This is a genomic window from Streptomyces sp. NPDC003720 (assembly GCF_042875075.1).
Taxonomy (GTDB): Bacteria; Actinomycetota; Actinomycetes; order Streptomycetales; family Streptomycetaceae; genus Streptomyces.
On the sequence record NZ_JBIANZ010000001.1, the window covers coordinates 328,119 to 779,337 of the forward strand.

403 protein-coding genes, 1 tRNA gene and 7 pseudogenes (2 of these 411 only partly in view) are annotated in these 451,219 nt (G+C 73.8%); 231 read left to right on the forward strand and 180 right to left on the reverse strand.

Annotation, left to right across the window (positions count from 1 at the left end; translation table 11 throughout):
• The 3 genes from ACFYU0_RS01785 to ACFYU0_RS01795 form a co-directional block, all read left to right on the forward strand.
• Positions 1-409, forward strand: the 3' portion of a protein-coding gene (locus tag ACFYU0_RS01785) for an electron transfer flavoprotein subunit beta/FixA family protein (protein ID WP_351660474.1). Its footprint begins 377 nt before the window's first position; the window shows 409 of its 786 coding nt (coding positions 378-786); its start codon lies off the left edge, out of view; its stop codon occupies positions 407-409.
• A gap of 53 nt (positions 410-462) precedes the next feature.
• The gene (locus ACFYU0_RS01790) at positions 463-1,425 is read left to right on the forward strand and encodes an electron transfer flavoprotein subunit alpha/FixB family protein (RefSeq protein WP_389297084.1); all 963 of its coding nucleotides are present in this window, start codon (positions 463-465) and stop codon (positions 1,423-1,425) included.
• 180 nt (positions 1,426-1,605) lie between these two features.
• On the forward strand, positions 1,606-2,901 hold the full coding sequence (locus tag ACFYU0_RS01795; RefSeq protein WP_389297086.1) for a DUF6986 family protein: 1,296 nt from the start codon (positions 1,606-1,608) through the stop codon (positions 2,899-2,901).
• Positions 2,902-2,938: 37 nt separating this feature from the next.
• On the opposite strand, the gene ACFYU0_RS01800 is transcribed toward ACFYU0_RS01795, so the two are convergent.
• On the reverse strand, positions 2,939-3,988 hold the full coding sequence (locus tag ACFYU0_RS01800; protein WP_351660482.1) for a LacI family DNA-binding transcriptional regulator: 1,050 nt from the start codon (positions 3,986-3,988) through the stop codon (positions 2,939-2,941).
• 209 nt (positions 3,989-4,197) lie between these two features.
• Here ACFYU0_RS01800 and ACFYU0_RS01805 point away from each other — a divergent pair, with 209 nt between their 5' ends.
• From ACFYU0_RS01805 to ACFYU0_RS01815, 3 genes are all read left to right on the forward strand, one after another.
• Positions 4,198-5,151: an ROK family protein gene (locus ACFYU0_RS01805; protein WP_389297946.1), complete on the forward strand. Its 954-nt coding sequence runs from the start codon at positions 4,198-4,200 to the stop codon at positions 5,149-5,151.
• A gap of 109 nt (positions 5,152-5,260) precedes the next feature.
• On the forward strand, positions 5,261-5,452 hold the full coding sequence (locus tag ACFYU0_RS01810; protein WP_351660485.1) for a hypothetical protein: 192 nt from the start codon (positions 5,261-5,263) through the stop codon (positions 5,450-5,452).
• Between the two features lie 142 nt (positions 5,453-5,594).
• Positions 5,595-6,650, forward strand: a complete 1,056-nt coding sequence (locus ACFYU0_RS01815; RefSeq protein ID WP_389297087.1) for an NUDIX domain-containing protein — start codon at positions 5,595-5,597, stop codon at positions 6,648-6,650.
• 48 nt (positions 6,651-6,698) lie between these two features.
• On the opposite strand, the gene ACFYU0_RS01820 is transcribed toward ACFYU0_RS01815, so the two are convergent.
• Together ACFYU0_RS01820 and ACFYU0_RS01825 are read right to left on the reverse strand one after the other, a co-directional pair.
• Entirely contained in the window at positions 6,699-7,415 is a 717-nt protein-coding gene (locus tag ACFYU0_RS01820; protein ID WP_389297088.1) for an MBL fold metallo-hydrolase, read from the reverse strand.
• A 62-nt stretch (positions 7,416-7,477) separates the two neighbouring features.
• On the reverse strand, positions 7,478-8,833 hold the full coding sequence (locus ACFYU0_RS01825) for a dipeptidase (protein ID WP_351660493.1): 1,356 nt from the start codon (positions 8,831-8,833) through the stop codon (positions 7,478-7,480).
• Positions 8,834-8,964: 131 nt separating this feature from the next.
• Here ACFYU0_RS01825 and ACFYU0_RS01830 point away from each other — a divergent pair, with 131 nt between their 5' ends.
• Positions 8,965-10,218 (forward strand): geranylgeranyl reductase family protein, encoded by a 1,254-nt coding sequence (locus tag ACFYU0_RS01830; protein ID WP_389297091.1) that lies wholly within the window; start codon positions 8,965-8,967, stop codon positions 10,216-10,218.
• Here the strand turns inward: ACFYU0_RS01830 and ACFYU0_RS01835 are convergent.
• Entirely contained in the window at positions 10,208-10,669 is a 462-nt protein-coding gene (locus tag ACFYU0_RS01835) for a nitroreductase family deazaflavin-dependent oxidoreductase (protein ID WP_389297093.1), read from the reverse strand. The two genes, ACFYU0_RS01830 and ACFYU0_RS01835, sit on opposite strands and share 11 nt — an antisense overlap.
• A gap of 146 nt (positions 10,670-10,815) precedes the next feature.
• On the opposite strand from ACFYU0_RS01835, the gene ACFYU0_RS01840 reads away from it, so the two are divergent.
• The gene (locus ACFYU0_RS01840; protein ID WP_389297095.1) at positions 10,816-11,511 is read left to right on the forward strand and encodes a TetR/AcrR family transcriptional regulator; all 696 of its coding nucleotides are present in this window, start codon (positions 10,816-10,818) and stop codon (positions 11,509-11,511) included.
• Positions 11,512-12,081: 570 nt separating this feature from the next.
• Here ACFYU0_RS01840 and ACFYU0_RS01845 read toward each other — a convergent pair.
• Positions 12,082-13,563 (reverse strand): MFS transporter, encoded by a 1,482-nt coding sequence (locus ACFYU0_RS01845; RefSeq protein WP_389297097.1) that lies wholly within the window; start codon positions 13,561-13,563, stop codon positions 12,082-12,084.
• 84 nt (positions 13,564-13,647) lie between these two features.
• On the opposite strand from ACFYU0_RS01845, the gene ACFYU0_RS01850 reads away from it, so the two are divergent.
• Entirely contained in the window at positions 13,648-14,046 is a 399-nt protein-coding gene (locus ACFYU0_RS01850) for a MarR family transcriptional regulator (RefSeq protein WP_351660508.1), read from the forward strand.
• Between the two features lie 7 nt (positions 14,047-14,053).
• Here ACFYU0_RS01850 and ACFYU0_RS01855 read toward each other — a convergent pair whose 3' ends face one another.
• Together ACFYU0_RS01855 and ACFYU0_RS01860 are read right to left on the reverse strand one after the other, a co-directional pair.
• On the reverse strand, positions 14,054-14,794 hold the full coding sequence (locus ACFYU0_RS01855) for a maleylpyruvate isomerase family mycothiol-dependent enzyme (RefSeq protein ID WP_389297100.1): 741 nt from the start codon (positions 14,792-14,794) through the stop codon (positions 14,054-14,056).
• Between the two features lie 108 nt (positions 14,795-14,902).
• Positions 14,903-16,069: an MFS transporter gene (locus tag ACFYU0_RS01860; protein ID WP_389297102.1), complete on the reverse strand. Its 1,167-nt coding sequence runs from the start codon at positions 16,067-16,069 to the stop codon at positions 14,903-14,905.
• Between the two features lie 413 nt (positions 16,070-16,482).
• Here ACFYU0_RS01860 and ACFYU0_RS01865 point away from each other — a divergent pair, with 413 nt between their 5' ends.
• Positions 16,483-16,878 carry a luciferase family protein gene (locus ACFYU0_RS01865; RefSeq protein WP_351660516.1) on the forward strand — a complete coding sequence of 132 codons (396 nt, stop codon included), beginning with the start codon at positions 16,483-16,485 and terminating at the stop codon, positions 16,876-16,878.
• Between the two features lie 56 nt (positions 16,879-16,934).
• Here ACFYU0_RS01865 and ACFYU0_RS01870 read toward each other — a convergent pair whose 3' ends face one another.
• The gene (locus tag ACFYU0_RS01870; protein WP_351660519.1) at positions 16,935-17,714 is read right to left on the reverse strand and encodes a DeoR/GlpR family DNA-binding transcription regulator; all 780 of its coding nucleotides are present in this window, start codon (positions 17,712-17,714) and stop codon (positions 16,935-16,937) included.
• Between the two features lie 123 nt (positions 17,715-17,837).
• Here ACFYU0_RS01870 and ACFYU0_RS01875 point away from each other — a divergent pair, with 123 nt between their 5' ends.
• Positions 17,838-18,719, forward strand: coding sequence for an SIS domain-containing protein (locus ACFYU0_RS01875; RefSeq protein ID WP_389297104.1), 882 nt, complete (start codon positions 17,838-17,840; stop codon positions 18,717-18,719).
• A gap of 26 nt (positions 18,720-18,745) precedes the next feature.
• The gene (locus tag ACFYU0_RS01880) at positions 18,746-19,636 is read left to right on the forward strand and encodes a ketose-bisphosphate aldolase (protein WP_389297106.1); all 891 of its coding nucleotides are present in this window, start codon (positions 18,746-18,748) and stop codon (positions 19,634-19,636) included.
• On the opposite strand, the gene ACFYU0_RS01885 is transcribed toward ACFYU0_RS01880, so the two are convergent.
• The gene (locus ACFYU0_RS01885) at positions 19,623-20,759 is read right to left on the reverse strand and encodes a methyltransferase (RefSeq protein ID WP_389297948.1); all 1,137 of its coding nucleotides are present in this window, start codon (positions 20,757-20,759) and stop codon (positions 19,623-19,625) included. The two genes, ACFYU0_RS01880 and ACFYU0_RS01885, sit on opposite strands and share 14 nt — an antisense overlap.
• A gap of 86 nt (positions 20,760-20,845) precedes the next feature.
• Between ACFYU0_RS01885 and ACFYU0_RS01890 the strand changes: the two genes are divergently transcribed.
• Genes ACFYU0_RS01890 through ACFYU0_RS01900 form a run of 3 tightly spaced genes read left to right on the forward strand, consistent with a single transcriptional unit; the run spans position 20,846 to position 23,510 of the window.
• Positions 20,846-21,496 carry an alpha-ketoglutarate-dependent dioxygenase AlkB gene (locus tag ACFYU0_RS01890; RefSeq protein ID WP_351661235.1) on the forward strand — a complete coding sequence of 217 codons (651 nt, stop codon included), beginning with the start codon at positions 20,846-20,848 and terminating at the stop codon, positions 21,494-21,496.
• A gap of 47 nt (positions 21,497-21,543) precedes the next feature.
• Positions 21,544-22,779 carry an ROK family protein gene (locus ACFYU0_RS01895; RefSeq protein WP_389297108.1) on the forward strand — a complete coding sequence of 412 codons (1,236 nt, stop codon included), beginning with the start codon at positions 21,544-21,546 and terminating at the stop codon, positions 22,777-22,779.
• Positions 22,776-23,510, forward strand: coding sequence for an NUDIX domain-containing protein (locus ACFYU0_RS01900; protein ID WP_389297110.1), 735 nt, complete (start codon positions 22,776-22,778; stop codon positions 23,508-23,510). The genes ACFYU0_RS01895 and ACFYU0_RS01900 overlap by 4 nt, the downstream gene beginning before the upstream one ends.
• A gap of 456 nt (positions 23,511-23,966) precedes the next feature.
• Here ACFYU0_RS01900 and ACFYU0_RS01905 read toward each other — a convergent pair whose 3' ends face one another.
• Positions 23,967-24,566 carry an ATP-binding protein gene (locus ACFYU0_RS01905; RefSeq protein WP_389297112.1) on the reverse strand — a complete coding sequence of 200 codons (600 nt, stop codon included), beginning with the start codon at positions 24,564-24,566 and terminating at the stop codon, positions 23,967-23,969.
• 207 nt (positions 24,567-24,773) lie between these two features.
• Positions 24,774-25,097, reverse strand: a complete 324-nt coding sequence (locus ACFYU0_RS01910; RefSeq protein WP_351660537.1) for a hypothetical protein — start codon at positions 25,095-25,097, stop codon at positions 24,774-24,776.
• Positions 25,098-25,476: 379 nt separating this feature from the next.
• Between ACFYU0_RS01910 and ACFYU0_RS01915 the strand changes: the two genes are divergently transcribed.
• Positions 25,477-26,601, forward strand: coding sequence for a PLP-dependent cysteine synthase family protein (locus ACFYU0_RS01915; protein WP_389297115.1), 1,125 nt, complete (start codon positions 25,477-25,479; stop codon positions 26,599-26,601).
• An 18-nt stretch (positions 26,602-26,619) separates the two neighbouring features.
• Here the strand turns inward: ACFYU0_RS01915 and ACFYU0_RS01920 are convergent, their stop codons facing one another.
• Positions 26,620-27,450 carry a DeoR/GlpR family DNA-binding transcription regulator gene (locus ACFYU0_RS01920; protein WP_351660543.1) on the reverse strand — a complete coding sequence of 277 codons (831 nt, stop codon included), beginning with the start codon at positions 27,448-27,450 and terminating at the stop codon, positions 26,620-26,622.
• 304 nt (positions 27,451-27,754) lie between these two features.
• Here ACFYU0_RS01920 and ACFYU0_RS01925 point away from each other — a divergent pair, with 304 nt between their 5' ends.
• Positions 27,755-30,085, forward strand: coding sequence for a hypothetical protein (locus tag ACFYU0_RS01925; protein ID WP_389297116.1), 2,331 nt, complete (start codon positions 27,755-27,757; stop codon positions 30,083-30,085).
• 23 nt (positions 30,086-30,108) lie between these two features.
• Here the strand turns inward: ACFYU0_RS01925 and ACFYU0_RS01930 are convergent, their stop codons facing one another.
• The 4 genes from ACFYU0_RS01930 to ACFYU0_RS01945 form a co-directional block, all read right to left on the reverse strand.
• Positions 30,109-32,547, reverse strand: a complete 2,439-nt coding sequence (locus ACFYU0_RS01930) for a right-handed parallel beta-helix repeat-containing protein (protein WP_389297118.1) — start codon at positions 32,545-32,547, stop codon at positions 30,109-30,111.
• 111 nt (positions 32,548-32,658) lie between these two features.
• Positions 32,659-33,264 carry a hypothetical protein gene (locus ACFYU0_RS01935; protein WP_389297120.1) on the reverse strand — a complete coding sequence of 202 codons (606 nt, stop codon included), beginning with the start codon at positions 33,262-33,264 and terminating at the stop codon, positions 32,659-32,661.
• 151 nt (positions 33,265-33,415) lie between these two features.
• Entirely contained in the window at positions 33,416-34,240 is an 825-nt protein-coding gene (locus ACFYU0_RS01940; protein ID WP_389297122.1) for an MOSC domain-containing protein, read from the reverse strand.
• Between the two features lie 42 nt (positions 34,241-34,282).
• The gene (locus ACFYU0_RS01945) at positions 34,283-34,726 is read right to left on the reverse strand and encodes a DUF6643 family protein (protein WP_389297124.1); all 444 of its coding nucleotides are present in this window, start codon (positions 34,724-34,726) and stop codon (positions 34,283-34,285) included.
• Between the two features lie 292 nt (positions 34,727-35,018).
• Between ACFYU0_RS01945 and ACFYU0_RS01950 the strand changes: the two genes are divergently transcribed.
• Entirely contained in the window at positions 35,019-36,338 is a 1,320-nt protein-coding gene (locus ACFYU0_RS01950) for a TerD family protein (RefSeq protein WP_389297126.1), read from the forward strand.
• 6 nt (positions 36,339-36,344) lie between these two features.
• On the opposite strand, the gene ACFYU0_RS01955 is transcribed toward ACFYU0_RS01950, so the two are convergent.
• Positions 36,345-37,538: a glycosyltransferase gene (locus ACFYU0_RS01955; protein ID WP_389297128.1), complete on the reverse strand. Its 1,194-nt coding sequence runs from the start codon at positions 37,536-37,538 to the stop codon at positions 36,345-36,347.
• A 39-nt stretch (positions 37,539-37,577) separates the two neighbouring features.
• Here ACFYU0_RS01955 and ACFYU0_RS01960 point away from each other — a divergent pair, with 39 nt between their 5' ends.
• Entirely contained in the window at positions 37,578-38,372 is a 795-nt protein-coding gene (locus ACFYU0_RS01960) for a glutamate racemase (RefSeq protein ID WP_389297130.1), read from the forward strand.
• A gap of 95 nt (positions 38,373-38,467) precedes the next feature.
• Positions 38,468-39,013, forward strand: a complete 546-nt coding sequence (locus tag ACFYU0_RS01965; protein ID WP_389297132.1) for a hypothetical protein — start codon at positions 38,468-38,470, stop codon at positions 39,011-39,013.
• Positions 39,014-39,221: 208 nt separating this feature from the next.
• Here the strand turns inward: ACFYU0_RS01965 and ACFYU0_RS01970 are convergent, their stop codons facing one another.
• Complete coding sequence (locus ACFYU0_RS01970; RefSeq protein ID WP_389297134.1) at positions 39,222-40,193, reverse strand: O-antigen ligase family protein; 972 nt, start codon at positions 40,191-40,193, stop codon at positions 39,222-39,224.
• A 307-nt stretch (positions 40,194-40,500) separates the two neighbouring features.
• Here ACFYU0_RS01970 and lnt point away from each other — a divergent pair, with 307 nt between their 5' ends.
• The 4 genes from lnt (at position 40,501) to ACFYU0_RS01990 (ending at position 45,562) form a co-directional block, all read left to right on the forward strand.
• Positions 40,501-42,111, forward strand: coding sequence for an apolipoprotein N-acyltransferase (lnt, locus tag ACFYU0_RS01975; protein WP_389297136.1), 1,611 nt, complete (start codon positions 40,501-40,503; stop codon positions 42,109-42,111).
• A 66-nt stretch (positions 42,112-42,177) separates the two neighbouring features.
• Positions 42,178-42,657, forward strand: coding sequence for an NUDIX domain-containing protein (locus ACFYU0_RS01980; RefSeq protein ID WP_389297138.1), 480 nt, complete (start codon positions 42,178-42,180; stop codon positions 42,655-42,657).
• 54 nt (positions 42,658-42,711) lie between these two features.
• The gene (locus tag ACFYU0_RS01985) at positions 42,712-43,533 is read left to right on the forward strand and encodes a 3-hydroxybutyrate dehydrogenase (RefSeq protein WP_389297140.1); all 822 of its coding nucleotides are present in this window, start codon (positions 42,712-42,714) and stop codon (positions 43,531-43,533) included.
• A gap of 76 nt (positions 43,534-43,609) precedes the next feature.
• Positions 43,610-45,562 carry a helix-turn-helix domain-containing protein gene (locus ACFYU0_RS01990; protein ID WP_389297142.1) on the forward strand — a complete coding sequence of 651 codons (1,953 nt, stop codon included), beginning with the start codon at positions 43,610-43,612 and terminating at the stop codon, positions 45,560-45,562.
• A 53-nt stretch (positions 45,563-45,615) separates the two neighbouring features.
• Here the strand turns inward: ACFYU0_RS01990 and ACFYU0_RS01995 are convergent, their stop codons facing one another.
• From ACFYU0_RS01995 to ACFYU0_RS02005, 3 genes are all read right to left on the reverse strand, one after another.
• Positions 45,616-46,995 carry an MFS transporter gene (locus ACFYU0_RS01995; RefSeq protein WP_389297143.1) on the reverse strand — a complete coding sequence of 460 codons (1,380 nt, stop codon included), beginning with the start codon at positions 46,993-46,995 and terminating at the stop codon, positions 45,616-45,618.
• A gap of 458 nt (positions 46,996-47,453) precedes the next feature.
• A complete protein-coding gene (locus ACFYU0_RS02000; RefSeq protein ID WP_389297145.1) occupies positions 47,454-48,275 on the reverse strand; it encodes a hypothetical protein in 822 nt (273 codons plus the stop codon).
• A gap of 4 nt (positions 48,276-48,279) precedes the next feature.
• The gene (locus ACFYU0_RS02005) at positions 48,280-49,167 is read right to left on the reverse strand and encodes an alpha/beta fold hydrolase (protein ID WP_389297147.1); all 888 of its coding nucleotides are present in this window, start codon (positions 49,165-49,167) and stop codon (positions 48,280-48,282) included.
• Positions 49,168-49,251: 84 nt separating this feature from the next.
• Between ACFYU0_RS02005 and ACFYU0_RS02010 the strand changes: the two genes are divergently transcribed.
• The 4 genes from ACFYU0_RS02010 to ACFYU0_RS02025 all read left to right on the forward strand — a co-directional run bounded on the left by ACFYU0_RS02010 (position 49,252) and on the right by ACFYU0_RS02025 (position 52,434).
• Positions 49,252-50,523, forward strand: coding sequence for an acetyl-CoA C-acyltransferase (locus tag ACFYU0_RS02010; RefSeq protein WP_389297149.1), 1,272 nt, complete (start codon positions 49,252-49,254; stop codon positions 50,521-50,523).
• Positions 50,524-50,600: 77 nt separating this feature from the next.
• Positions 50,601-51,239, forward strand: a complete 639-nt coding sequence (locus ACFYU0_RS02015) for an HAD family hydrolase (RefSeq protein WP_389297151.1) — start codon at positions 50,601-50,603, stop codon at positions 51,237-51,239.
• 272 nt (positions 51,240-51,511) lie between these two features.
• A complete protein-coding gene (locus ACFYU0_RS02020; protein WP_389297153.1) occupies positions 51,512-52,204 on the forward strand; it encodes a TetR/AcrR family transcriptional regulator in 693 nt (230 codons plus the stop codon).
• Between the two features lie 59 nt (positions 52,205-52,263).
• Positions 52,264-52,434: a hypothetical protein gene (locus ACFYU0_RS02025; protein ID WP_389297155.1), complete on the forward strand. Its 171-nt coding sequence runs from the start codon at positions 52,264-52,266 to the stop codon at positions 52,432-52,434.
• A gap of 129 nt (positions 52,435-52,563) precedes the next feature.
• Here ACFYU0_RS02025 and ACFYU0_RS02030 read toward each other — a convergent pair whose 3' ends face one another.
• From ACFYU0_RS02030 to ACFYU0_RS02040, 3 genes are all read right to left on the reverse strand, one after another.
• The gene (locus ACFYU0_RS02030) at positions 52,564-53,454 is read right to left on the reverse strand and encodes a glycoside hydrolase family 19 protein (protein WP_389297156.1); all 891 of its coding nucleotides are present in this window, start codon (positions 53,452-53,454) and stop codon (positions 52,564-52,566) included.
• 1,524 nt (positions 53,455-54,978) lie between these two features.
• Positions 54,979-55,644, reverse strand: a complete 666-nt coding sequence (locus tag ACFYU0_RS02035; protein WP_351660602.1) for a TetR/AcrR family transcriptional regulator — start codon at positions 55,642-55,644, stop codon at positions 54,979-54,981.
• Positions 55,641-56,936 (reverse strand): PucR family transcriptional regulator, encoded by a 1,296-nt coding sequence (locus ACFYU0_RS02040; RefSeq protein WP_389297158.1) that lies wholly within the window; start codon positions 56,934-56,936, stop codon positions 55,641-55,643. Before ACFYU0_RS02040 ends, ACFYU0_RS02035 begins: the two co-directional genes overlap by 4 nt.
• A 188-nt stretch (positions 56,937-57,124) precedes the next feature.
• Here ACFYU0_RS02040 and ACFYU0_RS02045 point away from each other — a divergent pair, with 188 nt between their 5' ends.
• From ACFYU0_RS02045 to ACFYU0_RS02075, 7 genes are all read left to right on the forward strand, one after another.
• Complete coding sequence (locus ACFYU0_RS02045; protein ID WP_389297160.1) at positions 57,125-57,883, forward strand: ABC transporter ATP-binding protein; 759 nt, start codon at positions 57,125-57,127, stop codon at positions 57,881-57,883.
• Positions 57,880-58,686 (forward strand): ABC transporter ATP-binding protein, encoded by an 807-nt coding sequence (locus ACFYU0_RS02050; protein ID WP_389297162.1) that lies wholly within the window; start codon positions 57,880-57,882, stop codon positions 58,684-58,686. The genes ACFYU0_RS02045 and ACFYU0_RS02050 overlap by 4 nt, the downstream gene beginning before the upstream one ends.
• A gap of 5 nt (positions 58,687-58,691) precedes the next feature.
• Positions 58,692-59,573 (forward strand): branched-chain amino acid ABC transporter permease, encoded by an 882-nt coding sequence (locus ACFYU0_RS02055; protein WP_389297164.1) that lies wholly within the window; start codon positions 58,692-58,694, stop codon positions 59,571-59,573.
• Positions 59,570-60,715 carry a branched-chain amino acid ABC transporter permease gene (locus ACFYU0_RS02060; RefSeq protein WP_389297166.1) on the forward strand — a complete coding sequence of 382 codons (1,146 nt, stop codon included), beginning with the start codon at positions 59,570-59,572 and terminating at the stop codon, positions 60,713-60,715. Before ACFYU0_RS02055 ends, ACFYU0_RS02060 begins: the two co-directional genes overlap by 4 nt.
• 5 nt (positions 60,716-60,720) lie before the next feature.
• Entirely contained in the window at positions 60,721-61,992 is a 1,272-nt protein-coding gene (locus ACFYU0_RS02065; protein WP_351660620.1) for an ABC transporter substrate-binding protein, read from the forward strand.
• 183 nt (positions 61,993-62,175) lie between these two features.
• Positions 62,176-62,388, forward strand: a complete 213-nt coding sequence (locus ACFYU0_RS02070; RefSeq protein ID WP_389297168.1) for a helix-turn-helix domain-containing protein — start codon at positions 62,176-62,178, stop codon at positions 62,386-62,388.
• A 240-nt stretch (positions 62,389-62,628) separates the two neighbouring features.
• Positions 62,629-65,049, forward strand: coding sequence for a SpoIIE family protein phosphatase (locus tag ACFYU0_RS02075; protein WP_389297170.1), 2,421 nt, complete (start codon positions 62,629-62,631; stop codon positions 65,047-65,049).
• 36 nt (positions 65,050-65,085) lie between these two features.
• Here ACFYU0_RS02075 and ACFYU0_RS02080 read toward each other — a convergent pair whose 3' ends face one another.
• From ACFYU0_RS02080 to ACFYU0_RS02100, 5 genes are all read right to left on the reverse strand, one after another.
• Positions 65,086-66,702 (reverse strand): cation acetate symporter, encoded by a 1,617-nt coding sequence (locus tag ACFYU0_RS02080; protein WP_389297172.1) that lies wholly within the window; start codon positions 66,700-66,702, stop codon positions 65,086-65,088.
• Entirely contained in the window at positions 66,699-67,076 is a 378-nt protein-coding gene (locus ACFYU0_RS02085; protein ID WP_389297174.1) for a DUF485 domain-containing protein, read from the reverse strand. The genes ACFYU0_RS02080 and ACFYU0_RS02085 overlap by 4 nt, the downstream gene beginning before the upstream one ends.
• A 400-nt stretch (positions 67,077-67,476) precedes the next feature.
• Positions 67,477-68,499 (reverse strand): TolB family protein, encoded by a 1,023-nt coding sequence (locus tag ACFYU0_RS02090; protein WP_389297176.1) that lies wholly within the window; start codon positions 68,497-68,499, stop codon positions 67,477-67,479.
• A 23-nt stretch (positions 68,500-68,522) separates the two neighbouring features.
• The gene (locus tag ACFYU0_RS02095) at positions 68,523-69,854 is read right to left on the reverse strand and encodes an MFS transporter (RefSeq protein ID WP_389297178.1); all 1,332 of its coding nucleotides are present in this window, start codon (positions 69,852-69,854) and stop codon (positions 68,523-68,525) included.
• A 26-nt stretch (positions 69,855-69,880) separates the two neighbouring features.
• Positions 69,881-70,726 (reverse strand): glycosyltransferase, encoded by an 846-nt coding sequence (locus tag ACFYU0_RS02100; protein WP_389297180.1) that lies wholly within the window; start codon positions 70,724-70,726, stop codon positions 69,881-69,883.
• Positions 70,727-71,203: 477 nt separating this feature from the next.
• Between ACFYU0_RS02100 and ACFYU0_RS02105 the strand changes: the two genes are divergently transcribed.
• The 8 genes from ACFYU0_RS02105 (at position 71,204) to ACFYU0_RS02140 (ending at position 82,355) form a co-directional block, all read left to right on the forward strand.
• Positions 71,204-72,511 (forward strand): sugar transferase, encoded by a 1,308-nt coding sequence (locus ACFYU0_RS02105; protein WP_351660642.1) that lies wholly within the window; start codon positions 71,204-71,206, stop codon positions 72,509-72,511.
• 23 nt (positions 72,512-72,534) lie between these two features.
• Positions 72,535-73,590, forward strand: a complete 1,056-nt coding sequence (locus tag ACFYU0_RS02110; protein WP_389297182.1) for a Gfo/Idh/MocA family protein — start codon at positions 72,535-72,537, stop codon at positions 73,588-73,590.
• A gap of 11 nt (positions 73,591-73,601) precedes the next feature.
• Positions 73,602-74,603, forward strand: coding sequence for an NAD-dependent epimerase/dehydratase family protein (locus tag ACFYU0_RS02115; protein ID WP_389297184.1), 1,002 nt, complete (start codon positions 73,602-73,604; stop codon positions 74,601-74,603).
• Positions 74,600-75,739 carry a DegT/DnrJ/EryC1/StrS family aminotransferase gene (locus ACFYU0_RS02120; protein ID WP_389297186.1) on the forward strand — a complete coding sequence of 380 codons (1,140 nt, stop codon included), beginning with the start codon at positions 74,600-74,602 and terminating at the stop codon, positions 75,737-75,739. The genes ACFYU0_RS02115 and ACFYU0_RS02120 overlap by 4 nt, the downstream gene beginning before the upstream one ends.
• On the forward strand, positions 75,736-76,446 hold the full coding sequence (locus ACFYU0_RS02125; RefSeq protein WP_351660653.1) for an acetyltransferase: 711 nt from the start codon (positions 75,736-75,738) through the stop codon (positions 76,444-76,446). The genes ACFYU0_RS02120 and ACFYU0_RS02125 overlap by 4 nt, the downstream gene beginning before the upstream one ends.
• A complete protein-coding gene (locus ACFYU0_RS02130) occupies positions 76,443-77,561 on the forward strand; it encodes a DegT/DnrJ/EryC1/StrS family aminotransferase (RefSeq protein ID WP_351660656.1) in 1,119 nt (372 codons plus the stop codon). Before ACFYU0_RS02125 ends, ACFYU0_RS02130 begins: the two co-directional genes overlap by 4 nt.
• 69 nt (positions 77,562-77,630) lie before the next feature.
• Complete coding sequence (locus ACFYU0_RS02135; RefSeq protein WP_389297189.1) at positions 77,631-81,236, forward strand: DUF4082 domain-containing protein; 3,606 nt, start codon at positions 77,631-77,633, stop codon at positions 81,234-81,236.
• Positions 81,237-81,308: 72 nt separating this feature from the next.
• Entirely contained in the window at positions 81,309-82,355 is a 1,047-nt protein-coding gene (locus tag ACFYU0_RS02140; RefSeq protein ID WP_389297191.1) for a glycosyltransferase family 2 protein, read from the forward strand.
• 17 nt (positions 82,356-82,372) lie between these two features.
• Here ACFYU0_RS02140 and ACFYU0_RS02145 read toward each other — a convergent pair whose 3' ends face one another.
• Positions 82,373-83,029 (reverse strand): hypothetical protein, encoded by a 657-nt coding sequence (locus ACFYU0_RS02145; protein WP_389297193.1) that lies wholly within the window; start codon positions 83,027-83,029, stop codon positions 82,373-82,375.
• A 71-nt stretch (positions 83,030-83,100) separates the two neighbouring features.
• On the opposite strand from ACFYU0_RS02145, the gene ACFYU0_RS02150 reads away from it, so the two are divergent.
• Positions 83,101-85,128 (forward strand): O-antigen ligase family protein, encoded by a 2,028-nt coding sequence (locus ACFYU0_RS02150; protein WP_389297195.1) that lies wholly within the window; start codon positions 83,101-83,103, stop codon positions 85,126-85,128.
• Positions 85,125-86,036 (forward strand): glycosyltransferase family 2 protein, encoded by a 912-nt coding sequence (locus tag ACFYU0_RS02155; RefSeq protein WP_389297197.1) that lies wholly within the window; start codon positions 85,125-85,127, stop codon positions 86,034-86,036. The genes ACFYU0_RS02150 and ACFYU0_RS02155 overlap by 4 nt, the downstream gene beginning before the upstream one ends.
• Before the next feature lie 19 nt (positions 86,037-86,055).
• On the opposite strand, the gene ACFYU0_RS02160 is transcribed toward ACFYU0_RS02155, so the two are convergent.
• The 11 genes from ACFYU0_RS02160 to ACFYU0_RS02210 all read right to left on the reverse strand — a co-directional run bounded on the left by ACFYU0_RS02160 (position 86,056) and on the right by ACFYU0_RS02210 (position 97,455).
• Positions 86,056-86,847 (reverse strand): glycosyltransferase family 2 protein, encoded by a 792-nt coding sequence (locus tag ACFYU0_RS02160; protein ID WP_389297199.1) that lies wholly within the window; start codon positions 86,845-86,847, stop codon positions 86,056-86,058.
• 11 nt (positions 86,848-86,858) lie between these two features.
• Positions 86,859-87,905: a hypothetical protein gene (locus ACFYU0_RS02165; RefSeq protein WP_389297201.1), complete on the reverse strand. Its 1,047-nt coding sequence runs from the start codon at positions 87,903-87,905 to the stop codon at positions 86,859-86,861.
• The gene (locus ACFYU0_RS02170) at positions 87,902-89,389 is read right to left on the reverse strand and encodes an oligosaccharide flippase family protein (protein ID WP_389297202.1); all 1,488 of its coding nucleotides are present in this window, start codon (positions 89,387-89,389) and stop codon (positions 87,902-87,904) included. The genes ACFYU0_RS02165 and ACFYU0_RS02170 overlap by 4 nt, the downstream gene beginning before the upstream one ends.
• Positions 89,352-90,230 (reverse strand): Wzz/FepE/Etk N-terminal domain-containing protein, encoded by an 879-nt coding sequence (locus ACFYU0_RS02175; RefSeq protein WP_389297204.1) that lies wholly within the window; start codon positions 90,228-90,230, stop codon positions 89,352-89,354. The genes ACFYU0_RS02170 and ACFYU0_RS02175 overlap by 38 nt, the downstream gene beginning before the upstream one ends.
• Positions 90,231-90,281: 51 nt before the next feature.
• Positions 90,282-91,397, reverse strand: coding sequence for a non-hydrolyzing UDP-N-acetylglucosamine 2-epimerase (wecB, locus tag ACFYU0_RS02180; RefSeq protein ID WP_389297206.1), 1,116 nt, complete (start codon positions 91,395-91,397; stop codon positions 90,282-90,284).
• Between the two features lie 3 nt (positions 91,398-91,400).
• Complete coding sequence (locus ACFYU0_RS02185; protein ID WP_351660688.1) at positions 91,401-92,660, reverse strand: nucleotide sugar dehydrogenase; 1,260 nt, start codon at positions 92,658-92,660, stop codon at positions 91,401-91,403.
• Positions 92,660-93,430, reverse strand: coding sequence for a WecB/TagA/CpsF family glycosyltransferase (locus tag ACFYU0_RS02190; protein WP_351660691.1), 771 nt, complete (start codon positions 93,428-93,430; stop codon positions 92,660-92,662). The genes ACFYU0_RS02185 and ACFYU0_RS02190 overlap by 1 nt, the downstream gene beginning before the upstream one ends.
• Complete coding sequence (locus tag ACFYU0_RS02195) at positions 93,427-94,599, reverse strand: hypothetical protein (RefSeq protein WP_389297209.1); 1,173 nt, start codon at positions 94,597-94,599, stop codon at positions 93,427-93,429. Before ACFYU0_RS02195 ends, ACFYU0_RS02190 begins: the two co-directional genes overlap by 4 nt.
• Before the next feature lie 287 nt (positions 94,600-94,886).
• Positions 94,887-95,486: an acyltransferase gene (locus ACFYU0_RS02200; RefSeq protein WP_389297210.1), complete on the reverse strand. Its 600-nt coding sequence runs from the start codon at positions 95,484-95,486 to the stop codon at positions 94,887-94,889.
• A gap of 61 nt (positions 95,487-95,547) precedes the next feature.
• Entirely contained in the window at positions 95,548-96,615 is a 1,068-nt protein-coding gene (locus tag ACFYU0_RS02205) for a glucose-1-phosphate thymidylyltransferase (protein WP_351660699.1), read from the reverse strand.
• 240 nt (positions 96,616-96,855) lie between these two features.
• Positions 96,856-97,455: a hypothetical protein gene (locus tag ACFYU0_RS02210; RefSeq protein ID WP_389297211.1), complete on the reverse strand. Its 600-nt coding sequence runs from the start codon at positions 97,453-97,455 to the stop codon at positions 96,856-96,858.
• Between the two features lie 275 nt (positions 97,456-97,730).
• On the opposite strand from ACFYU0_RS02210, the gene ACFYU0_RS02215 reads away from it, so the two are divergent.
• The 3 genes from ACFYU0_RS02215 (at position 97,731) to ACFYU0_RS02225 (ending at position 100,214) form a co-directional block, all read left to right on the forward strand.
• Positions 97,731-98,171 (forward strand): pyridoxamine 5'-phosphate oxidase family protein, encoded by a 441-nt coding sequence (locus ACFYU0_RS02215; protein ID WP_389297212.1) that lies wholly within the window; start codon positions 97,731-97,733, stop codon positions 98,169-98,171.
• Between the two features lie 226 nt (positions 98,172-98,397).
• Positions 98,398-99,081 carry a response regulator gene (locus ACFYU0_RS02220; RefSeq protein WP_389297214.1) on the forward strand — a complete coding sequence of 228 codons (684 nt, stop codon included), beginning with the start codon at positions 98,398-98,400 and terminating at the stop codon, positions 99,079-99,081.
• Positions 99,082-99,335: 254 nt separating this feature from the next.
• Positions 99,336-100,214 (forward strand): universal stress protein, encoded by an 879-nt coding sequence (locus tag ACFYU0_RS02225; RefSeq protein WP_389297216.1) that lies wholly within the window; start codon positions 99,336-99,338, stop codon positions 100,212-100,214.
• Between the two features lie 122 nt (positions 100,215-100,336).
• Here the strand turns inward: ACFYU0_RS02225 and ppk2 are convergent, their stop codons facing one another.
• Complete coding sequence (ppk2, locus tag ACFYU0_RS02230; protein WP_351660712.1) at positions 100,337-101,140, reverse strand: polyphosphate kinase 2; 804 nt, start codon at positions 101,138-101,140, stop codon at positions 100,337-100,339.
• A 263-nt stretch (positions 101,141-101,403) separates the two neighbouring features.
• Between ppk2 and ACFYU0_RS02235 the strand changes: the two are divergent.
• The 6 genes and pseudogenes from ACFYU0_RS02235 to ACFYU0_RS02260 form a co-directional block, all read left to right on the forward strand.
• Positions 101,404-102,445: pseudogene (locus tag ACFYU0_RS02235) on the forward strand (GNAT family N-acetyltransferase); the annotation flags it as partial.
• Positions 102,446-102,454: 9 nt separating this feature from the next.
• A complete protein-coding gene (locus tag ACFYU0_RS02240) occupies positions 102,455-102,706 on the forward strand; it encodes an acetate--CoA ligase family protein (protein WP_389297949.1) in 252 nt (83 codons plus the stop codon).
• Between the two features lie 71 nt (positions 102,707-102,777).
• Positions 102,778-103,275, forward strand: coding sequence for a flavodoxin domain-containing protein (locus tag ACFYU0_RS02245; protein WP_389297217.1), 498 nt, complete (start codon positions 102,778-102,780; stop codon positions 103,273-103,275).
• 144 nt (positions 103,276-103,419) lie between these two features.
• Complete coding sequence (locus ACFYU0_RS02250; protein WP_389297218.1) at positions 103,420-104,433, forward strand: 2-hydroxyacid dehydrogenase; 1,014 nt, start codon at positions 103,420-103,422, stop codon at positions 104,431-104,433.
• An 88-nt stretch (positions 104,434-104,521) separates the two neighbouring features.
• Complete coding sequence (locus ACFYU0_RS02255; protein WP_389297220.1) at positions 104,522-105,529, forward strand: Acg family FMN-binding oxidoreductase; 1,008 nt, start codon at positions 104,522-104,524, stop codon at positions 105,527-105,529.
• 277 nt (positions 105,530-105,806) lie between these two features.
• Positions 105,807-106,013 (forward strand): cold-shock protein, encoded by a 207-nt coding sequence (locus tag ACFYU0_RS02260; RefSeq protein ID WP_190016681.1) that lies wholly within the window; start codon positions 105,807-105,809, stop codon positions 106,011-106,013.
• Positions 106,014-106,072: 59 nt separating this feature from the next.
• Here ACFYU0_RS02260 and ACFYU0_RS02265 read toward each other — a convergent pair whose 3' ends face one another.
• Entirely contained in the window at positions 106,073-106,642 is a 570-nt protein-coding gene (locus ACFYU0_RS02265) for a hypothetical protein (protein WP_389297221.1), read from the reverse strand.
• Positions 106,643-106,905: 263 nt separating this feature from the next.
• Between ACFYU0_RS02265 and ACFYU0_RS02270 the strand changes: the two genes are divergently transcribed.
• Both ACFYU0_RS02270 and ACFYU0_RS02275 read left to right on the forward strand, forming a co-directional pair.
• Positions 106,906-107,325, forward strand: a complete 420-nt coding sequence (locus tag ACFYU0_RS02270) for a CBS domain-containing protein (RefSeq protein ID WP_351660725.1) — start codon at positions 106,906-106,908, stop codon at positions 107,323-107,325.
• Between the two features lie 140 nt (positions 107,326-107,465).
• Positions 107,466-108,194, forward strand: a complete 729-nt coding sequence (locus ACFYU0_RS02275; protein ID WP_389297223.1) for an SDR family oxidoreductase — start codon at positions 107,466-107,468, stop codon at positions 108,192-108,194.
• A 25-nt stretch (positions 108,195-108,219) separates the two neighbouring features.
• On the opposite strand, the gene ACFYU0_RS02280 is transcribed toward ACFYU0_RS02275, so the two are convergent.
• From ACFYU0_RS02280 to ACFYU0_RS02305, 6 genes are all read right to left on the reverse strand, one after another.
• Positions 108,220-108,957 (reverse strand): dienelactone hydrolase family protein, encoded by a 738-nt coding sequence (locus ACFYU0_RS02280; protein WP_389297225.1) that lies wholly within the window; start codon positions 108,955-108,957, stop codon positions 108,220-108,222.
• Positions 108,958-109,205: 248 nt separating this feature from the next.
• Positions 109,206-109,670: a Clp protease N-terminal domain-containing protein gene (locus ACFYU0_RS02285; protein ID WP_389297226.1), complete on the reverse strand. Its 465-nt coding sequence runs from the start codon at positions 109,668-109,670 to the stop codon at positions 109,206-109,208.
• Between the two features lie 7 nt (positions 109,671-109,677).
• Positions 109,678-109,818, reverse strand: coding sequence for a helix-turn-helix domain-containing protein (locus ACFYU0_RS02290; RefSeq protein WP_370156104.1), 141 nt, complete (start codon positions 109,816-109,818; stop codon positions 109,678-109,680).
• Between the two features lie 159 nt (positions 109,819-109,977).
• On the reverse strand, positions 109,978-110,397 hold the full coding sequence (locus tag ACFYU0_RS02295; RefSeq protein WP_389297950.1) for a VOC family protein: 420 nt from the start codon (positions 110,395-110,397) through the stop codon (positions 109,978-109,980).
• Between the two features lie 262 nt (positions 110,398-110,659).
• Complete coding sequence (locus ACFYU0_RS02300; protein WP_389297229.1) at positions 110,660-111,925, reverse strand: hypothetical protein; 1,266 nt, start codon at positions 111,923-111,925, stop codon at positions 110,660-110,662.
• A 190-nt stretch (positions 111,926-112,115) separates the two neighbouring features.
• The gene (locus ACFYU0_RS02305; protein WP_351660743.1) at positions 112,116-112,538 is read right to left on the reverse strand and encodes a pyridoxamine 5'-phosphate oxidase family protein; all 423 of its coding nucleotides are present in this window, start codon (positions 112,536-112,538) and stop codon (positions 112,116-112,118) included.
• Between the two features lie 344 nt (positions 112,539-112,882).
• Between ACFYU0_RS02305 and ACFYU0_RS02310 the strand changes: the two genes are divergently transcribed.
• Entirely contained in the window at positions 112,883-115,267 is a 2,385-nt protein-coding gene (locus tag ACFYU0_RS02310) for a phosphoketolase (protein ID WP_389297231.1), read from the forward strand.
• Between the two features lie 12 nt (positions 115,268-115,279).
• On the opposite strand, the gene ACFYU0_RS02315 is transcribed toward ACFYU0_RS02310, so the two are convergent.
• From ACFYU0_RS02315 to ACFYU0_RS02325, 3 genes are all read right to left on the reverse strand, one after another.
• A complete protein-coding gene (locus tag ACFYU0_RS02315; RefSeq protein ID WP_351660749.1) occupies positions 115,280-116,968 on the reverse strand; it encodes a GAF domain-containing protein in 1,689 nt (562 codons plus the stop codon).
• Between the two features lie 144 nt (positions 116,969-117,112).
• Positions 117,113-117,325 carry a hypothetical protein gene (locus ACFYU0_RS02320; protein ID WP_351660752.1) on the reverse strand — a complete coding sequence of 71 codons (213 nt, stop codon included), beginning with the start codon at positions 117,323-117,325 and terminating at the stop codon, positions 117,113-117,115.
• 78 nt (positions 117,326-117,403) lie between these two features.
• The gene (locus ACFYU0_RS02325) at positions 117,404-118,285 is read right to left on the reverse strand and encodes a universal stress protein (protein ID WP_351660755.1); all 882 of its coding nucleotides are present in this window, start codon (positions 118,283-118,285) and stop codon (positions 117,404-117,406) included.
• Positions 118,286-118,566: 281 nt separating this feature from the next.
• On the opposite strand from ACFYU0_RS02325, the gene ACFYU0_RS02330 reads away from it, so the two are divergent.
• From ACFYU0_RS02330 to ACFYU0_RS02350, 5 genes are all read left to right on the forward strand, one after another.
• Entirely contained in the window at positions 118,567-118,971 is a 405-nt protein-coding gene (locus tag ACFYU0_RS02330) for an Hsp20/alpha crystallin family protein (protein ID WP_351660758.1), read from the forward strand.
• Between the two features lie 714 nt (positions 118,972-119,685).
• Positions 119,686-120,558 (forward strand): CBS domain-containing protein, encoded by an 873-nt coding sequence (locus ACFYU0_RS02335; RefSeq protein WP_389297234.1) that lies wholly within the window; start codon positions 119,686-119,688, stop codon positions 120,556-120,558.
• Between the two features lie 179 nt (positions 120,559-120,737).
• On the forward strand, positions 120,738-121,598 hold the full coding sequence (locus ACFYU0_RS02340; RefSeq protein ID WP_389297235.1) for a universal stress protein: 861 nt from the start codon (positions 120,738-120,740) through the stop codon (positions 121,596-121,598).
• A 22-nt stretch (positions 121,599-121,620) separates the two neighbouring features.
• On the forward strand, positions 121,621-122,493 hold the full coding sequence (locus tag ACFYU0_RS02345; protein ID WP_389297236.1) for a universal stress protein: 873 nt from the start codon (positions 121,621-121,623) through the stop codon (positions 122,491-122,493).
• Positions 122,494-122,553: 60 nt separating this feature from the next.
• Positions 122,554-122,856, forward strand: coding sequence for an SHOCT domain-containing protein (locus ACFYU0_RS02350; RefSeq protein WP_351660770.1), 303 nt, complete (start codon positions 122,554-122,556; stop codon positions 122,854-122,856).
• Between the two features lie 60 nt (positions 122,857-122,916).
• On the opposite strand, the gene ACFYU0_RS02355 is transcribed toward ACFYU0_RS02350, so the two are convergent.
• On the reverse strand, positions 122,917-123,795 hold the full coding sequence (locus tag ACFYU0_RS02355) for a universal stress protein (RefSeq protein WP_389297238.1): 879 nt from the start codon (positions 123,793-123,795) through the stop codon (positions 122,917-122,919).
• Positions 123,796-124,122: 327 nt separating this feature from the next.
• Here ACFYU0_RS02355 and ACFYU0_RS02360 point away from each other — a divergent pair, with 327 nt between their 5' ends.
• The 6 genes from ACFYU0_RS02360 to ACFYU0_RS02385 all read left to right on the forward strand — a co-directional run bounded on the left by ACFYU0_RS02360 (position 124,123) and on the right by ACFYU0_RS02385 (position 129,864).
• Complete coding sequence (locus ACFYU0_RS02360) at positions 124,123-124,941, forward strand: universal stress protein (RefSeq protein WP_389297239.1); 819 nt, start codon at positions 124,123-124,125, stop codon at positions 124,939-124,941.
• Positions 124,942-125,097: 156 nt separating this feature from the next.
• A complete protein-coding gene (locus ACFYU0_RS02365) occupies positions 125,098-126,504 on the forward strand; it encodes a nicotinate phosphoribosyltransferase (protein ID WP_389297241.1) in 1,407 nt (468 codons plus the stop codon).
• A gap of 11 nt (positions 126,505-126,515) precedes the next feature.
• Positions 126,516-126,803, forward strand: coding sequence for a DUF1876 domain-containing protein (locus ACFYU0_RS02370; protein WP_351660782.1), 288 nt, complete (start codon positions 126,516-126,518; stop codon positions 126,801-126,803).
• Between the two features lie 16 nt (positions 126,804-126,819).
• Complete coding sequence (locus ACFYU0_RS02375; RefSeq protein WP_389297242.1) at positions 126,820-127,734, forward strand: pyridoxamine 5'-phosphate oxidase family protein; 915 nt, start codon at positions 126,820-126,822, stop codon at positions 127,732-127,734.
• 135 nt (positions 127,735-127,869) lie between these two features.
• Positions 127,870-128,745: a universal stress protein gene (locus ACFYU0_RS02380; RefSeq protein ID WP_389297952.1), complete on the forward strand. Its 876-nt coding sequence runs from the start codon at positions 127,870-127,872 to the stop codon at positions 128,743-128,745.
• Positions 128,746-129,246: 501 nt separating this feature from the next.
• Positions 129,247-129,864, forward strand: coding sequence for a chloramphenicol phosphotransferase CPT family protein (locus tag ACFYU0_RS02385; protein WP_389297244.1), 618 nt, complete (start codon positions 129,247-129,249; stop codon positions 129,862-129,864).
• A 110-nt stretch (positions 129,865-129,974) separates the two neighbouring features.
• Here the strand turns inward: ACFYU0_RS02385 and ACFYU0_RS02390 are convergent, their stop codons facing one another.
• Entirely contained in the window at positions 129,975-130,169 is a 195-nt protein-coding gene (locus tag ACFYU0_RS02390) for a DUF2795 domain-containing protein (protein WP_351660791.1), read from the reverse strand.
• A 181-nt stretch (positions 130,170-130,350) separates the two neighbouring features.
• Between ACFYU0_RS02390 and ACFYU0_RS02395 the strand changes: the two genes are divergently transcribed.
• The 3 genes from ACFYU0_RS02395 to ACFYU0_RS02405 all read left to right on the forward strand — a co-directional run bounded on the left by ACFYU0_RS02395 (position 130,351) and on the right by ACFYU0_RS02405 (position 131,394).
• Positions 130,351-130,494, forward strand: a complete 144-nt coding sequence (locus ACFYU0_RS02395; protein ID WP_389297247.1) for a hypothetical protein — start codon at positions 130,351-130,353, stop codon at positions 130,492-130,494.
• A 17-nt stretch (positions 130,495-130,511) separates the two neighbouring features.
• Complete coding sequence (locus ACFYU0_RS02400) at positions 130,512-130,829, forward strand: DUF2795 domain-containing protein (protein ID WP_351660796.1); 318 nt, start codon at positions 130,512-130,514, stop codon at positions 130,827-130,829.
• Between the two features lie 163 nt (positions 130,830-130,992).
• Entirely contained in the window at positions 130,993-131,394 is a 402-nt protein-coding gene (locus ACFYU0_RS02405) for an SseB family protein (protein ID WP_389297249.1), read from the forward strand.
• Positions 131,395-131,455: 61 nt separating this feature from the next.
• Here ACFYU0_RS02405 and ACFYU0_RS02410 read toward each other — a convergent pair whose 3' ends face one another.
• Together ACFYU0_RS02410 and ACFYU0_RS02415 are read right to left on the reverse strand one after the other, a co-directional pair.
• On the reverse strand, positions 131,456-131,854 hold the full coding sequence (locus tag ACFYU0_RS02410) for a MarR family winged helix-turn-helix transcriptional regulator (protein WP_389297251.1): 399 nt from the start codon (positions 131,852-131,854) through the stop codon (positions 131,456-131,458).
• 73 nt (positions 131,855-131,927) lie between these two features.
• Positions 131,928-132,278, reverse strand: coding sequence for a VOC family protein (locus tag ACFYU0_RS02415; protein WP_389297253.1), 351 nt, complete (start codon positions 132,276-132,278; stop codon positions 131,928-131,930).
• A gap of 506 nt (positions 132,279-132,784) precedes the next feature.
• Here ACFYU0_RS02415 and ACFYU0_RS02420 point away from each other — a divergent pair.
• The 12 genes from ACFYU0_RS02420 (at position 132,785) to ACFYU0_RS02475 (ending at position 143,523) form a co-directional block, all read left to right on the forward strand.
• On the forward strand, positions 132,785-133,078 hold the full coding sequence (locus tag ACFYU0_RS02420; protein WP_389297254.1) for an ArsR family transcriptional regulator: 294 nt from the start codon (positions 132,785-132,787) through the stop codon (positions 133,076-133,078).
• Entirely contained in the window at positions 133,075-134,079 is a 1,005-nt protein-coding gene (locus ACFYU0_RS02425; RefSeq protein ID WP_389297255.1) for an SMP-30/gluconolactonase/LRE family protein, read from the forward strand. The genes ACFYU0_RS02420 and ACFYU0_RS02425 overlap by 4 nt, the downstream gene beginning before the upstream one ends.
• A 39-nt stretch (positions 134,080-134,118) precedes the next feature.
• Positions 134,119-134,580: a fluoride efflux transporter CrcB gene (gene crcB / locus ACFYU0_RS02430; protein ID WP_351660811.1), complete on the forward strand. Its 462-nt coding sequence runs from the start codon at positions 134,119-134,121 to the stop codon at positions 134,578-134,580.
• A complete protein-coding gene (locus ACFYU0_RS02435; protein ID WP_389297258.1) occupies positions 134,577-134,957 on the forward strand; it encodes a DUF190 domain-containing protein in 381 nt (126 codons plus the stop codon). The genes crcB (ACFYU0_RS02430) and ACFYU0_RS02435 overlap by 4 nt, the downstream gene beginning before the upstream one ends.
• The gene (crcB, locus tag ACFYU0_RS02440; protein WP_351660817.1) at positions 134,954-135,328 is read left to right on the forward strand and encodes a fluoride efflux transporter CrcB; all 375 of its coding nucleotides are present in this window, start codon (positions 134,954-134,956) and stop codon (positions 135,326-135,328) included. The genes ACFYU0_RS02435 and crcB (ACFYU0_RS02440) overlap by 4 nt, the downstream gene beginning before the upstream one ends.
• A 75-nt stretch (positions 135,329-135,403) precedes the next feature.
• Positions 135,404-136,240, forward strand: a complete 837-nt coding sequence (locus ACFYU0_RS02445) for an undecaprenyl-diphosphate phosphatase (protein WP_351660820.1) — start codon at positions 135,404-135,406, stop codon at positions 136,238-136,240.
• 117 nt (positions 136,241-136,357) lie between these two features.
• The gene (locus ACFYU0_RS02450; RefSeq protein WP_389297260.1) at positions 136,358-137,089 is read left to right on the forward strand and encodes a FadR/GntR family transcriptional regulator; all 732 of its coding nucleotides are present in this window, start codon (positions 136,358-136,360) and stop codon (positions 137,087-137,089) included.
• 77 nt (positions 137,090-137,166) lie between these two features.
• Positions 137,167-138,189, forward strand: a complete 1,023-nt coding sequence (locus ACFYU0_RS02455) for an asparaginase (protein WP_389297262.1) — start codon at positions 137,167-137,169, stop codon at positions 138,187-138,189.
• 48 nt (positions 138,190-138,237) lie between these two features.
• Positions 138,238-139,647 (forward strand): aspartate ammonia-lyase, encoded by a 1,410-nt coding sequence (aspA, locus tag ACFYU0_RS02460; RefSeq protein WP_389297264.1) that lies wholly within the window; start codon positions 138,238-138,240, stop codon positions 139,645-139,647.
• Positions 139,648-139,692: 45 nt separating this feature from the next.
• Positions 139,693-140,631 (forward strand): glutaminase, encoded by a 939-nt coding sequence (locus ACFYU0_RS02465; protein WP_351660832.1) that lies wholly within the window; start codon positions 139,693-139,695, stop codon positions 140,629-140,631.
• A 109-nt stretch (positions 140,632-140,740) separates the two neighbouring features.
• Positions 140,741-142,135: a polyprenol phosphomannose-dependent alpha 1,6 mannosyltransferase MptB gene (gene mptB / locus ACFYU0_RS02470; RefSeq protein WP_389297265.1), complete on the forward strand. Its 1,395-nt coding sequence runs from the start codon at positions 140,741-140,743 to the stop codon at positions 142,133-142,135.
• A complete protein-coding gene (locus ACFYU0_RS02475; protein ID WP_389297267.1) occupies positions 142,132-143,523 on the forward strand; it encodes a glycosyltransferase family 87 protein in 1,392 nt (463 codons plus the stop codon). Before mptB ends, ACFYU0_RS02475 begins: the two co-directional genes overlap by 4 nt.
• 59 nt (positions 143,524-143,582) lie before the next feature.
• Here the strand turns inward: ACFYU0_RS02475 and ACFYU0_RS02480 are convergent.
• Both ACFYU0_RS02480 and rho read right to left on the reverse strand, forming a co-directional pair.
• Positions 143,583-144,416, reverse strand: a pseudogene (locus tag ACFYU0_RS02480) (D-alanyl-D-alanine carboxypeptidase family protein); the annotation flags it as partial.
• A 129-nt stretch (positions 144,417-144,545) separates the two neighbouring features.
• Positions 144,546-145,694: a transcription termination factor Rho gene (gene rho, locus ACFYU0_RS02485; RefSeq protein WP_389297269.1), complete on the reverse strand. Its 1,149-nt coding sequence runs from the start codon at positions 145,692-145,694 to the stop codon at positions 144,546-144,548.
• Between the two features lie 389 nt (positions 145,695-146,083).
• On the opposite strand from rho, the gene ACFYU0_RS02490 reads away from it, so the two are divergent.
• On the forward strand, positions 146,084-147,331 hold the full coding sequence (locus tag ACFYU0_RS02490) for a cytochrome P450 (protein WP_389297953.1): 1,248 nt from the start codon (positions 146,084-146,086) through the stop codon (positions 147,329-147,331).
• A 28-nt stretch (positions 147,332-147,359) separates the two neighbouring features.
• Here ACFYU0_RS02490 and ACFYU0_RS02495 read toward each other — a convergent pair whose 3' ends face one another.
• Positions 147,360-147,758 carry a nuclear transport factor 2 family protein gene (locus ACFYU0_RS02495; RefSeq protein WP_389297271.1) on the reverse strand — a complete coding sequence of 133 codons (399 nt, stop codon included), beginning with the start codon at positions 147,756-147,758 and terminating at the stop codon, positions 147,360-147,362.
• 70 nt (positions 147,759-147,828) lie between these two features.
• Between ACFYU0_RS02495 and ACFYU0_RS02500 the strand changes: the two genes are divergently transcribed.
• Positions 147,829-148,455: a PadR family transcriptional regulator gene (locus ACFYU0_RS02500; protein ID WP_351660846.1), complete on the forward strand. Its 627-nt coding sequence runs from the start codon at positions 147,829-147,831 to the stop codon at positions 148,453-148,455.
• Between the two features lie 9 nt (positions 148,456-148,464).
• A complete protein-coding gene (locus ACFYU0_RS02505; protein WP_351660849.1) occupies positions 148,465-149,211 on the forward strand; it encodes a class I SAM-dependent methyltransferase in 747 nt (248 codons plus the stop codon).
• Here the strand turns inward: ACFYU0_RS02505 and ACFYU0_RS02510 are convergent.
• The 7 genes from ACFYU0_RS02510 to ACFYU0_RS02540 form a co-directional block, all read right to left on the reverse strand.
• Positions 149,181-149,924: a GntR family transcriptional regulator gene (locus ACFYU0_RS02510; protein WP_351660852.1), complete on the reverse strand. Its 744-nt coding sequence runs from the start codon at positions 149,922-149,924 to the stop codon at positions 149,181-149,183. The two genes, ACFYU0_RS02505 and ACFYU0_RS02510, sit on opposite strands and share 31 nt — an antisense overlap.
• A 128-nt stretch (positions 149,925-150,052) precedes the next feature.
• The gene (locus tag ACFYU0_RS02515; RefSeq protein ID WP_389297274.1) at positions 150,053-151,219 is read right to left on the reverse strand and encodes a serine hydrolase domain-containing protein; all 1,167 of its coding nucleotides are present in this window, start codon (positions 151,217-151,219) and stop codon (positions 150,053-150,055) included.
• 139 nt (positions 151,220-151,358) lie between these two features.
• The gene (locus ACFYU0_RS02520; protein ID WP_389297275.1) at positions 151,359-152,327 is read right to left on the reverse strand and encodes an acetylxylan esterase; all 969 of its coding nucleotides are present in this window, start codon (positions 152,325-152,327) and stop codon (positions 151,359-151,361) included.
• Between the two features lie 209 nt (positions 152,328-152,536).
• Positions 152,537-153,121 (reverse strand): hypothetical protein, encoded by a 585-nt coding sequence (locus ACFYU0_RS02525; RefSeq protein ID WP_389297277.1) that lies wholly within the window; start codon positions 153,119-153,121, stop codon positions 152,537-152,539.
• 201 nt (positions 153,122-153,322) lie between these two features.
• On the reverse strand, positions 153,323-154,003 hold the full coding sequence (locus tag ACFYU0_RS02530) for a ferredoxin reductase (protein WP_389297954.1): 681 nt from the start codon (positions 154,001-154,003) through the stop codon (positions 153,323-153,325).
• Positions 154,004-154,082: 79 nt separating this feature from the next.
• Entirely contained in the window at positions 154,083-154,688 is a 606-nt protein-coding gene (locus ACFYU0_RS02535) for a sulfite oxidase-like oxidoreductase (RefSeq protein WP_389297279.1), read from the reverse strand.
• Positions 154,685-155,137: a MarR family winged helix-turn-helix transcriptional regulator gene (locus ACFYU0_RS02540; RefSeq protein WP_389297955.1), complete on the reverse strand. Its 453-nt coding sequence runs from the start codon at positions 155,135-155,137 to the stop codon at positions 154,685-154,687. Before ACFYU0_RS02540 ends, ACFYU0_RS02535 begins: the two co-directional genes overlap by 4 nt.
• A 132-nt stretch (positions 155,138-155,269) precedes the next feature.
• Between ACFYU0_RS02540 and ACFYU0_RS02545 the strand changes: the two genes are divergently transcribed.
• Both ACFYU0_RS02545 and ACFYU0_RS02550 read left to right on the forward strand, forming a co-directional pair.
• Positions 155,270-156,349 carry a hypothetical protein gene (locus ACFYU0_RS02545; RefSeq protein WP_351660869.1) on the forward strand — a complete coding sequence of 360 codons (1,080 nt, stop codon included), beginning with the start codon at positions 155,270-155,272 and terminating at the stop codon, positions 156,347-156,349.
• Between the two features lie 222 nt (positions 156,350-156,571).
• A complete protein-coding gene (locus tag ACFYU0_RS02550; RefSeq protein ID WP_351660872.1) occupies positions 156,572-157,369 on the forward strand; it encodes a putative protein N(5)-glutamine methyltransferase in 798 nt (265 codons plus the stop codon).
• Between the two features lie 6 nt (positions 157,370-157,375).
• Here ACFYU0_RS02550 and ACFYU0_RS02555 read toward each other — a convergent pair whose 3' ends face one another.
• Entirely contained in the window at positions 157,376-159,454 is a 2,079-nt protein-coding gene (locus ACFYU0_RS02555) for a SpoIIE family protein phosphatase (protein ID WP_389297281.1), read from the reverse strand.
• A gap of 296 nt (positions 159,455-159,750) precedes the next feature.
• Between ACFYU0_RS02555 and ACFYU0_RS02560 the strand changes: the two genes are divergently transcribed.
• From ACFYU0_RS02560 to ACFYU0_RS02575, 4 genes are all read left to right on the forward strand, one after another.
• Positions 159,751-160,638, forward strand: coding sequence for a hypothetical protein (locus ACFYU0_RS02560; RefSeq protein WP_351660877.1), 888 nt, complete (start codon positions 159,751-159,753; stop codon positions 160,636-160,638).
• A 119-nt stretch (positions 160,639-160,757) separates the two neighbouring features.
• Complete coding sequence (locus ACFYU0_RS02565) at positions 160,758-161,129, forward strand: hypothetical protein (protein ID WP_389297284.1); 372 nt, start codon at positions 160,758-160,760, stop codon at positions 161,127-161,129.
• A gap of 185 nt (positions 161,130-161,314) precedes the next feature.
• Positions 161,315-163,330 (forward strand): NADPH-dependent 2,4-dienoyl-CoA reductase, encoded by a 2,016-nt coding sequence (locus tag ACFYU0_RS02570; RefSeq protein WP_351660882.1) that lies wholly within the window; start codon positions 161,315-161,317, stop codon positions 163,328-163,330.
• A 28-nt stretch (positions 163,331-163,358) separates the two neighbouring features.
• Positions 163,359-163,943: a PadR family transcriptional regulator gene (locus tag ACFYU0_RS02575; RefSeq protein ID WP_351660884.1), complete on the forward strand. Its 585-nt coding sequence runs from the start codon at positions 163,359-163,361 to the stop codon at positions 163,941-163,943.
• 41 nt (positions 163,944-163,984) lie between these two features.
• On the opposite strand, the gene ACFYU0_RS02580 is transcribed toward ACFYU0_RS02575, so the two are convergent.
• Positions 163,985-164,533, reverse strand: coding sequence for a hypothetical protein (locus ACFYU0_RS02580; protein WP_351660885.1), 549 nt, complete (start codon positions 164,531-164,533; stop codon positions 163,985-163,987).
• Positions 164,534-164,723: 190 nt separating this feature from the next.
• Positions 164,724-165,710: a fibronectin type III domain-containing protein gene (locus ACFYU0_RS02585; protein ID WP_389297286.1), complete on the reverse strand. Its 987-nt coding sequence runs from the start codon at positions 165,708-165,710 to the stop codon at positions 164,724-164,726.
• A gap of 263 nt (positions 165,711-165,973) precedes the next feature.
• On the opposite strand from ACFYU0_RS02585, the gene ACFYU0_RS02590 reads away from it, so the two are divergent.
• Positions 165,974-166,780 (forward strand): glycoside hydrolase family 75 protein, encoded by an 807-nt coding sequence (locus ACFYU0_RS02590; protein WP_351660891.1) that lies wholly within the window; start codon positions 165,974-165,976, stop codon positions 166,778-166,780.
• A 396-nt stretch (positions 166,781-167,176) separates the two neighbouring features.
• On the opposite strand, the gene ACFYU0_RS02595 is transcribed toward ACFYU0_RS02590, so the two are convergent.
• From ACFYU0_RS02595 to dhaK, 3 genes are read right to left on the reverse strand one after another with little or no spacing between them, the layout of a single operon-like run.
• The gene (locus ACFYU0_RS02595) at positions 167,177-167,587 is read right to left on the reverse strand and encodes a PTS fructose transporter subunit IIA (RefSeq protein ID WP_351660894.1); all 411 of its coding nucleotides are present in this window, start codon (positions 167,585-167,587) and stop codon (positions 167,177-167,179) included.
• A complete protein-coding gene (dhaL, locus tag ACFYU0_RS02600) occupies positions 167,580-168,194 on the reverse strand; it encodes a dihydroxyacetone kinase subunit DhaL (protein WP_351660897.1) in 615 nt (204 codons plus the stop codon). The genes ACFYU0_RS02595 and dhaL overlap by 8 nt, the downstream gene beginning before the upstream one ends.
• Before the next feature lie 45 nt (positions 168,195-168,239).
• Positions 168,240-169,232, reverse strand: a complete 993-nt coding sequence (gene dhaK, locus ACFYU0_RS02605) for a dihydroxyacetone kinase subunit DhaK (RefSeq protein ID WP_351660900.1) — start codon at positions 169,230-169,232, stop codon at positions 168,240-168,242.
• A gap of 274 nt (positions 169,233-169,506) precedes the next feature.
• Here dhaK and ACFYU0_RS02610 point away from each other — a divergent pair, with 274 nt between their 5' ends.
• Complete coding sequence (locus ACFYU0_RS02610) at positions 169,507-169,872, forward strand: DUF3040 domain-containing protein (protein ID WP_389297288.1); 366 nt, start codon at positions 169,507-169,509, stop codon at positions 169,870-169,872.
• Positions 169,873-170,013: 141 nt separating this feature from the next.
• Here the strand turns inward: ACFYU0_RS02610 and ACFYU0_RS02615 are convergent, their stop codons facing one another.
• Positions 170,014-170,577: a hemerythrin domain-containing protein gene (locus ACFYU0_RS02615; RefSeq protein WP_351660905.1), complete on the reverse strand. Its 564-nt coding sequence runs from the start codon at positions 170,575-170,577 to the stop codon at positions 170,014-170,016.
• Positions 170,578-171,209: 632 nt separating this feature from the next.
• Here ACFYU0_RS02615 and ACFYU0_RS02620 point away from each other — a divergent pair.
• From ACFYU0_RS02620 to ACFYU0_RS02695, 16 genes and pseudogenes are all read left to right on the forward strand, one after another.
• Entirely contained in the window at positions 171,210-172,268 is a 1,059-nt protein-coding gene (locus ACFYU0_RS02620) for an NAD-dependent epimerase/dehydratase family protein (RefSeq protein WP_389297290.1), read from the forward strand.
• Between the two features lie 35 nt (positions 172,269-172,303).
• Entirely contained in the window at positions 172,304-173,938 is a 1,635-nt protein-coding gene (locus ACFYU0_RS02625; protein WP_389297291.1) for a carbamoyltransferase, read from the forward strand.
• Complete coding sequence (locus ACFYU0_RS02630; protein WP_351660912.1) at positions 173,935-174,936, forward strand: glycosyltransferase; 1,002 nt, start codon at positions 173,935-173,937, stop codon at positions 174,934-174,936. The genes ACFYU0_RS02625 and ACFYU0_RS02630 overlap by 4 nt, the downstream gene beginning before the upstream one ends.
• Positions 174,933-175,508: a D-glycero-alpha-D-manno-heptose-1,7-bisphosphate 7-phosphatase gene (locus tag ACFYU0_RS02635; protein WP_389297292.1), complete on the forward strand. Its 576-nt coding sequence runs from the start codon at positions 174,933-174,935 to the stop codon at positions 175,506-175,508. Before ACFYU0_RS02630 ends, ACFYU0_RS02635 begins: the two co-directional genes overlap by 4 nt.
• Positions 175,505-176,515, forward strand: coding sequence for a glycosyltransferase family 9 protein (locus ACFYU0_RS02640; protein WP_389297293.1), 1,011 nt, complete (start codon positions 175,505-175,507; stop codon positions 176,513-176,515). The genes ACFYU0_RS02635 and ACFYU0_RS02640 overlap by 4 nt, the downstream gene beginning before the upstream one ends.
• Positions 176,512-177,474 (forward strand): glycosyltransferase, encoded by a 963-nt coding sequence (locus ACFYU0_RS02645; protein WP_389297295.1) that lies wholly within the window; start codon positions 176,512-176,514, stop codon positions 177,472-177,474. The genes ACFYU0_RS02640 and ACFYU0_RS02645 overlap by 4 nt, the downstream gene beginning before the upstream one ends.
• Positions 177,471-178,709: a glycosyltransferase gene (locus ACFYU0_RS02650; protein ID WP_351660924.1), complete on the forward strand. Its 1,239-nt coding sequence runs from the start codon at positions 177,471-177,473 to the stop codon at positions 178,707-178,709. Before ACFYU0_RS02645 ends, ACFYU0_RS02650 begins: the two co-directional genes overlap by 4 nt.
• 13 nt (positions 178,710-178,722) lie before the next feature.
• Positions 178,723-179,304: pseudogene (locus tag ACFYU0_RS02655) on the forward strand (SIS domain-containing protein); the annotation flags it as partial.
• Positions 179,305-179,567: 263 nt separating this feature from the next.
• Complete coding sequence (locus tag ACFYU0_RS02660; RefSeq protein WP_389297297.1) at positions 179,568-181,004, forward strand: PfkB family carbohydrate kinase; 1,437 nt, start codon at positions 179,568-179,570, stop codon at positions 181,002-181,004.
• Positions 181,005-181,041: 37 nt separating this feature from the next.
• Complete coding sequence (locus ACFYU0_RS02665) at positions 181,042-182,046, forward strand: glycosyltransferase family 9 protein (RefSeq protein WP_389297299.1); 1,005 nt, start codon at positions 181,042-181,044, stop codon at positions 182,044-182,046.
• On the forward strand, positions 182,036-182,962 hold the full coding sequence (locus ACFYU0_RS02670) for a glycosyltransferase family 2 protein (RefSeq protein ID WP_389297301.1): 927 nt from the start codon (positions 182,036-182,038) through the stop codon (positions 182,960-182,962). Before ACFYU0_RS02665 ends, ACFYU0_RS02670 begins: the two co-directional genes overlap by 11 nt.
• Entirely contained in the window at positions 182,959-183,915 is a 957-nt protein-coding gene (locus ACFYU0_RS02675; RefSeq protein WP_389297303.1) for a glycosyltransferase family 2 protein, read from the forward strand. The genes ACFYU0_RS02670 and ACFYU0_RS02675 overlap by 4 nt, the downstream gene beginning before the upstream one ends.
• Before the next feature lie 227 nt (positions 183,916-184,142).
• Positions 184,143-184,562, forward strand: a complete 420-nt coding sequence (locus tag ACFYU0_RS02680; RefSeq protein WP_389297304.1) for an STAS domain-containing protein — start codon at positions 184,143-184,145, stop codon at positions 184,560-184,562.
• A gap of 133 nt (positions 184,563-184,695) precedes the next feature.
• Complete coding sequence (locus ACFYU0_RS02685) at positions 184,696-185,946, forward strand: ANTAR domain-containing protein (protein ID WP_389297306.1); 1,251 nt, start codon at positions 184,696-184,698, stop codon at positions 185,944-185,946.
• Between the two features lie 108 nt (positions 185,947-186,054).
• The gene (locus ACFYU0_RS02690; protein ID WP_389297308.1) at positions 186,055-186,249 is read left to right on the forward strand and encodes a hypothetical protein; all 195 of its coding nucleotides are present in this window, start codon (positions 186,055-186,057) and stop codon (positions 186,247-186,249) included.
• Positions 186,250-186,440: 191 nt separating this feature from the next.
• Positions 186,441-186,896 (forward strand): RpiB/LacA/LacB family sugar-phosphate isomerase, encoded by a 456-nt coding sequence (locus tag ACFYU0_RS02695; RefSeq protein WP_389297310.1) that lies wholly within the window; start codon positions 186,441-186,443, stop codon positions 186,894-186,896.
• An 83-nt stretch (positions 186,897-186,979) separates the two neighbouring features.
• Here ACFYU0_RS02695 and ACFYU0_RS02700 read toward each other — a convergent pair whose 3' ends face one another.
• Complete coding sequence (locus ACFYU0_RS02700) at positions 186,980-187,348, reverse strand: DUF6479 family protein (protein ID WP_351660954.1); 369 nt, start codon at positions 187,346-187,348, stop codon at positions 186,980-186,982.
• A 156-nt stretch (positions 187,349-187,504) separates the two neighbouring features.
• Here ACFYU0_RS02700 and ACFYU0_RS02705 point away from each other — a divergent pair, with 156 nt between their 5' ends.
• The 7 genes from ACFYU0_RS02705 (at position 187,505) to ACFYU0_RS02735 (ending at position 195,986) form a co-directional block, all read left to right on the forward strand.
• Positions 187,505-187,876: a ferredoxin gene (locus ACFYU0_RS02705; protein WP_351660957.1), complete on the forward strand. Its 372-nt coding sequence runs from the start codon at positions 187,505-187,507 to the stop codon at positions 187,874-187,876.
• Between the two features lie 273 nt (positions 187,877-188,149).
• Positions 188,150-188,239 (forward strand): K(+)-transporting ATPase subunit F, encoded by a 90-nt coding sequence (kdpF, locus tag ACFYU0_RS02710; RefSeq protein ID WP_351660960.1) that lies wholly within the window; start codon positions 188,150-188,152, stop codon positions 188,237-188,239.
• Between the two features lie 8 nt (positions 188,240-188,247).
• Positions 188,248-189,909 (forward strand): potassium-transporting ATPase subunit KdpA, encoded by a 1,662-nt coding sequence (gene kdpA / locus ACFYU0_RS02715; protein WP_389297312.1) that lies wholly within the window; start codon positions 188,248-188,250, stop codon positions 189,907-189,909.
• Positions 189,909-192,038, forward strand: a complete 2,130-nt coding sequence (gene kdpB / locus ACFYU0_RS02720) for a potassium-transporting ATPase subunit KdpB (protein ID WP_389297313.1) — start codon at positions 189,909-189,911, stop codon at positions 192,036-192,038. Before kdpA ends, kdpB begins: the two co-directional genes overlap by 1 nt.
• Positions 192,039-192,043: 5 nt before the next feature.
• Complete coding sequence (locus tag ACFYU0_RS02725; RefSeq protein WP_389297315.1) at positions 192,044-192,751, forward strand: potassium-transporting ATPase subunit C; 708 nt, start codon at positions 192,044-192,046, stop codon at positions 192,749-192,751.
• Between the two features lie 99 nt (positions 192,752-192,850).
• Positions 192,851-194,410: a phytoene desaturase family protein gene (locus ACFYU0_RS02730; RefSeq protein WP_389297317.1), complete on the forward strand. Its 1,560-nt coding sequence runs from the start codon at positions 192,851-192,853 to the stop codon at positions 194,408-194,410.
• Between the two features lie 58 nt (positions 194,411-194,468).
• On the forward strand, positions 194,469-195,986 hold the full coding sequence (locus ACFYU0_RS02735) for an acyl-CoA synthetase (protein ID WP_389297318.1): 1,518 nt from the start codon (positions 194,469-194,471) through the stop codon (positions 195,984-195,986).
• On the opposite strand, the gene paaK is transcribed toward ACFYU0_RS02735, so the two are convergent.
• A complete protein-coding gene (paaK, locus tag ACFYU0_RS02740) occupies positions 195,983-197,278 on the reverse strand; it encodes a phenylacetate--CoA ligase PaaK (RefSeq protein WP_389297320.1) in 1,296 nt (431 codons plus the stop codon). The genes ACFYU0_RS02735 and paaK overlap by 4 nt on opposite strands.
• 197 nt (positions 197,279-197,475) lie before the next feature.
• Between paaK and ACFYU0_RS02745 the strand changes: the two genes are divergently transcribed.
• The 4 genes from ACFYU0_RS02745 (at position 197,476) to ACFYU0_RS02760 (ending at position 200,323) form a co-directional block, all read left to right on the forward strand.
• Positions 197,476-198,330 (forward strand): alpha/beta fold hydrolase, encoded by an 855-nt coding sequence (locus ACFYU0_RS02745; RefSeq protein WP_389297322.1) that lies wholly within the window; start codon positions 197,476-197,478, stop codon positions 198,328-198,330.
• A gap of 92 nt (positions 198,331-198,422) precedes the next feature.
• Positions 198,423-198,662: a DUF397 domain-containing protein gene (locus tag ACFYU0_RS02750; protein ID WP_351660984.1), complete on the forward strand. Its 240-nt coding sequence runs from the start codon at positions 198,423-198,425 to the stop codon at positions 198,660-198,662.
• Between the two features lie 135 nt (positions 198,663-198,797).
• Positions 198,798-199,703 carry a universal stress protein gene (locus ACFYU0_RS02755; RefSeq protein WP_389297324.1) on the forward strand — a complete coding sequence of 302 codons (906 nt, stop codon included), beginning with the start codon at positions 198,798-198,800 and terminating at the stop codon, positions 199,701-199,703.
• A gap of 122 nt (positions 199,704-199,825) precedes the next feature.
• The gene (locus ACFYU0_RS02760; protein WP_351660989.1) at positions 199,826-200,323 is read left to right on the forward strand and encodes a hypothetical protein; all 498 of its coding nucleotides are present in this window, start codon (positions 199,826-199,828) and stop codon (positions 200,321-200,323) included.
• A 20-nt stretch (positions 200,324-200,343) separates the two neighbouring features.
• On the opposite strand, the gene ACFYU0_RS02765 is transcribed toward ACFYU0_RS02760, so the two are convergent.
• Entirely contained in the window at positions 200,344-202,314 is a 1,971-nt protein-coding gene (locus ACFYU0_RS02765) for an N-acetylmuramoyl-L-alanine amidase (RefSeq protein ID WP_389297326.1), read from the reverse strand.
• Between the two features lie 301 nt (positions 202,315-202,615).
• A complete protein-coding gene (locus ACFYU0_RS02770; RefSeq protein ID WP_389297328.1) occupies positions 202,616-203,761 on the reverse strand; it encodes an aminoglycoside phosphotransferase family protein in 1,146 nt (381 codons plus the stop codon).
• Positions 203,762-204,027: 266 nt separating this feature from the next.
• On the opposite strand from ACFYU0_RS02770, the gene ACFYU0_RS02775 reads away from it, so the two are divergent.
• A complete protein-coding gene (locus ACFYU0_RS02775) occupies positions 204,028-205,521 on the forward strand; it encodes a hypothetical protein (protein WP_351660996.1) in 1,494 nt (497 codons plus the stop codon).
• 58 nt (positions 205,522-205,579) lie between these two features.
• On the opposite strand, the gene ACFYU0_RS02780 is transcribed toward ACFYU0_RS02775, so the two are convergent.
• Entirely contained in the window at positions 205,580-207,010 is a 1,431-nt protein-coding gene (locus tag ACFYU0_RS02780) for a PP2C family protein-serine/threonine phosphatase (protein WP_389297330.1), read from the reverse strand.
• Between the two features lie 352 nt (positions 207,011-207,362).
• On the opposite strand from ACFYU0_RS02780, the gene ACFYU0_RS02785 reads away from it, so the two are divergent.
• Positions 207,363-207,776 (forward strand): SsgA family sporulation/cell division regulator, encoded by a 414-nt coding sequence (locus ACFYU0_RS02785; RefSeq protein ID WP_351661001.1) that lies wholly within the window; start codon positions 207,363-207,365, stop codon positions 207,774-207,776.
• An 8-nt stretch (positions 207,777-207,784) separates the two neighbouring features.
• Here the strand turns inward: ACFYU0_RS02785 and ACFYU0_RS02790 are convergent, their stop codons facing one another.
• On the reverse strand, positions 207,785-208,810 hold the full coding sequence (locus tag ACFYU0_RS02790) for a Gfo/Idh/MocA family protein (protein ID WP_389297331.1): 1,026 nt from the start codon (positions 208,808-208,810) through the stop codon (positions 207,785-207,787).
• Between the two features lie 139 nt (positions 208,811-208,949).
• Positions 208,950-210,044 carry a chemotaxis protein gene (locus tag ACFYU0_RS02795; RefSeq protein ID WP_389297332.1) on the reverse strand — a complete coding sequence of 365 codons (1,095 nt, stop codon included), beginning with the start codon at positions 210,042-210,044 and terminating at the stop codon, positions 208,950-208,952.
• A gap of 461 nt (positions 210,045-210,505) precedes the next feature.
• Here ACFYU0_RS02795 and ACFYU0_RS02800 point away from each other — a divergent pair, with 461 nt between their 5' ends.
• The 5 genes from ACFYU0_RS02800 to ACFYU0_RS02820 all read left to right on the forward strand — a co-directional run bounded on the left by ACFYU0_RS02800 (position 210,506) and on the right by ACFYU0_RS02820 (position 231,417).
• Entirely contained in the window at positions 210,506-212,227 is a 1,722-nt protein-coding gene (locus tag ACFYU0_RS02800) for a fatty acyl-AMP ligase (protein ID WP_389297333.1), read from the forward strand.
• A gap of 189 nt (positions 212,228-212,416) precedes the next feature.
• Positions 212,417-226,279: an SDR family NAD(P)-dependent oxidoreductase gene (locus ACFYU0_RS02805; protein WP_389297334.1), complete on the forward strand. Its 13,863-nt coding sequence runs from the start codon at positions 212,417-212,419 to the stop codon at positions 226,277-226,279.
• A 33-nt stretch (positions 226,280-226,312) separates the two neighbouring features.
• Positions 226,313-229,321, forward strand: a complete 3,009-nt coding sequence (locus ACFYU0_RS02810) for a thioester reductase domain-containing protein (protein ID WP_389297335.1) — start codon at positions 226,313-226,315, stop codon at positions 229,319-229,321.
• A complete protein-coding gene (locus tag ACFYU0_RS02815; protein WP_389297337.1) occupies positions 229,318-230,457 on the forward strand; it encodes an alpha/beta hydrolase in 1,140 nt (379 codons plus the stop codon). Before ACFYU0_RS02810 ends, ACFYU0_RS02815 begins: the two co-directional genes overlap by 4 nt.
• Before the next feature lie 96 nt (positions 230,458-230,553).
• Complete coding sequence (locus tag ACFYU0_RS02820) at positions 230,554-231,417, forward strand: alpha/beta fold hydrolase (RefSeq protein WP_389297338.1); 864 nt, start codon at positions 230,554-230,556, stop codon at positions 231,415-231,417.
• A gap of 28 nt (positions 231,418-231,445) precedes the next feature.
• Here ACFYU0_RS02820 and ACFYU0_RS02825 read toward each other — a convergent pair whose 3' ends face one another.
• Together ACFYU0_RS02825 and ACFYU0_RS02830 are read right to left on the reverse strand one after the other, a co-directional pair.
• Entirely contained in the window at positions 231,446-231,967 is a 522-nt protein-coding gene (locus ACFYU0_RS02825) for a DUF4232 domain-containing protein (protein ID WP_389297340.1), read from the reverse strand.
• A 129-nt stretch (positions 231,968-232,096) separates the two neighbouring features.
• The gene (locus ACFYU0_RS02830; RefSeq protein WP_389297342.1) at positions 232,097-233,746 is read right to left on the reverse strand and encodes an alpha/beta hydrolase; all 1,650 of its coding nucleotides are present in this window, start codon (positions 233,744-233,746) and stop codon (positions 232,097-232,099) included.
• Between the two features lie 285 nt (positions 233,747-234,031).
• Between ACFYU0_RS02830 and ACFYU0_RS02835 the strand changes: the two genes are divergently transcribed.
• Both ACFYU0_RS02835 and ACFYU0_RS02840 read left to right on the forward strand, forming a co-directional pair.
• Complete coding sequence (locus ACFYU0_RS02835) at positions 234,032-234,718, forward strand: chaplin (protein ID WP_389297344.1); 687 nt, start codon at positions 234,032-234,034, stop codon at positions 234,716-234,718.
• Between the two features lie 211 nt (positions 234,719-234,929).
• Positions 234,930-235,784 carry a GNAT family N-acetyltransferase gene (locus ACFYU0_RS02840; RefSeq protein WP_389297345.1) on the forward strand — a complete coding sequence of 285 codons (855 nt, stop codon included), beginning with the start codon at positions 234,930-234,932 and terminating at the stop codon, positions 235,782-235,784.
• Positions 235,785-235,827: 43 nt separating this feature from the next.
• On the opposite strand, the gene ACFYU0_RS02845 is transcribed toward ACFYU0_RS02840, so the two are convergent.
• Complete coding sequence (locus tag ACFYU0_RS02845; RefSeq protein WP_351661035.1) at positions 235,828-236,310, reverse strand: nucleoside deaminase; 483 nt, start codon at positions 236,308-236,310, stop codon at positions 235,828-235,830.
• Between the two features lie 116 nt (positions 236,311-236,426).
• On the opposite strand from ACFYU0_RS02845, the gene ACFYU0_RS02850 reads away from it, so the two are divergent.
• The gene (locus ACFYU0_RS02850; protein WP_389297347.1) at positions 236,427-237,209 is read left to right on the forward strand and encodes a GNAT family N-acetyltransferase; all 783 of its coding nucleotides are present in this window, start codon (positions 236,427-236,429) and stop codon (positions 237,207-237,209) included.
• 31 nt (positions 237,210-237,240) lie between these two features.
• On the opposite strand, the gene ACFYU0_RS02855 is transcribed toward ACFYU0_RS02850, so the two are convergent.
• Positions 237,241-237,504, reverse strand: a complete 264-nt coding sequence (locus tag ACFYU0_RS02855) for a GlsB/YeaQ/YmgE family stress response membrane protein (RefSeq protein ID WP_351661041.1) — start codon at positions 237,502-237,504, stop codon at positions 237,241-237,243.
• Positions 237,505-237,717: 213 nt separating this feature from the next.
• On the opposite strand from ACFYU0_RS02855, the gene ACFYU0_RS02860 reads away from it, so the two are divergent.
• Both ACFYU0_RS02860 and ACFYU0_RS02865 read left to right on the forward strand, forming a co-directional pair.
• Positions 237,718-239,166 carry a hydrolase gene (locus ACFYU0_RS02860; protein WP_389297349.1) on the forward strand — a complete coding sequence of 483 codons (1,449 nt, stop codon included), beginning with the start codon at positions 237,718-237,720 and terminating at the stop codon, positions 239,164-239,166.
• Positions 239,167-239,225: 59 nt separating this feature from the next.
• Positions 239,226-239,512: pseudogene (locus tag ACFYU0_RS02865) on the forward strand (gas vesicle protein K).
• A 23-nt stretch (positions 239,513-239,535) separates the two neighbouring features.
• Here the strand turns inward: ACFYU0_RS02865 and ACFYU0_RS02870 are convergent.
• The gene (locus ACFYU0_RS02870; protein ID WP_389297351.1) at positions 239,536-242,262 is read right to left on the reverse strand and encodes a sugar-binding domain-containing protein; all 2,727 of its coding nucleotides are present in this window, start codon (positions 242,260-242,262) and stop codon (positions 239,536-239,538) included.
• 249 nt (positions 242,263-242,511) lie between these two features.
• Between ACFYU0_RS02870 and ACFYU0_RS02875 the strand changes: the two genes are divergently transcribed.
• Entirely contained in the window at positions 242,512-243,957 is a 1,446-nt protein-coding gene (locus tag ACFYU0_RS02875) for an APC family permease (protein ID WP_389297353.1), read from the forward strand.
• A 167-nt stretch (positions 243,958-244,124) separates the two neighbouring features.
• On the opposite strand, the gene ACFYU0_RS02880 is transcribed toward ACFYU0_RS02875, so the two are convergent.
• From ACFYU0_RS02880 to ACFYU0_RS02890, 3 genes are all read right to left on the reverse strand, one after another.
• Positions 244,125-244,562 carry an SPW repeat protein gene (locus tag ACFYU0_RS02880; protein WP_351661071.1) on the reverse strand — a complete coding sequence of 146 codons (438 nt, stop codon included), beginning with the start codon at positions 244,560-244,562 and terminating at the stop codon, positions 244,125-244,127.
• Between the two features lie 148 nt (positions 244,563-244,710).
• Entirely contained in the window at positions 244,711-246,087 is a 1,377-nt protein-coding gene (locus ACFYU0_RS02885; protein ID WP_389297355.1) for a cryptochrome/photolyase family protein, read from the reverse strand.
• 84 nt (positions 246,088-246,171) lie between these two features.
• Positions 246,172-247,695 (reverse strand): SDR family oxidoreductase, encoded by a 1,524-nt coding sequence (locus ACFYU0_RS02890; RefSeq protein WP_389297357.1) that lies wholly within the window; start codon positions 247,693-247,695, stop codon positions 246,172-246,174.
• A 219-nt stretch (positions 247,696-247,914) separates the two neighbouring features.
• Here ACFYU0_RS02890 and ACFYU0_RS02895 point away from each other — a divergent pair, with 219 nt between their 5' ends.
• From ACFYU0_RS02895 to ACFYU0_RS02920, 6 genes are all read left to right on the forward strand, one after another.
• Complete coding sequence (locus tag ACFYU0_RS02895) at positions 247,915-248,082, forward strand: hypothetical protein (protein WP_389297359.1); 168 nt, start codon at positions 247,915-247,917, stop codon at positions 248,080-248,082.
• 269 nt (positions 248,083-248,351) lie between these two features.
• On the forward strand, positions 248,352-249,257 hold the full coding sequence (locus tag ACFYU0_RS02900) for an aldo/keto reductase (protein WP_389297360.1): 906 nt from the start codon (positions 248,352-248,354) through the stop codon (positions 249,255-249,257).
• A 173-nt stretch (positions 249,258-249,430) separates the two neighbouring features.
• On the forward strand, positions 249,431-249,802 hold the full coding sequence (locus ACFYU0_RS02905) for a BlaI/MecI/CopY family transcriptional regulator (protein WP_389297362.1): 372 nt from the start codon (positions 249,431-249,433) through the stop codon (positions 249,800-249,802).
• Positions 249,799-250,740, forward strand: coding sequence for a M48 family metalloprotease (locus tag ACFYU0_RS02910; RefSeq protein WP_389297364.1), 942 nt, complete (start codon positions 249,799-249,801; stop codon positions 250,738-250,740). The genes ACFYU0_RS02905 and ACFYU0_RS02910 overlap by 4 nt, the downstream gene beginning before the upstream one ends.
• A 151-nt stretch (positions 250,741-250,891) precedes the next feature.
• Complete coding sequence (locus ACFYU0_RS02915) at positions 250,892-251,299, forward strand: VOC family protein (RefSeq protein WP_389297366.1); 408 nt, start codon at positions 250,892-250,894, stop codon at positions 251,297-251,299.
• A gap of 46 nt (positions 251,300-251,345) precedes the next feature.
• Positions 251,346-252,416, forward strand: coding sequence for an adenosine deaminase (locus ACFYU0_RS02920; protein WP_351661094.1), 1,071 nt, complete (start codon positions 251,346-251,348; stop codon positions 252,414-252,416).
• On the opposite strand, the gene ACFYU0_RS02925 is transcribed toward ACFYU0_RS02920, so the two are convergent.
• Both ACFYU0_RS02925 and ACFYU0_RS02930 read right to left on the reverse strand, forming a co-directional pair.
• The gene (locus ACFYU0_RS02925) at positions 252,398-252,913 is read right to left on the reverse strand and encodes a DinB family protein (protein WP_389297368.1); all 516 of its coding nucleotides are present in this window, start codon (positions 252,911-252,913) and stop codon (positions 252,398-252,400) included. The genes ACFYU0_RS02920 and ACFYU0_RS02925 overlap by 19 nt on opposite strands.
• Positions 252,914-253,447: 534 nt before the next feature.
• Positions 253,448-254,338 (reverse strand): LysR family transcriptional regulator, encoded by an 891-nt coding sequence (locus tag ACFYU0_RS02930; protein ID WP_389297370.1) that lies wholly within the window; start codon positions 254,336-254,338, stop codon positions 253,448-253,450.
• A 111-nt stretch (positions 254,339-254,449) separates the two neighbouring features.
• On the opposite strand from ACFYU0_RS02930, the gene mgrA (ACFYU0_RS02935) reads away from it, so the two are divergent.
• Complete coding sequence (gene mgrA, locus ACFYU0_RS02935; RefSeq protein WP_389297372.1) at positions 254,450-255,442, forward strand: L-glyceraldehyde 3-phosphate reductase; 993 nt, start codon at positions 254,450-254,452, stop codon at positions 255,440-255,442.
• Between the two features lie 143 nt (positions 255,443-255,585).
• Here the strand turns inward: mgrA (ACFYU0_RS02935) and ACFYU0_RS02940 are convergent, their stop codons facing one another.
• Positions 255,586-255,960, reverse strand: coding sequence for a nuclear transport factor 2 family protein (locus ACFYU0_RS02940; protein ID WP_351661105.1), 375 nt, complete (start codon positions 255,958-255,960; stop codon positions 255,586-255,588).
• Positions 255,961-256,271: 311 nt separating this feature from the next.
• On the opposite strand from ACFYU0_RS02940, the gene ACFYU0_RS02945 reads away from it, so the two are divergent.
• The 4 genes from ACFYU0_RS02945 to ACFYU0_RS02960 all read left to right on the forward strand — a co-directional run bounded on the left by ACFYU0_RS02945 (position 256,272) and on the right by ACFYU0_RS02960 (position 260,712).
• Complete coding sequence (locus ACFYU0_RS02945; protein ID WP_351661108.1) at positions 256,272-256,682, forward strand: hypothetical protein; 411 nt, start codon at positions 256,272-256,274, stop codon at positions 256,680-256,682.
• Between the two features lie 81 nt (positions 256,683-256,763).
• A complete protein-coding gene (locus ACFYU0_RS02950; protein WP_389297375.1) occupies positions 256,764-259,166 on the forward strand; it encodes an FHA domain-containing protein in 2,403 nt (800 codons plus the stop codon).
• Positions 259,163-259,753, forward strand: a complete 591-nt coding sequence (locus ACFYU0_RS02955) for a hypothetical protein (RefSeq protein ID WP_389297377.1) — start codon at positions 259,163-259,165, stop codon at positions 259,751-259,753. Before ACFYU0_RS02950 ends, ACFYU0_RS02955 begins: the two co-directional genes overlap by 4 nt.
• The gene (locus ACFYU0_RS02960) at positions 259,753-260,712 is read left to right on the forward strand and encodes a serine/threonine-protein kinase (protein ID WP_389297378.1); all 960 of its coding nucleotides are present in this window, start codon (positions 259,753-259,755) and stop codon (positions 260,710-260,712) included. The genes ACFYU0_RS02955 and ACFYU0_RS02960 overlap by 1 nt, the downstream gene beginning before the upstream one ends.
• Positions 260,713-260,924: 212 nt before the next feature.
• Here ACFYU0_RS02960 and ACFYU0_RS02965 read toward each other — a convergent pair whose 3' ends face one another.
• Positions 260,925-262,166, reverse strand: a complete 1,242-nt coding sequence (locus ACFYU0_RS02965; RefSeq protein ID WP_389297956.1) for a streptophobe family protein — start codon at positions 262,164-262,166, stop codon at positions 260,925-260,927.
• 174 nt (positions 262,167-262,340) lie between these two features.
• Between ACFYU0_RS02965 and ACFYU0_RS02970 the strand changes: the two genes are divergently transcribed.
• Complete coding sequence (locus ACFYU0_RS02970) at positions 262,341-263,639, forward strand: DUF6777 domain-containing protein (protein WP_389297379.1); 1,299 nt, start codon at positions 262,341-262,343, stop codon at positions 263,637-263,639.
• A 123-nt stretch (positions 263,640-263,762) separates the two neighbouring features.
• Positions 263,763-264,215 carry an ATP-binding protein gene (locus tag ACFYU0_RS02975; RefSeq protein ID WP_351661122.1) on the forward strand — a complete coding sequence of 151 codons (453 nt, stop codon included), beginning with the start codon at positions 263,763-263,765 and terminating at the stop codon, positions 264,213-264,215.
• 88 nt (positions 264,216-264,303) lie between these two features.
• Here ACFYU0_RS02975 and ACFYU0_RS02980 read toward each other — a convergent pair whose 3' ends face one another.
• A complete protein-coding gene (locus tag ACFYU0_RS02980; RefSeq protein ID WP_351661125.1) occupies positions 264,304-265,191 on the reverse strand; it encodes a SigB/SigF/SigG family RNA polymerase sigma factor in 888 nt (295 codons plus the stop codon).
• A 246-nt stretch (positions 265,192-265,437) separates the two neighbouring features.
• Here ACFYU0_RS02980 and ACFYU0_RS02985 point away from each other — a divergent pair, with 246 nt between their 5' ends.
• The 4 genes from ACFYU0_RS02985 to ACFYU0_RS03000 all read left to right on the forward strand — a co-directional run bounded on the left by ACFYU0_RS02985 (position 265,438) and on the right by ACFYU0_RS03000 (position 268,120).
• The gene (locus ACFYU0_RS02985; RefSeq protein ID WP_351661128.1) at positions 265,438-265,848 is read left to right on the forward strand and encodes a helix-turn-helix transcriptional regulator; all 411 of its coding nucleotides are present in this window, start codon (positions 265,438-265,440) and stop codon (positions 265,846-265,848) included.
• 141 nt (positions 265,849-265,989) lie between these two features.
• Positions 265,990-266,472, forward strand: a complete 483-nt coding sequence (locus ACFYU0_RS02990) for a VOC family protein (RefSeq protein ID WP_351661131.1) — start codon at positions 265,990-265,992, stop codon at positions 266,470-266,472.
• A gap of 103 nt (positions 266,473-266,575) precedes the next feature.
• On the forward strand, positions 266,576-267,370 hold the full coding sequence (locus ACFYU0_RS02995; RefSeq protein WP_351661134.1) for a VOC family protein: 795 nt from the start codon (positions 266,576-266,578) through the stop codon (positions 267,368-267,370).
• Between the two features lie 45 nt (positions 267,371-267,415).
• Entirely contained in the window at positions 267,416-268,120 is a 705-nt protein-coding gene (locus ACFYU0_RS03000) for a ribonuclease H (RefSeq protein ID WP_389297382.1), read from the forward strand.
• A gap of 31 nt (positions 268,121-268,151) precedes the next feature.
• Here ACFYU0_RS03000 and ACFYU0_RS03005 read toward each other — a convergent pair whose 3' ends face one another.
• The gene (locus tag ACFYU0_RS03005; RefSeq protein WP_351661140.1) at positions 268,152-268,973 is read right to left on the reverse strand and encodes a tyrosinase family protein; all 822 of its coding nucleotides are present in this window, start codon (positions 268,971-268,973) and stop codon (positions 268,152-268,154) included.
• A 35-nt stretch (positions 268,974-269,008) separates the two neighbouring features.
• On the reverse strand, positions 269,009-269,380 hold the full coding sequence (locus tag ACFYU0_RS03010; protein WP_389297384.1) for a tyrosinase cofactor: 372 nt from the start codon (positions 269,378-269,380) through the stop codon (positions 269,009-269,011).
• 313 nt (positions 269,381-269,693) lie between these two features.
• Here ACFYU0_RS03010 and ACFYU0_RS03015 point away from each other — a divergent pair, with 313 nt between their 5' ends.
• The 5 genes from ACFYU0_RS03015 to ACFYU0_RS03035 all read left to right on the forward strand — a co-directional run bounded on the left by ACFYU0_RS03015 (position 269,694) and on the right by ACFYU0_RS03035 (position 274,720).
• The gene (locus ACFYU0_RS03015) at positions 269,694-270,911 is read left to right on the forward strand and encodes an FAD-dependent monooxygenase (RefSeq protein ID WP_351661145.1); all 1,218 of its coding nucleotides are present in this window, start codon (positions 269,694-269,696) and stop codon (positions 270,909-270,911) included.
• 84 nt (positions 270,912-270,995) lie between these two features.
• Complete coding sequence (locus tag ACFYU0_RS03020) at positions 270,996-272,486, forward strand: MFS transporter (protein ID WP_389297385.1); 1,491 nt, start codon at positions 270,996-270,998, stop codon at positions 272,484-272,486.
• A complete protein-coding gene (locus ACFYU0_RS03025; RefSeq protein ID WP_389297386.1) occupies positions 272,483-273,115 on the forward strand; it encodes a TetR family transcriptional regulator in 633 nt (210 codons plus the stop codon). Before ACFYU0_RS03020 ends, ACFYU0_RS03025 begins: the two co-directional genes overlap by 4 nt.
• A gap of 74 nt (positions 273,116-273,189) precedes the next feature.
• On the forward strand, positions 273,190-274,173 hold the full coding sequence (locus ACFYU0_RS03030) for an aldo/keto reductase (RefSeq protein ID WP_351661154.1): 984 nt from the start codon (positions 273,190-273,192) through the stop codon (positions 274,171-274,173).
• 52 nt (positions 274,174-274,225) lie between these two features.
• Positions 274,226-274,720 carry a DUF6328 family protein gene (locus ACFYU0_RS03035; protein WP_351661157.1) on the forward strand — a complete coding sequence of 165 codons (495 nt, stop codon included), beginning with the start codon at positions 274,226-274,228 and terminating at the stop codon, positions 274,718-274,720.
• Between the two features lie 4 nt (positions 274,721-274,724).
• On the opposite strand, the gene ACFYU0_RS03040 is transcribed toward ACFYU0_RS03035, so the two are convergent.
• The 9 genes from ACFYU0_RS03040 to ACFYU0_RS03080 all read right to left on the reverse strand — a co-directional run bounded on the left by ACFYU0_RS03040 (position 274,725) and on the right by ACFYU0_RS03080 (position 284,197).
• Entirely contained in the window at positions 274,725-275,381 is a 657-nt protein-coding gene (locus ACFYU0_RS03040) for a DUF2238 domain-containing protein (protein ID WP_389297388.1), read from the reverse strand.
• Between the two features lie 178 nt (positions 275,382-275,559).
• Entirely contained in the window at positions 275,560-275,985 is a 426-nt protein-coding gene (locus tag ACFYU0_RS03045) for an SsgA family sporulation/cell division regulator (RefSeq protein ID WP_351661163.1), read from the reverse strand.
• Between the two features lie 111 nt (positions 275,986-276,096).
• Entirely contained in the window at positions 276,097-277,068 is a 972-nt protein-coding gene (locus ACFYU0_RS03050; RefSeq protein ID WP_389297391.1) for an LLM class F420-dependent oxidoreductase, read from the reverse strand.
• Between the two features lie 50 nt (positions 277,069-277,118).
• Positions 277,119-278,684, reverse strand: coding sequence for a protein kinase (locus tag ACFYU0_RS03055; RefSeq protein ID WP_389297393.1), 1,566 nt, complete (start codon positions 278,682-278,684; stop codon positions 277,119-277,121).
• A gap of 241 nt (positions 278,685-278,925) precedes the next feature.
• Positions 278,926-279,894 carry a threonine/serine dehydratase gene (locus ACFYU0_RS03060; RefSeq protein ID WP_389297958.1) on the reverse strand — a complete coding sequence of 323 codons (969 nt, stop codon included), beginning with the start codon at positions 279,892-279,894 and terminating at the stop codon, positions 278,926-278,928.
• An 88-nt stretch (positions 279,895-279,982) separates the two neighbouring features.
• A complete protein-coding gene (locus ACFYU0_RS03065; protein WP_389297394.1) occupies positions 279,983-281,014 on the reverse strand; it encodes a polyprenyl synthetase family protein in 1,032 nt (343 codons plus the stop codon).
• Positions 281,011-282,051, reverse strand: coding sequence for a tetratricopeptide repeat protein (locus ACFYU0_RS03070; RefSeq protein WP_389297395.1), 1,041 nt, complete (start codon positions 282,049-282,051; stop codon positions 281,011-281,013). Before ACFYU0_RS03070 ends, ACFYU0_RS03065 begins: the two co-directional genes overlap by 4 nt.
• A 152-nt stretch (positions 282,052-282,203) precedes the next feature.
• Positions 282,204-282,881, reverse strand: coding sequence for an AIM24 family protein (locus ACFYU0_RS03075; RefSeq protein ID WP_351661178.1), 678 nt, complete (start codon positions 282,879-282,881; stop codon positions 282,204-282,206).
• Between the two features lie 92 nt (positions 282,882-282,973).
• Complete coding sequence (locus ACFYU0_RS03080; protein WP_389297397.1) at positions 282,974-284,197, reverse strand: serine hydrolase domain-containing protein; 1,224 nt, start codon at positions 284,195-284,197, stop codon at positions 282,974-282,976.
• Between the two features lie 308 nt (positions 284,198-284,505).
• Between ACFYU0_RS03080 and ACFYU0_RS03085 the strand changes: the two genes are divergently transcribed.
• Together ACFYU0_RS03085 and ACFYU0_RS03090 are read left to right on the forward strand one after the other, a co-directional pair.
• Complete coding sequence (locus ACFYU0_RS03085; RefSeq protein WP_389297398.1) at positions 284,506-286,293, forward strand: M4 family metallopeptidase; 1,788 nt, start codon at positions 284,506-284,508, stop codon at positions 286,291-286,293.
• Positions 286,294-286,483: 190 nt separating this feature from the next.
• A complete protein-coding gene (locus ACFYU0_RS03090) occupies positions 286,484-287,707 on the forward strand; it encodes an SGNH/GDSL hydrolase family protein (RefSeq protein ID WP_389297399.1) in 1,224 nt (407 codons plus the stop codon).
• Between the two features lie 34 nt (positions 287,708-287,741).
• On the opposite strand, the gene ACFYU0_RS03095 is transcribed toward ACFYU0_RS03090, so the two are convergent.
• Genes ACFYU0_RS03095 through ACFYU0_RS03105 form a run of 3 tightly spaced genes read right to left on the reverse strand, consistent with a single transcriptional unit; the run spans position 287,742 to position 291,237 of the window.
• Positions 287,742-288,092, reverse strand: coding sequence for a UBP-type zinc finger domain-containing protein (locus ACFYU0_RS03095; RefSeq protein ID WP_351661190.1), 351 nt, complete (start codon positions 288,090-288,092; stop codon positions 287,742-287,744).
• The gene (locus tag ACFYU0_RS03100) at positions 288,089-289,564 is read right to left on the reverse strand and encodes an ATP-binding protein (RefSeq protein WP_389297401.1); all 1,476 of its coding nucleotides are present in this window, start codon (positions 289,562-289,564) and stop codon (positions 288,089-288,091) included. The genes ACFYU0_RS03095 and ACFYU0_RS03100 overlap by 4 nt, the downstream gene beginning before the upstream one ends.
• A complete protein-coding gene (locus tag ACFYU0_RS03105) occupies positions 289,561-291,237 on the reverse strand; it encodes an FAD-dependent oxidoreductase (RefSeq protein ID WP_351661197.1) in 1,677 nt (558 codons plus the stop codon). The genes ACFYU0_RS03100 and ACFYU0_RS03105 overlap by 4 nt, the downstream gene beginning before the upstream one ends.
• 233 nt (positions 291,238-291,470) lie before the next feature.
• Here ACFYU0_RS03105 and ACFYU0_RS03110 point away from each other — a divergent pair, with 233 nt between their 5' ends.
• Positions 291,471-292,337, forward strand: a complete 867-nt coding sequence (locus ACFYU0_RS03110; RefSeq protein ID WP_389297402.1) for a universal stress protein — start codon at positions 291,471-291,473, stop codon at positions 292,335-292,337.
• 1 nt (position 292,338) lies between these two features.
• Here ACFYU0_RS03110 and ACFYU0_RS03115 read toward each other — a convergent pair whose 3' ends face one another.
• The 3 genes from ACFYU0_RS03115 to ACFYU0_RS03125 form a co-directional block, all read right to left on the reverse strand.
• On the reverse strand, positions 292,339-293,574 hold the full coding sequence (locus ACFYU0_RS03115) for a DUF4032 domain-containing protein (protein WP_351661203.1): 1,236 nt from the start codon (positions 293,572-293,574) through the stop codon (positions 292,339-292,341).
• 27 nt (positions 293,575-293,601) lie between these two features.
• Positions 293,602-294,351, reverse strand: a complete 750-nt coding sequence (locus ACFYU0_RS03120; RefSeq protein ID WP_389297405.1) for an MBL fold metallo-hydrolase — start codon at positions 294,349-294,351, stop codon at positions 293,602-293,604.
• 87 nt (positions 294,352-294,438) lie between these two features.
• The gene (locus ACFYU0_RS03125) at positions 294,439-295,068 is read right to left on the reverse strand and encodes an alpha-ketoglutarate-dependent dioxygenase AlkB (protein WP_389297407.1); all 630 of its coding nucleotides are present in this window, start codon (positions 295,066-295,068) and stop codon (positions 294,439-294,441) included.
• A 141-nt stretch (positions 295,069-295,209) separates the two neighbouring features.
• On the opposite strand from ACFYU0_RS03125, the gene ACFYU0_RS03130 reads away from it, so the two are divergent.
• Complete coding sequence (locus ACFYU0_RS03130; protein ID WP_389297408.1) at positions 295,210-295,839, forward strand: TetR/AcrR family transcriptional regulator; 630 nt, start codon at positions 295,210-295,212, stop codon at positions 295,837-295,839.
• A 26-nt stretch (positions 295,840-295,865) separates the two neighbouring features.
• Positions 295,866-297,548, forward strand: coding sequence for an FAD-binding dehydrogenase (locus ACFYU0_RS03135; protein WP_389297410.1), 1,683 nt, complete (start codon positions 295,866-295,868; stop codon positions 297,546-297,548).
• A 33-nt stretch (positions 297,549-297,581) separates the two neighbouring features.
• Here the strand turns inward: ACFYU0_RS03135 and ACFYU0_RS03140 are convergent, their stop codons facing one another.
• Complete coding sequence (locus ACFYU0_RS03140; protein WP_351661216.1) at positions 297,582-297,932, reverse strand: DUF488 family protein; 351 nt, start codon at positions 297,930-297,932, stop codon at positions 297,582-297,584.
• 170 nt (positions 297,933-298,102) lie between these two features.
• Here ACFYU0_RS03140 and ACFYU0_RS03145 point away from each other — a divergent pair, with 170 nt between their 5' ends.
• Positions 298,103-299,530, forward strand: a complete 1,428-nt coding sequence (locus tag ACFYU0_RS03145) for a M1 family metallopeptidase (RefSeq protein WP_389297411.1) — start codon at positions 298,103-298,105, stop codon at positions 299,528-299,530.
• Between the two features lie 69 nt (positions 299,531-299,599).
• Here ACFYU0_RS03145 and ACFYU0_RS03150 read toward each other — a convergent pair whose 3' ends face one another.
• Complete coding sequence (locus tag ACFYU0_RS03150) at positions 299,600-299,851, reverse strand: WhiB family transcriptional regulator (RefSeq protein WP_351673402.1); 252 nt, start codon at positions 299,849-299,851, stop codon at positions 299,600-299,602.
• A 123-nt stretch (positions 299,852-299,974) separates the two neighbouring features.
• Entirely contained in the window at positions 299,975-301,195 is a 1,221-nt protein-coding gene (locus tag ACFYU0_RS03155) for a saccharopine dehydrogenase C-terminal domain-containing protein (protein ID WP_351673400.1), read from the reverse strand.
• Between the two features lie 162 nt (positions 301,196-301,357).
• Between ACFYU0_RS03155 and ACFYU0_RS03160 the strand changes: the two genes are divergently transcribed.
• Positions 301,358-302,065 (forward strand): TetR/AcrR family transcriptional regulator, encoded by a 708-nt coding sequence (locus ACFYU0_RS03160; protein ID WP_351673398.1) that lies wholly within the window; start codon positions 301,358-301,360, stop codon positions 302,063-302,065.
• A 31-nt stretch (positions 302,066-302,096) separates the two neighbouring features.
• Here ACFYU0_RS03160 and ACFYU0_RS03165 read toward each other — a convergent pair whose 3' ends face one another.
• The gene (locus tag ACFYU0_RS03165) at positions 302,097-302,981 is read right to left on the reverse strand and encodes a LysR family transcriptional regulator ArgP (RefSeq protein ID WP_351673396.1); all 885 of its coding nucleotides are present in this window, start codon (positions 302,979-302,981) and stop codon (positions 302,097-302,099) included.
• A gap of 66 nt (positions 302,982-303,047) precedes the next feature.
• Between ACFYU0_RS03165 and ACFYU0_RS03170 the strand changes: the two genes are divergently transcribed.
• Complete coding sequence (locus ACFYU0_RS03170; protein WP_351673394.1) at positions 303,048-303,662, forward strand: LysE/ArgO family amino acid transporter; 615 nt, start codon at positions 303,048-303,050, stop codon at positions 303,660-303,662.
• A gap of 117 nt (positions 303,663-303,779) precedes the next feature.
• Positions 303,780-305,105, forward strand: coding sequence for an MFS transporter (locus tag ACFYU0_RS03175; RefSeq protein ID WP_389297414.1), 1,326 nt, complete (start codon positions 303,780-303,782; stop codon positions 305,103-305,105).
• Positions 305,106-305,149: 44 nt separating this feature from the next.
• Here the strand turns inward: ACFYU0_RS03175 and ACFYU0_RS03180 are convergent, their stop codons facing one another.
• Positions 305,150-305,605, reverse strand: a complete 456-nt coding sequence (locus tag ACFYU0_RS03180; RefSeq protein ID WP_351673390.1) for a cyclic nucleotide-binding domain-containing protein — start codon at positions 305,603-305,605, stop codon at positions 305,150-305,152.
• A 257-nt stretch (positions 305,606-305,862) separates the two neighbouring features.
• A complete protein-coding gene (locus ACFYU0_RS03185) occupies positions 305,863-306,105 on the reverse strand; it encodes a hypothetical protein (RefSeq protein WP_351673388.1) in 243 nt (80 codons plus the stop codon).
• 123 nt (positions 306,106-306,228) lie between these two features.
• Between ACFYU0_RS03185 and ACFYU0_RS03190 the strand changes: the two genes are divergently transcribed.
• Both ACFYU0_RS03190 and ACFYU0_RS03195 read left to right on the forward strand, forming a co-directional pair.
• Entirely contained in the window at positions 306,229-306,663 is a 435-nt protein-coding gene (locus ACFYU0_RS03190; RefSeq protein ID WP_389297415.1) for an ATP-binding protein, read from the forward strand.
• Positions 306,664-306,896: 233 nt separating this feature from the next.
• Positions 306,897-307,760: an RNA polymerase sigma factor SigF gene (locus ACFYU0_RS03195; protein ID WP_389297417.1), complete on the forward strand. Its 864-nt coding sequence runs from the start codon at positions 306,897-306,899 to the stop codon at positions 307,758-307,760.
• 51 nt (positions 307,761-307,811) lie between these two features.
• Here the strand turns inward: ACFYU0_RS03195 and ACFYU0_RS03200 are convergent, their stop codons facing one another.
• The 5 genes from ACFYU0_RS03200 to ACFYU0_RS03220 form a co-directional block, all read right to left on the reverse strand.
• Positions 307,812-310,028, reverse strand: a complete 2,217-nt coding sequence (locus ACFYU0_RS03200; RefSeq protein WP_351673404.1) for an FUSC family protein — start codon at positions 310,026-310,028, stop codon at positions 307,812-307,814.
• A gap of 97 nt (positions 310,029-310,125) precedes the next feature.
• Positions 310,126-310,335, reverse strand: a complete 210-nt coding sequence (locus ACFYU0_RS03205; protein ID WP_351673383.1) for a DUF4287 domain-containing protein — start codon at positions 310,333-310,335, stop codon at positions 310,126-310,128.
• Between the two features lie 91 nt (positions 310,336-310,426).
• Positions 310,427-311,800: an NAD(P)/FAD-dependent oxidoreductase gene (locus tag ACFYU0_RS03210; RefSeq protein ID WP_351673381.1), complete on the reverse strand. Its 1,374-nt coding sequence runs from the start codon at positions 311,798-311,800 to the stop codon at positions 310,427-310,429.
• Positions 311,801-312,014: 214 nt separating this feature from the next.
• Positions 312,015-312,449, reverse strand: coding sequence for an ATP-binding protein (locus ACFYU0_RS03215; protein WP_389297420.1), 435 nt, complete (start codon positions 312,447-312,449; stop codon positions 312,015-312,017).
• 173 nt (positions 312,450-312,622) lie between these two features.
• Positions 312,623-314,527, reverse strand: coding sequence for an AMP-dependent synthetase/ligase (locus ACFYU0_RS03220; RefSeq protein ID WP_389297421.1), 1,905 nt, complete (start codon positions 314,525-314,527; stop codon positions 312,623-312,625).
• Positions 314,528-314,678: 151 nt separating this feature from the next.
• Here ACFYU0_RS03220 and ACFYU0_RS03225 point away from each other — a divergent pair, with 151 nt between their 5' ends.
• Complete coding sequence (locus ACFYU0_RS03225; RefSeq protein ID WP_351673375.1) at positions 314,679-314,912, forward strand: DUF6480 family protein; 234 nt, start codon at positions 314,679-314,681, stop codon at positions 314,910-314,912.
• 40 nt (positions 314,913-314,952) lie between these two features.
• Here ACFYU0_RS03225 and ACFYU0_RS03230 read toward each other — a convergent pair whose 3' ends face one another.
• From ACFYU0_RS03230 to ACFYU0_RS03255, 6 genes are all read right to left on the reverse strand, one after another.
• On the reverse strand, positions 314,953-316,041 hold the full coding sequence (locus ACFYU0_RS03230; protein ID WP_351673373.1) for a glutamate--cysteine ligase: 1,089 nt from the start codon (positions 316,039-316,041) through the stop codon (positions 314,953-314,955).
• A 91-nt stretch (positions 316,042-316,132) separates the two neighbouring features.
• Entirely contained in the window at positions 316,133-318,334 is a 2,202-nt protein-coding gene (gene glgB / locus ACFYU0_RS03235; RefSeq protein WP_389297424.1) for a 1,4-alpha-glucan branching enzyme, read from the reverse strand.
• Positions 318,335-318,338: 4 nt separating this feature from the next.
• Complete coding sequence (locus ACFYU0_RS03240) at positions 318,339-319,703, reverse strand: maltokinase (protein WP_351673369.1); 1,365 nt, start codon at positions 319,701-319,703, stop codon at positions 318,339-318,341.
• 31 nt (positions 319,704-319,734) lie between these two features.
• Positions 319,735-321,453, reverse strand: a complete 1,719-nt coding sequence (gene treS, locus ACFYU0_RS03245; RefSeq protein WP_389297426.1) for a maltose alpha-D-glucosyltransferase — start codon at positions 321,451-321,453, stop codon at positions 319,735-319,737.
• A complete protein-coding gene (locus ACFYU0_RS03250; RefSeq protein WP_389297427.1) occupies positions 321,450-323,441 on the reverse strand; it encodes an alpha-1,4-glucan--maltose-1-phosphate maltosyltransferase in 1,992 nt (663 codons plus the stop codon). The genes treS and ACFYU0_RS03250 overlap by 4 nt, the downstream gene beginning before the upstream one ends.
• 107 nt (positions 323,442-323,548) lie before the next feature.
• Positions 323,549-323,848 carry a DUF5133 domain-containing protein gene (locus ACFYU0_RS03255; RefSeq protein ID WP_143634047.1) on the reverse strand — a complete coding sequence of 100 codons (300 nt, stop codon included), beginning with the start codon at positions 323,846-323,848 and terminating at the stop codon, positions 323,549-323,551.
• Positions 323,849-324,153: 305 nt separating this feature from the next.
• Between ACFYU0_RS03255 and ACFYU0_RS03260 the strand changes: the two genes are divergently transcribed.
• Both ACFYU0_RS03260 and glgX read left to right on the forward strand, forming a co-directional pair.
• Positions 324,154-324,663, forward strand: a complete 510-nt coding sequence (locus tag ACFYU0_RS03260; RefSeq protein WP_351670013.1) for a pep a2 — start codon at positions 324,154-324,156, stop codon at positions 324,661-324,663.
• A gap of 23 nt (positions 324,664-324,686) precedes the next feature.
• Entirely contained in the window at positions 324,687-326,849 is a 2,163-nt protein-coding gene (gene glgX / locus ACFYU0_RS03265; RefSeq protein WP_389297960.1) for a glycogen debranching protein GlgX, read from the forward strand.
• Positions 326,850-326,926: 77 nt separating this feature from the next.
• Here glgX and ACFYU0_RS03270 read toward each other — a convergent pair whose 3' ends face one another.
• Complete coding sequence (locus ACFYU0_RS03270; RefSeq protein WP_389297429.1) at positions 326,927-327,736, reverse strand: VOC family protein; 810 nt, start codon at positions 327,734-327,736, stop codon at positions 326,927-326,929.
• A 127-nt stretch (positions 327,737-327,863) separates the two neighbouring features.
• Here ACFYU0_RS03270 and ACFYU0_RS03275 point away from each other — a divergent pair, with 127 nt between their 5' ends.
• Positions 327,864-328,178 carry an ANTAR domain-containing protein gene (locus tag ACFYU0_RS03275; protein WP_389297430.1) on the forward strand — a complete coding sequence of 105 codons (315 nt, stop codon included), beginning with the start codon at positions 327,864-327,866 and terminating at the stop codon, positions 328,176-328,178.
• A 3-nt stretch (positions 328,179-328,181) separates the two neighbouring features.
• On the opposite strand, the gene ACFYU0_RS03280 is transcribed toward ACFYU0_RS03275, so the two are convergent.
• The gene (locus ACFYU0_RS03280) at positions 328,182-328,973 is read right to left on the reverse strand and encodes an RNA polymerase sigma factor SigF (protein ID WP_351670005.1); all 792 of its coding nucleotides are present in this window, start codon (positions 328,971-328,973) and stop codon (positions 328,182-328,184) included.
• A 249-nt stretch (positions 328,974-329,222) separates the two neighbouring features.
• On the opposite strand from ACFYU0_RS03280, the gene ACFYU0_RS03285 reads away from it, so the two are divergent.
• The 4 genes from ACFYU0_RS03285 (at position 329,223) to ACFYU0_RS03300 (ending at position 332,050) form a co-directional block, all read left to right on the forward strand.
• Positions 329,223-329,675: a MarR family transcriptional regulator gene (locus ACFYU0_RS03285; protein ID WP_351670003.1), complete on the forward strand. Its 453-nt coding sequence runs from the start codon at positions 329,223-329,225 to the stop codon at positions 329,673-329,675.
• Positions 329,672-330,517, forward strand: a complete 846-nt coding sequence (locus ACFYU0_RS03290) for an ABC transporter ATP-binding protein (RefSeq protein ID WP_389297431.1) — start codon at positions 329,672-329,674, stop codon at positions 330,515-330,517. The genes ACFYU0_RS03285 and ACFYU0_RS03290 overlap by 4 nt, the downstream gene beginning before the upstream one ends.
• Entirely contained in the window at positions 330,477-331,322 is an 846-nt protein-coding gene (locus ACFYU0_RS03295; protein ID WP_389297432.1) for an ABC transporter permease, read from the forward strand. Before ACFYU0_RS03290 ends, ACFYU0_RS03295 begins: the two co-directional genes overlap by 41 nt.
• Before the next feature lie 203 nt (positions 331,323-331,525).
• Positions 331,526-332,050, forward strand: a complete 525-nt coding sequence (locus tag ACFYU0_RS03300; RefSeq protein WP_389297962.1) for a hypothetical protein — start codon at positions 331,526-331,528, stop codon at positions 332,048-332,050.
• A gap of 6 nt (positions 332,051-332,056) precedes the next feature.
• Here the strand turns inward: ACFYU0_RS03300 and hemC are convergent, their stop codons facing one another.
• The 4 genes and pseudogenes from hemC to ACFYU0_RS03320 form a co-directional block, all read right to left on the reverse strand.
• Positions 332,057-332,992, reverse strand: a complete 936-nt coding sequence (hemC, locus tag ACFYU0_RS03305; protein ID WP_389297433.1) for a hydroxymethylbilane synthase — start codon at positions 332,990-332,992, stop codon at positions 332,057-332,059.
• Positions 332,993-333,078: 86 nt separating this feature from the next.
• Positions 333,079-333,849 (reverse strand): NPP1 family protein, encoded by a 771-nt coding sequence (locus ACFYU0_RS03310; protein ID WP_389297434.1) that lies wholly within the window; start codon positions 333,847-333,849, stop codon positions 333,079-333,081.
• Between the two features lie 111 nt (positions 333,850-333,960).
• Positions 333,961-334,914: an ATP-dependent DNA ligase gene (locus ACFYU0_RS03315; protein ID WP_389297964.1), complete on the reverse strand. Its 954-nt coding sequence runs from the start codon at positions 334,912-334,914 to the stop codon at positions 333,961-333,963.
• A gap of 122 nt (positions 334,915-335,036) precedes the next feature.
• Positions 335,037-335,430 (reverse strand): annotated as a pseudogene (locus ACFYU0_RS03320) (MFS transporter); the annotation flags it as partial.
• Between ACFYU0_RS03320 and ACFYU0_RS03325 the strand changes: the two are divergent.
• From ACFYU0_RS03325 to ACFYU0_RS03340, 4 genes are all read left to right on the forward strand, one after another.
• A complete protein-coding gene (locus tag ACFYU0_RS03325; RefSeq protein WP_389297998.1) occupies positions 335,378-335,506 on the forward strand; it encodes a hypothetical protein in 129 nt (42 codons plus the stop codon). The pseudogene ACFYU0_RS03320 and the gene ACFYU0_RS03325 sit on opposite strands and share 53 nt — an antisense overlap.
• 222 nt (positions 335,507-335,728) lie before the next feature.
• Positions 335,729-336,109 carry a hypothetical protein gene (locus ACFYU0_RS03330; RefSeq protein WP_351669991.1) on the forward strand — a complete coding sequence of 127 codons (381 nt, stop codon included), beginning with the start codon at positions 335,729-335,731 and terminating at the stop codon, positions 336,107-336,109.
• Entirely contained in the window at positions 336,106-336,573 is a 468-nt protein-coding gene (locus ACFYU0_RS03335; protein ID WP_351669988.1) for a peroxiredoxin, read from the forward strand. Before ACFYU0_RS03330 ends, ACFYU0_RS03335 begins: the two co-directional genes overlap by 4 nt.
• A 53-nt stretch (positions 336,574-336,626) precedes the next feature.
• Positions 336,627-338,957, forward strand: coding sequence for a SpoIIE family protein phosphatase (locus tag ACFYU0_RS03340; protein WP_389297437.1), 2,331 nt, complete (start codon positions 336,627-336,629; stop codon positions 338,955-338,957).
• Here the strand turns inward: ACFYU0_RS03340 and ACFYU0_RS03345 are convergent, their stop codons facing one another.
• The 3 genes from ACFYU0_RS03345 to ACFYU0_RS03355 form a co-directional block, all read right to left on the reverse strand.
• A complete protein-coding gene (locus ACFYU0_RS03345) occupies positions 338,958-339,392 on the reverse strand; it encodes a cupin domain-containing protein (protein WP_389297439.1) in 435 nt (144 codons plus the stop codon).
• A 195-nt stretch (positions 339,393-339,587) separates the two neighbouring features.
• Positions 339,588-340,190, reverse strand: a complete 603-nt coding sequence (locus tag ACFYU0_RS03350; RefSeq protein WP_351669979.1) for a DNA polymerase ligase N-terminal domain-containing protein — start codon at positions 340,188-340,190, stop codon at positions 339,588-339,590.
• Positions 340,191-340,240: 50 nt separating this feature from the next.
• Positions 340,241-341,104, reverse strand: coding sequence for an oxidoreductase (locus ACFYU0_RS03355; RefSeq protein ID WP_389297441.1), 864 nt, complete (start codon positions 341,102-341,104; stop codon positions 340,241-340,243).
• Between the two features lie 145 nt (positions 341,105-341,249).
• Here ACFYU0_RS03355 and ACFYU0_RS03360 point away from each other — a divergent pair, with 145 nt between their 5' ends.
• A complete protein-coding gene (locus ACFYU0_RS03360; protein ID WP_351669973.1) occupies positions 341,250-342,125 on the forward strand; it encodes a helix-turn-helix transcriptional regulator in 876 nt (291 codons plus the stop codon).
• Positions 342,126-342,259: 134 nt separating this feature from the next.
• Positions 342,260-343,243 carry a TauD/TfdA family dioxygenase gene (locus tag ACFYU0_RS03365; protein WP_351669970.1) on the forward strand — a complete coding sequence of 328 codons (984 nt, stop codon included), beginning with the start codon at positions 342,260-342,262 and terminating at the stop codon, positions 343,241-343,243.
• Between the two features lie 45 nt (positions 343,244-343,288).
• Here the strand turns inward: ACFYU0_RS03365 and ACFYU0_RS03370 are convergent, their stop codons facing one another.
• A complete protein-coding gene (locus ACFYU0_RS03370) occupies positions 343,289-344,791 on the reverse strand; it encodes a metallophosphoesterase family protein (RefSeq protein ID WP_389297442.1) in 1,503 nt (500 codons plus the stop codon).
• Positions 344,792-345,170: 379 nt separating this feature from the next.
• On the opposite strand from ACFYU0_RS03370, the gene ACFYU0_RS03375 reads away from it, so the two are divergent.
• Positions 345,171-347,561, forward strand: a complete 2,391-nt coding sequence (locus ACFYU0_RS03375; RefSeq protein WP_389297444.1) for a M4 family metallopeptidase — start codon at positions 345,171-345,173, stop codon at positions 347,559-347,561.
• Between the two features lie 61 nt (positions 347,562-347,622).
• Here ACFYU0_RS03375 and ACFYU0_RS03380 read toward each other — a convergent pair whose 3' ends face one another.
• From ACFYU0_RS03380 to ACFYU0_RS03390, 3 genes are all read right to left on the reverse strand, one after another.
• The gene (locus ACFYU0_RS03380; protein WP_389297966.1) at positions 347,623-348,789 is read right to left on the reverse strand and encodes a glycoside hydrolase family 64 protein; all 1,167 of its coding nucleotides are present in this window, start codon (positions 348,787-348,789) and stop codon (positions 347,623-347,625) included.
• A 182-nt stretch (positions 348,790-348,971) separates the two neighbouring features.
• Positions 348,972-349,727, reverse strand: a complete 756-nt coding sequence (locus tag ACFYU0_RS03385) for a dienelactone hydrolase family protein (RefSeq protein ID WP_389297446.1) — start codon at positions 349,725-349,727, stop codon at positions 348,972-348,974.
• 111 nt (positions 349,728-349,838) lie between these two features.
• Entirely contained in the window at positions 349,839-350,459 is a 621-nt protein-coding gene (locus ACFYU0_RS03390; protein WP_389297448.1) for an L-threonylcarbamoyladenylate synthase, read from the reverse strand.
• 425 nt (positions 350,460-350,884) lie between these two features.
• On the opposite strand from ACFYU0_RS03390, the gene ACFYU0_RS03395 reads away from it, so the two are divergent.
• Positions 350,885-352,414, forward strand: coding sequence for a helix-turn-helix domain-containing protein (locus ACFYU0_RS03395; RefSeq protein ID WP_389297450.1), 1,530 nt, complete (start codon positions 350,885-350,887; stop codon positions 352,412-352,414).
• A 141-nt stretch (positions 352,415-352,555) separates the two neighbouring features.
• Here the strand turns inward: ACFYU0_RS03395 and ACFYU0_RS03400 are convergent, their stop codons facing one another.
• Together ACFYU0_RS03400 and ACFYU0_RS03405 are read right to left on the reverse strand one after the other, a co-directional pair.
• Positions 352,556-353,809, reverse strand: a complete 1,254-nt coding sequence (locus ACFYU0_RS03400; RefSeq protein WP_389297452.1) for a serine hydrolase domain-containing protein — start codon at positions 353,807-353,809, stop codon at positions 352,556-352,558.
• Positions 353,810-353,978: 169 nt separating this feature from the next.
• Entirely contained in the window at positions 353,979-354,446 is a 468-nt protein-coding gene (locus tag ACFYU0_RS03405; protein WP_389297454.1) for a hypothetical protein, read from the reverse strand.
• 297 nt (positions 354,447-354,743) lie between these two features.
• Between ACFYU0_RS03405 and ACFYU0_RS03410 the strand changes: the two genes are divergently transcribed.
• Together ACFYU0_RS03410 and ACFYU0_RS03415 are read left to right on the forward strand one after the other, a co-directional pair.
• Positions 354,744-356,093 carry a transaminase gene (locus ACFYU0_RS03410; RefSeq protein ID WP_389297455.1) on the forward strand — a complete coding sequence of 450 codons (1,350 nt, stop codon included), beginning with the start codon at positions 354,744-354,746 and terminating at the stop codon, positions 356,091-356,093.
• 18 nt (positions 356,094-356,111) lie between these two features.
• Positions 356,112-356,552 (forward strand): Lrp/AsnC family transcriptional regulator, encoded by a 441-nt coding sequence (locus ACFYU0_RS03415; protein WP_351669945.1) that lies wholly within the window; start codon positions 356,112-356,114, stop codon positions 356,550-356,552.
• 40 nt (positions 356,553-356,592) lie between these two features.
• Here the strand turns inward: ACFYU0_RS03415 and ACFYU0_RS03420 are convergent, their stop codons facing one another.
• The 7 genes from ACFYU0_RS03420 to ACFYU0_RS03450 form a co-directional block, all read right to left on the reverse strand.
• Positions 356,593-357,699: a PP2C family protein-serine/threonine phosphatase gene (locus tag ACFYU0_RS03420; RefSeq protein WP_351669942.1), complete on the reverse strand. Its 1,107-nt coding sequence runs from the start codon at positions 357,697-357,699 to the stop codon at positions 356,593-356,595.
• 156 nt (positions 357,700-357,855) lie between these two features.
• A complete protein-coding gene (locus ACFYU0_RS03425; protein ID WP_389297458.1) occupies positions 357,856-358,746 on the reverse strand; it encodes a Gfo/Idh/MocA family protein in 891 nt (296 codons plus the stop codon).
• 35 nt (positions 358,747-358,781) lie between these two features.
• Positions 358,782-359,765: an ATP-grasp ribosomal peptide maturase gene (gene tgmB / locus ACFYU0_RS03430; RefSeq protein ID WP_389297460.1), complete on the reverse strand. Its 984-nt coding sequence runs from the start codon at positions 359,763-359,765 to the stop codon at positions 358,782-358,784.
• A gap of 16 nt (positions 359,766-359,781) precedes the next feature.
• The gene (tgmA, locus tag ACFYU0_RS03435; protein ID WP_020938095.1) at positions 359,782-359,973 is read right to left on the reverse strand and encodes a putative ATP-grasp-modified RiPP; all 192 of its coding nucleotides are present in this window, start codon (positions 359,971-359,973) and stop codon (positions 359,782-359,784) included.
• Between the two features lie 158 nt (positions 359,974-360,131).
• Positions 360,132-360,968, reverse strand: coding sequence for a fructosamine kinase family protein (locus tag ACFYU0_RS03440; RefSeq protein ID WP_389297968.1), 837 nt, complete (start codon positions 360,966-360,968; stop codon positions 360,132-360,134).
• A 126-nt stretch (positions 360,969-361,094) separates the two neighbouring features.
• Positions 361,095-361,970, reverse strand: a complete 876-nt coding sequence (locus ACFYU0_RS03445; protein ID WP_389297462.1) for a hypothetical protein — start codon at positions 361,968-361,970, stop codon at positions 361,095-361,097.
• Positions 361,971-362,090: 120 nt separating this feature from the next.
• Positions 362,091-363,092 (reverse strand): hypothetical protein, encoded by a 1,002-nt coding sequence (locus ACFYU0_RS03450; RefSeq protein WP_389297463.1) that lies wholly within the window; start codon positions 363,090-363,092, stop codon positions 362,091-362,093.
• 342 nt (positions 363,093-363,434) lie between these two features.
• On the opposite strand from ACFYU0_RS03450, the gene ACFYU0_RS03455 reads away from it, so the two are divergent.
• Both ACFYU0_RS03455 and ACFYU0_RS03460 read left to right on the forward strand, forming a co-directional pair.
• On the forward strand, positions 363,435-364,085 hold the full coding sequence (locus tag ACFYU0_RS03455; protein WP_389297465.1) for a hypothetical protein: 651 nt from the start codon (positions 363,435-363,437) through the stop codon (positions 364,083-364,085).
• Between the two features lie 291 nt (positions 364,086-364,376).
• Entirely contained in the window at positions 364,377-364,988 is a 612-nt protein-coding gene (locus ACFYU0_RS03460) for a class F sortase (protein WP_389297467.1), read from the forward strand.
• Positions 364,989-365,041: 53 nt separating this feature from the next.
• On the opposite strand, the gene ACFYU0_RS03465 is transcribed toward ACFYU0_RS03460, so the two are convergent.
• Both ACFYU0_RS03465 and ACFYU0_RS03470 read right to left on the reverse strand, forming a co-directional pair.
• Positions 365,042-366,253, reverse strand: coding sequence for a GDSL-type esterase/lipase family protein (locus ACFYU0_RS03465; protein ID WP_389297469.1), 1,212 nt, complete (start codon positions 366,251-366,253; stop codon positions 365,042-365,044).
• 35 nt (positions 366,254-366,288) lie between these two features.
• Positions 366,289-366,858: a TetR/AcrR family transcriptional regulator gene (locus ACFYU0_RS03470; RefSeq protein ID WP_389297471.1), complete on the reverse strand. Its 570-nt coding sequence runs from the start codon at positions 366,856-366,858 to the stop codon at positions 366,289-366,291.
• Positions 366,859-367,010: 152 nt separating this feature from the next.
• Between ACFYU0_RS03470 and ACFYU0_RS03475 the strand changes: the two genes are divergently transcribed.
• The gene (locus tag ACFYU0_RS03475; RefSeq protein WP_389297473.1) at positions 367,011-367,964 is read left to right on the forward strand and encodes a LysR family transcriptional regulator; all 954 of its coding nucleotides are present in this window, start codon (positions 367,011-367,013) and stop codon (positions 367,962-367,964) included.
• A gap of 117 nt (positions 367,965-368,081) precedes the next feature.
• Here the strand turns inward: ACFYU0_RS03475 and ACFYU0_RS03480 are convergent, their stop codons facing one another.
• On the reverse strand, positions 368,082-369,536 hold the full coding sequence (locus tag ACFYU0_RS03480) for a glyceraldehyde-3-phosphate dehydrogenase (protein WP_351669913.1): 1,455 nt from the start codon (positions 369,534-369,536) through the stop codon (positions 368,082-368,084).
• A 170-nt stretch (positions 369,537-369,706) separates the two neighbouring features.
• On the opposite strand from ACFYU0_RS03480, the gene ACFYU0_RS03485 reads away from it, so the two are divergent.
• The 7 genes and pseudogenes from ACFYU0_RS03485 to ACFYU0_RS03515 all read left to right on the forward strand — a co-directional run.
• Positions 369,707-370,915, forward strand: a complete 1,209-nt coding sequence (locus ACFYU0_RS03485) for a hypothetical protein (protein ID WP_389297475.1) — start codon at positions 369,707-369,709, stop codon at positions 370,913-370,915.
• Positions 370,916-371,051: 136 nt separating this feature from the next.
• Positions 371,052-371,744 (forward strand): alpha/beta fold hydrolase, encoded by a 693-nt coding sequence (locus tag ACFYU0_RS03490; protein WP_389297476.1) that lies wholly within the window; start codon positions 371,052-371,054, stop codon positions 371,742-371,744.
• Positions 371,745-371,832: 88 nt separating this feature from the next.
• Positions 371,833-372,153: a hypothetical protein gene (locus tag ACFYU0_RS03495; RefSeq protein ID WP_351669904.1), complete on the forward strand. Its 321-nt coding sequence runs from the start codon at positions 371,833-371,835 to the stop codon at positions 372,151-372,153.
• A 130-nt stretch (positions 372,154-372,283) separates the two neighbouring features.
• A complete protein-coding gene (locus ACFYU0_RS03500) occupies positions 372,284-373,162 on the forward strand; it encodes a PP2C family protein-serine/threonine phosphatase (protein ID WP_351669901.1) in 879 nt (292 codons plus the stop codon).
• Positions 373,163-373,221: 59 nt separating this feature from the next.
• On the forward strand, positions 373,222-374,229 hold the full coding sequence (locus ACFYU0_RS03505; protein ID WP_389297479.1) for an MASE1 domain-containing protein: 1,008 nt from the start codon (positions 373,222-373,224) through the stop codon (positions 374,227-374,229).
• Positions 374,230-374,697: 468 nt separating this feature from the next.
• The gene (selA, locus tag ACFYU0_RS03510) at positions 374,698-375,981 is read left to right on the forward strand and encodes an L-seryl-tRNA(Sec) selenium transferase (protein ID WP_389297970.1); all 1,284 of its coding nucleotides are present in this window, start codon (positions 374,698-374,700) and stop codon (positions 375,979-375,981) included.
• A gap of 5 nt (positions 375,982-375,986) precedes the next feature.
• Positions 375,987-377,726 (forward strand): annotated as a pseudogene (locus tag ACFYU0_RS03515) (SelB C-terminal domain-containing protein); the annotation flags it as partial.
• A 35-nt stretch (positions 377,727-377,761) separates the two neighbouring features.
• Here the strand turns inward: ACFYU0_RS03515 and ACFYU0_RS03520 are convergent.
• Positions 377,762-377,854 (reverse strand) — tRNA-Sec (locus tag ACFYU0_RS03520).
• 35 nt (positions 377,855-377,889) lie between these two features.
• Between ACFYU0_RS03520 and selD the strand changes: the two genes are divergently transcribed.
• Positions 377,890-378,900 (forward strand): selenide, water dikinase SelD, encoded by a 1,011-nt coding sequence (gene selD / locus ACFYU0_RS03525; RefSeq protein ID WP_389297481.1) that lies wholly within the window; start codon positions 377,890-377,892, stop codon positions 378,898-378,900.
• A gap of 45 nt (positions 378,901-378,945) precedes the next feature.
• Here the strand turns inward: selD and fdh are convergent, their stop codons facing one another.
• The 3 genes from fdh to ACFYU0_RS03540 form a co-directional block, all read right to left on the reverse strand.
• Positions 378,946-382,227 (reverse strand): formate dehydrogenase, encoded by a 3,282-nt coding sequence (fdh, locus tag ACFYU0_RS03530; protein WP_389297483.1) that lies wholly within the window; start codon positions 382,225-382,227, stop codon positions 378,946-378,948.
• 136 nt (positions 382,228-382,363) lie between these two features.
• Complete coding sequence (gene nrfD, locus ACFYU0_RS03535) at positions 382,364-383,383, reverse strand: NrfD/PsrC family molybdoenzyme membrane anchor subunit (protein WP_389297485.1); 1,020 nt, start codon at positions 383,381-383,383, stop codon at positions 382,364-382,366.
• On the reverse strand, positions 383,380-384,417 hold the full coding sequence (locus ACFYU0_RS03540) for a 4Fe-4S dicluster domain-containing protein (RefSeq protein ID WP_389297487.1): 1,038 nt from the start codon (positions 384,415-384,417) through the stop codon (positions 383,380-383,382). Before ACFYU0_RS03540 ends, nrfD begins: the two co-directional genes overlap by 4 nt.
• Positions 384,418-384,856: 439 nt before the next feature.
• Here ACFYU0_RS03540 and ACFYU0_RS03545 point away from each other — a divergent pair, with 439 nt between their 5' ends.
• Positions 384,857-389,110, forward strand: a complete 4,254-nt coding sequence (locus ACFYU0_RS03545) for a HAMP domain-containing protein (protein WP_389297488.1) — start codon at positions 384,857-384,859, stop codon at positions 389,108-389,110.
• Positions 389,111-389,423: 313 nt separating this feature from the next.
• Positions 389,424-391,781 carry a SpoIIE family protein phosphatase gene (locus ACFYU0_RS03550; protein ID WP_351670031.1) on the forward strand — a complete coding sequence of 786 codons (2,358 nt, stop codon included), beginning with the start codon at positions 389,424-389,426 and terminating at the stop codon, positions 391,779-391,781.
• 25 nt (positions 391,782-391,806) lie between these two features.
• On the opposite strand, the gene ACFYU0_RS03555 is transcribed toward ACFYU0_RS03550, so the two are convergent.
• Together ACFYU0_RS03555 and ACFYU0_RS03560 are read right to left on the reverse strand one after the other, a co-directional pair.
• The gene (locus ACFYU0_RS03555) at positions 391,807-392,256 is read right to left on the reverse strand and encodes an ATP-binding protein (RefSeq protein ID WP_389297490.1); all 450 of its coding nucleotides are present in this window, start codon (positions 392,254-392,256) and stop codon (positions 391,807-391,809) included.
• Positions 392,257-392,433: 177 nt separating this feature from the next.
• Positions 392,434-392,607 (reverse strand): CsbD family protein, encoded by a 174-nt coding sequence (locus ACFYU0_RS03560; RefSeq protein ID WP_351669878.1) that lies wholly within the window; start codon positions 392,605-392,607, stop codon positions 392,434-392,436.
• 251 nt (positions 392,608-392,858) lie between these two features.
• Between ACFYU0_RS03560 and ACFYU0_RS03565 the strand changes: the two genes are divergently transcribed.
• Positions 392,859-394,046 carry an ANTAR domain-containing protein gene (locus tag ACFYU0_RS03565; RefSeq protein WP_389297493.1) on the forward strand — a complete coding sequence of 396 codons (1,188 nt, stop codon included), beginning with the start codon at positions 392,859-392,861 and terminating at the stop codon, positions 394,044-394,046.
• A 105-nt stretch (positions 394,047-394,151) separates the two neighbouring features.
• Here ACFYU0_RS03565 and ACFYU0_RS03570 read toward each other — a convergent pair whose 3' ends face one another.
• The 4 genes from ACFYU0_RS03570 to mgrA (ACFYU0_RS03585) all read right to left on the reverse strand — a co-directional run bounded on the left by ACFYU0_RS03570 (position 394,152) and on the right by mgrA (ACFYU0_RS03585) (position 397,346).
• Entirely contained in the window at positions 394,152-395,414 is a 1,263-nt protein-coding gene (locus ACFYU0_RS03570; RefSeq protein WP_389297494.1) for a cation:proton antiporter, read from the reverse strand.
• A 5-nt stretch (positions 395,415-395,419) separates the two neighbouring features.
• On the reverse strand, positions 395,420-395,905 hold the full coding sequence (locus ACFYU0_RS03575; RefSeq protein ID WP_351669869.1) for a TrkA C-terminal domain-containing protein: 486 nt from the start codon (positions 395,903-395,905) through the stop codon (positions 395,420-395,422).
• A gap of 117 nt (positions 395,906-396,022) precedes the next feature.
• Positions 396,023-396,205, reverse strand: a complete 183-nt coding sequence (locus tag ACFYU0_RS03580; RefSeq protein ID WP_351669866.1) for a hypothetical protein — start codon at positions 396,203-396,205, stop codon at positions 396,023-396,025.
• Between the two features lie 97 nt (positions 396,206-396,302).
• Positions 396,303-397,346 carry an L-glyceraldehyde 3-phosphate reductase gene (gene mgrA / locus ACFYU0_RS03585; RefSeq protein WP_389297496.1) on the reverse strand — a complete coding sequence of 348 codons (1,044 nt, stop codon included), beginning with the start codon at positions 397,344-397,346 and terminating at the stop codon, positions 396,303-396,305.
• 275 nt (positions 397,347-397,621) lie between these two features.
• Here mgrA (ACFYU0_RS03585) and ACFYU0_RS03590 point away from each other — a divergent pair, with 275 nt between their 5' ends.
• From ACFYU0_RS03590 to pgm, 3 genes are all read left to right on the forward strand, one after another.
• Complete coding sequence (locus ACFYU0_RS03590) at positions 397,622-399,166, forward strand: MFS transporter (protein ID WP_389297498.1); 1,545 nt, start codon at positions 397,622-397,624, stop codon at positions 399,164-399,166.
• Positions 399,167-399,329: 163 nt separating this feature from the next.
• Positions 399,330-400,175 carry a chitosanase gene (locus ACFYU0_RS03595; protein WP_389297499.1) on the forward strand — a complete coding sequence of 282 codons (846 nt, stop codon included), beginning with the start codon at positions 399,330-399,332 and terminating at the stop codon, positions 400,173-400,175.
• Between the two features lie 440 nt (positions 400,176-400,615).
• Positions 400,616-402,256 (forward strand): phosphoglucomutase (alpha-D-glucose-1,6-bisphosphate-dependent), encoded by a 1,641-nt coding sequence (pgm, locus tag ACFYU0_RS03600; RefSeq protein ID WP_389297501.1) that lies wholly within the window; start codon positions 400,616-400,618, stop codon positions 402,254-402,256.
• 51 nt (positions 402,257-402,307) lie between these two features.
• Here the strand turns inward: pgm and ACFYU0_RS03605 are convergent, their stop codons facing one another.
• A complete protein-coding gene (locus tag ACFYU0_RS03605) occupies positions 402,308-403,225 on the reverse strand; it encodes an SGNH/GDSL hydrolase family protein (protein ID WP_389297503.1) in 918 nt (305 codons plus the stop codon).
• A 172-nt stretch (positions 403,226-403,397) separates the two neighbouring features.
• The gene (locus ACFYU0_RS03610; protein WP_351669849.1) at positions 403,398-403,763 is read right to left on the reverse strand and encodes a DUF5133 domain-containing protein; all 366 of its coding nucleotides are present in this window, start codon (positions 403,761-403,763) and stop codon (positions 403,398-403,400) included.
• A gap of 184 nt (positions 403,764-403,947) precedes the next feature.
• Between ACFYU0_RS03610 and ACFYU0_RS03615 the strand changes: the two genes are divergently transcribed.
• Together ACFYU0_RS03615 and ACFYU0_RS03620 are read left to right on the forward strand one after the other, a co-directional pair.
• A complete protein-coding gene (locus ACFYU0_RS03615; protein WP_389297505.1) occupies positions 403,948-404,601 on the forward strand; it encodes a 1,4-alpha-glucan branching protein in 654 nt (217 codons plus the stop codon).
• 87 nt (positions 404,602-404,688) lie between these two features.
• Positions 404,689-405,540, forward strand: a complete 852-nt coding sequence (locus tag ACFYU0_RS03620; RefSeq protein WP_389297507.1) for a lysozyme — start codon at positions 404,689-404,691, stop codon at positions 405,538-405,540.
• A 46-nt stretch (positions 405,541-405,586) separates the two neighbouring features.
• Here ACFYU0_RS03620 and ACFYU0_RS03625 read toward each other — a convergent pair whose 3' ends face one another.
• Positions 405,587-406,711: an aromatic acid exporter family protein gene (locus ACFYU0_RS03625; protein ID WP_389297508.1), complete on the reverse strand. Its 1,125-nt coding sequence runs from the start codon at positions 406,709-406,711 to the stop codon at positions 405,587-405,589.
• Between the two features lie 67 nt (positions 406,712-406,778).
• Positions 406,779-407,942, reverse strand: a complete 1,164-nt coding sequence (locus ACFYU0_RS03630; RefSeq protein WP_389297509.1) for an AI-2E family transporter — start codon at positions 407,940-407,942, stop codon at positions 406,779-406,781.
• Between the two features lie 222 nt (positions 407,943-408,164).
• Here ACFYU0_RS03630 and ACFYU0_RS03635 point away from each other — a divergent pair, with 222 nt between their 5' ends.
• Positions 408,165-408,326 (forward strand): hypothetical protein, encoded by a 162-nt coding sequence (locus tag ACFYU0_RS03635; protein ID WP_351669834.1) that lies wholly within the window; start codon positions 408,165-408,167, stop codon positions 408,324-408,326.
• A gap of 23 nt (positions 408,327-408,349) precedes the next feature.
• Here ACFYU0_RS03635 and ACFYU0_RS03640 read toward each other — a convergent pair whose 3' ends face one another.
• Entirely contained in the window at positions 408,350-408,775 is a 426-nt protein-coding gene (locus ACFYU0_RS03640; RefSeq protein WP_389297510.1) for a DUF2267 domain-containing protein, read from the reverse strand.
• Between the two features lie 55 nt (positions 408,776-408,830).
• The gene (locus tag ACFYU0_RS03645; RefSeq protein ID WP_389297511.1) at positions 408,831-409,319 is read right to left on the reverse strand and encodes a DUF1360 domain-containing protein; all 489 of its coding nucleotides are present in this window, start codon (positions 409,317-409,319) and stop codon (positions 408,831-408,833) included.
• A gap of 195 nt (positions 409,320-409,514) precedes the next feature.
• Between ACFYU0_RS03645 and ACFYU0_RS03650 the strand changes: the two genes are divergently transcribed.
• The 8 genes from ACFYU0_RS03650 to hypE all read left to right on the forward strand — a co-directional run bounded on the left by ACFYU0_RS03650 (position 409,515) and on the right by hypE (position 418,200).
• Positions 409,515-410,042, forward strand: coding sequence for a hypothetical protein (locus ACFYU0_RS03650; RefSeq protein WP_389297513.1), 528 nt, complete (start codon positions 409,515-409,517; stop codon positions 410,040-410,042).
• A gap of 175 nt (positions 410,043-410,217) precedes the next feature.
• Complete coding sequence (locus tag ACFYU0_RS03655; protein ID WP_389297515.1) at positions 410,218-411,936, forward strand: enoyl-CoA hydratase-related protein; 1,719 nt, start codon at positions 410,218-410,220, stop codon at positions 411,934-411,936.
• On the forward strand, positions 411,933-412,523 hold the full coding sequence (locus ACFYU0_RS03660) for a hydrogenase maturation protease (protein ID WP_389297516.1): 591 nt from the start codon (positions 411,933-411,935) through the stop codon (positions 412,521-412,523). Before ACFYU0_RS03655 ends, ACFYU0_RS03660 begins: the two co-directional genes overlap by 4 nt.
• 62 nt (positions 412,524-412,585) lie before the next feature.
• On the forward strand, positions 412,586-413,311 hold the full coding sequence (hypB, locus tag ACFYU0_RS03665) for a hydrogenase nickel incorporation protein HypB (RefSeq protein ID WP_389297517.1): 726 nt from the start codon (positions 412,586-412,588) through the stop codon (positions 413,309-413,311).
• Entirely contained in the window at positions 413,308-415,656 is a 2,349-nt protein-coding gene (gene hypF / locus ACFYU0_RS03670; RefSeq protein ID WP_389297518.1) for a carbamoyltransferase HypF, read from the forward strand. The genes hypB and hypF overlap by 4 nt, the downstream gene beginning before the upstream one ends.
• A 3-nt stretch (positions 415,657-415,659) precedes the next feature.
• Positions 415,660-415,950 (forward strand): HypC/HybG/HupF family hydrogenase formation chaperone, encoded by a 291-nt coding sequence (locus ACFYU0_RS03675; protein ID WP_351669810.1) that lies wholly within the window; start codon positions 415,660-415,662, stop codon positions 415,948-415,950.
• The gene (gene hypD, locus ACFYU0_RS03680; protein ID WP_389297519.1) at positions 415,947-417,092 is read left to right on the forward strand and encodes a hydrogenase formation protein HypD; all 1,146 of its coding nucleotides are present in this window, start codon (positions 415,947-415,949) and stop codon (positions 417,090-417,092) included. Before ACFYU0_RS03675 ends, hypD begins: the two co-directional genes overlap by 4 nt.
• Positions 417,085-418,200, forward strand: coding sequence for a hydrogenase expression/formation protein HypE (gene hypE, locus ACFYU0_RS03685; protein WP_389297520.1), 1,116 nt, complete (start codon positions 417,085-417,087; stop codon positions 418,198-418,200). Before hypD ends, hypE begins: the two co-directional genes overlap by 8 nt.
• Before the next feature lie 30 nt (positions 418,201-418,230).
• Here the strand turns inward: hypE and hypA are convergent, their stop codons facing one another.
• The 8 genes from hypA to ACFYU0_RS03725 all read right to left on the reverse strand — a co-directional run bounded on the left by hypA (position 418,231) and on the right by ACFYU0_RS03725 (position 424,754).
• Positions 418,231-418,587, reverse strand: a complete 357-nt coding sequence (gene hypA / locus ACFYU0_RS03690) for a hydrogenase maturation nickel metallochaperone HypA (RefSeq protein WP_351669804.1) — start codon at positions 418,585-418,587, stop codon at positions 418,231-418,233.
• Positions 418,588-418,596: 9 nt separating this feature from the next.
• The gene (locus tag ACFYU0_RS03695; protein WP_389297521.1) at positions 418,597-418,749 is read right to left on the reverse strand and encodes a hypothetical protein; all 153 of its coding nucleotides are present in this window, start codon (positions 418,747-418,749) and stop codon (positions 418,597-418,599) included.
• A gap of 53 nt (positions 418,750-418,802) precedes the next feature.
• Positions 418,803-419,009 carry a hypothetical protein gene (locus tag ACFYU0_RS03700; protein WP_351669798.1) on the reverse strand — a complete coding sequence of 69 codons (207 nt, stop codon included), beginning with the start codon at positions 419,007-419,009 and terminating at the stop codon, positions 418,803-418,805.
• A 21-nt stretch (positions 419,010-419,030) separates the two neighbouring features.
• A complete protein-coding gene (locus ACFYU0_RS03705; protein ID WP_389297522.1) occupies positions 419,031-419,624 on the reverse strand; it encodes a DUF5947 family protein in 594 nt (197 codons plus the stop codon).
• The gene (locus ACFYU0_RS03710) at positions 419,621-420,187 is read right to left on the reverse strand and encodes a NifU family protein (RefSeq protein WP_351669792.1); all 567 of its coding nucleotides are present in this window, start codon (positions 420,185-420,187) and stop codon (positions 419,621-419,623) included. Before ACFYU0_RS03710 ends, ACFYU0_RS03705 begins: the two co-directional genes overlap by 4 nt.
• A complete protein-coding gene (locus ACFYU0_RS03715; protein ID WP_389297525.1) occupies positions 420,180-421,973 on the reverse strand; it encodes a nickel-dependent hydrogenase large subunit in 1,794 nt (597 codons plus the stop codon). Before ACFYU0_RS03715 ends, ACFYU0_RS03710 begins: the two co-directional genes overlap by 8 nt.
• A 76-nt stretch (positions 421,974-422,049) precedes the next feature.
• The gene (locus ACFYU0_RS03720; protein ID WP_351669786.1) at positions 422,050-423,138 is read right to left on the reverse strand and encodes a hydrogenase expression protein HypE; all 1,089 of its coding nucleotides are present in this window, start codon (positions 423,136-423,138) and stop codon (positions 422,050-422,052) included.
• The gene (locus tag ACFYU0_RS03725; RefSeq protein ID WP_389297528.1) at positions 423,135-424,754 is read right to left on the reverse strand and encodes a hypothetical protein; all 1,620 of its coding nucleotides are present in this window, start codon (positions 424,752-424,754) and stop codon (positions 423,135-423,137) included. Before ACFYU0_RS03725 ends, ACFYU0_RS03720 begins: the two co-directional genes overlap by 4 nt.
• A 452-nt stretch (positions 424,755-425,206) precedes the next feature.
• On the opposite strand from ACFYU0_RS03725, the pseudogene ACFYU0_RS03730 reads away from it, so the two are divergent.
• Positions 425,207-425,893: pseudogene (locus tag ACFYU0_RS03730) on the forward strand (polysaccharide deacetylase family protein); the annotation flags it as partial.
• A gap of 120 nt (positions 425,894-426,013) precedes the next feature.
• On the opposite strand, the gene ACFYU0_RS03735 reads toward ACFYU0_RS03730, so the two are convergent.
• Positions 426,014-426,664 carry a DedA family protein gene (locus ACFYU0_RS03735; RefSeq protein ID WP_351670025.1) on the reverse strand — a complete coding sequence of 217 codons (651 nt, stop codon included), beginning with the start codon at positions 426,662-426,664 and terminating at the stop codon, positions 426,014-426,016.
• Positions 426,665-426,909: 245 nt separating this feature from the next.
• On the opposite strand from ACFYU0_RS03735, the gene ACFYU0_RS03740 reads away from it, so the two are divergent.
• The 17 genes from ACFYU0_RS03740 (at position 426,910) to ACFYU0_RS03820 (ending at position 448,457) form a co-directional block, all read left to right on the forward strand.
• Positions 426,910-428,091 (forward strand): ROK family protein, encoded by a 1,182-nt coding sequence (locus tag ACFYU0_RS03740; protein ID WP_389297530.1) that lies wholly within the window; start codon positions 426,910-426,912, stop codon positions 428,089-428,091.
• 322 nt (positions 428,092-428,413) lie between these two features.
• Positions 428,414-429,931: a sugar ABC transporter ATP-binding protein gene (locus ACFYU0_RS03745; RefSeq protein ID WP_389297532.1), complete on the forward strand. Its 1,518-nt coding sequence runs from the start codon at positions 428,414-428,416 to the stop codon at positions 429,929-429,931.
• On the forward strand, positions 429,928-430,947 hold the full coding sequence (locus tag ACFYU0_RS03750) for an ABC transporter permease (protein WP_389297534.1): 1,020 nt from the start codon (positions 429,928-429,930) through the stop codon (positions 430,945-430,947). The genes ACFYU0_RS03745 and ACFYU0_RS03750 overlap by 4 nt, the downstream gene beginning before the upstream one ends.
• A gap of 16 nt (positions 430,948-430,963) precedes the next feature.
• The gene (locus tag ACFYU0_RS03755; RefSeq protein WP_351669774.1) at positions 430,964-432,028 is read left to right on the forward strand and encodes a substrate-binding domain-containing protein; all 1,065 of its coding nucleotides are present in this window, start codon (positions 430,964-430,966) and stop codon (positions 432,026-432,028) included.
• 63 nt (positions 432,029-432,091) lie between these two features.
• Positions 432,092-433,321 (forward strand): Gfo/Idh/MocA family protein, encoded by a 1,230-nt coding sequence (locus ACFYU0_RS03760; RefSeq protein WP_389297537.1) that lies wholly within the window; start codon positions 432,092-432,094, stop codon positions 433,319-433,321.
• 12 nt (positions 433,322-433,333) lie between these two features.
• Positions 433,334-434,332 (forward strand): sugar phosphate isomerase/epimerase family protein, encoded by a 999-nt coding sequence (locus tag ACFYU0_RS03765; protein WP_389297539.1) that lies wholly within the window; start codon positions 433,334-433,336, stop codon positions 434,330-434,332.
• 93 nt (positions 434,333-434,425) lie between these two features.
• Positions 434,426-436,912, forward strand: a complete 2,487-nt coding sequence (locus ACFYU0_RS03770; protein WP_389297541.1) for a PQQ-dependent sugar dehydrogenase — start codon at positions 434,426-434,428, stop codon at positions 436,910-436,912.
• A gap of 16 nt (positions 436,913-436,928) precedes the next feature.
• Positions 436,929-438,263 (forward strand): ThuA domain-containing protein, encoded by a 1,335-nt coding sequence (locus tag ACFYU0_RS03775; RefSeq protein WP_351669762.1) that lies wholly within the window; start codon positions 436,929-436,931, stop codon positions 438,261-438,263.
• A 90-nt stretch (positions 438,264-438,353) separates the two neighbouring features.
• Positions 438,354-439,478 (forward strand): inositol-3-phosphate synthase, encoded by a 1,125-nt coding sequence (locus tag ACFYU0_RS03780; protein ID WP_351669759.1) that lies wholly within the window; start codon positions 438,354-438,356, stop codon positions 439,476-439,478.
• Between the two features lie 50 nt (positions 439,479-439,528).
• Entirely contained in the window at positions 439,529-440,560 is a 1,032-nt protein-coding gene (locus ACFYU0_RS03785; RefSeq protein WP_389297544.1) for an SCO3242 family prenyltransferase, read from the forward strand.
• Positions 440,557-441,522 (forward strand): sugar phosphate isomerase/epimerase family protein, encoded by a 966-nt coding sequence (locus ACFYU0_RS03790; RefSeq protein ID WP_389297546.1) that lies wholly within the window; start codon positions 440,557-440,559, stop codon positions 441,520-441,522. The genes ACFYU0_RS03785 and ACFYU0_RS03790 overlap by 4 nt, the downstream gene beginning before the upstream one ends.
• Positions 441,519-442,154 carry an EboA domain-containing protein gene (locus ACFYU0_RS03795; RefSeq protein WP_389297548.1) on the forward strand — a complete coding sequence of 212 codons (636 nt, stop codon included), beginning with the start codon at positions 441,519-441,521 and terminating at the stop codon, positions 442,152-442,154. Before ACFYU0_RS03790 ends, ACFYU0_RS03795 begins: the two co-directional genes overlap by 4 nt.
• Positions 442,154-443,002: a TatD family hydrolase gene (locus ACFYU0_RS03800; RefSeq protein ID WP_389297550.1), complete on the forward strand. Its 849-nt coding sequence runs from the start codon at positions 442,154-442,156 to the stop codon at positions 443,000-443,002. The genes ACFYU0_RS03795 and ACFYU0_RS03800 overlap by 1 nt, the downstream gene beginning before the upstream one ends.
• 4 nt (positions 443,003-443,006) lie before the next feature.
• Entirely contained in the window at positions 443,007-444,176 is a 1,170-nt protein-coding gene (gene eboE, locus ACFYU0_RS03805) for a metabolite traffic protein EboE (RefSeq protein ID WP_389297552.1), read from the forward strand.
• The gene (locus ACFYU0_RS03810; RefSeq protein ID WP_389297554.1) at positions 444,173-445,576 is read left to right on the forward strand and encodes an alkaline phosphatase family protein; all 1,404 of its coding nucleotides are present in this window, start codon (positions 444,173-444,175) and stop codon (positions 445,574-445,576) included. Before eboE ends, ACFYU0_RS03810 begins: the two co-directional genes overlap by 4 nt.
• Positions 445,577-445,588: 12 nt before the next feature.
• A complete protein-coding gene (locus ACFYU0_RS03815; protein ID WP_389297556.1) occupies positions 445,589-446,731 on the forward strand; it encodes a sugar phosphate isomerase/epimerase family protein in 1,143 nt (380 codons plus the stop codon).
• A 154-nt stretch (positions 446,732-446,885) separates the two neighbouring features.
• Complete coding sequence (locus ACFYU0_RS03820; protein WP_389297558.1) at positions 446,886-448,457, forward strand: hypothetical protein; 1,572 nt, start codon at positions 446,886-446,888, stop codon at positions 448,455-448,457.
• A 43-nt stretch (positions 448,458-448,500) separates the two neighbouring features.
• Here the strand turns inward: ACFYU0_RS03820 and ACFYU0_RS03825 are convergent, their stop codons facing one another.
• The 3 genes from ACFYU0_RS03825 to ACFYU0_RS03835 form a co-directional block, all read right to left on the reverse strand.
• Complete coding sequence (locus ACFYU0_RS03825) at positions 448,501-449,622, reverse strand: hypothetical protein (RefSeq protein ID WP_389297559.1); 1,122 nt, start codon at positions 449,620-449,622, stop codon at positions 448,501-448,503.
• Between the two features lie 405 nt (positions 449,623-450,027).
• Positions 450,028-450,876, reverse strand: coding sequence for an alpha/beta fold hydrolase (locus tag ACFYU0_RS03830; protein WP_389297561.1), 849 nt, complete (start codon positions 450,874-450,876; stop codon positions 450,028-450,030).
• An 81-nt stretch (positions 450,877-450,957) separates the two neighbouring features.
• A protein-coding gene (locus tag ACFYU0_RS03835) for a LysR family transcriptional regulator (RefSeq protein ID WP_351669730.1) crosses the window boundary here: on the reverse strand, positions 450,958-451,219 show its end. Its footprint extends 710 nt past the window's final position; 262 of the gene's 972 nt are visible here — the last part of the coding sequence; its start codon lies off the right edge, out of view — the gene reads right to left on this strand; its stop codon occupies positions 450,958-450,960.

Here is a 451,219-nt window from a genome sequence, read left to right on the forward strand (position 1 = left end):
CATGGGCGTCGTCCCGGCGCTGGTCGCCGAGCGTCTCGGCGTCCCGCAGGTCACGCTGCTCTCCGAGGTCTCGGTCGAGGACGGCACGGTCAAGGGCCGCCGCGACGGCGACGCCGCCAGCGAGCAGCTCGAGGCCTCCCTGCCGGCCGTCGTGTCCGTCACCGACCAGTCGGGCGAGGCGCGCTACCCCTCCTTCAAGGGCATCATGGCGGCCAAGAAGAAGCCGGTGGAGTCCTGGGACCTGTCCGACCTGGACATCGAGGCCGAGGAAGTCGGCCTGGAGGGCGCCTGGACCAAGGTCGACGCCGCGAACGAGCGTCCGGCCCGCACGGCCGGCACCATCGTCAAGGACGAGGGCGAGGGCGGCAAGCAGCTCGCCGAGTACCTCGCGAGCCAGAAGTTCATCTAAGGGCTCGCCCCCGCTGACCGCCCCTCAACTTCGTTACGCAGGAGAGCAATCCCATGGCTGAAGTCCTCGTCTACGTCGACCACGTGGACGGTGCCGTCCGCAAGCCGACCCTCGAGCTGCTGACCCTGGCCCGCCGCATCGGCGAGCCGGTCGCCGTCGCGCTGGGCAACGGCGCCGCCGACACCGCCGCCGCGCTCGCCGAGCACGGTGCGGTGAAGGTCCTCACCCACGAGGCGTCCGAGTACGCCGACTACCTGGTCGTCCCGAAGGTGGACGCCCTGCAGGCCGCCGTCGAGGCCGTCTCCCCGGCCGCCGTGCTGGTCCCGTCCTCCGCCGAGGGCAAGGAGATCGCCGCCCGTCTGGCGCTGCGCATCGGCTCCGGCATCATCACCGACGCCGTCGACCTCGAGGCCGGCGACGAGGGCCCGGTGGCCACCCAGTCGGTGTTCGCCGCGTCCTTCACCACCAAGTCCCGCGTCAGCAAGGGGACCCCGGTCATCACGGTCAAGCCGAACTCGGCCGCCGTGGAGGCCGCCCCGGCCGCCGGTGCGGTCGAGGCCCTGAACGTGTCCTTCTCCGAGAAGGCCACCGGCACCAAGGTCACCGGCCGTACGCCGCGTGAGTCGACGGGCCGCCCGGAGCTGACCGAGGCCGCGATCGTGGTCTCCGGCGGCCGCGGCGTCAACGGCGCCGAGAACTTCTCGATCATCGAGGCGCTCGCCGACTCCCTCGGCGCGGCCGTCGGCGCCTCGCGCGCCGCGGTGGACGCGGGCTGGTACCCGCACACCAACCAGGTCGGCCAGACCGGCAAGTCGGTCTCGCCGCAGCTCTACATCGCCAACGGCATCTCCGGCGCGATCCAGCACCGCGCGGGCATGCAGACCTCGAAGACGATCGTGGCCGTCAACAAGGACGCCGAGGCCCCGATCTTCGACCTGGTCGACTACGGCGTGGTCGGCGACCTCTTCGACGTCGTCCCGCAGCTCACCGACGAGGTCAAGGCCCGCAAGGGCTGAGTTCCCCCTCGCTCCACGAGGCCCCTGTGACCGGCGCGGTCACGGGGGCCTCGGCGCATCCTGGACACAACCGCACCGGTGCCGCCGGTGCCGCCGGGGTGTTGACCGCGCGGAAGCACCCCGGATAACTTCGTTCAACGGATTGTTGATTCCGTAGAGCGGAAAATTGGAGGGTGTGGGATGGGTCAGCAGGAGAAGGTGGCCACGAGCCTCGCGGGCGTCGTCAGCGAGGAGATCAGCGCCTCCCTCGCGCCGGTCGACGCGGAGCTGGCGCGCCGCTACCCGGGCGACCCCGGCACCCGGCAGCCCGTCCACACGGTGTACGTCCCCGGTGACGCCTTCGACGCCGGCACCATCCGCTCGTGGGGCGACCGGGCCCTCGCGGCGCTCGACGAACACGCCCCCGACGCCGCCTCCTTCGCCGCGGTGCTCGGCCTGTCCGACGAACTCGCCGAGCCGGTGTACTCCCGCGTCCGCGCCAAGCTGGAGCGCGAGCCGGTGGAGGACCTGCGCGTCGACTTCGAGGACGGCTACGGCCCCCGTCCGGACGCCGAGGAGGACGAGACCGCCGCGCGCGCCGCCCGGCTGATCGCCGAGGCGTACCGCGACGGCACCGCGGCCCCGTACATGGGGATCCGCATGAAGTGCATGGAGGCCGCGGTGCGCGACCGGGGCATCCGCACCCTCGACGTCTTCCTCACCGGACTGATGGAGGCCGGCGGACTCCCCTCCAGACTCGTGCTGACCCTGCCGAAGGTGACGTACGCCGAACAGGTCGCGGCGTTCGCGCGGCTGCTGGAGGCCTTCGAGAAGGCACACGGACTGGCGGCCGGGCGGCTCGGCTTCGAGATCCAGATCGAGACCAGCCAGTCCATCCTCGCCGCCGACGGCACCGCCACCGTCGCCCGGATGATCCAGGCCGCCGGCGGCCGGGCCACCGGACTGCACTACGGCACCTTCGACTACAGCGCCTGCCTCGGCGTCTCCGCCGCCCACCAGGCGAGCGACCACCCCGCCGCCGACCACGCCAAGGCGGTCATGCAGGTCGCGGCCGCGGGCACCGGCGTACGCGTCTCGGACGGCTCCACCAACGTCCTCCCGGTCGGCCCGGCCGAGCAGGTCCACAACGCCTGGCGCCTGCACTACGGCCTCACCCGCCGCGCCCTGGCCCGCGCCTACTACCAGGGCTGGGACATGCACCCCGGGCACATCCCGACCCGCTACGCCGCCGTCTTCGCCTTCTACCGCGAGGGCTTCGAGCAGGCCGCGGGCCGCCTCGCCCGCTACGCCAGCCGGGCCGGCGGCGACGTCATGGACGAGCCCGCCACCGCCAAGGCCCTCAGCGGCTACCTGCTGCGCGGCCTGGACTGCGGGGCCCTCGACATCGCCGAGGTGGCCCGGCTGAGCGGACTGACCCGGGCCGACCTGGAGGGTTTCGCGGCGCCCCGCCGCGGCGACCTGACGGTATCCGCGTAGCCGGAACGTCCGGCCGGCCGGGCCGCGGGAGAGCGGCTCAGCCGGCGGGCGGCAGCTCGCCCGAGCCGCGGGTGATCAGCCGGGTCGGCAGTTCGATGCGCTCCGGCGCGACGAGGCTGCCGTCCAGCTGGCGGAAGAGGCGCTCGGCGGCGGTCCGGCCGAGCGCGGCCGCGTCCTGGGCGACGACGGTGACGCCCGGCTGGAGCAGGTCCGCCAGCTCGATGTCGTCGAAGCCGACGAGCGCGGCTGGACGGGGCCGCTCGGCGAGGACCCGGATGACGGTGACCGTCACCCGGTTGTTGCCGGTGAAGATCGCGGTGACGGGGGAGGGGCCGGACAGCATCTCCTCGGCCGCCCGGCGCACCCGCTCGGGGTTCGTCGCGCCGAGGGACATCCAGGCGTCCTCGACGGGTATCCCGGCGTCCTCCATGGCGGCCCGGTAGCCGCGCAGCCGCTCCGCCGCGGTGTGGATGCGGGGCATGTCGCCGATGAAGCCGATCCGGCGGTGGCCGTGCGCGATCAGGTGGGCCACGCCGTCCCGGGCGCCCCCGTGGTTGTCGGAGAGGACGACGTCGGCGTCGATCTTCCCGGCGGGCCGGTCCACGAACACCGTGGCCACGCCCGCCCGCAGCTCCGGCTCCAGATAGCGGTGGTCGTCGCCGGCCGGGATGATCACCAGTCCGTCCACCCGTCGCGCGCACAGCGCCAGCGCCAGCTCCTGCTCGCGGTCCGGGTCCTCCGCGCTGGAACCGTTGATCAGCAGGGCGCCGTGGGCGCGGGCCACCTCCTCCACCGCGCGGCTGAGCGGGCCGTAGAAGGGGTCCGCGAGATCCTCCAGGATCAGGCCGATGCTGGCGGTCCGGCCCTTGCGCAGCACCCGCGCGCTGTCGTTGCGGCGGAAGCCTAGCGCCTCGATCGCCTCCTGCACCCGGCGCTCGGTGTCCGGTGTGACGCCGGGCTCGCCGTTGACCACCCGGGACACCGTCTTCAGGCCCACCCCGGCCCGGGCCGCCACGTCCTTCATCGTCGGGCGGTTGCCGTAACGGTTCCCGGGGAGGCGGTCTGCGCGGCGGGTGGTCTCGGGCACGATGCGGTGTCCTGTCCTGTGTCCGTGGATTCCGGTGGGGCGGCTGCTGCGTTCGATGGTTTGTATGAGGATGTGGCGTCGAGCATAGAGCCTGGACAACGTTGTCAGATGCGGACAGACTGTTCACCGCTGTCTCCGGCCTGCGCCCCCACCGTCTGACCGGCCGCGTCTGTTTGGTTTTCGAGCATCAACGGGGAGATCTGACTGTGATGTACACCGACCTGGTGGCGGCCCTCGACATCGGCGGCACCAAGATCGCCGGCGCGCTGGTGGACGGGCACGGACGGATCCTGGCCCGTGCCCAGCGCGCGACACCGGCCCAGCAGGACGGAGAAACGGTCATGCGGGCCGTCGGGGGAGTGCTCGGCGATCTCGCCGGCTCCCCGCTGTGGGAACGGGCCGGCTCCGTCGGCATCGGCAGCGCGGGCCCGGTGGACGCCTCGGCGGGCACCGTGAGCCCGGTGAACGTGCCGGGCTGGCGTGATTTCCCGCTGGTCGAGCGGGTGCGTGAGGCCACCGGCGGCCTGCCGGTGGAGCTGATCGGCGACGGGGTGGCCATCACCGCGGCGGAGCACTGGCAGGGGGCCGCCCGCGGCCACGACAACGCGCTGTGCATGGTGGTCTCCACGGGCGTCGGCGGCGGTCTGGTGCTGGGCGGCCGGCTGCATCCCGGTCCGACCGGCAACGCCGGGCACATCGGGCACATCAGCGTCGACCTCGACGGCGACCCGTGCCCGTGCGGCGCCCGCGGCTGCGTCGAGCGCATCGCCAGCGGCCCCAACATCGCCCGGCGGGCCCTGGAGCGGGGCTGGCGGCCCGGTCCCGACGGGGACGCCTCCGCCGTTGCCGTCGCCGCCGCCGCGCGGGCCGGCGACCCGGTGGCCGTGGCGTCCTTCGAACGGGCCGCGCAGGCCCTGGCCGCCGGGATCGCGGCCACCGCGACGCTGGTGGAGATCGACATCGCCGTGATCGGCGGGGGCGTCGGCAAGGCCGGCGACATCCTTTTCACGCCTCTGCGCAAGGCGCTCACCGACTACGCGACCCTCTCCTTCGTGCGGCGCCTGACGGTCACCCCGGCGCAGATGGGCACGGACGCGGGCCTGGTCGGCGCCGCGGCGGCCGCGCTGTCCCGCCGTCCGGACGCGACGGCGGCGGGGGTCTGAGCCCGGCAGCCGTCGGTCACGGCCTCGGGACCGAGCCGCCGTAGCCCGGGCGGGGGCGAATCCGCGTCATCCGCGTGACCCCGCGCAGGGTTCGGCAGTTGATCAGGGCATGAAGAAGCGCAGCATGCTCGCCATCGCCTCCCTCGCCACCGGATTCGTGGTGGCCGCCGTCACCCCGTCCCACGCCGCGGACCAGCAGCCCGTCCGTGGGCTCAAGCTGACCAACACCCTCGGCGACGTGGACCACCTCGTCAACCAGGCCACCCTGGCCGTGGCGGAGGACGCGCGGGGCCGGAAGTAGTCCCCGCACCCCGGGCGAAAGTGCCGGTGTCACCCTCGCGGGAGGCACCGGCACTGGCGTGAGCGCGCCCTCAACTGGGCGTGGTTTCCGTGGCAGGGTGGAGCGGGCAAGCCACAGGGGGCCAACAGAAGAGGGGGAGTCCGTGACCGTCGTCTGGATCAACGGCGCGTTCGGTGCGGGAAAGACCACGACCGCACGGGAACTGATCGAACTGATCCCGAACAGCACGCTCTTCGACCCCGAGGTCATCAGCGCGGCGCTTCCGCACCTGCTGCCGCCCAAACGCCTCGCCGAGGTCGGCGACTTCCAGGACCTGCCCATCTGGCGCCGGCTCGTGATCGACACGGCGGCCGCGATGCTGGCTGAGCTGGGCGGCACGCTCGTCGTTCCCATGACCCTGCTGCGCCAGGAGTACCGCGACGAGATCTTCGGCGGCCTCGCCGCCCGCCGGATCCCCGTGCGGCATCTGCTGCTCGCCCCGGCGGAAACGATCCTGCGGAAGCGCTCGGCCGCTCGCGAGTTCCCGCCGGACGTTCCCGCCGGCGCCCCACGGCAACGGCAGTGGGCCTACGACCACCTGGAGCCCTACCGGGCCGCCCTCGCCTCCTGGCTCACCGCCGACGCCCACCTCGTGGACACCAGCCACCTCACCCCGTACCAGACCGCCGTCCGCATCGCCGACGCCGTGGGCAGCGGCGCCGTGCCCCACGTCGACATAGTGCAGACCCCCGAGCCGACCGCGGAGACCCTCGCCGCCGGGGTGCTGCTCTTCGACGAGCAGGACCGGGTGCTGCTCGTGGACCCCACCTACAAGCCCGGCTGGGAGTTCCCCGGCGGTGTCGTCGAGCGCGGTGAGGCGCCCGCCCGGGCCGGGATGCGGGAGGTGGCCGAGGAGACCGGCATACGGCTGCGCGAGGTGCCCCGGCTGCTGGTCGTGGACTGGGAGCGGCCCGCCCCGCCCGGCTACGGCGGACTGCGCCTGCTCTTCGACGGCGGCAGGCTGGACTCCGCCGAGGCGGCCCGGGTGCTGCTGCCGGGGCCGGAGCTGCGCGGCTGGCGGTTCGCGACCGAGCAGGAGGCCGCCGGCATGCTGCCGCCGGTGCGCTACGAGCGGCTGCGCTGGGCGCTCCGCGCCCGGGAGCGGGGATCCGCCGTGTATCTGGAGGCCGGCGTGCCGGTCGTGGGCCGGGCGGCCTGACGCACTTCCGTCCGTCGCCGCCCTCGCCGCCGCTGACCGCTCTCGCCGTCAGTCGGCGCCCGGACCGCCGTCGGCCGCTCTCCTCAGGGCGGCCGACGCACCGCCCAGCACCGGTTCGCCGTGCCCGAAGCAGGCCAGTTGGGCATCGAGCGCGGCCAGTCGGTCCAGGGACCGCATCAGTCGCGGGCGGTCGAGGTTGAACACGCCCGGCATGACCGACCCGTCGACCGGCGAGGCGGCCACCGTGTCGCCGGTGAACAGCACGCCCTCGTCGGGCACGAACAGCGCGATGCTGCCGTCCGTGTGCCCGGGGACGTGCAGCACCCGCGCGCCGCCGCCGAAGCCGAGCACCGCGCCGTCGGACAGCGGAGTGACCTGCCGGGGACGCTCCGGCTCGCCCCTCGGAAGGTGCCGTGACGCCTCCGCGTGGATCGGCACCTCCCAGTCCTCGAACCGCGGCGCCGGGCCCGGGCGTTCACCGAGCACGAACGGCGCGTCCAGCTCGTGCGCGAACACCTCGGCGCCGCTCAGCGCGGCGAACTCGGCCGCGCCGCCGGCGTGGTCCTCGTGGAAATGGGTCAGCACGATCCGCCGTACGTCCCCGGGGGCGCGGCCCAGCGCCGTGACCGCCCCGGCGATCGCGCGGCCGGAGCCCAGCACCCCGGCGTCGATCAGCGACAGCTCGTCGCCGTCGCGCCAGAGATAGGCCTGGCCGACCGGGAAGCGCAGCAGGTGCAGGCGGGGGAGCAGCTCTACGACGTCCATGCGCCGAAGGTAGGCGGCGCCCCCGCCGGGTGGCGAGGGCGCTCTGCCGCGGGCAGAAGGGTTCAGCCCGCCGCGTAGTTGGTCAGGAACAGCGCCTCGGCGACCGACAGCCGCTCCAGCTCCTGCGGGGACACGCTCTCGTTGACCGCGTGGATCTGCGCCTCGGGCTCGCTCAGGCCGATCAGCAGGATCTCCGCCTGCGGGTAGAGGCCGGCGAGGGTGTTGCACAGCGGGATCGAGCCGCCCTGGCCTGCGTAGCTCATCGCCTCACCCGGGTAGGCGACCGCCATCGCGTCGGCCATCGCCTGGTAGGCCGGGCTGGAGGTGTCGGCGCGGAAGGGCTGGCCCTGGCCGATCTGCTCGGTGGTGACCCGGGCGCCCCACGGGGTGCGCGCCTCGATGTGCGCCTGCAGCAGCTTGGTGGCCTCCGCCGCGTCCACGCCCGGCGGCACCCGCAGGCTGATCAGCGCCCGCGCGCCGGCCTGCACCGACGGGGTGGCGCCCACGACCGGCGGGCAGTCGATGCCGAGCACGGTGACCGCGGGGCGGGCCCAGATGCGGTCCGCGACCGAGCCGCCGCCGATCAGGTCCACGCCGTCCAGCACCCTGGCGTCCTTGCGGAACTGCTCCTCGGTGTACTCGAGACCGTCCCAGCGCGCGGTGGCGTCGAGCCCGTCGACCGTGGTCGAGCCGTCCTCGGCGCGCAGCGAGTCCAGGATCCGGATCAGCGCGCCGAGCGCGTCCGGGGCGGCGCCGCCGAACTGGCCCGAGTGCAGATTGCCGGCGAGGGTGTCGACCTGGACCCGGATCATGGTCATGCCGCGCAGGGTGGTGGTGACCGTGGGCAGGCCGACCCGGAAGTTGCCGGCGTCGCCGATGACGATCGTGTCCGCGCGCAGCAGCTCGGGGTGCTGCTCGGCGTAGCGCTCCAGGCCGCCGGTGCCCTGCTCCTCGGAGCCCTCGACGATCACCTTGACGTTCACCGGGACGCCGCCGTTGGCCTTGAGCGCGCGCAGCGCGAGCAGGTGCATGATCACGCCGCCCTTGCAGTCGGCGCTGCCGCGGCCGTACCAGCGGCCGTCCCGCTCGGTCAGCTCGAACGGCGGAGTGGTCCAGCCGGCCTCGTCGAGCGGCGGCTGGACGTCGTAGTGCGCGTACAGAAGAACCGTTTTTGCACCCTCCGGGCCCGGCAGGAAGCCGTACACCGACTGGGTGCCGTCCGGGGTGTCCAGCAGGGCCACGTCCACGAAACCCTCGGCGCGCAGCGCGTCCGCGATCCAGTTCGCGGCGCCCTCGCTCTCGCTCCTCGGGAACTGCGCGAAGTCGGCCACCGACTTGAAGGCGACCAGTTCGGCCAGCTCCGCCCTGGCCCCGGGCAGCAGCGAGGCGACGGTCTCGGCGACCGGATTCGACGACATGGGCACGCTCCTCGTGGGTGCGACGTTGTACCGGGTGAGTACACCGATCCTCCCACAGCGGTCCGTCGTGATCGTCGCCGTAGGATGCGGGGGACAGTGCGGCAGCGGCTTGATCGGAGCAGTAGACCATCGTGAGCGGCGAGAACTCTTCGGCGGACGACGTGCAGCGGGTATGGGACGTCGTCGTGGTGGGCGCGGGACCCGCGGGCGCCTCGGCGGCCTACGCGGCGGCGGTCGCGGGGCGGCGCGTGCTGTTGCTGGAGAAAGCCGAGCTGCCGCGCTACAAGACGTGCGGCGGCGGCATCATCGGCCCGTCCCGTGACTCGCTGCCACCGGGCTTCGAGCTTCCCTTCCGGGACCGCGTGCACGCGGTGACCTTCTCCCACAACGGCCGCTTCGCCCGCACCCGCCGGTCCCGGCAGATGCTGTTCGGGCTGATCAACCGGCCCGAGTTCGACGCTCAACTGGTCGAGCACGCGCAGAAGGCGGGCGCCGAGCTGCGCACCGGCGTCGCCGTCCAGCGGGTCGAGCAGCACGGCTCGACGGTGCCCGACCGGCGCACCGTCGCGGTGGTGCTGCAGGGCGGGGAGACCGTGCTGGCCCGTGCGGTCGTCGGCGCCGACGGCAGCGCCAGCCGCATAGGGGCGCACGTCGGCGTGAAGCTGGACCAGGTCGACCTCGGCCTGGAGGCGGAGATCCCGGTGCCGGAGACCGTCGCCGAGGACTGGAAGGGGCGGGTGCTCATCGACTGGGGCCCCATGCCGGGCAGCTACGGCTGGGTCTTCCCGAAGGGCGACACGCTCACGGTCGGTGTGATCTCGGCGCGCGGCGAGGGCGCGGCCACCAAGCGGTACCTGGAGGACTTCATCGCCCGGCTCGGTCTCGCCGGCTTCGAGCCGAGCATCTCCTCGGGGCACCTGACGCGCTGCCGCGCCGACGACTCGCCGCTCTCCCGCGGCCGGGTGCTGGTCTGCGGCGACGCGGCGGGGCTGCTGGAGCCGTGGACCCGGGAGGGCATCTCCTTCGCGCTGCGCTCGGGCCGGCTGGCCGGCGAGTGGGCGGTCCGCATCGCCGAGGCGCACGACGCGGTGGACACCCGTCGCCAGGCCCTGAACTACGCGTTCGCGATCAAGGCGGGGCTCGGCGTCGAGATGAGCGTCGGCAAGCGGATGCTGGCCGCGTTCGAGCGCCGTCCCGGGGTCTTCCACGCGGTCCTCACCGGCTTCCGTCCCGCGTGGAAGGCGTTCAAGGAGATCACGCAGGGGTCGACGTCCCTAGGCGAGCTGGTCCGTTCGCATCCGCTCGCCCAGCGCGCCCTGACCGCGTTCGACCGGAGCCGGGGCCCGGACGCGCCGGCCGTCGCGGAGGACACCGTCACTCCGTGACCGTGATCCGGAAGACGGGGTGGTCGCCGGCCGCCGCCAGGATCTCCTCGTCGGAGGACTTGGCCGTCACGCCCTGGAAGTACTGGTTGACCTCCCAGCCCCACTTCTCCAGGTAGGTCCGCAGGATCGGGAGCTTCTCGGCGTCGGGGAGCTCCACCGCGGTGAACGCGCGCACCTTGCGGCCCACCCGCAGCTCGCCGCCGCCGGCGACCCGCATGTTGCGCACCCACTGGGAGTGGCCGCGCGCCGAGACGAGATAGCGCGCGCCCTCGTGGCTGTGCGGGTTGACCGGGATGCGCTGCATCTGCCCGCTCTTGCGGCCCCGCACGGACATCTCGGCGCTTCCGGCGAGGCTGAAGCCGTGCCGGGCGAGCCAGCCGATGACCCCGTTGAGCCGGACGTTCAGCGGACTGCCCTTGAGGTAGTACGGCGAAGAAGAAGACGACGACATGACGACCCCCACGATTCGGGAGAGCAGTGCTCTCGGCTGACTCCAGTGTGGAGCAGACGGGCGCTCCGAAGCAAGAGCAGTGCTCTCTTTTTTGTTCACTGCTCTTGATTGTGTGCACTGATCCGCCGTCGTGGGACACTGGCGCCATGAGCACCGCACAGGGCGCCCGCGCGCGGGCCAGGACCGAAGTGACCGCGGCCATCAAGGACGCGGCGCGCAGACAGCTCGCGCAGGAGGGCGCGGCCAAGCTCTCGCTGCGGGCCGTCGCCCGCGAACTGGGGATGGTCTCCTCCGCGCTGTACCGGTACTTCCCCAGTCGGGACGACCTGCTGACCGCACTGATCATCGACGCCTACGACTCCCTCGGCGAGGCGGCCGAGGCCGCCCACGCGGCGGCGCCCGGCGGCGACCCCGTGCGGCGCTGGACGGCGGTGTGCGAGGCGGTACGCGTCTGGGCCCTCGCCCATCCGCACGAGTACGCGCTGATCTACGGCTCCCCGGTGCCGGGGTACTCCGCACCGCAGACCACCGTCCCGGCCGCCGCACGCGTCGGACTGCTCCTCATCGGCATCGTCCGCGACGTGCACGGCGCCGGCGGCCTCGCCCAGCTGCCCCTCACCGCCGAGCTGCGCCCCGAGGCCGAGCGGCTGGCGGCCGACCTCGCGCCCGGCCTCCCCGCTGAGGCGGCGGCGGCCCTGGTGGCGGCCTGGGCCGAACTCTTCGGGCTGGTCGGATTCGAGGTGTTCGGACAGTTCAACCGGGTGGTCGAGGACCGCGAAGCCTTCTTCCGCCACGCGGTGACGCGGCTCGCCGAAAGCTGCGGCCTGACGCTCCGGTCCTGACGCCAGGGGCTCGCCGAGCGGGAGTTCGGCCCGCCCCCCCCGGCTGTTGGCGCGCGGTGGCGGAAGCGGCCGAGTGCTTCCGGCTGGTTGGCGTCTGCCGCCCGGGGCGTGCCCGGTCTGCGACGCGGGCGGTGGGGTACGCGCGCGGGCCGCGCCTAGGTCGCCGGCGGCGCGTGGACGCCGAGCGGTCGCGGATCGCCCCCGAAGCGGGCACTGCGTGCTCGTGCGCGGCACCTTCGCCGTCAGCGCCCAGGCACGCGCCGGCCTCTCGCGCAGCCGGACGGAGGGCAGCAGCCGGCCGTGGCCGCGGCGAGGGCAGGCGCCGGCCTCACCGCGGCCGCATGGGGCCGGGATCCGGCCGCGGCGGCGCTCACGGGCGGCCGGCGAGAGTGAGGCGCGCCCGGTTCCGCTTGTCACCGGGCCGACCGGCGAGGGTGAGGCGCGCCCAACTCCGCTCGTCCCGGGGCCGGTCGGGCCGGCACCCGGTCTCCGGTACGCGCCGGTGTGCGTCCGGCGGGCCACAACTCCCGCCGGACGCACACCTCGCGCCGTTCCCGCCGGCGCCAGTCGTCAGTCGCGGACCGGTACGCGTTCCGCTCGCGGTTCCTCGACCGCGGACCGGGCGACGACGAGCGACGGCAGGCTGCGGTGGCGGCGCATCCCGGTGAGCGTCATCAGCAGTCCGGCCACGGCGATGCCCGTGACCACCATGAATCCCGGCCGGTAGCTGTCCAGGACGCCCTGCGGGGTGGGGGCGACGGGCGCGGCCGCGGTCACCACGGCCGTCACGACCGCCAGGAAGATCGCGCCGCCCACCTGCACCGAGGTGTTCAGCAGCCCGGAGACCATGCCCTGCTCGTGGTCCTCGACCCCATTGGTGGCCTGGATGTTGAGCGAGGGGAACACCAGCGCGCAGGCCGCGCCGATCAGCAGCATCGACGGCAGGATCACGGCCGCGTACACCGGGTTCAGGTCGACGCGCAGGAACAGCGCGTACCCGGCGACCATCAGGGCGAAGCCGGTCGCGATCAGCCGCGGGGTGCCGAACCGGTCGACGATCGCGCCGACCTTCGTCGACGAGACGGCCACCAGAGCGCCCGCCGGCAGGAAGGCGAGCGCAGTGTGCAGCGCCGACCAGCCGAGCAGCGACTGCATGTAGAGGGTGGTCAGGAACTGGAAGCCGACGTAGGAGCCGAAGAAGGCCACCGCGCCGAGCTGGGCCCGGACCTGGCTGCCCGAGCGCAGCACGCCGAGCCGGATCAGCGGGCTCGGCGAGCGCCGCTCGACGAGGACGAAAGCGGTCAGCAGGACGACGACGGCCAGGAAGGACAGCAGCGTGCGGGCCGAGGCCCAGCCGGCCTCCGGCGCCTGGACCACGGTGAAGACCAGCAGCAGCATCGACGCGGTGCCGAGGACGGCGCCCGGGATGTCGTAGCCGCCGTGGTTCTCCTCGCGGGCGCTGCGGGGCAGCAGCCGGAGGCCGGCGAGGAGGGCGATCACCGCGACCGGCGCGGGCAGCAGCATGGTCAGGCGCCAACTGGCCTCGGTGAGCAGGCCGGAGAGGACCAGGCCCATGGAGAACCCGGTGGCGGCGCAGGTGGTGTAGATGGAGAGCGCGCGGTTGCGCAGCGGCCCCTCGGGGAACGTCGTGGTGATGATCGACAGGCCCGCCGGTGCCGTGAAGGCCGCGCTCAGCCCCTTGATGAAGCGGCTGGCGATCAGCAGCGGACCGGAGTCCACGAGTCCGCCGAGCAGTGAGGCCAGCGCGAAGACGCCGAGAGCCACCAGGAACACCCGGCGCCGGCCCAGCAGGTCGGCGGTGCGGCCGCCGAGCAGGAGCAGCCCGCCGTACCCGAGGATGTAGCCGCTGACGATCCATTGCAGCGTCGACGTGGACAGATGGAGGTCGGCGCCGATGGACGGCAGCGCGACGCCGACCATGGACACGTCCAGCGCGTCCAGGAACATCGCGGCGCACAGCACCAGCAGGGTGCCCCACAGCCGGGGAGTCCAGCGTCCCTCGGCGGCGGGGGTGGTGAGCGGAGAGGTCATGCGAGGAGACTACATGCACGCGCATCGAATGCAAACGCATTTAATTACGGTGCAACAATTCGATTCCTCTGCTACGGTGCGCCCATGACGGGGAACAACGCCGAGAACACGCTCGTGGAGCAGTGGCGGGACATCTTGTCGCTGCACGCCCGCACCCAGTGCGAGCTGGACCGCGCCCTGCACGGACACGGCCTGTGCGCCAGTGACTTCGAGGTGCTCGACGTGCTCGCCGAGGGCGCGGCGGCGGACGGCGGCTGCGCCTACCGCGTGCAGGAGATCTCCGAGCGGGTCCATCTCAGCCAGAGCGCGCTGTCGCGTCTGATAGGCCGTCTGGAGAAGGACGGCCTGGTGTGCCGGGCCATGTGCGAGGAGGACCGGCGCGGGGTCCGTGTGGCCCTCACGGCGAAGGGGCGCGCACTGCACGGTGAGGTGCTGCCGGTGCAGCGCGCGGTGCTCGGCCGCATGCTGGCCGAGTCCGGCTGACCGGGCGTCAGATCCCGGAGTTCTCCCGCCACAGCGCAGCGAGCGCGCGGTCGCCCGTCATGTCGGAGAGCGGCGCCCGGTTCCACAGCGCCAGGTACAACCGCTCGGCCGTTCCGGCCAGTTCGGCGTCCGCCTCCGCGTCCGCGTCCCGCGAGGTCGCCGGCGGCTGCTCGGACAGCCGTACGGTCCACACGGCGTCCGCGCCCGCGTCCAGCGCGCGTATCCGCAGCACCCGCGGCCGGTCGGTGCGGACCCGGCTCCTCGCCCGGGCGTGGAAGCCGCGCAGCAGCTCGTCGACACCGTCCGCGGCGAATCCGGTGGCCACCGAGGTAGCCGGGCCGCCCCGCGCCGCCTCCGCGTCGTGGCGGTGGACGGTCGTCTCGTGGGCCTGCCGACGGGTCCAGAAGGCCAGCGGCGACGGGCAGGGCGCGGGGTGGAAGGTCCAGCAGTCCAGGTCGGCCGGGGCGCCGGCCAGTGTCTCGACCAGCCGGCGATGGCTGTCCCGGTACCACGTCACCAGCTCGGCGCCGTCCAGGTCGGGGCCTTCGGGGAGGGGGCGCGGCGCGGTGTGCCCGTCGGCGACGATCCCGGCGGCCCACCGGTGCACGGCGCCGGTGTGCCGCAGCAGGTCCCGCACCTGCCACCCCGGGCACGTCGGCACCTTGGCGTCGGTGCCCGCCAGCTCGGCGGCCGCGGCCAGCAGCCGGCCTTCCCGGTCCAGCGCGTGAAGGAACTCGGCAGTCTCCATGGCGGCCACTCTGCCCGATGGAGTGCCCTCGATGGGACGGGTTTTCCCGGCCCGGGCGGGCGCGGGGCGGGGCGCGCCGGGCCCACGTCCGCGCGCCCGGCGCCGCGCTCAGCCGCTCAGCTTCCGCCGGGTCGCCGCCCCGATGGCCGCGGCGACGGCGGCCAGGGCGGCCACGCTGGTGAGCGCGGTGGGCAGGGAGAACCAGTCGGTCATGAAGCCGATCGCGGGCGGCCCGAGGAGCATGCCGCCGTAGCCCAGGGTGGAGGCGACGGCCACACCGGACGGCCCGGCCAGCGCACCCGCCCGTTCCACCGCGACCGGGAAGAGGTTGGCGAGACCGAGCCCGGTGACGGCGAAGCCGAGCAGCGCCGCCCACACGGAGGGCGCCAGCGAGCCCAGCAGCATGCCGGCGGCCGCGGTGGCGCCGCCCGCGACCACCGTGCGGCCACGGCCGAGGCGTTCCAGCAGGGCCGTCCCGGTCAGGCGTCCGACGGTCATGGCGAGCGCGAAGAGCGAGTAGCCCGCGGCCGCCGTCCCCGCGGACGCCGTGAGGTCCTGCTGGAGGTGCAGGGCGCCCCAGTCGGCCATGGCGCCCTCGCCGTAGGCGGTGCACAGCGCGATCAGTCCGAAGACGACGACCACGAGGCGTGTCCTGCCGTCCGGCCGCCGCGCACCGCTGCCGGGCTCCGGGTTCCCGCGCTCCGGCGGGACCGGCGCCTCGTGCCGCAGCAGAGTGCGCCCGGCGACGGCGGTGACCAGCAGTCCGAGTACGGTGATGCCGAGCAGGTGCCGGGTGGGGGAGAGGGCGCCGGCCACCAGCCCGCCGAGGCCCGCGCCGATCATCCCGCCGAGGCTGAAGGCCGCGTGGAAGCTGGGCATGATCGGTCTGCGCAGGGCGGCAACCAGGTCGACGGCGGCGCTGTTGAACGCCACGTTGACCCCGCCGTAGGCCGCTCCGAAGAGCAGCAGGACGGCGCCCAGTGCGGGCGCGGAGTGGGTGAGGGGCGGCAGCGCGACGCTCAGCGCGAGGACGGTCATGCACACCACCGTCACCGGGTGGCTGCCGTAGCGCCGGCAGAACCGGCCGGTCATGGTCATGGTCAGGACGGCTCCGGCGGAGACCCCGAGCAGGGCGAGCCCGAGGGTGCTGGCGGAGGCGTGCGTCTGTTCCTTGATATCCGGGATGCGGACGACCCAGCCGGCGAAGACGAAGCCGTCCAGGGCGAAGAAGGCCGCGATCGCGGCGCGGAGGCGCGTGAGCCCGTGACCCGGCACGACGCTGTGCGTTCGGGTTTTGTTTATTTGCGGCACAAACGCAGGCTAAGGGCGTCCGTCGAGCTGACGCAAGAGTCGACGGTTGCCTCGGGCATGTGTCCGGCGGGACCGGTGACGGCGCCGGCGGAGGGCACCGGTGGCGGCGGTGCGCACCTCTCGCCGCCCACTGGGCCGTCCGGCCCCGGGCCGGCCGTCGGCCGCACGGTGCGACGAGGTGCCGAACTCAGGCCAAGTGCCGCTGAGCAGGCGTGGCTTGTCCCGACGGTGCGCCACGGACGCGCGCAGCACGTCGACTTGAGGAGCACTCCGAGGCTCCGACGGCCGTCCGGGTCCCGGAAGCCGAAGCGGATACAGGTCGGTTAATGCTTGCGCACCGGCTGGTTGCCGGGCGGTGAGCAAGTCATGATGGCCTCATGACGTTGGCCTCGCGCGCGCTCGCGCAATTGGCGACCTGGCCGGACCTGAGACGCGCCGTCCCGAGCTGCGGCACGGGAGAGGCGGTCGACTCGGCCGAGGGTGAGATCGTTCACTTCCACTCCGACCGGGACGTCGATCTGCTGCTGACCGGCCGGGCCGTCCAGCGCTTCGCCAAGGATCTGAAGGCCTCGGGCGCGGTCCGCATCGTGCCGGGCTCCCCGTGGGTCACCCTCCGGCTCGACGCGGCCAGCGACGTCGATCTGCTGCTGACCCTGGTGAGCGTGGCGCTGCAGGCCCGGCAGTCCTGGCCGGACCCGGAGGGGCGGGCGGTGTCCGGCTGCAACGACCAGCGCGGCGCCGGATTCGTGAGCGCCGACCGCAGCGGCTACTGAGCCGCGGGCCCGACCCGGCCGGCGGCGCGTGCCCCCGCGCGCCTCGCACCGCGGCCTCACACCGCCAGGACCCGTACTCCCGCCTCCTCGAAGCGGTGCACGGTGTCCTCGGGCACCGCCGTGTCCGTGACGAGCGTGTCCACCTGCTCCGCCGCGCAGATCCGGGCGAAGGCCCGCCGCCCCAGCTTGCTGGAGTCGGCGGCCACCACGACCCGCTCGGCGCGTTCGCACAGCAGCCGGTTGATCGCGGCCTCCGCCTCGTCGTGCGCCGCCGCGCCGTGCGTGACGTCGAACGCGACCACGCCGAGCACCGCCACGTCCAGCGTGATCTGCCCCAGCACCCCGTCCGCGAGCGGACCGATGAGCTCGTACGACTGCGGACGCGCGACCCCGCCGGTCACCACGATCTTGAACTGGGGCCGCACCGCCAGCTCGTTGGCGATGTTCAGCGCGTTGGTCACGACGGTCAGGGCGGGTGAGCCGGTGCCCAGGTCGCCGCGCACGGCGAGTGCGCGGGCCACCTCGGTGGTGGTGGTGCCGCCGGTCAGTCCCACCGCCTCGCCGGGTGCGACGAGATCGGCCACCGCCTTGGCGATCCGCTGCTTCTCCGAGGCGCGGCGGGCCGTCTTGTAGCGCAACGGCAGCTCGTACGACACCCCGTGCACCACCGCCCCGCCCCGCGTGCGCACCAGCATCTGCTGCTCGGCGAGCTGGTCGAGGTCCCGGCGGATCGTGGCCGCCGACACCTCCAGCTCGGCCGCCGCCTCCTCGACCTCCAGCCGGCCGCGCTCCACGAGCAGTTCCAGCAGCGCCTTCCAGCGGGCGTCCCGGGACATCCGCGGCCTCCGTTCTCCGTACCCCCGGCGACCCTAGCGCACCTCCCCCTTCGCCCGAATGCTTGATTGTGCTCGAAACACCGCTATATCTTGCAAGAAAAATCAGCAAGGGGAGGGTGTGGCATGAGCCATGTCGAGGACGAGCTGAACAGTCAGCCCGAGTGCTGGATACGCGCGGCCGAGGAGGCGGAGCGGCACCGCGGGGCGCTGCCGGCGCAGGGCGAGCGGGTCGCGATCGTCGGATGCGGGACCTCGTACTTCATGGCGCAGGCGGCCGCCGCCCTGCGCGAGGCCGCCGGGCAGGGGGAGACGGACGCCTTCGCCGCCTCCGAGTTCCCGCCGGGACGGTCCTACGACCGGGTCGTCGCCCTCACCCGCTCCGGCACCACCACCGAAGTGCTGGAACTGCTCGCGCGGTCGCGGGGCGGCGCCCGGACGACCGCGATCACCGCCGATCCCGCCACCCCGGTGATGTCGGCCGCCGACGACCTCGTCGTGCTGGACTTCGCCGACGAACGCTCCGTCGTCCAGACCCGGTTCGCCACCACCGCGCTCACCCTGCTGCGCGCCCACCTGGGCCTGCACACCGCGGCCGTCGTCGCCGACGCCCGCACGGCTCTCACCGCCCCGCTGCCCGAAGGCCTGGTCGACAGCACGCAGTTCACGTTCCTCGGACGCGGCTGGACCGTGGGGCTCGCGAACGAGGCCGGCCTGAAGATGCGCGAGGCCTCGCTGTCCTGGACCGAGGCCTACCCGGCGATGGAGTACCGGCACGGGCCGATCAGCGTCACCACCGAGGGCACCGCCACCTGGATGCTCGGCGAGGCGCCCGCCGGCCTCGCCGAACAGGTGCGCGGCACCGGCGGATCGTGGATCGCCGGCACGCTCGACCCGCTCGCCGAACTCGTCCGCGTCCAGCGCCTCGCGGTCGCCGTCGCCGCCCGCCGGGGCCTCGACCCCGACCGCCCGCGCCACCTCACCCGCTCGGTGATCCTCGCCTCCTGACCGCCCTTCCGGAAGGGAGACATGCCGTGCCCCTGGCCACCACCGGCGAGCTGGTCACCCGCGCCGCCGAAACCCGCTCCGCCGTCGCCGCGTTCAACGTCATCACCCTGGAACACGTCGAAGCCGTCATCGCCGGCGCCGAGTCCTCCGGCGCCCCCGTGATCCTCCAAGTCAGCGAGAACGCGGTGAAGTTCCGCTACGGCCGCCTGCTCCCGCTGGCCCGCGCCGCCGTCGCCGCCGCCGAACGCGCCGACGTCCCCGTCGCGCTGCACCTCGACCACGTCAAGAGCGACGACCTGCTGCGCCAGGCCTCCGGCGCCGGGTTCGGCTCGGTGATGTACGACGCCGCCCACCTGCCCTACGCCGAGAACCTCGCCGCGACCCGGGCCGCCGCCGACTGGGCCCACTCCCGGCGCCTGTGGATCGAGGCGGAGCTGGGACAGATCGGCGGCAAGGACGGCCGGCCCCCGCTCGACGCCCACGCACCCGGCGCGCGCACCGACCCGGCCCAGGCGGGCGACTTCGTCACCGCCACCGGGGTCGACGCGCTCGCCGTCGCCATCGGCAGCGTCCACGCCATGACCACCCGCACCGCGACCCTGGACCACGCCCTGCTCGGGCGGCTGTCCGCCGCACTGTCCGTGCCCCTGGTCCTGCACGGCTCCTCCGGCGTGCCGGACCACGGCCTGGTGGCCGCCGTCGCGGGCGGCATCACCAAGGTCAACGTCGGCACCGCCCTCAACGCCGCCATGACCGGTGCGGTCAGGGACTTCCTGGCCGCCCACCCGGAGGCCGTCGACTCCCGCACGTACCTGCACGTGGGGAGGGAGGCGATGGCCCGGGAAGTGGCCCGGATCATCGGGGTCCTGACCAGCGGCCGGACCGCGTCCCCCGACCAGGCGGTCAGCCCCGCTTGACCGCCTTCAGCACCACGAACTTCGGATCGCTCGCCACCAGCGTGCTGTTGCCGAACAGCCGCTTCAGCTTGACGTGGTAGCCCAGATGCCGGTTGCCGATCACCCACAGCTCGCCACCGGGGCGCAGCGCCCGCTTCGCCCCGGTGAACATCCGCCAGGCCGTCGCGTCGGTGGTCGCCTGGTGGGAGTGGAACGGCGGGTTGTTCAGCACGAGGTCCACGGTGCCGGGCGCCACCCCCGCCAGCCCGTCCCCGACCCGGAACTCCGCGTGCCCCGGCACCCCGTTGGCCTTGTACGTCGCCTCGGCGGAGGCCACGGCCTGGAACGACTCGTCCACGAACAGCACTTCGGCCTCCGGATCGGCCAGCGCCATCGCCGTGCCGACCACGCCGTTGCCGCAGCCGAGGTCCGCCACCCGCCCGACGCCCGGCCCGGTGGGCAGGTGCCGCAGGAAGAAGCGGGTGCCGATGTCGAGCCGGTCGGCGCAGAAGACACCCGCGTGGTTGACCACCGGGCGCCCGGAGACCGCCCCGAGGTCCCCTGGCAGGTCGTAGCCGTACGGCCACGGGTTCGCGGGCCGCTCCAGGGCGGGGTCCGGGGAGCAGTGGATCAGCCGGGCCTTCTGCCGGGCCAGTGAGGTCCGGGTCGGCCCGAGAATCCGCTCGAACAGGTTCAGCGTGGAGGTGTGGATCTCCTTCACCATCCCGGTGCCGACCACGACCGTGCCCGCGTGCACGGCGGGCGCGAGCCGCAGCAGCTGGTCCTCCAGCAGCGCCAGGCTCTTCGGCACTCGCACGAGCAGCACGTCCACCCGCTCCGGCGGCGGGTCCTGGGTGGTCAGCAGCCGCACGGCACCGGGTTCGACGCCCGCCCGGGCCAGGTTCGCCCGGGTCGCCTCCTGCCCGAGGAAGGAGTCGGTGATCTGCGCCGGCCGGTGCCGGGCGAGCGCCGTGACCAGCGCGCCCCAGCGGTCCCCGACCACCACGACCGTGCCCGTCAGCGGCACCTCCTCCTCGGCCAGGTGCCGCAGCAGGTACGTGTCGGAGGCGTCCCAGGCGCGCAGCGGGTCGCGGGGATCCTCGGGGAAGCGGGACAGCTCGAACTCGCCCCATGGCGTCGTCATACGGTCGTTCATCGCGCTCCAGGCTAGCCGAGCCGCAGCTCACGACCGTTCCTCCCGGATGCGGCAGCATGGAGGGCATGGAAGGCATGGACGCCGGACTGTTCGCCAGGGAGCCGGCGCGGATCGCGCCGGGCGCCGTGCACGTCCCCGGCTGGCTGCCCCCCGAGCGCCGGCGCGCGCTGCTCGCCGCCTGCCGCGAGTGGGCCCGCCCCCCGGCCGGACTGCGCACCGTCCGCACCCCCGGCGGCGGCACGATGAGCGCACGGCAGGTCTGCCTGGGCCGGCACTGGTACCCGTACGGCTACGCCCCCACCGTCGTCGACGGCGACGGCACGCCCGTGAAGCCGTTCCCCGCCTGGCTGGACGAGCTGGCCCGGACCGCCGTGACCGACGCGCTCGGCCGGCGCGCGCTCCCGGCCGAGCCGTACGACATCGCACTGATCAACTTCTACGACGGCGACGCCCGCATGGGCATGCACCGCGACAGCGACGAGCGGTCGGACGCGCCGGTCGTGTCGCTGAGCCTGGGCGACACCTGCGTCTTCAGGTTCGGCAACACCGAGACCCGCACCAGGCCGTACACGGACGTCGAACTGCGCGACGGCGACCTGTTCGTGTTCGGCGGGCCGTCCCGGCAGGCCTTCCACGGGGTGCCGCGGGTGCGTCCGGGCACGGCGCCGCCGGAACTCGGGCTGACCGGGCGGCTGAACATCACCCTGCGGGTCAGCGGACTGTAGACCCGGCACGGGCCACGACGGCTGCGGATCATGGGAGACTCGCCCTCATGAGCGGCAAGGCGGACCCCCGTAGGGCGGGGGAAGGGACCACCTCGAGGGCGCGGCTGGACCGGGGGCGCGGCGCGCTCGGACCCGCGCTGGAGCTCGTGCACACCGGGCGGGCGCCGACCCGGGCCGTGCTCACCGCCGAACTCGGAGTGACCCGGGCGACCGCCGGAGCGGTGGCGGCCGAGCTGGAGGCGCTCGGACTGATCCGGGTGAACGCCCGGCCGGGCGCGGCGGCCGGGTCCCAGGGGCGCCCCTCGCACCGTCTCGAGGTCGCCGAGGACGGCCCGGTGGTGCTCGCCGCGCAGGTCCACGCCGACGGCTTCCGGGCCGCGCTGGTGGGCCTCGGCGGGCGGATCGTGGCGACGGCGCCCGGCTGCGAGACCGTGGACGCGGACCCCGCGAAGGTGCTCGGCTCGGTCGTCGAGGCGGGCGCCGAACTCCTGCACACCACCGGCCGCCGCTGCGTGGGCGCCGGACTCGCCGTGCCCTCCGCCGTCGCCGAACCCGACGGCCTGGCCCTCAACCCGCTCCACCTGGCCTGGCCGGTGGGCGCGCCGGTCCGCCGGATCTTCGCGGAGTGCGTGCGGGCCGCCGGCATCACCGGCCCCGCCTTCGCGGCCAACGACGTCAACCTGGCCGCGCTCGCCGAGCACCGGCACGGCGCCGGCCGGGGCGCCCGGGACCTGCTGTGCGTGGCCACCGGGCACCGGGGCGTGGGCGGCGCACTGGTCCTCGACGGCCGCCTGCACATGGGGAGTTCGGGCCTCGCCCTGGAGGTCGGGCATCTCACCGTCAATCCGGAGGGCCGGCCCTGCCACTGCGGCAGCCGCGGCTGCCTCGACGTGGAGACGGACCCGCTGGCCCTGCTCGTCGAGGCGGGCCGCGAGCCGGGTCCCGAGGTCTCCCTGCTCCAGCAGGCCGACGACATGCTGCGCGAGCAGTACGGCGACCCGGCCGTGCGCACCGCCGCCGAGGCCCTGATCGACCGCCTCGGACTCGGCCTGGCCGGTCTGGTCAACATCCTCAATCCCGACCGCATCATCCTCGGCGGCCTGCACCGCACCCTGCTCGACGCCGACCCCGGACGCCTGCGCGCGGTGGTCGCCGACCGCAGCCTGTGGGGGCAGAGCGGCGGCGTCCCCGTCCTGGCCTGCACCCTGGACCACAACAGCCTGGTCGGCGCGGCCGAACTGGCCTGGCAGCCGGTGCTGGACGATCCGCTGTCGGTGCTGTGACGCGGGCCGGGCACGTGGAGCTGCTGGACGCCCCGCGCATCCGGCTCGTCGAGACCGCCGCGCCCGAGCTGTCCCCGGATCACCGGTCGGCCATGGACCGCCGGTGGGCGCAGGCGGTACGGGCCAACCCGGCGCTCTTCGACGGTCCGGTGGCCGCGCTGACCGGCCTGCAGCGGGACGGGCGGGACGGACTGGTGCTGTCGTGGGCCCGGGCCACCTACCGGTACCGCGCGCTGCGCGGGGTGCCGGACGCGCCGGTGTGCTGTTCCCTGTTCGTCTCCGTGGTGCAGCCGTCCGGCGACGGCCGCCTGATGGTGGGGCGGATGGCCGCCTCGACCGCGGCGCCGGGCCGCTGGCAGCTCCCCGGCGGGACCGTCGAGCCGCCGGAGGAGGGCGCAGAGCTGGACGTCGACGGGCTGCGCCGGCACGCGGCCCGCGAGCTGTCCGAGGAGACCGGCTCCGACACCCCCGCCGAGGCCCTGACCCTGTGGCTGACCACCCGGGGTGCGGGCGGCGGCGTCGGCGTCATGTTCCTCGCCCCGCCGTGCCCCGACCGGGAACTGCGCGAGCGGTACGCGCGGCTGGTGAGCACCGAGACGGGCGAGGGCCGCGAGCCCGAGTTCGACCGGATCGCACTGATCCGGCCGCCGGCCGGCCTGGACGCCCTGGAGGGGCCGCACGTGGACTACCTGGAACCGGTCCTCCGCCACTACGCGGATACCGAGGTCTGAGCCGTGGGTCGGCCGCGGTGGGGGTGGTTCGGTCGCCGGGGCCGGTGGAACGGCCTGGAGGGGCCGGGCGCCGACTGCCTGGAGCCGGTTCTTCGTCGCTACGCGGATACCGAGGTCTGAGCCCTGGTTCGGCCGCGGTGGGGGCGGTTCGGTCGCCGGGGCCGGTGGAACGGCCTGAGCCGCGCGTCGGCCATGGTGGCGGGGGCAGCGATTCGGTCGCTGTGGCGGGCCGGCGGGTCCTGCGTGTCCACACACGTCCCGGAGCGGACATACATCACGCGTCCACGCGCGGAACTGACCGCCGGGTCCCGACCGCTGCCGGCGGAGACGACCGGACGGTGTGCGGCGGGGCCGGGAGCGCGCATTGCGTCCCCTCGCGGCGTCCCCTCACGGGACAGGGGCGGGCGGCCGTCGTCACCCGCCCGCTCCGTACGTCGTGGTGGCCTCACCGCCCGGTCAGCCGGGAACGGCCGACCGGGCGGGAGCGGATGCCGCGGCCGGGGCGTGAGCCGCGGCGACCGGCGTGGGCGCGGCGGTGACCGGCGTGGGCGGGACCGGGGCCGGCCGGGCCTCGGTGAGCCGGGGCGCGGGGCGCCGCTCGGCCGCCGGACGGGGCGAGCGGGCCGGCCGGCGGACCGCCGCGGACGGCGCGGGCAGCGTGAACCACACGACCTTGCCGTCGTCGCCCTCGGGGCGCGCGCCCCAGCTCTCGCTCATCGCCGCCACCATCGCCAGCCCGCGTCCGCAGGTGGCCAGCGGGACGAGGCCCGGCGCGTCGGCGGCGTCGGCGACCACGGGAAGGCGCGGATCGTGGTCGCGCACCGAGACCGTGAGCCGGTCGACCAGCAGTTCCAGCTCGACGGTGCACGACTTGTCGGGCCGGGCGTGCCGGTGGACGTTGCTGAGCAGCTCGGTCACACCGAGCGCGGCCCGGTCTATCAACGGGTCCATATGCCAGTAGCGCAACTGCGCAGATACGATTCTGCGGACCTGGCCGATCCGCGACGGCAGGGCTTGGAGCTCCACCGTGCAGTGCCTGCTTGAGTGACTGATCACGGCTGCGACTCCCCGATGTGAGGTCCGGAGGAACCGGAGGAAACACGGAGAACAAACGGATCCAGCAGGGTGCTTGCGTCCAAACGTCCGCCTGCTGTGCGGGCCGGCGGGCTGGTTCGCAGCGTTATCGCCGGTAAACCCAGAGTGACGTGAGAACAGCGTGACGCAGCGGGTGCGCTCCCGCAACTCGCCACCGCCGGTTGCCGGTCAGCCACCGCGCCCGGCCGCGCGGCGCACCGCCTCGATGAACCGCCGTGCCGCGGGCGGCCCCGGCTCGCCCGGGGCGGGGTCGTGCTCACCCAGCGTCAGCGAGTACCGCTTGCCGTTGAGATCCGCGTGCGCCCGGTCCTCCGGGGCGAACCACGGCCTTGAGGCGCGCACCGCCTGCACCGGCGCGCTGTCGATCTCGCTGCCGTAGCTGGTCAGCAACTCCACCCGGCCGTCGCTGATCCGGACCTGCCCGGCCCGGGTGAGCGAACGCAGCCGTTTGCCGATCCGCACGCCCTTGGCCGTGAACTCCGGCTCCGCCATGTCCTGCCGCCCCCTTGTGCGCGTCCTTCGCCGCGACGCCGGACCGCGTGGGTCCGGATCCGGCCCGTGTCCGGTCGTACCGGTCCGGGCCGGCGCGGTGCTGTGGTCCAGTGTGCGCCGCTGTCCGGGACGATCGTCCCGTCCGGTGCAGTCTGCCTCCGCGAGGTCGGGAGCACCAGTGCGCAGGGGGCGCGCGCGGGGGGCGCCCGGAGCACTCGCGCCCGTGCGCCCCGGGGCGCCTCGCACCGCTGCGCCCCAGCCTCCCTTTGACCGGCTCAAAGATGCGTTTATGCAGGTGAGAACAGGTGTGGAAGGTGCCTATGATGCGAAGTGCCGGCCGCCGGAGGCGCCGTCGGCGCTCAGCGTAAGGAGCCCCGCCGTGAGCACCACCCCACAGACCCGGACCGGCGCCACCCTCGACGTCGACCGCAGCGACGCCGCCTACCGCGGCTGGCTGAAAGACGCCGTCCGCAAGGTCCAGGCCGACGCCAACCGCTCGGCGGACACGCACCTGCTGCGCTTCCCGCTGCCCGAGCGGTGGGGCATCGACCTCTACCTGAAGGACGAGTCGACGCACCCCACCGGCAGCCTCAAGCACCGGCTCGCCCGCTCACTCTTCCTCTACGGCCTGTGCAATGGCTGGATCCGGCCGGACCGCCCGGTGATCGAGGCGTCCAGCGGCTCCACCGCCGTCTCCGAGGCGTACTTCGCGAAGCTCATCGGCGTGCCCTTCATCGCGGTCATGCCGCGCACGACGAGCGCCGAGAAGTGCCGTCTGATCGAGTTCCACGGCGGCCGGTGCCACTTCGTGGACGACTCCCGGAAGATGTACGAGGAGTCCGCCCGTCTCGCGGTGGAGACCGGCGGCCACTACATGGACCAGTTCACCTACGCCGAGCGGGCCACCGACTGGCGCGGCAACAACAACATCGCCGAATCCATCTTCCGCCAGCTGGAGTTGGAGCGTTTCCCGGAGCCCGCCTGGATCGTCGCCACGGCCGGCACCGGCGGCACCTCGGCCACCCTGGCGCGCTACGTGCACTACATGCAGTACGACACCCGCATCTGCGTCGCCGACCCGGACAACTCCTGTTTCTTCGAGGGCTGGACCACCGGCGATCCGGACGTCACCTGTGACTGCGGCTCCCGGATCGAGGGCATCGGCCGGCCGCGCATGGAGCCCAGCTTCGTGCCCGGAGCGATCGACCGGATGATGAAGGTCCCGGACGCGGCCAGCGTCGCCGCCGTACGGGCCCTGGAGCGGGTCATCGGGCGCAAGGCGGGCGGCTCGACGGGCACCGGCCTGTGGAGCGCGCTGAAGATCGTCTCCGAGATGGTGGCCGAGGGCCGCACCGGCAGCGTCGTCACCCTGCTGTGCGACCCGGGAGACCGCTACCTGGACAAGTACTTCTCCGACTCCTGGCTCGAGGAGCAGGGACTGGACATCGCCCCCTACACGGCCACTATCGAGTCGCTGCTGGCCACGGGCGTGTGGCCGGACTGAATGCCGGCCGACGCGCCGTCAGACGTCCTCGTCGTCCTCGGTCTCGCCGGCCACCACCAGCCGGTGCAGATGCTCCGCGATCTCCGCGCGTGCCTCGGCGGGCAGACCCGCGTCGGTGACCAGCGTGTCCACCTGCGCCAGCCCGGCGAACGAACTCAGGCCCACCGTGCCCCACTTGGTGTGGTCGGCCACCACGACCACGCGGCGCGCCGACTGCACCAGCCGGCGGTTCGTCTCCGCCTCCGCGAGGTTCGGCGTGGACAGTCCGGCCTCCACCGATATCCCGTGCACCCCGAGGAACAGCAGATCGAAGTGGAGCGCGGCGATCGCCTGGTCCGCCACCGGGCCCACCAGTGAGTCGGACGGGGTGCGCACCCCGCCGGTCAGCACCACCGTCGCCGCGCCCTGCCGCTGTCCCGAGGTGCGCTGCGCCGCGTGGAAGACGTCGGCGACCCGCACCGAGTTCGTCACCACGGTGAGGTCGGGCACCTCCAGCAGGTGCTGCGCGAGCGCGTAGGTCGTCGTACCGCCGGACAGGGCGATCGCCGTGCCCGGGGCGACCAGCCGGGCGGCGGAGCGCGCGATGTCCTCCTTGGCGGTCAGCTCCAGGGCCGACTTCGCCTCGAAACCGGGCTCGTGCGTGCTCGCCTCGACCACCGGGACCGCGCCGCCGTGCACCTTCTCCAGCATGCCCTGGCGGGCCAGCGCGTCCAGATCGCGCCGCACGGTCATGTCGGACACTCCGAGCTTGCGGGTCAGCTCGTTGACCCGGACGCCGCCCCTGCGCCGGACCTCGTCCAGGATCAGGGCGCGGCGCTGCTCCGCGAGGAGGTTCTGATTCTCACTCACGTACGCTCCGGTCCCTTCGCCGCGATCCGTCGTCCGACCCGCCCGCCGCACCGGCTCCGACCTGGAGGTCCAGCGGTCCGCCGTGCACGGGCGTTCCATCTTTTCACGGGACGGCGGCGGTCGCGCCACCGCCTTTCCCGACGCGCACATGCCATCCCGCCCTGCCCGGCGCCGGGGACCCGGTCCGCTTTCACACGGATCGGGGAGATTCCGTGACGGGAGGTGTACGAGGGCCCGGAAACGGAGAACCTGAAGCCCGCGTGGACAGGTGTCCAGCAGGCGTGTCACGGGGGAAGTACTGACAGTGGATCGGGCGCAGGAACGCAATCCCGGACCGGAGACGGACGGCTCCGCCTTACGGCCCGCACCGGCCGGTGCCGAACTGGAACTCCTGGTGCACGGCGTCGGCGGCAGCACCCCCGAGAAGATGCTCGGCGACCCGCGCACCGTCAGGATCACCGGCGACGAGACCGCCGCGATCTTCCGGCGCGCCGCCGACGCCGCGAGACCGGTCGCCGCGGACGGACCCCGCGGCGAACCGGTCCGCGAGGCGTACGTCTGGTGCAACCTCACCTCCGGCGACGGCACCCGCGCCCTGTGGCTCCTGCTGCTGCCCTTCATGGTGGTGAACCTGGCCCACTGGATGCGCCCCGCCGCCCACGGCCGCAGGCGCACCGTCCGGCTCTACGGACTCCTCGTTCGGCTGGCCGCGCTCACCCTCACCGTGCTGTTCACGGCCGCCGCCTGCGAGGTCGCCCTCGACCTGGTCGCCTGGCAGTGCGCGGGCGTCGCGGACTGCGCGCGCCGCCACACCTGGCTGGGCTTCCTCTCCCCGGCCGCCGCCGGCGACGCCTGGTGGACCCAGCCCGGCCGCCGCCTCGCGCTCGCCGCGCTGATCCCGGTCGCGCTGACCGCCCTGCTCTGGTACCTCTCGCACCGCACCTGGAACGCCTACGAGTCCCACCAGCCGATGTCCCGCGACCCCGAGCCCGAGCCCGACGCGAGTGCCCTGGCCCGGCCCGGTTTCTGGTACGGGCGCCGCCTTGTGGCCCGGTTGCGCGCCGCCCACACCGCGGCGGGCCTGCTCACGGTCGCCGCCGCCGTCGCCACGCCCACGGCCCGCTTCGACCACCGCCCCGGCGGCCCGGCCGTCCTGGACCTGCTCGGGTGGCTCCTCGCCGCGGCCCTGCTCGGCTGCGCGGGCGCCGTGGTGGCCGTCGTCTGCCGCCGCGGCCGCAGCGAGCGGTGCCCCGACCACCGGCTCGACCGCCACCTGGTACGCCGCCTGCCGGTCGCCGCGCTCGTCCTGCTGCTGCTCACCCTCGTCCACGCCGCCTGGTCCCGCCCCGGCTGGCGGTCCGCCGGCCGGCTGCCCGGCGACACGGCCTTCGGCACCCTCATGCTGACCCAGGGACTGCTCGTCGTCGTCCTCGCCGCCGTCGCCCACGACCTGTACCGCAGGCGCCCCGACCCGCGCGCCGCGGGGCACGGGCTCGGCGGTCCCGCGGTCGCGCTGCTCGCCTGCGCGCTGGGCGGTGTGATGTCCGGCGGCGTCGCGCAGCGCGTCGCCGACTGGCTGGACGGCACCCGTGCCCTCCTCGACGGTCCGCCGGTCCTGCTGACCTGGCAGGCCTCCGTCATCCCGCCGCTGCTCGCGGTGTTGCTGGTCCTCGCCGCCCACCTGGCCCGGCGCACCGCGCGGCTCGCCCGCGCCGAGCGCGACCGGGTGCGGCACGAGCACCCCGGCGAGCCCGAGGACCCCTCCCGCACCCGCCGTATCGCCCACGCACGGGCCATGGCCACCCTCACCGACCGGACGCCCCTGGTCATCGGCGTACTCTGCGCCACCACCCTGCTGCTGGGCGCCGCCGCGCTCGCCGGCGCCCTGGCCACCGGCAAGCCCCCCGAAGGCGCGGCCCGGCGCACGTACGACGTCGTCCAGGCGGCCGCCGAGACCTCACAGGCACTGGGCTCCTGGCTGGTCGGCATAGGCTTCCTGCTGTTCGTCACCTGGGGCCGGCGCGCCTACCGGGACGCCTCCGCCCGGCGCACCATCGGCATCCTCTGGGACGTCGGCACCTTCTGGCCGCGCGCCGCCCACCCGTTCGCCCCGCCCTGCTACGCCGAGCGTGCGGTGCCGGACCTGACCTGGCGGATGGCGACCTGGACCGCGCGCACCGAGGGTCGCCTCGTCCTGTCCGGCCACTCCCAGGGCAGCGTGCTGGCCGCCTCCGCCGCCTGGCAGCTCAGCCCCTCGGCCCGCCGGCGCGTGGCACTGCTCACCTACGGCTCCCCGCTGGAACGTCTCTACGGCCGCTGGTTCCCGGCGCACTTCGGCCCGGCCGCGCTGGCCGCCCTGCACCGGGACGTCGCCTGCTGGCGCAACCTCCACCGCCCCACCGATCCCATCGGCGGCCCGGTCCGTCTGCCCGGCGACTGCGGCCCCGAGGTCGACCACGAGCCCCTGCGCGACCCCCTCGCCTACGGCCGCACCCCCGAGCACCCGCTGCCGGCCCCGATCCTCGGCCACTCCGACTACCAGGCCGACCCGGCCTTCGCCCGCGAACGGGCCCGCCTCCTGGCCCGGCTGCGCCCGGACCTGCCCACCCAGCGCCCCGAACGCCCGGAACCATGACGCTCCCAGGCCGGACACCGCGGTCAGGGCAGCTCGGGCAGGTCCTCGGCGTACAGCAGGGTCAGGTCGTCGGTACTGGGGTCGGCGACCTGGGCGACCCGGCTCGCGTGCCGCTCCACCATCGCCTCGAAGGTCTGGCGCGCGGTCCGGCCGTTGCCGAACGCGGCGCCCTTCGGGATCGCCGTGAAGTACTTGAGCAGCGCCTCCGACGCCCCCGGGGTCAGCCGGTACTCGTGCTCGTCGGCCTGCTGCTCCACGATCCTGAGCAGTTCGTCCGGGCCGTAGTCGCCGAAGGTGATGGTCCGTGAGAAGCGGGAGGCGACGCCGGGGTTCACGGAGAGGAAGCGCTCCATCTCGGCCGTGTAGCCGGCGACGATCACCACGACCGCGTCCCGGTGGTCCTCCATCAGCTTCACCAGCGTGTCGATGGCCTCCTTGCCGAAGTCGCGGCCGGCGTCCTCCGGGGACAGCGCGTACGCCTCGTCGATGAACAGCACACCGCCGCGCGCCCGCTGGAAGGCCTCCTGGGTGCGGATCGCGGTCGAGCCGATGTGCTCGCCGACCAGGTCGACCCGCGACACCTCGACCAGATGCCCCTTCTCCAGCACCCCGAGGGAGGCGAGGATCTCGCCGTACAGCCGGGCCACCGTCGTCTTGCCCGTGCCGGGGGAGCCGGTGAACACCAGGTGCCGCTTGACCGAGGCGGCCTTCAGGCCCGCCTGCTGCCGGCGCCGGCCCACCTCGATCATGTCGGTCAGCGCCCGGACCTCCCGCTTGACGCTCTCCAGGCCCACCAGGGCGTCCAGCTCGCCCAGCACGGCCTTCGAGGAGCGGGCCGGCTGCTCCGGCTCGGCGGCGACGGCCGGTTCCGCGTCCAGGGCGCGCTGGCCGGGGATCGCCCCGAGCAGGCCCGCGGAGGAGGGGGACGCCGACTGCTCGGCCGTCTCGCGCTGGGCCGGCGGCCGGATGCCGCCGCTCTCGTCGCTGGTGCAGTCCTCCACCACCGGCCCCGTCCCGGAGCCCGTGTCCGGCCCGGCGTCCGCGAACTCGTAACCACCGCGCGCACAACGCTCCGTGCGGCACTTGCGCAGCGTCGTGCGGCAGCCGTCGATCACATGGAAGCCGTAGCCGCCGCTGCCGCTGACCCGGCAGTTCACGAACGTGCCCCGGCCGCCCGCCGACACGTAGAAGCCCGCCTCGGCGGGGGAGTCGACCGTGCACCGCTCGACGGTGGGGTCGGCGCCCTTGGTGACGATCACACCGGTCTGGGTGCCGTCCAGGGTGCAGTTGCCGAGGTTGCCGCCGCTGCCGTGGTCGCGGAACCAGGCGCCGGTGGCCGCGTCCCGGATCCGGCAGTCGTCGAGCTGCGCGGTCGCGCCGTCGCTCACCGACACCGCCGTGTTGCGCACCTGGTACAGATCGCTGTCCACGACGTCCGCGCGCGAGCCGCGGTCCAGCACGAACAGCGCGTCCGGCACGTCGTGCACCCGGCAGGCGTCGAGCACCGCGGTCGCGCCGTCGCTCACCCACACCGCCGGGTAGTCACCGGTGCTGTCGAAGATCTCGCACTGGTTCGCGTCGACCCGGGTGCCCGGGTCCCACACGGACAGGCCGTTGCGGCCGAACTGACGCACCGTCGTCCGGGTCAGCGTGAGCACCGAGCGGGAGCGCAGGTCGATCGCGTTCTCCGGGACGTCGTGGATGCGGCAGTCGGCGAGCGTGAGCACCGCGTCCGTGTCCAGCGTGACGCCGTCGGCCGTGGTGCGGTGCAGATCGCAGTCGGTGAGATGGGCCGTGGCCCGCCCGGTGATCTGCACTCCGGAGCCCCGGACCTCGTACACCTCGCAACCGACCGCCTCCAGCGCCGAGTTCTCCCCGGTCGCGGTCAGCCCGTTGCCAGCGGCGTGGTGCACCCGGCAGCGCTCCAGCCGGGGACGGCCGCCGCCGTGCACCGACACCCCCGCCTGACCCGCCGCGACGACCTCGCACTCCTCGAACACCCCGCCCGCGCCGTCGAGTACGGCGATGCCGATGCCGGCCGGATTGTCGACGGTGCAGCGGCGCACGGTCGGCCGCGCCCCGCCCCGGACCTCGATGCCCGCGGCGGACCGGGTGACGATCCGCACGTCCATCAGCTCGGGCGTGCCCTCCTCCACCAGCAGGGCGGGGGCCGCCGCGTCCTGGCCCTCCACGTGCAGGTCCTGCACCACCGCCGAGGCCCGCACGGTCAGCGGGACACCGTCCGCCGGCGCGATCCGCACCGAGCCCGGGGCGCCCTCGGGACCCCGCAGGGTCACCGGCCGCCGCACGACCAGGTTCTCCCGGTACGTGCCGGGGGCGATGGTGAGGACGTCGCCGTCGGCGGCGGCCTCCAGGGCTGCGGCGAGCGAAGCGTACTCACCCGTGCGGCGACGCCACCGCGACGTACCGCTGTGCGTCACCTGGACCGTGCCCTGTGCCATGGCGTTGCCGTGCCCCCACCTCGTAGTACGCGGGTTTTGGTGCCGAGTGCGAGTCGGCCGCTCCACCGTAGCGTGCGCGCGGGTGGTGGGATGACCAGAGGCGGAAGGCCGTCAGCTGCCGGTGCCCGCCTTGCCCCAGTCCGGACCCGCCCGGTCCCAGGCCCGGTCCCAACGCGCGTACCTGCGGCGGACCATGCGCCACACGACCAGCCGCCGGCCGCACTCGATCAGGCCGGCGGTCAGCAACGCGGCGCCCAGACCCGCGAGTACGGCATGCGTCGTCGCCGTGGGGGAGTCCAGCGGGCGTGTCGTCACCCGGCCGTGCCGGTCCGTCCAGAGCGCGAAGCGGTCGCCCGCGTCCGGCGATCTGAGTTTCGCCAGGGCCGCGCCGCGCCGGTGCCGGCCGTCGGGCGCCGTCCACTCCGCGAGGACCCGGCTGTGCGCGTCCCCCACGGCGCTGGTGTCGGGGTCGGTCTCCACCGGAGCGCCGCCGAGTCTTCGCACCACGGTCGCCGTGACGAGGTGGCGTTCGCGCTGCTGCTCGCGCGCCGATCGCTGCAGGGAGCCGTGAGCCGTCACTCCGACCAGGGCGCCGGTCACCGGCGCGGCCACGGCGATCAGCACCAGTGCCACGAGCGCCACCCAGGCCTCGGTCAGATCGGTCGCACGGCGCAGCGGATTCCCCCGCCAGCGCCACAGTCCCCCGATGGCCCGCACGCCCCCACCCCCTTCCGCTCCTCGGTGGTCCCCCGAGGAGCCGCCCGCCCACCCCGGCCCGGGCCGCGAGTGCTCCCACTCCCGGCCCCGACCGTTCACGCATCGCTCATGGTGTCCCAACGACCGGGCCCCGCGCCGGGGTTCCCGGGAGTCACGACGACACCCGTACCGGGTCGCCCACCCGGATGGTGCCGGGCGCGAGCGGCACCAGGTTCTGCCCGAACAGCAGCCGGCCGCCGGCCTTGCGGTGCCGGGCCAGGGTGTGCAGGGGTTCGCGGCCGCGCCGGGCGGTGTCCTGGTCGGTCGTGGTCACCACGCAGCGCGCGCAGGGCCTGGCGACCCGGAAGTCCACCTCGCCGATGGAGAGGCCCGACCAGCCGTCCTCCGCCCACGGCTCGGTGCCCTCGACGACCACGCTCGGACGGAAGCGGTTCATCGGCAGCGGGCCCTCCTGCGCGTGATCGCCCCGTGCCACCAGTTCGTTCAGGGCGTCGAGGGAGGCGATGGTGGTGACCAGCAGCGGATAGCCGTCGGCGAAGCTCACCGTCTCGCCCGGCCGCGCGTAATCGGGGTCCAGCGGCCGGCGGGAGGCCGGGTCGTCCATGTGGACCAGACGGACCCCGGCGCCCAGAAGATCCGAACACCACGCGTGGGCGGCGCCGGACGCCGGGACCGCCGCCACCTTGGTGCCGAACACGCTCGCCGGGACCGTGGCGACCGGTTCCGGGACCGCGACCTCCAGCGGTTCACGTCCGGGCCCCGACAGAAGGATGCCGCCGCCGGGCAAGGGCTCGGCGGCGGCGAGCGCGAGACGCGGCTGCTCGCGCTGTGTGACGACCTTTCCCCCGTCGTCGATCAGTGTCCAGCGTCGGTCCCCGGCCAGCCCCCAGGGCTCCACCACGGCCTCCCGGGGCGAGACGCCCCGGAACGCCTTGACCGGATGGACGTGGATCGACCGCAGTCGTGCGTTCCCCATGCGGCCATCGTGCCAGGTGGCGGCGGCAGCCGGGGCTGCGGGTCAGTAGCCGCGGTACTGCTGGTTGTTGTACGGGTCCTGGTACGGCGCCGCCGCGGGTCGCGGGGCGGCCGGACGCATCGCCTCGTACCCCGTGCCGCCGCCCATCGGGCGCTGCTGCTGCTGCGGCGCCTGCGGGCCTGGGTAGCCGCGCGGCGCGCTCGCCTGCTGCGGGATGTACGCCGTGGGCGCCTGCTGCAGCGGGGCGGGCTGCGGCATCTGCGGGTACCCGTAGGCGGGGGCCGACTGGTACGACGGGCCGGCCGGGAGGGCGGGCAGCGCCGACGGCAGGGCGGGCAGGTTGCTGCCGGTGTCGTACGCGGCGGGGACCCGGATCGGGGCGATCTGCGGGGTGCCCCGCTCGGCCACGAGCGAGTCGTAGATCGGGGTGTCCGGGAAGGAGGCGGAGTAGTAGCCGCCGCCATAAGTGGAGCGGGGGGAGGTCATGGCACATAAGTTAAGCCCACGATGTGCTGGTTGGGGAGACCGATAAGAGGGTTGTTTTCCGTGTCGGCCGTGACGCGGGATCCCCAATACGAGCGAACTCGGCAAAAAAGGACGCCGATCCGGGTTTGGATCCTGTAAAGGCCGAGTTCCTGGCGGGTTACCGGCGGTTGACCGGCGGTCTTCGCCGGCCGGCCCGCGCCGCTCGGGTGCGTTCGCCGCTCCCGGGAATAGGTTGGGTGGGTAGCGATCATCCGGGGCGCCCGGGAACGTCCGGGGCGCACACCGACACGTGATGGGGGCGGACATGACAATGGCGAAAGGATCGAATGCGCCGGTGCCGACCACGGCCCTGCGCGTCGAATTGGGCTGGCGCCCGGGGCCCGCGGTGCCCGACGCGGACGCCTCGGCGCTGCTGCTGACGGCCGGAAAGGTCCGCTCCGACGGGGACTTCGTCTTCTACAACCAGCCCGCTCACGCCTCCGGCGCGGTCCGGCACCAGGGCAAGCGGACCGCCGGCGAGCGGATCACCGACACCCTCCTCGTCGACCTCGCGCGCGTGGAGAGCGGGATCGACCGGATCGTCCTCGCGGCCTCGGCCGACGGCGGGACGTTCGGGCAGGTGCCCGGCCTCTACGTCGAGGTGACCGAGGAGAGCGGCGGTGCGGTGGTGGCCCGCTTCGACAGCCCCGGCGCGACCTCCGAGACCGCCTTCCTGCTCGGCGAGTTCTACCGGCGCCAGGGCGGCTGGAAGTTCCGCGCCGTCGGCCAGGGGTACAGCAGCGGACTCGAGGGCCTGGCGACGGACTTCGGCATCACGGTCGACGAACCTCAGCGGCACGCGCCGCCGCCCCCGCCCCCGTCGCCCGCCGCGCCGCCGCCCTCCCGGCCCGCCGCACCCCCGCCCGCCACGCAGCCGGTGACCCCGCCGCCGCCGGTCACCACGCCGGTCCCGCTGCCGCCGCCCCCGGCGGCCGCCGCGCCGGTCCGCCTCTCCAAGGTCACCCTCACCAAGGCCGCCCCGTCCGTCTCGCTGGCCAAGCAGGGCGGCACCTCCGGGGCCATGCGGGTCAACCTCAACTGGCAGGTGCGCAAGCAGTTCCCGGGCCGGCGCGGCCGCTGGGGCGGCGGTCAGGGCGACGTCGACCTCGACCTGTGTGCCCTGTACGAACTCGCCGACGGGCGCAAGGGCGTCGTACAGGCCCTCGGCAACGCCTTCGGATCGCTGGACCGTCCGCCGTACATCCACCTGGACGGCGACGACCGCACCGGCGCCGTGGCGAGCGGCGAGAACCTCACCGTCAACCTCGACCACAAACAGGACTTCCGGCGCATCCTGGTCTTCGTCACCATCTACGAGGGCGCCGCCTCCTTCGCCGACCTGCACGCCACGGTCACCCTCCAGCCCCAGCACGGCGCGCCGATCGACTTCTCGCTGGACGAGTGCACGGTCCCGTCCACGGTCTGCGCGCTCGCCCTGATCACCGGCACGGACGGCGACCTCGTCGTCCAGCGCGAGGCGCGGTACCTGGTGCCCGACCGCGGAGTGAGTCCGCAGCGGACCATAGACCGCGTCTACGGCTGGGGCATGAACTGGACGCCCGGCCGCAAGTGAGCCGGGTCAGCCCTCGTCGGGCCGCACCTCCGGACGCGCGTAGGTGCGGCCCTTCCAGGCCGCACCCCGCCCCCGGTAGTGCTGCACGGCCGAGTCCACCGTCATCAGGAGATAAAGGAGAGCGGTGAACGGCAGCAGCGGCGCGAGCCACAGCGGCTGCCGGTAGTAGCGGAGCATCGGCAGGTACGTTCCCGCCATCACCGCCCACGCCAGCCCGCCCGCCACCGCTGCGGCCGTGGACCCCCCGGCCGTCCCCGCCACCACGGCCGCGGGCGGCGCCAGGTACACCAGGGCGAGTCCGGCGACCGTGCCGAGCAGCAGCGACGGGCTGTGCCGCAACTGGGCGTAGGCGCTGCGCGAGACCATCCGCCACAGGTCGTGCAGCCGCGGATAGGGCCGCACGCTGTCCACCCGGTCGGCCAGCCCGAGCCAGACATGACCGCCGGCGCGCTTCACCGCGCGCGCGAGGGCGACGTCGTCGATCACGGCGTGCCGGATGGCGTCCGGGATCCCCGCCCGCCGCGCCATGCCGGCGCGCAGCAGTACGCAGCCGCCGGCCGCCGCCGCCGTCCGCGACCCCCGCCGGCCGATCCGGCGGAACGGGTAGAGCTGCGCGAAGAAGTAGACGAACGCCGGCACCACGAGCCGCTCCCACAGGCTCTCCACCCGCAGCCGCGCCATCAGCGACACCGCGTCGAAGCCGCCCGTGCGGGCCGCCGCCACCAGCTCCCGCAGACTGTCCGGCGCGTGCGCGATGTCGGCGTCCGTCAGGAGCAGGTACTCGGGGTCACGCGCGTGCGCGAGGGCGACGCCGTGCCGTACCGCCCACAGCTTGCCCGTCCAGCCGGCCGGCGGCTCGCCGGGGGAGGCCACCGTCAGCGGCAGCCCTCCGTGCCGGCGGGACAGCTCGCGCGCGAGCTCCCCGGTGCCGTCCGTGCTCCCGTCGTCCACCAGGACGACCTCGGCGCGCCCCGGATAGTCCTGGGCGAGCAGCGACGGCAGACTCGCGGGCAGCACCTCGGCCTCGTCCCGGGCCGGAACCACGACGCACACCGGCGGCCAGTCACCGGGAGTGCGGCGCGGTGGCAGCCGGACGTCCGTGCGCCAGAAGAAGCCCTGGCACAGCAGCAGCCAGCACCAGGCGGCGAGGGAGGCGACGGCGATCCACACGATGGCGCTCACGGGCGCAGTCTGCCCCACCCGACCGGCCGATCGGGGCCCATCGTCTATCGTGGCCGGGTGAAGATCGCGCTCATGGACTCCGGAATCGGCCTGCTGGCGGCCACCGCCGCGGTACGGCGCCTGCGGCCCGACGCGGACCTCGTCCTCTCCCTCGACCCCGACGGCATGCCCTGGGGGCCGCGCACCACCGAGGACCTCACCGCACGCGCCCTGGCCGTCGCCGAGGCCGCCGCGGCCCACCGGCCGGACGCCCTGATCATCGGCTGCAACACCGCCACCGTGCACGCGCTGCCCGCCCTGCGCGCCCGGCTGGAGCCCGGCATCCCGGTGATCGGCACGGTCCCGGCGATCAAGCCGGCCGTCGCCGGGGGCGGGCCGGTCGCCATCTGGGCCACGCCCGCCACCACCGGAAGCCCCTACCAGCGCGGTCTCATCGAGCAGTTCGCCGACGGCGTCCGGGTCGCCGAGGTGCCCTGCTGGGGGCTGGCCGAGGCCGTGGAGCACGCGGACGAGGCGGCCGTCGACGCGGCCGTCGCCGCCGCGGCCGCGCTGACCCCGGACGACGTCACCACCGTCGTCCTCGGCTGCACCCACTACGAACTGGTGGCGGACCGCATCCGCGCCGCCGTACGGAACGGAAGCGCCGCCCCGCTCGCCCTGCACGGCTCCGCCGGGGCGGTCGCCGCCCAGGCCCTGCGCCGCCTCGGCGAACAAGCCGCCCCCGAGGCCCCGGCCGAAGGCACGCTGACGGTGCTGCTCAGCGGTCGCGAGGGCGCGCTGCCCGCGGCCGCGCTGCGCTATGCCGAGGGCCGGCTGCTGCCGTCCGCCGGGCCGCTCGCCGACCGGCGCTGACCCGGAGATCCCCGCGGCCGGCGCCTGGGCCGCCCGAAGGAGTCACGCTCCGCGAGCGGGTACCCGCGCACCGAAACCTGAGTAACCTCGTATCCATGAGCGAGCACCGCCGCACCGAGGACGCCTCGCACCCCGACGTCTGGACCGGACGCGCCACCAACCGGGTCCAGTGGCTGCTGGCGCTGGTGGGCGCCGCCTGCATGGCCCTCGGTATCGAACTGGCCGTGGAATCCGCCTGGACCTCCGGCGTGGCCGCGCTGGCGATGTCCGTCGTCGGCTGCATCGCGGCCGGCCTGCTGGTCCTCTTCGGCACGCTGGCCTTCGTGCACGTCGACCTGAAACTCGAGAAGGACTGCCTCGAGGTGCGCTGCGGCCACATCGGTGTGCCGCGCCGCCGCATCCCGCTGTCCGAGGTCGCCGGAGCCGACTTCGCCGCCCTCGTCACCCCCTGCAACTGGGGCGGCTGGGGTTACCGCTGGCGTCCGGAGAAGGGGACCGCGGTCGTCGTCCGCCGCGGCGAGGGCATCGTGCTCAGACTCTGGGACGGCCACACCTTCACCATCACCGTGGACAACGCGGAGTCCGCGGTCAGCGTCATCAGGGCCCGGCTGCGGGCGATCACACCGGGCACCATCAGCTGACCCGCGGCCGGCGGCCGTCCCGGCCCGCGCCGACCGCTACCGCCCCGTGCCGTCCCCGGTCCGCGTCGATCCGCTACGGCTTCCTGCCGTCCCCGGCCCGCGTCGATCCGCTACCGCCGCGTGCTGTCCCTGGCCCGCGTCGATCCGCTACGGCTTCCTGCCGTCCCCGGTCGCATCGCCCGCTACGGCCACCCGCGGACGTCCATCCCTACGGCTCCCCGCCGTCCCCCGCCCATGGCCGCGCCGTCGCCCACCCCGCCAGCAGTCCCGCGCCCGCCGTCACCGTGGCGAAGCTGAGCGCGTTGCCCACTGCGGCGAGCACGGCGAGCGCGGTCAGCGCCGCGCCCGCGGTGAGGGCCACCGGCGTGGAGCGCGGAGAGCGCCACAGGGCGTGCAGGATCCAGCCGTGCACGGCGACCAGCAGCAGGACCCCGATCAGACCCTGCTCGGCCGCCTGCTGGAGCGGCGCCGAGTGCGGTCTGCCGTCGGCGAGCAGTCCCGCTCCCCGCGGACCGGCCGCCGTGAACTCGGCGAAGCGGCCCGGGCCGACGCCGAGCAGGGTGTCGCGGCCGGCCAGCCGCGCGGCGTCCCGCCACAGCCCGAGCCGGCTCGCGGTGAACCGGCCGCTCAGCGCGTCGGTGAACCCGGCGGGCAGCGCGTCCGCCGCGACCGTCCAGACCGCCGCCACGGGGACGGCCGCCGCGAGGGCCAGGCCGGCGACACCGGCGCCCCGGTACGGCATCGCGCCCGCCGCGAGCGAGCACAGCAGCACGGCCGCGCTGGCGGCGCAGCCGGCGGCCGAGCCCGTCACGGCGCCGGTCAGCGCGATGCCGGCGGCCAGCAGCCGCAGCAGGGCCCGGGTCGCGGGCCGGCGCGCCGACCAGGCGGCGCAGCAGGCCGCCCCGGTGGCGAGGGCCAGCACCGCGGCCGTGGCGCCGGCGTGCCCGAGCGGGACGGCGTACCGGGCGCCGGGGGAGAGGTCCGGCATGACCAGCGGCAGGGCCGCCCCCGCGACCGCGCCGGCCGCCGGCGCGGCCACCGGCAGCAGTGACCCGGAGATCCGCCCCGCGGCATGGCCCGCGGCCAGGGCGAGCACCGCGAGCAGCACGCCCTCGGGCCGTCCCTCGTGAGCCGCCGCCGTGATCAGCGACCAGGCGGCGCACGCCCCCAGGAGGATCATGCCCGCCCCGTCGGAAACGTTTCGTCCGGCCTCTCGGCAGCCCGCGCCGTCCGCGCCGGCCGCGGATCCCAGTTCCGTCGACCCCACCCCGTAGCCCCTCGTACCCAGGTCCCCCGACCTGTGGCGGTCCCCGGCGGAGCGCACCGGACCGGGCCGCACCGCTGAGGCTGGGCACACGGTAACGGCTGGTGGCCGATTTGTGGACGAGTCCCGCGCGAACGCATGACCGGCGACGGCACTCCTGGGGCGGCCGGGACGTCCTGGACTGCGCTGTCGGCATCGAGTGCGCCCGCCGTACACTCCCCGGGTGACCGTCACCGCAACTTCCGTGGACCAGTCCGACCAGCTCAGGCCGCCCTCCGCGAGGGGTGCGCGCGGCAGCAGGATCCGGCGACTGGTCCCGGCCGCCGCCTCCGCCCTGTGCGGCGTGCTGCTCTACGTCAGCTTCCCGCCGCGCCCCCTGTGGTGGCTGGCCCTGCCCGCCTTCGCCGGCTTCGCCTGGGTGCTGCGCGGCCGCGGCTGGAAAGCGGCCCTCGGCCTCGGCTACCTCTTCGGGCTCGGCTTCCTGCTGCCGCTGCTGGTGTGGACGGGCGTGGAGGTCGGCCCCGGCCCCTGGCTCGCTCTCGCGGCGATCGAGGCGGTCTTCGTGGCCCTGGTCGGCGTCGGCGTGGCCGCGGTGTCCAGGCTGCCTGCCTGGCCGGTGTGGGCGGCCGCCCTGTGGATCGCCGGCGAGGCGGTACGCGCGCGCGTGCCCTTCCGCGGCTTCCCCTGGGGCAAGATCGCGTTCGGCCAGGCGGACGGCGTATTCCTGCCGCTCGCCGCGGTGGGCGGCACTCCGGTGCTCGGTTTCGCCGTCGTCCTGTGCGGCTTCGGCCTGTACGAGGCCGGGCGCCTGATCGCCGAGCGGCGCCGCACCCGGACCCTGCGGCGCGGGGCGGCGGCCGCGGCCCTGCTCAGCGTCGCCGTGCCGGTCGTGGGAGCGGTCGCCGCGCGGCCGCTGGTCAGCGACGCGGCGCAGGCCGGCACCGCGACCGTCGCGGTCATCCAGGGCAACGTCCCCCGCGCCGGTCTGGAGTTCAGCGCCCAGCGCCGGGCCGTGCTCGACCACCACGCGCGCGAGACGCTCAAGCTGGCCGCCGACATCAAGGCGGGCAAGACCGCGAAGCCGGACTACGTGCTGTGGCCGGAGAACTCCTCCGACATCGACCCCTTCACCAATCCGGACGCGGCCGCCGTCATCAACGAGGCGGCCAGGGCGGTGGGGGTGCCGATCTCGGTCGGCGGGGTCGTGGAGAAGGACGGCAGGCTGCTCAACGAGCAGATCCTGTGGGACCCGGTCAAGGGGCCGACCCAGACCTACGACAAGCGCCAGGTGCAGCCGTTCGGCGAGTACCTTCCGCTGCGCGGCCTGGTCGGAGCGATCAACAAGGACTGGACCGGCATGGTCCGCCAGGACTTCAGCCGGGGCAGCGAGCCGGGCGTCTTCGACTTCGGCGGCGCCAAGGTCGGCCTCGCCACGTGCTACGAGGCCGCCTTCGACTGGGCGGTGCGGGACACCGTCACGCACGGCGCGCAGATGATCTCGGTGCCGAGCAACAACGCCACCTTCGACCGCAGCGAGATGACCTACCAGCAGCTCGCCATGTCCCGAGTCCGGGCCGTCGAGCACAGCCGGACCGTGACCGTGCCGGTCACCAGCGGCGTCAGCGCGATCATCATGCCGGACGGCACGATCACGCAGAAGACCGGCATGTTCGTGCCCGCCTACCTGGTGCAGAAGGTGCCGCTGCGCACCTCCGAGACGCCCGCGACCCGGCTCGGCATCCTGCCGGAGATCGCCCTCGTGCTGGTCGCGGCGGGTGGACTCGGCTGGGCGATCGGCTCCGGGGCGCGCGCCCGGCGCGCCGGACGCGCGTGACCGTACGGCGGTCCTGCGCCCCCTGACATGCGAGGGAGCCGTGGACCGGCCCGTTAGGGTCGGTCCATGGCTACTCCCGACTTCATCCGCACCGTCCGGGCCAGCGCCGGTCAGCAGTTGCTGTGGCTTCCCGGGGTCACCGCGATCGTCTTCGACGACGAGGGCAGAGTGCTGCTGGGCCGGCGGTCCGACACCCGCAAGTGGTCGGTGATCGGGGGCATCCCGGAACCGGGCGAGCAGCCCGCCGCCTGCGCGGTGCGGGAGGTGTTCGAGGAGACGGCGGTGGACTGCGTCCCCGAGCGGGTCGTCCTGGTCCAGGCACTGCAGCCGGTGACCTACCCCAACGGGGACGTCTGCCAGTACATGGACATCACCTTCCGCTGCCGTGCGGTGGGCGGCGAGGCCCGGGTCAACGACGACGAGTCGCTCGAGGTGGGCTGGTTCACGGTGGACGCGCTGCCGGACCTGCACGAGTTCGGGCTCTTCCGGATCAAGCAGGCCATGTCCGAGGCACCCACATGGTTCGACCCTATGACTATGGGCTGAAGTGTGGGTGGCGGCCACATGTGGTGAGGGGTGGGCCCCGCTTATCGTCGGCTCATGACCACGTCCAGCCCGCCACCGGCCGCCCAGCCCCCCGCCCCCCATGACTCCCTCGACCTCGGCGGCCGCACCGCCCTCGTCACCGGCGCCGCCAGCGGCATCGGGCGCGCCTGTGCGCTGCGGCTCGCCGCCGCCGGCGCCGAGGTGAGAGCCGTCGACCGGGACGCCGCGGGCCTCGCCGAGCTGGCGGAACTCGCCCAGCGGGCCGGCGACCTCGCGGGCACGGTCGTACCCCACGCCCTGGACCTCACCGACCTCGACGCCGCCGAGCGGGTGGCCGCCGGCACCGACGTCCTCGTCAACAACGCCGGACTCCAGCTGGTACGTCCGCTGGAGGACTTCCCGCCCGACGTCTTCCACACCGTGCTCACCGTGATGCTGGAGGCGCCGTTCCGGCTCATCCGCGGCGCCCTCCCGCACATGTACGCACAAGGATGGGGGCGGATCGTCAACGTGTCCTCCGTGCACGGACTGCGCGCCTCGGCGTTCAAGTCCGCCTACGTGGCCGCCAAGCACGGCCTCGAAGGCCTGTCCAAGACGGCCGCGCTGGAGGGCGCCCCGCACGGCGTAACCTCCAACTGCGTGAACCCCGCCTACGTCCGCACCCCGCTGGTCGAGAAGCAGATCGCCGACCAGGCGCAGGCCCACGGCATCCCCGAGGAACGCGTCCTGTCCGAGATCCTGCTGAAGGACAGCGCCGTCCAGCGGCTCATCGAACCCGAGGAGGTGGCCGACGCCGTGGCCTACCTGTGCGGTCCGCAGGCCTCCTTCGTCACCGGCACCTCCCTCGTCCTCGACGGCGGGTGGACGGCCCACTGAGCGGACCGGCGCCGCCGGGCCCGGGAGTTTTCCACAGGCCCGGCAGGCCGGACCGCCGATGCGTAATCCTGTGACCATGTCTCGCGATCACGTCCAGCCGGCCGCAACCCCCGCCTCCGAGGGCGCCGCGGGGGTGTCCGGCGACGGCGCGGGCGCCCCGTACCTCGAGCTGCTGGCCCGCGACGCCCCGGTGGAGGCCTACGAGCAGCCGGTGCTGCTCGCCCGGGCCGAGGGGCAGCCGGCCGACCGGATCGCCGCGCTGGAGCGCGCCAAGCTGCTCGCACTGCGGGTCCGTTCCGAGCTGGAGGGACGCCGCCGCCGCGAGGCCGAGCTGTCGGCGCTGTTCGAGACCGCCCACGACCTGGCCGGCCTGCGGGACCTGGACGCCGTGCTGCAGGCCATCGTGCAGCGCGCCCGGTCCCTGCTGGGCACGGACGTCGCCTACCTCAGCCTCAACGACCCGGCACGCGGCGACACCTACATGCGCGTGACCGAGGGCTCGGTGGCCGCCCGCTTCCAGCAACTGCGCCTCGGCATGGGCGAGGGACTCGGCGGACTGGTCGCCCAGACCGCGCGGCCCTACGTCACCGACGACTACTTCAAGGACGCCCGCTTCCAGCACACCCGCGCCATCGACGCCGGCGTCGAGGACGAGGGCCTGATCGCCATCCTCGGCGTACCGCTGATGCTCGGCTCCAGCGTCATCGGCGTCCTGTTCGCCGCCGACCGGCGCGCCCGTGTATTCGAACGCGGGCAGATCGCCCTGCTCGGCTCCTTCGCCGCGCTCGCCGCGGCCGCCATCGACACCGCCAACCTGCTCACCGAGACCCGCTCGGCGCTGGCCGGCCTGGAACGGGCCAACGAGATCATCCGGGACCGCAGCGCGGTCATCGAGCGCGCCTCCGAGGTGCACGACCGGCTCGCCGAACTGGTGCTGCGCGGCGGCGGCGTCCACGACGTGGCCGCGGCCGTCTCCCAGGTCATCGACGGCACGGTCGAGTTCACCGAGGCGGGCACGGCGCCGGCCGCGGCCCTGAAGGCGTCCCGCACCGAGGGGCACGCGGTACGGCACCAGAGCGACTGGATCGCCGCGGTGGTCGCCGGCGGCGAGCTCCTCGGCGCGCTCGTGCTGCGCGGCCACCCGGACCTCGACCCGGTCGACCAGCGCACCCTGGAACGCGCGGCGATGGTCACCTCGCTGCTCCTGCTGGCCCGCCGCTCCGCCGCCGAGGCCGAGCACCGGGTGCGGGGCGAACTGCTCGACGACCTCCTGGACGCCCGCGACCGCGATCCGCGCCTGCTGCGCGAGCGCGCCGCCCGGCTGCACGCCGACCTGGACGCCACCCACGTCGTCCTCGCCGCCCGGCTCGACGGGCCGGCCGCCGACGCCGACGAGGAGGCCGCCGCCCGGCGCCGCCTGTGGTCCGCGGCCTCCCATCTCGCCGCCACCCGGCACGGCCTGGCGGCCGCCCGGGACGGCGGCACGGTCCTGCTGCTCCCGCTCGCCGCCGGCGACAGCGCCACGGAGCTGGCCCGCCGGACCGCCCGCCACCTCGGTACGGCCGTCCACCAGCCGGTCACCGTCGGCGCCTCCGCCCCGGTCACCGACCTCACCGTCCACCACGACACCGTGGCCGCCGCCTACGCCGAGGGCCGCCGCTGCCTCGACGCGCTGCTCCTGCTGGGCCGCGGCGGCGACGGCGCGGCGGCCGAGGACTTCGGCTTCCTCGGCCTGCTGCTCGCCGGCGACCGGGACGTGGGCGGTTTCGTCGGGCGCACCATCGGCCCGGTCGTGGACTACGACGAGCGCCGCGGCACGGAACTGCTGCACACCCTCGACGCCTACTTCGCCTGCGGGATGAGCCCGGCCCGCACCAAGGACGCCCTCCACGTGCACGTGAACACCGTCGCCCAGCGGCTGGAGCGCGTGGGCCGCCTGCTGGGCCAGGACTGGCAGGCGCCGGCCCGCGCCCTGGAGATCCAGCTCGCCCTGCGGCTGCACCGGCTGGCGACCCCGGAACGGCACTGACCGGCCCCCCGTCAGGGGAGCCGGTCGGTGCGGTGAGCGGTTCGTACGGCCGGTCAGACGGTGCCGGCCCTGGCCGCCGGGCTCGCGTCGGCGGGCTCGCCGTCCCCTGCCTCCACCTCGGCGAGGTCCCGGTGCCGGGTCTCCTTGGCCACCCCCACGGCGATCAGGGTGAGCACGGCCGCCGCGATCACGTACAGGGCGATCGGAGTGGAGTCGCCGTAGTCGGACAGCAGCGCGGTGGCGATCAGCGGCGCCGGCGCACCGGCGGCGACGGAGGCGAACTGGGCGCCGATCGAAGCGCCGGAGTACCGCATCCGGGTCGCGAACATCTCGGCGAAGAACGCCGCCTGGGGCGCGTACATGGCTCCGTGCAGCACCAGTCCGACGGTCACGGCCAGCAGCAGGTACCCGAACGAACCGGTGTCGATGAGCGCGAAGAACGGGAACATCCACAGCCCGACGCCGGCCGCGCCCAGCAGGTACACCGGCCGCCGTCCGACCCGGTCGGAGAGCGCGCCCCAGGCCGGGATCACGGCGAAGTGCACGGCGGAGGCGATGAGTACGGCGTTCAGCGCGGTCTGCTTCGAGACGCCGGCGGAGGTGGTGGCGTAGACGAGGATGAACGCGGTGATGACGTAGTAGCTGATGTTCTCCGCCATGCGGGCGCCCATGGCGACCAGCACGTCCTTCCAGTGGTGGCGCAGCACGGAGACGAGCGGCAGCTTCTCCGGCTCCTCCGCGCGCCGGGTCTCGGCCCGCGCCAGCGCCTCCTTGAAGACGGGGGACTCGTCCACGGAGAGGCGGATCCACAGGCCGACCATCACCAGCACACCGGAGAGCAGGAACGGTACGCGCCATCCCCAGGTGCCGAAGGCGTCGTCCGAGAGCACGGCGGTGAGCAGCGACAGCACACCGGTGGCCAGCAACTGCCCGGCCGGCGCTCCGGTCTGCGGCCAGGAGGCCCAGAATCCGCGCCGCCGCGCGTCCCCGTGCTCGGAGACCAGCAGCACGGCGCCGCCCCACTCACCGCCGAGCGCGAATCCCTGCACCAGGCGCAGCGTGGTCAGCAGCACCGGCGCGGCGGAGCCGACCGTCGCGTGCGTCGGCAGCAGGCCGATGGCGAAGGTGGCGCCGCCCATCAGCAACAGGCTCAGCACCAGCAGCTTCTTGCGCCCGAGACGGTCACCGTAGTGCCCGAACACCAGGGCTCCCAGCGGGCGGGCCGCGAACCCGACGGCGTACGTCAGGAACGACAGCAGTGTTCCGACGAGCGGGTCGGAGTCCGGGAAGAAGAGCTTGTTGAACACCAGCGCGGCGGCGGAGCCGTACAGGAAGAAGTCGTACCACTCGATGGTGGTGCCGATGAGGCTGGCGGCGACGATACGGGGGAGGCTGGCGGGGGGTGGGGGAGCGGATGCTGCTCGGGATGCCATGTGCGCCACTTCCTCGTGTGCGGTGGGGACGGGTACGTGTCGGCACACGGTAGGAAGACGCACGTCAGGCGCACATGTGGTGGGGCAACACAGTTCGGGGCTTGGCTATGCGTGTGGCCACCATGCCGGCTCACGGAAGGGAGAAGCGAGTGCCGTCCGGGGCGCGTGGCTCGGGAAGGTTCACCGTCGCCGCGGCCGGCCTGGAAAGGTCCACGGACCGCTCGGCCGGTGGTCCTTGGTCGGCAGTACTTCCCCAGCGCGTCACCGGTGGGGTTCCGGCGGTACGGCGGTCCCGGCCGCGCGGGAATCGAAGGGGGCCGCACAGCCGACACCGGGGCCAGGGCCGACTGTGCCGGCGTGGCTCAGTCGGCCCTCCGGAGACCGGGGAGCCGGTTTTCGTCGACGGGTGAGTGCCCGGGGACCGGCTCGCCGCTCGTTCTCGTGGCGTGGGGCGGCGGTCAGCCGATCTTGAGAAGGCCGGCTTCGATGACGGCGTGGCCGAACGGGCGGGCCAGTTCGGCGAGACGCTCGCACTCGGCGTCACTCAGGGCGGCATAGGCGGGAAGGGCCAGCCGGTCGGTGCGCTCCTCGATGTGCCCGCGCAGGAGTGCGCCTTGAGCGCTGAGGGAGTCGCCGTCGAGAAGGCCTCGCTCGCGCAGGTGCTCCCGGGTGGCGGCCCACTCGTCCTCGGGCCAGGCGCGGCTCGCCCGGAGGAAGTCGACGGGAACCTCACCGGTGGCGGCGTGCAGGATCAGTGCCTCCAGGCCTCCGACGCCCTCACTCAGCAAGCACGCGACATGGCCGTCGCCACGGAACTCCCGGAGCACCGTCTGGGCGTGCCACAGCTGCAGCACCGGCTCCTCCGGCCAGGGCAGCGCGGCATGCGCGGCGAACAGCGGGCGGCCCTGCGCGTGTTCGCAGGCCGCCTCGGCCGCCCGGCGGGTCAGCGTCAGGACCTCCTCCAAGTGGGGCAGCTCGTGGATTCCCGCCCGCCGCAGGCCTTCGCCCGCCGCGGCGTACCGCGCGTCCAGCACCTGCTGCGGCTCCGTCGCGTCCCAGACCCCCGCTACCGCCCGGCGTACGAAATCGGGGCTGAAGTTGTAGAAGGTCGAGATGATCAGCTCGGCGGACGCCCGGCCGAAGGCGGCGCCGCGGGAGGCGAAGTACCCGGCGCCTCCGCTGAGTCCGAGCTCCGCGTACCTTCGCCTTGCCTCGGGAATGAAGTAGATCATGCCGTGTACGGGCTCCAGGCGGCGCCAGGCTGCACGCGCTGTCTTCATGGGGTCACCTCTTCGGAGATCGGAGAGTCGACGCACGGGGCATGCGTCGCGGTTTCTGGCAACCGTGCGTTCGCAGGTGTTCGAGCAGCAGGCCGCTCAGCGTCTCGGGCGCCTCCTCGGGGACCCAGTGGCTGACGCCCTGAAGGGTCTCGAACCGGTACGGCCCCTTGACCCACTGCCCGGTCTCCCGCGCGGCCGCCGGGCCGAACGCGCTGTCCTCCGTGCTCCAGACATACAGCGTGGGCACGTCGATCACGCCGATCGCGCCGTCGGGGCGGCCGGCCCGGTACCAGTTCAGCGCCGCGGTGAGAGCGCCCGGCCGGGACAGGTGCCGTACATAGGCCTCGGTACTGTCCCGGGGGACCTTTCCGGCGTAGAGCGCGCGAAGCACTTGGGCGTCGTGGGCGAGCATGCGCTCTTCGGTCGCGGGTGTCTCGCGCCAGTCGATCATGTAGCGCGAGCGTGCGCGTTGATCCCGGTCGGCGCGCAGCGTGGTGGCCAGAGCGCCGGGGTGAGGGGTCGAGACGACGGTCAGGGTGCGCACGCGGCCGGGGTGGGCGTGCGCGGTCCACCAGGCCACCGCTCCTCCCCAGTCGTGCCCGACCAGGTCGAACGCCGCCCAGCCCAGTTTCTCGGTGATCGCGACCACGTCGTCCACGAGGCGATCGACGCGATAGTCCTCGGGTCGCTGCGGGCGGGTGCCCGGGGAGTATCCACGCTGGTCGGGCGCCGCCACCCGGCAGCCGTGCGCGGCCAGTGCCGCGATCTGCCGCCGCCACACCAGCCTCGTCTGCGGGAAGCCGTGCAGAAGCAGCACCGGGCGGCCCTCGGTCGGACCCGCCACGGTCGCGTCGAACACGCCCGCACCGGTGACGATGCTCACATCGGTCACGACCCACCTCTTCATACCAACTGGTCGGTAGCCTTCAGTCGCGGAGGCGGGCTGTCAAGGCCGCGAGCACCGGGGAACCCACGGTTGAACCTGAAGCCGAATTCAAATATAACCGAGCTCCCGGACCCGCGGGACCCACAGGAAGCAGTGAGGCCAATGAGGGAAGCAGTCATCGTCTCGACGGCGCGGACGCCGATCGGCAGGGCGTACCGCGGCGCGTTCAACGACACACAGGCCCAGGAACTCGCCGCCCATGCACTCGGGCACGCGGTGCGGCGCGCCGGGCTGGAGGGAGGCGAGGTCGAGGACGTGATCTTCGGTTGCGCGGTCCAGCAGGGGTCCACCGGTTTCAACGTCGCGCGCCAGGCCGCTCTGCGGGCCGGGCTTCCGGACGGCGTGCCGGGGATGACGATCGACCGGCAGTGCTCCTCGGGCCTGATGGCCATGGCGACGGCCGCCAAACAGATCGTCGCGGACGGTATGCAGGTCGCCGTCGGCGGCGGTGTCGAGTCGATCTCCCTGGTGCAGAACGACCACATGAACACCCATCGCGCGGCGGATCCCTGGCTGGTCGGACACAAGCCGAGCATCTACATGCCGATGCTGCAGACGGCGGAGATCGTCGCCGAACGATACGGCGTGAGCCGGGAGCGCCAGGACGAGTTCGCCCTGCTGTCACAGCGGCGCACCGCCGCGGCCCAGGAGGCCGGCCGGTTCGACCAGGAGATCGTCGCGCTCACCAGCGTCAAGAAGGTCCTCGACAAGCAGTCCGGGGAGGTGCGGGACGAGGAGGTCACCCTGACCCGGGACGAGGGCAACCGCGCCTCGACGACGCTCGAGGGCCTGGCCGGCTTGGTTCCGGTACTGCCCGACGGTCAGGTGGCGGCGCACTCCAGCGTGACGGCCGGCAATTCCTCGCAACTGTCGGACGGAGCCTCGGCATCGGTGTTGATGGAGGCGACGGAGGCCGAGCGCCGCGGTCTGGAACCGCTGGGTGTCTACCGGGGTATGGCCGTCGCCGGTTGCGGGCCGGACGAGATGGGCATCGGCCCGGTGTTCGCCATTCCGAAGCTGCTGAAGCAGCACAACCTCGGCGTCGACGACATCGGTCTGTGGGAGCTCAACGAGGCGTTCGCTTCCCAGGCGCTGTACTGCCGCGACGAACTGCACATCGACCCGGAGCGCTTCAACGTCAACGGCGGCGCGATCTCGGTCGGCCATCCTTACGGAATGACCGGTGCCCGCCTGGTGGGGCATGCCCTTGTCGAGGGCAAGCGCCGCGGTGCCCGGTATGTGGTGATCTCGATGTGTGTCGGCGGCGGAATGGGCGCGGCCGGACTGTTCGAAGTCGCCTGAGATCCGCGTCCCTGCGGGCGAGACACGGCTGCCGTCCCACTGTGGCGGCGGCGAACCGAGGAGAGGAGCCGGACAGCATGTCGGACGTGGTGGAGAGGATGCGAACCGCGGTCCTGGTGGACTTCGGCGGTGTCATCACCTCCAGTGTGCTGCGGGCCTTCACCGACTTCGGCGCCTCACTCGGCGGCGACCCGCGCCTGCCGCTGGACCTTCTGCGCCGGGACCAGCGCTCACGGGCCCTCCTGGCCGACCACGAATGCGGTCGTATCGACGCCGAGGCCTTCGAGCGTGGATTCGCCGAGCGCCTGCGCGCCCACGGCGCCCGCGTGCCGGCCGAAGGTCTCACGGCCCGGATGCAAGCGGGAATGTCGATCGACCAGGACATGCTCGCGCTGCTGGGTGAGTTTCGCGCCGCCGGCCGTCCCGTCGCGCTGGTGTCCAACTCGTTCGGTACCGGAACCTACGACGGCGTGGACCTCGCCGCTGTCGCCGACGTGGTCGTCATCTCCGCTGAGGTGGGAATCCGCAAGCCGTCCCGGCGGATCTACGCGATCGCCTGTGAACGCCTCGGCGTCGAACCGGAGGAGGCCGTCATGATCGACGATCTGCAGCAGAACCTCGACGGAGCGGCGCGCATCGGAATCGGAGGGGTGCTGCACACCAGTGCGTCCGACACTCGGCGCCAACTCGCCGAGCGTTTCGGGATCACCGCCTGACGGATCACCGCCTGACGGACCGGCCTGCCGGACGCGGTGGGATCGGCCCCCACGGCGTCCTCGGCCACGCCGTCCGAGGACCTGGTGTCGAGGCCGGCCGAACCACCTGAACGGTGAAGGCGAGACCGACCGTACGGTCCCTGAACGGTCCCGACTCGCGCACCGCGCCCGCCATGCCGTCGCCCGCCGGTCATGAACGTCCCGCGTCCGCTGTGGTGACGGGGCTCCGGGGCCTTATGACCATGGCGTCGGATTCAAGTAGAGTTCGGAGGATGGACACCCCCACGCCCGAGGAGATCGACAGCGAGCCGGCGCCGCCCATGGCGCCCCTCTCCCACCTTCGTGAGCCGCCGACGACGCAGCGTGGAGCACGGACCCGGGCTGCTCTGGTGAAGGCCGCGCGGAAGGTGTTCGAGCGAGACGGCTACCTCGACACACGCCTGACCGACATCACCAAAGAGGCTCGTTGCGCGGCGGGATCCTTCTACACCTACTTCGCCAACAAGGAAGAAGTGCTGGCCGCCGTCCTCCTGGAGGCGCAGGAGGACATGATGCACCCCGGCATGGGCCGGGTGCAGGGTACCGACGATCCCTACGCGGTGCTCGAGGCGAGCAATCGCGGGTATCTCGAGGCGTACAGACGGAACGCGAAGATGATGGCACTGCTTGAGCAGGTCGCCCAGGTGGAGCCCGAGTTCCGTGAGTTCCGAAGGCGGCGCGGGGACGCGTTCATCCGCCGCAACGCCCGCGGCATCGCCGACCTGCAGGCGCGGGGTGTCGCCGACCCTGAGGTCGATCCGATGATGGCCTCCCGCGCGCTTTCGGGCATGGTCAGCGGCATGGCCTACAACGCCTTCGTGCTCTGTGCAGGACAAGAGGAAAGCGCGCCGCTCCACTTCGAGGAACTCGTGTCCGCGGTCACCCGGCTCTGGGCGAACGCCCTTCGCTTCCCCGGCCACCGCTGATCGGCCTGTCTGCCGGCAGCGCCGGCCCGGGCGCGTCGGACACCTGCCGGATCGAGCAGTTGACGGCCCTGGCGGAGGGCACCGTCGGCCCGGTCGACCTCCACTTCGCCCACGCGGGCGTTGCGGGCGCGCTCGGCCGCGCGGACATCGCCGGAATCGACGCCGGGGCGGTGGACCGCCGCCTCCCCGCCCTCGGCGCCGACCTCACGGGCCGCCTGCCCGCTCCTTGACTTCGTGGACGGTCCGGTCGTCGACGGGCTGATGCCCGCACAGTCGTTGACGCCCGGGCGCAGGCCGCCGGTCGCCCCGTCCGACGCGCCTTTCCCAAGCACATCGCTTCACGAAGTCGGGTATGGCGCTCAGCAGTAGAGATTGCCGCCGGGTGGCGTCCCGAGGATCTGCGCGAACCGCTGATAGGCGTCCACGCGGCTCTGCACCTGCGCCGGATTCCTGCCGTCGCACTCGAGGGAGCCGTTGATACTGCGGATCGTCTGGCCGAAGCCGACGCTGTTGACCATGGCGTTGTGAGGCGTCATGGTGCCGGGTCCGGACTGGGTGTTCCAGTACCAGAGTCCCGTCTTCCAGGCCACAGCCGCGTCATTCTGCACCAGCCACGGGTTGTTGAGGAGGTCGATGCCGAGCGCGTCGCCCGCGGCTTTGTAGTTGAAGTTCCAGCTGAGCTGAATGGGGCCGCGCCCGTAGTAGGCCGCCTGGCCGGCCGGACATCCGTACGGCTGACTCCAGTCGCAATAGTGCGGGTAGTTGGCGGAGTTCTGCTCGACCACGTACACCAGACCGCCGGTCTCGTGGCTGACGTTGGCGAGGAAGGCCGCGGCCTCCTGCTTCCTGACCTGGTCGCTGCCGCTGTTCGCGAAAGCGGGGTAGGCGCGGAGGGCGGCGGTGAGGCCGCTGTACGTGTAGAAGGGGTTCCGGTTCGGGAACATCTGGTTGAACTGGGCCTCGCTCACCACGAACGTGCCGACGGGGACCTGGGGGCCGCTGTCGCAGGCGTACGGCTCCCAGTACCAGGTGCTGATGATCGGGTCGTAGCCCGGGTTGTCGTGTTCGGCGATGTACGCCTTGCCGTCGGTGTACCGCACGATGTCGCCTGTCGCGTACGGCCTTCCGGCAACCCAGCTCGGGTAGCTCGAACACCCGGCGGCGGACGCGTCCGTGGCCGGCAGCAGGACGGGAACGGCGCTTGCCAGGGCGAGTGCGGCGACCACGGCGGAGAGGCGGCGTTTCGACACAGGATCAACTCCTCTGCGGAGCACGGCCGCACCCGGACAAGGGCAGCGCGAAACCGGACCTCGTACGACGTGCCGGTCGGACCGGCCACGGCGTGGGCGCGGCCGTGGTGGGGGGGTGTGGAGGCACATGCAACCGCTTTGGTCTGTACCAGTCAAGGGTGTAGACCAGTCGATTCGCTCCGCCCGGGGAGCTCTCCTCCGCCCGGCCACTTCGCCCGGGGCGTCACAGGTGCGAAGAACTGACGCGCGGGGGGCGCCGAGCGGTGGGAAGTGAGCAGCACTCGGCCCGGTTCGAGTGCGCAGCCGTTCGGCTCGTACGCCGAGGGTGCCGCGCCGTCCCGGTCATCGACGTCCCGTCCGGCGAAGTTACATGCCCCACTTTTCCGCCTGTGTGTGAGCGCTCATTCGACGCGCCCCGTTGACCCCGGTAACCGGTGACCCACCCGCAGACCGGTAAGTGAGGTTCGCACATGTCGAGAATCGGTCCGGAACGAAGCAAGTGGCGTCTCCCCGCCGCTGACTGCCGCAGGGACTGGGTGCACCTTTGCTCCCGTCAACTCAAGGACTGAAACGGTCGCTTCATGGACTACTGCATCCCGTGCAGCCGCACGCTCAATGGCGCTGTGACGTGCCCGGAGTGCGGGGCATACGACCCCGGCATGACACAGCCGAGCGATCCGACAGACGGTGCTCCGGCCGTCGACGCCGCGATGCCGGAGGTCCGCCCGAGCGGGGCAACGAGCTCCTCCGGGTCGCCCCTTCTCGGGTCACCGGCTGCCTCGCACGATCTGCCGGCTGACCCGTACGACCGTCCCGCGCGCCTGAAGAAGTACGCCGTCCGGTCTCTTGCCGCAGCAGCCTTCACCCTCCTCGGGGGCCTGGCCGCCGCATCGGTGTCTCCTCAGTCGACAGCCCCACGAGCAGCCTCGATCCCGGAACAGCCATCCCCCGGAGAACCCGGGGTCCGCGTTCCCGATCAGGCTTCACCGGAGCATGTGACCACGCACCCGGGCCGAAAGGGCGTCCGGGACCGGAACAGTGAGGGGGCCCGGCGTCCTCTGCCAACGGCTACTCGCAGCACGTCACCGGTCTCCGGACCTCCCGTCACCACCAACGTGCCGCCGCCGGCGAAGGCGAAGCCGACCCCCCGAGCCTCCAGTGGCCGTCCCGGCCCGCCCTCGCGCACGGCAGCCCCTTCCGCGAGGCCCTCCGCCAGCCCCTCCGTCAGTCCTTCCGGCAGCATCAGTGCCTCTCCCACCAGTAGTGGCTCCCCGAGCGGCACAGGGGAAGCCGGTGGCTGAGACACCGGCAGGGCTCCGCTGCGCGCCGCACCTCCACGACCGCCCGCCGCACCGGCGGGGCACGGCGCCCGGGCTCGGTGCGCTTCGGCCCAGCACGTAGTCGGTCTGCTGGTGGGACGCTCTGCACAACCGGCCCCTCCGCGCTGCAGACGCCGCTCAGCCGAGCTCGAGCAGGCCTGCTCCACCCGGCGCGCCCCCGGCGCAAAGGCGTGCGACGGGCGTTTCAGCCGGGCGGAGCCGACAGATGGACCAGGATTCCGCACACCTCGTCCACGATCTCCCGGGCCTCCGTCTCGTCCCCGCAGTCGCCCAGCTCACGCGCCGCCCCTCCGATGACGGTGGTCAGCACGCTCACCCGGACCCGGCCGGCGCGTCGACGCTCGTCCACCTCCAGGAGCCGGGCGTTGCGCCGTACCCACGCGCGGTCCCACTGGCGGCGCAGCGTGTCGAAGCCCGCCGGGCCGTCGTCCTCCGCGAGGAGCCTGGCGAGCCGCCGGTTGTCCCAGGCACCCTCCAGGTACGCCCTGGCTCCCGCCACGAAGAGGGCGATCGGGTCGTCCACGCCACGCCCGCGCTCGGCCGTCAGCGTGGCCGCGGTCCGGTGCTCCTGCTCCTCCCGGAACTCCTCCCACAGGGCGAGGTAGAGCCCTCGCTTTCCTCCGTAGTGCTGGAAGAGGGTGCCTGCCGGGATGCCGGAGCGCGCCGCTATCTCGGTGAGGCCGGCGTCGGTGTAACCGCGCTCGGTGAACACCTCCAGTGCGGCGTCCAGCAGCACTTGACGGACCGTCCGGCCCTCCCCGCCGTGTCCAGTCGGCAGGACCGTGCGCCCCTGACCGCCCGGCAGTTGCCGTGCCGCCGCGGTCCCGGCGGATTCCACGATGCCACTCACGAGCGATCCTCACCTTCCCCTGCGCCGTCGCGGATGGCGAGGGCGACCAGCAGCTCCAGGAGGTCGGCGATCCGGCGCGGATTGCGGCCGGTGCGTTCCTCGATCCGGCGCAACCGGTAGTGCGCCGTGTTGTGATGAACCCGCAGCCTGTCGGCGGCCAGCCGCAGATTGAGGTCCGCCTCCGCGAAGGCCCGTATGGTGCCGGCCAGCGTGTCGCCGCGTCTGCGGTCCTCCTCCAGGAGCCCCCGCACACGGGGATCGACCAGCTTGCGGGCGAGGTCGTCGGCGCGCAGCGCCAGGTAGTCGAAGGGGGAGAGCCGGGGCAGCGCCGCCACCCCGCCCCCGCTCGGCACCAGGTCGAGGGCGGCCCGTGCCTCGTCGTAGACGCGCGGCAGTTCGGACGCCCCCTGTGCGACCGTGCTGATGCCCATGGAGAGCGTCGTTCCCTCCTGCGCGAGCCGCCGTTGCACGGCCTCGAAGTGGGCGCATATGTCGTCTGCGCTCATGCCGGCCCGGACCACGGGCACGGCCACCACCTCGCCGTGGCGCACCACGACCAGGGTTCTGCCGGCCCAGGGCCCTGCGACGCTGATCGACGCGCTGGTGGCATACCCGTGCTCGGCCGAGGTGAGGTCCCCGGTGCGAGTGTCGCCGACGCCCACCGCCACGACCGCCATCATCGGCGAGCGCGGACCGATGCCGTACGCCTGCGCCGCGGCGGACAGCGGACCGCGCGTCGGCGCGAGGCCGGCCAGGAGCTGGTCCAGGAGATCACGTCGCTCCCGGTCCGCGTCCGCCACCACGTGCTGCTGGTACTCGACGTATGCCTGCGCGGCATGGGTGCTGGCGTAGTCGACGTACCGCATCAGCGGGGTGACGAGGGACAGCGCGGCCTGCTGGGCCTCGGCGGACGTGCCCGCACAGTCCAGCAACGCGTCCCACATCACCTGCCGGCCGACCCGGAAGGCGCTGATCCAGTCTTCCAGGGCGAACCCGGCGCGTGCTCGGCGCATGGCCGCGGCGCGGCTGAAGACCAGGTCGTCGGAAGCGATGTCGCGGTCGCCGGCCAGCACCGCCAGCTGCATCCGGTAGTGCTCGAGCACCTGCTCCCGAACCTCGTCGAAGAACCGCTCGTCCTGCAGTGCGTACGACGGGATCTCCGCGCGCATCACCTCGACGGCGGTCTCCGCCACCTCCTCCACCCGGTCGTGGACGGCGAGCAGGATCCGCCACCGCTCCCGGCGGAGTGGTTCGGAGGGTGGTGGAGTGTCCAGGGCAGGACCGCGAGGCATGCCGCCGATCGTCGCCGTCCGCCTCGTCCTCCGTCAACAGGCCTGGCGTGAGACATCTCCCGGCACCTGTGCGCGGCGCACAATCCGAGGACCGGGAAGTTGGGTGCTCACACCCAATGTGCGCCCGGAACGCCCCCACCTACTGTGACGCTCGCCCACCCCCCAGCACGTCGGAAGGGGCGTCACTCATGCTCGCGGTCGACGGTATCACCGTGCGCTTCGGCGGGATCACGGCACTGGACGGTGTCGCTTTCACCGTCGAGCCGGGCACCGCCGTAGGGCTCATCGGGCCGAACGGAGCCGGCAAGACCACCTTGTTCAACTGCCTCACCAGGCGCTGCACCCCCGACGGGGGAGACGTGCGGTTCGAGGAGGAGGACCTGCTCGCCCTCCCGCCGCACGCCGTGGCCGGCCGCGGCATCGCCCGCACCTTCCAGAACCTGGGGCTGTTCCCGCAGCTCACGGTTCGGGAGAACGTCATGGTCGGCGCCCACAGCCGGGGGCGCTCCGGACACCTCGCCGCGGCGCTCCGGCTGCCCCGCGTCCGGCGGGAGGAGAGGGAACTACGTGACCAGGCAGACGACCTGCTACGGCGCCTCGGTCTGGCGGACGTCGCCGATCACCCCGCCCGCGGCCTGCCGTTCGGCACACTCAAACGCGTCGAACTCGCCCGGGCACTCGCCGTACGGCCCCGGCTGCTGTTGCTCGACGAACCCGTCAACGGGCTCAGCCACGGCGAGGTCGGCCAATTCGCGGATCTGGTCCGCTCGGTGCGCCAGGACCTCGACCTCACCCTCGTGGTGGTCGAACATCACATGGGGTTTGTGATGGGCCTGTGCGACAAGGTGGTCTGCCTCGACTTCGGCCGCAAGATCGCCGAGGGCTCGCCGGAACAGATCCAGCGCGACCCGGCGGTCGTGGAGGCGTACCTGGGGGTGGCCGCATGAGCGAGCCCACCCCGGTGCGCACCGAGGCCCAGGCCGGCGCGGAACCGGACTTCCTGCATGTCTCCGGCCTGCACGCCGGGTACGGCCAGGCCCACGTGCTCCAGGGCCTCGACTTCGCCGTCGCCCGCGGCGAGGTGTGCGCGCTCCTCGGGCCGAACGGCGCGGGCAAGACCACGACGCTGCGGGCGCTGAGCGGCATGGTCCGCGGCCGTGGCTCGGTGACTCTGAACGGCACGGAACTACTGGGCCGCTCGCCCGAGCAGGCCGCCCGGCTCGGCGTGGCACATGTCCCCGAGGGCCGGGGCACCTTCAACGACCTGACCGTCGAGGAGAACCTGCGCATCGGCGCCCATCTGCGCACCGGCCACCGGTGGCGGGGCAGCGGCCGGCGGGCGGCCGTGGCAGCCGACCTGGAGCGGGTCTACGGCTACTTCCCCAAACTGCGCCAGCGGTCGGGTCAGGCCGCCGGCAGCCTCAGCGGCGGCGAGCAGCAGATGCTCGCCGTCGGCAGGGCGCTGATGCTGCGGCCCTCGCTGCTGCTCCTGGACGAGCCGTCCCTGGGGCTCGCGCCGCTCATCACCCGCGAGCTGTTCGAGATCGTCCGTACCGTCAACGAGGAGGAACGCACCACCGTGGTCGTCGTCGAGCAGAACGCCCAGCTCGCGCTGGACATCGCGCACCGGGCGCACGTACTGGAGGCCGGCCGCCTGGTGCTGTCCGGACCGGCTCAGCGGATCCGCGAGGACGGGCAGGTCGCCGAGGTGTACCTCGGGGTCTCCGTCCGCTCCCCGAAGGCCGGGTGAGCGCCATGACCGATCTTCTGCAGCAAATGGTGGAAGGTCTCGGCTCCGGCGCGGTGTACGCCAGCCTGGCGCTGGCCCTGGTGCTGATCCACCGATTCACGGGGATCGTCAACTTCGCGCAGGGCGAGCTGGCCATGCTCTCGGCGTACGTCGCCTGGCAACTGATGGCGTCCGGGATGCCGTTCTGGCTGGCGCTGCCGGTCACCCTCGCGGTGTCCTTCACCGGCGGCATGCTGGTCGAGCGGATCGTCATCCGCCCCGTGCGGGACGCGCCCGAGCTGACGGTGGTCATCGTCACGGTCGGACTGTTCGTCTTCGTCAACGCGTTGGCCGGCTTGATCTGGTCGTTCACCGTGAAGGACTTCCCGCAGCCGTTCCCCGACGGCGGGCTCGACCTGGCCGGGGTGCGCGTGGACTGGTCGGCGCTCGGCATCATCGGTGTGGTGGCCGTCGTGATGGGGCTGCTGTATCTGCTGTTCCGGCACACCTCCGTCGGCCTGGTGATGCGGGCGGTCGCCGGCAACCCGGCCTCCGCCCGGCTCTCGGGCATCCGGGTGAGCCGGGTGCTGATGCTCGGCTGGGGGCTGGCCGCCGCGGTCGGCGCGGTCTCGGGCGTGCTCGTCGCCCCGGTGCTGTTCCTCGAGCCCAACATGATGGGCGGAGTGCTGATCTACGCGTTCGCCGCGGCCACCCTCGGAGGCTTCGACAGTCCCGTCGGTGCGGTCGTCGGCGGCCTGTTCGTGGGCGTCGCCGAGACGCTGACCGGGGCGTACGTGGACGTGATCGGTGAGGATCTGAAGGTCGGCGTCCCCCTGGTGATCATTCTGGCTGTGCTGCTCGTGCGGCCTCAGGGTCTCTTCGGACGAGCGGCGGTGGAACGCGCATGAGCACGATCGCCATACTCGGCACGGACCGCCTCCGGCGGCTGCGGGCCGCGCTCACCGTGCTGCTCGCGACGGCAGTGGCCGTCGGCGCTCCGTTCTACTTCGCCCCCTTCCAGGTCTTCCAGCTGACCATGGTGCTCCTGTACACCGTGGCGCTGGCCGGCCTGAACCTGCTGGTCGGCTTCGGCGGGCAGATCTCGCTCGGGCACGGGGCGTTCTTCGCGGCGGGGGCCTACACGGCGGCTGTCATGCTCGATCGTTACGACACCGGCCACCTGGCCACACTGCCGGTCGCGGCCGCCGGGTGCTTCCTGCTGGGCTTCGGGTTCGGAGTGCCCGCGCTACGGCTGCGTGGGCTGTACCTGGCCCTGGTCACCCTGTCGTTCGCGGTGTTCCTGCCGCCCTTGCTCAAGCGGCTGGAACCGGTGACGGGCGGCTCCATGGGCCTGACCGTGGACAAGTTGCAGCCGCCCGCGTGGAGCGGGCTGGCAGAGGACCAGTGGATGTACTTCGTCGTCCTCGCCATCACCGCGACGGCCCTGCTGCTCGCCCGCAACCTGCTGCGGTCCCGGGCCGGCCGGGCACTGCGCGCCGTGCGGGACCACGAGAGCGCCGCCGAGGTCATGGGCGTACGGCTGTCGCTGCACAAGACCCTCGCCTTCGCGTGGAGCGCGATGTTCGCGGGCGTCGCCGGGTGTCTCTACACCTGGGTGATCGGCTTCGTCTCGCCCGACTCCTTCAGCTTCGTCCTGTCCATCACCCTGCTGGCCGGCCTGGTGGTCGGAGGGCTCGCCTCGCTGTACGGGCCTCTGCTGGGCGCGGCGTTCGTGATGTACGTGCCGAGCGTGTCCCAGGACGTGAGCGAGGCGGCACCGGGAGTGGTGTTCGGCCTGCTGATCATCGCGGCGATGTTCGTGGCCCCGACGGGACTGGCCGGCCTGCCCGGCCGTGTCCGGGGCGCTGTCGCGCGCCGCCTGCCCCGCACCACCGCCACCCCCGACCGGGGGCCCGAGACCGGATCCGCGCCCGACGCACGGCCGGATTCCCAGGCCGAAGCCGGGCCCTCCGCGACCCTCGACCCCGCGGGCCGCCCGGCAGCCGCCGCCGAACCCGTGGGCGCACCGCCCCGCACGGAAAAGGAATGAATCACATGCGCAAGACCACCGCTCTGGTGGCGGCCGCGGCCGCCACCCTGCTCACCGCGACCGCCTGCAGCAGCCAGCGAGGACAGGACGCCCAGGACACCGCCGCCGGTGGCGCGTGCAAGGGCCAGCAGACCACCGGTATCACCGACAGGACCATCAAGCTCGGCGGTATCTACCCGCTGTCGGGACCTGCCTCGGCGTACGGCACGATCAGCAAGGGCGTGGCCGCCTACTTCAAGTACGTCAACGACAAGGGCGGCATAGACGGCCGCAAGGTGCAGTTCATCGTCCGCGACGATGGCTACCAGCCGCCCAAGGCGGTCGAGGAGGCCCGCAGACTCGTCGAGCAGGAGAAGGTCTTCGCCGTGTTCCAGACCCTGGGCACCCCGTCCACCGCAGCCGTGTGGGACTACCTCGACAAGCAGAAGGTGCCGCAGCCCTTCGTCGCCACTGGCGCCTCCGCCTGGGGGATGGACGACAAGCACCCCTGGACGATCGGGTGGCAGCCCAACTACGTGGCCGAGGCGCGGGTGTACGCCAAGTACCTCAAGGACGCGAAGCCCAAGGCCAAGGTCGCAGTCCTCTACCAGAACGACGACTTCGGCAAGGACCTGCTCGCCGGGTTCAGGAAGGCCGTCGCCGGCAGCGGCATCAAGGTGGTCGCCAAGGAGAGCTACGAGGTCACCGACCCCTCCGTCTCCGCACAGATGGCGAGCCTCGCGCGTTCCAGGGCGGACGTGCTGCTGGACGTCACCACCCCGAAGTTCGGCAGCCAGGCCCTCGCCGCGGACGCCAGGGACACCAAGTGGAACCCGCTGCACATCGTGAACAACGTGGCCTCGTCCGCCGCCGTGCTCCGGCCCGTCGGGTTCAAGAACGTCCAGGGCGTGGTCTCGGCGACCTACTTCAAGGATCCCGCCGACCCGCAGTGGGCGAACGACCCCGAGATGAAGACCTACATGAGCGCCATGCACGAGTACGCCCCCGACGCCGACCCCGCCAACCAGTTCAACGCCTACGGCTGGGCCGTGGCCTCCAGCCTGCACCAGGCCCTGGACGCGATGAAGTGCCCGACCAGGGAAGGGCTGCGGGACGCGGTGCACAACCTGAAGAACGTGAAGGTGGGCCTGCTGCTGCCCGGGGTCACCATGTCCACGGGGCACGGCGACGCCTTCCCGCTCGAGACGATGCAGCTGATGCGGTTCAAGGGCGAGCGGTGGCAGTTGTTCGGCAAGCCGGTGGACACCCGCGAGGAGTTCGGTCCCCTGGAGAAGTGAGCCGGCGGGGGCGGTCCTCGGTGCCGTGACACCGGGGGACCGCCCTCGCCCCGCCACCGGGGACCGGAGTGCTCGGACGGCGTTCGACCCTCCGCCGACCGGGAACTCGCCGAGTTGCCGCTCGAACGATGTCCGCGTCCCTTGGAGGGCGGAGGGGAGTTCCATGCACTCATCGAGGAGTCGGTGCGGGGACGCCTGGAGACGGGACGGCACATCCGCGAAGCCGCCGACGGCGCGCACGTCCGTGTCAACACCGTCCGCTACCGGCTTCCGCGTTCCGAGGAGCTGACCGGAACCAGCCTGGACGCTCCGGACACCGCGGTGGAGCTCAGCCGGGCCCTGGCGGCGCGCGAGCCGAGGACACCTCCACGAGACCCGGCAGGACCTGCTCCATGAGCGGGCCGTCGTGCCTGCCGCGACCGCTCGCGCCCGCCACGCCGTGCCACCCGGCCGACGATGCCGCCGAGCCCTCACCGGGTTCAATGGGCTTACATTGCGTCAGCGGGCCGGGGCGCACGGGAGGAAGCCGAACCACACAGTGCGGGACGCCGTCACGCCGGTCGTCGGCCGGGGCCGGGCCCATCGGCGGCACGTCGCTGACCGACTACAAGGTGGTGTCAAGCGGTGGAGAAGCGGATGACGGAGTTCAGCGAAGGCCAGGACGATCCGTTCACCCCGCACCTCGCCGCCCTGGCGGTGCTCGACGACCGGGGAGTCGTGGTCGGATGGAACCGGCGGGCCCAGGAGCTGCTCGGCCATCCGGACACAGCCGTGATCGGCCGTCCGGCATTCGAGGTCCTCGTGGACCCCCGCGACCTGACGGCTGCGAAGGAGGCCGCGGCGAGCTGCCGGAGAGCCGGCGGCTGGTTCGGCGTGCTGAAGGCGCGGCACCGGGACGGGCGGCTCGTGGAGATGGGGGTCAGGGCCCACGCCCTGTCACGTGATGAGCGGATCCGTGAGTGGTTTCTCGTCGGGGCACGCGCGGTTGACGTCCTGGAGTGGCAAAGGGACCTCGCGGTGCTCGACGGGTTGTACCGCCGGTGCCCCATCGGCCTGGTCGTCCACGGCCCCGACCTGAGGCTTCTCCGGGTCAACCGGGCCATCGAACGCTTCACTGGCGTCCCGGCGGCGGATTTCCGGGGGCTGCCCACCGGGCAGATGCTCCTCCCCGACGACGCACGCAAGGCCGTGGACCGTGTGCGCCGGGTCATGGAGACGGGAAGACCGTTGGTCTACTCCGAGCAGTTCGCCCGCCTGGAGCAGGATCCGGCACGGGAGCGGGTCGCGTTGGTCTCCTCCTTCCGGATGGAGGATCCCTCCGGCCGCGTCCTGGGGGTGGCCGAGATGATCGAGGACATCACCGAACGCCACCGGGCCCAGAGCCGGCTCGCGCTCCTCGACCAGGCCGGCAGCCGCATCGGAACCACGCTCGACGTGGCGGAGACCGCCCGGGAACTCGCCGAGGTGATGGTGCCGCACCTCGCCGACCATGCGTCGGTGGACCTGCTGCAGCCGGTGACGCGCGGTGAGGAACCGGCGCAGGCCTTGGGAGGGGCCGTGGTCCGGGTGGGGGCCCGCAGTGTCGGCGCCCAGCAAGCCGGGCCGCCTCACCCTGCGGGCGAGCCGGTGGAGTTCGGACCGGACACGCCCCAGGCCAGATGCCTGGCCGACGGGCGGCCCGTCCTGGAACCGGTACTCCCGCCCGCCTGGTTCTCGATGGAAGGCCGTCAGGGGGCCCACGCTCCGGACCTGAGCGCCCACTCGCTGATCGTGGTACCCGTTGCCGCGCGTGGCCTGGTGCTCGGCGTGATGTCCTTGTGGCGTTCGCGCCGCCCCGATCCCTTCGAGGCGGACGATCTCACTCTCGCCCAGGAACTCGCTTCGCGCGCCGCCGTCGCCATCGACAATGCCCGGCGCTTCACCCAGCAGCAGCAGACCGCGTTCACCCTGCAGAGCAGTCTTCTGCCCCGGGCGGTTCCGGACCAGTCGGCCGTCGAGGTGGCCATGCGCTATCTGCCGGCCAGCGCGGCCCCGGGCCTGGGCGGCGACTGGTTCGACGTCATCCCGCTGTCCGGGGCGCGGGTCGCCCTCGTCGTCGGCGATGTGGTGGGACGAGGACTCCACGCCGCCGCCACCATGGGCCGGCTGCGTACCGCCGTCCACACGCTGGCCAGCCTCGACCTGGAACCGGACGAGGTCCTCTCCCGCCTCGACGATCTGGTCGACCTCCTGGCGGCGGAACAGGAAGCAGCCGGCGAACGGCCCGTCGGTGAGCAGGTCGTCGGTGCCACCTGCCTGTACGCCGTGTACGACCCGGTCTCCGGGCGCTGCTCCGTGGCCCGCGCGGGCCACCCGCCGCCGGTGGTGACCGCGCCGGACGGCCAGGCGGCCCTGCTCGACCTGCCCGCCGGCCCACCGCTCGGCCTGGGCGGCCTGCCGTTCGAGGCCCGGGAAGTCGAACTGGCCGAGGGAAGCCTGCTGTGCCTGTACACCAACGGACTCATCGGTGAACGCCACATCGATGCCGACCTCGGCCTGAGCAAGCTGTACGCAGCGCTCACCCGCCCCGCGACCGCGCTGGAACGGACATGCCAAGCGGTGGTCGACTCACTCGTGTCCGCGCGCCCCACCGACGACGTCGCGTTGCTGATCGCCCGCACCCGCGTGCTGCCACCGGCCGGCGTCGCCTCCTGGAACCTGCCACTGGAGCCTGCCAGCGCCGCCCGGGCCCGGGAACTGACCTCGGCCAAGCTGAGCGAATGGGGGCTGGAGCACTTGGCGTTCACGACCGAGTTGATCGCCAGCGAACTGGTCACCAACGCCTACCGCTACGCCAGTGGCCCCGCGACCCTGCGGCTGATCCGTGAACGGTCTCTGGTCTGCGAGGTCAGCGACACCAGCCACACCTCACCCCACCTGCGTCGCGCCCGGACCACCGACGAGGGCGGCCGCGGCCTGTTCCTGGTGGCCCAGATGACGGAACGCTGGGGCACCCGCTACACCCGCGAGGGCAAGACCGTGTGGACCGAACAGTCACTGGCCGGCACGCTCGCCTGACCGGCTCCGCCTGCGCAGCCCGCTCCTCCGCCGTCGTCATTCGGCCGCGGCGAGCATCCGTGCCTCGCTCTCCTCGTACAGCCGCCGGTTCTCGCGGCTGTGAGCGGGGCGACGCCGGTGGTCCAGACGGCTGCCCAGCCAGCCCGCCAGGTAGCCGAACGGGACGGAGACAAGTCCGGTGGACTGCATGGGGAACAGGTCGAAATGGGCGTTCGGGAAGACGGCGGACGGTGTGCCGGAAACGGCTCTGGACACGGCCATCAGCAGCAGCGCGCAGCCCGCTCCGCCGTAGAGGGCGGCCAGCAGGCCGGTGCGCGTGAAGCCGCGCCAGAACAGGGAGTAGGTGAGCGCGGGCGCCACCGCCGATGCCCCGATGCAGATGGCCAGCGTGGTAAGTACGCCCACGTTCCAGTTCTGGACCAGAATGGCGAGTCCGATGGCGAGGGTTCCCACGGCCGCGCTCGTCCACACCGCCACCGTCATCTCGGTACGCGGCTCCGCGCGCCCCCGTCGCGCCGCATGGGCGAACAGGTCGTGGGCGAGCGACGAGGCCGCGGCCAGGGTCATCCCCGCCACCGACGACAGCAGGGTGATGAAGACCATGCCCGCCACGGCCGAGTAGAGAATCGTCGTGCCCGCCGATCCGGATGCCCCGCCGAGCACCTGCGACAGCATGAGCACCGACGTCCTGCCCTGCGGGTCGGCCGCGGTGATGTACCGCGATCCCACCAGCGCCGCCGCGCCCGTCCCCATGACGATCACGAAGAGGCAGAATGTGGTGACCGTGGCGACCGCCCACGACATGGAGCGACGTACCGCCGGCGCGTCCTGCGCGGAGTACAGACGCATCGTGATGTGCGGCAGGCAGGCCACGCCGAGGACCACGGTGATCTGGAGACCGAAGAAGTCCAGCCGCTCACCGGTCGAGGTGCCCAGCTGAAGGCCCTGCCGGAGGAAGCCGGGGCCCGCGCCGCTGCCGTGCTGGGCGGCCCTGAGCAGGTCGCCCGGACTCCAGTCGAAGCGGTTCAGGACCAGGGCGGCGACGACGGCGCTGGTGCCGAGCAGGAGCACGATCTTGATCATCTGTATGAGGGCGGTGCCTCTCATACCGCCGAGCGCCGCGTAAATGATCATCAGGCTGCCGACGATGACGATGCAGGCCGTCCTGGCGCCCGCGACGTGCGGGAGGTCCAGGATGAAGGTGAGCAGCGACCCGGCCCCGGAGAGCTGGACGACCAGGAAGGGCAGGGTCGCCGCGAGCGTCACCACACAGGAGGCGACACGCACCGACCGCGCGGGCATGTTGCGGGCCAGAACGTCGCCCATGGTGAACGTGCCGGCGTTGCGCAGGGGTTCGGCCAGCAGGAACATCAGCAGCACCAGGGACAGGGCCGTGCTGACCGCGAGGACGTAGCCGTCGTATCCGGCGAGCGCGACGATGCCGGTGGTGCTCAGCACCGTGGCCGCGGAGATGTAGTCACCCGCGATGGCGAGGCCGTTCTTGAGCGGGGTGAGCGAGAGGTAACCGGTGTAGAAGTTGGTCAGGTCGTTGCGGTCCGGTCCCGCCATCACGCACATCAGCAGCGTGAGGGTGACCAGGGTGGTGAACAGAACGAGGACGGTGGCCTGCGTCCCGGAACCGAAGTCGTTCATCTCGCCGCTCCCGCGTTCCGGCCGGCCGGAACAGCCCGCTCCCTGACGGCGCGGGCCAGCGGATCCACCGAGCGTTCTGCGCTGCGTCCGTACCAGAAGACCGCCACGAAGGTGACGACGAGTTGGAGGACCCCCAGGGCCATTCCCAGGCTCAGCTCCCCGGCGATCCGGGACCCCATCAGGTCCGGTGCCCAGCAGGAGAGCACGACGTACACCACGAACGAGCCGAGCGCGGCCAGCGTGGAGCTCCGGCGGAGCAGCCGGTAGGCCGAGCGGAGGGTGGCCAGGTCGTCATGGTGCGGAGCCTGGTGCGCATACGACTCGTCCCAAGCGGCGGCGTCCCCGAACCAGCCGTGTCCGGGGGCGTCGTTCACGGGTCCCCGAGGCCCGGTGCGGGGCGGCGGCCATCCGGATGGTCCGGGTGGTGGGTACTGGTGCTCGTCGGGGTGTGTCATCGCCTGGCCTTTCACTGCGGCACGAATACGTGGAGGTGAAGGGGGAAACGCATCAGGCGGCGCACCATACCGACTGGTTGGGATGTCTGTAAGTCTGCTGTGGATCACGTTTTGGGGTCGACGCGGCTCCCGCGGATGTCGATCGGCCGACTGCGGTGGATCAACGGGTGGGGTCGAGAAGCGCCTCGCGGGCACACCTGCGGAGCGGCTGCCGAACGGTTCGTACGCTGCGGGGTCCTCGGAGCGGACGAGGTGATGACGCACGGCACCGGTGCGGCCCGGCTCGGATGCGCCCGCGGCCTGGGACATGAGGGCCCCGCTACAGCGGCGCCGGTGAGGAGGCCCCCGAGATCAGCAGACGGGGCGTTCCCGTGCCGTCCGCGGGCACGGTCCACAGATCGCTGCCGCCCACCTCGCCGTCGGCGGGCAGGGCGTAGGCGAGGGTGCGGTCGTCCAGCCAGGTGGCCTGGTCGTCGACGCTGTGGCGCTCGGCCAGCGGTGTCCGGCGCAGGGTGCGCAGATCGAGCACGTACTCGTGCCAGAGCGTGGCGCCGGACAGGACCCGCTTCTTGAAGGCGACCCGGGTGCCGTCGGGGGAGAGCGAGGGGCACTCCACGTTCTCGGTCAGGGTGGTGACCGAGCGCCGGGAGACCGAACCCCGCACCAGGTACGTCTTGTTGCCGGTGTTGAGGGTGGCGTAGAAGGTGTCGTCGTCGGAGGCGAAGGTGACGCCCCAGAAGTTGACGTCCGAGGCGTGGTACGGCTTGCCGTCCTTGACCACCGAGAACTTCTCCAGGCTGGGGACCAGCCGCATGGTGCGGGTGTCCAGGATCGAGGTCCGGGTGGAGAAGTACGCGGAGGAGTAGGACTCGCCGGAGACGAAGACGGTCCAGGCGGCGAAGCGGCCGCTGGGCGAGACCCGGGCCCGGCTGGGCGTGCCCGCGAGCGGGAACTCGCGCCGGGTGCGCAGGCCCGCGTCCAGGATCAGGGCGCGGTTGCTCTGCTTGAGGACACCGGGGTCGGACTGGAGGCAGACGCCGGTGCCGGCCGCCGCGTAGAAGCGCGCGCACTTCAGGTCCGAGGCGACCCGCCGGCCGCCGGGATCGGCCGACGGCACCGAGGCGACGGCGGCGCGGTGCGGGCCCGCGGCCGCGTTCACGAACGTCAGGCGGTGCTTCTGGCCGAGCGTCAGCCTGCCCTCGCCTACGGCGGGGCCGCCCGCCTGCGGCCGGCCGGCGCGGTCGGCGCGGGAGGCGGCGTGCAGGACCACGCCGGTGCCCAGGCCCGCGAGCAGCAGGACCGCCACGGCGAGTACGAGCAGACGGCGGTGGAGCGTTGTCATCCGGATCCTTGGGGCTGAGGTCGTCATCGGGTCCCGCCGGCCGGCCGCAGCACCAGGCCCGCGACGGCCGCGCAGGCCAGCAGCCCGACCGCCGAGCCGGCCAGCGCGGGGCCGTCGCCCCACACCGTCCAGGCGGCGCCGAAGGCCAGCGAGCAGCAGAACCTGGCCAGCGCCTGGCTGGTGCCGACGATGGCGAGGCCGCTGGCGCGCAGCTCCTCGGGCACGACGCCGGCGAGGGCGGCCGGGAGCACGCCGTCGGTGGCCGCGTAGAACATGCCGTGCAGCGCGAGCACGGCCGGGGCCAGGACCGGCGTGGCCGGCGCCCACAGCAGCAGGGCGTAGGCGGCGAGCAGGCCCACGTGCCCGGCGAGGAACACGGTGCGCCGCCCGATCCGGTCGGCCAGCGCGCCCGCGGGCACCGCGAGCAGCAGGAACACCGCGGCGGTGCCCAGCGGCAGCAGCGTGAACCACTGCTCGCCGATGCCCGCGCGGCGTTGCAGGAGCAGGTAGACGAAGGCGTCGCTGACGGTGGTCAGGCCGAGCAGGGCGGCGCAGCCGGCGAGCGCCCGCAGACGCGGCAGGCGCAGCAGCGCCAGGGCCTCGCGCACCCGGACCGGCGGCCTGCCGCCCTGGGGGCCCGGACGGTCCGTCCCGCCGGGTCCGCCCGGACCGTCCGGCGCGCTCGGCTCGCCCGCGTCAACCGGCCCGCCCACCGCCTCCGTCGGCGTCTCCCGCCGCCTGCCGGGCACGAACAGCACCAGCACCAGTACGCCGAGCACGGCGACGCACGCGCTCACCCCGAACACGGCGTCGTAGCCGTCGGCCGCCGCGCGCAGGATCAGGAAGGCCGCGAGCGGGCCGAGCATCGCGCCGGTGGTGTCCATCGCCCGGTGCACGCCGAACGCCCGGCCCTGGTTCGCGGCCGGCGTGGACAGGGAGATCATCGCGTCGCGCGGGGCGGTGCGCAGGCCCTTGCCGGTGCGTTCCAGGGCGAGGACCGTGCCGAGCGTGCCGATGCTGCCGGCGAGCAGCAGCAGCGGCTTGCAGAGCGCGGACAGGCCGTAGCCGAGCCCGGCCATCAGCTTGTGGTTGCGCACCCGGTCGGCGAGGTGGCCGCCGGTGAGCTGGACCAGGGCGCTGACGCCGTTGTAGACACCGTCCAGGGCGCCGAACCCCAGCGGACTGAAGCCGAGTTGGCTGACCAGGTACAGCGGCAGCACGGCGGTGACCATCTCCGAGGAGATGTCGGTGATCAGGCTGACCGTGCCGAGCACGAGGACGACCGGGGCGACCCGGCGTGCGGGGCCGCGTCCGGTGTCCGCACGGGCGGGAGCGGAGCGGTCGGTGAGATACATGATCGGGGACTCCAGGTGCGGTGCGATCAGTTCTGCCGGCTGCTCTCGTCCCGGAGCCAGGTGCCGAAGTCCTCCGCCGCGATGGCCTTCCGGGCCCGCCACCGGGCGACGACCGCCGTGGCGACGAGGACCACGACGCCCACGAGGAGCCTCGGATCCTCACGGACCAGCGCCAGCAGGTCCGCCCTGCCGGTGCGCGCCGACGCCTCCTGCGGGTCCCGGTGCCGCTCCACCTGGGCGGTGGACACCGCGGCCCTGATCCGCCGCCTGACGAGATCCGGCCAGGTGCGCGGCGGTTGGATCACGACCCGGGCCGCACCGACCACGAGCCGCTCCCCGGGCGCGAACGCCAGGGACGCGGCCAGATCGTCCGCCATCAGCGGCGGCAGCGCCGCGATCCGGGCGTACCCGGCCTCGGAGACCGCGATGACGCCGCGTCCGAACAGCCCCTCGCGCACGGCCGGGAGCCGCTGCCACACGCGGTAGTAGGCCCGTACCGGCCACGCGCAGGCGGCCAGCGGGAGCTGCCGTTCGGGGGCCGTGGCGAGGATGCCGGAGGCGTCGTCGAGGGGCCCGGCCAGCGCCCGTACGTCGGCGGCCGTGAGCACCACATCCGCGTCCACGTAGATCCGTGGGAAGCCGCGCGCGTGGTCGTCACCCGCCCGCAGGGCCGCGTGCTTGGAGGGGACCGGGATCTCCACCACCCGCACCCGCGGGCCGCGCCGGGCCGCGATCCGCGCGGTGTCGTCCGTGCAGCCGTTGCACACGACCACGATGTCGGTCTCGTCCCCGGAAGGGTCCGCCAGCAGCGAATCGAGGAGCCGGCCGAGGACGCGTTCCTCGTTGTGGGCCGGGATCACGATGCTCGTCACCCGGGCAGTATGCCGTCGGTGTCGGCTTCGCGCTGTGTGTTTCGTCCAACTGTTCCCGCGACTGGGTCCCGTGGTCTAGATTGAGGTCCGCCGGGCCGGTTTGGGAGGGACATCCGCAGCTGACGCATCGTCAAGTCGCGGGGTCGTAAGCCGGATACGGCACAGGCAACAACCAACGTGCAGGGCGCGACGGACGGTTGGGGAACCGTCGACAGCTCCCTGGTTTTCCGGCGCCGTTGTGTTGAGGAGACGCACCGGCGTCGTTCCGGCCCTGGCCGCGGACTTGCGACCGTACGTCCGCATCGCTCGGTCAGGGGTAGCCGCGCATGTGGTGGGGGGGGCATGACCGTTGAGGTCACGCATGAGCAGGTGGTTCTGGATCACAGAGGTCCGGAAGCACGCCGAAGACCTTGGGAACGGAAGTACCGTACGGTCCTGCCGGTCGCGGACGGCCTGGCGGCCGTAGCCGCGGCCTTAATGGTCCACGGAGCGTACGGCCGCTGGACGGTGGCGCTGGTGCTGCCGCCGGTGTGGATCGTGGCGATGCTGGCCCATCGCTCCTACGACCGGGGCGCCCTGGGCCTGGGAACCGAGGAGTACCTGCGGGTGCTGCGCGGGGCCGTCGCCCTGCCGGCGCTGGCCGCCTGTGCGTACTGGCTGTTCGCACGCGACCTGGGCCTGCTGCACGACATGATCGCGGCCGCGGCGCCCGCCGCCGCGATCGCCCTGGTGGTCCGCTACGCGCTCCGCCGCCGGCTGCGCCGGCGCTGGGCACGGGGCCGGGACCGCACCGCGGCGCTCCTGGTCGGACCGTCGCACGGCGTCGTCGAACTGGTCGCCGTGCTGCGAAGAGCGGGCGGCGCACAGGAGATGCAGGTCGCCGGCGTGTGCCTGAGCGACCCTGAGAACGCGGTCGCCATCCGTGAGCTGGGGATCCCCGTCCTCGGCGGGATCGGCGACATGAACGACGTGGTCCGCGCCATGGGCGTGGGCACCGTCGTGGCGCTGCCGGCGCCCGAGCTGGACGCCTCCGTCCTGCGCCGGATGTCCTGGACGGCGGCCGTGCAGGACGTCGACTTCCTGGTGGCGCCCGTGCTGACCGACGTGTCCGCCTCCCGGCTGGTGGTCCGCCCCACCAACGGGGTCCCATTGATGCGGATACAGGCGCCGAACCTCTCCCGGGCCTCCCGGCTGCCCAAGGAACTGCTGGACCGGGCGCTCGCCGCGCTGCTGCTGGCGGTGCTCCTGCCGCCCATGCTGGTGATCGCCCTGGTCGTCCGGCTGGACAGCACCGGTCCCGCGCTGTTCCGGCAGCGCCGGGTGGGCCGCTACGGAAACCACTTCACCATGCTGAAGTTCCGCACGATGCGGCAGGACTCCGAGGCCCTGCGCGCGGAACTGGAGCACCTCAACCAGAACAGCGACGGCCTGCTGTTCAAGGTGAAGGAGGACCCGCGCATCACCCGGGTCGGCTCGCTGCTGCGCCGCAGCTCGCTCGACGAACTCCCGCAGCTGATCAACGTGGTGCGGGGCCACATGTCGCTCGTCGGCCCCCGCCCCTCGCTGCCCGAGGAGGTCGAGGAGTACACCCCGGACATCAAACGCCGGCTGCTGGTGAAGCCCGGCCTCACCGGGCTGTGGCAGGTCAGCGGCCGCTCCGACCTGCCCTGGGACGAAGCGGTCCGGCTCGACCTCGGATACGTGGACAACTGGTCGATGGGCCTCGACCTGACCATCCTGCTGCGCACCGGGTCCGCCGTGGTGCGCGGAGCGGGGGCCTACTGATGGACCGAAGGAAGAGGAACACGGTGACGCAGACCACGGATCCGCTGGGGGTGGCGGTCGTCGGGGCCGGCTACTGGGGCCCCAACCTCGTACGCAACTTCCAGGCCAGCGATCGGTTCCGGCTGCGCTGGCTGTGCGATCTCGACGTGGACCGGGCCCAGCGGGTCCTCGGCGGCTACTCGACCGTCCAGGCCACCTCGGACTACGCGGCCGTCCTGGCCGACCCCGCCGTCGCCGCCGTCGCCGTGGCCACCCCCGCCGGGACCCACCTCGACATCGCCCTGGCCGCGCTGCGCGCCGGCAAGCACGTCCTGGTGGAGAAGCCGCTCGCCGCCACCTACGCCGACGGGATGCGCCTGGTCGCCGAGGCGGAGGAGCGCGGGCTCACCCTGATGTGCGACCACACCTACTGCTACACACCCGCCGTGGGCCGCATCCGCGACATGGTCCGCTCCGGCGAACTCGGCGAGATCCACTTCGTCGACTCGGTGCGGATCAACCTCGGCCTCGTCCAGAAGGACATCGACGTCCTGTGGGACCTGGCGCCCCACGACCTGTCCATCCTGGACTTCATCCTGCCCGACAACGTCGAACCGGTCGCGGTCGCCGCCCACGGGGCCGACCCGATCGGCGCCGGACAGGCCTGCGTGGCCTATCTGACGCTGCAGCTCAACACGGGGGCCATCGCCCACGTGCACGTCAACTGGCTCTCCCCGACCAAGGTCCGCACCACCATGGTGGGCGGCTCCAAGCGCACCCTGATCTGGGACGACCTCAACCCGGTCCAGCGCGTCGCGGTGTACGACCGGGGCGTGGACCTCGCCGCGCCGCAGGAGATCGGCGCGGACGAACGGCGGGAGATGCTCGTCTCCTACCGCTCCGGGGACATGGTCGCCCCCGCGATCGGCGAGAAGGAAGCGCTGCGCAGCATGGTCGACGAGTTCGCCGACGCGATCCGGAGCGGACGGGCTCCGCTGACCGACGGGCGGGCGGGCCTGCGCGTGCTGGACATCCTCGAAGCCGCCTCCCGGAGCCTTGAGTTCCGGGGTGCCGTAGTCGGCCTGCGCGCCGGGCACTGACAGTTCCACCGATGGAGAGGGCACATCAGTTGAGCAGCGTACGGGGCAAGAAGATCCTGGTCACCGGAGGGGCGGGGACCATCGGGTCCAATCTCGTCGACCTCCTGGCCGAGGGCGGCGCCCGTGAGATCGTCGTGCTGGACAACTTCGTCCGCGGGCGCATGGGCAATCTGGCCCGCGCCCTGCCCAGCGGCGTCGTCGACGTCGTCGAGGGCGACATCCGGGACGCCGCAGCCGTACGGAAGGCCACCGCGGGCGCCGACCTGGTCTTCCACCTCGCCGCGATCCGCATCACGCAGTGCGCGGAGGAGCCCCGGCTCGCCAACGAGGTCATGGTCGACGGCACCTTCAACGTGCTGGAGGCGGCGGTCGAGGCCGGGGTCGGCAAGGTGATCGCCTCGTCCTCGGCGTCCGTCTACGGCATGGCCGAGGACTTCCCGACGACCGAACGCCACCACCCCTACAACAACGACACGTTCTACGGCGCGGCCAAGGCCTTCAACGAGGGCATGCTGCGCAGCTTCCACGCCATGTACGGCCTGGACTACGTGGCGCTGCGGTACTTCAACGTCTACGGCCCCCGGATGGACATCCACGGCCTCTACACCGAGGTGCTCATCCGCTGGATGGAGCGCATCGAGGCGGGCGAGCCGCCCCTGATCCTCGGCGACGGCAGCCAGACCATGGACTTCGTCGACGTCAGGGACATCGCCAGGGCCAACGTGCTGGCCGCCGAGTCGGACCTGACCGACGAGGTCTTCAACATCGCCAGCGGCACGGAGACCTCGCTGAAGGAACTCGCCCAGGGCCTGCTGGAGGCGATGGGGGCCGAGGGCCTGGAGCCGGAGCACGGGCCCGCCCGCGCGGTGAACGGCGTGGTCCGGCGGCTCGCGGACACCTCGCACGCCGCCGAACGGCTCGGCTTCAGCGCGCGGATCGACCTGCGCACCGGGCTCAGGGACCTGGTCGACTGGTGGCGCGCGGAGCGCGCCGCGGGGGAGGCCGCCCGGTGAGCGCCGACCGCATCCCGGTGATGATCCCCTGGCTCGGCGAGGAGGAGGCCCGGGCCGCCTCCGAGGCGGTGCTCTCCGGATGGGTCGCCCAGGGCCCCAGGGTCGCCGCGTTCGAGCGGGCCTTCGCGGAGCGGGTGGGCGCCGAGCACGCCGTCGCGGTCAGCTCGTGCACCACCGCACTGCACCTGTCCCTGGTCGCGCTCGGCCTCGGGCCCGGCGACGAGGTCGTGGTGCCCTCGCTGTCGTTCATCGCCACCGCCAACGCCGTGCGCTACGTCGGCGCCGAGCCGGTGTTCGCCGACGTCGAGCCCGCCACCGGCAACCTGACCCCGGCCACCGTCGACGCCGTCCGCACCCCGCGCACCAGGGCCGTCCTCGCCGTCCACCAGGGCGGCGTGCCGGCCGACGTGCACGCTCTGCGGGCCGCCTGCGCCGACTGGGACCTGCCGCTGGTGGAGGACGCGGCCTGCGCCATCGGCTCCACCGTGGGCGGCAAGCCGGTCGGCCACGGCGCGCTGCTCGCCGCCTGGTCCTTCCACCCCCGCAAACTCGTCACCACCGGCGAGGGCGGCATGGTCACCACCGACGACGCCGGATGGGCCGAGCGCCTGCGCCGGCTGCGCGAGCACGGGATGAACGCCTCGGCGGCCCAGCGTCACGCGAGCAGCCGGCCGGTCCTGGAGAGCTACCTCGAGGTCGGCTTCAACTACCGGATGACGGACATCCAGGCCGCGGTCGGCCTGGTCCAGCTCGGCAAGCTCGACGAGATGATCGCCCGCCGCCGCGAACTGGCCGCCCGCTACGACCGGTCGCTGCGGGACGTCCCCGGCCTCACCCCGGTCCGCGACCCCGCCCACGGGCAGAGCAACTTCCAGTCCTACTGGGTGCTCCTGGACGAGGGCTTCCCCGTCGGCCGGGACGACCTGCTCGCCGCGCTCGCCGCGGCCGGTGTCTCGGCCCGGCGCGGGATCATGGCTGCGCACCTCGAACCCGCCTACGAAGGCCACCCCCGTGGCCCGCTTCCGGTCACCGAGCGGCTCAGCCGTGACTCGCTGATCCTGCCGCTGTTCCACACGATGACCGAGGACCAGCAGGACCGTGTCGTGACGGCGCTGCGCGAACAGGCCCGAAGATGAACGGGCTGCTGATCGTCGGCGCCGGCGGCTTCGCCCGCGAGACCGCGCAGGCCGTGCGGGACGCGGGCCGCACCGAGCTGCTCGGGCACCTCGACGACAACGCCGCCCTGCACGGCGCCGAGGTGGACGGCGTGCCCGTCCTCGGCGGCTGCGACCTGGTCCACGAGCTGCCCCGGACCCGCGTGGTCGTCTGCGTGGGCAACCCGGGGGACTACGCGTCCCGGGCCCGGCTGGTCGCCAGGCTCGGCCTGCCCGCCGACCGCTACGCCACCGTGGTCCATCCGACGGCTGCGGTGTCCGGGTCGTCCGAGGTCGGCCCCGGCTCGGTGCTGCTGGCGCACTGCGCGCTGACCGCCGCCGTCCGGGTGGGCGCGCACGTCGCCGTGATGCCGCAGGCCGTCCTCACCCACGACGACGTGGTCGAGGACTGCGCCACCATCGCCTCCGGCGTCCGCCTGGGCGGCGGCGTGCGGGTGGAGCGGGGCGCCTATCTGGGCTCGGGCGCCCTGGTCAGGGAAGGCACGACGGTCGGCGCCTGGTCGCTGATCGGGATGGGGAGCGCCGTCCTCGGCGATGTACCGCCGGGCGAGGTCTGGGTGGGGAGCCCGGCCCGTCGGCTGCGCGCGGCGGACGCGCCCGCGCTCGACCAACTCGCTTCGCGGAGGCACGACTTCGCGACGCACGCACTGGGGGGACCAGTCACATGAACCAGATTCCGCTCGTGGACCTCAAGGCGGCCCACGAGGAGGTCGCCGACGAGGTACGGGCCGGCTTCGAGCGTGTCCTCGCGGGCACCGCGTTCATCGGCGGCGAGGAGGTCCGCCTGTTCGAGCGCGAGTACGCGGACTTCGGCGGCGTCGCGCACTGCGTCGGCGTCGCCAACGGCACCGACGCCGTCGAACTCGCCCTGCGCGCCAGCGGGGTGGGTCCAGGCGACGAGGTCGTGGTGCCCGCCAACACCTTCATCGCCACCGCGGGCGCGGTGGCCCGCACCGGCGCACGGCCGGTCCTCGCCGACTGCCTGCCCGGCACATACCTGCTCGACCCGGGGGCCGCGCTGGACGCGGTCACCCCGGCCACCCGCGCGGTCGTACCGGTCCACCTCTACGGCCAGATGGCCGACGTGACGGCGCTCACCGGCCGGCTGCCGGACCAGGTGCGGGTGGTCGAGGACGCCGCACAGTGCCAGGGCGCCACCCGCGACGGCCGCTCGCCGGGCAGCGGCGGCATCGCGGCGACCAGCTTCTACCCCGGCAAGAACCTGGGCGCCTACGGCGACGCGGGCGCGGTGCTCACCGACGACGAGGAGCGGGCCGGCCTGGTGCGCGCCGTCGCGAACCACGGCGGCGTCGCCAAGTACCGCCACGACGTGCCCGGTTTCAACAGCCGGCTGGACGGGCTGCAGGCCGTCGTGCTGCGGGCGAAACTCAAGCGCCTCGCGGCCGGCAACGCCGCCCGCCGGGCGGCCGCAGCCCGCTACGACGAGATGCTCGCCGGCCTCGCCGCGGCCGGACGGGTCGTGCTCCCGGTGACGGAACCCGGCAACGTCCACGTGTGGCACCTCTACGTCGTCCAGGTCGACGGCGCCGACCGCGACGACGTCGTCGGCAAGCTCAACGCGGAGGGCATCGGCGCCGGGGTGCACTATCCGGCACCGGTCCACCTGACCCCGGCGTACCGCCATCTCGGATACGCCCGGGGCGACTTCCCGAACGCCGAGCGGACGGCGGAACGGATCCTGTCGCTCCCGCTCCACCCGCACATCACCCAGGACCAGCAGCAGCGTGTCGTGGACGCACTCGCCCACGCCCTGCGCGGCTGACCGGTCACGGCTTCACGGCTCCACCCCGACCGCACGGGTCGGTCCTGCACAGCACCGCGAGAGGTACTCATGAAAAAATGGAGCAGACGGATCCGGGGCAGCCGCCTCGCCGTCGTAGCAGCGTTGATCTGGGCGGTGCTCCCGCAGGCGGGGACCGCCCTGGCCGCCTCCGATCCGTGCGGAGCGGGTTCGAACCCCGTCGTCTGCGAGAACTCCAAACCGGGCACCCCGAAGTCCGACTGGTTCTCGCCCAACGCCTACGGTGACATCAAGGGCTTCTCCACCAAGGAGAGCGTCCAGGCCGGTGACACCGTGCAGTTCAAGGTGCAGTCGAAGGTCTCGTACCACGTCGAGATCTACCGCCTCGGCTGGTACGGCGGCGACGGCGCGCGCAAGATGTCCACCGCGGCCCAGGCCGCCGTCACCTACCCGGCCAACTACCTCACCAAGCCGGCCAACTGCACCACCAAGAGCAGCACCGGCCTCGTCGACTGCGGCAACTGGCCGGTCACCGCCACCTGGACGGTGCCCAGCGACGCCGTCTCCGGCCTGTACATCGCGAACCTGACCCAGACGGACGGCGACGGCCTGATGCCGTACCCGTTCGTGGTCCGCAACGACTCCAGCACCTCCGACGTCGTCGTGCAGACCAGCGACCAGACCTGGCAGGCCTACAACGACTACGGCGGCCAGGACCTCTACGGCGGCACCGGTCCCGCGCCGGACGGCCGCGCCTACGAGGTCAGCTACAACCGGCCGCTGGACATCGGCGGCGACAACGGCATCTACGGCTCCGAGTACATGATGCTGTCGTGGCTGGAACGCAACGGCTACGACGTCAGCTACCTGTCCGGCGTCGACGTGTCGGCCAACGGCGCCACCCTGCTGAAGAAGCACAAGGTGTACCTGTCCTCCGGCCACGACGAGTACTGGACGCAGAGCCAGTACTCCAACGTCCTCGCGGCCCGGAAGGCCGGCGTCCGGCAGGGCTTCTTCAGCGGCAACGAGGTCTTCTGGAAGACCCGGCTCACCCCGAGCATCGACGGCGCCAACACGGCCAACCGCACCCTGGTCTGCTACAAGATGACCAAGATGGCGCAGAACAACGGCATCGCCGACCCCAGCGGCGTCTGGACCGGCACCTGGATGGACCCCGCCAGCACCCAGTACGGGCAGGACTACCAGCCGCCGAACATCCTCACCGGCTCCATGTTCACGGTGAACGGCTACCGCAGCGACGCCATCACCGTCCCCGGCTCGTACGGGAAGAACCGGATCTGGCGCAACACCTCCGTCGCCAACCTGACGTCGAGCCAGACCGCCACCTTCCCCGAGGGGACCCTCGGCTACGAGTGGGACAGCGACATCGACAACAGCACCCGGCCCGCCGGGGCGATCGACGTGTCGTCCACGACGGTCGACATCAACGACGGCAAACTGCGCACGGACTGGGGCAACGTCTACGGCAACGGCACGGCGACGCACAACCTCGTCGAGTTCCGCGACCAGGACTCCGGCGCCCTGGTGTTCGGCGCGGGAACCGTGCAGTGGTCGTGGGGACTGACCAACATCCCGACCTACGACCCCGCCGACACCGTGGTCACCGAGGACGCCCGCATGCAGCAGGCGACCGTGAACATCCTGGCCGACATGGGCGTCCAGCCGCTGACCCGGCAGAGCAACCTCACCGCCGCGACGGCCACCACCGACACCACCGGCCCGGCCGTCACCGTCACGGCGCCGGCCTCCGGGGTCACCGTCCCGGCGCTGAAGCCGGTCACCGTCACGGGCACCGCCACCGACTCCGGGGGCGGCGTCGTGGCCCGCGTGGAGGTGTCCACCGACGGCGGCAAGACCTGGAACGCCGCCACCGGCCTCACGTCCTGGAAGTACACCTGGACCCCGACCGCCCCCGGCGCCGTGTCCGTCAAGGTCCGCGCGGTGGACGACAGCGTCAACATCGGCGCCGTCGGCACCCTCCCGCTCACCGTCGGCCCGCAGGCCTGCCCGTGCACCGTCTGGCCGGCCTCCGCCGTGCCCGGCACCGTCAACGGAGGCGACGGCAGCGCCGTCGAACTCGGCGTGAAGTTCCGCACCACGGTGGCCGGTTCCATCACCGGCGTCCGCTTCTACAAGTCGCCGGTCAACACCGGCACCCACACCGGCAGCCTGTGGAGCGCCTCCGGCACCCGTCTGGCCACCGGCACCTTCACCGGCGAGTCGGCCTCCGGCTGGCAGCAGCTCAACTTCTCCACCCCGGTCAGCGTCAAGGCCAACACCACCTACGTCGCCTCGTACTTCGCCCCCAACGGCGGATACTCCTACGACGGCGGCTACTTCTCCGGCTCCGACGCGGGCCTCGCCCCGCTCACGGCGCTGAAGTCGGGCACCGACGGCGGCAACGGCGTCTACCACTACGGCTCGGCCAGCGCCTTCCCGTCCTCGCAGTCCTCGGGCAGCAACTACTGGGTCGACGTGGTGCTGGACACCTCGACGGCCAGCACCACCCCGCCCACCGTCACCTCGACCTCCCCGACGTCCGGGGCGACCGGCGTGTCGATCACGGCGCCGGTGTCAGCCGTCTTCAGCTCGGCCGTCGACTCCGACAGCCTGACCTTCACCGTGAAGGGCCCTAACGGCGACACCGTGCCGGGCGCCTGGACGCTCCCCGCGTCCAACAAGGCGACCTTCACGCCGTCGACGGAACTGGCGCTGCACACCACGTACACCGCCTCCGTGCAGGCCACCGACCTGTGGGGCAACGCCATGGCGGACCCGGTGACCTGGACCTTCACCACCAGCACCACCCCGCCGGCGGTCACCTGCCCCTGCACGCTGTGGAACGCCTCCGCCGTGCCCGCCACCACCGACATGACCGGCGACACCAACTCGGTCGAGCTGGGCACCCGGTTCACGTCCTCGGCGAGCGGCTGGGTCACCGGTGTCACCTTCTACAAGGGGACCGGCAACACCGGCACCCACACCGGCAGTCTGTGGTCCGACGACGGCACGCTGCTCGCCACCGGCACCTTCACCGGCGAGTCGGCCTCGGGCTGGCAGCGGATGACCTTCACCAACCCGGTGGCCATCAGCGCCGACACCCCGTACGTCGTCTCCTACCACGCGCCGAACGGCCACTACGCGGTCGACGGCGGCTACTTCGCCGGAGCCCACCAGTCCTACCCGCTGACCGGCACCGCCGACACCGCCGCCCACCACAACGGGCTCTACCGGTACGGCGCCGACCCGGCCTTCCCGACCGGCTCCTACGGATCCGCGAACTACTGGGTGGGCCCGGTCTTCACCGCCGACAACCCGAGCGCGTCCCTGGCGGCGCCCGGCGCCTCCGAGGACAACGGGTCCGCGCTGACGCACACCGCCGACGCGGGCAGCCCGCTCGTCACCACCCTGCCCGCGAAGACCGCGGTGTCGTCCGTCAAGGCGACCGTGACCGTCCTGTCCGGCCCCCGGGCGGCCGCGGCCGGGAAGCTCCACGTCACGGCCGTCACCTCCTACGACCGGGCGAGTCACAAGGTGACCGTCCACCTGTCCGGCCCGCTGCCCGACGGCACCCGGTTCAAGGTCGCGGTCACGGCCCGGGACAGGCACCGCCACGCGGTGAAGTCCCACAGCTGGACCCTGACCGCCAGGACCGCCCACAAGAAGAAGAACTGACCCGACACAGCGCACCGGCGGCGGCCCACGGCGAACCCGTGGGCCGCCGCCGGGGATTGGCATTACCCACCGATGAGCAGCGTCAGTGTTGTGATCCCCTGCTACAAGTACGGCCACTTCCTCGCCGACTGCGTCAGCAGCGTCCTGGACGAGCAGGACGGCGTCGACGTCCGGGTCCTCATCATCGACGACGCCTCGCCCGACGACTCGGCGGAGACCGCGCTCAAACTGGCCGCCTCCGACCCGCGGATCGAGGTCCGCGTCCACGAGACCAACAAGGGCCACATCGCCACCTACAACGAGGGCCTGCTGGAATGGGCCGACGGCGACTACGTCGCCCTGCTCTCCGCCGACGACCGGCTGGTCCCGGGCGCCCTCGTCCGGGCCGCCGCCCTCCTGGACGCCCACCCCGAGGCCGGGTTCGCCTACGGGCGTCCGCTGCGCTTCCAGCACGGCGGACCACTGCCGCCGGCCCGCACCCGCGGCACCGGTTCGGTCGTCTACCTCGGGCAGTGGTGGCTGGAACGGCGCTTCCGCGAGGGCACCGGCTGCATCACCTCACCGGAGGTCGTCGTCCGCACCAGCCTCCAGCGCGAGGTCGGCGGCTACGACCCGGCCCTGCCGCACGCCGGCGACATCGAAATGTGGATGCGGCTCGCCGCACACGCCGACGTCGGCTACGTACGCGGCGCCGACCAGGCCTTCTACCGGGTCCACGGAAAGAACATGTCCACGACCGACTTCGGCGGTCAGCTCGACGACCTGCGCCAGCGCCTCGTGGCCTTCGACTCGGTGCTCGCCAAATGCGGCGACCGGCTTCCGCACGCCGACCGCCTCGCCGACCAGGTCCACACCCGGCTGGCCCGCTTCGCACTGCGCCGGGCCTACCGCGCCTACGACCGCGGGCGTACGGAGGTCGTCCCGGTCGACGAGTGCGTGGCCTTCGCCGCGCAGTGCCTGCCGGACTACGCGAAGCTGCCGGAGTACCGCGCGCTGCGGCTCAGACGGCGGATCGGCGCGAAGGCGATGCCGTACCTCCAGCCGCTGGTGTGGTCCGCCGTGGCCGAACGCGGCCGGGAGCGGCTGTGGTGGGAGTCCTGGAAGCGCCGCGGTATCTGATGGGAGAACAGTTCGTCTCAGCCGGCCGCGAGGACCGGGCCGGCGTGCCGTCCGGGCTTGGCCGCGCGACGGCTCAGCAGGTACCGGTCGAGCCACAACGCGCCGAGAACGCCGCCGGCCAGGCCCAGCAGGCCGGTGCCGGCCAGGCCCCGGCTCCGGTCCCCCCGCACCTCGGCGGCGCTCGGCGAGGTCAGCACGGAGGCGGTGATCCGCGAACCGGCCGGCACCCGCTGGGCCGACTGCATCGCGTCGACGTGCCGGGTGTAGACGTCGACGATGCGGCGCACCGCCGCCACGGCGGCGTCCGCCCCGGCGGCCTGCGACTGGATCTGCAGGGAGGGGATCAGATAGCGGGGCGTGGCGCTGGTCCCGCTGTTGCGGGGGACGAGATGGTAGGTCCCCTGGACGCCGGCAGCCCTCAACTCACGCCGCCCCGCCGGGGATTCGAGCTGCTGCACGACCCCGTAGGAGACCAGGGCGAGCGGCGGCTGCAGATTGGTGAGCTGGTTGGGCTGGTTCCGGGTCACCGGCGGCTTCAGGACGACGACGGCGGACCCGGTGTACTGGGGCGCGGGACGCACCACCTGGTACGCCGCGGCGGTGGTCAGCAGCAGTGCGGCCAGCACCACGTACCAGCGGCGGAGCAGTGCGTCGGCGACGTTCCCGGGCGACATACGAGATCCTTCCGTCAGCTCCGATACTGGCAGGACGCACGGCGGGATGCCACCGAACGGGGGGATGGGGCATGAGTCTTGGTGAGATCTGGGCCATTCTGCGCAGACGCTGGTACTTCGTCGTGCCCCTCACCCTCCTCAGCCTGGTCTGCGGCGGATACCTGTACGTGACCGTCCCCGTCTCCTACCAGTCGCAGAGCTCGGTCACCCTGCTGGACTCCTCGGCGGTCTCCCGGCTGCCTCCCACCTTCGGCAACCCCATCTCGAACGCGGGCGGTTCGCTGATCGTCACGGCCGACGTACTGATCAGGACCCTGGAGTCGAACGACGCCGCCAAGGAGCTGCGCAGCCGGGGCGTCACGGACCCGTACACGGCCGGCTTCGCGCCCACGGCCGACAGCCCGCTGCTCACGCTCAGCGTGACCGGGACCGACCGGGCCAAGGTGCTGAAGGAGACCAACACCCTGACCGAGTTCGCCGGCGAGCAGCTCAAGGCCCTGCAGGCCGCGGCCAAGGTCCCGCCCGCGTACTTCGTGCAGACGGCGCCCGTCGTCCTGCCGCAGACCCCGGTGGCGAAGTCGAAGAACCGCTACCAGGACATCGCGGCCGTCGTCATCCTCGGAGTCGTCAGCGCCTTCCTGCTGTCGATCCTGATGGAGGGCGTCGCGGTGGTCCGCCGCCGGCGGACCACCGCCAGGAGCGCCGCCCCGCGGTCCGGGGACGGCCGCGCCCCCGGCCGGGTCCGGAGAGGACTGCTCGGCCGGCGGGTCGACGCCACGGCGATCCTCACCGTCTACCTGGCACTGGCCCTCTTCATCCCGTCGAACCTGGCCCTGCCCGCACTCGGCGGCGTCGGCACCCCCGCCAACGTCTTCGCCCTGCTGGGCCTGTTGTGGTACCTCGCGACCTGGCTCGGCGGCCGAGTCCTGCCCGCGCCGGGCACCAGGCTGGCGCGCGTCGCCATGTGCGTGCTCGGGCTGGCCGTCCTGGCGGCCTACATCTCGGACGCGGCGCGGGAGAGCTCGCACGCGGAGGTCCTGGGCGCCGACCGCGGCCTCATCGGATTCCTGGTGTGGGTGTCGCTGGTCGTACTGACCTCGGCGGGCATCCAGGAGCGCGGCCGGCTCGACGTGCTGATGCGCCGGGTGGTGGTCCTGGGCTCGGTCGTCGCCGCGATCGGCTTCTACGACTTCTTCTCGGGAACCAACATCGCCGACTCCGTCCACATCCCCGGCCTGCAGACCAGCGTCGCGCAGGTGAGCGTCATGGACCGCGGTGCGTTCACCCGGCCCCGGGCCACCACGGCCCAGCCGCTCGAGTTCGGCGGCATGCTCGCGATCCTGCTGCCGTTCGCCGTCCAGCAGGCCTTCGACCCGGTGCGCCGACACCTCCACTGGACCCGCCGCTGGGGTCCGGTGCTGCTGATCGCGGGCGCGCTGCCCCTGACGGTGTCGCGGACCTCGATCATCGGCCTGCTGCTGGTCGCCCTGGTGATGGTGCCCCGCTGGAAGCCGGCCCGGCGCTGGGCCGCGATCGGCGTGATGACAGCCTCCGTGGCCGTCTTCAAGGTGCTCGTCCCCGGGCTGATCGGCACGATCACCGGGCTGTTCGCATCGTTCCTGTCCAACTCCGACAGCAGCACCCAGGCCCGTACGGTCAAGTACAGCGCGATCGTGCCCTACTTGGAGGAACATCCGCTGTTCGGGCGGGGCTTCGGCACCTTCACCCCGGACCGGTACTTCTTCACCGACAACCAGTACATGCTGACCCTGGCCGAGATGGGCGCGCTCGGACTCGTCGCCATGCTCGTCCTGTTCGTCGCCGGCATCCACCAGGGCGGTGCCGTCCGGCGGCTGGCCCGTACCGAGGCCGACCGCGAACTGGGGCAGGCGTTCTTCGCCTCGTCGCTGGTCGCTCTCGTCGTCAGCGCCACCTTCGACTCGCTCAGCTTCCCGATGTTCGCCGGCCTGTTCTTCCTGCTGCTGGGAGCCGGTGGCAGCCTGCTCGGCTTCGTCCGCGGGGAGGCGGCAGGCGCCGCCGAGCCGGGCGCCGCCAAGACCTCCGAACACCAGCTTCCCCAACTCGTGGAGACCCGATGAGCCCCGTCGCCGTCATCGCCGTCACCTGGAACAGCGCGTCGGTGCTGCCCGGGTTCCTCGCCGCGCTGCCCGAGGGCATGGCCGGACTCGACTGGCGGCTCGTCGTCGCCGACAACGACTCCGCCGACGACACCGTCGAGGTGCTCCGGTCGCTGGCCCCGGACGCCACGGTCGTCCAGACCGGTCGCAACGCCGGGTACGCCGCCGGGGTCAACGCGGCACTGAAGGCGGCCGGCGAGTGGGAGGGCGGATACGCGGCCGTACTCGTCTGCAACCCGGACATCCGGATGCGGCAGGGCTGCGGCAAGCGCCTGGTGGACGCCCTCGGTGCCCAGGTGGGCATCGCCGTCCCCCTCTTGTACGAGGAGGGGCGGGCGGCGCCCCTGCACTCGCTGCGCCGTGAGTCGAGCGTGCCCAGGGCCCTCGGCGAGGCTCTGATCGGCAACCGCAGGGCCGGGCGTTTCCCGGGCCTGAGCGAGCTGGTCACCGACCCCGCCGCCTACGCGCGGCCCACGCGCGCGGACTGGGCGACCGGTGCGCTCATGGCCCTCTCGGCCGACTGCCTGGCCGCCTGCGGGCCGTGGGACGAGTCCTTCTTCCTCTACTCGGAGGAGACCGAGTACTGCCTGCGCGCGCGGGACCTCGGCTACGCCACCCGGCTCGAGCCGACGGCCGAGGCCGTCCACCTCGGCGGCGAGTCCCGGGTCTCGCCCCGGCTGTGGACCCTGCTCACACTCAACCGCGTGCGCCTGTACGGGCGGCGCCACGGGCCCGGCGCGACGGCGTGCTTCCGGGCGGCCGTGTTCCTGCGCGAGGCGTCCCGCGCGGCCCTCGGCAGGCGGGCCAGCCGGGCCGCGGCGGCCGCGCTGCTCAGGCCGGGCGCGCTGCGGGTCACGCCCGGGCCGTGAGGCGCGGCCGCCCCGGTGCTCAGCCGGTCCAACTGGTGTAGAAACTGGCGGGGTTCACCAGGTACCGCACGGTGGCGTGCGGCACGTGGCGCACGGTGTGGCGGCGGCTGTAGCGGTGGACCAGCTCCCAGTCCTCCCGGGGCAGCACCTCCGGGGTCCGGCGCAGCCGGCTGAAGCGAAGGGTCCTGTCGCGCCGCCCGACGAAGGCGTTGGTGTCCAGGAAGGACTCGTGGGCGGACCGGCGGCGGTCGAACGGCACGGACAGGACGTCCCGTTCGGTCCCGTCCGGCAGGACGCGGCGCAGCGCCGTGTAGACGCCGTCGGGTCCGCCGGGGGCCTCCAGCACCGCCAGCGCCCGCTCCAGATGGTCGGGCTCCCACAGGTTGTCGTCGTCCAGGAACGCCACGTACCGCGAGCGGGTCAGGCGGATGCCCACGTTGCGCACCACCCCGGCGACTCCGGTGTTCCGCGTCAGCGAGACGGCGAACAGCCGTGGGTCGTCGGGGAGTCCGGGGAGGCCCGCGCCGTCGTCGACGACGATGACGACCTGGTCGCGGACGGTCTGGTCCAGCGCCGAGCGGACGGCCGCCCGCAGTCCCTCGGGGCGGCGATGGGTGGCGATCACCGTCGCGACGAGGGCGGCCGGCGGGGGCGCGGTGGCGGCCGCGAGACGACGGGTCTCGGCGCTCTCGACACGGCGCAGCCGCACCGCGGAGGGGGCGAGGAGGACCTTGTTGCGGAGCTCGAACAGGACGAGCCAGCCGAAGGCGCCTTTGAGCAGTTCCCAGGGGGCGCGGGCGATACGTCTCATGGTCCTCTTCCTCAGCCGGCCGGCTCGGGGGCGACCGAGTGCCCGTGGGTGAACCGGTTGCCGCGCCAGACGTTGCCGGCACCACCGGCGTTCCAGGCGGTGACCGCGCCGTAGTGGCCGGAGTTGCGGTGGTACCGGGTGGAGAAGACGTTGTTCGTGACCTGGATGCCGGTGGCGCCCTCGCCGCCCCCGTACAGGGCGTAGGCGCCGCCGGCCAGCAGATTGCCGTCGATGACGGTGTTGGAGACGGGGCCGGTGTCGGCGAAGAGCCCGACGGCGGCCGAGGCCCCCTGGTCGACGGGGACGGAGTTGAGCAGTGTGTTGTGCCGGATGACCAGGCTGCCCTGGTTGCTGCCGCCGCTGATCACCGCGTCGGTGTGCTGCCACTCGCCGCCGGCATTGCGGAACGGCACCAGGTCGTGGACGTAGTTGTCGTGAAGGTTGCCCTGCCCCATGGAGAGGGCGTTGCCGAAGACGGAGACGTCGCACCAGCCGACCTCGATGGGGCTGACGCCCATGTTGGAGACCGCGTAGTCCACGCCCCCGTTGTCGGGGCCCTTGCCGGGGACGGCGGTGATCGTGCTGTGCAGGATCCGCAGACCGCTGTGCCCCGGACGCAGGTTGACCCCCCACCAGTTGGTGGAGGTGATCCGCGAGTCGATGATGGTGACATCGTCCGCGTAGACGTCGAGTGAGCCGGTGATGTCCCACCCCCGGATGACGGTGCCGTCGGTCTTGACGCTCATGTTCCCGGTGGAGTGGGGCTGGAGCGGGATGCGGGGGCCGGTGGAGCGGGCGTCGGGGAAGCCCGCTTCGGCTTGGGCCGCCGGTGCCGCGCCCCGCGGGGACGCCCCACGGGGCGCGGGGCTCCCGGACGACGAGCCGGCCGGGGACGCCGAGCGGGCCTCCCGTGGCGAGGGGACCTGCGACGCCGGGGGAGGCGGCTGGGCGGTGCCGCGGGAGGCGCCGTCGTCGGACGGTGCGGCGTCGGCGCCCGAGGCACACGCGGCGCAGAGTAACAGGGTCAGTACGGCGAGCAGTTGACGGAGCCTGGTCACGCGGCCTCCGGGGTTCGGGCGCCGAGCAGGAAGCGGCGGCTGGGCAGGACGCACACCACGTAACACGCCAGAGCGGTGGCGCCGATGGCGAAGAGGGCGACGATGCCGTCGCCGAGGAGCCGCTTCGCGGCGAGGGTCACCACGGTCATCACGGCTCCCCCGAGGAAGGGCCAGGTACAGGCCCTGACGATGTGGGCGGGGCCGATCCCGGCCCGGCCGAGGGCGTACAGGAATACGGGGACGACGAGAACGGCCGCGACGACGACGTGTCCCTGGGAGACCCCGACGATGCCCCCGAGGCGGGCGCCGGCGACGAGGACGGGGACGAGGGCGACGACCCACAGGCCCTGGACGAGGATGAGGGAGCGGCGCTGTCCGGCGGCGACGAGGCAGTCGTAGGCGAGTTCGCAGCCGATCCGGACCAGGCCCAGCGCCATCAGCCAGGGCAGAGCCGAGGCGGCGGGCACCCATGTGCTCCCGTAGACGAGGCGGACGACCGGCTCGGCCAGTCCGCCGAGCAGCACGCACAGCGGGACGGTGCCGGTGACCAGCACGCCGAGGGCGCGGCTGAAGCCCTGTGCGAGGGCCTCCGGGGAGGCCGCCAGGCGGGAGAAGCCGGCGAAGGAGACGCGGCGGGCCGCCTCGGAGATGATGCGTACCGGCCAGCCCGACATGTTGAACGCCAGGACGTAGAAACCGAGGGCGACCGAGCCGAGGGACGACCCGACGACCATCGTGTCCACGTTGACGACGGCGAGCGCGAGCAGGCTCGCCCCGGCCAGCGGGAGGCCGAACCTCAGCAGGGCGCGGGCCTGCGCGGGGTCCCAGCCGAACCGCAGCATGCCGGGGGCGGCCAGCGCGCAGCCGAGGAGCGCGGCGACGTTGCCGGCCACCGCTCCCCAGGCGAAGCTCATCGCGCCCCAGCCGGCGAAGGCCAGCACCAGCGTCACGGCGGTGCTGAGGACGAAGTTGAGCGCGTCGATCACCATCCGCTTGCCCTGGGCGAACTCGCGGGTCAGGTAGCCGGCGGGGACCTGGGCCACCCCGTCCAGCACCAGGCACAGGCACATCACCCGCAGCACGCCCGAGGCCCCGGGGGAGTCCAGCAGCCCGGCCACCGTGGGTGCCGAGACGAAGATGGCGGCGTACAGCAGGACGCTGGACGCGGTGCCCAGCGTCAGCACGGTCGGCGCGAAACGGCGCGGGTCGCCGTCCCAGCGGACGATGGCCAGGCCGACGCCCAGCTCGTTCGCGGAGAGCAGCACCAGGAGCACGGTCTGGGCGATGCCGTAGACGCCCCATTCGGCGGGGCCGAGGGCGAAACGCGCCAGCAGGATGCCGGTGGCGAAGTTGCCGAGGCGCATCACCACGGTGTTGATCAGACTCCACCGGGCCGCGGAACGGACCTTGTGCCCGAGGGAGGGGGAAGCGGGGGTGTCGCTCGGCTCAGCGGTCTCGCTGTCCGGTGTGCGAACGCTGTCCATGAGTCGACTCCTCGTCGAGCGGCTCGGCGGCGGGCGCCACGGCCATGGCGGGCCGTCCGGCCCCCGGCTCCGCGGCGGGCCTGTTCTCGGCGGACCGCGACCAGCTGGGCGGCGTCCTGAGTGCGATGGTCCGTTCCACCGCCGATTCCCCGGAGCCGGGCTCGGCGGCGGCTGGACCGGAGACGGTGGCGGCTCCGGAGGCGGCTGTCGAACGCTCGGGTTCCTCCGCGCGCGCCTGCGGCCGCGGCCGGCGGCGCGCCTCCACGTAGAAGGAGGCGCCCAAGCTCAGCACCAGACCCAGGGCCCCGGCCATCACCAGGTACTCCAGCCGGGTCTTGGTCTGCGCCACCGGGTTCTGCGGGGGCACGATCGTGGTCATGCGGATCATGGCCTTCGGCGCGACCGACTGCTGCTTCTGGAACTGGTCCAGCCGCTCCTCGGCGAACGCCGTGAGGATGCGGTCCGAGGACAGGACGACGGCCTTGTCGGTGCCGGTGACGGTGAGCCACATCAGCGGCCCTTGCGCGTTGTCGGCGAGCTTGGCCTCGAACGTGCCCTTGGCGCCGCGGGACTTCAGTTCCCGCAGGGAGCCGTCGGAGTTGAGGTTCCGGGCCAGGCTGTCGGCCATGCCGGTGAGCGAGGTCTGGGTGCTGAGGAACGGATTGCCGTCGTAGGCCACGGTGGCCTTCTGGGAGTTCAGAAGGGCCACCGTGCTCTGCGACTGGTAGGTGACCGGAACCACCAGCGCCACGCCGGCCGCCAGCGCGGCGGTCAGCAGCAGTCCGGGCAGCAGGACGTACCAACGCCTGCGCATGACCCGGAAGATCTCAGCGAGATCCATGGTGGTCCCCCCTCACGCCCCGACCCCCGATGAGCATATGTTGCAAGCGGATCATTTGGCGGGTGTTTGGTCGGTGGGCCTCGGCCGGCTGCTCGCGGTGCCCCCCTCCAGCAGCACGTCGGCGATGCGGTCGCTCGCCCGGCCGTCCCACAGTTCGGGCCGGCGCGGGGCGGGCGGATCGTCCAGCACCCGGTTCACGGTGGACACGATGCGCGCCGGATCCCGGCCCGCCAGCACGTTGGTGCCCTGCTCCACGGTGACCGGCCGCTCGGTGTTGTCCCGGAGGGTCACACAGGGCACGCCGAGCGCGGTGGTCTCCTCCTGCACGCCGCCCGAGTCGGTCAGCACGAGGCGGGCCGAGTCCTGCAGCGCGATGAAGTCCAGGTATCCGGCAGGCGGCACCAGCCGGATGCCCCCGGGGACGCCGACGGCGGCCAGCCGTTCGGCGGCGCGCGGGTGCACGGGGAGCAGCAGCGGGCAGCGGCCGGCGATCTCGCCCAGGGCCTTCAGGAGCCCGGCGAGGACCTCCGGGTCGTCCACGTTGGCGGGCCGGTGCAGGGTGACCAGGCCGTACTCGCCCCTGGTCAGGCCGTGCCGGTCCAGGACGTCGGAGGCGCGGGCCCGTTCCAGGTTGGCCAGCAGCGTGTCGATCATGACGTTGCCGACCAGGTGGATCTGGTCGTCCCGGTACCCCTCGGCGCGCAGGTTCCCGGCGGCGTCGGGGGAGGGGGCCAGCAGATAGTCGCTGACCCGGTCGGTGGCGACCCGGTTGACCTCCTCCGGCATGCTCCAGTCGCGGCTGCGCAGTCCGGCCTCGACGTGCGCCAGCAGCGGGCCCGCCTTGGCGGTGACCAGGGCGCAGGCCAGGGTGGAGTTGATGTCGCCGACCACCACGACCACGTCCGGGGCCAGTTCGCCGAGCAGCGGCTCGAACGCGGTCATCACGCGCCCGGTCTGCTCGGCGTGGCTCCCGGAGCCGACGCCGAGGAAGTGGTCGGGCGGCCGGATGCCGAGGTCGGTGAAGAACACCTCGTTCATGGCCGGGTCGTAGTGCTGGCCGGTGTGGACCAGGACCACCTCGGCGCCCCGGCGTTCCAGCGCGTCCATCACCGGCTTGATCTTCATGTAGTTCGGTCGCGCACCGGCGACGCAGACGATGCGGGGCATGGTTCAGAGCACCTCGATCGTGGGCCCGGCCGACAGCCGGCGGCGGCAGTCGAGGACGAAGCGGGCGTGCTGGGCGATGAGTTCGTAGTCGAAGCTGTCGTGGTCGGTGAGCAGGACCACCACGTCGGCGGCGGCCAGCTCCTCCGGCACCGGTTCGACCCGCACCAGCCGGGTGTCCACCGGCAGGCTCTCGACCACGTGCGGGTCCGCCGCCTTGACCTGGGCCCCCATGTCGAGCAGCAGCTGCGAGATCCGCAGGGCGGGCGACTCGCGGGCGTCACCGGTGTTCTTCTTGTACGCCAGGCCCAGCAGCAGGATGTTCGAGCCGTTCACGGACCGGCGTCTTTCGTTGAACAGGTCGCTGATGCGCCGTGCCACGTACTCGGGCATGTGGTTGTTGATGTCGTTGGCCAGCTCCACGAAGCGGAAGCTCTGGCCGAGTTCGCGCTGCACCCGCCAGGACAGGTAGGAGGGGTCGATCGGCAGGCAGTGGCCGCCGACGCCCGGTCCGGGCGTGAACTTCATGAAGCCGAAGGGCTTGGTGGACGCGGCGTCGATGGCCTGCCAGACGTCGATGTCCAGGTGGTGGGCGAACATCGCGATCTCGTTGACCAGCGCGATGTTGACGTGCCGGAAGGTGTTCTCCAGCAGCTTGGCGAGCTCGGCCTCCCTGGGGGAGCGCACCGGCACGGTGGTGTCGACGAGCTGCCCGTAGAAGTCCCGCACGGCCTCCAGCGAGGCCGCGTCGACGCCGGACACGACCTTCGGGGTCTCCTTGAAACCCCAGACGGTGTTTCCGGGGTCGATCCGCTCCGGGCTGTAGCCGAGGTGGAAGTCGGGGCCGGCGGCCAGGCCCGAGCCGTCCTCCAGGATCGGGGCGAACAGCTCCTCGGTGGTGCCGGGGTAGGTGGTCGACTCGAGGACGACGGTGGCGCCGGGGCGCAGATAGCGGGCGAGGGTGACCGCCGACTCCCTGATGTACCGCAGGTCGGGCGTGCCCTCGTGCAGCGGCGTCGGCACGGTGACCACGGCGACGTCGAAGCCGCCGCAGTCCCGGGCCGCGTCGCTCGGGCGGTAGCTGCCGTTGTCCAGTGCGGCGCGGATCCGCTCCGAGGAGACGTCCTCGACGAAGGACTCACCGGCGGCGAGGCTCTTGATCCGCCGGGCGTCCACGTCGTAGCCGATCACCTCGTGACCGACCTCCGCGGCCCGGACGGCCAGTGGCAGGCCGACATATCCCTGTCCGACCACGACGACGCGCATCAGTGACTCCTGTTCGCGGAGGCGGGCGACGGGGTGAGCCGGATGAACTCGCGCACCGTCATGAGGACGAAGGCCGCATTGGTGGTCAGGTAGCGCCGGCCCAGCCGGCGCGGCTCCTGCAGCGCCCGGTAGAGCCATTCGACGCCCCACCGCTGCCAGATCACCGGGGCCCGTCTGGTGACGCCGGCCAGGATGTCGAAGGAGCCGCCGACCCCGTGCACCACGCGGGCGCCGGTGCGCTCGCCGTAGGCGGCGGTGAAGATCTCCTTCTTGGGCGAGGTCATGCCGAGGAACAGCATCTGTGCGCCGCTGCGCGCGATGGCGTCCGCGACGGCCTCCTGCTCGGAGTCGTCGAAGTAGCCGTTCCGGCTGCCGGCCACGGTCAGGCCGGGGAAGCGCTCGGCCACCTCGCCCAGCATCCGCTCCAGCACCTCCTGCCGGGCGCCGAGGAAGTACACGGACATGCCCGCCGACTCCGCCTCGGCCAGCAGCCGCAGGAACAGGTCGATGCCGGCCACCCGTTCCGGCAGCGGGGCGCGCAGCAGCCGGCCCGCCCAGACCACGGCCTGTCCGTCGGCGAGGACGAGATCGCAGCCGGACACGGCCGCGGCGAGCCGCTTGTCCCGCCGCATGTTCACCAGCTTCGCGGCGTTGACCACGCCGATCTCGAGCTGCCGGTCCTCCCGGACCGCGGCGAGGCAGCGCCCCACCGTCTCGTCCATGGTCAGGGGGTCCAGCTCGACCCCGAAAAGAGACTGACGCCCGCTCATACACGGCCTCCCTGCCAGGCGTGGAGCATCCAGCCGAACTCGTACGGCCGGCATTCGCGGTCCACCGAGACGGGGCGGTACACCCGGTCCAGGGGCTTCAGCCGGAGGTGCGGGACGACCCGGGTGCCCAGGCCCCGGGCGGCGCGTACGGCCTTCTTCGGGTCGCCGCGGAAGACCTTGCGCCAGGTGACGCCGAGCTCGTCGAGGATCAACGGCTCCTGCTTCCCCGGGGCCCCGGCGAGTTCCGGCACGTCCGTCATCCAGCGCAGGCCCCTGCGGACCGACGCGGCGAAGTCCGTGCCGCCGGCGTCGGCGAGGTCGAACAGGGCGGTCGGCGCCATCGCGTGCTGGTGGACGCTGTAGACCGGGTAGCCCTCCACGACGCCGCCGGTGCGTGCGTCGTAGTGCCACCACCACTGCCCGCCGTCGCCCTGCAGCTCGCAGATGCGTGCGGCGCAGGCCTCGGCCGCGGCCAGGGCCTCCGGGTCGCCGCCCCCGTGACCGCAGGCGTGCGCCCGGGCCAGGGCCTGGAGCGGGTACGTCTGGTCGGCGAAGCAGCTCACATGGGCCCGGTACCAGGGCACCAGGCCGGGGCCGGTGGCGTGCGGGAACAGCGGGCCGTTCCCGATCCGGGCCCGCAGCAGGCGGTCGCGGGCCGCGGTGAGGCGCCCCTCCACGTCGACCATGCCGTGCGCCGCCGCGAGGGCGGACAGCACCCACGCCGCCTCGACGGTGTACTGCGGCCGGCCCTCCTCGTCCAGGGCGTTCATCCGGTCGAGGGCGTCGGACAGCTTGGGATGGCCGGTGTCGGCGGCGGCCCAGGCGATGAGCGCCGCGTCGCCGAGGTTGGTCACCGACGACAGGGACTCGATCAGCAGACCCGTGAACTCCTGGGCGCTGCGCCCGCCGAGCACCGCGCGCTGGCGGTCCTCGGGCAGGAACCGGGCCCCGAGCGCGGTGATGGCCGCGTACCGGGTGCTGGTCCCGCGCCGTTCCAGCGTCCAGGAGCCGTCGGGCGAGCGGTGCCCGGCCATGGTGAAGGCGAAGGCCTCCTTGCCGGGAAGCAGCATCGACGGAAGCCCCGACTCGGCCACCGTGAGCAGTCGTTGGGCGAGCGTGAGCAGTGCCGGCTCCTCACGGCCGAGCGCCGCCAGACGTGTGATGGTCATCGTTCGGACACACCAACCCCCCTGTGGGTCCTGTTTTCGCGCAGACTTGAGATCGCCGCGGCGCGAACGGCCGGGCGTGTGAGGTGATGCGGATGTCAGGCGCCGGAGCGGCTGCCGCTCCTCGCTTCAGGCACAGATGTCCCCCACTTCGAAACCCCCCCCGGGCCATGCCGAATCGTGTGCTCCCTGTGCTGGGTCTGCACACTTCGCACACATGTTATGCCTGCACATGTTCGACGAACGGTGTTTTGGGCAAATCGGGACTCGTACTTCGGAAGTCCAACTGATCAGCTCCGCGGGAGGAGTTCGCCGTCCTTCTCGTCGTACCGCTCGCCGGTCTCGGGGCACTCCCAGCAGCCCGGCTCGTCCTCCCGCTCCACCAGCCGGACGCCGGCCCGGCCGACCCAGCCGATCCGGCGCGCGGGCACGCCCGCGACCAGCGCGAAGTCCGGCACGTCCCGGGCCACCACGGCGCCCGCCGCGACCAGGGCCCAGCGGCCGACGCGCACCGGCGCCACGCACACCGAACGGGCCCCGAGCGACGCCCCCTCGCCCACCACCACGGCCACGGCCTCCCAGTCGCCGCCGCGCTTCAGCCGCCCCTGCGGGTCCACGGAGCGGGGGTAGTGGTCGTTGGTGAGCACCGCGGCCGGGCCGACGAACACCCCGTCGCCGAGCACCGCGGGCTCGTAGACCAGGGCGTAGTTCTGGAGCTTCACGCGGTCGCCGATCCGCACTCCGGGGCCGACGTAGGCCCCCCGGCCCACGATGCACCCGCTGCCCAGCCGGGCGTCCTCCCGTACCTGGGCGAGATCCCAGACCGTCGTGCCGTCGCCGATGGCGGCCGTCTCGTCGACCTGGGCGGTGGGCTGGATCCTGGTGTTCACCGGGTCGGTCTCCTCTTGTCGTCGGTGCGGCCGGCTCGGCCGGGCACCGGGATGCCGGTCGTCATGACGAGATCTGCACCTTGCTGTGGTCGCCGAGGACCAACCGGTGGGCGGCGGGCTTGCGGGGGGAGGGGGTCACCTCGACGTTGCGCCCGATGAGCGAGGCCTCCACCCGCCGGACGCCGCTCACCGAGGAGTCGCGCAGCACGATGGAGTACTCGATCTCGCTGTCCTCGATGCGGCAGTCGCCGGCGATCGAGGTGAAGGGGCCGATGTAGGAGTCGGTGATCACGGTGTTGGGGCCGATGGCCACCGGGCCCACGATCCGGCTGCCGGTCACCTTCGCCCCCGGCTCGATCCGCACCCGCCCGATGATCTCGCTGTCGTCGTCGACGGTGCCGTCGATCCGGCGCTCCGTCGTCTCCAGCACCGAGCGGTTGACCTCGAGCATGTCGGTGACGTTCCCGGTGTCCTTCCAGTACCCGGAGATCGTCGTGGAGCGCACGTCGCGTCCGGCGTCGATGAGCCACTGGATGGCGTGCGTGATCTCCAGTTCGCCGCGCCAGGAGGGCTCGATGGCGCGCACGGCCTCGTGGATCGCCGGGGTGAACAGGTACACGCCCACCAGGGCCAGTTCGCTCTTGGGGTGCTCCGGTTTCTCCTCCAGGCCGACCACCCGTCCCGCGGCGTCGAGTTCGGCCACGCCGAACGCGGTCGGGTCCGGAACCCGCGTCAGCAGGATCTGCGCCTGCGGCCGCTCGGCGCGGAACGCGTCCACGAGGTCCGTGATCCCGCCGACGACGAAGTTGTCGCCGAGGTACATCACGAAGTCGTCGTCGCCCAGGAACTCACGGGCGATCAGCACCGCGTGGGCCAGGCCCAGCGGCGCCTCCTGCGGTATGTAGGTGACGGTGAGCCCGAACGCGGAACCGTCGCCGACCGCCTCCCGGATCTCCTCGGCCGTGTCCCCGACGATGATCCCGACCTCGGTGATGCCGGCCCCGGCGATCGCCTCCAGACCGTAGAACAGCACCGGTTTGTTCGCGACGGGTACGAGCTGCTTCGCCGAGGTATGGGTTATGGGGCGCAAACGGGTACCCGAGCCACCAGACAACAAAAGTGCCTTCATGCATATCAGCCTACTTACAGCGGACTTGCTGACGGAGGGATTCCGGGTAGGGAAGATCCCGTCCTCACACACCGTCATGCCGCGGGGGCCGCACGGCCGCGGAGCGGACGCGCGGGCGAGCAGGCGATGAAGCCGCCGGTCGGCGGCCCCGCTCAGTCGGCCGGCCGGTCCCGCTCAGCCGGCGGGTCGGTTCCGGTCAGCAGGCCGGCCGGTTGCGCTCAGTCGGCGGGCCGATCCCGGTCAGCCGGTCTTGTGGCCCCACCGCGGACCGAGCAGGGCCCACTCCCGGTCCCATTCCTCGATGCGCCCCCGGTCGAGCCACCACCGTCCGGCGCACCGGACGCCGAACGCCGCGCCGGCCAGGGCGAGCGCGGCCGAGACGCCCAGCAGCGCCGACTCGGCGCTCGCCTCACCGGATGTCAGCGGCGCGCTGCTCGGCCTGCCCCACGCGTCGAGCCAGATCTCCGCGGTGGAACCGGCCCGTAGCCCGCCGGGCACCAGCGTGCTGTCGCTGTGCCGGGTGCCGTCCGGGGCCGTCCAGCGGACCCGCGCCGAGCTCAGGTCGCCGCCGGTGCCCGCGACCGCCGTGCGCGGGGCGTCGGTGAGCAGCACGGCCCGCACCTGGGTCCGCTCGGTCCGCTGCCGGTCGAAGGACTGGCCGGCGGCCCGGGCGGTCACCAGGCCCACGAGCGTGCCGCCCACCACGACGAGTGCCCACACGGCGAGCAGGAACCACGCCTCGGGCACGTCGGTGCGGCGCCGCAGCGGATTGCGCCGCCACCGCCACAGCGACCCCCTCGTCCGCCCCCGCCCGCCGGTCCTGAGGCCGCCCTCACGCATCCGTCCCCACCTCCCGCTCGTCACCCTCCGAAGGTCGCAGCCCGGGCGGCGCCGTGGCATGGGCCGGCCAGGCGCGGCGGGCGGGCCGACCGGGGCACTCCCGGCGGGGCCGATGGGCCGACCGGCCCTCCCGCTGCGCCGCGCATCCCCGGGCCGTTCTCCGGGGCCCGAGGGACCGGTGGTCCCTGACGCCGCGGCCGGGATCCGGCCCAGCATGGAGCGTGCTCCGGCCCACCGGGCCACACCGGTCCACCAGGCGAAAGACGGGCTGTCCGATGTACCCGAACGATGGTTTCCGCGAACTCGGCCGTCACGAGTGCATGCGCCTGCTGGCCACGGCGCCCGTCGGACGGATCGTGCACACGCGCCAGGCCCTGCCCGCGGTCGTGCCGGTGAACTTCCGCCTCGACGAGGACGGCGCGGTGCTGCTGCGCACCTCGGCGGCCTCGGAGATGGCCCGCGCGGTCGACGGCTCGGTCGTGGCCTTCGAGGCGGACGCGGTCGACGCGGACAAGCAGTCCGGGTGGAGTGTCGTCGTCACCGGTCGGGCCGGTGTCGTCACGGACCCGGCCGAGGTGGAGCGCCTGGACCGGATCGGCCCGCGCTCCTGGGCGCCCTCGCCCGAGGAGATCTTCGTGCGCATCGAGCCCGAGCTGGTCACCGGCCGGGAGCTGGCCGCCGGCCGCACGATGTACGGCGTGCACCTGCCCGCCTGACCCGTGGCACGGGAGCCGTGAGGCTCCGCTCCGGCGCGCGGCGTCCGCCTCTCGCGGGTACCCGGCGCGGACGGAGCCCGCGCCGGGCGGTGACCACCGTCGCACCGCGTGGCCCACACCAGGGCCGTTCGGCCCTGGCCGTCCGGGCCGGGCGGGGCAAGGATCCGTAGGGAGGCGGTCGGCGGTCCACGGGCGGCCGCGGAGCGCACGGAACGAGGAGCGGTCAATGGCGGACGGCGAGCAGGCCAGCCCGGTCCGGGTCTTCCTGCTGGACGACCACGAGGTGGTACGGCGCGGTGTGCGCGACCTGCTGAACGACGAGCCGGGCATCGAGGTGATCGGCGAGGCCGGCACCGTGGAACAGGCGCTGGTGCGCGTCCCCGCGCTGCGCCCGCACGTCGCGGTGCTGGACGTCCGGCTGCCCGACGGCGACGGGGTGAGCGTGTGCCGGGAGCTGCGCTCGCGCATGCCCGAGCTGGCCTGCCTGATGCTGACCTCGTTCGACGACGAGGAGGCGCTGCTCGACTCGATCATGGCGGGCGCGTCCGGTTACGTCCTCAAGCAGATCCGGGGCTCGGACCTGGTGTCCGCCGTACGCACCGTCGCCCGCGGCCAGTCCCTGCTCGACCCCAGCGCCACCACCCGGCTGATGGCCCGGCTGCGGGGCGGCCCGCAGCAGCCGGAGGAACCCGACGAACTGCCCGGCCTGACCGACCGCGAACGGGAGATCCTGGCCCTCATCGGCGAAGGCCTGACGAACCGTCAGATCGGGCAGCGGCTCTACCTCGCCGAGAAGACGGTGAAGAACCACATCTCCCGGCTGCTCGCCAAACTCGGCGTGGAACGCCGCATCCAGGCCGCCGTCATCGCCACCCAGGTCCAGGACCGACGGGGGCGGGACGCGCGGTGACCGATCAACGTCCCTACAGGGCAGGGACGTTCGGCCCGCGAAGCAAGACCCTCGGGGGAGCGGTTCGCCGTCGACCAAGGTCACGCGCGGCTGTGCGCTGACCCCCCGAGCCGGGACGGCGCCCTCACGGGACCGCCCCGGCGACCGCCCGGCACCCGCACGAAAGCCCCCGCAGGACCAGGGGCCCCCGCGCCGCACAACCCCCTGAAGACGACGCCGCCACGGCGTCCCCCGATCCACGAGAGGTGGAGAACATGTCCCGCACCATCACCGTAGGCGTCGACGGTTCGGCCGAGAGCCGGGCCGCCGCTCAGTGGGCCGCCCGGGAGGCGCGACTGCGCGGCCTGCCGGTGAAGCTGGTCCAGGTCTGGCAGCCGGTGCCGGAGCCCATGGCCGAGGCCCCGCTGCTGGGCGCCGACACCCACCAGCACTGGACCGAGCGGATCCTTCGGGAGGCCGCCGACGGTCTGCGGTCGGCCCACCCCGGCCTGGAGGTGAGCACGGAGCAGCTCACCGGGCAGCCGGCCGAACTCCTGGCCGCGGCGGCAGGGGAGGCCGAACTGCTCGTGCTCGGCTCGCGCGGCCTCGGCGGTCTCGGCGGCTTCCTGGCCGGCTCGGTCGGGCAGTCCGTCGTGGCGCACAGCGAGCGTCCCGTGGTCCTCGTCCGCTCCGGCGAGTACGGCGCCGGCGCCGCGGGCGACCCGGCCGGCCCCGTCGTGCTGGGACTGGACCTCAAGGCGCCGGACGCGGCCCCGATCGAGTTCGCGTTCGAGGCCGCCGAGCGCGGCTCGGTGCCGCTGCGGGTGGTGCACGCCTGGAACCCGCCGTCGTACTACTACGCCTACGGCATGGCCATGGACCCCGAGGTCACCACCACGGTGGCGCACAGCCACGCCGCCGCCCTGGACGAGGCCCTGCGGCCCTGGCGGCGGAAGCACCCCGGCGTCGAGGTCGTCCCGGAGTCCCGCTGGATCAGCCCCGCGCTGCTGCTGGTCGAGGCCTCCCGCGACGCCTCCCTCGTCGTGGTCGGCCGGCGCGTGCGCCGCTCCCCGGTCGGCGCCCACATCGGCACCGTCGCCCACGCTGTCCTGCACCACGCCGCCGCGCCCGTGGCGGTCGTGGCGCACGACTGACGCACCGCATCGCGCGCCGGCCGCCGCCGCACCCCGGGGAGGGTGCGGCGGCGGCCGCCGTGCGGGGCCCCGGCGCCGGTGGGCGGCCGCCGTGCGGGCCCCGGCGCCCGGTGGGCGGCCGTTCAGAGACCGGCGGCGTGATCGGGCACGTAGGTCTGCAGATCGCGCGGCGGACGCTCGTAGCCGGTCGACGGCGGCCTCGGCGGCAGCCGCAGCACCTGCGGCGGCACCTCGTGGTACGGGACGGAGTCGAGCAGGTGGGCGATCATGTTGAGCCGCGCCCGCCGCTTGTCGTCGCTCTCCACGACGAACCACGGCGCCTCGGTGATGTCGGTGTGGACCAGCATCTCGTCCTTGGCCCGGGAGTAGGCCTCCCAGCGCGTGATCGACTCCAGGTCCATCGGGGACAGCTTCCACTGCCGCAGCGGATCCTCCAGCCGGCGCCGGAAGCGCTCCTGCTGCTCGGTGTCGCTCACCGAGAACCAGTACTTGCGCAGCAGGATCCCGTCCTCCACCAGCATCCGCTCGAAGATCGGGCACTGGCGCAGGAAGAGCTGGTGCTCCTCCTTGGTGCAGAAGCCCATCACGTGCTCGACCCCGGCCCGGTTGTACCAGGACCGGTCGAACAGCACGATCTCCCCGGCGGCCGGCAGATGCTCCACGTACCGCTGGAAGTACCACTGCGTGCGCTCGCGCTCGGTCGGTTTCGGCAGCGCCGCGATCCGGGCCACCCGGGGGTTGAGATGCTCGGCGACCCGCTTGATGGTGCCGCCCTTGCCCGCCGCGTCCCGGCCCTCGAAGACCACGACCAGCCGGGCCCCCTCGGCCCGCACCCACTCCTGCAGCTTCACCAACTCGGTCTGCAGGCGCAGCAGTTCCCGCTCGTACTCCTCGCGCGGCAGCTTCGCCGCCTTCTTACCGGCCATGCCGCCTCCACCACCGCCCGCCGGCCCGCGCGGTCGCTCGCGCCGGAGCCGGACACCAGGACGCCACCGTACTTTCCGCAACAGACCGTCTGCCACCGCTCGCCCCGGCCCGCTCGCCCGCGCCCCGGCTCGCCCGCCCGGTCACTGGCCGCCCGCCCGGCGGACCGGGACGTACGGCCCCGTGTCATGCCCGGACAGCCCATGGGAGCGGCGCCCCGAACGCCGGATGCTCGAAGCGTCGAGACCCCTGGAGGAGATCCGCGATGTCGGACGACGTGCTCAACCGCCCCCCCGGTCCACGCGTTCCTCGCGGACGGCACCACCGTGCGCATCCGCCCCGTGGCCCCGGCCGACCACGACGGCCTGCGGCGGTTCTACGAGAAGATGTCCCCGGAGAACCTGTGGTTGCGGTTCTTCTCCGTCAGCCGCAGGTCCGGCGCCCTCGCCGCCGACCGGGCCTGCGCCCCGGCCCGCCCCGGCCACCGGGCCCTGCCGGCCCGGACCGAGGACCGGGTGCTCGGCCTCGCGGAGTACGACACGGCGGGGGAGAAGGACACGGCCGAGATCTCGATCGCCGTCGGCGACACGGCGCACCACCTCGGCGTGGGCACCCTGCTCGTGGAGCACCTGGTCTCGGCGGCCCGCGCCGACGGCGTCACCGCCTTCACCGCCGACGCGCTCAGCGAGAACCGGGAGGTGCTCCGGCTCTTCTCCGACCTCGGTCTGCGCGTCACCCGCCACTTCGAGGGGCCGGAGGTCCGCTGCACCATCCGGCTCGACCAGGACGACACGTACCTGTCGGCCGTGGAGGCCCGGGGCAGGGCCGCCGACGTCGCCAGCCTCGTGCCGCTGCTGCGCCCCGACGCGGTCGCCGTCGTCGGCGCCGGACGCACCCCCGGCTCCGTGGGCCGCGCCGTCCTGCACCATCTGAAGGCCGGCGGCTACACCCGGCGCCTGTTCGCGGTGAACCCGGGCGTCGACCACATCCTCGGCGTGCCCTCCTACCCCGCCGTCGCCGACCTGCCGCTCACCCCCGACCTGGTGGTCGTCGCCGTGCCCGCGGCGGCGGTCCCGGCCGTCGCCGAGGAGTGCGGCAAGGCCGGCGTACGGGCCCTGGTCGTCATGACCGCCGGCCTCGACGCCGACCAGGCACGGAACCTGCTGGCCGCCTGCCGCGCGCACGGCATGCGGCTCGTCGGCCCGAACTGCCTCGGCGTCTCCAACACCGAGTCCGGCCTGCGCCTGGACGCCACCTTCGCCGCCGGGCACCCGCGCCCGGGCACCGCCGGCGTCGCCGTGCAGTCCGACCACGACGTGCACGACCTGATCAGCGGGCCGCGCTGCGCCCCGCTGCTGTTCGGCGCGCACGGCAGCGGCCCGGCCGACCTCGAGGGCCTCGAGCAGCTGCTGCACCGGCTCTCCCGCATGGCGGCCGACCTGCCGCAGCTCGCCGAGGCCGATTTCAACCCCGTGCTGGCGACCCCCGACTGGGTCTCCGTGCTCGACGCGCGGGTGCGCCTGGTCCCGCGCGACGCCCAGGACCCCTATCCGCGCCGGCTCCGCTGAGACGGAGACGCGGACGGACCACGGTGCGGCCGGCGGCCGGGCGCACCGGCAGCGAGAGGAGGTGGACCGCCATGACCGGCAGGGTTCTGGTGGCCTACGGCTCGACGAACGGATCGACGGCACGGATCGCCGAGACCGTCGCCGGGGTGCTGCGCGAGGCGGGACTCGCGGCCGAGGCGCGGCCCGCCGGGTCGGTGCCGGGCGTCGTCCCGTACGACGCCGTCGTGGTCGGCGGCGCGCTGTACGCCGGGCGCTGGCAGAAGGACGCGCGCCGGTTCGTGCGCCGTCACCGCCGGGACCTGGCCGGGCGCCCGGTGTGGTTCTTCAGCAGCGGGCCGCTCGACCCCTCCGCCTCGGCACGCGACATCCCGCCCGAGGCCGGGGTGCGGCGTGCCATGGACCGGGTCGACGCCAGGGAGCACATCACGTTCGGCGGCTGCCTGGAGGAGGGCGCCAAGGGCTGGATCGCCCGGATGATCCTGCGCGAGGGCAGGGGCGGCGACTTCCGGGACTTCCCCGCGATCGAGGCGTGGGCGGCCGAGGTCGCGGCCGAGCTGACGGCCCGCTGACCGTCGACGGGCCACCGCGGGAGGCATGGTGACGCGGCGTCCGGGGACGCTGGGCCCCGCCGGCGGGTCCGGAGGGCCCTCTCGTCCGGGGCGGTCCCGGCCTACGGTGGAAAGGTGATCGCCGGAAGCGACCGAGGAGAACACGTGGAGATCGTTGCGTATGGCGTCCTCGCGGACGAGGAACCGCTGCTGCGGGAGGCGTTCGACAGCGCGTTCGCCGGCCGGCACGAACTGCGCTGCCTGCGGCTGTTCCTGGACCGGGACACGACGCCGACCGCCGCCGGGCACGAGATCGTGCTCAGCGGCGTCAACGACACCCTGGACGCCGAGGTGCTGCGCTCCCTCGCCGCGGGCGGCACCCGGATGATCGCCCAGCGCTCCACCGGGTACAACAACATCGACCTGACCGCCGCGCGGGAACTCGGACTGACCGTGGCCCGGGTCTCCTACTACTCGCCGTACGCTGTCGCCGAGTTCGCCTGGGCCCTGGCCCTGGCGGTCGACCGCCGGATCGTCCGGGCCGCCCGCCGCACCCGGGACTTCGACTTCCGGCTCGACGGACTCATGGGCCGCGACCTGCGCGGCCGCACGGCCGGGGTGGTGGGCACCGGCAAGATCGGCGCCGCCTTCGCCCGGATCGCCCACGGATTCGGCATGCGGCTGCTGGGCTGGGACGCCGTCGAGAACCCCGACTGCCTGGACCTCGGCATGAAGTACGTCTCGCGCGAGCGGCTGTTCACCGAGGCGGACCTGGTCAGCCTGCACGTCCCGCTGCTGCCCGACACGCACCACCTCGTCGACGCCAAGGCCCTGGCGCTGATGAAGGACGACGCCGTCCTGGTCAACTCCAGCCGCGGCGGCCTCGTGGACACCGACGCGCTGCTGGAGGCGCTGCGCGCGGGCCGGCTGAGCGGCGTCGGCCTCGACGTGTACGAGGAGGAGGCCGGCGTGTTCTTCCTGGACAAGTCGCTGGAGGTGATGACCGACGAACGCCTCGCCAGGCTGATGACCTTCGGCAACGTCCTGGTCACCTCCCACCAGGCCTACTTCACCAGGGACGCCGTCGGGCAGATCGCCCGCACCACCGTGACCAACATCGAGGACTACGTCGCCGGCCGCTCCGGCGAGAACGTGCTGGTCCGTCCCGGCACGGCCTGAGACACCCGGCGCCGCGGAGCCCGCGGCGCCGGCCGGCCGGATACTGGAGACGGGAAGCCGAGGCGGCCCGATCCGCGAGGAGGGCGTGATGGACACGCAGCGACTCGACGCGAGGACCGCGGCCGCACTGGTCGCGCAGGCCGTGGTCGCCCCGTCCATGCACAACGCGCAGCCATGGCGCTTCCGCCTGCGGGAGGACGAGGGCGTGCTCGAAGTCCGTCCCGACCTCGACCGGGCCATGCCCCGCTCGGACCCCGGCAACCGGGCGCTGTACATCGGCTGCGGCGCCGCCCTGTTCAACCTGCGCGTCGCCGCCGCGCACGCCGGGCTCGCCCCGGAGGTACGGCTGCTGCCGGACCCCGCCGAACCGCTGCTTCTCGCCGTCGTCCGGCCGGCCCCGGCGGCGGCCCGTGCCGTCCCGGACGCGGACGACCTCGCGCGGCTGCACCCGGCGATCCGCCGCCGGCACACCAGCCGGCACCCCTTCGACGAGAAGGACATCCCCGAGGACGCCCGGGCGGCCCTGCAGGCCGCGGCCGCCCGCGAGGGCGCCGAGCTGCTGTTCCCCGGCCCCTGGCACGTGGAGACCGTGCTCGACCTGGTCCACGACGCGGAGAGCCGGGACGCCCTGCATCCCGAGGGCATGGAGGACCTGCGGCACTGGACCCGGCTGGGACCCGAGGCGGACGCCGCCACCGACGGCGTGCCCGAGTACGCGTTCGGGCCCCGGAAGCGGGACGGCCGCGCCCCGCTGCGGGACTTCGCCGGACGCCGGCCGGTGGCCGACCGCGGCGCCACCGCCTTCGAGCACAACCCGCACCTCGCCCTGCTGAGCACGCCCGGCGACGCCCCCGCCGACTGGCTGCGCGCCGGCCAGGCACTGGAACGCGTCCTGCTGGAGGCCACCCTCGCGGGCCTCGCCACCTGCCTGACCTCCCACGCGCTGGAGAACCCGGACCTGCGGCTGCTGGTCCGCGACCCGGTCGCCGGCCGGGGCCACGTCCAGATGGTGCTGCGACTGGGCTACGGCCCCTTCGGCCCGGCCACCCCCCGACGCCCCGTGCGAGACGTGCTGGACATCGCCCCGACGGCCTGACCACGACCGGACCCGCTTCCGAGACAGATCAGCCTTGACCCCTGTGCCGCCCGCCGGCCGAGGAACGCGCCGCGTACGTGCGGGATGCCTGCGACGGCACCGCCCCCGAGTGTCCGCTGCTGTCTGGCGCGGGCCGGACACGCCATGTAACGTCGCTGTGGTTGGTCCGCCGTTCCTGCCCGTACCGCCAGGTGCGGGCATTTTGCTGTGCGGCGTGACCAGGAACATCGCTTAGGGTCCGCATCGCGTGGACCCGGTTCGACCGAGAGGCAAAAGCATGGCCAGCGGGACCGTGAAGTGGTTCAACGCCGAGAAGGGCTTTGGTTTCATTCAGCAGGACGGCGGGGGGCCGGACGTCTTCGCGCACTACTCCAACATCAACTCCTCCGGCTTCCGTGAGCTGCAGGAAGGTCAGTCCGTGACCTTCGACGTCACGCAGGGCCAGAAGGGTCCGCAGGCGGAGAACATCACGGTCGTCGCCTGAGTCGACGCCTTGTGCGTGTGGCCTCCGGAGCCCTCTCCGGAGGCCACGACTGCCACAGGTCAGTGCATGAGCGGCACCACGGAGCGGGCGTGACCCCACAGGCCGTGCAGTTGCTCGAGGGGCCGCTGCTGTTCACCGTGAAGCGCGTTGAGGACCACCAGGCATCCGGTGAGGGCAGGCACCGCCCACTGCACGCAGGCGAGCTGCCGCTGCGCCTGCTCGGTGTCGATGGGGTGTTCTGCCGCCTTCTGAGCGTCCTGAGGGTCGGGGGAGGAGGCGAGGTCGATCTTCTTGCCCAGGATGCGGGCGTAGGCGGTGGTGGCCAGCGCCGCGGCGGTGACGACCGTCTTGGCCGTGGTGGAAGCACCCACGCCTTTCTGCTTGACGACCCTGTGGGCGTTGACGGCGAGCAGGCCGCCGCCCCCGTACAGGTGGGCGCCGATCGCGGCGGCGCTGACCGGCATCCACTTTTCCCAGCCTGCCGAGGCGATGCGCGCCTGGGCGGTCCACGTGGCGCCTTCCTGTCGTGCCGCGCCGTTGAGTCCGACCGCGCCCATGAGGGAGCCGCCGAACCACGCCGCCAGTCCCAGATCGTGCAGGCTGCGGATGACGGTATTGCGTCCGGACATGACCGTGCTCCTTCGGAGGGAGGCGAGCCGACGGAGAAGTCGGATCCCACCCACCCTCGCCCGGCCACGACCGGGTCGCTATCGATGGTGACCCAGACGGGCTGAGAGGTCACGAACCGACCGGTGCCGGTGTGCTGCTCCGGTGAGCGGCGAATTCGGGCATCGGAATCCGAGCCCGCCATCGGGTGCGGTGGGGCCGTGCGTCGGGTACTCGGTCGGCCCAGCCCAGTGGGCACCAGTTCCCAACCCCCAAAGGAGGCGTCATGACGCAGCATGTGCGGGACATCATGACCAGCCGGCTGGTGACGGTGGAGCCGCAGGCGTCGGTGACGGCGGTGGCGCAGCGGATGCGCGACGAAGACATCGGGATCGTACTGGTCACCGAGGGCGACGATCTGCGAGGCCTGGTCAGCGACCGCGATCTCGTGATCCGTGCGATCGCGGAAGGCGGCGACCCGGGCGAGAAGACGGTGGCCTCCGCCTGCAGCGACGATCTCGTCACCATCAGCCCGGACGAGGACCTCGACCGTGCGGTCGTGCTCATGCGTGAGCACTCCGTCCGCCGCCTTCCGGTGGTCGAGGAGGGCCACGCCGTGGGCATCGTGTCCATCGGCGACCTGGCGATAGAACGCGATGAACACTCGGCACTCGGCGACATCAGCGCCGCCAAGCCCAATCAGTAGGACCCCCGGACCTCGTGAGGAACGCCGCGGTCGTCGGCGGCGTTCCTCACGCGTGACGTCAGAGCCCGGTCCAGCCGTGGTGCATCCACATAACGATCTGTATGTCATATTGCGCACGTGAATCTCACGAAAGGCGCACCATGAAGATCGCGGTCATCGGCGGCACCGGACTGATCGGGTCGCAGGTGGTGAAGAACCTCACCGCCGCCGGGCACGAAGCAGTACCGCACTCGAAGTCCACGGGGGTGGACATCATCAGCGGCAGGGGACTGGACGAGGCGGTGGCGGGAGCGGACGTCGTCGTCAACCTGACGAACTCCCCGACCTTCGACGAGACCTCCCTCGCCTTCTTCCGGACCTCGATGGACAACCTTCTGGCCGCGTCCCACAGGGGCGGTGTCGGCCACTTCGTCGTTCTCTCGATCGTCGGCGTGGACAAGGTGCCGGAGCTGGCCTACTACCGGGCCAAAGTGCTCCAGGAGAAGGTCCTCGAGGCCGGGCCGATCCCCTACTCGATCGTCCGAGCCACGCAGTTCATGGATTTCATGGACGCGGTTCTGTCGTGGACCGCCGACGCCGACACCGTCCGGCTGCCGGCCACACCCGTCCAGCCCATCGCATCCAAGGACGTGGCCGCCGCGGTGGCCGAGGTCGCCACCGGCGCCGCCCTGAACGGCATCCGCGACATCGCCGGCCCCGAGGTCTTCACCCTGGACGAGGTGGGCCGGATCACCCTGGCCCACAAGGGTGACAACCGCACCGTTGTCACCGACCCCACCGCCGGCATGTTCGCCCTCGTCAAGGGTGACGTCCTCACCGACAGGAACGCCCACCTGGCCCCCACCCGCTACGCGGACTGGCTCTCCTGACAGCCCCGGAGCATGTTCGCCTGCGTCATGCCCCCGGGTCCTCCGGCACGGGCAGGCACTCGGCGAGCAGGTCGACGACGTCGCGCCAGGCCCGCTCGGCGTGCAGCGGGTGGTAGCCGACACCGGGGACCACGGGATGGTCGACCGGCGGGTGGTGGAAGGCGTGCAAGGCGCCGCCATAGACCGCGAGGCGCCAGTCGACGCCCGCGGCCTGCATCTCAGCGGTGAACGCGTTTCGCTGCGCGGGCGGCATGATCGGGTCTTCCGATCCGACCCCGGCCCAGACCGGGCAGCGGATGCGCGCCGCCTCGCCCGGTCGGCCCGTGGTGGTTGCGTTGACCGTCCCGATCGCGCGCAGGTCGACCCCGTCCCGCCCGAGTTCCAGCGCGATGGCGCCCCCGGTGCCGTAGCCGATGGCGGCGATCCGGTCGGGGTCGGTCCGGGGCTCGGCGCGCAACTCGTCGAGTGCCGCGTGGCCGATGCGCCGCATCCGGTCGGGATCGGCGAGCAGTGGCGTGCAACGGGCCAGCATCTCCTCGGGGTCACCCAAATAGCGCCCGCCGTGAAGGTCGAAGGCGAGGGCCACGTATCCCAGCTCGGCGAGAGCATCGGCCCGGCGGCGCTCGACGTCGCTGAGTCCCATGCCCTCCGGTCCGACCAGCACCGCGGGCCGGCGGCCGACACCGGCCGGAAGGGCGAGGTGCCCGATCATCGTCAGACCGTCGGCCGGGTACTCGACCGTACGCGTCGCAGTCGTCGTCATGAGAGTGGACTGTAGTGATCGTCGAGCCCGGTCCGGCCGGTGTTCTGCCGCTGGCAGAGGCGTAGGGGTCCCTCTGGATCACGGGACCGGCCCGCCGCCAGGAGCTGTTTCAGAAGGCCGCAGCGACGCCTTTACCGGTGGCGATGAACAGCCAGCCCGTCGTCAGCTCCCAGCGGTGGAACTTCCGGTCTTCGCGGCGGATTTGTCGCCGACCAGCGGCCGCGGCCTTGGCCGGGAGGCGCCGCGCCTCAGGTACCCGTCCGCCCAACGCGTTCTCGGACGAGGGCGCGGTCGATGTCGAGCCGGGCCATGAGCTCTGCCACCGGATCCGGCTGCTCGGAGTCGATCAGGGCCAGCAGGAGGTGCTCCGGTGCGATGCGCCGACTGCCGGCCTTCCTCGTCTCGACCAGGGCGCGAGGGAGGACGGCACGGGCGTTGGAGGTGAAGGGGGTGCGCTTGCGTGATGCTGGGATCGGCGGCCGCTCGATTCCCTGTACGTCGATGCCGACGACGGCCAGCGCGGCCCGGTCGAGGGCGTCGAGAGCGGCCCGCGCGGCGTCCAGGTCCGCCCCGAAGGCCCGGGCGGCCCCGGGCTCATGGAGCACTCCGAGGAGGAGGTGCTCGGTGCCGATGCGCCGATCGCCCCGCAGCGTCGCTTCCTCCAGCGCCGAAGCGACGGCCGCACGGGCACTTGCCGCGAACTGTTCGAACATCTTCGTCTCACTTCCCGTACTTGGCGTGCACGGACTGCCGGGAGACGCCGAGGGCGTCGCCGATCTGTTCCCAGGACCACCCCTGCTCTCTGGCTCGTGCGACCGCTGCCGCTTCGACCTGCTCGGCCAGCCGGTGCAAGGCGCCCACGGCGCGCAGTCCTACGGAGGGGTCATGCGACCTGAGGCGCTCTGAGAGATCTCCCGCTTCCATGTCTGTCAGTCTGGATTGACATCCCTCACCTGTCAACCCAGACTGACATCCAGTAGCCGCCGACTGCCAACGGACCACCGTGCGGACGGCGTCCACTCACCCCGCGGTCGTCAGGCGGCGCCGAAGCTCCTCCTGCGAGACGTCTTCCACGTGGGTCAGAAACACCCATATGTGACCGGAAGGGTCCTTGAGGATGACGGTGCGGTCACCGTGGAACATGTCCTTCGGCGGCTGGAGGATCTCGGCGCCGGCGGCTTCTGCGCGCTCCGCCAGGCTGTCGACGTCCGGCACGAAGACGTGCAGCGTGACGGACGTGCCTCCGCCGAGCGAGGTCGGCGCGGCGAAGGAGGCGGCCTCCGCCTCGTCCACGCCGGCGTCGCCCAGCATCAGGGCCGACCGTCCGACCGTGATCTCGGCGTGCAGGATCCCGCCGCCCGGAGCGTCGATCCTGAAGTCCTCACGGGCGCCGAACGCCCGCTGATAGAAGTCGATCGCCGCGGCGGCGTCGTCGACCATGATGTGCGGGACGACGGCATAGCGGTAGCGGTCAGGGATCTCGATGTGGTCTGCGGTCACGGGAAACCTCCTTGGAAAAGGCGCCGCTGGTCGTTTCCTGCGGCCCAAGAAGGAACCTAGAAACTCAAGTTTGGTTGAGGTCAAGCGTCGTGTGGCCTCATCCGTTACGCATGGCGTACTCGCCCTGACGCCTGACGCACATCCATTTTCGGGCAGTTGAGGTGATGCCACGCTTCCACGGCACCGCGTCGGCCGAGGCGTCCTAGAAGAGTTGGCCGGCTACGTGGTGCCAGTCACTGACGGCTTGGGTGAGTCGAGTCGATGCGCCGGCGGCCTCGGTGATCGCCGCGAGAGCGGCTCTGGCCCGGCTGAGGCGTCGGGGCTCGTCCGGTGCCGCCGCCGCGTCGGCGACATCGGCGACGTGATCGAGGAGTTGGGCGCGCACGTCCTCGGTGAGCTGCCGATCCTGTTGGACGGCCTCGGCCAGTGCGCGGACGGCAGTCGCGATTCCCGTGTCGCCTCGGTCAGCGATGGCCTTGGCGCTCATGCCGATGTCGGAGACGACGTGAGCCACCGTGACGTTGCTGTTGTTCACTTCGCCGATGGCGCCGACATTGCCGTACACGGTGATCGGGTCGCGTCGCGGGCCTTGCCCGGACGCCTCGGCGTAGTTCGGCATGAGGTCCAGCACCTCCGCGAGATAGTTGATCCCGATGGCAGCGTAGCTCGCGAAGAGCCGCTGATGGATCGCCTTGCTCCTGGGGCTGTCGCGTTCATCATGGCCCTCGCGCATGCGTCGAGTCAGAAACTCGAACCCATGGGTGGCGGCGTCGTACCGCTGCCAGACCTCATGTGTGAGGAATGCCTTCAGCGCGTTCGAGAAGCGCTCGCCCAACGTCAGGGACCGGTCCGAGCCCGGCCCCCCACCCTTGAGGACCGCCCGATACTGGCTCAGCCCCTCGTCGATGAGCACAGCGAGGTTTTCGGCAACCGTCTCGGCGACTACCGCATCGTGGAGGCGGGCGAACGTAGGGGGATGCTTCTCGGGGAGCAGTGGCGGGCGGGGGATGGACCGCACCAACGTGTCCGCCACAGTGATGAGACCGCGGTGAAGATCCTCCAGGAGAGCTCTCAGATCACTGACCGAGGCATCATGAGCGAGCCAGAAGTCGGGCTTGTGATGCATATGCTTACGGGCCGGTTCAAGCATTGCTTCGAAGCCGCCGGGGTCGAACCTGTTCGGATCCTCAAGCGGATAGAATCCGGCATACGCGAAGTGCATGCGTGCCATCCAGGAGTCGTACCCACCGCGTTCGTACCAGTCTCCGATGAGTTCGGTGATCAGCCTCCTGGCCTTGTTCTGCTCCGCGGGTCCCCGCAGCCCCTTCCGGTCCAGGAACGGGAGCACGGCGGTGGCGTGGGCGCGGGCCTGTCTCGCGATGTCCCGGCCGAGTTCCGGGACCGTCTCGCTGATCGTCCTGCGTGCGGCGTCCGGGTCGGGTAAGTCGGTGCGACGAGGAAACGGCATGAGCTCATGATGCCCGGTTCGGCAGGGGCCTTGGGCCGCATCGGATGCTGTTGGGGAATCGACCGGTTGATGAGCAAGAGCAGTGAGCGCGGGTACGCCATCGGGCCGGCGCCGGCGCCGGCGCCGGCGACGACGTCCACCTGTGCGGCTCGCTCCCCTTCCGGCGGAGTGTTGCCGGGTCCGCCCCGCGTCAGCGGGCGCCGGCGGTGCCCGTCAGTTGCCGGCCGGTGACCAGTTCCGCCTCGATGCGGACGAAGACGCCGTCGTGCGTGACCACCCAGGAACGCGGACCGTTGCGCGACAGCCGTTCGTGCTCGGCGGGCCCGGTCACCACCGACGCGCGACCCGTGACGACCACGCTCCACCCGGAGCGGGCCACGGCGTCGAAGTCGTCGGCCTCGAAGGCCACCACGACCCCGTCGATCGCCCGGACGAGGTCCGAGCCCGCCGAGGTGCGCAGCACCACGGCGGAGTCCGTGTCGACGGAGAAGTTGACCGGCAGCGCCGTCGGCAGCGCCCGGCGGGTGTACACGACCCGGCCGACCGGCACCCCGGCCAGCAGGCGCAAGCACTCCTGGCGGTCGAGCACGCGGAAGCCGTCGGTGGGGAACATCCGTCCATGGTCTCTCCCGGGGGCCGGGCTCCGTTAGGGCCGGACGGCCCTTCACGGCGTGCCCCGGGGGCCCGTGCGGCCCGGGGCCGGCCTCCCAGCGGGCGGGCGGAGGCCCAGGTTCGCCGACACCCAGGCGGCTCCCGTGCCCGTCATCACCAGCCCCGAGTGGTCCGGCTCCGAGACCGGCGGGCGCCGCTACGCCCCGGCCGGACCGCTTCACCCGACCGGCTCCGGAGCTGTGGCCCGAACGGCCCTGTCGGGTACCCGGGGCCCCGGCGGAGGGTGGGTCCCACAGACCGGCACGCGCGTCCGCCGAGCCCGACCCGACACGGAGAGGAATGCAGATGTCCGTCGACACCCAGCAGGTGCCCGCCGAGCTGGAGGAGGACGAGCTGAGGTCGCTGGACGCCCACTGGCGTGCCGCGAACTACCTTGCCGTCGGCCAGATCTACCTCATGGCCAACCCCCTGCTGACCGAGCCGCTCAGGCCCGAGCACGTCAAGCCGCGCCTCCTCGGCCACTGGGGGACCTCGCCCGGCCTCAACCTGGTGCACACCCACCTCAACCGCGTCATCAAGGCCCGCGACCTGGACGCCCTGTGCATCTGGGGCCCCGGCCACGGCGGACCCGCCGTCGTCGCCAACTCGTGGCTGGAGGGCACCTACACCGAGACCTACCCCGACATCACCCGGGACGCGGCCGGCATGGCCCGGCTGTTCAGGCAGTTCTCCTTCCCCGGCGGCGTGCCCAGCCACGTCGCCCCCGAGACGCCCGGCTCGATCCACGAGGGCGGCGAACTCGGCTACGCGCTCTCCCACGCCTACGGCGCCGCGCTCGACAACCCCGGCCTCGTCGTCGCCTGCGTCATCGGCGACGGCGAGGCGGAGACCGGACCGCTGGCCGCCTCCTGGCACTCCAACAAGTTCCTCGACCCGGTCCACGACGGCGCCGTACTGCCGATCCTGCACCTCAACGGCTACAAGATCGCCAATCCGACCGTGCTCGCCCGCCTCCCCGAGGCCGAACTCGACGACCTGCTTAGGGGCTACGGCCACGACCCGATCCACGTCACCGGCGACGACCCGGCCGCCGTGCACCGCGCCATGGCCGCCGCCATGGACACCGCCCTGGACCGCATCGCCGCCGCCCAGCGCGCCGCCCGCGAGGACGGCGTCACCGAACGGCCCCGCTGGCCGGTGATCGTGGTGCGCACCCCGAAGGGCTGGACCGGCCCGGCCGAGGTCGACGGGCTGCCCGTGGAAGGCACCTGGCGCGCCCATCAGGTCCCGCTGGCCGCCGTCCGGGACAACCCCGAGCACCTGCGGCAGCTGGAGCGGTGGCTGCGCTCGTACCGGCCCGAGGAGCTCTTCGACGAGCGGGGCGCCCCGCGGCCGGAGGTCCTCGCCTGCGTCCCCGGGGGCGCCCGCCGGCTCGGCGCCACCCCGCACGCCAACGGCGGCCTGCTGGTACGCGAACTGCCCCTGCCGCCGCTGGAGAAGCACGCCGTCGCCGTCGACAAGCCCGGCGCCACCCTGCACGAACCGACCCGAGTCCTCGGCGACCTGCTCCAGGACGTCATGCGGGCCACCGCCGAACGCCGCGACTTCCGCCTCGTCGGCCCGGACGAGACCGCCTCCAACCGCCTGCAGGCGGTGTTCGAGGCCAGCGGCAAGGCCTGGCAGGCCCGGACCCTCGACGTGGACGAACACCTCGACCGGCACGGCCGGGTGATGGAGATCCTGTCCGAACACACCTGCCAGGGCTGGCTCGAGGGCTACCTCCTCACCGGCCGGCACGGACTGTTCTCCTGTTACGAGGCCTTCGTCCACATCGTCGACTCGATGGTCAACCAGCACATCAAGTGGCTGCACACCACTCGCCGACTGTCCTGGCGGGCCCCCATCGCCTCCCTCAACTACCTGCTGACCTCGCACGTGTGGCGCCAGGACCACAACGGGTTCTCGCACCAGGACCCCGGCTTCGTCGACCACATCCTCAACAAGAGCCCCGAGGCGGTCCGGGTCTACTTCCCGCCGGACGCCAACACCCTGCTGTCCGTGGCCGACCACGCCCTGCGCAGCCGCGACTACGTCAACGTGATCGTCGCCGGCAAGCAGCCCTGCTTCGACTGGCTGCCGATGGAGCAGGCGAGCGTGCACTGCGCGCGCGGCGCGGGCGTCTGGGAGTGGGCGGGCACCGAGGACGGGTCACGGGACCCGGACGTGGTGCTGGCCTGCGCCGGCGACGTGCCCACCCAGGAGGTGCTCGCCGCCGCCCAGCTGCTGCGCCGGCACCTGCCCGAACTGGCCGTGCGCGTGGTCAACGTCGTCGACATCGCGCGGCTGCTGCCGAAGGAGGAACACCCGCACGGGATGAACGACTTCGAGTACGACGGGCTGTTCACCCCGGACAAGCCGGTGATCTTCGCCTACCACGGCTACCCGTGGCTGATCCACCGCCTGGCCTACCGGCGCACCGGTCACCGCAACCTGCACGTGCGCGGCTACAAGGAGATCGGCACCACCACCACGCCGTTCGACATGGTGGTCAGCAACGACCTGGACCGCTACCGCCTGGTCATGGACGTCATCGACCGCGTCCCCGGACTCGCGGTGCGCGCGGCCGCCGTACGCCAGCACATGGAGGATGCCCGGCAGCGCCACCACGTGTGGATCCGCGAGCACGGGACGGACATGCCCGAGGTGGCCGACTGGACCTGGGACGGCTGAGCGCCCCGGCGGTCAGGGAGCCAGCGGCACGGTCCACTCGACGACCGTGCCGCCCGGCTCGTTCCCGGACAGGGCGAACGTGCCGTCCATCTCCTCCGCGCGCCGGCGCAGATTGGCCAGCCCGCTGCGCCGGGTGACCGCCTGACCGATGCCGCGGCCGTTGTCGGCCACTCTCAGCCGCAGGGCTGCGTCGGTGACCTCGACCCCGATGTCGACCGACGTGGCGTGCGCGTGCCGGGCCGCGTTGGACAGCGCCTCGCCCAGCACGGCGAGCAACTGCTCGGCCTGCTCGGCGGAGACGACGGTGTCCAGCAGCCCGGTCATGCGCAGCGCCGGGGCGAAGCCGAGCGACTCGGTGGCCCGTTCGGTGGCCGCGACGAGCTGGGCGCGCAGCCCGCTGCCGCGCCGGGCCTGGTCGCGCTCGCGCAGGGCGTAGATGGTGGAACGGATGATCTTGATGGTGTCGTCCAGGTCGTCCACCACCCGCTGGATCCGCTCGCTCGCCTGCGGCCGGTCGGAGACCCGGCCCAGGGTCGACTGCAGCGACAGCGCCCCCGCGAACAGCCGCTGGATGACCAGGTCGTGCAGGTCCCGGGCGATCCGGTCGCGGTCGTCGAGCACCACCATCCGCTCGGTGTCCCGCCGGTGCTCCGCGACGTCCAGGGCCAGCGCGGCCTGGTTGCCGAACCCGGTGACCATGTCGCTCACGGCGTCGGCGAAGGGCGCGCCGCCGGGCAGGTTCGCCACCTGCAGCACCCCGCGGACGTGCTCCGGAGTGCCGAGCGGCACGAAGAAGGCCGGCCCCAGCTCCACCACCGAGGCGCTGCCGCCCTCCGAGCGGGGGTCGGCGCTCAGGGCGTCGCTGGTGATGGTCTCGCCCGAGGTGAAGACCTTGGCGGCCAGCGCCGAAGGGGGCAGCACCAGACCGCGGACCTGCTCGGCGCCCGCTCCGGAGGCCGCCTCGATGACCAGCTCGCCGCGATCGCCGACCGGCACCGCGAGGGTGACCAGATCCGCGCCGGCCACCTCCCGCACCTTCACGGTGAAGGACTCCAGCACCGCCCCCGGTTCGGCGCCGGACAACAGGCTGCGGGTCAGGTCGTTGCTGGCCGCCAGCCACCGCTGGCGGCGCTGCGCGTCCTCGTACAGCCGGGCGTTGTCGATCGCCACGCCGGCCGCCGCAGCCAGGGTGCGCAGCACCGCCTCGTCGTCGGTGTCGAACTCCACCCCGCTGCGCTTGTTGGTCAGGTACAGATTGCCGAAGATCTGCTCGCGGACCCGGACGGGGGCGCCGAGGAAGCTGCTCATCGGCGGGTGCCCGGCCGGGAAGCCCACGGACGCCTCGTGCCGGTGCAGGTCCGCCAGCCGCAGCGGCTCCGGATGGCGGATGAGCAGACCCAGGATGCCCTCGCCGCGCGGATAGTGCCCGATCCGGGTGATGGTCTCGTCGTCCATGCCGACCGTGACGAACTGCTTGATCGTGCCCTCTTCCCCGAGCACCCCGAGCGCGCCGTACTGGGCGTCGACCAGGGTGACCGCCGACTCCACGATGCGGTGCAGCACCACTTCCAGGTCCAGATCCGAACCCACGGCCAGGACGGCCCCGAGCAGCGTGTGCACCCGGTCCCGGGCCGCCCGCACCTGCGCCACCTGGGTCTGGAGATCGTCCAGCAGCGCGTCCAGACGCAACTGCGGTGACATCCCTGACGTCTCCGCCTCACGCCCGTTCTGCGCGCGCTCGTCCACCACGGCTCCCCTCACCGCTTCGCCGACACCCCCAGGATGCCCGACGGGCCGGGGTCGTTCCACGGCAGCCCCAGGGCTCCGGCGGACGGCCGGGGTCGCTCAGCCGAACAGGCTCGGCACGCGGATCGTCCGGACGTGCCGCCATGTGCCGCCGGGCAGCAGCATCCACTCGCCGGCCGCGCCCCGGGACGCCCGGGCGGCGCGACCGGCCCCGGCGCGCACGGCGCCGGAGCGCGTGGCTCCGCGGGACGGCAGCCGGGCGCCACAGCACTCGGACTCGATCCGCGGCAGGGTTCGGGCACGCTTGCTCACTGTTCCTCCCTCGGGTGTGCGGCGGACCGTGTCACCCGCCCGCGCCCCTTCGCGCGGGCCGCTGTGCCGTGCCCCGGCTCACGCCGGCGACGGAACCACCAGGACCGGGCAGCGGGCGTGGCGCAGCAGCCCCTGGCTGACCGAGCCCAGCAACATGCCCGTGAAACCGCCGTGCCCCCGGGTACCCACCACCAGGCCGAGCGCGTGCGCCGAGGCGTCGGCGAGCGCCCGCACCGGATGCCCGGTCAGCAGCTCGTGGCGCAGTTCCACCTCCGGGTAGCGGGCCCGGCGGCCGGCCACCGTCTCGGACAGCAGCCGCCGGCACTCCTGCTGCTCCGCGTACTCGTCGAAAATCCGCAGCGGCCCCGGCTGCCAGACGTACAGCGCCCGCAGCTGGGCCCCGCGCAGCGCGGCCTCCTCGAACGCCAGGTCGACGGCGACGGCGGAACGCTCGCTGCCGTCGACGCCGACGACGAAGTACGCGGGCTCCTGCGTGATGTGCTCCGGCTCGGGCACGACGACCACCGGGCACTGCGCGTGCGCCGCCACCGGCAGCGCGACGGCCGCCGAGCCGAACACCTCCTGTGTCCGGTTCAGATGCCACGAGCCCAGGACCACCGACGTGGCCTCGCGGCTCTGCTCGCGCAGCACCCACACCGGATCGCCCTCCGCCAGCAGCGGATCGACGACCACGTCCGGGCACCGGGCCGTGACGAAGTCCACCGCCTCGTCGAGCACCTGCTTGCCCGCCCGGTGCAGCGTGTCGTTCCACTGCTCCCAGGACGACGGGACGTCCGGCGCCCGGGTGCCCCTGGTCGGCACGCCCTCGACGTGCACCGGACGCAGCGGCACCCGCCGCCGGACCGCCTCGTCCGCCGCCCACGCCAGGGCCATCCGCCGGGCCGGGTCCGGATCGACGCCCACCACGACCGGCCGGCTCCGGTCAGCGGCGCCCGCCATGGCGGCCTCCCTCGTCCGCGGTGACCGGGACCGGGGGCCGGGGCAGCACGTCCATCGTCCTCGCCTCCTCGCCGCGGTGGCACGGGGGAGAACCACCGCTCCTTCCATGGAAGTCCCGCTGCGGCCGGACTGCCAGTGCCAGGGGTCCCCGGCTCGCGGCGCGGGCGGCGGAAAGGACCCAGGGGCCCGCAAGAAGGGCTGTTAGGCCTACGCGCGGCGCCTCCGCGCGCGCTGCACTGGAGGTGTCGGCAGACCCGACGACCGCCGAGGAGGTCACGGCGATGGCCACACTGACACGCAGGCAGAAATTCCCGTTCCCGGACATGCCCGACTGGTTCGAGACCCTTCCCGGCAAGTTCTCGGTGCCCGCCGTGCGCATCGAGGACTACACGGAGAGCGGCCGCTACGTGATGCGCGCCGAACTTCCGGGCATGACCCCCGAGGACATCGACGTCGTCGTCGGCGAAGGGGTCCTGACGGTCCAGGCCGAGCGCACCGAACGGGACGTGGACAAGAACCACAGCGAGTTCCGGTACGGCGCCATGAGCCGCAGCGTGACGCTGCCGCGCGGCGCCGACGAGGACGACATCACGGCCGACTACACCGACGGCGTGCTCACCGTCAGCGTGGGCCTGGGCGCCGAGAAGGCGGAGGCCAGGCACGTGGAGATCAAGCACAAGCACTGACGGACGCTCCGTCACCGGCCGCGGCGGGCCCCGAGCGGGCCCGCCGCGGCCGTGCGTGTGGCGTTCGGTCGGCGGTCATGGGGTCGGGTGGCTTGTGGCGTACGTGCGCGCCGGTAGGCGGGTCGTCGCGTCGCCGGGTGGTCTGCGGCCGTCCGCGTCGGGAGACGGTCATCGAGTCGGGCTGCTCCGTGACCGTGCAAGTCTGCGGGCGGATCGTCGAATCGGGGTGCCTCGCGGGCGTTCGCGTCCGTACGCGGTCAGCGGCGGGACGCCATGAGCGCCGCCTGGACGGTCGGCCCCGCGCGGGCTCCGGCCGGACCCGTTTGCCGACACGGTCGGCGCGCCCGGAGGCGGCCCGCGCTCCGAGCCGGACGACCGAGGCCGACCGGACGCCACGAAGGCCGCACCGGTGGCCGTCAGCCGGGCCGGCGCGGGCTCCGGTTCCGCGGCCCGCTCCGCCGTCCGGTCGGCGGGTACGCCGACGGCGGCCGCTCCCGGCGTACCGGTGGGACGGAACCGCTCCAGGAAATCCCGCGGGCTCATCTCCGGGCCTCCTGCCGGTCGGCTGCCCCTCCGGCTTCACCGTGCCCGCCCCGGTCCGCACCGGATAGGGCCGTCACGCCGCCCCACCAGGGCCGTTCGGCTCTAGGCGGCGACCGCGGGAGCGCGGTGACACTGGTACCAGAGGCGACCCGACGGAGCGCGGAGGCCACCGTGAACAGGCACGAGAACTTCTCCACGGGGGCGGAGGCCCGGCGTACCCGGCCCGGCCGTTCCTGGAGCCCCGGTGAGAGCGCCCGGCAGGACATGCTCGTCCGGTACCTGGGCGCCGTGGCCGCCGCCGCGGCCTGGCACGCGGGCACCGAGGAGCCCCCGCCGGGCGAGACCTCCCAGCCGGCCGCACGGCCCGCCCCGCCCGCCGGCCCCCTCGCGCCGCCGTACGCCGCCGGTCCGGCGCTGGTGCGGGACGTGATGGACGTGCCCGCCGCGTCCCTGCGGGACGACCTGCCCTACCGGGAGATCGCCCGGCTGCTCGCGCGCGAGCAGGTCGGCGCCCTCCCGGTCGTGGACGGGGAGGACCGTGTGCTGGGCGTCGTCTCGGAGTCGGACCTGCTGGCCAAGGTCGCGTTCGAGGCCTCCGGCCACCGCCCCGGCCCCATCGGCCGGCTCCGGGAACGGCGCCTGCACGGCAAGTCCCGGGGCGAGACGGCGGCCGACCTGATGACGAGCCCCGCGATCACCGTGCTGCCGGGCACCACGGTCGCCGAGGCCGCCTGGCTCGCCGCGCTGTCCCGGCTCAAGCGGCTGCCGGTCGCCGACCACGAGGGCCGGCTCGTCGGCGTCGTCGGCCGGGACGCGCTGCTGCGGACCCTGATCCGGGACGACGCCGGAATCAAGGCGGAGGTCGAGACCCGGATCCGGGCCGTCTGCTCCCCGCACGACCGCGGGGCCGTGGACGTGACCGTCCACGACGGCATCGTCGAGCTGGCGGGGCAGGTGTCACCGGCGACCGGGGCCCGGTTGCTGGCCGAGGTCGAGCGGATCGCCGACGTGGTCGAGGTGAAGAACCTCCTCCGCGCGGACTGACACCGCCCGGGTCGTGGGCGCCGTACGCCTGGACCCACCGGTCCGGCGGCCGCCCGCGAACCCCCTCCCCGCGGCCCGCCCGGAACCCACCCACCCGGGGACCGCCCTCCTCGTCCGACCGCCCCCTCCGTCCCGACCGCGCCCCTTCCGACCGCCCCCCGTCCCCGGAGGTGGAGACCATGACCCGAACCGTCACCGCGGGCCTCGACGGCTCGCCCGAGAGCCGGGCCGCCGTCGAATGGGCGGCCCGCGAGGCCCAGCTGCGCCGGCTGCCGCTGAAGATCGTCAACGTCCGCGAGCCCGGCGCCGCGGAAAGCGCCGGCAGTCCGGTGGAGGCCGCCGAGGGCGTCCGGCTGCGCCACCCGGGCGTCGAGGTCGTCACCGACCGGTTCACCGGCGACCCGGCCGAGGCCCTGACCGAGGCGGCGGACGCCGCCGAGCTGACGGTGCTGGGCTCGCACGGGCTCGGCACGGTCGGCGGGTTTCTGCTCGGCTCGGTCAGCCTGGCCGTCATCGCCCGCGCCGAGCGCCCGGTGGTGCTGGTACGCGCCGGCGAGCAGGCCGCCGACGAGCACCGGCCCGACCCGACGGGCGTACCGTCGGCCGGCGCGCCCTTCCTGCCCGTCGTACTCGGCCTCGACACCGGCGCGCCGGACGACACGCTGCTGGAGTTCGCCTTCGACGCCGCCGCGCGCCGGGACACCGCCCTGCGGGTCGTGCACGGCTGGAACGAGCCGCACGGCTCCGTGCACCCGCTCCAGGGCGACGCCGGAGCGCAGGCCTCCCACGCGCGAGGGCAGGCCGCGGTCCTGACCGAGCTGCTGCGTCCCTGGCTGCAGAAGTTCCCGGACGTCCAGGTGATCGAGGCGAGCCGGTGCGGCAGCGCCGCGCGCGTCCTCGTGGGCGCCGCCCGCGACGCCGCCCTGGTCGTCGTCGGACGCAAGGTCCGCACCGGGCCCCTCGGCACCCGCGTCGGCCACGTCACCCACGCCGTGCTGCACCACGTCGAGGCCCCCGTGGCCGTCGTCCCGCACGCCTGACCACCGAGTGGAGGAGAGCCCGATGGACCGACCGATCGTCGTCGGCGTCGACGGATCCGGGCCGAGCCTGCGGGCCGTCGACTGGGCGGCCGACGAGGCCGCCCTGCGGGGCGCGCCACTGCGCCTGGTGTACGCCTCGCTCTGGGACCGGTACGAGGGCGCCCTGCTCGCCCAGGAACTGGGCAGACCGAAGGAGGAGGTCATGGCGCAGGACGTGGTCGGCACCGCCCGGCTGCGCGCCGAGCGCCGCCGCCCCGGAGTGCCGGTCGGCACCGTCGTACTGGGCGACGAGCCGGAGGACGGTCTGGTGCGGGAGAGCACCACCGCCCTCGCGGTGGTGCTCGGCTGCCGCGGCCGCGGCAGCGTGACCGAGGCGCTGCTGGGCTCCGTGAGCCTCACCGTCGCCGGGCGGGCGCACTGCCCGGTGATCGTGCTGCGCGGCAGCCACGACAACCGGGCCGGCTCGGCGCCGCGCGGCCCGGTCGTTCTCGGCGTCGGCGAGAAGCCGACGGTCTCGGCCGCCGCCCGCTTCGCCGTCGAGGAGGCGGTGCTGCGCGAGGTGCCCCTGGACGCCGTACGGGCGTGGCGGCACCCCGGGCACCTGACCACCGGTAACCCGCTGCTCGCGGGTGAGCCCGCCCACTTCGAGGAGCAGCAGGCCGCCGAGGCGGTGGAGGAGGCCTTGGCGGACGTTCCGGACGCTCTCCGGGTGACCCGCCGGGCCGTCGAGGGGCACGCCCGCGACGTCCTGATCGCCGCCTCCCACGAGGCCGGCCTGCTCGTCGTCGGCGCCCGGCACCGGCACGGCCCCTTCGGGCTGCACCTCGGCCGGGTCGTCCACGGCGTCCTGCACCACGCGGCCTGCCCGGTGGCCGTCGTCCCCGAGGCCTCCTGACCCCGGCACCCGCGCACCGGGGCGCTCGTCCCGGTGCCCTCCAGGAAGTGAGCCGCCGTGATGTTCTGGTACGACCACAGCGCCGGATGGGGCTGGTTCGCCATGTCCGTCGGCATGCTGCTCTTCTGGGCCCTGATCATCGCCCTGGGCGTGCTGCTGTACCGCGCCCTGGCCCGGCCGGGCGGGAACGGCGCCCCCACCGGACCCCGGCCCACGGGGTCCGCGGCCGAGCATCTCCTCGCCGAGCGCTTCGCCCGCGGCGAGATCGACGAGGAGGAGTACCGCCACCGGCTCGCCGTCCTCCGCGAGAACACCGGCGGCAGCCCCCGGAAGAGCCCGGCGCAGGGCGGCGGAGGAGCCTGACGAACCCGGCACGGGCGCGGGGCGCGGTCCGGCGGCCCGCCGCCGCGCCCGTGCCACCGGTCAGGTCCCCGAGCCCCGCGCCACGACGACGGGACAGCGGGCGTGGTACAGCAGGGCCTGGCTCACCGAGCCCAGCAGCAGGCCCGTGAAGCCGCCTCGGCCCCGGGCGCCGGCGACGACCAGCCGCGCCTCCCCGCTGGCCTCGATCAGCGCCGGCCGCACCCGCGACCGCACCACGCGCCGCTCGACGGCGACCTCCGGATGACGCTCCCGCCACGGGCGCAGACTCTCCTCCAGCGCCTGTTCCTCCAGGGCCTGGAGCCGGCCGGCGTCCACCACCACGTCCAGCGGATGGGCGGGCTCGTCGGGGCCGTCGCTCCAGGTGTTCCACACCCGCAGCGCCAGCAGGTCCGCGCCGCGCAGCGACGCCTCGGCGAAGGCCAGGCCGACGGCGGCCTCGCCCGCCGGCGAACCGTCGGACGCCAGCAGCACGGGACCCTCGGGGTCGGGCCTGCCGCGCACCACCAGCACCGGGCAGCGGCCGTGGGCGGCCAGGTGCACGCCGGTGGAGCCGAGCAGCAGACCGCCGAACCCGCCGAGTCCGCGGCTGCCGACCACCAGGAGCGAGGCGGTGTGCGACTCGATCTCCAGCACCATCAGCGGCTCGCCGACGGCCACTTCGCGGGTGACCGCCAGCTCCGGTACGGCCTCCCGGGCCCGCTCCTCGGCCTTCACCAGGGTGCCGTCCACCATCTCGCGCACCCCGGCCGCCGCGGGGTTCCACGGGGTCCCGCCGGGCGGCAGGTGGATCGACGGCCAGCCGAAGGCGTGCACCAGGCGCAGTTCCGCGCCCCGCAGTCCCGCCTCCCGGGCCGCGACCTCGACCGCGTCCATGCTCGACGGCGATCCCTCGACTCCGACGACGACCGGGTTCGTCATGGCACACCTCCGGGTAGCCGGGTGTTCCTCCCGCGACTGCTCCGGCACGCGTGGAGCCGGGGGCCGCCCGCTTCTCGCGGGCCCTGATCGCACGGTGCGCGGTTTCGCTCCGCTTCACCGTGTCTCCTCGTGGCCCTCGGCTCAACTCCAGGACACCACATGCCGCCCGCGGCGCCCAGGGCCGTCGGGCCCCTGCCGGGGGGACCGGCCGGCCCCGTCGACGGCCGCGTGGCGGCCGTACCCGTCCCGTACGAAGCTGGAGACCCGGGTGACCGGGCCGGCGGCTCGCACGGGCGGACGCGGCCGGCCCGAGAGGAGACGACTGCGGTGACGATTCCCCTGGTGGTCGGCCTCGACGGCTCCGAGGCGAGCCTGGCGGCGGTGGACTGGGCCGCGGCCGAGGCGGTCCGGCACGGTGTGCCGCTGCACCTGGTGCACGTGACGGCGGGGGACCGGGACGCCTCCGCCCTGACCGGCGCCGCCGCCGAACGGGTCCGGCGGAGCGCCCCCGCACTCCCGCTGACCAGCGAGGTGCTGCACGGCGACCCGGCCACCGCCCTGGTCGGCGAGGGACACGACGCCTTCGCGCTGGTCCTGGGTTTTAGGGGGCTCGGGGACCTCGACGCGATGCTCCTGGGCTCCGTCGGGCTGGCCGTGGCGGCCCGGGCGGAGTGCCCGGTCGTCGTGGTGCGCGGTGCCGCCGGACACCGCGAGGAGCGGCCCGGCAGCGTCGTCGTCGGGGTCGAGAACGGGGAGGGCAGCGGCACGGCGGTGGCCTTCGCCTTCCGCGAGGCCGAGGTGCGGCACTGCGAGCTCGTGGTGGTGCACGCCTGGACCGCGCCCCTCGACGCGCACGCCACGGCGCAGGCCCCGTCGTGGGCCCTGGAGGCACACCGGCGCCCGCCGGCCCAGGTGCTCGACGACGCACTGCGCGGACTGACGGAGCGTTACGTCGACGTGCCGGTGACCCGCAGGGTGGTCGAAGGGCCCGCCCGCCGGGAACTGCTCGCCGCCGCGTCCGGCGCCGACCTGCTGATCGTCGGCGCTCCCCGGCGGCACGGGCACCCGGGCCTCCAACTGGGCCTGGTCGGCCACGCGATGCTGCACCACGCGCCGTGTCCGGTCGCCGTCGTACCCCGGACCTGACCGGGGCCGGTGGCCTCGCAGCGGCCACCGGCGGCGGGCCGGCGCGGCTGTCCGGGCGCCGGGGCCGGACAGCCGCACGGCAGGGCCGTTCGGCCCTGTGAGCGAGCCCGCCGCCGTCCGATCGTGGACGGCAGGGGAGCCGAGGAGGCGACGCCGATGTCGGAGGCGACGACCACCGACCTGTACGAGGTCACCATGGCCCTGTCCTACCTGCGGGAGGGCATGACGGGTCCCGCGACGTTCAGCCTGTTCGTCCGCGACCTGCCCCCCGAACGCGGCTTCCTGGTCGCCGCGGGTCTCGACTCGGCCCTGGACTACCTCTCCCACCTGCGCGTCGGCCCTGAGGACGTCGAGGACTTCGCGGCCGCGCTGCACCGGCCGGCGGACGAACTGCTGCCCCTGCGGGGACTGGAGTTCACCGGCCGGGTACGGGCCGTGCCCGAGGGGCGGATCGTGCTCGCCGGCGAGCCCCTGCTGGAGGTCACCGCGCCCCTGCCCGAGGCGCAGCTCGTCGAGACGTACGTGCTGAACCGGCTCGGCCACCAGACCCTGATCGCCTCCAAGGCCGCGCGCTGCGTGCTCGCGGCGGACGGACGCCCGGTCGTCGACTTCTCCCTGCGGCGCACCCACGGCCCGCAGGCCGGGTTCCAGGCCGCCCGGCTCGGCGCGCTGGTCGGCTTCGCCGGCACCAGCAACGTGGCCGCCGCCGCGGCCACCGGCGTACCGGCCGTCGGCACCATGGCCCACTCCTACGTGGAGGCGTTCCCCGGCGAGGAGGAGGCGTTCCGCGCCTTCGCCCGGACCCATCCGGGGCCGCTGACCCTGCTGGTGGACACCTACGACACCGAGGCCGGCGTCCGCGTCGCGGCCCGCGTCCTGCGCGACCTGGGCCGCGGGCCCGGCTCTGCCGTACGGCTGGACAGCGGCGACCTCGGGGCCCTCGCGGTACGCGCGCGGGCTCTTCTGGACGAAGCGGGCCTGCCGGACGTACGGATCATCGCCAGCGGCGGACTCGACGCGTACGCCGTGGACGACCTGGTGCGCTCCCGGGCCCCGATCGACGTCTTCGCCGTCGGCACCCGTGTCGGCGTCTCGGCCGACGCACCGTATCTGGACTCCGCCTACAAGATGGTCGAGTACGACGGGCGTCCGGTGATGAAGCTGTCGTCGGCGAAGGTGACGGCGCCCGGCCCCAAGCAGGTGTTCCGCCGCCCCGGCTGCGCCGACGTGATCGCCCTCGCCGACGAGCGGCCGCCCGGCGACGGCACCCCGCTGCTGGAGACCGTGATGACCGGCGGGCGGCGCACCGGCGAGCGGCCCACGCTCGACGACGGCAGGGCGCGCTTCGCAGCCGACCTGGCCGGGCTGCCGGCCGCCGCCCGCCGCGTCCGCGCCCCGGTCGCGCCCCGCGCGACGGTCTCCGGGCGGCTCGCCGCACTCGCCGCCGACGTCCGGCGGCGCATCGACGAGCGGATGCCGGCCGCCGGCCCCCGCCCGTCCCGGGCGGCGTCCGCCGCCTGCGGGCCGCTCCGCCCGGCCGCCCACCGACCGGTATCCAGGTGAGGAGAGAAGAGATGTCGCACACGGCTGAATGGAAGGTCCGCCTCCACCTCTTCGAGGACGACGAGGGGACGACCAAGGCGCACATGGTGCTGGACACCGGTACCACGGCGCTCACCGGCGAAGGGGCGGCGCACTGCCACCCGGCGGACGCGAACGTACCGGAGATCGGCGACGAGCTGGCGGCGGGCCGGGCCATGGTCGACCTCGCCAAGCAGTTGCTGACCACCGCCGAACAGGACATCCAGGGCATGGGGACGGCCGGGCCGGCCCCGCGGGCCCAGAAGACGGCATCACTCTGAGGAAGGGGCGGCGACCATGCGAGCTCACCTCGGCGACCAGCTCGTCGTGGAAAGCCCGGCGACCGGTGTCGCCCGGCGCGACGGCGAGATCGTCGGGCTGCACCACGACGACGGCACCCCGCCCTACGACGTGCGCTGGTCCGACACGGACCAGGTGTCGCTGGTGTTCCCCGGGCCCGACGCGCACGTCCGCCACATGGGGCACGGCACGCCTCCGTCCGGCCACGGCAATCCGCCTTCTGGCCACGGGGCCCCGGCCGCGGCCGGGACCGCGTCCCCGGCCGCCCCGGCAGCCGGCGACATCGGCCGGCGCGTGGCGGTGGAACGCCGGCGGCGGGGGCTCAGCCGGGAGGAGACGGCGGGCCGCGCCCGCATGTCACCCGACTACCTGGCCTACCTGGAGGAACATCCCGCCGACCCCACGCTCGCCACCCTCGTCCGGCTGGCCGACGCGCTCGGCACCACCGTCGCCGCGCTGCGCGGCGGGGGCGCCGGGCTGCCACCGGGCCGGGGCCACGCACTGCTCCACCCGCGCCTGCGCGACCTCGGCCTGGAGGAGTGCCGCGCCCTGCTGTCCACCCACGGTGTCGGCCGGGTCGCCGTGACGGCGCCCGACGGCCGGCCCGCGGTCGTCCCGGTCAACTACGAGGTCGTCGACGACACGATCGCCTTCCGGACCGCGCCGGGCTCGGTGCCCGCGGCGGCCGTGGGCACGGACGTCGCCTTCGAGGTGGACCACCTGGACGAGGCGCTCAGCCAGGGCTGGAGCGTGCTCGCCGTGGGGCCCGCGAGCGCCGTCACGGACCCGGATGCCGCACGGCGGCTCACCGGGGGCGCGTACGGCGAGCCGTGGGCGGGCGGTGAACGCGAGATGTGGGTGTCGATCCGGCCCGCCCGCCTCACCGGCCGCCGCATCAGCCCCGGCCCCTGACCGGGGACAGTGGGGACCGGGCGATGTCGCGAGCGCGAGGACGGGGCGACGGCGCGGGGGCGGGGCGGCGGCACTAGGAGGCGAGGGGGCGGCCGGGGGGAGTGCGGCAACCGGACGGAGAAGGCGATGGCGACGATGGAACTCCCGCTGGTCGTGGGCGTCGACGGCTCGGACTGCGGTCTGCTCGCGCTGGACTGGGCGGCGGCCGAGGCGCAGCGGCACGGGCTGCCGCTGCGCCTGGTCCACGCGTCCCTATGGGAGCGGTACGAGCGCGCCCGGCCCTCCTTCGGCGCGGGCCGCCCCGCCGAGGAGGTCATGGCCCAGCACATCGTCGCCTCCGGCGCGGAACGCGTCCGGGCACGGAACGCGGAGGTGAAGGTGTCCGGCGAGGTGCTGCCCGCCGATCCGGTGGCCGTGCTGCTTGCGGCGGCGCCCACGGCCTCGGCCCTGGTCACCGGAGCGCGCGGGCGGGGCGAGATCGCCGGTCTGCTGCTGGGGTCGGTGAGCCTCGCGGTGGCGGCGCGGGCCGTGTGCCCGGTCGTCGTGGTCCGGGGAGAGGAGCGGAACATCGCGGGGTCCCTGGGCCGGATCGTGGCCGGAGCCGGCGAGTCGGCCGGCAGCGCGGGCGCCCTGCGGTTCGCCGCCCGTGAGGCGGAGGCGCGCGGCTGTGCCCTGACGGCCGTACGGGCCTGGCGGACCCCGGCCCAGCAGCCGGTGGACCACATGCTGATCGCCGACGACGCCGCTCGGTCCCGCGAGGAACGGGCCCTGGCCGGACTCGACGAGGCGTTGCGCGAGACCGAACGCGAGCACCCGGGGCTGGAGATCGAGCGCCGGGCGGCCGAGGGCCCCGCACACCGGGTGCTGCTGGAGGCGTCGGCCGAGGCCGATCTGATCGTCGTCGGCGCGGTGCGGCGCCAGGGCCACCTCGGCCTTCAGCTCGGCAGGATCGCCCACACCCTGCTGCACCACGCCCGGTGCCCGGTCGCCGTCGTCCCGCACCCGGTCTGAGACCCGCACATCCGGGCCCGCGGTCCTCGGTCCACCCGTGGTTCCCGCCGAACCGCAGCAGCCCGAGCCGGACCTGGACGGTCTGCTCGCCGGTCAGTGACGGCGCGGCGGCCGGCAGGATCTCTGTCACCGCCTCGCGGCAGCCGGACGGCGACGACTCGCTCAGGATCTCTGTCACCGCCTCGCGGCAGCCGGACGGCGACGACTCGCTGTGCGACGTCCTGACCTCGGCTGAGTACCTCACGAGCCGGCGGCCGGCGGCCGACGTGGCCGGCGACCATGTCTCCCGACCCCCGAAGAACCGGCCCCGTTGCCCGAGCCGTCGCCGGCGCGGAAGACCAGGCCACCGCGAGCCGCCGGGGCGAGCCGCGACCGGCGCGCCGCCCACCGGCCCGGGCCGCCGCGCGCACACGCACCGCCGCTCGCTCCGCCGTGCCCGCCGGGTGCGATGATCACAGCGCCTCGCCCGGTTCAGGGCCCTCGCCGACGGAAGGACGACCCATGGCGACCGAAGCGGTTCCGCACCCGGCCGACCAGGACCACGCGCTCATCCCCGACACGCCGTCCGGAGGCACCGTCGTCCTGCTCAACGGCACGTCCAGCTCGGGCAAGTCGAGCATCGCCCGGGCGCTCCTGGAGGTGCTCGACGGCACCTGGTTCCACATGCCGGTCGACACCTTCCACGCCATGCGCGGCGGCCGGCCGGCCCCCGGCGCGGACCTCCCGGCCGAGATCGACCGCACCGTCAAGGGCTTCCACCGCGCGGTGGCCGGGATGGCCGCGGGCGGCAACAACGTCGTCGTGGACCATCCGCTCAGCCGCCACTGGCGGTTGCTCGACCTGCTCGGGCTCCTGGTGCCCGAGGACACCGTCCTGGTCGCGGTCCGCTGCCCCCTGCCGGAGCTGGAGCGCCGAGAACGCGCCCGGGGCGACCGGCAGCCGGGGCTGGCCGCCCTGCAGTACGAGCACGTCCACGCGCACGGGCAGCACGACGTCGAGGTGGACACCGGCGTCCTGTCCCCGGGCGAATGCGCGCTCCGCATCGCCGGCTTCATGCGGGACCGGCCACGGCCCACCGCCTTCGAAAGACTCCGTGCGGCATCACGCGGCGGGGAGTGAGCCCGGACGCCCGGCCGAGCCGTGCCGCGACGGCTTGGCGCCCGCCTCCGGGCCGGGCGTCTCGCGCGGCGGCCGGACCGCGTGGCCCGGCCGCCGCGCGCCCCGATCGGCTACTCGCCGCGGAAGACGGCCTTGCTCACCTCGGCGGGACTCTGGAACTCCTTCTTCCCGAGGTGCGCGATGCGCTCGGTGACCTCCTTGGGTGCGTGGTTGTCCTCGGCGACCTTCCTGAGCCGGGCGGAGTCGCACGGGTACTCCGCGCCGGACAGGGCCTTCTGCAGATCGGTGGGGCTGACGTCCGCCATGGCGCCTCCAGGGCGGTGAGAAGGGAATTGCGGTTCGGCCGGCGCGAACATGACGCCGGACCGGCCAGGTACCCCGTCCCCGGGAGGCGGATTCATCCCGCTTCCGCCCGTCATGGGATCCGGTGTGCGCGGGTACTCGGAGACTTCCGGACGGACAGGCGACAGGTGTGGAGGCACCGGGATGACCGAGCAGACTCCTTCCCAGGCCGAGGGCGAACGCGACGACGACGAGACGACGGCCGGACCACCGCGCACGACTCCCTCGCAGGCCGAGGGCGAGCGTGACGACGACGAGCGGGACCCGGAACGAGCGGAGGGGACCTGAAGGAGGAAGGGGACGTCATGGCACGCACCAGCGTTCCCGACGTGCTGGCCGCGATCAGGGACGTCGACTTCCCCGCCGGGAAGGACCGGCTGGTGGCGGCGGCCCGTGCCGCGAGCGCGCCGGAAGAGGTAGTCCAGGCCCTGCGCGGCATGACGCCCGAGCGGTACGCCGACCGCGAGGAGGTCGCCGGATCGGTCCGCGTGGACCCCGACCCGGCCGTCGACCCCGATGCCGCGCGGCGGACCGCACGGGCACGTGAGGGCGGCAGACCCGGTTTCTCCCAGCATCTGCGCGAGGAGCCGAGGACGCCGATCCAGGAGGAGTTCGGCCGGTGAGCCGACGGCCGGCCCCCGGGGCCTGTCCGCCCTCACCGGTCGGCCGCCACTCCTCCCCGCAATCCGCACGCATGGCCCGATCGCGAACCGGGTACGCGAGGCGAAAGCACGCCCGGGTCCGTCCCGGCCGTGTGCCCGTACCGCCGCTACCTGGGGATCTGCCATGGAGACACCCGCCCACGACGACCATCAGCCCACGCCGGCCCAGCAGGCGCTCGACGCGCTGGCCGTGAACGCGGAGGACCGGATCGCCCTGGACACCCTCGCCCACAGCGAGGTGCTCGTCCCGGTGCCGGACGAGGCGGTGGACGGGGAGGGCGCCAACGCCTCGACCGTCGCGCTGCCCATCCTCGAACAGGCCGACGGCGATCCGGTCGTCCCGGTCTTCACCTCGGAGGGGACGATGGCGGAACTGCTGCCGTTCATCTCCCGCTACCGTCTGATCCCGCTCGGCGCCCTGGCCTCCCAGTGGCCCGAGGAGGACCTCTCCCTCGCCATCGACGGCAGCTCCGCCCACGGGCTGACGCTGACCTCACAGGGCGTACGCACGCTGCTGGCCCGCTGAGCGGCCCTTACACACGACGCGGCCGCGGGGCGCGCCACGGCGCCCCGCGGTCCGCGTGCGGTCATCCGGCCCGTTCGGCCAGCATCCGCTCCAGCACGGAACGCTGCAGCGGCAGCACCTCGGCGTGCAGATCGCGGCCCTTCCGCGTCAGCGCGACCCACACCCCGCGCCGGTCCTCCGCGCACACCGAGCGCTCGACCAGGCCGTCCTTCTCCAGCCGGCCGATCAGCCGGGACAGCGCGCTCTGGCTGAGATGCACCCGTCCGACCAGGTTCTGCACCCGGCACTGGTCGCCCTCCGCGGGCGACTCGGTGGCGAGGATGTCCAGCACCTCGAAATCGCTGGCGCCGAGCCCGTGCGGATGCAGGACGCGGTCGATCTCGCACATCGTCCGCGCGTGCACGGTGAGGATGTCCCGCCACCGTTCCTCGAGCCGGGCATCGGCCGTCTTGACTGCCATACCCGCACCGTAGCACCGTTCCGGCCAATCGTTGAGTGTGCAACTAATGCGGGCGTCCCGGCCCGGCGACCGCTCAGGCGGCCGGGTCCTGGAGCAGGCCCACCAGGTTGCCGTCGGCGTCCCGGACGAACGCGATCAGCCGTCCGCCGCCCACGTCCTGGGCGTCCTGCAGCAGCTCGGCGCCGGCCGCCACCAGCGCGGCCAGCCGCTCCCGCAGATCGGTGACGTGCCAGTAGGGGACAGGCCCGGTCATGCCCTTGGCGTGCCCGTTCGGATCGAGCCCGACGTCCTGCCCGGCGGCCTTGTAACCGACGTAGTACGGCTCGTCCGCGTACGGCTCGACGCCCAGCAGCGCCGCGAACAGCGGCTTGGCCCTCTCCAGGTCCTTGACGGGGTACATGATCGTCTGCAGGCCGGCGGTCATGGCACTCACTCCTCGAGGTCGACGGTCCCGGCGGCTCCCCGCCGGCGACTCCCACGCTAGGGCGGCCGGCGCCGCCGCCGCTTCTCCGATCCTGACCGGTTGGCGCGGCCCCGGCCGCTCGGCACCGGCGGACCGCCGGGCGGGGAAGGGGCACCGGCGACGCCCTGCCGGCGCGGCGAGGTCACCGTCAGGTCCTCCGTGGTGCGGATCTTCGCGGGGCTCGGTCTGCGCGCCCCGCGCCCAGGCGGTCGCCCTCGCCTACGAGCCGGGGCCGGTCCGAGCGGGGGAGCACTGACCGGTCAGGTCGCCTTCAGGCCGACTCGCGGCTCGCGGGCGGGGCCCGGCCGTGAGCGGACGGCCGGGCTCCGCGCCGTACCCGTGAAGTCGCGTCGCGGCGACGGCCGTTCGGTACCGGTCAAGGGCCGGCGAGTCCCGTACGCGAGGTGTCCGGCTGCGCCAGGGTGGGAACACCGCGCACGAGGAGGCCGGGGACGGAGGCGGGACGGATGACGGGAACCCCCACGGGGCGCATGCGGCGGACCATTCTCGAGTGGCTCAAGGACCCGGCCGCGCACTTCCCGGCGGAGCGCCCGCCCGGCGACCCCGAGACGGGCGTCACCGCGCGGGCCGTGGCCGCCAAACTGGGCGTGCCCCGCCGGACCGCCGTCGCGCACCTCGACCTGCTGACCCGGCTGGGCCTGCTGCGCACCCGGCGCATCCGGTGCCGCACCCACTACCGGCGGGACGAGATCCGCATCGCCGAGGTGGCCCGTATGTTCGAGAAGGGCTGGTACCTATGACCACGGCCATGACCCCGGCCACGACCACGGCACTCGTGCCGCTCCACTGCGTGGGCCTCGGCGGCCGCGGCCCCGAGGACGTGGTGACCGACGCCCGGGGCCACGTCCTCACCGGCACGGCGGACGGCCGCATCCTGCGGATCCGCCACCTCGCCGACCCGCACACGGCCCGCGTCGAGACGCTGGCCGACACCGGGGGCCGCCCGCTCGGCCTGGAACCGCTCGCCGACGGCGGCCTGCTGGTGTGCGACGCCGAACGCGGACTGCTGCGGGTCGAGCCGGACGGCGCCGTGCGGGTCCTGGCGGACTCGGTGGCGGGGGAGCGGCTGCGGGTGTGCAGCAACGCCGTAGTGCTGGACGACGGCAGCGTGTGCTTCACCGTCTCCAGCCGCCGCTACCCGCTGGAGCAGTGGATCGGCGACATCGTGGAGCACACCGGCACCGGCCGGCTGCTCCGCCTCCCGCCCGGCGGCGGCGACCCCGAGGTTCTGCTCGACGGGCTCCAGTTCGCCAACGGCCTCGCGCTCGGCGGGGACGGCTCCTTCCTCGTGGTGGCCGAGACCGGCGCCTGCCGGCTCACCCGCTACCACCTCACCGGTCCGCGGGCCGGGCAGGCCGAACACTTCGCGGACCTGCCGGGCATGCCCGACAACATGTGGCGCGAGGGCCCGGACGGTCCGGTCTGGGTGGCCCTTGCCGGGCCCCGCGTCCCCCCGCTCGATCTGCTGCACCGCACCCCGCCCGGCGTCCGCCGCGCCGCCGCCCGGGCCGCCGTGCGCGCCCCGTTCCGTCCGGGCGGCACGATCGGTGTGGTGGCGGTCGACGACCAGGGCCGTACCGTGCACCACCTGAGCGGCCGCCGCTCCCGCTTCCGCATGGTCACCAGCGTCTGCGTGACCGGTGGTCTGCTGGTCCTCGGCAGCTTCTGGGAGCCGGGCGTCGCCGTCTGCGCGGCACCGGCGCGCGGGGTGACCCGGCGGTACCCTGGTGCCCGGCCGTGATCACCCGTCGTGCTCCGGCCGAACAGGAGATCCACGAGCATGACAGCCCCGGAAGCCGAGAGCCTCCGCGCCCGCCCCGCGCCGCGGCGGCGGTCCGAGTGGCGCGCCCAGGCCCCCGTCGTCGCGGTGGTCGCCGCCGGCGGCGCCCTCGGGGCGACGGCCCGCTACGCGCTCACCCTGGCCTGGCCCACCCCGCCCGGCGGTTTCCCCTGGGCGACGTTCTGGACCAACATCACCGGCTGCGCCGTGATCGGCGTGTTCATGGTGCTGATCACCGACGTGTGGGCCGCCCACCGCCTGGTGCGCCCGTTCTTCGGCACCGGTGTGCTCGGCGGCTACACCACGTTCTCCACTTACGCCGTCGACATCCAGAAGCTGGCCGACGGCGGCCACCCCCGCACCGCTCTCGCCTATCTCGCCGTCACCCTGCTCGCGGCCCTCGCGGCGGTGTGGGCGGCCTCGGCCGCCGCCCGCGCCCTGCTCATCAGGAGGCAGCGATGACATCCCTCACCGGCCGGGCCCTGCGGCTGACCGTGTACATCGGCGAGGACGACACCTGGCACCACAAGCCCCTCTACTCCGAGATCGTGCACCGCGCGCACGCCGCCGGGCTCGCCGGGGCCAGCGTCTTCCGGGGCGTGGAGGGCTTCGGCGCCTCCTCGCGCATCCACACCTCCCGGCTGCTGTCGCTGAGCGAGGACCTGCCGGTCGCGATCGTGGTCGTGGACGCCGAGCAGCGGATCCGGGCGTTCCTGCCCCAGCTCGACGAACTGGTCGGCGAAGGTCTGGTGACCCTGGAGGAGTGCGAGGTCATCCGGTACGTGGGGCGCGGCGCGGACGGAGACGAAACGGACCCGAAGGGTAAGAGGTCGTTGTGAACTGGCTGCTGGTCGTGGCGGGGGCCGTGGTCGGCGCGCCTCTGCGCTATCTCACCGACCGGGCCGTCCAGGCCAGGCACGACTCGCTCTTTCCCTGGGGCACCTTCGTGGTGAACGTCACCGGCTGTCTGGTCCTGGGCCTGATCACCGGCGCCGCCGCCGCGGGAGCCGCAGGTCAGCACCTCCAGTTGCTGCTGGGCACCGGCCTGTGCGGGGCGCTGACGACGTACTCGACCTTCTCCTACGAGACGCTCAGGCTGACCGAGGCCGGTGCGGCCCTCTACGCTGCGGCCAACGCCGCGGCGAGCGTGGTGGCCGGGCTGACGGCGGCCTTCGCCGGGGTGTGGCTCGCCGGCGCCGTGTGGGCGTAGCGACCGGTCCGCCGTGCCGGGCATGGTAGGAACGTCTACAGCAGTGTCGACCAACCTTTCTCAGAACTGGATCCCATGAGCGCCATCTCCGTCGGTCAGGCCGTCGTCCTCGGAGTCGTCGAGGGGGTGACCGAATTCCTCCCCGTGTCGTCGACCGGCCACCTCAAGATCGCCGAGGGGCTCATGGACATCCCCGTCGACGACAAGTCCGTCGTCGGGTTCTCCGCCGTCATCCAGGTCGGCGCGATCGCCGCGGTGCTCGTGTACTTCTTCAAGGACATCAAGCGGATCGTCTCCGCCTGGTTCCGCGGTCTGACCAAGCCCGAGGAGCGCTACCACCACGACTACAAGTTCGCCTGGTGGGTGATCGCCGCGACCGTCCCGATCGTCGTGGTCGGCCTGGCCGCGAAGCCGTTGATCGAGGGCCCGCTGGCCTCGCTGTGGGTGGTCGCCGGCTCGCTGATCGTCGGTTCCGGTGTGATGTGGGCCGCCGACCAGATGGGCCGGCACAAGCGCGGCGAGGACGACACCTCCTTCAAGGACGCGATGCTGGTCGGCTGCTCGCAGATCCTCGCGCTGCTCTTCCCCGGCTTCTCCCGCTCCGGCGCCACCATGTCCACCGCGCTCATCCTCGACCTGGACCGGGTCGCGGCCACCCGCCTGTCCTTCTTCCTCGGCATCCCGGCCCTGACCGGCGCCGGCATCTACGAGCTGAAGGACGCCCTCGGCGCGGGCGTGGGCGCCGCCCCGCTGGCCGTCGGCACGATCGTGTCCTTCGGGGTCGCCTACGCCTCGATCGCCTGGCTGCTGAAGTTCGTCGCCAAGCACTCCTTCAACGCCTTCGTGATCTACCGGATCGTGATCGGCGTCGCGCTCCTCGGCCTCCTCGCCACCGGCACGCTCAACAGCTGAGCGACGTCACCGGACACCCACGGGGTGCGGCAGCCCGGCACGGGTGCCGCACCCCGTGTCCGTTTCCGTGGGTGGCCCGCCTTGACAGCGTGGCCCCGCGGACCGCAGGATCGCTCCGTGAACCTGTCAGACAGCCAGACAGGTGGTCCCGGTCCGCGGCGCGTCAGCGCCATGGAGGCGGTCCTCGGCCACCTCCGCGGCGCCATCGAACGCGGCGAGTACGCCGTGGGCGACAAGCTCCCCTCCGAGGCCGAGCTGTGCCGCACCCTCGAGGTCTCCCGTCCGGTGCTCCGCGAGGCGCTGCGCGCCCTGCAGACGATGGGCCTGACGGTCTCCCGGACCGGCAAGGGCACCTTCGTCGTCGCCGACTCCGTCGACGAGCCCACCTTCGGCGACTACACGGCCGGCCACCTGCTGGAGGTCCGCCGCCACGTCGAGATCCCGGTCGCCGGCTACGCGGCGGCGCGCCGCACCCCGGAGAACCTGGACCGGCTCGGCCGGCTGCTCGACCGCATGGAGCGGGAGACGGACACCACCGCGTGGGTCGCGATGGACAGCCTCTTCCACCTCGCCGTCGCCGAGGCCGCCCAGAACCCGGTCTTCCGCGGGGTCATCGAGGAGATCCGCGACGCGCTGGCGCGCCAGTCGGCCTTCCTCAACGAACTGGGCGGCCGCCGCGAGCAGTCCAACCGCGAGCACCGGGCCATCCTCGAGGCACTGCAGGACGGCAGCGAGCACGACGCCGTCCAGGCGATGAGCCACCACCTCGACCGCGTCGAGACGACCCTCACCGACATCGTGCGCGCCGGACGCCCGGACACGCCCGCCGAAGGCCGCCCCGGCGCATGACCCGCGGCGGCCCGCCCGGGCCCGCCCGGCCCGTCACGCCGCCCCCGCCCCCGCTCCGACCACCGATTCAGGCAGTGATGTACACCAGCTCTCCCGCCACCGCGTCCGCCCCCGTCGTCCGCGAACCCCGCTACGCCCCCGTCGCCCACCTCGTGCGCGGCGGGGTCGTCGAAGGCGTCCACTACGGCTCGGTCGTCGTCCTCGGCGCCGACGGCGGCGTCCGGCTCGGGCTCGGCGACATCGAGGCCGCGTTCTACCCCCGCTCGGCCCTCAAGCCCCTCCAGGCGGTGGCCATGCTGCGCGCCGGCCTCCCGCTGGACGGCGCGCTGCTCTCGCTGGCCGCCGCGAGCCACTCCGGCGAGGAGCGGCACCTCGACGGCGCCCGGCGGATCCTGGAACTCGCCGGCCTCGTCGAGGACGACCTGCGCAACGTGCCCGACATGCCCTACGGCCCGGCGGTGCGGGACGCCTGGGTCCGCGCGGGCCGCGGACCCTCCCGGCTCGCCCAGAACTGCTCCGGCAAGCACGCGGCGATGCTGTGGACCGCGCGGCTCAACGGCTGGTCCCTGCCGGACTACCTGGACCCGGCCCACCCGCTCCAGCGGGCCGTCGCCGACACGGTCGAGGAACTCACCGGCCAGCCGGTCGCCCGGGTGACCGTGGACGGCTGCGGCGCGCCGCTGTTCTCCGTCTCGCTGCACGGCCTCGCCCGCGCCGCCGCCCGCCTCACCACCGCCGCGCCCGGCACGCCGGAGGCCCGGGTGGCCGACGCGATGCGCGAGCACGCCGACATGGCCTCCGGCGCCGGCCGCGACGTGGCCGAGCTGATGCGGGCCGTGCCGGGCCTGCTCGCCAAGGACGGCTTCGAGGGCGTCCAGGTCGCCGCGCTCCCGGACGGCCGCGCCGTCGCCGTCAAGATCGCCGACGGCGCGAACCGGGCGCGCATACCGGTGGCCGCGGCGGCCCTGGCCCAAGCCGGCGTCGACCCCGCCCTGCTCACCAAGTTCGAGGGCGAGCCGCTGCTCGGCGGAGGGGAGCCGGTCGGCCGGGTGCGGCCCGTGCCGGCGCTGGACCCGGCCCCACAGCCGGCCTGCGCCTGACCCGCACCCGCCACCCCCGCCCGTACCTCCGAAAGAGGCCGCACCCCGATGACCGCCGCCACCCGAAGCGAGCACGACCTGCTCGGCGACCGCGACGTACCCGCCGACGCGTACTGGGGCATCCACACCCTGCGCGCGACGGAGAACTTCCCCATCACCGGCACCCCGATCTCCGCCTACCCGCACCTGATCGACGCCCTGGCCGCCGTCAAGGAGGCCGCCGCCCTCGCCAACGAGGAACTCGGGCTGCTGGAGCCCCGGAAGGCGGCCGCGATCGTCGCCGCCTGCCGGGAGATACGCGCGGGCGCCCTGCACGACCAGTTCGTCGTGGACGTCATCCAGGGCGGCGCCGGCACGTCCACCAACATGAACGCCAACGAGGTCGTGGCCAACCGCGCGCTCGAACTGCTCGGCCACCGCAGGGGCGAGTACGCGCACCTGCACCCCAACGAGGACGTCAACCTCGGCCAGTCCACCAACGACGTCTACCCCACCGCCGTCAAGATCGCGACGGTGTTCGCGGTGCGCGGCCTGCTCAAGGCCATGGCCGTCCTCCAGGACGCCTTCGCGGGCAAGGCCCTCGAGTTCCGCGACGTCCTGAAGATGGGCCGCACCCAGCTCCAGGACGCCGTGCCGATGACCCTCGGCCAGGAGTTCTCGGCGTTCGCGGTGATGCTCGACGAGGACCGCAGCCGGCTCGCCGAGGCCGTGGAGCTGATCCACGAGATCAACCTCGGCGCCACCGCCATCGGCACCGGTCTCAACGCCCCGGCCGGATACGCCGAGGCCGCGCGCCGGCACCTCGCAGCCATCACCGGACTGCCCCTGGTCACCGCGGCCAACCTGGTCGAGGCCACCCAGGACTGCGGCGCCTTCGTGCAGATGTCCGGCGTGCTGAAGCGGATCGCGGTCAAGCTCTCCAAGAGCTGCAACGACCTGCGTCTGCTGTCCTCCGGACCCCGCGCGGGCCTCGCCGAGATCAACCTGCCGCCGGTGCAGGCCGGTTCGTCGATCATGCCGGGCAAGGTCAACCCGGTCATCCCGGAGGTCGTCAACCAGGTCGCCTTCGAGGTCATCGGCAACGACGTCGCCATCACCATGGCCGCCGAGGCGGGACAGCTCCAGCTCAACGCGTTCGAACCGCTCATCCTGCACTCCCTGTCGGAGAGCATCACCCACCTGCGCAGCGCCTGCCTGACGCTCGCCGAGCGGTGCGTCACCGGCATCACCGCCAACACCGAGCGGCTGCGGGCCGCCGTGGAGAACTCCATCGGGCTGGTCACCGCGCTCAACCCGTACATCGGCTACACGGCCGCCACCGACATCGCCAAGGAAGCCCTCGCCACCGGGCGGGGCGTGGCCGAACTGGTGCTGGAGAAGGGCCTGTTGCCCGCCGACCGGCTGGCCGGACTGCTGCGCCCCGAGATCGTCGCGGGCAGCGGGGCCCCCGCCGCCTGACCCGCGCGGGCCCGTACGAGGCGCCCGGACCGGCCCGGAGGCACAATGGCGATCATGACAGCGACGTCGTCCCCCGCCTTCCTGCCGGTCCTGGAACGCATCGCCCAGGAGCTGGGCCGCACGCCCGGCCGGGGGCGCCCCGCCGACTACATCCCGGCGCTCGCGGCCTGCGACCCGCGCAGCTTCGGCATGGCCGTCGCCGAACTGGACGGCACGGTGTACGGGGTGGGGGAGTGGCGGCAGCCGTTCTCCACGCAGTCCATCACCAAGGTGTTCACCCTCGCCCTGGACCTGGCCCGCGAGGGCGACGAACTCTGGGAGCACGTGGGCCGCGAGCCCTCCGGCAACCCGTTCAACTCCCTGGTGCAACTGGAGTACGAGAACGGCATCCCGCGCAACCCGTTCATCAACGCGGGCGCGCTGGTCGTCACCGACCGCCTGCAGACCCGCACCGGCGACGCCTCCGGCGAACTGCTCGCCTTCCTGCGCACCGAGAGCGGCAACCCCGGCCTGGACTTCGATCTGGAGGTCGCCGCCTCCGAGACCGCGCACGGCGACCGCAACGCGGCCCTCGCCCACTTCATGGCGTCGTACCACAACATCGACAACGACGTACCGGTGCTGCTCGACCAGTACTTCCGGCAGTGCTCCGTCGCCGCCTCCTGCGCCGACCTCGCGCTCGCCACCGGGTTCCTGGCCCGGCACGGCATCCGCGCCGACGGCACCCGGCTGCTCAGCCGCAGCCAGGCCAAGCAGGTCAACGCGGTCATGCTGACCTGCGGGACGTACGACGCGGCCGGCGACTTCGCCTACCGGGTCGGGCTGCCCGGCAAGAGCGGCGTCGGCGGCGGGATCATCGCGGTGGTCCCGGGCCGCTGCACCCTGTGCGTGTGGAGCCCCGGTCTCGACGAGCGCGGCAACTCGGTGGCGGGCGTGGCGGCCCTGGACCGGTTCACCACGCTCACCGGCCTCTCGGTGTTCTGAGCGGGGCCGGCCGCGCCGCGCACACGCCGGTCACGTGCGGGCCGCCCGCCGGTGTGGGAAGCGTCGTCTTCCGGCCACCCGGCACTGCCACGCTGACCCGGTGCCGGTCATGTCCTTCCCCCTCGACCTCCGCCGCTGCCGGCTGCTCGGACTGGCCGGCACCGCCTTCCTCGCGCTGGGCGGCCGGACGGCGGGCGCCCTGCCGGTGCGGGACCTGCTCACCCCCGCCTCCGCACGCGCCGCGCTCGGCCTGGTCGGGGTCTACTGCGGCGTCGTGCTGCTCACCGCGGCCTGGGCGCTGCTCGGGCGTCTGGTGCGGGGCCCGCAGCCCCCCGGCGAGCGCTCCCTGCTGCTCGTCCTCGCCGTCTGGTCGGCCCCGCTGCTGCTCGCGCCCCCGCTCTTCAGCCGGGACGTCTACAGCTATCTCGCGCAGGGCGCCATGGTCGACGCCCACCTGGACGTGTACGCCCACGGCCCGGCCCGGCTCGGCGGCCCGCTGGCCGACGAGGTGGCCCCGGTGTGGCAGCACACGGCCGCCCCCTACGGCCCGGCCTTCCTCGCCCTGGCCTCCGCGCTGTCCGCCCTCACCCGCGGCGAGCTGCCCGCCGGTCTGCTCGGCATGCGCCTGGCCGCCGTGCTCGGCGTGGCCCTCATGGCCGCCGCGCTGCCCCGGCTGGCCCGGCACAGCGGCGCCGATCCGGCCGCCGCGCTGTGGCTCGGCGTCCTGAACCCGCTGGTCCTGCTGCACCTGGTCGCGGGCGCCCACAACGACGCGCTCATGCTCGGCCTGCTCGGACTCGGTCTGGTCGCGGCCCTCGGCCGGTGGCCGCTCCTTGGCACGGTGCTCATCACCCTGGCCGTCCTGGTGAAGGCGCCCGCCGCGCTCGGCCTGCCCGCGGCGCTCGTCCTCCAGCTCCATGCCGGCCGCGGCCCGCTGCGCGCCACGGTGACCACGGCGGCCGGCGCCGCGGCGACCACGGTCCTCGCCACCGCCGTCGCCGGCACGGGGTACGGCTGGATCGGCGCTCTGGACACCCCCGTCTCCTCGCGCAACTGGGCCCTGACCAGCCTGCTCGGCCGGGCCACCGGCGCCCTGCTCGAACACCTCGGCAGCGGTCTGGCCCCGCTGGCCGTGCCCGCCTGGCACCTGGCGGGCCTGGTGGCCACCGCCGTCGCCGTGACGCTGATCTGGCTCCGGCTGCGGCCGCTGCCGGTGTACGCACTCGGACTGAGCCTGCTCGCGGTCGCCGTGCTGGGCCCGGCGATCCGGCCCTGGTACGTGCTGTGGGGCCTGTTCCTGATAGCGGCGGCCGCGCCCAGCACCTCCGTGCGGCGCCGGGTGGCCGCCCTGGCCGGTGCGCTGGCGCTCGCCGTGCTGCCGAGCGGCGGCCCGCCCGGCCCCGGCCAGGTCGCCCTCGCGGTCTGCGGCGGGGCGCTGGGCCTGGTCGTGCTCGGCCAGGCCCGGCTGGCGGTCCGGGCGCCGGCGACGGGACGCACGGCATGACGGGCCCGTCGCTGCCGCGCACCGGCCGCGGCCGCCTGCTGCTCGTGGTGGCCCTGGCCGCCGCGGTCACCGCGTTCACGGCGACCGTGCCGCTGCTGCGGGACTTCTTCGACCTGCGGGTCTACTACGGGACCGTGCACACCTGGGTGGGGCACGGCGGCCGGATCTACGACTATCGGGTACCGGGGACGTCGTACGGCTTCACCTATCCGCCGTTCGCCGCGCTGCTGATGCTGCCCCTGGCCGCGATGGGCCGGCACACGGCGATCGCCGCCTCCCTGCTGGTGAACCTGGCCGCGCTCGCGGTGGTCCTGGGCGTCGTGGCCGGGCCCGGTCCGCGGCGGCACGGCTGGTTCCGCTGGTCGCTGGCGCTGTGCCTGCTCGCGCTGTTCGAGCCGCTGCGGGACACCTTCAGCTTCGGGCAGGTGAACCTGGCGCTGCTGGCCCTGGTGCTCGGCGACGCCTGGCTGCTGCGGACCGGCCGCGGCCGCTGGGCCGGCGCCGGGATCGGGCTGGCCGCCGCGGTGAAGCTCACGCCCGCCCTGTTCATCGCCCTGCTGCTGCTCGCCCGGCGGTGGCGGGCGGCCGCGGTGGCGGGCTGCGTGGCACTGGCGGCGACCGGACTCGCCGCCTGGGCGGACCCGGGCGCGTCCCGGTTCTACTGGACCGGGGCGCTGTGGGACACGAGCCGCGTCGGACGGCTCGGCTACGTCTCCAACCAGTCGCTGCAGGGCGTCCTGGCCCGCCTCGGCGAGCCGGACCGCGCCCTGTGGGCCGGTGCGGTGCTGCTGGTGCTGGGCGGGTGGGCGTGGCGCGCCCGGCGGGCGGTGGCGGCCGGCGACTGGCCGGCGGCCTTCGCGCTCACCGGCGCCGCGGCCTGCCTGGTCAGCCCCGTCACCTGGGTGCACCACCTGGTGTGGCTGCTGCCGTCCCTCGTGGTGCTGGCGCGCGCCGGGCGCCCGCGGCTCGCGGCCGCCCTGTACGCGGTGCTGTGCACCAGCGTGGTGTGGCTCTGGGTCGGGGACGCCTCCGGCCTCGGCGGGTTCCTCGGCTCCAACGCCTACACGTGGGTCACGCTCGGACTGCTGCTGGGCCTGCCGGCCGGTCAGCCCCGGGCGTCCCGCGCGTTCTTGGCCCGCAGCGCCAGCGCCAACGCGGCCGCGCCGAGCCCGGTGAAGCCCACGACGGCCGCGGTGGGCGACCAGTCCGAGTCCTCCTCCGGCGCCGGGGCGGGCGTCGCCGCCGCGGGCGCCGCGGCCGCGGCCGCCGTGCCTCCAGGGCGCAGCGCGTCCAGCGACCCCACCGGGTCCACCCGTCCGGCCGAGGCGAAGCCCCAGTCCAGCAGTTGGCGGGCCTCCTCGTACACCGCCAAGCCGCCGCCCTCCTGAGGGTTCATCACGGTCACCACGAGGGTGCGGCCGTCCCGCCGCGCCGCGGCGACGAGGGTGTTGCCCGCGTTGCTGGTGTAGCCGTTCTTGATCCCGATCAGCCCGGGGTACGGGGCCACGCCGTCCTCGCCGGTCAGCAGCCGGTTGGTGTTCTCGATCTCGTACGGCCATCCGTCGCCCGGGAACTGGGACCGGGCGGTGGAGCAGTAGCGGGCGAAGTCGGGGTTGCGCAGCCCGGCCCGGCCGAAGACGGCCAGGTCGTACGCCGACGACACCTGGCCGTCGGCGTCGTAGCCGTCGGGGGAGACGACATGGGTGTCCAGGGCGCCCAGCGAGCGCGCCTTGGCCTGCATCTTCCTGGCCGTGGCCTGCCAGCCGCCGTCCAGCGAGGCGAGCACGTGCACGGCGTCGTTGCCCGAGCTGAGGAAGACCCCGCGCCACAGGTCGGCCACCTGGTAGCTGTGCCCCTCCTCGACGCCGACCAGGCTGCTGCCCTCGCCGACGTCCTCCAGCTCCCGGTAGTCGACGGTGTGCCGCATGGTGGAGGGCAGGCCGGGCAGCACGGTGAGCGCGAACAGGGTCTTCATGGTGCTCGCGGGCGGCAGCTCGCGGTGCGCGTCGGCGGCGGCCAGCACCTCGCCGCTGTCGGCGTCGGCGACCAGCCAGGACAGCGCGGTGACGTCCGGGACCTCGGGGGCGCCCCGGCGGAGCCTGACCTGCGTGCCGGAACGCTGGAGCAGGGACGGCTTCGGCACCGACGCGTGCGGCCCGGGCGGTGCGGGATCCCCCGCACGGTGGGCGGTGGAGGCGGCGGCCGGTGCGAGGGCGAGGGTGCCCGCCACACACAGGGAGCAGGCCGTGACGGCGACCCGACGAGAGAATCCGGTGATCATAAGATCAACGTAGGAAGCCGGGGCGGGTCCGGCGCGCTGTCCGGGCCGGACGGCCTACCGGAGCAACCCGGATGTAGCACCGGAGGGCGCCGCGCGGCGGCCGGCGGCGGCGCGGGCGGCCGGGCGCCGTCAGCCGCCGGGCAGGGTCGGCTGGACGCGGCGCAGGAACGTGGCGTTGTCCGGGGTCTCCCGCATGCGCCCGAGCAGCGTCTCCAGGGCGGCCGGTGCGCCCTCGCGGGAGCGCAGGGCCCGGCGCAGGCCCCGGGTGGCCGCCAACTCGGCCGGAGTGAGCAGCAGTTCCTCGCGGCGGGTGCCGCTGGCGTCGATGTCCACGGCCGGGAAGACCCGGCGGGCGGCGGGCTCCCGGTCCAGCCGGAGCTCCATGTTGCCGGTGCCCTTCAGCTCCTCGAAGAAGTAGCCGTCGGCGCGCGAGCCGGTGTCCACCAGGACGGTGGCGAGAATGGTGAGGGAGCCGCCCTCCTCGGCCTGCCGGGCGGCGCCGAAGAACCGCTTGGGGCCGAGCAGCGCGCCCGCGTCGACACCGCCGCTCAGGGTGCGGCCGCCGGCGGCGGAGGCGTTGTTGTGGGCCCGGCACAGCCGGGTCAGCGAGTCCAGCAGGACGACGACGTCCTCACCGGCCTCCACCAGCCGCTTGGCCCGTTCCACGACCAGGTCGGCCAGGGCGATGTGCTCCCTGGCCGAGCGGTCGAAGGTGGAGGCGTACACCTCGCCGCGCACCGAGCGGCGCATCTCGGTGACCTCCTCGGGCCGCTCGTCCAGCAGCAGCACCATCAGCCGGCAGTCCGGGTGGTTGCCGGCGACGGCCGCGGCGAGCTGCTGCAACAGCACGGTCTTGCCGCTCTTCGGCGGGGCCACGATCAGCCCGCGCTGTCCCTTGCCTACCGGCGCGAGCAGGTCGGTGACGCGCCCGGCCAGGCCGGACGCCGGGTGCTCCAGGCGCAGCCGCTCATGGGGGTGCAGCGGGGTGAGCTGGTGGAAGTGCCGGCGGTCGCGGCGTTCACCGTGAGCGTGCCCGTCGACCAGCGTGACGCCGGTCAGGCCGCGCTGCGGCGTGCTCTCGCCCTGCACGAGGTCGCCCTTGCGCAGGCCGTGACGGCGGATCAGCGCGGGGGAGACCTGGGGGTCTGCGGGGGAGGGCAGCAGGTGCGCGGCCCTCAGGTGCCCCTTGCCGCGCGCGTCGATGTCCAGGACACCGGTGACGGGCCGGGCGGCCGGGGGCCGCTGTGCGACAGGGGGGTGTTCGAGTGTGGTGGTCATGGAAGGTCCTTTCACGGACGGAAGGCGAGGAGGAAGGGGGAGGGACCGCGAGCGGGAGGCGGCGCACAGGCGCCTCCGGGCGGTGGGAACGGCGCCTCGGGCACGGCACGGAAGGCCTGTTCGCGAGGCTTTGCCTGGAGGTCACGCGCCGGAGCCGGAGACCGGCGAGCCGATCGGCGCGAGAAGGAGAACTGGCACCGGCGTCCGCGGAGGGACGTGCACAGGTGCTGTTCGGCACAGTACCACCCGTCGGAGCGGTATGTCCGTACCCCGTGCAACACGCCGCCGCCGCGGAACATTCCCCGTGGTGCGAAACCCCGGGTGGAACGGCCCGCGTGAGCCTACGATCGGCGGCGTCGCCCTCGTCGTACGACCGTCAGGAGCTGCCGGTGGAGACCACGCCCGCGCTGCCGCCGCACCGGCTCGACCCCGCCGGCGGCTGCCCGCACGCCGACAACGCGCGCCTCCTGGCCCGCGGTGCGGTCACCCCGGTCGAACTGCCCGGCGGCATCGGGGGCGCGGCCGTCCTCGGGCACGAGGCGCTCCGTGAGTTCCTGCAGCATCCCGACGTGGCCAAGAACGCGCGCCACTTCACGGCGCTGCGCGAGGGCCTGATAGCCGAGGGCTGGCCGCTGCGCACCTTCGCGACCGTCCCGGGCATGACGACCGCGGACGGCGAGGACCACCGGCGGCTGCGCTCCCTGGTCAGTCGCGCCTTCACCCCCCGGCGCACCGAGGAACTGCGGCCAAGGGTCGAGGAGTTGACCGAGTCGCTGCTGGACGGGCTGGCGGCGGCCGCAGTGGCCGGCGGGGGCGTCGCGGATCTGCGCCGGCACTTCGCGCTCCCGCTGCCCCTGGGCGTCATCTGCGAACTCCTCGGCGTGGAGGCCGGGTTCCGGGACCGCCTGCACCACCTCAGCAGCCGGATCGTGGCCACCGACACCGAACCCGCCGCGGCCGTCGCCGCCAACCGCGAACTCCTCGCCGTGCTCGGCGAGATCGCCGCCGCGAAGGCCGCCGCCCCGGGGGACGACCTGACCAGCGCCCTCATCGCGGCCCGCGACGAGGACGGCGACCGGCTCGGCCGGCCCGAGCTGATCGGCACGCTCCTGCTGATGATCGTCGCCGGCCACGAGACCACGCTCAACCTGATCACCAACGCCGTACGCGCCCTGTGCGGCCACCGCGACCAGCTCGACCTGGTGCGCGCGGGCGGCGCGAGCTGGGCCGACGTCGTGGAGGAGACCCTGCGCTGGGACGCCCCGGTCAGCTACTTCCCGTTCCGCTACCCGGTGCGCGACCTCACCGTGGACGGCACGCCGATCCCGGCCGGCACCCCCGTCCTGGCCGGCTACTCCGCCGCCGGCCGCGACCGGGCGGCGCACGGCCCGGACGCCGACCGCTTCGACGTCACCCGGCAAGCCCGTCCCGACGCCGTACGCCATCTCTCCCTCGGGCACGGCGCGCACTACTGCCTGGGCGCCCCGCTGGCCCGCCTGGAGGCGACCGTCGCCCTGGAACGGCTGTTCACCCGCTTCCCCGGACTCGAACTCGCCGTCCCCGAGGCGGAACTGGCTCCGCACGCCGGCTTCGTCGGCAACAGCGTGCGCGCCCTGCCGGTGCGCCCGGCGCCCTGAGACGGGGCACCGCCGGGCCCCGGTCCGCTCACGCGGACCGTTCCGCCGCCTCCCGCGCGATCGAGTCGAACCGGGCGCCCATGGCCGCGGCGAGCGCCTGGGCCCCCGACAGCGGGCGCACCATCACCGTCAGCTCGTCGATCAGCCCGTCGTCGTCCAGGTGGATGAAGTCGCAGCCGGTCAGCTCCCGGTCGCCCACCCGTGCCCGGAAGACCAGCGCGTGGTCGCGGCCGTCGGGGCCGGAGAGTTCCCGCTCGTACCGGAAGTCCTCGAAGACCTCGCAGACCCCGCGCAGGATCGCCGCCGTGATCGCCTTGCCCGGGTACGGCTTGAAGACGACCGGGCTGGTGAAGACGACGTCATCGGCCAGCAGCGCCTCGACGGCGTCCAGGTCGCCCGCCTCGACCGCCTCGCGGAACGCGCGCATCGGATCACCTCATGGTCAACTATTTGAATAGGTGCGGATGAGAGTAATCACCTGCTGCTAGCGTGTCCACATGTCGCTCAAGTACGCCGTCCTCGCCGCCCTGCTGGAGGGGGAGGCCTCGGGCTACGAGCTGTCGAAGGTGTTCGACGTCTCGCTCGCGAACTTCTGGCCCGCCACCCCGCAGCAGCTCTACCGGGAGCTGGAGCGCCTCGCGCAGGACGGACTGGTCGAGGCCCGGACGGTGCCGCAGGAACGCCGGCCCACCAAGCGGATGTTCACCCTGACGGAGGCCGGCCGGAGCCGGCTGCGCGCCTTCGCCGGCGAACCGCCGAAACGCCCCACGGCCGTCCGCGACGAACTCCTCATCAAGATCCAGGCCATGGACGGCGGCGACCCCGCGGTGGCCCGGGCGCTCGTCGAGGAGCGCGGGGGCTGGGCCCGCGGCAAACTCGACCGCTACGAGCGGGTGCGCGCCCGCCTCCTCGACGGGCGCACCGAGGAGGAGTACCTGAGCACGGCCGACCGGATCGGCCCGTATCTGACCCTCATGGCGGGCATCGCCTTCGAGCAGGAGAACCTGCGCTGGTGCGAGCGCGTGCTGCGGATCCTCGACGGGCGAGGGGCCTCGCCGTCGGGCGGCGGGCACGCCGAGGCGCCGTCGCCGAACGGCCGCCCGTCCCAGGACGGCAGGGCCTAGGCTGAGACGATGTTCAGCCCCGAAGGCCCCAGCGTGCGCGAGCTCGCCGTACAGGCGCTGTCGTCCGTCGAGCACGGCTACGACCTGCTGGCCCCGAAGTTCGACCACACCCCCTTCCGTACGCCCCGCTCGGTGCTGGAGTCCGTCGCCAAGGCGCTGGGGCCGCTCGGGCCCTTCGAGGACGGCCTGGACCTGTGCTGCGGCACCGGAGCCGGGACGGAACTGCTGGCGGGACTGTGCGGCCGGAGCGTCACCGGCGTCGACTTCAGCGCCGGCATGCTCGACGTCGCCCGCCGCCGCGCGCCGTCCGGCGGCCCGGACGTCGCCTGGGTGCGCGGCGACGCCCGGGCCCTGCCGTTCGGGCCCGCCTTCGACCTGGTGGTCAGCTTCGGCGCGTTCGGCCACTTCCTGCCCCGCGAACTGCCGGGGCTGTTCACCCAGGTCCGCTCCGTGCTGCGGCCGGGCGGCAGCTTCGCCTTCCCGCTCTTCGCCCCGCCCCGCCCCGCCGGCCCCGCGTTCTGGACCCTGCTCGCCTTCGACACGGCCATGCGGGTCCGCAACGCCCTGTGGCGGCCGCCGTTCGTCATGTACTACCGGACCTTCCGGTTCGGCGACGTCGTCGGCGGGCTGACCCGCTCCGGCTTCGAGGTCGGACTGCGGCCGCTGCCCGAGTTCGGGCGGCGCGACGACGGCAGCCCCCGGGCCCGCCTCCTCGTGGCCCGGGCTCAGCCGGCCGCCGGCAGGGTGAACTCGTAGACCAGCGCGTCCCGTTCGGAGTCGACCACCAGGTCGGTGATCTCCAGGGGGCGCGCGTACTGGTCGTGCACCCGCCGCGTGACACGGACCGACGAGGCGTCGCCGACCTGGGTGATGGAGTCCCGGTGGTGCAGGGTGAGCCCGGCCTTGCGCATCCAGTCGTAGGCCCGGCGCAGCTGCGCCGGGGTGGCCCCGTCCGCCCGTTCGCGGTACCGGCCCAGCTCCGCGACCTCGCTCAGCGCCACCGCGGAGAACGTTGTCACCGCTGTGCGCAGCGAGCGGCCGTCGGGCGCGGCCGAGCGGTAGCGGTGCACCAGCGTGGGCCGGTGCGGGGCCAGCCCGAGCGCCCGTGCGTGCTCCGGCGACGGCGCCTCCCAGGTCACCGTCGCCCGGTCCACGGCGCACGGGTCCGCCGGCCGGGCGCCGACCGGGAAGGTGAGCGAGACCGGGTCCTCCACCGGACGGCCGGGCAGCGTGGCGTGGCTGCCTCGCCGGTCGGTGGCGACCAGACCGCCGCGCCGCAGCACCTCAAGCGCCTGCCGTACGGTCTCCCGGCTGACACCGAAGTGCCGGGCCAGGTGCCGCTCGCTGGGCAGCCGGTCGCCGGGCGGCACGGTGCCGTCGTGCAGTTCGTCGAGAAGCTGCGACGCGACCCGCCAGTACAGGGGCCGGTCGTCGGTCTGCTGGGGGTCGAGCGGGGTGGTGCGGGCCATGCCGCGCCTCCTGTGGTGACAAGACGTAGCCGAACGGGCTCATTGCGCGACCACATCTAGCATTGGTCTAAACCACAAGGGAAGAGCGGTCCGGTGGTTCGGCCGAAACACGTCCGCGCGACCCGGCCTCACAGGGCGCTGTAAACCGCTTCCACCAGGGCCGTCTTCCGCGGATCGTCCGCGATGTGCGGCCCCATCCGGTTCATCGCGTACCCGAGCGAGACCTCCGCCTCCGGGTCCGCGAGCCCGCAGGAGCCCCCGAAGCCGTCGTGTCCGAAAGCCCGCGGGTTCGGTCCGTACGAGCCGTGCGGGCCGCTCAGCCACAACCCGAGCCCGATCTCCGTCTCGCCCTCGAGCCCCGCGCCCAGCACCAGGTCGCGGCAGGCGCCCTGGCCCTCGCGCACCCGCTCCACGGCCTCCGGTGACAGGATCCGCCGGTCGCCGTAGGAGCCCCGGCCGGCGAAGACGCCGTACAGGGCGGCGACCGAGCGCGCGGTGCCGTGCCCGTTGGCCGCCGGTATCTCCGCCGCCCGCCATGCGGCCGTGTTCGCCTGTGCGGCGCCCACCGGCGGGTTGGCGAGGGCGGCGATCGCGGCCGGCGGCAACTGGCCGAAAGCGGCGGCTCGTTCCCCGTCGTCCCGGGACCGCGCGTGCACCAGCTCGGCCGCCCGGCCGGTCTCTTTCTCCGGCAGGCCGATCGTGAAGTCCAGCCCGAGCGGCCCGGTCACCTCCTCCTCCAGGAACGCCCCGGGGCGCAGCCCGGACACCCGCCGGATCACCTCGCCGACGAGGAAGCCCCAGGTCAGCGCGTGGTATCCGGAGCGGGTGCCCGGCTCCCACCAGGGCTCGGTGGCCGCCAGCCGCGCGGTCGTCAGCTCCCAGTCGTAGAGCTCCTCGACGGAGTGCGGCTCCCGCAGGCCGGACAGCCCGGCGCGGTGCGACAGCAGATCCCGTACGCGTACGTCCTCCTTGCCCGCCGCCGCGAATTCCGGCCAGTACGCGGCCACCGGCCGGTCGAAGTCGAGCAGGCCCCGGTCCGCGAGCAGATGCGCGCACAGGGCCACCGGCCCCTTGGTCGTGGACCACACGTTGACCAGCGTGTCCCGCTCCCAGGGCCGGGTGCGTGCGGCGTCGGCCCAGCCGCCCCACAGGTCGACCACCGTCTCGCCGCCGACGGTCACCGCCACGGCGGCGCCCAGTTCGCCGCGGTCCCGGAAGTTCTCCTCGAACGCCTCCCGCACCGCGGTGAAGCGCGGATCGCAGTGGCCCTGAACATGTGCCTCGTGCGCGGACATCCAGCCTCCGTCGTCGCCGGGAACCCGGGCGGCGGCAGCACGGCCCGGGGCGCCTCCGAACGTACCGACTGGTCGGACTGGTGTGAAGAAGGCGGCCGGAACCCGGCCCGCCCGGGCGCGGCCCCGCCCCGCCTTCCGGTCAGGCGTACGCGCGCAGCCAGCGCAGCTTGCGCTCCTCCTGGAACGGGCCGCCGCCCTCGTGGTCGTTGAAGTCGTACACCTCGATCGCCTTGTCCCGGTGCGCCCACGCGTTGAAGGCCGCGAACACGGTCGACGGCGGGCACGTCCGGTCCTCCAGGGCGGCCGAGAAGAGCGCCGGGGCCCGGCCGCGGGCCGCGAAGTGCACGCCGTCGAAGTAGGAGAGCGTGCGCAGCGCTTCCTCCGCGCGCCCGCGGTGGGTCTTGAGGAACAGGCCGATCTCGCGGTACGGGTGACGGTCCGTCAGGGTCGTCGCGCGCGGGAAGTCGCACAGGAACGGCACGTCGGGGGCGACCGCCACCAGGTCGGGAAGCAGTCCGCCGACGGCGAGGGAGATGCCACCGCCCTGGCTCTCCCCGGTCACCACGGTCCGCGCCGCGTCGGCGAGCGGATGCGACCGGGCCGCCTCCACGGCGCGCACGGCGTCCGTGAACACCCGGCGGTAGTAGTAGTTCTCGGGCGCGTCGATGCCCCGCGTCATGTACCCGGGGAAGGCGGGCGCTGCGCCCACCGGGTCCGCAGTGCCGCCACCGCCGCCCCAGGCGCTGCCCTGGCCCCGCGTGTCCATCACGAAGTGGGCGCGGCCCGTGGACGCCCACAGCAGGTCCTCGTGCGCCAGCCCGCGCCCGCCGCCGTAACCGATGAACTCCACGACCAGCGGCAGCGGTTCCGACGCGCCGGCGGGCAGTCTGAGCCAGCCCTTGACCGGGTGGCCCCCGAAACCGGCGAACGTCACGTCGTACACCCGGACCGTGGACAGCCCGGAGTCCACCGGCTCGAACCGGGCGGCCAGCTCGTGCTCGCGGGCCTCCTGGAGGGTCTTGTCCCAGAAGGCGTCGAAGTCCGCCGGCGCGGTGGAGACGCCGCGATATGCGCGGAGTTCGTCGAGGGGGAGGTCGAACAGGGCCATCGGGAACCGCCTTCGGGGACGAGGGGACTGCGTCGGCTCACGGTACGTGCGCGGCCAAAGGTCCCGCCAGGTACGTGGGAGCCGGTTTCCGTCCGGCGCCGGGACATGCGGCCGTACCGCTGTTCACCGCGGTGAAAGCGGTTGCCGTACCGGCCTGTCGAAAGCGGGCCGGAAGGTCCGGCGGTCCGACGGCGGGTTCGCCCGCCCGGTCAGGTCAGCGGCTGGGTCCACCTCGGACCGGTGCGCGCCCACTCCCGCTCCCACTCGTCCATCCGGTGGCGCAGCGCCGCCCGGCGCTGCACGGCGTACCCCAGGAGGATGACGGCCGCCGAGCCGCCCGCCGCGCACAGGCCCACCATGACCGTGTGCCGCCAGACCGCCACGTCGTTCGGCGGCGGGGCGACGGCGCGGCCCCGGGCGTCGAACCACACGGTCACCAGGTCGCCCGACCGGCTCCCGGCGGGCACGCGGGCCACGGCGGTGCGCGTTCCGGCGCCCGGCTCGGTCCAGCGGACCTTGGCCTGATGGGGGTGTGCGCGGTCGCCCCGCACGGGGCCCGGCCGCGCGGACTCGTCGCCGGTCACCGTGGCCCGCACCTGGTGCCGCTCGGCCCGCAGCGCCGTGGCGCGCGACCGGGCCTGGTCATGGGCGTAGAGACCGGCGGCCGTCCCCGCCAGCGGTGTGACGACGAACAGCAGGACGGCGGCCACCAGGACCGCCCAGGCCTCCATGACATCCGACCGGCGCCGCAGCGGATTGCGCCGCCAGCGCCAGCCGCGCACCCGGGTACGCATGCCCACCTCCTCGCCGCAGCCGGAGGACGGCCGGGCCGGGGCACCTGCCCGGGCCGTCTCCGTCGCCTCGCACGAAGCGACCGCACCCGTCTGGTACCCCGTACGGCGCGCCTCGCGCACGCCGTCCGACCGCGAGTTCCAGCCCTCCTGGGAGCCCGGCGTACGACGCGCGTCCCGCTACGGCGCGAGCGGCCGGCGGGCTCAGCCGAAGCGCTCGATGCGGATCCGCTCGACCGGCTGCCCCGCCGCGACCAGCAGGCGCGAGGCGTGCTCGGCGAACCCGTTGGAGCCGCACACATAGGCCTCCCAGCCACCCGGAGGCTGCTCGGCCAGGAGCGGCGCCACATGTGCGGCTGCCATACGACCCACCGGCGTCCCCGCGGGTGCGCTCCGTGTGAACACGGTCGTCGTCTCCGCGCCCAGCTCCCCGGCGTAGATCAGCTCCTCCGGGCTGCGCGCCGACACCAGCATCCGCAGCGGCACGCCGAGGCCGAGGGCCCGGTGGTGCCGGACCATCGACATCAGCGGCACGACGCCGGAACCGGCTCCGAGCAGCAGCGCGGGCCGGTCGCCCGGCCAGGCGAAGAAGCCGCTCAGCGGGCCGCGCAGCTCGACCGTGTCACCGGGCCGGGCCGTGGTGTGGAACCAGCCCGAGACCTCGCCGTCCCGCACGTGGTCCAGGGTCAGCTCGATGTGGCCCGAGTCGTCGGGCGCGGACGCGATCGAGTAGTGGCGCTGGGCCACGTAACCGTCCGGCGCGGTCAGCCGCAGCATCAGGTGCTGGCCGGGCAGATGCCCTGCCCACTCGGGCACCGCGAACCGGAAGGTGGCCGCGTGCGGGGTCTCGCGGCGGATCTCGGTCAGGGTGGCGGTCTGCCACATTGCGGCCGCCTGCTCGCTGACGGCGATGCGCCCGGGCACGGCGAACCGCGTCGCGGGAACGCGGGCCGAGGTCACTGTCTCAGTCACCGGAGTACCGCTGCTCCTCCCAGGGGTTGCCCCGCTCGTGGTAGCCGTTCGCCTCCCAGAAACCGGGCTCGTCGTGGTCGAGGAGCGTGATGCCCGCGATCCACTTGGCGCTCTTCCAGAAGTACAGGTGCGGCACCAGCAGCCGCGCCGGGCCGCCGTGCTCGGGCGCGAGCGGCCGGCCGTCGAAGTCCCAGGCGATCCAGGCCCGGCCGCCGGTCAGGTCGGCGAGCGGCAGGTTCGTGGAGTAGCCGGTGTGCGAGTAGGCCACCGCGTGGGTGGCGGCCGCGGCCGGCCGCACCACGTCGAGGAACGCGTCCAGCGAGACGCCCCCGAAGCGCACCCCGAACTTCGACCAGCCGGTCACGCAGTGGATGTCACCCTCGTACGCCGCCGCGGGCAGCGCCCGGGCCTGCTCCCAGTCCCAGGTGTGCGGCCGCTCCACCAGCCCGTCGATGCGGAAGGACCAGTCGGCGGGGGCGATATCCGGGGTGACCTCGGCGGACAGGACGGGCCACTCGTCGCGCGCGTCGTACTGCCCCGGCGGCAGTCCGGGATCGGTGACGCGGGGACGCCCCGTGAAGCCTCGGGTGACGTTCATGGTTTCCACCGTACGCTGTCCTCGCGGGTGCTCCGCCCCAGGTCAGGCCCGTCGGGGCCGGTGGCCGGGCCGGGTTCCGCGTTGTACCGCTCCAGGTACCGGGCGAAACGGACCAGGTCGTCCTCCGGCCATGCGGCGAGCCGCTCCCGGAAGGCGGCCCGGCGGCTGCGCGTGACCTGGGCGAGGATCGCCCGGCCGGCCTCCGTCAGGTCCAGCACCTGGACGCGGTGGTCCTCCGGGTCGGTGCGGCGCTCGACGAGACCGGCCCGCTCCAGCGCGGTCACCTGACGGCTGACCGTCGACTTGTCCAGGGCGTAGTGCGCGGCCAGGTCGGTGGCCCGGCAGCCGCCGCTCTCCTCCAGGTGCCCGAGCAGCGTGTACGAGACGAGGGACAGCTCGGGGTGCATGCGCCCCGCCGAGGCCCGGGCCCGGCGGGCGAAGATCGTCATCTCTCGCTGGATGGTCTCGACGGCCGTCTCGGCTGCTGCTGTCACGGCTACCTCCTCGGGCGTTCTAGTTGTATAGTACAACTTGAACGGAAGTTGTATAAGCCAACCATCGGATTTCGGAGGCCGCCCACGATGAGGTCGCCGGCGCTGCGCCATGTGCTCACCCACCTGATTACCCCGCTCCTGATGTGCCTGGGCATGGGGCTCGCCTACATGGGCGCCTTCGTCACGCCGGAGCCGAACCACCTGCCCGTCGCCGTCGTCGGCACCGGTCCCGGGACGAAGGTGTTCGCCCAGACCGTCAAGGACACCGCGGGGGACCGGCTCGACGTCCGCACGGTGGCCACCCGCACCGACGCCGTCCGCCTGCTCCGGTCCCGGGACGTCACCGGCGCCTACGTACCGGCCGCGAGGACTCCGGAGCTGCTGGTCGCCACCGCCGCGTCCGACATGGGCGCGACGGCCGCCGAGAAGGTGTTCACCCCGGTCGCCGCGGAGCGGGGCGCGCCGCTGAAGGTGACCGACGTGGCCGCCCCGGTCGCCGACGACCCCACCGGGCAGGGCCTGTTCTTCCTGCTCATCGCGGTCAGCATCGGCTCCTACGCCTCGGTCGCCGCCCTGGGCGCGGCGGGCGCCGCCCTTCCCATGCGGGTACGGGCGCTGCTGGCGGCCGGCGTCTCCGCGGTGGTCGCCGGCATCGGCGCCCTGCTCGCGGGACCGGTGTTCCACCTCGCCCACCACGACCTCGCCGGCGTCTGGGGGCTGGCGTGGCTCTACTCGGCGGGCATCCTGCTCATCGGCGTCGGACTGCACACCTTTCTCAGGCGGTGGACCACGCTGACCATGATGGTGCTGTTCGTGATGCTCAACTTCACGAGCTCGGGCGGTTTGTTCGGGCCCGAGCTCCAGAACGGCTTCTTCGGCGCCCTGCACTCCTTCTGGAACGGCGCCGGCTTCGTGGAAGGCGTCCGCGGCCTCCTCTACTTCGGCGGCGACGGCCTCGGCCGCACCGTGTGGACCCTGCTGGTCTGGCTCCTCGCCGGCCTCGCGGTGACCGCGATCGCCGCCGCCTTCGAACACTCCCGGACCCCCGCGGCCGCGACCACGCCCCCCGCGAACGCGCCCTCGAAGGGGGCCGAGCGCGTCCCGGACCGGGAGACCGAGGCGGCCGAGGCGGCCGAGGAAGAGGTGGAGGAGAGCGTGGGCGTGTGAACGGCGCGCGGTCCCCTTCTTCCGGGCTCCGAGTGCCGCACCGCGAGCCGGGGCGCTGGGGTAAGGTGACCGTCCGGTCGCGGAGTGTCCGCGGCCGGACGGCCGTTGAGGAGGTGGGACCCATCACCGCTGTGTCAGCCCGGGTGCTCCCGCCTCGCGACGGCTCGCTCTGAGCACGAGAGCGCCCCTGGGCTCCGGTTCTCCGAAAGGCTCTCGGCCCGCATGTCCTCCGTGCCCTCCCTGCCCCCGCTCTCCGCCTCCGCCGTCGTCTCCGCGTTGCGTGCCGCCGGGTGCGTCTTCGCCGAGGACGAGGCGGAGTTGATCCTCGGCACCGCCCGCACCCCCGCCGAACTGGCCTCGATGGTGGACCGGCGGACCGCCGGCCTGCCGCTCGAACAGGTCCTCGGCTGGGCGCTGTTCCACGGTCTGCGCATCGCCGTGGAACCGGGTGTCTTCGTGCCGCGCCGCCGTACCGAGTTCCTGGTCGACCAGGCCCTGGCGCAGGCCCCGGACGCCACGGTCGTGGTCGACCTGTGCTGCGGCTCCGGTGCGCTCGGCGCGGCCCTGGCCGACGCGCTCGGCCCCGTCGAGGTGCACGCCGCCGACATCGACCCCGCCGCCGTACGCTGCGCCCGCCGCAACCTCGCCCCGTACGAGGGCCGGTCCCATGTGGGCGACCTGTTCGACGCGCTGCCGCCGGCGCTGCGGGGCCGGATCGGCATCCTCACCGCCAACGTGCCCTACGTACCGAGCGCGGAGGTGCCGCTCCTCCCCGCGGAGGCCCGCGACCACGAGCCGCCGGCCGCGCTCGACGGCGGCGCGGACGGACTCGACGTCCTGCGCCGGGTCGCCGCCGGCGCCCCGGGCTGGCTGGCTCCCGGCGGCGTAGTGCTGGCCGAGACCAGCGAGCGCCAGGCCCCGGCGGCACTGCGGGCCTTCACCGACGCCGGCCTGACGGCCCGTACGGCGGCGTCGGAGGAGCTGTACGCCCATGTGGTGATCGGCGTCCGGGAACGCTGACGCGTCCTACGGCAGCTCTAGCGCCCGGGCGATGAGCAGCGCCACGTCGTCGTGGTTGTCCGGGTGGTGCAGCGTGCGCAGGAGCAGGTCGCAGGCCTCCTCCAGCGGGCGGGCCGGGTCGTCCAGCAGGGACAGCAGGAAGTCCAGGCGCTCGTCCAGCGAATGGCGGCGGGTCTCGACCAGACCGTCGGTGTAGAACACCAGCAGGTCGCCCGGCTCGAAGTCGACGGTGACGGTCGAGAACTCCACCCCGCCCACCCCCAGCGGCACCCCGGTGGGCAGGTCGAGCAGCTCCGGCGGGCGGCCCGGCCGGACCCGGGCCGGGGGCAGGTGTCCGGCGTTGGCGATCCGGCACCGGCGCAGCCGCGGATCGTGGACGGCGTAGACGCAGGTGGCGATGGAGTGGTCCAGGGCGGAGGTCGTCTTGTCCAGGTGCTCCAGCAGCACCGCCGGGTCGAGGCCGAGCGCGGCCAGCGTGGTCGTCGCGGTGCGCAGCCGGCCCATGGTCGCGGCCGCGCTGATACCGCTGCCCATCACGTCGCCCACCACGAGCGCGGTACTGCCGCCGTCCAGCGGGATCACGTCGAACCAGTCGCCGCCGACCTCGCTGGTGGCGCCCGCCGGCTGGTACCGGGAGGCCACCTCCAGGCCGGTCGTCACCGGCGGCCGGCCCGGCAGCAGGCTGCGCTGCAGGGTGAGCGCGGTGTTGCGGGCGTCCTGGTACCAGCGGGCGTTGTCGATGTGCACGGCGGCGCGGGCCGCCAGCTCCCGGGCCAGCAGGACGTCGTCCTCGTCGAAGGGCGCCGGATTGCGGGTCCGCTTGAGGTCGAGGGCGCCGAGCACCTCGCCGCGCGCGATGAGCGGCACGGCCAGGTAGGAGTGCAGACCCGCCCGGCCCAGCAGTGCGGCCGCCTCCGGCGAGCGGGCGATCCGTGGCAGGTCCTCGTCCTTCACCCGCGGCACCAGCACCACCTCGCCCGTGCGCACGCACTGCGTGACCAGGCGGTCCGGTCCGTAGCGGGCGACCTGGCCGGGCGGGTCGGCGGCGCACACCCCGTCGGAGCTGTCCGCCGGGCGCACCGCGAGGGCCCGGATCACCGCACCCTCCGCGGGACCCAGCGTGCTGGGCCGTCCCTCCACCACCGCGTCCAGCAGATCCACGGCGGCGATGTCGGCCAGCGCAGGCACCGAGACGTCGGCCAGCTCGCAGGCGGTGCGCTCCAGCTCCAGCGTGGTGCCGATGCGGACGGAGGCGTCGGCGATGATCGCGAGCCGGCGCCGCGCCGTCTCCGCCTCCTGCGAGGCCCGGTGCTGCTCGGTGATGTCGACCAGTGAGACGGCGACCCCGAGCACGTTGCCCGTCGCGTCCTCGAGGCGGTACAGCGACTGCGACCAGGTGCGGTCCCGGTCCGGGTCGGCCTGGGTCCGGCCGACCAGGGGCGCGTCGATGACCGGGACGCCGGTCTCCAGGACCCGGCGGGTCGCGGCCTCCAGGGCGCCGGTGTCCAGCAGCGGCAGCACGTCGCGCAGTCTGCGTCCCATGTGCTCCTCGGCCGGCACGCCGTTGTTCCGGGCCAGAGCGGGGTTGACGGTGACGAACCGCAGCTCGGTGTCGAGCACGGCGAGCCCGATCGGCGACTGCTGCACCATCCGCTCGGACAGTGCCACGTCCTGCTCCAGGCGCCGCACGGTCGACTGGTCGGCGGCGAGCCCCAGCGCGTACACGTCCCCCCGGTCGTCCAGCAGCCGCATGTTGCGGAACTCCACCAGGCGGGTGCTGCCGTCCTTGCGGCGGATCGGGAAGCCGCCGGCCCAGCTCTGGCCGGTGCGCATCACGTCGGCGAACAGCTTGCCCACGAGCTGGATGTGCCGCTCGTCGACCATCAGCCGGGCGGCGTACTGGCCGAGGGCCTCCCGCGCCGAGTAGCCGAACAGCTCCTCGGCCTGCGGGCTCCACAGCACGATGCGGCCGCTGTCGTCCAGCACCACCGACGCCACGCGCAGCACGTCGAGCAGTCCGCCGGCGCGCACCGGTCCGCGCACCGGCTCGTTGCCGTCCGTCACCGGAGCCCCGGCTGCACTCATGCCCCGCACCGCCTTCGCCCGATCGCACGGCACGCACTCCTCAGTGCCGACTGCCCTTGTTCTACCGCGCTCACTCCCGACTCTCCGCGCCGTCGCACCTATCTCCACCATCTCTCAACCGGGCGGCGGACGTACGCCGCGGGCGCCGGCCGCGGCCCGCGGGGCCGCGCGGGACGGTGCCCGCGGCCGGGAGAGTTCACGCCCATGTTGCTCCACTGGCCTGTACATGACCACTCCATCGGGCCAGACTGTCCGCCGACCGAGTGCACCCACCCCCCTCCTCTGAGGAGCCGGCCATGCCCGCGTCCCCCTCCGCCAGGCAACGTTGTCACGCTGTCCTCACCGGACTCGTCGTCCTGGCGACCGCCGCAGTCGTGTCCCTCGCCGCACCCGCCCCGGCCCACGCCGCCGAGACCTGGACCGAGACCGGCTCCGACCGGGCCGATCCGCTGACCGAGAGCCAGGGGCTGACCTCGGTGGAGGTCCCGGCGAACAGCCCCAACCGGTACACCGGCATCGGCACCATCCCGATCGGGGTCTCCAGCCGCGGCTGGAACCACGTGGGCGACCCCGACGCCTCGTACGACGGCCACTACATCGAGCCCTACCAGCGCGACTCGGGCAGCTCGAAGATGTACCGCGTGCAGGCCCCGGGCGGCGGCTGGTCGGAGTACGTCCACGCGCTGAGCCCCGGCGAGGCCCTGAACAACTCCTGGGCGGCCGTCTCGCCCGACGGCCAGTGGATGCTGTCGGGGGAGTGGGGCACCATGAACCGCCTGCTCGTCTTCCCCACCCCCGGGGTCAATCCGGCCACCTCGCCCTCCGCGAACCTGCCGAAGGTCTCCGACGTCGACCTCGACCACGCCGTGCGCGACGTCCAGGGCTGCGACTTCTCCGGTCCCACCACCCTGCTGTGCTCCTCCGACGACCCGGACGGCTCCCTCTTCGGCATCACCAAGCCGCTGCTGCGGATCGACCTGTCCGCGGCGCCCAACGGCACGGCGGACGTCACCGGCCATGTCACCGCCCTGCGCCGGCTGCCGCTGCGCAGCTCCTGCTCCGGGGCCTTCGAGGCGGAGGGCGTCGACTACGACCGCCGTACCGGGGTGCTGCGCGTCATCGTCGTGTCGCCCGGCTTCTGTGTCCTCACGGACAGCAAGACGTACAAGTTCACCCGCGGCTGAGGCGGACGGCCCCTTCCTCCGCTGAGGTGTGCTCGCCGGTCCGCGGTGCTTTGCTGAGGATGGACGCGGTCCGGCGGGGTACCCCGTTCCACCGCAGCGCGGCCAGGAAAGGAGCGGTCATGGAGAACACGGACCAGTCGCACCAGGAGACCGTCTCGGTGGAGATCAGCGGCTCCAAGGAGGACGCCCGCCTCGTATTCGAAGCCCTGAACAGTTGCTTCGCGTCGGACCGGGCGCCGGAGGAGATTCCGAGGCAGCTCGACGATGTCCGTCCGATGGTGTGGCTCGGCACGTACGACGTCGCGGACGCCCGCGGTTCCGGATGTGCGCCCGTCCACCTCGACTCGTCCATCCTCGCGGACGTCCAGGGCAGCTACTGGGCCGTGGACCGGTTCCGCGCGACGCTGGACTCCATGTTCACCGTCGAGGAGACCTGCACCGCCTCCGGCGACCAGGAGCGGGACCTGCACCTGCGGCTGGAGAGCCGCTGACGGGGCCCCGCGGGGCCGGAGAGCGGAACGCACGACGGCGCCCCGGCCGGCGAAGAGCCGGCCGGGGCGCCGTCGTGTCCGCGTGAAGTGGCCGGACTCACCTCCGCCCGTTTATGCAACTAGTTGCACAACGGGGTGCGCTTCCTCTACAACAAGAGGCGACCGCACCCCGCACGGAGGGCCCCATGAGCCGTTACCCGCACCTGATGTCCCCGCTCGACCTGGGTTTCACCACCCTTCCCAACCGCGTGCTCATGGGCTCCATGCACGTCGGCCTCGAGGAGGCCGAGCGCGGCTTCGAGCGGATGGCGGCGTTCTACGCGGCCCGCGCCCGCGGCGGAGTGGGCCTCATCGTCACCGGCGGCATCGCGCCCAACGACGAGGGCCGGCCCTACGAGGGCGGCGCCAGGCTCACCACGGAGGAGGAGGCGGAGCAGCACCGGACCGTCACCGACGCCGTGCACCGCGAGGGCGGCCGGATCGCCATGCAGATCCTGCACTTCGGCCGGTACGCCTACCACCGGGACCTGGTGGCCCCGAGCCCGGTGCAGGCCCCCATCAGCCCCTTCGTGCCGCGCGAGCTCGACGACGCCGACGTCGAGCGGACCATCGAGGACTACGCCCGCGCCGCCCGCCTCGCCCGGCGGGCCGGCTACGACGGCGTCGAGATCATGGGCTCCGAGGGCTACCTGATCAACGAGTTCATCGCCGCGCAGACCAACCACCGCACCGACCGCTGGGGCGGCTCGTACGAGAACCGGATGCGCTTCCCCGTCGAGATCGTCAAGCGCGTGCGCGAGGCCGTCGGCGAGGACTTCATCATCATCTACCGGCTGTCCATGCTGGACCTGGTCCCGGGCGGCTCCTCCCTGGAGGAGGTCGTCACCCTCGCCAAGGCGGTCGAGGCCGCCGGGGCGACGATCATCAACACCGGCATCGGCTGGCACGAGGCCCGCATCCCCACCATCGCCACCTCCGTGCCGCGCGGCGCCTACACCTGGGTCACGAAGAAGCTGATGGGCGAGGTGTCCGTCCCGCTGGTGACCACCAACCGCATCAACACCCCGGACCTGGCGGAGGAGTTGCTCGCCGACGGCTGCGCGGACATGGTGTCCGTGGCCCGCCCGATGCTCGCCGACCCCGACTTCGTCGCCAAGGCCGCCGCCGGGAAGCCGGAGGCCATCAACACCTGCATCGGCTGCAACCAGGCCTGCCTCGACCACACCTTCAGCGGGCAGATCACCTCCTGCCTGGTCAACCCGCGCGCCTGCCACGAGACCGAGCTGGTGCTCTCCCCGACCCGGCTGGCCAAGCGGGTCGCCGTCGTCGGCGCCGGACCGGCCGGCCTGGCCTGCGCCGTCAGCGCAGCCGAACGCGGCCACACCGTCACCCTGTTCGACGCCGCGAACGAGATCGGCGGCCAGCTCAACGTGGCCCGCAAGGTCCCCGGCAAGCAGGAGTTCGACGAGACGCTGCGCTACTTCCGCCACCAGCTCGACGAGCACGGCGTCGACGTGCGGCTCGGCGCCTGGGTCACCGCGGCGGACCTCGACGGCTACGACGAGGTCGTCGTCGCCACCGGCGTCACCCCGCGCGTCCCCGAGATCCCCGGCGCCGACCACCCCAGCGTGCTCGGCTACCTCGACGTGCTGCGGGACGGCGCCCCCGTCGGCGACCGGGTGGCCGTGCTCGGCGCCGGCGGCATCGGCTTCGACGTCGCCGAGTACCTCACCGACGGCGGCGACAAGGCGAGCGAGGACCCGGGCACCTACTTCCGCAACTGGGGCGTCGACATGGACTACCGGGCGCCCGGCGGCCTCACCGCCCCGCGGCGGCCCGCCCCGCCCCGCACCGTCCACCTCCTGCAGCGCAAGACCACCAAGGTCGGCGCCGGACTGGGCAAGACCACCGGCTGGATCCACCGCACCGAGCTCAAGCACCGGGGCGTGACCATGGTCCCGGGCGTGCGCTACGACCGGATCGACGACGCCGGGGTGCACATCACCGTCGGCGAGGAGAGCACGGTCCTCGAGGTCGACACGGTGGTGCTGTGCACCGGCCAGGAGCCGCGCCGCGACCTGTACGAGGAGCTGGTCGCCGCCGGCCGCAGCGCCCACCTGATCGGGGGCGCCGACGTCGCCGCCGAGCTGGACGCCAAGCGGGCCGTCAAGCAGGGCACCGAGCTGGCGGCGGCGCTGTAGCCCCGGCGCGCGTCCCTAGGATGAGCCCATGTCACTCCCGCACGCCATCCTCACCGCCCTGCTGGAGAAGCCGTCGTCGGGCCTGGAGCTGACCCGCCGGTTCGACCGGTCGATCGGCTACTTCTGGTCCGCGACGCACCAGCAGATCTACCGCGAGCTGGGGAAGCTGGAGGGGGAGGGTTTCATCCGCGCGCTGCCGGCCGAGCAGCCGGCCCGCGGGCAGAAGAAGAGCTACGAGGTCCTGCCCGCGGGCCGCGCCGAACTGGCCCGCTGGACCGCCGAGTCCCAGGACCCGAGGCCGCACCGCGACGCGCTGTTCCTGCGGCTGCGCGCGGCCGCGGTCGTCGGCACGGCGGGCCTCGAGGCCGAGCTCGGCCGCCATCTGGAGCTGCACCGGCGGCAGTTGGCCGAGTACGAGGAGATCGAGGGGCGCGACTTCCCGCCGGGCCGGGACACCCCCGAGGACCGCCTGCGCCACCTGGTCCTGCGCGCCGGTATCGACCTGGAGACCTTCTGGACCCAGTGGCTCACCCGCGCGCTGAAGGAGTTCGCCGAACTTCCCCCGGCCACCGGGGAGAACGGGGCGGAACCGGCGGACGGCACGCCCGCCTGAGGGTCGCCGATGCCGGCGCCGCCGGGCGCCGGAACGCCGGCTCAGAGCCGGTACGGCTTCGAACGCCGGCGCAGGAACCAGACGGTCGCCGCCACGGCCGCCGTCACCAGGGTCGCGCCGATCCCCAGGGTGAGCGGGCCGTAGTCCCGGCTGGCGCCGCCGACGCCGCCCTTCACGCCGCGCGAGGGCGCGGGCGTGAACGTCGACGAGATCGTGGGCGCGCTGGACGCGCTGGGCGCCGAGACGATCACCGACTGGGTGCCCGCGGTCGTGCCGTTGGAGCACATCACGACCACCGTGTACGTCCCCGGGCTCACCCCCGACCAGGCCGCGGACTGGCTGACGGTGGTGCCCGAGAGGGCGACCTGCCGCCCCTGGGAGAAGTTCCCCTGGCGGCTGCTGATCAGGGAGGCGTTGCCCCAGCTGCCGTTGCTCTGGGTGCACGCACTCGTGACGACCGAGACCGTGGAACCGGTGGTGCTCACGGATATGCCGGAGGCCGCGGCCGACGGTCCGGCGAGTGAGGCCGGAAGCGCGGCGGCGGCCGCCAGGGTCAGACCGGAGCGGAGGAGAAGTCGGGAGTTGCGCATTGGCTGGCCCTCCGGCGGCACGGTTGGCGGTACGTCCCATGCGCCGCCGAGGTCGGGAAACGTCCGTGCCTCAACGGCAGCAAACGCGGCGCCGGCCCCCGGCGCACCCGGACCGCGCCCAGTCGGGTGATCCTTAACCCGTCCGGCGTGCCCCGGCGCGCGCTCCGCGCTCCGGTCCCCGTCCGGCGCGTCAGCCGCCCCGGTGCCCGCCCAGGACCACCGTCCGTTCCGCCGAGAAGCCGCCCCAGGTGCCGTCGGGCAGCCGGGCCGCGAGCCGTACCCGGTGCGTTGCGCCCGCCTCGCGCCCGGCGAAGAAGCTGTAGTGCGCCCGGCCCCGCGGCGGATCGCCGCCCCAGACCAGCGAGGTGGCCGCGGCGCCGTCGAGCCGGATCCGGTACTCGGTGACCACCCCGTCCACGGCCGGCGGATCCCAGGACAGGTCGATGTAGTACGCCCCGCCGGACCGGTGACTCGACGCGGTGAACGCGGCCGGCGCGGTGTCCCGGCCGTCGTCGGCGCCGGGCGTGGTGACGCGGACCGGCGCGCTGGCGGGGGAGAGGTTGTCGGCCGCGTCCCGGGCCCGCACCGTGAAGACGTAGCGGGTGCCCGGGCGCAGCCCGGTGACCACGGTCGCGCGCTGCCCGCCGCCGACGCTGTGGATCGTCGCGCCGCCCTGCCGTATCTCGTACGACGCCACGCCCCGGTCGTCCCGGGAGGCGGACCAGGACAGCTGGACCGCGCGGCTGCCCACCGCCCGCCCGGCGAGTCCGGCCGGGCGGGCCGGCGCCGAGTGGTCCGCCGCCACCGCGGCCGGCGTCCGCGCCCGCACCGCCCGGCTCGGCGGACCGAGGCGGCCGTCCGCGTCCCGGGCCCGCACGGTGAAGGCATACATGGTGGACGGCCTGAGCCTGGTGACGTCCACCATGTGCTGTGTGCCCGGCGCTTCGCTGACTTTCGTGCGTCCGCGATATACCTCGTAGCCGCTGACCGCGGCGCCGCCCGTCACCGCGTTCCACATCACGTGCACGCTCGTGGCGCTGCCGGCCGCGGCGGTGACCCCCGTCGGGGCGCCCGGCGCCCGGCCGTCGTCGCCCTCGGCCGCGCCGCCCCAGCCGCAGGACGCGACCAGGACGAGGAGGGCGGGAACCAGCAGGGGCGGAAGGGGAACGCGTCGCACGGCTCTGCCTTCCCGGGGGACAGCGTAACGGCAAAGGTCCGGACCAATATGACCGGCTGGGTGCGGGCATGACAAGGGGGCCGGGCCGACGGCGTCGGCGGGAGCCGAGCGGCGTGATCCCGGGTCTCGGCTCCTTTTGGCTTTTCATCAGACGAAAGCGTCAAGGTGCTGCTCCATCCGGACCCAAAGGAGTGTCGCACTCGCTCGGTGATGACGTTTTGGGCATGGTGTCCGGAATGTTCCCGAGGAGAGGGTCCCTCAGAGTGCGTGTCCAGACGCTGACGCTGGTCGTGGCCGGCGCCGCCCTGCTCGCCCCGACGACACCGCCCGCCGCTGCCGTACCGACCGGGGAGCGACCACCGGCCGCGCGCGACAAGGGCGCCGCGACGGCCGCGCGCGGCGAGGGCGCCGCGACCGCCGTCCGTGACGAGGGAGCCGTGACCGCCGCCCGCGGTGGGGGCGCCGTGACGGCGGCGCACGGCGAGGGCGCCGTGACCGCCGCCGACCTGCTGGACCGGGTGCGCTCCTGCGACCGGGTCTCCCGGGGCGGGTACCGCACCGACCACGTCTCGTCCGCGAAGGTCTCCGTGTGCGGCACCCGCGGGGCGGTGTTCTGGAAGGCCGATCTGGACATCGACTGCGACGGACGGCCCACCGCCCGCTGCAACCGCCGCACCGATCCGCTGTTCGCGGCCGCCACCGCCTACCAGCAGTCCGACGGCCGCCATCTGAGCGCCGCGTCCCTGCCCTACATCGTGCTGCCGGGCCCGAGCCGCATCTGGGACCACCGCGACTACGGCATCCGGGGCGGCTCCGTCGCGGCCGTGGTCTACCGGGACCGGGTGCAGTACGCGGTCGTCGGCGACGCCGGCCCGCGCGACATCATCGGCGAGGCCTCCTACGCCACCGCCCGCGGTCTGGGCATCCACCCCGACCCGATCCGCGGCGGAGCCGCCTCCGGCGTCACGTACATCGTCTTCAAGGACTCCCGCATCACCCCGATCGAGAGCCACCGGGCGGCGGTGCAGGCGGGCGAGCGGCTGGCCCGCCACTTCGTCGACCACCACTGAGCACCGGCCCCACCGAGCCGTGCGGCGAGGCCTACGTACGCCGAGCTGTCCGGCGGGGTCCGCCACACCCCGCGGGCGACGTCCGCCATGCCGTGCGGCGAATATGTCCGTCGAGCCGTGCGGCCGGGGTACGTCGGTCGAGCCGTGCGGCGGGGCCCATGTCCGCCACACCCCGCGGGCGACGTCCGCGATGCCGTGCGGCGGGGGTACGTCCGGCGAGCCATGCTGCGGGGTACGTCCGAGCCCTGCTGCAGGGTGCGTCCGCCGGGCCGTGCGACAGGGCCTGCGTCCGCCGGGCCGTGCGACAGGGCCTACGTCCGTCGAGCCGTGCGGCGGGCCGCCTTCGCCGGGGCGGGCCCCGGTGGTCGGCCCGCGGTCCGCCGCCGGCCCCGGAACTCACTCCTTACGGTAGCTGTACGCCTCGGCCGCCGCGGCCTCGACCGCGTCCAGGTCGGCGCCCGTGGCCGCCGTGACCACCGCGGCGACCGCGCCCTCGACGAACGGTGCGTCCACCAGACGCGCGCCCTCGGGGAGTTCGTCGCCCTCGGCGAGCAGGGCCTTCACGGTGAGCACCGCGCTGCCGAGGTCCATGAGCACGGCGACACCCGCGCCCCGGTCCACGGCGGCGGCCGCGGCGCTGATCAGCTCGGCGCTGGTGCCGAGCCCGCCGCCCTCGGTGCCGCCCGCCGGGGCGACCGGCACCGCCGTTGCCCCGCCCGCCAGCCCCTTCGCCAGCTCGGCGACCGAGGCGGCGACCTCCGCGCTGTGCGACACCAGCACGATCCCCACCAGCTTCTCGTCACTCACCACTGACCTCCTCACCGGCCGCCTCCACGAGCCCGGCGATCAGCAGGGCGGAGGACGTGGCGCCCGGGTCCTGGTGCCCGATGCTGCGCTCGCCGAGGTAACTGGCCCGGCCCTTGCGGGCCTGCAGCGGAGTGGTGGCCACCGCGCCCTCCTCGGCGGCCGTGCGCGCCGCGGCGAACCCGTCGCCGAGCGCGTCCACCGCCGGTACCAGGGCGTCGATCATGGTCTTGTCGCCGGGGACCGCCTTGCCGAGCGCCATCACCCCGTCCACGCCCGCGCGGAGCGCCTCGGCCAGCTGCTCCTCGCTCACCTCGGCGGCGTCCCCGAGCGCCTTGCCGGTCCGGCGCAGCAGGGTGCCGTAGAGCGGTCCGGACGCCCCGCCGACCGTCGAGATCAGCAGCCGCCCGGCGAGAGTCAGCACGGCCCCGGGAGTGTCCGGCGCCTCCTTCTCGAAAGCGGTCGTGACCGCCGTGAACCCGCGCTGCATGTTGCTGCCGTGGTCGGCGTCGCCGATGGCGGAGTCGAGGGCGGTGAGCCGGTCCGCCTCCCGGTCGACCGACGCGGCGGTCGCGGTCATCCAACGGCGGAAGAAATCGGCGTCGAGCACTGGATCTCCTTGCGTGGTAGGGGGTTGGCCGCTTCGTCCGCCGCGTCACATCCCCCAGCGCAGCCCGGGGGTCTTCACCGGCGCGTCCCACAGCCGCAGCAGTTCCTCGTCGACCTGGCACAGGGTGACCGAGGCGCCCGCCATGTCGAGGGAGGTGACGTAGTTGCCGACGAGGGTGCGGGCCACGGTCACACCGCGTTCGGTGAGCACCCGCTGCACCTCGGCGTTGAAGCCGTACAGCTCCAGCAGCGGAGTGGCGCCCATGCCGTTGACCAGGACCAGCACGGGGTTGTGCGGGGGCATGTCCTCCAGGATGGCGTGCACCGCGAAGTCGGCGATCTCCCCTGAGGTCATCATCGCCCGCCGCTCCCGGCCCGGCTCGCCGTGGATGCCGATGCCCAACTCCAGCTCGCCGTCCGGAAGATCGAAGGTGGGGCTGCCCTTCGACGGCGTCGTACAGGCACTGAGCGCCACTCCGAAACTGCGGGCGTTCTCGTTCACCTGGCGCCCGATGGCCTCCACCCGCTCCAGGGGCTGCCCCTCGGCCGCGGCCGCGCCGGCGATCTTCTCCACGAACAGCGTGGCGCCGGTGCCGCGCCGCCCGGCCGTGTACAGGCTGTCGGTCACCGCCACGTCATCGTTGACCAGGACCTTGGCGACCTGGATGCCCTCGTCCTCGGCGAGTTCCGCGGCCATGTCGAAGTTGAGCACGTCACCGGTGTAGTTCTTCACGATGAACAGCACGCCGGCCCCGCTGTCGACGGCCGCCGCGGCCCGCGCCATCTGGTCCGGCACCGGCGAGGTGAACACCTCTCCGGGGCAGGCCGCCGAGAGCATGCCCGGACCGACGAAACCACCGTGCAGCGGCTCGTGCCCCGACCCGCCGCCCGAGACCAGCGCGACCTGACCGGCCACGGGGGCGTCCCGGCGCACGACCACCCGGTTCTCCACGTCCACGGTCAGCTCCGGATGAGCGGCCGCCATCCCGCGCAGCGCATCCGCCACGACGGTCTCGGGGACGTTGATCAGCATCCTCATGGGTGCCTCCTGGCAAGCCTGGCGGGGGGCCGGCGGCCCGGTACCCGCTGTCATATGGGCGATGTGAGAGGGCTGGAGACGTTGCTACTGGCAGTATCGGCCCTGCGGCACGGAAGGTCACGTGCGCGGCCTCGGGTGCGATGGCGCCCGTCCCGGTGGCGGCGGTACCCGCGGCGAACGGCCGCTTCGGGGCGGCCGCACGGGGAACTCGGCTCCCGCAAGAGCCCGGAAGAGGGGGGCGGGCCGTCGGCCGGTGCGAGGAGGTGCCGTTCCCGTGGACGACTGGGAGACCCCCGAGGACGTGCTGCTCTCGTCGCGCGAGCGGCTCGCGCTGCTGCAGATGGAGGCGAACCTCCGGCAGGACCGCCGGTTCGTCCACCGGATGCGGGCCGCCGAGCGCCGGATGGGCGGGGACCGCCGGAGCACCCGCGGTGAGCGGGGCGTGTGGCTGCCGCTGTCCGTCCTGCTGCTGCTCACCGCGTCGGCCTTCGCGGCCGTCACGGGGGTGCGCACCTCCGCACCCGCACCGCTGTGGTGCTTCGCCCTGCTGTGGCCGCTCACCCTCGTCCAGTCGTTCCGGCTGCTGTGCCGCGTGACCCGCCGGGTCCGGCCCGGCCGCCGGCTCACCCGGTGGCTGTGAGCACCCGCTCCGCGGGCCTCCGCTCGGGACGCGGTGACGGGAGGGCCATGGACACGGCAGACCCTCCGGCGCCCGCCGCCCCGTCATCAGGGGGCGGCGGGCGCCGGAGGGTCCCGACCGGGCCGGCGGGCGTGAGCCTGCTCAGCTCTCCTTGCCCCGCCCCGACATCGCGTCCCGCAGCCGGTCCACCATGCCGGCGCCGGGCGCCAGCAGCTTGTTGGCCGGGGGCTTGTCCGGGGCCATCGGGTGCGGGCGGGTCGGCGCGGTCTTCTTCGCCTTGCGCACCTTCTCGCCGAGCTCGTCCAGCGCCTCCGGCGGACAGGCCGCCTGGAGCCGCGGGAAGAGGTTCTGCTCCTCGTCGGCCACATGCGAGCGGATCTCGCTCATCAGCCGGGTCATGAGGGTGTCGAACCGGGCGTCGTCCGCGTCCAGGCCCTCCAGGTCCTTCATGATCTGCTCGGCCTGGGCGTGGTCCTCGAGCTCCTTGTCGGCCAGCGCGTCCCCGCCCTCGATGTGCTTGCGCACCGCCGGGTAGAGATAGGCCTCCTCGGCCACCGAGTGACGGACCAGTTCGATGGTGGCCTGGTCGGCCAGCTTCTTGCGTTCCCCGGAGCCGGGAGGCATCGCCTCGATGCGGCCGAAGATCTCCTCGACCTCCCGGTGATCGGTCGTCAGTTCCTGGATGACGTTTCCGCCGTGACCCATGTCGTTGCCTCCTCGGATGCGCGCGGGAGCCGTGCGCGGCCCGCCGCTCGTCGCCGCGCCGAGTGCCCCGTCCCCGCCCGGCCACACGGCCGGGCCCCCGCCGCTCAGTCCATCGAGTGGCGCTCCGCCGCCGTTCGGCCCGTTCCGGGGAGCGCCCGCCCCGCCCGCGGTCCACGATCCGCGCGGACGGCGCACCCGCCTCGGTCACCGCCGGTGGCCCGGCGGCTCCACCCGGCCCTCGCCCGTGCGCCGTCCGCCACCGGAGCGACGGCGGTCACCGGGCCGGCGCACAGGGCACCGCGGGGGGCCGGAAGCCCAGGTCGTCCCGAGGCGTTCCCGGGCCGGCCGATCATCCGGAGTCGCGAGTACCCGGCATTCCGGACATGATGGATCTAAGGTGTGAAGCCAACTGGCAGGGGAACACCACTGCCAGTGCCGTCCAGAAAGCGGCGGCCGACGAGGGCGGTCCTCCGGATCAGCGGGGACCGGGCCCCTTTCCGTCTTCCATCACAGTCCCGCTCGATGAGCCGGCGACGAGGCCGGCCGGGCCGTGACACGCGCCGAGCGCCCGCGGTACGCGGGGTTCCGGGCGCCCCGGCGACGCGGGTGACGTGGACTAAGGACGAGCCTCCATGACTGGTGAGACCTTCGCGGTGCCCTGGCGCCGTGCCGTCGTGACCGGCGGTGCCGGCTTCCTCGGTTCCCATCTGTGCGAACGCCTGCTGGATTCGGGTGCCGAAGTCGACTGCGCCGACAACCTCGTCTGCGGCCGGCGGGAGAACGTCGCCCACCTCGAAGACCGGCCCGGGTTCCGCTACGTGCCCTGCGACGTCAGCGCGCCCGACTGCCCCGAGCGGCTGGCCGGACCGTACGACCTGGTCCTGCACTTCGCCTGCCCGGCGTCGCCCGCCGACTACCTCCGGCTGCCGCTGGAGACCCTGGACGCGGGCAGCCTCGGCACCCGCAACGCCCTGACGATCGCCGGACGCGACGGCGCGCGCTTCCTGCTCGCCTCCACCTCCGAGGTGTACGGCGACCCCTTGGTGCACCCCCAGCACGAGGGATACTGGGGCAACGTCAACCCGGTCGGCCCGCGCAGCGTGTACGACGAGTCCAAGCGGTTCGCCGAGGCGCTCGTCACCGCGCACGCCGGCGCCCGCGGCACCGACGCCGGGATCGTCCGGCTGTTCAACACCTACGGGCCCCGTATGCGCGCCCACGACGGACGCGCCGTGCCCACCTTCGTCAGCCAGGCCCTGGCCGGCGAACCCCTCACCGTGACCGGCGACGGCAGCCAGACCCGCTCGCTGTGCTACGTCGACGACACCGTCGACGGGGTGCTGCGGGTGGCGGCCAGCCGGTCGGTGCGGCCCGTCAACATCGGCGGCGCCGACGAGATCACCATGGCCGACCTCGCCCGCCGCGTGGTCGCCCTGACCGGCTCCCGCTCGCCGATCGCGTTCGTCGACCGGCCCGTGGACGACCCCGGCCGGCGCCGCCCCGACACCGCGCTCGCCCGCGAACTGCTCGGCTGGTCCCCGCAGGTGCCCTGGGAGGAGGGCCTGAAGCAGACGATCGCCTACTTCACCGCCCTGTCCCCAAAGGAGCGGACCCTGCCTCCGCGGGAGCCCGCCGGGGCCCCGGACGAGCGGACACCGCCCACGGACGAGGAGCCGGCCGCACAGACCTGACCACCCGCCCCCGCCCGCCGCCCAGGAGACAGCGCATGCACGTCCTCGGTATCAACGCACTCTTCCACGACCCCGCCGCCGCCCTGGTGACGGACGGCAAGGTCGTGGCGGCGGCGGAGGAGGAACGGTTCTCCCGTCGCAAGCACGGCAAGCGGCCCCTGCCCTTCTCCGCCTGGGAACTGCCCGGGCTCTCCGCCCGCTGGTGCCTGGAGCAGGCCGGCCTGAGCCCGTCCGACCTGGACGCCGTCGCCTACTCCTACGACCCCGCGCTGGCCCGCCCCGCCGAGCGGATGGGCCTGCACGACCCCTGGGACCACCTCCGCCAGGAGTACGCCCGCCAGGCCCCGAGCTTCCTCGCCGAGGCGCTGCCCGGACTGGACCCGGCCAAGGTCCGCTTCGTCGCGCACCACGTCGCGCACGCGGCCTCCGCCGGACCCGTCTCGCCCTACCCGGACTGCGCCGTCCTCGTCCTGGACGGCCGCGGCGAGTGCGGCTCCCACCTGGCCGGCCGGTACACCAACCGCGAGCTGACCGTCCTCGGCGCCCAGGAGCTGCCCGACTCCCTCGGCCTGTTCTACGAGGACCTCACCCAGCACCTCGGATTCCTGCGCAGCAGCGACGAGTTCAAGGTGATGGCGCTGGCCTCGCACGGCACCCCGCGCTTCGCCGACCGGCTGCGCGAGTACGTCGGGGCCGACGACCGCGGCGGCTTCCGGGCCCGCCCGGTGCCCTGGGCCGACATCGTCCCGCCGCGCGAGGCGGGCGGGGCCTGGAGCCAGGACCACGCCGACCTCGCGGCCAGCGCCCAGAAGTGCCTGGAGGAGACGATGCTGGCCCTCGCCCGGTGGCTGCGCGAGCGCACCGGCGAGGACGTCCTCACCATGGCCGGCGGCGTCGCCCTGAACTGCGTCGCCAACACCCGGATCTGGCGGGAGAGCGGCTTCAGGCACGTGTGGGTGCAGCCCGCCGCCGGGGACGCCGGCACCGCCCTCGGCGCGGCCGCCCACGTGGCCGGCCAGAAGGACACCCTGGAGCCGATGCCGACCGCCGCCCTCGGCCGCGGCTGGAGCGACGCCGAGCTGCGCGACTGGCTCGAACGCGCGGCGGTGCCCTACGAGGAGCCCGCCGACATCGCCGAGACCGCCGCCGAGGCCCTGGCCGCCGACGGGATCGTGGCCTGGTTCCAGGGCCGCGCCGAGTACGGGCCCCGCGCCCTCGGCCACCGCTCCCTGCTAGCCCACCCCGGGCACGCCGCCAACCTGGAACGGCTCAACGCCGTCAAGGGCCGCGAGGAGTTCCGGCCGGTCGCGCCCATGGTCCTCGCCGAACGCGCCGCTGAACTCTTCGACGGGCCGCTGCCCAGCCCGCACATGCTCTTCGTGCACGACGTCGCGGCCGGCTGGAAGGACCGCATCCCGGCCGTGGTGCACGTCGACGGCACCGCCCGCATCCAGACCGTGGACCGCGCGCAGGAGCCGCTCGTCGCCCGGGTGATCGACGGCTTCGAGCGGCGCACCGGACTGCCCGTCGTGGTCAACACCAGCCTGAACACCGCGGGGCGGCCCATGGTGGACGACCCCCGGGACGCCCTGGAGTGCTTCGGCTCCGCCCCCGTGGACCTGCTGGTCCTCGGCCCGTTCGCCGTCCGCCGCGGAAAGGCCTTCGCATGAGCGCCGCTCCCGCCTACACCGTCGTCGTCCCGACGATCGGCCGCCCCTGTCTCGCCGAGTGCCTGCGCGCGCTGGCCGCGGCCGCGGGACACCCCCCGCACGAGGTGATCGTCGTCGACGACCGGCCCGCCACCGACCCCGACACCGGACTGCCCCTGGAGTCCGCCGGACAGCTGCTCGACCGGGTGCGTGCCCTGCACACCGGCGGCAAGGGCCCGGCCGCGGCCCGCAACGCCGGCTGGCGGACCGTCCGCACGCCCTGGACCGTCTTCCTCGACGACGACGTCCAGGTGCTGCCGGACTGGTCCCGGCGGCTCGCCGAGGATCTCCGGGCGGCCGGCGACCACGTCGGCGGCATCCAGGGGCGGCTGCGGGTCCCCCTGCCCCTGGACCGCCGCCCCACCGACTGGGAGCGCACCACCAAGGGCCTGGAGAACGCGGCCTGGGCGACCGCCGACATGGCGTACCGGACCGCCGCGCTCACCCAGGTCGGCGGCTTCGACGAGCGCTTCCCGCGGGCCTTCCGGGAGGACGCCGACCTCGCCCTGCGCATGGAGCGGGCCGGCTGGACCCTGCACCGCGGCACCCGCCTCACCCGGCACCCGGTCCGCCCGTCCCAGTGGTGGGCCTCGCTGCCCGCGCAGCGCGGCAACGCCGACGACGCCCTGATGAGCCGGCTGCACGGACGCGACTGGTGGGCTCGCGCCCAGGCCCCGAGGGGGCGGCTGCCCGGGCACGTCGCCGTGACCGGCGCCGCGCTCGCCTCCGCCGTCTGCGCGCTCACCGGCCGCCGCCGCGCCGCCGCCGTCTGCGCGGCGCTGTGGACGCTGGGCACGGCCGAGTTCGCCCTCGCCCGGATCCGGCCCGGCCCCCGCACCGCCCGCGAGGTCGCCGGGATGCTGGGCACCAGCGTGCTCATACCCCCGCTCGCGGTACGGCACTGGTTGCGCGGGGCCGTCCGCCACCGGGGCGCCGTACCCCTGGGAGGCGCCGCGTGAGCAAGGCCCCGCCGCCCGTCCGCGCCGTGCTGTTCGACCGCGACGGCACCCTGCTCGCGGACGTCCCCTACAACGGCGACCCCGACCGCGTCCGCCCGCTGCCCGGCGCCGCCGAGGCCGTGGCGCTCGCCCGCCGCGCCGGACTCGCCACCGCCGTGGTCAGCAACCAGTCGGGCATCGGCCGCGGCCTGCTGACCGCCGGCCAGGTCCACGCCGTCAACGAGCGGGCGGACGAACTCCTCGGCGGCCTCGGCGCCTGGGTCTTCTGCCCGCACGCCCCCGACGCCGGCTGCGGCTGCCGCAAGCCCCGCCCGGGCCTCGTCCTCACCGCCGCCGCCCGCCTGGGCGTCCGCCCGGACCGGTGCCTGGTGATCGGCGACATCGCCGCCGACCTGCTCGCCGCCCGGGCCGCGGGCGCCCGGGGCGTCCTCGTCCCCAACGCGGCCACCGCGCCCGCCGAGGTGCGGCGCTTCGCCGCCCAGTGCGCCCCCGACGTCCTCACCGCGGTGCGCACGGCACTGGGCGCCCCGGAGCCCGGACACCCGGGCCGCGACGGGAGGCGGTCACCGTGAAAGCGCTCGTCGTCCGGCTCGACAGCTTCGGTGACGTACTGCTCGCCGGCCCCGCCGTCCGCGCCGTCGCCGCGCACAGCTCGCACGTCGCCGTGCTGTGCGGACCGCGCGGCGCCGAGGCCGCCCGGCTGCTGCCCGGCGTCGACGAGGTGCTGGTGTGGGAGGCGCCCTGGGAGGGCTTCGACCCGCCCCCGGTCGACGCCGCCGACGTCCACGCGCTCGCCGGGCGGCTGCGCGCGGCCGCCTTCGACTCCGCCCTCGTCCTCACCTCATTCCACCAGAGCCCCCTGCCGACCGCGCTCGTGCTGCGCCTCGCCGGGATCGGCCGCATCGGCGCCGACAGCACCGACCACCCGGGCCGGCTGCTGGACGTCCGCCACCGCAGGCGGCCGGGCCGGCACGAGGTCGAGGCGGCCCTGGACACCGCCGCCGCGATGGGCTTCACCCTCCCGCCCGGCGACGACGGCCGCCCGCGGGTCCTGCCGCCGCCCGACACCGACGCCCTGACCGGCCACGGCCCCTACGTGGTGCTGCACCCCGGCGCCACCGCGCCCGCCCGTGCCTGGAGCCCCCGCCGGTGCCAGGAGGCGGTCGCGCTGCTGGCCGACGCGGGGCACCGCGTGGTCGTCACCGGCGGGCCGGACGAAACGGCGCTCACCCGCCGGGTGAGCGGGGACGTGGCCGTGGACCTCGGCGGCCGCACCACCGCGCGCACCCTCGCCGGCGTGCTCCGCACGGCCGACGCCGTGGTCAGCGCCAACACCGGCCCGGCCCACCTGGCCGCGGCGGTCGGCACCCCCGTCGTCTCGCTGTTCGCGCCCGTGGTCCCGGCCGGCCGCTGGGCGCCGTACGGCGTCCCCGTCATCCTTCTCGGCGACCAGTCGGCGCCGTGCGCGGACACCAGGGCCCTCGTCTGCCCGGTGCCCGGCCACCCCTGCCTGGACGAGGTCACCGGACAGGACGTGGTGCACGCGGTGCACAAGCTCATCCAGGAGCGGCAGTCATGAACATCCTCGTCTGGCACGTGCACGGATCCTGGCTCACGGCCTTCGTGCGGGGCCCGCACACCTGTCTGCTCCCGGTCACCGAGGACCGCGGACCCGACGGCCTGGGCCGCGCGGTGACCTGGGACTGGCCCGCGACCGTGCTCGAACGCACCCCCGCGCAACTGCGCCACGACGACATCGACCTGATGGTCCTGCAGCGCCCGCACGAGATCGACCTCGCCCGGCGCTGGACCGGCCGCCGGCCCGGTGTGGACGTGCCCGCCGTGTACGTCGAACACAACAGCCCCGACGCCTCCCCGGAGCGGCAGCTCCACCCCCTCGCCGGGCAGACGGAGATCCCCGTCGTCCACGTCACCCACTTCAACCGGCTGATGTGGGACAACGGCAGGGCCCCGGCCGAGGTCGTGGAGCACGGCATCGTCGACCCCGGCCGGCGCTGGACCGGCGAGGAGCTCCGCGCCGCGGTCGTGGTCAACGAGCCGGTGCGCAGGGGCCGTACCACCGGAACCGACCTGCTGCCCCGCTTCGCCCGCGCGGCGCCCCTGGACGTCTTCGGGATGCGCACGGACGGACTCGCCGCACACCTCGGCCTGCCCGCCGAACGCTGCCGCACCCGGGACCTGCCCCAGCACGAACTGCACCGCGAGATGGCCCGCTGCCGGCTGTACCTGCACCCGGTGCGCTGGACCTCGCTCGGCCTGTCCCTGCTGGAGGCCATGTTCCTCGGCATGCCGGTGGTCGCCCTCGGCACCACCGAGGTCCGCGAGGCGGTCCCCGCCGGCGCCGGGGTGGTCTCCAACCGGCTGGACGTCCTCGAGGACGCCGTACGGACGTTCCTCGCCGAACCGGAGCACGCCCGCCTGACGGGGCAGGCGGCCCGCGCCGCGGCCCTGGCCCGCTACGGAGAACGGCGCTTCCTCGACGACTGGGAGCGCCTGATCAAGGAGGTCACCCGATGAGCCGCATACTGCCCCCCGCCGGGCGCGTCGCCATGGTCTCCGAGCACGCCAGCCCGTTGGCCGCGCTCGGCGGACCGGACGCGGGCGGCCAGAACGTGTACGTGGCCCAGCTGGCCCGGCAACTGGCCCGCAGGGGATACCGGGTCACGGTGTACACCCGGCGGGACTCCACCGGCCTGCCGGACCGGATGACCCTCATCGACGGCGTCCAGGTGGTGCACGTGCCCGCCGGGCCGCCCGCACCCGTGCCGAAGGACGAACTGCTGCCCCACATGGCCGCGTTCGGCGCCTTCCTGGCCCGGCAGTGGGCCGCGGACCCGCCCGACGTCGTGCACGCCCACTTCTGGATGTCGGGACTCGCCGCCCTGACCGGAACCCGGGGCCTGGACGTCCCCGTCGTGCAGACCTACCACGCCCTCGGCACCGTCAAGAAGCGCTACCAGGGCGCCGACGACACCAGCCCGCCCGAGCGCCTCGCGATCGAGGAGGCCGTCGGCCACGAGTGCGCGCGGATCATCGCCACCTGCTCCGACGAGGTGGCCGAACTGAGGGCCATGGGCCTGCCGGAGGACCGCGTCGCGGTCGTGCCCTGCGGCGTGGACCCCGACCAGTTCACGCCGTCCGACCGCGCCCGGACCCTGCCCGGCGGCCGCAGGCGGCTGCTCGCCGTCGGCCGGCTCGTGCCCCGCAAGGGCTTCGACCGCGCCATCCGCGCCCTGGCCCGGATACCCGACGCCGAACTCCTCGTCGCAGGCGGCCCCGAGGCGGACCTGCTGGGCGCCGAACCGGAGGCCAGGAGACTGCAGGCGATCGCCGGCGAGTACGGCGTCACCGACCGGGTGACCCTGCTCGGCGGGGTCGGCCGGACCCGGATGCCGCGCCTGATGGCCGGCGCCGACCTCGTGCTCTCCCTGCCCCGCTACGAGCCCTTCGGGATCGTCCCGCTGGAGGCCATGGCCTGCGCCACCCCGGTCGTCGCCACCGCGGTGGGCGGCCAGCTCGACACAGTCGTGGACGGCGTCACCGGCGTCCACGTCCCGGCGGACGACGACCACCACCACCTCGGCGACGTCGTCCGCGAACTGCTCGACGACCCGGACCGGCTCGCCCGCCACGGCGCCGCCGGCCGCGAACGGGTGCTGGCCCACTACACCTGGGACCGCGTGGCCGACGGCGTGGCCGGGGTGTACCGCGCCGTGTCCTCGATGCCCTCGCTCTCCGAAGTGGCCCGGTGAAGGGAGCCGACCGATGAAGACCGTCACCGTCACCGACACCGCGCACTGCGACGACCTGATGAAGGCCCTGGAGGCGTTCCGCGACCAAGGCCCCCTCATCGAACGCTGGGGCGCCGAACTCGCCCGCCGGCTGGGCTCGGGAGGCCGGCTGCTCGTCGCGGGCAACGGCGGCAGCGCCGCCCAGGCGCAGCACCTCACCGCCGAACTCGTGGGCCGCTATCGGGACGACCGGGCGCCGTTCTCCGCGCTGGCCCTGCACTCCGACACCTCCTCCACCACCGCGATCGCCAACGACTACGGCGTCCAGGAGGTGTTCGCCCGCCAGACCGCCGCGCACGGCCGCCGGGGCGACGTGCTGATGCTGCTGTCCACCAGCGGCGCCAGCGCCAACCTGCTGGCCGCGGCCGACCGCGCGCACCGGCTCGGCATGACCGTCTGGGCGCTGACCGGCCGGCCCCCGAACCCGCTGCACCTGGCCGCCGACGACGCGCTGTGCGTGGACGCGCCGGTGGCCGCCACCGTGCAGGAACTGCACCTGGTCGCGGTGCACATGCTCTGCGAGTCGTTCGACCGTGCCGTCGAGCGGGGCGCCGCGGACGCGGACGCGGCGGCCGCAGGCGCGGGGGACGGCCGGGGTGACGGCCGGCCCGGCGCGCGAGGCCGGACGGACGGCCGCGTGGACGGCCGGGTGGACGGCCGGGTGGACGGATCGGCAGACGGCCGTACGGCCGGATCGGACCGCGGCCGGGTGGACGGCGCCCGCACGGACGGCCGGGGCGGCGCCGCGGGCCGGACGGCCGGCCGGTCGGCGGGCCCGCGCACCACGAACGCCCGGGCGCGCCGCCCGGAAGGAGACGCATGAACACCCCCCGTACCCCGCTGGTCGTCGTCGGGGACGCGCTGCTCGACCACGACCTGTGCGGCCGGGCCGAGCGGCTGGCCCCCGACGCGCCCGTGCCGGTGGTGCACGGCACCCGGCGCAATACCCGCCCGGGCGGCGCGGCCCTCGCGGCCTGCCTGGCCGCCTCCGACGGCCGCCCGGTCACCCTGGTCACCGCCCTCGGCGACGACGGGACCAGCGGCATCCTGCGCGAGCTGCTGGCCGGCCGCGTGGACCTGGTCGAGGTGCCGCTGGACGGCGAACTCTGCAGCAAGACCCGTGTCCTCGCCGGAGACCGCCCGCTGCTCCGCCTCGACGACGGCGAGGGACGCGCCCGCGGGGCGAGCCGGGCCGCCCTGGCCGCGGTCCGCGCGGCGGACGCCGTCCTGGTCGCCGACTACGGCCGGGGCACCGCCGACGTCCTGCGGGACGCGCTGACCGGTGCCGCCGCCCGGGCGCCCGTGGTGTGGGACCCGCATGTGCGGGGCGGCCCGCCGGTCCCCGGGGTACGGCTGGCCACCCCCTCCGCGCAGGAGGCCCGCCTCCTCGCCCGGAGGCCGGCCGAGGACACCGGCGCCCCGCCCGGCGACGGAGCAGTACTGCGCACGGCCGCCCAGGACGCCGGCGCCCTCGCCCGGGCCTGGCGCGCGCACGCCGTGGCGGTCACCCTGGGCGAACGCGGCGCGCTGCTGTCGCAGGGCGAGACCCCCCTGCTGGTGCCGGCCCCGGCCACCGCGGCGGGCGACCCCTGCGGTGCCGGGGACCGGTTCGCCGCTGCCGCCGCCGGACTGCTCGCCGACGGCGCCTTCACCGAGGCGGCCGTCCAGGCCGCCGTGCACGCCGCCACCCGCTACGTCGCCGAGGGCGGCGCCCGCGCGGTCGCCGTGCCCGAGGAGCAGGACACGGCGCCGGAGCGGCCGGCCGGCGAGGACTCCGCGGCCGCCGCCCGGCGCACCGCGGCACGGGTACGCGCCGCGGGCGGCACCGTGGTCGCCGCGGGCGGCTGCTTCGACCTGCTGCACGCCGGGCACGTCGCCCTGCTGCAGGCCGCGCGCCGGGCCGGCGACTGCCTGATCGTCTGCGTCAACTCCGACGACTCGGTGCGCCGGCGCAAGGGCGGCGGCCGGCCCCTGGTCCCGGCGGCCGACCGGGTGCGCGTGCTGAGTGCGCTGGAGTGCGTCGACGCGGTCGCCGTCTTCGACGAGGACACACCCGAACGCCTCCTCGGCGAGCTGCGCCCCCACATCTGGGCCAAGGGCGGCGACTACGCCCGCACCCGGCTGCCCGAGCAGCCGCTCGTGGAGAGCTGGGGCGGCCAGGTCCTGCTGCTGCCCTACCTCGACGGCCGCTCCACCACCGGCCTCGCCCGCCGCGCCGCGCTGGCGCCCGCCCGCACCGGAGGACCCGTCCAGTGACCCGCTCCCCACGCCCGCCGTCCCGGGAGCCGGTCCGGTGACGCCCCGCCCGCGCCCCCCGACCGTGCTGGTGCTGCGCGCCCTGGGACTGGGCGACCTGCTCGCCGGGGTGCCCGCGCTGCGCGCGGTCCGGCGGGGCTTCCCGGGACACCGGGTGGTCCTCGCCCTGCCGCCCGGACTGACCGGCGTCGCCCTGTCCACCGGGGCGGTCGACGAGGTGTTCCCGGCCGAGGCGCCGGGCCGGGCCGTGCCCTCCCTCGCACACTGGCCGGGACCGCCGCCGGACGTCGCGGTCGACCTGCACGGCAACGGCCCCGAGAGCCGCGACGCGCTGGCCGCCCTGCGTCCGCGCCGGCTGCTCGCCCACGCCCTGCCGGACGGGCCGCCCTGGCAGCCGCACGTCCACGAGCGGGAGCGCTGGTGCGCCTTCCTGCGCGCCCACGGCATCCCGGCCGACCCCCTCGACCTGCGCCTGCCGGCGCCGTCCACGCCGTCCCCGGCGCCCGGCGCGGTCGTGGTGCACCCGGGGGCCGCCTCGGGCTCGCGCCGCTGGCCGCAGGAACGGTTCGCCGCCGTCGTACGGTGCCTGCGCGCGGCCGGACACCGCGTGGTGCTGACCGGCGGCCCGGGGGAGGACGCCCTGGTGCGGTCCGTCGCCGAACGCGGCGGCCGGCCGGCGTCCGACGTGTTCAGCGGCGGCCTGTCCCTGGACCGTCTCTCGGCGCTGGTGGCCGGGGCGTCACTGGTGCTCAGCGGCGACACCGGCATCGCCCATCTGGCGGTGGCCCACGGCACCCGGTCGGTCACCCTGTTCGGGCCGGTCTCCCCGCGGCTGTGGGGCCCGCCGCCCGGCCACCGCCACCTGGCCCTGTGGAGGCCGGGCCCGCCCGGGGACCCGCACGGCCGCAACCCGGACGCCCGGCTGCTGCGCCTGCACGCCGGCGAGGTCGCCGCCGCCTGCCTGATACAGCTCCGGGGCCGCAGGCCGGGCGCCGGAGCACCGGGAGCAGCAGGACGGGAGGTGGCGACGCGTGTCCACTGACCGGGCCCCCGGGCCCACCCGCCGCGCGACCGCCGGACCGGACCCCCGGATCACGGTCGCCGTCATCACCCGCGACCGGTCCGGCAGCCTGCTGCGCACCCTCGACGCCCTGGCCGCACTGCCCGAACGGCCGCCCGTGATCGTCGTCGACAACTCCCGCCACGACACCACCCGCAGGGCGGTGCGCGGCCACCCGGCGGTCTCCCGGCTGCTGCGCCCGGCCACCAACACCGGCGCCCTCGGCCGCAACCTGGCCGTCCGGCACGCCCGCACCCCGTACGTCGCCTTCAGCGACGACGACTCCTGGTGGGCCCCGGGCTCCCTGCGCCACGCGGCCGACCTGCTCGACCGGCACCCACGGCTCGGTCTGCTCGCGGCCCGCACCCTGGTCGGCGAGCGGGGCGCCGAGGACCCGCTGAACGCCGTCCTCGCCGCCTCGCCCCTGCCCCGCGAACCGGACCTGCCCGGCCGCCCGGTGCTCGGCTTCCTCGGCTGCGCCTGCGTCGTGCGCCGGGACGCCTTCCTGGGCGCGGGCGGCTACCACCCGCTGCTCTTCTTCGGCGGGGAGGAGACCCTGCTCGCCTACGACCTCGCGGCCGGCGGCTGGGCCCTCGCCTACGAGCCCTCCCTGTGCGTCCTCCACCACCCCGAGACCGAAGGCCGTACCGGGCGCTCCAGCCTGGTCCGGCGCAACCACGTGCTCACCACCTGCCTGCGCCGTCCCTGGCCGGTGGCCCTGCGTGCGGGCGCCGATCTCGCCCTGGCCGCCGTCGCCGCCCGGCCCGGCGCCCGCCGCGCCCTGCGCGAGACCCTCGTACGGCTGCCCGCCGCCGTCGCCCGGCGCCGGCCGCTGCCACCGGAGGTCGAACGCGCGGCGCGCCTGCTCGACCGGCAGACCACCGGCGGCGCCCCATGAACCGGCCACCCGGCGGGGGAGCCCCGGAGGGCCGTACGACCGTGGTTACCGGTGGAGCCCCGGACTGCCGTACGACCGTGGTGCTGATCACCCACGACCGCCGCGACGAACTCCTGCGCACCCTCACCTGCCTGCGCCGGCTCCCCGAGCGGCCCCGGGTGATCGTCACCGACAACGCCTCGTCGGACGGCACCGCCGAAGCCGTCGCCCGGCACTTCCCGGAGGCCACCCTGCTGTGCCCCGGCCGCAACCTCGGGGCCGTCGGCCGCAACCTGGCGGTCCGCCACGTCCGCACGCCCTACGTCGCCTTCTGCGACGACGACTCCTGGTGGGAGGCGGGCAGCCTGCGCCGGGCCGCCGACCTGCTCGACGCCCGGCCCCGCCTCGCGGGCGTCACCGCGCGGATCGTCGTCCAGCCCGAGGGCGTCGAGGACCCCGTCGTGCGCGAGCTGCGCGAGTCGCCGTTGTCCGGCCCGGGCTGGCTGCCGGGACCCGCGCTCGGCTCGTTCCTCGCCGCCGCCACCGTGCTGCGCACGGACGCCTTCCGCGCCGGCGGCGGCTTCCACCCCGGGCTGTGGCTCGGCGGCGAGGAGGAGCTGCTCGCCTGCGACCTGCTCCGCCAGGGGTGGTGGCTCGCCTACGCCGAGGAACTCACCGTGCACCACCAGGCGTCCCGGCAGCGCGACAGCACCGCGCGCCGCGTCCTCGGCATCCGCAACACACTGTGGTTCACCTGGCTGCGCCGCCCCCTGCTGCCCGCGCTGCGCCGCACCGGGCACCTGATGCGCACGGTGCCCCGCGACGCCGCCTCCGCGCGGGCGTTCGCCCGCGCCACCGCCGGGCTGCCCTGGGTGCTGCGCCTGCGCGATCCGGTGCCGCCGGAACTGGAGCACCGGCTCGCCGCGCTGGAGCGGGCGCGCCGGACGTCACCGGCACGGCGGTACGTGGGGTAAGCACCCGTAGGCGGGCAGGCGGGCAGGCGGGCAGGCGGGCAGGCGGGCAGGCGGGCAGGTGGGCGGGCCGGGCGGGGGATCGAGGAGCTGGGAGCCGGTGCGTCGGGCCCGGCCGCGACACGCCCGGAGACGCGTCGTTGCTTCGGGCACCCGCGGGCGGCACAGTGGTCCCCTCCCCGGTCAAGAAGCGGCTGGCCGAGCCCTCCCTCCCAGGAAGTGCCCCGCCCATGGAAAAAGGCCAGCTTCCCGCTGCCCCCCTGCTGCTCCGCGCCGTGCGGGAGAGCCGCCCCGAGTCCGGCCGGATCACCCTTCTCAAGGCCCGTGGAACGGTCGACGCGTCCAACGCCACCGAGTTCTCCGAGGCCCTCGCGGAGCATCTGCGCCAGTCCGACCGGGCCGGCGAACACCTCGTGCTGGACATGACCGAGGTGTATCTGGCCAGTGCCGTCGCGGTGCGCTCGCTGGACCGGGCCACCGGCGGGCTCGCCCTCACCGGCCGCTGCCTGCCGATCGTCCAGCCCCGGCCCCATGTGCGCGAGGCGCTGCGGCTCGCCGGTCTGCCGGGCGTCCGGGTGCACGCCACCACGGCGTCCGCACTGGAGTCCCTGCCGGCCGGCGAACCGGCGGGGCCCGGCGGACCGCACTGACGCGAATCGCCGGCCGGACCCCCGCGCGGTGCGGTTGAGGGCGGGGGACCGAGCGTGCAAGGTGGTGGTCCAAGGTCAGAAAGAGGCCTTTGCGGATATTCGAGGCTTTGTGACGTTCTGGTGTGGTGATGCCGTGAAATCCTCCTCCGCCCGCCCGGGCGCACCGGCCCCTCTCGTCATCGAGTCGTCCCTGGTGGAGGGCCTGCCCGCCGAGGGCGCCCTGCTCCTGCGCATGTCCGGCACCCTGAGTCCGGACGGTGCGGAGGCCTGGTCGGACGAGCTGCGCGGCCATCTGGAGGAAGCCGACCGCGCCGGGCTGTGGCCGGTCCTCGACATGGCGCACGTGCAACTGGGCGGCGCCGCCGTCCTGCACGCGCTGAGCGAGACCACCCGGGCCCGTGCCGGACGGCCCGATCTGATCATCATCCGGGCCCGCCCCGGCGTACGCGAGGCCGTGCACCTCGCCCGGCTCGACGGCGTGCTCCTGTACGCCACCCTCGACGAGGCGCTGCGGGAACTGGCACGGGCCTCGGCGCCGGTGGAGGACCTGCCGGCCTGGCGCTCGCAGATGGCCGACCTGTGGCGTCCGTCGTACGAGGACCTGCACAAGGAGGTCCGGGCCCTGCGGGCCCGGGTACGCACCGCTCCGGTGATCGGCATGGCGCAGGGCACGCTGATGGCCCGCTACGGCCTGCCCGACTCCGGCAGCGCCTTCCGGGTGCTGCGCGAGGCCTCCCAGCGGTTCAACGTGCCGCTGCGCGTCCTGGTCTCCGCCGTCGTGGTGGCCCGGCCCCCGGACGGCGCGGTGTGGTTCCCGGGCCGCCGGGCCCTGCCCCTGCCGCAGTTGCGCGTCCTGGCCCGGGAAGGCCGGGACCCGCGCTGCCGGCGCCAGATGATCGACGCCGTGCTGCACGAGGCGCTGGCCGTCGGCCGGGCCACCGCCGGGTACGTGCAGTTCGTGGACCCGGCGGTCAACGCCCTGACGCTGGAGACCCACTACGGCTGTGACGAAAGGTTTCTGGACCACCTCGTCCGCGGCCAGGACGACGGCATGGCCGACGCGGTCGCCCGGATCAGGGGCCGCCGGGTCGGCGTGCCCGACGTGGCCGCGGAGCCGCTGCTGTCCGACGAGGCCAGGCGCGCCCTGCTGGCCACGGACACCCGCGCGCTGCTCAGCGTGCCCGTCGTCTCCGCCGCCGGCTCCTGCACCGGCGTGATCACACTGCACTGGCCCGCGACCGGTCAGTTGCCGGACGGCGCCCGGAGCGAGACCCTCGACGTGCTCGCCGCCGACACCGCCGCCTGGCTGAGCTGGTACCACCGCTCGGTGCTCCTGGACGCGCTGGAGCACATGCACCGGCTGCTGACCCGGCGCGCGCCCTGAGACGGTCCGGCGCCCGGGACCACGGGTGCGCCGCGGCGTGAGTCACCCGTTGCCCCCTGGGAACCCGGACCCCGCAAGCAGCACGTACACCCGGAGGGAGCCCGGCGCATGTCCAATCCGCAGCAGCCCGAACAGCGGCGCAGTGACAAGGGGGGCGGTACCCCGCAGGACAGCGGCGAACTCAAGGCCCGCCAGACGGCCGAACGCGATGCGGGCGGCCGCCCGCACGGCTCGGACAAGGGCGGCAAGGGCGGGGGAGAGGGCGGCGGAGTGCCCCCGGCGCAGCAGCCCGACCACCCCTGACCGCCGAGGAACCCGCAGACCGACCGCCCGGCCCCGGAGACGTCACCCGACGCCTCCGGGGCCGCTCGTCGCCTGAGGCGCCTTCGAGCCGGGATCGCTTCCTGCTCGGGGGCCCGCTTCGGGGCGGCCGCTTCCGTCCGGGCGCTTCACCGCCCGGGCTGCCCGTCGCGGCAGCCGCTAGGCTCCGGAGCATGCGGATCTCCGTCTCCTCCGACATGGACGAACCCGTGGCCCGCCACCTCGTCGACGAGTTGCGCCGGCGCGGCCACGAGGTGCGTGAGCACGGCGCGCTGCGCCCCGGAGCCGACCCGCGGTGGGCGGTGTGCTCCGAGGCCGCCGCCCGGGAGGTCGCCGACGGCGCGGCCGATCAGGCGGTGGTGTGCTGCTGGACCGGTACCGGCGCCTCCATCGCGGCGAACAAGGTGCCGGGTGTCCGCGCGGCCCTGTGCACGGACGCCGCCACGGCGGAGGGGGCGCGGCGCTGGAACGACGCCAACGTCCTGGCGCTCGGACTGCGCCTCACCTCGGCGCATGTGCTGGGGGAGATCCTCGACGCCTGGTTCGCGGCCGAGCCCAGCCAGGACCCCGAGGACCTGCGCAACGTGGCCCACGTCGGCCGCCTGGAAGCGTCCGGGAAGGACGCCTGACGGCACACAACGGCCCGGCGGGGGCCGGGTGCGGGCGGCTCCCGCCGGGTCCCGAGGGCCGGGTTCCGGGCCGGGGTCCGGGGTCAGTGTGCGCCCAGTCCTCCGCCGCCGAACGAGCCGCTCGAGCCCTTGCTCCAGCGCGGACGGTCCTTGGACTCGCTGGTCCTGGAGTCGATGTTGGTCAGCTCGTAGGGGGTGAGCGGGCGGCCGCCCTTGGGAATGACGGGAACCTCCTGGGACTCCCTGTTCTCCCGGATCTCGTGCACCGCGCCCTCCGGCGGCAGGTGCGGTTGCTCCTCGGGGCGCGGCCGGGGCGGCTCGCGGTACTTCTCCCGTGAGTTCAGCCAGAAGCCGCCGGCGAGCAGCGCCAGCACGGCCACGGCTATGACGAAGAGGACCAGGCCCATCAGGCCGCTTGCCGCGGCCAACTGCTGCATCTGTGCGGTACTCATAGCTCAGGGATACCCCGCCCAGAACGGTACGAACCGGACACCTTGAGTGGCTGCCCGTCACGGCCGGCGACACGCCGCGGGGACGCTTCCCGAGTTGCGGCGTCCCCCTTCGAGGTATATGCGTTTGCCCGGTGCGGGACCGGCTACCCGCCGGGTGTGACATCGCCGACGCAGCAGCAGCTCTACCGGTTCCTCGAGGACCGGTTCACGTGCGCCCAGGCGTGCGCGGAGTGCGCCAGGGCCTGCGCGGTGCGCGCCAGCCTCCTGGACCCGGACGGCACCGAGCGGCAGGAGCGCGTACGCCGGCTGGGGATCATGTGCGCCGAGGTGTGCGACGCGACGTGCCGCACGCTCTCCGAGCAGAACGGCCAGGACGAGGACGGGATCCGGGTGCAGCTCGAATGGTGCCGCTCGGTCTGCCTCGAGTGCGCCCACGCCTTCGACGAGCACCCCGGCGCCGAGTCCGCCGCGGCGGTGTGCCGGGCCTGCGCCGTGGCGTGCACGGACTTCATGGTGGCGCTCGACTGAGTCCGGGCGGCGGTCGCACCCTCTGACGGCTCCACCGAGGGCCGCGGACGAGGACTCCGGGGGGCGGGACATCAGGGTTCCGTCAAAGCCGGACGCACGGCCGTAAGAGAGCCGTCAACGGCGGTCGCAACCGGTCGCGGAGGCGGTTTCCTCGAACCGTCCGATGCAACCGCACCCATTCCAGGAGTTCACGATGGCCGATCTGGCCTTCGTCGTCACCGTGCTCGCGGCCTTCGCGCTGGTGGCCCTCGTCGCCAAGGGGGTGACCAAGCTGTGACCGCCGAGAACATCGTCGGCCTCGTCGTGGCCGTCGCCCTGCTGGGCTATCTCGTCGTCGCCCTCCTCTTCCCGGAGAGGTTCTGAGCGCGCACATGGGTCCCGTACTCGCCGGCGTGCTCCAACTGCTCGCCCTGACGGGCGCGCTGGCGCTCGTCCACGTCCCCTTCGGCAACTACATGGCCCGGGTCTACTCCTCCGGCAAGCACCTCAGGGTGGAGAAGTGGATCTACAAGGGCATCGGTGCCGACCCCGGCGCCGAGATGACCTGGTCCGCGTACCTGCGCGCGGTCCTCGCCTTCTCGGTCGTCGGCGTCCTCCTCCTCTACCTGCTGCAGCGCCTGCAGGGCGTCCTGCCCGGCTCGCTCGGCTTCTCCTCGGTCGGTCCGGCGCAGTCGTTCAACACGGCCGTGTCGTTCGTGACCAACACCAACTGGCAGTCCTACTACGGCGAGCAGACCATGGGGCACGTCGTGCAGACGGCCGGTCTGGCCGTGCAGAACTTCGTCTCCGCGGCCGTCGGCATGGCCGTCGCCGTTGCCTTGGTGCGCGGCTTCGCCCGCTCCCGCACCGGTGAGCTGGGCAACTTCTGGGCCGACCTGGTCCGCGGCACCCTGCGGATCCTGGTGCCGGTCGCCGCGGTCGCAGCGGTGGTCCTGGTGGCCTGCGGTGCGATCCAGAACTTCTCCGGCATCCACGAGGTCGGGCAGTTCATGGGCGGCTCGCAGCAGTGGAACGGCGGGGCGGTCGCCTCCCAGGAGGCCATCAAGGAGCTGGGCACCAACGGCGGCGGCTACTTCAACGCCAACAGCGCTCACCCCTTCGAGAACCCGACCCCGTTCAGCAACCTCTTCGAGATCTTCCTGATCCTGGTGATCCCGTTCGCGCTGACCCGCACCTTCGGCGTGCTGGCCGGAAGCGTGAAGCAGGGCTACGCGATCCTCGTCACGATGTTCACCATCTGGCTGGGCTTCGTGGTTCTGATGATGGCGACCGAGTTCGCCCACCACGGCGCGGCGCTCCAGGCCGCGGGCGGCGCGATGGAGGGCAAGGAGACCCGGTTCGGAGTCGGTGCTTCCTCGATCTTCGCCGTGTCCACGACCTTGACCTCGACCGGTGCGGTGGACTCCTTCCACTCCTCGTTCACCGGGCTCGGCGGCGGCATCGCCATGCTGAGCATGATGCTGGGCGAGATCGCGCCCGGCGGCACCGGGTCCGGCCTCTACGGCATCCTGATCATGGCCGTCATCGCGGTGTTCATCGCGGGTCTGATGGTCGGCCGCACCCCCGAGTACCTGGGCAAGAAGATCGGCGCCCGCGAGATGAAGCTCGCCGCGGCGTACATCCTCGTCACCCCGGCGCTGGTGCTGGTCCTCACCGCCGCGTCGATGGCGCTGCCCACCCCGCCGCACTCGATGCTCAACTCCGGCCCGCACGGCTTCTCCGAGGTGCTGTACGCCTTCACGTCGGCGGCCAACAACAACGGTTCGGCCTTCGCCGGCCTGAACGCCGACACGGACTGGTTCAACACCATGACGGGTCTGGCGATGCTGCTCGGCCGGTTCCTGCCCATGGTGTTCGTGCTGGCCCTGGCCGGCTCACTCGCCCGGCAGCGGCCGGTGCCGGTGACCGCGGGCACCCTGCGCACCGAGAAACCCCTGTTCACCGGCTTGCTGGTCGGCGCGATCCTCATCATCACCGGCCTCACCTACTTCCCGGCCCTCGCGCTGGGCCCGCTCGCGGAAGGGCTCGCGTGATGACCACCGACACCGAGAAGCACGAGGACTCCATGTCCACTCCCACCCTCGCGCCCCACCAGGACGCGCCGACCGGGCACGAACCGGCCGGGAGCCGCGTCGGCGCGGGCCTGTTCGACCCCGGACAGCTCCTCAGGTCCCTGCCCGAGGCCTTCCGCAAGCTCGATCCGCGGGTGATGGTCAAGTCGCCCGTGATGTTCGTGGTGTGGATCGGCTCGGTGCTGACCACCGCCTTCTCCGCCAAGGACCCCGGCGACTGGTTCGGCTGGACGATCAGCGCCTGGCTCTGGCTGACCGTGCTCTTCGCCAATCTCGCGGAGGCGGTCGCCGAGGGCCGGGGCAAGGCCCAGGCCGACACCCTGCGCAAGGCCAAGACCGGCACCGTCGCGCGCCGGCTCGTCAAGGACGGCCCCGAGGAGCGGGTCCCCGGCACCGAGCTGACCGTCGGCGACCTGGTGGTGTGCGAGGCCGGCGACGTCATTCCCGGTGACGGGGACGTGGTCGAGGGCGTCGCCAGCGTCGACGAGTCCGCGATCACCGGTGAGTCCGCTCCCGTGATCCGCGAGTCCGGGGGCGACCGCAGCGCGGTGACGGGCGGCACCAAGGTGCTCTCGGACCGGATCGTCGTCCGCATCACGACGAAGCCCGGCGAGACCTTCATCGACCGGATGATCGCCCTCGTCGAGGGCGCCGCCCGGCAGAAGACGCCCAACGAGATCGCGCTGAACATCCTGCTGGCCTCGCTCACCATCGTCTTCCTGCTGGCCTGCGCCACGCTGCCGCCGCTCGCCGACTACGCGGGCACGCATCTGACGACGGTGGTGCTGGTGGCGCTGCTTGTCTGCCTCATCCCGACCACCATCGGCGCCCTGCTCTCCGCGATCGGCATCGCGGGCATGGACCGTCTGGTGCAGCGCAACGTGCTGGCCATGTCGGGGCGCGCGGTCGAGGCCGCAGGCGACGTGTCGACCCTGCTGCTGGACAAGACGGGCACCATCACCCTGGGCAACCGGCGGGCGGCGGAGTTCGTGCCGGTGAGCGGGACGACGGAGGCCGAGGTCGCCGACGCCGCCCAGTTGTCGTCGCTGGCCGACGAGACCCCCGAGGGCCGCTCGATCGTCGTCCTGGCGAAAGAGAGGTACGGGCTGCGCGAGCGGCACCAGGGCGAGCTGGCGCCCGCCGACTGGATCGCCTTCACCGCACGGACCCGGATGTCGGGCGTGGACGTCGACGGCCACCGGGTCCGCAAGGGCGCCGCGGCCTCCGTCGTCGCCTGGGTGCGGGAGCAGGGCGGGGAAGTCGCTCCCGACGCACAGGAGCTGACCGACCGGATCGCGGCGGCCGGCGGTACCCCGCTCCTGGTCGCCGTCCACGACGCCGACGGCGCCCGTGTGCTCGGCGTCATCCACCTCAAGGACGTCGTCAAGCACGGGATGCGGGAACGGTTCGAGGAACTGCGCCGCATGGGCATCAGGACGGTCATGATCACCGGCGACAACCCGCTGACAGCGAAGGCGATAGCCGAGGAGGCCGGCGTCGACGACTTCCTCGCCGAGGCCACCCCCGAGGACAAGATGGCCCTGATCAAGCGGGAGCAGGCCGGCGGCAAACTGGTCGCGATGACCGGCGACGGCACCAACGACGCCCCCGCGCTTGCCCAGGCGGACGTCGGCGTGGCGATGAACACCGGAACGTCGGCCGCCAAGGAGGCCGGCAACATGGTCGACCTCGACTCCAACCCGACCAAGCTGATCGAGATCGTGGAGATCGGCAAGCAACTCCTGATCACCCGGGGTGCGTTGACGACGTTCTCCATAGCCAACGACGTGGCGAAGTACTTCGCGATCATCCCGGCGCTGTTCGCGGCGGTCTACCCGGGCCTGGACAGGCTGAACATCATGCGGCTGTCCTCGCCCGACTCCGCGATCCTGTCCGCCGTCGTCTTCAACGCGCTGATCATCGTCGCGCTGGTGCCGCTCTCCCTGCGGGGCGTGCGGTACCGGCCGGTCGGCGCCGACCGGATGCTGCGCCGCAACCTCGCGATCTACGGCATCGGCGGACTGGTCGCGCCGTTCATCGGCATCAAGCTCATCGACCTGCTCATCTCCCTCATCCCCGGAATCGGCTGATCGGCATGAACAACTCCTCCGTGAACACCGCCCGGTTGCTGGGCGCGGGTCTGCGCGCGCTGCTCGTGCTGACCCTGGTCACCGGCGTCCTCTACCCGCTGGCCGTCACCGGGATCGCCCAGGCGCTGTTCCCCGGCAGGGCGAACGGCTCCGAGGTCGAGGCGGACGGCAGGGTCGTCGGCTCCTCCCTGATCGGGCAGTCGTACGACCTGCCGCCGCGGCACGGCCGGCAGACCCCCGCGCCCGACCTGAGGTGGTTCCAGGGCCGCCCGGCCGGCGGACTCGGCACCAACAGCGTCAACACCCGGTACCGACTGATCCTCTCCGGTGCGACCAACCTGGCCGCGGACAGCGGCGCGGTGCACGGCGTGTGCCCCGCCGAGCCCGCGGACGGCACGCTCTGCGCGCAGGTGCTCGCGGCGAAGGCGGCCGTGGTCCGGGACAACTCGGTCCCCGGCTACACCGTCCGGCCGTCCGACGTCCCCGCCGACGCCGTCACCTCCTCCGGCTCCGGCCTGGACCCGGCCATCTCCCCGCGGTACGCCGAACTCCAGGCACACCGGGTCGCCGCACGGAACGGCCTCCCCGTGGCACGCGTGCAGAAACTGATCGAGGAACACACCGAGGCCCGCACCCTCGGCTTCATCGGCGAGCCCCGCGTCAACGTCCTGCAGCTCAACATCGCCCTGAAGCAACTCACAGCGAAGGGGTGACGCCCTCGCGCGCCCGCCGGCACCCGGGGCCCGGCGGGCACCGAGTCCGCACCCCGCACGCCTCTGGCCCCTCTTGATCATCGCGTGTTACGAAGGACCATGCCTGCCATCGAGGGAACCCGCAGCTACGACGCCGTCATCGTCGGCGGTGGTCACAACGGACTGGTCGCCGCCGCCTATCTGGCGCGGGCCGGGCGGTCCGTGCTGGTGCTGGAGCGGCTCGGCCACACCGGCGGGGCCGCCGTCTCCACGCGTCCGTTCGCCGGGGTGGACGCCCGGCTGTCGCGCTACTCGTACCTGGTCAGCCTGCTGCCGGACAAGATCGTGCGCGATCTCGGGCTCCGGTTCGAGGTGCGCGGGCGCACCATCTCCTCGTACACGCCGACCGAGCGCGGCGGGCGGGCCACCGGGCTGCTCGTCGGCGGCGGGGAGCGGCGCACCCGGGAGGCGTTCGCCCGGCTGACCGGCGGCGAGCGGGAGTACGCGGCCTGGCAGCGCTTCTACGGCATGACGAGCCGGGTGGCCGAGCGGGTGTTCCCCACGCTCACCGAACCGCTGCCCGACCGGGAGGACCTGCGCCGGCGCATCGACGACGAGACGGCCTGGCGGGCGCTGTTCGAGGAACCTATCGGGGTCGCCGTCGAGGAGAACTTCACCGACGACCTGGTGCGGGGCGTCGTCCTCACCGACGCGCTCATCGGCACCTTCGCCGACGCCCACGACCCCGGCCTCGCCCAGAACCGCTGCTTCCTCTACCACGTCATCGGCGGCGGCACCGGCGCCTGGGACGTGCCCGTCGGCGGCATGGGCGCCCTCACCGACGCGCTGGCCGCCGCCGCGCGCACGGCCGGCGCGGTGATCGCGACCGGACACGAGGCGGTCCGCGTCGAAACCGACGGGAAGACCGCCGAGGTCACCTACCGCACGGCCGACGGCGAGGGAGTCGCCGCCGCCCGGCACGTCCTGGTCAACGCCTCGCCGCAGGAACTGGCCCACCTCATGGGCGACCCGTCGCCGGAGCCGGCCGAGGGCGCCCAGCTCAAGGTCAACATGCTGCTCACCCGGCTGCCCAGGCTCCGCGACGACTCGGTCGACCCCCGGGAGACCTTCGCCGGCACCTTCCACATCGCCGAGGGCTACCGGCAACTGGCCACCGCCCACGCCCAGGCGGCCGCCGGCGAACTCCCCGCCGCGCCGCCGTCGGAGATCTACTGCCACTCCCTGACCGACCCCACCATCCTCGGCCCCGACCTCGCCGGACGCGGCTACCAGACCCTCACCCTCTTCGGTCTGCACACCCCCGCCCGGCTGTTCGCCCGGGACAACGACGCCGTCCGCGACGAGCTGCTGAGGTCCACCCTGGCGCAGCTCGACGCCCATCTCGCCGAACCCCTCGCCGACTGCCTCGCCACCGACGCCGACGGCCGGCCCTGCATCGAGGCGAAGACCCCGCTCGACCTCGAACGGGACCTGCGCCTGCCCGGCGGCAACATCTTCCACCGCGCCCTGTCCTGGCCGTACGCCCAGGAGGGCACCGGCCGCTGGGGCGTGGAGACCCGGCACCCGGGCGTGCTGCTGTGCGGCGCGGGCGCGGTGCGCGGGGGAGGGGTGAGCGGGGTGCCGGGGCACAACGCGGCGATGGCCGTGCTTCAGGCGTAGCGGGCGAGCGGCCACGGGTTCTTGACCCGCCCGTCCGGCGGGTCAAGGATCTGCTGTCATGACGCAGGGACACGGCAGCACGGTCGACGGGGTGCTGCGCCGCAGCGCCCGGCGCACCCCGGCACGCACCGCACTGGAGTACGGCGGACGCGACTGGACCTACGAGGCGCTGGACGACGCCGTCACGCGCGCGGCCGGGCTGCTGCGCGCGGAGGGACTCGCCCCGGGGGACCGGGTCGCCGCCTACGGGCACAACTCCGACGCCTATCTGATCGCCTTTCTGGCCTGCGCCCGGGCCGGCCTGGTCCACGTGCCGGTCAACCAGAACCTCACCGGCGAGGACCTGGCGTACATCGTCGGCCAGTCGGGCAGCTCCCTGGTCCTCGCCGACCCGGACCTCGCCGGCCGGCTCCCGGACGGCGTACCGGTGCTGCCCCTGCGCGACGCCGACGGCTCGCTGCTCGCCCGGCTGGCGGACGCGCCGCCCTACGACGGACCCGAGCCGCGCACCGAGGACCTGGTGCAACTGCTGTACACCTCCGGCACCACCGCCTCGCCCAAGGGCGCGATGATGACGCACCGTGCGCTGGTGCACGAGTACCTGAGCGCGATCACCGCCCTCGACCTCAGCGCCGGCGACCGGCCCGCCCACGCGCTGCCGCTGTACCACTCGGCGCAGATGCACGTCTTCCTGCTGCCCTACCTCGCGGTCGGCGCGACCAGCGTGCTGCTCGACGCCCCGGACGGGGACCGGCTCTACGACCTCATCGAACAGGGCCGCGTGGACAGCCTGTTCGCGCCGCCCACCGTGTGGATCGGCCTGGCCAACCGGCCCGACTTCGCCACCCGCGACCTCGACGGACTGCGCAAGGCCTACTACGGCGCCTCGATCATGCCCGTTCCGGTGCTCCAGCGGCTGCGCGAACGCCTGCCGGGGCTCGCCGTCTACAACTGCTTCGGACAGAGCGAGATCGGTCCCCTCGCCACCGTGCTGGCCCCCGACGAGCACGACGGCCGGCCGGACTCCTGCGGCCGGCCGGTGCTGTTCGTGGACGCCCGCGTGGTGGACGAACGCGGCGAGGACGTGCCCACCGGCACACCCGGTGAGATCGTCTACCGCTCACCGCAGCTGTGCGAGGGCTACTGGAACCTGCCGGAGGAGACCGCCGAGGCCTTCCGGGACGGCTGGTTCCACTCCGGCGACCTCGCGGTGCGCGACGCGGAGGGCTACTACACGATCGTCGACCGGGTGAAGGACGTCATCAACTCCGGTGGCGTGCTGGTCGCCTCCCGCCAGGTGGAGGACGCCCTGTACACCCACGAGGCCGTCGCCGAGGCCGCCGTCGTCGGCCTGCCCGACGAACGGTGGATCGAGGCCGTCACCGCGGTCGTGGTCCGGCGCGGTGACGTGACGGAGGAGCAACTGGTCGCGCACGTACGGGAGAAGCTCGCCCCGTTCAAGGCCCCCAAGCGGGTGGTGTTCGTGGACGAGCTGCCCCGCAACGCCAGCGGCAAGATCCTCAAGCGCGAACTGCGCGACCGGTTCGACGCCGCTCCCGGCCCCGGCCGGCCCTAGCGGGGGCGCAGATCCACGATCCGGCGGATCTTGCCCACCGAGCGCTCCAGCGACTCCGGCTCCACGATCTCCACGCCCACGGACACCCCGACCCCGTCCTTCACGGCCGCGACGATGGACCGGGCCGCCGCGTCCCGCGCCTCGGGTGTCGCGCCGGGCCGGGCCTCGGCGCGCACCGTGAGCGCGTCGAGCCGGCCCTCGCGGGTGAGGCGCAACTGGAAGTGGGGCGCCACGCCGGGGGTGCGCAGCACGATCTCCTCTATCTGGGTGGGGAACAGGTTCACCCCGCGCAGGATCACCATGTCGTCGCTGCGCCCGGTGACCTTCTCCATCCGCCGGAACACCCGGGCCGTGCCGGGCAGCAGCCGGGTCAGGTCCCGGGTCCGGTACCGGATAACCGGCATGGCCTCCTTGGTGAGCGAGGTGAACACCAGCTCGCCCCGCTCGCCCTCCGGCAGCACCTCGCCCGTGATCGGGTCGACGACCTCCGGGTAGAAGTGGTCCTCCCACACGTGCAGGCCGTCCTTGGTCTCGACGCACTCCTGCGCCACCCCCGGGCCCATCACCTCGGACAGCCCGTAGATGTCGACGGCGTCGATCGCGAACCGCTCCTCGATCTCGCGCCGCATCCGCTCGGTCCAGGGCTCGGCGCCGAAGACGCCCACCCGCAGCGAGGTGCCGCGCGGGTCCACGCCCTGCCGCTCGAACTCGTCCAGCAGCGTCAGCATGTAGGACGGGGTGACCATGATGACGCCGGGTTCCAGGTCCCGGATGAGCTGGACCTGGCGGGCCGTCATGCCGCCCGACGCGGGGATCACCGTGCAGCCGAGGCGCTCGGCGCCGTAGTGGGCGCCCAGCCCGCCGGTGAACAGCCCGTACCCGTAGGCGACGTGCACCGTGTCGCCAGGTCGCGCGCCCGCCGCCCGGAGCGAACGCGCGACCGTGTCGGACCACACCGAGAGGTCGTTGTCCGTGTAGCCGACCACCGTGGGCAGCCCCGTGGTGCCGCTGGAGGCGTGCAGCCGGCGCACCCGCTCGCGGGGCACGGCGAACATCCCGAACGGGTACTGCTCGCGCAGGTCGGCCTTGGCCGTGAAGGGGAAGTGCGTCAGGTCGGTGAGCGAACGGCAGTCCTCCGGGCGGACGCCGGCCTTGTCGAAGGACTCGCGGTAGAACGGCACGTTCTCGTACGCGTGCCGCAGCGAGGCGCGCAGTCGCTCGAGCTGGAGCGCGCGCAGCTCCTCGGGACCGAGCTTCTCGCCAGCGTCGAGCAGGTCCGTCGCATCCGCCATCGGGACTTCTCCCTCACCAGCCGCACATTCCGGGCGACCGATCATTCGGTCGTTTCGTTCGAGGCCAGTAATTCAGGCCACCCGGCCGGCAGGCAAGAGGTGAGCCCGGAATTTTCCGGACGGGACGCGCGGGGCAGAAGGCTCCGACCCGGGCAAAGGCGTTGCGGCCGGGCCGCCCGGCCCTGAATGATCACCGCATGCCGACCTTCGCCGCCGCCGACGGGACCGCGCTCGCCTACCACCTCAGGGGCCGGGGCGCACCCCTCGCCGTCCTGCCCGGCGGGCCCATGCGCGCCTCCGCCTACCTCGGCGACCTCGGCGGCCTCACCGCCCACCGCCGGCTCGCCCTGCTCGACCTGCGCGGCACCGGCGACTCCGGGACACCGGACGACCCGGCCACCTACCGCTGCGACCGCATGGTCGACGACGTGGAGCGGTGGCGGGTCCACCTGGGCCTGGAGCGGATGGACCTCCTCGCCCACTCGGCGGCCGGAAGCCTCGCGCTGCTGTACGCGGCCCGCCACCCCCACCGGATCCGGCGGCTGGCCCTGATCACCCCCAACCCCTCGGCCCTCGGCCTGCGGGCCACGCCCGCCGACCGGCTCGCCGCCGCCCGGCTGCGGGCGGACGAACCGTGGTTCGGCCGGGCCCTCCCCGCCTACCAGGCGTGGCTCGCCGGCGACGCCGACTTCGACGAGGTGTTCCTGCCGTTCTTCTACGGCCGCTGGGACGACACGGCCCGGGCCCACACCGAGCACGAGGAGGCGCAGACCAACGACGAGGCGGCCGAGCGCTACTCCGCCGAGGGCGCCTTCACTCCGGACGCCACCAGGGCCGCGCTCGCCGCCCTCACCGCCCCGGTCCTGATCCACGCCGGCGAGTACGACGGCGGGCCCACCCCCGCCCTGGCCCGCCGGGCCGCCGAGCACCTTCCCGGCGCCGAGGTGAGCGTCCAGCCCGGCGCCGGTCACTACCCCTGGCTGGACGACCCCGGGCACTTCGTCCGCCGGGTCCTCGCCTTCCTCGGCGAGGACGGCGCCGCGCCCCGGTGAGGCGACCCGAAAGTCCTTCTCACGTGGCCTGTCCGCCGTGCGGACCGGTCGCTAGGCTGGCTCGCGGACGACGAACCGGGAGGAGCACGGACGTGGCCGAGACCATCACCCAGCAGCCGCTCGTGGGCTGGGACAAGCCGGAGCTGGACCTCAGCGGGGCCGAGTGGCAGTCCAGCAGCCGAGGACTGGGCGATGTGCAGATCGCCTTCGTCGAGGGCTTCATCGCCATGCGCAACAGCGGCCGCCCGGAGAGCCCGTCCCTGATCTTCACCCCGGCGGAATGGGGCGCCTTCGTCTCCGGCGCGCGCGAAGGAGAGTTCGACCTCACCTGAGCCCGTCGCACGCCGATCCGGGGGTGTCGCCCGCCCGATTCCGGACACGCGACCCACAGCGCCCTGCCGGGGCCGCCGCCTGCGCGAGGCTGGACCCCAGCAAGGGGAAGGTCGTGTTCCGGAGGTGGGCAGGGAATGAGCACAGCGCCGGTCATCGCCGCGGTCGACGGCTCCGAGGACAGCAGAAGGGCCCTGGAGTGGGCCGTGGACGCCGCCCGGCGCCGCGCCGCACCGCTGCGGGTGGTGCACGTCCGGCAGTACGCCGCCTGGGGCCAGGCCGACGTCCTGGTCGCCGGGCCGGCCGCGCCCGAGGAGGGTGACCCGGTCCTCGACGAGGTCCGCGCCCGCCTGCGGGACGGCGCGGACGCCCCGGGCGCCGAGTACGTCGCCGTCGAGGGCGTGCCCGGCGCCGTACTGCCCGAACTGGGCGCCGAGGCCCAGTTGTTGGTGCTCGGCTCGCGGGGCCGGGGCGGCTTCGCCAGCCTGCTGCTGGGCTCCAACTCACTGGCCGCGGCACGCGACGCCGACTGCCCCGTGGTCGTCGTGCCCCGGCCCGGCCGGGAGATCCCCGAGGGCGCCCCCGCCGGACCCGGCCCCCGGGTGGTCGTCGGCCTGCACGCCGACAGCCCCGACCCCGCCGGCCTGGCGTTCGCCTACACCGAGGCCGCCCTGCGCCGGGCCCGCGTCCAGGTGATCGCCGCCTACCCGTGGCCGACGCAGACCTGGTCGGCGCCCGGCCAGACGGTGCCGCCCCCCGTCGACAGGGACGCCGTCGAGCACGAGACCCACTCCCTCGTCGAGGGCTTCCTCGCCCCGCACCGCGTGCGGCACCCCGGCGTCGACACCGAGGTGCGGGTCCTGCCCGGCGACGCCGCCGGCCATCTCGTCACCGCGTCCGGGAACGCCGACCTGGTCGTCGTCGGCCGCCACCGGCGGCGCCTGCTCGCGCCCGCCCGCATGATGGGCTCCGTCACCCAGGCCGTCCTGCTGCACGCGGTCTGCCCGATCGCGGTCGTCCCGCCGGCCCCGCCGAAGGAGTGACACCACCCGCCCCCGGGAGCCGCCCGGACGGGCCGGAAGATCCAGGCCGGCCGGGGGATCGGGGCGCGGTCGTGCGGACGCCCGTACGGCGGCGGACGCCCGCGTGCACGTACCATTGCGGCATGTCGTTCCTCCGCCGCCGCAGCGCCACCCCCGCCGGACCCGAATTCGACGTGCTGGCCATGGACCCGGGCGACTGGCCGGGCAACCTCGGCGCGGGCCTGCTGCCCGCCCCCGACGGATCCTGCCAGGGCGTCTTCCTGCGCTACGACCTCTTCGGCGGCCGCGGTCCCGCCATGATCATCGGCAATCTCCCCGACGGCTCCCCGGCCCGCGAGGTGGCCGAGGGCGAGATCCCCTTCGAGGTGGGCCAGCTCCTGCTGGCGCTGGAGAACGACGAGGAGGTCACGGTCGTCGGCACCGAGGACACCCCCGTCCTCCAGGGCGACAACCTGCTGATCGTGCGGCGCCTGAAGCTCTCCGAGAGCCGGATCTCCTGCGTGCAGTTCGACCGCAGCGACGGCGTCCTGGTGACCATCGCCGCCTGGGACCGCCCCATCACCGACGACCTGTACGCCCTGCTGAAGCCGCTCCCGGCGGAGCTGTTCCAGCAGGGCTGACGACAGGCCCGGGACCGGTCCTAGCGGGCCGCCCCCGCCACGGTGACGTCCGCGGCGCGCACGAACGCCACCCGGTGCCCGTACTGGATCTCGTAGTACAGGTCCTTGCCGACCACCACCCGGTGCGAGTCAGGGGTGAAGGTGACCGCGTAGTAGTACTCGCCGGGCATGAGGTCGCCGACCGCGTACTTCTGCCCGGCCGGGATCGTGTACTTCAGCGGCACCACGGACTGCGCCGGCACTCCCGCCGGGTAGGCCTCCTTCTCCGGGTACGCCCTGCCGTACACCGGGATGCTCGCCGCGCCGTCCTTCGGGGTGACGACGAGACCCGCGGCGCGCACCGCGGTCGGCTGCTTGCGCGGGTTGTGGAACCAGGCCTTCTGCCCGAGGTACCAGATCGCCGTCCAGTCGCCCCAGCGGTCGGCGACCGCGAACCGCTGACCGGTCGAGACCCGGGACGACAGGTCGTTGACCCCGTCGGTCGGCGCCGTGCCCAGACCGACGTCCTGGATCAGCGGGGCGCTCTCGTCGTGGTCGGAGTACAGCCGCACCTCGCCGGAGCCGTGCGCCGCGCAGGGCTCGCCCTTGGTGGCGCATCCCGTGTACACGGGCTGGTTGGCGGCGTAGTCCGGCAGGATCGTCACCAGCGCGGAGTTCTTGCCGCCGGCGCGCTTGAACGGGTGGCCGAGGAGCTGGAAGTAGTGCCGCCAGTCCCAGTACGGGCCCGGGTCGGTGTGCATGCCGGGGACGGTGGAGGCCGTCGGACCGGGCACGTTGTCGTGGCCCAGGATGTGCTGGCGGTTCAGCGGGATGCCGTAGCTGCGGGACAGGTACTTCACCAGGCGTGCCGACGACCGGTACATCGCCTCCGTGTACCAGGCGTCCGGCGAGGTCAGGAAGCCCTCGTGCTCGATGCCGACGGACCGGGCGTTGACGTCCCAGTTGCCCGCGTGCCAGGCGACGTCCTTCGCCTTCACGTGCTGGGCGATCAGACCGTCGGTGGAGCGGATCGTGTAGTTCCAGGACACGTACGTGGGGTCCTGGATCAGGTTCATGACGCCGTCCCAGGAGCCCTCGGTGTCATGGATGACGATGTACTTGATGCGCTGCGACTCCGGGCGGTCGCCCAGGTCGTGGTTGCCGTAGTCGTTGTCGCCGAACTCCTCGTACGGCGCCGGGACCGACTCGCAGGACACCGACTTCGGGCACTCGACGTCGTCCGCCGGGGCGGTCCGCAGCCCGGTTCGCTTCAACTGCCCGGTGTCCGGCTTCAGTCCGGGCTGAGCGGCGAGCGCCATCCGCAGGCCCTGGTCCGTGACACGTTCCTCGCCGGTGCGCAGCACGTCGTAGACGTCGTCGGCGTACGCCGCCGCGGTCGCCGTGTCGTCGGCGCCGGAGAAGCGGGCCACCGCGCCGTACCAGCCGGCCGGACCGGCGTCGAGCGGCTCGCCCAGCTCCTTCTGCGCGGCGGCGAGCAGCGCGGCGCCGCCGGCGATGTTCGCCGCCGGGTCGGTGCGCAGCTCGGCCGCCGGCAGGCCGGTCAGCTCGGCCGCCCGGGGCAGCGTCCGGAGACGGGCCGGCAGCGCGGAGCCCGCGGGTGCCTTGACGTCGGGGCGCAGCGCCGGGCGGGCGCTGTCGCCGCGGGCGTCCTCGGTCCCCTCGGCGAAGTGCTCGGCCGTCGCGAGCGCGGTGCGCGCGTCGGTGAGGTGCATGGGGCCGTAGCCGCCGGTCACGCTGGGCGCCCCGGCGTGGGTGTCCCAGCGGGACTGGAGGTAGGAGACGGCCAGCAGGACGCTCTGCGGCACGTGGTACTCGGCGGACGCGGTGGCGAACGCGCTCCGCAGCTCACCGGCGGAGGACTCGGGGACGCTCTGGGCCGGGCCCGCGCCGAGCAGCGGCAGCAGCAGGCCCGCGGAGGCCAGGGTGACGGCGGTGCGCCGCAGATGTCTCCGGCCGGGGGTGGACGTGGGGTCGGTGGCGGATCCTCGCAATGCGGACTCCTGTGACAGGCGGGTCGTGGCGGGGCGTGCGGGGCCGAGCTTGGTCAGTGGTACCTGCTTGCCGACGATCCGTCAATGATGCCTTCGCCGGGATGATTTCCCATGTCACGGAGGGGTTCGGCGAGTTTCGCAGCGGTGGTGCACGGGCCTGCGGAGCGTCAGTGGCGTACACCAGTGGGAGTGCCCGGCGGGGCGGAGCCGCGCTCGGGAGAGAGGCTCCGCGCGGAGCCCGTACGCACGAAGGTCCGCGGTGCGCCGCCGCTTCGGGCGCACCGCGGACCTTCGTCCCGCGTCAGCGGGTGCCGACCGCCGCGCGCACGGCCCGGCGGGCCAGCTGGCAGTCGTCGTGCAGCCGCCTGAGCAGCAGCCGCTGTTCCTCGCCGGTCGGGGCGGAGCCGGGGAGGGCCGCGCCCGGGGCCGCCGGAGCCGCCTCGTGCATCGAGCGCTGCACGGCCGTCTCATAGGTGCGGATCTCACGGGTCAGCACGAGCATCAGGTTCACCAGGAACGCGTCCCGGGAGGCCGGTCCCGCGGACTGGGCGATCTGGCTGATCTGACGCCGCGCCACCGGCGCGTCCCCGAGCACCAGCCAGAGCGTCGCCAGGTCGTACCCCGGCAGGTACCAGCCCGCGTGCTCCCAGTCCACCAGCACCGGACCCGTCGGTGAGAGAAGGACGTTCGAGAGTAAGGCGTCACCGTGGCAGAACTGGCCCATCCCCTGACGGCCCGCCGCGTGCGCGATGCCGTGCAGCAGCTTCTGCAGGTCGCCCAGGTCACGGTCGGTCAGCAGACCCAGCTCGTGGTACCGGGCGATGCGCGCCGCGTAGTCCAGCGGGGCGTCGAAGGTGCCCGCCGGGGGCCGCCAGGCGTTCAGCCGGCAGATCGCGCCGAGCGCGGCCCGGATGTCCGGCCGGGGCGGGGCCTCGACCGGGTGCCGCTGGAGCGCGGCCACCCGGCCCGGCATGCGCTCGATCACCAGGGTGCAGTTGTCCGGGTCCGCCGCGATCAGCCTCGGCACCCGCACCGGCGGGCGGTGCCGGACGAACGAGCGGTATGCGGCTATTTCGTGGCGGAACCGCTCCGCCCAGGCCGGCGACTGGTCCAGCAGACACTTGGCCACGGCCGTGCTGCGTCCCGTCGTCCCGACCAGGAGGACCGAGCGTCCGCTGCGGCGCAGCACCTGCACCGGGGCGAACTCCGGGCAGATCCGGTGCACCGAGGCGAGCGCGGTGCGCAGCTGCGCGCCCTGCGGACCGGAGAGGTCGAGTCTGCCGCTGAGCGGCTGTGCGCCGGGCTGCCCGGGAACGCGCCGCGGCCGGCCCGCGCCCAGCACGGGGGCCGTCGGCCGGGCCGCCGGGTCGAGGTAGGGTCCGCCGCCCGCCGGGCGGGGACGCAGCGGCCGGGGCGGAGCGGACACGGAGGATGATGCTGCGTACATGGGAGATACAGATCCCTTCGTGTGCCTGCGGTGCCTGCCTGTACATCCACGCTGTGCGTGCGCCGACCCGTCCCGGCCGCCCGGGCACACCCTGGGGAGTGGGCCCGCATCGGATGGTGACGGCCGGGGCGGGGTGGCGCGTTCCTACTCGACACCCGTTGCCCAGTGGCACACCATCTGGCGCACCCTGGCGAACCCTGGCGAATAGTCGCCCGGCAACCTTCACGGGGCTACTGTCAAGTCAGCCGAGAACCTGGGGGCTTGACGTGAGCGGACATCCCAACACCCGCCTGGCGGACCTGTTCGGCCTGGCCGGCTGGTCGAAGGGCGAACTCGCGAGGCTGGTCAACAAGCAGGCGGCGGCCATGGGCCACCCCCAGCTGTCGACCGACACCTCCCGGGTGCGGCGTTGGATCGACACGGGAGAGATCCCGCGCGATCCCGTGCCGCGGGTGCTGGCAGCCCTGTTCACCGAGCGTCTCGGCCGTGTCGTGACCATCGAGGACCTCGGTCTGGTACGGCACGGGCGTGCGGGAAGACGGCAGGGCGACGGGATCGAGGAACATCCCGACGGTGTGCCGTGGGCGCCCGAACGTACCGCCGCGGTCCTCACCGAATTCACGGGAATGGACCTCATGCTCAACCGACGCGGCTTGGTGGGCGCGGGTGCCGCGCTCGCCGCGGGATCCACACTCAGCAGCGCCATGCACGACTGGCTGCACACCGACCCTGCCCTCAAGGCCGACGCCCCTGTCGTCCACGACCCCCTGCACGCCGACCCCGCTGGGTACGACCGCTACGAGGCCGCCCCCATCGGGTCGCAGGAGATCGAGGAACTGGAGCGCTCCGTAGAGGTGTTCCGGGCCTGGGACGCGGCCCGCGGCGGCGGGCTGCAGCGCAAGGCGGTCGTGGGCCAGCTCAACGAGGTGGGCGGCATGCTCGCCTACCACCACCCACCCCATCTCCAGCGGCGCCTGTGGGGCGTCGCCGCCAACCTCGCCGTGCTGGCGGGCTGGATGTCGCACGACGTCGGCCTCGAACCCACGGCTCAGAAGTACTTCGTCATCGCCGCGCACGCCGCCCGCGAGGGCGGCGACCGGCCCCGTGCCGGGGAGGCGCTGTCCCGGGCGGCCCGCCAGATGGTGCACCTGGGCCGGCCCGACGACGCGCTGGACCTGATGAAGCTCGCCCAGTCGGGGGCGGGGGAGCGGCTGCAGCCCCGTACGAAGGCGATGTTCCACACCATCGAGGCCTGGGCGCAGGCGTCGATGGGCAAGGGACAGGCGATGCGCCGCACGCTCGGCCAGGCGGAGGACCTGTTCGTCTCCGACCGGCAGGACGCGCAGCAGCCGGGCTGGATGCAGACCTTCAAGGACGAGGATCTGTACGGCATGCAGGCCCTCGCCTACCGCACGCTCGCCGAGTTCGACCCGGACGCGGCCGTGCACGCCCAGCACTACGCGCAGAAGGCCCTGGCGCTGCGGGTGGACGGCAGGGAGCGGTCGAAGATCTTCGACCATCTCTCCATGGCCTCTGCCTGCTTCATCGCCGACGACCCCGAACAGGCCGACCGCTACGCGCGGTTGGCCCTGATGTCCATGGGCTCGAACTCCTCCCGGCGCACGTGGGACAGGCTGCGGGAGATGTACCGGCTCACCGCCGAGTACGCCGGCTACCCGAAGATCCACGAGCTGCGCGAGGAGATCGAGCTCGCTCTGCCGAAGCCCAGAGGAAGGGGCGACGGCAGCGCACCGGCATAGGGTCTCCGCCCCGCGCGAGTCGGTGCGGTCCGAGGGTCCGCCGCTTCGGGGCGGCCGGTCAGCCGGTCACCCTGGCCACGAGGACGCAGGCGTCGTCCTCGCGCTCGGCTCCGCCGAACTCCTCCACGACCGTGCGTACACAGTCCTGGGCGGTGCGCACCGCGCCGAAGCGGGGAGCGAGGCCGAGCAGACGGTCCACGGCGCTCGTGGAGTCGTGGCCCGGTACGAGTCCGTCGGTGTGCAGCAGTACGAGATCACCGGGTTCCAGGGTGACTTCGGCCTGCCCGTAGTCGGCGCCCGTGGTGGCGCCGAGCAGGACGCCGGCCGGAGCGTTCAGCGCACGCCCCGTCCCGTCGCGGTACATGAGCGGGGCGGGGTGTCCGGCCTGCGCCCACACCAGGGTGCGGTCCTCCGGCCGGTAGCGGCAGCAGACGGCGCTGCCGAGGGCGGGTTGCACGGTGGCGTCCAGTAACTGGTTGAGCATGGTCAGCAGTTCGCCGGGCCGGGTTCCGGCCATGGCCATGCCGCGGACCGCGCCGAGCAGCATCGCCATGCCGGAGGTGACGGCGACGCCGTGCCCGGTGAGGTCGCCGACGCTGAGCAGGGTGGCGCCGTCGGCCAGCTCCAGCGCGTCGTACCAGTCGCCGCCGATCCGGGGGCCGGCCGTGGCGGGGAGGTAGTGGGCGGCCAGGTCGAGGGTGCGCGGCCCCTGGTGCGGGAGCCGCAGCGAACCGCGCCAGGGCGGCAGCACGGCCTCCTGCAGCTCGGCCACGAGCCGGTGCTCGGTCTGCGCCCGCCTGCGGTGGTGCTGAAGCGAGTCGTGGCTGTCGCGCACCGTCCGCCGGTGCCGGCGCAGCTCGCTGACGTCCCGCAGCACGGCCCACATCGAGGTGGTGCCGCCGTCGGGGCCGAGCACGGGCTCGCCCATCATGTGCACCGTCCGCGCCGAGCCGTCCGGCCGTACGACGCGGAACTCGCCGTCGATGGGCCGCGCGTCCACCAGGCAGTCGGTCACCATCGCGGTCAGTTTCGGCCGGTCCTCGTCCAGGACCAGGGAGGGCAGCTCGTCCAGGGTGAGCGCGGGGGCGGCCGGGTCGCGGCCCAGGATCTCGTACAGCTCCCCGGACCAGCTCGCCTCGTCCGTCAGGAAGTTCCACTCCGCGCTGCCGACCCGGCTGAGCAGGGAGCCGCGGCTGGGGCCGGCGGGCGCCGGCCGGGCGGCCGGGGCCTCGGCCGGTTCGGCCTCGGCGGGCACCGGGCCGTCCCGGAGCTGGGCCAAGTGGGCGTCCAGATCGTCCAGTTGGTGCAGCGCGAGGTCGTACAGGGCCCGCTGCCAGCGCTCCTCGGGGTCCGATCCGTCGTTCCGCGTGTCCCGCCGCACCGCGGCCATGTCGCCTTTGAGCCGCCGCGTCTGCGTTATCAACGCCTCGACCGAGCCGCGCCCTGGCGGCTGGGCGGCTGAGCGGTCCGCGGAGACTGGGGACGGCATGACGCACTCCGATGGGGAGGGGACGGTACGGCCAAGAAGGACGGAGGGACCGTTATGACTGTTGCACAGCCCGCGACGCCCTGTAAGGGATTTGGCAACACACGATACGGTGGTGCTTCCGGCATATGCCAGAGTCTTCCCGGAGTGTTCCGAAGATACGCTCGACGTACGCGGACGGGGCGTCAAGTCGTAGGCGGGCTACGGGACTTGTGCCATGGCGGTGGGTCGTCGGGTCGCGCTCGTCCGGGTGTTCGACGCTCTGGTGTTCCATCGCCGTGCGCGCTGTTCGACGCGCATCAATTCTGTCCGGAATTGACGTCCTGTGAAACGCCTTCGCGGACTCCTTAATTGCATGGAGCTCATTGTCGAACAGTCCGCCACCGCCCGTCTCATCACCGCCGAGGACCGGGAACTGCCGGTGTCGGCGACCCTGCGCTACACGGCGGACGATCCCCTGGCCGTCTTCGTGGACTTCCCGCCCGAGGCCACCCTGGTGGGCGACGAGGTCACCTGGACCTTCGCCCGCTCGCTGCTGGACCAGGGCCTGCGGGCCCCGGCGGGCCACGGCGACGTGCGGATATGGCCGTACGGCCGCACCCGGACGGTCCTGGAGTTCCACTCGCCGTGCGGCCTGGCCCTGCTGCAGTTCCCGACCTCGGCGCTGCGCCGCTTCCTGCTGAACAGCCACGCCCTGGTGCCGGCCGGACAGGAGGACGTGGCGGCGGTCGTGGAACGGGGGCTGAGCAGCCTGTTCGACGGGGTCTGAGCGCCGGGTCAGCGGCCGGCGCCGGCGTACAGGGCCGGGCGCGGGGCGAGTTCGACGGCCGTCCGGCCGCCGGTCTCCAGCGCCCGGACCCCGGCCTCGGCGACGGCGGAGGCCGCGTAGCCGTCCCAGACGTCCGGGCCGGTGACCTCGCCGCGCCGGCAGGCGTCCACCCACGCCCGCACCTCGCGGTCGTAGGCGTCGGCGAACCGGACCAGGTAGTCCTGCGCCACCTCCTCGCCCGCGCCGCCCCGGGTGGTGACGACCATCGAGTGCCCGTCGCCGATCCGGGCGCTGCCCGCCTCGCACACGGCCTCGCAGCGCACCTGGTAGCCGAAGCCGCAGTTGACGAAGACCTCCACGTCGACCAGCGCGCCGCCCTCGGTCTCGAAGACCACGAACTGCGGATCGGCCAGTCCCGCGGGCGCGCCCGCCGAGGGGGCCGGACGCAGCACGGTGACCGCCGTCAGCTCCTGCCCGAGCAGCCAGCGGGCCGCGTCGATCTCGTGCGACACGGAGCTGTTGATCAGCATGTCGCTGGTGAAGTGACCGGGCGAGGACACGTTGCGGTGCGTGCAGTGCAACATCAGCGGACGGCCCAGGGCGCCGCCGTCGAGGAGCGCCTTCAGCCGGCCGTACTCGGCGTCGTAGCGGCGCATGAAGCCGATCTGCGCCAGCCGGCGGCCGAGCCGGGCCTCGGCCTCGACCACCCGCAGCGCACCCGCCGGGTCCGGCACCATGGGCTTCTCGCACAGCACCGGCAGACCCCGGCGGAAGGCCGCGAGCAGCGCCTCCTCGTGCGCGGGCCCGGGGGAGGCGATCAGTACGGCCGCGACGCCGGGCGCGTCCAGCGCGGCCACCGGATCCGTGTGCACGGTGACGCCGTCGATGCCGGCGACCGCCTCTTTCGCCCGCTCGGGCTCGGGATCGGCGACGGTGGCCACCCTGGCGCCACTGACCATCCGGTCCAGGCGTCGTATGTGGTCGGCTCCCATGTGTCCGGCACCCAGTACGGCCACACCCAGCAGGTCACCCATGCGCGCGCGCTCCCTCCCGACGACGATCACGCCGAAGCGTACGCCGCCGGGCAAGCGCTGTCCGTGGGGCGCCTCGGCACCGCGGCGGGCGCCTCAGCCTCGGCACCGCGGCGGGCGCCTCAGTACCCCACCGGACACCTCAGTACCGCAGCACCCCCGCGATCCCGCCCGCGTCGCCCAGCGCGCCGTCGGGCACGAAGCGCACGTCGGCGCCGGTCTCCAGGCACTGCTCGACGATCTCGTCGACGATGTCGTCCCGGGCGTCCAGGTCGCCGGGCTCGGCCGGGACGAGGTGGGCACCGTCGTCGCGGACGGTCGTGCGGTAGTTCTCCTCCACGGCGAGCAGCCGCACCCGGCCCTCCCGGGCGTTCTGCCACAGCTCGTCCACGCCGGCCGCGAAGTTCCGCCGGCCACGCGCGGAGACCAGTTCCCCGACGATCAGGTCGGTGCCCTTGAAGTCCTCCTCCCGCAGCACGGGCTGCAGCGCCTGCCAGACCGCCTCGGGACCGGCGTGCGCGAGGCCGCCGTGCCGGACGTGGACGGCGTCCGCCGCGATCTGGCCGACCTCCTCCATCAGCGACAGCGCCGCGTCCTCGCCGGTGATGTACAGCCGGCGGGGCTGGTCGCGCAGGACCGCGCTCATCGCGGTGTCCGCCTCGCGCAGGAACCGCCGCGTGCCCTCGTCCGTGAAGGTGCTCGGCAGGTCGCCGCGGCGCATCTCGCGCTCTGCGTCGAAGTTCTCCTGTCTGCGGATCAGCGGGAAGCCGCCCGCGTGGTCCTCGGTCACCCGCTCCTCGCCGCCGCTCCACAGCGTGACGCGGTCGGCGGAGACCGACATGACCCAGAAGGGGCGCTCGGCGACCTGCGCGGAGACGAGGTTGCGGGTGAGGAAGGTGTCCGAGAGCACCACCCGCTCGGGGACGGTGCGGGACAGGGACCAGACCTGGTGCTCTCCCGGGGCGGCGAAGATCACCAGACCGTCCTCGGCGTGCGCCAGATCCACTTCCGCCAGCGCGCGGTCGAGCTGGGTCACCACCTCGGCGCGCCGCTCCCGGGTGACCGAGGGGTCGGATTCCAGCCGCTTCTTGGCTTCGGCGACCACGTTGCGCAGCCGGACGGGGTCCTGCCCGTTCTCGGGTTCTCGGCGGTGTGTCGGCGTCAGGACGGACACCGCCGGGTAGGGACGCGGGCGCCGCAGTTCGGCGAGGGTCGCGGGACTCAGTGCGTGCTCCATGACAGAACGATAGGGCGGTTTCACATATCCGGCACTTGGGCCGAAAGGGCGACACCGGGTCGCGCTGTGTGGTGTTCCGGACGCGTACCGCGAGGGGCCCTGGGTACGGCCGGGAGGCGGCGGCGGGGGCCTCGCACGGCCGCCGCCGCGGCGGGACGGCCGTCCGGCCGGGCCCGTTCACGCCGTCGTCATCGACGCGCTTCCGGCCGGCGTGCTTGATACGAAGCGTTTACGCGCAGTCGGCATTCGGGCCGAACAGGCTTGCTATGGTGCAACTCGTCAGTAGCAACTGCTGCGGGGGGACCGCGAGGAGCCGACGGACCACGGCGCTTCGAGCGGAGGGTCGAGCTTGACGACCCGGCAACGAGGCCGGGCCGGTACGGGCTTTGCGGTGTGCGCGTTCCGTCGCGCCCACAACTGCCGTCTCCTCGCCATCGATTCAGACAGGTGAGACTCGTCCCATGGCACGATCCCTGGTCGGATTACTGGCCACGCACGCCTCTGACCACCCCGAGCGCACCGCGTACCGTCACCTCGTCACGGGTGACTGCGACGGGCAGATCCAGGAACTCACCTACCAGCGGCTGGCCGTGCGCACCCGTGCCGTCGCCGCCTGGCTCCAGGACCGCGGGCTGGCCGGCTCACGGGCCATGCTGCTGTACCCGACCGGCCTGGAGTTCATCTGCGCCTACCTGGGCTGCCTCGCGGCCGGGGTGATCGCCGTACCGGGCGTGCCCCCGCAGGGCCGCGCCCAGAACCACCGGGCGCTGACCCGGATGAAGCGCCTGATGGCGGACGCGGACGCCAAGGTGGTGCTGGCGGACCGCGGCGTGCTCGACGCGCTCGACGGCATGGCCGAGCACCTGCCCGAGCTCGACCGGATCGACCGCGTCGCCACCGAGGACATCCCCGACGAGGCCGCGGCCGGCTGGCGCGAACCCGAACTCACCCCGGACACCGTCGCGTTCCTCCAGTACACGTCCGGCTCCACCTCCGCGCCCCGCGGGGTCGCCGTCACCCACGGCAACCTGCTGGACAACGAGGCGGTCATCACCGAGCGCATGAGCCACACGCCCGAGGCGCTGGCCGAGCACGACCACGAGCTGTACGTCAGCTGGCTGCCGGTCTACCACGACATGGGCCTCATCGCACCGGTACTGAACACGCTCTACCTGGGCGCCACCGCCACCCTCTTCTCGCCCCTGCACTTCCTGCAGCAGCCGGCCCGCTGGCTCACCGCCGTCAGCCGCTACCGCCCGCACACCAGCGGCGGCCCCAACTTCGCCTACGAACTCGCCCTGAAGCACGCGTCCCCCGAGCTCCTCGACAGCCTGGACCTCAGCTCGTGGAAGGTCGCCTTCAACGGCGCCGAACCGGTGCGCGCGGCCACCCTGCGCCGGTTCGCCGACACCTTCGGCGCGGCCGGCTTCCGCCGCGAGGCCCTGTACCCCTGCTACGGCCTGGCCGAGGCCACCCTGATGGTCACCGGCGGCACCGTGGGCACCCCGCCGACCCTGCTCGCCGCGGACGACGGGTCCCCGAACGCGGGGGAGGCCGACGCCGCCGCCGTCGCCTGCGGCCGGCCCGGTCCGGGAGTCACCCTGGCCGTCGTCCACCCGGAGAGCGGGCAGGAGCTGCCCGAGGGCGAGGTCGGCGAGATCTGGGTCGGCGGAGCCAGTGTCGCCAAGGGCTACTGGCGCAACACGCTCGCCACCCGCCAGACGTTCCGGGCCGAGATCACCGGCCGCGAAGGCCGGTTCCTGCGCACGGGCGACCTGGGCCTCCTGCGGGACGGCGAACTGTTCGTCACCGGCCGGCTGAAGGACCTCATCGTCATCGACGGCCGCAACCACTACCCCCAGGACCTGGAGCTGACCGCCGAACTCACCCACCCGGCGCTGCGCCCCGGCTGCACCGCCGCGTTCTCCGTGGACGCCGGGGCGGACGGCGAACGGCCGGTGATCGTCGCCGAGATCGCCCCGGAGAACGCCGGCGAGGCGGAGAAGATCACCGACGTGATCCGGGCCGCCGTCGGCGACGCGCACGGCCTGTCGTTGCGCGACGTGGTGCTGGTCCGGCCGGGCACCATCCCCAAGACGTCCAGCGGGAAGATCCAGCGCCGCGCCACCCGGGACGCGTACTCCCGGGGCACGCTCGCCGTGGTGACCGAGCCCGCCGTGTGACACCGCCCGCCGCCGGCGCCCGGACCGGCGCCGGCGGCCCGGCACGCCCCGGCGCCGCCGCACGGCCCGGTGCGGGGCGTGAGCCCCCACTTCGCCGCACCGCGCACCCGAAGTACTTCGCCGTACCGCGCACCCGAAGTCCGGTACGGAGCCCCGCCTGAGCCCGAGTTCACGAGGACAGCTGCCCAGATGCCTGCGAACGAGTCCCCGAAGCAGACCCCCGAGCCGTCCCTGACGACCTCCGAGGGCGTCCGGGCCTGGCTGATGACGGCCGTCGCCGAGGCCGCCGGGACCGACCCGGCCCACCTCGACCCGCGCCGTCCACTCGCCGAACTCGGCCTCGGCTCACGGCAGCTGGTCACCCTGGCCGCCGAACTCGGCACCCTGACCGGGCGCTCCCTGGAGCCGTCCCTCGTCTTCAACCACCCCACGATCGACGCCGTCGCCGAGGCGGTCTTCGCCCCGCCCACGCCGGCGGCCGCGGGCGCCGTCACCGAGGGCGTCGAGCATGGCCGCTCCGGCACCGGTGACGACGTCGCGATCATCTCCATGGCCTGCCGCTTCCCCGGCGGCGCGGATCACCCCGAGGCCCTGTGGCGGCTGCTGGACGCCGGACGGGACGCCATCGGCGAGGTCCCGCCCGGCCGTTGGGACACCAACGGGCTGTACGACCCCGACCCGGAGGCCGCCGGCAAGGCCTACACCCTGCGCGGCGGCTTCCTCGACGGCGGCATCGACCGCTTCGACGCGGCCTTCTTCGGCATCTCACCGCGCGAGGCCGCCGCCATGGACCCCCAGCAGCGGCTGCTCCTGCAGACCTCGTGGGAGACGTTCGAACGCGCCGGCATCCTTCCGGACTCCCTGAACGGCAGCGCCACCGGCGTCTACCTCGGTCTGTACGACAGCGGCTATCTCGCCGCCGCCTCGCTGGGCCAGCTCGACGGGCACGTCGGCACCGGCTCGGCGGCCAGCGTGGCCTCCGGGCGCATCGCCTACACCCTCGGCCTGCAGGGGCCCGCGGTGACCGTGGACACCGCCTGCTCGTCCTCGCTGGTCGCCCTGCACCTGGCGGCCCGCGCGCTGGCGGGCGGGGAGTGCGACCTCGCCCTGGCCGGCGGCGCCACCCTGCTGGTCACCCCGCGCGGACACGTGGAGTTCAGCCGACTGCGCGGGCTGTCCCCGTCCGGGCGGTGCAGTCCGTTCTCCGCCGACGCGGACGGGGTGGTGTGGGCTGAGGGCTGCGGTCTCGTGCTGCTCAAGCGGCTCGCCGACGCGCGCCGGGACGGCGACCGGATCCTGGCCGTCGTCAAGGGCTCGGCGATCAACCAGGACGGCCGCAGCCAGGGACTGTCCGCGCCCAACGGCCCGGCGCAGGAACGGGTGCTGCGGGCCGCCCTGCACGCGGCCGGGCTCGGCCCGCACGACCTGGACCACGTCGAGGCGCACGGCACCGGCACCCGGCTCGGCGACCCCATCGAACTCAGGGCGCTGGCCGACGTGTTCGGCCCGGACCGGCCGGCCGACAGGCCGCTGGTCATCGGCTCCCTGAAGTCGAACATCGGCCACACCCAGGCGGCCGCGGGCATCGGCGGCGTCATCAAGACCGTCCTCGGGCTGGAGCACGAGCGCATACCGGCCTCCCTGCACGCCGAGCGCCCCACCGACCACATCGACTGGTCCGGCACCGGGCTGCGGGTGCCGTCCGAAGGGCTCGCCTGGCCGCGCGGCGCGGACCGGGTACGCCGGGCGGGGGTCAGCGCCTTCGGCATCAGCGGCACCAACGTCCACGTGATCATCGAGGAGGCGCCCCCCACCCCGGCCGCCACCACCGCTCCGGCGGACGTCGCCCCGGCCGCCACCACCGCTCCGGTGGACGTCGCCTCGGGTGCCGCTGCCACGGTGGCGGACGTCGCCCCGGCTGCCAGCGCCACTCCGGCGGACGCCGACCCGGCCGGCCTCGCTGCCCCGGCGGACCCCGCCCCGGCCCGCACCGCCACCCCGGCGGACCCCGCCCCGGCCGCGGCCGCCCCCGCCGAGCTGCCCGGCCCCGCTCTCTTCCCTCTCTCCGCCCGGAGCCTGCCGTCCCTGCGAGGGCAGGCCGTGCGGCTGCTGGAGGCGCTGGAGGGCCGGCCCGGGCTGCCGCTGGCATCGGTCGCCGCGACCCTCGCGTACCACCGCACCCACTTCGAGCACCGCGCCGTGCTCCACGCATCCGACCGCCCGGGGCTCCTGGAGGCCCTGCGCGCGCTCGCCGACGGCAGGTCCGACCCCGACCGTGTCACCGGGCCCCCGCAGGCCGCCCCCGCCGGGAAGCTGGCCTTCGTCTTCCCCGGCCAGGGCAGCCAGTGGGCCGGGATGGCCCGCGATCTGCTGGAGCGGGACCCCGTGTTCGCCGACGAGCTCGACCGCTGCGACGCCGCCCTGCGCCCCTTCACCGACTGGTCGGTGGCGGCCGTGCTGCGGGGCGACCCGGGCGCCCCGTCGCCGGACCGCGTGGACGTCGTCCAGCCCGCCCTGTTCGCGGTGATGGTGTCGCTCGCCGCCGTGTGGCGGGCCCGGGGCGTGGTCCCGGACGCCGTGATCGGGCACAGCCAGGGCGAGGTGGCCGCGGCCTGCGTCGCCGGCGCCCTCAGCCTCAACGACGCGGCCGCCGTGGTCGCCCTGCGCAGCCAGGCCCTGACCGGGCTGGCCGGTACCGGCGGCATGGCCGTCGTGGCGCTGCCCCACGCCGAGGTGGAGCCCCTGCTCGGCGACGGTGTGTCGGTCGCCGCCGTCAACAGCGGCCGGGCGACCGTGGTCGCGGGCGCCGTCGAACCGCTCGAGGAACTGCTCGGGCTTCTCGAGGCGGGCCAGGTGTTCGTCCGCCGCATCGACGTCGACTACGCCTCCCACAGCTCCCTGGTCGAGCCCGTCCGGGCGACGGTCCTCGACGAACTCGACGGCGTCGTCGCCTGCCCCACGGACACCGCCTGGTACTCCACGGTCACCGCCGAACCGGTCACCGGGGAACTGGAGGCCGACTACTGGTACACCAACCTGCGCGAGACGGTCCGCTTCGCACCCGCCGTCGAGCGCATGCTCGCCGACGGCTACCGCCACTTCGTCGAACTCAGCCCCCACCCCGCCCTGCTCACCGCGCTGCGCACCCTCGGCGAGGACACCGGACACGAACTGACGGCCGTCGGTTCACTGCGCCGCGACGAGGACGGCCCCGGCTGCCTGGACCGGGCCGCCGCCGAACTCCACGTCCACGGGCGCCCGATCGACTGGCGCCGCCTGGTCCCCGCAGGCAGCGCCGCCGAGCTGCCCACCTACGCCTGGGACCTCGCGCGCCACTGGACCGAGCCGGAGTCCGGCGCGGGCGGCCCCGCCCTGTTCGACCGCGCCGCGCACCCGTTGCTCGGCGTGCAGCTCCAGTCCGCCGACGAGACCCGCTGGACCTTCCGCGACGAATGGTCCCCGGCCACCGCCGACTGGCTGCCCGACCACACCGTCTTCGGCCGCACCGTGGTCTCCGGCACCACCCTGCTGGAGCTGTGCCGCGCCGCGCTCGCCGTGGCCCGCCCGGACGAGGACGCAGACGTCACCGACCTGCTGCTGGTCGCCCCGCTCGTCCTGCCCGGCTCGGGCACGGTCGAGGTCTCCGTCGAGGTCGTCACCGCCGGTCCGGTGCCCGAGATCACCGTGCACAGCCGCCCACGCGGCCAGGACGCCCCCGGCTGGACCCTCAACGCCACCGCCTCCGCCGCCCCGTCCGCCCCGCTCACCGCTGAACCCCCGCCCGCCTGGCCGGAGTCCGCCGAGGAGGCCTGGTCCGAGGGGACCTACGACCGGCTGGCCGGGCTCGGGCTCGGCTACGGGCCCGCCTTCCAGGGCGTGCGGTCGGCGGTCGTCACCGGCGACGGGGAACTCCTCGCCCGGCTCTCGCCGCCCGCCGGCGTCCGCGACACCGCCGGCCCGTACCCCGTGCACCCCGCTCTGCTGGACGCCGCCCTCCAGGTGACGGCCGCGCTCGGTCCGGCGGGGCAGCGCGCCCTGCTCCCGGCCGCCGTGGGCCGCTGCGTCCTCCCGGCCGTCGCCGCGGGCGAGCTGACCGCGCGGGTGCGGCGCACCGGTGACACCGGTGCCGACCTCACCCTCGACGTCACCCTCTGGGACGCCGACGGCCTCCCCGCCGGACGTCTGGAGTCGGTCCGCCTGCGCGCCGCCGACGCGGCCGACCTCGACGCGGGTTCGGAGAACGCCCGGCACCTGTACGAGGTGGCGTGGACGGCCGCCGGCGAGTCCGCCGGCGCGCCGGACCTCACCTGGGACGTGGCCGGCGACGCCGCCGACCCGCACGTCACCGCCGCCCGGCACGGCCTGACCGGCGCCGAGGACCGCGCCGACGTCGCCGTACGCTTCTGGCCGCGGCCGGCGCCGGACGCCGATCCGGCGGCCGTCGCGCACGAGACGGCCACCGGCGCCCTCGATGAACTGCGGCGGCTCATCGCGCTCCCCGAGGACCGCGCACCCGCGCGCACGGTGTGGGTGACCCGCGGCGCGATCGCCGCCGCCGGCGGGGACCGGGCGCCCGCCTACGCCCAGTCGGTGCTGTGGGGCCTGGTGCGCAGCGCGCGGGCCGAACACCCGGACCTGGGACTGACCCTGCTCGACCTGGACGACGCCGGCCCCGATCCCCTTCCCGCGCTGAGGGCGGCCGCCGCGCTCGCCGGTGAACCGGAACTGGCGTGGCGCGACGAGGAGTTGCTGGCGCCCCGGCTGGTGCGGTCCCGGACGGGGAAGGCCGGAGGCGGCTCGGAGCCGGACCGTGACCGGTCCGCCGTGCCGCCCACGGACGGAACTGTCCTGATCACCGGCGGTCTCGGGGCCGTCGGCGGCCACATCGCCCGGCTGCTCGCCGAACGCGGCGTGCCCAGACTGCTGTTGACGGCACGCGCCGGCGCCGGGGACCCGCGCGCCCGGGACGCCGTCGCCGCCCTGGCCGCGCTCGGCGCGCGGGCCGAGGTCGTCGCCTGCGACGTCACCGACCCGGCCGCGATCGCGGGCGTGCTCGCCGAGGTGGGGGAGGAGTTCCCGCTGCGCGGTGTCGTCCACTGCGCCGGAGTCCTCGACGACGGCGTCATCGGCGAACTGACCCCCGAACGGCTGGAGCGCGTGCTGCGCCCCAAGGCCGACGCCGCCGCCCACCTGCACCGGCTCACCGCCGGCACCCCGCTCGACCTGTTCCTGCTGGTGTCGTCCGCCGCCGGCGTCGTGGGCAACCCGGGCCAGGGCAACTACGCGGCCGCCAACGCCTTCCTCGACCAACTCGCCCACCACCGGCGGGCCTCGGGCCTGCCCGCCCTGTCGCTGTCCTTCGGCGCCTGGGCGGGCGAGGGCCTCGCCGCCGCCCACGCCGACCTCGACCGCATGGCCCGGCTCGGACACCGTGCCCTCACCCCGGAGCAGGGCCGCGACCTGGTGGCGCTGGCCCTGCGCGGCGGCGCCCCGCACCTGGTCGGCTGGGTCCTGGACCTGGCCCGCCTGCGCACGACGGACGCCGCGGGCACCGCGCTGTGGCGCACCCTGCTGCCCGCGCCCCGGACCGCCGCAGCGCCGGGCGGCTCCCTGGCCGGCCGGCTGGCCGGGCTGCCCGAACCCGAACGGGCCGAACGCCTCCTCGCCCTGGTCCGCGAGGAGGCGGCCCGCGCGCTCGGCCTGCCCTCCGCCGAGTCCGTACCCGCCGGCCGGCCGCTGCGCGACCTCGGCATGGACTCCGTCACCGCCGTCGAACTGCGCAACCGCCTCGCGGCCCGGCTCGGCGTCCGGCTGCCCGCCACCCTGCTCTTCGACCACCCCACCGCCGACCGGCTGGCCGCGTACCTGCAGGCCCACGTGCTCGGCGACACCGCCCCGCGGACGGCCCCGGCCCCGGCGCGCCGCAGCGGTCCGGCCGGCGACGAACCCATCGCCGTCGTGGCCATGGCCTGCCGGCTCCCCGGCTCGGTGGACGACCCGGAGGACCTGTGGCGGCTGGTCGCCGAGGGCCGCGACGCGGTCGGCCCGTTCCCGGCGGAACGCTGGGACGTCGACGCGCTGTACGACCCCGACCCCGACGCCCCCGGCAAGTCCTACGCCCGCGAAGGCGGCTTCCTCGACGACATCGAATCCTTCGACGCCGGCTTCTTCGGCATCACCCCGAAGGAGGCCGCCGCCATGGACCCCCAGCAGCGGCTGCTGCTGGAGACGGCCTGGGAGGCGCTCGAACGGGCCGGCATCGTGCCCGCCCGGCTCGCGGGCAGCACCACCGGCGTCTACGTCGGCATGTTCGGCAGCGACTACCTGGCCGGCTCCCGGCTCGACCAGCTCGACGGCTACGTCGGCACCGGCTCGGCCCTCAGCGTCGCCTCCGGACGCCTGGCGTACGCGCTCGGCCTGCACGGCCCGGCGCTGACCGTGGACACCGCCTGCTCCTCGTCCCTGGTCGCCACCCATCTCGCCGTCCAGGCGCTGCGCGCCGGCGAGTGCGACCTGGCGCTGGCCGGCGGCGTGACCCTGATGGTGACCCCGCAGACCTTCGTGGAGTTCAGCCGGCTGCGCGGACTGTCCCCGACCGGGCGCTGCCGCGCCTTCTCCGACGACGCCGACGGCGCGGTCTGGGCCGAGGGGGCGGGCATGCTCGTCCTCAAGCGCCTCGGCGACGCGCGACGGGACGGCGACGAGGTGCTGGCCGTGCTGCGCGGCACGGCGGTGGGCCAGGACGGCCGCAGCCAGGGCCTGTCCGCGCCCAACGGACCAGCCCAGGTGCAGGTCGTGCGCCGCGCGCTGGAGCAGTCCGGACTCGGCCCCGCCGACATCGACTACGTCGAGGCCCACGGCACCGGCACCACCCTCGGCGACCCGATCGAGGCGAACGCCCTCGCCGAGGTCTTCGCCGGCTCCCGGACCGGGGACCGCCCGCTCTACCTGGGCTCGCTGAAGTCCAACATCGGCCATACGCAGGCCGCTTCGGGCGTCGCCGGACTCATCAAGGTCGTCCAGGCGATGCGGCACCGGACCCTGCCGCCCACCCTGCACGCCGGCACGCCCAGCCGGCACGTCGAGTGGGAGGGCAGCGGACTGCGGCTGCTCCAGGAACCGGTGGACTGGCGGACGACGGGGGAGCGGCCGCGGCGGGCCGGTGTCAGCGCCTTCGGGATCAGCGGCACCAACGCCCATGTCATCGTCGAGGAGGCCCCCGCCCAGCCCGCCGAGGTAACGGAAGTCCCGCCCGGCAAGCGGCTGTTCGTGCTCTCCGCGCGCAGCGAGGCCGGCCTGCGCGGACAGGCCGCCCGGCTCGCCCGGCACATCACCGCGGACACCGCCCTCCCCGGCGTCGCCCACACCCTGGCCCGGCACCGCAGCCACTTCGAATGGCGCACGGCGGTCGTCGCGGACGGCCGGGAGGAGCTGCTCTCCTCGCTCCGGGCGCTGGGCGGCGGCCGCAAGCCCGTGCCCGCGCCCCGCGAGGAGCAGTCCGGCAAGGTCGCCTTCGTGTTCGCCGGGCACGGCGGTCAATGGGCCGGCATGGGGCTGGGGCTGATGCCCGGGTCCGAGGCCTTCCGGACGGAGCTGACCCGGATCGACGCCGCCGTCGAACGGCACGCCGGCTGGTCGGTGCTCAACGTGCTGCGCGCACCGGAGGAGTTCTCCCCGCTCGACCGCACCGAGTACCTCCAGCCCGTCCTGTTCGCCGTGAACGCGGCCCTCGCCGCCGCCTGGCGCGAACTCGGCGTCACCCCGGACGCGGTGGTGGGCCACAGCCTCGGCGAGATCACCGCCGCCTACGGCGCGGGCGCCCTCACCCTGGACGAGGCCGTGACCGCCGTCACCGGCCGCGCCCAGGCGGTGGTCCCCCTGGTCGGGCACGGCGGCATGCTCGCCGTGGAACTGCCGCCCGCCGACGTCGAGGAGCTGCTGCGCCCCTACGCCGGCAAACTGTTCGTCGGGGCGGTCAACGGGCCCACCGCCACCGCCGTCTCCGGCGAGTCGGAGGCGCTCACCGCGCTCCGCGCGGAACTCGCCGGACGCGGCGTCCCGCACCGGGTGCTGTCCACCCCGTTCGCCTCCCACACCCCGCTCATGGAACCCCTGCGCGCGGACCTCCTCGACCGCCTCTCCGGCATCGGCGGCACCCGCACACCGACGCCCCTCTACTCGTCGGTGCTCGCCGAACCGGTCCCCGGCGACCGCCTGGACGCCGACTACTGGTGGGCGAACCTGAGCCGGCCGGTGCGCTTCGCGGACACCATCGCGAGGATGCTGGAGGACGGCTACCGCCACTTCGTCGAACTCAGCCCGCATCCCTCGCTGCTCCCGGCGATCGAGGCGGTCGCCGGCGAAGCGGGCGTCGACGCGGCCGGCGTCGGCTCGCTGCGCCGCGGCCGCGACGGGCACGACGTACTCCTCGGCAGGCTGGGGGAGTTGTACACGGCCGGGTACACGCCCGACTGGACCGCGCTGTACCCGCGCGGCCGCCGCGCCGACCTGCCCACCTACGCCTTCGCCCGGGAACGCCACTGGCTCGCCCCGGTCCAGTCGGGCGGCACCGCGGGGTCACCGCTGCTCGGCACCCACGTCCAGGCCAGCGACGAGCCCGGCCGTGACCTCTTCCAGACCGAGATCGACCTGAACGACGGCCGGTTCGCCTACCTGACCGACCACCGCGTCACCGGCGAGCCGTGGCTGCCGGGCGCCGCCCTCCTCGACATGGTGCTGGAGGCCGCCACCGCCCTGGCGCCGGACGCCGACGGGGTGGAGCTGGCCGACGTCCGGTTCGTCCAGCCGCTGCGGCTGGACGCCGAGCGGCCCGTACGCCTGCAGCTGGTGCTCCGCCCGGCCGAGGACGGCCACCGCGACTTCACGGTCGCCTCCGCCCCCGCCGGCCGTCCGCGGTGGGAGCGACACGTCACCGGCCGCATCGTCCTGAGCCCCGCCCCGGAATCCGGCGCGGCCGCCGGACCCGGGCTCGCCGCGCTGCGCGAGCGGTGCACCGAGCCGGTCGACGTGAGCGCCGTCTACGCGGGCCTGGCCGCCCTCGGCATCGAGTACGGGCCCGCCTTCCGGGGCCTGGAGGAGGGCCGCCGGGACGGCGGCACGACAGCCCTCGCCCGGCTGGCCGCCCGGCCCGCCGCCGGCCACCTGCTGCACCCCGCCACCCTGGACGCCTCCTTCCACAGCGCGGCCCTGCCCGCCGCCGCGCCCGCCGGCCGGGCCTTCGTCCCCGCCGGCGCCGGCCGTGTGCGCCACGGCGGCACGCGCACCGCACCCGCCTGGGTGAGCTGCGACCTGCGCTCGGTGGACGGCGACACGGCCGCACTGGACCTGCGCCTGTGGGACGAGCACGGCCACCTCGTGCTGTCCGTCGACGACTTCCGGCTCGCCGCGCTGTCCCCGCTGGACGGCGCGCTCTTCGAGACCCACTGGCAGCCGCGCCCCGAGGCACAGGAACCGCCCGGCGAGGGCGGCTGGCTGATCCTCGCCGACGAGACCGGTACGGCGGACGAACTCGCCTCCCGGCTGGACGGCCTGGTGCCGTACGCCGTCGCCCGCCGGGGCGCCGAGTACGCCGTCGAGGCCCCCGGCCGCCACGTCCTCGACCCGGCCGACCCCGCTCAGCTCGCCCGCCTGCTGGACGAGGCCTTCGCGGGCACGCCGCCCGAGCGGATCGTCCAGCTCTCCGCGCTCGACGCCCCGCCGGTCGCGGACGGCCGAAGCGCGCAGGAAGCGGCCCGGCTGTGCTGCCTCACCACCCTCCACCTGGTCCGGGCCCTCACCGGACCCGGCCGGCCGCGGGGCGGGGCGCCGCGCCTGTTCGTCGTCGTACGCGGCAGCCAGGCCGCCGGCGACAGCACCGCCGTCGCCCATCCGGAGCAGGCCCTCGCCTGGGGCTTCGCCCTCGCCGCGGCCCAGGAGCACCCGGAACTCGCCACCACCCTGATCGACCTGCCCGCCGAGGGCGGCACCGACCGGCTGTGGACGCAGCTGTGGCACGCCGACGACGAACGCCTCGTCGCGCTGCGCGACACCGGCCGGCTCGTCCCGCGGCTGGCCCGCACCCGCCCCGACGACGGCGGCCGCCCCGAGCGGCCGGACGGCGTGCACCTGATCACCGGCGGCCTCGGCGGGCTCGGCCGGGTCGTCGCCGAACGGCTGGTCCGACGGGGCGCCCGGCGGATCGCCCTGCTCGGCCGCGGGGCCCCGGACGCGGCCGCCGGCGCCTGGCTCGACAGCCTCGGACAGCGTGGCGTGCGCGTGCACCTGGCCCGCGCCGACGTCGCCGACCGCGACGGGCTCACGGCCGCCCTGGACGCCGTACGCCGCGACGCCGGACCCATCACCACCGTGGTGCACACGGCCGGCGTCCTGGACGACGCCACCCTCGCCAACCTCACCGAGGAACGCGTCCTGCGCGTCCTCGCGCCGAAGGTGCTCGGCACCGCCCTCCTCACCGAACTGGTCCCCGAAGCGGACGACCTGGTGCTGTTCGCCTCGGCGGCGGGTCTGCTCGGCTCGGCGGGACAGAGCCCGTACTCGGCGGCCAACGCCTTCCTCGACGCCTGGGCGCACCACCTCTCCCGCACCGGCCGGCGGGCGCTCAGCCTGGACTGGGGCGCCTGGGCCGGAGTCGGCATGGTCGCCGGTTCCGGCGCCCGCGCCGCCGAGACGGGCCGCTCGGGCCTGGTCGCCCTCTCCCCGCAGGACGGCGGCGAGCTGTTCGACCGGGTGCTGGCCACCGGCCGCCGCCAACTCGCCCCGATGGCACTCGACATGGAGCTGCTCGCCCTCGATCCGGACGCCGCGCGCGGCCGTCCCCTGCTCGCCGACCTGGTGACCGTCCCGGTCTCCGGCGCGGACGGCGACGACCTCGTGCGGCGGGTGCTCGCGGCCACCACCGGGCAGGAACGCGCCGAGTGGCTCGAAACCTACGTACGGGCCCGGGTCGGCGAGGTCTCCGGCGGCGCCGTGGACGTGTTCGCCACCACCGCCCTGAAGGAACTCGGCCTGGACTCCCTCATGCTCGTCCGGCTCCGCAACGCCTTCGCCCGCGAACTGGGCGTCGAACTCCCGGCCGCCGACGTGTTCGCCGCCGCCGACATCCGCGGCCTCGCCCGCGCCCTCGCCGAAGGGCTGCCCGAGCGCACGGCATCGGCCGAAGCCGGCCGGGAAGCACCGGCCCGTGAGGTGCCGGAGACCGAACTGCGGCCCGCCACGCGGGACGTCGTACGCCTTCTGCGCAGCGCCCAGCCGGACATGCCGCACGCGGCCCACGGCGTCGGCCTCGCCGTACGGCTCACCACCCCGGTCACCCGGGAGGAGCTCACCGGCATCCTGGACCGGCTCGTCGCCCGGCACGCCGCCCTGCGCACGGCCGTCGTGACCGGCGCCGAGGGCGGACGGCAGCTCCGGGTGGACCGGGAGCTGCCCGCGCCGCCGCTGCGCTGGACCGACGGCACGGACATCGACCCCGCCGAGCGGCTGCGGCTGCTGCTGGAGCCGCCGTTCGACCTGGCGGCGCCGCCGCTGTGGCGGTTCGAACTGGCCGACGGCGGCCCGCGGGGCCAGGTGCTGGTGTTCGGCGCCCACCACGCGGTCAGCGACCTGCAGTCCCTGCTGCTGGTGGCCGCGGAGATCGACACCGAACTGTCCGGCACGCCGCTGGACGGCGCCGTCACCAACCGGGACGTGGACCTGCTGATCGAGGCCCAGCAGGGCGGCGGGGAGGGCCCCGGCGAGGAGTGGCGCGACGCCTTCCGGGGCAGCGAACGGCTCGACCTGACCCTCGCGCGTCCCCGCCCGGACACCCGCTCCTACCGGTCCGGCAGCGTCACCGTGACCGTCCCCGACGGGCTCACGCGGCGCGTCGCGGACGCCGCGAGCGCCTTGGGCGTCACCCCGGCCGCCTTCTGCCTCGGCACCCTGACCGTGCTGTTGGCCCGGACGCGGGAACGCGAGCGGTTCGTGCTCGCGGTGCCGGTGGACACCCGTATCCACGCCGACGCCTTCGGCGCCGTGGGCTTCTTCGGCGTCCCCGTGCCGTTCCCCGCGCAGGCGGAGGCGGGCGAGCGGGTCGCGGACGTGCTGCTGCGCACCGACCGCCGGCTGCGGCAGATCCTGGCGAAGGGCGCCATGTTCTCCGACGTGCTCGCCACCCTCGCCCGGCAGGGCCTGCACCGGGCCAACGCGCCGCTCGTCGAGGTCTACTTCAACTACGTACGGTTCTCCGGTGAGTTGAAGCACCTCGAAGTGCTGCCGGCCGGCGTCGGGCACACCGACCTGGACCTGATGGTCACCATGACCCCGGACACGGGCACCGTCCGGCTCGACCACAACCTCGACATCCTGGACGCGGACACCGCGGCCCGCCTTGGCGAGGACTTCCTGCGGCTGCTCGACCGGACCACCGAGGACGCGGCCGAACGGGTGCGCGAACGGCGGCCCGAGCCGCCTGCCGAGGGACCGCGCCTCGCCCTGGCCGCCACCTTCGCCCTCGGCCACCTGCCGCTGATGTGCGAGGCGGCCCTGGAGGACGAGCGGGCGAGCACCGCCGAAGCGCCCTACCACCAGGTGCTGGCCGCCCTCCAGGACCCGTCGGGCGTCCTCGCCGACCCGGCCACCGCGGTGGCCGTCGTCCTGCTGCGCGCCGCCGACCTGGAACGCTTCGGACCGGTCGACGACACCCTCCTCGCCGAACTGCGCGCCGCCTACCCGGCCGCCCTGAAGTCCCTCGCCGAGCGCACCCGCAAGCCCCTCGTCGTGGGCATCCTGCCCGGCGCCGGCACCACGGAGCGGCTCCTCGGCTGGGAGCGCGGCATCGCCGCCGACCTGGCCGGGCTGCCGGGGATCGCGGTGCTCGGCCCCGACGAGTGGACCCGCCACCACACGGTCGCGCAGCCCTTCGACGAGCGCACCGAGCGGCTGGCCCATCTGCCCTTCACCCCCGAGTTCCAGGCCGCGGTCGCGCTGCGGCTCGCGGAGGTGGTGCGGGCCGTACGGCGGCCCGCGCCCAAGGTGATCGCCGTCGACGGCGACGAGACCCTGTGGGGCGGTGTGGCGGGCGAGAGCGGCCCCGACGCGGTGGACCTCACCGGCCCGCGCGCGCTGCTGGCCCGCAGGCTGCTGGCATGGCGGGCGGCGGGCGCGCTGCTGGTCCTGGTCAGCAACAACGACGAGGCCACCGTCCGCGCGGTCCTCGACCGGCCCGACGGCACGCTGAAGGCCGAGCACTTCAGCGTGATCTCGGCCGCCTGGGGACCCAAGCCCGCCCGTCTCGACGAGGCCGCCCGCACCCTCAACCTCGGCCTGGACAGCTTCCTGTTCCTGGACGACAACCCGGCCGAGATCGCCAGGATGCGGGCGGCGCTCCCGCAGGTGCTGTCGGTGACCTGCCCGCCCACCGCTGAACTCGGGGCGCTCCTCGACCGGTTGTGGCCCCTGGTCCCGGCCGCCGCCACGGCCGAGGACGCCCTCAGGGCCGGGTTCTACGAGGCGGAGCGCGCCAGGGACGCCGTCCGGGCGGGCGCCGGGTTCGAGGACTTCCTGGCCCGGCTCGACCTCGAGGTCGACATCCGCGAGCTGACCGGGGCGGACGTCGAACGCGGCGAACAACTCGTGCGGCGCACCAACCAGTTCACGCTGCGCGCCCGTTCCGCCGACGGCGGTGACCTCACCCGGTGGCGCGAGCGGGGCGAGGTGTGGACGGCGGCGGCCCGCGACCGGTTCGGCGACTACGGCCAGATCGCGCTGCTCGCGGTCGCCGCCGACGGCGACCGGCTCGACGTCCTCGCCTGGGCGATGAGCTGCCGCGCCCTCGGCCGCGGGGTCGAGGAACGGCTGCTCGCCTGGCTCGCCGACCGGGCCGGGGAACTGGGCTGCACCAAGGTCCGGCTCACGGCCGAGCGCACCCCGCGCAACGTGCCCGCCCGCCGGCTGCTCGCCGCACTCGGCGGCGGCGACCCGGACGACGCGCGGCTGGACGTCGTCGTCACGCCCGAGCACCTTCGGGCGTTCCGCTCCTGGGACCAGCAGTGAGCGACAAGAACAAGCACAACGCGAAGGGCTCTCATGCGTGACGTGAACGAGGCGATCGCCGAGTCGATCGAGCGGGGCGGCGGCGGACTCGGCGTGTCCGACCTGCTGGCCAAGGTGCGGGCGGCGGGCGCCGGGCCCGAACCCGCGCCGGCCCCGGCGCCGGACCTGGACGGCCTGACCGCCACCGTCGCCGCCGCGGCCGGCCGTCGTCTGCCCGCCGGCCGGCTGGACCCCGACGCCGACTTCTTCGACGCCGGCGGCACCAGCGTGGACGCGGTGGAACTCATCGCCGAACTCGAGGGCGAGCTGGGCATCGAGGTCGACCTCGACGACGTCTTCACCGACGCCCGCCCCAGCAGCCTGGCCCGCCGCTGGCTCCCCCTCCTCAGCACCACCCCCGCAGGGACCTCCACCGGTTCCTCGACCGCCCCCGCCCCGGGCCCCGACGCCCTCGCGGACGCGCCGGGCTCGGCTTCCGGCGCCGCGGAGGCTTCCCGCGCCGCTGCCGCCGGATCCGCGACCGTATCCATCGCGGGGCCTGACGCTCCCGTTGCCGGCCTCGCCGCGCCGGGCTCGGCTTCCGGCGCCGAGGAGGCTACCCGCGCCGCTGCCGCCGGATCCGCGACCGTATCCGTCGCGGGGCCTGACGCTCCCGTTGCCGGCCTCGCCGCGCCCGGCTCGGCTTCCGGCGCCGAGGAGGCTTCCCGCGCCGGTGTCACCAGGCCCGCGGCCGCGCCCGTCGCGGAATCCGACGCCGCCACCGCCCACCTCGCAGCGCCGAGTTCGACCACCGGCGCCGCAGAGGCCTCCCGTCCCCCTGCCGCCGGTTCCGCGGCCGTGCCCGTCGCCGGACCCGGCGCCCCCGTTGCCGGCCTCGCCGCATCGGCTCCGCCCTCCGGCGCTGCATCGGCCTCGTCCTCCGGCGCCGCATCGGCTCCGCCCTCCGGCGCCGTACAGGCCTCGTCCTCCGGCGCCGTACGGGCCTCGTCCTCCGGCGCCGTACAGGCCTCGCGCGCCCCCGCCGCCGGACCCGCTGCCGCCGTCCCCGGCGCCGTCCCCGCCCGGGCGGGCGCTCTCCACGCCACCGCCCCGGCCACCCATACCGCACGCTCGCTCGACGGCCCCGCGCCGGCCCGCACGGCCACCCGCCTCCCCGTCCCCCTCCCGGCAGCGCGCACCCCGCACCGCGCCGACGGCGACCGGCACTCCCGTGCCCGTCCGGAGGACCTCGAGCAGATACTCGCCGACCTCGCCCTCGCCGACCGGCTGCCGTTCACCGACGTGCCCGAGCCGGTACCGCCCCGCCGGGTCCTGCTGACCGGTGCGACCGGCTTCCTCGGCAGCCACATGCTGCTGGACCTGCTGCGGCACAGCGACGCCCACGTGTACTGCCTGGTCCGCGCGGACGACGAGGCGGCGGCCACCGAACGGCTCGGCGAGCAACTGCGCGGCTACCGGCTGCCGTGGTCGTCCGAGGTCCGCCGCCGGATCACCGTGCTGCCCGGCGACATCCGCCGCCCGCGCCTCGGCCTCACCGACGAGCTGTGGCACACCCTCGCCCACGAACTCGACAGCGTCGTCGGCGTCGCGGCCGCCGTGGACTTCCTGCGCGGCTACCAGTCGCTGCGCGGCAGCAACGTCCTCGGCGCGCTCACCCTCGCCGAACTCGCCGCGACCGGCCGCCCCAAACCGCTGCACCACATCTCGTCGATCGCGGTGTTCAACGAGGTGGGCATCACGTCGATGGGCGAGGACGACCCGCTCGCCCACGTCGACCGGCTCGTCTCCGGCTACGACCAGTCGAAGTGGGCCGCCGAGGTCGCCCTGCGCCGGGCCCGCGACCACGGCCTCGTCGTCACCGCGCTCCGCCCCGGCGGCATCGGCGGTCACACGAAGACCGGCGCCTACAACCCGCAGGACCTCAGCAGCGGCCTCATCTCCGCCTTCGGCCGCTACCGCACCGTGCCGGCGTTCCGCCACCTCAACGCCGCCCCGGTGGACTGGGTCAGCCGGGTCGCCGTCGCCGCCGTCTGCGAACCCGACGCGTGGGGCTTCGACTACAACCTCACCGGCGTTCCCAACAGCCTCGACGACGTCGTACGGGACATGGCCCTCGGCGGCATGCACGTGCGCGTCCAGGACTGGGACGAGTGGCGCACCCTCACCCTCGCCCGTCTGGAGGCCGAGCCCGTACCCGAACTCGGCTTCCTCTCCCGGGTGCTGCGCAGCCCCACCGCCCTGAAACTGTGCGAGGCCACCCTGAAGGGCCCGGCCGCCGAGGCCGAGCGCACCGACGCCCTGGTCGCCGCGCTGGGTCTCGCCCCCGCCGCCCGCTACGACGCCCAGGCCCAGCTGAAGACGTTCGAGAAGCTCGCCGGCGACGGCCTCGCCCGGCTGCCGCACAAGGACGACCAGCCCTACCTCTGGTTCTCCGAGACCACCGAGGGCACCGTCGGCCCGGTCGGCGCCGCCGCCTCGTCCCCCTGCTCGATGGCGCTCACCCTGTCCATCGCGAGCATGTACCAACTGGTGAAGGAGCGCCGGGTGGACGTCACCGGACAGGTGACCTGCCCCGCCCTGCACCCCGAACCGCTCACCGTCGAGCGCGGCGACCTGTGGGTGCGCCCCGAGGAGGGCATCCCGCAACAGCACGGCATGCGGCATCAACTCCTGCGCTACCGGCTCAGGTTGCGGGACGCGGACGGCGGCCGGTGGTGGCTGGAGGGCCGCAAGTACGCGCGCGCCCGCCGGGACCTGTGGCGGCAGACCCGCGCGCTCACCGTGGAGATCGGCCGCGAGGGGGAGGCGGCGAGCCTGCTCGGCGAGGTCGTGGTGCCCGCCGACTCCTACGTCCGCGACCAGATCGACGGCATCCGCGTCGACCCGCGCCTGACCGGCCAGGAGAAGCGGGCCGCGAAGCTCACCTGGCTCGCCTGGTTCGGCCTGGAGATGGGCCGCGGCCTGGTCGCCCCGTTCGCCCGGGCCGCCGCCGACCTGCTCGACCTGCGCCGGACCCCGACCCACACGGAGCACAACCGATGATCTTCAGGACCACCGCCGCCAAGGCGGCCCGCCCGGCGCTGCGCAAGGTCCGCACCGGCGTGGCGCCGCGCCCGCTGCGCCACCGCCTGGACCCGGCCCTCGTCGAGGAGGTCCCGTTCCACGCCGGCGACGGCGTCCGGCTCGGCCTGACCCGGATCGGCCCGGACGACCCGGGCCGCCCCGCCGTGCTGCTGCTGCACGGGCACACGGCCTCCGCCGACATGTTCCTGCTGCCCGAGACCCGCAACCTCGTCGACGTCCTGCTCGACGACGGCTACGAACCCTGGCTGCTGGACTGGCGGGGCAGCGGCAGGCTCCCGTACAACGAGACCGGGGGCCGCTACACGTACGACGACGTGGCGCTGTACGACATCCCCGACGCCGTCGCCCGTGTCCGTGAACGCATCGGCGACCGGCCGCTGTTCGTGGTCGCGCACTGCATCGGCTCGCTCACCCTGTCGATGAGCATGGCGGCCGGCCTGGTCCCGGGCCTGGCCGGGGTGGTGTCGCAGGGCGTCTTCCTCACGCCCAAGCTGGCCGGGCGGACCTCGCTGCGGATGTCCGTGGCCGGGGAGCTGCTGAAGACCCGGATCGACCACATCCCGGTCGACATCCGCAAGGTCGGTCTGTGGTCGAAGTACACCCCGCTGTTCGCGCTCGCCTCCCGCAAGGCGGCCTGTCCGGACCCGACCTGCCAGATCCTGCACAACTCGGCCTGGGGGACCGGCGCCTCCCTCTTCGTGCACGAGAACCTCGACCCCGTCACCCACGACCGGCTCGCCGAACTGCTCGGTCCCGCCCCGCTGTGGATCCTGCCCCATCTGCGCCGGATCGAGCTGGCCCGCACCGTCGTCCGCTGGCACGACACCGACCACCGCTACCGGGCGCTGCCGCCCAACGCGCTGGACGCGGCCGCCCGCATCGACACCCCGGTGCTGCTGCTCTCGGGCAGCGAGAACGGGCTGTGGCTGGACTCCCAGAAGCTGTGCCACGAGGTGCTGTCCCGCCGGCAGCCGCAACTGGACGTGTCGTACACCGAGATCCCCGGTTACGGCCACCTCGACCCGTTCCTGGGCCGGGGCGCCGCGCTGGACGTCTTCGGGCACGTCCTGGAGTTCCTAGGCGCACACCGCTGATAATCACCCCCGCCGGCCGATGACGGCGGGCGGTGCCGCCGGTTACCGTACCCGTCAGTAACCGGACGTGTCCCGACCCGCTCCCCAGGAGGCCCCATGCCGCAGCTCGACGTCGCCGGCGCCGTACTGACGTACGACGACGAGGGCCCCCGCGACGGCGCGGCGGTGCCCCTCGTCTTCGTGCACGGCTGGACGGCCGACCGGCACCGCTGGGACCACCAGGTGGCGCACTTCTCGCCCGGCCGCCGGGTGATCAGGCTGGACCTGCGCGGGCACGGGGAGAGCACGGGCGCCGGCGTGCGGACGGTCGCGGAGCTGGCCGCGGACGTCCTGGCGCTGCTCGACCACCTCGGGGTGGAGCGGTTCGTGCTGGTGGGCCACTCCATGGGCGGCATGATCTCCCAGACCATCGCGCTGTCCCACCCCGAACGCGTGGAACGGATGGTGCTGGTCAACTCCATCGGCCGGATGACCTACAGCCGCGGCCGCGGGCTGCTCTTGGCGGCCTCCACGCTGGCGCCGTACAAGCTGTTCATCACGGCCAACATCCAGCGGGCCTTCGCGCCGGGCCATCCGCGCGAGGAGGTCCGCGAGTACATCCGCGCGTCCGCGCAGACCCCGCGCGAGGTCGTCATGACGCTGTACGGCGCCATGCGCGCCTTCGACGTCCTCGACCGGGCCGGCGAGATCCGGACCCCCACCCTGATGGTGCACGGCTACCACGACATCCAGCTTCCCGTGCGGCAGATGCTGCGGCTGGCCAAGGCCTACCCGGACGCGGAAGTCCGCATCATCGACGCGGGCCACGAACTGCCCGTGGAGAAGCCGGCCGAACTCACCGCGGTCCTCGACCGGTTCCTGAACCCCGGGACCGAGGAGACCGGGCGGCCCGCGAGGACCCCGGGGCCCGGGGAGGGGGCGGCACAGCCGCCGGAGCCCGAGGCGGCCCCGCGGCCGTAGCGCCGCCCCGGCGCGCCCGGACCGGGCCTCAGCCGACGCCGAGGGCCCGGTCCGCGGCCGCCGCCGTCGGCTGCCACCACGTGGTCACCGGCTCCCACACCAGCACCTCGGTCCCGGTGCCAAGACGGGCGGCGGTGAAGGAGCGGCCCCACTGCGAGGCGGACGCGGCCACCGTGACCGAGCCGGTCCGCCGGGCCTCGGGGTCCGCCAGGTCGGCGATCGTGCGCACGGCCGCGTAGGCCGTCCTGCCCGCCTTGAGCGCGTAGGCGCCGCGGCCGCCCTCGGGCACCGGCAGCGCGGCCCCGTCCAGGTCGCCGAAGGTGATCGTGGGCACCCGGTCGACGACACAGGTGCGGCCCCCGCGGTTGGTCACGGCCACGCGCAGCACGGAAGGATCGGCGGACGCGGCCTTCGCCCGTACGGCCAGCACCCGTTCCGCACAGCGGACGGGCCCGGCCCGGCGGCCGGCCGCCTGGCTCTGCGGCGCGGCGCCCAGCAGCGCGACGGCGGCGCAGACGACGGGTACGGCGACGGCGGCTCGGATGCGCATGGCGGGCTCCCCTGTCATGGTCGGTACGGGTGCGGCGGGCCGGGGCGCGCCTCGTCGGATGTGACGATCCGGGCGGCCGGGAGGTTGCGCCGCGACCGCCCCTGTCACCCGTTCGCTCCACGCCGGCTGTCAGCGGGCGGTGCCGGACGTGGAGGTCCAGCCCTTGTGGTCCGCCGGGCAGGAACTGCCGTCGGCCGGCAGGGAGCCGTACAGCAGGAAGTCGTCCACCTTGCGGTGCACGCACTTGGACGACGAGTAGCCTGTGTGCCCGTCGCCCCTGTTGTCCAGCACGACGGCCGCCGTGCCGAGCCGACGGGCCGTCTCCTCGGTCCAGCGGTACGGCGTCGCGGGGTCGCCGCGCGTGCCGACCAGCAGCATCCTGGCCGTGTCGACGTCCTTCACCCGGTCCCGGACGAAGTCCGTTCCCCTGGGACGGCCGTAGCACATGAGGAGCTGGGTGAGCTTGAACCGGCCGAAGACGGGAGAGGCCTGGTCGTAGGCGGCGCGCAGGCTCTTCAGATCCTTGGTGACCTGGGCTCCGGTGGGCCGGTCGGGGTCGTCCGCGCAGTTGATCGCCAGCAGTGCGGCCGGCAGGTTGTCGGCCGGGATGTCACCGGAGTCCACGAGCCCGCCGTCCCGCCTGTCCACCGCCCGGTCCCCGGCCGGTCCGGGCCGGCGCATCGGCGGGGTGAAGCCGCCGCCGGGCCAGAAGGCGCCGGCGGAGAAGCTGAGAACGCCCCGGGTGTCACCGTCGTCGACCAGCGAGGAGAGCGCGCGCTCCAGGGTGGGCCACAGCTCCTGGCTGTACAGGGCGGAACCGATGGCGCCCGCCAGGTCCTGCCCGGAGAAGGCGCCGCCGAAGTCCGTGGGCACGGGGTCCTCGTCGAGCGAGCGCACCAGACGGACCACCTGGCTCCCGGCCATGCGCCGGTCCCGCCCGAACGGACAGGCGATGTCCGTCGTACACCAGTCCAGGAAGTCGTCCAGCGCCGTCTGCAGCCCTTCGGCGCCCGCGACACCCTGTTCGGACAGGGGTTCGGTGAGGGTGTCGACTCCGTCCAGGGTCATCCGGCCGACCCTGTGGGGGAACTGCGCCGCGTACACCGCGCCGAGCCGCGTCCCGTAGGAGAAGCCCAGGTAGTTGAGCTTCTTGTCGCCGAGGGCCTGGCGTATGACGTCCAGGTCGCGGGCGGCGTCCACGGTGCCTATGTGCCGCAGCACCGGACCGGAGTTCCGGGCGCACTGCTCGGCGGCCTGCCGCAGCCGCTCCAGCAGCGGCTGGGGCCGGGTGAGGTCGAGGTTCTGCCCCGTCGCCACCGAGGTCTGCTCGCCGCCCTCGCCGCAGCTCACGGGGGAGGACCGGCCGACGCCGCGCGGATCGAAGCTGACCACGTCGTAGCCCTTGGTCAGGTCCATGAACTGCTTGCCGCCCACCGCCAGCTCATGGACGCCGGAGCCGCCGGGGCCGCCGAAGTTCAGCAGCACCGAGCCCCGCGACGGGCCCGTGGCCCGGTAGCGGGCCAGCGCCACGTCGAGCGTGCCGGCGCCGGGGCGGGCGTAGTCGAGCGGGACCGTCACCTTCCCGCACTGCAGATCCCGTGGCATGTCCGCGCCGTCGCAGGCCGCCCACGCCACCTTCTGCCCGTAGAAGCGGGACAGGCCGGGCCGCGAATCCTCGGCCGCCGCCATGGGCAGCCCGGACCCGAGCAGCGTCAGGGTCAGCGCGCCGGCGCCCGCGCACGTGCGCACACCGGGCCGGGTGGACAGCTTGGCCAGCATCGTTCGCCTCCCGGTGGGAGCACCCGACGGGGGGCCGGGCGGCGCCCTCGCTCACCATAAGCGGGGTCCGGAAGGGCCGCCTCCGGGCGAGCGGCACGACTGTCGATGATCTATTCTTCGCACTTTCTATGACGATCGGTAGCCATTCGAAACTTTACGTGCGACTCGAAAGACCATGTCGCTCAATGGGGTGAAAGACTGATACGCCATAACCCCGATGGTTCGGCTGCGTTCTATCCGGTGTGGGCAAGTGCCCGCGACGATGTCTAGAAAGCAGGGAAATCCATGAGACGGGCTACCCGAAACGGTGTGTTCGCTGTCGTCGCCGCCTCAGGCGCCATGGCCGTGGCGATGCCGGTGTCCGCTGCGTTCGCGGCCGACGGGGCCTCCGCCGACGGTGCGGCGACCGGCTCGCCCGGGGTGATCTCCGGCAACACCATCCAGGTTCCGGTGCACGTTCCACTGAACGTGTGCGGCAACACCGTGAACGTCGTGGGGCTGCTCAACCCCTCTGCGGGCAACGCCTGCGAGAACGGCGGTCACGGGGACAAGAAGAGCGGCTCGCACAAGGCCGGCTCCTCCTCGTCCCACGGCGGCGCCTACGCGCACGGCGGCAGCAAGGACTCGCCTGGAGTCATCTCCGGGAACACCATCGAGCTCCCCGTGCACGTGCCGGTGAACGTCACCGGCAACTCGGTGAACGTGGTGGGCGTGGGCAACCCGGCGGTGGGCAACCACTCCAGCAACCACTCCTCGGAGACGCCGGAGACCACCACGCCGGAGCCGGAGACCACCACGCCGGTCAAGTCCCACCCGGTCCCGCACACCCAGCAGGCCGCCCCGGAGCCCTCCGTGGCCACCCTGGCCCACACCGGCGCGGACATGACGGCGCCCGCGGTCGCCGGCAGCGCGGCCCTGCTGCTCACCGGAACGGTCCTGTACCGCCGTTTCCGGCCGAGCCGCATGCGCTGACCCATCGGTAACGAGGCCCCACCGGACGCCGGCCCGGTGGGGCTCACCGCTGTCCGGGCCCCAACGGCGGATGGCCGAAAGGCGGTTGCCGGCCCGGCGGCGACGGCCCTCGGCATGGCGCGGGGCCGGGGTGATCGGGAAGGATGCCCGGTGCGCGGCCGAGCGCCGCGCCGCACGGCAGCCCCGAACCCCAGGACAGTGGAGCGCACCGATGACCGCACCGGCCCCGCAGGACCTCGTCGTCACCCAGGCCACGCTCGCCGACTGGCCGGTGATCAGCGGGTGGGCGGCGGCCGAGGGCTGGAACCCCGGGCTGTCGGACGGGCCCGCCTTCTTCGCCCAGGACCCCGACGGCTTCTTTCTCGGCCGGATCGACGGGGAGCCCGTCTCGGCCGTCTCCGTCGTCAGCCAGGGCCCCGACTACGCCTTCCTCGGCTGCTACCTCGTCCGCCCGGACCTGCGCGGCCGGGGTCACGGCCTGACGACCTGGAAGACCGCGCTGGCCCACGCCGGGAACCGTACCGTCGGCCTCGACGGAGTCGTCGCCCAGCAGGACAACTACCGCCAGTCCGGCTTCGAACTCGCCCACCGCACCGTGCGGTTCACCGGCGTCGCCACCGGCGCCGGATTGTCCGCCGGCGTCCGCCCCGCGAGCCCCGCCGACCTCCCCGCCGTCACCGCCTACGACGCCCTGTGCACGCCCGCGGAGCGCCCCCGCTTCCTCGCCGAGTGGCTCACCGGCCCGGGCCACCGTGCCTTCGTCCGCCACGACGGCGACCGGCTCACCGGCTACGGGGTGATCCGCCCCGGCCACGACACCCTGCGCATCGGCCCCCTCTTCGCCGACGGCGCGGACGACGCCCGGGCGCTGTTCGCCGCCCTCACCGCCGACGCCGCCGGCCGTGAGATCGCCGTCGACGTCCCCGAGCCGAACGCGGACGCGATCGCCCTCGTCGAGGAGGCCGGCTTCAGTCCCTCGTTCGAGACGGCCCGCATGTACACGGGCCCGGTTCGCACCCACGCCCAGGAACGCGTGTTCGGCGTGACCACACTCGAACTCGGCTGACCCACAGCACACCCGCCACCAGCCCCGGCACCCCGCCCGCCGCTCAGCCCCGCCCGGCGTGGAAGCGGCGGTGGAGGTCGTGCACCTCTTCGGTCAGTTCGGGTACCGGGCCCTCGACGGTCACCCCGGGGGCGACCTCACGCACCGGCAGCGGCCGTACCGGGGGTGCGGGTACGCCCAGTTCGGTCAGCCAGGCGCCGAGCTGCTCGGACGAGGCGACGTACACGATGCGGCCGAGCCCCACCCAGGCGTGCGCGGCCGCGCACATGGGGCAGTGCTCGCCCGAGGTGCAGACCGTCGCGGCCGCCCGTTCCGCCGGCGTCAGGTGGGCCGCCGACCAGCGGGCCAGTTCGAACTCCGGATGCCGTGTGCGGTCCCCGCCGGCCACCCGGTTGCGGTCCTCGGCGAGCACCGTGCCGTCCGCCGCGACGAGCACCGAGCCGAACGGCTCGTCCCCGGACTCCAGCGCCTCGCGCGCGAGTTCCACGCAACGGCGCAGATGGCTGAGCTCACTGTCCTTCACCATGCTCCCCGGCCTCCTCACCCGACGGTTCCCGGCGTCGCAGGCTACGGGCCCCGCCGGCTCCCGGCGACCGGAAAACCCCGTTGCTCCGCAGGGGAGGCCGGTGCTGGAGTGGGGGCATGGATCTTGATCACGCCGCGGTGCTCGCCCTGTACGACCGGGAGATGCGGGAGGGCGCCCGCCCCGACGGGCCCGGGACCCGGGTCGAGCGGGCCGGCGCCGTGGTGCGCCAGACCGGCGACGCGCACGGCTGGAACGGGGTTGTCTGGTCCGACCTGGACGAGGCGACGGCGGACCGTGTGATCGGCGAACAGATCGCCCACTTCACCGGCCTCGGCCTCGCCTTCGAGTGGAAGCTCTACGCCCACGACCGGCCCGCGGACCTCGGCGCCCGCCTCGCCGCGGCCGGGTTCCGGGCCGAGCCCGAGGAGACACTGCTGATCGGCGAGACCGGCCGACTGGCCCTGGACGCCGGAACACCCGACGGGATCCGCATCGTCCAGGCGACCGACGCGGCCGGCGTCGAACTCGTCGTGCGGGTGCACGAGTCGGCCTTCGGCACCGACGGCAGCCGTCTGCGGCACCGGCTGCTGGCCCGGCTGGCCGCCGACCCGGACACGGTCGTCGCCGTGGTGGCGCTCGCCGGGGACGAGCCGGTCAGCTCCGCCCGCATGGAGCTGGTGCCCGGCGCCCGCTTCGCGGGCCTGTGGGGCGGCGGCACCGTCGAGGCCTGGCGGGGCCGGGGCGTCTACCGCGCCCTCGTCGCCCACCGGGCCCGCGTCGCCGCCGCCCACGGCTGCCGCTATCTCCAGGTCGACGCCTCACCGATGAGCCGCCCGATCCTGGAACGCGTCGGCTTCCACGCGCTCAGCACCACGACGCCCTACCTGTACGGAGGCTGACCGCTCGTCCGTACGCAGGCCGACCGCCGGGTCAGCGGTGGGCCCTGGCCCGGTCCAGCGCGGCCACGCCCACGGCCGCCAGGGCGATCTGGATCAGCCACTCGATCCAGTCGGGCCCCTTGGTGTCCGCGACGCCGATCCCGGCGGCGATCGCCGAGCCCACCAGCGCGGCCACGATGCCGACCACGATGGTCCACAGGATGCCGATGTGCTGACGCCCCGGTACGACGAGCCGGCCCAGCACGCCGATGATGATGCCGATGACGATGGCACTGACGATGCCCGATATCTCCATGTCGACCCTCCGGTTCTCGCTTACGCCGATGTGCCGTCTGCCCGCTGCCGCCCGATGCACGCCGGCGCGGACATTGCCGGGACTTTCTGTTCACCCGACTGTTATGCCATGTACCTTTCAAGCGATCGACGCGTGTAGAACCCTCATGCGTGCTCTACGCGCGCAGACCAGGCGCCCCCACCGCCTCTCCCCACTCCCACGGAGGTTCGCCGGATGTTCGGATCGAGGAGATCCACCCGCACGCTCACCACCGCGCTCGCCGGACTCGGACTGCTCGTCAGCGCCGCGGCACTGCAGTTCGGGGTCGCTTCGGCCCCCGCCCACGCGGCCACCACGCACCGCATCCTGTTCGACAACGCCCACGCCGAGACGGCGGGCAACGCGGACTGGATCATCTCCACCAGCCAGCCCGACCCGCTGGGCCAGGACTCCACCCCGTCCGCGGAGACCGACTGGACCGGGGCCCTGTCCTCCTGGGGCGTGTCCCTGCAGAAGGCCGGCGGCTACAGCCTGAAGACCCTCCCGTCAGGCTCCGGTCTGAGCTACGGCGGCTCGTCCGCCACCGACCTGTCGAACTTCGACACCCTGGTGCTGCCCGAGCCCAACACGCTGTTCACCACCGCCGAGAAGACGGCGATCATGAACTTCGTGAAGAACGGCGGCGGCCTGTTCATGATCTCCGACCACACCGGCGCCGACCGCAACAACGACGGTCAGGACGCGGTCGAGATCCTCAACGACCTGATGACCAACAACAGCGTCGACTCCACCGACCCGTTCGGCTTCTCCATCGACTCGCTGAGCATCGGCTCCGACTACCCCTCGGCGATCAGCGACAGCACCGACCCCGTCCTGCACGGCTCGTTCGGCACGGTCAGCAAGAGCCTGATCGCCAGCGGCACCACGGCCACCCTCAAGCCCGCCGACAACGCGAGCGTCAAGGGCCTGCTCTACCGCACCAATTACTCCGGCAACACCGGCGCCTTCTTCCTGACCAGCACCTTCGGCAGCGGGCGGGTCGCCTTCTGGGGTGACAGCTCACCCATCGACGACGGCACCGGCCAGTCCGGGAACACCCTGTACGACGGCTGGAACGACACCGGCGCCACCAACGCGGCCCTCGCGCTCAACGCCACCGCCTGGCTGGCCGGCTCCGGCACCACGGGAGGCGGTGGCGGCACCGGCACCTGCACCGCCGCCCAGCTGCTCGGCAACAACGGCTTCGAGTCCGGCGCCACCTCCTGGACCAGCTCCAGCGGTGTCATCAGCAACGACTCCGGCGAGCCCGCCCGCACCGGCTCCTACAAGGCATGGCTGAGCGGCTACGGCTCCGCCCACACCGACACGCTCGCGCAGACGGTGACCATCCCCGCCGGGTGCACGAACGCCGTCCTGAGCTTCTACCTCCACATCGACACCGCCGAGACCACCACCTCCACGGCCTACGACACCCTGAAGGCCCAGGTCCTCAACAGCGGCGGCACGGTGCTCTCCACCCTCGCCACGTACTCCAACCTGAACGCGGCGAACGGCTACACCCAGCGCAGCTTCAGCCTCGCGGGCTACGCGGGCCAGACGGTCACGCTCAAGTTCACCGGCACCGAGGGCTCCACCCTGCAGACGTCGTTCGTCATCGACGACACCGCGCTCAACGTGAGCTGACGCCTCCGGCTCACGCGCTGGGCCCGGCACCAGGTGCCGGGCCCAGCGCGCCGTCTACTGTGACCGCGCCGCGCGCCCGCGCCCTGGACCTGGACCCCGAGGCGGTGGCGAACGACCTGGCCGCGCTGGTCCTGGCCGTGGTGGAGCTGCTGCGCCAGCTCATGGACGCCAGGCGGTGCGCCGCTTCGACGAGGGGACGCTGAGCGCCGAGCAGGAGGACCGCCTGGGGACCGCGCTGATGCTGCTCGACCGGCGGATGGACGAGCTGTGCGCCCAGCACGGTCTGAGCCGGGCCGACCTCAACCTCGACCTGGGTCCGCTCGGCCCGCTGCTGGCCGATCCCTGACCCGGCGCCGTGTCGGGACCGGGTCAGCCGGCCGGCAGGGTCCGCTCCGGGGTGTTCCAGCCGGACACCCGCACGTGCGGGGCCGAGCCGTGCAGATCGGCGGTCCGGTAGGTGGCGGTCAGCGTCACCGACTCGCCCGGCCAGAGACCGGCCTCGTTGTCCGACCAGCGCACCGGGAGCACCAGCCGGCCCCGGTCGTCGACCAGATGCACGTCCGTGAACAGGGACGGCGTCTTCCCGCTCCCGGCGTGCCGCAGCGTCACCGTCGTCGTGGACATGTTGCCGGACGACCGTGTCGCCGCCGTCGCCTCCACCGGGGCCTGGGCCATCGAGGCGAGCCCCTTGAGGTCGGCGTAGCGGCTGGTCGGGGTGTAGTACCAGTCGGTGTGCGCCCAGTCGAGCGTGTCCGGTGCGGTGGAGAGCCAGTAGACGTTGCGGCTCACCTCCCGCCCGTCCTCGTCGGTCAGCGTCAGCCGCAGCAGGTACGTGGCGGGCAGGCCGCTCACCGACGCGGGCAGGGTGAGGGCGGTGCGGCGCGCGCCGTCGCCGTCCACCGACACGCCGGCGACGGACCTGTCGTAGCGCTGCGTGCCGTCGGGGTCGAACAGGGTGGCCCGTGCGGTGAGCCGGCCCGCCGGCTCGTGCCTGCCGTTCACGACGACGACCGAGCGGTCGTCGTAGGAGTACTGGACGTGCAGCGGCTCGTTCGCCTTCTTCGCGCCGAAGTAGGCGCCGCCCTGGTCCAGGTAACGGTCCGTCAGCTGCCAGTGCAGGGACGTCCAGCCGCTGTTGAACATCCAGTAGATCACCCCGGTGGCGGGCTTGTCCGCGTCGGTGGCGTTGCGCGCGTAGGCCTCGTACTGGGCGCGGACGTTCTCGTACTGGGCGAGCTGCGCCTTGCGGACGTAGTCGGTCAGGTCCTTCGGGGCGCCGTAGCGGCCGGTGAGGGCGGCGTCGTAGATCTTCAGGGTGCCGAAGACGGACGACGGTGAACGGTGGTACTGCCGGGCGCCCGGGTCCTTCCAGAGGGTTTCGAGTTCGGCCGGCGTCATCATCCGGCGCAGGGTGTCGAGGGTCGGGATGTCCGGGCCCGCGCTGGTCTCGGAGTTGAAGCCGGTGGCTCCGCCCTCGCGCTTGGCGTACCAGTAGCCGGGCGGGACCCAGTCGTACGGCCCGGTCATCTTCATCCCCGAGCGGCCGAGCTGCGGCGAGGACTTCTCGGAGGCGGCCGGGATCACCGGGACGGACCAGTCGGCGGCCTTCAGGGCGTCCAGGTAGTTGCGCTCGATCGTCGCGTCGGGGGCTGCGTCGCTGCCGATCAGGAACGAGATCACGCTCGGGTGGCCGCGCAGCCGGGCGGCCTCGGCGGCCATGGAGGCCTTGGCGACCCGGTGGTCCGCGTCGGTCCACTTCTCGCCGGAGCCGTCCTCGTTGACGTTCCCCTCCCACTTGTCGCAGCACTCCCAGCCGGGCAGCGCGAGCAGGCCGTAGCGGTCGGCGAGGTCGAAGAACTCGTCCGGCTCGATGTGGCCCTCCAGCCGGAGGGTGTTGAGCCCGAGGTCGCGGGCGTACTCGAGCCGGTCCGCCGCGTAGCCGGGGTCCCAGCGCAGGAACTCGTCCGGGGACCAGCCACCGCCCTTGATCAGCAGCTTGCGGCCGTTGATCCGGTACTGGCGGGCGCCGTCGGCGTCGAGGGGGGCCTGCACGTCACGGACGCCGAAGGTCTCGTGGGCGGTGTCCGAGGCCGTGCCGGCGACCGACGCGGTGAGGTCCAGGTCGTACAGGGGCTGCTCGCCCATGCCGGCCGGCCACCACACGCGCGGGGACGCGAGGCGCAGACCGGGGACGTCGGCGGGGGAGAAGGCGACGGTCTTCGTCTCGTGCGGGGCGAGTGCCACGTCCCGGGTGAAGGCCGTCCCGGCGACCCGCCCGGTCACCTGGGCGGTGACCGCCTCGTCGGAGTCGTTGCGGGCCTGGGCCTTCACGGTCAGGTCGGCGGTGGCGAGGGACGGCACCTCCAGCCTCGTCACCACGTGCGCGTCGCGCAGCGCCACCGGGCCGCCCCGGCGCACCAGGACGTCGCGGACGATGCCCATGTTCCGGTCGGGCGGCGGCTGCAGCCAGTCGAGCCAGCCCATGGTGAGGTCGGCGTCCGGGTTGTTGGGCCGGATCCGGAACGCGACCGTGTTGGCCCCGGGCCGCACCAGCGGGGTGATGTCCAGCTCGTGCCGGGTGTAGGCGCCGGTCACGTCCGCCGCCCCGGCCACCGCGTGGCCGTTGACGTAGACGTCGGCGGCCGACACGACCCCGCTGAAGTCCAGGTGGGTGCGGCGGGCGGTGTCCTCGACGGTGAAGTCGGACCGGTACCACCAGGGGACGTCGAAGTCCTTGCGCGGGATCTTCGACAGGTTGGTGGAGTGGAAGGGGTCGGGATACACGCCGTCGGCGAGCAGGGCGGCCAGGACCGTCGACCGGGGGCCGGCCGGATGCCAGCCCGTGGTCCGGTAGCCCGGTGAGGAGACGGCCGCCGCCGGGTCGCCCACCTTCGCCGTCGACTGGACGGCGAACCCGGCGAGCGGGGTGGCGGAGCCGGCCGCGGAGGGCACGCGGGACACCGCGGCCGGCCGTTCGCGGTGCGCCGGGCCGCCGTCCTCCGTCGCGGCCCGGGCGCTGGTGGACAGCGCGGCGAGCAGGCTCAGGAGCGCGGCTGCCGTGGCCGGCCGGCGTCCGGGGGCGGGTCGAGCGAACACGGCGGTCTCCAGCCTTGTGTCGTCAGGAGCCCGGCAAAGTCAGGAAACTTTACTAACCTGGCTCGAGCTGTCGCGCGGCGCGGGCCGCGTCGTCGACCGTAGGCCCCGCCCGCCCCGACCAGCGGCACGAACCGCTCGGCTGTCGCCCGTCCGGCGTCGTGGGGCGGCACAACTTCATCCGCCGGCCGGCCCGGCCGGGCGAACCGCCGCCGCGCGCCGGTCCGCGCGCCCGTCGCGTCAGGAGTCCCCATGTTCGGTAGTCCGCCACCCGCGGGCGGCTTCGTCCGCCGTGTCGGTCCCTTCCAGGCCACGGCCATCAACATGAGCCAGATGTGCGGCATCGGCCCGTTCGTGACCATCCCGCTGATGGTGAGCGCGTTCGGCGGCCCCCAGGCCGTCGTCGGCTTCGTCGCGGGCGCCGTGCTCGCGCTGTGCGACGGGCTGGTGTGGGCCGAGCTGGGCGCCGCCATGCCCGGTTCCGGCGGCAGTTACGTCTACCTGCGCCAGGCGTTCCGGCACCGCACCGGCCGTCTGATGCCGTTCCTGTTCGTGTGGACCGCGATGCTGTTCGTCCCGCTGATCATGTCCACCGGCGTGGTCGGCTTCGTCCAGTACCTGGGCTACCTCGTGCCCGGCCTCGGCCGGACCTCGGGCGACCTCGTCGGCCTCGGCGTGATCGCCCTGGTCGTGCTCCTGCTCTGGCGCGGCATCGAGCACATCGCCCGCATCACCGCCGTGATGTGGACCGTGATGATCGCCTCGGTGCTCCTGGTGATCGTCGCCGCGGCCACCGACTTCAGCCCGCACCTGGCCTTCACCTATCCGGCGCACGCCCTCGACGTCACCTCGGACCGCTTCTGGCCGGGCTTCGCCGCGGGCCTGACCATCGGCATCTACGACTACCTCGGCTACAACACCACCGCCTACATGGGCGCCGAGATCAAGGACCCCGGCCGGACCCTGCCGCGTTCCATCGTCCTGTCGATCCTCGGCATCATGGCGATCTACCTGCTGCTGCAGATCGGCACCCTCGGCGTCGTCGACTGGCACCGCATGACCGACCCGCACGACATCGCCTCCACCTCGGTGGCCTCCGCCGTGCTGGAGCGGACCTGGGGCAGGGGAGCCGCCGACACCGTCACCGTGCTGATCCTGATCACGGCCTTCGCCTCGGTCTTCACCGGCCTGCTGGGCGGCTCCCGGGTGCCGTACGACGCGGCCAGGGACCGGGTGTTCTTCCGGCCGTACGAGAAACTGCACGCCCGCCACCGCTTCCCGGTGCTGGGGCTCGCGACCATGGGCGTGATCACCGCGGTCGGCTTCCTGATCGGCCGGCACACCGACCTCGCGACCCTCATCCAGCTGCTCACCACGGTCATGGTGATCGTCCAGGCGCTGGCGCAGATCGTGGCCCTCGTCGTGCTGCGCAGAAGCCGGCCCGCCCTGCGCCGTCCCTACCGGATGTGGCTCTACCCGCTGCCCGCCGCCGTGGCCTTCACCGGCTGGTGCGTGATCTACGGCTACGCGGACGAGAACTCCCCGGGCCGCCACCCGATCGAGTGGTCCCTGGCCTGGCTGGCCCTCGGCTGCGTCGCCTTCCTGATCTGGGCCCGGCGGGAGCGGGCATGGCCCTTCGGGCCGAAGGAGAGCCCCCAGGAGCGGGCGGACGGACACGAGACCGTCGAGGTCGGCTGAGCCCCCGGCCGGCCGCGGAGCCGCCGACGGCACGGGGAGGCCGGTCCGCCCGGGCGGACCGGCCCCGAATTCTTCGTGTCCTTCACTTTCTTCGCCTGGTCCTCCTTCCTCGCGTCCGTACTCAGGAGCCCTTCTCCCAACGGCCGGTCTCTCGGTGGCCGGCCTCTCTACGTTCGTGGGGCGCTCTTCTGCGCCGTCCCGGCGCACATCAGCCCGAGGACCACGGTCAGCGCGCCGATGACGATGTTGTTCACGATCACGCCTGCGTCCGGGCCGCTGCCCACGATCCACGGAGCGATGATCATCCAGACGCCCATGGCGCACATGGCCCAGCTCAGGCCGTACATCCGTGCCGGAGCCGTCGTGAAGCCCAGGGCCAGCAGTCCGATCGCGATGCCCATGATCAGGTTGTGGGTCGCGAGCGCGGGCTGGCTCGCCGTGTAGTGCAGGATCCACGGGGACGCCGCGCAGTACAGGCCGAGCAGGAACACCGGCCCGTCCACGAGCGCCACGTCGCGGCCGCCGAGCATGCGGGCGTAGCGCGTCCGCATCTCGGAGATGTCGGGGTGGGTCGCCATGTCACCCCTGTGCGAGACGTCGGCCATGTCCCGCCTCCTTCGTGACTCGCAGGCCCGTCCGTGCCCGGACGGGACGTGCGGTAAGCGCCGCTTCTCCGCATTCTGCCCTTGTTTCCCCCTTATGTGTAGGCCCTGACCGAGCGGACCCCGGAAGATGGGGAGAGGCGGCCGCGTCTCAGCCCTCGCGACCGCGCGCCCGTTTGAACCGGGTCAGCCCCTCGGCCAGGCCGACGATCGGGTCCGGGTACTCCAGCGCCGACCGCTCCGGTCCCGCCAGCTTCCACGGCTCGTGCACCAACGGGGCCCGCACCGCCGCCAGTTCGGGCACCCAGTGGCGCACGTACGCGCCGTCCGGGTCGTACCGCTTGCCCTGGGTGACCGGGTTGAGGACGCGGTTGGGCCGGGTGTCGGTGCCGGTGCCGGCCATCCACTGCCAGTTGAGCTGGTTGTTGGCCACGTCCCCGTCGACCAGCAGATCCAGGAAGTGCCGGGCGCCCACCCGCCAGTCCACGTACAGCGTCTTGGCCAGGAAGCTCGCGGCCAGCAGCCGGCCGCGGTTGTGCATCCAGCCCTCGTACCTGAGCTGACGCATCGCGGCGTCGACGATCGGATAACCGGTACGCCCCTCCCGCCACGCCTCGATGTCCCCGCCCGCCGTCCGCTCGGTGCGCCAGCGGTCCTGCTTGGTGCGGTAGTCGGCGCTCGAGGCGGCCGGCCGGGCCGCCAGCACCTGGCGGTGGAAGTCGCGCCAGGCGAGCTGCCGGACGAACGCCTCGGCGCCCGGGCCGCCCACCCTGCGGGCGCGGTGCACCAGCTCCACCGGCGAGAGCGTGCCGAAGTGCAGGTGCGGGGAGAGCCGGCTGGTCGCGTCGCCGGCCAGATCGTCGTGCCGGTCCTCGTACCGCGCCACACCACGGCGCAGCCACGCGGTGACCAGCTTGCGGCCGAGCACCTCCCCGCCCTCGGCCAGCCCCTCGGACACCCCCGTCAGCCGCGCGCGCGACGGAAGCTCCTCGGACCCGACGCCGTCCGGCACCCGGATCGCCCGGGGCGCGCCGAGCGCGTCGCGCAGCCCCGCCTGCGACCACTGCCGGAAGTACGGCGTGAACACCGCGAAGTGGTCCGAGGAGGCCGGCGTCACCGCGCCCGGCGTCAGCGCCGTGGTCACCGTGTCGTGGACGTGCAGCCGGCGCCCGTCGGCCTCCAGGGCCCGGCGCAGCCGCTCCTCCCGGCGGTGCGCGTAGCCGCTGACGTCGGCGGCCATGTGCACCTCGTCCGCGTCGGCCTCGGTGACCACCTTGCACACCTCCTCGACCAGGTCGCCGGAGCGGAGCACCAGCCGGCCGCCCCGCTCGCGCAGGCCCGCGTCCAGATCGCGCAGGCAGTCGGCGAGGAACGCCAGCCGGTTGGGCGCCGCGTACCCGGCCTCGTCCACTCCCCGGTCGCGCACGAAGAGCGGGACCACGTGCCGGGTGCCGTCCAGCGCCGCCCGCAGCGGCGGATGGTCGTGCAGACGCAGGTCGGCGGTGAACAGGACGACCGAGACGTTCATGGTGCGGCTCCGGGGCGTCGGGCGGGAGAGCGGGCGCTGGACGGTGGTTCCTTCCGGTCCACGGCGCCCGGCGGATGCGGGGCGTCAGCGCGCGGCCGCCCGCTCCCTCCGCCGGGGGAGCGGCGTGGTGGTGGCGGCGGCGCGGGCGATGTTGCGGGCCATGCCGCCGAACACCACGGCGTGGAAGGGGGAGACGCCCCACCAGTAGGCCTGGCCGAGCAGCCCGTGCGGATGGAACAGCGCGCGCTGCCGGTACCGGCAGCGTCCGGCGCCGTCGGGTTCCACGTACATCTCCAGCCAGGCCAGCCCCGGCAGCCGCATCTCCGCCCGCAGCCGCAGCAGGCGCCCGGGCACGATCTCCTCCACCCGCCAGAAGTCGAGCGAGTCCCCGACCCGCAGCCGCTGCGCGTCCCGCCGGCCGCGGCGCAGTCCGACGCCGCCCGCCAGCCGGTCCAGCCAGCCGCGAAGCGCCCAGGCGAGCGGGAAGGAGTACCAGCCGTTCTCCCCGCCCACCCCCTCGACGACCCGCCACAGCGCCTCGGGCGGAGCGTCCACCTCGGTCTCGCGGACGTCCGTGTACAGGCTGCCGCCTGCCCAGTCGGGGTCGGTGGGCAGCGGGTCGCTCGGCGCGCCGGGCACCGCGGCGGACGTCCAGCGGGTGACCACCTGGGCGTCGCGGACCCGCTGCAGCGCCAGCCGTACGGCCGTGTCGAGGGGCAGCGGCCGCCCGGGCGGGTACGGCAGGTACCCCTCGATGTCGCGCTCGTGGCAGACCACCTCGTGGCGCAGCGACTCCGCAAGCGGCCGGGCGATGGAGGCGGGCACCGGCGTGACCAGCCCGACCCAGTGGCTGGACAGCGTCGGCGTGAGGACGGGCACGGGCAGGATCACCCGGCGCGGCAGCCCCGCGATCTGCGCGTAGCGGACCATCATCTCCCGGTACGTGAGGACGTCGGGGCCGCCGATGTCGAAGGTCCGGTTCACGTCCGCGGGCAGTTCGGCGCTTCCGACCAGCAGGCGCAGCACGTCCCGTACGGCTATGGGCTGGATGCGGGTGTGCACCCAGCTCGGCGTGACCATGACGGGCAGCCGCTCGGTGAGGTAGCGCAGCATCTCGAACGAGGCCGAGCCGGAGCCGATGATCACGGCCGCGCGCAGCACGGCGGTGGGCACTCCGCAGTCCATGAGGATGCGGCCGACCTCGGCGCGGGACCGCAGGTGCGGGGAGAGTTCGTGCTCGGGCACGCCCTGGGGGGTCAGTCCGCCCAGGTAGACGATGCGCTTCACGCCGGCCGCCCGGGCCTGTTCGCCGAAGATCCGGGCCGCCTCGCGGTCGGTCTTCTCGAAGCCCTCGCCGGTGACGAGGGCGTGGACCAGGTAGTAGGCCACGTCGACGTCCCGCATGGCCTCCGCGACGGAGTCCGCGTCGGTGACGTCGCCGTGTGCCACCTCGATGTCGCCGGCCCAGGGATGGTCGCGCAGCTTGCCGGGGGAGCGGGCGAGGCAGCGGACCCGGTATCCGGCGGCGAGGAGCTCCGGGACGAGGCGGCCGCCGATGTACCCCGTGCCGCCCGTCACCAGGCAGCGCTTCACGTCGTCGCCGTCCATCCGTCTCCGCCCTTCGTGCCGCTGACCGGGGTCCTGCCGAGTTCCCCTTGTCCGTCTCTTCGACGCGCGCGTGCCGGACGGATGCGGGACGTGTCCGGCGTGCGCGCGGCACGGACGTAGGAGATGTCCGGGACATGACGGCGGCCGTCCCGGGCAGGCGGAGAGTACGGGCCGGGAGAACGGTCCGGGCCGGTCCCGACGCTGGAGGTGTGAGCCGCCATGAGTGCGAAGGTGTTGGAGCGATTCCCCGCGGGAGCCCCGCGCGGATCGTGGCCCGCGGAGGAGTACGCGGCCGCGCGCCGCGCCCAGGGCGAGGCCGCCACCGTGGTGATGGATCTGAAGTCGGACGCCTTCCTCGTCGTGGTGCAGGGCCAGGACGAGGACTGACCGCTACGGCCGGCGACACGGCCGTCCCGGCGGGTGTGGCGCGGCGGGCGCCCGCTCCGTTCGCCGGACTGCGGGTTCACGACACGGGAACCGCGGGAGGGTGGGGGCCTCCGTCACGCTGGGGCTGCCGGCCGCCTGGACCGTACGCGACGCCGGGAAGCGGTCACGGTGCCGCGCTCGACGCCGACGCGCGTGCCGGAGCCGCGCGAGCGGTTCCGTCGGGGCATATCGCCGGTGCCCGGCGGCGCGCCGCGTGCGAGACTCCGCCGATGACCTCCGAAACGATCACCGCGGAAGCCTCCGGCACCCTCCGTCTCGGCGACCTGCCCGTCCACCGTGTCGGCCTCGGCGCGATGCGGCTGACGGGCAGCGCCGCCTTCCACCTCGGCACCCCGAGCGTGCGGGAACGCTCCCTCGCCGTGCTGCGCAAGGCCGTCGAACTCGGTGTCAACCACATCGACACGGCCGCCTTCTACTTCTCGTCCCTGCGCTCCGCCAACGAACTGATCAACACCGCGCTGTCCCCGTACCCCGGCGACCTGGTCATCGTCACCAAGGTCGGCCCGCACCGCGACGAGCGGGGCGAGTGGACCGCCGCGGCCCGCCCCGACGAGCTGCGCGGCCACGTGGAGGAGAACCTGCGCCAGCTCGGCCGGGACCACCTCGACGTCGTCAACTACCGCCGTCAGAACCAGGATTCGATAGCCGAGCACTTCGGCGCCCTCGCCGAGCTGCGGGAGGCCGGGCTGATCCGGCACCTCGGCGTCTCCGGCGTCGAACCGCGGCACCTGACCGAGGCCTTGGAGATCGCGCCGGTGGTGTGCGTGCAGAACCGGTACGCCCTGGACCGGCCCGAGCCCGTCGACGACGAGGTGCTGCGCCTGTGCGGCGAGCACGGCATCGCCTTCGTCCCCTTCTACGCCGTCGCGGGCGCGGCCGGGCAGCACGGCGCGACCACCGCCCACGACGACGCCGTCCTGTCCGTCGCCCGGGAGCACGGTGTGAGCCCCGCCCAGATCCGCATCGCCTGGACCCTGCACCAGGGCCCGCACGTCCTCGCCATCCCCGGCACCGGCGACTCCGCCCACCTCGTCCAGAACGTCGCCGCCGGCGCACTGCGCCTCACCGGCGAGCAGCTCGCCCGCCTCGACGGGGCCCGCTCCCAGGCCGGCTGACCGCCGGCCGCCACAGCGCCAGGGTCCACGCGCGAGCCGGGGGCGTGCACCCGAAGGCCGCCACGCAGCGCGGGCCGTCGGAGGCCCGCACGGGCGGCGCCGGACCCCGGCCGACTACACTGACGTAGCCGGTCCGCCGGGCCGTGGACGAGGACGGGGTGAGGAACGATCCGATGACCGACGCCAGGGACGCGCGCAGGCCGGCCGGCGAGCTCGAAGCGAGCGTGATGGCCGCCCTCTGGGCAGCCGGCACGCCGCAGACGCCCGGCGAGGTCCAGCACGGCCTCGGCGGCGGTCTCGCCCGTACGACGGTCACGACGATCCTGACCCGGCTGCACGACAAGGGCATCGTCGACCGGCGGCGCCAGGGGCGCGGCTACGCCTACTTCCCGGTCCAGGACGCCCAGGGCCTCACCGCCCGCCGGATGCACAGCGAACTCGACCGGGACAGCGACCGCGAGACCGTCCTGGCCCGCTTCGTCGCCCAGCTCAGCCCGGGCGACGAGCGCATCCTGCGGGACCTGCTCGAACCCGGCGACCAATGACCGCCCCGCTCCTTCTCCTGGCCGTGCTGCCGCTGCTGCTGCCGTTCGCCCTGCCGGCCCTGGCCCGCCGGGCGCTCGACCGGCTGGCGCCGGTGGCCGCGCTGTGGGCGGTCACCGCGTGCGCGGTCGTGCTGGCCGGCTGCTCGCTGGGCACGCTCGGCGTCTTCCTGCTGACGGGCCTGCTCAAGGTGCCGCTGTTCGCCGCGCTCGGTGAGCTGATACACCCCCTGCGCACCGCTTCGGACCTCGTGGTCCTGCCCGCCGCCGCGGTCTCCGTCGGAGCCCTCGCGGTGTGCGCCTCGACCCTGGCCCGCTCCGTCCTGCGCCAGACCCGCGCGTTCCGGACCGCCCGCACCGAGGCCGGGCGCGGGCCCGCCGCGGGCGACCTGTGCGTGGTGGAGTCCGCCCGCCCGGACGCCTACGCCCTGCCCGGCCGCCCGCACCGCATCGTCGTCACCACCGCCATGCTGCGCTCCCTCGACGGTCCCGAACGCGAGGCGCTGTTCGCGCACGAGCGGGCGCACAACGAGGGCGGCCACCACTACTTCCTCGCCGCGGCCGAGGTCGCCGCGCACTGCCACCCCGCCCTCCGCCCGGTCCGCGACAGCATCCGGCTCGCCGCCGAGCGCGCCGCCGACGAGGCCGCCGCCGCCCGGGTCGGGGACCGGCGGCTGACCGCCCGTGCCATCGCCCGCGCCGCCCTCGCGGCCCAGGGCGACCACTCCCGGCGGCCCGCCTTCGCCGCCGCCGCGACGGCGGGTCCCGTCCCGCTGCGGGTCCGGGCCCTGCTGGCCGGCGCGCGACCTCCCCACCGGGCCGGCCGTTCGATCGCCGCCCTGCTCCTCGTGTGCGCCGCCGCCTCCTGCGTGGCGTCCGCGGCCGGACTGGCCGACGTCCACCACCGGGTCGAGGTCGCGCAGGGCGACCAGAGCCCGTAACCCGACCGCGCAGGGCGACCAGAGCCCGTAACCCGACCGCCGGACCACGGGCCGCCGGCCCGCCTCCGCCCGATCCCCGGGACAGTGACTGGCGCTCGCGGGGTTTTACGTATAACCTCACCCGCCAGTCCACCCCCACCGGAAGGCCCCGATGCGACGCGTTGCCCTGGTCACCCTCGTCGTGGACGACTACGACGAGGCCATCCGCTTCTACACCGGCGCCCTCGGGTTCCGGCTGGCCGAGGACGAGCCCCGGCCGGACGGCTCCCGCTGGGTCGTCGTGGAGCCGGACGCGCGCGGTGGGGGCACGGCGGACCACGGCACCGGCCTGCTGCTGGCCCGCGCCAAGGGCGAGGAGCAGCGCGCCCGGGTGGGGGACCAGACCGGCGGCCGCGTCGGGTTCTTCCTGCACACCGACGACTTCGCCCGCGACCACGCCCGGATGGCCGCCGCCGGCGTTGCCTTCCTGGAGGAGCCGCGGCACGAGCCGTACGGCACGGTCGCCGTCTTCCAGGACCTGTACGGCAACCGCTGGGACCTGCTCCAGCCCGCCGGCTGACCTTCCTCCCGCCACTCGGAACCACCCGCCCAAGGAAAGAACCGCCATGACCGCTACGCGCGTAGACACCGACGTCATCCGCCGCCTGCCCAAGGCCGTCCTGCACGACCACCTCGACGGCGGCCTGCGCCCCGCCACCGTCGTGGAACTCGCCGCCGCGGTCGGCCACACCCTGCCCACCACCGACCCCGACGAGCTGGCCGCCTGGTACTACGAGGCCGCCAACTCCGGCGACCTGGTCCGCTACATAGCCACCTTCGAGCACACCCTCGCGGTCATGCAGAACCGCGAGGGTCTGCTGCGGGTCGCCGAGGAGTACGTCCTCGACCTCGCCGCCGACGGCGTCGTCTACGCCGAGGTGCGCTACGCCCCCGAGCTGAACACCGCGGGCGGGCTGTCGATGCGCGAGGTCGTGGAGACGGTCCAGGAGGGCCTCGCCGCCGGCATGGCCAAGGCGGCCGCCGCCGGCACCCCGGTGCGCGTCGGCACCCTGCTCTGCGGCATGCGGATGTTCGACCGGGTCCGCGAGGCCGCCGACCTGGCCGTCGCCTACCGCGACGCCGGTGTCGTCGGCTTCGACATCGCCGGGGCCGAGGACGGCTTCCCGCCCGCCGACCACCTGGCCGCCTTCGAGCACCTGCGCCGCGAGAGCGTGCCGTTCACCATCCACGCCGGCGAGGCGCACGGCCTGCCCAGCATCCACCAGGCCCTCCAGGTGTGCGGGGCCCAGCGCATCGGCCACGGCGTGCGCATCACCGAGGACATCGTGGACGGCAAGCTCGGCAGGCTGGCCGGCTGGGTGCGCGACCGGCGGATCCCGCTGGAGATGTGCCCGACCTCCAACCTCCAGACCGGCTGCGCCGCCTCGATCGCCGAGCACCCCATCACCGCGCTGAAGGACCTCGGCTTCCGGGTCACCCTCAACACCGACAACCGGCTGGTGTCGGGCACGACGATGACCCGGGAGATGTCGCTGCTGGTCGAGGAGGCCGGCTGGACGGTGGAGGACCTGCGCACGGTCACCGTGAACGCCGTCAAGAGCGCGTTCATCCCGTTCGACGAGCGCCGGGCGCTCATCGACGACGTGGTCCTGCCGGGTTACGCGGCCGCGCTCTGAGCGAGCCCCCGCAGGTAGGCGGCCTGTCCGACGTGCTGGAGATCGTCGGACAGGACGCTCACCAGGCGGGCGCCCAGGGTGACCGGCGGATCCCAGCGCTCGTCCACGATCCGTTCCAGGTCCTTCGCGGCGAGGCCGCGCAGGGCGGCCAGGGTCTGATCGTGGACGGCGTCGTAGTACCCGGTGAGCAGTTCGGCGGACTCGACCCGCACCTTCGCGACCTGGTCGGGGTCGTGCCCGTAGCCGGTGTCGTGGCGGGGCAGGTCGAGGCCGAGGCGCTTCTCCCACCCCTGGGACAGCCAGACCTGGTCGAGGCCGAAGGCGTCGGCGACGTGGTCGTCCTGCACCCGGGTGAGGTGCCAGACGAGCCAGGCGGCGGAGTTGGCGCCGGGCGCCGGACGGAAGAGCAGCTCGTCGGGCCCCAGTCCCTTCAGGGCGGCGTGGACTTCTTCCTGGATGCGGCCGTAGCCGTCGATGAGGATGTCCTTGGCATGCATGACGTCCACCCTCGCGCATCAGGCCCGCCCGCGCGCCCGCAACGGCCCGGCCGGTGTCGCCGCCAGGCCTTTGCCGCGCGGGCCGCCGGACACTTGCCACACGGGCCTCCGGACTCCTGCCGCGCGGGTCGCCGGCGCCTCACCGCCCGGGCCGCGACGGCGTTCCCGCCCGGGCCGTGGGTCCGTTCCCGCCCGGGCCGTGGGTCCGTTCCCGCCCCGGGCCGTGGGTCCGTTCCCGCCCGGGCCGTGTCTTCGTTCTCTCCCAGGACCGCCGGGCCGTTCCCGCCCGGGCCGCAGGTCTGTTTCCGCTAGGCCGCTCGGCCATCCCCGCCCGAGCCGCGGGGCTGTCCGGCCTTGAGTCCGCGGGTCCGTTCCTCGCAGGCCGCCGGCCCGCAGTCGCCCCCGGGCGCCGGACCCTTCCCGCCCGGGCTGCGTGTCGGTTCCCGGGCCGCCGGGCCGCCGGGCCGTTCCCGTCCGTGCCTCCGGGCCGTCCCCGCACCGGCCGGCGTCTCCGTTCGCGCCGGACCGCCCCCGTCAGACAGCCGTGCCGTCCGCGTCCAGGAGCGCTACGAGGGCCCGGGCCGCCGGGCTGGTGGCTCGCTCCGGGGGCAGCAGGGCGACCGTCTCGTACTCCGCCTCGACCGGCCCCTTCACCGGCAGCGCCGTCAGCGAGGGGCGCTTGTGCCGGAAGTGGCGTGGCACGACGGCGATGCCGAGGTTCTCGTCGACCAGGTCCAGCAGGCTGTGCACGTCGTTGACCTCCAGCGCGACCGTGCGCCGGACCCCGGCCGCGGTGAAGGCGGCGTCGGTGGTGCGGCGCGGGCCCCAGTCCGGGTGGAAGTCCACGAACACCTCGCCGGCCAGGTCGTCCGGCGCGAGTACCGCGCCGGCCGCGGCGAGCCGGTGGCTCGGATGGCACAGCACCGTCATGGGCTCGCTGGTCAGCGACACCGAGCGGAGCTGGTCGGTGTCCGCCTGGGTGCGGTAGGCGAAGGCCAGGTCCAGCCGCCCGGCGGCCACCTCCTCGGCCAGTGCCCCCGAGCCCGACTGCCGCAGCCGGATCTCCACGTCCGGGTGCCGGCGCCGGAAGGCCGCCAGCAGTCCCGCCACGTGCACCCCGGCGATGCACTGCTCGGTGCCGAGCGCCAGCGTGCCGCGCAGCACGCCCTGCACCGCGGCCACCGCCTCGTGCGCCGAGCGCACCTGCGCCAGGATCCGCTCGGCCTCCACCAGCAGCGCACGCCCCGCCTCGGTGAGCGTCACGCGCCGGGTGGTCCGCACGAACAACGGCGCCCGCAACTCCCGCTCCAGCGCACGGATCGAGGCCGACAGGCCGGACTGGGACACCATGAGGCGCTCGGCTGCCCGGGTGAAGTGCTGGTCCTCGGCGACCGCGACGAAGTGCTGGAGATGGCGCAGTTCCATGATTGAGAAGCCTATCCGCTGAATTCCATCGGATTCTCCTGTTGGACCGCTGCCCGGCGTTCGGTGGAGAGTGGAACTGGTAGATCTTGTGCCCACCCCTCTGGAGTCGCGTTGTACACCGCACACCCCGACCGCTACGCGGACATGCCCTACCGGCGCGCCGGACGCAGCGGCCTCAAGCTCCCCGCGCTGTCGCTCGGCCTGTGGCACAACTTCGGGCCCGGCCGGCCCGCCGAGACCCAGCGCGCCATCCTGCGCCGCGCCTTCGACCTCGGCGTCACCCACTTCGACCTGGCCAACAACTACGGACCCCCGCCGGGAGCCGCCGAGTCCGCGCTCGGCGAGGCCCTGAAGGCCGACTTCACGCCCTACCGCGACGAGCTGGTGATCTCAACCAAGGCCGGCTACCTGATGTGGCCCGGCCCGTACGGCGAATGGGGCTCGCGCAAGTACCTGCTGTCCTCGCTCGACCAGAGCCTTAAGCGCATGGGCCTGGACTACGTCGACATCTTCTACTCGCACCGCTTCGACCCGGACACTCCGCTGGAGGAGACGATGGGCGCCCTGCACACGGCGGTGCGGCAGGGCAAGGCGCTCTACGTCGGCGTCTCCAACTACTCCGCCGAGCAGACCCGCGAGGCCGCCCGGATCCTCGCCGATCTCGGCACCCCGCTCCTCGTCCACCAGCCGCGCTACTCGATGCTCGACCGGCGGCCCGAGGAGGAGGGCGTGCTGGACGCCCTGGACGAGCTCCAGGCCGGCTCGGTCGTCTACTCCCCGCTGGAGCAGGGCCTGCTCACCGGGCGCTACCTCGACGGCATCCCGGAGGACTCCCGGGCCGCGAGCGACAGCCCCTTCCTGAACTCGGACGCCGTCACCGAGGACCTGGTCGGCCGGCTGCGCGCCCTGAACGGGATCGCCGGGTCCCGCGGGCAGACCCTGGCCCAGATGGCCCTGGCCTGGGTGCTGCGCGGCGGCCGGGTCACCTCCGCGCTGGTCGGCGCGAGCAGCCCGCAGCAGCTCGAGGACAGTGTCGGAGCGGTGCGCGCCCTCGACTTCGACGACGAGGAACTGGCGCGCATCGACGCCGTTCTGAAGGGCTGAGAACAGCGCGAAAGGGCGGCCGGACGAGTTGCGTCCGGCCGCCCTTTCGCCGTGCCGCGGCCCGCGATATCCGCGCGGGGCCGCGGTGCGTTCCGGGAATTCCGAACAGGGAATTCCGTTTGACGTGGTCGCCGGTCCCGGCCTCAGGCCGCCGGAGGCATGCGGTCGAGGAAACCCAGCACCTGCCGGATACGGCCGTCGCCGTCCAGAGTGATCACGTCGAAACCGGCGACCGGCGCCGAGCCGTCCTGCTCGTTCACCAGTTCCCAGCCGAAACGCGCGATGTCGTGGTGGCCGTCCACCGCGCCCTGGGGACGGAACACGAAACCGGGGAACTGCTCGTGGACCGCCGCGATCACGGCCGCGACGCCCTCGTGGCCGCGCACCTCGGCCAGCGGGTCGGTGTAGCCGCCGTCCTCGGTCCAGGCCGCGGCGACCGCCTTCCGCAGCGCCTCCGGCTCGACGGCGTTCCAGGCCTCGAAGTAACGGGCGACGGCGCTCTCGTAGTTCACGGACATGGTGAATCAGCCTCCATCGAGGTCGTAACCGCTGGTCGGGAACCGGATACGGGATTCGCCGATCCGGTGTGACCACCATGCCCGAGCGGCGCGGGGAGGGTCGATTACCTCCCGGGTAATGACGCGCCCCCGGATACCCGGGGTATTTCGGCCAGAGTGGGCGGTGAATATGCCAGGAGACTGGCCGGAAAGTCATGGTGACAGTGTTTCGGGAGTGGCGATACTCGAATAGCAGGGGCACTTCACCGCACAGGAGCCGCACCGAGAGCGAGGGCCGGCCGGCACACCAGCGAGGCGACGGGGGAGTGATCGTGCACGACGAATTCCTGTGCCATGTCACCGCGTACGGCATGTGCGGCGGGCAGCGTATCGGCGTCCCGCTCGGCACCTACCGCGCGCCCACGCTGGCGCTGGCCCTGTGGTGGCTGCGCGACCGGGCGTCCTGGATCGCCGAGCGGCTGGATCCGAGCCCGCAGGACGCCGCCTTCCCCGCGGCCGCGCTCGTCCCGGTCGCGGACACGGTGGCCGACGTCCCCGCCCTGCTGCGCGCCTGGTGCGCCGACGACGCCCGGCAGGCGCTGATCGCGGACGAGCTGGCGGGCGGACGGCTGGTGCGGATCGCCGCCAGCGACGACACCACCGAGTACGAACTGCTCGCCGAGTCGGTGGACGCCCTGCGCATGCAGCGCACCCTCCCGGCGCTCGTCGTCCCCGTCGCCTGACACGTGCCAAGGCGCCCGTCGCGCGCCGCCGGCGCCTCACCGGCCGGGCGCGAGAAAGGGCGGATCGGTACAATTCTGGGCATGGCGGAGCGGCCAATCGCCCCGGCGGCGCCCGAACTCGTGCTCGAGACCGACGCGGGCTCCACGGTGATGAACCCGGGCCAGGACTACCACGTCGGGCGCGATCCGCTGAGCGACATCGTGTTCGACGACGACCGGGTCTCGTGGCACCACGCGGTGCTCCGCTGCGACCACGACCGCTGGACCCTGCGGGACGCGCAGAGCACCAACGGCACCTACGCCGACGGCCGGCGCATAGAGGAGTGGGACGTCCGCCCCGGCAGCGTCATACGCTTCGGCAACCCCTCCGACGGCCCCCGCGCCGTCCCCCTGGGCCCGCCCGAGCCCGCCGGCGCCGAGCCGGTGGAGCCCGCCGGGGCCGCCGAGCCCGCGGAGCCCGCCGCGCACGGCCCCTCGGTCGTCTCCCACCCCGAGCTGACCGGTACCTACCGGGCCCCGAGCAGCGTCCGGCCGCTGCCCGTGCGCACCGTCCGCATCGGCCGGGCCGAGGACAACGACCTCGTCGTCGACGACCTGACCGTCTCCCGCCACCACGCCGAACTGCGCGCCCACGCCGACGGCAGCTACGAGATCGCCGACCTCGGCAGCCACAACGGCACGTATCTGAACGGCGCCCCCGTCACCCAGGCCCCGGTCGGCCCCGGCGACCTCGTCGGCATCGGCCACATCACCTACTGCCTCGTCGACGACGAACTGCAGGAGTACGTCGACACCGGCGAGGTGTCGCTCGACGTCCAGGACCTCACCGTCACCGTGGACGGCGGCGGCAAGGTCATCCTCGACCACGTCTCCTTCCCGGTGGGGGAGAAGTGCCTGCTCGCCGTCGTCGGGCCGAGCGGCTCCGGCAAGTCCACGCTGCTCGGCGCCCTCACCGGACAGCGCCCCGCCGACCACGGCACGGTCCTGTACGACGGCCGCGACCTCTACCACGACTACGCCGAGCTGTGCCGGCGCATCGGCCTGGTCCCGCAGGACGACATCCTGCACCCCCAGCTCACCGTGCGCGCCGCCCTGTCCTACGCGGCCGAGCTGCGCTTCCCCGGCGACACCGCGCGCGCCGAACGGCAGGCCCGGGTGGACGAGGTGATCCGGGAGCTGGGCCTCGGGGCGCGGGCCGGCCAGCCCGTGCACAGCCTCTCCGGCGGGCAGCGCAAACGGGTCAGCGTGGCCCTGGAGCTGCTGACCAAACCGTCCCTGCTCTTCCTCGACGAACCGACCTCCGGACTCGACCCCGGCATGGACCGGTCGGTGATGCACATGCTGCGCGGCCTCGCCGACGACGGCCGCACCGTCATCGTCGTCACGCACAGCGTGCTCAGCCTCGACGTCTGCGACCGCCTGCTGGTGCTCGCCCCCGGCGGCCGGACCGCCTACTACGGCCGGCCCGAGGACGCCCTCGCCTTCTTCGGCTTCGAGCAGTGGCCGGAGGCCTTCGAGGCCTTCGACCGCGACCAGGACCGCGACTGGGCGGGGGAGTACCGCGACTCCCCGTTCCACCGGTACTACGTCGCCGAGGCCGGCACCCAGCCCCGGCTGCCGTCCGCCGCCCCGGCCGTACCCGTGCCGCCGCCGCTCCCGCGCGGCTGGGGCGCCCAGCTCGGCACCCTGGTGCGCCGGTACACCGCCGTCCTGGCCGCCGACCGCACCTTCCTCGCCGTGATGATCGCGCTGCCGTTCGTGATGGGCGCCATGGCCCGGGCCCTGGCCGGCGGCAGGCTCACCCGGGACACCGCGATGAACGCGCTGCTCATCCTGTGCGTCGGCGCCGTGCTCACCGGAGCCGCCAACGCGGTGCGCGAACTCGTCAAGGAACGCGCGGTCTACCGGCGCGAACGCGCCGTCGGCCTGTCCAGATCGGCCTATCTGATGTCCAAGGTGGTGGTGCTCGGCACGGTCACGGTCGTCCAGGCCGTCGTCCTCACCCTGGTCGCCCTGCTCGGCGTCGACCTCAACGCCCCCGGCGGCCGGGGCGTCCTGCTGCCACCGCTCGCCGAGATCACCCTCGCCGTCGCCCTGCTGGCCTTCACAGCCATGACGCTGGGCCTGCTGGTGTCCGCACTGGTGCGCAAGGAGGAGGTGACGATGCCGCTGCTGGTGCTGCTCGCCATCGTCCAGGTCGTCTTCTGCGGCGCGCTGCTCCCGCTGCACGGTGTGCCCGGGCTGGAGGAGCTGTCCTGGCTGGTGCCCGCCCGCTGGGCGCTCGGCGCCATGGCCGGCTCGATCGGGCTGGCCCGGACCGTGCCGGGCACCGTCACCGCCGACCCGCTGTTCCGGCACTCGGCCGGGATCTGGCTGCTCGACATGGGCATGCTGCTGGCGCTCTCCGTCGTCTACGGCCTGCTGGTCCTCCCGCTGCTGCGCCGGCAGGAACCCGCCGTGATGCGCGGACGGGCGGCCCGATGAGCGGACAGCACGCCCCCGCGTTCCGGCCGACCCACGTCGTGCCGCCCGACGGCATGCCGGCCTGGGAGGCGCCCGACCCGGCCCGCCCCACCGTGTCCCTCGACCGGCTGCTGCCCGTCGAAGTCGTCGAACGGCTCGGCGACTGGGCGCACATCCGCTGCGCCAACGGCTGGACCGCCTGGGTCGACGGCCGGCACCTGGTCGCCGTGCCCCGGGACCCGCCCGCCGCCGAGGACCCGCCCGCCGGCACCACCGACCCGCTCCCGCTGCTGGCCCGCGCCGAACGCGCCCTGGCCGGCTACCGGGCGGCCGTGCGCGAGCTGGCGGACGGCGGCCTGGACGGCCGGGCCTTCGAGGACCGCACCCGGGAGCTGCGCATCGGGGTCGTGGTCGACGGCGAGTCGATGTGGGTCTACGACCCCGACGCGGGCCGCTGGATGTACGCCGACGGACGCCGGCTGCACACCTACGCCACCGAGCACCCGGCCTCCACCGGCACGCCCGACCACGCCACCGAGGGCCCGGCCCCCGCCGGCACGCCCGACCACGCCCCCACCCGGTACGCCGCCCCCCGGGGTGAGCCCTGATGGCCGGCCGGACCGGCCTGTCCTCGGGGCGGCCCCCGGAACTCGTCGGGCACCGGGTGGCCGGCTACCTGCTGGAGAGCGTGATCGGCCGCGGCGGCATGGCCGTCGTGTACCGAGCCCGCGACCTGCGTCTGGACCGCACCGTCGCGCTCAAGCTGCTCGCCCCGGAACTCGCCCGCAACGACACCTTCCGCAAGCGCTTCACCCACGAGTCCCGGGTGGCCGCCGCCCTCGACCACCCGCACATCGTCCCCGTCTTCGAGGCCGGCGAGGCGGACGGCGTCCTGTACATCGCCATGCGCTACGTCCCCGGCAGCGACCTGCGCCAGCTGCTCGACGGGCGCGGACCGCTGCCCTTCGCCGACGCCGTGCGCATCGCCGCCCAGGTAGCCTCCGCGCTGGACGCCGCCCACGAACACGGCCTGGTCCACCGGGACGTCAAGCCCGGGAACGTCCTGATCGCGCGCGGCACCGACAGCGACCATCCGGAGCACGTCTACCTCACCGACTTCGGACTGACCAAGAAGTCGCTGTCGCTGACCGGGTTCACCCACGTCGGCCAGTTCGTCGGCACCCTCGACTACGTGGCCCCCGAGCAGATCTCCGGCCGGCCCGTCGACGGCCGCTGCGACGTCTACGGCCTCGCCTGCGTCGTCCAGGAGACCCTGACCGGACGCCCGCCCTTCCAGCGCGAGGACGACATGGCCCTGCTGTGGGCCCACCAGTACGCGGAACCGGCCCCGCCGAGCACCGTCCGCCCCGGTCTGCCCCGAGCCGTCGACGCGGTCTTCGCCCGGGCCCTCGCCAAGAGTCCGGAAGCCCGCTACGACACCTGCCTCGACTTCGTGGCCGCCCTGCGCGCCGCCCCGGCCGCCACGGCGCCGGACCACCCGGCGCGGACCGAGCCCCGGCCGCCGCCGGCGTGGGCCGAACCGGTCTTCCGCCGTACCCGGCCCTAGGGAGCGGGTCCTAGGCCGTGTCCGCAAAGTCGCGTCTGCGTCGCGACGCCGGGCACGCACTCTCGCCGCACCGGCCGAAAGCCCGAGTACACCCAGTACGAGGGCATCCGGCCGGCACTCCCCCAGCCTTCGGCCGGGGGGACCCCCAGAGCACGCACCGGACGCCGCGACGCCCGCCCTGCGGGCGAACGACGCGACTTTGCGGACACGACCTAGGGGGTGCCGGGCCCGGCTGCGGGGACGTCGACCCGGCCCCGCCGGCGCACCGGTCGGGCCGCCAGCGCGCCCAGGAAGCCGACGACCAGCCCCCACAGCGCGCCCAGGCCCACCGCCTGCCACAGCCGGGGCCTGAGGAACAGCTCCCCGGACAGGCCGCCGCCCAGGTCCCCGATGCCGAGCAGCGACAGACCGTAGTGCGCCGAGATCCTGCACAGCAGGCAGACCATCAGCACCGTCAGCGCCAGGGCGACGGCCAGCCGCACCGCGTGCCGCCAGGCAGCGACCCATGCCGGGGACCGCGCCGCCATCAGGAACGCCACCGCCGACGTCAGCACCACCTGGGCGACCAGCAGCCACCACATCCCGCCGTCCTGCTCGGTGAGCGTGCGCAGGTTCAGCGTGGCGATGTCCGGCGTGCGCAGGACGTGGTCCAGCACCTCGGGCATCGGCAGCCCGAACGGGCCGTCCACCCGGCCGTGCCAGGTGGCGCCCTGGCCGAGGGTGAGAGCGAGCCAGGCAAGGTTGGGCAGACCGAGCAGGATCACCGCGAACGTCTCGGCGGGGTGCCCGCGGGTCGCCGCCGCCACCAGGGCCACGACGAGGCCGACGGCGACGTAGCCGAGCAGCAGCAGGATCATGGCGTGCGCGGCCGGGCGCACCGGCTCGCGCAGCCGCAGCAGCCGCCCGGGCAGCGGCGCGCCGGGCGCCACCAGCAGGGCGAGCACCAGCACCCCGGCCAGCCACAGCAGCCCGAACAGCACGGTCAGCGGCACATCGGTGGTGAACCCCACCGTCGGCGCCCCGCCGAACAGGCCGGCGAGATCGCTGAGCGTGCCGTTGCCCACGTCGACGGCGAAGGTCTGGCGGGCGGCGAGACCGAGGCCGATCAGCGCGAGCAGCCACAGCAGCCCCAGCCGGGCGGCCCAGCCGGCCAGTTCCCGGGCCGAGGCGACCGCCCGGTGCCGCAGCGGCCGCAGGAAGCCCGCGCCGATCACCAGGGCACCGGCCAGGGTCACGGAGAGCGGCATCACGGTGAGGCCGGCCCTGGTCCGCGCCAGCGGACCGGCGTCGCCGGTGAGTTCGAGCGTGCCGCCGACCGCGGTCACCACGGTCGCGGCGACCACCCGGGCGAACGCGCCGTCGGGCAGTCCCGTGGCGCCGGCCGCCCACAGCCCGAGCGCCGCGAGGGCGAACATCACCGCAAGCCCCGGCAGCACGGTCGCCGCCGCCCGCATCCAGCCGTGGCGGGCGGCGGGCCGTGCGGCGACGGTCACAGGGGTCACCCTTGCCAGGCTAGGCAGAGCCCGGGCGCCCCGCCCGCCGGATGAGCCGTCCGGCGTCGGCTTGCGAGCGCCGGGGGACCCGAGCACACAATCTGATATGAGCCGTGATCGCGACGGGATGAACCGGTGAGCGTCGGGCCTCCGTCCTCCGGCCGCCCGACCGGGCCCCCCTCCGGCCCGCTGTCCGGACCCTCCCAGCCGCCCACGGGACCGCCCCCACCGCCGCCGGGCGGCGGCTCCGGCCCAGGGGGCGGGGGAGGGGAACCGCACCGGCCGTGGTGGAAGTCCGCTCCGCGGGTGGCCGCGCTCACCGCGGCCGTGGTCGCGGTGGCCGTCCTCGCGGTGGTCCTCACCCGGCCCGGCACCGGCTCCTCCGCCAAGGGCGGCGAGGTCTTCCTGCAGCCCGCGAGCCAGACCGGCCCCGACCCGTTCACGGAGTCGACCGTACGGAAGGCGGGCACGCCGACCTCAGCGCCGAGCACACCCTCGCCGGGCACCGCGACGGCGCCCTCCACGCCCGCCAACGCGGTGCGCGGGGTGGACGGCGGCGCCCCCGGGCTCTACAGCGGGGTCAGGAACAGCCCGAGCTGCGACGTGGAGAAGCAGATCAGCGCCCTGCGGGCCGACCCGGCGCGCAACCGCGCCTACGCAGCGGCGGCCGGCGTCCAGCCGTCCGGCGTCCCCGCCTTCCTGCGATCGCTCACCCCGGTCACGCTGCGCGCCGACACCCGCGTCACCAACCACGGCTACCGCGACGGCCGCGCCACCGGCTTCCAGGCGGTCCTCCAGGCCGGCACCGCCGTCCTGGTCGACGGCCACGGCGTGCCCCGCGCCCGATGCGCCTGCGGCAACCCCCTCACCCCACCGGTCGCGCAACGCGGCGCCGTGCGGCTGACCGGCGACCGCTGGCCCTCCTACCGGCCGTCGGACGTCGTCGTGGTGACACCCGCCCCGGCGGCCGTCAAGGCCTTCGTGATCTACGACGCCCGCAGCGGCGACTGGTTCCGCCGTGAGCCCGGCGACGACACCGGCAGCCATGACGAGCACACCGAGCCCCCGAAGGACACGCGGCCGTGGGTCCCGCCGGCCGGCTGCGCGTCACCCGGAGCGACGGGCGCCTCGGGCCGGCCCTGCCCGCCGACGTCGACCCCGGGCAACCCCTCCGGCTCGCCCTCGTCCTCCCCGGCCCCGTCCGGCTCGGGTTCGCGGCCGCCGTCGTCGCAGTCCCCCTCGCAGCCTCCGTCGCCCCAGTCGCCGCCGGCCGGGGAGCCGTCGTCCGGGCCGTCGACCGAGCCGCCCACGACGGGGGCGCCGCCCTCGGAGCCCCCGTCGGGGACCCCGCCGTCCGCGCCCTCCGCGCCCGGCTCCGAACCGGCCGGGACCGAGAGCAAGGGGCCGCCCGGCGGGACCCGGTCGGCCGCATGACCGGCGGGCATGACAGGCTGTGCGCGGTGGGCGAACGCACCGGGGGACTGCCGCGCCCGGCTCTGGGTACGAGGACAGGTGCAACAGTGACCGGCCGGATCGGGCCTTCCGAGAGAGACACGCATGACCGAGCACCTGGGCGGGGCAGTGATACCGACTGGTTTCGACGTTCCCGTGGAGCCGCTGAGACGCGCGGCGCACTACACCGGCGAACCCGGATGCATCGCCGAGGCCCGTGCCTTCGCGGCCCAGTTCCTGGAGCAGCTCAGGCACGAGTGGTGCGCGGGCATCGACGGCCGGACCGACGGTGAGCTGCTCCTCGTCGTGAGCGAACTGGTCACCAACGCCGACCGGCACAGCAGCGGCCCGTACATCCTGGAGCTGGAAGGCACGGACGCGTCGGTCACCGTCGCGGTCTACGACAGCAGCGCGACCCTGCCCCGCCGTTACCCGAAGAACCCCGAGCGCGTCGGCCGGCACGGGCTGGAGATCGTGCACGCGGTGGCGGCCCAGGTCACCGTGGAGCGCGTACCGGTCGGGAAGCGCGTGTGCGCGCGGGTCGAACTGAAGCGGTGAACCCTCCGGCCCTCTGAGCCGGTTCCGGCGGGCGGAAGACACACGTGAGCCCGGGCGCTCGGCGCCCGGGCTCACGTCGTGGTGCGGGTCAGGCGCAGCCGAGCTCGCCCAGCATGCCCTGGCGCAGCCGGGTGATGATCCGCTTGATCAGCCGGGAGACGTGCATCTGGGAGCAGCCCAGCCGCTCCCCGATCTCCGCCTGGGTCGCCTCCTCGACGAACCGCATATGGATGATCTGCCGGTCGCGGTCGCTCAGCTCGTGCATGAGCGGGGCCAGCGCGTGGAAGTCCTCGACGAGCCGCAGGCCCTCCTCCTCCACGCCGATGAAGTCGGCGAGGACCGCCTCGCCGTCCTCGGGGCCGTCCCCGGTGAGCGCGGCGTCCAGGGAGGCGGAGTTGTAGCCGTTGGAGGCGAGCTGGGCCTCGACCACCTGGCTCTCGGTGATGTTCATCAGGGTGGCCAGCTCGGCGACCGTGGGGTCCCGGTCCAGCCGGCTCGACAGCTCCTCGCGGGCCCGCGCCAGCTCCACGCGCATCTCCTGGAGCCGCCGCGGCACGTGCACCGCCCAGGTGGTGTCGCGGAAGAACCGCTTGATCTCGCCCACGATGTACGGCAGCGCGAAGGAGGTGAACTCGACCTCGCGCGCCAGCTCGAACCGGTCGATGGCCTTGATCAGGCCGACCATGCCGGTCTGGACGATGTCCTCCATGTCGTCACCGCGGTTGCGGAAGCGGCCCGCCGCGAACCGCACCAGCGACATGTTCATCTCGATGAGGGTGTTGCGCGCGTACTGGTACTCGTGCGTGCCCTCCTCCAGCTCCGTCAGCCGGCGGAAGAACTGGCGGGACAGCTCCCGGGCGTCACGCGGCGCGACCGAGGCCGGGTCCACGATGCCGGGCAGTGCCTCCTCCTGCGCCCTCCCCTGCTCGGTCCTCTCGAGGACCTCTGCCTCCGACCGGATCCCGGCGGTTTTCATTACCTCTCCCCACGTCAGTCACGGTTCGAGCCTGCCGCATCGGACTGTGGTCCGATCCCTGATGCATGGTGCGTGTCCCCCGCGTACCCGGAAATCCGGGCACGCATGCCTGCTCACGGTGGTGCTCACGCGGCGGGTACCCCCGTTGTTCCGATGCATGCCCGCGAAAGTCACACCGATTTTCGCGCGTGGGGGAATCAGCGCGCGGCCCGGCGCCGGCGGCCTTGGCGAGCCTAGGCTGAGCGGGTGACCGACCAGGTGAGCGAAGAAGCCCGTGTGATCCCCCTGCGCCGTGCGCCCGGCCACCCGGACGCCGCCGCACCGGTTCCCGCCCGCCCCGGCGCGCCGGAACCGGCGGCCGCTGAGCCCCTGTGGCGCGATCTGGTCGGGGACGTGCTGCGCCGCGAACGGCAGGCCCAGGAGCGCACGCTGAGGGACGTCGCCGACGCGGCCCGGATCTCCCTGCCCTACCTGTCCGAGATCGAGCGCGGCCGCAAGGAGGCGTCCTCCGAGGTCCTCGCGGCGGCCGCCCGCGCCCTCGGGCTGGGCCTCGGCGACCTCCTGTCTCGCACCGGGTCGGAACTGGCCCGCCGGACCGGCACGGCGTCCCGCGCCGTACGCCGGGCGCCGTACGACGGGCTCTGCCTGGCGGCCTGACCGGGCCCGGGGCCGGCCGGTCACCCGCGCCCGGCCCCGCCGGCAGAGGGGCGGATCGTCCGGCCGCCCACCGATGAGTTTCCGGCGGAGCGCCGGTCGGTACAGGTGACCGTGTTCCACGCTCGCTCCCTGGAGGTACTCATGAACACCGACGGATTCCACACCTGTCTCTGGTTCGACGGCCAGGCCGAGGAGGCGGCGCAGTTCTACGTCTCCGTGTTCAAGAACTCCAGCGTCGGCCGGCTCAGCCGCTACCCGGAGGGCAGCCCGGGACAGGCCGGATCGGTGATGAGCGTGGAGTTCACGGCCAACGGACAGAAGTTCGTCGCCCTGAACGGCGGCCCCCAGTTCACGTTCAACGAGGCGATCTCGTTCCAGATCCACTGCTCCGACCAGCAGGAGATCGACCACTACTGGAGCCGGCTCACCGAGAACGGCGGCGAGGGCGGCCCCTGCGGCTGGCTCAAGGACCGCTACGGCGTCTCCTGGCAGGTGGTCTACGACCGGCTGATCGACATGGTCTCCGACCCGGAGACGGACAGGGCCGAGCGGGCCACCCGCGCCATGATGGGCATGGGCAAACTGGACGTCGCCGCGCTGGAGCGGGCGTACGCGGGGGAGTAGCGCCGTCGGTGTCCCGCGCCCGGCGCGCGCGCCGGGCGCGGGATGACTAGCGTTCTGCACAGGGGCGGACCGACGGATCAGCCGAGCGGAGAGGGCCGCGACCATGGCCGTGCAACCCGAGGGAACGCCCTGCTGGGCCGACGCGATGTTCGGCGACCTGGAGAGCGCGAAGAACTTCTACGGCGAGGTCCTCGGCTGGACCTTCGGCCAGTCGTCGCCGGAGTACGGCAACTACACCCAGGCCTACGCCGACGACCAGGCGGTGGCCGCCGTGGTGCCGCCCATGCCGGGCCAGGAGGGCCAGCCGCAGTGGTGCCTGTACTTCGCCTCGCCGGACGCCGCCGCCACCGCGGAGCGGATCCGGGACAACGGCGGCGAGGTGCTGATGGAGCCGATGCAGGTCGGCGAGTTCGGCACCATGTGCCTGGCCCGCGAGCCGAGCGGGGCCGTGTTCGGCGTGTGGCAGGCGGGCAGCCACGAGGGCTTCGACGCCACGGCGGTGCCCGGCGCCTACTGCTGGGCGGAGGTCTTCACCCGCGACCCCGACCGCACGGACGCCTTCCTCACCGCCGTCTTCCCGTACCGGGCGAAGCGGATCGCGGACGACGCGATCGACTTCCGCATGTTCGACATCGGCGAGGAGACGGTCCTCGGCCGGATGCGGATGACCGACGACTTCCCGCCGGAGGTGCCGTCGTACATCAACGTGTACTGGACCGTCGACGACTGCGACGCGGCCGTGGCCCGGGCGGCCAAGCTCGGCGCCGTCCTCCACTTCGGGCCCATGACCAGCCCCTTCGGCCGGTTCGCGGCGCTCAGCGACCCGCAGGGCGCCAACTTCTCGGTGATCGACGTCAAGACCACCGAGGGCGAGATGCCGCAGATCGCCGAGGAGTGACCGCGGCCGGGCGGGACCGTGTCCGGCGGCCGCCGCGGCCGTGGCATGATCGGCCGTATGCGTGAACGTGTGGTGGCCGCGTGCGACGGGGCTTCGAAGGGAAACCCGGGACCGGCCGGATGGGCGTGGGTGGTCTCCGACGACGAGCGGACCGCGGCCCGCTGGGAGTCCGGCCCGCTCGGCCGGGCCACCAACAACGTCGCCGAGCTGACCGCTCTGGAGCGGCTGCTCGCCTCCGTCGACCCGGACGTGCCGCTCGAGGTCCGGATGGACTCCCAGTACGCGATGAAGGCCGTCACCACCTGGCTGCCCGGCTGGAAGCGCAACGGCTGGAAGACCGCGGCCGGCAAGCCCGTCGCCAACCAGGACCTCGTGGTGCGCATCGACGCGCTGCTCGACGGCCGGTCGGTCGAGTTCCGCTACGTCCCCGCCCACCAGGTGGACGGCGACCCGCTCAACGACTTCGCCGACCGCGCCGCCAGCCAGGCCGCCACCGTCCAGGAGGCCGCCGGCAGCGCGCTCGGCTCGCCGGAGCCCCCGCCCTCGCCCGACACGCCGTCGGCCGGCGCGGCGCGCAGGAAGGCGCCGCGCCGCACCGGCGGCGGGGCGGCGTCCCGTTCCTCCGCCCGCACCATCAAGGCGAAGTTCCCCGGCCGCTGCCTGTGCGGGCGCTCCTACGCGGCCGGCGAGTCCATCGCCAAGAACACGCAGGGCTGGGGCCACCCGGAGTGCCGCACCGCGGACGCCTGACCGGCGGGCCGCCGGCGGCCAGCGCCGGGCCTCAGCGGTCGAACGTGTAGAACCGCGTGTGGTCCAGCAGGTCCGCCGGGCGCACGTCGTTCCAGGGCTTCATCGTCTCGTTCAGATCGACGACGTCCGGCGTCCCGCCCCCCGGCACGTACCCGGAGTCCGGGTGCCGGCGCTGCCACTGGGCCCACAGCTTGTCGATGTAGGCGTGGTGCAGCCAGAACACCGGGTCGTTGGGGGAGACCCCGGTGGCCATCTGGCCGCCGACCCACACGTGCACCCTGTTGTGCAGGTTCACCCCGCGCCAGCCCTCCAGGTGGTTGCGGAAGCCGTCCGCGGCGCTGTTGTACGGCGCCGCGTCGTACACCGGCATCGCCAGCACCGACTCGACCTCGGCGGGCGTGGGCAGTTCGCGCACGCCGGAGCCGAGCGAGCGGCGCAGGAACGTACGGCCGTCCACCCGCACGCTGATCGGCCAGTCGCCGCCGGACGCGGCGAACGGGCCGTCCATCACCCGGCCGTCCGAGCCGCGCCCGGTACCGCCCAGGAAGTCCGGCGCCCACAGCGAGGCGCGCACCGTGCGGTCGGTGCTCCAGTCCCAGTAGGGCAGCGCCACCGAGGGGTCGACCGACTGCAGCGCCCGTTCGAAGTCCAGCAGGAACCTGCGGTGCCAGGGCAGGAAGGACGGGGAGCGGTGGCCGGTCCGCTCGCCGGTGTCGGTGTCGGACATGATGAAGCCGTTGTGCGTGCGGACGAACTCGTCGTAGCGTCCGCTGCGCTTGAGTTCGAGGACGGCGCCGGTGAACCGGCGCTTCTCGTCGGCGGTCAGATCGGCCTGGTTCTTGCGTACGGTCATGTGCGTGGTGCTCCGGAAGGTCCGTGCGGGGGCGGTCAGTTGGCGGGGAAGGGCAGCAGCGGGGCGCCCTGCAGCTCGTCCACCGCGGCCCGGGCGGCGGCACGCGGGGTGGGCACCGGGTCGTAGTGGCTGACCACGCTGATCCAGGTGCCGTCGGCGTTGCGCATCACATGCAGCTCCACACCGTCGACGAACACGGCGTAGCCGCCGCCGTGTTCGTGGTGACCGCCGCCGTCCGACGGGCGGCCCTGTATCCGGCGGCCCCGGTAGACCTCGTCGAAGGAGTCCGGCGCGCCGTGGTGGTGCTCGGCGGCCGGCGCGGCGGGCGCGGCGAGGGTGACGGCCGAGGCCGTGGCGGCGAGGGCGGCCGCCGTGGTGAGCGCGCGGCGCCGGGTGAGTTCGGGCATGCGGGTCCTCCTGCGGGGGGGCGAGTGGTGTCTCCGCATGCCTACCGGGACCTTCGGGGCAGGGGGAAATCATCCGGAACCGGTTGGCTGCGATCCGGACAATTGCCCACATGACGTGCAAGGTTGAACCAAGATGATCTTGCCGTAGGGGTGGCCCGCGCCAACGCGGAACGGGCAATTCCTTCCTGTCGGCGGGCAGCCGGGGTGGCGCGGGTCACCGCGCCGGACTGACGCGATCCGCAAACCCGCCCCCACGCCTGACTCCCTGCTACCCTGCGGTGTCGTCCGAGCACGTTGAGTAGCCGACAGGGGTGTGCGCGTGAAGGTCGTCTGTGTCGGAGGCGGGCCCGCCGGCCTGTACCTCGCCATCCTGCTCAAGCGGCAGCACCCGTCCCACGACGTCACCGTCCACGAACGCGACCCCGAGGGCTCGACCTACGGCTGGGGCGTCACGTACTGGCGCGGACTGCTCGACCGGCTGCACGCCCACGACCCCGAGTCCGCCCGGGCGATCGAGGAGAGCTCGGTGCGCTGGAACCAGGGCGTGGCGCACATCCGCGGCCAGGTGGCCCGGCAGCCCGGCGACGAGGGGCACGGCATCGGGCGCCACCGGCTGCTCGAGATCCTCGCCGGCCGCGCCCGCTCCCTCGGCGTACGCCTGGAGTTCGGCAGCGAGGTCCCAGCGGCCGGCCTGCCGGAGGCGGACCTGGTCGTGGCGGCCGACGGCGTCCACAGTGCGCTGCGCACCCGGCACGCCGGCCACTTCGGCACCCGGCTCGAAGAGGGCCGCAACCGCTACGCCTGGCTCGGCACCACCAAGGTCTTCGACGCCTTCACGTTCGCCTTCGTGGAGACCGGGCACGGCTGGATCTGGGCCTACGGCTACAAGTACGGCGACGACCACAGCACCTGCGTCGTGGAGTGCGCCCCGGACACCCTCGCCGGGCTCGGCCTGGACCGCGCGGACCGGGGCGAGGGGCTCGTGCTGCTGGAGAAGCTCTTCGCCGGCGTGCTCGACGGCCACCCCCTCATCGACCGCTCACCGGCGGGCGGCGGTGCGCCCTGGCCGGCCTTCCGCACCCTGACCAACCGCACATGGCACCACGGCAACCTCGTCCTGCTCGGCGACGCCGCCCACACCACCCACTACTCCATCGGCGCGGGCACCACCCTCGCCCTGGAGGACGCCATGTGCCTCGCCGGCTCCCTGCGCCGGCACGCCTCCCTGCCCGAGGCCCTGACCGCCTACGAACGGCAGCGCAGGTCCGAACTGCTCTCGGCGCAGAGCGCGGCCCGCTACAGCGCCCAGTGGTACGAGAACCTGCCGCGCTACGTCGAACTGCCCCCGCACCGGATGTTCGCCCTGCTCGGCCAGCGCCACTCCCCGCTGCTGCCCCACGTCCCGCCGCAGCTCTACTACGGCATCGACAAGGCGGCCGGCCAACTGGAGGTGCTGCGCAGGCTCAAGCGCTGGCTGGGTCCCCGGGCGGCGCGCGCCCTGCACGCCCGCTCGGCCGCCGAACGGCGCTGAGCCGGAGACGTTGGTGAATGGCCATTCACCCGATAGGGTGAATTGTTATTCACCAACGTCTTCACGCTGCCCGCAGGAGCGCCGATGGACCAGCCAGCACCGACGTCCCCGCCAGGCGCCGAGGCCGCACCGCCCCGGCTGCGGGACCGGCTCACCATTCCCGTGCTGGCCTCGGGCGGCATCCTCATGGCCGTCATGCAGACGGTCGTCGTCCCCCTGCTGCCGGACCTGCCGCGGCTCACCGGGGCGTCGGCGGCAAGCGTCTCCTGGATGGTCACCGCGACGCTGCTCTCCGGAGCGGTGCTCACGCCCGTGCTCGGCCGGGCCGGCGACATGTACGGCAAGCGGCGGGTGCTCATCGGCGCGCTCGCCCTGATGACCGCCGGCTCCGTGATGTGCGCCCTGTCCTCCGACATCCGCGTGCTTATCGCGGCCCGCGCGCTCCAGGGCGCCGCCGCCTCCGTCGTCCCGCTGTCCATCAGCATCCTGCGCGACGAACTGCCGCCGGAGCGCCGCGGCTCGGCGGTGGCGCTGATGAGCTCCACCGTCGGCATCGGCGCCGCGCTCGGCCTGCCGCTGGCCGCGCTCGTGGTGCAGTACGCCGACTGGCACACCATGTTCTGGCTCACCAGCCTGCTCGGCGCGCTCGGCGTGACGGCGACCTGGTGGGCGGTCAGGGAGTCCCCGGTGCGCGAGCCGGGCCGCTTCGACGTCCTCGGCGCGCTGGGCCTGGCCGTCGCCCTGGTGAGCCTGCTGCTGGGCGTGTCGCAGGGCGGCCAGTGGGGCTGGGGCAGCCCCCGCGTCCTCGGCCTGTTCCTCGCCGCCGCCGTGGTGCTCGCCCTGTGGTGGTGGCATCAGCTGCGCACCGAGCGGCCCCTGGTGGACCTGCGTCTGGTCACCCGCCCCCGGGTGGGCCTGTCCCACGTGGCGGCCATGCTGACCGGATTCGCCTTCTACGCGAACTCGCTGGTGACCGCCCAGCTCGTGCAGGCGCCCGAGGCCACCGGGTACGGCCTCGGCCTGTCGATCGTCGCCACCGGCCTGTGCCTGCTGCCGGGCGGCGTCACCATGCTGCTCTTCTCGCCGCTGTCCGCCCGCATCTCGGCCTCCCGCGGCCCGCGCGTCACCCTCGCCCTCGGCGCCGCCGTCATCGCCTGCGGCTACGCGCTGCGCATCGCCGACAGCCGCGACCTGTGGATGATCATCCTCGGCGCCACGGTGGTGGCGACCGGCACCACCCTCGCCTACTCCGCGCTGCCGACCCTCATCCTGCGCGCGGTCCCGGCCGCCCAGACGGCATCCGCCAACGGCGTCAACGTCCTGATGCGGACCATCGGCCAGGCCACCTCCAGCGCCGCCGTCGCCGCCGTGCTCGTCCACCACACGAGTCTCGTCGGCTCTCTGCCCGTGCCCACCCTGCACGGCTACCTGCTGGCGTTCGCGATGGCCGGCGCCGTCGCCCTGGTCGCCTGCGCCGCGGCCCTGTCCATACCCGGCGACGGGCCCGCCGGCGGCGTCCGGCGCGCTCGCGGGGGCACCCGGGGCGCCCGCGACGAGGCGATGGAGGGAGCATGAGTGCCGTGAGCACTCCATCCGGCCCCCGGGCGGCCGCGCCGGCCGACCGCGAAACCGCCCCCGTGCGGCGCGACGCCGAAGCCACCCGGACGGCCATCCTGAAAGCCGCCCGGTACCTCCTGGCCCGCCACGCCCACGCCGACATCACGCTCAGGGCGGTCGCCGAACGGGCCGGGGTCAGCCCGCCGCTGATCCTGAAGTACTTCGGCAACAAGGACGCCCTCTTCGCCCGCGTGATGTCCTTCGACACCGACGCCGACGACCTGCTCGACGCACCCCTGGACGAGCTGGGCCGGCACATGGTCCGGCACGTTCTGGCCAGCCAGCGCGACCGCGGCGCCGACCCGCTGGTGCGGATCGCCTTCGCCCCCCTGCACGGCGAGCACGGCGAGGTCCTGCGCGCCAACTTCCGCGCCCAGGTGACCGAACGCCTCGCCGCCCGGCTCACCGGCCCCGACCGGGGACTGCGCGCCGAACTCGCCGTCGCGGGCCTGCTCGGCCTGGGCGTGATGTACGGCGTGGCCCGCGGCCCGCACCTGCGCGGGACCGACCTCGACGCCATCGCCGACCGCTACGGTCCCCTCGTCCAGGCGCAGTTGACCCCGCTGCCTGACGCCCCGCGGCCCTGAGGCGCCCGGCAGCCGCCCGCCGCCGGAACCACCCGGTCCGGCGGCCCGGGAGACCGGATGACAGACTGGGCGGTATGGACGAACGCGTGATGGACAGGTCGGGACAGTGGGCGTCGGTCGTCGGACTCGGCACCTGGCAGCTCGGCGCGGACTGGGGCGAGGTCGACGACAAGGAGGCCCTGTCCGTCCTGGAGGCGGCGGCCGAGTCCGGCGTCACCTTCTTCGACACGGCCGACGTGTACGGCGACGGGCGCAGCGAGGAGACCATCGCCACCTTCCTGCGCAGCCGGCCCGACCTGCATGTGCTCGTGGCCACCAAGATGGGCCGCCGGGTCGAGCAGACCCCGGAGAACTACGTACTGGACAACTTCCGCGCCTGGAACGACCGGTCCCGCCGCAACCTCGGCGTCGACCGCATCGACCTGGTCCAGCTCCACTGCCCGCCGACCCCCGTCTACTCCTCCGACGCGGTGTTCGACGCGCTCGACACCCTGGTGGCCGAGGAGCGCGTCGCGGCGTACGGCGTGAGCGTGGAGACCTGCGCCGAGGCGCTGACCGCGATCGCCCGGCCGAACGTGGCGAGCGTGCAGATCATCCTCAACCCGTTCCGCATGAAGCCCCTCCTCGAGGTGCTCCCCGCGGCCCGGGAGGCGGGCGTCGGCATCATCGCGCGGGTGCCGCTCGCCTCCGGCCTGCTGTCCGGCAAGTACACCAAGGACACGGTCTTCGCCGCCGACGACCACCGCACCTACAACCGGCACGGCGAGGCCTTCGACCAGGGCGAGACCTTCTCCGGCGTCGACTACGCCACCGGCGTCGAGGCGGCCGCCGAGTTCGCCGCGCTCGCCCCCGAGGGCTTCACCCCGGCCCAGCTCGCCCTGCGCTGGATCATCGAGCAGCCCGGGGTGACCACGGTCATCCCCGGCGCCCGCAACCCGGAGCAGGCCCGCGCCAACGCGGCCGCGGCCAAGCTGCCGGCGCTGTCCGCCGAGACGCACGCGGCGATCCGCGAACTGTACGAGCGCCGCGTCCGGGAGCAGGTCGAACACCGCTGGTAGTCCCCGCGAAACCGTCCGTTTGAACGAACGTTCCCCCGGTTAAACGGATCGCATGACGCAGGAGGGACGGCGTACGGGCCGTGACGAGACCCAGGAGGAGCGGGCCGACCGGATGTGGGGTGAGCTCATCCAGGAGGTCCGCGTGGCCCAGACGGGCGTGCAGATCCTTTTCGGATTCCTGCTGACCGTCGTCTTCCAGCCGAAGTACGCCACGCTGGCCCCCACCGACCAGCTCATCTACATCGTGACCGTGGTCCTGGGCGCCTGCGCGACCGGCGCCCTCATCGGCCCGGTGTCGCTGCACCGCCTGGTCTCCGGGCGCCGGGTCAAGCCCCAGGCGGTGCGCATCGCCTCGCGGCTGACCTTCGTCGGCCTGGTCCTGCTGCTCGCCACGATGACCTCCTCGCTGCTGCTCATCCTGCGGGTCGCCACGCACAACGGCTACGTCCCCTACCTGGTGACCGCCGTGGTCATCTGGTACCTGGTGTGCTGGTACGGGCTGCCCCTGTGGGCGCGCCGCCGGCACACCGGCCGCAGCGACGACTGACCGGTCAGCCGGCGGTGCGTGCCGCCAGAGCCGCCAGGCGGCGGTCGTGCGCCCTGCTGAGCAGCAGCAGGGAGAGCACCGCCCCGATCAGCGCGCAGAACATGTCCCACTGGGTGTCCCAGACATCGCCCTGGGTGGCGAGGAACGCGTCCGCGCCGTGTCCGCCGATCTCGGCGGCCGCCCACTCCAGCAGCTCGAAGCAGGCGCTGAAGGCGAGGCAGGCGCACACGGTGAGCGGGGCCAGCCAGCGGCTGCCGCGCAGCGGCGACGTGCGGACGAGCAGTTCACGCACCAGCACGGCCGGGACGAAGCCCTGCATCAGGTGCCCGAAGCGGTCGTACGGGTTGCGGGACAGGCCGAAGGCGTCGCGCACCCAGTCGCCCAACGGCACCTGCGCGTACGTGTAGTGGCCGCCGACGGCGAGCACCAGCGCGTGCGCGGCGAGCAGCCCGCACAGCAGCCCGGTCAGCGGGAAGCGCCGCCACAGCAGCACCACCAGGGGCAGCCCGGCCAGCGCCCAGAACGTCTCGAGGAACCAGGTGGTGCGGTCGCGCACGTCCCAAGCCGACACGGCGAGGCCCACCGCCACCACGCCCGCGAACAGGGCGGGCGGCACGCGACGGGGGGCGGGGAGGAGCGGGGCGGGGCGCACTGCGGTCATGGCGGGGCTCCTTGCCGGAGGACTCGGTGACGTCGAAGGAGCCCCATCGTGCGGCCGGCGGGCCTGCGCGGACATGAGTACGGCTACTCAGGGCGCCCCGCGCACACGACTCAGCCGGCGGCCGGCGCGTCAGCCCCGGTCCGCCGGCCCGGCCACCCGGCCACGCCCGGGCGGCCGTTCAGCCCGTGGAGAGGATCTCCGCCAGCAGCTCGTCCACCTGGACCTCCTCCTGCCCGGGCGGGACCACTTCGCGGGTCTCGTGCAGGAAGGCGGCGATCGCGGGGGCCCAGGCGTACACCACGGCGTGGTGGCGGCCGCCGTCGGCCCGGTAGTCGCCGAGGAATTCCATGCGCAGCTCCCGCCACCGCCCGGCGGACACCGGACGCAGCCGGACGTCGCCGACACCGACCGGACCGGTCAGCCCGTCGGAGAGCATCTCCCGGTCCAGCCGCCACCGGGCCAGCACCCGGCCGTCGTGGCCGAACGCGGCGGTGACGGCGAACGGGTCCTCGGCGTCGTAGCTGAGGTGGGCGAGCACCGGACACCGGGCGGTGCCCTCCGCCTGGAGCTGCACCACCAGGGTCTTGTGCACGAAGCGGTTCACCAAGGTCCTCCGGAAGCAATCGGCGTAGGGCCCTCTAGTACCCCGTACAGGCTCGAAATGCTCATCCTTACGGCTCAATCCGAACCGTGACCGCCGTGCCTTCCCTCCGGGTCAGCCGAACTCCTCGCGCAGGGCGGGCAGCAGGGTCTTCGCCGACCAGTCCAGGAACTCCGGCTGCGTGTCACCGCCGATCTGCACCAGGGCGACCTCCCCGAACCCGGCCTCGGCGTAGGGCCGGACCGCCTCGACGAAGGCCTCCGGGTCGGGGCCGCAGGGGATGGCGGAGGCGACGTCGTCGGTGGTCACGAACTGGGTCGCGGACTCGAAGGAGTCCGGGTGCGGCAGTTCGGCGTTCACCTTCCAGCCCAGGCCGAACCAGCGGAACTGGTCGTGCGCGCGCTGGATCGCGGTGTCGCGGTCGGCGTCGTAGCACACCGGCAGCTGGCCCACCCGGGGCTTGCCGCTGCCGCCGTGCCGGTCGAAGGCCTCCAGCAGCCCCTTCTTCGGCTCGGTGGCGATGACCAGGTCGGCGAGGCGGCCGGCGAGTTCGCAGGACTGCTCGCCGGAGACGGCGAGGCCGATCGGCGGCGCCTGGTCCGGCAGGTCCCACAGCCGGGCCGACTCCACGTCGTAGTGCGTGCCGTGACGGGTGACGTGGCCGCCGTCCAGCAGCGCGCGGATGATCTCCATAGCCTCTTCCAGCATCTCGTGGCGCACGTCCACCGGGGGCCAGCCGCCGCCCACCACATGCTCGTTGAGGTTCTCGCCCGCGCCCAGCCCGAGCCGGAACCTGCCCTCGGACAGCAACTGCATCGTCGCCGCCTTCTGCGCCACCACGGCGGGGTGATAGCGGATCAGCGGGCAGGTCACGTACGTCATCAGCGGGATCCGCGACGTGGCCTGCGCCGCGGCGCCGAGCACACTCCACGCGTACGGGGCATGGCCCTGGGAACGCAGCCACGGGAAGTAGTGGTCCGAGGTCACCGAGAAGTCGAAGCCGGCGTCCTCGGCCCGCACCAGGTGGTCCACCAGGTCCCGGGGGCCGGCCTGCTCGGCCATCATCGTGTATCCGATTTGCACCATACCTGAGCGAGTCCCCGGGCTGCCGGAGCGAAAACGGCCGGGTCCGCCGGTCAGCCCGCCGGTTCGCGGAAGGTCCGCAGGAAGGTCTCCAGGGCGACGGCGCCTTCGGAGTCGCCCCAGTCCGCGGCCGGTGTGGTGTACCGCAGGGAGAAACCGCGCCCACCGCCCAGGAGGAAGCCCCGCCCGAGGGTGTGCGTCCGGGCCGCGCCGGAGCCCGCCACCCATTCGAGATCGGCGGCCCGGTGCCCCCGGTAGGTGAGGGCCCGCACGGCGCCGATCCGGTGGTAGCCGGGCAGCCGCGCCAGCGCCGGTTCCACCTCCTCGCGCCAGACGGCGACCGGGTCCGGGCCGACGCGCTCGCTGTAGGTGACGGCGAGGGTGGGGGAGTCGCCGCCGGCGCCGAAGGTGACGCGGTAGGCGCGGTCGGCCGCGCGTGCGGTGGCCAGGCGCTTCCAGCCCGCCGGCAGGGCCACCGAGAAGCCCTCCGGAGCGGCGTAGCGCCGGTAGCCGGCCGGCAGCGCGGGGGAGGCGGTCGGGCCCGGGCTGACGCCGGGGCCGGGGCCGCCGTCGCGGGTGCCGCCGGGCGTCGGGGCGGCGGTGGCGGTGGTACGGGGCGGGGCGGCCGCGGTGGAGGTGCCGGGCAGCCGGTGGGTCACGGCGAGCACGGCGGCCGCGACGGTGACGAGGGCCAGGGCGGTCCCGGCCACCATCAGCCGCCTGCCCGGAGCGGGGGCGGCGTGCCGCACGGCCGCGTACGCGTCGCGCAGCCGGGGCGCGGGGCTCAGGTCCGCGTCGGAGTCCTCGTCGAGGGCCCGCACCAGGGCGTCCCGCACGACGCCCCGGTTCAGCCGTTCGTGGGAGTTCTTGCGCAGCATGCCCTGGACGGCCTGGGTGAGCGGGCCGGTGCGCAGCGGGGTGCGCAGCGGCAGCCGGTCCACGGCACGCAGCGTCGCGTCGGGCCGGCCGCGGTCGCGGAAGGGCGGCCGCCCCTCGACCATCGTGTAGAGGATCGCGCCGAGCGCCCACAGGTCGGCGGCCGGTCCCACGCGTTCGTCGCGGGCCTGTTCCGGCGAGGCGTACGACGGCGCGGTCAGCCGCGGGGCGAGCGTCGTGCCCGCCAGCCCGAACCCCGCCACCAGGACCGGTCCGCTGTCCCGGACGAAGACCTGGCCCGGGCTGAGCTCGCCGTGGGTGATGCCCTCGTCGTGCGCCGCCTGGAGCACGTCGAGGACCTCCAGGCCCAGCCGGGCCGCCCGGACCGGGTGGAACGGCCCCTCCCGGTCCAGCAGTTCACCGAGCGGCGTGCCCTCGATCCGGTCCATGACCGTCCACAGGACGCCCTCCTCGACGACGGCGTCGACGACCGTCGCGACCCGCCCGGGACACAGCAGCCGCATGATCTCGCCGGTCCGCACCACCCGCGCCGTGGCGCGCCGCACGGTGTCCGCGTCGGCGGTCTCCGGCAGCTCGGTCCGCGCCATCAGCCGGCTCTGGCCGGACGCCACGTCCTCGGCGTGCCACCACAGCCGGTTCGTCTCGCGGGCGAGGACCTCTAGCGGCCGGTAGCGGCCGCCGACCAGCCCGTGTGCGGAGACGTGCTCCTTGACCATGGTCATCCCTCGCTGAGACCCCTGACTCGACTTGCCCAGAGGTACGCGGGGTGCGCGGGGGTGCGTTCAACGGATTCGCGACCGGAGCCCCGATTCTGCCTTTTATTCAACGCGCCGACCGGCCGCCGGGTTACGAAGACGGCGCGCGGCCGGGCATCGACCTGCGGGTTACCGACGGTAGACGCCCGGCTGTGCGGCGCGTTTCCCTGGCAGGGGCGCGGTGTCGTCCCCGGCCGCTGCGGTCGTGTCAGAGCAGCCCGAAGCGGTCCGCCCAGCCGAAGAGCTCCCCGGGCGCCGCGTTGCCGCCGCACACCACCAGCCCGATCCGGGCCTCGGCGCCGACCCGGGCCAGCACTCGCCGCGCCGCCGGAAGCAGGCATCCGGCGGCCGGCTCGGTCCACAGCTTGGCCCGCTCGGCGAGGTCCAGGCAGCCCCGCACCGCCTCCCGGTCCGGGACCACCAGCACCTCCTCGACCAGCGCCGACACATGGTCGTACGTCAGCCGGGACACGGACGGCGCGCTCAGCGTGGTGACGAGCGAGGACACCGGCAGCTGCCGGGGACCGCCCGCCGCGAGCGCGCCGGACATGGCCTCGGCGCCCTCCGTCTCCACGCCCCACACCCGCACCCCCGGGCAGCGGGCGCGCAGTGCGGCGGCCACTCCGGCGATCAGGCCGCCGCCGCCCACGCTGACCAGGACGTCCGTCGGCCCGTCGGAGCCGGCGGTGTCCTCGGCCAGCTCCAGTCCCACCGTGCCCTGCCCGGCGATGACGACCGGATCGTCGAACGGGTGGACCAGGGTCAGCCCCTCGTCCCGCAGGACCATCACCAGAGCGAAGGCGCTGTCCATGCCGTCGGTCAGGCGCACCGACGCCCCGGCCGCCTCGGCCAGCGCGATGGACCGCGCGGGCGCGGTGCGCGGCATCACCACGGTCGCCTTCACGTCGAGGGCCGCCGCCATCTCCGCGACCGCGATCCCGTGGTTGCCGCCGCTCACCGCCACCACGCCGGCCGCGCGCTCGGCCTCGCCAAGCGACAGCAGCTTGGCCGTGGCGCCGCGCGCCTTGAACGATCCGGTGCGCTGCAGCAGTTCGAGCTTGGCGGTGACGGGGACGCCGAGCAGGTCCGTGAGTCCGGGGCTCGGCACGGTCGGCGTCCGCACGACGTGGCCGGCGATCCGCCGTGCGGCGGCCTCGATCTCCGGGAGGCCGATCAGGCTGGTCAAGGTCGTCCACCTTCCCGGCGCGGGACGGGGAACCCGCGCCGTCGGCACCCTGACCCGCCGGCACGGGCGAGGTCAACTCTCAGAGGTCGCGGTCCACCAGGTGGTCCAGCAGGCCGAGCAGTTCCCCGGTGGCGCCCGCGGCCGGCGGCAGTCCGCGCAGCAGCTCCCGGGCGACGGCCGTGTGCGCGCGGGCCTCCGTCAGCGCCGCCGCCCGGCCGCCCGCCGCCTCGATCAGCGCCGCCGCCTCCTCGGGGCGCCCCGCCGGGCCCAGCAGCGCGGGCAGGTGCCGGGCGGCGGGGGAGCCGAGGGCGAACAGCACCGGGAAGGTCTTCTTGCCCTCCCGCAGGTCGCCGCCCACCGGCTTGCCGGTGACCGCGGGGTCGCCCCAGACGCCCAGCACGTCGTCCACGAGCTGGAAGGCGACGCCCAGATGGCGTCCGGCCCGGTCAAGCGCGGCGACGGCCGGCTCCCCGGCCCCGCCGAGCGCGGCGCCGAGCGCGGCGGCGCAGCCGAGCAGCGCGCCCGTCTTGCGCTCCGCCATCACCCGGTACTCCCCGGGCGTCACCCGCTCCGGCCCGGCGCAGGGCCGGGTGGCGAACAGCAGGTCGTCGGCCTGCCCGCGCACCAGGTCGGCCAGGGCGGCGGAGAGCAGCCGCACGCCGCCGGGTCCGCCGGGCGCGGCGGCCAGCGTCTCCACGGCGAGCGCGAACAGGGCGTCCCCGGCGAGCACCGCGGGGCCCGTGCCGTACGCCTTCCACACCGCCGGGCGGCGTCGCCGGGTCGCGTCGCCGTCCATGATGTCGTCGTGCAGCAGCGAGAAGGCGTGCACCAGCTCCACCGCGACCGCAGCCGGGATCCCGGCCCGCGCGTCGGCGCCCGCCGCCTCGGCGCCGAGCACCGCGAGCGCCTGGCGCACCCCCTTGCCGCCCGGCGCGGCGGCGGGCGCGCCGCCCACCTCGCACCAGCCGAAGGAGTACGCGGCCATCTCGGCCACCCAGGGGTGCAGCCGCCCCACCGCCTCCGCCAGGGCCGGACGCACCAGCTCACGGCAGCGGTCGAGGGTGCTCACGGCCGGGGGCGGCGCCTGCACCGCTGGAGGGACCGCGCTCACCGTACGGCCTCCGCGTCCAGGCCGAACTCCCGCTGCGCCCGGGCCACCATCTCCCGCGCGTGCCGCAGCCCGGCGCGCTCCAGCACCCGGTCCAGCTCGGCGAGTTCGGCGGCCGTCTCGGAGCGGTCGCGGCCCAGGCGGGCCAGCGACTTGGCGAGGCCGAGCCGGGACAGCGCCTCGCCGCGCGGCTCGCTCATCGCCCGGAACTCCTCCAAAGCCAGCTCGTACAGCTCCCGGGCCTCCGAGTAACGGCCGGCCCGGTAGAGGACGTTGCCGCGCATCTTGTGGTTGTAGGCGAGCGCGCTGGAGAGGTTCATCGCCCGGCAGGCGGCCTCCGCCCGCGACAGCAGCTCCAGCGCCCGCCCGGTGTCGCTGTCGCGGACCGAGACGATGTCGGCCAGGCCGCGCAGCGCCCAGGCGTGGCCGCGCCGGTCCTCGGCCCGCTCGGCTATCTCCGCCGCCTCCTCGAACAGCGCGTACGCCCGGTCGTGGTCGCCGGTGTTGCGGTGCATCTGCGCGATGCCCTCCAGCGCCCACACGGTGTGCCGGGCCTCCCCGCGCCTGCGCGCCTCGGCGAGCAGCTGCTCGTGCAGCCGGCCGACCGCCTCGTAGTCGCCCTGGATGCGCCCGGTCTCCGCGAGACCCGCCAGCGAGTAGCCGCGGACCACGACGTCGCCGCCCCGCTCGCCGAGTTCGGCGGCGAGCCCCAGCAGCCGCCACGCCAGCGGGAACGCTCCCCGCTGCCGGGCCAGGGTGCCGCCGCTCCACAGCGCCCACGCCATCGCGGCCGTGTCGCCGGCCTCCCGGGCGGCGCGGTAGCTCGCCTTCCAGGCCCGGTCGGCGTCCCGCACCCGGCCGAGCCGCCGCTGGGCCTCGGCGACCGCGAGCCCGCAGCGGGCCACCTCGCCCGCCAGGCCGGACCGTTCGGCCTCACGCAGCCGCTCGGTGCCCTCGGCCAGTACGTCGACCAGCGAGGAGTTCACGGACAGGGTGGTCAGGGCGCCCTGGTACTCCGGGGCGAAAGCCTTGCCGTACATGCGTGCCCTTCTATGCACAACATGTATACACAGTGTGTATAGCACGTCGGAAAGGTGCCCCGGCCCGCAGGCCGGGGCACGGTCTGTCGTGGGTCAAGACGCCGGTGGGCGGAACGGGGTTGCCCGTGCGGCGCAGATCACTTCACGGGGCGTCAGTGCTGCTGCGCCTTCTGCGGCGTCGCCTCGCTGGGCCGCACCACGACGAACCCCTCGCCCTGGAGCATCAGCTGCACCGCCTCGCCCGAACCGCCGCGCAGCATCGAGCCGAGGGACTGCGAGCGGTGCAGCGAGGTCTGCAGGTGCGCGGTCCAGCCGACCACCGCGTCGGTGTCGACGTACACCGGGTGCTGCGCCGAGACGGGTATCACCAGCGGATTGCCCTCGCAGACCAGGCCCAGCCGGCCGTGTCCGCTGAAGACGCTGTTGAACAGGCCGCCGCCGGCGATGCCCGAGCCCTTCACGGTCTTGATCTCGTACGACAGCGAGGCGTCGAAGCACAGCACGTTGCGGCCGTTGACGGTGAACAGGTCGCCCGGCTCGACCTCGACGATGAAGCAGTTCTGCGCCTCGTGCGCGAACCAGACCTCGCCCTGGCCGCGCACCGCCATCAGGGGCAGCCCCTCGCCGGTGACCGCGCGCTTGAGCATCCCGCCGACGCCCTGGCCCTTGCGCTCGAACTGGAGGCTGCCGCGGTGGGCGATCATCGCGCCCTGGCGCGCGTGCATCTCGCCGTTCACCGCGTACTTGATGCACTTGGCGTTCTCGACGGTCATGCCGGCCTCGACGGCCGGCCGTACCACGTGCTCACTGGAAAAGAGGGAACCCTTCATGCGGGGCATGGTGTCCCGGACGCACTCGTTCCGCCAAGATCACGGCACGTGCCCGTCCGGTCACCGGATTGCCCTGCCCCGCAAGGGTGCTGTCACTGCCTCACGTCCCGCTCCCCGGCGGCCGGGACGCGCAGCGCCTTGCCGGTGCCCTTGTCGCTGCCCTTGCCCGTGCTTCTGCCGCAGAACGCCGACTCCAGCGTGCCCGCCAGCGTGCCGAGCACCTTGGCGTTGTTGGAGGTGTTGGCCGCGGCCGTGAGCGCCCGCTTGCCGTCCTTCGAGGCGAACGCGTACGTGTAGAAGCCCTGGACGGCGCCGGTGTGCCCGTACACCGAGACGCCGCAGGACAGGTCGCGCCGGCGCAGCCCGAGCCCGTACGAGGTGGTGGCGTCGACCCGGGTGAAGCGCTCCATCTCGGCGAGCCGGGCGGCGGAGAGCAGCTTGCCGCGCAGCAGTGCGGAGTAGAAGGTGTTCAGGTCCCTGGCGCTGGAGATGAGCGCGCCCGCGCTCTGCGCCCAGGACGCCGTCTGGTCGGTCGCGTCGACCAGTTTCGCACCGGCGGCGTCCGGGGTCAGGTAGCCGTGGGCGTGCCGGCCCGGGATCTTCGTGTCCGGGTGCACGTAGAACGTGTCGCGCAGCCCGAGCGGGGTGATCAGCCGCTTCTCGTAGGCGCTGCGCACGGACGCGCCGGTGAGCTTCTCGATGAGCAGGCCGGCGACCACGTAGTTGGTGTTCGAGTACGCGTAGGCGGCGCCCGGCGCGTTGGTGCGGGGCTTCTTCAGCGACAGGGCGACCAGGTCGCGGTAGCCGAAGACCTTGTTGCGGACCGCCTCGAAGCCGGACACGCTCTGCGCGAACATGTCGTTGCTGTAGTCGTACAGGCCGCTGCGGTGGCTCAGCACGTGCCGGACCGTGATGCGGTCGTCCGGCAGCAGCTTCGGCAGGTACCGGTTGACCGGGGCGTCCAGGTCCAGCTTGTGCTCGTCGGCCAGTTGCAGCAGGACCACGGCCGAGAAGGACTTGGTGACGCTGCCGATGCGGAACCGGTCCGCGGCGCTGATTCCCTGACGGGTGCTCCGGTCGGCGAAGCCCCGGGTCACCAGGTACGAGTCGTCGCCGTCGTCGACGCGGGCCAGCGCGCCCGGCGCGCCCTGGTCCACCGCCGAGTGCAGCACCGCGTCCAGGCCCCCGAGGTCGGGGGCGGGCAGCGCCGGCGCCCGGGCGCCCCCCTGCGGGGCCGCGGCCCACGCCGGAACCGTGACCAGCGACAGGACGGCCGCTCCGAGTACCGCGCCCCTGCCCGCCATTCCTGAGACCATCCGGCTCCACTCCCGTCCTCGCGGTTCGCCATGCGACATCGGTCACATTCCGGCCTGGAACCTAGGGGATTGCGGCAACGTCTCCACAGTCGACACACAGTTGGTCATCTCGTGATCACCCTGTGGCAGGCATTTGCAAAGGATTGCCATAGAAGAGCGCGAAATGGATCATTCCGCCTTTACGTGTGCATGACTGATCCATAAGGGTTACCTCCGGGGCCCGACCAGCCCCCGTGGCGCTCAACTCCGCCACGTATCAGGGCGGTTGGGAACAGCTGCCCCCTTCGATCGAAGGAACCCTGATCAGATTGCGTAGACCGCACATACGCACCGCGGCGATCGCCGTCGCGGTGGCGACCGCTGCCACGGGTCTGGCCGGTACGGCCTTCGCGGGTCCCTCCGCCAACGGGGAGCGCTCCGCCGCGGCCACCGCCTCGACCGCCACGGCGGTGGTGAAGGCGGCGCAGGCCGCCGCCTTCGCCCACACCGCGGCGACCGGCATCGCCCAGGGCGACGAACTCCACGCCCAGGACGTGCTCGTCGACCCCGAGGGCGCGCGCCACGTCCGTTTCGTCCGCACCCACAACGGGATGCCGGTGCTCGGCGGCGACCTCGTCGTCCACCTGAACCGGCGGCTGGCCTACACGGGGGCGACCAGCGCGGCCACGCACGCCGTCAAGCCCGCGGCCGCCCGGCCCGCGCTGACGGCCGCACAGGCCGCGGCCGAGGCCGCCCGCGCCGCCAAGGGCGAGGCCGGCGACGCCGAACTGGTGGTGGACGCCCGCGGCGGCTCCGCCGCCCTCGCCTACCAGGTCACGGTGACCGACAACGGCACCTCCAGCACCGTCGTCGTCGACGCCGTCACCGGCAAGGTGCGCAGCAACACGCCCGACGTCGACGAGTTCCTGTCGCCGAAGCTGCTCGGCGCGCTGCGCAAGAGCGGCGAGAGCGCCGACCCGGCCACCGGCACAGGTTCGGCCACCGGGTCCGGCCTGGCCGGCCCGGGTCTCTCCGGCGTCACCCGCTACCCGGCGACCGCCAAGGGCACCGGCAAGACCCTCTTCGTGGGCAACGTCGGCCTCACCACCACCGCCACCTCGCGCGGCCACTACCAGCTCAAGGACCCGAACCGGTACGGCACCGAGACCCGGGACGCCAAGGGCAGGAAGCTGCAGTCCTTCGGCTCGGGCACGAAGTTCACCAACACCACCGACGTGTGGGGCAACGGCAAGACCTCCAGCCGGGTCAGCGCCGCCGCCGACGCGCAGTACGGCATCACCAAGACGCTGGACTTCTACAAGAAGACCTTCAACCGCAAGGGCATAGCCAACAACTCCAAGGCCGCACGCGGCATGGTCCACTGGGGCAGCAAGGTCGCCAACGCCTTCTGGGACCCCACGTGCGGCTGCATGCTCTACGGCGACGGTGACGGCGATGTCTTCAAGAAGCCGCTCGTCGTCCTCGACGTCACCGGCCACGAGCTGACCCACGGCGTGGTGGAGTCGACCGCCGACCTCCAGCCGACCTTCGTCGACCGCCGCGGCAACCAGTACGGCGAGCCCGGCTCGCTCAACGAGTCGCTCGCCGACATCTTCGCCTCCAGCGTCGAGTTCTACGCCAACAACGCGAAGGACACGCCGGACTACCTGATCGGCGAGAAGATGGGCCTGGAGCAGAAGTTCCTGCGCCGCCTCGACCACCCCTCGCTCGACAAGCTCGAGGGCACGATCGACTACTGGACGCCGGACACGTACTTCACCGAGGTGCACGCCGGCTCCGGCGTCTCCTCGCACGCCTACTACCTCCTCGCGGAGGGCAGCGGCACGAAGACGATCGGCGGCGTCAAGTACGACTCGCCGACCTACCAGAACGCCTCGACGGTGAAGGGCATCGGCCGCACCAAGGCCACCGCGATCTTCTACCGGGCGCTGACCCGCTACATGGTCTCCACCACCGACTTCCACGGCGCGCGCGTCGCGACGCTGAAGGCGGCCAAGGACCTGTACGGCTCGACCAGCACCGAGTACAAGACGGTGGACAAGGCGTGGGCCGCGGTCAACGTGACCGCCGCCAACACCCCGGCCGCCCGCCACTGACGGACGACCGCACCCCGCACCACCGGATGCCCCGCCCAGCGCGGGGCATCCGCACGTCCGGGCGCCTCCGCCCGCCGGGGTGGCGCTCCGGCGGGCGCGGCGGGACCATGACGTCCGTGGCACACGCAGACGCGCCCCGGACGCTCCGTCCGGATCCCGGCGGGTCCGCCGGGGCCGGGGAGCCCGTCCGGTGACCGGCCGGTCCGGCCGCGTCCGCCGCCTGGCCGCCGCGGTGCTGGTCACCCTCGCCTGCCAGTGGGCGCCCGTGCGCGCCGTCACCGGGCCGCCCGCACCGGCCGGCCGGCCCCCCGGCCAGGTCGTCACCTGGGCGGCGAGCGCCGACCGCCTCGGCGAGGGCGCCGCCGGCCGGAGCTACCGGCTGATCGTGCACACCAGCGTGGCCGGCAGCGACCTGCGCGTGCGCCTCTCCAACGCCTTCGGCGACCGCCCCCTGACCCTGGACGGCGTCCGCGCCGGACTGCGGCGCACGGGCGCGGCGCTCGTCCCCGGCAGCGACCGGCCGCTCACCTTCCGCGGTTCCCGGGCGGTCACCGTGCCCACCGGGGCGGCCGTGTGGAGCGACCCGCTGCCCGGGCGCGTCCCGGCCGGCGCCGATCTCGCCGTCAGCCTGCACACCCCCGACGCGGCCGGCCCGGCCACCGGGCACGCGCTGGCGCTGCAGACGTCGTACGTCGGCCAGGGCGACCACACCGCCGAGACGAGCGGGGCCGGCTGGACGCGGCCCACGGGCTCCTGGTGGTACCTGGACGCCGTCTCCGTACGCCCCGCCGACCCCGCCACCCGAGCCGTGGTGGTGCTCGGCGACTCCCTCACCGACGGCTGGCAGTCCACCCCGGGGCGCGACCGGCGCTGGCCCGACTACCTCGCCCGGCGCCTGCACGCGGCCCCCACGGCCGTGCGCGGCGTGGCCAACGAGGGGATGAGCGGCGACAAGGTGCTCGGCGACGACGCCGGGACCGGCGCCGTGCACCGGCTGCAGCGGGACGTCCTGAGCCAGCCCGGGGCCCGCACCCTCCTGCTGTTCGAGGGCGTGAACGACCTCAAGGCCCACACCGGGGTCACCGCCGCCGACCTGATCGCCGGCTACCGGGCGATCGTCCGGCGGGCCCACGCGGCCGGGCTGTGCGTGGTCGGCGCGACCATCGGCCCGTTCGAGGGCTGGTCCGAGTGGGACCCGGCCGCCGAGGCCGTGCGCCAGGAGGTCAACCGGTTCATCCGCACGGGCGGCGCGTTCGACGCCGTCGTCGACTTCGACCGCGTCCTGCGCGGCCCCCACGAGCCCACGCGGCTGCGGTCCGCCTTCGACAACGGCGACCACCTGCACCTCGACGACGCCGGAATGCGGGCCCTGGCCGGCGCCGTCGACCCGCACACCCTCGACTGCGCGCGCTGACCCGGACCCGGCCGCCCGGCGCGCCGCACCGGCCTCAGCGCAGCGTGTCGGCCCAGTCGGCCGGTACCCGCCCCGCCGGACCCGGCACCGGCTGGTCCGCGGGGTGCCCGGCAGGCGGCGCGAGTTCGGGACCCTCGGTGTACAGCTCGCCCGTCTCGAAGTTCCAGAACCAGCCCTCGCCCGGCTCGAAGCTGCGGATCACCGGATGACCGGTCGCCTTCCAGTGGGCGGTGGCGTGCTTGGCGGGGGAGTCGTCGCAGCAGCCGATGTGACCGCAGGCCGCGCACCGGCGCAGATGGAACCACCACCCGCCGGCCGCGTCGCACTCCACACAGCCCGCGCCGCTCGGCGGGACGCTCGGGTCGATGGCGGACTCGCCGCTCATGCTGCCTCCTCGGGGTTGGTCAGGGCGGACCGCTCCTCCGGTGTCCCGGCGGTCAGCGGCAGCAGCACCTGGAAACGGGTGTCGCCGGGCTCCGACTCGACACGCAGGGTGCCGTGGTGCTTGTTCACCACGATCCGCCAGGAGATGTCCAGGCCCAGCCCGGTGCCCTGGCCGACCGGCTTGGTCGTGAAGAACGGGTCGAAGATCCGGCTCTTGATCTCCGGCGGCACCCCGGGCCCGGTGTCCCGGAACTCCACCAGCACCTGCTCGCCCTCCAGCGCGGTCCGCACGGTCAGCGTGCCCTCCCCGCCAGCGTCGTTCATGGCGGACACCGCGTTGTCGATGAGGTTGGTCCACACCTGGTTCAGCTCCGCGGGATAGCCGGGGATCTCCGGCAGCGCGGGTTCGTACTCCTTGACGACCTCGATGCGCGGACCGATCTTGCCGGACAGCATCAGCAGGGTGCTGTCGAGGAGTTCGTGCACGCCGACGACTCGGTAGGGCGCCCGGTCGAGCTGCGAGTACTGCTTGGCGGCGTCCACGAGGTGCGAGATCCGGGTGGTGGAGTCCTCGATCTCGTCCATCAGCAGCTCTGTCTCGACGGTGTAGTTGAGCCAGCCCACCGCCCCGGGCAGGATGTCCGCGTCCACGGCCGCCGCGACCTGCTCCAGCCAGTCCACGTCGAGTCCGGCCTGGACGAAGGTGGGTGCGAGCTGCCAGCCGTGCTCGAGGCCGTGGTCCTCCAGCCACTCGGTGAGCGCGTCCTCGCGGTCCGAGGCCTCCAGCGGGCTGAGCGCCGGAGCCTTGGCGACACGCTCGGCGGTGCGCTCCTGGATCTCGATCAGGCTCGCCAGCGCGTCCCGCGAGAACGGGCCCTCGGCGATCACCGCGAGCTTGCGCCGCATCTTCGCGACCCGCTCGCGCAGCGTCGAGGTGGCCCGGACGGCGGCCGCGGCGGGGTTGTTCAGCTCGTGCGTGAGCCCGGCCGACAACGAGCCGAGCGCCAGCAGCCGCTCCCGCTGCCCGATCGCCGCCTGGGTGCTCTTCGAACCGAAGAACAGCCCCTCCAGCAGATGCGTGGCCATCGGGAACCACTCGCTCATCACGTTGGCGAAGGTGTCCGCCGGCAGGACGAAGAACCGCGTCGGCTCCGTCACCCGCATCGAGTTGTTGTACACCTGCCGCACCCGGTCGCCCAGGTACGCCTGCATGGCGCCCGCGTACACCCCGCGCTGCGAGGTGCGGGACACCTCCACGTCGTCGCCGCCCACCCGCCGGGAGAGCACGACCGTGCCCTCGATCATCACGTAGAAGCAGGTGGCGGGGTCGCCCTCGGTGTACACCGGGCCGGGTTCGAACAGCTCCATCCGGCCCTCGCAGCACAGCCGGCCGAGCTGCTCGGGCGACAGCTTCTCGAACAGGAACAGGGAGCCGATCTCCTGCGGGCTGCACGGCACCGGCCGCCCGCTCACGACTGCTCCAGGTACCGGTGGACGAGCATGACGGCCATGGCTCCCTCTCCGACGGCGGACGCGACCCGCTTGGCGGACTCGGCGCGGGCGTCGCCCGCCACGAACACGCCGGGGACGCTGGTCTCCAGGTGGTACGGCGGCCGGTCCAGCTCCCAGCCGGCCGGCGGCCGCCCGTCGGCGGTCAGGTCCGGCCCGGCCAGGATGAACCCGCGCTCGTCGCGCAGCACCGTTTCGTCCAGCCAGTCGGTCAGCGGGGCGGCTCCGATGAACACGAACATCCACTGCGCGTCGACGCGTTCGGTCTCCCCGCCGGTCGTATGACGCAGCGTCAGCTGTTCCAGCCGGCCCGAGCCGTGCGCGGCGTCCACGACCGTGTGGCCGCGCACCGAGATGTTCGGCGCCTCGCCGATCTGCTGGATCAGGTAGTGGGACATCGACGCCGACAGGTCGGGTCCGCGCACCAGCAGCGTCACCGACTTGGCGAACCTGGACAGGTACATCGCGGCCTGGCCCGCCGAGTTGGCGCCGCCGACGATGTACACGTCGTGGCCCTGGCAGGAGGACGCCTCGGTCAGCGCGGAGCCGTAGAACACCCCGCAGCCGGTCAGGTCGGTGCAGCCCTCGGCCTGGAGCTGCCGGTACTGCACGCCCGTCGCCAGGATCACGCTGTGCGCCGCGATCGCCGAGCCGTCCGCGAAGCGCACCACCCGGGCCGCCCCGTTGACCTCCAGTCCCGTCACCTCGCGCGTGGTCAGGATCTCGGCGCCGAACTTGGCCGCCTGCCGCCGCGCCCGGTCGGTGAGCTGCGCGCCGGAGACCCCGTCGGGGAAGCCCAGGTAGTTCTCGATCCGGGAACTCTGCCCGGCCTGCCCGCCGGTCGCGGACCGCTCCACGAGTACGGTCCGCAGGCCCTCGGAGGCCCCGTACACGGCGGCGCCCAGGCCGGCCGGGCCGCCGCCGATCACCACCAGGTCGTAGAAGTCGGCCGTCGGCGTCGTCGCCAGGCCCACCCGCGCGGCCAGCTCGGGCGCCTCCGGCTCGACCAGGGCCGTCCCGTCCGGGGTGATCACCAGCGGCAGCCGCCGCCCGTCCTGCCCGGCCGCCGTCAGCAGCCGCCGCCCCTCCGGCTCCTCCACCGAGTACCAGCGGTACGGCACCTGGTTGCGGGCCAGGAACTCCCGCACGTCCGAGGACCGGGCCGACCAGCGGTGCCCCACGACCTTGGTGCTGGGCACCGGCTTGTACGCGCTGCTCCGCCAGGCCTGGAGCAGGTCGTCCAGCACCGGGTAGAGCTTCTCCTCCGGCGGGTCCCACGGCTTGAGCAGGTAGTGGTCCAGGTCGACGACGTTGATCGCGTCGATCGCCGCGTTGGTGTCCGCGTACGCGGTCAGCAGCACCCGCCGCGCCCCCGGGTACACGTCCAGGGCCTGCTCCAGGAAGTCGATCCCGTTCATCTGCGGCATCCGGTAGTCGGCCAGGATCACCGCCACCAGGTCCCCGCGCAGCTTCAGCTCGCGCAGCGCCTCCAGCGCCGACTCGCCGGACTCCGCGCGCACGATCCGGTACGACTCGCCGTAGCGCCGTCTGAGGTCACGGGCGACGGCGCGGGAGACCCCCGGGTCGTCGTCCACGGTCAGGATGACGGTCCGCGCTGCCTCGGCGGCCTGTGCCATGCCTCTCCCACCCCGAGCGGTCGGATTCACGGGGCGGCGCCACCAGGGCCGCCGCAACCGATTCCCGCCCATCGTATGTTCGATCGCCCGGGTTCGCCCCGCTGTACGGCAAGGACGGCCGGCGCCCCGCGGGCCGCTTCGTGATCCGCTCCCGCGCGGGCGGGGCAAGAGCATGATCGGCGCGTGCGGGAGACTGGCCCCCGCGAACGCGGACGACGAGGAGGCCACGAGGCATGGAACGCCCGATCACGGCAGGGGTGGACGGTACGGAGGAGAGCCTGGCCGCGCTGGACTGGGCGGCCAGGGAGGCCGTGCGCCGCGGGCTGCCGCTGCGCGTGGTGCACGCCTGGCAGTACGCCGAGGAGCTCGCCACGGCCGACCGGGACACCCAGCACGGCTGGGTGTCCGAAGGGGTGCGGGAGGCCGTGCGCACCGTCTCCGGCAGGCACCCGGGGCTCGAGGTGGACGTGGAGGTGCTCGAGGGCGGCGTCGCGGAGGCGCTGACCGGCGCGGCCGACCGGTCCGGGCTGCTGGTGCTGGGCTCCCGCGGTCACGGGAGGGTGATGGGCTTCCTGCTGGGCTCGGTGGGCCGGCAGGTGATCGCCGAGGCGGCCCGGCCCGTGGTCCTGGTCCGGGCCGGCGACCGGGCGGCGGCGGAGGCCGCCGGGCGGGACGTCGTGGTCGGCCAGCACGGCGGCCCCGAGGACAGCGCGGAAGCGCTGCGGTTCGCGTTCGAGACGGCGGCCGTGCGCGGGGCCACCGTCCGGGCGGTGCGGGCCTGGACGCTGCCGCCGGTCTTCGCCTACAGCCCGGGCTCGCTCAAGCTCCTGGACGAGGCGGGCGGCCTTGAGCCGTACGAGAAGCAGGCCCTGGCCGACGCGCTGCGCCCATGGCGGGAGCGGTTCCCGCAGGTGCCCGTCGCCGAGCACGTCGAGATGGGCAGCGCGGGGCAGGTGCTGCTGTCGGTGGCCGGGCGGGCCCAGCTCATGGTCGTCGGGCGGCGGGCCCACCGCACCGCGGTGGGCGCCCGGATCGGCTCGGTCGCGCAGGGCGTGCTGCACCACGCCGAGTGCCCGGTGGCCGTGGTCCCGCACGAGTGACCTACCCGGGGGTCGTCGGCTCCAGGGTGCTGCGGGCCTTCGGCAGGACGTTGTCGATGTAGTCGGTGACGGCGGTGTCGAGGCCGATGTCGTGCTGGGCCCGTTCCGAGAGGTACCAGCGGTGCTCCAGCAGCTCGTGGTAGATCTCGGCCGGGTCCATGGAGCCGCGCAGCCCGACGGGCACGGCGCGCACGGTGGGCCGGAACACGTCCCGCACCCAGCGGTGGGCGAGCACTTCGGGGCGGGCGGCGAGGGGGTCGCCCGGGGCGTGGTCGTCCTGGGTGGCCATCCAGCTCTCCAGGTCGCTCAGCAGCCGCCGCGCCTGGTTCTCCTCGGCGTCGAGGCCGGTCAGCCGCAGCAGTTGCCGCTGGTGGTGGCCGGCGTCGACGACCTTGGGCACGAAGGTGACCGTGTCGCCGGCCGCCGAGTGCTCGATCTGCATCTCGGCCACGTCGAAGCCGAGCTCGTTGAGGCGGCGTATCCGGCGTTCTATGTAGTGGTACTTGCCCGCCGGGTACACCGAGGTGCGGGTCAGCTCCCGCCACAGGCCGCCGTAGCGGGTGCAGATCTCGTGCCCGAACTCGACGGGGTCGACGGACGGGTGCAGCGCCCCGGACGCCTCCAGGTCCAGCAGCTCGCCGCTGATGTTCACCCGGGCCAGGTCGAGGTCGTAGTCCCGCTGCCCGGGGCTGAGCCGGGGGTGCAGGTCGCCGGTCTCGGCGTCCACGAGGTACGCGGCGTAGGCGCCCGCGTCCCGCCGGAACAGGGTGTTGGACAGCGAGCAGTCGCCCCAGGCGAACCCGCTCAGGTGCAGCCGGACCAGCAGCACCGCGAGGGCGTCCATCAGCCGGTGCATGGTCGCCGGGCGCATGGTGGTCTCGAACATCGAGCGGTACGGCATCGAGCCGCGCAGGTGCCGGGTGATCAGCACCGGTTCCAGCGGGGCGCCGGCGCCGTCGGTGCGGCCGGTGACCACGGCGAGCGGGTCCACGGCCGGGATGCCCAGCCGGTCGAGGTCGCGCAGCAGCTCGTACTCCCGCAGCGCCGGCCGCTCGGCCAGCTCCTTGACGGCGATCACCTCGTCGCCGGCGCGGGCGTAGCGCACGACGTGCCGGGAGATGCCCCGGGGGAGCGGCACGAGGTACTCCTCGGGCCACTTCTCCAGAGGCACGTCCCAGGGCAGTTCGAGCAGGACCGCGGGGTGCTCCGGGTTCGTGGCGCTGATCTGCAATGCCATGGGACGAACCCTAAGGCCCGCCGGCGGCTAGCGGGACGCCCGCTCCCGGGCCTGTTCGGCGGCGGCGCGCAGCGGTCCCCGATGCACCGCGCCGTGGCCGGGCAGCAGGGTGTCACCGTCGAGTGCCCCGATCAGCTCCAGCGAGGCGAGCGTCCGGGCGCGCTCGTGGTCGAAGAAGCGGTGCAGGAGCTGGGGGCCGGTGATCCGGGAGGTGGCGTGGCCGACGACCAGGGCGTCGCCCGAGATCACGATCCCGGCGTCCGGCAGGTGGTAGACGCAGTGCCCGTCGGTGTGGCCCGGGGTGTGCACGGGGACGGGCCGGCCGGGCAGGTCGAGCGCGCCCTCGGCCGGGAACGGCTCGGGGGCCGTGACGGGGTTGTGGTCGGTGCCGCCCACCCGGACCACGTGCACCGCCCAGGCCACCACGCCCGGCCGCCAGGCGTTGCGCACCACGTCCCCGATGGTGGCCTGGTGCAGGAACTCGCGGCGCGCGTGCGGGACTTCCGCCGGGTGGAGATAGACGGGGGTGCCGTGGGCGGCGCGCAGGTACTCGGCCGAGCCCAGGTGGTCGTTGTGCGCGTGCGTGATCAGCACGGCGGCGACCGCCTCGGGTGAACTGCCCACCGCGGCAAGCGAGTCGAGGACGCCCTGGCGGTCCCCGGGATAGCCGGTGTCCACCAGGGTGACGTCGTCGCCGTCCTTCAGGATGACCCAGTTGGTGTTGTGGCCGTGCACCAGGTAGGCGGCGTCGGCGACTTGGCGTACTTCTGCCCGCATGGTTTCTCCGAGGTCCCGGCGGCCGGTCGTCGGGGACAGCCAACCAGACCGTGTTCCGCCTGCGTCGGCGAGGGGCCGCCGGACGTGTCACCGCACCCCGTGAGGGCGGAACTGGACGCTGATCCGCGGACCGGCCGCGTGGGCCGTCTTGGGCACGCAGTGCTCCCAGGTCCGCTGGCAGGAGCCGCCCATCACGATGAGGTCGCCGTGCCCGAGCGGCCGCCGGACGACCGGGCCGCCGCCTCCCGCGGGGCGCAGCAGCAGGTCCCGGGGCACGCCGACGGACAGGATCGCGACCATCGTGTCCCGGCGGGCGCCGCGCCCGATCCGGTCGCCGTGCCAGGCGACGCTGTCCCTGCCGTCGCGGTAGTAGCACAGCCCGGCGGTGGTGAACGGTTCGCCCAGCTCCTCGGCGTAGCGGGCGGACAGGGCGTCCCGCGCCTCGGTGAGGACGGGGTGGGGCAGTGGGTCCTGGGCCGCGTAGAAGGCGAGCAGCCGCGGTACGGCCACCACGTTGTCGTACATCTTGCGGCGCTCCGCCCGCCAGGGGACCTCGGCCGCCAGCTCCTCGAACAGGGCGTCGGCGCCGCTCAGCCAGCCCGGCAGCACGTCGATCCAGGCGCCGGAGCCCAGCTCGGTGCGGCGCAGCCCGTCCAGCGGGCCGAGCCGCAGCTCGTCGGTCTGGTCGAACAGGGAGCCCTGGAGGTGCGTGGCCATGGGGCCAGCCTACTCCTTAATCGAAAATATGTTCCCAGTGAGGGCGTGCGTGCCGGCGCCCGGCCGCGAATCCCTCGCCGGACACCCTTTCGATACATCGGTGTATCGGATACATTCCCGTATCCGAAGGGAGGTCCCGCCATGACGGCCGAGGACGGCACGGCCCCGCGCGTCACCCGGCGGCGGGCCCGGACCCGGGCGAACCTGCTGGACGGCGCCTTCGCGGTGTTCGCCGCCAAGGGGTTCGGACGGGTCTCCATCGAGGAGGTATGCGAGGCCGCCGGCTACAGCCGGGGCGCCTTCTACTCCAACTTCGCCACCCTGGACGAGCTGTTCTTCGCCCTCTACCGGGAGCGGGCCGACCTCATCGCCGGCCAGGTCGCCGACGCGCTCGCGCAGGACGGGCCCGGCCTGGACGTCCCGGCCTCGGTGGACCGGGTCGCCGAGGTCCTGCTGCTCGACGTGGACTGGCTGCTGGTCAAGACCGACTTCCTGGTGCACGCGGCCCGCGACCCGGCCGTCGCCCAGGCGCTCCTGGACCACCGCGCCCGGCTGCGCGAGGCCGTCGCCGACCGCCTCGGCCGGGCCCGGGGCCACACCGAACTGCCCGCCGTGCTCGGCGACGCCGACGGCGCCGCCCGCGCGGTGGTCGCGGCCTACGACGGCGTCACCACCCAGCTCCTGCTGGACAAGGACGTCGACGCCGCCCGCGGCTGGCTGAAGCAACTGCTCACCGCCCTGCTGACCGACGGCAGCGGCGCCCCCGGATGAAGCGCGGACGGAAGGACACGGACGCCATGGCCGCCAAGGACGCGGACGTCATCGTCGTCGGAGCGGGCCTCGCCGGCCTGGTCGCGGCGCACGAACTCAACCGCCAGGGCCGCAGGGTCGCCCTGGTCGACCAGGAGAACGCCGCCAACCTCGGCGGCCAGGCGTACTGGTCCTTCGGCGGGCTCTTCCTCGTCGACTCGCCCGAGCAGCGCCGGCTCGGCATCAAGGACTCCCTCGACCTCGCCTGGAACGACTGGCAGGGCAGCGCGCGGTTCGACCGGGTCGCCGACGAGGACTCCTGGGCGGTCCGCTGGGCCCGCGCCTACGTCGAGTGGGCGGCCGGCGAGAAGCGCTCCTGGCTGCGCGGCCACGGCATCGAACTGCTGCCCACCGTCGGCTGGGCCGAGCGCGGCGACCTCAGGGCCGCCGGCCACGGCAACTCCGTGCCCCGCTTCCACATCGCCTGGGGCACCGGCACCGGCGTGGTCGGGCCCTTCGTCGAGTACGCCCGGCAGGCGGCCCGGGACGGACTGCTCACGTTCCACCACCGCCACCGGGTCGACGAACTGGTCATCGAGGACGGCACGGCCCGCGGCGTGCGGGGCACCGTCCTCGCCGCCGACGACTCACCGCGCGGCGCCGCCTCCAGCCGCGAGCGCGCCGGCGACTTCGAACTGACCGCCGGGGCCGTGATCGTCACCAGCGGCGGCATCGGCGCCGACCACGACATCGTCCGCCGCTACTGGCCCGAACGGCTCGGCACACCCCCCGCCGAGATGGTCACCGGCGTCCCCGCCTACGTCGACGGCCGGATGCTCGACATCAGCGCCGAGGCCGGTGTGCGCCTGGTCAACCGGGACCGCATGTGGCACTACACCGAGGGCCTGCAGAACTGGGACCCCGTCTGGCCCGGCCACGGCATCCGCATCCTGCCGGGGCCCTCCTCCGTCTGGCTCGACGCGCTCGGCCGCCGGCTGCCCGAACCGTGCCTGCCCGGCTACGACACCCTCGGCACGCTGGAGTACCTGCGCACCACCGAGGACATCGCCGGGTACGACCACTCCTGGTTCATCCTCACCCGGAAGATCATCGAGAAGGAGTTCGCGCTCTCCGGCTCCGAGCAGAACCCGGACATCACCGCCAAGGACCGCAAGGCCGTGCTGCGCGACCGGCTGCTGGGCAAGGGCGCCCCGGCGCCGGTGCGGGCCTTCCTCGACAACGGCGCGGACTTCGTCACCGCGGGCACCCTGGAGCGGCTGGTCGAGAAGATGAACGCCCTCACCGCCGAGCCGCTGCTGGACGCGGCCGAGGTGCGCCGGCAGATCGAGGCCCGCGACCTGCAGATGGCCAACCCGTACAGCAAGGACGCCCAGGTCCAGGGCATCCGCAACGCCCGCCGCTACATAGGCGACCGGCTCGGCCGGGTCGCCTCCCCGCACCGCATCCTGGACCCGGAGGCGGGCCCGCTGATCGGCGTCCGGCTGCACGTGCTGACCCGCAAGACGCTCGGCGGCATCCAGACCGACCTCGACTCCCGGGCGCTCGGCGCCGATGGCGCCCCGATCGAAGGGCTGTACGCGGCGGGCGAGGTGGCGGGCTTCGGCGGCGGCGGAGTCCACGGCTACAACGCCCTGGAGGGCACCTTCCTCGGCGGCTGCCTCTTCTCCGGCCGCGCGGCGGGACGGGCGGCGGCGAAGCAGACGGGCTGACGACGGGCCGGACCCCCACCGCGCGGCCGTCGCTCAGCCCCGCACCAGTTCCGCCAGCACGGAGGCGTGGCTCTGCTCCGGCGTCTTCGACGCCGTGAGCAGCGTCACCCGCCCCTCGCGCACCGACGTGCGCAGCCCGTCCAGGAGTTCGGCGGCCTCGGGAGCGGCGAGTTCGGCCTCGTAGCGGCCGCGGAACTCCTCGAAGGAGCCCTCGGAGCCGTGGAACCACTTGCGCAGCTCGTTGGACGGCGTGAGCCCTTTCGGCCACTCGTCCACCTGGGCCTCGTCCTTGGACACCCCGCGCGGCCACAGCCGGTCCACCAGGACCCGCAGTCCGTCGTCCGCCTCCGGCGGTTCGTAGATCCGGCGCACGCGCACGCTCACGGTCGGGGCCCCTCTCGGGTCGCGGACGGTGCCGCGAGCCTACTGCCGTGAACGGGGGCCACCGGGCGGCGACGCGGCGTGACTTGACCGGAATGAGGGCGAAACCGGATCGGCTCCGCGCCTACCCTTCTGGCGAAACGATCTTTCACCACCCCCCAGGAGGAGCGCCCGTGACGCCACAGCGCAGACAGGCCCCCGGCCGACGCACCGCAGTTCTCCGCCGCGAGGCCGTCCTCGCCACCGTCCCCGTCGCCGTGGCGGCGCTGCTCGGGGCCGCCGGCCCGGCGGCGGCCGGCACGACCGGCGCGGCCGGCGCGGGCGACCCCTACTTCCCGCTCAGCGGCAACGGCGGCTACCACGTCGGCCACTACGACCTGACGCTCCGTTACGACACCGCCTCCCGGCGCCTGGACGGCGAGGCCGTCCTCACCGCGCGCGCCACCCAGCGGCTGAAGCGCTTCGACCTGGACCTCTCGGGCCTCAAGGTCACGGCCGTCACGGTCGGCGGCCGCCCCGCGGCCTTCCGCCGCGACGGCCAGGAACTCGTCGTCACGCCGGCGCACACCCTGAGCGCGGGCCAACGGTTCCGGGTCACCGTCGCCTACCACGGCACCCCCCGTCCGGTCACCGACCCGGACGGCTCGGCGGACGGCTGGATCCCCACGGACGACGGGGCGTTCGTCGCCGGCGAGCCGCAGGGCGCGATGACCTGGTTCCCGGCGAACAACCACCCCAAGGACAAGTCGTCGTACGACTTCACCATCACCGTGCCCAAGGGGCGCACCGCCGTCGCCAACGGCGTCCTGCGCGGCACGCGCACCGCGCACGGCCGCACCACCTTCCGCTGGCACCAGGCCGAGCCCATGGCCGCCTACCTGGCCACCGCCACCGTCGGCAAGTTCCAGGTCGAGCGGTACACGACCCGCGACGGCGTCCAGGTGTACAACGCCGTCGACCCGCGCGAGGCGCGCGCTGCGGCGCCCGTGCTGAAGAAACTGCCCTCCGTGCTGAAATGGGAGAGCAAGCTGTTCGGGCCGTACCCGTTCCGGGCCGCCGGGTCCATCGTCGACCACGCTTCCGACGTCGGTTACGCGCTGGAGACCCAGAGCCGGCCCCTCTACGACTCGGCGCCCGACGTGGCCACCCTGGTCCACGAGAACGCCCACCAATGGTTCGGCGACTCCGTCTCGCTGACGGCCTGGAAGGACATCTGGCTCAACGAGGGCTTCGCGACCTACGCCGAGTGGCTGTACGCGGAACAGCACGGCGGCGCCGGCGCGCAGAAGGCGTTCGACGCCCTGTACGCCCGCCCCGCGAGCGACCGTCTGTGGTCCTTCCCGCCCGGTGACCCCGGCAGCGGGGAGAACATCTTCGACACGCCCGTCTACGCCCGGGGCGCGATGACCCTGCACGAACTGCGCCGGGCCGTCGGGGACCGGGACTTCTTCCGCATCCTGCGCGCCTGGGCGGACGCGCACCGGACCGGGCACGGCACGACCGCCCAGTTCACCTCACTGGCCGAGCGGCTCTCCGGCAAGAAGCTGGACGGCCTGTTCCACACCTGGCTGTACGGGCGGGGCAAGCCCGGCCGGTCCTAGAAGCGGAAAGCGCCGCCGGGGCATGACTGCCCCGGCGGCGCTTTCGGTGGACGGCGTCCGCGACCCCGTTCAGCCGGAGCGTTGCCGGGAGCGGACGCGGCGCCTGAGCGCGCGCCGCTCCATCTCGGTCGTGCCGCCCCAGACGCCGATGCTCTGGCCCGTGTCCAGGGCCCAGTCCAGGCACTGTTCCCGCACCGGGCAGCCCGCGCACACCGCCTTCGCCTGCTGCGCCTGCACCTGCGCAGGGCCCGTGGTGCCGATGGGGAAGAAGAGGTCGGGGTCCTCATGACGGCACGCGGCATGTTCGCGCCAGTTGTCCATCGAAGTCTCCTCCGGTCCGAGTCGTCCGTGCCAGTCGAATGGTTGCTTCCATTTCGGGTGACCGGTCGGGGCGGCATGAAACAGGAAGCCGGACTTTTCGCCGCGGCGCGGGCCGCGCCCCGGTCACTGCTCGCGCATTCCCCAGGGGGAGCCGTACGCGGTCAGCAGGTCGAGGAACGGGCCGGCGGGGAAGGCCTCCGGGCCGAGGACGCCGGTGCCCGACCAGGCGCCGGTGGCGAGGAGTTCGAGGGCGACGACCGGATTGACCGCCGTCTGCCACACCACCGCCTGGCACCCGTACTCCGCCATGGACCACTGGTTGTCGACCACGTGGTACAGGTACACCTCGCGCGGCGCGCCGTCCTTCGTGCCGCGCACCCAGGTGCCCGCGCAGGTCTTGCCGCGCATCCGCTCGCCCAGCGTCGCCGGGTCCGGCAGGCACGCGGCGACCACGTCCCGCGGCGAGACCGCCACCGGCCCGCCGGGGCCCGGCACGGTCACCGGTTCGGTGCGGTCAAGTCCCAGGCGGTGCAGGGTCTTCAGGGTCTCGACGAACTCCCGGCCCAGCCCGTACTTGAAGGTGACCCGGTCCGCGCCGACCCAGCGCGGCATCAGCAGCACCTCCTCGTGCTCCACGTTCACGCACTCCACCGGTCCGATCCCCTCGGGGAAGTCGAACACCTCGGGCTCGCTGAACGGGGCGGTGGTGAACCAGCCCCGCCCGGACTCGTACACGACCGGCGGGTTCAGGCACTCCTCGATGGTGGTCCAGATGCTGAAGGACGGCGCGAAGTCATAGCCGTCCACGGTGAGATCGGCGCCGTCGCGGACGCCGATCTCCTCGACGGCGTCGAAGAGCTCGTCGGCCGCGTAGCGGGCGAACACGTCCGACAGGCCGGGCTCCACCCCCATGCCGACCAGCGCGAGCGCGCCCGCCTTCTCCCACTCCGCGGCCAGCGCGAACTGCTCGTCGCCCAGCTTGACCCCGCACTCCTCGTACGGCCGCTCGGGGTGCGGCCGGGACAGCGACATCGCCATGTCGAGGTAGGTCGCGCCGGCCGCGCGCGCCGCCCGGAACAGGGGCATCACGAACCGCGGGTCGGTGGCGTTGAGCAGCACGTCGCAGCCGTGCCGGGCGAGCAGCGCGGCGACCTGGGCCTCGTCGCCCGCGTCGACCTGTTCGGCCCGGAACCGGGCGCCGGACCCGCCGAGGGCCGCGACCGCGGCCTCGGCCCGCGCGGGGTCGTAGTCGGCGACCACCATCAGGTCGAGGAACGGACGCCGGGCCGCGATCCGGGTGATGGCGGTGCCGACCCCGCCGGCTCCCACGAGCAGTACACGCATGACGAAAACTCCCTGCCTGACACGAACGACAACGGTCATGGACGACAACGGTCACGAACGGAACATCGGGGCAGGCGCGCCTTGCCCGGAATCCAACGCCGGACGGTGGCGTAAGGTCAATGGCGTTGGCATAAGCCGGCGCGCAGGCAGGAGGGAGCCGCTGTGCCCAAGCCCGTGGTGCCCGAGGAGAGACGCCGCCGGCGCCGTCCGACCCGCGCCGGCACCGTGCTGTCCGAGAAACTGATCGTCGCGACCGCGCTGAGACTGCTGCGCGAGCACGGCAGCACCGGGCTCACCGCCCGCCGCCTCGGTCTCGCCCTGGACTGCGATCCCAGCACGCTGTACCGGTACTTCCGGGGCATGGACGAGCTGACCCTGGCCATCGGCGACGCGCTCATCGGCGAGGCGCTGGCCGGCTGGGAGCCGACCGGGCAGTGGCGGGCGGACCTGCGGACGATCGGGCTGCGCCTGTACGGCGTGTACGTCGCGCACCCGCAGGCGGCGCTGCTCACCGCCAACCGGGTCACCGGCCGCGCCCACGAGCTGGCCGCCGACGAGGCGGTGCTGGACGTCCTGCGCTCGGCCGGGTTCCCGCTGCCGGAGACGGTCCGCGTCTACCACGCCTTCATCGACCAGACGCTGGCCTTCGCCGCCCTGGACTCGGCGTCACTGGCGCTGCCCAGCGCCTCCCAGCGCGCCGACGAGGACAAATGGCACTCCACCTACGCCCGCCTGCCCCACGACACCCACCCGCGTATCGCCGAGGCGGCCCCGATGCTGGCCCGGCGCATGGTCACCAGCGCCTACCCGACGGCCCTGGAGATGCTGCTGGACAGCGCGGCCGGACGGCTCGGCGCCCGGAATCCCTGAGGGCGCGGCCGACGCCCGCCGCGGGCCCGGATCACCGGCGCAGCGCCCGGGACGCCGCCCGGGTCACCGCCTCGGCCAGCGCCGCCAGGGCGGGGGAGTCGAGCTTCCACTGCTGCCAGTACAGCGTGACGTCCACGCTCCGGTCCGGCGCCAGCAGCACGAGGCGGCCCGCGGCCAGCAGCGGGCCGGCCTGCGCCTCCGGGAGCATGCCCCAGCCGAGCCCCGCGGCGACCGCGTCGGCGAAGCCCTCGGAGGTCGGCACATGGTGCCGCAGCGGGCTCGCGGCCCCGCGGCCCAGCCGTCTGACGAAGCCGTCCTGGAAGTCGTCCTTGCGGTCGAAGACCACGACGGGCGCGTCGGGCAGCAGATCCGGCAGGGGGCCGTCCAGATACCGCGCGGCGAACTCCGGCGCGGCGGCCGGCAAATAGCGCATCCGGCCGAGCGCACGCACCGAGCAGCCCGGGACCGGGTCGGGCGAGGAGGTCACCGCCGCCATCACCAGCCCCTCGCGCAGCAGCGCCGCCGTATGGGCCTCGTCCTCCCGGTGCAGCTCGAAGCAGAGCCCGGGCGCCTGGGCGAGCGCCCCGAGGAACCACGTCGCGAGTGAGTCCGCGTTCACCGCGACCGACACCCGCGTCGGCTCCCCGGCACCGCTCAGCCCCAGCTCACCGCGGGCGTCCCGCTCCAGCCTGGCGAGCTGCCGGGCGAACCGCACCAGCACCGCCCCGGACTCCGTCGGCCGCACCGGCTTGGTGCGCTGGAGCAGCACCCGGCCGGTGCGCTGCTCCAGCGCCTTGACCCGCTGGCTCACCGCCGACGGCGTCAGCCGCAGGGCCGCGGCCGCTGCGTCGAAAGTGCCCTCGTCCACCACGGCGAGCAGGGTCCGCACCTGTTCGAGGGGAAGCTCCGACATCACGAGTGCTAATGCTACGTAAAAATGTTTAGCTGTACGTCCGGTGATCGCCTGTCTAGCGTCGAGGGCATGAACCACGCCCTGACCGCCGCGGCCGCCGGATTCGGCACCGGGCTCTCCCTGATCGTCGCCATCGGCGCCCAGAACGCCTTCGTCCTGCGGCAGGGGGTGCGCCGGGACGCCGTGCTCGCGGTGGTCGGGATCTGCGCCCTGTCCGACGCGCTGCTCATCGCGCTGGGCGTCGGCGGCGTCGGCGCGGTCGTGGTGGCCTGGCCGGGCGCGGTGCGCGCCGTCGGGATCGTGGGCGGCGCGTTCCTGTTGTGCTACGGCGCCCTCGCCGCCCGCCGCGTCCTGCGGCCCGGCGACGGACTGCGCACGGAGGGCGAGGCGGCGGGCTCCCGGCGGCGGGCGGTGCTCACCTGCCTGGCGATGACGTGGCTCAACCCGCACGTCTACCTGGACACCGTGTTCCTGCTGGGCTCCCTCGCCGCCGACCGCGGCCCGCTGCGCTGGACCTTCGGCCTCGGCGCGGCCCTGGCCAGCCTCTGCTGGTTCGCCGCCCTCGGTTTCGGCGCCCGGCTGCTCGGCCGGGTCCTCGCCCGGCCCGCCGCGTGGCGGGTTCTGGACGGCCTGGTCGCGCTCACCATGCTGGCGCTCGGCGCCGCCCTGGTCCTCGACGCCTGACCGCCCGCGCCGGCGCCGGGGCAAGAGGTGGTCGGGCTGCCGCAGGAGTTCCTGCGATAGTGGGGCCTCGAATCGAAAGATGTATCGAGCAACCTCTGACGAGCGACCAGGAACCCCGTGGACACCAGCGAGAGCAGCGACACCGAACCACAGACCGCCGGCACCGGACCCGGCGCCACCGACGCCGGCGCCCCGCCCGCCCCGCCCGGACGCGGCTGGCGCCGCTGGGCGATGGACACCCGGCCGCTGCGCATCCCGGCCTTCCGGCGCCTGTGGTCGTCGACCATCGTCACCGCGGTCGGCAGCCAGCTGACCGCCGTCGCCGTGCCCAAGCAGATCTACGACATCACCCACTCCTCGGCCTGGGTCGGCTACGCGAGCCTCGCCGGGCTGGTGCCCATGGTGGTGTTCGCGCTGTGGGGCGGGGCGGTCGCCGACACGGTGGACCGGCGCAAGCTGCTGCTGGTCACCAACACCGGGATCGCCGTGACCTCGGTGCTGTTCTGGGCGCAGGCCGTCACGGGCCTGGACTCCGTCGTCGTGCTCATGCTGCTGCTCGCGCTGCAGCAGGCGTTCTTCGGCCTGAACTCGCCGGCCCGCAACGCCTCCATCGCCCGCCTGGTGCCCGCCGGCGAACTGCCCGCGGCGAACGCGCTCGGGTCCACCGTGATGCAGACCGGCCTGGTCGCGGGGCCGCTGCTGGCCGGTGTGCTGATCCCGGTGATCGGGCTGCCCGAGCTGTACCTGATCGACGCGCTGGCCCTGTGCGTCACCGTGTGGGCGGTGTTCCGGCTGCCCGCCCTGCCGCCGCTCGGGGAAGGGCCCGCCCGGCGGGCCGGACTGCGCGAGATCGTGGCGGGCTTCCGGTACATCTCCGGCCACAAGGTGCTGCTGCTGTCCTTCCTCGCCGACATCGTGGCCATGGTTCTCGGCATGCCCCGCGCCCTGTTCCCGCAGCTCGCCGCGGAGACCTACGACTCCTGGGGCGCGGGCCTGGCGCTCGGCGTGCTGTTCGCCGGCATCCCGGTCGGCGCGGTGCTCGGCGGACTGTTCTCCGGCGTCTTCTCACGGGCCCGGAGGCACGGCTGGATGGTCGTCGGGGCGGTGGTCGGCTGGGGCGTGGCCATCGCCGGCTTCGGGCTGAGCGGCAACCTCTGGGTGGCCTTCGCCTTCCTCGCCGCGGCCGGCCTCGCCGACATGATCTCCATGGTGTTCCGCGGGGCCATCCTGCTGTCCGCCGCCACCGACGACATGCGCGGCCGGATGCAGGGCGTGTTCACCGTGGTGGTGGCGGGCGGCCCGCGCCTGGCCGACGTCCTGCACGGCACCGCCGGCTCGGCGTTCGGCCCGAGGGCGGCCGTGGCGGGCGGCGGCGCGCTGGTGGTCGTGGCGATGCTGGCGCTGGCCGCCGCCGTGCCGGCCCTGCGCCGCTACCGGATCTGACGCGGCCGCCCACGGGACGGCGCGCGGCGGCCGTCCCGGCGGGCTCAGAGCGGTCCGCGCCGGCGGACCGCGTACTGGTCCATCAGCTTGCCCCGGGTGGTCTCCAGCCGGTGGGCCAGGATCTCGGCGACCGTCCGCACCAGCGACAGCCCGAGCAGCGGGTCCTCCACGCTCAGCGCGAGCACCGACGGCCCGTCGAACTCGTAGGCCCGTACGTTGCTGAAGGCCACCGCGCCGAAGTCCCACTGGTACGGCGGGAACAGCCAGGACCAGCCGAGCATGTCGCCCGCGCCCAGCGTGGCCACCGTGACCCGCTGCCGGGACGTGACCTGCTGGTCCAGATGGACCGCGCCGGAGCGGATCACCCAGAAGCGGTCGGCGGTGCCGCCCGGCTCGAAGATCCGGGAGTCCTCCGGGAAGGAGACCTCCTTGGCCAGTTCCATCAGCCGCTCACGTTGCGCCTGCGGCAGGGCGGTCAGCAGTTTTATCGCTTTGGTCATGGCGCGGGACTCCTCGCCGGCAGCGGTCGGGGTGTGTTCCCCAAGCCCATTTCAGCCGCTGCCGCCGTCCCGGGCACCTCGAAGGAGCGGCGCCTGCCCCGCTGACCTGTCCCCGGGCATGAAAAAGCCCTGGCTGGACGGGGGAGGCCAGCCAGGGCCGTATGCGGTGGTGAAGGAGGACGGTTCCGGTCGACCCCGTCACCACGTATGTATGAACGATAAACCATCTTGCGGTCATTCACCCAATCGGGAGCGGGTCAGGTGACCTGTTTCACCCCGGTCCGTTCCGCCGGGGCCGAGCCCGGATCGACGATCTCCTCCAGCACGCGCAGCACCGCCTCGTACGCCCCGGCCCGGACGGACGCCTCGCGCGCCCCTTCCGGGTCGGTCGCCGTCAGGCCCTGTGCCCGCTCCTGCCAGACCCTTTCCTGATCGGCCGCCCAGTCCTTGCCCCGCCTGATCCGCCGCAGCAGTTCGTCCGCGTCCACGACATCCGTCATACCGTCCGCCTACCCGCCCCGCGCCGAGTGATGACAGCGGCACCGAACGTGTTTGAGTGCGCGGGGAGGGGTCAGCCGGAATGAGAGACCCGGCGAACCGGGCGGCGGCAAGGGAGGGAAGGCATGCGTGAGACGCGAAGGACCCACTCCCCGGCGGGAATGCGAGAACCGTGCCGGACACTGCCGTGCCGGCCGGCGGACGCCCGCAGAACCGTCGAGCGGGTGGTGGCCGAGCGCTGCCGCACCCGCGCCATCCCCTGCGACGACGACGCGCTGGACGACGTCCTGCTGGTCACCTCCGAACTCGCCACCAACGCCATCCTGCACGGCGGGGGCATCACCGGCTTCGACGTCGACGTCGACAGCCGCGGGGTGCGCGTGTCGGTCAGCGACGGCAGCGACGACGTCCCGGTGGCCGAGGCGCCGGTGGACGAGCGCGGCCGCAACCGGCTCGGGGGCCGTGGCTGGCCCATCGTGTGCCTGCTGGCCCGCGACGTCAGCGTCGCCGGGCTGCCCCGCGGGGGCAAGCGGATAACCGCCGTCGTACCGCTGGGGTGAGAGCGGTAGGAGAAGTTCCGTTAGCGGCGTTTGCCGCGCATGTGCAGGGGCAGACGGAACCTCGTGCTTCGGACCGGAGGCGCGTGCCCGGCGTGGAAACGCCGCAGGCCCCCTCCGGAGGCCTGCGTACCCGTACCCCACCCCGCGGCGAACCCTGACAGCACCGTTCGGGCCAGGACCGCGGACCACGGTTCGCTCCCGGGCCCGGAAACCACGTTCAGGAGCGATTCCGCATGCTGACCGATGAGTCGACTAGCCCTTCCGGCACGCCCGGCACCACCACCGCCGCCAACGCGACCTCTCCGTCCGGGCGGCGGACGCATGACGACGCCCCCGTCACCGCGGACCTCTTCGCCCGGCTGGCAGAGCTGGAGGACGGTCCCGAGCGGGAGGCCGTGCGCGACGAACTGGTGACCGCCTGGCTGCCCATGGCCCACCGCATAGCGGGCCGCTTCCGCGACCGGGGGGAGTCGGTGGAGGACCTGCGGCAGGTGGCCGCCCTCGGGCTGGTGAAGGCCATCGACCGCTTCGACCCGTCCCGGGGGGCCTTCGAGAGCTACGCGGTGCCCACCATCACCGGCGAGGTGAAGCGGCACTTCCGGGACCGGATGTGGGCCCTGCGGGTGCCCCGCCGCGTCCAGGAACTGCGCAACCGGGTCCGGGTGGCCCGGCGCGAACTCACCCAGATGCCCGGCAGCCCCGAGCCCACCGCCGCCGACATCGCGGCCCACACCGGCCTCACCGAGGAGGAGGTCGCCGCCGGAATGGAGGCGCTGGAGAGCTTCAGCACCCTCTCGCTTGACGCCGAACTGTCCAGCGGCGACGACGGCTACAGCCTCGCCGACACCCTCGGCGCGTCGGACGGCGCGTACGACGTGGTCTTGGACCGCGAGGCAGCCAAGGAGGGCCTGCGCCGGCTGCCCGAGCGGGAGCGGGCCATCCTCTACATGCGCTTCTTCGAGGACATGACGCAGAGCCGGATCGCCGACCGGCTCGGCATCTCCCAGATGCACGTCTCCCGGCTTATCAGCCGAAGCTGCGCCCGGGTGCGCGACGAGGTGCTGGGTCAGCGCCAGGGCGGCCGGAAGTCCCGGTGACCACCCGTTCCGGGCCGGGTCCGCGCCAACGGGCCCGGCCCGGGTGTACGGTCACCTCACGCGTGGCTCGGGCGTGACGCCGAGCGGACGCCCGAGGCCCGACACCGCCTCGTCCAGCCGCTGCAGATGGCGCAGCACCCGGTCGGTCACCCTGCCGTAGCGCGGGCTGCTCAGCGTCCCCGGTTCCAGCAGGGACGCGATGCTGGGGCCGGTCTCGATCGTCGCCGCCGACCGCGGATCCGCCACGTGCGCGGCGATCGCCTCGATGTTCCGCACGATCCGCCGGCCCACCGTCCGCAACCGCGGATCCGCCGCTATCGACGCGTGCGTGGGCAGCAGCTCGGCCGTGGCCGCCAGCGAACGGGCGTGATACGCACAGGTCTCCAGCAGCGCCATGACGTACCGGGCGGTGTCCCGCCGCGAGCGCAGCGGCGTGACCGGATGGGTCAGCGGCTGGGTGGCGGCCCGCAGATCGGCCAGCGCCTGGTCCAGCTCGCGGGCCTTGTCGACCAGGTCGACCGGCAGTCCGCCGCTGAGCTGGTCGGCGGCGGCGCGGGTGACGTCCGCCAGCTTCTCCAGCACGTCGACGAGCAGGTCGTTGGTCCGCCGGTCGGTGTGGATCGGCAGCACCAGCGCCGCCGCGATCACCCCGCAGGCCGCGCCCAGCGCCGTCTCCTCCACCCGCAGCACCAGCACGGACAGGCTGTAGGTGTTCAGCAGCGTGTACAGCAGCCCCAGCATCGCCGTGACGAAGAACGACATCAGCGTGTACGACAGGGGCGCGGTGTAGAACATCGTGAAGACGAACAGCAGCACCAGCGCGAACGCCGTCCACGTGTGGTTCCCGACCAGTCCGGCGAGCCCGATGCCGGCCACCACGCCCAGCACCGTGCCGAGCAGGCGCCGGTAGCCCTTCACCAGGATCTCGCCGGTGGAGGAGGTGTTGATGAACACGATCCAGCAGGTCAGCACGGCCCAGTACCAGCGCTGGCTGGACAGCAGCTCACCGCCGGCGATGGCCAGCGCGGAGCCGACCGCGACCTGCACGGCGGCCCGGGTGGTCGGCCGCCCCAGCCCGGCCGCCTCCGCCTTGTCCGCCTCGTCCTCCTCGCTGCCCTCGATGGCCGCGTCCTCGGCGTCCAGCTCCTCGCGGGAGCGGGCCGTCGCCGGGGTGTCGTCGGACTCGTCCTGTGGCCCGTCCAGGGCGATCCGCAGACCGAGCACGGCCCGCCCGGCCTCGCCGATGCCCCGGAAGACGTCCTGCACGGCCGGTGAGGCCTTCGGCAGGTTCTCCTCCTCGCGGTAGCCGAGCAGCCGGTTGCGCAGGTGCGCCAGCGCCGTCCCCGAGGCCTCGCCGGCCGGCCGCATGACGAGCAGCCGCAGGGCGGCCAGATCCCGCCGCAGCTGCGCCGTGGCCCCGTCGCGCACCGGCAGTTCGCCGCCCGACGGCAGGGGAGCGCCGGGCAGGTGCAGGGTCAGGGTGTCGGTCCGCTCGGCGCTGCGCGCGGTGAGCAGCAGCAGCCCGAGCCGCTCCGCGGCGATCTCGGCGTCCGCGATCCGGCGCTGCAGCAGCCGTGCCGTCGCCTCGTCGGCGGTGCCGTCCGCCAGCCTGCCCTGGATCATCAGCGCCGTCTCGTGCAGCCGCGCGGTGCGGGTGCGCAGTTCCTCGAGCACCTTGTCCACGTCGTCGGGACCGGCGTCCAGCAGTTCGAGCTGGGTGCCGAAGAGCTGGCCGAGTCGGGCGCGGAACGCGCGCCGCAGCCGGTCCAGCGTGCCCGCCGGGGTCTGCGGCAGCAGGACGAAGCGGGCCAGGGCGGCGCAGCCGAACGCCAGGGTGATCACGACGTACAGGGCGGGCAGCGTGGCCGGCGTCGCGTGCACGAACAGCGAGAGGAAGTAGATCTGGAAGCCGACCAGGCCCAGCGCCGTGCCGCGGTCGCCGAACCTGCGTCCGTAGACCGCGCAGAAGATGAGCACCACGAAGAACAGGTCGCCCACGACGACCCGCTGGTTGAGCAGCGCTCCCAGCGAGACCGAGGCGAGGGCCACCGGCAGTCCCAGTGCCAGGGTGACGGCCTGCTGGGGGCGCTGCTTCTCCCGGATGGCGAAGGTCGCGACCATGGCCGAGATGGCGCCCGCCACGAGCTGCGGCACCGGGACCCCCAGCACGCCCAGCACCGCCAGGGTCAGGGCGATGGCGGCCACCGTGCGCAGACCCGCGGTGAGCCGGAGCAGTCCGGGATCGGACGCGGCCAGCCGGTCCCATATCCGTGCCCACCCAGACCGAACCGCTTGCCTCACGCCGCCGCGCTCTCTCTTCCGTGCCGTACTTGATCTACGAACCAGCATGGCACGAGGAGCCGGACTACTCGCCCTCGGCCAGCGTGTGCGCCACCAGGGCGTTCGCGTGGCCGTGGCCGAGACCGTGCTCGTCCTTCAGCCAGGCGACCAGTTCCATGTGCCGGGTCAGCGGCGAGGAGCGGATCAGCTCCTGCCACTCGCCCACCGGGCGGCCGTACTTCTTCTCGATCGCGGGGAAGTAGCTAGCCGGGCCCTTGACGGTCTTCTCGGTCATGCGGTGTCCCTCCGGGTGATGTGTCCTGATCACAGGGAAGGACCGCCGACCGGCTGGAGAGTATCGGCGGTCCCCGGTGATCCCGGTCACATCAGGGGCTGCCCGCGGTCTGCCCCTCCACCCGGGCGCGCACCTGCTCCGGGGTCAGATAGGAATCCGTGTACTCGAAGTCCTTCAGCCGGGCCGGCCTGCGCGCCTGGAAGCCGGTGCGCACGAAGTCGTCCCCGGCCACCGCGTTCAGCAGCCAGTTGGTCACCACCCGCGTCTTGGCGACGTTGGTGCGCAGCGCTCCGAGGTGGTAGCCGCGGGCCACCGCCTGGGCCGGGAGACCGCGCAGCTCGACGCCCAGCGGCTTGGACACGGCGTCCTTGCCGCCGAGGTCGACGACGAGGCCCAGGTCGCGGTGCACGTACGGTTCGAGCGGCTGGCTGCGCAGGGCCGCGATGACGTTGTCGGCGACCTTCCTGCCCTGGCGCAGCGCGTGCTGGGCGGTGGGCGGGCAGATCGAGCCGTCGCCCTTGGCCACGTCCGGCACGGCCGCCGAGTCACCGAGCGCGAACACCCCGTCGTGGCCGGGCAGGTTCATCTCGGCGTTCACCGCCAGCCTGCCCCGGACCGTCTCCGCGCCCAGGGTGGCGATGAGCGGACTGGCGACCACACCGGCCGTCCAGATCAGGGTGTGGGTCGGCACCACCCGGCCGTCGGTGAAGGTGACCTCCTCCGCGCCGGCCTTGTCGATCGACACGCCCAGCGAGACCTCGATGCCGCGCCGCTTCAGGATCTCCTGCGCGCTGCGGCCGAGCTTGTCGCCCAGCTCCGGCATGAGCTTCGGCGCGATGTCGATCAGATGCCACTTGATCAGGCCCGGGTCCAGCCGCGGATAGCGCCGCACGGCCGCGTGCGTGAGCCGCTGCAGGCACGCCGCGGTCTCCGTGCCCGCGTAGCCGCCGCCCACCACCACGAACTGCAGCCGCGCGGCCCGCTCGGCCGGGTCGTCGCTCGCGTCCGCGAGGTCGAGCTGCGAGATGACGTGGTCCCGGATGTACGCGGCCTCGGCGAGGGTCTTCATGCCGAAGGCGTGCTCGGTGAGCCCCGGGATGTCGAAGGTGCGGGTGACGCTGCCCGGCGCCAGCACGATGTAGTCGTAGCGTTCGTTGACGATCTTGTCGGTGATCGTGCGCACCACGCAGACCTTCGACTTCAGGTCCACGCCGATCGCGCCGCCCGGGATGATCCGGGTGCGGTACTTGCTGCTGCGGCGCAGCGACAGGGCGATCGACTGCGGCGTGAGCACACCGGAGGCGACCTGGGGCAGCAGTGGGAGGTAGAGCTGGTAGGCGAACGGCGTCACCAGGGTGACGTCGGCCTCCTCGGGCGTGAGTTTCCGCTCCAGGCGGCGGACGCACTCGACTCCGGCGAAGCCTGCGCCAACCACCAGGATCCTGGGTCGTGTCACGGTGTCCATCCCTCTCTGCGGCTCCAGGCGGTCCGACTTGACGTCGTTCGCCTGCCCCGGATCGCTGCGACCAAGTCGATCCCATCGCGACTCGGGCCGTTCCGCCAGCCGGGTGCGGCAGGCAGACGAACGCTCCAGGGGCACCGGCGTGCCCCCGCGCAGCCGGAGTATCCGGATACCGCACGACTACACGTGGCCACCGGGAACGGGCCCGCGTGGCCCGTCACCAGGGCAGGAACACATGGATGTCCTTGCCCTCGTCCTGGACCACGACGCTCACCTGGTCGCACAGCGTGTGCACCAGGTGCCAGCCGATGCCGCCGCCGCCCGCGTCCGGATGGAAGGGCCGCGGCTCGGGCCGGGTGGTGCTGCTGTCGTGCATCGTCACGTGCACCCCGTCGAAGGTGCGGCGCATGTGCAGGCCGAACGGCCCGGGGGCGTACTGGATGACATTGGCGGCCAGCTCCGTGACCACCAGGAGGATGTCGTCCCAGTACTCCGGCGCCGCCGGCGGGACGCTCCGCGCCAGGTCGCACAGGAACTCCTCGGCGGCGAGCCGGGCGCCCGTGACATTGCGCAGCTCGCCCGGGAAGGAGTACGTGCGCTCGTACCTCTCCTCCGAGGGCGGTGTCTCATCCCAACGCGGCTCCGTCGACATCTCGCATTCCCCGGCCCCGGCGTCGGGGGCCGGGCGGCCCCTTCCGACCAGGGCGGTCGTCGTTGCTGATCACTTCATTGCTGCGGGTTCCCACAGCCGGGCCGGATATCCGTCCCGCTCGCCACCCCGCGTCCGCGCCGGGGCCGGCCCCTCCCCGGCGGACCGCGCACCCTCTAGCGGAAGACGCTGTCCGGCTCGTCCCAGTCGGCCGGCTCCGGGACGGACGGCCGCCGCGCGGCCCGCGACCGGGCCGCGTACATCGCGTCGATCTCGGCGGCGTAGTGCCGCGCGATGGCGTCGCGACGCAGCTTCAGCGACGGCGTCAGCAGACCGTTGTCCGGGGCGAACGGCTCCGGGAGGACACGGTAGACCCTGATGGACTCGGCGCGGGACACCGCACTGTTGGCCGAGGCGACGGCCCGTGCGATCTCCTCCATGAGCGCGTTCTCCTCGCGGGCCTCCCGGCCCGGCGACTCGCCCTGCAGCGCGAGCGCCGCCCGCCAGTGCGCGAGGAACTCCGGGTCCAGGGTGATCAGGGCCCCCACACAGGGCCGGTCCTCGCCCACCACCACCGCCTGGTGCACCAGCGGGTGCAGCCGCAGCCGCTCCTCCAGCGGCGCCGGCGCCACGCTCTTGCCGCTGCTGGTGACCAGGACGTCCTTCTTGCGGCCGGTGATCGTCAGGTAGCCCTCGGAGTCGAGCCGGCCGATGTCCCCGGTGGCCAGCCAGCCGCGGTGCAGCGCGTTCCGGCTGCGCCCCTCCTCGCCGACGTAGCCCTGGAACACCGACGGGCCGCGCACCAGGATCTCCCCGTCGTCCGCGATCCGGACCTCGGTCCCCGGCAGCGGCAGGCCCACGGTCCCGGACTTCTCCCGGCCGAGCGGCTGCATGGTGATCCCGCCGGAACTCTCGGTCAGACCGTAGCCGTCGTGGATGCGCAGGCCGATGCCCTCGTAGAACAGGGACAGTTCGCGGCCGAGCGACGAGCCGCCCGAGCTGCCGTGCGTGGCCCGGCCGCCGAGCGCCTCGCGCAGCCTGCGGTACACCGTCCGCTCGTACAGGGCGTGCTGCAGCCGCAGGTCCAGGCCCGGACCCGCGCCGCGGCCGAGCCGTCTGCGCTCCTGGGCCTCCGCGAAGTCCCGCGCCGTCTGCGCGGCCCGCTCGAACAGGGCGCCGCGGCCCGCCTCGTAGGCCGTCCGCAGAAAGGTCTTGTACAGCTTCTCGTACACCGACGGCACGCCGTACAGGTACGTCGGCCGGAAGGTGCGCAGCGCCGAGGCGAGTGCGGCGCCGGTCATCTCGGGCTCGTGCGCCATCAGCACCCCGCCGCGCAGGCACACCTGCTGGATCATGATCCCGTAGACATGGGAGAAGGGCAGGAAGGCGAGCACGGACGGCTGTTCGCCCGGCGGGGCCGCGGTGTGCCCCCAGCCGGCCAGCAGGGTGTCGCACGGGTACGCCAGGCCGCGGTGGCTCAGCGCGCAGCCCAGCGGCCGGCCCGAGGTGCCCGAGGTGTAGGCGATGGCCGCCGTCGCGTCCGGCAGCACGATCCGGCGCAGCGAGTCCACCGTGGTCAGCGGGACCAGTGCGCCCCGCTCGGCCAGCAGGGGCAGGGCGCCCGCGTCGAGCTGCCAGACGTGCCGCAGGTGCGGCAGGCCCGCGCACACGGTGCCCACGGTCATCGCGCCCTGTTCGTCCTCCACCACGATCGCCACGCAGCCGGCGTCCCGCAGGATCCACTCCACCTGGTCCCGCGAGGAGGTCGGGTGCACCGGGACGACCTCGGCGCCGACGCTCCACAGCGCGTGGGCGAACACCGTCCACTCGTACCGGGTCCTGGCCATCAGGGCCACCCGGTGCCCGGGCGAGATCCCGGCGGCCACCAGACCCTTGGCCAGGCCGGTCACCTCGTCGCGCAGCTCGACCGCCGTCACCTCCTCCCAGCCGCCGGGCGCCGTGTCCGCACGGCGGGCCAGGACCGGCAGGGCAGGGGTCCGCTCCGCGGTCTCGAAGACGTTGTCGGCGAGCCCGCCGGTCAGCGGGCGCGGGGCGGATGGAGCGAGGGCGTCGACGCGCATGCGCTGCTCCCGGGGTGTACAGAGGGTGACTCCGCCGGTCGGCTCTGTGCCGGCGGTGCTCGAATCTAGCCCAGGGAAACGGTTTCGGGACCCGGAACAGGCAAGTCGTGATCGGGTGATGATCTGGGCGTGTCCGGGGGACTCGGGAGGCATGACTCATGTGAATCCCGATCCGGAGCCCGAGCGGACCACCGGGCTGGAACCCGGCGGCGGCGTCCCGCCCGGCGAGACCCCGCCCGCCGAGAGCAGCATGCCCGAGGCCGGGCCCCGGGAGACGCACAATCCGACCAAGGGCTGGGCCAAGGCGCCGCTGACGCTGATCCTCGTCCTCGTCGCCCTGATCGCGGCCTTCTTCCTGGTCTACGCCCTCATCCTGATCCTCTGAGGCGCCGCCGGCCGGGCGCGTACGGGCCGAGCGGGCGCCGTCAGTCCTGTGTGCGGCGCACGCACTCGGTGACGACGTCCCGCAGGCTGCCGCCGTCCTCCATCAGCAGCCGCTGCTCGCGGGCGCCGTTGCCCCGGCGCAGGTGCTCCTCGACGGCCTCCTCCACGCGGGCCGCGTCGCCGCTCTCCCGGAGGGCGTCCGCGGTGTGCTCCAGCAGCGCGCGCAGCACCTCGGGCGCGGGGCGGGGCCGCAGGGTCCGGGGGTCGAGCAGGTTCTCGTCAAGGCCGGACCGGGAGGCCTGCCAGGCGGCCAGCCGCAGCAGGCTCACGCTGTGGTCCGCCGGCGGACGGCCGTCCCGCCACTCCCGCGCCGCCGTCTCCACCAGCGCGCGGGCCAGGGTGGCGACGAGCACGGCGGTGTCCGCGCGCAGGCACACGTCCGCCACCCGCACCTCCACGGTCGGGTAGTTCGCGGACAGCCGGGCGTCGAAGTAGACCATCCCCTCGTCGAGGATGACCCCGGTCGCCACCATGTCCTTCACCCGCCGGTGATACTCCTCGGCCGAGCCGAACAGCTCCGTGGGGCCCGCCGACGGCCAGCGGCCCCACACCCGGCTGCGGTAGCCGGCGTAACCGGTGTCCCGTCCCTGCCAGTACGGCGAGTTGGCGCTCAGCGCGGTGAGCGCCGGCAGCCACGGCCGGATCCGGTCGAGGACCGCGACGCCCTCCTCGTCGGACTCCACCGACACGTGCACATGGCAGCCGCAGACCAGCTGCTCCCGGGTGGCGATGCCGTACTGCCCCGCCATCCACTGGTAGCGGTCGTTCATGCTGATCGAGGGGCTGACCGGGAGCGGGGAGCTCGCGAGCGCGGCGACCGCGCAGCCCAGCTCCCCGGCGTGCCGCGCCGCCTCCTTGCGGCAGCGCACGATCTCCGCGCCGAGAGCCGCCATGTCCGACTGCGGATGCGTGGCGAACTCGAGCATCTGCCCGAACAGCTCCTTCTCGAAGACGTCCTGTCCGGGATCGTCCTGAGCGGCGCGGGCGAGGACGGCGGCCGAGAGCGCCTTGGGCTCGCCGCTGTCCGGGTCGACCAGAAGAAGTTCCTCCTCCACTCCCACCGTGCGCAAGGCCGTGCCGTCCTTCCGTCCGTGCCCCGGAGGGCAGCCGTGAGTCTGTACGACCCCGACTGCCCCTGGGGCGGCGGTCGACACCTGCGGGTCAGCGCTCCGGGGTCAGCCAGACCGTGGCGAGCGGCGGCAGGGTGAGGCGGAGGAACCCGTCCTCGGGCTTGAGCGCCCCGGGGGCGCCGACGCCGACACCGCCGCCGCCGTAGCGGACGTCGTCGGTGTTCAGCGCCTCCGTCCAGGCGGCGGCCTCCTCGGGCACCCACAGGCGGTAGTCGTGCCGGACGACGGGGGAGAGGTTCGACACCGCCAGCAGCGGGGACCCGCCGGCGTCGAACCGCAGGAACGCGAAGACGTTGTCGTCCGCGGCGTCGCACAGCACCCAGCGGAAGCCGCCCGGGTCGGTGTCCCGCTGCCACAGCGCGGGGGTGTCCCGGTAGAGCGTGTTCAGGTCCCGCACCAGGTCCTGGACCCCGCGGTGGTCCCCGGCCGAGCAGTGGTCCGCGTCCAGCAGCCACCACTCGGGCCCGTGCTCCTCGGAGAACTCCCCGCCCTGCGCGAACTCCTGCCCCATGAAGAGCAGTTGCTTACCGGGGTGGGCCCACATGAAGCCGAGGTAGGCACGGTGGTTGGCCCGCCGCTGCCACCAGTCGCCCGGCATCTTGGACACCAGCGCCTGCTTGCCGTGCACGACCTCGTCGTGCGAGATGGGCAGGACGTAGTTCTCGGTGTAGGCGTACACCATCGAGAAGGTCATCTCGTTGTGGTGGTACTTGCGGTGCACCGGCTCCTTCTGGATGTACTCCAGCGAGTCGTGCATCCAGCCCATGTTCCACTTCAGCCCGAAGCCGAGCCCGCCGCCGTCCGTCGGCCGGGTCACCCCGTCCCAGGCGGTGGACTCCTCGGCGATGGTCACCACGCCGGGGCAGCGCCGGTAGACGGTCGCGTTCATCTCCTGCAGGAAGGCGACCGCGTCCAGGTCCTCCCGGCCGCCGAAGACGTTCGGCGTCCACTGCCCGGAGTCGCGCGAGTAGTCCCGGTAGAGCATCGAGGCGACGGCGTCCACGCGCAGTCCGTCGATGTGGAACTCCTCGCACCAGTACACCGCGTTGGCGACCAGGAAGTTGCGCACCTCGGTCCGCCCGTAGTCGAAGACGAACGTGCCCCAGTCCGGATGCGTGGCGCGCTGGGCGTCCCCGGGCTCGTACAGCGGGTCCCCGTCGAAGCCGGCCAGCGCCCAGTCGTCCTTCGGGAAGTGCGCGGGCACCCAGTCCATGATCACGCCGATCCCGGCCCGGTGGCAGGCGTCCACGAAGTACCGGAAGTCGTCCGGGGTGCCGAGCCGGGCGGTCGGGGCGTAGTAGGAGGTGACCTGGTAGCCCCAGGAGGGGCCGTAGGGGTGCTCCATGACCGGCATCAGCTCGACGTGGGTGAAACCCAGGTCCTTGACGTACGCCGGGAGCTGCTCGGCCAGTTCGCGGTAGGTCAGGCCCTTGCGCCAGGAGGGCAGGTGGACCTCGTACACCGAGAACGGCGCCTCGTGCACCGGGGTGTCGGCGCGGTGCGCCAGCCACTCCCCGTCGCCCCACTCGTGGTGCGCGGCCGTCACGACGGAGGCCGTGTCGGGCGGCGCCTCGGTACGGCGCGCCATCGGGTCCGCCTTGAGGAACCGGTCGCCGTACCGCGAGGTGATCTCGAACTTGTATCGCGCCCCCTCGCCGATGCCGGGCAGGAACAGCTCCCACACGCCGGACGCGCCGAGCGAGCGCATCGGGTACTGCGTGCCGTCCCAGTAAGTGAAGTCCCCGGCGACGCGCACGCCCCGGGCGTTCGGCGCCCAGACGGTGAAGCGGGTGCCCGGCACGCCGTCGTGGGTCATGGGCTCGGCGCCGAGCGCCTGCCACAGCCGTTCGTGCCGGCCCTCGCGGATCAGATGCAGGTCCAGCTCGCCGAGCGCGGGCAGGAAGCGGTACGGGTCGTGCGTCTCCTGCTCGCCGCCGTCGTAGACCACCCGCAGCGTGTAGGCCGGGATCCCGTCGTACGGCAGCACGGCGGCGAAGAGGCCGCCACCCTCCGAGACGAGGTCCCGGTGCTCGCCGGCGACCACCACGCTCACGGCGCGGGCGTTCGGGCGCAGCGTCCGGAACAGGACGCCGCCCGGCACCGGGTGGGCGCCCAGCAGGGCGTGCGGGTCGTGGTGCGCGCCGCCCAGCAGCCGGTCGCGCTCCGCGGGATCGAGCGGCGGGGCCGTGACGGGCCCGGCGGACTCGGGGGGCACGGTGTCGCGCAGTGCCATGACGTCAGCCTCCCCACACGGCGAGCCGCTTGATCGCCGCCATCGGTACCGGCAGCCAGTCGGGCCGGTGTCTCGCCTCGTACAGCACCTCGTAGACCGCCCTGTCCGTCTCGTGCGCGCGCAGCAGCGCGTGCTTCTTGCGTGGGTCCCAGCCGGCGCGGGCCGCGTAGCCCGCGCAGAACGCCTCCCGGCAGCGGCGCGCCCACTCGGGACGCCAGGGGCGGCGCTGCCGGGCCGCGTAGTCGAAGGAGCGCAGCATCCCGGCCACGTCCCGCACCGGGGACTGCGCGGCCCGCCGCTCGGCGAGCGGCCGGGACGGCTCCCCCTCGAAGTCGATGACGAACCAGTCGCGCCCGGCGCGCAGCACCTGACCGAGGTGCAGGTCGCCGTGGATGCGCTGGGCGGGCGGCCCGGTGTCGCAGGTGGCCAGCGCGCCGAACGCGGCGCGCAGCCCGGGGACGTAGGGCCGCAGCCCCGGCACTGCGTGCGCGGCGGCGTCCAGCCGGGCGCACATCGCCTCCGCCGTGCGTCCGTTCTCGCCCGGTCCGGCGGGCGGGAAGGCCTCGGCCAGCGCCACGTGCACCTCGGCCATGGCCCGGCCCAGTTCGCGGGCCTCGGCGGTGAAGTCGTCGCCGGCGGCGAGCGCGCGCAGCGCCAGCGTCCAGCCGTCGGTCGCGGCGGGTAGGAATGGCTGGAGCACGCCCAGGGTGGCCGGCCGGGGAGCGGTCGTGCTGAACCAGGCGACCGGGGCCGGCACCCGGGCGCAGCCCTGCGCGGCCAGCGCGCCGGGCACCTCCAGGTCGGGGTTGACGCCCGGCTGGATGCGGCGGAACAGCTTCAGGATGTACGCGTCGCCGTAGACGATCGAGGAGTTGGACTGCTCGGCGTCCAGCAGCCGCGGCGGCAGCCCGCCGGGCAGTTCCACGGCCGGGGCGGTCTCGAAGCACAGCGGACCCGCCGTTCCGGGGCGGCGCAGCCGCTCCAGGAGCAGATGGGCCGAGCGTGGGTCCTGCAGGGCGTCGTAGACGGCGAGCCCGGCCAGGGGTCCCTCACCTGCCCGGCCGATGAACGCCCGCTCCAGCCTCGGGGCGACGTGCTCGCGCAGCCCGAGCAGGAGCTGGTAGCAGTCGCCGGGCGGGGGAGTGCCGCCCGGTGTGGGCACCGGCGCGTGCGAGGCGTGCACCAGCAGGTGCAGGCACCCGGGGAACAGCTCGGTCACGGACAGCACCGACAGGTCGGTGACGGGCCGGTCCTTGCCCGCGAACCAGCGTTGCTCGGGCAGCCATTCGTGCAGCAGCCCGCCCAGCGAGGCCAGCGGCCGGTCGGCTCCGGCCGTGGTTCTCGGCCGGAGGGTGATGGTCTTCGGCATGGTGACGCGTCCTTTCCTCGGCGCCGTGCGCTCAGCGGCGGCGGCCGATGCGGGATGCGACTCGGGTGAGCCGGAACCAGTAGAAGCCGTGGCCCGCGAGGGTCAGCAGGTAGGGCAGTTCACCGATGGCCGGGAACCGCACCCCGCCGATCAGCTCCACGGGGTGGCGGCCGTCGTAGGCACGCAGGTCGAGTTCGGTGGGCTGCGCGAACCGGGAGAAGTTGTTGACGCACAGCACCAGGTCGTCGCCGTACTCGCGCAGGAACGCCAGCACCGCCGGGTTCGACGACTGCAGCTCGGTGTAGGAACCGAGTCCGAAGGCCGGGTTCTGCTTGCGGATCTCGATCATCCGGCGCGTCCAGTGGAGGAGGCTGGACGGGGACGACATGGACGCCTCGACGTTGGTGACCTGGTAGCCGTAGACCGGGTCCATGATGGTGGGCAGGAACAGCCGCCCCGGGTCGCACAGCGAGAAGCCGGCGTTGCGGTCGGGCGTCCACTGCATGGGGGTGCGCACGGCGTCGCGGTCGCCGAGCCAGATGTTGTCGCCCATGCCGATCTCGTCGCCGTAGTAGAGGATCGGGCTGCCGGGCAGGGACATGAGCAGGGCGGTGAACAGCTCGATCTGGTTGCGGTCGTTGTCGAGCAGGGGCGCGAGCCGGCGCCGGATGCCGATGTTGGCGCGCATGCGGGGGTCCTTGGCGTACTCGGCCCACATGTAGTCGCGTTCCTCGTCGGTGACCATCTCTAGGGTCAGCTCGTCGTGGTTGCGCAGGAAGATGCCCCACTGGCAGTTCGACGGGATCGCGGGCGTCTTGGCGAGGATCTCGGAGACCGGGTAGCGGGACTCGCGGCGCACGGCCATGAAGATGCGCGGCATGACCGGGAAGTGGAACGCCATGTGGCACTCGTCGCCGCCGGAGGCGTAGTCGCCGAAGTAGTCGACCACGTCCTCGGGCCACTGGTTGGCCTCCGCCAGCAGCACGGTGTCCGGGTACTGCGCGTCGATCTCCTTGCGGACCCGCTTGAGGAACTGGTGCGTCGCCGGCAGGTTCTCGCAGTTGGTGCCCTCCTCCGCGTAGAGATAGGGGACCGCGTCGAGCCGGAAGCCGTCGATGCCGAGGTCCAGCCAGAACTTCAGGGCGGCCAGGATCTCCTCCTGCACGCCCGGGTTCTCGTAGTTGAGGTCCGGCTGGTGGGAGAAGAAGCGGTGGAAGTAGTACTGGCCGCGCACCGGGTCGAAGGTCCAGTTGGAGACCTCGGTGTCGACGAAGATGATCCGCGCGTCCTCGTAGCCCTTGTCGTCGTCGGCCCACACGTAGTAGTCGCCGTAGGGGCCTGCGGGGTCCTTGCGGGACTCCTGGAACCACGGGTGCTGGTCGCTGGTGTGGTTCATGACGAAGTCGATGATGACGCGCATGCCGCGCTGGTGGGCCGCGTCCACGAACTCGACGAAGTCCGCGAGGTCGCCGAACTCCGGGAGGACCGCCGTGTAGTCGGCGACGTCGTAACCGCCGTCACGCAGCGGGGACTTGAAGAAGGGCGGCAGCCAGAGGCAGTCGACGCCGAGCCACTGGAGGTAGTCGAGCTTGGCGGTCAGACCCTTGAGGTCGCCGATGCCGTCCCCGTCACTGTCGTGGAACGAGCGAACGAGGACCTCGTAGAAGACGGCGCGCTTGAACCACTCCGGATCCCGGTCCTTGGCGGGAGTGTCCTCGAAAGTGTCCGGCACGGGGTCATTGACAGTCATGACGCTGAGGGCCCTCCGATCTGGGGCGTCGATCGCCCGACGTGGAGCACGTGCGCCGGCGTCCGGCCGGGCGTGAGACGCACGTAGTTGGTCCTGCCCCAGTGATAGCTCTCACCTGTCAGTTCGTCGTGCACGGACAGGTCGGCGTTCCAGTCCAGGCCGAGTTGCGGCATGTCCAACGAGACCGTGGCCTCCTGGGTGTGGTGCGGGTCGAGGTTGACGACCACGATGACCGTGTCCGGGCCCGTGCTCTTGCTGTAGGCGAGCACGTTGTCGTTGTCGGTCCGATGGAAGCGGAGGTTCCGCAGACGCTGTAGCGCGGGGTGCTGCCGGCGGATGGTGTTCAGTCGGGTGATGAGGGGGGCGATGGTGCGGCCCTCGCGTGCGGCGGCTTCCCAGTCGCGGGGTTTGAGCTGGTACTTCTCGGAGTCGAGGTATTCCTCGCTGCCTTCGCGGAACGGGGTGTTCTCGCAGAGTTCGTAGCCGCTGTAGATGCCCCAGGCGGGGGAGAGGGTCGCGGCGAGCACGGCGCGGACCTCGAAGGCGGGGCGGCCGCCGTGCTGGAGGTAGCCGTGCAGGATGTCGGGGGTGTTGGCGAAGAAGTTCGGCCGCATCCAGGCCGCCGCCTCGCCCGACAGCTCGGTCAGGTACTCGGTCAGCTCCTGCTTGGTGTTGCGCCAGGTGAAGTACGTGTACGACTGCTGGAAGCCGATCTGGGCCAGGGTGTGCATCATCGCGGGCCGGGTGAACGCCTCGGCCAGGAAGATCACGTCGGGGTCGGCGCGGTTGACCTCTCCGATGACCCGTTCCCAGAACACCACCGGTTTGGTGTGCGGGTTGTCGACGCGGAAGATCCGCACCCCGTGGTCCATCCAGTGCCGCAGGATCCGCACGGTCTCCGCGACCAGGCCGTCCATGTCCGCGTCGAACGCTACGGGATAGATGTCCTGGTACTTCTTCGGCGGGTTCTCCGCGTAGGCGATCGTCCCGTCCGGGCGGTGGTGGAACCACTCCGGGTACTTGTGCACCCACGGATGGTCCGGGGAGCACTGCAGCGCGAAGTCCAGCGCGATCTCCAGGCCGAGTTCCCGGGCCCGGGCGACGAAGTGGTCGAAGTCCTCCAGGGTGCCCAGGTCGGGGTGGACCGCGTCGTGGCCGCCCTCGGGCGAGCCGATCGCCCACGGCACCCCGACGTCCTGCGGCCCGGCGGTGAGGGTGTTGTTGCGGCCCTTGCGGAACGTGGTGCCGATCGGATGGATCGGCGGGAGGTACACGACGTCGAAGCCCATCTCCGCGATCGCCTCGAGCCGCCGCTCGGCACTGCGGAACGTGCCGTGCGGCCGCTCCGCGGTGCCCTCCGAACGCGGGAAGAACTCGTACCACGAGCCGTACAGCGCCCGCTCCCGCTCCACCAGCAGCGGCATCGCCTCCGACGCGGTCACCAACTCCCGCAAGGGGAACCGCGACAGCACCCCCTCCACCTCCGGCGACAGCGCCGGCTTCAGGCGGTGGTGGACCGACCGCGTGTCGTCGCCGAGGGCGTGCGCGGCCTCCATGACCAGGACCCGCTCCGGCCCCTTGGGCACCCCGGCGGCGGCACGCTCGTAGAGCTCGGCGCCCTCCTCCAGGACCAGGCCGGTGTCGATGCCCGCCGGGATCTTGACGGAGGCGGTGTGCCGCCAGGTCGCCAGCGGATCGCTCCACGCCTCCACCCGGAACGTCCAGCGGCCGGTCGCGTCCGGGGTGATCTCCGCGCCCCACACGTCGCTGCCGGGGGACAGCTCCCGCATCGGCGTCCAGGGGCCGCGACGGCCCTTCGGATCCCGCAGGACCACGTTGGCGCCGACGGCGTCGTGCCCCTCCCGGAACACGGTGGCCGTGACCTGGAACGTCTCCCCGGCCACCGCCTTCGCCGGGCGCCTGCCGCACTCAACGGCCGGCCGTACGTCACGTACCGGTACGCGGCCGATGGCCGGGGTCCTGCGCATGGTTCTCACCTCCGCCGTGCGCGAAGCCGGGCCCAGGGCCCGGCTCCGCGATCCGATGCACGTCCGGCCGCTGCCGGTCCGTGCGGAACGCCATGTACGGTGCCAGGTCATGGGCTTGGCGCCGTGGAACGCCGCTCCGAAGGCGGCGCGCGCCGCGCCGCCCGGCCCGGCTGGGGCCGGCCGTCCTGCTCGCGCAGGTAACCGGCCAGAGTGGAGCGCAGATAGCGCTCCGCCGCGTCCGCTGCCTCCCGGGCGCAGCGCTTTCCCATCAGCACGCACAAGGTGTAGCCCGAGTCCTCGAAGGTTGCCCGGACCGTGCGGTCGTGGGGCGAGGCGAGCATCACGCGCTCCCAGGCCCGGTAACGCCGCAACTGCCTGGCCACTTCGGCCTTGGCGGGTAGCAGCATGACCCTCTTCACCTTCCACGCTCTCGACTGGGCGCGTTCCCGACGGTCGGGTGGTGTCCGCGCAGGGGTGGGCACGGAACCGTTACGGCGATCGAGGCTTTCACTCATGGTGCACGTACAGACACGCACCGTCCTGTTGGACGTTCAACCACTAGGGCCGTTCGGGATGCTCGTGTTGCACGAATGGCGTAGCGACCCCACTGTGGGAGGTGACTCAGGAGCGATCACTGCTCACGCTCGGTGTCCGGGAACCCTCCCGGACGGGGTGAGGGAGCGAGAGCCTCGCCGGTGAGGAGCAAGCGACGATGAAGACCGCAGTGCCCTGCTACTACCACATCGATGTGGAAGTCAGCCCGGATCGGGTGGGACAGGTCAGCCGCATTCTGGGCGCCCACCTCCGCTACTGGGACCTCGACAACCTCGTGGCCCCCGTCCGCCGCGGCGCCGAACTGCTGCTGCGGGCGATCGAGCAGCACGCCACGGAGAAGACCATGTCCATCGAGATGTGGTGGAACGGCCAGCATCTGATCACGGCGGTCGGCGGCGGTGACCGCGACCTGCGTCCCGACCAGGACCTGCGGGCCTGCCTGGCGGACATCGCCGCCATGAGCGACGGATGGGGCTGCTGCGCCTCGGAGACCGGAAGTGTGATCATCTGGTTCTCGCAGCGCGCCCGCACCGGCGAGCGCGTCCCGCTCGTGCCGACCGCCCCGGCGCCGAGCCTCAGCGAGGGCCTGCAGGTGCCGCGCGAGGCGCGGGTGGCCGCGCTCGCCGCGCCGGCCGCCGCGGACGGCGTCCTGGAGGGCGCCCGGTGACGGCTCGGAAGTCCCGGAAAGGGGTGCCCGTGTGGAACGGGCACCCCTACCCGTTGGGGGCCGTGTTCGACGGCGAGGGCACCAACTTCGCGCTGTTCAGCGAGGTCGCCGAGCGCGTCGAGCTGATCCTGGTCGACGACGCCGGCGCCGAGACGCCGGTCCCGCTGCACGAGGTCGACGGCTTCGTGTGGCACGCCTACCTGCCCGGCGTCGGCCCCGGCCGGCGCTACGGCTACCGCGTGCACGGCCCCTGGCAGCCGTCGCTCGGCCACCGCTGCAACCCGGCCAAGCTGCTGCTCGACCCGTACGCCCGCGCCGTGGACGGCCAGATCGACAACCACGCCTCCCTGTACGAGCGCTCGCCCGACGGCCCCTCCCCGGAGGACAGCGCCGGGCACTCGATGCTGGGCGTGGTCACCGACCCGTACTTCGACTGGGGCGACGACCGCCCGCCGCGCCGCTCGTACGCGGACTCCGTGATCTACGAGGCCCATGTGCGCGGCCTGACCCGTGTCCACCCGGAGGTCCCCGAGCGGCTGCGCGGCACCTACGCCGGTCTCGCGCACCCCGCCGTCATCGACCACCTGACCTCGCTCGGCGTCACCGCGGTGGAGCTGATGCCGGTCCACCAGTTCGTCCAGGACGGCGTCCTGCAGGACCGGGGCCTCGCCAACTACTGGGGCTACAACACCATCGGCTTCTTCGCACCGCACAACGCCTACGCCGCCTTCGGCAGTTCGGGCCAGCAGGTCAACGAGTTCAAGGCGATGGTGAAGGCGCTGCACGCGGCCGGCCTCGAGGTCATCCTCGACGTGGTCTACAACCACACCGCCGAGGGCAACGAGTTCGGTCCCTCGCTGTCCTTCCGGGGCATCGACAACGCCTCCTACTACCGTCTGGTGGACGGCGACTGGGCGCACTACTACGACACCACCGGCACCGGCAACAGTCTGCTGATGCGCCACCCCTACGTGCTCCAGCTCATCATGGACTCGCTGCGGTACTGGGTGACCGAGATGCACGTCGACGGCTTCCGCTTCGACCTCGCGGCCACCCTGGCCCGGCAGTTCCACGAGGTGGACCGGCTCTCCGCGTTCTTCGACCTGATCCAGCAGGACCCGGTGATCAGCCGCGTCAAGCTGATCGCCGAACCCTGGGACGTGGGGGAGGGCGGCTACCAGGTGGGCAACTTCCCGCCGCTGTGGTCGGAGTGGAACGGGCGCTACCGGGACGCCGTACGGGACTTCTGGCGCGGTGAGCCCGGCTCGCTCGGCGAGTTCGCCTCCCGGCTGACCGGATCGTCCGACCTCTACCAGCACAGCCGCCGCACACCGCGCGCCAGCGTCAACTTCGTCACCGCGCACGACGGATTCACCCTGCGCGACCTGGTGTCGTACAACGACAAGCACAACGAGGCCAACGGCGAGGGCAACCGGGACGGCGAGAGCCACAACCGGTCCTGGAACTGCGGGGCCGAGGGCGACACCGACGACCCGGCCGTGCTGGAACTGCGCGCCCGCCAGCAGCGCAACCTGCTGGCCACGCTGCTGCTCTCGCAGGGCATCCCGATGCTCTGCCACGGCGACGAGATCGGCCGGACCCAGCGCGGCAACAACAACGCCTACTGCCAGGACAACGAGGTCTCCTGGGTCGACTGGGAGATCACGGACGAGCAGCGCTCGCTCGCCGACTTCACCCGGTACGTGATCGGCCTGCGCGCCCGCCACCCCGTGCTGCGCAGGCGCCGCTTCTTCCGCGGCGAGACCCCGGTCAACGCCCGGCAGCCGCTGCCCGACGTGATGTGGCTGCGGCCCGACGCCCGTGAGATGACCGAGCGGGACTGGCACCGCGAGGACGCCCACTCGATGGGCGTGTTCCTCAACGGCGACGCCATCGCCGAACGCGACCCGCACGGCCGCCGGGTGATCGACGACTCGTTCCTGGTGCTGCTCAACGGCTACTGGGAACCGGTCGTCTTCCGCCTGCCCGACGAGTCCCTCGGCGAGCGCTGGACCACCCTGATCGACACCGCCGACCCCGACGGCATCCCCGACGAGCGGGAACGCAAGGCCGGCACCCGGCTGCGGGTGGAGCCACGCAGCCTGGTCGTCCTCTCCCGCCCCTCCCGCGGCTCCCGCCCGGCGCGCCCGGCCCGCGGCAGCCGTCCGGCCCGCGGCGCCCGCTGATCCGACCGACGGTCCGCCGGCACGTTCTCGGGGCGCCCACCGGAGGGTGGGCGCCCCGAGAACGTGCCGGCGGACCGTCAGCGCGGGTTGCGGGAGGTGACCGTGAACTGCGCGCCGTCCGGGTCGCGCAGGATCGCCTCCTGCTCGCCCTCGCTCAGTACGCTGCCGCCGTGCTTCTCGGCGGTGCGGGCACAGCCCGCCACGTCCTCCACCGCGAAGTGGACCTGCCAGTGCGGCCGGACGGACGGGTCCGGGGCCGCCTCGACCGCGCCCGAGTCGATGCGCGCCACCACGTCGCCCCGGCTGCGCAGCACCACCTCGCCGCCCTCGTACTGGACCTCGCAGCAGCCCGGCTCCCCGGTCGCCCAGCCGAGGATCTCGCCGTAGAAGATCGCCGAGTCGAAGGCGTTGCGGGTGTGCAGCCGGATGAAGGTCGGGGCCGCCTGCCGCCAGGCCTCCCAGTTGCCGACCAGCTCGCCCTGCCAGATGCCGAAGGTGGCCCCGTCCCGGTCGGCGAGCAGCGCCGCCCGTCCCGGTGGGAACGACAGCGGCCCGACCGCCGCCGTACCGCCGCGCTCCCGGGCCCGGGACACGGCCTCGTCGGCGTCCGGCACCGCGAAGTACGGCGTCCAGGCCACCGCCATCTGCCACATCGAGGCGACCGCGGCGATCCCGGCCACCGGCACCCCGTCCGCCAGGGCGATGCGGAAGTGCTCGCCGAGCTTCGCGCCGCGCCACCGCCAGCCCAGCAGGGCCGAGTAGAACTCCTGGGTCGCGCCCAGATCGCGGCTGGTCAGGCTCACCCAGCACGGGGCGCCGAAGACGGAGTGCGTCGAGAGCGGCTCGCGCGTCCTCGTCCCACCGCCGGCAGGCTTGTCATCGTTCATGTCTGTCGCGTCCTGAGTCTCGGGGCCCGGCGGCCACCGCTCACGCACCAGTGTCCAACCGGAAGGGCCTGACGTGCTCGTCGAGTACCCCGGTGCCGATCGTCCAGGCGGGTGACACGATGGAGGCATGGCGCACAGCGACGCGGAACGGATCGTCGAACTGGAGGCGGAGGTCGACCAGCTGAAGGAGGCCGTCTCCTCCCACGCCGTCGTCGACCAGGCCATCGGGATGATGGTCGCCCTCGGCCGGGTGACCCCGGACCAGGGCTGGCAGGTACTGAAGGGCGTCTCCCAGCACACCAACATCAAGCTGCGCAACGTGGCGGAGCTGATCGTGATCTGGGGCCGTCGCGGCGAGATCCCGCCCGACATCCGCGCCGCGCTCGAAGAGGGCCTGGACAGTCACGGGCCCACGCAGGTGCCGGGGACGGACGGGGACTGAGGCTCAGCCTGTCTCCGCGAGCAGTTCCTCGCGCAGCCGGTCGAAGCAGCCGCTCAGCAGCCGCGAGACGTGCATCTGCGAGATGCCCAGCTGCTCGGCGATCCGGCTCTGCGTCATTCCGCCGAAGAACCGCAGGTAGAGGATGGTGCGCTCGCGCTCGGGCAGCGCCGCCAGACACGGCTTCACCGCGGCCCGGTCGATGACCAGGTCGAATCCCGGGTCCGGAGAGCCCAGCGAATCCCCGAGCGCGTACCCCTCCGTGCCGGCCACCTCGGCGTCCAGGGACAGCGCGGAGAAGCACTCCAGCGCCTCCATGCCGGTGCGCACCTCGTCCTCGCTCAGCCGCGTGTGCGTGGCGATCTCGGCGACCGTGGGCGCCCGGCCGGGCGTGGTCTGGGCCAGTTCCTTGAGAGCGGTGCGCACCCGGTTGCGCAGGTCCTGCACCCGGCGCGGCACGTGCAGGGTCCACATGTGGTCGCGGAAATGGCGCTTGATCTCTCCGGTGATGGTGGGTACCGCGTACGCCTCGAAGGCCCGGCCGCGGTCCGGGTCGTAGTGGTCGACAGCCTTGACGAGGCCGAGCGCGGCGACCTGGTAGAGATCTTCCAGGGACTCCCCGCGACCGCGGAACCGTACGGCGATCCGCTCGGCCATGGGGAGCCAGAGCCGGACCAGATCGTCCCGGAGCGTCTGCCGCTCGGGACCGTCGGGCAGGCTCGCGAGCCGCTCGAAGGACTCGCCCGTGTCGGGGGCGTCGTCGTGGGGGTGAGGCCTGGTGCTGCCAGTGACAGGCATCGCGCGCACCTCTCTCAGCAGGTGCTGGTCGACAGACACCGTGGGAGGGTGCGCTCGGATGCTGGAAGGAACACCGGGGCGCCCGGCCGGAACCGGCTCCCACGGACGTGCCTCCTGTCCGAAGCACGCAGTACGCATTCCCTGAACCGGGCGAATCAAAACAAAACGGTCCATTCAGGTCAGGTCCGGTGTCTTTCTTGACCTCTCCTTGGGGTCCGATACCTCTGTGACAGAGGTAATCTTCGGGATGTGGAAGCGGAACTGTCCGAGGAACTGGCCGACACGCTCGTACGCATCCAGCGGCTGATCCGACGCCGGCTGCGCGGCGGTCTGACCGGGCCGCGGCTGCGGGGTGCCGAAGTGGAGCTGCTGCGGCTGGTCGAGGCCCGGCCCGGCATCGGGGTCTCGGACGCCGCCAGGGCCCTGCATCTGGCGGGCAACTCCGTGTCGACGCTGGTCAACCACCTGGTGCGCGACGGCCAGCTGATCCGCGAGACCGACCCGGCCGACCGGCGGGCCGTCCGCCTGCTGCTCACCGACTCCGCCCTGCGACGGCTGCGGGACTGGCGGCACCGCCGCGCCGAACTGGTCGAACGGCATGTGGCCCGGCTCGGCGAGGCCGACCGGGAGGCGCTGCGCGCGGCGCTCCCGGCGCTGCGCGAACTCGCCGCGACCCTGCACGAGGAGGCCGAGGAGACATGACGAGCGACACCCCCGCCCCGCCCGCCGAGGCGGTCGCCTGCACCGGCCTCGGCTACGCCTTCGGCGACAACCGCGCCGTCGACGGGCTGGACCTGACCGTCCACCGGGGCGAGGTGTTCGGGCTGCTCGGCCCCAACGGCGCCGGCAAGACCACCGCCATCCGCTGCGTCACCACCCTGCTGCCGGTCCCGGCCGGCGCCGTCCGGGTGTTCGGGCGCGACGCGGCCCGGGAGCGCATGGCGGTACGCCGTCTGCTCGGCTACGTCCCCCAGCAGCTCTCCGCCGACAGCGGACTCACCGGACGGGAGAACGTCGCCCTGTTCGCCCGGGTCTTCGACGTGCCGCGCCGCGAACGCGGCGAACGCGTCGCCCGGGCCCTGGACGCCGTCGGCCTCGCGGACGCCGCCGACCGGCTCGCCGGCACCTACTCCGGCGGCATGATCCGCCGCCTCGAACTGGCCCAGGCCCTGGTCAGCGCGCCCCGGCTGCTGATCCTGGACGAGCCCACCATCGGCCTGGACCCGATCGCCCGCACCGGCGTCTGGGAGCACATCAACGCCGTCCGGGCCGCCACCGGCATGACCGTCCTGGTCACCACCCACTACATGGACGAGGCCGACCAGTACTGCGACCGGGTCGGCCTGATGCACCGCGGCCGCGTCCGCGCCCTGGGCACCCCGGCCGAACTGCGCCGGGGCCTCGCCGAACGCGAGGGCACGGAGACCCTGCCCACGCTGGAGGACGTCTTCCGGGACGTCGCCGGCAGTGGCCTCGACGACCACTCCGGAGGAGGATTCCGCGATGTCCGAAGCACCCGCCGCACCGCGCGCCGCGTCGGCTGACGGCACGGACCCGCTGCTGTACCCGCCCCGGCCGCGCCCGGGCTGGCGGCTGCTGCCCGCCCGGATCGGCGCGATGTGCGCCGTGGAACTGCAGAAGCTGCGGCACGACCGCACCGAGCTGTACACCCGCGCGGTCCAGCCGGCTCTGTGGCTGCTGATCTTCGGCCAGACCTTCACCCGTATCCGGGCGATCCCGACCGGCGGCATCCCCTACGTCGACTACCTGGCGCCGGGCATCATCGCCCAGTCGGCGATGTTCATCGCCATCTTCTACGGCATCCAGATCATCTGGGAGCGGGACGCGGGCATCCTGAACAAGCTGCTCGTCACCCCGACCCCGCGGTCGGCGCTGATCACCGGCAAGGCGTTCGCGGCGGGGGTGAAGTCGCTGGTCCAGGCGGTCGTCGTCATCGTCATCGCGGCCGTCCTCGGCGTCGCCCTCACCTGGAACCCGCTGAAGCTGCTCGGCGTGGCCGGCGCGGTGGTCCTCGCCTCCGTCTTCTTCTCCTGCCTCTCGATGACCATCGCGGGCGTCGTCCTCAGCCGCGACCGGCTGATGGGCATCGGGCAGGCGATCACCATGCCGCTGTTCTTCGGCTCCAACGCCCTCTACCCGATTTCCCTGATGCCGGGCTGGCTCCAGGCCGTCAGCGAGGTCAACCCGCTCAGCTACCAGGTCGACGCGCTGCGCGGCCTGCTGATCGGCACCCCCGCCCACCTCGGAGCCGACTTCGGCGTCCTCGCGGTGGCCGCCGCGCTCGGCGTCGCCGCGGCCTCCTCGCTGCTCGGCCGGCTGGCCCGCTGAACCGCCCGCCGGTCCGGCCGCCGACGTGATGTGCGGCACGCGCCCGGACCCGGCCCGGGAGCCCGCCGGACGGATTTCTCCTGGGCAGCGCTTGATCACCGATCAAAGCGGGCGAACCCGCTGGCCACAGCGCATTCCGCTCATTTGACAGTGCGCTCGGCACACAGATAGACAGCAGCTCTCGAAAGGTGGAGAGGGGCATTGTGTACGAGCCGAACGTGGTCGGGGACTGGCAGGAGTACGACGAGCATGCCGGTCTGCGGATCCGCGTCCACCGCCTGGAGGCGGCCGAGCCGCCGCGCGGACGCGACGACGCCGCGGCGGGTCTGACGTACTTCAGCGTCCGGGTGACGATCGAGAACCGCGGCTCGCGGCACTACGGCATCCACCTCGAGGACGGCCAGCTCGACGTCCGCGTCGGCCCCGACGGGGAGGGCGCCTTCATCGACTGGCGCAACTCCCAGTTCATCGAGGGCTTCGACGTCTACCCGCTGCGCCGAGCCACCGCCGTGCTCTACGCCGCCGGACCCGAGGCCTCCCTGACGCACGTGGACGTCCAGGTGCAGCTCCGGGTGGACGAGGAGTGGACCGACCGCCGGATGTGGGCGGGCGGGATCGGCGCACCGGAGAACGCCACGCCCGCCGCCCCGGCGGCCGGCGCGCAGACCAGCCTGGCCCACCAGGTGAGCGCCTTCCTCAAGGAGCAGACGGAGCCGGGCGGCGCCTGAGCCGGCTCAGTGCGGGATGCCGTCGATGATCTCCCGCGCCCCCTGCCGCAGCAGCGACACCGCGACCGAGGTGCCCAGCGTGGCCGCGTCCAGCCGGCCCGCCCACTCGTGGGCGTTCAGCCGGGTCTTGCCGTCGGGGGTGAACACACAGGCCCGCAGGGAGAGTTCACCGGCGCGGTCCACGCGCGCGTAGCCGGCGATCGGGCTGTTGCAGTGGCCCTGCAGCACATGGAGGAACATCCGCTCGGCCGCGGCCTCCCGGTGCGTGTCCGGATCGCCGAGAGCGCTGATCACGTCGATCAGCTCGGTGTCGCCCTCCCGGCACTGCAGGGCGAGGATGCCCGCGCCGATCGGCGGCATCATCGTCTCCGTGGACAGCACCTCGCTGATCACGTCCGCGCGGCCGATCCGCTCCAGACCGGACACCGCGAGCAGCAGCGCGTCCGCCTCGCCGGCGGCCAGCTTGGCCAGCCGGCGGTTGGCGTTGCCGCGGAACGGCACGCACTGCAGGTGCGGGTGCGAGGCGGCGAGCTGGGCCACCCGGCGCACCGCCGAGGTGCCGATCCGGGTGCCCGCCGGCAGCTCGTCCAGGGTGAGTCCGCCCGGGTGGACCAGCGCGTCCCGCACGTCGTCCCGCTTGAGGAACGCGGCGAACACCGTGCCGGCCGGCAGCGGCCGGTCGGCGGGCACGTCCTTGACGCAGTGCACCGCGAGGTCCGCCTCCCCGGCCAGCAGGGCCGCGTCCACCTCCTTGGTGAACGCGCCCTTGCCCTCGACCTGGGACAGATCGCCGAGCCACTTGTCTCCGGTGGTCTTCACGGGGACGACCTCGGTGCGCACCCCCGGACGCAGTACGCCCAGCTCGGCGCGTACGCGCTCGACCTGGGCGAGAGCCATCGGCGAGTCGCGGGAGACGATACGGATCAACTCGGGCACGGACATGGTGGACACCATAGACCCTCACCGGCGCCCCGACGCACGCCGGCCCGTGGACAGTGGCGACTCGGCGGCAGGGGGTGAGCGCGCCGTCAGGCGTTCGGGTCGAAGGGGATGCCGGAGGGCTTGGCCGAGGCGAGGTGGGAGGCGAAACTCCCGTCCTTGAGGCCGAAGTGGGCGCTGCCGAAGTCGTACGCGCTCAGTTTTTCGCGCAGCCCCGCCGGATAGCCGTTCCAGCCGACCAGCGGCGGGTACTGCCAGGTGTGCTTGTGGTTCTCCGGCGGCTCGTCGCCCGAGTTGGCCAGCCGGAAGCAGTGGGTGCCGATGCCGTCCTTGTGGTAGACGACCTTCGGGTGGCCGCCGTCGAAGCGGACCTCGGAGGCCGGATGCACGGTGAACGAGCCGTGGTTGGACGTCGACACGTACCGCACCTGCCCGTCCTGCACCCACACCACCACGTGCTCCCAGTCGTTCCGGTGCCCGCCGATGCTGCTGCCGGGCAGCGCCTGGTCCTTCTCGAAGTACAGGCCGTAGAGGTAACCGCACCAGCCGTTGTCGCACTTGTAGCGCGAGTAGCTGTTGGTGTTGTCGAGGTCGGAGGCGTCGTGGCAGTTGCCGTTCAGCGCGCCCGTCGGCTTCAGACCGCCGTTGACCGTCCCGTCCGGCCCGATGGCGGGCGTCGGATAGCAGCCGTCGGTGTCGTAGTCGAAGGCCGGCTGGTACGCCAGCTCGCCGGGCTCGGCGTTGCGGGGCAGCGCGGCGGGCGGCGCGGCGAAGGCGACGGAGGGGACGGCCACGGCGAGAGCGGCGGCACCGGCCAGCGCGGCGAGCCAGCTCCGGGCGCGAAGACGCGGCGAGGGCATGTGAGCCTCCAACTGCGGTGGGGGGCAGGGGAGTTCAGCATCCCGGCCGGGCGCCCCGCTGCCAAGGGGTCACAGGCGTCCCAGAAGTGAAGGGCCGTGGAACAGCCGCGGCTATCCGAAGTCCTCCGGCAGGTCCGCCGACGACTCCTCGGCGGTCAGGTCGGGGCGCAGCCGCTGCCACGAGGGCTGGCGCAGCATCCCGGCCCGGGTACGGGTGCTGTAGCTGACCTCGCCGACCAGCCGGGGCAGCACCCAGTGGGCGCCCGCGACACGCGGCACGGGGTCGAAGGGGCAGCGGCCGCTCGCCGCGGCCCGCAGCAACCGGGCCAGTTCCGTACGCTCCGCCTCGCTCCAGCCGGTGCCCACCCCGCCGACGTAGCGCAGCCGGCCCCCGGCGCGCTGGCCGACCAGCACGGCGCCGGGGAGCCCGGTCAGCCGCCCCTTGCCGGGCAGCCAGCCGCCGACGATCACGTCCTCGCTGCGCATGTTCCGGATCTTGATCCAGGAGCGGGAGCGCACCCCCGGCTCGTACACCGAGTCGAGCCGCTTGCACACCAGGCCCTCGAGGCCGTGCTCCCGGGTCGCCCGCAGGGCCTGCGCGCCGTGTCCGGTCACCGCGGCCGGCGTCGACCAGTGCGGTCCGGTCAGGTCCAGCTCCGTCAGCCGCGCCCGCCGCCGCGTGTACGGGAGCCGCAGCAGGGGGCGTTCGAAGTGCGGGACGTCGAACAGCACCAGGTGGACCGGCACCTGGGCGGCGCGGCGGGCCGCCCGGGCGGGGGAGTGCGCGAGGCCCATCCGGCTCTGCAGCAACTGGAAGTCGGAGCGCCCCAGTTCGTCCAGGGCCAGCACCTCGCCGTCGAGGACGGCGGGCGTGCCGCCCAGGGCGGCGCCGAGCGGCCGCAGTTCGGGGTAGGCGCCGGTGATGTCCTCGCCGGAGCGGGCGCGCAGTAGGACGCTGCCGTCGCCGGGCAGGTAGACCATCACCCGCTGGCCGTCCTGCTTGGTCTCGTACGCCCACCGCTCGTCCTGGGCGGCGGGCGGCAGCGGCCCGGGAGTGGCGAGCATGGGCGCGACGAGCGGCAGGGTCACGGCGTTCACGGCTGAAGGTCTCGACCGCCGCGCCCGACCTCACGCGCCTTTCGGCCCCGGTTCCCCTGAACGGGCCCCGGGGCCGGGCGGGGCCGTCCTCAGCCCACCGGTTCGGCCGACGGCGCGCCGGCGGCCCGGGCCGCCACCGGGTCCGCCGGGCGGTGGCGGGGCAGGAAGGCGGCGAGCAGGAAGGCCGGGACGGCGGAGCCGGCGCCGAGCGCCAGGTAGACCTTGAAGCCGTTCTCGGACGGCAGCGTGTGACCGCCGCGGCCGGTCGTCAGGTGGGCGAGGACCACGCCGGCGACGGCGCCGGCCACCCGAGGTGCCGATGGACCGCATCAGGGTGTCGAGGCTGTTGGCGGCGGCCGTCGCGGAGGCGGGCACCGCGCCCATGATCAGCGCGGGCATGGCGCCGTAGGCGAACCCGACGCCGGCGCCGATGACGCAGGACACCAGGACCAGGTGCCCAGCCCCGCTCATCAGCACGATGTTCGGCATCGCCGCCCTGCGCTCGTCCCGGCGGCCGGAGCACACCGGCACCGGGCAGCGGCTCGTCACCGCGGGCTGACCGCGCCGCGCCGCACCCACCCCTAGGCCGCGCCCGCGCCCCGGCCGCCGGCCGGAACCGTGCCGCGCCCGTGCCGCGTCCGCGACCCGGCCGCCGGCCCGGGACCGTGCCGCCCGTGCCCGGTGCGGCGCCGCGCGTTTTCCGCTCCCCGCCCGCCCGAAGCGCACCTGGCCGCGACTACTGTCGAGTAATATCCGGCGGCAGGTCACCAGAGGAGGAACCGTGCCCCGGTCCGAACGCTCGCCCCTGCTGCTCGCCGGTCTGCTGGCCGCAGCCGGAGTCGCCCACTTCGCCGCACCCCGCCAGTTCGACCACCTCGTCCCGCGAGCGCTGCCGGGCTCGCCCCGCGCCTGGACGTACGGCAGCGGTGCCGTGGAGCTGGCCCTGGCGGCCGGTGTCGCCGCGCGCCGGACGCGTCCCCTGGCCGCCCGCGCGGCCGCCGCCTTCTTCGTCGGGGTGTTCCCGGCCAACGTGAAGATGGCCGTCGACTGGCGGGGCCGGCCCGCGCCGCAGCGCAACGCCGCCCTGGCCCGGCTGCCGCTCCAGGTGCCCCTGGTGCTGTGGGCCCGAGGCGTGGCCCGCGGCGGGGAGGGACGGTCGTGACCGGACGAGTCGAGGTGGGCGACAAGGCCGAGGACTTCGCGCTGCCGGACGAGACCGGCACCGTCCGCAGGCTCACCGAGCTGCTGGCCGACGGCCCGGTCGTGCTGTTCTTCTACCCCGCCGCCCTGACGCCCGGCTGCACCGCCGAGGCCTGCCACTTCCGCGACCTCGCGGCCGAGTTCGCCGCGGTCGGCGCCCGCCCGGTCGGGATCAGCGGCGACAGCGTCGAACGCCAGCAGGAGTTCGCCGGCCGGCACACCCTCGGCATGACTCTGCTGTCGGACGCCGACGGCGCGGTGCGGGACCGGTTCGGGGTCAGGCGGGGCTTCACCCTCGCCCCGACCAAGCGGGTCACCTTCGTGATCGGCCAGGACCGCACCGTCCTGGAGGTGGTGCGCAGCGAGCTGCGCATGAACACCCACGCCGACCGCGCCCTCGCGGTGCTGCGCGCCCCCGGGGCCTGATCCGTCCGCCTCCGCGCTTGATGGACCGGAGCATTCGGATCATCCTGGGGCATATGGAGCGAGTCGCGGCCGCTGTGGTCATCGACGCCCAGGGCAGGGTGACCGGGTGGAGCCAGGGCGCGCGGCTGCTCACGGGCCGTGCGGCGGACGAGGTCGTCGGCCGGGCGGCGGTGGAGCTGCTGGCCGGCGAGCCGCCCGGCGGCGTCCTGGCCGCCGGGTCCGGCGTCCTCGCCCTGCGCCACCGCGAGGGACACACGGTCGAGGTCGCCGTGAGCGTCTGCCCGGTGCTCGGCGCCGGCGGCGCACCGGCCGGCCACGTGATCACCGCCGACCCGGCCGGCCCCCGGCTGGTCGGCGAGGCCTTCCGGCAGGCCTCCATGTCGATGTCGGTCTTCGACCTGGAGCAGCGCTACCTGTACGTGAACGAGGCCGCCTGCCGGCTGATGGGCGTGCCCGAGGACGCCCTGGTCGGCCGCCTCTACCAGGACACCGTCGAGGACGGCGAGCAGGCCCGGGGGTACGTGAGCCATCTGCGCGAGGTGGCCGAGACCGGCCGGCCGGTCCGCTACGAGAGCTTCGCCGGTGACCCCGCCCTGTACCGGGCGCACGCCTGGAGCGTCGAGATGTGGCCCCTGTGTGACGGCTCCGGAGAGCCCACCGCGGTGGCGCTCGCCGCCTTCGACAGCAGCGAGCAGCACTGGGCCCGCCGCCGGCTGGCCCTGCTGAACGAGGCCGCCACCCGCATCGGCACCACCCTCGACGTGGTGCGCACGGCCGAGGAGCTGATCGAACTCCTGGTCCCGCAGTACGCCGACTTCGCCACCGTCGACCTGCTGGACTGGGTCCTCGGCGCGGACGAGCCGCCGGCGGGCCCGGAGAGCGGCACCGAGCTGCGGCGCGTCGCGCACCGCTCCGTCGTGCCCGGCAACCGGGGCGCGGCGCTGGCGCCGGGGGAGTCGGAGCGGTACCTGCCGTCCACCCCGCCGGCCGTGGCCCTCCGGGAGGGCCGGGCGGTGCTGGCCGGGACGGGCGAGCCGGCGTTCGACGAGTGGCTCGCGGACCGCAACGCGCGCTCCCCGGAGGGCCGGCCCCACCGCGAGGGCGTCCACTCGATGATCGCGGTGCCGCTGCGCGCCCGGGGCATCACCCTCGGCGCCGCGGTGTGCGTGCGCAAGTACCACTCGGACGCCTACGGCCCCGACGACGCGGTCTTCGCCGAGGAGCTGGCCAGCCGCGCCGCCGTCTGCGTCGACAACGCCCGCCGGTTCGCCCGTGAGCGCGACACCGCCCACGCCCTCCAGCACAGCCTGCTGCCGAGCGGCCTGCCGGGGCAGGCCGCGGTCGAGGCGGCCCACCGGTACCTGCCGTGCGGCTCGGTGGCCGGCATCGGCGGCGACTGGTTCGACGTCATACCCCTCTCCGGCAGCCGGGTCGCACTGGTCGTCGGGGACGTCGTCGGCCACGGCATCCGGTCCTCCGCGACCATGGGCCGGCTGCGCACGGCGGTGCGGACCCTCGCCGACGTCGACCTGCCGCCGGACGAACTCCTCACCCACCTGGACGACCTGGTCAGCCACCTGGCGTCCGACGGCACCGGCGAGGAGGTCGCCGAACTCGGCGCCACCTGCCTCTACGCCGTCTACGACCCCGTGTCCCGTCGGCTCAGCCTGGCCGCGGCCGGGCACCCGGCACCGGCCGTCGTGCTGCCCGGCGGCACCCCCGAGTTCGTGCCCATGAGCGCCGGGCCGCCCCTAGGCGTCGGCGGGCTGCCCTTCGAGGCGACGGAACTCGAACTGCCCGAGGGCTCGGTCGTCGCCCTCTACACCGACGGCCTGGTCGAGGGGCGCGAGCGGGACGTCGACCGGGCCGGCGAGGAACTGCGCCACGCCCTCGGCGTACCCGCCGCCTCGCTGGAGGCACTCAGCGACGACATCCTCAAGGCCGTCATGCCCGAGCGGCCCACCGACGACATAGCCCTGCTCCTGGTGCGCACCCGCGCCCTGGGCGCCGACCGGGTGGCCACCTGGGACGTGCCGCCCGACCCGGCCGCGGTGGCCGCCTTCCGGCAGGCGGCCACCGAGCGGCTGACCGAGTGGGGCCTCGAGGAGATCGCGTTCGTCACCGAACTCGTCGTCAGCGAACTGGTCACCAACGCCATCCGCTACGGGGAACCGCCCGTCCAGCTCCGCCTGATCCGCGACGGCGCGCTCATCTGCGAGGTGTCCGACGGCAGTTCCACCTCACCGCACCTGCGCCGGGCGCACGCCTACGACGAGGGCGGCCGCGGACTGCTGCTGGTCGCCCAGCTCACCCAGCGCTGGGGCAGCCGGCAGACGGGCAGCGGCAAGACCATCTGGGCCCAGCAGCCGCTGCCCGGCGCCTGATCACTCGAAGGAGCACCCCGGATTCGGCGCGTCCTCGGAGAACGGGGCGCCGTGCGGCAGCACGTAGAGCACCTCCAGGACGACCGGGACGGTGCCCAGGTTGCGGCCTATGTGCACCCGGTCCGGACCCGACGGCTCCTGGATCGCCGAGCCCGCGCGGTACACGCCGTCGGACGCGCAGCCGGAGTCGAAGTGGCTGAGGGTGCCCTGCTTCACCACGCCGTACAGCGGGCCGTCATGGTAGTGCCAGCCGGTGCCCTGGCCGGGCGGGATGGTGATCTCGCGCAGGGTGTAGTCGGTGCCGCCGACCGTCCTCTGGGCGAGGGTCTTGGCCGTCACCCCGGAGCCCGGCGGAGTGGCCCCCGCGGCGGGGCAGGCGAGGAACGCGGCGGCGGTGACCACGCCGACGAGGGCGGTGCGGAGTGCGGTGCGCATGCGGAAGCCTCCATGGTCGCGAGCGGTTGCCGCGAACATAGAGGCACAAGGCGGGAGTTGGGGGCGGAACCGGGTGATCCGGTTACGGCGGCGGATGATCCGCCGGCGGCGGCCGGGGTTTTGCTCGCCGCGCCCGCCCGTCCGAGCACGGCCCACCTGGCCGGCGGAGCGGAGCCGGGCACGCGGGCCCGTTCGTCATCCCTCGTCGGCGGCGACCTGCGCCAGGGTGCGCCCGGTGCGCACCGAGCGGGCCCGGCGCGGATCGGGGGTGCCGTGCCCCTCCGCCCGGGCGGGACCCTTGCGCACCAGCAGCCAGGACTCCTCCTCGTCCGGGCCGCCGCGGAACCGGGTGAGGGCCCACTCGCCGCGCAGCTTGGCGCCGTGCAGCCGGAACACGGCGTGCCCGTGCTCCAGCGACTCGGCGAAGTCCAGGGGGCGTCCCCGGCGGTCGTGGCTGAGCGGCTCGTACGTCCCGTGCTCCCACACGATCACCGTGCCGCCGCCGTACTCGCCCTTCGGGATCACGCCCTCGAAGTCCTCGTACTCCAGCGGATGGTCCTCGGTGGGCACGGCCAGCCGTCTGTCCCCGGGGTCCGTCGACGGCCCCTTGGGGACGGACCAGGACTTCAGCACGTCCCCCACCTGGAGCCGGAAGTCGAAGTGCATCCGGCGGGCGTCGTGGATCTGCACCACGAACCGCGGCCGCTCGCCCGCGGCCGCCGCCCCGCCGGACGGCTCGCCGGTCCGTTCGAAGTCACGCCTGCCGCGGTAGGTCCGCAGCCGGTCCTCCGTCGCCACGTGCGGCTCCCTCCGTCCGTCCGCCTCCGGGTACCCGGGGACGGGCCCGGTCAGCCCGCGATCGCGTCCAGTTCGGCCACCGCGTCCGCGGGCAGGACCAGCGCCGCGGCGGCGATGTTCTCGCGCAGGTGAGCGGGGGAGGAGGTGCCCGGGATGAGCGCGATGTTCGGCGAGCGGCCGAGCAGCCAGGCGAGGGCCACCTGCTGCGGCGAGGCGCCGAGCCGTGCGGCGACCTTCGACAGGGCGTCGGACTGCAGCGGGGTGAACCCGCCGAGCGGGAAGTACGGCACGAAGGCGATGTTCTCCGCCGCCGTGCGCTCCACCAGGGCGTCGTCCCGCCGGACGGCCAGGTTGTACAGGTTCTGCACGGTGACCACGGGCGCGATCTCCCGCGCCTCCTCCAGCTGTGCCAGGGACACGGTGCTCAGGCCCAGGTGCCGGATCAGGCCCTGCTCCCGCAGCTCGGCCAGGGCGCCGAACATCTCCGCCACCGGCTCCTCGTCCGGGGCGTCCACGTCGCCGAGCCGCAGATTCACCACGTCCAGCGCGTCCAGGCCCAGGTGCCGCAGATTGTCGTGCACCTGCGCCTTCAGGTCCGCCGGATGCCGGGACATGATCCAGCCGCCGTCCGCGCCGCGCCGCGCGCCGACCTTGGTGACGATGCGCAGGCCGTCCGGGTAGGGGTGCAGCGCCTCCCGGATGAGCTCGTTGACGACGACGGGGCCGTAGAAGTCGGCGGTGTCGATGTGGGTGATGCCCGCGTCCACCGCGGCGCGCAGCACCGCCACGGCCCGGGCCCGGTCCTCGGGCGGGCCGAACACGTGCGGTCCGGCGAGCTGCATGGCGCCGTAGCCCATGCGGGTCAGGGTCAGACCGTCCGCGGGGGTGACGGTCCCGCCGAGCTGTGCGGTCATGTCGTGCCTTTCGTGCCGTTCGCCGAGCCGCCGGCCGGCGGCTCCTCTCCACCCTGCGCCCGCCGCGCCCCGCACGGCAGTGTCCCCGCGTTCCTGGGAGTGGCGGGACCAGTCACCGCCGCGGGCGCCGCCGTACGGTGGTGTCATGGACGGTACGAACGCGCTCGGCGAGTTCCTGCGCGCCCGCCGGGGCCAGGTCCGGCCGCAGGACGTGGGGCTGCCGGGATCGGGGCTGCGCCGGGTGCCGGGGCTGCGCCGGGAGGAGGTCGCGATGCTCGCCGGCATCAGCTCCGACTACTACCTCCGCCTGGAGCAGGGCCGCGACCGCAACCCCTCCGCGCAGGTCCTCGGGGCCATCGCGCGGGTGCTGCGGCTGGACGCCGACGCCACCTCCTACCTCCTCGGTCTCGCCCGGGACCGGCCACGCGAGACCCGGCAGGGGGCGCGCACCGGGCCGGCGGGCCACCGGGAGCGGGTGCCGGACGGTCTGCTGCGCCTCATCGAGGGCTGGCCGCGCAATCCCGCCTACATCCAGAACCGCTACACCGACTGCCTCGCCGCCAACGCCCTCGCCACGGCCCTCACGCCCAACTACCGGCCCGGCGTCAACCTGCTGCGGGCCGTCCTCCTCGACCCCGCCGAGCGCGCGCTGCGCCGGGACTGGGACGACCTGACCGAGGAGGGCGTGGCCGCGCTGCGCGCGTACGCGGGGCCGGAGTCCGACGATCCGCGGCTGCGCGACCTGGTCGGCGACCTCTCGGTGCGCAGCGACCGCTTCCGGACGCTCTGGGCCCGGCACGAGGTGCGGCCCCGGCGCGGCCGGATCAGCAGACTGAGCCACCCGCAGGTGGGCGACCTGGACCTGCACTCGGAGAAGCTGACCGCGGACGGCACCGGGGGACTGACCCTGGTGGTCTTCCACGCCGAGCCCGGCAGCCGCAGCGCCGAACTCCTCGACATCCTCGGCAGCCTCGCCGCGCCCCGCCCGGCCGCCGCGCCGGAACCAGCCGAGGAGCCGTAGCGCGGGAAGGGCTGTGCCGGCGGAGGCGGGCGCCGCTGACACGGGATGTCCGCGGCCGCGGGATGTTCGCGGCGCACGGGGCCCCGGTGTCACGATCGGTCGTGAGGCCGGTTCGGACGACCAACGGAGCGCGCATGACGACGCACAGGGACACGGCGGAGCACACCGGGCGGGCGGAACGGACCGGCGGCGTGGAGGTGCGCCCGGTCGCCGGGCACATCGGCGCCGAGATTACCGGCGTCGATCTCGCCGGTCCGCCGGACGACGCGGTGACCGAGCTGATCAGGGAGGCGGTGCTGCGCTGGAAGGTGGTGTTCTTCCGGGGGCAGGAACTGGACCACGCGGCGCACGTCGCCTTCGCCCGCCGGTTCGGCGAGCCGGTCGTCCTCGGCCGGCGGGGCGGCGCCTCACCGGAGGGCTTCCCCGAGGTGGAGACCACCGCCGACCGGCTGGAGCTGGGCGGACGCTTCGGCATGGAGCACGAGGAGTGGCTGCGGCGGCGCCGGCACACCCTGCTGCGCGGCTGGCACTGCGACCACGGCGCCCGCGTCGACCCGCCGGCCGCGACCATCCTGCGCGCCGAGACCGTGCCGCCGTACGGCGGCGACACCACCTGGGCCAACCTGGCCGCCGCCTACGCCGGTCTCTCGGCGCCCGTGCGCGCCTTCGTGGACGGACTGCGGGCCGAGCACCGGCTCGGCGTCGGCTACCAGCCGCGCCCCGGCGACGACGCCTACCTGCGCCATCTGCTGGACCATCAGGTCGCCTCCGTGCACCCCCTGGTGCGGGTGCACCCGGAGACGGGCGAGCGCGTGCTGTACGTCAACGGCTACTACCTCGAGCAGATCACCGGGGTCTCCCGGCCCGAGAGCGCGGCCCTGCTGGAGATGCTGCTCGACCAGGCGGTGCGCCCGGAGTACACGGTCCGCTTCCGCTGGGAGCCGGGGAGCGTGGCCTTCTGGGACAACCGGGCCACCATCCACCTGGCCCCGAGCGACAACGCCCATCTGGGCCTTCCCCGGATCATGCACCGGGTGATGCTCGCGGGCGACGTCCCGGTGGGCGTGGACGGCAGGCCGTCCGAGCCGGTCACCGGTACGGAGCCGGGCCGCTGGTGAACCGGGCGGGGGCCGGCCCACGGCGCGGCGCCGGCCCCCTGCGGCTCAGGTCAGCGGGATCGTGACCTCGTCCTCGACCGGCGGATCCAGTTCCTGGGCGCGGTTGCCGGTCGCGGCGAAGCAGCGCAGCCGCACCGCCTCCGGGGTGACGTCCAGGCGCAGGAAGGACTTGAAGAACGGCGGGCTGTAGGTGACCGAACCGGGTGAGAAGAGCTGGGTGTAGAGCTTGCGCACGGGCAGCCGGAACCGGGCGGCCCGGTCGGGGCGGCGGCCCGTGCCCAGCAGTCCGGCGACCAGCCGGACCCGCAGGGTGATCCGGGCCTCCGGAGCGGGCGCGCGGGCGGGCTCGATGCCGAGACGTCGGGCCACGACCGCCGTCGCCTCGTCCTCGGTGAGGGTGAAGAAGCGGCGCAGCCGCAGCCGCCGGGCGTACACCCGGCTGTAGAACGCCAGCGAGTCGCCGCGCAGCGGATAGCAGCGGAACTCCCGCTCGCCGACACCGGCGACGGACACCCGCGGGATGGTGTGGGTGGCGTGCATGAACGCGCCGCCGCCGCCCGAGACCACGTACTGGACGGTGCGGCCGTCGACGTCGACCGGATAGCGCTGGTAGTTGTGGATGTCGCCGCCTATCGCGGCCACGTAGTGGTGCTCCGGGTCGCGTACGACGTCGTCGACCGTGCCGCCGCCCTCGATGGCGCAGGGGTGGTGCTCGCCGTCCACGTACAGCGGGGAGCCGGTGATCAGGATCTTGCGCCGCGGTCCCCGGGACACCTCCCGCAGCCACGCGCCCTGCTCGGCGTCGATCGTGCCGAGCAGCCCGGTGTCGATGCCGACGATCCGCACCGGTCCGGCGTCGATCGCCCAGTAGGGCCCCGGCTGCACGGCCCGCTGCTCCGGTGCCGAGCGCGACTCCCGCGCCTCGGCGAGGTGTTCACCGTCCGACGGGCGGGCCCGGTGCCACAGCAGGGTGCGCAGCCAGGCGCGGGTGAGCGGGCGGGGCCGCGGCTCGGGGGCGGGCGGGGGAGCGTCGGCGCAGAAGACCCGCGTGAACGCGGCGAGGTCCTCGTACCAGTCGTGGTTGCCCGGTACGGCGTAGATGGGCGCGGGATAGTCCTGGTACGGCCGGAAGAACTTGGTGCCGTAGTCGTCCGCGCTGCCGACGGGGTAGATGACGTCGCTCGCGATCACCGCGAACTCCGTGTCCAGGCCGGCCTTCAGCAGGCCGGGCACGGTGGCGTACTGGGAGGCGCCGCCCTCGCCGGTGTCCCCGAGGACCATGAAGGAGAAGCGGTCCGGCACGTCCGGCCGCACCACCTTGTCCGCCGGCGCCCCGGCCGCCGCCTGCGCGGCCACCAGGCGGCCGCGGGTACGGCCGGTCGGATCGCCGAACCACGACGCGAGCACCCCGTTGCGGGCGGCCCACAGGACCCTCGGATCCAGCCAGGACAGCTTCCGCACGTGGACGGGCATCAGCCGCTGGTAGAGGCCGGGTTCGGAGGGGCCCCAGCCGGCCCCCCGGGCGGTATCGCGTGAGGATTCAGACACGCGAGCACGGTAACAACGGCCCTGTGAACGCCCGAAGGGTGGGACTCGACGTCAAGTGCTGGTAAAATAAGAGAACTTCGCGGTTCGGCGTTGCCGAAGCCGTGTTCACCGCGCCCTGCGCCGCCCGATGCGCCGGCCCGGCGCGACGCGAGCACACGGGGCCGCGTCGCCGTCGCCGGGGCAGGGTAGGGAAAACCCTTGAATTGCCTCTGACGCTGCTGACATGCGCGAGTCAAGGCTGCCATTCTCCCCCAGCACGCAGTCGGTTTCGCGTGCAAGCACCTTGCTCCCCACACAGTTCAGCTCGTCCCGGACAGCACACCCGTCTGCCCGGGTCTTCACCGGCCGCTATCCGGCGGCCGCAGCAGGAGGAAATCGAGTGAGTCGTCTTCCCCACAGACGGGCCATCGCCGGAGCCGCACTGGTCTCCACCGCGGCCTTCCTCGCCGTCGGCATCCAGTCGGTGCCGGCCGCCGCCAAGCCCTCCGCTCCCCACGCCGGCCACCTGCGCACCGGCGGCCTGGAGGCACGGCTCTCCCCGGCCCAGCACGCCAAGCTGCTCAAGAGCGCCCAGCAGAAGACCGCCGCGACCGCCCGCACCCTCGGTCTCGGCGCCAAGGAGAAGCTGGTCGTCAAGGACGTCGTCAAGGACAACGACGGTACCCTGCACACCCGTTACGAGCGCACCTACGCCGGGCTGCCCGTCCTCGGCGGCGACATCGTGGTGCACACCCCGCCGGCCTCCGTGGCCAAGGGCACGGTGAGCACGACCTTCAACAACAAGCACGCCGTGAAGGTCGCCTCCACCACCGCGACCTTCGCCAAGGGCTCCGCCGAGACCAAGGCCCTGAAGGCGGCCAAGGCACTCGACGCGAAGAAGGCCACCACCGACAGCGCCCGCAAGGTGATCTGGGCCGGCGACGGCACCCCGAAGCTCGCCTGGGAGACGGTGATCGGCGGCCTCCAGGACGACGGCACGCCCAGCGAGCTCCACGTCATCACCGACGCCCACACCGGCAAGGAGCTGAACCGCTACCAGGCCGTCCAGACCGGTACCGGCAACACCCAGTACAGCGGCTCCGTCAGCCTCAGCACCACGCTGTCGGGCTCGACGTACCAGCTCTACGACACCACGCGCGGCGGCCACAAGACGTACACCCTCAACGGGGGCACCTCCGGCACCGGCACGCTGATGACCGACTCGGACGACGTCTGGGGCACCGGCTCGGGCTCCAACACCCAGACCGCCGGCGCCGACGCGGCCTACGGAGCCCAGGAGACCTGGGACTTCTACAAGAACACCTTCGGCCGCAGCGGCATCCGCAACGACGGTGTCGCCGCCTACAGCCGGGTCCACTACAGCAGCGGCTACGTCAACGCGTTCTGGGACGACAGCTGCTTCTGCATGACCTACGGCGACGGCACGTCCAACACCCACGCGCTGACGTCGCTGGACGTGGCCGGCCACGAGATGAGCCACGGCGTCACCTCCAACACCGCGGGCCTCAACTACAGCGGCGAGTCCGGCGGCCTGAACGAGGCGACCTCCGACATCTTCGGCACGGGCGTGGAGTTCTACGCCAACAACTCCACCGACGTCGGTGACTACCTCATCGGCGAGAAGATCAACATCAACGGCGACGGCAGCCCGCTGCGCTACATGGACAAGCCCAGCAAGGACGGCGGCTCCGCCGACAGCTGGTACTCCGGCGTCGGCAACCTGGACGTCCACTACTCCTCGGGCCCCGCGAACCACATGTTCTACCTGCTGTCCGAGGGCAGCGGCAGCAAGGTCATCAACGAGGTCACCTACAACAGCCCGACCTCGGACGGCGTCGCCGTCGCCGGCATCGGCCGCGCCAAGGCGCTGCAGATCTGGTACAAGGCGCTGACGACCTACATGACGTCGAGCACCAACTACGCCGGCGCCCGCACCGCCGCCCTGAACGCGGCCGCCTCGCTGTACGGCACCAACTCCGCCGAGTACGCCGGGGTGGGCAACGCCTTCGCCGGCATCAACGTCGGCAGCCACATCAACCCGCCGAGCAGCGGCGTCACGGTGACCAACCCGGGCAGCCAGAGCGCCACCGTCGGCACGGCGGTCAGCCTGCAGGTCCAGGCGAGCAGCACCAACAGCGGCGCCCTGACCTACAGCGCCACCGGTCTGCCGGCCGGCCTGTCGATCAACAGCTCGACCGGCCTGATCTCCGGTACGCCCACCACCGCCGGTTCCTCCAGCACCACGGTGACGGTGAAGGACTCCACCGGCGCGACCGGCACGGCGACCTTCGGCTGGACCGTCAGCACTACCGGCGGCGGCTGCTCCGCGTCCCAGCTCCTGGCCAACCCGGGCTTCGAGTCGGGCAGCACCGGCTGGACCGCGACGAGCGGCGCCATCACCACCGACACCGGTGAGGCCGCGCACAGCGGTTCGTACAAGGCCTGGCTCGACGGCTACGGCACCACGCACACCGACACCGTGTCCCAGTCGGTGACGATCCCCGCGGGCTGCAAGGCGACCCTGACCTTCTACCTGCACATCGACACCGCGGAGAGCGGCACCACCGCGTACGACAAGCTGACGGTGACCGCCGGTTCCAAGACCCTGGCCACCTACTCGAACGCCAACGCGGCGTCCGGCTACAGCCAGAAGTCCTTCGACCTGTCCTCGCTGGCGGGCCAGACCGTCACGCTGAAGTTCAACGGCGTGGAGGACTCCTCCCTGCAGACCAGCTTCGTCGTGGACGACACCGCCCTGACGACCGGCTGATCACCGCACGAAACGGTCCCGCACCCCGGAGCAGCTCCGGGGTGCGGGACCGTCCCATGTCTCAGCTCAGCGGATCCAGCGTCAGATACGCCTGCTGCGGACTGCCGTCGTGCACCAGCGACTCCTGGTTGCCGACGTCGTCGAAGGCGAAGGCGTAGGCCTTGCCGTCCGCCATCTGGGAGTGGACGGCGCGCGCGTACTGGTTGGTCACGCCGTCCTGGTAGAAGCCGGCCGCCGAGGTGTCGGGCTGGTTGGGGTTGCTCAGCAGCGTGGAGCGGTTGAAACCGGCGCACAGCGTGCGGGAGATGGGGCCGCGCACGTTGTCGTTGGGCGCGTCCAGCAGTTTGTGGCAGCCGAAGACGCTGGAGGCGTCCGGCTTCTGGAAGCTGGTGACCACCGCGCCGGAGGAGTTGGTGAAGTTCATGACGTTCCCCGACACCCGGCCGAAGTACTTGGTGTTCGGCTGGTCGGTGAAGGGCGTGACGGTCAGCGTCGACGTCGCGTACTTCTGCCACACCCGGTTGACGTAGTCGTCCATGACGTTCGCCGGCAGGGCCCCGGTCTCCACCCCGTACAGCGGGGAGAGCGCGCGCAGCACGGTGCCGTCGGAACGCGTCTGGACCAGGCCGGACCAGCCGCCCGACTGGCCGCGCAGCGTGTTGAACACCGCGTTGTAGCCGCCGGACTTCAGGTGCCCGGTGGTGCTCACGCCGCCGTCCGCGCGCTGCACGCCGACCGCGTACGGCGCGGAGAACATGTCCACCTGGGTGCTGTTGAGCCACAGGCCCGAGTCGTTCAGGGTGTACTCCGACCAGTTGAACAGGATGTTCCTGTTGGGGTCGGAGGGGTTCTGCACGGCCGGCTGCACCAGGCCGCCGGTGGTCAGCCGGAAGTCGAGCTTCCGGCCGTAGGAGAAGTAGATCCGGCCGGAGAACTTGGGTATCCGGATCGTCTTCGACTGCCCCGGAGCCGGTCCGGCGATCGCCGCGTCCGGCGCCGGGGTCGGCGGGTTGCCGCCCGCGGGCCAGGCGTGGAAGCCGCCGCTCTCGTCGGCCCAGCCCTGCCGTCCCGAGGACAGCTGGGTGCCGAGGTCGTACACGTACACGGGCTCGGAACGGCCCGAGTTGTTGGTGATCTTCAGGGGGATGGTGTCCGGGACGGCGGCGCCGGCGCGGTCCGGCGTGCCCAGCGCGAGCACACCGCCCACCAGGGCCGCCGCGGCCGCCATGGGCAGCACGGGACGCGTTCGCTTGGGGAGCACTCTCCACCTCCGTGTGGGGTCGGGGTGGCACGAAATTGGTCCGTACCTGTTCTGAGAGCGCTCTCAGCGTTGCGTTCGATCACGTGCATGTCAATGATTTGGACAAGATCCGGGTGGCGTCCGCGCCGGGGCGGACGCCGCGGCCGGCCCTAGAAGGCGCGTTCCAGCAGGGCGAGCAGCGCGGCCCAGTGCCGCTCGTCGGCCCCCCGGTCGTAGGCGGTGGTGTCCGCCTGCGTGTACCCGTGCGCGGCCCCCGCATAGACCTCGGTGGTGTGCCGGACGCCCGCCGCGGTGAGCGCGTCGTCCAGGCGCCGGATCTGCTCCTCGGGCATGGACCGGTCCTGGTCGGCGTGGCCGAAGTACAGCTCGGCGGTGATCCGCGCGGCGCCCAGGTGCGGGCTGTCGGGGGCGTCGGTGGCGAGCCGCCCGCCGTGGAAGCCGGCCGCGGCCGCGACCCGGTCCGCGTGGGTGGCCGCCGTCCGCAGGGCCAGCCGGGCGCCCATGCAGTAGCCCGTCAGCGCCACCGGGCCGTCGGCGACCAGGGGGCTGCCGGCGAGCCAGTCCAGGTAGACGTCCGCGTCCCGCCGGGTCTGGTCCGGGGTGAGGGAGGCCATGACCGGGCCGATCCGCTCCCAGATGGTCGGGTCGGCCGCCGTGTCGATGAACTCCGGGACCTCCCCGATCGGGGTGCGGCCGTGCCGGTAGAAGACGTTGGGCACCAGCACCGTGTAGCCGGCGGCCGCGAGCCGGTCGGCCATCGAGCGCAGCTGCGGGCGCAGCCCGTACGCGTCCTGGTAGAGGAGGACCCCCGGCCGCGGGCGTCCGTCGGCGTGATGGGCGAGATAGGCGTCTGCGACGCCGTCCGCGGTGGGGACGTCGACGTCGGTCCCCTGTGCGTCGGTCATGGTGTGGAGCCTCCCGGGTGGATCGGCCGAGGGGGACACCGGTTCCCCTCGGCCTCGCGTGCACGCCTCATGCTGCCACGCAAGATCCACACGGCCGGGACGGCCTGCCCGTCACTCGAAGCGTGCCGTGTCCCCGGCGCCCCGCCGGACGATCTCGGCCTCGCCGCTGGAGAAGTCCACCACGGTGGTCGGCTCGGTGCCGCAGTCCCCGGAGTCGACCACCGCGTCCACCACGTGGTCGAGCCGGTCCTTGATCTCCCAGCCCTGGGTCATCGGCTCCTCCTCGTCCGGCAGCAGCAGCGTGCTGGACAGCAGCGGCTCGCCCAGTTCGGCCAGCAGGGTCTGGGTGACCACGTGGTCGGGGATGCGCACGCCCACCGTCTTCTTCTTCGGGTGCAGCAGCTTGCGCGGCACCTCGCGGGTGGCCGGCAGGATGAAGGTGTAGCTGCCCGGGGTCGACGCCTTGACGGCCCGGAACACGTCGTTGTCGACGCGCACGAACTGGCCGAGCTGCGCGAAGTCCCGGCACATCAGCGTGAAGTGGTGCCGGTCGTCCAGATGGCGGATGGAACGGATCCGTTCCATGCCGTCCCGGCTGCCGATCTGGCAGCCCAGCGCGTAGCAGGAGTCGGTCGGGTATGCGATGAGGGCCCCCGAGCGCACCGCGTCGACGATCTGGCCGATGCTGCGCGGCTGCGGGTTCTCGGGGTGCACGTCGAAGTACTTCGCCATCCGCCGAGCTTAATGCCCTTTCCCGGGCGCCGCGGGCGCGGCCCGGCCGCACCGGTCGTGCCTCCCCGCCCGGTCCGGCGCCGGCGTGCGTCCGCACCCGCCCTGCCGGTGGCGCACGGAACCGGCGTTCGCGCCCTTCGCCCGGCGCGGGCGCCGGTGACCGCACCCGCGTGAGCGACTGAGGAAACCGCTCCGGAAGTCCCCGGAAATCGTGTGGTGTAGGACGTGCGTCAGTGGGCATCCGATGGAGGAGCCGCCCGGGGCCTCCCCCCGCCACCGGGCTGCGGCGCCTCCGCCGGCGGTCCATTCCCCCCCCCAGGACCGCCGGCGGAGCCATGTCCGGCCGCCGGGGACGGCAGAGCGCCGATCGGGTAACGTCCACGTCCGAAACCCGAGGTCAGCCCGAGGACGAGGAGGGGCACGACGTGGCCGGCCGAGCCGACGAGGTCCCCCGCGCCGAGGAACCGTACGCCCCCGACTGGGCCGAGCAGTTGCTCGACCACCTCCGCCCCGCGGCCCGGGACCCGCACCGGGTGGCCGGCTGGCTGGGACAGGCACTGCGGGCGAACGTGTGCCTCCAGGACGCGCACGGCGGCCTTCTCGCGGGCGAGCCGATCCCGCTCGACGCCGCCGTGCTCCACGACATGGCCGGCGGCCGGATCTCCTCCGCCGCCCTGGACGACGGCGACCGCCGGCTCCGCATGGTCGCGGTACGGCACCGCGACCGGGGCGCGGGCGCCGTGCTGGCCGTGGCCCGCGCCGAACCCTTCGACCGGCGCGCCGCCGAACTCGTGAACCGTGCCGCCGGCGTACTCGAACTCCTGCTGCGCCACCGGGAGCTGACGCACGCCGGACGCCGGCTGCGCCGGGCCACGGCCGACCTGCGGCTCGCCATCCTGCAGCTGCTGATGGTGGAGGACATCGTCTCCGCCCGCAGGGTCGCCGCGGGCCTGTGGCCGGGCCTGCTCGAAGGCGACACCGCACGGGTCTACGTGGTCGAGAGCGCCCCCACCGAGCGGGACGCGCTCGCCGACGCCTGCGCCGACGCCACCGAAGGCCAGGCACTCGTCGTGCGCTGCCCCGCGATGGACGGCCATGTCATCGTCGTCAGCCCCGAGCCCACGGCGGGGCAGCGGCTGCGGTCCCTGCTCGACGGCCGGTCCGGCATCTTCCTCGGCGGCAGCCTGCGCCAGCGCCTGGCCCGCACCGCCACCGCCTACGGCCAGGCGGTCAGCGCCCTCGCCGTGGCCCGCTGCCGCCCGGACCGCACCGCCGTCTACGCCGAACGCACCCACCCCGAGCGGCTCATGGACCCGGCCGCTCTGCACGCCTGGTCCGCAGGAGTGCTGCGCCCCCTCGACACGCTGCCCCACCACACCCGCGCCGAACTCCTCGCCACCACCCGTCTCGGCCTGGAGTTCACCGCCGTGGCCGCGGCCAAGGTGCTCGGCGTCAGCCGCAACACCGTCCGCGCCCGCATGGACCGCGTCGAGACGCTGATCGGCATGGACTTCTCCGGCCTCGGCACCCGCGCCGTCGTCCGGCTCGCGCTCGACTCCGAGGCGGCGCGCGGCCCGTACGACCCGGGCGGCACGGCGCCCGCCCCGGCGGCGGGCGACCGGCTCGGCTATCTGCTCGCCGCGCCCGCGCTGCGGGGCTGGGCCGGGGACCTCCTCGGCCGCCTGGACGGTGACGGCCGCGATCTGCGCCGCACCCTGCGCGCCTGGCTCGCCGCCGACGCCAACGCCGAACGCGCGGCCCGGGAGCTGGGCGTCCACGCCCAGACCGTGCGCGAGCACGTCCGGGCCGCCGAACCCGTGCTGGAACGCCAGTTGCTGACCGGCGGGAGCGATCTGTACGAGGTCGTCCTCGCCCACCTGGCCACCGGCGCCCTCGCCGTCCCCGGCCTCGGCGGGGCGAACCCGGGCCAACCGGACTCGGCTGTGCACGACTGAGTCCCCGGCGCCGGTGGAAGGGCACCGGCGCGGTACCCGTCGCCGGGTCCCGCGCGTAACGTCGGCGGTCCGCGGGGCACGACCGGCACGGGGGACCGGTCGGGGCCCCGCCCCCTTCTCCGCCGGCCGGCCCGCCCCGTGTCACCGGGCGGCGGGTTCCGCCGGCAGGTCGAAGACGTGGCCGGGGGAGATGATCCTCGTGATCGCCTGCCCGAACAGGGTGCTCGGTTCCTGGTTGTCGTGGTCGATGTCGGTGTTGAGGGCCACCACGAGGGTCGTGCGGGCCTCGGGCAGATACACGGTCAGGGTCTCGTAGCCCGGCAGCGAGCCGTTGTGGCCGATCCATCCCTGCACGTCGAAGATCCCCAGCCCGTACCCGGCGCCCGGGATGGGCGTGGGCGGTGTGACGAGCCGCTGCGCCTGCGCGGCCGGGCTGATCATCCGCCGGCCGTCCGGGAAACGGCCGGTCGCCACCGTGGGCGCCCAGGTCCGCAGGTCCCCCAGGGTGGAGACCATGGCGCCGGCCGCCCACCCCCACGACGGGTTCCAGTCGGCCGTGTCCTGCACCTTGCCGTCGGCCGTCTGGTCGGTGTAGCCCTGCGGGTGCGGGGAGGGGAACTCCGCGCCGGACGGGAACGACGTGTCGTTCATCCCGGCCGGGACGAGGATGTGCCGGTGGATGTAGTCCCCGAGGCTCTGGCCGCTCTGCTTCTCGACGACCAGGCCGAGCAGGATGAGGTTGGTGTTGCTGTAGTAGAACTTCTGCCCGGGCGGGAACATCACCGGGTGCCGGAACGCGTAGCCGAGCAACTGCTGCGGTGTGAAGGGGCGTTGCGGATCGGACGTGAGCGCCTTGAAGAAGCCGTCGTCCTCGGAGTAGTTGAACAGCCCGCTGCGCATCCCGGCCAGCTCGCGCAGGGTGATCCGGTCGCCGTTGGGCACCCCGGCGACGTATCTGCCGATCGGGTCGTCCAGAGCGGCCTTCCCCTCGTCCACCAACTGCAGCAGCGCCGTCACGGTGAACGTCTTGGTCTCACTGCCGATCCGGACGTACATGTCCGGCGTCATCGGCCGGCCGTCGCTCCTGTCGGCCACGCCGAAGGAGCGGACGTAACTGCCGCGGTCCGGCGTCCAGACGCCGACGGTCACGCCGGGCACGTTCGCCGTGCGCATCACCTGCCGCACGGCGGCGTCGAGTTGACGGGTCACGTCGGGGGTGAGGGCGCGGACGGCATTCGGTCCGGACGGGGAGGGGCTCGGCGAGGCGGCGGCGGACGCGGCGCGTACGGCGTCCTGCGCCGCCCCGGCGGGAACGCCGGTGAACGGCACCGTCAGTGTCCCCACCACGACGGCTGCCGCGGCCCCCCTGCGCAGGCGTGCGAGCGAGTGCGACATGGGCGACTCCAACCTCATGAGAGCCGGACGTGCGGTGGGCGAGACGTCGGAGCCCTGCCTGCTCAGCATAGGGGCGCGGGCCGCACCCCGCCCGTCGGCCGGGCCGCGCCGCTCTCACCGGCCGTCGCCGCCCAACTCGTCGCGGAGGGACGGTCCTCGGGGCGGTCCGCTAACGGCCGCACAGCGGAGCCGTGACCGCCAGCACGCCGTTGGCCTGCCGCAGCGCCGCTTCCAGGGTGCCCGGCGCGTGCAGCGTGCCGGAGCCGTCCGGCGGGATCAGCCACTCCAGGGAGCGGGCGGACCGGTACGGCGGCGGTACGGCGACCCAGGACCCCTTGGTCGCGTACCGCAGACCGGCGCCGACCCAGCCGCCGGCGGGGTCGGGAGGCAGGAAGAAACCGACCCGTCCCGCGGTGGTGTCCACCAGGGCCGGGCCGGGCACGGGCAGCGCGGGCCGCCACAGCAGGTCCAGGGCCAGCAGACCGAGCCGGTCCGGCACGCTCAGCACGTCCCAGAAACGGCCCGCCTCCAGGACCGAGACGCCGTCGCCGTGATCCCACTCCCACTTGCAGGCCCGCGGATCGGCCGCCGCCGCGGCGAGCCACTCCACGCCCCGCATCCACATCGCGTTCCTCATGCACTGCTCCGGGTGATGTCGCTCGGCCGCCCGCGGCGCGGGAAACGGTCATGACCGGGCAGTCGGTGCACGCGCACGCCAACCCGGCATATGCATGCTGGTAGATATTTCTATCTGGCGGAAGGGGTGGCGCAGCCTGGCGTTTGGGGGGCGCGCTCGACGCCGTGCGTCGTGTCGACCCAGCGGCAGCGGAATCGATCGCGCCGACGACCGATTCAAGCGTCCCATCTTGTATTCGGCGCCTTTCCGGTCGTACGCTCCCACTGTTCCGTCGCCCAGCACGCACCGAGGTACTCCATGGACCGCTCGCGTCTGCACGCCCTCCTGGCCCGCGAGAGCGCCGAGGCCGAACGCCGCAACCCGCGCTCCAGGGCGGCCTACGCCGAGGCCGACCATCTCTTCGGCCGGGTGCCGATGACCTGGATGAACAAGACCGCCGGCGCCTTCCCCCGCTACCTCGCCGGGGCACGCGGCGCCCGGGTCACCGACGTGGACGGGCACGAGTACATCGACTTCTGCCTCGGCGACACCGGTGCGATGGCCGGGCACTCGCCGGCCCCGGTCGCCGAGGCGGTGCGGCACCGGTACCAGACCCTGGGCGGGGCCACCGCCATGCTGCCCACCGAGGACGCCGAGTGGGTCGGCGCCGAGCTGACCCGGCGGTTCGGGCTGGCCCGCTGGAGCTTCTCGCTGACCGCGACCGACGCCAACCGGTGGGCGATCCGGCTCGCCCGGGCCGTCACCGGCCGCCCGAAGATCCTGGTCAACAGCTACTGCTACCACGGCAGCGTCGACGAGTCGCTGATCGTCGTCGGTCCCGACGGCCGGGGCACGGACCGCCCCGGCAACGTCGGCGCGCCCTGCGACGTCACGCTGACCAGCCGGGTCGCCGAGTTCAACGACCTCGACGGGCTGGAACGCGAACTGGCCCACGGCGACGTCGCCGCCGTGCTCATGGAACCCGCGCTCACCAACATCGGCATCGTGCTGCCCGAGCCCGGCTACCTCGCCGGTGTCCGCGAGCTGACCCGGCGGCACGGCGTGCTGCTGATCAACGACGAGACCCACACCTTCTCCGCCGGACCCGGCGGCTGCACGGCAGCCTGGGGCCTGGAACCCGACCTGCTGACCATCGGCAAGGCGATCGGCGGCGGCATCCCGGCCGGCGCGTACGGCCTGTCCGCCGAGCTGGCCGACCGGCTGCTGGGCCGCGAAGACCTGGACCTGGTGGACATGGGCGGCGTCGGCGGCACCCTCGCCGGGAACGCCCTGTCGGTCGCCGCGACCCGCGCCACCCTGGAGCACGTGCTCACCGACGAGGCCTTCGCCCGCATGGCGGGCCTCTCGGAGCGCTTCGAGGCGGGCGTCCGGGCCGGTGTCGAGGCCCACCGGCTGCCCTGGTCGGTCAGCAGGCTCGGCGCCCGCACCGAGTACCGCTTCGCCACCCCGGCGCCCCGCACCGGCACCGGGTCGGCGGCCGCTGCCGACCCGGAACTGGAGGACTTCCTGCACCTCTACCTCGCCAACCGGGGCATCCTCCTGACCCCCTTCCACAACATGGCCCTCATGTGCCCCGACACCACCGAGCAGGACGTCGACACCCACACCCAGGTCTTCGCCGCGGCCCTGGCCGAACTGGCGGACTGAGAGAGGACGGCCGCCCAGATGGACGAGACCGACCGCGCCATCCTGCGCGAACTGCAGACCGACGGCCGCATCGCCTACGCCGACCTGGGCCCCAGGGTCGGCCTGTCCGCCTCGGCGGCCCGGCAGCGACTGCAGCGCCTGCTGGACTCGAGGGCCGTCCAGGTCGTCGGCGTCACCGACCCGATGGCCATGGGCGGACAGGCGATGGCCCTGCTCGGCATCGTCGTCGACGGCGACCCGCGGACCGTCGCCGACGCGCTCGCGCAACGCCCCGAGGTCGTCTACTCGGTGCTCACCGCCGGGGGCTTCGACCTGTTCGCGGAGGTGGTCGCGCCGGGACCCAAGGACCTTCTCGACTTCGTCAACGACGTGGTCCGGCCCGTCGAGGGCGTCCGCGAGATCCAGTCCTTCCCGTACTTCGGGATCCACACCCACCGGTTCCTCTGGGACGTCGGCTGACCGGTGCGGCGCGGCGCGTCCCCCGGCACCGGTGTGCCGGTCAGGCGTCCGGCGGCCGGGGGGTGAGCACCAGCATGGTGGCGTCGTCGCGGACCTCGTAGCCGATCCGCGCCAGGTCCTCCCACACCGCGTCCGGCAGCCCGGCGGGAGCGGCCGCGGCCAGACGGCCGAGCCGGTCGGGCAGCGGGTAGAAGGACCCGGCGGCGTTCCGCGCCTCCCACACCCCGTCCGAGGCCAGCAGCAGCCGGTCGCCCGGCGCCAGGGCGAGCGTGACCTCCTTCGGCGGATCGAGACCGACCAGCCCGATGCCCAGCGGCGGGCCCGGCGTGACGGTCGCCTCCCGGGCCTGCCCGTCGTGCAGCAGCACGGGCGGCGGATGACCGCAGGCCACGACCCGGACCGCGTCGCCGTCGCCGGTGAACTCCAGCAGCACGGCGGTGGCGAAGAGCTCCGTCTGGCCGTCGCCGGCCGCGTCCATGCCGAGTCTCCGGTCCATGCGGGCCGCGACCGCCTCGAGGTCAGGCTGGTCGAGGGCCGCCTCGCGGAACGCGCCGAGCAGCGACACCACCGTCGTCATCGCCGCCAGGCCGTGTCCCCGCACATCGCCCATCACCGCGCGGACACCGCCGGGCCCGTCCCGCACGTCGAAGAAGTCGCCGCCCACCAGCGTGCCGTCCTGCGCGGCCCGGTAGAAACCGGCACAGCCGATCCGGCCGACCCGCTCCGGCAGCGGTGGCATCACCGCCCGCTGCACGGCCTCCCCGATCGCCCGCTCCACGACGAGCTGGGCGTCGCGGTGGCTGCGCACGTAGGACACGAAAACGCTCAGCACGGCCACGAAGACGATGGTGAGCAGGTCCGTGTTACCGGGGCGGTTCAGATGCGTGGCCGGCACGTGGAGCACGGCGACGACCGCGCCGCCGAGCGCGGCCGTGCCCCAGGGCCCGTACGACAGCACCGCGAGCGGCGGGATCGCGCCGAGCAGGAACCCGAGGTCGCTCGCCTCCGGGGTGACGAGCGTGGCCCCGGTCACCGCCACGAGCAGCAGCACCGGCAGCACCCGCACCCACCGCGGCGGCGGCGCACCCCGCAGCCAGCCGCGATCCTCCACGTCCCGACGCGACGTCTCGCCACGCACCCGAGTCACGTTCCCACGCTACGCCGCCTCCGGGGCCCTCACCTCCCTCCGCGGCCCCCGGACCGGGCGGCCGGGCCCATCGCCGCGCTGCCCGCCCGCTGACCTCCGACTAGCCCCCGTGGCCACCGGCGGGCCGCTGGGTGGGTGCCGGTCGGCCTGGTCGGCCTAATCGGCCGAGTGGCCGGCCAGGCGGGCCTCGGCAGCGGCGAGGATCTCGGTGATGCGCAGGCCGAAGGCGGCGTCACACGGATGGGGGCGGCCGGTGCGGGCCGCGGTGCGCAGGGCGTCGGCGGCCCGGGCGAGAGCGGGGACCGCGCCCTCGGAGCTCCTCGGCAGCACCGCGGTTCCCGCCTCGCCGCGCAGCTCGAGGTCGGCCCCGGCCGCCGCCGGCGGGGCCGTCAGGCTCACGGTGAGCGTGCTCGAAGCGCCGGTGGCGTGGTCCAGGACCAGGTGCACGGTGTCGGCGGGGCCGTGCGCGGCGGCCGCCACCCGCCGGACGTTGCCGAGTACCGGCAGCAGCAGGGACAGCGGATGCGGTCCCACGTCCCACAGCGCGCCCTTCTCCCGCCGCCAGGGGGAGTGGGCGAACGGGCTGTCACCGGTGAACACCGCCCCCAGCCACTGCGCCCGCGCCGTGAACCAGCCCGCCGTGGCGGCCTGCTCCTCGACCCACGCCTCCGGCTCCTTCTGGAACCGGGTGGTGAGGAAGACCACGGAGGCCACCTGGGCCCGTTCCACGGCCTCGACGACGGCCCGCCCCTCGGCCACCCCCACTGCCAGCGGCTTGTCCAGCAGCAGATGACGGCCCGCCCGCGCGGCCCGCACCGCCAGCTCCGCCTGCACGGACGGCGGCAGGGCCAGCGCGACCGCGTCCACGTCGGCGAGCAGCGCGTCGACGTCGTCGTACGCCCGCACCCCGTACCGCGCCGCAAGCTCGGCGGCCGCCTCCGGGCGGCGGCCCCACACCCCGGCGAAGTCCAGGCCGGGGTGCCCGGCGAGGGCGGGGGCGTGGGCCGCCTGGGCCCATGGGCCCGTCCCCAGCAGTCCGATGCGCATGTCGTCCTCCTCTGTCCGGACCGGAGCCGACGGCGTCACGGCGCCGTGTCCCGGTCGTCACCCGCGTCCGGCGCCGCCGGCTCTCCGTCGCCCGCCAGCCACCGTGCGATGGTCTCCGCGATCGGCTGCCCGGTGTCCATCTCGACGAAGCCGAACTGGCCCGACTGGTTGCACTCCAGGAACCACCAGATCCCGTCCGCGTCCTCCGCGAAGTCGAAGGCGCCGTAGGCGAGTCCGGCTTCCTTCATGTAGCGCAGGACGGCCTCGGCGACGCGCGGCGGCACCTGGTCCGGGAGCCAGGGCGAGACCGACGGCGCGAAGCGCACGTCCACGTCGTCGGGGTGGCCGTCGGGATCGGCCGGCTTGCGCGCGGCGAGCAGCCGGTGGCCGACGACGGTGAGCCGGATGTCGGCCCGCTTCGGGATCCGCCGCTGCAGCAGCGTCGGGCCGAAGGCCACGGCGGAGAAGTCCGCGTCCGGCGCGACCCGGCTGGTGGGCACCGCACGCGGCGGCTCCTGCGGATGCGCGCCGGAGACCGGCTTGACCACCAGGTCCGGGAACCGCTCGGCGAACTCCCGGGCCGCCTGCGGGAACGTCGTGATCAACGTCGCGGGCACGGGGAGGCCGCTGTCCTGCGCCAGCCTCAACTGCCAGGGCTTGTGCCGGGCGCGGCGCGCCGCGTCCGGATGGTTCATCCAGCGTGCCCCCGTGGAGCGCAGCATGCCGTACAGCGCCTGGGCGGACTCCTCGGTGAGCCAGGCGGACGGCTGGGCGGCGCGGGCGGCCGCTTCGCCCGGCCTGCGCACCCAGACGGAGCGCAGGCCGTCCATGCTCACCAGGCGCCCGCCGACGGACAGATGCCCGCGGCAGGCGCCGTGCACGAACTCGCCCGACAGGGCCACCCCGTTGGTGAGATCGGCGGGGTCCAGCCGGACCACGGGCACACCGGCCCGGCGCAGCCGGAGCACCACCATGTCCGCCGTCACGTCTTCTTCATTGGTCAGGATGAGCACGGTCATCTTCCGTGGGCCCGCGTCAGTCGTCGAAGTGCGTCTTGGAGCCGGCCGTCGAGGTCGTCGTCCCCAACGCTCTCAGCGTGGCGTGGTCGGTGGCGGCGATCCGCCCGTCCGGGAGGACGTTCAACTGCAGTCCGGAGTCGTACGCGTACGGTGTGGTGACGTCCAACTGCACAGCGGGGCGCGCGTAGTTGAGCGTGAACGGTTGCATGGGTCTCTCCCTGATTCGGCTTTCACGTCCTTATACGAATCGAACGGGTGATTGGTTTCCTTACGCTCCGTAACCATGGTCGGAAGCAAGGCCGTTCGGAGGCGTCAGGTACTAGGACGCCGACGGGGGCCGCGAGGCTGCGCGGGGTCGCCGCGGATTCATCCGGACAGGGCTCCGCGTGCCGCGGCCACGGCCCGTTCCGTGTATCCGCGTCCGAACAGCACCACGTGCACCAGCAGCGGGAAGAGCTGGTGCAGACCGACCCGGTCCCGCCAGCCGTCCGCCAGGGGCGCGGTCTCGGTGTAGCCGGCCAGCACCCGGTCCAGCAGGGGGCAGCCGAAGAGCCGGAGCATCGCCAGGTCGGTCTCGCGGTGCCCGCCGTGCGCGGCCGGGTCGATGAGCCGCACCTCCCCGTCCGCGCCCCAGAGCACGTTGCCGTTCCACAGGTCGCCGTGCAGCCGGGCGGGCGGCTCGGCCGGCCCCGCGAGGTCCGGCAGCCGGGCGCAGACCCGCTCGATCGGGGCGGCCTCCGCGGGCCGCAGGGCGCCGGCGTCGACGGCGGCCCGCAGATACGGCAGCACCCGGTGCTCGGAGTACCACGTGGGCCAGTCGGCCGCCGGCGCGTTGCGCATGGGGGCGGCGCCGATGTACGCCGCCTCGGGCCCGCCGGGCGGCGGCGCGCCGAACGCGGGCGCCCCGGCGGCGTGCAGGGCGGCGAGGGCGCGACCGAAACGCAGCGCCGCCGTGCCGTCCGGCCCCCCGGTCGGCACCCGCTCGGTGACCATCCACCGCTCGTCGTGGCCGAGTACCGCCGGCACCCGCACCGCGTCCGCAGCGCCCAGCCAGCGCAGACCGGCCACCTCGGCGCGCACCGAGCCCGGGGCGCCGCCGCGCTTGACCATCACCACCGTGCCGCCCTCGAGCGTCACGTCGGCCGGCGCCCCGGACGGCGCCCGCGCGGCCGTGACCCGGCGCCCGGTGAGCCGGGACGCCACCCGCCCTGGTTCCTCGTCTCGATCGACCACGGCCTCAGCGTACGACCCGCGGATGAGCCCTTTCTGAGGACGCTTCGGCCGTTCTCTCATCCGGTTCCGGCCGGATCCGGGCAGGCCCGGCGGCCGTCACCGCGCCGCGGGCTCCCGCGGGGGGAGCCCCACCGGATTGCCGGGCGGCAGCAGCCCCGACTCCCGGACGGCGCGGGCGAGCGGGTCCAGCAGCGCGGCCAGACGTGCGGTGCGCTCCGCGCCCAGCGCGTGCCACGGCCGCCCGGCCGCCTCGTCGGTCCGCCGCTCGACCAGTGCCCGGCCCGCCACACCGGCGCGGGTCAGCGCGCCGTGCGCGTCCAGGAACCCGCGCTCGCGCAGGGCCCGCTCGGCCGCCGTCCAGTCCTCCTGCTCCCACTTCCGGGTCTCCCGCAGGAACGCCCCGTCCGACTCGCCGGCGGCCGCCTTGAGCACCATGGCCTCCAACGGGCCGATCCCCAGGCTCACCAGCACCGCGACATGCCCGTCGCCCCGGTGCTCCCGCAGCGTCGTCACCGCCTGCCACAGCCGCGCGGCCGCCCTCCCGGGCCGCTCCAGCGCCTGGTTGGCCGCGGCAAGCACCCGGCCATTGGTGTCCGCCGCTGCCGCCGCCTCCCACGCGAGGTCGGCCGCCTCGGCGAACCGCTCGGACCGCGCCGTCTCCGCCCCGAACAGGCGGGTCATCGCCGCGTCCACGGCCTCCGCGCGGGCCGCCAGCACTTGTGCGGGAGACGCGTGACTCCAGGCGTCGGGGAGCGCGCGGGCGACCCGGGCGGGATGGAAGACGTAGAAGGAACTCGTCACCACGCTCGGGGACACCGGTCCCAACGGGGCGGCGCGCAGCGCGAAGTAGCCCATCCAGTACCCGCGCATCCCGAGCCCGTCCGCCGCCTGCCGCGCCTCGGGCGCGAAGTACACCAGATCGTGCAAGGGCTCGAACAGCTCCCACATGTCCCGCGCCGTCGCGTCCACCACAGCGTCCTCCCGCCACGTCGCCCCGCCGGCCCCCGGCCGGCCCCCGGCCGTCGAACAGCCTGCTCTATGACGCCGGTCATAACAAGAGGCTCCGGTGTGCCCGCGGATCACGTCACGGGCTCAGCGCGGCACGGCCCGGACCCGCCCCACGGCGTTGCCGAGCAGTTCGGTGAACCACACGCCCCCGTCGGGACCCGCGGTGAGACGGAACGGCACGGCGTCGCCGCCGTCCGGCACCGGGAAGGAGGTGATCGCGCCGCCCGCGTCGATCCGCCCGATCCGGCCCGCCTGGTCGGCGTACCACACCCGGCCGTCGGGCCCGCGTGCGATGCCGGCCGGGACGCTGTCCGGATCGGGCGGCCGGAACCCGGTGACGTGGCCCGAGGAGTCGATCCGGCCGATCGGGTGCGGGCCGGACATGGTGAACCACATGCCGCCGGGCCCGGCGACGATCGCGTCGGGGAAGGCCCCGTCGGTAGGCAGCCCGAACTCGGTGATCCGCCCGTCGACGCCGATCCGCCCGATCCTGCCGCCGGCCGGTTCCGTGAACCACAACGCGCCGTCGGCGCCCGCGGCGATGGAGCGGACGGCGGCGTCCGGGGTCGGCACCGGATACTCGGTGACGCGGCCGGACGTGGTGATCCGGCCGATCCTGTCGGCGTGCTGCTCGGTGAACCACAGGGCGCCGTCCGGCCCGGCCGCGATCCCGGCCGGGAAGCCGTCCGGCGTCGGGACCCGGAACTCCGTGAGCCGGCCGGAGGTGGTGAGGCGCCCGATCCGGTTGGCCCTGCCCTCGGTGAACCACAGCGCCCGGTCGGGACCGGCCGTGATGTCGAGAGGCAGGCTGTCCGGCCCGGAGGCGGGGAAGTCCGTGACCTCGCCCGCGGCGCTGACCCGTCCGATACGGCCGGCCCCCGACCCCGCGAACCACAGCGCCCCGTCCGGGCCGGTGGTGATGCCGGCGGGCAGCGTGCCGGCCGTGGTGGTGATCGGATGCACCGTCACATCGCCCACGTCCGCCCCGGCCGGCGCGGCCACCGCGGCGACCCCGATCAGGCCGCCGAGCGAGGCCGCGAGCAGGCGCCGGACCGGACGCCGGCCGCCCGTGGTCGCGCGGCTCATGGAGCGGCTCCCTCCTCGGCGGGCCGGGGAACGGTCACTCCGCCGTGATGTGATGCGCCGTCGGATTCCCCTCAAGCCTGCCACCACCGCCCCGCGGCCGGATCGGCCCGGACGGGGGACACCCGTGCCGGGGTCCGGCCGGAGCGCGCGGCCGGGTGACGCGCACTGCCCCGGACGGAGGGTGCCCCGGCGTGTCGCTGGGACAGACGGGTGGCGCGATGACCCGGCTGGGCCGCCCGGATGGTGCGCCGTCACGGCCTGACTGACGGTGGTTCATGTCGAGACCGGGTCCATTCAGCTGATGACGTATCCGCTGCCCGGCCACGGCGGAAGGACACCGATATGCGCTCTGCCCGCATTCTTCTCGCCACGGCGGCCGCCTCCGCCGCCCTGGCCTTCGCCACGCCCGCTGCGGCTTTCGCCGCGCCGGCCGCGGACGGCGGAGGCCGGGACGACTCCTCGTACAGCAAGGAGCACGACAGCGACTCCGACAGCGGTTACGACAAGGGCTCCGGCCGGGACCACGACAAGGGCTCAGGCAAGGACCACGACAACGACTACAGCAGCGAGGACGACGGCGGCCGCAGCCACGACGGTCCGCGCGGCGGAATGCACACGGGCGGCGGTGCGCTCGCCGCGGTCCGCGGCGGCGACGACTGGGGCTCCGGCGGCGACAGCAGGTTCGACCCCGAGACCTACCGGGACAAGGACAAGGGCGGCGGCAAGGAAGGCGGGGGCGGCAAGGAGGGCGGCGGCAAGGAGGACGGCGGCCGGGACGGCGGCGGGAAGGACGACTGGGGCGGCAAGGACAGCGGAGGAGGCAAGGACGACTGGGGCGGCGGCGACCACGACAAGCCGCGCGGCGGCATGCACACCGGCGGCGGCGGCCTCGCCTCTCCCGGCATCACCGCGGGCGGTCTGGCGGTGCTCGCCGTAGGCGCCACCGGCATGTACGCGCTGCGCCGCAAGAAGGCCGTCGAGCCGGCGTCCTGACCGGCCCCCTCTTCTCTCAGGGCCGCGTACGCCGCCGGTGTCCCCGCGCCGGCGGCGCCGCGCCCTGAAAGAGCCCGACGCCTGTGCTGCCGTGCCCGAGTGAGGTGATGTCCGATGGCAGCAGTTCCCTCTTCCCCGGACCCCTCTTCCCCGAGTACCTCCTCGCCGGGCCCTTCCTCCGGCCCCGGTTCTCCCGCCTCCGGGTCTGCCGGCCCCTCGGCCCCGGCCTCCGCCGAACGGGCGCAGGCCGCGCAGAACGCCGGTCGCGGCGGGCGCCTGACGCTGTGGGGCGTGGCGATCGTGTTCATCGCCGTCAGCCTGTTCGGCGGCCATCGCGGCGACGGCGACGCCCCGCAGGCGCCCGGCGGCACGACGGTGAGCGCCGGAACACCGGCCGGCACCGAACAGCCCGGCACGGACGGGTCCGGCACCGATCAGGCGGAGCGGTCGCTGCCCCCTGCCACGCCGACCCGCCTGGTCATCCCGAAGATCTCCGTGGACGCCCCCTTCACCCCCCTCTCGCTCGCCTCCACCGGGCAGCTCCAGCCGCCGCCGGCGGCCGACACCAACCTCGTCGGCTGGTACGCCGACGGCGTCACGCCCGGGGAGAAGGGCACGGCGATCATCGCCGGTCATGTGGACACGGTCACGTCGGCGGCCGTCTTCGCCAACCTCTACGAGCTCGGGCGCGGCGACCGGTTCACCGTGGACCGGGCCGACGGGCGGAAGGCGGAGTTCGTCGTGGACGACACCGAGACCTTCGCCAAGGACGCCTTCCCCAGCGACCGGGTGTACGCCGACGCCGACCGCCCCGAGGTCCGGCTCATCACCTGCGCCGGGGACTACGACCACACGGTGCGGGACTACACCGACAACCTGGTCGTCTTCGCCCACCTGGTGTGAGGGCCCGTCAGGCGGCGCCGGTCAGCCCGGGCGCCGGTCAGCCGGTCAGCCGGTCAGCCGGTCGGCCGTTCAGCCGGTCGGCCGGTCCGGCGTCCGAGCGGGCCGCCCGGGGCGAGGGCGAGCGAGGCGAAGCGCTCGCCGATCCGCCGGTGCGCGGCGGCGTCCGGGTGCAGCCCGTCGGGCAGCGGCAGTTCGGCGAAGTCGGCCTCTCCGTACAGCTCACGGCCGTCGAGGTAGTGCAGCAGCGGGTCCTCGGCGGCCCGTTCCCGCACGATCCGGGCCAGCTCCGCCCGGACGACGCCCAGGGTGAGCTTGCCCCGCGCGACCTCCGCCGGGTCCCCGGCGGCCCGGAACCGCAGCTGTCCGGAGCTCAGGGCGGACAGGTCCGGCATGCTCGGGCCCGGGGTGTCCTCGTGGATGGGGCACAGGATCGGCGAGACCACGAGCAGCGGTGTGCCGGGGTGGCCCTCCCGGACGGTGTCGAGGAAGCCGTGGACGGCCGGCCCCAGGGCGCGCAGACGCATCAGGTCCGTGTTGACCAGGTTGATGCCGAGTTTCACGCTGATCAGGTCGGCGGGCGTGTCGCGCAGCGCGCGTGCGGTGAAGGGGTCGAGCAGGGCGCTGCCGCCGAGGCCCAGGTTGATCAGCTCCACCCCGCCGAGCGAGGCGGCCAGCGCCGGCCACGTGGTGGTGGGGCTCGCGGCGTCGGAGCCGTGGCTGATCGAGCTTCCGTGATGGAGCCACACCGCGCGGCCCCGGTCGGGCGCCGGTTCGACGGGTGCGTCGGTGCGCAGCGCGACCAGCTCGGTGGTCTCGTTGTGCGGCAGCCATATCTCGACGTCCTTGACGCGGTCCTCGAGGCCGGTGAAGCGCACGGTGGCGACCGGGCCGGGCCGGTGCTCGGCGGTGCCGGCGACCATGTCGATCGTCAGGGTGTTGCCGCCGGCGGCGACGGCACGGCCGGCCGGGCGCCCGTCCACGAGCAGGTCGTACACGCCGTCCGGGCGCGGTGGCGCTCCGGTGTGGACGCGCTTGGTGGGCAGGGTGTCGAGTTCGACGGCGGTGGCACGGGTGCGCAGCACCAGCCGTACGCCGGAGGGCTGGGACTCCGCCATCCGCAGCTGCGGATCGGCGCACTGGGCCCGGGCCCGGGCGGGCAGCCGGTGCGGCAGCAGTCCGTGCTCGGTGCGTTCGAGGTCGAGGGCGCCGCGCACGAGGCCGGCGGTCAGCGGGGTGGTGATCCAGTCGGACGGGGTGGGGGGCATCGGAAGGAGCCTGTCGTATCGGGGGTTCGGGGAGTTCAGCGAGCCGGCCACTCGCGCAGCAGCGTGTCGAGGGCGTCGAGGATCCGGGTCCACGACTCCTGGGAGTCGGGGGCGCTGTGGCTGAAGCCGCCGGCCGCCTCCAGATCGACGTAGCCGTGGAACACGCTGCCGAGCAGCCGGACGGCGTGGGTCTGGTCGGGTTCGGCCAGGTCGTAGCCGCGCAGGATCGCCCGGGTCATCTGCGCGTGCCGGCCGCCCGCACTCGCGGCGGCCGTCTCCGGGTCGAGCCGGAACCGCGCCGCCTGGTAGCGGCCGGGGTGCTCACGGGCGTAGTCGCGGTAGGCGTCCGCGAAGGCGCGCAGAGCGTCGATCCCGGCCCGGCCGGCCAGGGCCTCGGCGGCCCGGTCGGCGAGTTCCTCGAGCGCGAGCAGCGCGATGCGGGTCTTCAGGTCCTGGGAGCTCTTCAGGTGCGAGTACAGGCTGGCCACCTTGACGTCGAAGCGCCGGGCCAGCGCCGACACGGTCACCTGCTCGAAGCCGGCCTCGTCGGCCAGTTCGGCCCCCGCCCGGACCAGACGCTCCGTGGTCAGACCTGCGCGCACCATCAGCTTCCTCCTCTTCGGCTTCATGCATTATGCGTTTACCTAAATGCTTTAGGCAAGTGCGAAAAAGTGATAGGGAGTGTCGGCATGCTGTCGCAGGGTGGACAATCGTGCGGGGCTCGTGCGAGCCGGACCGAGGAGACGGGGAGTGGGCGATGGAGCTTGAGCTCCGGCACCTGCGGGTGCTGTGCGCGATCGCGGACGCGGGCGGCGTGGGCCGCGCCGCCGCGCAGCTCGGCTACTCGCAGCCCGCCGTCAGCACCCAGCTCCGGCGCATCGAACGCCATCTCGGCGAGCCGCTCTTCGAGCGCGGCACGAGCGGGGCACGGCCCACCCCGTACGGCGCCGAGGTCGTCGCCCAGGCCCGGGACGTCCTGGCCCGCGCCGACGCCATCGGCCACCGGCCGCCCGCCGCCCGTCCGGGCCGCACCCTGCGCGTGGCCGCGACCAACTCGCCCATGCTCTCGGGCGCCGTCTCCCGCGTCCGCGCCCGCCTTCCGGATCTGTCCGTCGCCGTGACCAGCGTCTACGCCTCTTCGAGGATCGTGGAGCTGCTGGAGGAGGGCGCGGTGGACGCGGCCATCGCCGCCGACTACCCGGGCCGGGAACTGGCGCACTCGCCCGCCGTGCGCCACCGCGGCATCGTCACCGAGCCGACGTTCGTCGCCCTGCCCGCCCGCCACCGGCTGCGCCAGAGCGCCCAGGTGCAGCTCTCGGACCTGGCCGAGGACCCGTGGTTCGTCACCCCGGACGACGGCGCCGGCTGGCCCGCAGTGTTCTACGACGCGTGCGCCGCGGCCGGCTTCACCCCCGTCACCGTGCACGAGTTCCTCGGCGACCAGACGCAGCTCCAGAGCATGATCGCCGACGGGCTGGGCGTGTCCCTGGTCCAGCCCACCCTGCGCCCGATCCCGCACGTCGCGGTGCGGCCGCTGGCCGGCTCGCCGCTGTGGTGCCGCTATGTGCTGGCCTGGCGGCCCGACGCGGTCGGTGACGACGTCGTGGAGGCGCTGATGCAGTCGGCCACCGGCGCGTACCGCGAACTGGTCGCCGGGGCACCGCACTTGAGGGCGTGGGCCGCGCGCACCTGGAGCGTCGCCGGGGCGTGACCGGATCCTCGGGGGGCGTCCGCGCCCGGCCGCGGCACGCCCGGCCGCGGGCGGCGAGCACGACGGCCGCCGACCGGGCTTCCGGTCGGCGGCCGTCGTGTGACCGGCGCTACGGCGTCAGACGGCCGTCGCCGGATACGTCGGGTACTCCACGCCCGAGACGTGCTGGACGACCCGGACTACCTGGCAGGAGTAGCCGAACTCGTTGTCGTACCAGAGGTAGAGGATGGCGTTGTCCCCCTCCACCTTGAGGGCGCCGGCGTCCACGATCGACGCGTGGCGCGATCCGATGAAGTCGCTGGAGACCGCGTCGGGCGCCGTGGTGAAGTCGATCTGGCGCTTGAGCGGCGAGGTCAGCGACACGTTCCGCAGGTAGTCGTGGACGTCCTCGCGGGTGGTCTCGCGGGCCAGCTGCAGGTTGAGGATCGCGATCGAGACGTCCGGTACGGGCACGCGGATCGAGCTGCCGGTGATCGGCGCCTTGAGGTCGGGCAGCGCCTTCGCCACGGCCGAGGCGGCGCCGGTCTCGGTGATCACCATGTTGAGCGGCGCGGAGCGGCCGCGGCGCTCGGCCTTGTGGTAGTTGTCCAGCAGGTTCTGGTCGTTGGTGAACGAGTGCACGGTCTCCACGTGGCCGCGCAGCACGCCGTACTCGTCGTCCATGGCCTTCAGCGGCGGGACGATCGCGTTGGTGGTGCAGGAGGCGCAGGACAGGATCCGCTCGTCCGGCTTGATCGTGTCGTGGTTGACGCCGTGCACGATGTTCGGGACGTCGCCCTTGCCGGGCGCGGTCAGCACGACCTTGTCGATGCCGGGGCGCAGGTGCTCCGACAGGCCCGCGCGGTCGCGCCACTTGCCGGTGTTGTCGATGAGGATGGCGTCCCGGATGCCGTACTCGGTGTAGTCGATGTGCGACGGGTCGTCGGCGTAGATCACCTTGATCGCGTTGCCGTTGGCCACGATCGTGCTGCTGTCCTCGTCCACCGTGATGGTGCCCTGGAACTGGCCGTGGATGGAGTCGCGGCGCAGCAGCGAGGCGCGCTTGACGAGGTCCTCGGCGGCACGGCCACCGCCGCCGCGGACCACGATGGCGCGCAGCCGCAGGCCGTTGCCCGAGCCGGCCTTCTCGATCAGCAGCCGGGCGACGAGGCGGCCGATGCGGCCGAAGCCGTAGAGGACGACGTCGCGCGGCTCGCGGCGCTCGATCTTGTCGGCGCCGGTGGCGCCGGCGACGGCCTCCGCGGTGAACTCCGCCACGCTCAGGCCGCGGTCGTCGGCCTTGTAGGTGGCGGCCAGCATGCCGAGGTCGATCTGGGAGGGCCCGAGGTCGAGGGTGGTCAGGGCCTGGAGGAACGGCATGGTCTCGGTGACCGACAGCTCCTCACCGGCGATCTGCCGGGCGAAGCGGTGCGTCTTCAGGATGCTGACCACCGACTTGTTCACCAGGGAGCGGCTGTGCAGCAGGACGGTCACGTCCCGCTCGCGGTGCAGCTTTCCGATGATCGGGATCATGGACTCCGCTATTTCCTCGCGGTGCATCCAGTTGGTGAACGAGTCGTCGTTGACAGTCACAGATCTATCTTTCGAGCTAGGCAGCGCTCATATGGTAACCACACCCTACTTCGATCTTTCCGGGGGTCTCCGGCAGGGGGCTCCCGCCCGTTCCTGAATCAGGGTGGAAGACGCCCGGAAAGGCGGGTCGCGCGTTGCGCGCCCGTACCGCTCTGGCCAAGGTCGGGGGCGTGAGCACGTCTTCCGTACCCCGGCCCGAGCCGGCCGCCCCGTCCGGTCCCCTCCGCCGCCCGGGACGGCCTCTGGTGGCCCGGCACCGGATGCCCGACGGCGCTCCGGCGGCCCTCGCGCTGTTCGCCGCGGTCCGGCTCGCCGGGATCCTCGTCGTGATCACCGCCGATCACCTCGCCGGCCACACCCTGACCAGGAGCCTGGCCCACTCCTGGGACTCCCGCTGGTACCTGCACATCGCCGCCCACGGCTACGGACACCTCATCTGGATCACCCCGTCCGGCGCGGTGCAGACCGACTGGGCCTTCTTCCCCCTCTACCCCTGGCTCGTCCGGGCCGCGCTGACCGTGCTGCCGTGCACCCCCGGGCAGGCCGGGCTGCTGGTCGCCTGGGCCGCCGCCGGCGTGGCCGCGTACGGCCTCTACCTCATCGGCCACCACCTGTACGGGCGGGCCGCCGCCACCGCCCTGGTGGCCCTCTGGGCGGTCCTGCCGCACTCCGTCGAGCTGACCATCGCCTACACCGAGTCCCTGTTCGCCGCGCTCGCGGTCTGGTCCCTGTACTGCCTGCTCAAGGGCCGCTGGCTGTGGGCCGGTTCGCTCGCCGCGCTGGCCGGACTGGCCCGGCCGACCGGGTTCGCCGTCGCCGCGGCCCTCGGGATCACCGCCGCGCACGAACTGCTGCGCCGGCGCGGCCGGGCGCCCGCCGCGCTGTGGGCCGGCGTCCTGCTCGCGCCGCTCGGCTGGCTCGGGTACGTGCTGTGGGTGGGCGCCCGGACCGGCGACCTGTTCCGCGGCTACTTCACGGTCCAGAGCGCCTGGGACTCGCGCTTCGACTTCGGCGCCGGCGCCTTGCGCTTCCTCCGGCTGCTGTTCCTGTACGGCGGCGGTGTCGTCTACCCCGCCGCGCTGCTGCTCGTCCTGCTCGGCGTGGTCCTGTTCGGGCTGCTCTGCCTGGACCGCGCCCCGCTGGCCCTGGTGGTGTTCGCGGCGGTCCTGGTGCTGCTGGTGCTGGGCGGCTCGGGATCCTTCTCGTCCAAGCCCCGCTTCCTGCTGCCGGCCTTCCCGCTGCTGATCCCGCCGGCCCGCGCGCTCGCCCGGACCTGGCGGGCGCGGCCGGCCCAGGCCCTGCTCGTCGGCTGCGCCCTCGCCGCCGCCTCCCTGCTCTACGGCGCCTACGTGACGGTGGTGGCGCACTCCCCGCTGTGACGCCGTCAGCCCCGCCGCCCGCCGTACCGCCGGCGGGCGCGGCCGCTCCCGGCGGAGGACGCGCCGGCGGTCCCGGTGGATCGGCCGCCGGTTCGGTGCGAGGATCCTGCGGCGCCCCGACGAGAAAGGCGAGCCGATGAAGCTGTACACCCGCGAGTGGGGGACCGGGGAGCGGATCGCCGTCCTGATCCACGGGATCATGTCCGACCACCGGACCTGGCGCCGGGTCGCGCCGGTGCTCGCGGACCGGGGCTACCGGGTGATCGGCGTCGACCTGCGCGGCCACGGCGCGAGCGGCCGGGGCGGGTACGGCGCCGCCACCTGGGCGGACGACCTCGTGGAGACGCTGCCGGCCGGCGTCGAGCTGGCGGTCGGCCACTCGCTCGGCGGCATGGCCCTCGCGCTCGCGGTGGAGCGGCTGGCGCCGGAACGGGCCGTCTACTGCGACCCGGCGTGGGAGCTCGGGAAGCGCGCGGTGACGGCCGCCGCCGCCTTCGGCGACTTCAAGCTCGTCGACCGCACCGTGATCCGGGGGTTCAACCCGCGCTGGGAGGAGGCCGACGTGGACGTCGAACTGGCCACCATCGCCGACTGGGACGCGGCGACCGTCCAGGCGTTCCCCGACGCCTTCGCGGTCAGCCGGACCCCGGTGCGCCCGGTGGTGCCGTCCCTGGTGGTGCTGGCCGGCGCGAACAGTCTCGTACCGCCCGAGCAGGCCGACGAGCTGGTGCGGCGGGGCTTCATGGTCCGACGGGTGCCGAAAGCCGGTCACACCCTCTACCGCGACGACTTCGAGGGTTTCATGACGGCGCTGGACGGCTGGGTCTGACCCGGAGCGGTCACGGCGTCGCGGCGCCTCCCCCGTGCGAAGCCCGTGAATCGGGGTAGGCGGGGGTACGCCCGAGGAAAGGATCGTCATGACGACCTACGTCATCACCGTGCCCGGTACCTTCACGACGGGAGTCGGGGACGAGGCCCGCGCGCGGCTGAGCCGGGCCCTCCGGCCGGCCGATCCGCACACCACGCGGATGGGCAGCACCGAGGACCTGGACGTACTCAACGTCAACGAGGACAACACCTTCACCCTCCGTCTGACCGTCGAGGCGGACACCGGCCCGCACGCCGAGGACGAGGCACGCCGGCTCGCGGACTCGGCGCTGCGCGACGCCGGTCTGGACGAGCGGTCGGCGCCGCTGGGACCCGCGTTCGTCACGGGTATCGACTCGGAGGTCCGTTGACCGGGCGGATCGCGGGGCCACGCGGCCTCGCCGACCGTCTCGGGCGCCCCGCCCCCTGCGGAGAATCACCACGAATGGGTAAAATCTAGGCGTTTGCCGTAAAAGGCTGCCGCCCAGCCGGATGTGATCCATGCCCCGCAAGCGCTCCACGGACGATGGCGACGAGCTGCTGGTCCGGCTCGGGATGCTCACCGCCCAGGCGCGCGAGCGTGCCGAGCTGCAGCGCGCCCAGGTCGAACTGGCCATCGCCCTGCAGCGCGGCATGCTCCCCCCGGACCTGCCCGCCGCGCCCGGACTGCACCTCGCGGTGCGCTACGCGCCCGCCTGCCACGGCCTGAACGTGGGCGGCGACTGGTACGACGCGTTCACCCTGCCCGACGGCCGCATCGGGATGTCCATCGGGGACGTGCAGGGCCACAACATCGAGGCCGCCGCCTTCATGGGCCAGGTGCGGACCGCGCTGCGGGCCCTCGCCTCCGTCAGCACCGAGCCGGGCGAGATCCTGGCCCGGACCAACGAGCTGCTGCTCTCGCTCGGCATCGAGCTGTTCGCCACCTGCACCTTCATGCGGCTCGAACCGGCCACCGGCGTCCTGGAGAGCGCGCGGGCCGGGCACATACCCTTCGTCTGGGCCACCGCCGACGGCAAATCAGGCGTCGCGGAGGACGAGGGAGGACCGCCGCTCGGCATCCAGCACGGCGCGGCGTACCCCGTGACCCGGCACCGGCTCACCACCGGCGGGGTGTTCGTGCTGCTCACCGACGGCGTGGTGGAGGGCCCCTCGCTCGCCGTCGAGGACGGCCTCGACCAGGTCGTCCGGCTCGCCGGCATCGCCGCCGTCTCCGGACTCGAGCCCTACGCGCTGGCCGCCGCGGTGATCAAGGGCGCCGAGAGCGTGGGGCACGAGGACGACGCCGCGGTCCTGGTCGCGGGCCTCGACGGGCCCGGCGCGCACTGGCGGGACGCGGTGGCCGGGGGGTCCCGGCGGCGGCCCGGCGTTCAGCCATAGAGCGGGACCGGACGCCGCTCGCCTCGCAGAGGTACGGCCACCGGTGTGAGATTGCTGCTGTGGTGCCTCTCCAGGATCTGCGCCGGCCGGGCGGCTACGCCGTCCAGCTTCTGGCGGTCGCCGCCTGCTACTACGGGGCGGCGCGCCTGGGACTCATGCGCGAACTTGCGGTCGAGGGCGCCGTCGTCACCCCGATCTGGCCGCCCACCGGAGTGGCCGTGGCCGCCCTGATGTTCTTCGGCCTCGCCTGCTGGCCCGCCATCACGGTCGGCGCGCTGTTCGCCACCTGGTCCCTCGGCACCCCCGGCCCCGACGTGGTAGGCATCCTCTTCGGGCAGACGGTGGCCCCGGTGATCGCGGTGCTGCTGCTGCGGCGGTCCGGCTTCCGCCCCGAGATCAGCCGGCTGCGCGACGGGCTCGCCCTGGTGTTCCTCGGCGCGCTGGCGGCCACCACGATCAGCGCGACCTTCGGCGTGGGCGTGCTGGTCCTGACCGACAAGCTGGCGGCGCACGCCTTCTGGGCCGTCTGGCTGGCCTGGTGGGTGGGCGACGCGATGGGCGTCCTGCTCGTCACCCCGGTCCTGCTGATGCTGCGCCGCACCCGCTGGCCGCTGCCGCTCGGACGCTGGAAGGAGGCCACCGCGATGGCCGTGGTCGCCTGCGCCATCGTGCCACTGGCCGCCTACAGCTCGATCAGCCTGCTCTTCCTCGTCTACCCGCTGATCATCTGGGCCGCGCTGCGCTTCCAGCTCGCGGGCAGCATGCTCTGCGCCCTGCTGACGTCCGTGCTGGCCACGGTCGCGGCGACGGACGCCGTCGGCGCCTTCGCGGGGCTGAGCCGGATCGAGGTCATGGCGAAACTCCAGGCCTTCAACGGGGCGATGGCGCTCACCGCGCTGCTGCTGTCCGCCGTGATCACCGAGCAGCGCAACACCCGGCGCTCCGTGGAGCAGGCCTGCAAGGAGCTGGTGGAGGTACTGGCGCACCTCACCGCCGGCGAGGCGCCCCCGCCCCGGCCGCCCCCGAGGCCCGGCGACGGGCCGCGGGAGCCCGGCAGCGGCTCGTGACGCGGCGCGTTCCGCCCGGCGTGTCGAACGCCCGCGCAGGGGCACTGGGAGACGATGAGCGATGCCCGCACGGGCACGGCGGAACCGGAGGAACGGAACAGGGGCGGCATGGAACAGCGGGTGGCACCCGGCAGAGACGACCGGAACCCGAACCCCACCGGACCGGGCTCCGGTGCCCGGGCCGGCTCCGGCGCCTCGGCTGGTTGCGGCCACGACGTCCGCGCCCGTCGGCCGGGACCGGGGCGGCCCGGTGCCGAGGGGCACGCCTGCGACGTCTCGGGAGACCCGGCAGAGGACGGCGGCGGCCGCGGCGTCGAGACGGGCGGGACGGACCTGCGGCGCCACGGCGGCGGATCCGGCTCCGGTGCCCGGGCCCGACCGGGCGCCGGTGCTCCGGAAGGTCCCGGGGCCGGCCGGTCCGAGCCGGCCGCCGCGCGTCCTGGTGACGGCGGCGACGCCCGGCGTCGGATTCCGCGTACCGATGTGCTGTTGCTCGATGCCCGGCTGGCCGAGGCCGTGGGGCGGCTTGGAGAGGATGTGGTCAAGGGGGCGGTCCGGCAGGCGCAGGAACAGGCGCGTGCGGGCGGCATCGCCCCCGAGCAGGTCCGGGACACCGCCGTGGCCCTGCTGCCCGGCACGGCCGGCGGGCTCCGACCGGTGATCAACGCGACCGGCGTCCTGCTGCACACCAACCTCGGCCGGGCACCGCTGTCGGCGGCGGCCCGGCAGGCGGTGGCCGCTGCCGCCGGACCCACGGACGTGGAGCTCGACCTGGCCACCGGAGCGCGGGCCCGGCGCGGCCGCTCCGCCCTGGCCGCGCTCGCCGGCCGCGTCCCCGCCGCCGGCGGCGTGCACGTCGTCAACAACGGGGCCGCCGCGCTCGTGCTGGCCGCCACCGCCCTCGCGGCCGGCCGGGAGATCGTCGTCAGCCGCGGCGAGATGGTGGAGATCGGGGACGGCTTCCGCCTGCCCGACCTGCTGGTCTCCACCGGCGCCCGGCTCCGCGAGGTCGGCACCACCAACCGCACCACCGCCGCCGACTACGCCGCCGCCGTCGGACCCGGCACCGGCTTCATCCTCAAGGTGCACCCCTCCAACTTCCGCATCACCGGCTTCACCCGCGCCGCCGAGGTTGGCGAACTGGCCGGGCTCGGCGTGCCCGTCGTCGCCGACATCGGCTCCGGGCTGCTCGCCCCGCACCCGGAACTGCCCGAGGAACCGGACGCCGCCACGGCCCTGCGCGCCGGGGCCGCCCTCGTCACCGCGAGCGGCGACAAGCTGCTCGGCGGCCCCCAGTGCGGGCTGCTGCTGGGCCGCGAGGACCTGGTGCGCACCCTCGCCAGGCACCCGCTGGCCCGCGCCCTGCGGGTCGACAAGCTCACCCTGGCCGCCCTGGAGGCCACGCTCACCGGACCGCCCACCCCGACCGCCGCCGCCCTCAGCGCCGACCCGGCCCGGCTCGGCGAGCGCGCCGGCCGGCTCGCCGCCGCCCTGGCCGCCGACGGGATCGACGCCCGGGCCGTCGCCGGCGCCGCCACGGTCGGCGGGGGAGGGGCGCCCGGCGTCACCCTGCCCAGTGCCGCGCTGTCGCTGCCCGAGCCGTACGCCGCGGCGCTGCGCACCGGCCCGACCCCGGTGGTCGGCCGGCTCGAGGCCGGGCGCTGCCTGCTCGACCTGCGGGCCGTGCCGCCGGAGGACGACGAACCGCTGGCCGCGGCCGTACGGGCGGCCCGCCCGGCCGCGGAGAGGTAGGCGCCGTGCACGTCCTCGCCACCGCCGGCCATGTCGACCACGGCAAGTCCACCCTGCTGCGGGCGCTCACCGGCATGGAGCCCGACCGCTACGAGGAGGAGCGCCGCCGGGGCCTGACCCTGGACCTCGGCTTCGTGTGGACGCGGCTCGAACCGGGCGGGGAGGACCTCGCGTTCGTCGACGTACCCGGGCACGAGCGGTTCGTCGCGACCATGCTCGCCGGCGCCGGCCCGGTGCCCGCCGTGCTGTTCGTCGTCGCCGCCGACCAGGGCTGGCAGCCGCAGTCGCAGGAGCACCTGGCGATCCTCGACGCGCTCGGCGTCCGGCACGCCGTCCTCGCGGTGACCCGCGGCGACCTCGCCGACCCCGAACCGGTCCGCGCGGACGCCGTGGAACGGCTGGCCGCCACCTCCCTCGGCAAGGTGCCGTCCGTGGCGGTCAGCGCCGTCACCGGCGCCGGGCTGGACGAACTGCGCGCCGAACTGGCCCGGCTGACGGCCGGGTTGCCCGCACCGGACACCGGGGCCGACGTACGCCTGTGGCTGGACCGGGCGTTCACCGTCCGCGGCCACGGCACCGTGGTCACCGGCACGCTCGGCGCGGGCACCCTGCGCGTCGGCGACAGGCTGGTCACCGGGGACGGGGACGTCCTGCGGGTGCGCGGCCTGCAGACCCTGCACGAGCAGCGGACGGAGGCCGGCGCAGTGGCCCGGGTCGCCGTCAACGTGCACGGGCCGGAGACCGGCGCACTGCGCCGCGGCCAGGCCCTGCTCACCCCGGACCGCTGGCTGGCGACCGGCACCGCGGACGTCCGGGTCACCGGCGAGCCCGTCCGCGACCTGCCCCGCTCGGTCACCCTGCACATCGGCACGGCCGCCGTCCCGGTGACCGTCCGCCCGCTCGGCGAGGACACCGCCCGGCTCACCCTGCGCCGCGCGCTGCCCCTGCGGATCGGCGACCGGGCGGTGCTCCGCGAACCCGGCGGCAGCTGCACCCCCTGCGGCGTCACCGTCCTCGACGTACGCCCGCCCCGGCTGACCCGGCGCGGCGCCGGCCGGGCCCGCGCGGCCGAACTGGTCGGGCTGACCGGCCGGCCCGACGGCGCCGCCGAACTGCGCCGCCGGGGTCTGGTCAGGCGCCGCGACCTGCTCGCCATGGGCGCCCCGCCGCCGTCCGGCCCCGTCGCCGGCGACTGGCTGGCCGACGAGGCGCACTGGACCGACCTCGCGGACCGGCTGGCCGCCGAGGTCCGCCGGTACGCCGAGGCGCACCCGCTGGAACCCGGCCTCCCCGCCGAGGCGGCCCGCCGTCTGCTGGACCTGCCCGACCGCGTCCTGGTGGACGCCCTCGTCCGGGCCGCGCCCCGACTCCGCGACCGGCAGGGCCGGTTGTACGACACCGAGGACACGCGGCCCGCCCTGCCGCCACCCGTGCGGGCCGCGGTGGACGCCGTGCGCGGGGACCTCGCCCGGACGCCGTTCCGCGCCCCCGAGGCCGACCGGCTGACCCGGCTGGGCCTGACCAGGAAGCCCCTGGCCGCCGCCGTGGCCGCGGGCGCCCTGCTGCGGATCGCCGACGGCGTCGTGCTGCTGCCCGGGGCGGACGCCGCGGCCGCGGCCGAACTGCGCATGCTGCCGCAGCCGTTCACACTGAGCGAGGCCCGCCAGGCCCTGGACACCACGCGCCGGGTCGCCGTGCCGCTGCTGGAGTACCTGGACGCCCACGGGTACACGGAACGCGTGGACGATCAGCGGCGGCGCTGCCGGTCCGAGGAAGGGAGCGGAGGCGGACGGGAATCGAACCCGCCTGCCCGAGATCCTCGGGCACCTCGGTTTTGAAGACCGGGAGGGCCACCAGGCACCCACACGCCTCCACCGCTCGACCAGGCTAGTGCCCCGGGAGACACGCATGACACCGACCCGCCAAGCGTCCGTACGCCTCACGCAGTTCGCCCACGGCGGCGGCTGCGCCTGCAAGATCCCGCCCGGCGAGCTGGAGGAGGTCGTCAGCGGCCTCGGCGCGCCGCTGCCGGGCGGCGACAGCCCGCTGCTGGTCGGCCTGGCCACCGGGGACGACGCGGCCGTCGTCACGCTCCCGGGCCAGGACACGGCCATGGTGTGCACCGCCGACTTCTTCACCCCGGTCGTCGACGACCCCTACGACTGGGGGCGCGTCGCCGCCGCCAACGCGCTGTCCGACGTCTACGCCATGGGCGGGCGGCCCGTCCTCGCCGTCAACCTGCTCGCCTGGCCCCGCGACCGGCTGCCCTTCGAGCTGGCCCGCGAGGTGCTGCGCGGCGGTCTGGACATCGCCGCCGAGGCGGGCTGCCACATCGGCGGCGGGCACAGCGTGGACGACCCGGAACCCAAGTACGGCATGGCGGTCACCGGGCTCGCCGACCCCGCCCGGCTGCTCCGCAACGACGCGGGCCGCGCGGGCCTGCCGCTCTCGCTGACCAAACCGCTGGGCCTCGGCGTGCTGAACAACCGGCACAAGGCGACGGGGGAGCGGTTCGAGCAGGCGATCGCCACGATGACGGCCCTCAACCGGGACGCGTCCGCCGCCGCCCTCGCCGCCGGCGCCGTCTGCGCCACCGACGTCACCGGCTTCGGGCTCCTCGGCCACCTGCACAAGCTCGCCCGGGCCTCCGGCGTCACCGCCGTCCTCGACACGGCCGCCGTGCCCTACCTGGACGGCGCCCGCGAGGCCGTCCGCGACGGATACGTGAGCGGCGGCACCCGGCGCAACCTGGAGTGGGTCGCGCCGCACACCGACTTCGGGACCGCGGACGCGGACACCCGGCTGCTGCTGGCGGACGCGCAGACCTCGGGCGGGCTGCTCGTCGCCGGCGAGGTGCCCGGCGCCCCGGTGGTGGGGGAGCTGGTGCCCCGCGGGGAGCACTCGATCGTGCTCCGCTGAGCCGCCCCTACGGCGGGCCGCCGGCGGGGGCCGGACGCGCCGCCCCTACGGCTCCGTACCGGTGTGCTCGTCGATGCCCGCCCGGGCCCGGTAGGCCCGCACCAGCTCCAGTGACGCCGGTCCCCGCGGACGGCGCCCGGGACGGATGTCGACGGCGAACGCCTTCGCCTCCTGGATGTGCGTGTTCGGGTCCAGGGACAGGTGCAGCAGCTCGTTGGCGGCGTCCCCGGTGCTGTAGCCGTTCGGACCCCAGTGGTAGGGCAGGCCCACCTGGTGCAGGGTCCGGCCCTGCACCCGCAGCGGCGCCATCCGGTCGGTCACCAGCACCCGGGCCTCGATCACCCCGCGCGCGCTGACGATCGTCGCCCAGCCGGTGTGCGCGAGGCCCCGCTCGGCCGCCAGCTCCGGGGACACCTCGCAGAAGAACTCCGGCTGGAGTTCGGCGAGATAGGGCTGCCAGCGGGACATGCCGCCCGCCGTGTGGTGCTCGGTGAGCCGGTAGGTGGTGGCCACGTACGGGAACACCTCCGAGCCGGACTCGGCGCCGCTCGGCTGGTAGCGGTTGTCCGGCAGCGTCGGCAGCAACTGCCGTACCGGATTGCGCTGCTGGCCGTAGAGCAGGTTCGGGAACGGGGAGTCCTGCGGCTCGTAGTGCGTCGGCAGCGGCCCGTCGGTCAGGCCCGACGGCACGTACAGCCACGCCTTGCCGTCGGCCTGCATGATGAACGGGTCCCGGCCGGACAGCGCCTCGGGGCCGGTCGCGCCCTCGGGCGGCTCGTGGTCGGGCGCCTTGTCCTTCTTGAAGTCGGGCACGTCGTGCCCGGACCACTCGCCCCGCTCACCCTTGTCCGGGTCCCACCACACCAGCGCCTTCCGCTCGCTCCACGGCCTGCCGTCCGGATCGGCCGAGGCGCGGTTGTACAGGATGCGCCGGTTGGCCGGCCAGGCCCACGCCCACTCGGCCGCCACCCAGTCCTGCTCCCGGCCCGGCTTGCGGCGCGCGGCCTGGTTGACGCCGTCGGCGTACACCCCGCAGTAGATCCAGCACCCGCAGGCGGTCGACCCGTCGGACTCCAGCTGCTCGTAGGAGGAGAGCGGATCGCCGTCGGCGTCATGGCCGTTGATCTCGGCCAGCACGGCCTCCGCGTCCGGCTCGACCAGCTCGCCCCTCGTCGGGTAGTCCCAGGTCAGGTCCAGCACCGGACGGTCCATCTCGTCGGCGGACCCGGCCAGCCGCTCCCTGATGAGCCGCCCCAGGTGGTACGTGAACCACAGATCGCTGCGGGCCTCGCCGGGCGGCTCCACGGCCTGGTGGTGCCACTGCAGCAGCCGCTGGGTGTTGGTGAAGCTGCCGTCCTTCTCGGTGTGCGCCGCGGCCGGCAGGAAGAACACCTCGGTGCCGATGTCCTCGGTGCGCATCTCCCCGGTCTCGATCTCCGGGCCGTCCTTCCACCAGGTCGCCGACTCGATGAGGGAGAAGTCCCGCACCACCAGCCAGTCCAGGTTGGCCATGCCCATGCGCATCAGCTTGGCGTTGGCGTTGCCGACCGCCGGGTTCTCCCCGATCAGGAAGTAGCCCTTGCACGCCCCGTCGAGCTGCGCCAGTGCCGTCTCGTACGCGGAGTGGGAGCCGGTCAGCCGCGGCAGGTAGTCGAAGCAGAAGTCGTTCTCCGGCGTCGCCGCGTCGCCCCAGTACGCTTTCAGCAGACTCACCAGGTAGGCGCGCATGTTGCCCCAGTAGCCCTTGTGGGCCGCCTCGGCCTTCGCGAACGCGTCGAGGTCCTGGTTCTGGTGGGCGTGCGGCATCGGGATGTAGCCGGGCAGCAGGTTGAACAGGGTCGGGATGTCCGTGGAGCCCTGGATGGAGGCGTGCCCGCGCAGCGCGAGGATGCCGCCGCCCGGGCGGCCGATGTTGCCGAGCAGTGTCTGCAGCACCGCGGCCGCGCGGATGTACTGCACGCCGACCGTGTGCTGTGTCCAGCCGACCGCGTAGGCGAACGCCGTGGTCCGGTCCCGTCCGGAGTTCTCCGTGACCAGTTCGCACACCTGCCGGAACAGGTCCCGCGGTACCCCGCAGACCTCCTCGACCAGTTCGGGCGTGTAGCGGGCGTAGTGCCGCTTGAGCACCTGCAGGACGCAGCGCGGATGGGTGAGCGTCTCGTCCCGCTCGGGCTCGCCCTCGCCGATCACGGCCCCGCCGGAGCCGTGCGCCTCGCCGCGCGCCGCCTCGGTGACCGCGCTGTCGTCGGAGCCCTCGCCGCCGGTGCGCTTGTCGTAATCCAGATCACGCTCGCCCGAGGCCGCCTGCATCTCGGCGCCCTCGTACTGCCAGCTGCTGTTGTCGTACGAGCGGCTGTCGGTGTCCAGGCCCGAGAAGACGCCGTCCAGGTCCTCGGTGTCCCGGAAGTCCTCGCGCAGGATCACCGAGGCGTTGCTGTACGCCAGCACGTAGTCCCGGAAGTACTTCTCCTCCCGCAGGACGTGGTTGATGATCCCGCCGAGGAACGCGATGTCCGAGCCAGCGCGCAGCGGCACGTGCACGTCGGCCAGCGCGCTGGTCCGGGTGAACCGCGGGTCGACGTGGATCACCTTCGCGCCGCGCGCCTTCGCCTCCATCACCCACTGGAACCCGACCGGATGGCACTCGGCCATGTTCGAGCCCTGGATGACGATGCAGTCCGAGTTCTGCAGGTCCTGCTGGAAGGTGGTCGCGCCGCCGCGTCCGAACGAGGTTCCCAGACTGGGAACGGTGGAGGAGTGTCAAACACGCGCCTGGTTCTCGATCTGGATCGCTCCCAGCGCGGTGAACAGCTTCTTGATCAGGTAGTTCTCTTCATTGTCGAGCGTCGCCCCGCCGAGGCTCGCGAAGCCGAGGGTGCGCCGGGTGCGCTTCCCGTCGGCCTCCCACTGCCAGCCCGCCCGCCGCGCCTCGACGACCCGGTCGGCGATCATCTCCATCGCCGTGTCCAGGTCCAGCCGCTCCCACCGCGTGCCGTGCGGCCGCCGGTACAGCACCTGGTGCTCGCGGGCGCTCCCCGTCGTCAGCTGCAGGCTGGCCGAGCCCTTGGGGCACAGCCGGCCGCGCGAGATCGGGGAGTCCGGGTCGCCCTCGATCTGGGTGACCTTCCCGTCCTGGACGTACACGTTCTGCCCGCAGCCCACCGCGCAGTACGGACAGACGGACTTGACCACCCGGTCGGCCGAGGCCACCCGGGGCTCGAGACGCGCGCTGCGGCCGCTCTTGGCGGCGGCCCCCCGGCCCAGCGGGTCGGTACCCGTGAGCTGCCGGTAGACCGGCCAGGAGTCGATCCAGGTGCGAACGCCCACGACCCGCTCCTCCCGTCCACGTCCTTCGATTCTCACGCCACCGCGCGTCCGCGGCATCCCGGCCCCGGCGGGCGGCGGAGTACCCCCGCTCCGGACGGCCAAACCGGCGCGGCTCGCTCCCGACCGGGGGACGGGTTCAGCCGCCCCGCGCCGCGAGCCGCCCGCGCTGCGGCACGACCGTGTACTTCGGGTCCTCGGCGGAGTCCACCCCGGCCTGGAACACGCCGAAGCGCAGTGCCGCCGAGCCGGACAGCAGCGCGGCTCCGGCCGCCACGGACAGGCGCCGGTCGTGCACGCGCCCGGACAGCAGCGCCAGGGCGGCCCCGCCCGCCGTCAGCGCCTCGGCGGCGCGCAGCAACCGGTGCGGCCGGCCCTGCTCGAAGGTCTCGGCGGCCAGTCCCAGGCGCCCCTTCATCAGCCGGAAGGCGCCCAGCTCCAGCACCGCACCGAGGGCCGCCATCCGGCGGGCCGGTCCCGCCTCGCCCACCGGGGCGGCGGCCAGCGCCAGACCGGACGCCGCGGTCGCCGCCGATCCCGCGAAGACGTACGGGAGCTGCCGGTAGCCCTCGTGCCAGGACGGCACCGCCGTGTCCGAGAGCAGCACCGCGGTGTAGGTCGCCACCGCCGGGCCGAGCACGGCGGCGCCCGCCGTGGCGGCCGAGCCGGCCAGGCGGTAGCGGCCCGCGACATCGGCGGCCGCCGCGGCCATCGTCAGCGGGGCGTAGCCCACCAGCAGCCATGAGCCCACGCTCATCGGCGAGGTGGGCTTGAACACCCGGAGCATGTTGAGGAAGCGGGCCGGCCGGCCCAGGTCGTGCACGAGCGCGACCAGGGACAGCGAGATGGCCCCGGCGGCCCCCAGCTTCGCCGGCCGGGCCAGCCCCGGCCGCCCGCTGAGCGTGCTCCCGGCCGCGAGCAGCGACGAGGCCCCGGCCAGACCGCCGAGATACAGGTAGCCGGCGATGTCGAGCGCCTTCCACGTCGGCTTGTTCAGCACCGGTTTGCCGTAGTACGACGAGAACTGCGCGTCCGGGACCATCGGCTGCTCGCCCCGGCCGCGCCGGCGCCGGCGGCGTCCGGCCCGCTCGCCCGTCGGGGCCTCGCGACCCGGCCGCCCGCCCGTCACGCCGTCCCGGGTCACGTCCGAACCGCTCATCGCGGCCTCCTCACGAAACTGGTGACGGCCAGCGCGGCGAGCGAGACGGCGGCCAGCGCGGCGTGCCGCCACATGTCGGGCAGGTCCCGGGTGGTGACCACCGGGTCCGGCGGCAGGCCGTACACCTCCGGCTCGTCCAGCAGGAGGAAGAACGCGCCGTCCCCGCCGACCCCGTCGTCCGGGTTCTCGCCGTACAGCCGGGCGTCGGCCACCCCCGCCTCCCGGAGCCGCTCCACCCGGGCCGCGGCCCGCTCGCGCAGCTCCTCCAGCGGGCCGAACTGGATCGATTCGGTCGGGCAGGCCTTGGCGCAGGCCGGCTCCATGCCGACGCCCAGCCGGTCGTAGCACAGGGTGCACTTCCACACCCGGCCGTCGTCCTCGCGCTGGTCGATGACGCCGTACGGGCAGGCGGGCACGCAGTAGCCGCAGCCGTTGCAGACGTCCTCCTGGACGACGACCGTGCCGAACTCGGTGCGGAACAGCGCGCCTGTGGGGCACACGTCGAGGCACGCCGCGTGGGTGCAGTGCTTGCACACGTCGGAGGCCATCAGCCAGCGCAGCTCGGTGCGGCCGTCCGGCGACACCGGGGAGATCTCCCCGGCCGGGGCGCCCGCGGGGGCCCCGGCGGGCGGGGGAGCGGTGGCGCCCGGCCCCGGCGAGCCCGCGCCGGGGCCGAGGTCCGCCGCGGCGGCGAACACGTCGACGTCCTCGTGGACGACGCCGGGCTCCTGCCCGCCGAAGGGCTTGCGCTGCTCGATGAACGCCACGTGCCGCCAGGTGTCGGCGCCGAGGCCCTGGGTGTTGTCGTAGGACATACCGGTCAGTTCGAGCCCGTCCTCCGGGACGGCGTTCCACTCCTTGCAGGCCACCTCGCACGCCTTGCAGCCGATGCACACGGAGGTGTCGGTGAAGAAGCCCATCCTGGGCGGGGCGTCCGGGTAACCCGCGGCGCCCGCCACGTCCGGCTGGGGGCCGTACAGCAGATGCCCGCGCGCCGGCCCCGGGCCCGCAGCGCCGTCGTCGTCGGGGGTCATGCCGCGCCCTCCTCGCTCGGCCCGCGCCCCCGCCGGCGGCCGAGGCGCGCAAACGTCCGGGGTCCGGGTCCTGGTGCCCTGTCTCGAGCCTGGCACGGGTGCCCTCGCCGCGCGCGCCCGAAACGGCCCCCGCGGCAGCCGTCACCCGGCGGCAGACGCCGGACGCGAGGCGCCGCTCCGCGGACGCCGAACGCGATGGAGTACCCGGGACGACGGGAAGTACACCTCTCGCGGCGGATCGTCGTGGCGAAGTCCTGCCGTCCTGGCGGCTGCTTTGTCGGGGCTCGTGAAAGTGGGTTAGCCTGCGACGTATTTTTCTCATCAGGCAATTCCGTGAACTGCGGAAATGCACACACCAAGGGCCGGGTCAGGCCGCGTGCCCGGTGGTGGTTCCGAGCCCTCTGCCCGAGGGCTCCTGGGGAGCGGAACGAGGGTGCACATGGCCGGCAAGGCGACCGGGACGATCGACGCCGTCCCGGGTGAACAGGAACTGAGACGGCTCCTCGCGGGGCTGACGGCGGTCCGCGACGGAGACTTCGGCACACGGCTGCCGGACGACTCCAGCGGACTGATGGGCGACATCGCCACCGTCTTCAACGGCATGGTCGACCAGTTGTCCGTGTTCACCTCCGAAGTGACCCGGGTGGCCCGCGAGGTGGGCACCGAGGGCACCCTCGGCGGCCAGGCGGAGGTGCCGGGCGTCTCCGGCACCTGGGCCGACCTCACCGACTCCGTCAACGCGATGGCGGGCAACCTCACCACCCAGGTGCGCGACATCGCACAGGTCGCGACCGCCGTCGCCAAGGGCGACCTGTCGCAGAAGATCGACGTCCCCGCGCGCGGCGAGATCCTCCAGCTCAAGGAGACCGTCAACACGATGGTCGACCAGCTCTCCGCGTTCGCCGACGAGGTGACCCGGGTGGCGCGCGAGGTGGGTACCGAGGGGCGTCTCGGGGGGCAGGCGCAGGTGCCGGGGGTCGCCGGCGTCTGGCGGGACCTCACGGATTCGGTCAACTTCATGGCCGGAAATCTCACCGCCCAGGTGCGCAACGTCGCCCAGGTGACGACGGCGGTGGCGCAGGGCGACCTGTCGCAGAAGATCACGGTGGACGCCCGGGGCGAGATCCTGGAGCTGAAGAGCACCATCAACACGATGGTGGACCAGCTCTCGGCGTTCGCCGACGAGGTGACCCGGGTGGCCCGCGAGGTGGGCACCGAGGGCCGGCTGGGCGGTCAGGCGGACGTCAAGGGCGTCAAGGGCACCTGGCGGGACCTCACGGACTCGGTGAACTTCATGGGCGGGAACCTCACCGCCCAGGTGCGCAACGTCGCCCAGGTGGCCACCGCGGTGGCGCAGGGCGACCTGTCGCAGAAGATCACGGTGGACGCGCGCGGCGAGATCCTGGAGCTGAAGAACACCATCAACACGATGGTGGACCAGCTCTCGGCGTTCGCCGACGAGGTGACCCGGGTGGCCCGCGAGGTCGGCACGGCCGGCAACCTCGGCGGCCAGGCCACCGTCCGCGGTGTCTCCGGCACCTGGAAGGACCTCACCGACAACGTCAACGTGATGGCGTCCAACCTGACCGGTCAGGTCCGCTCCATCGCGCAGGTCGCCACGGCCGTCGCCAAGGGCGACCTGTCGCAGAAGATCACCGTCGAGGCCAAGGGCGAGGTCGCCGCGCTCGCCGACGTCATCAACACCATGGTCGACACGCTCTCCGCGTTCGCCGACGAGGTGACCCGCGTGGCCCGCGAGGTGGGCACCGAGGGCCGGCTCGGCGGCCAGGCGCACGTGCCCAACGTGGCCGGCACCTGGAAGGACCTCACCGACAACGTCAACTCCATGGCCAACAACCTCACCGGCCAGGTGCGCAACATCGCGCTGGTGACCACCGCCGTGGCCCGGGGCGACCTGTCCAAGAAGATCGACGTCGACGCGCGCGGCGAGATCCTCGAACTGAAGACGACCATCAACACGATGGTGGACCAGCTCTCGGCGTTCGCCGACGAGGTGACCCGGGTGGCCCGCGAGGTGGGCACCGAGGGCCGCCTCGGCGGCCAGGCCGAGGTCGAGGGCGTCTCCGGCACCTGGAAGCGCCTGACGGAGAACGTCAACGAACTCGCCGGGAACCTCACCCGTCAGGTGCGCGCCATCGCCGACGTGGCCAGCGCCGTCGCCGAGGGCGACCTGACCCGGTCGATCACCGTCGACGCCTCCGGCGAGGTCGCCGACCTCAAGGACAACATCAACTCCATGGTGGAGTCCCTGCGCGAGACCACCCTGGCCAACCAGGAGCAGGACTGGCTCAAGACCAACCTCGCCCGGATCTCCGCCCTCATGCAGGGCCACCGCGACCTCCCCATCGTCGCGGAGCTGATCATGGACGAACTGGTGCCCCAGGTCTCCGCCCAGTACGGCGCCTTCTACCTCGCCGAGGACGGCGAGACCGGGCCCGAGCTGCGGCTCGTCGGCTCCTACGGCAGGCCGGAGGGCGACAACCGGCCCGCCCGCATCCCGTTCGGCCGCTCCCTGGTCGGCCAGGCCGCGCGCAGCCGCCGCACGATCGCCGTGGACGAGCTGCCGCCCGGCTACGTCACCATCTCCTCCGGGCTCGGCGAGATCGAGCCCACCGCCCTGCTGCTGCTCCCCATCCTCTTCGAGGAGCAGGTCCTCGGTGTCATCGAGCTCGCCTCGGTCACCGCGTTCACCCCCGTCCAGCGGGACTTCCTGCAGCAGCTCGTGGACACCATCGGCGTCAACGTCAACACCATCGTGGCGAACGCCCGCACCGACGAACTGCTGGAGGAGTCGCAGCGCCTCACCAGCGAACTGCGCTCCCGTTCCGCCGAGTTGCAGGCGCGGCAGGAGGAACTGCAGCAGTCCAACGCCGAACTCGAGGACAAGGCCTCCCTGCTGGCCGACCAGAACCGGGACATCGAGGCGAAGAACCTGCAGATCGAGCAGGCGCGGCAGGAACTGGAGGCCCGCGCGCAGCAGTTGTCGCTCGCCTCCCGCTACAAGTCCGAGTTCCTCGCGAACATGAGCCATGAGCTGCGCACCCCGCTCAACAGCCTGCTCATCCTCGCCCAGCTCCTCGCCCAGAACCCGTCCCGCAACCTCACCCCGAAGCAGGTCGAGTACGCGGGCATCATCCACTCCGCGGGTTCCGACCTGCTGCAGCTCATCAACGACATCCTCGACCTGTCCAAGGTCGAGGCCGGGAAGATGGACGTCAGCCCCGAGCGTGTCCCGCTGCGGCAGCTCATCGAGTACGTCGAGGCCACGTTCCGCCCGATGACCTCGCAGAAGAGCCTGGACTTCACGGTCAGCACCGCGCCCGGCGCCCCCGCCGACCTGCTCACCGACGACTCCCGGCTGCGGCAGATCCTGCGCAACCTGCTCTCCAACGCGGTGAAGTTCACCGAGCAGGGCAGCGTCGAGCTGCGCATCGAGCCCGCCCCCGACGACGAGGTGCCCGAGGGCGTGGTGCGGGGCGGGACCATCGTGGCCTTCCGGGTGAAGGACACCGGCATCGGCATCGCCGAACAGCAGCGGGAGACCATCTTCGGCGCCTTCCAGCAGGCGGACGGCACCACCAGCCGCAAGTACGGCGGCACCGGTCTCGGCCTGTCCATCACCCGGGAGATCGCCCACCTCCTCGGCGGCGCCGTCACCGTGGCCAGCACCCCCGGCAAGGGCAGCACCTTCACCCTGTTCCTGCCCGTCGCCCGGCTGGACTTCGAGGACCTGCTGCGCAGCGCGCCGAAGCCGCCCGAGCCGCTCCCGGCCGGCACGGCGCCCGGAACCGCGGCCCTGGAAGGCGCGCCCCCCGCATCCGCCAAGCGGGAACGCCCGCGCCGCCTGCTGGTGGTGGAGGAGCGGCCGCGCGGCCTGCTGACGCTGGTCGCCGAGAGCGTCGTCGGGGACCTCGGGCACGGACGTGCCGAGGACGCCACCGTCGACATCATCGCCGCGGTCGGCGCGCACGAGGCGGCCGGCGCCCTCGCCGCCGAGCCCTGCCACTGCGTCGTCGTCGAACTCGGCGCGCCGGACGGGGAGTCGGCACGCTTCCTGCGCGCGCTGCGCGGCGACTCCGCGCTGGCGAGCGTCCCGGTCCTGGTGCACAGCTCGCACCGCACCGAGCACCTCGCCGCGGACACGGAGGGCGGCTCGCTGGAGTACCTGTACAGCCTGGACGAGCTGCGCGAGCGGATCGCCCTGCACCTGTCGGCCGAGGAGCCCGGCGAGGTGCTCACCCTGGTGCGCGGCGAGGAGCCGCAGCAGCTCACGGCGCCCCAGCCGGTCGACGAGCGGACCCGGGGCCGTACGGTCCTCGTGGTCGACGACGACGCCCGGAACCTGTTCGCGCTCAGCGGCATCCTCGAACTGCACGGTTTCCGCGTGCTGCACGCGGAGAACGGCCGCAAGGGCATCGACACGCTGGTGAACAACCCGGACGTCGAACTCGTCCTGATGGACGTGATGATGCCCGAGATGGACGGCTACACCGCCACGGCCGAGATCCGCAGGATGCCGCAGTACGCCGACCTGCCGGTCATCGCCGTGACCGCCAAGGCCATGCAGGGCGACCGGGAGAAGAGCCTCGCGTCCGGCGCCAGCGACTACGTCACCAAGCCGGTCGACACCCAGGACCTCATCGCCTGCGTCCGGCGCTGGCTGCCCGCATGAGGACGCACGCCATGACCGCCGGCCGAGGAGCAGGATTCCGGTGAACGACAACGAACCGCTGTCCGAGGCGGCCGCCGTGGACCCGGGCTCGCCGGGCGCCGGCCCGCCCGCCGTGCCCGGCACGCCCGGGGCCGTCGAACCGTCCGGCCCGGGCGGGCCCCTGGACCCGTCCGGCCTGGGCGGGCCACTGGATCCGCCGGAACAGGCCGGGCCCCTGGACCCGCCCGGCCTGGCCGGGCTCCTGGGTCCGTCCGGCCTGGCCGGGGCCCTGGACCCGTCCGGCCCGGGTGAGGCCGCGGCGCCCGCCGGCCCGCTGGAGCGGAGCGACCCCGCCGGGGCGCCGGCCACCTCGCCCGTGGGCAGGCTCGCCGCCACCGTCGAGCGGCTGCGCGAGGAGGTGCGGGCGGCACAGGCCGAGGCCGAGGGCCGGGCCCTGCTGGAACTGGCCAAGGGCATCCTGGTCGAGCGCCTCGGCTGCGGCCCGGCGCAGGCCGCCCGGCAGCTCGCCGAGCTGACCGAGCAGGCCCGGGTGACCCCGCTGGAGTTCGCGGTCGAGGTCATCAACCAGGCTGCCCGGGACCGGGTCTCGGAGGTCGCCAAGGCCTTCCTGGCCGCCACCGCGGACCCGGCCGGGCAGGCCGAGGACTCCGCCGCGGTGCGGCTGCGCGCCGCCGAGAGCGGCGTCCTCGCCGCCCACGACACCCAGGCGGTGGCCGACTCGCTGCTCCAGCACGCCCTGCGGCCGCTCGGCGCGGTGGCCGTGGCGGTCTGGGCCGCCGGCTCCGACGGCTCGCTGACCCTCGCGGGCAGCGCGGGCTTCCCGCAGGCCGAGGCCGAACGCTGGCGCTACGTCCCGCCGGACGTGGCCACCGTGGCCCGGCGCGGCCTGACCGAACGGGACGGCCAGTGGCTGACGTCCCTCGCCGAGTCCGGGCTGCCCACCATCGGCCGCCGCGCCTTCGCGGAGGGCGCCCGGGCAGCCGTGCCGGCCGGGGTGGGCGGCCGTATCCACGGCGTGCTGGAGATCGCCTGGCCGGGCCCCGAGGGCCCGAGGCCGCCCCAGGTGGTACGACAGCTCGAAGCGCTCGCCGAACTGTGCGCGCACACCCTGGAGTCGCACCCGCTGCTGCCCGGCGCCCAGGAGAACCGGGTGCTGCCGGACGTGGTGGAACTGATGGACCTGGCGGACGGCCTGCACGACCCGGCCCTGGTCCTGGTGCCGCACCTCGACGACACCGGACAGCTCGTCGACTTCCGCATCCAGCACGTCAACAGCCACTTCCTCGACCCGGCGGGCCGGCCGCGGGCCGTCGTCGGCGGCGCGCTGCTGCTGGAGGCCTACCCGATGGCCGCCGGGACCAACGAGCTGTTCCAGCGGGTGGAGCGGGTCTACGCCACCGGCGAGCCGTTCCGCGCCCAGCGCATGCGGCTCACCGCCCTGGTCGACCAGGTTCCGCTGTCGGCGGTCGCGGACATCAGCATCAGCCGGCACGGCTCCAGCGTGCTGCTGATCTGGCGGATCGAGGACGAGGCGGCCCGGCTGGCCAGCCTGCTCCAGCACGCCCAGCGGCTCGGCCGCATCGGCGGCTTCGAGGAGAATCTGCTCACCGCCGAGATCACCTGGAACGGGCAGCTCTTCGACCTGTACGGCCGCCCGCCCACCAGCCCTCCGGTCCCGCTGGAGGATCTGGCCGCGCACGCGCACCCCGACGACGCCGTCGGCATCGGCCGGTTCCTGCGCACCCTGGTGCACCAGCGGCGCCCGGCCTCCGTGGCCTTCCGGCTGCAGCGGCCGGAAGGGGTGACCCGGCATGTGCGGGTGGTGGCCGAACCCGTCCTGGACACCGACGGCCAGCTCCTCGTCGTCCGCGGCGCCTACCAGGACATCTCCGCCCAGCACTGGACGGAGGTCGCCCTGGCCGCCACCCGGGACCAGCTCGCCCACACCGAGCAGCAGGCCGACGAGCGCAACCGGCTGGCCCTGCAGCTCCAGCACGCGATCATGCCCCCGGCGCAGTCCCCTTTGGAGGTGCCCGACCTCCAGGTTGCCGTGCGGTACCGGCCGGCGGAGACGGAGCATCTGGTCGGCGGCGACTGGTACGACGCGGTGGTGCTGCCCTCGGGTCTGGTGCTGGTGTGCGTGGGGGACGTCGCCGGGCACGGCATAGAGGCCGCGACCAGCATGGTCGTGCTGCGCAACGCCCTGCGCGGCCTGGCCGTGACCGGCGCCGGGCCGGCGCAGTTGCTGTCCTGGCTGAACATCGTCGCCCACCATCTGACCGGCGCCGTGACCGCCACCGCGGTGTGCGGTCTCTACGACGGCGAGCGGCGCACCCTGCGCTGGGCCCGGGCCGGACATCTCCCGCCGGTCCTGGTGCGGGACGCGGAGGCCACCGCCATGCCCACGCTCAAGGGGCTGCTGCTGGGCGCCGTACCGGACGCCGTGTACGAGGAGACGGAGGTCCAACTGGCTGCCGGTGACACGCTGTTGATGTACACCGACGGTCTGATCGAGCGCCGGGACCGGTCCGTGCAGGAGTCCCTGTCGCATCTGCTGTCGATGGCGCGCTCGGCGCCCGGCGGTCTGGACCAGCACCTGGACCGGCTGCTCACGCACAGCAGGTCGGACACCGACGACGACACCTGCATCGTGGGGCTCAGGCTGGCCTGAGCCGGGCGGGCGTCGCCGTCGCGCGTCACCCGCCGGCGTCGGCCCGCAGGGCGACGACGGCGGTGACGCGCTTGCCGCGCGGCAGCGGGGTGACCTCCAGGCCGCCGCTGAGCATGTTCACCAGGAGCAGCCCGTGGCCGCCCACTCGGCCCGGGTCGGGCGGGGGCTGCCGGGGCAGGTCGGGGGAGGTGTCGACGACCGTGATGCTCAGCGCGGCCGCGTCGGGCGTCAGCTCGAGGCGGAGCGCGCACGGGCCGGGAGCGTGCTTGACGGCGTTGGTGACGAGCTCGCTGGCGACGAGCTGGGCATCCTGGACCGCGCGTCGGCCCGGTGCGGGACGCGCCCGTTCCAGGAGGGCGCCGACCGCGTCCCTCGCCTCGGCGATGCAGGGCGCGCCGCAGTCCCAGGTGCGGCTGTGCCGCAGGGGCCCGGGGCGGGCCCGCGTGGCCGTGTGAGTCGACAGGTGGATGTCCATACCTCGTTGCCCTCTTCCGCCGGGGTCGGGGTCCCTTCCTGATCGAGGAGGCTCGTGCCGTCCTTGTGGCGGATACCCACTGGACGGTCGATCAAGTACACGCGAACCGGGACAGGCCGCGGAAATCGGGTTCATTCCCGCGGCCTGCCCCGGCATGCTGTTCCGGTTCAGTGCTCGTCAGTGCTTGAAGGCGTCCTTGCCCTTTTCCTTGGCCTCCCGGGCGTCGCCCCGCGCGCCCTCCATGCGGCCTTCGGCCTCCATGCGCTCGTTGCCGACGGCGCGGCCCACGGCCTCCTTGGCCTTGCCCTTGGCCTGCTCCGCCTTGGCCTTTGCCTTCTGGTCACCAGCCATGGGGTAGTCACATCCCAACGTCGTTCCGGTGTGCGGTCGACATCCGGTTTGCCGCTCCGGCCGGGTCCAAACCCGCTTTCCCCCGGCCGGTGCCACGGGACGTGCCGCCGCTCCCGGCCGGCCCCGCCCGGCTTGCCATTCCACGGCTGCCGGGAACAGTCTGAGGGGAGGAGCCGGCGGGAAGCGGGCAGACGTTCGCCCCGACCGGGTCGTGGCATGTACGTGGATGTGGATCCCGGGGGTCGCGCGCCATGACGGCGGCCGCCTCGCTGACCGTGCTGCCGGTGGCCGACCGGGCGGTGGTGCTGCGCCTGTCCGGGCCGCTGGACCGGTACGGCGCCGGCATGCTCGGCCGCGAACTGGACCTGCGGCTGGCGCGGGCCGACCGGCGCGGGCTGCGCCTCGTCCTGGACGTCTCGGGCGTCAGCCGGATGAGCGACGAGGTCCGGGACGCCCTGGACACCCGCACCCGGGACCTCGGGACCGGACCGGTGCTGATCAGCGGCGCCCGCCCCGAGGTGCGCGCCATGCTCGCGGCCGCCGAACTGCCGGGCGTCCGGCTCTGTCCCACGCTGGAGGAGGCACTGGCCGCGGTGTGCCGCGCGACGGCCGCCGGGCCGCCGCCCGGAGCGGAAGCGCTGCCGGAGGACGTGCGCAGCGAGGTGTTCGGGCTGCGGGCCAAGGCGCGCACCAGCGGGCTCATCGGCATCGCCCAGGGCATCCTGCTGGCCCGGTACGGCCTGCCCGGCCCCGAGGAGGCGTTCGCCCTGCTCCGCGACGGCTCCCAGCACCACAACGTACCGCTGCGGGTGCTGGCCGCCGCCGTGGTGAGCGCGCCGGCGCCGCACGCGGCGGGGGAGTGGTTCCCCGGACGCCGGCACCTGCCGCCGCCCGCCCTCGCGCTGCCGGACCCGGTGGACGCGCGCGACCGCCGGCAGGTCCTCAGGGCGGCCGTGTACGCGGCGGTGACCCTGACCGACGCGGACGCGGCGGAGATCCACCTCACCGATCACACCCGTGAGGAGGCCCTCGTACTCGAGGCCCACCACGGGCTCGACGCCGCCTATCGCGACTGCCTCGCCCTGGTCGGCGGTCCGCCCGCGGTCTGCGCCCGGGCCCAGGCGGCCGGCCGGCCCGTGACCGTGGCCGACGTGGCCGCCGACCCCGGGCTGGCCGGGCACCCCGTCGGCCTGGCCACGCTGGCCGCGGGCAGCCGCGCCGTGCACAGCGCCCCGATGATGACGGCCGAGGGGGCCTGCCCGGGGGTGATCTCCGTGCACCGGACGGACCCGGGCCGCTGGCTGGAACCGGGGGAGGAGGCCGCCCTCGGCGAGCTGGCCGCCGAGCTGGCCGCTTGGCGCTCCTGGTACCGCCGCACCGTGGTGCTCGACGCCCTGGAGTACGTGCACGCGCGCGGCGGCGAGTGGGGCGCCGGCTGAGAGCCGGGTCCCGGTTCGGCCAGGTCCGGCGGCGGCCCGCCCCTGTGGCGCGCGGATGCCGGGGCGGCCGAGGGGCGCGGGCCCTCGTGCCTCCCGGCGTCTTGGTCAGGGACGGCCGACCGTGTCCTGGTCCCGCAGCGCGGGCTCGGCGTCCTCGGTGAGCGGTGCGTCGCCCGCGGCCGGCCCGGCGTCCGGTGCCGTGCGGCGGCCGCCGAGGGCGGCAAGCCTGCGGGCGACCGGTTCGGTGTAGCGGGCGGTGAGGGGCCCGAGGACCACCAGGATGAGGACGTACGCCGTGGCCAGCGGACCGAGGTCGGAGTCGATCCCCGAGGTCACCGCGAGACCGGCGATGACGATGGAGAACTCGCCGCGGGCCACCAGGGTGCCGCCGGCCCGCCATCTGCCCTTCGACGAGATGCCCGCCCGGCGCGCGGCCCAGTAGCCCGTCGCGATCTTCGTGAGCGTCGTGACGACCGCGAGGGCGAGGGCGGGCAGCAGCACCGGCGGGATGCTGGCCGGGTCGGTGTGCAGGCCGAAGAAGACGAAGAACACCGCCGCGAACAGGTCCCGCAGCGGCGCGAGCAGGTTGTGCGCGCCCTCGGCGACCTCGCCGGAGAGCGCGATGCCGACCAGGAACGCGCCCACCGCCGCCGAGACCTGGAGCTGCTGGGCCACGCCCGCGACCAGCAGGGTCAGCCCGAGCACGACGAGCAGCAGCTTCTCCGGGTCGTCGCTGGAGACGAAGCGGGAGATGTGCCGCCCGAACCGGACCGCCAGCAGCAGGACCAGCCCGGCGACGCCGAGGGCCACGGCCAGCGTGACACTGCCCGCCGCGAGCCCGGTGCCGGCCAGCAGCGCGGTGACGACGGGCAGGTAGACCGCCATCGACAGGTCCTCCAGGACCAGGATGCTGAGGATCACCGGGGTCTCCCGGTTGCCTATCCGGCCGAGGTCGCCGAGGACCTTGGCGATGACGCCCGAGGAGGAGATCCAGGTGATGCCGGCGAGGACGACGGCGGCGATCGGGCCCCAGCCGAGCAGCAGCGCCATGACGGCGCCGGGCAGCGCGTTGAGGGTGGCGTCGACGATGCCGGCCGGGTACTGGGTTCTGAGGTTGGAGACCAGGTCGCTGGCGGTGTACTCCAGGCCCAGCATCAGCAGCAGCAGGACGACGCCGATCTCGGCGCCGATCGCCACGAACTCCTCGCTGGCGCCGAGCGGCAGCAGCCCGCCCTCGCCGAAGGCCAGCCCGGCCAGCAGGTACAGGGGGATGGGGGAGAAGCTCAGCCGCGCGGCGAGCCGGCCCAGCAGCCCGAGGCCGAGGATGATCGCGCCGAACTCGATGAGGAAGACCGCGGAGGAGTGCATCCGCGTCACTCCCGGCCGAGGATGACGGCGGCCGCGTCGACGCCCTCGCGGGTGCCGATCACGATGAGCGTGTCCCCGCCGGCCAGCCGGAACCCCGGCCCGGGCGACGGGATCGCCTCGGCGCGCCGCAGCACGGCGACGATGGAGACCCCGGTCTCGGTACGCATGCACGTGTCACCGAGCAGCCGGCCGTTCCAGTGGGAGACCCCGGACAGCTCGATCCGCTCGGCCACCAGGCCCAGTTCCGTGGTGTAGAGCAGGTTCGGGCTGTGGTGCGTCGGCTGGAGCGCCTCGGCCAGCGCCTGGGCCTCTCCGCCGGTGAGCCGGGCGGACAGGGCGCAGGCGTCGGGGTCGTCGCCCTGGTACGCGCTGAGTGTTCTCGCGCCGTCGCGGTGGGCCACCACGGAGAGGCGCTGCCGCTCCCGCGTCGTCAGGTCGTACCGGACACCGATTCCCGGCAATGGCGTACTGCTGGTGCGCGCCGCGCCCATGACCGCCCCCCTGCTCGATTTGAAGGTTTCTTGAGGAAACTATTACCAGGATCTTAACCCTTCGCGGCGCACGGCCGTGCGGGTCCTGGTTCGAGCAGTTCGAGCAGGGGGTGGGGGCTACGAGGCGGAGCCTGGGCCGCTTCCGCCGTCGTGCGGGTCGGGCTGACAGGTGCGGCACAGTTCGTGCTCGCCGTCGCGGGTGACGACGGTTCCCCAGCCGAGGCAGTGCTCGCAGTGACGGGCGAGGCCCAGGTCGGGGTGGGGCGGCGGGAAGGGGCTGTGGTGGGCTCCGTAAGCCATACGGGGGGCGGCTCCTCGAGTCGCTGCGGTCCGGATGGCTTCCATTATGTCCTACTTTTTCCTTATGTCCATGGTCTGTGTCACTCGGTGCCAGATGTCATCCGAGGGTTCCCTGGCGCGCCTCCCGCCACAGGTCGACGCCGCCGTCGGTGGCCAGCTTGTCGATCTCGGCCAGTTCCTCGGCGCTGAACTCGAGGTTCTCCAGCGCGGCGACGTTCTGCTCGAGCTGCTCGGTGCGGGAGGCGCCGATCACCAGTGAGGTGACCCGCTCGTCCCGCAGCGCCCAGGCCAGCGCGAGCTGCGCGAGGCTCTGTCCGCGGCGCGCGGCGACGTCGTTCAGGGCGCGCAGCCTGCTCCGCATGTCCTCGGTCAGCCAGGCCGGGTCGAAGGACTTGCCCGCCGCGGCCCGCGAGTCCTCCGGCACACCCTCCAGGTAGCGGCCGGTGAGCAGTCCCTGGGCGAGCGCGGTGAACCCGATGACGCCGAAGCCCTCCTCCTCGGCGGTGTCCAGCAGGCCGTCCGTCTCGATCCAGCGGTTGAGCATGCTGTACGACGGCTGGTGGATCAGCAGCGGCGTGCCCAGCTCGCGCAGGATCGAGGCGGCCTGCCGGGTGCGCTCGGCGTCGTAGGAGGAGATGCCCACGTACAGGGCCTTGCCCTGGCGGACGGCGGTGTCCAGCGCGCCCATCGTCTCCTCCAGCGGCGTGGTCGCGTCCAGCCGGTGCGAGTAGAAGATGTCCACGTAGTCCACGCCCATGCGCCGCAGCGACTGGTCCAGCGAGGACAGCAGGTACTTCCGCGAGCCGCCGCCCTGCCCGTAGGGGCCGGGCCACATGTCCCAGCCCGCCTTCGTGGAGATCACCAGCTCGTCCCGGTACGGGGCGAGGTCCCGCTTGAGCAGCCGGCCGAAGTTGATCTCGGCGGCGCCGTACGGCGGGCCGTAGTTGTTGGCCAGGTCGTGGTGGGTGATCCCGAGGTCGAAGGCGCGCAGCGCGATCTCGCGCTGGGTCTCGAAGGGGCGGTCGTCGCCGAAGTTGTGCCAGTAGCCCAGGGACAGGAGCGGGAGGTCCAGTCCCGAGCGGCCGGTGCGCCGGTAGCGCATGGTGCCGTCGTAGCGAGCGGGGTCCGCGACGTGGTTCATCGGGTCGTCTCCGGGTGGTGCCGTAGGGGGTGCCCGTCGTGCGCGAGGGGCACGTCCACCCTGCGCCTCCATGATTCGTAAGTCCAACCACCGGCCGTCATCGCATTGAGCGGCCGGGTTTCTGAATCGGGGCGCGGTGCGGCACCCGGTGACCGGCGCCCGCGGTGATCACTTTGCTGTGTGGCGGGTGCGAAGCGGGGCAGGCGGATGGGGCACGCGGTGAGAAGCGCCGGCCGGTGGGGGCCCGGCCGGCGGCAGTGGAAAGGAAGGCGCCCATGAGCGGAGTGACGCCCGAGGGCGAGCGCCCGGCCGGGTCGAGGCCGAGGACTCCAGAGGCCGTGGCGGAACTGCCGCGCCAGGTCCGCGAGGAGCTGACCCGCAGGCTCCGCCGCAACCGGGGGGCCTTCCGCAAGGACGACGTCCAGGTCGTCGAGCCGCCGCTGCTCAGGCGCGCCGTCGGCGCCTCCGCGCTCGGCAACTGCATGGAGTGGTTCGACTTCGGCGTCTACAGCTACCTCGCCGCCACCATCGGCAAGGTGTTCTTCCCCGGCGCCTCCCCGGCGGCCCAGGTGATCTCCTCCTTCGCGACCTTCGCCGCCGCCTTCGTCGTGCGGCCCCTCGGCGGGCTGGTCTTCGGGCCGCTCGGCGACCGGATCGGCCGGCAGAAGGTGCTCGCCACCACCATGATCATGATGGCGGTCGGAACCTTCGCCATCGGAATCATCCCCGGGTACGCCACCATCGGCATCGCCGCTCCGGTGCTGCTCCTGCTGGCCCGCATGGTGCAGGGCTTCTCCACCGGCGGCGAGTACGGCGGCGCCACCACGTTCGTCGCCGAGTACTCGCCCGACCGCAGGCGCGGATTCCTCTCCAGCTGGCTCGACTTCGGCACCTTCGTCGGCTACGCCCTCGGCTCGGCCCTGGTGACCGCGCTGAACCTGATGCTGACCGACGCCCAGATGCTCTCCTGGGGCTGGCGGGTCCCGTTCCTGATCGCCGGGCCGCTCGGGGTGATCGGCCTCTACATGCGGCTCAAGCTTGAGGAGTCGCCGGCCTTCCAGCAGCAGCTGGACGAGCACGAGAAGAGCCTGGCGCAGGAGTCGGCGGGCAGCGAGTTCAAGGACATCGTCCGCAACCACTGGCCCGCCCTGCTGATCTGCATGGGGCTGGTGCTGCTCTACAACGTCACGAACTACATGGTCACCGGCTATCTGCCGACCTACCAGACCGAGACGCTGCACCGGTCCAGCGGCTCCGCCGACGTCCTGGTGCTCATCGGCATGGTGTGGATCGTCCTGCTGATCACCTTCCTCGGCCGGCTCAGCGACCGCGTCGGCCGGCGCCCGCTGTACGGCGTCGCCGCGGCCGCCATGATCGTGCTGGCCGTTCCCGCGTTCCTGCTGATCAAGGCGGAGGGGACCTGGCCGCCCATCCTCGGCGTGCTACTGCTGTCCACCCTGCTTGCCTGCTTCGCCGCGCCCAGCGCGGCCACACTGCCCGCGCTGTTCCCGACCGCCGTCCGCTACGCGGCCATGGGCATCGGCTTCAACATCGCCGTCGCCGCGTTCGGCGGGACCACGCCGCTGGTCACCGCGGCGCTGGTCGGCGCCACCGGCGACGACCTGATGCCGGCCTACTACCTGATGCTGGCCGGCGCGATCGGTCTGCTGACGGTGAAGTTCCTGCCGGAGAGCGCCCAGGTGCCGCTCAGCGGCTCGCAGCCGATGGTCGGGTCCCGGGAGGAGCAGCGGGAACTGATCACCACCTCGAAGGAGCTGTACGCCTTCGCCGGGGAGCGGGCCCGGACGCCGCACGCCTGAGCCGACCACTCGGCGGGGCCAGGGGACGGAACGTTCGGCTGTTCGATCCTACGAACTTCGCGCGGGACGGGTGACGGGGCCGCGGCGCACACGATAGGAAACTTTCCTATCAGTTCGGCACGGACGACCACCCCCCGACCCCCCACCTCCCACTGGAGTCCCTGTGGCGTACACAGATCCCCGGCCGGCAGCCGCCCGCACCCCCCTCTCCCGCCGCACCGCCGTCGCCCTGCTGGGCGCCGCCGCCACCGGCACCCTGCTCGCCGGCGTGCCGCGCGCCGCGCGGGCCTCGGCCGCCGCGCCCGGCCTCGACGACCCGGCGAAGAAGGAGATCGCCATGCGGCTCGTCTCCAGCGCGGAGAACTCCTCGCTGGACTGGAAGGCCCAGTACAAGTACATCGAGGACATCGGCGACGGACGCGGTTACACCGCCGGCATCATCGGCTTCTGCTCCGGCACCGGCGACATGCTCGACCTGGTCCAGCTCTACACCGACCGGGCGCCCGGCAACGTCCTGGCCCGGTACCTGCCCGCCCTGCGCCGGGTCGACGGCACCGACTCGCACGCCGGCCTGGACCCGGACTACCCCCGGGACTGGCGCCGGGCCGCCCAGGACCCGGCCTTCCAGCGGGCCCAGAACGACGAACGCGACCGGGTCTACTTCGACCCCGCCGTCGCCCAGGGCAAGGCGGACGGGCTCCGCGCCCTCGGCCAGTTCGCCTACTACGACGCCATCGTCATGCACGGCGACGGCGACGACCCCACCGGCTTCCACAACATCCGGCGCCGGGCCCTGCGCAGCGCCAGGCCGCCGGCGCAGGGCGGGGGCGAGACGGCGTACCTGAACGCCTTCCTCGACGCGCGGGTATGGGCCATGAAGCAGGAGGAGGCGCACAGCGACACCAGCAGGGTCGACACCGCGCAGCGGGTGTTCCTGCGCAAGGGCAACCTCGACCTGAACACACCGCTGGACTGGAAGGTCTACGGCGACAGCTACCACATCGGCTGAGGCCCCGCCGCCGGAGAACCGGGAATGACGCGGCAGGCCCGCCGCGCCCGGGACCGGCGTCGTCGGCCCCGGCGCGGCGGCCTGCCGCGCCGGGGCCCGGGGGCCGAGCCCCGGCGGCAACCGGCGGACGGCGAGCGGGCGTTGCGCCGGCAGCGGGAGAACCGGACGAGGAACAGCACGGCCGCGACGATCGTCAGGTCCACGTACGCCTGTGACACCCGGCAGCCCGGGGCCCTGACGGTGGGTCCGGACACGGGGCGGTTACCTGCCGGTCGTGGGGGCACACGGGAGCGTGGCGGGAGTGATCTTCGGGAAACGGATCACGGTGCGGCCCGTGGCCGGCCCACCGCGCTCGGTGCGGGCGCACTCGCACGCCGGGCCCCTCACGGGGAAAGATGGGCCCCGAGCGATCGATCACACCGATGCGGAGGAGCGGACTCATGCCGCACGAGCGAGCGGGACAGCCGGCCGGCCCCGATGACCTCATCGACGTGGCCCGGCTGGTCACGGCGTACTACGCGCTGCGGCCCGACCCGGCCGACCCCGGCCAGCGGGTGGCCTTCGGCACCTCGGGGCACCGGGGTTCGTCCCTGGCGAGCGCCTTCAACGAGGACCACATCGCCGCGACCAGCCAGGCCATCTGCGAGTACCGCGCGGCGCAGGGCGTGGACGGCCCGCTGTTCCTCGGCGCCGACACGCACGCGCTGTCCGAGCCGGCCCGGGTCACCGCGCTGGAGGTGTTCGCCGCCAACGACGTCACCGTGCTCATCGACGGCGCGGACGGCTACACCCCGACCCCGGCCGTCTCGCACGCCATCCTCACCCACAACCGCGGCCGCGACACCGGGCTAGCCGACGGCGTGGTCGTCACCCCGTCGCACAACCCGCCCGCCGACGGCGGCTTCAAGTACAACCCGCCCAGCGGCGGCCCGGCGGCCTCGGACGCCACGTCCTGGATCCAGGACCGCGCCAACCAGATCATCACGGGCGGCCTGAAGGAGGTACGGCGGCTGCCGTACGCCCGCGCGCTCGCCGCCGGCACCACCGGGCGCTACGACTTCCTCGGCGCCTACGTCGGGGACCTGCCGAGCGTCCTGGACCTCGACGCGATCCGCGCGGCCGGGGTGCGCATCGGCGCCGACCCGCTCGGCGGCGCGTCCGTCGACTACTGGGGCCGGATCGCGGAGCAGCACCGCCTCGACCTGACCGTGGTCAACCCGCACACCGACCCCACCTGGCGGTTCATGACGCTGGACTGGGACGGCAAGATCCGCATGGACTGCTCGTCGCCGTACGCGATGGCCTCGCTGATCGAGCAGCGCGACCGGTTCCGCATCGCCACCGGCAACGACGCCGACGCCGACCGGCACGGCATCGTCACCCCGGACGCGGGCCTGATGAACCCCAACCACTACCTCGCCGTGGCCATCTCCTACCTCTACCGGCACCGCGAGCAGTGGCCCGCCGGCACCGGCATCGGCAAGACCCTGGTCTCCTCGACGATGATCGACCGGGTCGCCGCCGACCTGGACCGGCGGCTGGTCGAGGTCCCGGTCGGGTTCAAGTGGTTCGTGGACGGGCTCGCCGGCGGCACCATCGGCTTCGGCGGCGAGGAGTCGGCCGGGGCGTCCTTCCTGCGCCGGGACGGCTCGGTGTGGACCACCGACAAGGACGGCATCCTGCTGGCCCTGCTCGCCTCCGAGATCACGGCGGTCACCGACCGGACCCCGTCGGAGCACTACGCGGACCTCACCGCCCGCTTCGGCGAGCCCGCCTACGCCCGCATCGACGCCTCGGCGACCCGGGAGCAGAAGGCGCTGCTCGCCAAGCTGTCCCCGGCCCAGGTCACCGCCGACACCCTGGCCGGCGAGGCGGTCACCGGCGTCCTCACCGAGGCGCCCGGCAACGGGGCCGCCATCGGCGGAATCAAGGTCACCACCGCCAACGCCTGGTTCGCGGCCCGCCCGTCGGGCACCGAGGACGTGTACAAGGTCTACGCCGAGTCCTTCCTGGGCCCCGACCACCTCGCCCGGGTGCAGGAGGAGGCCAAGGGAGTGGTCCAGGCCGCGCTCGGCGGCTGAGCCCGATCGAGCCGTACGACGGCCCCGGCGCGCCGGGGCCGTCGCCCGTGCTCAGCCGCGACCGCGGCCGTGGTCGAGCCGGTCCAGCACGGCCCGCGCCATGGCGTCCTCGCCGCGCGCGTTGGGGTGGGCGGGGGCCGCGGGCGCGGCCGGCTGCAGCGGTTCGATCCAGCGGTCGGCGGGCGCCTTGCACATGTCGTGGCCGACCGTGGGCCGGTAGGTGTCGACGTACTCGACCCGGTTCCACGCGGCGACCGTACGCAGCATCAGGTTCAGCCGCTTCTCCGTGTCCCGCAGGTAGGGGAAGTCCTTCGCCGCGAACGGCACGGCGGGGAAGCAGCCGACGCCGTCGTCGGGCAGCAGGTCCGGGTAGCCGACGAGGAGGACCCGGGCGTGCGGTGCGCGCCGGTGGACCGCGCGCAGCACCTGGTCGATCTTCGGTGCGGTGCGCAGGACGTCGAGCGCCAGCCGGTCGTACCCGCCGGCCTTGTACGAGCGTTCGCAGGGGTTGCCGGCCGGGTCCTGGACGCCGAGGCGGGCGCAGGTGCCGATGATCGAGCCGAACCCGACGTCGTTGCCGCCGATCTGGACCGTCACCAGGTCGGCGTTCCGGTCCAGCGCGTCGAGCTGCGCCGCGTTGCCGCCCTGCGGCTGCCACATCTCGTTCGTGGTGGCGCCGGCGCAGCTCACGTCCTTGAACGTGCTCACCCCTCGCCACGACGCCAGCAGCGAGGGGTAGTTGTGGTCGGAGCGGGCGCATCCGGCGTCCACCTGGCGCGGTATGAGCGGGCCCGAGGTGTAGGAGTCCCCGAGGGAGACGTAGGTGAGATCGCGACCGGGTCCGGCGGGATGGGCGGCGGCGGGCACCGTGGCGGCGGCGACGAGGGCGCAGCCCCCGAGTGCCGTCCCCAGTACGGTGGTCCGCCGCCGGCCTCTCGCCCCGTCGGCCGCGCGCGTGTCGTTCGCCATGGTTCCTCCCCCACAGGCCGGGCACACGGGCCGCCCCGAGCGGCGGTCCGCGTCTCAACTGGGTCTGTATACCGCCCGGTAGGTCGCGCGGGCCATAAGCGGGAAGGAACTATCGCGGTCGTCGGACCGGGGCGGGCGCGATCGTGCGTGGCCGCCCCCGGCAGCGGTGCCGTCAGACCCCGGGCGCGGGCTCCGCCACGGCGGACGTGTTCGTGACGGGGGCGGGGTCCGTGAGAGGGGCGGGGTCGGTGATGGCGGCAGGGTCGATCACCGGAGCCGGGTCCACCGCGGGAGCGGGGTCCAGCACGGCGGTCGGACCGAGCAGGGAGTCGTCCTCCGGGCGCGCCCCGGACAGGCGGTGCCGGGCGGCTATCAGCGCCATGTCGACGTCCTTGGTGCCCGTGGCCACGCACAGCGTGTAGGCGATGTCCGCCAGCCGCTGCCGGGCCTGCGTCGTGCTCTCCTCGGCGCCGAGCAGTGTCAGGGTCTCGTACTGGGCGATCAGGTCCTGCAGTACCGCGGGGTGTGCCATCAGCATGAGATCCGCCTTCCTGGTGCGAAGCCGAGGTCGATCAGGTCGAGAGCCGATTACCCGCGCCCCGGCCCGGCATGTCCCCCGATCCGCCCCGAGCCCGAGCCGCCCGGCCGGGCCGGCCGGGCCGTCGCGCGGATGTGAAAGGCTGGGCGCGTCCATGTCCGCCCCGCCCAGGAGGAGTTGCCGCGTGGCCGTCATCCACCGCACCACCCTCACGCCGACCAAGCTGGAACTCCTCGCCGAATGGCTGCCCACCCGGCCCTGGTACCGCGGGGGACCGGCCCCGGAACTGGAGAAGTCCGGCGGCTTCCGGCTGGACGACCCCGCGGGCGAGGTCGGGATCGAGTTCATGGTGACCACCGACGTCCGCGGCCCCGAGCCGGTGGCCTACCTGGTCCCGCTCACCTACCGCGACGCCCCGGCCGCCGGCGCCGAGCACGCCCTGATCGGCACCGCCGAGCACGGTGTGCTGGGCAAGCGCTGGGTGTACGACGGCTGTCACGACCCGGTGCTGTTCACCGAACTGCTGGCGCTGATCGGGGGCCGGGCCCAGGCCGTGGCCCAGAGCATCACGGACACCCCCGACCGGGAGGTGACCCGCGCCTACGCGGGTGAGCCGTTCCCCGAGGGCCCGTTCACCCCGCGCCCCGCCGACGACGAACACGGCACCCGGCTGCCCGCGCCGCACGGCACGGTGCTGCACGTCCACCGCGTCCCCGTCCCCGTCGCCGGGACCCCGCCGCTGCCCGCCGGTGAACCGCTCGGTCATGTCGCGGGCGGCTGGACGGCACCGGACGGCACCCGCCTCGGCGCCGTCCTGATGACCCTGGCCGGCCGCTGAGGACCGCACCCGCACGGCCCAACGCCCGGCGGGAGCGACCACCGCACGGCCGTATCCGGAGTGCGGTGCGGGCCGACCCCGGGTCAGATGGATCCCGTGCGAAGCCCTATAACCCTTCCCCGCCGCCGCTCACGCTGGTCCGTCACCGGCGTCCTGACCGGCCTCCTGCTGTCCCTGTCGACGCCCGCGGCCGTGCCCCTGCCGGCCGGCGGGTCCACGCCCGAGCGCGGCAGCGCCTACATGGGCATCGGAGTACTGACCCACGACGGCATCGGCCCCACGGACGAGGCCACGCCGACGGTTCCCCGCGCGACCCAGACCGAAGGCGTGGACGTCGCCAGCTACCAGGGCAACGTCGCCTGGCCGACGCTGTGGAGCAGCGGCGTCCGCTGGGCCTACACCAAGGCCTCGGAGGGGACGTACTACACGAACCCCTACTTCACGCAGCAGTACACGGGGTCCCGTGACGCCGGCATGATCCGCGGCGCCTACCACTTCGCGACCCCCGACACCACCAACGGCACCAAGCAGGCCGACTACTTCGTCGACCACGGCGGCGGCTGGTCCAAGGACGGCAAGACGCTGCCCGGCGTGCTCGACATCGAGTGGAACCCGTACGGCGACGACTGCTACGGGAAGTCGCAGAGCGGGATGGTCACCTGGATCCGCGACTTCCTGAACCGGTACAAGACCCGCACCGGCCGCCACGCCGTCATCTACACGGCCACCAGCTGGTGGACCCAGTGCACCGGCAACTACAGCGGCTTCGGCGCGAACAACCCGCTCTGGATCGCGCGTTACGCCTCGTCGGCGGGGACGCTGCCCGCGGGCTGGTCGGCGTACACCATGTGGCAGTACACCTCCACCGGTCCGACGGTCGGCGACCACGACCGGTTCGACGGGGCGGTGGACAAGGTCGTCGCGTTCGCCAAGGGATGACGCGCCCCCGGCGGCGGGCGGCGCTCCGCCCGCCGCACGGCCGGCGTCAGGACGGGACGACCAGACGGTCCGCCAGCCGGTGGGCCTGGGCGAGCAGCGCCCCGTAGGTGGCGATGTCGTCGGGGTCGTCCGTCGTCGAGCGGACCAGGTCCCGGCGCAGCTCCTGGAGCGTGCCGCGCAGTTCCGCCACCGCCTCGCGCAGTCCGTCCTCGCTCGAGTCGCCGAACCGGCTGTGGCTGTAGAGCCGCAGGGCGTGGGCCGTCTGGTGGAGGAACGCCGCGTAGCGCCGGGCGAGTTCCGGGTGCGGCCGGGGAGCCGGACGCTTCTGGGCGGCGGCCTCCAGCACCGTGCGGGTCACGCCCGCGGTGTGCACGGCGGCGTAGTCCAGCACCAGGACGGCGTCGTCGTACCCCTTGCCGGGCAGCGCCGACGCTCCGTTGCGGCGGCGCGGGTTGGCCCGCAGGCTCTCCCGGCCGAGGTCCACCGCGGCATGGGCCTGCTCCACCCGGGAGCGCAGCCGCAGGGCGCGCTCGTGCCGGCCGGCGGCCTCCTCGGCGTCCCAGCGGCCCTCGGCCAGCCCGTCGGCCACGTCGTGCAGGATGTCGTGGGCCTCGTCGGTGGCGTCCCGCAGCACCGCACTGGTGTCGCGCAGGTACACCGGCGGCCGGATCAGCGCGTTGACGGTGATGCCGACCAGGGCGCCGAAGAGGGCCTCGCCCAGCCGGGCCGCCGAGGTGCCGACCGACACGGACCCGCCGGTCAGGACGAACAGGGCGCCGGTCGCGGCGTAGATCCCCTGGCTGCCCAGGCGCCGCCAGCACCCCAGCAGCAGCGCCGCGGGCAGGACGATCGCCATCGCGGTCATCGTGTCGCTCAGCAGCAGCCCGACCGCGGTGGCGACCACCGTGCCGGCCGCGATCGCGCCGAGCTGCTGCAGCCCGTGCGCCATGGACCGGTACACGGTCGACTCCACCAGGACCACCGCAACCCAGGGCGCCACGAACGCCACCGGCGCCTTCAGCCACCAGCCCGCCACCGCCCAGGCCACCCAGGCGGCCAGCGCGGCCTTCAGCGCCTGGACGACCAGGTCCCGCTCCCGGCCGGGCCCCGCGGCGGCCCGGCGCACCGCCGCCACCGCCTCCGTCACATCCCGTCGTACCGCTTGCCACATCAATCGCATTCCACGCACAACGCACCGAGTGCCACTGAAGCGGGTGCCCATGCAGGGGTCACCGAGCTCAGGGCGGATCCGGGCGCAGCGCGCGCATCACCGCCCAGACCACGGAGACGAACGGGACGGCCACGACCGCCCCGATCACTCCCCCCACGATGCTGCCCGCGATGACGGACACGGCGACGACGAGGGGATGGAGCCGGACCGCCCAGCTCAGCACCAGCGGGTGCAGCACATGCCCCTCGAACTGGCCGATGACGACGATGAGCGCCAGCACGGCCAGGGCGGTCAGCGGTCCGCGCCCGGCCAGGGCCACCACGGTGGCCACCCCGAGCGCCACCGGCGAGCCGACCAGGGGCACGAACGCGGCGAAGAACTCCAGCAGCGTCAGGGGCAGCGCCAGCGGCACCCGCAGCACGAGCAGGGCGATGCCGACCAGCACGGCGTTGGTGGCCGCGACGATGATGATCCCCCGGGTGTACCCGGCGAACGTCCGCCAGGCCGTGCTCCCCGCCCGGTCCCAGGCCGCACGCGCCTTGCTCGGCAGCAGCTGGTCGCGCGCCCAGGCCCACAGCCGCTCACCGGAGTGGATGAAGAACACGGAGGCGAAGAGCGCGAGGGCGCCGCCGGTGACCAGCTCCACCACCTTGCCGAGCTGGGTCACCGCGCTGCTGAGCAGCTTGGACCGGTGGGCGTCGAGGTAGTTCGTCACCTGGTTCTCCAGCGCGGAGAGCCGGCCCGGGCTGAGCCGGAGCGGTGGGCGCTGCAGCCACAGCTCGATCCGGCGCACCCCGCCGCGGAACTCCCCGGCCAGCGTGGCCGACTCGCTGGCCACCGCGTTGCCCACGAGCGCGAGCAGGGAGAGCAGCAGCAACAGGCTGCCGGCCAGGGCGACGGCGACGCTCACCGGCCGGGGCAGGACGCGGCCGAGCAGATCGGCGAGCGGGCGCAGGACCGAGGTGACGATGAGGGCGAGGAACAGCGCCACGGCGATGAGCTGGAAGCGGCCGAGCAAGGTGAAGACGCCGTACACCACGACCCCGACCAGGATGAGCCGCCAGGCGTAGGCCGCGGTGATCCGCAGCCACGGCACGATCCGCGCCGCGACCGCGGCGTCGGCACCGGTGCGAGGGCCCGCCGGGAGCCGTGCGGAGTGCGCGGGCCGGCCGCCCCGCACCGTCCCGCGCGTCCGGCGTCCCCGGCCCGCCCGCCGTCCCGGACCGCCCACCCGGCCTCCCGTGCGCTCATCGTGTCGATTGTGTGACTTTCGGTCACCGTCGAGAACGTTACGGGCAGGGAGGCGCCGTACCGGTACAACGCGCCCGTGGCGCCCCGCGCCGCCGGTCTCCACCGGCGCGCCGGGACGCCACAGGACCTTCACACTCCGTGGACGTTGGGGCGGCGGGGGGCGGGCACTCGTCCCCGGTACTCGCAGGGAGGAGTTCCTCCGGTGATCTTCGTCGCGCTTCTGCTGCTTCCCGCCCTCAGCCTGCTGCTCTTCGGCCTCGACCAGGTCGAGGACCGCTGGGTCACCCGCCGTACCGGTGCACGGCACGCCCGGCGGCGACCCTTCTTCCGGCGCCCCTGGGGGCGGGTGCCGCACCAGCGGTGACGGACGGCCGCCCCCCGCTCCCGCTACTCCCCGCCCTCTCCTGCGGCGCGTTCCACCGGGAGCAGCTCCCGGATGTCCGAGGGCAGCGCCCCGGCCATCCGTTCGGTCAGCTCCGGGGCGAGGGCCGCGTCGAGCACCTCCAGGACGGCCGCGGCCTCCCGCAGGGCCGTGTCCTCGTCCGTGCCCGCCCGGTCGGCGATCCGTCCCGCGAACGCCGCGAGGCCGAAGCGCTCACCGGCGTGCCCCGCGTCGCCGCCGGCCTCTTCGGCCGCCCGGCGCATGGCGGCCGCCAGGTCGGGCGGCAGCTGGGCGGCCACATGGCGGGCCAGCCCGGACGGCAGCCGCTCCGACAGCGTGCACACCACCGCCCGCGTCGCCCGCTCCGCCGTGCCGCTGTCGGGCAGAGCGGCCAGCGTCCGCACCTTTCCGATCATCTCGTCGTGATGCATGGGGCCGGTTCCTTCCTCGTGGCCGGCGGCCCGGCGGCCCGGCCCGGCGGCCGGCTCAGCCCTCGGCCGTCCGCTGGGTCCACGTCCATGCGTACTGCAGCCAGTCCGCCACCGTCAGCGCGCCGAAACTCCCGCCGACCAGCCGGGTCAGCCGCGGCGAGGCGGCGTAGGAGCACATCAGTGCCGTCGCCACCCAGGCCGAGGTGCAGAACGGGCACGCCAGCAGGTCGCCCACCGCCCTGCGCATCCCGGTGCCCCGGGGCTCGTCCACGACCTCGCCGGCCTTGCCCTCCTCGGCCCGGCGCGTGAACGGGGCGCGCAGGAAACTCGTGATCCTGTCCCGGGTCAGCAGCCGGGACACCTTGTACGTCGCCGTGCCCAGCAGGGCGACGTCCCACGGCGGCAGCTCGCGCGGCAGCGTCACGCCCCGGCGCCGGGCCACCATCGCGTACGTGCCCACCCCCGTGACGAACACCGCGGCGAGAGCGGCGTAACCCCCCAGGGGGTCCTCGCCCTGGTCGTCGTACTGTGCGTCGTCCGTCATGGAGCCTCCCGGTGCGTGCCCTGCCCGGCGGCGGGCCCGCCCCGAGTTCCCTGGCCGCCCCGCGCCACACGTGACCTCCGTCGTGACGTGGCCGAAGCCACATATGACGAACTTCCCAGCAACCCCGAGGCGGCGGAGCCCGGGGCTACCGTGGCGTGGAGCCCCTGTTCCCTACGCGTCTCGGACGGCCCGGCAGTGCTCACAGACCTCTCTCCCCTCATCGCCGCGACGGCCCGCTGGCTGACGGGCGCCTACCCGGCGTGCGGCGGCGCGCTGGCCACGGCCCGCTGCGAGGCCCAGGCCCGGCAGGCCGTGACGGTCGCCGCCCGGCTGCGCTACCCGACCGACATCGACGCGGCCCTGGTCACCCTGGCGGGCCCCGGTGGCGCGGTACGCCTGGACTGGGTGACCGGCGCGGACTCGGGCGGCGACGGCACGGCCGAGGAGTGGGCCTGGCGCACCTGGGTCGACGAGGTCGTGGCCAGCTGGGCCGCGAGCCTGCTGACCGATCCCGGGCTGGCCGGGCCGGCCGTCGACGCGCTCGCCGGCCCGGAGCACACCGCCGCCCCGCCGGAGGAGTTCCGGCGCCTGCTGGCCCCCGACGACGGCGACCGCAGCGCCGCCGCCCTGCTGCGCCACCCCGACCTGCTCGCCCCCGTGGCCGCGCTCCACCACGAGCAGCTCCTGGACCGCCTCGCGGCCGGACCGGCGCTCGCCGCCTGACGGCCGCCCGGACCCCCGCCGCCGGCCGCCCGCCGCTCCCGGCGAACACCAACCGACGCCGAACGTTCAGAAAGCGCACCGTGCGGGCCGGTTGGCGGAAGGTATGCGACCGAGCCTGACGAAACGCCGCACCGGTTCTTCACGGCACTCCGTGAAAGGGCGAACATGCCGCGTCATGGACATTCTGCTCGTCGCAAGCGCGTTCAACAGCCTCTCCCAACGGGTGTACGCCGAGCTGTCGGACCTGGGCCACCGGGTGGACGCCGTGCTCGCCACACAGGGCGCCGAACCGGTCCGGGCCGCCGTCCGCGAACTGCGCCCCGACCTGATCCTCGCGCCCATGCTGAAGTCGGCGCTGCCCGAGGACGTCTGGCGCGACCACACCTGCCTGATCGTCCACCCCGGACCGCCCGGTGACCGCGGCCCGTCCGCACTGGACTGGGCCATCGCCGGACAGGCCCCCCACTGGGGCGTCACCGTCCTCCAGGCCGAGGCGGCCATGGACGCGGGCGACATCTGGGCGTCGGAACCCTTCCCCGTCCCGCCCGTCGGCAAGAGCGACCTCTACCGCAACGAGGCCTCCGACGCCGCCGTGGCCGCCGTCCTGCTCGCCGTGCGCCGGTACGCCGACGCCTCGTACAAGCCCCGCCCGCAGACCGGGGACCCCGGCATCGCCCCGCACATCGTGTGGCGCGACTTCTTCCGGCAGGACCGGCGCCGGATCGACTGGGCGAACGACGGCACCGAGGCCGTGCTGCGCAAACTGCGCGGCGCCGACTCCCAGCCGGGCGTTCTCGACGAACTCCTCGGCCGGGAGGTGTTCCTGCACGGCGGGCACCCCGAGGACCGGCTCCGCGGCCGCCCCGGCGAACTGCTCGCCACCCGGTACGGCGCCGTCTGCCGCGCCACCCGCGACGGCGCCGTGTGGATCCCGGAACTGCGCCCGCGCAAGAACTCCGGCGACCCCGCGCCCTTCCGGCGCCCGGCCGCCTCCGTACTCGCCGCCTTCCCCGACGCCCCCCGCCTGCCCGAGGACACCGTCCCCCTGGAACTGCCCCGGGACCGGCGCACCTGGAGCGACATCCGCTACCGCCGGCGCGGCGACACCGGCTTCCTTACCTTCTCCTTCCCCGGCGGCGCGATGAGCACCGAGCAGTGCCGCCGGCTGCTCACCGCCTACCGGTACGCGCTCGACCGTCCCACCCCCGTGCTGGTGCTCGGCTCGGACCGGGACTTCTTCTCCAACGGCATCCACCTGAACGTCATCGAGGCGGCCGCCGACCCGGCCGAGGAGTCCTGGACCAACCTCAACGCCATGGACGACCTGGTGGAGGCGGTGCTGCGCACCACCGACCGGCTCGTGGTGGCCGCGCTCCCCGGCAACGCGGCCGCCGGCGGCGCCATGCTCGCCCTCGCCGCCGACGAGGTGTGGTGCCGCACCGGTGCGGTCCTCAACCCGCACTACCGGCGCATGGGCCTGTACGGCTCCGAGTTCTGGACCTACACCCTGCCGCGTCGGGTCGGAGACGGCCTCGCCCGCCGGCTGACCGGCGAGGCACTGCCCATCGGCGCGGCCGCGGCCGGCCGCATCGGACTGGTGGACCGGCTGGTGCCCGCCGCGCCGGGGGAGTTCGGCGCCCGGGTCCAGCGGCTGGCCGAGGACCTCGCCGCCGCCCCGGACCTCGCCGGGCGGATCGCCGCCAAGGAGACGGCCCGCCGCCTGGACGAGGCACGGCGGCCGCTCGCGGAGTACCGGCGCGACGAACTCGCCCGTATGCGCGCCGTCTTCTACGACCCCGCGGCCCCGTACCACGCCCTGCGCTCCGCCTTCGTGCGCAAGAAGCCGGCCGGTTCCGTCCGGCCGCTGGCACCGGTGGCGGGAGACCTCGGATGAGCGCCCCGCCCGGCCGGCTGCTCGTGGCGGGCGTCGGCAACATCTTCCTCGGCGACGACGCCTTCGGTCCCGAGGTGATCAGCGCACTCGGCCGGCGCCCGCTGCCGCCCGGGGCCGACGTGCGGGACTACGGCATCCGGGGCATGGACCTCGCCTACGCCCTGCTCGGCGGCTGCGCCACCGCCGTCCTGATCGACGCCGCTCCGCGCGGACACCGGCCCGGCACCCTCACCCTGCTCGAGGCCGAACCACCCCACGGGACCGTCGCGCCCGAGGCCCACGGCCTGGACCCGGAGAAGGTACTGGCGCTCGCCGCCCACCTGGGCGAGGAGCCGCTGCCCCGCGTCCTCGTGCTCGCCTGCGAACCCGCCGTCCTGCCCTCCGGCGACGAGGACATCCTGCCGGGACTGAGCGCACCGGTGCGCGAGGCCGTCGACCGGGCCGTCGACGCGCTGCACATCCTCGTCCCGGTCCTGCTGGCCGACCCGGCCGCACCCGCGCCGCCGTTGGGCCGCCCGATGGAATCCGGGCCCCCGCACACGGCTGCGCTGCCCCGCCTCACGGCCGGAGCGGCCGAAGATCGGTGAGACCCGGGCCGCACAGGGCGTGGCCGGGGCCTTCCGTCCCACGACCGCGAGGAGCTGCGCCCATGTGCCGGTCCGACGTCAAGCAGGCCGTCCTGGCGAAGAACGACGACCTGGCCGCGAGCCTGCGCGAGGACCTGGGCCGCAGGGGCGTGACGCTGGTCAACCTGCTGTCCAGCCCCGGCAGCGGCAAGACGGAACTCCTCGGCCGGGTCCTGGCGCGGGCGGTGGAGCGGGGCGTGCCCGTCGCCGCGCTCACCGCCGACCTCGCCACCGAGAACGACGCCGTCCGGCTGGCCCGCTCGGGCGCGCCGGTACGGCAGTTGCTGACCGACGGACTGTGCCACCTGGAGGCCCGGCAGGTACGCGGGCACCTCGACGGCTGGCTGCCCGAGGACACCGCGGTGCTCTTCGTGGAGAACGTCGGCAACCTGGTCTGCCCGGCCTCCTACGACCTCGGCGAGACCCTGCGGATCGCGCTGATGGCGGTCACCGAGGGCGAGGACAAACCGCTCAAGTACCCGACCGCCTTCGGCTCCGCCCACCTGGTCGTCATCACCAAGACCGACCTGGCCGGGGCGGCCGGCTTCGACGAGGCCGCCTTCCGGGCCAACGTCCAGCGCGTCAACCCGGGCGTGGAGATCGTACGGACCTGCGCCCGCAGCGCCGAGGGAGCCGACACCCTCCTGGAGCACGCCCTCGCCGCCCGCCGCGCGGCCCCGCCGCACCGGCCGCCGCTCGCCCCGCACCCCCACGGGCACCACCACCCGGCCTCCGCCCCCGTCGCGTGACCGCGCCCGTCACCGGCCGGGTGCGCCGCCGGATCACCGTGTACGGCACCGTGCAGGGCGTCGGCTTCCGGCCGTACGTGCACCGCCTGGCCGCCGAACTGGGCCTGGCCGGCTTCGTCGGCAACACCGCGAGCGGCGTGCTCATCGAGGTCGAGGGCCGGGCGGAGGACGTGGCCCTCTTCCACGACCGGCTGGTGAAGGAGCCGCCCCCGCTGGCCGTGGTGACCGGCGTCGGCCGCGAGGACGTCCCCGCCACCGGAGCCGCCGAGCCCTTCGCCATCCGCCGCACCGGAGAGTCCACCGGCCGCACCCAGCTCCCGCCCGACACCGCGACCTGCCCGGACTGCCTGCGCGAACTGGCCGACCCCGCCGACCGCAGGCACCGCCACCCGTTCATCACCTGCACCCACTGCGGCCCCCGCTTCACCATCGCCACCGCGATGCCCTACGACCGCGCGGCCACGACCATGGCCGGCTTCCCGCTGTGTGCCCCCTGCGCCCGCGAGTACGGCGATCCCACCGACCGGCGCTTCCACGCCCAGCCCGTCGCCTGCCCCGACTGCGGCCCGCGGCTCACCCTGGTCCCGGCAGCCGGCACCGGCGTCCGCCCGGCCCGGGGCGCCGGCGCCCTGGCCACGGCACGGGCGCTGCTGGCCGCCGGCCGGATCGTCGCCGTCAAGGGCGTCGGCGGCTACCACCTGGCCTGCGACGCCACCGACGAACGGGCGGTCGCCACCCTGCGCGAGCGCAAGGAGCGCGGCGGCAAGGCCTTCGCCGTGATGTGCGCCGACCTCGGCACCGCGCAGGACATCGCGGTCCTCGCCCCGGCCGAACGCGCCGCCCTCGCCGGCGCCCGCCGCCCCGTCGTCCTGCTCCGCCGCCGCCCGGTCACGGCGGGACCCCGGCTCGCCGACCAGGTCTGCCCGGGCAGCCCGTACGTGGGCGTCATGCTGCCCTACACCCCCCTGCACACCCTGCTCCTGGGCCTGCCCGGCGATCCCCCCGGACCGCGCGTCCTGGTCATGACCAGCGGCAACCGCTCCGGCGAGCCCATCGTCACCGACGACACCGAAGCACTGGACCGCCTCGCCGGCCTCGCCGACGCCTGGCTCGCCCACGACCGGCCCATCGCCTCCCCGTGCGACGACTCCCTGCTGCGGGTCCGCCCCGACGGCACCGAGCAGGTGCTGCGCCGCTCCCGCGGCTACGTTCCCCGCCCCTTGCGCCTGCCGGTCCCCGTCCGCCCGGTGCTCGCGGTCGGCGGGGACCTGAAGAACGCCCTGTGCCTCGGCGACGGCGACCAGGCCTGGTTCGGGCCGCACATCGGCGACATGGGCGACCTCACCGCCCTGGACGCCGCCGCGCGGGCCGAGGGCCATGTCACCCGCCTCGCCGGCGTCACCGCCGGGCTGATCGCCGCCGACCGGCACCCCCGCTACCACTCGGCAGGCTGGGCCCGGCGCCTGGCCGGTGAGCGCGGCCTGCCGGCGCCCGTGCTGGTCCAGCACCACCACGCCCACGTCGCCGCCGCGATGGCCGAACACGGCCTGGACGGCACCACACCGGTGATCGGCGTCGCCTTCGACGGCACCGGGTACGGCGACGACGGCACCGTGTGGGGCGGCGAGGTGCTGCTCGCCGACTACTCCGGCTACCGCCGCTTCTCCCACCTGGCCACGGCCCCGCTGCCCGGCGGCGACGCGGGCGTGGCCAACCCCTGCCGGCTGGCGCTGGCCCGGCTGTGGGCCGCCGGGCTGCCGTGGGAACCGGACCTGCCGAGCCTCCTCGCCTGCACCGACGCCGAACTCTTCGTACTGCGACAGCAGTTGGAACGCGATGTGGCCTGCGTGCCCACCTCCAGCATGGGCCGCCTCTTCGACGCCGTGTCTTCACTGGCCGGGGTCTGCCACCGTACGGGATACGAGGCGCAGGCCGCACTGGAACTGGAGGCAGCGGCGGCCGAGGCCTGGGGTGCGGACTCCGGGGCCTACCCCTTCCGCTTCGGCGCCGGCCACCGGATGGAGCCCGCACCCCTGCTGGAGGCGCTGCTCGCGGACCGGCGGCGCGGCACGCCCGCGCCGGTGCTCGCGGCCCGCTTCCACCGCGGGGTCGCACGGGCCGTCGCCGAGGTCTGCCGGCGGGCCCGCCGGTCCGCCGGCCCGGCCGCGGTGGCCCTCACCGGCGGCGTCTTCGCCAACGGACTGCTGGAGGAGGAGTGCGCCGCCCTGCTGGACGCGGACGGCTTCACCGTCCTGCGGCACCACGAGGTGCCGCCCAACGACGGCGGGCTGGCGCTCGGCCAGCTCATGGTCGCGGGAACCGCAAACCACCACGAGACGGAGTGACCCATGTGTCTGGCCGTGCCCGGCAAGGTCGTGTCCATCGACCATCGCGCCGACCCGCTCACCGGGCTGATCGACTTCGGCGGAGTGCAGAAGCAGGCGTGCCTCGAGTACCTGCCCGATGTGCGGGTGGGGGAGTACGTCATCGTCCACGTCGGCTTCGCCCTGCAGCGCCTGGACGAGGAGTCCGCCCGGGCCTCGCTGGAGCTCTTCGAACAACTGGGGCTGCTGGAGGAGGAGTTCGGCGACGCCTGGGAGCAGGCGGCCCGGCAGGGAAGCGGGAGTGAGGCCAAGTGAAGTACATCGACGAGTTCAACGACCCGGACCTGGCCCGCCGCCTGCTGGACGAGATCCGCGCCACGGCCACCCGCCCCTGGGCGCTGATGGAGGTGTGCGGCGGCCAGACGCACTCCATCATCCGGCACGGCATCGACCAGCTCCTGCCGGAGCAGGTGGAGTTGATCCACGGGCCCGGCTGCCCGGTCTGCGTCACACCGCTCGACGTCATCGACAAGGCGCTGGCGATCGCCGCCCGCCCCGAGGTCGTCTTCTGCTCCTTCGGCGACATGCTGCGGGTGCCCGGCACCGACCGCGACCTGTTCCGGGTCAAGAGCGAGGGCGGTGACGTACGGGTGGTGTACTCACCGCTCGACGCCCTGGAACTCGCCCGCAGGAACCCCGGCCGGCAGGTCGTGTTCTTCGCCATCGGCTTCGAGACCACCGCCCCCGCCAACGCCATGGCCGTCCACCAGGCCCGCCGGCTGGGCCTGGACAACTTCAGCCTGCTGGTCTCCCACGTCAGGGTCCCCCCGGCGATCGAGGCCATCATGACCGCCCCCGAGTGCCGGGTGCAGGGCTTCCTCGCCGCCGGACACGTGTGCAGCGTGATGGGCACCGCCGAGTACCCGGACCTGGCCGAACGGCACCGGGTGCCGATCGTCGTCACCGGGTTCGAACCGCTCGACATCCTCGAGGGCATCCGCCGCGCCGTCCACCAGCTCGAACGCGGCGAGCACCGGGTCGACAACGCCTACGCCCGGGCCGTGCGCGACCAGGGGAACCCGGCTGCCCGGCGGATGATCGAGGAGGTGTTCGAGGTCGCCGACCGCAACTGGCGCGGCATCGGCCGCATCCCGGCCAGCGGCTGGCGGCTCGCCGACGACTTCCGCGAGTACGACGCCGAGCACCGCTTCGACGTCACGGACATCCGCACCGAGGAACCCGCGGTGTGCCGCGCCGGCGAGGTCCTGCAGGGCCTGATCAAGCCGACCGAGTGCGAGGCGTTCGGCAAGGCCTGCACCCCGCGCACCCCGCTCGGCGCCACCATGGTCTCCAGCGAGGGCGCCTGCGCGGCCTATTACCTGTACCGCCGGATGAGCGGAGGCCCGGCACCCCGGGGAGCCCGCATTCCGCAGGAGGAGATGAACCCCGTTGGCTGACCTCGCCACCGAAAAGGCCCCCCACCCCGCGAAGGCGGCCGCGGACACCGCCGAAGCGCCCGTCGACCCGGCGAACTGGACCTGCCCCGCCCCCCTGCGCGACCAGCCGGTCGTGGTCATGGGCCACGGCGGGGGCGGCGCGCTGTCCGCCGAGCTGATCGACCAGGTCTTCGCCCCCGCCTACGGCAACCCCACGCTCGCCACGATGGCCGACTCCGCCGTGTTCGACCTGGGCGGCGCCCGGCTCGCCTTCTCCACCGACTCCTACGTCGTACGGCCGCTGTTCTTCCCCGGCGGCTGCCTCGGCGACCTCGCCGTCAACGGCACCGTCAACGACCTGGCGATGAGCGGCGCCCGGCCGGCCTACCTCTCCACGGCCTTCGTCCTTGAGGAGGGCGTGGAGCTGTCCGTCGTCGGACGGATCGCCCGCGCCATCGGCTCGGCGGCCGAGGCGGCCGGGGTCACCGTCGCCACCGGCGACACCAAGGTGGTGGAGTCCGGGCACGGCGACGGCGTCTACGTCACCACCGCCGGCGTCGGCCTCGTCCCCGAGGGCGTCGACATCCGCCCGCAGCGCGCCCGGCCGGGTGACGCCGTCATCGTCAGCGGGCCGATCGGGCTGCACGGCGTGGCGATCATGAGCGTGCGGGAGGGCCTGGAGTTCGGCGTGGAGATCGCCTCCGACACCGCGCCGCTGGCCGGCCTGGTGGCGGACATGCTCGCGGTGACCAAGGACGTGCACGTGCTGCGCGACCCCACCCGGGGCGGGCTCGGCGCCTCGCTCAACGAGATCGCCCGCGCCTCCGGTGCCGGCGTCCGGCTGCACGAGCGCGCCCTGCCGGTGCCCGAGGAGGTCGCGAACGCCTGCGGGTTCCTCGGTCTCGACCCGCTCTACGTCGCCAACGAGGGGCGGCTCGTCGCCTTCGTGCCCCAGGACCGGGCCGAGGAGGTGCTCGAGGCGATGCGCGCCCACCCGCACGGCGCCGGGGCGACCGTCATCGGCTCCTGCGTCGAGGAGCACCCCGGCATGGTCGTCGTCGCCACCGGACTCGGCGGCACCCGGGTGCTCGATCTGCCGCTGGGCGAGCAGTTGCCGCGCATCTGCTGAGGCGGCCCCGGAACGGGAACGGCCCCGCGCTCAGCGCGGGGCCGGCACCGCTTCGACCTCCGTGATCTCCAACTCCCGTCCGCTGCGCAGCTCCTGCGAGGGACGGTCGCAGCGCGGGCACCAGAAGAACGGCGGCATGCCCACCGCGAACTCCTCGGCGCACCCGCCGCACCAGGCCTGAGCCGTCACCTGTTCGACGACGAGCCGGGCCCCGGCCAGCGCCGTACCGTCCCGGGCCACCTCGAAGGCGAACCGCAGCGCGTCCGGCACCACACCGGCCAGCTCCCCGACCCGGACGGTCACCGCCGACACGTCGTCGGCGCCGTCCGCCCGGGCGATCTCCTCCGCCCGCTCCACGATCGCGGTCGCGATCGACAGCTCGTGCATGCGGCGGACTCAGGGATACCGGCGGTGCGCGCGGAGCCCACCGGTCATCCGGTAGATCCGCACCTCCCGCAGCAGGCCGGGCAGCTCCTTCAGGAACAGGGCCGCGAGCACGCCGCCCACCAGGGCGGCCTGCACGAGCAGCACCTGCCGTCCGGTCGTCACCGACCTCGTCGTCGTCCTTGCCGTTCCACAGCGCTTCGTCACTTTCCGCCCTCTCATCCCGGGGAGATGTTCGGCATGGCGTCGATCAGGGCGTCATGCCGCTTCCAGTGGATCCCGGTGGAGCGGCGGGCGTCGGAGGTGCCGTCCTCGTGGAATCCGGTCTGTCGGTCGCGCGGGCCGATGTTGCCCTGGTGCAGGCCGGGCACATGGCTGGGTGTGTCGGGCTTCGCCTGGGCGCGGCCCACTCGGATGCTGCCCATCGTGTCTCTCCTTCCAGGTCCTCAGCGCCGCTCGGTGAGCTCCGCGAAGAACCGTTCCACGGCCGGCCAGACCCGGCCGCCACCGGACAGGCCCCGCCACTCCCGGCGGACCAGGGCGACCATCCGGAAGCAGTCGTCGACCGGCACGATCCAGTGTTGCTCGGAACCGCGCGCCGTGTTCACCAGCAGCGCCTCGACGTCCGGTTCCATCCCGGCGAGCGGCGCGCAGGCGGCGGCCAGCCGCCGCCAGGCCGCCGCGTCCACCTCCCAGCGCATGGCGCCGGCCGGGCTCGGGCCCTGCGCGGTGACCGTGCCGTCGGAGCGCGGCACGAAGAACACCAGGCCCACCGGCACGCCCAGCACCGCGGTGTCGACCGGCGGCAGCCGCAGCCGGCGCCGCGGCACCAGCCGGTAGCGGCCCTCGCCCGCCCCGTCCCCGGCGAACAGCACCGAGCAGGGGCCGCACACGCACCGCACGTCCGCGTCCGCGGTGTCGTACAGGTGCGGGTGCGCCTCGGCCACCGGGGCGGCGCACAGCTCGCACACCTCGGCCTCGGCCGCCGCCCGGCCCGCGGCCGAGCGGATGACACGGGCCAGCGCTCCCTCGGCGCTCACCGCGCCTCCTGTGCCGCGGGCCGGCGCCTGATCGAGTCGAGCGGCACGAACGCGGGGGCGGCCCGCCGCTCCTCGGCGACCGGTTCCACGGCCGTCAGCTCCGGGGCGGCGGCCAGCACCGCCGCCCGCACGACCTCGGTGACGTCGGCGGACCCGCCGCCGCACCCGGAGCCGCATCCGCCGCCGCTACTCACCCGCACCCGGGCCACCTGACCCTCGATGCCGGCCCACTCCAGGTCACCGCCGCGTTCGCGCACCGCGGGGCGCAGTTTCTCGACCGCGCGGGCGGCCCGGCGCTCGACCGGCTCGGGGTGCACGGAGTGCAGCACCAGCAGGTGTCCCAGCAGCTCGTCCGCGGCCAGCAGTTCGCCCAGCCGCTCGTCCGCGACGTCCACGACCCGGGCCAGCGCCTCGCCGTACACCTCGGTCAGCAGCCGCACCGACTCCAGCGCCTCGCGGGCGGCCGGGCCCGGGGCGGACTCCAGCCCCGCCAGCACCTCGTCGAGCCGGGCCAGCCGCGCCTCCACCGCCGGGTCCGGGAGCCGGACGGCGGCCTCAGCCATGACTGGCCCCGTACGTCGGGGAGTGCACGGTGGTCAGGGTCTTGCCCTTGCCCATGTACATGTGGACGCCGCACGGCAGACAGGGGTCGAAGCTGCGCACGGTGCGCATGATGTCGACGCCCTTGAAGTCGTCCGGCCCGTTCTCCTCGAAGATCGGCTGGCCCTGCACGGCGTCCTCGTACGGCCCCGGAGTGCCGTAGATGTCGCGTGGGCTGGCGTTCCACGGGGTCGGCGGGTAGGGGTGGTAGTTGGCGATCTTCTTGTCGCGGATCACCAGGTGGTGCGAGAGGACGCCGCGGACCGCCTCGTGGAAGCCGCAGCCGATCGCGTCGTCCGGCACCTCGAAGTTCTCGAAGACCTTGGTGTCGCCGTTGCGCAGCATGCCCATGGCCTCCTCCAGGAACTGCAGGGCCATGGCGGCGGCGTAGGCCACGAAGTACGGCCGGGCGCGGTCCCGTTCGATGGTGTTGCTCCACTTCGGGATGTGCCACTCCAGGGTGGTCTCCGGCAGCGACTCGCCCTTGGGCAGCGAGATCCGCACGCTGCTGCCGGTGGCCTTGACGTAGGGCGTGTCGACGAGACCGCTCAGCGCGGTCGACCACAGGCGTGCCAGGGGGCCGCCGCCGGTGTCCAGGGCGAGGTGCTCGCCGGTGTCCCGGTGGTGCCAGCGCGGGCTCATCACCCAGCTGTAGTTGCCGTCGAAGTCCCGTTTCTGCGGCACGGGGACGGTGGTCTGGTTCCACGGGTGGCGCATGTCGACGGGGTTGCCGAGCGGGTCGTGGGTGACGAACGGCTGCTCGTTGACCCAGTCCTCGTAGAAGGAGCTGCCCAGCATGATGCGCAGGCCGAGGTTGATGTCGACCAGGTTGTTGGTGACGAGCTTGCCGTCCACGACGATGCCGGGGGTGACGTACATCGCCTTGCCCCACCGGTCCATGTTCTCGTACCGGTAGTCGACGACGTCCGGGTTCTGCCAGGCGCCCCAGCAGCCGAGCAGGATGCGGCGCTTGCCGACCTCCTCGTAGCCGGGCAGCGCCTCGTAGAAGAAGTCGAAGACGTCGTCGTTCATCGCCACCGCCTTCTTCACGAAGTCGATGACGTGCATCAGCCGGCTGAGGTAGTCGGTGAAGGTGTTCGGCTGCGGCATCGTGCCGACGCCGCCCGGGTACAGCGTGGAGGGGTGCACATGGCGCCCCTCCATCAGGCAGAACATCTCCCGGGTGACCCGGCTGACCTTCAGCGCCTCCTTGTAGACCTCGCCCTCGAAGGGGTTGAAGGCCTTCATGATGTCGGCGATGGTCCGGTAGCCGTGGATGTCGCCGCGGGGCGCGTCGGTCCGCTGGGCGCGGGCCAGCACCCCGGGGTTGGTGGCCTTGACCATCGCCTCGCAGAAGTCCACGAACACCAGGTTGTCCTGGAAGATCGTGTGGTCGAACATGTACTCGGCGGCCTCGCCGAGGTTGGTGATGTGCTCGGCCAGTTTCGGCGGCTTCACGCCGTACGCCATCTGCTGGGCGTAGTTGGAGCACGTGGTGTGGTTGTCGCCGCAGATGCCGCAGATGCGCGAGGTGATGAAGCCCGCGTCACGCGGGTCCTTGCCCTTCATGAACACCGAGTAGCCGCGGAACAGCGACGAGGTGCTGTGGCATTCCACGACTTCCCGGTTCGCGAAGTCGATCTTCGTGTAGATGCCCAGGTTGCCGATGATCCGGGTGATCGGGTCCCAGGACATGTCCACGATCTGGGCGGGTTTGCGCTGTGTCTGCCGTGACTCGGTGGTCGTCATCTGCGGTACTGCCCCTCGCTGTTCGGGATCGGCGGTTCGGTGGGGGGTTGCGGGACGGGCGCGGTGCGGAGCCTGGTCACGGGCGGTAGCGCGGGTCGTAGCCGCTGGTCAGCTTGCGCTTGTTGTGACGCCACCTGGGCTCGTGGTTCACCATGTCGTTGGTCAGGCCGCGCAGCCGGCGGATGACCGCCCCGTAGGGCTTGATGACCATGGACGACAGCGTGCCGCCGGGCGGCTCGTCCATGAACGGCATGAAGGCGTCGGGGAAGCCGGGCATCGTGCACCCGATGCAGATGCCGCCGACGTTGGGGCAGCCGCCGATCCCCGCCATCCAGCCGCGCTTGGGCACGTTGCAGTTGACCACCGGACCCCAGCAGCCCGTCTTCACCAGGCACTTGGGGGAGTTGTAGTCGAGCCCGAAGTCGGCCTGCTCGTAGTACGAGCCCCGGTCGCAGCCCTCGTGCACGGTCTTGCCGAACAGCCATTGCGGACGCAGCATGTGGTCCAGCGGGGGCGGGGGAGCGGAACCGGCCGCGTGCTGGAGCACCCAGATCAGGGTCTCCATGAAGTTCTCCGGCTGGATGGGGCAGCCCGGGACGTTGACCACCGGCAGACCGGCCTGCGACGTGAAGTCCCAGCCCAGGTAGTCCGCGAGGCCCATGCAGCCGGTCGGGTTGCCGGCCATGGCGTGGATGCCCCCGTAGGTCGCGCAGGTGCCGGCGGCCACCACCGCCCAGGCCTTGGGCGCCAGTTGGTCGATCCACCAGTTCAGGGTCTGCGGCTCGCCGGTCACGGGGTCGTTGCCGAACGACGTCCAGTAGCCGTCGCCGTCGATGATGTTCTGGTTCGGGATCGAGCCCTCGATCACCAGGATGAACGGGGCCAGCTCACCGCGGGCCGCCGCCCGGTAGGGCGCCAGGAAGTCCTCGCCGCCGAGGCTGGGCGAGAGCACCTTGTTGACCAGGTTGACCTTGGGCAGGCCCGGGATGAGACCGAGGACGACGTCCTCGATGGAGGGCTGGTCGGCGGCCGTCAGGGAGACGGTGTCGCCGTCGCAGCTCATCCCCTCCGAGATCCAGAGGATGTGGATCTCGTCGATTCCCTCGCGCGCCTCGGCCCGGCTGGGCTCGCGGCTGACTTCGGTGGTACCGCTCTGGGTGCTCATGTCGTCGGCCTTTGCTGCAGTCGGTCGGGGAGTCGGCCGGCTCCTTGTGCCGGCGTCTCGGAGGCGTCCGTCGCGCCGTCCATCGAGCCGTCCCTCCTCCGGCCTGCCGGCCGGGCGTCGGTGCCGCGGGGACCGCGGCCGGGTGGGGCGACCGGCTCCACGGAGTCGAGGGGCTCGACCTCGTCGGGCCGGAAGTAGTGGAAGCGGCCGTACCAGCCGTGGAGTTCGGCCGCGGGATCGTCGTCCACGGTCACCGCCAGGTGCGTGCTGCCGTCCACGTCGTGGAAGACCGCCGCCACCCGCGCGGTCCGGCCGGCCAGGAACATGTCCTGGGCGTCGGCGCCCCGGCCGCGCGGCCGCAGCCGCACCGGGCTGCCGCCGCCGACGTCGACACCGTCGACCACGATCGTGTCGGTGGCCGGGGACAGCCCGTCGTCGGCGCCCTCCTGCCACCAGGCGGGCCGGGCGGCGGGGGCGCCGGCCGGGGCGGGCCGCGCCGGGGTGAGCGAGCGGATGGCGCCGTGCAGCCGGGCGAAGACCTCGGGGGGCATGGTGTCGACCCGGTCCAGGATGCGGGCGGCACGCGGGTCTGTGGCCCGGGCCTCGGCCTTCTCCTCGTCGGTCAGCAGCATCGTGCGCAGCGTGAGGATCTCGTCGATCTCCGCGGCGTCGTGCAGATCGCCCGGACTCTCCGGGGCCACCTGCGGACGGTCCGGCAGGATGATCGGACAGGACAGCACGACCGGCCCGGTGGGGCCCGTGTCCTCGGGCGCGCCGCCCAGCACGGGGTACGTGAACTCGTTGACGCAGCCGCGCGCCTGGTCCTCGAGACCGGCCGGCGGGTCGACGAGCGACACGAACTCCAGGTCCTCGCCGCCGATCAGGGTGTGCGCGGCGAGCAGCGCGTGCCGCAGCGCCTCGCCGCGCACGGCCCGGACGTCCGGCGCCCGCCCGGTGTTCTCGGTGCGCACGCGCAGCCGGTACACGTCCTCGGTGAGCCGCTCGGCCACCACCGCGGTGCGGGCCCGGATCTCCTCGCGCCGTCGCACCACCCGCCCGGCGCCGCCGGGCAGCACCTCGGTCTCCTCGCCCGCCGGCGCGCCGGCATCGGCGCCGCACTCGCCGCGCAGCAGATCCGCCAGCGGCCACGCGAGGTCGACCTCGTGCGGCACCGCCTCGTCGAAGGTGAGATGGTCGCGCCCGTCCTCCGTCCGCAGCGACTCGACCGGGAGGTCGCGGCCGTCCGGGCCGGCCGCCCGCACCTGCTTGTGCTGCATCCGCAGGTACCGCAGGCGCACCCGGACGACCGCGCCGGGCCGCCGCGCCCGCACCAGGCACTCGGTGCGCTGGTACCAGGAGTCGGCGGAGCCGGAGACGCCCGGCACGACCGGGCCGTCCGCCTCCACCCAGTCCCGGGGCAGCAGCACCCCGAACTGCCACCGGACCCGGTTCTTGGCCGAGGAGCGGCGGTACGGGTAGAGCAGGTAGCCCTCGTACAGGACGGCGTCCGCCACGCCGCTCACCCGCGCGAAGGCGCCGCCGGAACCGCCGTCCGGCGTGTCGCCGACCGTCAGGACGACATCCGCCACGCCGCCAACGCCGCCCGACTCCGGCATACCGCCTCCTCGTCACAGATGCACCGGCTCATCTCTTCCACCACGGAAACACCCCTCACCGGACCTCGCCCCTCCGGCGGAGCCACGTTGGGCCGGTCAGGCGACGGCCGAACACCGGAGGCGGGACGAAACTTTCGAGACCGGCCGACGACCAATCGATCACGGCGCGGCGCAGCGCGAGAGCCCATGCCGGTGGACGCAACGCATAAGCGGTCTGAGCTGTGCCAAGTCACCCGACTCGCTGAAAGGGTGGAGGCGAATGTTTCGAAACATCTACCGAAACCGTTGACAGGCCATGCGTCCGATCCAACACTCGTCGACGTCGTCGGGAGACCTGAGGAGACTGCATTGACATGCGCACGACCTATCTGGACGGCCGCGGGGGCGATCGCCTCACGACGCTCGTCGGGAGTGCCTGCGCCATGGTGCTGGTGGCCGTGGCGGCGCTCCTCCTGCCCGGCACCGCGCACGCGGACACCGTGATCACGTCAAGCCGGGCCGGCACCGACAAGGCCGTGGCGAGCACCGCGACCGCCACGGGCGCCACCGCCCCGCGCCCCGCCGGCTGCGCCGGATACGTCGGACTCACCTTCGACGACGGCCCCTCCGACGCCCACACCCCGGCCCTGCTGGCCGCCCTGCGGCAGAACGGGCTCAGGGCCACCATGTTCAACGAGGGCCAGTACGCCGCCGCCCATCCGGCCCAGGTGCGGGCCCAGGCCGCCGCCGGCATGTGGATCGGCAACCACAGCTACACCCATCCGCACATGACCCAGCTCGGCCAGGCGCAGATGGACTCGGAGATCTTCCGCACCCAGCAGGCGATCGCGAGCGCCGGCGGCGGCACCCCGCGGCTGTTCCGGCCGCCGTACGGCGAGACCAACGGCACGCTGCAGGCCGTCGAGGCCAAGTACGGCCTGCGGCAGGTCGTCTGGGACGTCGACTCGCAGGACTGGAACGGCGCGAGCACCGACGCCATCGTGCAGGCGGTGTCCCGGCTCACGGCCGGCCAGATCATCCTGATGCACGAGTGGCCGGCCAACACGCTCGCCGCCGTCCCGCGCATCGCCCAGGTGCTGGCCTCCCGCGGTCTGTGCGCGGGGATGATCTCCCCGCAGACCGGCCGCGCGGTCGCACCCGGCAGCGCCGTCCACGGCGCACGCTGAGCGCACCGGCCACGATCGCCGCATCATCGGGGTGACTCCCGGTGGGCGATCGTGGCCCCGCCCGCGGGCTGGGCCGCGGGTCTTCGCCGGGGCTCAGCCGTCGCGCCCGCGGTCCCGCTCCCGCCGTTCGCGACGCGTCCTGCGGGCCTCCGCCAGCAGCGGCAGCAGCGAGACCGCGACGATGACGGCGACCAGCGGCAGCAGGTAGTCGTCGACGTGGGAGACCGACGAACCCAGCAGGTACCCGGCGAGCACGAAACTCTGGGACCACAGCAGCCCGCCCACCGCCTGCCAGAACGTGAACGCCCGCACCGGCACCCCCAGCGCGCCGGCCGCCGGATGCAGCACGGTGCGCAGCATCGGCACGAAACGGCCGATCACCAGTGCCTTGCCGTACCCGTACCGGGCCAGGAGCTGCTCCGCCCGTGCCGTGCCCTCCTTCACCCGCCGGCTCGACGACCGCTCCAGCAGGGGCCGCCCGCCGTGCCGCCCGAGCAGATAGCCCACTTGGCCGCCCACCACGGACCCGACGGCCGCGCACAGCATCACCTGCCACAACTGCAGCCGCGGCCCCTGGCCGTCGCCCGCCGCGCACAGCACCCCGGCGGGGAACAGCAGCGTGTCGCCGGGCAGGAAGAACCCGACGACGAGCAGGCCCGACTCGGCGAAGATCACCGCCAGGACGCCCAGCGCCCCGAAGGCAGCGAGCAGCGAGGCGCTGTCCGTCGGATTGACGGCGATCACCACGCTCGCCTCCCTGCACCGCTCGCCGGCCGCTCTCCCCCAGTGTCCCGTGCCCGGGGTCGTACACCGGTCCGACAGCCCGGCCGAGGCCTCCGCGGTCCGGAGTCGAGTTCTTTGTCCTGGGAGAGGAAAAAGTGCGGGGAATCCGTGCACAGCTTCTTCCCAGCATCGGCGGCCACTGCTACTTTCCCTGTGAAAGCCAGCCACTGGTGGCCGAATCTGGCGGGGAGGGGCACGTGAGACGCATGACGGCACGACCGGCGAACACGCACCAGGCCCGCCTGCTGAAGCTGCTGCGTGACGGCGGCCCCAACTCCCGCGCCCAGCTCGGCGACCAGGTCGACCTGTCCCGGTCCAAGCTGGCGGTGGAGGTGGACCGGCTGCTGGAGACCGGCCTCGTGGTGGCCGACGGACTCGCCGCCTCGCGCGGCGGCCGCCGCTCCCACAACGTCCGGCTGAACCCGGGACTCAGGTTCCTCGGCGTCGACATCGGCGCGACCTCGGTCGACGTCGCCGTCACCAACGCCGAACTGGAGATCCTCGGACATCTCAACCAGCCGATGGACGTCCGTGAGGGCCCCGTCGCGGTGTTCGAGCAAGTCCTGGACATGGCAGGGAAGTTGAGGGCCACCGGGCTCGCCGAGGGGTTCGACGGCGCCGGTATCGGCGTCCCCGGACCGGTCCGGTTCCCCGAGGGCGTCCCGGTCGCGCCGCCGATCATGCCCGGCTGGGACGGCTTCCCGGTGCGGGAGGCGCTCAGCCAGGAACTCGGCTGCCCGGTCATGGTCGACAACGACGTGAACCTCATGGCCATGGGCGAGCAGCACGCCGGGGTCGCCCGCACCGTCGCCGACTTCCTCTGCGTCAAGATCGGTACCGGCATCGGATGCGGCATCGTCGTCGGCGGTCATGTGCACCGCGGCACCACCGGCAGCGCGGGCGACATCGGCCACATCCAGGCCGTGCCCGACGGCCGTCCCTGCGCCTGCGGCAACCGGGGCTGCCTGGAGGCCCACTTCAGCGGCGCCGCGCTGGCCCGGGACGCGGTACAGGCGGCCGGCCAGGGGCTGTCCGCCGAACTCGCGGCCCGGCTGGCGGCGAGCGGCACGCTGTCCGCCGTCGACGTGGCCGCCGCGGCCGCGGCGGGCGACGCCACCGCGCTCGACCTGATCCGCGAGGGCGGCACCCACGTCGGCCAGGTCATCGCCGGCCTCGTCTCCTTCTTCAACCCCGGCCTGGTGGTGATCGGCGGCGGGGTGACCGGCCTCGGCCACACCCTGCTCGCCGCGATCCGCACCCAGGTGTACCGCCAGTCGCTGCCCCTGGCGACCGGCAACCTGCCCATCGTCCTGGGGGAACTGGGACCGACCGCCGGCGTGACCGGCGCGGCCCGGCTGATCAGCGACCACCTGTTCTCACCCGCGTAACGAGCGACCGCCCACCCGTCCGAGCCGCCCACACCGCCCGCACTGACTCGTGTAGACAGCGCCACCGCCCGCACCCCCGAGCCCGCCCCGCCCGCCGCACCCCCGAAACCCGAGCACGCTCCACCCCGAGCGCCCCGCACCGCGTCACCGCCCGGCAGTGACGGCGGCCGGACCTGCCCCGGCCCGCTCCGCCCCGCCGTCCGCACCCACACCCACTCCGACAGCGCTCAGCCCTGCCCGAACGACGTCTGCCCGGCACCGTGCCCGGCAGCAGGCGCGGCACGCCCTGACACCGGCCCGCCCGTCCGCCGAGGGGAATCCGATGGCACCAGAAGCACCGCTGCTCAGCATGACCGGCATCACCAAGTCGTTCCCCGGCGTCCGCGCCCTCGACGGCGTCGACCTCGACGTCCAGGCGGGCGAAGTGCACTGCCTCCTCGGCCAGAACGGCGCAGGGAAGTCCACCCTCATCAAGGTGCTGGCCGGCGCCCACCAGCCGGACGGCGGCACCATCCACTGGCACGGCGAACCCGTCACCCTGCGCTCGCCGATCGCGGCCATGCGCCTCGGCATCGCCACCATCTACCAGGAACTCGACCTGGTGGAGCACATGTCGGTGGCCGAGAACGTCCACCTCGGCCACGAGCCCACCACCGCCGGCTTCGTCGTACGCGGAAGGACCGCCCGCACGGCGACGGGCCTGCTGCTGAAACGGCTCGGGCATCCCGAGATCGACCCGGGCCGGCTGGTCGGCGACCTGTCGGCGGCCCAGCAGCAGATCGTCTCCATGGCCCGGGCGCTCTCCCACGACGTGCGCCTCATCGTGATGGACGAACCGTCCGCCGCGCTCGACCCCGACGAGGTGGACAACCTCTTCCGGATCGTCGGGAACCTCACCGCCGAAGGTGTCGCGGTCGTCTACATCTCGCACCGGCTGGAGGAGATCCGGCGCATCGGCGACCGGGTCACCGTCCTCAAGGACGGCCGCGCCGTCGCCCGCGGTCTGCCCGCCCGGACCACCCCGACCAGGGACGTCGTCGCCCTGATGACCGGACGCGACGTCGAGTACGTGTTCCCCGCCCGGCCCGCGGCGCCACCCGCCGCCGAACCCGTGCTGCGGATCCGCGGGCTGGCCCGGGACGGCGAGTTCGCGCCGTTCGACCTCGACGTACGGCCCGGCGAGATCGTCGGCCTGGCCGGGCTCGTGGGATCCGGACGCTCCGAGATCCTGGAGACCGTCTACGGGGCGCGCAGACCCAGCGCGGGCCAAGTCCTCGTCGACGGGCGGCCGTTGCGGACCGGCAGCGTGCGCGCCGCGGTACGGGCCGGCCTCGGGCTCGCCCCCGAGGAACGCAAGGCGCAGGCCCTGCTGATGCTGGAGTCCGTCACCCGCAACGTGTCCGTCTCCACCCTCTCCCGCTTCTCCCGGGCCGGCTGGGTCGACCGGGGAGCCGAGCGGGGCGCCGCGCACGCCGCCACCCGCGAGCTGTCGCTGCGGCCCGACAACCCCGACGTGCCGGTGCGCACTCTGTCCGGCGGCAACCAGCAGAAGGCGGTCCTCGCCCGCTGGCTGCTGCGCGGCTGCCGGGTGCTGCTGCTGGACGAACCCACCCGCGGCGTCGACGTGGGCGCCCGCGCCGAACTGTACGCCGTGGTCCGCCGGCTGGCCGACGAAGGCCTCGCCGTGCTCCTCGTCTCCAGCGAGGTGCCGGAGGTCCTCGGCCTCGCCGACCGCGTCCTGGTGCTCCGCGAGGGCCGGGTCGTGCACACGGCACCCGCCCAGGAACTCGACGAACACCGAGTCCTCGACCTCGTCATGGAAGGAAGCCCGGCGTCATGACGCAGCCCGTCTCCCCGCCCCGGGACGCCGCCGGCAAGCCGCCGTCGGCCGGCCGGCTCCCCGTCTGGCGCGGCCTGCCGGCCCGCGCCGACGTCCGCACCCTGTCCCTGCTCGGCGTGCTCGCCGCCCTCGTCGTCATCGGCGGCGTCACCAGGCCCGACGAGTTCCTGGACACCCGCAACCTGCAACTCGTCCTCACCCAGGCCTCGGTGATCGGCGTGGTCACCGTCGGCATGACCTTCGTCATCACCGCCGGCGGCATCGACCTCTCCGTCGGCGCGATCGTCGCCCTCGCCTCCGTGTGGGCCACCACCGTCGCCACCCAGGAGTACGGCTTCGCCGGCATCCTCTTCACCGCGCTGGTCGTCGGCCTCGGCTGCGGACTGGTCAACGGGCTGCTGGTCGCCTACGGCGGCATGGTCCCCTTCATCGCCACCCTCGCCATGCTCGCCTCGGCGCGCGGCCTCGCGCTGCAGATCACCGACGGCCGCACCCAGATCGTCACCGTCGACGGCGTCCTGAAGCTCGGCGAGCGCGTCTCCTACGTCCTGGGCGTCCCGCCCCTCGTGCTGGTCTTCGCGCTGGTGACGATCGCCGGGTGGCTGCTGCTCAACCGCACCACCTTCGGGCGCCGCACCGTCGCCGTCGGCGGCAACGCCGAGGCCGCCCGGCTCGCCGGCATCGACGTCCGCCGCCAGCGCCTGTACCTGTACCTGCTGTCCGGGCTGTGCTGCGGCATCGCCGCCTTCCTGCTGATCGTGCTCTCCGGCTCCGGCCAGAACACCAACGGCAACCTCTACGAACTCGACGCCATCGCCGCCGCGATCATCGGCGGCACCCTGCTCAGCGGCGGCCGCGGCACCATCACCGGCTCCGTGCTCGGCGTCCTGATCTTCACCACCATCACCAACATCTTCGCCCTGAACAACCTCCAGAGCGACGTCCAGCAGATCGCCAAGGGCGCGATCATCGTCGCCGCCGTCCTGGTCCAGCGCCGCACCGCGAGAACGAGCTGAGGAAGGGTCCACCGCCATGCCAGAACGCACCAGCCCCACCACGAACGGCGTCACCAGCCGCAGAGGACTCCTCTTCGGAACCGCGGCGGTCTCCGCCGGCGCCTTCCTCACGGCCTGCACCAGCAACGACACCAAGGCCGAGGGAGCCGCCGCCGACACCCGCGCGGCCGCCGACGACAAGCCCGGCAGGCACGTCACCATCGGCTTCGCCGGCCCCCAGGCCGACCACGGCTGGCTCAACGCCATCAACGACAACGCCAAGAGCCGGGCGAAGAAGTACTCCGACGTCACCCTGGAGATCACCGAGGGCTCCAACGACACCGCCCAGCAGATCGGCCAGATCGAGACCCTGATCAACAAGAAGGTCGACGTCCTGGTCGTGCTGCCCGCCGATGGCAAGGCCCTCACCCAGGTCGGCCTGAAGGCGATGCGGGCCGGCATCCCCGTCGTCAACCTCGACCGGATCTTCAACTCCGCCCAGGCGTACCGCTGCTGGATCGGCGGCGACAACTACGGCATGGGCCTGAGCGCCGGCAACTACATCGGCGAGAAGCTGAAGGACAAGCCGAACGCCCGGGTGATCGAGCTGGCCGGCCTGGACAACCTGGAGCTGACCAAGCAGCGCACCCAGGGCTTCGACGACGCCCTCAAGAACTACCCCAACATCAAGAAGGTGGCCCGGCAGGCGGCCGACTTCACCGTCGAGTCCGGCCAGGCCAAGATGGCCCAGCTCCTGCAGGCCCAGCCGAAGTTCGACGCCCTGTGGAACCACGACGACGACCAGGGCGTCGGAGCCCTGCGCGCCATCGAGCAGGCGGGCCGCGACGGCTTCCTGATGGTCGGCGGGGCCGGCGCGCTCTCCGCCTTCCAGGCCATCAAGCAGGACGACGGCGTGCTGAAGGCCACCGTCCTCTACCCGCCGACCATGGCCGCCTCCGCGATCGACCTCGCCCGCGCCCTCGGCCAGGGCAAGGGCGTCGGCGGCCTCGCCGAGTACGAGATCCCCGCGTCGATCACGCTCTACTCGGCCGTCGTGGACAAGGACAACGTCGACCAGTACATGCCCACCGGCTTCCGGTAGACGGGCCCTCCGGGCCCCCGCCCGCACCCCCCACCGCGCCACGACGAAGAGGAGGACGAGCGCATGGAACAGCCGCAGCAGTCGACGAAGCCGGCGGCACCTGCCGGGGACCCGGCGGAGGACAGACCGCCGCTGCGCGTCGGCATGGTCGGCTATGCCTTCATGGGCGCCGCCCACTCGCAGGGCTGGCGCACCGCGGGCCGGGTCTTCGACCTGCCCCTGCGGCCCGTCCAGGCCGTGATCTGCGGCCGTGACGAGGTCGCGGCCCGCGCGGCGGCCGGCCGGCACGGCTGGGCGGACGTGGAGACCGACTGGCGTGCGCTGATCGCCCGGGACGACGTCGACCTCGTCGACATCTGCACCCCCGGCGACAGCCACGCCGAGATCGCGCTGGCCGCGCTCGCCGCCGGCAAGCACGTGCTGTGCGAGAAGCCGCTCGCGAACACCGTGGCGGAGGCCGAGACCATGACGGCCGCGGCCGAGGAGGCCGAGGCCCGGGGCCGGGTGGCGATGGTCGGCTTCAACTACCGCCGGGTGCCGGCCACCGCGCTCGCCCGGCGCATGGTCGCCGCCGGCAGGATCGGCACCCTGCGCCATGTGCGGGTGACCTACCTCCAGGACTGGCTGGTGGACCCGCAGTTCCCGCTGACCTGGCGGCTGCGCAGGGAGCAGGCCGGTTCCGGCTCCCTGGGCGACCTCGGCGCGCACATCGTGGACCTCGCGCAGTACCTGGCGGGGGAGCGGCTCGCCGGGGTGTCCGCCCTGACCGAGACCTTCGTACGGGAGCGCCCGCTGCCCGGCGGCGCGGGCAGCGGCCTGACGGCGATGCCGGCGGCCGGCACCGGCACGGTCACCGTCGACGACGCCGCCCTCTTCACCGGCCGGTTCGCCTCCGGCGCGCTGGCCTCCTTCGAGGCCACCCGCTACGCCACCGGCCGGAAGAACGCCCTGCGCATCGAACTCAACGGCGAGAAGGGCTCGTTGCACTTCGACCTGGAACGCCTCAACGAGCTGTGGTTCCACGACGCCACCGAACCGGGCGCCGAGGCCGGCTTCCGCCGCATCCTCGTCACCGAACCCGAACACCCCTACCTGGAGGCCTGGTGGCCGCCCGGCCACGGCCTCGGCTACGAGCACACCTTCGTCCACCAGGTCCGCGACCTCGTCCACGCCATCGCCGAAGGCCGCCGCCCCGAGCCCTCCTTCGCCGACGGACTGCAGGTGCAGCGCGTGCTGGCCGCGGTCGAGGAGAGCGCCGAGAAGAACTCCGTCTACACGTCCGTCGCGGACTGAGGAGGCCCGCCCATGCCGCGCCCGTTCACCCTGTTCACCGGCCAGTGGGCCGACCTGCCCCTGGAGGAGGTCTGCCGGCTCGCCCGCGACTTCGGCTACGACGGCCTCGAACTCGCATGCTGGGGCGATCACTTCGAGGTGGACAAGGCCCTGTCCGACCCCGCCTACCTCGCCTCCCGCCACCAGCTCCTCGACAAGTACGGCCTGAAGTGCTGGGCCGTCTCCAACCACCTCGTCGGCCAGGCCGTCTGCGACGCCATCATCGACGAGCGCCACCGGGCCATCCTGCCCGCCGGGGTGTGGGGCGACGGGGACCCCGAGGGGGTGCGGCGGCGGGCGGCCGACCGGATGCGCGACACCGCCCGCGCCGCGGCCGCCTTCGGGGTCGACACCGTCATCGGCTTCACGGGCTCCGCCATCTGGCACCTCGTCGCGATGTTCCCGCCCGCCCCCGAGTCGATGATCGAACGGGGCTACGAGGACTTCGCGGACCGCTGGAACCCGATCCTCGACGTCTTCGACGCCGAGGGCGTGCGGTTCGCCCACGAGGTCCACCCGAGCGAGATCGCCTACGACTACTGGACCACCCAGCGCGCACTGGAGGCGATCGGCCACCGCCCCGCCTTCGGACTGAACTTCGACCCCTCCCACTTCGTCTGGCAGGACCTCGACCCGGTCGGCTTCCTGTGGGACTTCCGCGACCGCATCTACCACGTGGACTGCAAGGAGGCCCGCAAGCGGCTCGACGGCCGCAACGGCCGGCTCGGCTCCCACCTGCCCTGGGGCGACCCGCGCCGCGGCTGGGACTTCGTGTCCGCCGGGCACGGCGACGTGCCCTGGGAGGACGTCTTCCGCATGCTGCGCTCCATCGACTACCGGGGCCCCGTCTCCGTCGAATGGGAGGACGCCGGCATGGACCGGCTGCAGGGCGCCCCCGAGGCCCTGGCCCGCCTCAGGGCCCACGACTTCGAGCCGCCGTCGGCCTCCTTCGACGCGGCCTTCTCCAACTGACCGGCATGTAGTGGTCAGTCCGCAACTCCGGGATGACGGCGCATCCCGGCGCTCGCACCCGCCCGTACAACCAGCCCCTTCTGGAGGCATTTCGTGCACGGGAACGATCGCACCAACCGCACCGGAACCCACAGAACACGTCTGCGCAAGGCGGTCGCGCTGCTGAGCGGCGCCCTGCTCGCCGGCGCCACCCTGACCCTGACCGCCACCCAGGCCGGCGCAGCCGTCACCGGCCAGGACACCACCGCGGCGGCCGAGGACTTCCAGCAGGTCACCCTCGCCAAGGGCGAGGCCGAGGTCGGCGAGCCGATGTCGCTCGCCGTCCTCCCCGACCGCTCGGTCCTGCACACCTCCCGCGACGGCGAGCTCCGCCTCACCGACGCGGCCGGCAACACCAGCGTCGCCGGCAAGCTCGACGTGTACTCCCACGACGAGGAGGGCCTGCAAGGCGTCGGCGTGGACCCCGACTTCGCGGACAACCGCTTCATCTACCTCTACTACGCACCCCCGTTGAACACCCCGGCGGGCGACGCCCCCGAGACCGGGACCGCGGCCGACTTCGCGCCCTTCGACGGCGTCAACCGCCTCTCCCGCTTCGTGCTGAAGAGCGACGGCACCCTCGACAAGACCAGCGAGAAGCAGATCCTCGACGTCAAGACCACCCGCGGCCTGTGCTGCCACGTCGGCGGTGACATCGACTTCGACGCGGCCGGCAACCTCTACCTGTCGACCGGCGACGACTCCAACCCCTTCCAGTCCGACGGCTACAGCCCCCTGGACGAGCGCGCCGACCGCAACCCCGGCTTCGACGCCCAGCGCACCGCCGGCAACACCAACGACCTGCGCGGCAAGATCCTGCGCATCAAGGTCAACGCCGACGGCTCCTACTCCATCCCCGAGGGCAACCTCTTCGCGCCCGGCACGGACAGGACGCGGCCCGAAATCTACGCGATGGGCTTCCGCAACCCGTTCCGGTTCAGCGTCGACAAGAAGACCGGCATCCTCTACGTCGGCGACTACGGCCCGGACGCGGGCGCCGCCGACCCGGGCCGCGGCCCCGCCGGCCAGGTCGAGTTCGCCCGCGTCACCAAGCCCGGCAACTTCGGCTGGCCGTACTGCACCGGCGCCAACGACCCGTACGTCGACTACGACTTCGGGACGAAGACCTCCGGCGCCACGTTCGACTGCTCGGCGCCGAGGAACGACTCGCCGCACAACACCGGTCTGACCGGCCTGCCCCCGGCCCAGCCGGCCTGGATCCCGTACGACGGCCCGTCCGTCCCGGAGTTCGGCACCGGCTCCGAGTCCCCAATGGGCGGACCGGTCTACCACTACGACCCCGCGCTCGACTCGCCCGTGAAGTTCCCCGAGGCCTACGATGGCGACTTCTTCGCCGGTGAGTTCGGCCGCCGCTGGATCAAGCGCATCACCAGCGACGCCGACGGCAAGGTCCAGTCGATCAACGACGTCCCCTGGAGCGGCACCCAGGTGATGGACATGGCCTTCGGCCCCGACGGCGCCCTCTACGTGCTCGACTACGGCACCTCCTGGTTCGGCGGCGACGACAACTCCGGCCTGTTCCGCATCGAGAACGCCACCGACGGGCACTCCCCGGTGGCCCAGGCCGCGGCCGACCGCACCTCGGGGCAGGCGCCGCTGAAGGTGGCCTTCACCTCGGCCGGCTCCAGCGACCAGGACGGCGACGCGCTCACCTACAGCTGGGACTTCGGCGACGGGTCGACCTCGACCGCGGCCGACCCGACCCACAAGTACAAGAAGAACGGCACCTACACGGCCACGGTGACCGCCGAGGACACCACCGGCCGCACCGGCAGCGCGAGCGTCCGGGTCGTCGTCGGCAACACCGCGCCCACGGTCACCCTGGAACTCCCCAAGGACGGGCAGCTGTTCGGCTTCGGTGACGCGGTGCCGTTCAAGGTGAAGGTCACCGACCCCGAGGACGGCAAGGCGGTCGACTGCTCCAAGGTCACCGTCAACTTCATCCTCGGCCACGACACCCATGGCCACCCGCTGACCTCCGCACAGGGCTGCTCCGGCACCATCCAGACCAGCGCCGACGGCGGACACGACGAGGACGCCAACATCTTCGGTGTCCTCGACGCCCAGTACACCGACGGCGGAGGCGGCGGCCAGGAAGCCCTCACCACCCACGCCCGCAGCGTCCTGCAGCCCCGCCACCGCCAGGCCGAGCACTTCGGCGACAGCTCCGGCGTGTCGGTCGTGGCCCACGACACCGCGCACGGCGGCAAGGCCGTCGGCGACATCGGCAACGGCGACTGGATCGCCTTCACCCCGTACGTCCTGAGCGACGCCACCAAGATCACCGCGCGGGTCGCCTCCGCCGGCGCCGGCGGCACCCTCGAGGTCCGCGCCGGATCGGCCACCGGCACCCTGCTCGGCAAGGCCACCGTCCCCGTCACCGGCGGCTGGGACGCCTACCAGGACGTCAGCGCCGCGCTGTCCCGCGCACCCCGCGGCAGCACCACGCTCTACCTGGTCTTCAAGGGCGGCAGCGGCGCCCTGTTCGACGTCGACGACTTCACCTTCACCACCGGCTGAGAGGAGGACACGAACCATGCGACCAGCAGGCAGGATCACCACCGCGGCGCTCGGCGCCGCCCTGCTCCTCGGCTGCGTGACCGCACCCGCCGTGTCGGACCCGGCGCACCCCAAGCGCGTCCTGGTCTTCTCCAAGACGGCAGGCTTCCGGCACGACTCGATCCCCGCGGGCGTCACGGCCGTCCAGCAGCTCGGCGAGGCGAACGGCTTCACCGTCGACGCCACCGAGGACGCCGGCGCCTTCACCGGCAAGAACCTGAGCCGCTACGACGCCGTGGTCTTCATGTCGACCACCGGCGACGTCCTCGACGCCGCCCAGCAGGAGGCGTTCGAGGGGTACATCCGGCACGGCGGAGGCTATGTCGGCGTACACGCCGCCGCCGACACCGAGTACGACTGGGCCTTCTACGGCGGCCTCGCCGGCGCCTGGTTCCAGAACCACCCGGCGATCCAGCCCGCCACCGTGAACGTCGAGGACCGCGCCCACCCGGCCACGGCGCACCTCGGGCGGACCTGGGAGCGCACCGACGAGTGGTACAACTACCGCTCCAATCCCCGCGAGCGGGCGCATGTCCTCGCCTCGCTCGACGAGGCCTCGTACTCCGGCGGGACCATGGCGGGGGACCACCCCATCGCCTGGTGCCAGGAGTACCAGGGCGGCCGCGCCTTCTACACCGGGGGCGGCCACACGAAGGAGTCGTACGCCGACCCGGCGTTCCGCGCCCACCTGCTGGGCGGTCTGCGGTACGCCATCGGCGACGTGCGGGCGGACTGCCGCCCGGAGAACGGATACAGCCGGCTCTTCGACGGCACCTCCGCCTCCCTGGCCGGATGGAAGCAGGCCGGCCCCGGCTCCTTCACCCTCTCCGCCGACGGCACGCTCACCTCGACCGGCGGGATGGGCCTGCTCTGGTACGCCGGCAGGAGCTTCGGTTCCTACTCGCTGAAGCTCGACTGGAAGGTGGCCGGCGACGACAACTCCGGCGTCTTCGTGGGCTTCCCGCCCTCGGACGACCCGTGGTCCGCCGTGGACAACGGCTACGAGATCCAGATCGACGCCACCGACGTGCCCGAGAAGACCACGGGGTCCGTCTACGGCTTCAAGTCCGCCGACCTGAAGAAGCGCGACCGCGCGCTGAACCCGCCGGGGGAGTGGAACACGTACGAGATCCGGGTCCAGGGCGAACGCCTGCGGATCTGGCTCAACGGCGTGAAGATCAACGATTTCACCAACACCGACCCGGCCCGGAGCCTCACCGACGGACACATCGGCCTGCAGAACCACGGGGCGGGCGACCAGGTGTCCTTCCGTGACGTCCGGATCAAGGAAATGCCCGGCAAGGGCCACTGAACGGCGGCGGGCGGGAGACGCCGGACTCCCGCCCGCCGTCACCTTCCCTCCCCCCTCGGGGAGTTCACGCCCTGGACAAGGAGGCTGCTCATGTCCGCGTCCCTCTCCCGTCCCCCTCGCACCGGCGTCTGGCTCGTCGGGGCCCGTGGCTCGGTCGCCACCACCGTCGTCGCCGGATGCGCCGCCGTGACGGCCGGGCTGCGCCCGCCCACCGGCCTGGTCACCGAGACGCCCGCCTTCGCCGGCAGCGGCCTGCCCGCGCTGTCGTCCCTCGTCTTCGGCGGCCACGACACCACGGACTGCCCGCTGCCCAAGCGTGCCGAGGAACTGGCCGCCGGCGGCGTCCTGCCGCCCGGACTGCCCCCCGCCGTCGAGGCCGAACTCGACGCGGCCGAACGGGAGATCAGGCCCGGCGGCCCGCTGCCCGGCGACACCCGGGACCAGGACGGGCTGATCGCCGCGTTCGCCGCCGACATCCAGGACTTCGTACGACGCCACGGGCTGGCCCGCGCGGTCGTCGTGAACGTCGCCTCCACGGAACCGGTCCCCGCCGGTCCGCACCTGCCGCCCAGCTCCCTGTACGCGGCGGCCGCCCTGCGCGCCGGCTGTCCCTACGTCAACTTCACGCCGTCGGCGGGCCTGCACCACCCGTCCCTCGCGGCGCTCGCCGCGTCGGGCACGGTGCCGTACGCGGGCCGGGACGGCAAGACCGGCCAGACCCTGCTGCGGTCCGTCCTCGGCCCCATGTTCGCCCAGCGGGCGCTGCACGTCCGGGCCTGGTCCGGCACCAACCTGCTCGGCGGCGGCGACGGCGCCTCGCTGGCCGACCCGGCCGCCGCTGCGGCCAAGAACGCGGGCAAGGAACGCGTCCTCACCGACACCCTGGGCGGCGCGCCCGAGGGCGAGGTCCACATCGACGACGTGCCGGCGCTCGGCGACTGGAAGACCGCCTGGGACCACATCGCCTTCGACGGCTTCCTCGGCACCCGCATGGTCCTGCAGACGATCTGGCAGGGCTGCGACTCGGCCCTTGCCGCCCCCCTCGTCCTGGACCTGGCCCGCCTCACGGCCCGCGCCCACGAACGCGGCCTGACCGGCCCGCTCGCCGAACTGGCCTTCTTCTTCAAGGATCCGGTCGGCGACGCCCCGGCGGCCCTGGCGGAGCAGTACGCGGAACTGGTGCGGTTCGCCGCGCGGCTGGGGGAGGGGGAGTGATCCGGTCGCCTGGATCGGCCGCGGCACCGGGACCGCGGACGCCGTCCGCCATGTGGGCCCGCTCGGACGCGGGACCGGACCTTCTCACCGCCGCCGCGGGTCCGCGGGCCGGGGACGGATCGGGGGTCGGACGCACCCGAGCGGTCGCGTCCGGCGGAGCCGGCGCGGCCGGCCCGGTCGCGGCGCCGGGGGAGCGCGCCCGCACCCGGCCCAGCACCACACCACCCTCCGCCCGGCTGCGGGCCTGGGCCGAACTGCTGCGGCTGCCCGCGCTGTTCACCGTCCCGGGGGACGCGCTCGCCGGAGTGGCCGCCGCCGGCGCCGGGCGGCCCGGTCGGCGCGCGCTGCTCGCCGTCGGCTGCTCGCTGTGCCTGTACGAGGCCGGGATGGCGCTCAACGACTGGGCGGACCGGGCCGAGGACGCCGCCGAGCGCCCGCACCGGCCCCTCCCGTCGGGCCGGATCCGTCCCGCCGCCGCCCTCACCGCCGCCTGCGCGCTCACGGCCGCCGGCCTCGCGCTGGCCGCCCGCGCCGGCCGCCCCGCACTGACGGTCGCCGTACCGCTCGCGGCCGCCGTCTGGTCGTACGACCTCGGCCTGAAGCGCACGCCCGCCGGCCCGGCCGCGATGGGCGCCGCCCGCGGCCTCGACCTGCTGCTCGGGGCCGCGGCCGCCCGCGGACGCGTCCGCCCCGCACTGGTCCCGGCCGCACTGCTCGGCACCCACACCCTCGCCGTCACCGCCGTCTCCCGCCAGGAGACCCGCACCGGCTCCCCGCTCACCCCGCTCGCCGCCCTGACCACCACGGCACTGCTGGCCCGGGCACTGCCACCGCGCCCGCCCAGCCTCCTCGGCGCCGCCCTCGCCGCCGGTTACGCCGCGACCGCCGCCCGCCCCTACCTGCACGCCGCGCTCAACCCCTCGCCGCAGCTCACCCAGCGGGCCGTGGGCGCCGGCATCCGCGCCACCATCCCGCTGCAGGCCGCCCTCGCCGCCCGCGCCGGAGCCACCGCTACCGCCCTCGCCACGGCGGCCCTCGGCCCGCTGGCCCGCCGGTTCGCGAGGCGGGTGAGCGTCACATGACGCCCGGGCGACCGAACCGCCGGCGCGCATCCCAGCCGCCCGGCCGACCGGAGGGCACGTCCCGCGCGACCCCGCGGTCCTCGGCCCTCCGCTTCGGCTACGGCACCAACGGCCTCACCGACCTGCGGCTCGACGACGCCCTCGTCCTCCTGGCCGACCTCGGCTACGACGGCGTCGGGCTGACCCTCGACCACATGCACCTCGACCCGCTCGCCCCCGGCCTCGCCGACCGCACCCGGAGGGTCGCCCGCCGCCTCGCCGCACTGGGGCTCACGGTCACCGTGGAGACCGGCGCGCGCTACGTCCTCGACCCGCGCCGCAAGCACGGCCCCTCGCTCCTCGACCCGGACCCGCGGGCCCGTGAGCGGCGCGTGGACCTGCTGCTGCGCGCGGTGCGGGTGGCGGCCGACCTCGGCGCGCACGCGGTGCACTGCTTCAGCGGAATCGTTCCGCCAGGCAGTGACCGCGCCACGGCCTGGCCCCGGCTCGCCGCCGCCCTCGCACCCGTCGTGGACGCGGCCACCGCCGCCGGCGTGCCGCTGGCCGTCGAGCCCGAGCCCGGCCACCTGCTGGCCACCCTCGCCGACTTCCATCGGCTGCGCGGTCTGCTCGGCGACCCGTCCGCCCTCGGCCTCACCCTGGACATCGGCCACTGCCAGTGCCTGGAGCCCCTGCCGCCCGAGGACTGCGTGCGCGCCGCCGCGCCCTGGCTGCGGCACGTCCAGATCGAGGACATGCGGCGCCGGGTCCACGAGCACCTGCCGTTCGGCGAGGGAGAGATCGACTTCCCGCCCGTCCTCGCCGCCCTCGAATCGACCGGATACCGCGGACTGACGGTCGTGGAACTGCCCCGCCACTCCCACGCCGGGCCCCGGTACGCGGAGGAGTCCCTCCCGTTCCTGCGCGCCGCGGCCACCGGGGGCCCGGGCGCCGCGGCCGTGCCGGAAGGGAGCACCGCATGAACACCTCACCCGTCGCGGACACCCGCCCCGAGGCCCTGCGCGACCACCTCGAGACGCAGCTCGATCCGGACGCCCGCGCCTGGTTCCACCGGGCCGTGGAGGAGGCCGCCGCCCATCCCGGCGGGCGGGGGCCGATCTCCGTGTGGGAGCTGCGCCTCGCGGAAGCCGGCCGCCGCTGCGGCGCGCGGCACGCCGACGCCGTCCGCGTCCTCATCCTGCACGCCGCGCGCGCCGACGCGGCCGTCCTCAGCCGCGTCTACCACCAGGGCACCGCCGCCGAGCGACGGGCCGTGCTGCACGCCCTGCCCCGTCTCGTCCCCGGCCCCGACGCCCTGCCGCTGGTCGAGGACGCCCTGCGCACCAACGACACCCGCCTGGTGGCCGCCGCCCTCGGCCCCTACGGGGCCCGCCACCTCGAACCCCACGCCTGGCGGCACGCCGTCCTCAAGTGCCTGTTCACCGGCGTCCCCGTCGACCTGATCGCCGGCCTCGCCGAACGGGCCCGCGGCGACGCCGAACTCGCCCGCATGCTGGCCGACTTCGCGGCCGAGCGCACCGCCGCCGGCCGGCCCGTCCCCCACGGCCTCCACCACGTCCTGACCCTGGCCGCGCAGCCCCGCGAGGAGTCCTGATGCGCCTGTTCGACCCCCACATCCACATGACCTCCCGCACCACCGACGACTACGAGGCCATGCGCGCCGCGGGCGTCCGCGCCGTCGTCGAGCCCGCGTTCTGGCTCGGCCAGCCCCGCACCTCGCCCGCCTCCTTCCTCGACTACTTCGACTCGCTGCTCGGCTGGGAGCCGTTCCGCGCCGCCCAGTACGGCATCGCCCACCACTGCACGCTCGCCCTCAACCCCAAGGAGGCGAACGACCCCCGCTGCCTGCCCGTCCTGGACGAACTGCCCCGCTACCTCGTCAAGGACCATGTGGTCGCCGTCGGCGAGATCGGCTACGACTCCATGACCCCGGCCGAGGACAAGGCCCTGGCCGCGCAGCTCCAACTGGCCGCCGAGCTCGGCCTGCCCGCCCTGGTGCACACCCCGCACCGCGACAAGCTCGCCGGGCTGCGCCGCACCCTCGACGCCGTCCGCGAGTCCGCCCTCCCCATGGACCGGGTCCTGGTCGACCACCTCAACGAGACGACCGTGGAGGAGGCCAAGGACAGCGGCTGCTGGCTCGGCTTCTCGGTCTACCCCGACACCAAGATGGACGAGCACCGGATGGTGGCCGTCCTGCGGGCGTACGGCCCTGAGCGGGTCCTGGTGAACTCCGCCGCCGACTGGGGCAGGAGCGACCCGCTGAAGACCCGCCGGGTCGCCGACGTGATGCTCGCCGAGGGCTTCACCGAGGACGACGTCGACCTGGTGCTGTGGCGCAACCCCGTCGCCTTCTACGGCCTCAGCGGCCGCCTCGACCTGGAGACCGGTCCGCCCGAGGCGACCCACGAGGGCAACTCCCTGCTGCGCGGCGGGGAGTGACGCGATGCGGCTGCGCCACCCCGACGGCTCCACCGTCCACCTCGCCTACTGCACCAACGTCCACCCCGCCGAGACCCTCGACGGCGTCCTCGCCCAGCTCCGCGACCACTGCGAGCCCGTGCGCCGCCGCCTCGGCCGCGACCGCCTCGGCATCGGCCTCTGGCTCGCCCGCGACGCCGCCCGCACCCTGGACGGCGACCCCTCCGCCCTGCGCACCCTGCGCCGCGAACTTCGGCGGCGCGGCCTGGAGGTCGTCACCCTCAACGGCTTCCCGTACGAGGGGTTCGGCGCCGCCGAGGTCAAGTACCGGGTGTACCGGCCCGACTGGGCCGACCCGGAGCGCCTGGCGTACACCACCGCCCTGGCCCGGATCCTCGCCGCGCTGCTGCCCGACGACGTGACCGAGGGCAGCATCTCCACCCTGCCGCTCGGCTGGCGCACCGCCTGGACCGCCGACCGGGCCCGCGCCGGCCACCAGGCCCTGCTGGCCCTCGCCGAGCGGCTGGACGCCCTGGCCGAGCTGACCGGCCGGTCCATCCGGGTCGGCCTGGAACCCGAGCCCGGCTGCACCGTCGAGACCACCGGGGACGCCCTCGCCCCGCTCACCGCCGTGGGCCACCCGCGCATCGGCGTCTGCGTGGACACCTGCCACCTCGCGACCTCCTTCGAGGAGCCGCGGACCGCGCTGGACGCCCTCGCCGCCGCCGGCGTCCCCGTCGTCAAGTCCCAGCTCTCCGCCGCCCTGCACGCCGAACACCCAGGCCGGCCGGAGGTCCGCACCGCCCTCGCCGCCTTCGCCGAGCCCCGCTTCCTGCACCAGACCCGCACCGTCACCGAGACCGGGACGCACGGCACCGACGACCTCCCCGAGGCCCTCGGCGGCGGCGTCCTGCCCTCCGGCGCCCCCTGGCGCGCCCACTTCCACGTCCCCCTGCATGCGGCCCCGGCGGCACCCCTCACCGCCACCCTCCCCGTGCTCAGGACCGCCCTCGGCCGGCTGGTGGGCGGCCCCCGCCCGCTCACCCGGCACCTGGAGGTCGAGACCTACACCTGGCAGGCGCTCCCGCCGGAGCTGCGGCCCCACGCCCGCGACCGGCTCACCGACGGCATCGCCGCCGAACTCGCCCTCGCCCGCGACCTGCTGACCGACCTCGGCCTGAAGGAGCTGCCATGACCGCGACCGGCCGGCCCACCCCGCTGCTCGTCCTCGACGTCGTCGGCCTCACCCCGAAACTGCTCCGCCACATGCCGCACCTCGAGGCCCTCGCCACGGCCGGCACCCGGTCCCACCTGGGCACCGTCCTGCCCGCCGTCACCTGCGCCGCGCAGTCCACCTTCCTCACCGGGGCCACGCCCGCCGAGCACGGCATCGTCGGCAACGGCTGGTACTTCCGCGAACTCGGCGACGTCCTGCTGTGGCGCCAGCACAACGGCCTGGTCGCCGGGGACAAACTGTGGGACGCCGCCCGCCGCGCCCACCCCGGATACACCGTCGCCAACATCTGCTGGTGGTACGCGATGGGCGCCGACACCGACATCACCGTCACCCCGCGCCCCGTCTACTACGCCGACGGCCGCAAGGAGCCCGACTGCTACACCCGGCCGCCCGCCCTGCACGCCGAACTCACCCGGAAGTTCGGCACGTTCCCGCTCTTCCGGTTCTGGGGACCCGGCGCGGACCTGGCGTCCAGCCGGTGGATCATCGACGCCACCCGGCACGTCATCCGCACCCGGCGACCAGACCTGACGCTCTGCTACCTCCCGCACCTGGACTACGACCTGCAGCGCTACGGCCCCGACGACCCCCGCGCCCTGCGGGCGGCCGCCGACCTCGACGCGGCCGTGGCCCCGCTGCTGGACGACGCCCGGGCGGAGGGCCGTACGGTCGTCGCCCTGTCCGAGTACGGCATCACCCCGGTCAGCCGGCCCGTCGACGTCAACCGGGCCCTGCGCCGCGCCGGTCTGCTGGAGGTGCACACCCAGGACGGCATGGAGTACCTCGACCCGATGGCGTCCCGCGCCTTCGCCGTCGCCGACCACCAGATCGCCCACGTCTACGTCCGCCGCCCCGAGGACCTCGCCGCCGCCCGGGCCGCGCTCGACGGACTCCCCGGCATCGCCGAACTCCTCGACGACGAGGGCAAGAAGGCCCACCACCTGGACCATCCGCGCGCCGGCGAACTCGTCGCCGTCGCCGAACCGGACTCCTGGTTCACCTACTACTACTGGCTGGACGACGACCGCGCGCCCGACTTCGCGCGGCTGGTCGAGATCCACCGCAAGCCCGGCTACGACCCGGTCGAGCTGTTCATGGACCCGCTCGACCCCTACGTGAAGCTCAGGGCCGCATCCGCCCTCGCCCGCAAGAAACTCGGGCTGCGCTACCGCATGGCGGTCGTCCCCCTGGATCCCTCACCCATCCGCGGCAGCCACGGCCGGCTGCCCACGAGCGACGACGACGGTCCGCTCCTCCTGTGCTCCACCCCCCGCGCCGCCGGCGACCGCATCGCGGCCACCGACGTGAAGTCACTCCTGCTCGAACTCGCCGGCCTCGGCACCGGCGACCCGTCCTGAGGGAAGGCACCCGTGAACAACACCCATGACACCGACGACCAGTTGCGCCGCAGCCTCGGCATCGGCCGCCGCGGCTTCCTGAGCACCTGCAGCGCCGTCGCGGCGGGCGCGATCGCCGCGCCCGTCCTCGGCGCGGCCCCGGTGCACGCCGCCCCCCAGGCGGCGGCCGCCACCGGCGAGGGCCACACGCTGGTGCCGGCGGACAAGCGCGGCATCATCCTCTACACCGTGCGCGACGCGATCGGCCGCGACCCGCTGACCACCACCCTCCCGTCCGGGTTCCGCGCCGTGTTCGAGCAGCTGGCCCGGTTCGGCTACCGCCAGGTCGAGTTCGCCGGCTACGGCCAGCACGCGAACGCACCCGGCGGCGCGAACCTGGAGTCCGTCGAGGGCGCCCGGCTGCTGCGCCGCTGGCTGGACGACAACGGACTGCGCGCCCAGGGCAACCACGGCTTCATCCCGGGCTCCTGGCCGCTGAGCAGCGCCGACCTGGACACCTTCAAGAAGCACCTGGAGATCGCCAACATCCTCGGCATGGCCCACGTGGGCACCGGCGGCGACCCCACCAGCAGTGCCTACAAGGCCGACTGGGACGCGGCCGCCGACAAGTGGCACGCCCTCGGCGCCCTCGCCCGCCGGGAGGGACTCAAGCTGTACACCCACAACCACGACGCGGCGTACGGCTTCCTGCTCGACGGCGGACCGCTGGACGCCCAGGGCCGCCCCACCCGCAGCTCCGGCGTCCGCAAGCTGGAGTACTTCCTTTCCATCACCGACCCCAAGCTGGTCTGGCTGGAGATGGACATCTTCTGGGCGCATGTCGCCCAGTACAAGTTCCGTACCTACACCGCCCACGACGGCTCGACACAGACCGACATCTTCGACCCGGCCGGCCTGGTCGAACGCAACGACAAGCGCTACCCCCTGTTCCACGCCAAGGACGGCGTCGTCAACAACACCAACGGGATGGGCTACGACATGGTCCCGTTCGGCACCGGCGTCATCGACTACACGACGTTCTTCTCCCGCGTGGGCCACCGCAACTACCACAACCCGATGGTCGAGCAGGACAACGCCCCGAGCGGCACCGACCCGGGCCAGTCCCTGCAGCACGCCGCGATCGGCTACCGCAACCTGGCCGCCCTGCGCCGCTAGCGGCGGGCCGCGGGGAGGGGCCGTGCCGTACCCCGGCACGGCCCCTCCCCGCCCGCGGCGGCCACCGCCTTGGACGGCCTCTGTCGGGTCCGCGCCGGCGGCCCTACACTGCCCATCCGCAGACATGCGGGGACAGTTGACGGGGGGAGCCGCCATGTCCGGAGATCCGTACGGCCCGGGACCGGGATTCGCCGTGCCGCCCATGCCCCAGGCGCCGCCGCCCGCACCGCCGGACGGTCTGCGGGCGGCCGCCGTCGCGCTGCTCAACCTGAGCGGTCTCGGCCTCGGATACGCGCTGGTCCGCAGATGGCTGCCGATGGCCGCCTGCTGGACGGCGACCGCGGTCCTGCTGTTCGTCGCCCTGCCCGCCGACGCGGACGGCGTCCCGGGAACCGCCCTCGTCCTCTACGGCGTACTGCTGGTGCTCGCGGCCGCGCACGGCGCGGTCGTCGGACTGCGCACCCGGCTCACCGGACCGGCCGGCGCGCCCCTCGCCCTGCTGCTCGCCGTGCTGCTGCTCGCCGTCCCGGCCGGCGGCGCCCTCTGGTACCGGGACGCGCGGGACGAGGCCGTGCAACAGGCGCTCCTGGACCGTCTCGAACGGGCCGACCACCTGGTGGAGGCCGCCGGCCGGCAGCCCTTCGCCACCGCACGGTCCGACTACCGCACCGCCCTGGGCGTCTACCGCGACCTCGCCGTCGGCCACCCCGGCTCCCGCGCGGCCGGCCAGGTCCCCGACCGCATGCGGACCTACTACACGACGGTCGGCGCGCCCTACGGCCGCCACGACTACTGCGCGGCCGTGGAGCCGCTCACCTACCTGCGCACGGTGCCCGGCACCATGCCGAAGCGGCAGCTCGGCTCACTGGCCCTGTGGCCTGACGAGCGCCTCGCCACCTCGCTGTACGAGTGCGGCGCGGCAGGCCTGACGGACGATGCGGCGGACTGGGTCGCGCGCTTCGGCGACCTGCTGACCACCTTCCCGCGGTCCGCACCGGCGGCCAGAGTGGCGCCCGCGGTCGACGCGGCGGTGCGGAAGGCCGAGAAGGACGTCCGCGGTGACGAACCCTGCGCGGCCGTCGAGCGGTTGGACGGCCTGCACAGCCGGATCACCGACCTGGCACGGAGCGCGGACGGCGCCGCGGCAACGGCGGACGACCTCACCGGGAGCGCGGGCCGGGCGAGCCGCAGCGGGAAGGCGGGGCAGTACTCCTGCGGCGTCGACCAGTTCGAGGACGGCGACTTCGAAGCGGCGCAGAAGACCATGGAGGGTTACGCCGAGGACGAGCACGGCGGGAACCGCGAGCGCGCCAAGAAGATAGCCATCGGCGCCGAGGTGGCCCGAACGCTCCCGGCCGCCGGGAAGAAGCTGCCCACCACCGCCTCCGGCGGCGGCATCTCCGTCACGGTCAAGAACGACAGCCCCGACGACGTCACCGTCCTGTACACGGGACCCGTCACCGGCAGCTTCACCCTGAAGGGCTGCGGCGGCTGCAAGGCGTACTCGCTCACCGACACCCTCCTGACCGGTTTCAAGCCGTGTGACGACAGCGGCCGGCACTACCCGCAGCGCACGCTCAGCCTGCCGGTCGGCACCACGTACTTCGTGCACAAGCCGCACGGCGACAGCACCGCCACGCCCGCCTCCGACACCGCCAGACTGCGGTCCGGGTACATCTACACGGAATGCGCCTACACGACCCGGACCCTGGGGTCCAGCTACTGACCGCGCCACGCGGGCCGGGCGCTCCCGCGCCCGGCCGGTGCCGTCAGCGCCGCCGGGCGGCCCTGCGGCGGACCGCCACGACGGCGCCGAGGACCACGACCCCGGCCGCCGCGCCCGCCAGCGGCAGGGCGGGCCCGGCGCCGGTGCCCGGCAGCCCGCCGCCCGTCGTGGAGCCGGCGCCGGTGGCGTCGAGCACGATGTCCGCGGTGTCGTTCGCCTTGCTGATGTCGAACGGCCGCGGCTGCCCGGCCAGCGCCACCGAACCCCTCGCCCCCGGGACCGCCTTGTCGATCCGCAGCCTGAACCGGTAGGTCCCGCCGCCGCCCTCGTCGATCCACGCCTGGGCGGTGCCGCACTCGTACGTGCCCGACCCCAGGCTCTTGCAGAATCCGTCGGTCTTGGTGACCGAGGTTCCGGCGGGCATCCTCAGGCGGATCCGGGTCGCCCCGGCGCCGATCTCCCGCAGCACCCAGCCCGGCCCGGCGTTGGTGAACTTCACCACCAGCGGCACCGTGTCACCGGCCCGGCCCTTCAGCCGGGCACCGCTCACCCGGAAGTCGGCCGTGTTCCTCGCGGTCACCTTCACGGTCGCCGCGCTCCGGCCGGAGGCCGGGGCGCCGCCCGCGGCCGAGGTCTCGGCGGGCCGTTCCACCAGCTTCAGCGCGGGCCCGGTGCCCCGCACCGGCTCGGACGCGCCGTCGCCCGGACCGGTCTCGATGCTGCCGACCGTCACCCGCAGCTCGTCGTACAGGGCGCGGCCGAGCGCCTTCAGGGCCAGCGGACGCTCGGGGGCGTAGACGACGCCCGGCCTGACCGTCCGGTCGAACTCGCAGGAGACCACCGAACGGCTCGGCTCCTCGTCGAAGTCCGTGATCTCGTAACGGGAGCAGTTGGAGGGCACCTCGGTGTGGGCGAGCCCGCGGGTGACGGAGTACGACATCCCGACCTTGTCGAGCGCGGCGGTGCCCGTGTTCGTGAAGGAGGTGGGCACCGTGAAGCCGCTGCCGGGCCGCAGCCCGTGGATCGGTGCGATCCTCCCGAGGACCAGGGAGGGCTCCGGGTCCGCGGCGCCGGCGGGGGCGGCGCCGAGGGCGAGGAGGGCGACCGCTCCGACGGCGCCGGCGGTACGGCGCGGCACACGGGAGCCGGTGAGCGTGGGGGGCATGAAGTCCTCATGGGCGGAGCGGCTGTTGCGGACAGGTGAACCTGGCGGGAACGCGCGTTCCCACCAGGGGAGACCGTCATGACCCCCCGGGGGTTGCACGCGCGACCGGATCGGACACGCCCGCCGGGCCCTCTCACGCGCTGGCCCGCCGGGCGGCTCACGGCCTGGCCGCGCGGCTCTCCTCGCGTCCGGCTCGCGGTGGGGTCTTCACGTGCTGGCCCGTCGGGCGGTTCACGGCCTGGCTGCGCGGCTCTCCTTGCGTCTGGCCCGCGGTGGGGTCTTCACGTGCTGGCCCGTCGGGCGGTTCACGGCCTGGCCGCGCGGCTCTCCTCGCGTTCGGCTCGCGGTGGGGGCCTCACGCCCTGGCCGCCCGGCTCTCCTCGCGTCCGGCTTGCGCGGGCGCCCTCACGCCCTGGCTCGCCCGGCCAGCCACTCCAGCGCGTCCTCGGCTCCGGCCAGCACTGAGATGTGGCCGTCGGCGGGACGCGGCCGGAGTTCGGCGGACGGGCAGTGGCTCGCCAGCCACTGCCCGTGGGCGGAGGGGACGACCCGGTCCTGCCCGCCGTGCAGGATCAGCACCGGAGCGGTGACCGACGCCGGATCGCAGCCCCACGGACGGACGTAGGCCAGATCGTCGTCGACGAGCCCGCCGGGACCGGCGGCGACGGCGGGCCGGACGACCTTGTCGAACCAGGACCAGTCGCCGGCGAGGGCCGCGTGGTCGGCCGGGGTGAACATCTCCGGGTCGTACTCCGCCTCCGCCTCGTGCCGTTCCTTGGCCGCGCGGCCCGCCGCGGCCGCGGTGAGCGAGGCGCGGCAGGACGGGGCCATCCCCGCGAACCAGTCGAGCCCCCCGGCGCCGAACGGGGCCGGCCCCGACACGGCGACCACCCCGAGCACCCGCTCGCGCAGCACCGCGGCGCAGGCCAGGGCGTGCGAGGCGCCGCCGGAGTGGCCCATGACCGCGAACCGGCCGAGGCCGAGCGCGTCGGCGACCCGGCGGGCGTCGCCGGCGGCCGAGGCGACGGTACGACCGGGGACCGGGGACGAGCCGCCGTAGCCGGGCCGGTCGTACGACACCCAGCGGATCCCGAGCCGGGCGGACGCGGCGAAGAGCGGCTCGGGCGGCAGGCCCACGTTGGGCGTGCCGTGCTGCCACAGGACGGGGAGATCGCCGGTGCCGGTGTCGTAGACGTGCAGCCTGCGGCCGTCGGACGACTCCACGGTGCGCTCGCCGACTCGAACGTTCTGCATGGTGCGGTTCCTCCGGTGGGGAAGCGGACGGGGACACTGCCTGGCGTGCTGACCCCGCGGCCGCCCGGAAGTCATCGCTCCTCAGGCGCCCACCGCCCGCAGCGCCGGTGCGGTCCGCCCGGCGCCCCGGCGTGCCAGCCACTCCTGGTACGCCGGCGCCTGCCGGGCCGCCTCCCAGTAGGCCTCCTCCAACTCCGCGACCCCGAGGTTCAGTTCGTCCGCGGTGCGGGCCGCGAGCAGCAGCCGCACTCCTATCGGATCGCCCTGGAGGGGCCGGATGACCAGGTCGGAGCGGGGCGGGAGCGCGGTCGGCTGGCTGACCGTGACCACCTCGCCGATGGCG

Bases quoted from the DNA above. Each gene is read 5' to 3' on its own strand.
- ACFYU0_RS01790 (WP_389297084.1), top strand. From the start codon at position 463: ATGGCTGAAGTCCTCGTCTACGTCGACCACGTGGACGGTGCCGTCCGC.
- ACFYU0_RS01795 (WP_389297086.1), top strand. From the start codon at position 1,606: ATGGGTCAGCAGGAGAAGGTGGCCACGAGCCTCGCGGGCGTCGTCAGC.
- ACFYU0_RS01805 (WP_389297946.1), top strand. From the start codon at position 4,198: ATGTACACCGACCTGGTGGCGGCCCTCGACATCGGCGGCACCAAGATC.
- ACFYU0_RS01810 (WP_351660485.1), top strand. From the start codon at position 5,261: ATGAAGAAGCGCAGCATGCTCGCCATCGCCTCCCTCGCCACCGGATTC.
- ACFYU0_RS01820 (WP_389297088.1), bottom strand. From the start codon at position 7,415: ATGGACGTCGTAGAGCTGCTCCCCCGCCTGCACCTGCTGCGCTTCCCG.
- ACFYU0_RS01825 (WP_351660493.1), bottom strand. From the start codon at position 8,833: ATGTCGTCGAATCCGGTCGCCGAGACCGTCGCCTCGCTGCTGCCCGGG.
- ACFYU0_RS01835 (WP_389297093.1), bottom strand. From the start codon at position 10,669: ATGTCGTCGTCTTCTTCTTCGCCGTACTACCTCAAGGGCAGTCCGCTG.
- ACFYU0_RS01840 (WP_389297095.1), top strand. From the start codon at position 10,816: ATGAGCACCGCACAGGGCGCCCGCGCGCGGGCCAGGACCGAAGTGACC.
- ACFYU0_RS01845 (WP_389297097.1), bottom strand. From the start codon at position 13,563: ATGACCTCTCCGCTCACCACCCCCGCCGCCGAGGGACGCTGGACTCCC.
- ACFYU0_RS01850 (WP_351660508.1), top strand. From the start codon at position 13,648: ATGACGGGGAACAACGCCGAGAACACGCTCGTGGAGCAGTGGCGGGAC.
- ACFYU0_RS01855 (WP_389297100.1), bottom strand. From the start codon at position 14,794: ATGGAGACTGCCGAGTTCCTTCACGCGCTGGACCGGGAAGGCCGGCTG.
- ACFYU0_RS01865 (WP_351660516.1), top strand. From the start codon at position 16,483: ATGACGTTGGCCTCGCGCGCGCTCGCGCAATTGGCGACCTGGCCGGAC.
- ACFYU0_RS01870 (WP_351660519.1), bottom strand. From the start codon at position 17,714: ATGTCCCGGGACGCCCGCTGGAAGGCGCTGCTGGAACTGCTCGTGGAG.
- ACFYU0_RS01875 (WP_389297104.1), top strand. From the start codon at position 17,838: ATGAGCCATGTCGAGGACGAGCTGAACAGTCAGCCCGAGTGCTGGATA.
- ACFYU0_RS01885 (WP_389297948.1), bottom strand. From the start codon at position 20,759: ATGACGACGCCATGGGGCGAGTTCGAGCTGTCCCGCTTCCCCGAGGAT.
- ACFYU0_RS01890 (WP_351661235.1), top strand. From the start codon at position 20,846: ATGGACGCCGGACTGTTCGCCAGGGAGCCGGCGCGGATCGCGCCGGGC.
- ACFYU0_RS01895 (WP_389297108.1), top strand. From the start codon at position 21,544: ATGAGCGGCAAGGCGGACCCCCGTAGGGCGGGGGAAGGGACCACCTCG.
- ACFYU0_RS01910 (WP_351660537.1), bottom strand. From the start codon at position 25,097: ATGGCGGAGCCGGAGTTCACGGCCAAGGGCGTGCGGATCGGCAAACGG.
- ACFYU0_RS01930 (WP_389297118.1), bottom strand. From the start codon at position 32,547: ATGGCACAGGGCACGGTCCAGGTGACGCACAGCGGTACGTCGCGGTGG.
- ACFYU0_RS01940 (WP_389297122.1), bottom strand. From the start codon at position 34,240: ATGGGGAACGCACGACTGCGGTCGATCCACGTCCATCCGGTCAAGGCG.
- ACFYU0_RS01945 (WP_389297124.1), bottom strand. From the start codon at position 34,726: ATGACCTCCCCCCGCTCCACTTATGGCGGCGGCTACTACTCCGCCTCC.
- ACFYU0_RS01950 (WP_389297126.1), top strand. From the start codon at position 35,019: ATGGGGGCGGACATGACAATGGCGAAAGGATCGAATGCGCCGGTGCCG.
- ACFYU0_RS01965 (WP_389297132.1), top strand. From the start codon at position 38,468: ATGAGCGAGCACCGCCGCACCGAGGACGCCTCGCACCCCGACGTCTGG.
- ACFYU0_RS01970 (WP_389297134.1), bottom strand. From the start codon at position 40,193: ATGATCCTCCTGGGGGCGTGCGCCGCCTGGTCGCTGATCACGGCGGCG.
- ACFYU0_RS01980 (WP_389297138.1), top strand. From the start codon at position 42,178: ATGGCTACTCCCGACTTCATCCGCACCGTCCGGGCCAGCGCCGGTCAG.
- ACFYU0_RS01985 (WP_389297140.1), top strand. From the start codon at position 42,712: ATGACCACGTCCAGCCCGCCACCGGCCGCCCAGCCCCCCGCCCCCCAT.
- ACFYU0_RS01990 (WP_389297142.1), top strand. From the start codon at position 43,610: ATGTCTCGCGATCACGTCCAGCCGGCCGCAACCCCCGCCTCCGAGGGC.
- ACFYU0_RS01995 (WP_389297143.1), bottom strand. From the start codon at position 46,995: ATGGCATCCCGAGCAGCATCCGCTCCCCCACCCCCCGCCAGCCTCCCC.
- ACFYU0_RS02000 (WP_389297145.1), bottom strand. From the start codon at position 48,275: ATGAAGACAGCGCGTGCAGCCTGGCGCCGCCTGGAGCCCGTACACGGC.
- ACFYU0_RS02015 (WP_389297151.1), top strand. From the start codon at position 50,601: ATGTCGGACGTGGTGGAGAGGATGCGAACCGCGGTCCTGGTGGACTTC.
- ACFYU0_RS02020 (WP_389297153.1), top strand. From the start codon at position 51,512: ATGGACACCCCCACGCCCGAGGAGATCGACAGCGAGCCGGCGCCGCCC.
- ACFYU0_RS02040 (WP_389297158.1), bottom strand. From the start codon at position 56,936: ATGCCTCGCGGTCCTGCCCTGGACACTCCACCACCCTCCGAACCACTC.
- ACFYU0_RS02045 (WP_389297160.1), top strand. From the start codon at position 57,125: ATGCTCGCGGTCGACGGTATCACCGTGCGCTTCGGCGGGATCACGGCA.
- ACFYU0_RS02050 (WP_389297162.1), top strand. From the start codon at position 57,880: ATGAGCGAGCCCACCCCGGTGCGCACCGAGGCCCAGGCCGGCGCGGAA.
- ACFYU0_RS02055 (WP_389297164.1), top strand. From the start codon at position 58,692: ATGACCGATCTTCTGCAGCAAATGGTGGAAGGTCTCGGCTCCGGCGCG.
- ACFYU0_RS02060 (WP_389297166.1), top strand. From the start codon at position 59,570: ATGAGCACGATCGCCATACTCGGCACGGACCGCCTCCGGCGGCTGCGG.
- ACFYU0_RS02065 (WP_351660620.1), top strand. From the start codon at position 60,721: ATGCGCAAGACCACCGCTCTGGTGGCGGCCGCGGCCGCCACCCTGCTC.
- ACFYU0_RS02075 (WP_389297170.1), top strand. From the start codon at position 62,629: ATGACGGAGTTCAGCGAAGGCCAGGACGATCCGTTCACCCCGCACCTC.
- ACFYU0_RS02080 (WP_389297172.1), bottom strand. From the start codon at position 66,702: ATGAACGACTTCGGTTCCGGGACGCAGGCCACCGTCCTCGTTCTGTTC.
- ACFYU0_RS02090 (WP_389297176.1), bottom strand. From the start codon at position 68,499: ATGACAACGCTCCACCGCCGTCTGCTCGTACTCGCCGTGGCGGTCCTG.
- ACFYU0_RS02095 (WP_389297178.1), bottom strand. From the start codon at position 69,854: ATGTATCTCACCGACCGCTCCGCTCCCGCCCGTGCGGACACCGGACGC.
- ACFYU0_RS02105 (WP_351660642.1), top strand. From the start codon at position 71,204: ATGGTCCACGGAGCGTACGGCCGCTGGACGGTGGCGCTGGTGCTGCCG.
- ACFYU0_RS02115 (WP_389297184.1), top strand. From the start codon at position 73,602: ATGGAGAGGGCACATCAGTTGAGCAGCGTACGGGGCAAGAAGATCCTG.
- ACFYU0_RS02125 (WP_351660653.1), top strand. From the start codon at position 75,736: ATGAACGGGCTGCTGATCGTCGGCGCCGGCGGCTTCGCCCGCGAGACC.
- ACFYU0_RS02130 (WP_351660656.1), top strand. From the start codon at position 76,443: ATGAACCAGATTCCGCTCGTGGACCTCAAGGCGGCCCACGAGGAGGTC.
- ACFYU0_RS02135 (WP_389297189.1), top strand. From the start codon at position 77,631: ATGAAAAAATGGAGCAGACGGATCCGGGGCAGCCGCCTCGCCGTCGTA.
- ACFYU0_RS02140 (WP_389297191.1), top strand. From the start codon at position 81,309: ATGAGCAGCGTCAGTGTTGTGATCCCCTGCTACAAGTACGGCCACTTC.
- ACFYU0_RS02145 (WP_389297193.1), bottom strand. From the start codon at position 83,029: ATGTCGCCCGGGAACGTCGCCGACGCACTGCTCCGCCGCTGGTACGTG.
- ACFYU0_RS02150 (WP_389297195.1), top strand. From the start codon at position 83,101: ATGAGTCTTGGTGAGATCTGGGCCATTCTGCGCAGACGCTGGTACTTC.
- ACFYU0_RS02155 (WP_389297197.1), top strand. From the start codon at position 85,125: ATGAGCCCCGTCGCCGTCATCGCCGTCACCTGGAACAGCGCGTCGGTG.
- ACFYU0_RS02160 (WP_389297199.1), bottom strand. From the start codon at position 86,847: ATGAGACGTATCGCCCGCGCCCCCTGGGAACTGCTCAAAGGCGCCTTC.
- ACFYU0_RS02170 (WP_389297202.1), bottom strand. From the start codon at position 89,389: ATGGACAGCGTTCGCACACCGGACAGCGAGACCGCTGAGCCGAGCGAC.
- ACFYU0_RS02175 (WP_389297204.1), bottom strand. From the start codon at position 90,230: ATGGATCTCGCTGAGATCTTCCGGGTCATGCGCAGGCGTTGGTACGTC.
- wecB (WP_389297206.1), bottom strand. From the start codon at position 91,397: ATGCCCCGCATCGTCTGCGTCGCCGGTGCGCGACCGAACTACATGAAG.
- ACFYU0_RS02185 (WP_351660688.1), bottom strand. From the start codon at position 92,660: ATGCGCGTCGTCGTGGTCGGACAGGGATATGTCGGCCTGCCACTGGCC.
- ACFYU0_RS02190 (WP_351660691.1), bottom strand. From the start codon at position 93,430: ATGAGCGGGCGTCAGTCTCTTTTCGGGGTCGAGCTGGACCCCCTGACC.
- ACFYU0_RS02195 (WP_389297209.1), bottom strand. From the start codon at position 94,599: ATGACCATCACACGTCTGGCGGCGCTCGGCCGTGAGGAGCCGGCACTG.
- ACFYU0_RS02205 (WP_351660699.1), bottom strand. From the start codon at position 96,615: ATGAAGGCACTTTTGTTGTCTGGTGGCTCGGGTACCCGTTTGCGCCCC.
- ACFYU0_RS02210 (WP_389297211.1), bottom strand. From the start codon at position 97,455: ATGCGTGAGGGCGGCCTCAGGACCGGCGGGCGGGGGCGGACGAGGGGG.
- ACFYU0_RS02215 (WP_389297212.1), top strand. From the start codon at position 97,731: ATGTACCCGAACGATGGTTTCCGCGAACTCGGCCGTCACGAGTGCATG.
- ACFYU0_RS02220 (WP_389297214.1), top strand. From the start codon at position 98,398: ATGGCGGACGGCGAGCAGGCCAGCCCGGTCCGGGTCTTCCTGCTGGAC.
- ACFYU0_RS02225 (WP_389297216.1), top strand. From the start codon at position 99,336: ATGTCCCGCACCATCACCGTAGGCGTCGACGGTTCGGCCGAGAGCCGG.
- ppk2 (WP_351660712.1), bottom strand. From the start codon at position 101,140: ATGGCCGGTAAGAAGGCGGCGAAGCTGCCGCGCGAGGAGTACGAGCGG.
- ACFYU0_RS02245 (WP_389297217.1), top strand. From the start codon at position 102,778: ATGACCGGCAGGGTTCTGGTGGCCTACGGCTCGACGAACGGATCGACG.
- ACFYU0_RS02255 (WP_389297220.1), top strand. From the start codon at position 104,522: ATGGACACGCAGCGACTCGACGCGAGGACCGCGGCCGCACTGGTCGCG.
- ACFYU0_RS02260 (WP_190016681.1), top strand. From the start codon at position 105,807: ATGGCCAGCGGGACCGTGAAGTGGTTCAACGCCGAGAAGGGCTTTGGT.
- ACFYU0_RS02265 (WP_389297221.1), bottom strand. From the start codon at position 106,642: ATGTCCGGACGCAATACCGTCATCCGCAGCCTGCACGATCTGGGACTG.
- ACFYU0_RS02270 (WP_351660725.1), top strand. From the start codon at position 106,906: ATGACGCAGCATGTGCGGGACATCATGACCAGCCGGCTGGTGACGGTG.
- ACFYU0_RS02275 (WP_389297223.1), top strand. From the start codon at position 107,466: ATGAAGATCGCGGTCATCGGCGGCACCGGACTGATCGGGTCGCAGGTG.
- ACFYU0_RS02280 (WP_389297225.1), bottom strand. From the start codon at position 108,957: ATGACGACGACTGCGACGCGTACGGTCGAGTACCCGGCCGACGGTCTG.
- ACFYU0_RS02285 (WP_389297226.1), bottom strand. From the start codon at position 109,670: ATGTTCGAACAGTTCGCGGCAAGTGCCCGTGCGGCCGTCGCTTCGGCG.
- ACFYU0_RS02295 (WP_389297950.1), bottom strand. From the start codon at position 110,397: ATGGTCGACGACGCCGCCGCGGCGATCGACTTCTATCAGCGGGCGTTC.
- ACFYU0_RS02300 (WP_389297229.1), bottom strand. From the start codon at position 111,925: ATGCCGTTTCCTCGTCGCACCGACTTACCCGACCCGGACGCCGCACGC.
- ACFYU0_RS02305 (WP_351660743.1), bottom strand. From the start codon at position 112,538: ATGTTCCCCACCGACGGCTTCCGCGTGCTCGACCGCCAGGAGTGCTTG.
- ACFYU0_RS02310 (WP_389297231.1), top strand. From the start codon at position 112,883: ATGTCCGTCGACACCCAGCAGGTGCCCGCCGAGCTGGAGGAGGACGAG.
- ACFYU0_RS02315 (WP_351660749.1), bottom strand. From the start codon at position 116,968: ATGTCACCGCAGTTGCGTCTGGACGCGCTGCTGGACGATCTCCAGACC.
- ACFYU0_RS02325 (WP_351660755.1), bottom strand. From the start codon at position 118,285: ATGGCGGGCGCCGCTGACCGGAGCCGGCCGGTCGTGGTGGGCGTCGAT.
- ACFYU0_RS02330 (WP_351660758.1), top strand. From the start codon at position 118,567: ATGGCCACACTGACACGCAGGCAGAAATTCCCGTTCCCGGACATGCCC.
- ACFYU0_RS02340 (WP_389297235.1), top strand. From the start codon at position 120,738: ATGACCCGAACCGTCACCGCGGGCCTCGACGGCTCGCCCGAGAGCCGG.
- ACFYU0_RS02345 (WP_389297236.1), top strand. From the start codon at position 121,621: ATGGACCGACCGATCGTCGTCGGCGTCGACGGATCCGGGCCGAGCCTG.
- ACFYU0_RS02350 (WP_351660770.1), top strand. From the start codon at position 122,554: ATGTTCTGGTACGACCACAGCGCCGGATGGGGCTGGTTCGCCATGTCC.
- ACFYU0_RS02355 (WP_389297238.1), bottom strand. From the start codon at position 123,795: ATGACGAACCCGGTCGTCGTCGGAGTCGAGGGATCGCCGTCGAGCATG.
- ACFYU0_RS02365 (WP_389297241.1), top strand. From the start codon at position 125,098: ATGTCGGAGGCGACGACCACCGACCTGTACGAGGTCACCATGGCCCTG.
- ACFYU0_RS02370 (WP_351660782.1), top strand. From the start codon at position 126,516: ATGTCGCACACGGCTGAATGGAAGGTCCGCCTCCACCTCTTCGAGGAC.
- ACFYU0_RS02375 (WP_389297242.1), top strand. From the start codon at position 126,820: ATGCGAGCTCACCTCGGCGACCAGCTCGTCGTGGAAAGCCCGGCGACC.
- ACFYU0_RS02380 (WP_389297952.1), top strand. From the start codon at position 127,870: ATGGAACTCCCGCTGGTCGTGGGCGTCGACGGCTCGGACTGCGGTCTG.
- ACFYU0_RS02385 (WP_389297244.1), top strand. From the start codon at position 129,247: ATGGCGACCGAAGCGGTTCCGCACCCGGCCGACCAGGACCACGCGCTC.
- ACFYU0_RS02390 (WP_351660791.1), bottom strand. From the start codon at position 130,169: ATGGCGGACGTCAGCCCCACCGATCTGCAGAAGGCCCTGTCCGGCGCG.
- ACFYU0_RS02395 (WP_389297247.1), top strand. From the start codon at position 130,351: ATGACCGAGCAGACTCCTTCCCAGGCCGAGGGCGAACGCGACGACGAC.
- ACFYU0_RS02400 (WP_351660796.1), top strand. From the start codon at position 130,512: ATGGCACGCACCAGCGTTCCCGACGTGCTGGCCGCGATCAGGGACGTC.
- ACFYU0_RS02405 (WP_389297249.1), top strand. From the start codon at position 130,993: ATGGAGACACCCGCCCACGACGACCATCAGCCCACGCCGGCCCAGCAG.
- ACFYU0_RS02410 (WP_389297251.1), bottom strand. From the start codon at position 131,854: ATGGCAGTCAAGACGGCCGATGCCCGGCTCGAGGAACGGTGGCGGGAC.
- ACFYU0_RS02415 (WP_389297253.1), bottom strand. From the start codon at position 132,278: ATGACCGCCGGCCTGCAGACGATCATGTACCCCGTCAAGGACCTGGAG.
- ACFYU0_RS02420 (WP_389297254.1), top strand. From the start codon at position 132,785: ATGACGGGAACCCCCACGGGGCGCATGCGGCGGACCATTCTCGAGTGG.
- ACFYU0_RS02425 (WP_389297255.1), top strand. From the start codon at position 133,075: ATGACCACGGCCATGACCCCGGCCACGACCACGGCACTCGTGCCGCTC.
- crcB (WP_351660811.1), top strand. From the start codon at position 134,119: ATGACAGCCCCGGAAGCCGAGAGCCTCCGCGCCCGCCCCGCGCCGCGG.
- ACFYU0_RS02435 (WP_389297258.1), top strand. From the start codon at position 134,577: ATGACATCCCTCACCGGCCGGGCCCTGCGGCTGACCGTGTACATCGGC.
- ACFYU0_RS02445 (WP_351660820.1), top strand. From the start codon at position 135,404: ATGAGCGCCATCTCCGTCGGTCAGGCCGTCGTCCTCGGAGTCGTCGAG.
- ACFYU0_RS02455 (WP_389297262.1), top strand. From the start codon at position 137,167: ATGTACACCAGCTCTCCCGCCACCGCGTCCGCCCCCGTCGTCCGCGAA.
- aspA (WP_389297264.1), top strand. From the start codon at position 138,238: ATGACCGCCGCCACCCGAAGCGAGCACGACCTGCTCGGCGACCGCGAC.
- ACFYU0_RS02465 (WP_351660832.1), top strand. From the start codon at position 139,693: ATGGCGATCATGACAGCGACGTCGTCCCCCGCCTTCCTGCCGGTCCTG.
- mptB (WP_389297265.1), top strand. From the start codon at position 140,741: ATGTCCTTCCCCCTCGACCTCCGCCGCTGCCGGCTGCTCGGACTGGCC.
- ACFYU0_RS02475 (WP_389297267.1), top strand. From the start codon at position 142,132: ATGACGGGCCCGTCGCTGCCGCGCACCGGCCGCGGCCGCCTGCTGCTC.
- rho (WP_389297269.1), bottom strand. From the start codon at position 145,694: ATGACCACCACACTCGAACACCCCCCTGTCGCACAGCGGCCCCCGGCC.
- ACFYU0_RS02495 (WP_389297271.1), bottom strand. From the start codon at position 147,758: ATGCGCGCGTTCCGCGAGGCGGTCGAGGCGGGCGACCTGGACGCCGTC.
- ACFYU0_RS02500 (WP_351660846.1), top strand. From the start codon at position 147,829: ATGTCGCTCAAGTACGCCGTCCTCGCCGCCCTGCTGGAGGGGGAGGCC.
- ACFYU0_RS02505 (WP_351660849.1), top strand. From the start codon at position 148,465: ATGTTCAGCCCCGAAGGCCCCAGCGTGCGCGAGCTCGCCGTACAGGCG.
- ACFYU0_RS02510 (WP_351660852.1), bottom strand. From the start codon at position 149,924: ATGGCCCGCACCACCCCGCTCGACCCCCAGCAGACCGACGACCGGCCC.
- ACFYU0_RS02515 (WP_389297274.1), bottom strand. From the start codon at position 151,219: ATGTCCGCGCACGAGGCACATGTTCAGGGCCACTGCGATCCGCGCTTC.
- ACFYU0_RS02520 (WP_389297275.1), bottom strand. From the start codon at position 152,327: ATGGCCCTGTTCGACCTCCCCCTCGACGAACTCCGCGCATATCGCGGC.
- ACFYU0_RS02525 (WP_389297277.1), bottom strand. From the start codon at position 153,121: ATGCGTACCCGGGTGCGCGGCTGGCGCTGGCGGCGCAATCCGCTGCGG.
- ACFYU0_RS02530 (WP_389297954.1), bottom strand. From the start codon at position 154,003: ATGTGGCAGACCGCCACCCTGACCGAGATCCGCCGCGAGACCCCGCAC.
- ACFYU0_RS02535 (WP_389297279.1), bottom strand. From the start codon at position 154,688: ATGAACGTCACCCGAGGCTTCACGGGGCGTCCCCGCGTCACCGATCCC.
- ACFYU0_RS02540 (WP_389297955.1), bottom strand. From the start codon at position 155,137: ATGACGATCTTCGCCCGCCGGGCCCGGGCCTCGGCGGGGCGCATGCAC.
- ACFYU0_RS02545 (WP_351660869.1), top strand. From the start codon at position 155,270: ATGAGGTCGCCGGCGCTGCGCCATGTGCTCACCCACCTGATTACCCCG.
- ACFYU0_RS02550 (WP_351660872.1), top strand. From the start codon at position 156,572: ATGTCCTCCGTGCCCTCCCTGCCCCCGCTCTCCGCCTCCGCCGTCGTC.
- ACFYU0_RS02555 (WP_389297281.1), bottom strand. From the start codon at position 159,454: ATGAGTGCAGCCGGGGCTCCGGTGACGGACGGCAACGAGCCGGTGCGC.
- ACFYU0_RS02560 (WP_351660877.1), top strand. From the start codon at position 159,751: ATGCCCGCGTCCCCCTCCGCCAGGCAACGTTGTCACGCTGTCCTCACC.
- ACFYU0_RS02565 (WP_389297284.1), top strand. From the start codon at position 160,758: ATGGAGAACACGGACCAGTCGCACCAGGAGACCGTCTCGGTGGAGATC.
- ACFYU0_RS02570 (WP_351660882.1), top strand. From the start codon at position 161,315: ATGAGCCGTTACCCGCACCTGATGTCCCCGCTCGACCTGGGTTTCACC.
- ACFYU0_RS02575 (WP_351660884.1), top strand. From the start codon at position 163,359: ATGTCACTCCCGCACGCCATCCTCACCGCCCTGCTGGAGAAGCCGTCG.
- ACFYU0_RS02580 (WP_351660885.1), bottom strand. From the start codon at position 164,533: ATGCGCAACTCCCGACTTCTCCTCCGCTCCGGTCTGACCCTGGCGGCC.
- dhaK (WP_351660900.1), bottom strand. From the start codon at position 169,232: ATGAGGATGCTGATCAACGTCCCCGAGACCGTCGTGGCGGATGCGCTG.
- ACFYU0_RS02615 (WP_351660905.1), bottom strand. From the start codon at position 170,577: ATGGGTCACGGCGGAAACGTCATCCAGGAACTGACGACCGATCACCGG.
- ACFYU0_RS02620 (WP_389297290.1), top strand. From the start codon at position 171,210: ATGACTGGTGAGACCTTCGCGGTGCCCTGGCGCCGTGCCGTCGTGACC.
- ACFYU0_RS02625 (WP_389297291.1), top strand. From the start codon at position 172,304: ATGCACGTCCTCGGTATCAACGCACTCTTCCACGACCCCGCCGCCGCC.
- ACFYU0_RS02630 (WP_351660912.1), top strand. From the start codon at position 173,935: ATGAGCGCCGCTCCCGCCTACACCGTCGTCGTCCCGACGATCGGCCGC.
- ACFYU0_RS02645 (WP_389297295.1), top strand. From the start codon at position 176,512: ATGAACATCCTCGTCTGGCACGTGCACGGATCCTGGCTCACGGCCTTC.
- ACFYU0_RS02650 (WP_351660924.1), top strand. From the start codon at position 177,471: ATGAGCCGCATACTGCCCCCCGCCGGGCGCGTCGCCATGGTCTCCGAG.
- ACFYU0_RS02660 (WP_389297297.1), top strand. From the start codon at position 179,568: ATGAACACCCCCCGTACCCCGCTGGTCGTCGTCGGGGACGCGCTGCTC.
- ACFYU0_RS02675 (WP_389297303.1), top strand. From the start codon at position 182,959: ATGAACCGGCCACCCGGCGGGGGAGCCCCGGAGGGCCGTACGACCGTG.
- ACFYU0_RS02680 (WP_389297304.1), top strand. From the start codon at position 184,143: ATGGAAAAAGGCCAGCTTCCCGCTGCCCCCCTGCTGCTCCGCGCCGTG.
- ACFYU0_RS02690 (WP_389297308.1), top strand. From the start codon at position 186,055: ATGTCCAATCCGCAGCAGCCCGAACAGCGGCGCAGTGACAAGGGGGGC.
- ACFYU0_RS02695 (WP_389297310.1), top strand. From the start codon at position 186,441: ATGCGGATCTCCGTCTCCTCCGACATGGACGAACCCGTGGCCCGCCAC.
- ACFYU0_RS02700 (WP_351660954.1), bottom strand. From the start codon at position 187,348: ATGAGTACCGCACAGATGCAGCAGTTGGCCGCGGCAAGCGGCCTGATG.
- kdpA (WP_389297312.1), top strand. From the start codon at position 188,248: ATGGGTCCCGTACTCGCCGGCGTGCTCCAACTGCTCGCCCTGACGGGC.
- kdpB (WP_389297313.1), top strand. From the start codon at position 189,909: ATGACCACCGACACCGAGAAGCACGAGGACTCCATGTCCACTCCCACC.
- ACFYU0_RS02725 (WP_389297315.1), top strand. From the start codon at position 192,044: ATGAACAACTCCTCCGTGAACACCGCCCGGTTGCTGGGCGCGGGTCTG.
- ACFYU0_RS02730 (WP_389297317.1), top strand. From the start codon at position 192,851: ATGCCTGCCATCGAGGGAACCCGCAGCTACGACGCCGTCATCGTCGGC.
- ACFYU0_RS02735 (WP_389297318.1), top strand. From the start codon at position 194,469: ATGACGCAGGGACACGGCAGCACGGTCGACGGGGTGCTGCGCCGCAGC.
- paaK (WP_389297320.1), bottom strand. From the start codon at position 197,278: ATGGCGGATGCGACGGACCTGCTCGACGCTGGCGAGAAGCTCGGTCCC.
- ACFYU0_RS02745 (WP_389297322.1), top strand. From the start codon at position 197,476: ATGCCGACCTTCGCCGCCGCCGACGGGACCGCGCTCGCCTACCACCTC.
- ACFYU0_RS02755 (WP_389297324.1), top strand. From the start codon at position 198,798: ATGAGCACAGCGCCGGTCATCGCCGCGGTCGACGGCTCCGAGGACAGC.
- ACFYU0_RS02760 (WP_351660989.1), top strand. From the start codon at position 199,826: ATGTCGTTCCTCCGCCGCCGCAGCGCCACCCCCGCCGGACCCGAATTC.
- ACFYU0_RS02770 (WP_389297328.1), bottom strand. From the start codon at position 203,761: ATGTACGCAGCATCATCCTCCGTGTCCGCTCCGCCCCGGCCGCTGCGT.
- ACFYU0_RS02780 (WP_389297330.1), bottom strand. From the start codon at position 207,010: ATGCCGTCCCCAGTCTCCGCGGACCGCTCAGCCGCCCAGCCGCCAGGG.
- ACFYU0_RS02785 (WP_351661001.1), top strand. From the start codon at position 207,363: ATGGAGCTCATTGTCGAACAGTCCGCCACCGCCCGTCTCATCACCGCC.
- ACFYU0_RS02790 (WP_389297331.1), bottom strand. From the start codon at position 208,810: ATGGGTGACCTGCTGGGTGTGGCCGTACTGGGTGCCGGACACATGGGA.
- ACFYU0_RS02795 (WP_389297332.1), bottom strand. From the start codon at position 210,044: ATGGAGCACGCACTGAGTCCCGCGACCCTCGCCGAACTGCGGCGCCCG.
- ACFYU0_RS02800 (WP_389297333.1), top strand. From the start codon at position 210,506: ATGGCACGATCCCTGGTCGGATTACTGGCCACGCACGCCTCTGACCAC.
- ACFYU0_RS02805 (WP_389297334.1), top strand. From the start codon at position 212,417: ATGCCTGCGAACGAGTCCCCGAAGCAGACCCCCGAGCCGTCCCTGACG.
- ACFYU0_RS02810 (WP_389297335.1), top strand. From the start codon at position 226,313: ATGCGTGACGTGAACGAGGCGATCGCCGAGTCGATCGAGCGGGGCGGC.
- ACFYU0_RS02815 (WP_389297337.1), top strand. From the start codon at position 229,318: ATGATCTTCAGGACCACCGCCGCCAAGGCGGCCCGCCCGGCGCTGCGC.
- ACFYU0_RS02820 (WP_389297338.1), top strand. From the start codon at position 230,554: ATGCCGCAGCTCGACGTCGCCGGCGCCGTACTGACGTACGACGACGAG.
- ACFYU0_RS02825 (WP_389297340.1), bottom strand. From the start codon at position 231,967: ATGCGCATCCGAGCCGCCGTCGCCGTACCCGTCGTCTGCGCCGCCGTC.
- ACFYU0_RS02830 (WP_389297342.1), bottom strand. From the start codon at position 233,746: ATGCTGGCCAAGCTGTCCACCCGGCCCGGTGTGCGCACGTGCGCGGGC.
- ACFYU0_RS02835 (WP_389297344.1), top strand. From the start codon at position 234,032: ATGAGACGGGCTACCCGAAACGGTGTGTTCGCTGTCGTCGCCGCCTCA.
- ACFYU0_RS02840 (WP_389297345.1), top strand. From the start codon at position 234,930: ATGACCGCACCGGCCCCGCAGGACCTCGTCGTCACCCAGGCCACGCTC.
- ACFYU0_RS02845 (WP_351661035.1), bottom strand. From the start codon at position 236,310: ATGGTGAAGGACAGTGAGCTCAGCCATCTGCGCCGTTGCGTGGAACTC.
- ACFYU0_RS02850 (WP_389297347.1), top strand. From the start codon at position 236,427: ATGGATCTTGATCACGCCGCGGTGCTCGCCCTGTACGACCGGGAGATG.
- ACFYU0_RS02855 (WP_351661041.1), bottom strand. From the start codon at position 237,504: ATGGAGATATCGGGCATCGTCAGTGCCATCGTCATCGGCATCATCATC.
- ACFYU0_RS02860 (WP_389297349.1), top strand. From the start codon at position 237,718: ATGTTCGGATCGAGGAGATCCACCCGCACGCTCACCACCGCGCTCGCC.
- ACFYU0_RS02875 (WP_389297353.1), top strand. From the start codon at position 242,512: ATGTTCGGTAGTCCGCCACCCGCGGGCGGCTTCGTCCGCCGTGTCGGT.
- ACFYU0_RS02880 (WP_351661071.1), bottom strand. From the start codon at position 244,562: ATGGCCGACGTCTCGCACAGGGGTGACATGGCGACCCACCCCGACATC.
- ACFYU0_RS02885 (WP_389297355.1), bottom strand. From the start codon at position 246,087: ATGAACGTCTCGGTCGTCCTGTTCACCGCCGACCTGCGTCTGCACGAC.
- ACFYU0_RS02890 (WP_389297357.1), bottom strand. From the start codon at position 247,695: ATGGACGGCGACGACGTGAAGCGCTGCCTGGTGACGGGCGGCACGGGG.
- ACFYU0_RS02895 (WP_389297359.1), top strand. From the start codon at position 247,915: ATGAGTGCGAAGGTGTTGGAGCGATTCCCCGCGGGAGCCCCGCGCGGA.
- ACFYU0_RS02900 (WP_389297360.1), top strand. From the start codon at position 248,352: ATGACCTCCGAAACGATCACCGCGGAAGCCTCCGGCACCCTCCGTCTC.
- ACFYU0_RS02905 (WP_389297362.1), top strand. From the start codon at position 249,431: ATGACCGACGCCAGGGACGCGCGCAGGCCGGCCGGCGAGCTCGAAGCG.
- ACFYU0_RS02910 (WP_389297364.1), top strand. From the start codon at position 249,799: ATGACCGCCCCGCTCCTTCTCCTGGCCGTGCTGCCGCTGCTGCTGCCG.
- ACFYU0_RS02915 (WP_389297366.1), top strand. From the start codon at position 250,892: ATGCGACGCGTTGCCCTGGTCACCCTCGTCGTGGACGACTACGACGAG.
- ACFYU0_RS02920 (WP_351661094.1), top strand. From the start codon at position 251,346: ATGACCGCTACGCGCGTAGACACCGACGTCATCCGCCGCCTGCCCAAG.
- ACFYU0_RS02925 (WP_389297368.1), bottom strand. From the start codon at position 252,913: ATGCATGCCAAGGACATCCTCATCGACGGCTACGGCCGCATCCAGGAA.
- ACFYU0_RS02930 (WP_389297370.1), bottom strand. From the start codon at position 254,338: ATGGAACTGCGCCATCTCCAGCACTTCGTCGCGGTCGCCGAGGACCAG.
- ACFYU0_RS02940 (WP_351661105.1), bottom strand. From the start codon at position 255,960: ATGTCCGTGAACTACGAGAGCGCCGTCGCCCGTTACTTCGAGGCCTGG.
- ACFYU0_RS02950 (WP_389297375.1), top strand. From the start codon at position 256,764: ATGGCGGAGCGGCCAATCGCCCCGGCGGCGCCCGAACTCGTGCTCGAG.
- ACFYU0_RS02955 (WP_389297377.1), top strand. From the start codon at position 259,163: ATGAGCGGACAGCACGCCCCCGCGTTCCGGCCGACCCACGTCGTGCCG.
- ACFYU0_RS02960 (WP_389297378.1), top strand. From the start codon at position 259,753: ATGGCCGGCCGGACCGGCCTGTCCTCGGGGCGGCCCCCGGAACTCGTC.
- ACFYU0_RS02965 (WP_389297956.1), bottom strand. From the start codon at position 262,166: ATGCGGGCGGCGGCGACCGTGCTGCCGGGGCTTGCGGTGATGTTCGCC.
- ACFYU0_RS02975 (WP_351661122.1), top strand. From the start codon at position 263,763: ATGACCGAGCACCTGGGCGGGGCAGTGATACCGACTGGTTTCGACGTT.
- ACFYU0_RS02980 (WP_351661125.1), bottom strand. From the start codon at position 265,191: ATGAAAACCGCCGGGATCCGGTCGGAGGCAGAGGTCCTCGAGAGGACC.
- ACFYU0_RS02990 (WP_351661131.1), top strand. From the start codon at position 265,990: ATGAACACCGACGGATTCCACACCTGTCTCTGGTTCGACGGCCAGGCC.
- ACFYU0_RS02995 (WP_351661134.1), top strand. From the start codon at position 266,576: ATGGCCGTGCAACCCGAGGGAACGCCCTGCTGGGCCGACGCGATGTTC.
- ACFYU0_RS03000 (WP_389297382.1), top strand. From the start codon at position 267,416: ATGATCGGCCGTATGCGTGAACGTGTGGTGGCCGCGTGCGACGGGGCT.
- ACFYU0_RS03005 (WP_351661140.1), bottom strand. From the start codon at position 268,973: ATGACCGTACGCAAGAACCAGGCCGATCTGACCGCCGACGAGAAGCGC.
- ACFYU0_RS03010 (WP_389297384.1), bottom strand. From the start codon at position 269,380: ATGCCCGAACTCACCCGGCGCCGCGCGCTCACCACGGCGGCCGCCCTC.
- ACFYU0_RS03020 (WP_389297385.1), top strand. From the start codon at position 270,996: ATGGACCAGCCAGCACCGACGTCCCCGCCAGGCGCCGAGGCCGCACCG.
- ACFYU0_RS03025 (WP_389297386.1), top strand. From the start codon at position 272,483: ATGAGTGCCGTGAGCACTCCATCCGGCCCCCGGGCGGCCGCGCCGGCC.
- ACFYU0_RS03030 (WP_351661154.1), top strand. From the start codon at position 273,190: ATGGACGAACGCGTGATGGACAGGTCGGGACAGTGGGCGTCGGTCGTC.
- ACFYU0_RS03035 (WP_351661157.1), top strand. From the start codon at position 274,226: ATGACGCAGGAGGGACGGCGTACGGGCCGTGACGAGACCCAGGAGGAG.
- ACFYU0_RS03040 (WP_389297388.1), bottom strand. From the start codon at position 275,381: ATGACCGCAGTGCGCCCCGCCCCGCTCCTCCCCGCCCCCCGTCGCGTG.
- ACFYU0_RS03050 (WP_389297391.1), bottom strand. From the start codon at position 277,068: ATGGTGCAAATCGGATACACGATGATGGCCGAGCAGGCCGGCCCCCGG.
- ACFYU0_RS03055 (WP_389297393.1), bottom strand. From the start codon at position 278,684: ATGACCATGGTCAAGGAGCACGTCTCCGCACACGGGCTGGTCGGCGGC.
- ACFYU0_RS03070 (WP_389297395.1), bottom strand. From the start codon at position 282,051: ATGTACGGCAAGGCTTTCGCCCCGGAGTACCAGGGCGCCCTGACCACC.
- ACFYU0_RS03075 (WP_351661178.1), bottom strand. From the start codon at position 282,881: ATGAAGGGTTCCCTCTTTTCCAGTGAGCACGTGGTACGGCCGGCCGTC.
- ACFYU0_RS03080 (WP_389297397.1), bottom strand. From the start codon at position 284,197: ATGGTCTCAGGAATGGCGGGCAGGGGCGCGGTACTCGGAGCGGCCGTC.
- ACFYU0_RS03095 (WP_351661190.1), bottom strand. From the start codon at position 288,092: ATGAGCGGCGAGTCCGCCATCGACCCGAGCGTCCCGCCGAGCGGCGCG.
- ACFYU0_RS03105 (WP_351661197.1), bottom strand. From the start codon at position 291,237: ATGGCACAGGCCGCCGAGGCAGCGCGGACCGTCATCCTGACCGTGGAC.
- ACFYU0_RS03110 (WP_389297402.1), top strand. From the start codon at position 291,471: ATGGAACGCCCGATCACGGCAGGGGTGGACGGTACGGAGGAGAGCCTG.
- ACFYU0_RS03115 (WP_351661203.1), bottom strand. From the start codon at position 293,574: ATGGCATTGCAGATCAGCGCCACGAACCCGGAGCACCCCGCGGTCCTG.
- ACFYU0_RS03120 (WP_389297405.1), bottom strand. From the start codon at position 294,351: ATGCGGGCAGAAGTACGCCAAGTCGCCGACGCCGCCTACCTGGTGCAC.
- ACFYU0_RS03125 (WP_389297407.1), bottom strand. From the start codon at position 295,068: ATGGCCACGCACCTCCAGGGCTCCCTGTTCGACCAGACCGACGAGCTG.
- ACFYU0_RS03130 (WP_389297408.1), top strand. From the start codon at position 295,210: ATGACGGCCGAGGACGGCACGGCCCCGCGCGTCACCCGGCGGCGGGCC.
- ACFYU0_RS03135 (WP_389297410.1), top strand. From the start codon at position 295,866: ATGGCCGCCAAGGACGCGGACGTCATCGTCGTCGGAGCGGGCCTCGCC.
- ACFYU0_RS03150 (WP_351673402.1), bottom strand. From the start codon at position 299,851: ATGGACAACTGGCGCGAACATGCCGCGTGCCGTCATGAGGACCCCGAC.
- ACFYU0_RS03155 (WP_351673400.1), bottom strand. From the start codon at position 301,195: ATGCGTGTACTGCTCGTGGGAGCCGGCGGGGTCGGCACCGCCATCACC.
- ACFYU0_RS03170 (WP_351673394.1), top strand. From the start codon at position 303,048: ATGAACCACGCCCTGACCGCCGCGGCCGCCGGATTCGGCACCGGGCTC.
- ACFYU0_RS03180 (WP_351673390.1), bottom strand. From the start codon at position 305,605: ATGACCAAAGCGATAAAACTGCTGACCGCCCTGCCGCAGGCGCAACGT.
- ACFYU0_RS03185 (WP_351673388.1), bottom strand. From the start codon at position 306,105: ATGACGGATGTCGTGGACGCGGACGAACTGCTGCGGCGGATCAGGCGG.
- ACFYU0_RS03190 (WP_389297415.1), top strand. From the start codon at position 306,229: ATGCGTGAGACGCGAAGGACCCACTCCCCGGCGGGAATGCGAGAACCG.
- ACFYU0_RS03195 (WP_389297417.1), top strand. From the start codon at position 306,897: ATGCTGACCGATGAGTCGACTAGCCCTTCCGGCACGCCCGGCACCACC.
- ACFYU0_RS03205 (WP_351673383.1), bottom strand. From the start codon at position 310,335: ATGACCGAGAAGACCGTCAAGGGCCCGGCTAGCTACTTCCCCGCGATC.
- ACFYU0_RS03210 (WP_351673381.1), bottom strand. From the start codon at position 311,800: ATGGACACCGTGACACGACCCAGGATCCTGGTGGTTGGCGCAGGCTTC.
- ACFYU0_RS03215 (WP_389297420.1), bottom strand. From the start codon at position 312,449: ATGTCGACGGAGCCGCGTTGGGATGAGACACCGCCCTCGGAGGAGAGG.
- ACFYU0_RS03220 (WP_389297421.1), bottom strand. From the start codon at position 314,527: ATGCGCGTCGACGCCCTCGCTCCATCCGCCCCGCGCCCGCTGACCGGC.
- ACFYU0_RS03225 (WP_351673375.1), top strand. From the start codon at position 314,679: ATGACTCATGTGAATCCCGATCCGGAGCCCGAGCGGACCACCGGGCTG.
- glgB (WP_389297424.1), bottom strand. From the start codon at position 318,334: ATGGCACTGCGCGACACCGTGCCCCCCGAGTCCGCCGGGCCCGTCACG.
- ACFYU0_RS03240 (WP_351673369.1), bottom strand. From the start codon at position 319,703: ATGCCGAAGACCATCACCCTCCGGCCGAGAACCACGGCCGGAGCCGAC.
- treS (WP_389297426.1), bottom strand. From the start codon at position 321,453: ATGACTGTCAATGACCCCGTGCCGGACACTTTCGAGGACACTCCCGCC.
- ACFYU0_RS03250 (WP_389297427.1), bottom strand. From the start codon at position 323,441: ATGCGCAGGACCCCGGCCATCGGCCGCGTACCGGTACGTGACGTACGG.
- ACFYU0_RS03255 (WP_143634047.1), bottom strand. From the start codon at position 323,848: ATGCTGCTACCCGCCAAGGCCGAAGTGGCCAGGCAGTTGCGGCGTTAC.
- ACFYU0_RS03260 (WP_351670013.1), top strand. From the start codon at position 324,154: ATGAAGACCGCAGTGCCCTGCTACTACCACATCGATGTGGAAGTCAGC.
- ACFYU0_RS03270 (WP_389297429.1), bottom strand. From the start codon at position 327,736: ATGAACGATGACAAGCCTGCCGGCGGTGGGACGAGGACGCGCGAGCCG.
- ACFYU0_RS03275 (WP_389297430.1), top strand. From the start codon at position 327,864: ATGGCGCACAGCGACGCGGAACGGATCGTCGAACTGGAGGCGGAGGTC.
- ACFYU0_RS03280 (WP_351670005.1), bottom strand. From the start codon at position 328,973: ATGCCTGTCACTGGCAGCACCAGGCCTCACCCCCACGACGACGCCCCC.
- ACFYU0_RS03290 (WP_389297431.1), top strand. From the start codon at position 329,672: ATGACGAGCGACACCCCCGCCCCGCCCGCCGAGGCGGTCGCCTGCACC.
- ACFYU0_RS03295 (WP_389297432.1), top strand. From the start codon at position 330,477: ATGTCCGAAGCACCCGCCGCACCGCGCGCCGCGTCGGCTGACGGCACG.
- hemC (WP_389297433.1), bottom strand. From the start codon at position 332,992: ATGTCCGTGCCCGAGTTGATCCGTATCGTCTCCCGCGACTCGCCGATG.
- ACFYU0_RS03310 (WP_389297434.1), bottom strand. From the start codon at position 333,849: ATGCCCTCGCCGCGTCTTCGCGCCCGGAGCTGGCTCGCCGCGCTGGCC.
- ACFYU0_RS03315 (WP_389297964.1), bottom strand. From the start codon at position 334,914: ATGCTCGCCACTCCCGGGCCGCTGCCGCCCGCCGCCCAGGACGAGCGG.
- ACFYU0_RS03325 (WP_389297998.1), top strand. From the start codon at position 335,378: ATGACGCAGGACACCAGGACCAGGTGCCCAGCCCCGCTCATCAGCACG.
- ACFYU0_RS03340 (WP_389297437.1), top strand. From the start codon at position 336,627: ATGGAGCGAGTCGCGGCCGCTGTGGTCATCGACGCCCAGGGCAGGGTG.
- ACFYU0_RS03345 (WP_389297439.1), bottom strand. From the start codon at position 339,392: ATGCGCACCGCACTCCGCACCGCCCTCGTCGGCGTGGTCACCGCCGCC.
- ACFYU0_RS03355 (WP_389297441.1), bottom strand. From the start codon at position 341,104: ATGACCGCACAGCTCGGCGGGACCGTCACCCCCGCGGACGGTCTGACC.
- ACFYU0_RS03360 (WP_351669973.1), top strand. From the start codon at position 341,250: ATGGACGGTACGAACGCGCTCGGCGAGTTCCTGCGCGCCCGCCGGGGC.
- ACFYU0_RS03365 (WP_351669970.1), top strand. From the start codon at position 342,260: ATGACGACGCACAGGGACACGGCGGAGCACACCGGGCGGGCGGAACGG.
- ACFYU0_RS03380 (WP_389297966.1), bottom strand. From the start codon at position 348,789: ATGGCGGCCGCGGCGGCCCTGGTGGGCGGTGTGCTCGCGCTGGGCACG.
- ACFYU0_RS03385 (WP_389297446.1), bottom strand. From the start codon at position 349,727: ATGACCGACGCACAGGGGACCGACGTCGACGTCCCCACCGCGGACGGC.
- ACFYU0_RS03390 (WP_389297448.1), bottom strand. From the start codon at position 350,459: ATGGCGAAGTACTTCGACGTGCACCCCGAGAACCCGCAGCCGCGCAGC.
- ACFYU0_RS03400 (WP_389297452.1), bottom strand. From the start codon at position 353,809: ATGTCGCACTCGCTCGCACGCCTGCGCAGGGGGGCCGCGGCAGCCGTC.
- ACFYU0_RS03405 (WP_389297454.1), bottom strand. From the start codon at position 354,446: ATGAGGAACGCGATGTGGATGCGGGGCGTGGAGTGGCTCGCCGCGGCG.
- ACFYU0_RS03410 (WP_389297455.1), top strand. From the start codon at position 354,744: ATGGACCGCTCGCGTCTGCACGCCCTCCTGGCCCGCGAGAGCGCCGAG.
- ACFYU0_RS03415 (WP_351669945.1), top strand. From the start codon at position 356,112: ATGGACGAGACCGACCGCGCCATCCTGCGCGAACTGCAGACCGACGGC.
- ACFYU0_RS03425 (WP_389297458.1), bottom strand. From the start codon at position 358,746: ATGCGCATCGGACTGCTGGGGACGGGCCCATGGGCCCAGGCGGCCCAC.
- tgmB (WP_389297460.1), bottom strand. From the start codon at position 359,765: ATGACCGTGCTCATCCTGACCAATGAAGAAGACGTGACGGCGGACATG.
- tgmA (WP_020938095.1), bottom strand. From the start codon at position 359,973: ATGCAACCGTTCACGCTCAACTACGCGCGCCCCGCTGTGCAGTTGGAC.
- ACFYU0_RS03450 (WP_389297463.1), bottom strand. From the start codon at position 363,092: ATGAGCCGCGCGACCACGGGCGGCCGGCGTCCGGTCCGGCGCCTGCTC.
- ACFYU0_RS03455 (WP_389297465.1), top strand. From the start codon at position 363,435: ATGCGCTCTGCCCGCATTCTTCTCGCCACGGCGGCCGCCTCCGCCGCC.
- ACFYU0_RS03465 (WP_389297469.1), bottom strand. From the start codon at position 366,253: ATGCCCCCCACCCCGTCCGACTGGATCACCACCCCGCTGACCGCCGGC.
- ACFYU0_RS03470 (WP_389297471.1), bottom strand. From the start codon at position 366,858: ATGGTGCGCGCAGGTCTGACCACGGAGCGTCTGGTCCGGGCGGGGGCC.
- ACFYU0_RS03475 (WP_389297473.1), top strand. From the start codon at position 367,011: ATGGAGCTTGAGCTCCGGCACCTGCGGGTGCTGTGCGCGATCGCGGAC.
- ACFYU0_RS03490 (WP_389297476.1), top strand. From the start codon at position 371,052: ATGAAGCTGTACACCCGCGAGTGGGGGACCGGGGAGCGGATCGCCGTC.
- ACFYU0_RS03495 (WP_351669904.1), top strand. From the start codon at position 371,833: ATGACGACCTACGTCATCACCGTGCCCGGTACCTTCACGACGGGAGTC.
- ACFYU0_RS03500 (WP_351669901.1), top strand. From the start codon at position 372,284: ATGCCCCGCAAGCGCTCCACGGACGATGGCGACGAGCTGCTGGTCCGG.
- selD (WP_389297481.1), top strand. From the start codon at position 377,890: ATGACACCGACCCGCCAAGCGTCCGTACGCCTCACGCAGTTCGCCCAC.
- nrfD (WP_389297485.1), bottom strand. From the start codon at position 383,383: ATGAGCGGTTCGGACGTGACCCGGGACGGCGTGACGGGCGGGCGGCCG.
- ACFYU0_RS03540 (WP_389297487.1), bottom strand. From the start codon at position 384,417: ATGACCCCCGACGACGACGGCGCTGCGGGCCCGGGGCCGGCGCGCGGG.
- ACFYU0_RS03545 (WP_389297488.1), top strand. From the start codon at position 384,857: ATGGCCGGCAAGGCGACCGGGACGATCGACGCCGTCCCGGGTGAACAG.
- ACFYU0_RS03555 (WP_389297490.1), bottom strand. From the start codon at position 392,256: ATGGACATCCACCTGTCGACTCACACGGCCACGCGGGCCCGCCCCGGG.
- ACFYU0_RS03560 (WP_351669878.1), bottom strand. From the start codon at position 392,607: ATGGCTGGTGACCAGAAGGCAAAGGCCAAGGCGGAGCAGGCCAAGGGC.
- ACFYU0_RS03565 (WP_389297493.1), top strand. From the start codon at position 392,859: ATGACGGCGGCCGCCTCGCTGACCGTGCTGCCGGTGGCCGACCGGGCG.
- ACFYU0_RS03570 (WP_389297494.1), bottom strand. From the start codon at position 395,414: ATGCACTCCTCCGCGGTCTTCCTCATCGAGTTCGGCGCGATCATCCTC.
- ACFYU0_RS03575 (WP_351669869.1), bottom strand. From the start codon at position 395,905: ATGGGCGCGGCGCGCACCAGCAGTACGCCATTGCCGGGAATCGGTGTC.
- ACFYU0_RS03580 (WP_351669866.1), bottom strand. From the start codon at position 396,205: ATGGCTTACGGAGCCCACCACAGCCCCTTCCCGCCGCCCCACCCCGAC.
- mgrA (WP_389297496.1), bottom strand. From the start codon at position 397,346: ATGAACCACGTCGCGGACCCCGCTCGCTACGACGGCACCATGCGCTAC.
- ACFYU0_RS03590 (WP_389297498.1), top strand. From the start codon at position 397,622: ATGAGCGGAGTGACGCCCGAGGGCGAGCGCCCGGCCGGGTCGAGGCCG.
- pgm (WP_389297501.1), top strand. From the start codon at position 400,616: ATGCCGCACGAGCGAGCGGGACAGCCGGCCGGCCCCGATGACCTCATC.
- ACFYU0_RS03605 (WP_389297503.1), bottom strand. From the start codon at position 403,225: ATGGCGAACGACACGCGCGCGGCCGACGGGGCGAGAGGCCGGCGGCGG.
- ACFYU0_RS03610 (WP_351669849.1), bottom strand. From the start codon at position 403,763: ATGCTGATGGCACACCCCGCGGTACTGCAGGACCTGATCGCCCAGTAC.
- ACFYU0_RS03620 (WP_389297507.1), top strand. From the start codon at position 404,689: ATGGATCCCGTGCGAAGCCCTATAACCCTTCCCCGCCGCCGCTCACGC.
- ACFYU0_RS03625 (WP_389297508.1), bottom strand. From the start codon at position 406,711: ATGTGGCAAGCGGTACGACGGGATGTGACGGAGGCGGTGGCGGCGGTG.
- ACFYU0_RS03640 (WP_389297510.1), bottom strand. From the start codon at position 408,775: ATGCATCACGACGAGATGATCGGAAAGGTGCGGACGCTGGCCGCTCTG.
- ACFYU0_RS03645 (WP_389297511.1), bottom strand. From the start codon at position 409,319: ATGACGGACGACGCACAGTACGACGACCAGGGCGAGGACCCCCTGGGG.
- ACFYU0_RS03655 (WP_389297515.1), top strand. From the start codon at position 410,218: ATGGACATTCTGCTCGTCGCAAGCGCGTTCAACAGCCTCTCCCAACGG.
- ACFYU0_RS03660 (WP_389297516.1), top strand. From the start codon at position 411,933: ATGAGCGCCCCGCCCGGCCGGCTGCTCGTGGCGGGCGTCGGCAACATC.
- hypB (WP_389297517.1), top strand. From the start codon at position 412,586: ATGTGCCGGTCCGACGTCAAGCAGGCCGTCCTGGCGAAGAACGACGAC.
- ACFYU0_RS03675 (WP_351669810.1), top strand. From the start codon at position 415,660: ATGTGTCTGGCCGTGCCCGGCAAGGTCGTGTCCATCGACCATCGCGCC.
- hypA (WP_351669804.1), bottom strand. From the start codon at position 418,587: ATGCACGAGCTGTCGATCGCGACCGCGATCGTGGAGCGGGCGGAGGAG.
- ACFYU0_RS03700 (WP_351669798.1), bottom strand. From the start codon at position 419,009: ATGGGCAGCATCCGAGTGGGCCGCGCCCAGGCGAAGCCCGACACACCC.
- ACFYU0_RS03710 (WP_351669792.1), bottom strand. From the start codon at position 420,187: ATGGCTGAGGCCGCCGTCCGGCTCCCGGACCCGGCGGTGGAGGCGCGG.
- ACFYU0_RS03715 (WP_389297525.1), bottom strand. From the start codon at position 421,973: ATGACGACCACCGAGTCACGGCAGACACAGCGCAAACCCGCCCAGATC.
- ACFYU0_RS03720 (WP_351669786.1), bottom strand. From the start codon at position 423,138: ATGAGCACCCAGAGCGGTACCACCGAAGTCAGCCGCGAGCCCAGCCGG.
- ACFYU0_RS03725 (WP_389297528.1), bottom strand. From the start codon at position 424,754: ATGCCGGAGTCGGGCGGCGTTGGCGGCGTGGCGGATGTCGTCCTGACG.
- ACFYU0_RS03740 (WP_389297530.1), top strand. From the start codon at position 426,910: ATGACGGCACGACCGGCGAACACGCACCAGGCCCGCCTGCTGAAGCTG.
- ACFYU0_RS03745 (WP_389297532.1), top strand. From the start codon at position 428,414: ATGGCACCAGAAGCACCGCTGCTCAGCATGACCGGCATCACCAAGTCG.
- ACFYU0_RS03750 (WP_389297534.1), top strand. From the start codon at position 429,928: ATGACGCAGCCCGTCTCCCCGCCCCGGGACGCCGCCGGCAAGCCGCCG.
- ACFYU0_RS03755 (WP_351669774.1), top strand. From the start codon at position 430,964: ATGCCAGAACGCACCAGCCCCACCACGAACGGCGTCACCAGCCGCAGA.
- ACFYU0_RS03760 (WP_389297537.1), top strand. From the start codon at position 432,092: ATGGAACAGCCGCAGCAGTCGACGAAGCCGGCGGCACCTGCCGGGGAC.
- ACFYU0_RS03765 (WP_389297539.1), top strand. From the start codon at position 433,334: ATGCCGCGCCCGTTCACCCTGTTCACCGGCCAGTGGGCCGACCTGCCC.
- ACFYU0_RS03775 (WP_351669762.1), top strand. From the start codon at position 436,929: ATGCGACCAGCAGGCAGGATCACCACCGCGGCGCTCGGCGCCGCCCTG.
- ACFYU0_RS03780 (WP_351669759.1), top strand. From the start codon at position 438,354: ATGTCCGCGTCCCTCTCCCGTCCCCCTCGCACCGGCGTCTGGCTCGTC.
- ACFYU0_RS03785 (WP_389297544.1), top strand. From the start codon at position 439,529: ATGTGGGCCCGCTCGGACGCGGGACCGGACCTTCTCACCGCCGCCGCG.
- ACFYU0_RS03790 (WP_389297546.1), top strand. From the start codon at position 440,557: ATGACGCCCGGGCGACCGAACCGCCGGCGCGCATCCCAGCCGCCCGGC.
- ACFYU0_RS03795 (WP_389297548.1), top strand. From the start codon at position 441,519: ATGAACACCTCACCCGTCGCGGACACCCGCCCCGAGGCCCTGCGCGAC.
- ACFYU0_RS03800 (WP_389297550.1), top strand. From the start codon at position 442,154: ATGCGCCTGTTCGACCCCCACATCCACATGACCTCCCGCACCACCGAC.
- eboE (WP_389297552.1), top strand. From the start codon at position 443,007: ATGCGGCTGCGCCACCCCGACGGCTCCACCGTCCACCTCGCCTACTGC.
- ACFYU0_RS03810 (WP_389297554.1), top strand. From the start codon at position 444,173: ATGACCGCGACCGGCCGGCCCACCCCGCTGCTCGTCCTCGACGTCGTC.
- ACFYU0_RS03820 (WP_389297558.1), top strand. From the start codon at position 446,886: ATGTCCGGAGATCCGTACGGCCCGGGACCGGGATTCGCCGTGCCGCCC.
- ACFYU0_RS03825 (WP_389297559.1), bottom strand. From the start codon at position 449,622: ATGCCCCCCACGCTCACCGGCTCCCGTGTGCCGCGCCGTACCGCCGGC.
- ACFYU0_RS03830 (WP_389297561.1), bottom strand. From the start codon at position 450,876: ATGCAGAACGTTCGAGTCGGCGAGCGCACCGTGGAGTCGTCCGACGGC.